Raw genomic sequence first — 451,741 nt, forward strand, 5'->3', positions numbered from 1 at the left:
GCTACTACCGCATGGCGGAGGGCAGGGCCGTCCACTCGGCGGATGCGCTCATCGCCGACGCGCAGGGCATCGCCGACTACTACGCGAGCGAGTTCGCGGTTCCGACCGAGCTCATCACCTATGGCGCCCCTATCCTCACCGATCCCGGGTCGTCGCGCCTGGCCGAGCTCGGCCTGGAGCCGGGCCGCTTCCACCTCGTGGTCGCCCGGTTCGAACCGGAGAACCACGTCGACGTGATCGTCGAAGGCTACGGCCTGAGCGACGCACGCTATCCCCTGGTCGTCGTCGGCTCCGCGCCGTACTCCGCCGAATACACAGAGTCGATCGCCTCGATGGCGGCGGCCGACCAGCGCGTCCGGATGCTCGGCGGGGTGTTCGACCAGGAGCTCCTCGACCAGCTGTACGCGAATGCGCTCACCTACCTGCACGGCCACTCGGTCGGCGGAACCAACCCGTCGCTCCTGCGCTCCATGGGGGCGGGCACCGCGGTCATCGCGTACGACGTGGTGTTCAACCACGACGTCCTCGGCGACGACGGGGTCTACTTCGACAGCGTGAACAGCGTCGGAGACCAGATCATGCGAGCCGAAGCCGGCGAGGCCCAGCAGCGCGACCGCGGCCTCCGGCTCCAGCAGCGCGCGTCCGAGCGCTACGACTGGGACGATGTGGCGGCCTTGTACGAGAACCTCGCCCGTCGTCTGGCAGACGGCGCGAGCATCCGGGGCATCGGCTCGCGCCGGCGCCGGGACAGCGAGTGGTCCGCGCGGCCGGATGCGCACGCGCAGACCGCCGAGGTCTGAAGCGGTGACGAACGGGGCAGCCGATGACTGAGGTGAGGGGGACCGAGGGTTGGAGCGCATCCGCTCTGCTCGGCCGCATCCCTGTCTCGAACGCGCCGGATGAGCGCGAGGCCCGGCAGGCGGCCCGCCGCCACCGGATGGCACCGTATCTCGTCTGGATCCTCCTGATCGCGAGCATCGTCCCGTGGCGTCGCAGCGTCTACTTCGAGGGCTCATTCGACCCGGTGGTCATCGCGAAAGCGGTCGTCGGGATCGCGGCCCTCCTCTTCGCACTCCTGGGCGCCCGGCGGTCCTCGCTGAGGAATCCGATCGGGATCACCTCGATCGCGTTCGTCGCCGCGTTCGCAGGTGTCGCACTGATCGGGGGCGACGCCTCCGGAAACTTCACCGCTGCCGGCGTCTCGACGGTGCGCATCGGGATCGTCGCCGCCGCGATCGTGTTCGTCGTGAGGTCCACGCCGCCGCTCGAGGTCATCCGATCACTCCTCACCTCGATGGCGCTCTTCGGCCTCTTCGCGGCTGCCTCAGGAGTGGCGTCCGTCGCCGGCGGCGACAGACTCGTCGCGACGCTGCCCCCGCTCAACCCCAACGACATCGCGCTCCTCTGCGCCGCCCCTGCGATCGGGCTCCTCCACGAGCTGATCATCGGCAACCGACGATGGTCGCGCGGCGTGCCGATGCTCGCCCTCCTCATCGCGATCGTGGTACTCACCCAGTCACGGACGGGCCTGCTGGCGATGCTGGCCGCCTTCGTCGTCGTCTTCCTCCACGCGCGGCGCCTGCGGCCGAACGCAGTGATCGCGCTCGTACTGCTCGTGCCGTTCACGGCGGCCGCCGTGACTCTCACGAATCTCATCACGAGCGTGGCGGAGCGCGGAGACGCCTCCGGGCAGAACATCGTGACCCTGAGCTCGCGGACGATCGCGTGGCAGGCGGTGCTCTCCACGCCGGAGACGAGCTGGGCGCACTGGATCGGCTCAGGCATGGCGGTGCGCCAGGTCCAGGTGGCCGGTCAGTATTGGGACAACCAGGTGCTCGACAGCAGCTGGTTCTCGGCGCTCGCCCAGGCGGGGGTCATCGGCGTCGTGATCATGGCCGGCTGGATCGTCGTCGTCGCCTCATGGTCGTTCCGCGCGCGCACGCTGCGGTCGATCACCACGCCGCTCATCACGTTCCTGGTGATCCGCAGCTTCCTCGAGAACGGCCTGATCGACACGAACATGATGTTCGTGCTGTTCTTCAGCGTCGCACTCATCCTGGAGAGCGACCACCTCATGCGCAGTCGGGAAGAGCGCCCGGAGTCCCCGCAGCGTGCGGGGATCCGGGCGCTTCTGTCAGTTCGCCCAGGCGCCTAGCTGCTTGCTGCCGCTCGTGACGCCGGCTTCAGCGGCCAGGTCGGCCGGGATGGCCTGCGCACGGGTCGCCGCCTGTGAGGCCAGCGTGGGGAGCAGCGCCCACTTCGAGCCGAGCACGGCACTGCCGGTCGTCTCGACTCCGGTGCTGTCCTGCCCTGCCCCGGTCTGGAACGCCGCCAGCGACGAGTACTGCGAGGCAGCCGCAGCGCCCTGCGACCAGATCACCAGTGCGGACGGCGTCTGCGCGTTGGCACGCTGGTAGACGTTGCCCTGCGCCGTGACACCCATCGCCTTGGCGCTGAACGCGGCCGAGTAGTCCTCGACGCAGAGCAGGCAGTTCGCGCCGCCCTTCGCGTCGCCGATGATGTTGTTGCGCACCTCGACCGGGCCGTTGACCCAGGTCACGGTGGGGTCGGGCAGCGGCTGGCGCGGGTCGTGTCCGGCGATCGAGGTGTTGCTCGCCCGGCGGGTGTCCTGCACGATGTTGAGGTTGCGCACGTTGCCGGTGACGGTGTTGTTCCAGATCCGCACACCGCTCGTGTCGTTGATCTTCATCCCGTTGTCCGTATTGCCGGTGACGAGGTTGTCGACGATGTCGAACTTGGCCGAGATCTCGGTGATCAGGCCGTGACCGGCGTTGTTCACGATGTCGTTGCCTGCGACCTTGCCGTTGTAGACCGACTCGTCGAACCAGAGCCCAGGGCCGAGGTTGTCGACGAAGACGCTCTTCGAGACGGTCACGTTGCGCGAACGGGAGATCTTCACGCCACCGGAGACGGGGGAGTTGTTGAAGTGCTCCGTGTTGTTGTCGAACGCGAGGACACCGGTGACGGTGAGGTTGTCGGACGTCGACATGCTCGCACCGAGCATGCCGTTGTGCGACAGCGTCACGTTGCGCACGGTCGAGCCGCTCTGCATCACGAAGAGTCCGGTCGTGGCGTTGTCGCTGATGACAAGGTTCTCGAGTGTGATGCCCGGCTTCTCGGCCGTCACCGCGCCCATGTGGGCGACCGACGGCGCGAAGCGGCGGATTCCGATGCCGCGGATCACGCTGTTGTCGCCACGGATGCTCACAGCCTTCGCGATGTCGCTCGCGCGAACCGTGTGGCCGGCCGGGTCGGTGCCGAGGTAGAGCTGCTTGCTCGCGTAGTCGACCGCGAAGGTTCCCGGCTTCACCGCGGATGCGGACGCGACCTGGGTCTGTGCGACGCCGTCGATCCAGACCTGGTCGGGGTGAGCGGCCAGCGGGTACTTCGGGTTGACGAACTGCCAGTTGGCGCTCGTGCCGTCAGGTGCGCCGAACGTGTAGGTCGGGCTCGAGTCGAACTGCGCGGTCCAGCCGCCGGACACCCATCCCGTGGAGGACTTGGCCCACGTTCCGACGACACTGCTGCCGTCGAGCCAGACCGCCTCGTGCGGATACGACTGGATCGTCAGGGTCTTGCCGGAGATCGTGATGCCTTCGTGGTACGAACCGGCCCGCACGACGATCGTCGACCCGCTCGGCGCGGCGCTGATCGCCTTGCCGACGGTCTTGAACGGCGCACTGAGCGACCCGGCTGCGCTGTCGCTGCCCGAGGTGGACACGAAGTACGCTCCCGCGGGAATCGCGTAGGCGGTCGAGCCGATCGGCGCGCTTCCGGCGGAGATGCGGGTGGCGCTCGCCGGGGCGGTCGCGCTCGAGCCCGGATCCGGTGCGGTCGGACCGGCCGGCTGCGTCGGGGTGGGCGACGGGGTCGCTGTCGGCGTCTGCGACGGGGTCGGCGTCGGGGCCGGCGTGGCCGGCTGGGACGGCGTCGTCGTCGGCGTGGAACCGTTCGGCGTCGTCGTCAGCTCGGTTGCGACGAGGTTGTCGACGGCCAGTCGGGCCGACGTCGAGGTCTTCGACTCGTACGACCAGAGGCTGATGGCGCCGGCGCCGCTGAGGCGGGCGGCCGAGCTGTCCGTGGCGGTCGTCTGCCAGCCGGGCTTGGTCATCGACGAGGTCCACACTCGGGCAGCGAGGTCGACACTGGTTGTGCCGGTGGACTGGAATTCGATGTGCGCCAGCTGGTGCGCGCCGATCGTGAAGGGAAGCGTCGACGAGGCAAGGGTGGTCTGGGCCGCTGCGTCGCCGTTGATCCGTACGATCTGGAGGGTCGCTGCGCCGCCTGCTGCGATGCGCACGTCAGCCCGGTAGTACGAGCCGCCGTTCACGCGTAGCTGGACGCCGGTCGACGTGCCGTTGCCGGACGCGGCCAGGCTGTCGAGCGCGAGAGCGTAGCCGGCGCGCACGTCGCGCACGCTCACTGTTGAGAGCGTGGCGATGCGGGAGGCCGCGGGAGTGGGAAGGGACACCGCACCGTTCGCACCGTTGATGCTGAACGACGAGGGCGACGAGATCGTGTAGGCGCCGCCGACCGGGGCAACGCCCCAGCCGGGTGAGACCGAGCGGTTCATCGTGTCGTTGACCACGATGGCACCGTCGTAATAGGCGGCCTGTGCTGACGATGTTGCGGCGTAGACGGCGGTTCCGGCGACAAGAGTGCTGGCAACGGCCGCGGCCGTAATCACGAAACGCAATCTCTTCGGGGAATTCGGGCGGGCATGACGGGGGTGGCGATGGCTCACGTAGTTTCCTCTTTGGGGGGGTAGCGTGCGGGGGCGGATGACACCCAAACGGGGGTGAAATTCTATGAGACCAACACCTGTTTACAAGGAAAAGCAACCAAAGGCAAATGCACCAGCGTGCGGATGTTACCCCAGTTCGGGCGAGAAATCGTCACCTTTTGCCGTGCGTCGTCCGATCAGCCGTGCAGGGACTCCCCCGAAGATCTCCATCGGACCCACTTCACCGCGCACCACGGCACCCGCCGCGATCACCGCCCCCGTGCCGATCCGGGCGCCCCCGAGCACCACCGCTCCCGCCCCGATCCAGACGTCGTCGCCGATGAAAGTCTCGGCCCGCACCTCGCCCTGTTCGCGGATCGGGCGGCTGTCGTCGACGTACACGTGATTCTCAGATACGACTGTGACCGACGGCCCCAGAAGGCAGTCCGAGCCGATGCGGATACCACCCTGGCCGAGAAGCACATTGAAGGCGCCGATCGACGTGCGCGGCCCGACCACGATGCCCACACCGAGGTTGCGGATGACCCCCGACCCACGCAGGATCGCACCCTGGTCCACCGTCGCGTGATCGCGGAGAACAACACCCCTCCTGGAGAGCGCGTCGATGGTCACGCCGTGCCCCAGGATCGTGTCCGATCCGAGCCGGAGCTTGCGCCGGTTGCGCAGTGTCACCGATCGGCCGAAGTAGCTCGACGGATAGCCACGAAGGCCCGCCCGCACCCGCTCGACGACACGACGCCCGACGGAGCGCGCCAGGTCTTCGGCACCGAGGTCTTCATCGAGGCCCTGGTCGAGTCCCCTCGTCCTCTTATATGCACTGTCGATGATGCGACGGAACACGGGTTCCTTTCTCCGTTCGATCTGTTCGACGATGGCGCCGCGCATCGCGCGGACCGTCGCCTTCCACGTGTAGCGCTCGACGAGGCCGGCACTCGCCGCAGCACCGGCACGACCTTCCTCGAGTGCGCGGGTGACCGCTTCGACGACGGAACCCGCGTCACGCGGGTCGAAGAAATTGCCGATCAGGCCGAATTCCTTAAAAGATGGGATGCTGCTCAGTGCGATCGGTGCCCCCACCGACGCCGCCTCGATCAGCGGCAGCCCGAAACCTTCATCCAGTGACGGGAAGACGAAGGCGGCGCAGTTCGCGTACAGCCATTTGAGTTCGCCGTCGGGAAGGTAGCCGCAGACGACCACACTGCCGGCCCGCACGGCGCGGTCGAACGCGACCGACTGCCCGGCAGCCCCATCCGCCACACCGACGACGAGCAACGGCAGCTCCGGCGAGATGATGCCCGCCCCGTCGAGCGCATCGACCAGGAATTCGAGGTTCTTGCGCACATTGAGGCGGCCGACGGCGAGAAGGTAGCGGCCGGGCGCGGGGGCGTCGGACGGTGGCGTCGCCTGGGCCGAGGCGAAACCGGTCGCGAGTCCGAGACCGACCGCTTTCGTCGCGCCGGCGAGCCCGGCATTGAAGCGCACGATCCGCTCCTTCTCCGACTCCGACGAGGTGAAGACGAGGTCGGCGCCGCGGGCGAGCGCCGGGATCGCCGCGAGGTATTGGCGCTCGGCCCGCGTGAACCACTCGGGATGCTCCTGGAACATGGCGTCGTGCACGAAGGTCGCGCGCAGGGCATCCGATCGAACAGGGGTGAAATTCTGCGCCAGCACGACGTCGTAGCCGCGTGCAGCGGCGAGTTCGACGGATGCGGCGAGCGCCTGGAGCGGCACGTGGAAGTTGCGGACGGCGACGGAATCAGGGACGAGGGGGACGGTCGAGCCGCGGTCGAGCCCGGGCGGCAGCGCGACGGTCACCTCGTCGCCCGGGAACTCCTGGACCCACGCGTCGACGAGCGAGGTCAGGACGTTGCGCCCCGATGGCGGCCCCGACTGCCACCAGTAGGCGTCGAAGAGTATCCTGAGACTGTTCTCAGCATGCATCCTTGTCCCCCGCTCAGGTGTCGATAGATCCTCAAGTTTAGTGTTATGTTCGATTGACTAATTGATCTCGAACGTAGGGGATTCGCGGTGGACTTCGTCGGCTATATGCGCGTATTTCGCGAGAGATGGCTCGCGATAGTCGCCTGCGTGGTCCTCGGGCTCCTGGCGGCCGTCGCCATCACCGTGACGACGCACCCGGTGTACCAGGCCAGCGCGACCCTGTTCCTCAAGGTCGACTCCGACTCATCCTCTCTCTATGACCGGTCGCAGTTCAGCGTGCAGCGCGTCAAGTCGTACCCCGACCTCGTCGACAGCCCGAGCGTACTCCAGCCGGTGATCGACCAGCTCGGCCTTGACACGACGCCCCAGGCCCTCGCCGCGAACGTCTCAGCATCCAACCCGATCGACACGGTGGCACTCAAAGTCACGGCGCAGGCCGACGAGGCCAAGCTCGCGGCACAGATCGCGAACTCGGTGTCGGCGGAACTCGCCAAAGAGGTCAGCACGCTCGAGACGGCCAAGCTCGCGCAGTCCGCTACGGGCAAGAACCCGATCCCGGTGTCGTCGATCGAACTGGTCCTCACCGTGCCCGCACAGACGCCCACGGCGGCTGCATCCCCCAACAAGACGGTCAACCTCGCCATCGGCCTCCTCAGCGGCCTCGCCGGCGGCCTCATCCTCGCTCTTCTCCTCTCCCTGTTCGATCGCAGGCTGCGCACGGCAGCGGGAATCCGGAAAGCGGGCGGACTCCCCCTCATCAGCCTCGTGCCGCGCGGTCACCGCGGCTGGGCCCGCCTTCTCGGCCGGAATCGCGCAGCGGCGGCAGCCATCGCCCACGGCGAGATCCTCACCAACCTGCAACTGATCGGCGACGGGCGGCTTCCCCGCGTACTGGCGCTCGCACCTGCCACCACGCCGGCCACCGTGCGCGACCTCCGGCTCCAGCTGGCGCGCGCCGCGAGCGAACTCGGGCGCTCCTCGGCGATCATCGAGACGGATGCGGCGACCGCCGGCACCCTCCCCGAGGAGGCGCGAACCGCGCAACTCGGCTTGACGAACGTGCTCGCTGACTCTGCGACGATCGACGACGCGATCATCGTCCCCGTCGACGACACGATCGCGATCCTGCCCGCCGGCCCCGCCGACGCCGCCCCGACCCGAGAGGTCGTGGCGCGGGAGATCGGCTCGGTCCTCGAAGCGATGGGCGACCTGTTCGAGTTCACCGTCGTTCAGGCGAGCCCTCATTCGCGACCGGTCGACCTCGCATCCGTCGCCGGCGAAGTGGATTCCGTCGTGATCGTCGTGCAGTTCGCGCGGACGCAGCCCGACGACCTCTCCCGTCTCGTCACCTTCCTTGAAGCAAACCGGGTGCGCCCACTCGGTGTCATCATGACCTCGGTGCCGCGGTGGCGGCGCAGCGTCGTCGTCGACACCTGGCAGCCAGGCGACATCGTCGACGCACACGGCCCTGCGCGCCTGCACACCGTCGACCGAAGTACGTCCGGCTCCGGCCCGGCAGAAGGCCCGGGTACAGGCGCCGATCGCAAGCCGCTCGCGAAGGCGCGTCCCTGAACCACCTGGAGCGGCATCGAGCTAGAGCACGGGTCGCGCCGCCCTCCCACCCTGCTCCCCCCCTGACAGCGCATCCACGACGACCACCCCACCGCTGATCACGAGCTGCCGCGGGGGAGCCTCGACGAGTGCCTCCTGCACGTTCGCCGCATCCACCAGCACCACATCCGCGGCCGCGCCGACGACCAGGTCGTGCACCTCGCGGCCCACGAACGGAGCCGCGTCGCTGCTCGCGATGCGCACCGCGGCCTCGAGGTCCTCATCCCTCCGCCATCCGGCGAGCTGGGCCATCCGCGTCGCCAGGCGCAGCATGTCGCCGTCGCCGTACGGCCCCCACAGGTCGCGGATGCCGTCCGTGCCGAGCCCGACGCTCACGCCCGCCTCACGGAGTTCGGTCAGCGGCAGCCGCGGTGCGTTGACTGGCGCGACCGTGGTGATCGTGATGCCGGCATCCGCCACCGCCTCGACCAGCGCACGCTGGCGGACGGCCTGAACGTCGCCGATCGCGAAACCGTGCGCGATGTTCACCCGGCCCGCCAGACCCAGTGCCCGCGTGCGCTCGACGATCAGCTCGTACTGGAACGCGCCGAGTTCGCCGCCGTCGTGCAGATGGATGTCGACTCCCACCCCGCGCCGGTCGGCGATTCCGAAGAGCGCGTCGAGCTGCCCGACCGGGTCACGATCGATGGAGGCCGGGTCGAGCCCGCCGATGTGGTCGGCGCCCTCCGCGGCGGCGCGGTCGAGCAGGTCGAGCACGCCGGGACGCCGGAGCACTCCGTCCTGCGGGAACGCGACGACCTCCAGCCCGACCGGCGCGCCGATCCCGGCGACCGCGTCGCGAACATGACGGATGCCGTCCAGCCCGACCCCGAGATCGACATCGACGTGCGAACGGAACGCCGTCGTTCCCAGGCTCACCATCTTCGTCAGCAGCGTCGTCGTCGTGGCGACGCTCGGGATGCCCAGCTCGTCACGGTGCGCCCGCTCGTGCCGGATACGCCCCTCCGTCGTCGCCTCACCGCCGTACGACACCCACGGGAGCCCGAGCCAGCTCTTGTCCAGGTGCGCGTGGGCGTTGACGAACCCGGGAAGGCCCAGGAGCCCGCGGCCGTCCACGAACACGGTGTCCGGAGCGCCGGTCAGCGCGCGCGGATCGTCGGCGTCGTGCGGGAACATCGACGTGATGCGTCCGCCCGCCACTCGCAGGTCGACTGCCGCGCCACCCCACGGCCGGACGTTCCTGAGTACGAGTTCGGGCATCCGCCACCTCTCCTCCGGGGAACCCCGCCCCCTCAAGGAAATGGTACGGGGAGGCCTTACTTGTCCGCGAAGCGGTCGGTCGCCTTGATCAGGGCGTGCAGGATGCCCGGCTCGTCGAATGCGTGACCCGCGTCGTCGATCATCCGCAGGTCTGCCTCCGGCCAGGCCTTGTGCAGGTCCCACGCCGTCATCGGCGGGGTGCACACGTCGTAGCGTCCCTGCACGATCACGCCGAGGATGCCCTGCAGCTTCGCGGCGTTGCGGATCAGCTGGCCGTCCTCGAACCAGCCCCCGTTCATGAAGAAGTGGTTCTCGATGCGCGCGAAGGCGACCGCGTACTTCTCCTCGGTGAACTCCTCCACCAGCTCCGGCCGCGGCCGCAGAGTGATCGTCGACGACTCCCAGCGCGACCAGGCCACCGCGGCAGGCGCGTGCACGTCGGGGTCGGGGTCGTTCAGCAGGCGACTGTATGCGCGGATGAGGTGGCCGCGGTCGACGACCGGCACCGGCTCCAGGAAGCCCTCCCACAGGTCGGGGAACAGAGCGGCGGCGCCGCCCTCGTAGAACCATTCCAGCTCGAACCGGCGCAGCGTGAAGATGCCGCGGAGGATGAGCTCGGTCACGCGCTCCGGATGCGTCTCGGCGTAGGCGAGGGCCAGCGTGCTCCCCCACGATCCGCCGAAGACCTGCCACTTCTCCACCCCGAGCATCTCGCGCAGCCGCTCCATGTCTGCGACGAGATGCCACGTCGTGTTGGCACTCAGGTCGGCCTCGGGGTCGCTCGCGTGCGGGAGGCTCTGGCCGCATCCGCGCTGGTCGAAGAGGAGGATGCGGTACTTCTCGGGGTCGAACAGCCGCCGCTGGTTCGGGTTGGTTCCGCCGCCCGGGCCGCCGTGCAGGAACACGACCGGTTTGCCGTCCGGGTTGCCGCTGGTCTCCCAGTACACCTGCTGCCCGTCACCGACGTCGAGAAGGCCGGAGTCGTAAGGCTCGATCTCGGGATAGAAGGTTCGCATGGCCAGAGCATAGAGCCAGACCTAGGCTTGTGGGATGAGCACCACGCCACTCGCCACCCCAGTCAACGTCACAGTGACGGGAGCCGGCGGCCAGATCGGCTACGCGCTGCTGTTCCGTGCGGCCTCCGGGCAACTCCTCGGGCGGGATACGCCGGTCAACCTCCGCCTGCTCGAGATCCCCCAGGGCAGGGCCGCGGCCGAAGGCACGGCCCTCGAACTCGAAGACGGGGCGTTCCCGCTCGTCCGCGACGTGACAGTGACCGAAGACGCCAGGACCGCCTTCGACGGCGTGACCATTGCCCTCCTCGTCGGGGCGCGCCCGCGCGGCCCCGGCATGGAGCGCGCCGACCTGCTCGAAGCGAACGGGCGCATCTTCGGCCCCCAGGGCGAGGCGATCAACGCGGGTGCAGCATCCGATGTCCGCGTCCTGGTCGTGGGGAACCCGGCGAACACCAATGCGCTCATCGCCAGCGCCCACGCCCCTGACATCCCGGCGTCGCGCTTCACCGCGATGACCCGTCTCGACCACAACCGCGCCGTCGCGCAGCTGGCCAGGAAGCTCCGAGTGCCGGTCGCCGCGATCGACGGAGTCATCGTGTGGGGCAACCATTCGGCCAGCCAGTACCCCGACATCAGCCACGCGACGGTGAACGGCGAGCCGGTGACCGACCTCGTGGACGAGGCGTGGCTCGCGAACGAGTTCATCCCGCGGGTCGCGAAACGGGGGGCGGAGATCATCGAGGTGCGCGGATCGTCGAGCGCGGCCTCTGCGGCGAGCGCGGCCATCGACCATGTGCACGACTGGGTCAACGGCACGGGCGCGCGGTGGACCTCCGCCGGCGTCGTCTCCGACGGCGCGTACGGGGTACCGGAAGGGCTGATCTCGTCGTACCCGGTGCGGTCGGCGGGCGGCGAGTGGCAGATCGTGCCCGACCTCGAAATCGATGCGTTCTCGCGTGCGCGCATCGACGCATCTGTCGCCGAGCTCGTCGAGGAGCGCGACGCGGTACGCGCGCTCGGCCTCATCTGACGCTGCGGTCGCCCGGCAGGCGCGCCCACGAGCTGGCGTGCACTCGTTCTGAACCCGTGCCCGCGTTGCAATCTGGGCACGCGTTCAGAACGTATGCACGCCAGCCGCGAAACGGGCTAGCGCTTCTTCGTCTTGAGTGACTTCTCTTCGACGGGAGCGTCGCCGGATGCGCGCAGGTCGGCGTAATACGCCCGCGCCTCCGCCTGGCGCTCGGCCTCCGCACCGGTCGCGATCTTCGCCCGGACGAGCTCCGGCCCGTAGCCGAACGCGTCGACCAGGTCGACGGCGTGCGGGCGGATGCGCGTGATCAGCCGGTCGATGTATGCGGTCACAGCCTGGGCCCGCTGCGGCGAGAGGCGCCCGTGGATGACATACCAGGCCAGGTGCTTCTCGATGAGCCCGAACCCGAACAGGTCGCGCAGCCAGGTCAGCACCTGGCGCGTGCCGGAGTCGGGGGCCTGCTCGAGCGCATCCGTGAACGCCTCCCACTGGAGCAGCTCGGCGTGGGCGCGGGCGGCCTCGATCAGCTCGTTCTGCTGCGAGTTGAACAGGTCGGCCGCAGCCTTCTTCGACAACTTGTCCGCCGAGCGGAGACGGCCCGCGATCTCGGAGATCATGGTCGCCACCCGGTCGGTGAGCAGCTCGCGCTGCGTGTTCGGCTCCTGCAGCCAGTTGACCGAGCGCGCCGTCGAACCGAAGTCCTTCACGGTCTGGGCCACACTGCGCAGCCCCGTGCCGTGATAGGCGCGGCCGGCCGCCTGGGTCACGACGTAGCGTGCGAGAGCTCCGGCGTCGGCCTTCGCGAACTTGCGGCTGAAGTCGGTCAGCAGCCGCTTGGCGACCAGCTGGAGGAGCACGTTGTTGTCGCCCTCGAATGTGACGTAGACGTCCAGGTCCGCACGCAGCGAGGTGAGTCGGTTCTCGACGAGGAACCCGGACCCTCCGCACGCCTCACGGCACTCCTGCAGAGTGTCGAGGGCATGCCAGGTGGAGAGCGGCTTCAGTGCAGCCGCGATGGTCTCGAGATCCTGGCGGTCCTGGTCCGTGTCGGCGCGCCCGCTGAACACGTCGTCGAACTTCTGCAGGAACACCTCGTGGGCGAAACTCGCGGCGTAGGTCGTGGCGAGCAGCGGGAAGAGACGCCGCTGGTGCCGCTGGTAGTCGAGGATGACCTCTTCGTCGGTCTCGCTGCCCGCTGTGAACTGGCGGCGCTCGCTCCCGTAGGTGATCGCGATCTTGAGGCCGATCTTCGACGCCGCGACGGCGGAGCCGTCGAGCGAGACGCGCCCCTGCACCAGGGTGCCGAGCATCGTGAAGAACCGGCGCCCCGGGCTGTCGATGGACGACGTGTACGTGCCGTCCTCGGCGACGTCGCCGTACTTGTTGAGCAGGTCGGTGCGGGGGATGCGCACCTCCGTGAAGTGCAGCCTCCCGTTGTCGATACCGTTCAGGCCGCCCTTGAGGCCGTCGTCCTCACCGCCGATGCCGGGGAGGAACTCACCGTCGGCGTCGCGGATGGGCACGTAGAACGCGTGCACACCGTGGGTGACGCCCTTGGTGATCAGCTGCGCGAACACCACGGCGGCCCTGCCGTCATTGGCAGCGTTGCCGAGATAGTCCTTCCACGCCGCGCGGAACGGCGTGTCGATGACGAACTCCTGCGTCTCCGGATCGTAGGTCGCCGTGGTGCCGACGCTGGCCACATCCGACCCGTGACCGGTCTCGGTCATGGCGAACGCACCGGGCACCTCCAGGCTCATGATGCCGGGGAGGTACTTCTTGTGGTGGTACTCGGTGCCGAGCTGCATGACCGCGGAGCCGAAGAGCCCCCACTGCACGCCCGACTTGATCTGCAGCGACGGGTCTGCTGCGACGAGCTCTTCGAAGCCGGCGATGTTGCCGCCGTTGTCCTCCTGGCCGCCGACGCTCTTCGGGAACGCCTTGTGCACCTGCCCGTTCGCGACGAGGAGCTTCAGCTGCTCGAACGTGCGCGCGCGGTGGTCTTCGAGGCTGAGCCCTTCGACCTTCTGCATCTCCGGCCGGCTCGAGAGCGCGCGAGAGGCGAGGCGCGCATCCGCCCAGGTGCCGAGCAGTTGCCGGCCGAGCTTTTCGATATCGACACGCGGGGTCGCCGATCCGATCTGTTCGGGTGTGGTGCTGGCGGCGGGTTCCATTCCGGCGTCGGGAGTGGCTTCGGTGCGCGTGATGGTGTCAACCATGAGTTCCTCTTCGGTCTCGAGCAGTCTTCCTCCACCGTAGGTCTGCGCCAGTCCAACGCGAAGTCGTCGGTGCACCGCCTACAAAAGGGGGCCGGATGCTCGCCCGCGGCCCTGTGGAATAGCCACAGTTCGCCCCCTCGATCGCCTGCTTGACGCGACAAAGGTCGGGCGCAATACTTAACCATATGGTTGAGCGTGGCGCAGAGATCGAAGCGGTGTTCCACGCGCTCTCCGACCCGACGAGGCGCGCGGTCGTGGAGCGGTTGCGGGATGCGCCGCAGAGCGTGAGCGCGCTGGCGGCCGCGCATCCGATCAGCCTCGCCGCGTTCGTCAAACACCTCGCAGTCCTCGAGGACGCGGGGCTCATCACCTCGGCGAAGACCGGGCGGACGCGCTGGTGCACGCTCGTCGGCGGCGCCCTCCGGCCCGCCACGCAATGGCTTCGCGACTACGAAGACCTCTGGAACACCAGCATCGACGCGCTCGAAGCGCACCTGGAGAAGAACCCATGACCGCACTCACCGTGACAAGGACACTGCGCGCCGGCCGGCCACGCGTCTGGCGCGCCTGGACCGACGCATCCGAGTTCGTCGCCTGGTTCTGGCCGACCCGGTTCGACACCGTCGGCGAAGTGGATGCCCGCGTCGGCGGCCGCTGGCGCCTCGCGTCGTCCGTCGCCGGCATCGGCGTCTCCGGCGAGTTCGCGGCGGTCGATCCGCACGCGCGGCTCGTCTTCACCTGGCGGTGGGATGCTGACGAGAACGAGACCCTGGTGACGGTGACGTTCGCCGACTCCGGCGACGGAGGGACCATCCTCACGATCGTCCACGAGCGATTCGACACCGAAGACGAGGCCGAGTCGCACCAGCAGGGCTGGAACGACTGCCTCGACCGGCTGGCGGCGCTGGTCTGGCGCGCTTGATGCGCCGAAAGGTGCGAGAAGTGGCTTTCCCGGCCTCCGGAGACCACTTCTCGCACCTTTCGTGGGCGCGAGGCCGCGCGGGAGCGGCGTCAGGGCGTCAGGCGGCCCGGCGGGCTCGCTGCGACTCGCCGTAGGCCGTCGCCGCACGCACCGACTTGGCGGCACGCGCCTTGGCGGCGCCCTTCAGTTCGATGACGCTACCGGGTGCGATGAGCTGGTCCCGCTCGACGCGCACACCGTTGCCGACCATCGCATCCACGCCGATCTTCGTGTTGCTACCGATGCGCACGCCGCTGCCGACGACGCATCCTTCGCCGATGTGCACGTTCGATCCCACGAACGTGCGGTCACCGACGGTGGCTCCTTTGTCGATCCAGCTGCCGGCGCCGATCCAGCTGTCGAGTCCGACGCGCGCGTGCGCCTCCACATAGGCGGTCGCGTCGACGAACGCCGTCTCGGCAACACGTGCAGACGGCGATACGAGGCCACGCCCGTTGGTGTGCCTCTTGTACTTGATGATGGCGCCGGTCTCATCCTCGAGCTCTTCGATCATTCGTGCCATGCCATCCTCCTTCGAGTTCGAGTCGATTCACTACACAAAGGTAAACACCTGTTCACCCATAAAGATTCCCTGATCCGGCTGCGGTTCGACTCCCTGTCGGCGGGGGCTGGGATACTCGGATGAAGACACAATGAGTACGCGCAGACCCGACCGGGCGCAAGGGGGCGGCATGGACGAGCGGGAGATCCTGTACGTGGACACGGCCACCGAATGGGAGGCCTGGCTCGACGCGCATCATGCCGACACGGACGGCGTGCGCCTCGCCATCCTGAAGAAGAGCGCGGGCGGAACGGCCGCCTACGGCGAGTATCTCGACGTCGCACTCTGTTACGGCTGGATCGACGGACGCCGCAACGGGCTCGACGACAGCCGTTTCCTCCAGTTGTTCACACCACGCACGAAGTCGAGCATCTGGTCGGTGCGCAACCGCGACCACATCGAGCGGCTGATCGCATCCGGTGCAATGCGTCCGGCAGGCCTGGCCGAGGTCGAGCGGGCGAAAGCGGACGGGCGCTGGGCCGCCGCGTATCCGCCCCAGTCGACGGCCGAGGTCCCGCCCGATCTGGCGGATGCCCTGGCCGGCAATGCGGAGGCGGCCGCGTTCTTCGCGGCGATCTCGGGCCAGAACCGATTCGCGATCCTCTTCCGCATCGCCAACGTCAAACGCGCCGAGACGCGTGCCCGCAAGATCGCCGAATACGTCGACATGCTCGCGCGACACGAGACCATCTACCCTCAGCCGCAGAAATAGGCGGGACGGCGAGTGCGCATCCGACGCGGGCGGGCGTGGATGCGCGACTCACCGTCCGAGGCGAGGTGCGCCGCGCTGCTAGTAGCGCAGGCCGTGACCGAAGGGGAACAGCGGGTCGGCCGTGTCGAACGGGACGTCCGGACGGCTGGCGCGCACGGCATCCATCGACGACGGCAGCTCCATCGGCAGTGAGCCCTGCGGCACCGCGTCGCCGAACAGGACGTCGAGCACCGCTGCCGAACTCGCGCCGAAGTCACCGACGATCGCCGCGACATCGTCGACGAACGGCGTCAGGATGGCGGGGCGGTCGAGGAACACGTCGACGATCGTCGGAACGGTCGCGGCAAGAGCACGCAGCTCGTCGACCTTCTCCTGCGTGAAGTCGAGCGAACCCGCGTGGAAGAAGTTCTCGAAGAACGTCGCGCGCTGCTCGAAGGGCGCCCCGATGCGCACAATGGCGACATCCGCCTCCTCGGGAGTCTCGACGACGGTCGCATAGGTGCCGGCCACCGCAGCGTCGACGCCTTCGAGATAGACCTTGACGCCGCGCGAAAGGGGCAGCACGGCGGACTCGGAGCCGGCGAGTACCCGGTTGGTGAGGAGAGTGACGGATGCGCGCTGCGCCGCGTCGCCCGCCGCGCGGAACTCCGCGTTTCCGACGATGGCCTCCGCACGTTCGACGTCGACGAACGGCTCGTCGAACAGCCCGAGCACGAACTTCTCGCGCAGCAGACGCCGGGCGGACTCGTCGATGCGCTCCTCGCTGACCTCGCCGCTGCGGACGAGCTCGACGAGGAGATCGGGGATCGCCTCGCCGCCGAACTGGTCGACACCGGCCTCGATGACTTTGAGCATCCGCTGCCGGGTGGACAGGTGCTCGACGCCCCAGGCGCGCGCCGGGAACGCCTGGCCCATGAGCTCGGCGTCGCTGAGCAGGCCCCAGTCGGTGCAGACGATTCCGTCGAAGTTGTAGCGCTCGCGCAGCAGACCGGTGATGACCGATTTGTTGAAGCCGAAGCCGACCTCTTCGTACTCGGTGCCGACCGGCATGCCGTAGTAGGGCATGATCTGACTGCCGCCGGCGGCGAAAGCGGCCTCGAACGGCCTCAGGTGGTACTCGAAGTTGTCGCCGGGGTAGACCTGCTCGCGGCCGTACTCGAAGTGCGGGTCCTCGCCGTCCTTCTGCGGTCCGCCGCCGGGGAAGTGCTTGGACATCGTGGCGACCGAGTCGGGCCCGAGTTCGGAGCCCTGGAAACCGCGGATGTAGGCGGCGCCGAGCTTCGAGGTGAGTTCAGCATCCTCACCGAAGGTCGCGACCTGGCGCGCCCAGCGCGATTCGGTGGCGAGGTCGATCTGAGGGTGCAGCGCGACCCGCAGGCCGACGGCCGTGTACTCCTGGCGGGCGATGTCGCCGAACTGCTCGACGAGCTTCTCATCGCCGATCGCGCCGAGGCCGAGCGTTTCGGGCCACTGCGAGAAGGGGCCGGCGAGCATCGCAGCGCCGGGGTTCTCGCTGAAGGAGTGGCGCGGGTCGGTGGAGAGCGTGACCGGGATGCCGAGGCGAGTGCCGGCGGCGAGTTCCTGCAGGCGGTTGTGCCATTCGGCCATCTGGGTGGCGCTCGAGGCGGCGCCGAAGACGTTGAAGTGGGTCATGTGGCGGCCCTTGACCATGTCGCTGGTCGGAGCGATCCCGAAGGTGGCGTCGCCTTCGGACAGTGAGCCGTCTTCGCCGATGGTGATCATCGTCTGGAAGAACAGGCCGGCCTTCTCTTCGAGCGCCATCTGGCCGAGGAGGTTCTCGACGCGCTGCTCGACGGGCAGCGCAGAGTCGCGGAAGGTGGGATCGACGTCTGCGTCGGCGTCTGGGGTCGTGATCGTGGGTGACGACTCTGTCATGAAGGGTTCCTTTCCCGAGGAGCCTGCTTCGGCTCGCCGGTAGCCTACGCCACAAATCAACCGAGTGGTAACATTTTGGTGGCCGATGGAGAGGAGTCACAGTGGATTCGCCGGATTCCGTCGCACCCCGTCGCTATGCGAACGGGGTCGCGACACGTGAAGCCATCCTCGACGCGGCCAACGAGCTGGCGATCGAAACCGGGTTCGCCGGGGTCTCGCTGCGCGAGCTCGCAGTGCGAACCGGGATCTCGCATCCGGGTCTCCTTCGGCACTTCGCCTCCACCGACGAGGTTCTGCTCGCGCTGCTCGACCGCCACGAACGCGCGAACGAAGCCTGGGTCGCCGAAGCGGGCATCCTCGGCGCGGGCAGCACGCTCGCACTCGTCGAGCTCGCCGAGCACAACGCGACCGTTCCCGGGTACGTCGAGCTCTTCACGACGCTGGCCGGCGAGGCGGCGAGCGCGGCACATCCGGCTCACGCCCGGTTCGCCCTGCGCTATGAATCGCTGCGCGAACTGTCTGCGAGGCAGTTCCGGCAGTCAGTGGATGAGGGACTCGTCACGGCAGCCATAGCGCCGCACGATGAGGCGGTTCGTCTCGCGGCCGCATGGGATGGGCTGCAGCTGCAATCGCTCTACGACCCGGTGGTGGATGTGCCCGAACTGCTGCGCGGACACCTCGTGTGGCTGACCGGCGGGTCTGCGACGGCACCTGCCGCCCTGGCGCGCGCGTGTGCAGTCCTGCCCGCCGGGCCGGCGGCGCTTGGCGAAGCGACGGCATCCGGCGAGATCGCGACCCGCGGCTACGCGGTCGGCAGGGCCCGGCGCGACGAGATCGTCGACGAGGCCATGAAACTGTTCGCCGCGTCCGGCTTCCGTGGAACGAGCCTGCAGGAGATCGCGCAGTCCGTCGGCATCTCGAAAGCCACCCTGCTGCATCATTTCGGTTCGAAGGACAATCTGCTCATCGCCGTTCTGCGCCGCCGGGACGAGCGCGCACCGCTCGGGGTCCCCGCCCCCACCACGGCGCCGCTGGAGCTCGTGACCGGTCTAGCCGACGGCGCTCGGCAGAATGCCGGCGAGCCCGGCCTCGTCGAGTTGTATTCGGTGCTCGCCGCCGAGTCGGCGAACCCCGAGCATCCGGGGCACGAGTTCTTCCGAGACCGATTCCAGACCGGTCGCGCCTACTTCACGGCGATGTTCGCGGCTCTCGCGGCAGATGGCCGGCTGCCCCGGGGCGCGGACCCTGCGTTCGAAGCGGCCTGGCTCCTTGCCCTCTGGGACGGCCTCCAGCTGCAGTGGCTGTACGACCCGGCCGCAGTCGACGTCGCCGAGCAACTGCGGGGTCACCTCGGGCGGCTCGTCGTGGCCTGAGTGCGCTGGGACCTACTTCGAATTGAGGTAAATCGCTGTCCCGAAGGGACCGAACACCCGTTTTGCCTCAACTCGGCGCCCGTGCCCGGCAGAGCGCTCACCGGCGCGAGACGCCGAGTCCGGCGACGACCTCGAGGAGGGCCTCGCCGTAGGCTTCGCGCTTCTTCGCGCCGATTCCGGTGATGCCGTCGAGATCGGCGAGCGTCGACGGCCGCTCGGTCGCCACCGAGCGCAGGGTGGCGTCGCCGAAGACGATGTAGGCCGGCACGGATTGCTCGCGCGCCTGTTCCGCACGCCAGGTGCGAAGTGCTTCGAACAGCTCGACGTCGTTGTCGGCGAGCTCTCCTGAGGCTGTCGCCTTGCGCACGCTGCGGGATGCACGCTCCGGCCGCTCCGGCTCGCGCCGGAGGATCACCGTGCGCTCACCGCCCAGAACCTCGGCTCCGCCCTGGGTCAGGGCCAGAGTGCCGTACTCGCCTTCGGTCTTGAGCAGCTCCTGCGCGAGGAGCTGCCGTGCGACCCCGCGCCACTGGCTTTCGCTCAGGTCGGAGCCGATGCCCCAGGTGGCCAAGGTGTCGTGGGAGAACTGCGTGACCCGGGGGGTCTGCTTGCCGCGCACGATGTCGATGAGGTGCCCGGCGCCGTACCGCTGATTGCGTTCGCGCTGGAGGCGCACGACGGTCGACAGCAGCTTCTGCGCCGGGACCGTTCCGTCCCAGCTCTCGGGCGGGGTGAGGCAGGTGTCGCAGTTGCCGCACGGCTCGGAGCGCTGGCCGAAGTAGCCGAGAAGGTTGACCCGTCGGCACTGCACGGTCTCGCAGAGGGCGAGCATCGCGTCGAGGTGCGCGGTGAGCTTGCGGCGGTGCGCGAGGTCGCCGGGCGAGTCGTCGATCATGCGGCGCTGCTGGACGACGTCGTTCAGGCCGTAGGCGAGCCAGGCGGTCGATGGCAGGCCGTCGCGGCCGGCACGACCGGTCTCCTGGTAGTAGCCTTCGACCGATTTGGGCAGATCGATGTGGGCGACGAAGCGCACGTCGGGCTTGTCGATTCCCATGCCGAAGGCGATGGTGGCGACGACGATCACACCGTCTTCACGGAGGAAGCGCGCCTGCGCCCTCGCCCGCGTGCCGGCGTCGAGTCCCGCGTGGTACGGCACTGCCTTGAGGCCGCGGGCGCTCAGGAATTCGGCCGTGCGTTCGACGGTGTTGCGCGAGAGCCCGTAGACGATGCCCGCGTCATTCGGATGCTCGGTCGTGATGAAATCGAGCAGCTGCGTGCGCACCTCGGCCTTCGGCACGATGCGGTACTGGATGTTCGGCCGGTCGAAGTCCGCGACGAACTGGGCGGCATTCTGCAGCCCCAACCTCGAGGTGATCTCGCGGTGGGTCGCCTCGGTCGCCGTCGCGGTGAGGGCGATGCGCGGCACGTCGGGCCAGCGCGCGGCGAGTTCGGAGAGCGCGAGGTAGTCGGGGCGGAAGTCGTGGCCCCACTGCGACACGCAGTGGGCTTCGTCGATGGCGAAGAGCGCGATGGTGCCACGCTCGAGGAAGCGCTTGGTCGCCTCGGACGACAGCCGCTCCGGTGCGACGTAGAGGATGTCGAGCTCGCCGGCGATGTAGGCGCGCTCCACCCGCGACCGCTCCGTCGCGTCCTGGGTCGAGTTGAGGAAGGCCGCACGCACGCCGTTGGCGATGAGCGCATCGACCTGGTCTTGCATGAGGGCGATCAGCGGGGAGACGACGACTCCCGTGCCTTCGCGCACCAGCGAGGGGATCTGGTAGCAGAGGCTCTTGCCGCCGCCCGTGGGCATCAGCACGACCGCGTCGCCTCCGCCGATCAGCTGGTCGATGATGGCAGCCTGCTGCCCGCGGAAGGTCTCATAGCCGAAGACGGTGTGGAGCGCCTCAGCGGCCGTGGCGTACTGCGGGGGCGTCGCGCGCGCCGCCGGCGGCGTGGCACGCGCAGGGCTTCCAGCGGAGCCGCCGCCGGGCCCCGACGGAGCCTCGAACGCCGGCTCGTAGCCCGGATCGAAGTCGGGCTCATACGTCGGATCGAAGGGCGGCTCGAACTCCGGCGGCGCATCCCTGTCGTCAGGTTCCCACGGCAGTTCGGCGCTCCAGCTCATTGCTCGATCGTAACCGGAGCATCCGACGCCCGGGCACCGATCCCGGCATCTGTGGATTATCACGGCTCCGCGGCCGTCGTCAGAGGCCCGCGATATGCTCGGCGCGATGCTCACCCCGGTACTCGGTCTCCTCGGTGCGCTGGTCTACGGCTCCGCCGACTTCCTCGGCGGGCTCGCGGCCCAGCGCATCAGCGCGGTCCGTGCGGCGGGCCTCTCCGCCCTCTCCGGCCTCGTCGTGCTGCTGGTGCTGCTCCCCTTCTTCGGTGCGCGCTGGAGCGAATCCGCCGTCCTGTGGGGAGCCCTCTCGGGAGTGGCCGGCGCCATAGCACTCTCGCTGCTCTACGCCTGCCTCGCGATCGGGCCCATGAGCATCCTCTCGCCGCTCACTGCGGTCGTCTCCGCGATCGTTCCGCTCACCTGGGGCCTGCTGCACGGTGAGCGGTTCGCTGCGATCGGCTGGGTGGGGCTCGGCCTCGCGCTCGTCGCTGTCGTGCTCGTGGGCTTCGTTCCGGAGCGCGGCGCCGTGCGTCCCCGGTCCCGCGGCCTCGTGATGGCGGTCGCGGCGGGCGCCTTCATCGGCGTCTTCCTCATCCTGATCGACCTGACGCCCGACGACTCGGGCCTCGCTCCGCTGGTCCTGAATCGGCTGGTGAACGCGTCGATCATGTTCGCGACCGTCGGCGTCGTCTGGCTCGCCTCGCGCCGGAGGCGACGGCCGGTGGATGGACGGATCGCGGCGAATCGCGGATGGCGCCCCGGGCTCCCTTTCGCCGTCGCCGGTGGCGCCGTCGATGCCTGCGCCAACATTCTTCTGCTGATCGGCCTTCGAATCGGCAACCTGAGCGTCATGTCCGTGCTGACCGCGCTGTATCCGGCGGGCACGATCATCCTCGCCGCGATCGTGCTGAAAGAAAGAATCGCGCCGGTGCAGTGGGCCGGGCTGGTCCTCGCTCTGGCCGCGACGGGGATGCTCGCTGCAGGGTGACGGGACCGCGCCCCGACGACCGGCGACCCGTACTCAGCTCGAGGAAAGCGCGGTCTCGCTCTCCTCTGCCATCAGGATGAGGTCGACCGCCTCCGCCCGCGCGGTCTCGATCTCCGCAGTCGTCAGCCCAACGAGCCGCAGGCACGAGGCCGCGATCGTCGCATCGTCGTCATCGGCCGACTCGCCGTCGCGGCGCAGCTGGATGACCACCTCGGCGAGCTGGATGAGCAGCATTCCGAGACGTGACTCGTCCAGGCCGGCCACCGCATCCGGATGCGCAGCGGCCGCCCCGAGGCGCCCGTACGCCGCCCGCAGCTGGGCGCGTTCCTGACGGAACGCATCGAAGCGTTCGTCCTGGACCTCGGGGTGCAGGTAGAGCACGCCGATGTTGTGGGGTGTGCGGCGCAGCGTCCGCGCATCCATGCTCGCCAGGGCGTACAACGCTCCGGCCGCTCCGACGTCGTGCGGCACCCTCGTCTCGATCGAACGGACGAACTCGTTGCTCGGTCGCACGGAGTTGCTGAGCAGCTCGACCAGAATCTCGTCCTTGCCGGCGAAGTGGTAGTAGAGCGACTGCTGCCGGATGCCGACACGGTCGGCGATGGCCCGCGTCGAGGTTCCCGAGAATCCGGACTCGACGAAGAGGGCAGCCGCCGCATCCAGGATCTGCTCGCGTCCCGACAGCGGTGACGTCGCCCCGTCGGCCGCGGCGCGCGGACGTCCCGGCCGGTTCGGACTGACGGACGGCGAGCTCATGCCATAGATTGTGGCACCAACGCCGGGGCCTCCGCCGACGCGGCGGCCAGCCAGTTGCGCCAGCCTCGGAATGGCGTGATGTCGAGGGCGTCCTCGGTGGCGACCGGCTCGCAGAGGAAGCCTGCGACGACCCGTCCGTCCGTCAGCGTCACCCGGCCGATGGTCATCGGGGCGGGCAGCGCGCCGACGAACCGGGCGAACCCGGCGGCCGGTAGCGACCAGAGTTCGCCCGCGACCGATGCGCCGCCCGACGACACCCGCAGCATCCCCGGTTTGGGCGGGGTGGTCTCGAGCGCGAACAGGCGGTAGTCGGGCGTCGTGATCACGGCGCCGGCGAAGGAGCCGCCCGCGGAGACCAGCTGCCCGTTGAGCGGCTGACCGGTCAGGTGGGCGCCGACGACGAGGACGTCGACCGCCGGGGCGAGGATCAGCTCGGCGATGCGCGCGATCGCCCGATCGTGGAACGCGTCGGCGGTGAGCATGACTCCGAACGGAAGGCCCGCCACAGTGCCGGCCGGGATGGCGAGCGAGCACAGGTCGAGGAGGTTCGCGAAATTCGTGAACCTGCCCATCCTGCTGTTCGCGCCGACCGGGTCGGACGCGAGCTCGGCCAGCGTGGGGTGCCAGGTGGTGGTCGGCGTGAGCAGCGCGTCGCATCCGTCGAGCGCCGCGCGGCCGAGCAGGGCCAGCCGGTCGACGCGCTCGATGTCGGCGAACAGTTCGGCGGCCGTTCGGGATGCACCCGCGAGGATGATCGCGGAGACCGTGGGGTCCAGGTCCGGTCCGACGAGGTCGCGGTGGGCGTCGATGTGGGCGCCGACCGCCGCATACCGTTCGGCCACGAACGCGCCGTCGTAGAGAAGCTTCGCGGCGTCGAGCAACGGCTCGATGTCCACCTCGACGACCTCCACCCCGGCTTCGACGAGCCGATCGACCGTCGCCTGGAAGGCCTCGGCCCAGCCGTCGGCCAGCCCCGCGAGATGAGGAGCGGTGGGGATGGCGACGCGGGGGGCGGCCGCCACAGCGCCGACTTCGCGGGCGGCCGTCTCCGCAGCCGAGCGCGCCAGCGGGTCGAGTCCGTCGTCGCCCGCGAGGAGCTCGGCCGCGCGTCGGGCGAGCCCGAGGTCGCGGGCGAACACCGTCACGCAGTCGAGGCTGCGGCACGCCGGGACGACCCCGGTCGCGGGCACGAGACCACGGGTGGGCTTGACTCCGACGATCCCGTTCAGGGCTGCCGGCACACGACCGGATCCTGCCGTGTCGGTGCCGAGGGCGAGGTCCACGATGCCGAGCGCCACGGCGACGGCGGAGCCGGAGCTGGAGCCTCCGGAGATGCGCTCCGGGTCCCAGGCGTTCCGGACCGCGCCGTACGGGCTGCGGGTGCCGACGAGGCCGGTCGCGAACTGGTCGAGGTTCGTCTTGCCGATCACGATCGCGCCGTTGGCGCGCAACCTCGCCACCGCTGTCGCGTCGGCATCCGGTGCGTACGCGTAGCTCGGGGAGCCTGCCGTGGTCCGAAGACCGGCCACGTCGATGTTGTCCTTGACCCCGGCCACCAGGCCCGCGAGCGGGAGCACTTCGCCCGCCGCCACCCGAGCGTCGACCGCCGCAGCCTCGTGCGCCGCCGACGCCTCGTCGCGCAGGCTGATCCAGATCTCGGGGCGATCCGCCTCCCGAATGCGGGCGTAGGCGTCTCGGACGCGGGCGAGTGAACTCATTCGTGGGCTCCGATCGAGAGAAGTACCTGACCGGGCGACACCTGATCGCCCGCCGTTGCGTAGACACCGGATACGACCCCGTCGATCGGGGCGACCACCGGGGACTCCATCTTCATGGCCTCCAGCGCCATGAGCTTGTCGCCGGCGCTCACCACGGCGCCCGGCTCGACCGAGATCTGCCAGACGGTCGACGTGAACGGCGCCGAGACCGGGATCGAGCCGTCCGGCACCACGATCTCGTCCACGACGGTCGTCACCGCGGTGTCGTGCTGCCGATCGAATTCGCCCGAGGCGCGCCAGCGGTCCTTCTCCGCCTCGAACGCGGAGGTCTGCCGCGCGCGGAACGCCGCGATCGAGTCGGCGTTCTCGTCGAGGAAGGCTTCGTGGTCGGCGATCGCGAACGTGCCGTCGATCGTCTCGAAATCGCCACGCCCCGCATCCGTCTCCGCCCGCAGCTCCAGCAGTTCGTCCGCCGAGACCGGGTACCACTCGATGCGGTCGAAGAAGCGCAGCGCCCACGGGCTCTCTGCGAAGAGGCCCCCGCGGCGGAACCGGTTCCAGACCTGCACGGTGCGGCCGACGAACTGGTAGCCGCCCGGCCCCTCCATCCCGTAGATGCAGAGGTAGGCGCCGCCGATGCCGACCGAGTTCTCGGCGGTCCAGGTGCGGGCCGGGTTGTACTTGGTGGTCACCAGGCGGTGCCGCGGGTCGAGTGGGGTCGCGACCGGCGCTCCGAGGTAGACGTCCCCGAGGCCGAGCACGAGATAGCTGGCGTCGAAGACGGTGCGGTACACGTCGTCCACCGAGTCCAGGCCGTTGACCCGGCGGATGAACTCGATGTTCGACGGTGTCCACGGAGCGTCACTGCGAACCCCGTTCATGTAGCGCTCGATCGCCAGGTGGGTCGCCGGGTCGTCCCACGACAGCGGGAGCCGCACCGTGCGCGAGGGGACGACGAGTTCGGTGGTGGGCGGGATGTCCTCCTCGATCTCCTGGAGCAGCCCCGCGAGCGCCGTCGCCTTCAGCCCCGACGCATCCGTGTGGATCTGCAGCGAGCGGATGCCGGGCGTGAGCTCGACGACCCCCTTCGGCGCGTTCTCCTGCAGCGTCGTCATGAGCGCGTGCACACGCATCCGCAGCCCGAGGTCGAGCGTCATGTCGCCGTATTCGACCAGGAGGTTGTCGTCGCCGTCGCGTCGGTAGGTGACGCTGGGCCGCTCCTCGGTGGCGTCGGCGCGTGCGATGACGCCGTCGTCTCCGTCGCCTCCGGAACCGACCAGCACCGGTGACGAACGCCGCTCGACGAGCTCCTGAGCATCCGCCTCCCGCACCGGCACGAATCGGACGGAGTCGCCGGGCCGCAGCTGCCCGAGCTTCCAGAGCTCGCCGCTCGCGACGACCGCCGGGCAGACGAAGCCGCCGAGCGACGGCCCGTCCGGTCCGAGGATGATCGGAGTGTCGCCCGTGAAGTCGATCGCGCCGACAGCGTACGGGGTGTCGTGGATGTTCGACGGATGCAGCCCCGCCTCACCGCCGTCGCTGCGCGCCCATTCCGGCTGCGGCCCGATGAGGCGCACGCCGGTGCGGGCCGAGTTGTAGTGGACCTCGTAGTCGGTCGCGTAGAACTCGTCCAGGTCGCGCCGGGTGAAGAATTCGGGTGCGCCGTGCGGACCCTCCGTCACCCCGACCTGCCAGCCGGCGGTGAGGGCCGGCCGGCGTTCGAGTGGTGTCGGTCCCCCGATCGTGCTGAGCCGGGAGCCCGCAGGGAGGGCGGGATGCGGCGCATCGGAGTCGGGCGATCCGAGCCGCAGCACATCGCCGGGTGCGAGTGCACGGCCGGCGTGGCCGCCGAAGCCGCCGAGCGTGAAGGTGGATGCGCTGCCCAGATAGAGAGGAACGTCGATACCGCCGCGCACGGCGAGGTAGGTGCGGAGGCCGGGACCCGGCATCGTCCCCAGCTCCAGCGTGGAGCCGGCCGGGATGGCGATCGGTTCCCAGAGCACGACCGGCTCGCCGTCCAGTGACGCCGGGATCGGCGCGCCGGCCAGCGCGACCAGCGTCGGTGTGCTGAAGCGGAGGCTCGGTCCCGTCGCCGTGATCTCCAGGCCCGGTGCCCCGGCTGGATTGCCCACGGCGAGGTTCGCCTCGGAGAGCGAGACAGCATCCATCGGCCCGCTCGGCGGAACGCCGATCTGCCAGTAGCCCACGCGACCCGGGAGATCCTGCACTGTCGTCATCGCACCCGCCTCGATCACCTCGATGCGCGGATCGGGATCTGCGGTGACGTCGAGCGTGGAAGTGGAGTGCGTGGCCGAGCGAAGCGCCGTGTCTTCGGTCAGGGAGCGCAGGAGCCCGAGGTTGGTGACGACGCCGTCGACCCGGCTCGCCTCCAGGCCTTCGCGCAACAGGTCGAGAGCATCCTCGCGGGTCTCGCCGGTGGCGATGACCTTGGCGAGCATCGGGTCGTAATAGGGCGATACTTCGAGCCCGGTCTCGATCCAGCCGTCGACGCGCACACCGGCGAGAGCTGGCGCTCCAGTGCCGGGGAAGACCGCCTGCGTGACGAGCCCCGAGCTCGGAAGGCCGTGGTTCGAGGGATCCTCGGCGTAGACGCGGGCCTCGAACGCCGAACCCGACGCCTCGAACGTCGTTGTGAAGAGATCGGAATCCAGTCCGTCGGTGCCGTCACGCGCGAGCCGCAGCATGAGTTCGACGAGATCGACGCCGTACGCCTCCTCCGTCACGGGATGCTCGACCTGCAGGCGCGTATTGACCTCGAGGAACGACGCCTCCTCGCGGATCGGGTCGTAGACGAACTCCACCGTGCCCGCCGAGCGGTAGTTCACGGATGCGGCGAGCGCACGCGCAGACTCGTGCAGCTGCTGACGCACGGCGTCCGGAAGTGCCGGCGCCGGCGCCTCCTCGATGACCTTCTGGTTGCGGCGCTGCAGCGAGCAGTCGCGGTCGCCGATGATGGCGACACGGCCGTCGCCCGCACCGAACAGCTGCACTTCCACGTGCCGCGCCGGGCGCACCAGACGCTCGAGGAAGACGCCGTTCGAGCCGAAGTTCTTCTCGCCGAGCCGCGCGACCCGTTCGAACGCTTCCCGCACCTCGCCCAAAGTGGCGCATGCCTGCATCCCAATGCCGCCACCCCCGCCGGTCGCCTTGAGCATGACGGGCAGGCCGATGCGGTCGGCCGCCGCGACCGCCTGCTCGGCGTCGGCGAGCAGGCCCGTACCGGCCAGCATCGGCACCCCGGCGAGCGCAGCCAGCTCCCGGGCGGTGTGCTTCTCACCGAAAGCGGCGATCTGGTCGGGGGTCGGTCCGATGAACGCGATACCCGATTCCTCGACGCGGCGCGCGAAGTCGAGGTTCTCCGAAAGGAAGCCGTAGCCGGGATGGATGGCCCCCACGTCCAGCCGCAGGCACGCGTCGAGGATCCCGTCGATGTCGAGATAGGAGTCGCGCGCCGGCGCGGGTCCGAGACGGACGGCTTCGTCTGCCTCGCGCACATGGGGCGCCGCACGGTCCGCATCCGAGAAGACGGCGACCGTCCGGAGGCCGAGATCGCGGGCGGTGCGGATGATCCTCCGGGCGATCTCGCCCCGGTTCGCGATCAGGAGGGTGTCGAAGGCGGTCACGCGGCGTCCGTTCCGGTTGTCGGGGCGGTGACGATCATCCGCAGCGGGGTGCAGTTGAAGTCGTTGCAGGGGTTGTTCAGCTGTGGGCAGTTGGAGACGATGACGAGCACATCCCGCTCGGCGCGGATCGCGACGCGCTTGCCGGGTGCGGAGAGGCCGTCGACGATGCCGAGGGCGCCATCCGCCTCCACAGGGACGTTCATGAACCAGTTGAGGTTGGAGACGAGGTCACGCGCACCCAGGCCGTAGCGGGAGGCTTCGGCCAGGAAGTTCTCGCGGCAGCCGTGCTGGTATTCGGTGTGCTGCCCGTAGCGCAGGGTGTTGGACTCCTTGGAGCAGGCGCCGCCGATGGTGTCCTGACGATCGATCTCATTCACGACCACGGTCATCAGCGGACGACCCAGGTTCGACCGAAGGACGGACCCCTCGCGGATGTAGGCGTTGCCCTGCCAGGCGAGCGTATCCGGCACCGAGTACCGCTCGTCGGCGTCTGCCGCGTCGTAGATCAGGCAGTCCGCCGACTGGTTGCCGCCGACATCGACGATCGTCAGCACCTGGCCGGTGCGCACGATTCCCGACCACGGTGCGAGCGGGGCGACCGTGTCGTCCAGGATGATCGTGCCCGCGACGGCGGGACCGGATGGATCGAGCACGGTTCCCTCTGCCAGGGCCGGGACCACAGGCACGGTCGTCTCGATGGTTCGGGCGCCTGAGCGGTCGGTGGTGGTCGTGAGTGTCATAGTCCGCGCGCCTCCGCATAGTCGATCGAGTTCAGGTAGGCACGGTGCAGCTCGGGCGACGCGCTGAACCGCGGGTCGCCTTCACCGGTGGCCGTCCCGCGCCAGGCGTGGACACGGAGCGGTCCGACCACGTAGTCGTCGGAGGGGTCGAGTGGATGCGGAACGTTCGCGATCAGGATCAGCAGCGGGAGCTCCGCCACCAGCTCCACCTGGGTTCCGGCGCCCGCCGAACCGAGGAATGCCAGCGTCCCATCCGCCTCGACGCGCACGCCCTGGAAGAACGAGACGCTCGGCGGCAGGTCGCGCGTCGTCAGGCCGTGCTTCGCTGCGGCCAGCGTGAAGAGCGACCGCCCGGAGGGCGCCGGACCCTGCGGGGCGGCGGACCCGTATTTGTGCGACGCGAACTCGTCCGTCGTGGTGCCGCAGAAGGCGTCGTGGCGGCTCGAGGTGTCAGCCGTGATCGTGGCCAGGATGCGCCCGTCACCCGAGAGCAGCGGGTGGCCGGTGGCGAGATAGGCCTGCCAGGGGATCTTGACGGTGTCGGCCACGTTCAACCGCTCCGAAGTCTCCAGAGCGTTGTAGACGATGACATGAGCGCAGGCGAGCCCGGTCGGGTCGTCGAGCCGGATCCTCGTGCCGCGGTCGAGTACTTTGTGCGTGTACCCGCCCGGGGCCACCGTTTCCGCCCAGGTGAGCGACGCAGGGTCGACGCCGGGCGGAATGTGCGGCGACGAGGATGCCGGCCGGTACGGGCGGTAGTCGGACGTCCGGGCCGACTGGGCACGGGCGTCCGCCTGCGAGGCGCGCACACTGTCCGTCTGGTGGAGTTCTGCGATCGAGGGCATGGTGCGGTTCTTTCCGTAGCGGTGCGAGAGGATCAGGATGCGGTCGCGTCGGCGACGATGGGCACCTCCGCCGTCACCGGCAGGTGACCGAGCTGGATGGCGCCGTCCCGCGCCCGGTTGCGCAGATGCACGATGACGCCGACAGCGAGCGTGGCTCCGATGAAGAGCACAGCGCTCCACTGCAGCCACCAGGTGTTGCCGGTGAGGTCGTAGATCTCGGGGCGGGGCCAGGCGAGGTTGATGATCATGCCGACCTGGTAGACCACGGCGATGACGTTGAGCGGGACTCCCCAGCGGCCGAGCGTGAACGTACGTTTCCCGGTCTCGTCGACCCCCGAGGGCATCCCGGCACCCCGCCTGCGGAGGCGGGTGACGAGCAGAGGGGCCGTCACGCCGAGGTACGCGATGTACAGCATGGCGATGCAGAGGCTGGAGAGCGCGGTGAAGATGGCGCTCTGGCCGAAATTGACGGCGAGCGCCAGCGCCGCGCCGACGCCGACCGCGATACTGGCGGCGATCGGCGTGCCTGTGCGCGGCGACACCGTGGCGAGCGTTCGCCAGAACGGAAGCGAGCGTTCGCGGGCCATCGAGTAGAGCATCCGCGAGCCCGCAGTCTGCACCGCGAGGGTGCAGGCGAACACGGCGACGACCACGGCGATGAGGATGAGGCGGCCGAAAACCGGGCCGAGCCGCTCGGTGAGCACCCACGCGATGCCGCCGGTGGCGAGTTTGCCGTCGGTGAGGCTCGGCGCGGAGACGAGCGTCGCCACGATCAGCAGAGCGCCCCCGAGGCCGGACACGACGACCGCGCGAACAATCGTCTTCGGGATGGTCTTGCGCGGGGCGTGGGTCTCCTCGGCGAGCTCCCCGGCCGAGTCGAATCCGACGAGGACATACGCGGCCATCAGCGACGAGGCCAGCCACGCCCAGATGTACGGGCTGTCGGTGGGCGCCGCGCCCTGGGTCGTGAAGACGACGGATGGGCTGCGCACGGGGAGGAGGAACAGCGTCACGACGACCACGGCGACGCCGATGATCTCGACCAGTACGCCGACGCTCGTCGTGATCGCCATGAGCCGGACACTGATGATGTTCACCAGGGTGGTGATCACCAGGAGGATGAGGCCGAGCACGACAGCGTTCTGTGCGCCCGTCGGCGAGGTCAGCGAGGGATCCGCGCCGGGGCCGCCGACCATCTGGAATCCGTCCCAGATGGACGGGAGCACCGCCTGGACGGCGATGGCCGCCACCGCGACGGTGAGGATCTGCGCGATGATCATGACCCAGCCGGTGAACCAGCCGAAGGTCGTGCCGGCCATCCGACTGGACCACTGGAAGATCGCGCCCGAGATCGGCCAGCTCGCAGCGAGCTGCGCGAAGTTCAGCGCGACGAGGAGCTGGCCGGCGAACACCAGCGGCCACGTCCAGAAGAACGCAGCGCCACCGAAGCCGAAGCCCAGGCCGAAGAGCTGGAAGACGGTGGTGAGGATCGAGACGAACGAGAAGCCGGCGGCGAACGACGCGAACGAGCCGACACCGCGGCGCAGTTCCTGGGCGTAGCCGGAGGGGGGAAGCGGTTGATCGAGAGCACTCATGGGGAAACACCTTCCGCAGGTGGAGCATCCGATACCTGTCAGGTGACAGGTGCATTGATGCAATGCTCGACGCCAGCGATTGCCCCGGGATTACCCCCGTGTTAACTTCACGTTTCGATATCGCCGGCGGCCGTCAGCGCCTGCAAGGAATATAGTTAGTTCACGTACAGCAACTAATTCGTTACGCATGTGAACTCGGAGCATTTCTTTGGCGACCCGCACCGGCATCTTCAACAAAGACCACCCGCACTACCGCTGGGTAGCCCTCAGTAACACCACCCTCGGCATGTTGATGGCGACGGTGAACGCCTCCATCGTGCTCATCTCACTTCCGGCGATCTTCAAAGGGATCGGCCTGAACCCGCTCGAGCCGGGAAACGTGAGCTACCTGCTCTGGATGCTGATGGGCTACATGCTCGTCACGGCAGTGCTCGTCGTCACCTTCGGGCGCCTCGGCGACCAGTACGGCCGCGTGCGCATCTACAACCTCGGCTTCGCGATCTTCACCGTTGCGGCCATCGCGCTCTGGCTCGTTCCCTTCACAGGTGGACCCGGCGCCATGTGGCTCATCGTCTGGCGCTTCGTTCAGGGCGTGGGCGGTGCGATGCTGTTCGCGAACTCGACGGCCATCCTGACCGATGCGTTCCCGGCCAACAAGCGCGGCTTCGCCCTCGGCCTCAACCAGGTCGCCGCCATCGCCGGAAGCTTCATCGGTCTCATCGTCGGCGGCCTCCTCGCGGCCTGGGACTGGAAGGCCGTGTTCTTCGTCAGCGTGCCCATCGGCATCGTCGGCACCATCTGGTCGTACAAGTCGCTGCACGAGGTCGGCACCCGCAACCCGGGCCGCATCGACTGGCTCGGAAACGCCACCTTCGGCATCGGCCTCGTCGCCCTGCTGACCGGCATCACCTACGGCATCCAGCCCTACGGCGACAGTTCCACCGGGTGGGGCAACCCCTGGGTGATCGGGTCGATCGCGGGCGGGATCCTCCTGCTCGTATTCTTCGTCTACCTCGAACTGCGCGTGCCGTCGCCGATGTTCAACATGCGCCTGTTCCGCATCCGCTCGTTCGCCAGCGGAATCTTCGCTGGACTCCTCGCCGCCATCGGTCGAGGCGGCCTCCAGTTCATGCTGATCATCTGGCTGCAGGGCATCTGGTTGCCCCTGCACGGCTTCTCGTACGAGGAGACACCGCTCTGGGCCGGCATCTACCTGCTGCCGGTCACCATCGGATTCCTCATCGCGGGCCCGATTTCCGGCGCACTCTCCGACCGGTTCGGCGCACGCGGGTTCGCAACAGTCGGTCTGCTGCTCGTCGCCGCGACCTTCATCATGCTGCTGCTGATCCCGGTGAACTTCGAGTACTGGGAGTTCGCCGTCATCACCGGTCTGAACGGCATCGGGTCCGGCCTGTTCAGCGCCCCCAACCGCACGTCGATCATGAACAGTGTGCCCGCCTCCGAGCGCGGGTCCGCATCCGGGATGGCCGGCGCCGCCCTGAACGCCGGAAGCTCCCTGTCGATCGGCATCTTCTTCTCGCTCATGATCGCCGGCCTCTCGGCCTCGCTTCCCACGGCGCTGACCAACGGCCTGACGGCTCACGGAGTGCCGGGGCCGGTCGCGACGGCCGTCGGGCAGACTCCGCCTGTCGGCAGCCTGTTCGCAGCCTTCCTCGGCTACAACCCGATCCAGAGCATCCTTCAGCCGACCGGAGTCCTCGACAAGCTGTCGCCGGCGAACGTGCAGGCGCTCACCGGTCACGAGTTCTTCCCTCAACTCATCTCCGGACCCTTCCATGACGGCCTCGTGGTCGTGTTCGTCGCGGCGGCGGTCATGTCCGTGATCGCGGCGATCGCGTCGTTCCTGGGCGGAGCCAAGTATGTTCATGAAGAGAAGCTCGTCGAGCAGAGAGTCGAAGAAGCGAGTGCGAGCAGGGCGTAGGGCAGGGAGGCGGACACGATGACGGACAACAGGAGCCTTCAGAGTGCTGATTCCGCGACGTCCCCGACGGGAGCGACGAGCGACACTCCGGCGTCGCTGAACGCCTTCGTGGAATTCGACCCGGTCGGCGCGACGACGGCTGCGCCGGACGAGACGGACCTCGCACAGGACACCGACGACGACCTCGCCGGACGCCTCGCGCTCGCGATCGGACGCCTCAACAGGCGCATGCGCTCCTCCACCGGCGGCCTGAGCCACGGCCAGCTCTCGGCCCTGTCGAGCATCGTGCGCAAGGGTCCTCTGCGGCCGAGCGAGCTCGCGGCCATCGAGGTCGTCGCAGCTCCCACCATCACCCGCGTCGTGGCCGACCTGGAGGCGCGCGGACTCGTGCAACGACAGCCGGACGCAGATGACCGCCGCTCAGTCTTCGTCGAGGCGACGGATGCGGGGGTCGAGCTGCTCCTGCGCGCCCGTTCGGACCGGGCGCGCACAGTCCTGACGCTGCTCGCCGAGCGCACCCCTGACGAGGTGGAGAGCATCCGTGCCGCCCTCGCCGCCCTCGAGGCTGCGGCGAACATCGACCCCACCGACCCCTGAGCGGCCTGCCGGCGCACTACTCGGCGGTCGGTGGATGCGGACATAAGTGGATGCGGGCAACCCGTTGGGCGGCGACTGGCATGTAGGCGGTCGGGGGCTCGACGACGAACCCGGACACACGAATGCCCCTCCGGTGAGGAAGGGGCATTCGCGCCGGCCACACGCACACGTGGCGTCCGGGGGATGAGGCGGCGGGCCGCCCATCCGGTCTACGGGGTGACGGGGAGCAACGGGCGGGCGCCGGGGCGCACCGCGAGCAGGTCGGGCAGGGCGGACGGGCCCATCCCCCGGTCGTGCAGCAGACAGGCCACGCTCCGGTGCGGCTCCTCCGCCTCGAACCGTGTCGGCCCGAGGATGGGCTCCACGGCACGGCAGGCGTCGAACGCGAACGGACAGCGCGGGTTGAACCGGCATCCGTGGGGCAGGTGCAGCAGGTCGGGCGGGGATCCGGGGATGCCCGCGAGTTCCCGACGCTCACCGTGGAGCGGAGGGAACGAGTGCAGCAGCCCGGCCGTGTACGGATGCCGTGGCTGGCGGTACACCTCTTCTGCGGTCGCATCCTCGACGATGTTCCCCGCGTACATGATCGCAATGCGGTCCGCCATCTCGAGCAGCAGGGACACGTCGTGGGTGATGAAGATCACCGAGAAGCCGAGCTGGTCCTTCAGGTCGATGATCTCTTCGACGATCTGACGCTGCATGACGACGTCGAGGGCGGTCGTCGGCTCGTCCATGATGACCACTTCGGGCTCCAGGGCGAGCGCCATCGCGATCATGATGCGCTGGCGCATCCCGCCCGAGAGCTGGTGCGGGAAGCTGTCCAGGCGGTCGGGCGCGATGCCGACCAGCTTGAGGAGTTCGACGGCCCGTTTGCGCATCAGGTGCGCCGGCATCTTCTCGTGGGCTGCGATGCCGTCCATCAACTGCCGGCCGATCCGGTGCACCGGGTTGAGTGAGTTCATCGACCCCTGGAACACGATCGCCGTGTCCTGCCAGCGGCGGTTGCGCAGTCCCTTCTCCGACATGCGGAGCAGGTTGTACGAGTGGCCATCGCGGGAGCTCGTGAAGACGGCCTCTCCGCCGGTGATCACCCCGGGCGGCGGCAGCAGGCGGGTCGCGGCGTAGGCGAGCGTCGACTTTCCGCATCCACTCTCTCCGGCGAGCCCCAGGATCTCTCCCGCGTTGAGTGTGAGGCTCACGTTGGAGAGGGCGTGCACCGCGTTCTCGTCGTAGCCGTAGTCGACGGACAGGTTGCTGATCTCGAGTACCGGTTTCTTCGTCGCCGGCCGGCTGGCCGGTGCGACGCGCTCTGCGATCGTCATGCGTTCACGCCTTCCTTGGTCGTGCGGCTCGCTGCCGGGATCGTGCGGCTCGCGGCCGGCTCGCCTTCGCGATACACCGGGGTGAAGCCGATCCGGGCACGGATCTTCTTCTTGCGCAGAACCCCCGCGTTGGCCGCCGTGCTGCGCAGGCGCGGGTTCACGAACTCGTCGATCCCGAAGTTGATCAGAGTGAGCGAGGTGCCGACCGCTGCGATGCAGAGTCCGGCGGGGACGAACCACCACCATGCGCCGAGGACCAGCGCCTGGCTGGACTGCGCCCAGAACAGCACGGTCCCCCAGTTCCAGGTCGAGATGCTGGTCACGCCGATGAACGCGAGGGTCACCTCGGAGAGGATGGCGAAGATCACGGTTCCGATGAACCCCGACGCGATGATGGCGGTGAGGTTGGGCATGATCTCGAAGAAGATGATGCGCCAGAGCGGCTCACCGTTCGCGCGCGCCGCCTCGACGAAGTCGCGCTTGCGCAGCGAAAGCGTCTGGGCTCTCAGGATGCGCGACCCCCACGCCCAGCCGGTGAGCGCGATCACGAGGGCGATGGTCACCCCGCCGGCCGAGGGCAGCAGCCCCGCGATGATGATGATGAGCGGCAGGGCCGGGATCACGAGGAACACGTTCGAGACGAGCGAGAGCACCTCGTCGCTCGTGCCGCCCAGGAATCCGGCGGTCACACCGACGATCACCGAGATGATCGTGGCGAGGAAGCCCGCGAGGAAGCCGACGACCATGACGCCTCTGGTCCCCACGAGCAGTTGCGAATAGATGTCCTGGCCGGTGATCGTCGTGCCGAGCCAGTGCTCCGGGCTCGGCGGCTGCAGCGAATCCGGACTGGTCGCGCTCGGATCGTACGGCGCGATGTACGGGCCGATGATCGCGATCAGCGTGAAGAATCCGAGGATGCACAGCCCGATGACCGCTTTGCGGTTGCGGAAGATGCCGAGTGTCGAACGGCGGCGGCGCGGTGCGAGCACCGGGGTCGAGTCGACGGTGATGCCTGCGACGACACCCGAATCAGCTTGTACGGACATGGGTCAGCCCTCCGCTCTGGTGCGTGGATCGAGGAACGTGTATGCGACGTCGGCGAGCATGTTGGCCACGAGCACCGAGATGGTGACGACGAGGAACACTCCCTGCATGAGCGGGTAGTCCTTCGACCCGATCGCCTGGAACAGCACGTAGCCGACACCGGGGTAGGAGAAGACCATCTCGGCGACCAGCGTGCCGCCGACGATGAAGCCGAGGGACAGCGCGAAGCCCGACACACTCGGCAGCACTGCATTGCGTGCCGCGTAGCCGAGCATGACCTTGCGCTCGGGCAGGCCCTTCGCCTGCGAGACGGTCACGTAGTCTTCGCTCGAGACGGTCACCATCATGTTGCGCATGCTGAGGATCCAGCCCGAGATGGAGCTCGCGATGATCGTGAGCGCGGGCAGGATGCCGTGGTAGATGGCGCCGCTGATGAAGTCCCACGACCATCCGGGGACCGTCGCCGGGTCGTACCCGCCGGAGGCCGGGAACCAGCCGAGGTTGACCGCGAAGATCGAGATCGCGATGAGTCCGAGCCAGAAGTAGGGGATGGACGAGAAGAAGCTCGTGACCGGGAGGATGTTGTCCGCCCAGGTCCCGCGGCGCCAGCCGAGGCCGACGCCGGCGAGGGTGCCGAGTGCGAATCCGATCACCGTCGAGATGCCGACGAGGGCGAGGGTCCACGGCAGCGACTGGAGCAGGATCTCGCTCACCGGGGTGGGGAAGTAGGTGAACGAGATCCCGAGGTCGCCTTTGAACAGGTTCTGCCAGTAGGTGACGTAGTCCTGCCACACGGTGGTGTGCTTGTTGAGGCCGAACAGAACGTAGAGGGAGGCGACGGCGTCGGTGCTCAGGCGTCCCTGGAACTTGTTGATGAGCGACTGGACCGGGTCACCGGGCAGCAGGCGCGGGATGAAGAAGTTCAGCGTGATGGCCGCCCACGCGGTGAAGAGGTAGAAGGCGACACGACGGAGGAAGAATTTCATGCGTGCACCCCGAATGCAGCTTCGCGTTCGGCGGTCGCGTCGTCGGCGTACAGCCAGCATGAGGCCTGGTGCTCGTCGGTCACCTGGAAAACGGGCGGCGCCTCGGTGCGGCAGCGCTCCATGGCGAACGGGCAGCGCGGGTTGAACCGGCAGCCCGCAGGCGGTGTGATCAGGCTCGGGGGCTCGCCCTGAGCTTTGGTCTCGGAGCGCGTCGACAGCACGTCGGGGTCGGGAGCGGATGCGATGAGCAGCTGCGTATACGGGTGCGCCGGACGCTGGGTCACCTCTTCGCTCGGTCCCCGTTCGACGACCTGGCCCGCGTACATGACCATCGTCTGGTCGGCGAAGTAGCGGGCGGATGCGATGTCGTGCGTGATGTAGAGGATCGCGAGGTTGAGGCGCTCCTTCAGGTCGCGCAGCAGGTTGAGCACCCCGATGCGGATGGACACGTCGAGCATCGAGACGGGCTCGTCGGCGAGCAGCACCTTCGGGTTCGCACCGAGTGCGCGTGCGATGGCGACGCGCTGGCGCTGGCCGCCCGACAGCTCGTGCGGGAACTTGCCGAGGTAGCGCTCCGACGGGGTCAGGTCGACCTGGCCGAGGAGCTTGCTGAGCAGCTCTTCGCGCTCCGCCTTCGAAGCACGCGGGTGATGGATGCGAACCGAGCGTGTCAGCACGTAGCGGATCTTGTGGATGGGGTTCAGCGACGCGAACGGATCCTGCAGGATCATCTGCACGTTGCGGCAGTACTGCCGGAACGCGCGTCCCGAGTGGGCGTTCACCGGCTCGCCGTTGAGGAGGATGGTGCCGCCCGTGTGGGTCAGCAGCTGGGCGATCAGTCGTGAGACCGTCGACTTGCCGCTCCCCGATTCGCCGACGAGGGCGACGACCTGGCCCCGGTACAGCTTCATGTCGACGCCTTCGACTGCATGGACGACCTTCTTACCCGGTCCGCGGACCGGAAAATGCTTGGTGAGGTTCACCGTCTCGAGAACGGGGATCTGCGTCGTCGCAGCCCTCGCATCCCGCACCTCATCGTGCGTGCTCATAGCACTCCCTGCTTGTGTGTGGACCAGAAACCGAAGGGCGGGTGGGCCCGGCGCCATGCCGGACCCACCCGCGGCTGTCCTACTTTCCGGACACCGGCTTCAGGTGCATGACAACCTGCGAGAGGCTGGGCTGCGTCGGCTGGGGCACCGCATACGGGTCCTTCGCCGTCGGGAAACCGGTCCAGTACTTCGTGCTGAACTCGGCACCGATCGGACCTGCCGCCATCGGGATGACCGGGACCTGTTCGACCATGATCTTCTCGAGGGTGTACATGTCCTGCTTGCGCTGGTCCTCATCCGTCGTCGTGGCGTAGTCGGCGAGGGCCTTCGTGGCTTCGTCGCTCTTGAAGCGGCCGAAGTTCCACGAGGCAGCCTGGCCCAGCGGCTTCAGCTGGGTGCCGTCCATGGTGTCGGAGTAGATGTCCCACGGCGTCGCGCCCGTGTTCGTCCAGTGCAGGGTGGCCTGGAAGTCACCGGAGGCGACCGCCGAGGTCCAGGCGTCGACCGTCGGGGTCTCGACCGTGGCCTTCACGCCGATCTTGGACAGGTTGTCCGCCATGATCTGCAGCGAAGCGAGGTAGTCCGACCATCCGGCGGGGTCCTGGAACGTGACCGTGACGGGCTTGCCCGACGGGTCGATCAGGTTCGAGCCCTGGTAGGTGTAGCCCGCATCCGTGAGCACCTTCTTGGCGCCGTCGATGTCGACGGTGGCCTTCTTGCCCTTGTAATCCGGAGCCGTGAACGCGTCACCTGCAGGTGACGGGAGACCCGTGACCGTGTCGACGAGGCCCTTGAAGCCGGAGTAGCCCTGGACGTGAACGGCGTTGCGGTCGATCACCATGTTGGCGGCCTGTCGCATCGCCACGTTGTCGAACGGGGCTTTGGCGGTGTTCAGGAAGAGAGCGTCGATTCCCAGACCGGTCGGCAGGTACGCGTTGTTGGTCGGGCTCTTCTTGACGTACGTGTTGTCGATGTCCGGGATGAACACGTAGCTCCACTGCGACTGTCCGCTGAGGAGCGCCGCGGTCTGCGCGTTGTTGTCGGTGTACGACGTGAACTGGATCGACGGGACCGGAGGCTTGCCACCCCAGTACGTGTTGTTGGGCGAGAAGGTGATGACTTGCTGGGTCCAGCTCTTCAGCGCGTACGGACCGGTGCCGACGGGCTTCTGGTTGGTGTCCTTCGTCGGGTCGGAGATCTTCGACCAGATGTGCTCCGGAACGATGTACTTCTGGAGGACCTTCGTCTGGTTGAGGAACTGGGAGGTCGTGAACTTGATGGTCGCCGTCTTGTCGCTCGAATCAGCCGACTCGATCGGCAGCGCGTCGGTGTTGAACGCCGGCGTGCTCTTCAGCAGGTTGAACGTGTAGGCGATGTCGGCGGCGGTGAAGTCCTTGCCATCCGACCACTTGACGCCTTCGCGCGGCGTGACCGTGAGCTCGGTGAAGTCCGAATTCCACTTCCACTCCTTGGCGAGCCACGGGGTCGGGTCCTTGGCGGGGAGAGTGGGGTTCCACTGCGCCAGGGGTTCGTAGATCAGGTAGGTGTATCCGAGGATCGCCGCGGACGACGTCGTCACGAACGGGTTCGAGTTGTTGGACTGCGGGCCGTCGGGCATGCCGATGGTCAGCGGGTGGAGGTTGCCCCCACCGCTGTTGTTGCTTCCAGCACAGCCCGTCAGTACCAGCCCGACCGCGAGCGCGGTCGCCGCCAGGCCAATCATTCTGCGTTTCACTACAGTGCCTCCTTGCATTGATGGGAAAGGGAGGGCGCGTTGGGCGCCATCCCGTGACGGGCGCCTAGGCGTCCGGTGGTGCAGCGTGACCCGTCGGCGGGGACATGTCGACGGTGACTCCGTCGGACAGGTCACGACTTGATGCGCCGGTTCGCACGGTGTACGGACCGGTGGCGAAATCCCAGGAGTGCGCCTGGACGTTCCAGATCTCGAAGGCTCGGCGCGGCACGGCGATGCGGACACCTGCGCTGTGGCCGGGCTCGAGGTCTGCGATGGTGAAGCCGGCCAGCCAGCGGACGGGCCGGTCGACCGGAGACGTGACGTCTTCGAGGTAGAGCTGTGGGATGGCGCGTCCGGGGCGCGATCCGGTGTTGGTGACAGGCACGGTCACGATGAGTTCGTCGCCGTCCCAGCCTTCGATCGTCTCGGGGCCGGACGAGAAGGTCGTATAACCGAGACCGAAACCGAAGGGCCGCGCCGGGGTCCGGTCGAGCCGATCCCAGCCGCGGTGGCCGACGTCGATGCCTTCCGTGTATTCGATGACGCCGTCGACCGGGAGGGCATGCGGCACCGGGACGTCGGCCTCGGATGCGGGGAGCGTCCAGGGCAGGCGGCCGCCGGGTTCGATCGTGCCGAGGAGCGCATCCGCCAGCCCGTTTCCGGCCTCCTGGCCGGGAAGCCACCACCAGAGCACCGCGGCGACCTCGTCGAGCCACGGCAGGATGAGCGGGCCGCCGGCGTTGACGACGACGACGGTGCGCGGGTTGGCCTCCGCCACGCGGCGCACCAGCTCGTTCTGCCGGCCGGGCAGTTGCAGGTCGGGCCGGTCCCAGCCTTCGGACTCCGTCTCCTCGTTCGTCCCGATGATCACGACGGCCACGTCGGCGAGTCGGGCGGCCTCGACGGCCTCCGCGATCTCGCCATCGACGTCGGGGTCGTTCGGCTCGTGCCGGAGCTCGAAACGGACGAACGTCCCGTAACCGGCGGCGTCGACGACCTGGACTTCGGCGTGGATTTCGACGGTGACCGGACCGCTCACCTCGTCGACGGCGAACCGGCGACTCGGGCCGTCCGGGTGGTTCGCAGAAGAATCGAGGATGACGTCGTGGCCGACGATCGTGGTGGACCGCGAGACGAGTTCTTCGCCGAACCAGACGCGGTGCGCTCCGGAGAGGCCGACCTCCAGGCGGTGGACACCCGGGGTGGAGAGGCGGACGGATGCGCGGATGCGCGCCTTGCGCGCGTCGAGAGGAACGTGGCGGTTCCAGCTCTCCCGGGCCTCGACGATTGTCGCGGCGCCCAGGGGGTCGCCGCCGGCGTCGAGCAGCGTGAGCTCGTAGCCGGCGGTGCCGTCCGGGGCGCTGACCAGTCCGCGCCCGATCGGGTGGGCGTGCCTGCGGCCGGTGCCGCCACGGTGGACTGTGACGACGGCGTTCGGAAGGGCGGCACGGATGGCGTCCTCAGCGGTCGAGAGGTACGGCGCGTCGACGAACGCGCTTCCGCCGCCCTGCACGAACGGCTCGACGGCGTTCGGACCGATGAGCGCGACGGTGGCGACAGCGCCCGGGTCGAGCGGGAGGAACGAATCCTCGTTGCGGAGGAGGACGATCGAGCGGGCGACGGCCTCGCGCAGCAGCGCACGGGTCTCGGGCGCGAACGGCAGGTCCGGGTCGACGAGGGGCGTCGGCTCGTCCCCGATCGCGCCGACACGCTCGCCCAGTCGGAGGATGCGCCGCACCTTGTCGTCGATGACGCTCTCGGGGACGTCGCCTGCGCGAACCGCCGCGGCGAGCTTCTCCTCCCACGGGCCGCCCGGGCCGGGCATCACGAGGTCGAGGCCACCGACCGCCGACTCGACTGTCGTGTTGGTGGCGAGCCAGTCGCTGACCACGACGCCGTCGAAGCCCCACTCGCCTTTGAGAACGTCGTTGAGGAGCCGGCCGTGTTCGGTGGACGGCGCCGTCTGGACTCCGTCGTCGACCTGATTGTATGCGGCCATGACCGACCACACGCCGGCGTTCCGCACGGCGTGCTCGAACGGAGCCAGGTACACCTCGCGCATGGTCCGCTCGTCGATGCGTGCGACATAGGTCGTGCGGTCGGTCTCGGATTCGTTGCCTGCGAAATGCTTGACGCTCATCCCGACACCGCGGTCCTGGGCGGCGGCGATGAAGCTCGAGCCGACTCGGCTGGTCAGGTACGGGTCTTCGGAATAGCACTCGAAGTGCCGGCCGCCGACCGGGGTGCGCTGGAGGTTCACGACCGGGGCGAGCACCACATCCGTCCCCTTGCGCTTCGCCTCGTCCGCGACGAGGGAACCGAGGCGAGCCACGAGGTCGAGGTCCCAGGAGGCGGCGACGGCGGACGGGCTGGGGAGCTGTGCGGACGGGGTCGGATCGTCGTCGACGCCGCGGACTCCGATGGGTCCGTCGGAGACGACCAGCGGGCGGAGGCCGGCTTCGGGGAAGGTGTGGAGCGTCCATGCGGTGGCGCCGGTGAGGAGCCGGACCTTGAGCTCGAGCGGGACGGTCGAAAGATCGATCGAGTCGGTGATCCACGGGGTGCCGAGACCGGTACCGGGGGACGTCTGCATGTCTATACTCCAGAGGGCGGCTCGTCGTTGATCCGCGTTCCTGCGGCTCATCGTTGATCCGCTGGAGCCACTGTAGACCAAACTTACTGACTTGTTTGTAAGTAAATTGGATTACAATTCGATAACGTCGTCGAAGACCCTGCCGGAGGAAAGAGAATGGCCCCAACGCTTCACGGATCCACGTATCCCGTGGCCGCGGCAGACAAGGTCGTCAAGCCGCAGGCGCGCACGGCTGCGAAGCGCGAGCGCATCCTCGACGCGGCCATGGCGGTCTTCGCCGCGCGCGGGTTCAACAACGGTTCGCTCATCGAGATCGCCGAACAGGCCGGGATGACGCACGCGGGCGTACTGCACCATTTCGGCTCGAAAGACCAGCTGCTCATCGCCGTGCTCGACCACCGCGACCAGGTCGACGTCGTCCACCTCGAAGGCCAGCATCCGCCGGTCGGCAAAGACCTGCTCGACCACCTCGTCCGGACCACCGAGATCAACGCGACCCGGGCCGGGATCGTGCAGACCTACGCCGTGCTCTCGGCCGAGTCCGTGACCGAAGATCACCCCGCGCAGGAGTATTTCCGCGATCGCTTCACCGGCCTCCGCGGGATGGTCGCCGAGGCGTTCCGGGAGACCGCGCCGGCCGACGTCGAGGAGGCGCGCCTCTGGCAGGCGGCCTCTGCACTCATCGGCGCGATGGACGGCCTCCAGGTGCAGTGGCTCCTCGAGCCGGGCGCGGTCGAGATGCCTGCGGCGGTCGCGGCCGTCATCGACGGCCTCATCCAGTGGCTGAACGGGCCGACCGAAGGCCGCTGACCGGCGTGCTCGCGGCGAGCTGTCGCGAGTTGGCCCACCGTGTCGTTCTGGCCCCGTGATAGCGACACACTGGGCCGGGTGAGCTCCGTCTGAGGCGGGCGGCGTGGGATGCGAAAGGCCCCCTCCCGAGGACGGGAAGGGGCCGGTCGCGCGTTGCGTTAGACGTTCGCGGCCAGGTCGGTGATCACCTGGTCGCCCGGGATGGCGTCGGCGAACTCCGCCTCGATCTCGGCGCGGCCGAGCAGCTCGTCCATGCGACGGCGACGCTGCTTCGGGATGAGCGTGACGACCGTGCCCTGCTTGCCGGCGCGGCCCGTACGGCCCGAGCGGTGCAGGTAGGTCTTGTACTCGTCGGGAGCGTCGGCCTGGATGACCAGGTCGATGTCGTCGACGTGGATGCCGCGGGCTGCCACATCCGTCGCCACCAGCACGTTGACCCGGCCGCTCGTGAGCTGTGCGAGGTTGCGCGTACGGCGGGACTGGTTGAGGTCGCCGTGGAGGCTGACCGCCGGGATGCCGGCGTCGTCGAGCTGGTCGGCGAGCTGTTCCGCGAAGGCGCGGGTGCGGGCGAAGACGAGGGTCTTGCCCTCGCGGTCGGCGAGCTGCTCGATGATCCGGCCCTTGTCACGGTGCTCGATGACGAGCACGCGGTGGTCGATCGTGGACGACGCCTGGTCTTCACCGGCGACCTCGTGCACTGACGGCTCCGGCAGGAACTCGTTGACGAGCTGGGCGACGCCCTTGTCGAGCGTGGCCGAGAAGAGCAGCTTCTGCCCGCCTTCGGACGTCTCGCGCAGGATGCGCTGCACGGGCTCGAGGAAGCCCAGGTCGCACATGTGGTCGGCCTCGTCGAGCACCGTGATGGTGACTTCACTGAGGTCGAGTCGGCCCTGTTCGATCAGGTCTTCGATGCGTCCGGGCGTGCCGATGACGATGTCGACACCGCGCTGGAGGGCGCCGACCTGACGGCCCTGGGGAACGCCGCCGTAGATCTGCGTCGTGAAGAGGCCGACACTGCGTGCGATGGGCTGCACGGTCCGGTCGATCTGCAGCGCCAGCTCACGGGTCGGAGCCAGGATGAGGGCGCGCGGCTTGCGGCCCATCTGACGCTTCTTGCCGCCGCCGTTCTCCATGAGCTTCTCGACGAGAGGAGCACCGAAAGCGATGGTCTTTCCGGAGCCGGTGCGGCCGCGGCCGAGCACGTCCTTGCCTGCGATGACATCGGGGATGGTCGCGGCCTGGATCGGGAAGGGCGATGCGGCACCGAGCTCGATGAGGGCGTTGACGATGTTGCCGCCGAGGCCCAGATCGGCGAAGGTCACGCCTTCGACGTCGACAGCCTGGATGGCATCGGCTTCGAGCCGCTCGAGCACGACGTCGTCGGCCGGGGTGAAGTGAGCCTTCTCATCACGGGTGAGGGTAGAACTTCGAGTCGCCGCCTTCGTGGCGCGGACGGTCATTGCCGAAGTCGCGGCGCGGGGCACGGTCGTTGTAGGCGGGGCGCTCACTGCGCTGCGGGCGGTCACCGTAAGCGGGACGCTCGGTGCGCTGCGGGCGGTCACCATAAGCCGGACGCTCGGCACGCGGAGCGCGGTCACCGTAAGCGGGACGCTCGGCGCGCTGCGGACGGTCACCATAAGCAGGGCGCTCACTGCGCTGCGGACGGTCACCATACGCGGAACGCTCCGTACGCTGCGGGCGGTCACCATAAGCCGGACGCTCTGTGCGCGGGGCGCGGTCGCCATACGCAGGACGCTCACTGCGCTGCGGGCGGTCACCATACGCAGGACGCTCACTGCGCTGCGGGCGGTCACCATACGCAGGACGCTCACTGCGCTGCGGGCGGTCACCATAAGTCGGACGCTCGGAACGAGCGGGGCGATCACCATAAGCAGGACGCTCACTCCGCTGCGGGCGATCGCCGTAAGCCGGACGCTCACTGCGCTGCGGGCGCTCACCATAAGCAGGACGCTCACTCCGCTGCGGACGATCGCCATAAGCGGGACGCTCGGTCCGCGCACCGCGCGGCTCCCAGCTGGAGCCCTTGGCGCGCGGCTCCCAGTTGGGGCGCTCGCTGCGACCGGCCGACGGACGGCCTTCTGCGCGAGCTGCGCGCTCGTCTGCGTTCCAGCGCTGCTTCTTGGGGGCTGCGCCCTCTTCGGCGGGACGGTAGCCACGGTGTCCGGGGCTGCGGCTGCCCGACTTGGGTCCGCCCTTGCGAGCGCTGTCGCGGGGTTCGAAAGTTTTGCCGTGCGGCTTCTTGAAGTTGGCCATAGGTATTTTCCTGGGTTGTCTTGAGTGCATGACTGAACGCACGACGATTCGTCGTGGTCATAAGAAACCCGGGCAAGTCTTTGGCCGGGACCGTTCACATACAGTGATCATTCGCCCGCCGTTTGGCGGTGAAACCGGCCCACCTGACTTACAAACCCATCCGCGTACAACACGCGGTGTCAAGAGCCGACCTTCCTACGTTACCGGATGCTGCCTGTGAAGTCACGGAGACTTCCGGGAATCCCGCCTCCACTCCAGCGCGATGACCCCGGCGACGATGACGAGAAGCGCGAGCAGCTGCCACGCCGCAGGCGCCACGAGACCCAGAAGGATGCTCGCTGCGGCGAGCGCCGCCCCCGCGTATCGCAGCGCGGCCGGACCGAGCGCGAGCTCCTGGCGGTAGCGCGCATCCCCGACCAGGTACAGCGCGACGCCCGCTCCGAGCAGGATCACTCCGGCAGCGGGTGCGACAGCGAAGACGTCGCCGATGGTGAGCTTCACCCCGGCCGCGAACAGCACGAGGCCGAAGATCATCACGTAGTGGTCGAGTGCGAAAGCGGTGAGCGCGAGGTACGCGCGCTGCTGCGTGGGAGCACCCGTCATGCTGCGGCCGGCGCGCTCGTCGTCTCCGGTGAAGTAGCACCACCAGAGCGCAGCGACGACCCCGACGCAGAGCACTGTCCCCACAAGGATGGCGAGGTCGAACGGGTGGCCGCCCGCGCCGACGCCGACCGAGACGATGGACTCGCCGAACGCGATGATCATCAACAGGCCGTGCCGCTCGACGAAATGCGATGCGCCGATGTCGAAGCCGACCGGGCCGCTGGTGAACGACGTCGAGACCAGCACCGCGATCGCGAGCGCGAAGAGGATCCAGTCGGCCGGGCCCGTGACGAAGCCCGCGACGATGAGGAGCACCGCCCCGCCGGCGTTGAACGGGATCACCCGCAGCATCGAGCGAGCGGACCCGGGAGCCCCGAACGCGGCGAAGAGACCGAAATGGATGAGGACGATCGCGAGGTACGCGAAACCGAACAGGATCCCGGTGGCGTCGAACGCATCCGGAATCGCGACCGCGAGCAGCAGGAACGCGACCATCGCACCGACCAGCCCGATGCGCAGGCCGGCACCTTCACCGGACTGGTTGGTCAGCCAGGCGAACGCGTCGTACATCCACCACACGACGGCCATCGTCAGCGCAGCCTGCGCGACGCCGGCGCCGGTCGGATGCGCGACCACGATCTCGGTGACCTGCGTGATCGTGAACACGAAGACCAGGTCGAAGAGCAGTTCCACCGACGAGACACGTTCGGTGGCGCGGGCGAGGCGTTGGGCCATGAAGCGAGCGTAGCCGCGAGCTTGTTATCGTGGTCGGGTGACTGTGACCATCGCGATCGAGCCGCCGCGCGACCCGGAGATCGAGGAGCTGCTGCGCCTCGGCGACGAATTCGCCTTCTCGCTGTATCCCGCGGAGAGCTGCTACCTGCTCGATGTGAGCGAACTCGAGCGGCCCGGCGTCACGGTCTTCGTCGGCCGCGATTCCGCCGGTCGCGCACTCGGTATGGCCGCCCTCGTCGAAAGGGCCGATGGCACCGCAGAACTGAAGCGGATGTTCGTGCACGAGGATGCGCGCGGTCAGGGTCTCGCATCCGCCCTCATGGACCGGCTCGAAGGGGCCGCCGCCGCCGCAGGCGTCCAGGCGATCCAGCTGGAGACGGGTCCGCTGCAGCACGCGGCCATCGCGCTGTACGAGAATCGCGGGTACACGCGCATCCCCAACTTCGGACCGTACGTCGGCGACGACTTCAGCGTCTGCTACGCGAAGCCGATCGTCGCGCCCTCCCCCGCCGCTTCCGTCCCCGCGCACTAGTTCCGCCCCGCCGCACTCGTACGACCGAGTGCGCTCAGACCGAACACGTGCGGCGAGCGCACGACCGAGTGCGCTCAGACCGAACACGTGCGGCGAGCGCATCGCGCACGCCCGTCCGGGATACCAGACTTAGACGGGCAGACCGCGGATGCGCCGCGACAGCTCCGCCGCAGCCTCGGTGATCTGCGCGGCCAGGCCGGCCCACTCGTCGTGCGGGATGTTCTCCCGCGGAAACGTGATCGCTATACCGGCCGCCGGCCATCCGGCATGGTCGCGCACCGAGACCGCCACCGACGCGAATCCCGGCGTCACCTCGCCATCCTCTGTGGCGTATCCATCCGCCCGGACCCGCTCGAGGATGCGTTTCAGCGCGCCGTACGTGTGGGGCTCGCCGCCGACCCGGTCGACGAATGCCGCCGCATCCGGGTACAGCGCACGCACCTGACCGGCCGGCAGGGTCGCGAGCAGCGCCCGCCCGCTCGCCGTGAGGTGACTGGGCAGCCGCACGCCGACATCCGTCACCAGCCGTGGACGCCGCGGGGCGCGCTCCTCCACGATGTAGACGACATCGCGCCCGTGGAGCACAGCGAGATGCCCGGACTCGCCGATGCGGTCGACCAGCCCGGCGAGGATCGGACGGCCGAGCCGGCTGAGCGGTTCCTGCCGTGAGAACGCCGAACTCAGCTCGTACGATCGCACGCCGAGCCCGTACCGACGCGCCTCCGGAAGGTGCAGCACGAAGCCGTGATCGACAAGCACTGCGAGCAGGTGGTACACGGTCGACCGGGGGAGATCGAGGGATGCGGCGATCGTGGCGGCCGGCACCGGCCCGCGCTGCGCTGCGAGAAAACTGAGCACCTGCAGCGTGTTCTCCGCCGCGGGGACCTTCGAGCTTGCGGCCACGCCGACCTCCTGTCTGGAATGCAAGACACCGAGCAGTGTAACCGCATTGTGAGCGCGACAGCCGTGGTGTGGGATCGGAACATGACCACCATCACGTCCGTGGACCGCGTCTTCGTCGGAGCCGGCCCCCTCACCATCGCGGATGTCGTCGCCGTCGCCCGCCACGATGCGCACGTCGAACTCGACCCCGCCGCCCTCGACGCCGTCGAGGCGTCCCGCGCCATCATCGAAGCCCTCGCCGACGACACCGAGCCCCACTACGGCATCTCCACCGGCTTCGGCGCGCTCGCCACCACGTTCATCCCCTCCGACCGCCGCGCCCAGCTGCAGGCGAGCCTTGTCCGCTCACACGCGGCAGGTTCCGGCGCCGAGGTCGAGCGCGAGGTCGTCCGCGCCCTCATGCTGCTGCGCCTCTCCACCCTCATGACCGGCCGCACCGGCGCGCGCCGCACCACGGTCGAGACGTACGCCGCACTCCTCAACGCCGACATCACACCGGTCGTGCGCGAGTACGGCTCGCTCGGCTGCTCGGGCGACCTCGCCCCGCTCGCCCATTGCGCGCTCGCTGCGATGGGCGAAGGCCAGGTGCGCGTCGCCGGGGATCTCGTCGACGCGTCCGACGCGCTCGCTGCTGCGGGCATCCGCCCGCTCCGTCTCGCCGAGAAGGAGGGCCTCGCCCTCATCAACGGCACCGACGGGATGCTGGGGATGCTCGCCCTCGCCACCCACGACCTCGCCGCCCTGCTGACCACAGCCGACATCGCAGCTGCGATGAGCGTCGAGGCGCTCATGGGTACGGATGCGGTCTTCGCCGACGACCTGCAGCGGCTCCGGCCCCAGCAGGGTCAGGCCCTTGCCGCCGCCAACCTGCGCGCCGTGCTTGCGGGCTCGCCCATCGTCGCCAGCCACAAGGGACCCGAGTGCACCCGCGTGCAGGACGCCTACTCCCTCCGCTGCTCACCGCAGGTGCACGGCGCGGCACGTGACACCCTCGGCCACGCCGAGCTGGTCGCCGGGCGTGAGCTCGCGTCCGCCGTCGACAACCCTGTACTGACACTCGACGGCCGCGTCGAGTCGAACGGCAACTTCCACGGTGCTCCGGTCGCCTACGTGCTCGACTTCCTCGCGATCGTGGCCGCCGACGTCGCCAGCATGTCCGAGCGCCGCACCGACCGCTTCCTCGACCCGGCTCGAAACCAGGGCCTGACACCGTTCCTCGCCCACGAGGTCGGCGTCGACTCCGGGCTCATGATCGCGCAGTACACCGCCGCCGGAATCGTGTCCGAGCTGAAGCGGCTCGCCGCCCCGGCCTCCGTCGACTCCATCCCGTCGTCGGCCATGCAGGAGGACCACGTCTCGATGGGATGGGCGGCCGCCCGCAAGCTGCGCCGCAGCCTCGACGGGCTCGGTCGCGTCCTCGCCATCGAGATCATGACGGCCGCCCGCGGCGCCGAGTTGCGCGCACCGCTGCTTCCCGGTCCCGCGACCGGCGCGGTGCTCGCCGCGGTCCGCGAGGTCGCCGAGGGCCCCGGCCCCGACCGCTACCTCTCGCCCGAGATCGAAGCGGTCGTGACGCTCGTGCAGGAGGGGCGCATCCTCGCCGCCGCCGAAGCCGTCACCGGACCGCTGAACTGACCCGAACCGACTGACCTGCCTGACCCCACCCACGCGCCGCACCGGCCACATCCGTTCGAAGGAGCACACCATGTCGGGACCCCGTGAGGTCCGCGCCCCGCGCGGCACCACCCTGACCGCCAAGTCGTGGCAGACGGAGGGCCCCCTCCGCATGCTGATGAACAATCTCGACCCCGAGGTCGCCGAGCGTCCCGACGACCTCGTCGTCTACGGCGGCACCGGGAAAGCGGCGCGCAACTGGGATGCGTATGACGCGATCGTCCGCACGCTCACGACGCTCGAGGCCGACGAGACACTGCTCGTGCAGTCCGGCAAGCCGGTCGGTGTGTTCCGCACGCACGAGTGGGCGCCGCGCGTGCTCATCGCCAACTCGAACCTGGTCGGCGACTGGGCGACCTGGCCCGAGTTCCGGCGCCTCGAGGCGCTCGGCCTCACGATGTACGGGCAGATGACCGCCGGTTCGTGGATCTACATCGGCACCCAGGGCATCCTGCAGGGCACGTATGAGACGTTCGCCGCGATCGCCGCCAAGCGGTTCAACGGAACCCTCGCGGGCACCCTGACCCTGACCGGCGGCGCGGGCGGGATGGGCGGGGCCCAGCCGCTCGCCGTGACCATGAACGAGGGTGTCGTCCTCATCGTCGACGTCGACGTCACACGCCTGCAACGCCGGGTCGACCACGGCTACCTGGATGAGCTCGCCGACGACCTCGACGACGCTGTCGCGCGGGTGCTCGCCGCGAAAGCCGAGCGCCGCCCGTTGTCCGTCGGTCTCGTCGGCAACGCGGCGAGTGCGTTCCCCGAGCTGCTCGCCCGCGGTGTCGCGATCGACATCGTCACCGACCAGACCAGCGCGCACGACCCGCTGAGCTACCTGCCCGAAGGAATCTCTGTCGCCGAATGGCATGACGCCGCCGCGGCCGACCCCGAGGGGTTCACGCTGCGAGCCCGCGCTTCCATGGCGAAGCAGGTCAAGGCGATGGTCGAGTTCCAGGATGCGGGCGCCGAGGTCTTCGACTACGGCAACTCGATCCGGGCCGAAGCCCAGCTGGGCGGCTATGAGCGTGCCTTCGAGTTCCCCGGGTTCGTGCCCGCGTACATCCGCCCGCTCTTCGCCGAGGGCAAGGGACCGTTCCGTTGGGCGGCGCTCTCGGGCGACCCCGCCGACATCGCCGCCACCGATCGCGCCATCCTCGAACTGTTCCCCGAAGACGAGCACCTGCGTCGCTGGATCACCCAGGCGAGCGAGAAGGTCCACTTCGAAGGCCTGCCTGCGCGCATCTGCTGGCTCGGCTACAAGGAACGGCACCTCGCCGGCCTCAAATTCAACGAGATGGTGGCGAGCGGCGAGCTGAGCGCACCCGTCGTCATCGGCCGCGACCACCTCGACTCCGGCTCGGTCGCGTCGCCCTATCGCGAGACCGAGGCGATGGCCGACGGCTCCGACGCGATCGCCGACTGGCCCCTCCTCAACGCCCTGCTCAACACGGCGTCGGGCGCGACCTGGGTTTCGATCCACCACGGCGGCGGCGTCGGCATCGGCCGGTCGATCCACGCGGGCCAGGTCGTCGTCGCCGACGGCACCGCGCTCGCGGCAGAGAAGATCGAGCGCGTGCTGACCAACGACCCGGGCACCGGCGTCATGCGCCATGTCGACGCCGGCTACGAGCGCGCCGCAGAGGTGGCGCGGGAACGCGGTCTGCGCGTTCCCATGATGGAAGACTGATCGACGTGACCCGCGAACTCCTCACCGGAATCGGCCAGCTCGTCACCAACGATCCGGCCGACCCCGGTGCGACGGGCGTCGACCGGCTCGATCTGGTGACGGATGCTGCTGTGCTGATCGAGGACGGTCGCGTCGCGTGGGTGGGTCGGGCATCCGACGCGGCATCGGGTGCTCTCGCTGCGGATGTCGTGACCGACCTCGGCGGGGCGACCGTCATCCCCGGTTTCGTGGACTCGCACAGCCACCTCGTGTTCGCCGGGGACCGGTCGGCGGAATTCGAGGCGCGGATGTCAGGCGAGCCGTACACGGCGGGGGGCATCCGCAGCACGGTCGCGGCGACACGCGCGGCGAGCGATTCGGAACTTCGCGGGCGCCTGCGAGGGTTCATCCGCGAGCTGCACCGGCAGGGCACGACGACAGTCGAGATCAAGAGCGGCTACGGGCTGAGTGTGCACGACGAGGAACGGCTGGTCGCGATCGCCGCGTCCGTGACCGATGAGGTGACCTTTCTCGGAGCGCACGTCGTGCCTGCCGACTACGCCGGCGACCCCGACGCGTACGTCGACCTCGTGACCGGCGCCATGCTCGACGCCTGCGCGCCGCACGCACGATGGATCGACGTCTTCTGCGAGACCGGCGCCTTCACCGTGGAGCAGTCGCGTCGCGTGCTCGAGGCGGGCGCCGCTCGGGGGCTCGGCGTGCGGGTACACGCGAGCCAGCTCGGCCCGGGCGAAGGAGTGCAGCTCGCCGTGTCGCTCGATGCCGCGAGCGTGGACCACTGCACCTACCTGACCGACGCCGACATTGCGGCGCTGGCCGGGTCATCCACTGTCGCCACCCTGCTGCCGGGGGTCGAATTCTCGACCCGGCAGCCGTATCCGGATGCCCGCCGCCTGATCGACGCGGGCGTCACCGTCGCGATCGCGTGCGACTGCAATCCCGGCTCATCGTTCACGTCGTCGATGCCGTTCTGCATCGCTGTCGCGGTGCGCGACATGGGGATGACGCCGGCCGAGGCCCTGTGGTCGGCCACCGCCGGCGGGGCGGCGGCGCTGCGGCGGGACGACATCGGCCGGGTGGCGGTCGGCGCGCGGGCAGACCTCGCGGTGCTGGCCGCGCCCTCGTATGTGCACCTGGCGTACCGGCCGGGCGTGCCGCTCGTCGAGGGCGTGTGGAAGGACGGCGCGCGCGTCGCCTGACGCGGCGACGGCCCCGGCCGCCGGTCCGCCGAGAGCGGCACCTCCGGCCGAGCGCGCCCGTTGTGCCGGACCGTCTCGTCCGGAACGGACGTTCTCGGGCACAAAGTGCGCGGCAGAATGGAACGCATGGGCGGCGACGACGTGCGGATCTGGGGCACCGGACGTCCGCCGACGTGATCGACCTGACCGGCGACATCGCCCTCTGGGGCGGCCCCGTCGACGACGAGCGGTACGCCCTCCTCAGCCGGGCCTGACCCCGGCGGCCGGATGCGCCGGTCCCGCCGTCTGGTCGCCGAGTATCGCCGTTGCCGCCGAGTGTCGCCGGCACACCGGATCGTCTCGGCCACAGGGGCGACTCTCGGCTCCCGGCGCAGCGACGCTGGGTGCGCCGGCGTCAGCGGGCGACGAGCCCGGCGGCGAACTCGAGGACGCAGAGCGCGGTGAGGCGCACAGTGCGGCCATCCGGCGCATCCGCTGTCGCGTCCACCTCGGCGAGGTCGAGTGACCGGACAGATGGATGCGCACCCGCTGCGCGCGCAGCCTTGCGGAGCTCGTAAGCCGAGATCCCGCCGGGCACAGATGCCGGGCATCCGGGAGCGACCGAGCGGTCGCAGACGTCGACGTCCAGGTCGACGTGGACCGGCCCGCCTGCGGCTCCAGCGATCTCGAACGCCTCCGTCATCACGTCTTCGATCGGTCGCCGGTGCAACTCGTCCCGGTGGATGATCGTGATGCCCAGGTCGCGTGCCCGCGCAGAGTATTCGGCCGAGTTCGCGAAATCGGCGATCCCCACCTGCACGATGCGGTGCCCATCCAGTCCGGCCTCCACAAGGCGCCGCACAGGCGACCCGTTGCTGACACCGTCGCGCAGGTCGTGGTGTGCGTCCAGCGTGACGAGACCTGCCGTCGCCAGGTCGACGCCCCATGCGCCGAGTGCCGCCGGGACCGTGAGGGCGTTGTCGCCGCCGAGCGCCACGACCGCTGCCGACCGGGCCACCGCATCCGCCACCGCCGAGATCGCACGCGCCTCGCCGTCGGGGCCGTCGGGCTCGTGCACGTCTCCCGCATCGACGATAGCCAGGTCGGCGAGGGCACGGGCGCTGGGTTCGGCGCCGCGATCCGGCGTGACGAACGCGCTGTAGTAGCGGAGGGCGACACGCACCGCGGCGGGCGTCTCGCCCGCGCCGGTCTGCGAGAGGGAGGTGCGCCAGGTAGGGATGCCGAGCAGCGTCAGGTCGAAACGCGCGTCGGCGGCGAAGTCGCCGGGAGCCGGCCAGTCTCCGGATCGAGGCCAGAGCGGGTCGACGGAGAGCGCACGTGGGGTCACGTTGTCGACGCTAGCAACTGCGGGGCACCGCAGGAATGGCAGCCGTTTCAGGGATGTCTGGGATGACGGACACGACGCAGGGCGATCACGGATCGTGCCGCGGCTCATGGCTGACCAGCCCGACCGTGTTCCCTTCGCTATCACGGATGAACGACATCCACTCGTCGGTCCCGGCCGGTCCCAGAGTGTCGTCCGTGTGACTGAAGATCACCTGCGGTTCGCCGGTGATCTCGACGCCCTCCGCGCGCAGCGCCTCGGTCCTGGCGCGCACGTCGCCGACCTGCAGGTAGACGAGCGCCGACGGCGCCGCCTGCTCGAGCAGCAGCCGTCCGATGCCGACGTTGAAGAACAGCAGACCGGGAGGGTCGAAGCGTGCTGCGGGCGGGCCTCCGAGGAGGCGCTCGTAGAACGCTGCGGCACGGTCGAGGTCGTCGGCGTGCTGTGCTACCTGGATGATCTCCATCGTTGGGCCACCTTCCACTGGAGGTGACCCCAGTATTCAGCGGAAAGGCCGCCCGCGCCAGAGTGGCGGGGCGGCCTTTCGACGTCAGCCGGGTTGCTGCAGAGGCAACGCGGCGGCTACGGCTGTGCGGGCGCGGGCTCAGCCACCTCGTCACCGGGAGTGCCCGGCTCGACGGCTGGGGCCGCATCCGCCCCCGACTTCGCCGCGCGACGCGCGACGCGACGCTCGCGCGCACCCTCGACCAGGTTGTACAGGGTCGGGAGCACCACCAGCGTGAGGATCGTGGACGAGACCAGACCGCCGATCACGACGATGGCGAGCGGCTGCGAGATGAACCCGCCGCCACCGGTGAGGCCGATCGCCATCGGGAGCAGAGCGAAGATCGTCGCGAGCGCCGTCATGAGGATGGGCCGCAGACGACGCGAAGCGCCGTGCATGACCGCATCCGGAACCAATCTGCCGCGACGCCGGTACTGGTTGACCAGGTCGACGAGAACGATCGCGTTCGTCACGACGATACCGATGAGCATCAGCACACCGATCAGCGAGGCGACACCGAGCGGGATGCCCGAGATGATCTGCAGGATGATCGCACCGGTCGCCGCGAACGGGATCGAGACGAGCAGCAGCAGCGGCTGGCGTAGCGAACGGAACGTCGCGACCATGACGATATAGACGATCAGGATGGCCGCGAGCAGTGCGATGCCGAGCTGCGAGAACGCGTCCCCCTGGCTTGCGGTGACGCCGCCCACCTTCGCGGTCGCGCCGGCCGGGAGGTCGGTGTCCTTGAGCGCCGTCTGCACGTCGGCGTTCGCCGTCGACAGGTTGTCGGTGGCGGGCGTCGCCGTGACCGTCGCGCTGCGCAGGCCGCGCTCGGTCGTGACCGTGGCCGGACCGTTCGTCTGCGCAACCGTGCCGAGCGTGTCGAGCGCGACCGGGCCCGCCGCGGTGGGGATCTTCAGCGCAGAGAGCGCTGCGACCGTCGTCGGCGGGTTGTCGCTCTGAATGTAAATCTTGAGCGTCGAGTTGTCGATCGCGACCGATCCGACCGTCGTGGGCTGCATCGCCTGCGAAACGACGGTGCCGACGGCGACCTCGCTGAGTCCGGCCTGCGCCGCCTTCGTGCGGTCCACCTTCACGGCGACGTACGGAAGCGACGCGCTCAGGTTGTCACTGGTCTGCGAGATAGAGTCCTGCTTCTTGAGCGAGGCGACGATCGCATCCGTCGACGTCTGCAGGTCTTCGTTCGTCGACGCGGTGATGTCGATCTCGATGTCACTGGACCCACCGAACCCACTCGACGCGGAGACGGTGATGTCGCCCTGGTCGGTGATCTTCGCCATCTCGGCCTCGACAGTGCTCTGCAGTGCATCCTGGTCGACATCAGGGTCGGTGGTCACCGAGAAGGTGATGCTTCCGCCGCCGCCGGTGAAGGCGTCGCGCAGGGAGCTGCCGCTCGAACCGATCGACAGCTGCACCGTCTTGATGCCCTTCGTGTCGAGCAGTTTCTGCTCGACGACCTTCGCCGCATCATCCTGCGCCTGAAGGCTGGTGCCCGGTGGCAGGGTCTGCGAGATGGACAGGGTGTTCTGGCCGGTCGAACCGAGGAAGTTCGTCTTCATCAGCGGCGTCAGCGCGATGGTGCCGATGAGGACGAGCAGGGCCAGTGCGATGGTCGTCTTCGAGTATTTGAGCGTCCACCGGATGATCGGCAGATACCCCTTCTGCAGACGCGACGGGTGCTCGAGCTCGTCCTCACCCGGAGCGCCGCCCTCGTCTTCCGAGAGCACGACGACCTCGTGCTTGCTGCCCTTCGGCGGACGCAGGAACCAGTACGCCAGCACGGGCACGATCGTCAGCGCGACGAGCAGAGACGACAACAAGGCGATCGTCACGGTGAGGGCGAACGGCCGGAACAGCTCGCCGGTCACATCGCCGACGAATGCGATCGGCAGGAACACTGCGACGGTCGTGATGGTGGATGCGGTGATCGCCCCGGCGACCTCCCGCACGGCGCGCACGATGGTCACCGCTCGATCCACGCCGTGAACCATCTGCCGTTTGATGTTCTCGATCACGACGATCGAGTCGTCGACCACACGTCCGATTGCGATCGTCAGCGCACCGAGCGTGATGATGTTGAGGGTGTAGCCGGACGCCTGCAGACCGATGAAGGTGATCAGCACGCTTGTGGGGATCGAGATCGCGGTGACGAGGGTCGCCCGAACGGAGAACAGGAACAGCAGGATCACGAGCACCGCGAAGACGAGGCCGAGCAGGCCTTCTTCTGTCAGCGAGGCGATCGACTGCTCGATGAAGGGCGCCTGGTCGAACACGACGGTGATCTTGGCGTTCGAGCCCAGCTTGGCCTCGAGGTCGGAGACGATCGCGTTGACGCCTTTGGACACCTCGACGGTGTTCGCCGACGGAAGCTTGGTGACCGCGATGGTCAGGGCGGGTTTGCCGTCGACGCGCGAGATGGACGTCGTCGGGTCGTCCGTGATCGCGACGGTCGAGACGTCTCCGATGGTCTTGGGGGCGGGCGGTGTCGCTGCCGCCTGAGCGGCGGCTTCCTGTGCTGCGGCGCCCGCAGCGCCAGCTGCGCCGGACTGGCTCGCAGCCCCGGCCGCGCGCGACTGGATGAGCGGGAGCGACGCGATGTCGTCGACCGAACCGAGCTGCGTGCCGGTCTGCACCGACAGGGTTTTGCCGTTCTCCGTGATGGCGCCTGCCGGGACGAGCACACCGTTCTGCTGCAGCGCGTCCTTGATCGCCTGCGACGTGAGTCCGGCTTCAGCGAGTTTCGTGCTGTTGGGGGTGATCGTGATCCGCTGTCCGACCTCACCGATCAGCTGAGCGTCGTTGACGCCCGAGACATCCTTGATGTCGGGGATCGCGAGCTTCGTGATGTTCGCGCCGAGGGTCTTCTGGTCTTCGTTGCTTGTGACGGCGAGCTGGATGACCGGGAGGTCGTCGATGCTGCCGGAGAGCACCTGGGGGTCGACGCCGTCGGGGAGCGTCGCCTTGATGCGGTTGATGGCCTGGTCGAGCTTCTGCTCAGCGGTCGCGAGGTTGGTGCCGTAGGTGAACTTAGCTGTGATCAGCGAGTTGTTGGTGCTGCTGACCGCTGAGGTGCTGTCGAGGTCTGGAACGCCCTGGATCGCTGTCTCGATCGGCGTGCTGACGTCGTTGTTCACGACCTCGGGCGACGCGCCGGGGTAGCTGGTCACGATTGCGAGCTGCGGGAACTCGATGGACGGCGCGAGCTCCTGCTTGAGGCTCGTCAGGGCGAGGCCTCCGAAGATCGCGATGACGACCGTGACGAGCGCGATGAGCGCGCGATTCTTCATACTGAGGACGGCGAGAAAATGCACAGATGTTCCCTTGGCGGAATGTGATTAAGGGGTGCCGCTTGCGCGGCCGCGGAGCAGCTGCTGTGGCGCTCGGGGGCCAGTATCTCATTGCAGCCTGTGCAAAAACATCAGACCGTGGTCTTATCCCCAAGGGACTGTTTACTCCCTCAGGAGTCCCTCGAACCGCTGTCCCTCCCCGCGCCAGCGCATCCCTCGCGCACGCACCCACGACTTGGCACTCGTTGTCGGCCCGTCCGCCATCCGACGACAACAACTGCCAAGTCGTCATGGTTGGCGCCAGCCCCGGCGCATCAAGAGGGCACGGACGACCGCGAGAAGAGCGGGCTCGTCGCGCAGATCGGCCGCGCCGACGCGAAGGACCTCCTCGCCGAACACCTGGAGGCGGGCCGTGCGCCCGAAGTCGGAGCGCCATTGCTCGCGATCGGCGCGATGCCCATCACCCTCGTATTCGACGATCAGGCGGTGGTCGGGAAAACGTAGATCGGGTCGCGCAAGGAAGGCGCCCGAGCTGTCCCTCAGATCCAGGTTCACATCGAGCCTGGGTAGGCCCGCCTCGACGAGCATCACCCTGAGAATCGATTCCGGAGGCGACTCCGCCCTCTCGCTCAGAAGACCCAATGCCGACACGAGTGTCGCAGCGCCTCGTCGACCTGACCATTGCTGGACGATCGTGCGCAATCGATCCCGCGACGTGAGCGGACGGTTTCGCGCAATGAGGAAATCACCGACCGCGACGAGTTCACGGACGGAGAGCACGACTGCCAGGTCGCACCACGTTCGCTCGGGCGACGTCACAGGAAGACCGCGGCGCCGAACGATGTGGTCACGGCCGAGATCGAGCTGGTGCCCCACGATCCCATCGACCCTCGGCGCTCGGCGCGGAGGTCTCACCGCGACGTGGATCCGCGACTCTCGCTCCAGTCGAAAAGGCAGCGGAACTCCGAGGAGTCGGGCAGCCGTGCCATGGCTGAACGCCGAATCCGTCCCCATGATTGTGGCCGCCGCAGAGCACAAGTCATGAAAGGAGGGAGACTCTGTGCAAGGGATTCGCACACCTCGATATGGCGACGCGAGATCACTACGCCGGAGCCGCTCGTGGCTGATTCCGGCGCGGTTCGCTTCGGATGTGTGAAATGGACGACCTCGAAACCGGGCATCGAGCGGAGTTGGTGAGCCCATCCATCGACCCTGCCCGATTCTTGGCCGAAGCGTTCGATTCTGTCCACAGGCTCCATCTCGCCTCCCTGGCAAATGCTGACTTGGCACTTGTTGTCGGGCACCCGCTGGCGTCACCGACAACAAGTGCCAAGTCACCGCCCTGCGTCGGCGGGGCGGGCGTGCGCGGCGCCCGTCAGACGACGTCGGCGAGGTAGCCGGTGTCGGGGACGGGATGGCGCAGGACGGTCGACCAGGCGGCGGCGAGGGCATCGAACGCCCGCGCCGTCTCGGCGGCTGAGTACGTGATGGGGATGCGGAGGAAGCGCTCGAAGGCGCCGTCGAAGCCGAATCGCGGGCCGGCCGTGATGGACAACCCGTTGTTGCGGGCGGCGAGCGCGAGCTGCGAGCTGATCGGCGCGCCGATTCCGACCCAGGCGGCCAGGCCGCCGTCGAGTGCGGGCATCGTCCAGTCGGGGAAGCGGTCCTCCACGAGCATCCGCACCTGTTCGCGCCCCGCGCGCAGCTGGCCGCGCCGCTCCTCGACGATCGACGCCATCCCGGGAAGCATGCGCGCCACGACGAGCTGCTCGAGAATGGGCGTGCCGAGATCGTTGGCCGGTTTCGCAGCGATCAGTTTGCGGATCATCGGCCGCTCGGCGCGGATCCAGCCGATCCGCAGCCCACCCCACAGGCTCTTGCTGGCCGAACCGATGTGGATGACCGGCGCGTCCCCGGCGCGCCTCTGACCGTGCGTGGCAAGGGGACCGAACGTCTCCACGCGGTCGATGTCGAGGTCGGCGGTGGTCTCGTCGGCGACCACGATCATCCCGTGCCCGGCGGCGGCGGCGAGCAGCCGCTCGCGCGTCGTCGCCGACATGGAGGCGCCGGTCGGGTTGTGGAAGTCGGGGATCACGTACGCGAGAGTCGGGTTCGACCGCGCGATGGCCTGTTCGATCGAGTCGGAGTCCCAGCCGTCGTCGCCGGAGCCGTACCGTCGCGCAGTCGCCGCCGTGGCGTGCGCAGGGGCAGCCCGCGCCGCCCCGTCCACCGGCACGACGGTCACCGGCACCAGCCGCGCACCCGCCGACCGCAGCGCCTCGTAGGCGTGCGGGTAGGTCGGCATCTCGATGAGCGCGCGGTCTCCGCGGCTGAGGAAGGTCCGCGCGATGAGCGCGATCGCCTGCTGGGCGCCGACGGTCACGAGGATCTGCTCGGGCTCGGTGGGGAGGCCGCGCATCCGGTACCGTTCCGCGATGACTTCGCGCAGGTGCGGCAGTCCGACCGGGTCGTACCCGGAGTCGGCCAGGAAGTGGGGCAGCTCTTCGGCAGCAGCCCGCGCCGCCGCGGCAAGGTTCGTCGCGGCCGGCAGCGCCGCCTTGCTGAAGTCGAGGAGTCCGTCGGCCTGCGCCGGCGCCGGAACGAGCACCGGGCCTGGCAGCCGTGTCACCGTCCCCGACCCTCGCAGACTCGCGACGAACCCGGCTTCGCGCAGCTCGCGGTAGGCGGCGGTGACGGTGGTCCGGCTTAACTCGAGGCGGGTTGCGAGGTCGCGCTCCGCGGGCAGCCGCGTGTCGATCGGGATGCGCCCATCCAGCACCAGGAGGCGGATGCGGTCGGCCAGCGCCTGGTAGTGCGCCCCGGGCCCTCGCCATTCGCCGAGCAGGGTTTCGAGTGCGCGAGCGCTGAGTTGGGCATCCGACATAAAGCCACCTTAAGCGAATTGGCTACTTGATCAAAGTCCAATTCTGAAATTGGATGGAAGAGTGAAATCCCGACTCCTTCTGACGCGACGCCTCATCCAACTGCTCGTCGGCCTCTTCCTCTACGGAATCGCCATCAGCATGATGGTGCGCGCCGGCATCGGTGTCTCCCCGTGGGACGTCCTCGCCCAGGGCCTCTCACTCAAGACGGACATCCCGTTCGGCCTCATCACGAACATCGTCGGTCTGGTCGTCCTGCTCTTCTGGATCCCGCTCAAGCAGCGGCCCGGACTCGGCACCGTGCTGAACGTGCTGCTCATCGGACCGGCGGCCCAGTTCGGCCTCTGGCTCATCCCACAGCAGACGGAGCCCTGGATCCAGGTCGCACTCTTCACCGCCGGCCTCGGGCTGCTGGCGATCGCGACCGGCCTCTACATCGGCCCGCGCATGGGCCCAGGCCCGCGCGACGGCCTGATGACCGGCCTCCACGCCCGCACGGGCTGGCCGATCTGGTCGGTACGAACCGGTATCGAGGTGACGGTGCTGGTCATCGGATGGTTCCTCGGCGGCAACGTAGGCATCGGAACCCTGGCCTTCGCCGTGCTCATCGGGCCGCTCTGCAGCCTCACTCTGCCGCTGTTCGCGATCCGGCTGCCGGAGGCGGCGAAGGCGGATGCGCAGGAGCGGGAACTCGAAGGCTCCGCGGAGCAGGCGGTCCAGTACGACGTGCGCGAGGGTCTTCTCCTCGAGTCGGATGCGGGATCCCGCGACCGCGCGATGCGACGTGCCACGAGCTCGGCGATCGGCGCACACGGGGCGGACCGCTCCCGTCAGGCGCCCCGCGCGGATGCACGCACGATCGCGGCCTATTGGCTCGACGACCGGCTGTTCGGTCGGCGGCGGCCCCGCGCAGGCCGGGTCACGCGAGTGGCCCACGCGACCCACCACTGACGGCTGACACCCGAAATGCGCTTCTCCGGCCGTCATCCCGACATTTTCGGCCCCGTGAGCGCCGACTCAGGCGAGGCCCGGGCCGGAGGGTGCACAGCCTTCCGGCCCGGCGACACCTACAGGTTGCGGTCGGCGTACGCCTTCATCGCGTCGCGCACGAACTCCGCGCCCGCCTGGCCTCCGTAGTTCGCGCCGAAACGCGGGTCGGCCACGTACATCTCACCGAGCCCGGTGAAGTACGCCCTGCTCGGGCCTTCTGCGCCGCCACCCGGCGTTCCCGGGATGTCGCGAAGCCAGTCGAAGTGACGTTGCGCGAGTGCCTGCGCCACCTCGCCGTCGGGCGTTTCGCCGGCCTGGGCGGCCGCGATCCAGTCCGCAGCGAGCTGTTTCTGCCGGTGCTGCCAGTCCGCGCGTTCGCTCGCCGACATTCCGCGCCACCACGCGTCGCTCTTCGCATAGGCGTCTTTGCCCCAGCGTTCTTCGACCTCCTCCTTGTACTGGGTGTGGTCGAATCCGTCGAGCATCTCTTCTGCCATGATCTGTTCACCTCCTTTCATCGCTTCGATGGTCGTTTCGACGGACGCGATCTGTCGCGCCAGCCGCTTCTGTTCCTCGCGCAGCCACTCGAGGTGGCCCGCGAGGGCGTGGGCTGCATCCGCCTGGTTGCCGAGAACCTCCGCGATCGCAGGGAGTCCGAGACCGAGGTCGCGGAGCAGCAGGATGCGCTGCAGCCGCACGAGCGCGTGCTGGTCGTAATACCGGTACCCGTTGGCGCCGATCCGGCTCGGTTCGAGGAGTCCGATGTCGTCGTAGTGGCGGAGCGTGCGGCTCGTCGTTCCGGCGAGGCGGGCGATGTCCTGGATGGACCGGTCCCGGGTCTCCTCGGTCACTGCCGCGTTCATCCGTTTCTCCTTTCCGCGAGCATGAGCACCGCGCAACATTCACGCTAGACGTTGACGCAACGTCAAGGTCAAGCTCGCGCTGAAATCAATCTGCAATGTTCGCCGGTCACACTGGATGCATGACTCCACAAGAGCCCCGCTCCGACGCTTCACGAGAGCCTCGCCCCATCCCCGTCACCGTCGCGATCACGCGCCGCGTGGACCCCGGTCGCATCGCCGACGTGACCCACTGGGTGCAGGAAGGTGTCAACCTCGCCAACGAATACGAGGGCTTCCTCGGCTCGGGCTGGGTGCGCGCATCCGCCGACTCCGACGAGTGGCACATGCTCTACCGTTTCGCCGACGCGCGCACGCTTGAAGCCTGGGAGGCATCCGACGACCGTGCCGACTGGCTCTTCGACGGCCGCGAACTGGTCGAGGTGGCACGCGTCGAGAAGCGGACCGGCATCGAGGGCTGGTTCGACGCACCCCAGCCCGGCATCGCCGCAGCACCCCCGCGCTGGAAGCAGGCCGTGACGATCTGGCTCGGGTTCTTTCCGCTGAACCTCGCGTTCACGTCGCTCGTGAACTGGCTGGTTCCGGGCTGGCACCAGCTCTGGCCGCTCGTGACCGTCCTGGTGACGACGCTCATCCTGACGCCGATCATGACGTATCTGCTGCTCCCGTTCGTCACGCGGATGCTGCACCCGTGGCTGCAGGGAGCCCGGCGGATGCGGCCGGCCTAGCCGCGCATCACGTCCCGCCTGGTCACGGATCCCGCCGGCCCGGCCGCGTATCCGCTGAATCCTGCGACGAGGGGTTGCAATCCTCGCCAACGCGATATATCGTGATTCTCGTCAACAACGCGATATATCGCGATTCACCGAGAATACCGCTCCACGGCGGCCCAGAAACGTAGAACAAAGGGAGCACGAACATGGCACAGGACAAGTGGCTGATCCTGCCCGGCGAGACCAAGGTCATCGACCTCGAGCTGGTACGTAGCCTCAAAGTCGGATTCGTCGGAGGACAGATCGACATCATCGGTCACGACGAGCCCGGCGCGCGCGTCGAGGTGCATTCGATCTCCGGGCGCGACCTCAAGATCACACTCGACGGCGACCGTCTCGAAATCGACCACCCGCAGCTTCGGTGGGACAACTTCATCGAGGTCTTCAAGTCGCTCCGCAGCAACGCCAAGGCTGATGTGAGCGTGCTGGTCCCCCGCGACGTCGCACTCAAGTTCGGCATCGTCTCCGCCAACGCGCTCGTCTCCGGCCTCGTGACCGACGCCCGGCTGAGCACCGTCTCCGGCGACCTCGTCGTCGACGGCCTGAGCGGCAACCTCGAACTCAACGGGGTCAGCGGCGAGCTCTCCGTGCGCAATCACACCGGCAAGATCCACGCGCACACCGTCTCGGGCGACGTCACCGCCACCGGGGCGATCCAGCGGTTCAGCTCCGACGGCGTCTCGGGCAACGTGCTCCTCGACATCACCGGAACCCCCGATGAGATCAACGCCAACACGGTCTCCGGAGACCTGACGGTCCGCATCCCCCAGGCCGTCGGCGCCCGCTACCGCATCAACACCGTCTCGGGTCGCATGCAGCTCGACAACGCCGTGCTCCACGGCCCCGCGGGCAAGGGATTCAGCGGCACCACGGGCACCCTCGACGGCACCTGGGTCGACATCACCGTGAACTCGGTCTCGGGCGACGTCTCCGTGTTCCGCAGCGAGCCGGACGCGGATGCCTCCAGCACGAGGGGAACGAGCGGAGCGACCGCATGAATCCCGTCTTCGCCCACGGCAACCTGCGCCTCTACCTGCTGAGCCTGCTGGCCGAGTCGCCGAAGCACGGCTACGAACTGATCCAGGCGCTCAGCGAGCGCTTCGGCGGCACGTACAGTCCGAGCGCCGGGACCATCTACCCGCGACTGGCGAAACTCGAAGAAGAAGGCCTGGTCACGAAGAACACCGAAGGCCGCAAGACCGTCTACTCGATCACGGAGGAGGGCCGGGCCGAACTCGAGTCGCGCGAAGGCGAGCTCGATGCGATCGAGGATGAGGTCACCGACTCGGTGCGGCGCCTCGCCGACGAGGTGCGCGCCGGAGTCAACGAGGCGATGCGGAGCCTGCGGGCGGATCTCGCCTCTGCGGCGCGCGACGCCAAGCGCAGCAAGCGTCCGGTGGACTACCAATACGACGCCCGCCAGACCGCGAACGCTGCGGCGCGCGAGGCTGAGGCCATCCTGAACGAGTTCCGGCAGCAGTTGCGGACGGATCTGCGCTCCCAGGCCGCTCGCGGAGGGCTGCCCGAGTCGGTCATCCCCCAGCTGCGCCTCGAGCTCGCCCGGGTTCGCGCATCCATTCTCGAGACGCTCAGCCGGACCTGACCCGCGCGCCGCGCCGGCCCCTCTGGGCCGCCGGTCGCGAGCACAGGAAAATTCGGCTCATGCGCAAGCCTGAGCCTGCTTTTTCCTGTGCTCGCCGAACCGAGCGGCTCGAAGCGGATGCGCGGGCGCGGGTGCGCGGGACGCACGAACTCCCGCGCGGCCGGCCTGAGACGCGGTCGGCCGTGGATGCGGGCGGTGGCCTATGCCGCCCGGCCGGTTTCGAACACTGTCGCCGAGTTCGGGCAGTGCAGGTACGAGTGCTCTCCGTCGCGCTCGACCCGGTGCTGCGCCAGCGGCTCGCCGCAGACGGGGCAACTCGTGTGTGCCTCAGGCTGCGGATCGTCCGCGCCGTAGGGGCCGAGCGGCGGTGGTCCCAGAACGGGGATCAGTTTGTCGTCCAGCCACTCCGCGGCGCGAGACGCGAACGGTGGTCTGCCGGTATGGCCGGTGTTGCTTGCCATCCTCCGAAAGTACGCGCGTGCGCTTCGAGGTCGCTGTGAGTTTTCCCAATGCGCCGGGTCGCGGCGAGCGTGCTTCAGGGGCAGTAGAGCTGCGTCTTGATGCCGGTCCGGTCGATGTCGTGGTCGGCCATGGGTTTGCCGCAGAGCGGGCACGGCGGGGGCGCGGATGGGGCGGGAGGCTCGTCGTACGGGCCGAGCGGGGGCGGGCCGAGCCAGGGGAAGAGCACGCGGTTGAGCTTGTTGAAGAAGCCTTCGTGGGGGTGTGCTTCACCGAAATCATTTCGTGTCACAATCATTAGTGTACTAACTAAATGGCTACACTGGGCACATGCCCGTCCAGACCGAACCGGTGAACCTGCTCAAGCTCGAGAACCAGGTGTGCTTCGCCCTCGCTGTCGCATCCCGCAGTGTCAACGCGGTCTACCGGCCGCTGCTCGAGCCTCTCGGGCTGACCCATCCCCAGTATCTGGTCATGCTCGCCCTCTGGGATCGCAGCCCGCGCTCGGTCAAAGACCTGGGTGAGACCCTGCAGCTCGAGCCCGCAACGCTCTCGCCCCTGCTCAAACGGCTTGAGGCGATCGGGTACGTCCGACGCAGGCGGAGCGAGGCGGATGAGCGGATGCTCGAGCTCACGCTGACGGATGCGGGAGTCGCGTTGCGGAGCCGGGCGGAGACCATTCCGCCACGGATCGTGGAGCGGCTGGGCATGCGGCTGGACGAGCTGGAACGGCTCCGCGCGTCGCTGAATCAAGTCATTGCAGCCGCGCAACAAGAGTGAGCGGCGACGCGCCGACTTGACAGTGGATTAGCAGCGAGTATTCTCGACCCTCGTGACAAATGAGGGGAGATCCCCGAAGCGGTGGTTGATCGGCGACCCGCTTCCGAGCGAAAAACTCGAAGGACAGCTACTCCCGAAGCACCTCGCCCTACCCATCTTCGCCAGCGACGCACTCTCGTCTGTGGCGTACGCTCCGCAGGAACTCCTGATGATCCTGCTGCTCGGTGGACTTGCGTTCCTGAGCTTCGCGCCGTGGGTCGCCGCAGCCGTCGTGGTGCTGCTCATCACCGTCGTCGCCTCGTACCGTCAGCTCGTCAAGGCCTACCCGTCCGGCGGCGGCGACTATGAAGTCGCACACAAGAACCTGGGCGAGAAGGCCGGCCTCGTCGTCGCATCCGCCCTCCTCGTCGACTACGTGCTCACGGTCGCCGTGTCGGTGGCCTCCGGCGTGGACAACATCATCTCCGCGCTGCCGTTCCTGAGCGAGTTCCGCGTCGAGATGGCCGTCGGCTTCGTCGTCGTCATCGCCGCGGTGAACCTGCGGGGGGTGCGCGAATCCAGCAAGGCGTTCGCCATCCCGACCTACATCTTCATCGGAAGCATCTTCCTGATGATCGTGACGGGGCTAGTCCAGACGTTCCTCGGTCATCCCCCGGTCGCGGAGTCGGCGGCCTTCGGGGTGAAGGCCGCCAGCATCACGCAGGCCGCGACCATCCTGCTGCTGCTTCGTGCGTTCTCGAGTGGATGTTCGGCCCTGACCGGTGTCGAAGCGGTCGCCAACGGCGTCCCGGCTTTCCGCACCCCCAAGATCAAGAACGCCCGCCACACCCTCGGCCTGATGGGCGGCATCGCGATCGTGCTGTTCGCAGGCCTCACCGCCGTCGCACTCATCTCCGGCGTCCACTACGCCGAGAACCCGTGCGACCTGCAGGGCTGGGCCCAGTGCGCGACGGAGCCGCAGCGCTCGCTGATCGCCCAGATCGCATCCGCCACGTTCGGCAACAACTCCCTGCTCTTCTTCGTCGTGCAGGCCGCGACCGCGGTCGTCCTGCTCCTCGCGGCGAATACGGCGTTCAACGGCTTCCCGCTGCTCGGCTCCGTGCTCGCGAAAGACTCCTACGCGCCCAAGTCGCTGAACACCCGCGGCGACCGCCTGGTCTACTCGAACGGGATGATCCTGCTGGCGCTCGCCGCTACGGTGCTGCTCATCGTGTACCAGGCGAACCTGACCCAGCTCATCCAGCTGTACATCATCGGCGTCTTCGTCTCGTTCACCCTCGGCCAGACCGGGATGGTGAAGCACTGGATCACGTTGCTGCGCGCCGGGACGACCGAACGTGGAAGCGTCATCCGGAGCCTCTCGATCAACGCCTTCGGCGCGCTGCTCACCGCGGTCGTACTGATCGTCGTGACGATCACGAAGTTCACGCACGGTGCGTACCTCGTGTTCATCTTCATGCCCATCCTCTTCACCCTGATGCTCGGCGTGAACCGCTACTACCGTGACGTCGAGAAAGAGGTCGAAGTCGACCCGGTCACGACGTTCGGAAGCAACGGCGACCACGCCATCGTGCTCATCGGAAAGATGCAGAAGCCGGGCCTCAAGGCGCTCGACTATGCGATCGCAGCGCGGCACGATTCGATCGAGGCCGTGCACGTGTCGATCGACGACGACGCGACTGCGAAACTGCAGCGGCAGTGGATCGAGCAGAACATCCATGTGCCGCTGACCATCATCGAGTCGCCGTACCGCGAGTTCGGACTGCCGCTGATCAAATACCTCAAGCACAGGCGCGAAGAGCACGGTTCCGAGGTCGTCACGGTCTACCTGCCGCAGTACATCGTCGGGCACTGGTGGGAGAACATGCTCCACAACCACCGGGCTCGGCGCATCCGCCAGCAGCTGATGCTGTGCCACGGCGTCACGGTGGCGCTCGTGCCCTGGCTGCTCGACTCGTCGTCGCTGATCTACGGTCGCCGCTCGCGCCCGCTGCCCGGCCAGGACCGCCGCGGCGAGCCGATCCGCCCGGTCGCTCGACGTCCCCTGGAGCCGGCGTCGACCAACTTGCGCGTGCGGCAGGGCATGACGTCGGCGGCTGCCGAGTCGGCTGCGGCGAAGGCGGCTGCGAACGCCGCGGCGAAGAGCACTGCCGCGGCGGCGAAGTCGAGCGCTGCCGCGGCGAAGAAGAGCGCGGCCGCGGCGAAGGCAGCGGGCGTCGCGCCGGCTCCTGCCGCGCCCGCCGCTGCAGCGTCGAAGCAGCAGAATCCGAAGCAGCCGGCGCGCGCGAAGCGCTGAGCGGGCCAGGCCCGGCGAGGCCCGCGCCTGCCGCACTAGTTTCGCGCGACCGCACGCGTAGGTACGAGTGCGGTCGGACAGTGCGCGTGCGAAAAGCCCCGGCACATCCGCGGGCACGCCAGCCGCACTAGCTTCGTCTCACCGCACGTCTCTACGTTGTGCGGCCGGGCCGGACACGTGCGGCGAGCGAAGTTCGCCGGGCAAGGACGCTCGTGCACGCGTTCTGAACCCGCGCACAGGTTGTATCGCGTGCACCGGTTCAGAACGCGTGCACATCGAACAGACTCACGCGCCGGGTGCGCCCGCCCCGAGCGGCCGGAACTCGCGCACCACGAGCCGCGGCTTCACGAGCCTGTGCCGGGGGTCGGCCACCGCATCCGACCCGCTGTGCACCCGGCCGCCGTGCGCACCCGTGAGCAGCTCGAGCACGCCGGCAGCGACCTCGTCGAGAGGCTGCTCAACGCTCGAGAAGCCGATCGACGCGGCCACGGGCGTGTTGTCGTAACCGACGACCGGGATGCGGCCGGCGGTGGCCATGAGCGCACCCAGGGCGAGCGAGTCGCTCGCGCAGGCCACAGCATCCACTCCGCCTGATGCGGCCTCGAGACGCCGCATCGCATCCGCGCCGAACGAGACGCCGTCTTCGGTCGCCACCGAGAGCGTCCGCAGCACCTCGTCGCCGAGTCCGCCGGAGGCCTGCATCGTCTCCAGCCACCCACGCCGCCGGTCGTCGCCGGTGCCGGAGGGGCTCGGCCAGCCGATGTAGCCCACGCGCCTGGCACCGGTCGACAGCAGGTGGGACGTCGCCTGTTCGAGCCCGTCCCTCCCGTCGACGTCGACCCACAGGTGTTTCGGGTCGTTCATGTCGTCGATCCCCCATGGACGCCCGAACGTCACGAACGAGTGCCCGTGTTCGATGAGCCATTCCGTGCGCTGGTCTCCGTAGAACGTCGATGTCAGCACGAACGCATCCACGTCGGCCCCGTCGCTGAGTCGCTGGAACTGCCGGATCTCCGCCTCCGGGTCGGGCGCTGTGAAGAGGGTGACGCGGAGGTTCTTCGCGTCGGCCTGCTCCGTGAGCGCGTGGAGGAAGCGGTCGAGGATGGAGCCCGAGATCCCGTCGGTGGTGATCGGATCGAGCCGGATGCCGATGGTCGAACTCTTCTGCGTTCGCAGGCGGCGGGCGGATGCGTGGGGCCGGTACCCGAGTTCGGCGATCGCGGCCTCGACCCGCTCCCGCGTCTCGGCGCGGACGATCGCGGGCGAGTTGAGCACGTTCGAGACGGTCTGCCGCGAAACACCTGCCGCGACCGCGACGTCCTCGACGGTCGGGAGTATTCCCATGTCGCCTCCTCGCCTCGATCGCGGATCTGATCGTTCAAATTCTGCAGCCGACACTACCGCCGATGCGCTTTCTGACACTTTCGTCAACGGCTTGACACCCCTCGAATGGGGTGGTTATCGTGGTGACGCCTACCATTTGATCGTTCAAATTCTAGCTCCTGGTCACAACTTTTGAACGATCAAATCCCCCGCGCGGCCACACGGCCCTCCCCGGGGCGGGCACGACCACCAAGGAGAAAACAATGCAAAGAAGCAGCAAAAGGTGGCTCGCCGCGGTCTCGCTCGCGGCGGCAACGGCCCTCACGCTCACCGCGTGCGGCTCAGGATTCAGCGGAAGCGGCAGCAGCTCGTCGAGTGGCGCGCTGACCTCGTCGAACAAGCCCCTCACCGTTCTCATCGGCTCCAGCGGCGACGCAGAGACCAAGGCCGTCACCTCAGCCGTCGCGGACTGGTCGAAGAGCTCGGGTACGAAGGCGAGCGTCATCGCAGCCACCGACCTCAACCAGCAGCTGTCCCAGGGGTTCGCCGCCAAGAAGCCGGCCGACGTGTTCTACCTCGGAACCGACTCCCTCGCCGGCTACGCCTCGAACGGCTCGCTGCTGGCCTACGGCGACATGCTCAAGAACAAGAGCGACTTCTATCCTGCGCTCGTCAACTCGTTCACTTACAACGGCAAGTTCTACTGCGCTCCGAAAGACTTCTCAACCCTTCAGCTCGTGATCAACACCGACCTGTGGAAGGCCGCCGGACTCACCGAATCCGACTACCCGACGACCTGGGACCAGCTGGAGGCCGTCGCCAAGAAGCTGACCACACCGAAGGTGGTCGGTCTGAGTTCGAACGGTGAGTATGCCCGGCTCGGCTCCTTCATGGTGCAGGCCGGCGGCAACCTCATGAATGACGACAGCACGAAAGCCACCGCGAACAGCGACGCCAACGTGACCGCGCTCACCTATGTCAAGAAGCTCCTCAACGAGGGCGTGTACAAGTACGCCAAGGAAGGCCTCGGCGAGGGTGACGGCGGCCAGGCGCTCGGCGCGGGAAAGGCCGCCATGACGATCGAAGGGAACTGGGTCGTGGGTGAGCTCTCGAACGACTTCCCGAACGTCAAGTACACGGTTGTTCCGCTGCCCGCTGGCCCGGCCGGCAAGGGAACGCTCCAGTTCTCGAACTGCTGGGGCATCGCCGCCGACAGCCCGAACCAGGCCGCAGCTCTCAAGCTGGTCGAACAGCTGACCACCAAGAGCGACCAGCTGGCATTCTCGAAAGCGTTCGGAGTGCTGCCCTCGATCAAGTCGGCCGCCGACGAGTGGAAGAAGGACAACGCCGCACTGGTGCCGTTCCTCGATGGCGCGAACTACGCCAAGGGCGTGCCGACGGCGAAGGGTTCGGCCGACGTCGTCACCGACCTCAACTCGAAGCTGACCTCACTGGCGACGAGCGATCCGAAAGCGATCCTCGACGCGACCCAGAAGAACCTCGAGGCCATCCTCAAGTAGATGCCATCCTCGAGTAGAGGGCAGATGACACCATGACCACGTCCACGAGCCGGCCTCGCCTCACCGCCAGACGTCGCTCCAGCGGCATCCGTCGCGGCGAGGCCGCCTCGGGCTGGATCTTCACCGCCCCGATGCTGATCCTTCTCGGCCTCTTCCTCGTCATCCCCGTGTTGATGGCGCTCTGGGTGAGCTTCTCCGACTGGAACGGCAACGGCAGCCCGTTTTCGTCGAACGTGAAGTTCGTGGGCACGAGCAACTACCAGGCGCTGCTGACCGGCGGCGGCCTGTCCGAGCAGGACTTCGGCACATCGCTGCGCAACAACGCCTGGTATGTCGTCCTGGTCGTCCCGCTCCAGACGGCACTGGCCCTGTTCCTCGCGGTGCTCGTCAATCGGCAGATCCTCCGTGGCCGCGGCTTCTTCCGCACCGCGTTCTACTTTCCGTCGGTGACGAGTTCGGTCGCGATCACGGTTCTGTGGCTGTTCCTCTTCAACGCGAGCGGCGCGGTCAACGCGGTCCTGGCGTGGTTCGGCGTCAACGGACCCAACTGGTTCAGTGATCCGAGCGGCATCTTCCACAACCTGCTCGCGGCTTTCGGGATCACGACCGGTCCGCCGGCGCTGACCGGCAACACCCTCCTCGGTGTCTCGTACTGGGACTGGCTGGGCGGCCCGTCCGTCGCGATGACGGCGTTCATCATCATGGCCATCTTCACCACGAGCGGCACGTTCATGCTTGTCTTCATCGCCGCCTTGCAGAACCTGAGCGTCGAAGTGTCGGAGGCAGCGATGGTGGACGGCGCGAGCGGTTGGCAGCGTTTCTGGCGCATCACCCTTCCGCAGCTTCGCCCGACCCTGTTCACCGTTCTCACGCTGGGCCTGATCGGCGGCTGGCAGATCTTCGACCAGATCTACACCGGAACCCAGGGCGGCCCAGCCAAGACGACCCTGTCTCCGGCCTACCTCTCGTACCAGGCGGCTTTCACGAACCAGCAGTGGGGGCAGGGCGCGGCCATCGCGTTCATCCTGTTCGTCATCATCATCGTCTTCACGCTGTTCCAGCGCTGGGTGCTGCGTGACCGCCCGGTGTCGAAGCGGCGGATGCGGCGCTACCAGGTCACGCAACCCACGGAGGGCAGATCATGAGCCTCGCATCGCAGAAGGCGGCGATCGCCAGCGACACCGCGAACGCTCTGGACACCTCGTCGGCGGGCGGCCGACCGCCCGGGCTGTCGGGCCGAACGTCCGGCCGGCGCATGTCGGGGGGCCGCATCGCGGCGAACTCCGTGTTCTACGCGGTGCTGGTCATCATCGCGATCGTCTACATCTTCCCGTTCCTCATCCAGATCTCCACCTCGTTCAAGACGAACGCCGAGGCGACGGCGACGCCGCTGTCGCTCATCCCGAACACCTGGACCACCGCCGCCTACCAGTCGCTGTTCCGCAACTCGGACTTCCCGACCTGGTTCAAGAACTCCGTCATCGTCACCGTGTTCGTCACGTGCGGACGGGTGTTCTTCGACTCGCTCGCCGGCTACGCCCTGTCGCGACTGCACTTCCGCGGCCGCAGCGTGATCTTCGCGGGCCTCATCGCGGTCATGGCTGTTCCGGCTGTGGTGCTGCTCATCCCGAAGTTCCTCGTCCTCAACCAGCTTTCGCTGTATGACACGTATGGCGGGATGATCCTTCCGCTCCTCGTCGATGCCGCCGGCGTGTTCATCATGAAGGGCTTCTTCGAGTCGATTCCGGTGAGCATCGAGGAACAGGCCAGGATCGACGGCGCCGGCACGTTCCGTGTGTTCTGGTCCGTCGTGCTCCCGATGGCCCGGCCTGCTCTCGTGACGATCATCATCCTGTCGTTCCAGGGTTCGTGGAACGAGCTGTCGCACTTCATCGTCTCCGCCCAGAACCCCGCCCTGACGACGCTGACCAAAGGCGTCGCCTCGCTCACGGCGGGTCAGCTCGGCCAGGGTAATCAATACCCGCTCAAGCTCGCCGCAGCCCTCATCATGACCATCCCGGTCGCCGTGATGTTCTTCGTCTTCCAGCGCCGCATCATGAACACGAGTGAAGGCGCGGTGAAGGAGTGACCGCCGCAGCGCCCACCATCGTCGCGACCTGCGGAGGCCTGAATCCCGGAAGCTGGACCGACGCGGTCTACGCAGACCGCCGATCGCATCACTGACAACACACTCGACCGCCGAGGAGGCGTGATCGCACGATGACTCAACCGTTCCAACCCCTGCTGCATGACAGCGTCGTACTGCTCGCCACGCCCAGCCAGGCGTGGTCGGGACCCGCCGGCGACATCCGTCCGCGCGGCATCGAAGGCTTCTACCATTCCGACCTCCGGGTGCTGAACCGGGTCGCCCTCACCGTCGGCGGAGTCGCCCCGGAGCACATCGCGACTTCCGCGGTCGATGCCGCGACGGCCGTCTTCACCTCCCTGGCCCGCGGGATCGACGACAACACGGCCGACCCGCGCGTCCGTATCGACCGGCGCCGCACGGTCGCCCCCGGCACCCTCAGCGAAACCCTCACGCTCACCAACGCACTCCCCTCTGAGATCCGTACGACGATCGCGGTCGACCTCCAGGCCGACTTCACGCCCATGCAGGTCGTCAAAGCGGGGATGAGCGGCAGCGACGTCGAGATCGACGCACGCGCTGAGGACGGCGAGCTGCGTTTCGGCTCCGGCGCTGTCGGAGCGCGACTCGAGGCGCCGGATGCTCGTATCGAGGTCGACTATCGCGAAAGCGGCGGGACCGCAGGCAACACCGAGGGCAGCCGGACTGCTCGCCTGGAATGGGCCGTCACTGTTCCCGCCCGGGCGTCCACCTCCGTCACCTGGCGCATCCATGCGATCGACGACTCGGCTGTCGTGGCCGGCGCCGCGCCATCCACCGAATGGGATGCCGTCCACGTCGACGCGGGCGACTCGCGCCTCTCGTCGTGGGTGCGGTCGGCGATCGGCGATCTGCAGGCGCTCCGCATGGTCACCCGCGACCGGCCGGATGACGTCTTCCTCGCCGCAGGGGCCCCGTGGTTCTTCACGTTGTTCGGTCGCGACTCCCTCTGGGCTGCACGGATGCTGCTGCCTCTCGGCACGGAGCTCGCCGCCTCCACGCTGCGGGTCCTCGCAGCCCTCCAGGGCACCCGCGAGGTCGCCGAGACGGCGGAGCAGCCGGGCAAGATCATGCACGAGTTGCGGCCCGGGGTGCTGGCGATCCCCGGCCTGAACATCTCGCTGCCGCCCCTGTACTACGGGACGGTCGACGCGACCGCGCTCTGGATCACCCTGCTGCACGACGCCTGGAAGTGGGGGATGCCCGATTCCGAGGTCGAAGCGCTCCTTCCGAACCTCGAAGCTGCGCTGGCATGGATGCGCGACTACGGCGACAGCGACGGCGACGGTTTCCTCGAATACGTCGACACCACCGGGCACGGGCTCGCGAACCAGGGCTGGAAGGACTCCGGCGACTCGATCCAGTGGCGCGACGGGTCACTGGCCGAAGGACCGATCGCCCTCTGCGAAGTACAGGCGTACGCCTATGAGGCCGCCGTCGGCGGGGCCGCACTGCTGGAGCATTTCGGGCGCTCGGGCGAGGCCTGGCGCGAGTGGGGCGCGGCGCTCAAGGCACGCTTCGCCGCGTCGTTCTGGATCCAGGACCGGGACGGCGCCTACCCGGCTGTCGCGCTGGATGCGCACAAACGAAAAGTGGACACGGTGACCAGCAACATCGGCCACTTGCTCGGCACCGGCATCCTGGACCGGGACCAGGCCGCACTGGTCGCGCGGCGCCTCGCCTCCCCCGAACTGAACTCCGGTTTCGGCCTGCGAACCATGTCGAGCGACTCGGAGGGGTTCTGGCCGCTCAGCTATCACGGCGGTTCGGTGTGGACGCACGACACGGCGATCGCGATCGCGGGTCTGGGACGCGAAGGCTTCCCCGACGAGGCCGCGTCGCTCATCGAAGGCCTGCTCCGCGCAGCCGACGGCTTCGACTACCGGATGCCCGAGCTGCACTCCGGCGACTCGATCGCCCGGACCGCGACGCCCATCCCGTACCCGGCGGCCTGTCGCCCGCAGGCCTGGTCGGCCGCGGCCGCGATCGCAGTGCTCGGCACCCTGCTGGGACTCGAAGCGGATGCGCAGGGCGGCGAGCTGCGTGTGTCGCCACTGACCGCATCCGGGACCATCGATGCCCGCGGGTTGCGCTTCGCCGGCGAGCCGTTCTCCGTGGCGGTCGACGCGGAGGGTCGGGTCAGGCGGTCCTGACCGCCTGCCGCTCCTCGACTTGAGGCAAATCGCCGCAACAGGGCACGCTGGAGCCGGGTTTGCCGCAAGTCGCGAGGTGCCTACAGCTGCGCCATGATCTGTCGTGCGATCACGCGTCCGGCACGGTTCGCACCGATGGTGCTCGCCTGCGGCCCATACCCCGCGAGGAATATACGCGGATCCTGCCACGACGCTCCGGATGCGACGGTCAGGCCGCCCTTCTTCTCGCGCAGTCTCAGGGGTGCGAGATGCCGCAGTTCCGGGCGGAACCCGGTCGCCCAGATGATCGCATCCACCTCGGTGTACGTTCCATCCGGCCAGCGCACGCCGTGCTCCTCGATCGCGCTGAACATCGGGCGCTCCACGAGCACCCCGCGCTCGATGCCTGCCGCCACGCGCCGCGTCCGCGGCACACCCGTTCCGCTCACGATGCTGGGGAGCGCCTCGCCGGCGCGAGCCGCCGCATCCTGCGCCGCGACCGCCGCGACCCCGCCTTCGATCGTCAGCTCGGACTCGTCGCGGAACTCGACCGGTCTGCGGGTCGCCCAGAACAGTTCGCTCGCCACACCTTCGAGTTCGAGGAGGAAGCCGATCGCCGATGTCCCACCGCCGACGACGACGACGCGCTTGCCGGCGAACTCGTCGGCCGCGACGTAGGAATTGGTGTGGACATGGCGCCCGCTGAACGTCGTCACGCCCGGGTAGTAGGGCACGAAGGGCGAGCCCCACGTGCCGGTGGCGTTGACGAGCATCCGCGTCGTTGTCTCGCCGTGCGAATGCTCGACGACCAGGTCGGCGCCCCGATTGAAAACGCTCGTGACCGTCACTGGACGCTGCACGTCCAGCTCGTAATGCTCCTCGTAGCGGCGGTAGTAGCCGGCCACGATGTCCTTCGCGGGAAGAGAGCGGTCAGCGGTGTCGAAACTGATCCCGAGCTCGGCCATTCCCGGGAGATCGTTCACCTTGTGGGCGCTCCCGAGCTTCAACGCATCCCACCGGAACTGCCAGGCGCCGCCCGTGCCCGGACCGCGGTCGAAGATGATGAAATCGACGCCAGGAGTAAGCTCGAAACGCCTCAGGTAATACGCGACGGCGAGCCCTGCCTGGCCCGCACCGACGATCACCACCTGGGTTTCGTTACTGCTCGTGGTCACGCCTCATCCCATCATGATTCCCTGTGCGGCACACAAGGGGTGCACGGTGCCCTGCATGCTAAACTAGCGGCTAGTTTTCACTGTTCCTGTTCGGTCGCCCGGGTGACTCATTGCCCACCCGGGCCTGGCATCGTAAGGGGGTCACGCATGGGGCGCGGCCGTCAAAAAGCAAAGCACACCAAGATCGCGCGCGAGCTGAAGTCATTCAGTCCTGAGGTGAACTACGACGCGCTCGAGCGTGAGCTTACCGGGCACTCGCATCACGACGACCAGTACGCCGCGTGGGCCGACTACGAGCCCGAGGGCTACGGCAGCACCAGCAGCGATACGTACGAAGAAGAAGACCAGCCCAAGCGGGCCTGAGCGCTGGAGCTGAAAGGATCGCATCGCGATCCCGCGACGCCAGCTCCGAGGCAGCTACGCTGACTCGGTCAAAGCCATCCCCGATCAACTGCAATCCCGGCCGCCTCTGAACGGTTGCGCGCCCCGGTCTTGCCGATCGCGCTCGACAAGTGGTTGCGGACGGTCCCCTCGGAGAGGTGAAGTTCGCGCGCGATATCGGTGATCGACCCTCCCCTGCCTGCGACGACGAGTACCTCGGTCTCACGCGGAGTCAACGGCGAGTTGCCGGAGGCCAGCGATTCGGCTGCGAGGGCCGGGTCCACCACACGCAGGCCGGCTGCCACGCGCCTGACCGCATCCGCCAGCTGCCCCGACGGGGTGTCCTTCACGACGAAACCGGATGCTCCGGCCTCCATCGCCCGCCGGAGATACCCCGGCCTCCCGAAGGTCGTCACGATCAGCGACCGGCAGGCCGGAAGCTCCCGGGCGAGCAGGGCGGCCGCGGAGATGCCGTCGATCCCGGGCATCTCGACGTCGAGCAGCGCGACGTCGGCGGAGGTGCGCCGTGCCGCGTCGACGACCTCGTCTCCCCGCCCGACCTGCGCCACCACGGTCAGATCGGGTTCGAGGTCGAGCAGCGCCGCGAGGGCTCCGCGCACCAGTGCCTGGTCGTCCGCGAGGAGCAACCTGATCGGTTCGGTCACTCGGCCGCCTTCCGTACGCTGAGCTGGAAACCGCCCTGGATGCTCGGGCCGGCCACCACGCGGGCGCCGGACGCCCTCGCGCGCGCGACCAGACCATCCAGGCCGTTGCCCCCGTGCTGTGCGATGGGGGCGGCATCCGCGCCCACCACGCCGATCATCCCGGCTCCGCGTCCGTCGTCGGAGACGACGAGCGAGTCCACGCTGAGTTCGACCCAGCAGTTGCGTGCGCCCGAATGGCGGATGACGTTGGTCACGCCTTCGCGCAGCACCCAGCCGAAGAGCTCGCGCAGCTCGGGGCGCACGATCTCGCCGTTGCGCGGCAGGTGCGCCTCGATGTCGGCGGCGGCGAGCGCCGTCTGCGCGGCGGCGAGCTCGGTCGACAGGCTCATCTCGCGGTAGCCGGCGACGGCCGCGCGCAGGTCGGTGAGTGCTGCGCGCGACAGTCGTTCGATGTCGGCGATCTCCTCTTCGGCGCGCGCAGGGTCCAGCGTGACCAGCCTGCGGGCGAGCTCCGATTTCACGGTCACCACGGTCAGCGAGTGCCCGAGCACGTCATGCATGTCGCGGGAGAACCTGGCGCGTTCCTCGACCACGGCGAGCCGTGCCACTTCGCTCTGCGCCTGTCGCAGTTCGCGCACGGTGCGCATCTGGCGGTTCAGCCCGAACATCATCGACGTGACCGAGAAGGTGATGATGCCCGACCAGGCGGCGCTGTCCGCGAACCCGGTGAGCACCCCGTAGATCAGGGGGATGATGATGAGCACCGCCGTGAAGGTCGCGACGATCGCGAACTCCTCGAAGACCGCGGCGGAGACGACGGCGACGAGCACCCACAGCCAGAAGGCTGTGCCGCCGAGCAGTGGGAAGAAGACGAACGAGAGTACCCAGTACCCGGTCACGGCGATGATCCGGTCGCGTAGCGGAGCCCACCAGACCATCGGCGCGAGGAAGACGAAGATCCCGCAATACACGATGAGCAGGACGGTCGCGGCGACCTTCGCGGGAACAGTCCCCGGCGACAGCCAGACCGCGATCACGGTCAGCGCCTGATACAGCAGGCCGAAGCACGCGCCGACGTACCAGCCCCGGGTCGCCCGGTCGGTCATGGACTCGCGTGCCCGGCCCCACCATTCGTCCCAGCTCGTGGGACGCTCCGCCGACGTGCGGGAGGCCAGGTCCATACCGATCACTGTAGACCGGGCCGACCTGGCCTCGAGCGCACGGGCGTCAGCTGCGCGCGGCATCCCGGCGATACCGCCAGATGATGAATGCGCCGAGCGCGAGCGTCCATCCGACCAGCACCAGGGCCGGCGTCAGGACATCGCCCGACTGGTGCGCCCCCATCTGCCCGATCCGGTTCAGCCAGTACGACGGCACCACCTGCGCGACGTTCGCGACCCAGGCCGGGAAGATCTGGAGCGGAACCCACAGGCCGCCGAGCACCGCCATCCCCATGAACACCGCCATGAAGAGCGGCTGCGCGTATTCGGGCTTCGCGAACTGTCCGATCAGGATGCCGAGGAGCGAGAAGGGGAGGATACCGAACCAGAGACCGAGGCCCGCGGTCATCCAGTTCATCGGCGGCAGGGTCGAGTGGTACAGCAGGACCGAGACTGTGAAGATCACGATGATCGAGACGAGGCCCATCAGCATCGCGGTGATCATCTTCGAGATGAGGTAGCCGGTACCGCTCAGCGGGGTGATGCGCAGTTGCCGGTTCCACCCGATGGACCGTTCTGTCACGATGTTGAACGCTTGCGAGAGCGCCGCCATCATCCCGCCGTAGCCGGCGACCTGGATGGTCGTCACGACGATCCAGGGAAGCTTGGTGACCGAATCCACCTGTCCTGCTCCGCCGAAGGTGCCGCCGAACGCGACAAGCATCACGAGCGGGACGGCCAGCGTGAAGATCATCGAACGGGCATTCTTGATCTGCCGGAACGACTCGAGTCCGACGTAGGCGATGCTCATGAGCGTGCCCCTTCCAGGATTGTGGCGTCTGTGGTCGCCGGCTTCTCGTCGGCGAAGTCGGAACGACCTTCGGTGAGTGCGAGGAACGCGTCGTCCATCGTGTGCGACGTGACCTCGATGTCGTGGACCTCCTGGTAGGCGCTCAGGAGGCTTCGCAGCGTTGCATCAGAATCGTCGCTGACCAGCGTGAACTGGCTGCCGCGGTGCTCGAAGCTGCGCACCCCCGGGAGGTCGGCGAACTCGCGTTCGATCTCGGCGCTCCACGCGAAGTCGGCGCTGGCGCGGATACGGCGGCCCGACACGACCGCCTTCACTTCGGTGGGGCTGCCGTCGGCGACCACGCGCCCGGCGCTCAGCATGACGATGCGGTCGGCGTAGGCGTCAGCCTCGTCGAGGTAGTGGGTGGCGAAGACGACCGTGCGGCCCTCGTCGGTGAACTCGCGCATGGACTGCCAGAATGTGCGGCGAGCTTCGACATCCATCGCGGCGGTCGGCTCGTCGAGGAACAGCAGGTCGGGGTTGGAGACGACAGCGACGGCGAACCGTGCGCGCTGCAGTTGGCCGCCGGACAGCTTGCTGACCTTCTGCTTCGCGATCTCGGTGCAGCGGGCGCGCGCGAGCGCCTCCTCCACGGGCAGCGGATGCCGGTGCACGCTGGCGACGAGGCCGACGCTCTGCGCGACGGTGAGGGTCGGCAGCAGCGCGCCGCCCTGAAGCATGGCGCCGACGCGGCCGTTCTCGATCGCGGACCGCGGGCTCGCACCGAAGAGCTCGGCAGTGCCGCTGGTGGGATGCGCGAGTCCGAGCGCCAGGTCGATGGTCGTCGACTTGCCGGCGCCGTTCGGCCCGAGCAGGGCAACGACTTCGCCGGGTTCGATGGTGAGGCTGACTCCGTTGACCGCCTGGATGTGTCCGAACGACTTCTTCAGGTCGGTGAGCTGGATGGCTGGTGTGTTCACCTTCTCAGCCTCGCCTCGCGCGGGCCCGGGTGCGCATCCCATCCGTCAGGTCTTGCCCGTGACATCCGTCACGGCTGCCGAGCACAGGAAAAGGCAGCCTCTGAGAGCGGATTGCCCTGCTTTTTCCTGTGGTCGCCGCCCTGGGGGGACGAATTAGCCCTCGGAGGAGCGGAGGCGCATCATCCCGACGACGCCGAAGGCTGCGCCGACGGTGAGGAGCAGTCCGCCGAAGAGGAGGGCCAGGTCTGCGGAGCCGGCGCCGGGGTGGGTGCCGGTCGAGGGCGCCGCGACGGAACTCGCGGACGGAACGTGCGGAACCGGCGCAAGCCCGGCCCCGGCCGCATCATGTCCGGCCGTCGGGGCGGTGACGGCGGCGACGCGTGGGAGCACGGCAGTCGCGCCCGCGACCTCGACACCGCCGGATGCGCGCTGCAGCAACACGAAGAAGCTGGCCGCCGGGGACCCGAACGGTCGGTCGAGCAGCGGAATCGCGACGGTCGCGCTGCGCTGTCCGACGGCGAAGCGGACGGTGCCGCGGGAGGACGCGTAGTCGCGCCCCGCCTGGGCGGACCCGTCGGCCGTCACATAGTCGACGTGTGCGGTCGTGTCGGATACGGTCCGCGACACGATGAAGCGCGCCGAGTGGCCGTCGGCTGACAAACCTGAGCTCGCGATGCTGATCGCGTCGGCGGGTGTCACGCTGAGCGCTACTGCGGCGGCCGACCCGAGCAGCTGGGGTGTGGCCGTCTGCGGGACGTACCGCGCCGTGATGGTGTGCGATCCCGCTTCGGGCGCGTCCAGGCTGGCACGAGCGACGCCCTGTCCGTCGACGGGAGCGACCGCGGCCACGGCGGAGTCGACGCTGAACTCGACGGAACCGGTGGTCGGTGACGCCAGGAGCATCCGCCCGACGCTCGCCGTGACGTCGAACGGATCCCCGGCCGCCGCGGTTGGGGGAGCCGACAGTGCGACGGTCGTCGCGGTCCCGCATGACGGGGTCGTCGCGTCGATGCCGATCGTCGTCGTTCCGAGCGTCCAGGTCAGGTCTCGTGGCCCTCCCGAGAACGTCGTCGCGAAGACAGCGTGGTGGACGCCGGGGTCGAAGGTGGCGGGCTGGCCACGATCGCCGCCGAGGGTGAACGTGTTCTGTGCGGACCCGGGCGCGAACGCGACGGCGGATGCCGAAGAGTTGCGGAATCCGAAGACGACGGTGAATGCATCCGGAGTCGCGCCCGGTGCTGAACTGACGCAGTCGACGAAGGGTGCGACCGTGATCGGGTCGGGGGCGGCGACAGCAGGACCCAGGGCGACGAGCGCGAAGACGGCGCCCGGAACGACCGCCGCGACTGCGCGGAAACCGCGCCCGGGCGAACGTTTCACACGCGCAATGTTATCGGGCCGGTGGGGCGACCGATTACCTGTGCGGGCGACCGTGTCGGGAACGTATGGGCGGCCGCCGGACGGTCGCCCCCACGTCGGGCTGTTCCCGCGAAATCGAGCTCAATCGCAAACGTCGTAGACGCCCGCATAGGTCGACGACTGGATGGTGACCACGGTTCGGGATCCGGTCGCGGAAGTGCCCACCTGGAAGACCAGGTAGCGTCCGCCGATCGGGCCTGCGGCATAGGTCGTGTAGCCCATGTTCTCGTCGTATCTCGAGTGCGACTTCTGAAGAGCCGGATAGGCGTTCAGCAGCGAGGACTCCGACGAGCCGAGACGGATGCCTGCCGGCGTCGACGGCGAAGCGGCGATCGGCGCGTCGGCCACGGTCTGCGTGATGAAGGAGGCGTACGTGAACGGAGGGTCGGCTTCGGCGTGGCCCCGGGCTTCGAGATCCATGAGGGCGATGGAGACGGGGTGGTCCGCGGTCGTCCCGAACACGGCGGAATACCCCGGTGGGCAGTCGACGGTGTCGGTGACGGCCGGAATGGTGGCGGCGGTGGCGAGTGCGGCAAGCGACTGCCCGACCTCCACCCCGGCCACCTGGTCGAAGTCGACGACCCAGGCTCCGGTATCAGAGAGGTCCGGGCTCGGCGTCGGGGTGGGGATCGGAGGGGTCGGGGTGGGCGTCGCGGTCGGGGCAGCACTCGCGATGGGCGCGACGGAGGACCGCGACGAATCCTCTGGTGCCGGCGATGTGCATCCAGTCAGCAGCGCCAAGGCGCACGCCATGGCGACCACGCCCGCAAACGACCGCCTCATTGCGTCCTCCCCCTCGTTCTCCGCTCTCACTGATCCGGGAGCACAACACTATCGGCGCGCCGATCACCACCGACGTATCGGACAGTAACGATCCGGGAACGGCACGAAGAGGCAGAGCCCCTCGGACGAGAGACGGCGCTCGGTTCGGGAGACTGTGCCGCTTCAGCCGGCGTACGAGCCGACGAGACGCACAGCGCCGCCGTCCACGCCCTTGGCGCCCTGCTCGAACCCGGCGAGATCGCGGGCCGAGGTGGCGATCGTGCCGACCGTCCACGAGGGGATGCCGTCAGCCGTGAGCGCGGTGGCCACGGCATCCGCCGCCTCCGGCGCGACGACCGCGAACATGCCGATGCCGAGGTTCCAGGTTCCCTCGCTGGACTCGAGCGTGGAGCCGGCGAGGTCGCTCAGCACGCGGAACACCGCGAGCGGCGACCAGGTGGAGCGGTCGACCTCGACCCAGGATCCGAGCGGGAGCACGCGGGCGAGGTTCGCGGCGATGCCGCCGCCGGTGACGTGGCTCAGCGAGTGGACGGCGCCGCCGAACGCGGGATCGCCGAGGATGCGAAGCAGAGGGCTGGTGTAGAGGCGGGTCGGCTCCAAAAGCACTTCGCCGACGACACCGCCGAAGTCGTCGGAATGATCGGTGAAGCCGATTCCCCGCTTCGACAGGATGTGGCGGACCAGAGAGAAACCGTTGGAGTGGAGTCCGGAGGACGCGAGGGCGACCACCACGTCACCGTCGCGGACACGGTCGGCGCCGAGCACCGCATCCGCTTCGACAGCGCCGACCGCCGCGCCGGCCACGTCGTAGTCGTCGGGGCCGAGGAGTCCCGGGTGCTCGGCTGTCTCGCCGCCGACAAGTGCGGTGCCGGTCTCGGCGCACGCCCGGGCGATACCGGCGACGATGTCGGCGATGCGCGACGGGACGACCTTGCCGCAGGCGATGTAATCGGTCATGAACAGGGGCTTCGCGCCGACGACGACGATGTCGTCCACGACCATTCCGACGAGGTCCTGCCCGATGGTGTCGTGCTTGTCGATGGCCTGAGCGATGGCGACTTTGGTGCCGACGCCGTCGGTCGAGGTCGCCAGGAGCGGACGGTCGAAGTCTTTGAGCGCGGACACATCGAAGAGGCCGGCGAAACCGCCGACACCGCCCAGGACCTCGGGGCCGTGTGTGCGGGAGACCGCGGACTTCATCAACTCGACAGCGAGGTCACCCGCCGCCGTGTCGACACCGGCTTCGGCGTATGAGGACGTGGCGGATGCGGGCTGTTCGGTCACGCTTCAAGAGTACCGGGCCGGGATGCGCGCGTCGGGCCGCTCCGGGCATCCTCGCTCTGCCTCGCCCAACCGCACGTGGTACATCCGAGCGCACGTCGCTGTACGCGTGCGGTGGCGCCGAACGAGTGCGCGTGGGGCGAAGTGGCAACGTGTGCTCGGGTTCAGAGCCTGTGCGGCGACGCGCTCCCGCACAGCCGCACTCGTTGAGTCCTAGCGCACTACGTAGGACTAGTGCGGCGAGACGGAACTAGTGCGGCGAGCCGGAGGAAGCGCCGCGCCTACTCCTGGCGGCCGGGGTCGCCGAACGGCAGCTGGCCGGACTGGGCCAGCGCCCGCTCGCGCAGCTCGGACGCGTCGAGGACGACCTCGAACTCCGCATCCGGCCCCGGGTCGCAGCCGCCCGCGGCGACACTCTCGGGGTCGACCGCTGTAGGCCGCTCGAGCAGGTTCTTGCCGAGGTGGTGCGCGTCGGGCAGCGGGATCGGGTATTTGCCCGTGAAGCACGCTGTGCAGAGGCGGTCGCGCGGCTGCTCGGTCGCGGCGATCATCCCGTCTTCGCTCAGGTAGCCGAGCGAGTCCGCGCCGATCGACTGGCGCACCTCGTCGACGCCGAGTCCGGTCGCGATGAGTTCGGCCCGCGACGCGAAGTCGATGCCGTAGAAGCACGGCCACGTGATGGGCGGGCTGGAGATGCGCACATGGACTTCGGCAGCCCCCGCCTCGCGCAGCATCGACACCAGTGCACGCTGCGTGTTGCCGCGCACGATCGAGTCGTCGACGACCACCAGGCGCTTGCCCTTGATCACCTCTTTGAGCGGGTTCAGCTTCAGCTTGATGCCGCGCTGGCGGATGGTCTGCGAAGGCTGGATGAACGTGCGGCCCACGTAGGAGTTCTTGACGAGGCCCTGCCCGAACGGGATGCCGCTCGCCTGCGCGTAGCCGATCGCGGCAGGCGTGCCGGATTCGGGCGTCGGGATGACCAGGTCGGCTTCGATCGGGTGCTCCTTCGCCAGGCGGCGACCCATCTCGACCCGCGCCTCGTGCACCCCGCGTCCGGCGATGGTCGTGTCGGGTCGGGCCAGGTAGACGTACTCGAAGACGCAGCCGGCGCGCTTCTCTTCGGCGAACCGAACGCTGCGCAGCCCGTTCTCGTCGATGGAGATCAGTTCGCCAGGCTCCACCTCGCGCACGAAGCTCGCTCCGACGATGTCGAGTGCGGCTGTCTCGGATGCGACGACCCAGCCGCGCTCGAGACGGCCGAGTACCAGCGGGCGGACGCCTTGCGGGTCGCGGGCCGCGTAGAGGGTGGTCTCGTCCATGAAGACGAGGCAGTATGCGCCCCGCAGCCGGGGAAGTACCTCGATCGCGGTCGCTTCGAGCGTGTGGTCGAGGTCGCCGGTCAGCAGAGCGGTGACGACGGCGGTGTCGGTCGTGTTGCCGCGCGAGAGCTCACCGTCGGTCTGCGGGTAGCGCTCGTGGACGAGCTGCAGGAGCTCGGCGGTGTTGGTCAGGTTGCCGTTGTGGCCGAGCGCGACGGTTCCTGCGGCAGTGCGGCCGAGGGTCGGCTGCGCGTTCTGCCAGCTGGACGCGCCGGTCGTGGAGTAGCGCGTGTGACCGACGGCGATGTGCCCGGTGAGCGTGTTCAGCGCGTTCTCGTTGAAGACCTGCGAGACGAGACCCATGTCTTTGTAGATGAGGATCTTCTTGCCGTCGCTGGTCGCGATGCCCGCCGACTCCTGGCCGCGGTGCTGCAGCGCATAGAGGCCGAAGTAACTGAGTTTGGCGACTTCTTCGCCTGGTGCCCAGACGCCGAATACTCCGCAGGCGTCCTGCGGGCCTTTCTCGCCTGGCATGAGATCGTGACTGAGAAGACCGTCGCCTCCGGACAAACCGGATACCCCTTAGCTCTCGATGGGATTGTGGGTGTCGTCGTTCGTTACGCGCACGTCGAGTCTATCCGCCTGAACCGTCTTCGCCCGCCTGCCGGCGACCCTGTCGAGGGCCAGCGCGACAAGGGAGCCGACCGCGACACCGAGGACGATGGCCGCGATCAGCAGGAACCCGAAGACCTGGGCCCGGCTGTACGTCGGGTTCTCAGGAAAGGCGAACGTGAGCGCGAGCGCGATCAGTGCGAACACGACCGAGCCGGCGAACATGAAACGGAAGTACCGCGGAGTGCGCTTCACGGTCACCGTGTCTTCGGTGACCGTCGCGTTCTCTTCGGGCGCTTCGCTCATGAGTCCATTGTCCCTCATGAAAGCTGGGAGCAGATCGGATGGGCGGGGCCGGCTAGGAGACGCCTGCGACCCGCAGCGGAACGAGGGCTGCGAGGTCCGCGCGCTGCCCGGAGGCGTGCACCGCTCCAGCCGCGACGGCCTCGTCCCAGGTGCTGCGTCCGGTGGCGAGCGTGAGCCAGGTGCGCGCATCCATCTCGACCACGTTCGGCGGGGTCCCGCGCGTGTGGCGCGGCCCCGGGATGCATTGGACCGCGCCGTACGGCGGCACGCGGACCTCGACCGTGTTGCCGGGCGCTCGCTCGGCGAGCAGCTGCAGCAGGTAGCGCACGGCGGTCGCGAGCGTACGGGTGTCGGATGCGTCGGCCAGCGCATCCGCCACCGCCGCCGACCCGACGTCGTCACCTATTCGCGCGCGTGCCATGACACCATCCTGCCAAACCCGTTCTCCACAGGGACCGCTCCGCATTCCTGCGGCCGCCGGACGGGACATAGTCTGGTTCCGTGAAGATTCTCGTTCTCGGATCCGGTGCTCGCGAGCACGCCATCATCACCGCACTACTCAGCGAGGACGTTGGGCACGAGATCATCGCCGCTCCCGGCAATGCCGGCATCGCGAAGGACGTCACGGTGATCGCACTCGACCAGCTCGATGCGCAGGTGGTGGCGAACTTCGCCATCGAGGAGAACATCGAACTCGTCGTGATCGGACCTGAAGCGCCGCTCGTCGCCGGCGTCGCGGACGGGCTGCGCACCCGCGGCATCCCGGTATTCGGCCCCGGCAAGGCGGCCGCGCAGCTCGAGGGCTCCAAGACGTTCGCCAAACGGATCATGGATGAGGCGGGCGTGCCGACCGGTCGCGCGGTGCGTGCTGCGACCCTTCTCGAAGTGGAGGAGGCACTCGACGCGTTCGGCGCCCCCTACGTCGTGAAGGCCGATGGCCTCGCTGCGGGCAAGGGCGTGATGGTCACCGAAGATCGCGAGGCGGCGATCGCGCACTCGACCTACTGGCTGGAGCACGGCTCGGTGCTGGTCGAGGAGTTCCTCGCCGGCCAGGAGGTCTCGCTGTTCCTGATCAGCGACGGGCACAACGTGCTCCCCCTCTCGCCCGCGCAGGACTACAAGCGACTCCGCGACGGCGACGAGGGTCCGAACACGGGAGGGATGGGCGCATACTCTCCGCTGCCATGGCTGCCCGAGACGTTCGTGGACGAGGTGATCCGCACGATCGCGCTGCCGACAGTCCGTCAGCTCGCAAAGGAGCAGACCCCGTTCATCGGGCTGCTCTACTGCGGACTCATCGTCACGGATCGCGGCATCCGGGTGATCGAATTCAACGCCCGGTTCGGCGACCCCGAGACCCAGGTCGTGCTTCCACGTCTGGTGACCCCTCTGTCCGAATTGCTCTTCGGGGCCGCGACCGGGTCACTCGCAGGGGTGGCGCATCCCGAGTTCGCCCTCGACGTCGCTGTCACAGTCGTCCTCGCCAGCGAGAACTACCCTGAGACGCCGATCACGGGCCGCGCCATTCACGGGCTGGATGCGGCGGCAGCCGTCCCCGAGGTCACGATCGCCCACGCGGCCACCGCTTTCGACCGCGAGACCGGAACGTTCATCGCGACGGGCGGCCGGGTGCTCAGCGTGGTCGCTCGCGGAACCACGTTCGGCGAGGCCAGAGCCCGAGCCTACGAAGCCCTCGACCTGATCGAGCTGGAGGGCGGCCAGTACCGCACGGACATCGCGGCACGCGTCGCGGGCTAGCTGCAGACCACGCCCGCGCGCACGCGGGCCATGCCCGCGCGCACAGGAAAAAGACGCGAAAAAAGCGCGAAAAGGCCGCCTTTTCCTGTGCTCGGCTGGCCCACGCGTCGGACTGCCCGGCGAGCACAGGGAAAGGACGCGAATACGTCGCCAATAAACCGCGTTTTCCTGTGCTCGGCGCGCCTTCAGCTCTGGAGGTAGCGGGCGACGAAGTCGTTCGTGAAGACGCCGTCGGGGTCGAAGCTGCGCGCGAGCGCACGGAAGTCGTCGAGCCTCGGGTACAGCGACGGCACGACCCCGTCGCGATCGAGGTAGAGCTTGCCCCAATGCGGTCGTGATCCGAGCGGGAGAAGTGCATCCTCGAGCGCGGGCAGTACAGCTTCCACCCCGGCCTGGTCGCGCACCCAGGTGAAATGCAGACCGACGACGTCGGTTCCGTAAGCCGAGCTCAGCCAGAGCTCGTCGGCCGCGACGGTGCGGATCTCGCTCACCAGCAGGAGGGGCGAGACCACCTTCGCGATGCGGCGCACGGCGTCGATCGCCTCGCCGATCCGCGCCCGCGGCACGAGGTACTCCGACTGGATCTCCGCGCCGTTGCTCGGCGTGAACTCGAAGCGGAAGTGCGCCAGCCGCTCGTTCCAGGGTCCGACGACCCCGAGCTGCTCGGTGGTATTGCGCACATCCATCGTCTCGATCATGTGGCGGGGTGCCATGAGCGCGGGTGCGCCGAAGAAGGCGTCCTCGATGCCGCTCGGAGCATCCGCCCGCTCCTTGACCCAGGCGAGCGCGACAGTGGGCTCGTCCCACGTCGTGAACAGACTGACCGAGTAGGCGCTCGAGGTGATCGCGTCGAACTGCGATGCGACGGCCTCCCACGGGACCCCCCCGAACAGCCGCTGGGATGCGTCGAAGCTGGGTTCGATGTCGAGCGTCACCTCGACGACGACTCCGAGCGCACCGAGCGCGACGACGGCGCCGTCGAAGCCGGGTTCCCCGCGGTGCAGCTCGACCAGTTCGCCGTCGGCCCTGAGGATCCGCACTCCCCGGACAGCGGTCGCGAGGTTGCCGTTGCGGTCGCCCGAGCCGTGGGTCGCCGTCGCGACGGCGCCCGCGATGGAGATGTGCGGGAGGGACGCGAGATTGTGGAGAGCCCAGCCTGCGTCCTGGAGCCGGCGGGCGACATCTCCGTAACGCATCCCGCCGCCGACCGTGACAGTGCGCGCGGTCTCGTCGATGCGAACGAGCGGGGGGAGACCCGCCGTGCTGACGAGCAGCTCGGACGAGTCGGCGAGCGCGTTGAAGGAGTGCCTGCTGCCGAGCGCGCGCACTTTCGATGCTCCCGAAACCGCGTCACGGAGTTCGTCGAGCGAGGTCGGCGCAGCGATCCGCGCCGCCCGGTATTCGTAGTTCCCCGCCCAATTGAGCTCGCCCATCGTGATCCTTCCGCTGCGCCGTCGTCGTGGGTCCCAGTCTGTCATCCGGCGATGGGGCCGCGCGTCGCGCACTCGTCAGGAGGCTGGCGTCGCCTCAGCGTCGGCCGGCCTCGCGTAACCGGGATGCGCATCCGGAGACAACCCGCCGCCCGCGGACAGCTTGCCCAGCAGCGCCGCGAGTTGCGCCTGCTCGTCGGGCGTGAGCGCCGAGAGCACCGCGTGCTGGTGCGCTTCGGCGATGGTGCGGAGCGGCCCGAGCAGTGCCTGTCCAGTCTCGGTGAGGGAGAGCTCGTAGTTGCGGCGATCCCGTTCGGACCGCGAACGTTCCACGAGCGCGCGCTGCTCGAGGGAGTCGAGGAGCGGCACGATCCGGCTGGGGGTGGTGCCGAGCCGGGCCGCGAGTTCGCGCTGGCTGATTCCGGGCGAGCGTCCGAGCACCCGGATGGCGCCGGCATCGCGGGGCGTGAGGCCGAGGTCGGCGACGCGCTCGGCGAAGCGGTCGGCCGCATCCGCCCCCAGCTGCGCGAGCAGGAACGCGGTACGCGCGGGTGCACCCCGGGGATGCGCGGGCGCGGCGGGTCGGTCGGTCACAGCAACAGAATACAGCCTTGCCGAAACAATTACACTATGTAATCATTACTATGTATAACTATTTCGGAGGAACAATGGACACGGCACCCACCACCCCGCGGAGACGATCAGGCTCCGGGGGCCCCAACCTCGGCGTCCTCGCCGTCGTCTCGACCGCGCTCGTCATCGCCGGCCTGATCGTCGCGTTCGCTCTCACCGGTGGCCAGGCCTTCGTCTCGCCGTTCGCCGGTGCGGACGCGGTCTCGGCCTACGCGCAGCAGAACTGGCTGAGCATCCGCATCACCTCGATGATCCAGTTCGGCTCAGCCGTCCCTCTCGGCATCTTCGCCGCCACCGCGTATGCTCGGCTCCTCCGCCTCGGCGTCCGTGTGCCGGGACCGGGGATCGGCTTCTACGGAGGCATCACCGCCTCGCTCCTGCTGATGGTCTCGGCCCTCGGCTCCTATGTCGTCAGCCGTCCCGATGTGAGCAGCGACCCGACCGTGGCGCTCACGCTCACCTACTTCACCTTCATCACCGGCGGCGTCGGGTTCGTGACCGGTATGGGCCTGCTCGTCGCCGGCATCGCAGTGCCCTCGCTCATCCTCGGCTTCGTTCCGCGCTGGCTCGCGTGGACGGGTCTCGTGATCGCGGCGCTCTCGGAGCTCTCGTTCCTCTCGATGGCGATCGAACCGCTCCAGTTCCTCCTGCCGATCGGGCGGTTCGGCGGGCTGCTCTGGCTGATCGCGGTCGGGTTCCTGCTTCCGAAGGACCGGCGCAATGTGAAGCAGAGCGGCGCTCGTGACGTGGCAGTCGCCGAGGCGGACCTCTCATGACGAAGACGGCTTTCGTTCTCGGAGCGAACGGACTGATCGGCAACGCGATCTGCTTCGCGCTCGGCGAGGCGGGCATCCGCGTGATCCCGGCGGCGCGCGACAACGTCGCGCTCGCCGACCTGCGCGAACGGATGCTCGCAGCCGGGCTCGAGTGCCCGGCGACCGAGACGGTGGATGCGACCGACGACGACGCGCTGTCCGGCGCCATCGCGCGCACAGCATCCACCCACGGGATGGACATCGCCGTCAACAACGTCGGTCGCGGCCATCGACCGGCACCGCTCACCGAGCTCGATCCGCGCGAGTTCGACGATGTCGTGGCCGTGAACTTCCGCGCGGTCGCCGTTGCGATGCGCAACGAGCTGCACGAACTGCCCGACGGGGGCGCACTCGTGAACATCGTGTCGAGCGCGGGGACCGGCGGCGCACCGGGCATGTCGGCTTACTCCGCCGCGAAGCACGCCGTCGTGGGGCTGACCCGGACGACGGCGATCGACTATGCCGCGCGCGGAATACGAGTGAACGCCGTCGCGCCGGGGCCGATCGAATCCGGGCCCGTGATGAACCAGCCGGCCGAGGTGCGCGCCGGCATCGGAAAGTACGTGCCGATGGGTCGCATGGGACGGGCCGACGAGGTCGCGGCAGCGGTCCTGTGGCTGGCGACGGACGCCTCCAGCTACACGACGGGGCTCGTGCTGCCCGTCGACGGCGGCAAGAAGGCCTGACGCCGCTCCGCGAGCGAACGCGCACGTTCGACGACGCCGGGAGCATCCTGACGATCCCCTGAAGACGCACGCGTTTCCCGGCGCACATTCGGGCGCGCCTGCGTACCGTTCGGTGTGCGTATATTCCGATGGGTCGTGGTCGCGGTCGTCGCCCTCCTCGTGGCGACCGGCGGCTACGTCTGGTACAACTACCAGCATTTCGTGTCCGGCGTCACCCACGTCGACGTGATCTCCCACTCGAACGCGCCCGCCAAAGACGTGGACGGCACCGACCAGAACATCCTGCTCGTGGGAGACGACCACCGTCCCGCCGGCGCGACAGCGCAGCAGCTGGCCGAACTCGGAACCACGGCCGACGGCGGTGGCACCAACACCGACACCATGATGGTCCTGCACGTGCCGGCCGACGGACGCAAGGCGACGCTCATCTCGTTCCCCCGCGACTCCTGGGTCGACATCCCCGGGTTCGGAATGAACAAGCTGAACGCCGCATTCGCGTTCGGCAGCGAGAACGGCGGCGGGGATGCCGGGGGCGCGCGCCTGCTGATCACGACCATCCAGAACCTCACCGGGCTCACCATCGACCACTACGTGCGAATCTCGATGCTCGGGTTCTACGACGTCGTCAAGGCACTCGGACCCGTGCAGGTGTGTCTGAACAACGCCGTCGACGACCCGTACTCGACCGTGAACCTGCCGAAAGGCGTCTCGACACTCGACGCACACCAGGCGCTCGCGTTCGTACGCCAGCGCCACGGGCTGCCCAACGGCGACCTCGACCGGATCGTCCGTCAGCAGTACTTCCTGTCGGTCGAAGCGCGCCAGGTGCTGTCGGCCGGCACCCTCCTCAACCCGCTCAAACTGCAGAACGTGCTCGATGCGGTCAGCTCGTCCATCCAGACCGATCCCGGCCTCGACCTGATCGCGCTCGCGACCCAGCTCCACGGGCTCAGCGCGAACAACCTGTCCACGGCGACCATCCCGGTCAGTGGCACCCCGACGATCACGGTCGACGGGAACGATGTGTCGATCGTCCAGGTGGACACGGCGGCGATGCCCGCGTTCATCCACTCGGTCATCGGGAATCCGAGCGCCTACGACAAAGCGACGGCGGCGGCACCGTCGTCGGTGACGGTCACGGTTCTGAACGGAAGCGCGACGGATGGCGCAGCCGCGAGCAACACCACGACGCTTGCCGCTCTCGGCTTCAAGACCGGCACAGCGGGAACGACCGGAACGACCGCGACGACGACCATCGAGTATCCGTCGGGGATGGAGTCCGCGGCGAAGGCGGTCGCCTCGCACGTTCCGGGGGCCGCGCTGACGGCGACGTCGTCGGTGAGCGGTGTCACACTCGTGCTCGGAACCGACGGTCTGCAGGCGCAGGCGGCGGCCGCATCCACAGGCACCGCATCCACTCCGTCAACGTCCGCGACCACCCCGGCCTCCCCTGCCAAGACCTACGCGCAGGGAGCCTGCATCAACTGAGCGCGGGCGGGGCGATTAGCATTGTCGCGTGAACTCGACATCCTCGGTCCTGCCCGGCTGGTCGCACGTCTACTCCGGAAAGGTGCGCGACCTGTACGTCCCGGGGCAGGCCACCGGGCTGGATGACGCCAGTGCCGTCCTCGTCGTCGCCAGCGACCGCGTCAGTGCGTTCGACCACGTGCTCGAGCCCGGCATCCCGGGCAAAGGCGAACTGCTCACCACCCTCAGCCTGTGGTGGTTCGACCAGCTCGCGGATGTGCCCAATCATCTGCTCGCCGACCACCGGTTCGACGGCGAGCGCGTCGTCGACGACATCCCGGATGCGGTCGCCGGGCGCGCCATGCTCGTCAAGCCGCTGGACATGTACCCGGTCGAATGCGTCGTGCGCGGCTACCTCACCGGCAGCGGCTGGACCGAGTATCTGAACACTCACAGCGTGTGCGGGATCCCGCTTCCGGCCGGCCTCTCCAACGGGGATCGTCTTCCGACGCCCATCTACACTCCCGCCTGGAAGGCGCCGATGGGGCAGCACGACGAGAACATCACGTTCGAGCGCACGGTCGAGCTGGTCGGTGAGGATGCGGCCACGAGGCTGCGCGACCTGTCGCTGTCGATCTACACCGAGGCGGCGGCGATCGCGGAGAAGCGCGGCGTCATCATCGCCGACACCAAGTTCGAGTTCGGCGCTGATCGCGAGACCGGCGCGATAACCCTCGCCGACGAGGTACTGACCAGCGACTCGAGCCGCTACTGGGATGCTGCAGCCTGGGCGACAGGCACGACACCCGACGAGCGGATGGCGAGCTTCGACAAGCAGATCGTACGCAACTGGCTCGCCGCGAACTGGGACAACACCGGCACTCCGCCCGAGCTGCCTGCGGACATCGTCGAACGCACCGCCGCCCGCTACCGCGAGCTTCTGGAACGCCTCACCGGCGAGTGACCGACGCGGGCCGGCCCGCACTCTGGCGCGCCCGCGAAATACACAGGTGCGGTCTGACGTTCTACAAGATGTGACCGAACTTCTCGCAGCCGACACGTCCATGGGAGCGGTGACGCTTCTCGTCGCCGACCTCGACCGCATGATCGCGTACTACCGCGATGGCGTGACGCTCAGCGTGCTCAGCCACGAGGGCGGCGTCGCTGTACTCGGCCGCCGCACAACCCCGATCGTCATCCTGCGGCACGCGCCAGAGCTGAAGCACGCGTCGCCGCACGAGGCCGGTCTGTTCCACACGGCCATCCTGTTCGACACGCAGGAGGCGCTCGCCGCCGCCGTCTACTCGGTGGCGCGCGTGGCCCCCGGGACGTTCACCGGAAGCGCCGACCACCTGGTGAGCAAGGCCTTCTACTTCAGCGACCCCGAAGGCAACGGCGTCGAACTGTACTGGGATCGCGACCGGACCCAGTGGAGCTGGGTGCACGGGCAGGTCGAGATGGCGACGCTGTACCTCGACCCGAATGCGTTCCTCGAGGAGAACCTCACCGAAGGGGCGGACATCGGGCAGGTGGGCGCCGCAACGGTCGGCCACGTGCATCTGGCGGTGGGCGACGTCGCGTCGGCCCGGGCGTTCTACGTGGACCGGCTCGGCTTCGAGGCGACGGCGAGCCTCGGCAGTCAGGCGCTGTTCGTCAGCGCGGGCGGCTACCACCACCACATGGCGATGAACACCTGGAACAGCCGTGGCGCGGGCCCCCGCACACTCGCGCTCGGGCTGGGGCAGGTCGAGATCCGCGTGCCGGGTGCCGACGACCTCGGCGAACTCACCGAGCGGATGCGCCACTACGGCGTCGAGCCCCGTGACGACGGCCGGTCGGTCTCCTTCGACGACCCCTGGTCGAACACCGTGCGCGCCGTCGCCGCCGCCTGACCCCCTCCCGCGCCCGACCCTCCCCGCCCGGCGGGTCGACGCCGCATGACCTTCCGCGCGCGCCCGGCGGTGAGTTGACACTTGTTGTCGCCGGCCGGCGAGGACGCGCGACAACTACTGCCAAGTCGCGAGCCGGCGAGGAGGACACGGGCGCGGGATGCGACGCGAACCCTGCGGGCTACATGCGGGGGGAGACGGCGACGCGCGGACCGACACCGGCGGCAGCGAGCGCGAGTGCTTCATCCACTTCGGCCAGCGGCAGCATGCTCGCGACCTGTTCGGCGAAAGGAAAACGTGACCCCGCCCCGACCAGGAACTTCACCGCATGCTCGAGGTGCCGCGGAGCGTAGTCGTGGACGCCCCGCACCGTGAGCAGCTGGCGTATCAGCTGCTCCGGATCGAGCGGCAGGTCGGCGCCCGGAGCCAGCGAACGCACCAGCACGACGACACCGCCGACATCCACGGTCGTCAGCAGCGTGCGGACGGCGTCGGGGGCTCCCGACATGTCGAGTCCCACCGTGCAGTCGACCCGTCGCCCACCGGCCTTGGCGATGGCGGCGGCCAATCCGCGCGGGGAGTTCACGCCCACGCGAGGGTCGGCGACGGCTTCAGCTCCGAACGCGAACGCGGTCTCGCGTCGCTCGTCGACAGGATCGCTGACGACGACATGCGCTCCCGCATCGGTCGCCATCGCCGTGGCTGTCAGCCCGAGCATCCCCGCGCCTGTGACGACGACAACCGCACCGTCCAGAACGGCGATCTCCGAGGCGGCCTCGATCGCCGCAGCGACGGTTGCGGTGGCACAGGATGCCGGTGCGAGCACGGTGGCTGGAACATCATCCGGGACCGCGACCATCGGGGTGCCCGCGAGGACGTGGGCGTGGGTGGCGAACCCGCCCGAAAGCTCCCAGCCCCTGCGCATCCGTTCGTGCCCATAGCGCTGCACGTCAACGCATCTCTGGCCGAGCCCGCGGCGGCAACGCACGCAGCGTCCGCACGGAACGGACACCGACCACACGATCCGCTCGCCGAGAGAGACGCGATGGCCATCCGTCGTCTTCGCACCGCCCTGGCCGAGGGCGACCACCCGGCCGACCTGTTCGTGGCCGAGGATGAGCGGCGTCGGGGCCGCGTGATGCCCGAGAACGGTGTGCACATCCGACCCGCACACTGTCGCCAGTTCGACCTCGACCAGCGCATCCCCCGGGCTCAGCCGGACCCCGGGAACGGCGACCGCCTCGTGCGCATGGCCCTCGCCCGTCCACACCATCGCTGTAGCGGACGGGAACACCCCCACCCCCTTGCCGGCGCGTGCCGGAGGTTCCAGGACGCGGGGGGTGACCGCCCTAGTCGTCAAAACCGAGCAACGCGGGGAGTTCGGCGATGCTGCCGATGACCGCATCCGCTCCCGCGTCGCTGAGCGTCGCCTCGTCCTCCGCTCCCGTCAGTACCCCGACGACGAGGCCGGCGCCGGAGGCGATTCCGGCGGCCATCCCGGATGCTGTGCTGCCGACGACCACCATGGCTTCCACACTCGTGGCTCCTGTGCGCAGCAGAGCGGTGAGCGCAAGGTCGGGGTACGGGTCGCTGCGCCCGTCGGCGGGGCCGAGCACCACGTCGGCCAGGTCTTCGCTGCCGAGCAAGCGGATGACGGCCTGGGCCGACGACGCCGGGAGTCCGGTGGTGAACGCGACCTTCACGCCCGCATCTCGCAGGAGTCCGATCACGTCCTCCGCTCCGGGTACCACGGTCACGCCGTCCGCCATCACCGTCGTGCCGACCAGATCGAACACGACGAGCTCCAGGTCCACGTCCTCATCCGCATCCTCGTCGTCCTCACGACGGACCTCGTCGATGTCGGTGACGTCGAACTCGTCATACTCGTCGAACTCGTCGTCTGCTGTCTCGGTGGCGGCGACGACGTCGTCGATCGTTCCTGCGTCGTCGAACTCCGACGTCAGGATCCCGTCCTTGGTCATTGGGGTGCCTTTCTGTGCGGTCAGCGCGCGAAGAACGGGGTGTTGCGCCCAGTCCCCTCCCGCTCGGCGCGCTGCACGGCGAGCGCTGTGCATCCGTAGAAAACGCTAAGCAGGCAGGGCGAATCCTGCGCCAACCGGTGGTTACCGGGAGGTGAACGGATGGCGGCACCTGGCCGTTCACTATTAGTAACGTTTTGCGTTAGTAACTCGAAACGTTATTATTGAAATCGTGATCCATTCGTTCGCCGACCGCCAAACCGAGTCCGTCTGGGCCAGAAGGCACGTTCGCGGATTGGGGCCGGATCTCCAGCGGATGGCGCATCGCAAACTGCTTATCCTCGACGCGGCCGAAACATTGGGCGATTGCAACGCACCACCGGGCAATCGACTTGAGAGCCTCGGCGGCGACCGCCAGGGACAGCACAGCATCCGCATCAACGACCAATACCGAATCTGCTTCGTCTGGACCCCGTCAGGGCCAAGCGACGTAGAGATCGTCGACTATCACTAGGAGGAAGAAATGACCACCGCGCACCCTCCGATCCATCCCGGAGAGATCCTGCTCGAGGAGTACCTCAAGCCGCTCGGATTGAGCCAGTACGCGCTTGCAAAGGCGATCCATGTCCCCGCGCCGCGCATTGGAAGCATTGTCCACGGCACTCGTTCGATCACGCCGGACACCGCGCTCAGGCTTGCGCGCGCGTTCGGCACGACTCCTCGTTTCTGGCTGAATCTTCAGAACCGATACGACCTCGACGTCGAGCAGGCGGCACATGCCGCCGAGCTCGCGACTATTACCCCGCTCATCGCAAGCTGAGCGACCGCGTTGCATTCTCGTGACGATCGGCGCGATAATGCAACAGGATGCTTCAGCGAGGAGGGGCGGGCGTGACCGTCGACGACAACACCAGGGAATTCGATCCGGACATCGTCACCGACTTCAGCCGGCGGATGAGCTACGGCTCCTACCTCGACCTCGATGTCCTGCTCAGCGCGCAACGGCCGGTCAGCACGCCGGAACATCACGACGAACTGCTTTTCATCATCCAGCACCAGACCACCGAACTGTGGCTGAAGCTGGTGCTGCACGAGCTCCGGTCCGCGTGCGACCTGCTGCGCGCCGACCAGCTGCAGGTCGCCCTCAAGCGGATCGCGCGCGTCAAGCACATCCAGAAGACACTTACCGAGCAGTGGTCGGTCCTCGCCACTCTCACGCCGACCGAGTACGCCGAGTTCCGCGGCTTCCTCGGCAACTCGTCAGGGTTCCAGTCCTACCAGTACCGTGCGGTCGAGTTCGTGCTCGGCAACAAGAACCGGCGGATGCTCAGCGTCTTCGAGAGCGACCCGGCCGCCCATGCGCTGCTGACCGACCTGCTCGAGCAGCCGAGTGTGTACGACGAATTCCTGCGGTACCTGCATCGCGCCGGGTTCCGCATCCCCCAGGCCATCCTCGGCCGGGATGTCACCGAAGCCCACAGGTTCAGCCCGGAACTCGTCGAGACGTTCCGCGGGATCTACGAGAACGCGACCGACCACTGGGCCGAATACGAAGCTTGCGAGGAGCTGGTCGACCTCGAGGACAATTTTCAGCTCTGGAGGTTCCGGCACCTGAAGACCGTGCAGCGCACCATCGGCATGAAAACCGGAACCGGAGGCTCGACCGGCGTCAACTTCCTGCAGAAGGCGCTCGAGCTCACGTTCTTTCCTGAACTGTTCGCCGTACGCACCGAGATCGGCGCGCCCGTCCCCTCGTTAGACTGACGTGGTCGCCGACGGGTTCACGCTCGGCGTCGAGCAGTGGTGGTCGGGCGGGTGGCGTGACCGCACCGTTTTCGTCGCGGCGGGTGGCCGGCTGCACGCCGTCGGCGATCGCCAGACGGATGCGGACCTCGAACTGCCGGGGACGCTGTTCCCGCGCCTGATCGATCACCACGTGCACCTCGGGCTCACCGACCCGTCCGCGCTGATGGCGGGCGGCATCACCGCCGTCGCGGACCTCGGCTGGGTTCCCTCCGAGGTGGCGCGCCTCCGCGATGCGAGCAGGGACCCGAAATCCGGCCTGCCCGAGGTGAGCATCGCGGGCGCGCTCATCACGTGCCCGGGCGGCTACCCGTCGCAGAGCTCGTGGGCGCCCCCGGGAGCCACGGTGGAGGTACGGGACGCGGCGGATGCGGAAGCGGCGGTGGATGCGCAGGTCGCGATCCGTGCATCCGCCATCAAGTTCACGATGAACAGCGAAGCCGGGCCTGCGCCTTCGGCCGACCTCGCGGCCGCGATCGTCGGCGCCGCCCATCGCGCAGGACTCCCCGCTGTCGTGCACGCCCAAGGTGTCGGGCAGGCACGCCGCGCGTTCGAAGCGGGCGCCGACCGCTTCGCGCACACGCCGTTCTCGGAACGTCTCGACGACGACCTCATCGACGCGATGGCCGACGGCGGCACGGAATGGGTGTCCACACTCGATATCCACGGATGGGGTACCCCGATCGGCGACTTCAAGCTCGCCCTCGACAACCTGCGCCGTTTCGCCGACGCGGGGGGCCGCATCCTGTACGGAACCGACCTCGGCAACGGCGCGCTCCCGGTGGGCGTGAACGGCCGCGAGCTGCTCGCTCTCGCGGCGGCCGGGCTCGACCGGGATCGGCTGGTCTCGGCCATCGCCGGCGACGAACTCCTCACCACGATCGGTCCGCGCTTCGCGTGGGCGCCCGGGCGACCGCCTTCGGACCCGGCCGCAGCCGCACAATGGCTCACGACATCCCGCGGCGTCACGGTCGACTCCCTCACCCGCTGACATCCGACACCGAACCCGCCGCACCGCAGAGCACCGCACCCGCACAGCACCGCACACGCACACCAGGAGGATCCGCACATGACCGAACCCACACCCGGCAGCGCTCCCAGGCCCGCATCCTCGTCGGGCGTCGACGCCCACCTCGGCTATGCGCGGCGGATGGACCGCAGCGACGGTCTCGCGCACTTCCGCCGGCAGTTCCACGGCATCCCGCAGGATTCGGATGCCGGCGACGGCGGTGCGGGCGCGGCCGACACGGGCAGCGTCGTCGCCTATTTCGACGGCAACTCGCTCGGACGGCCGACCCGCGCCAGCCTGGAGCGCATCCAGAAGTTCCTCACCGAGGCGTGGGGCGGGCGCCTCATCCGCGGCTGGGACGAAGAATGGATGGCGCTGCCGTTCACGATCGGCGACGCGATCGGGCGCGCGGCGATCGGCGCAGCGCCCGGCCAGACCTTCGTCGGCGACTCGACGACTGTCACCCTGTACAAGCTCGCCCGCGCGGCCCTCGAATCACAGCTCTCCCTCCGCGACGACGGGCCGTTCCGCACCGAGATCGTCGTCGACACCGACAACTTCCCGACCGACCGGTACGTGCTCGAAGGAATCGCGAAGGAGCGCAACCTCACCCTGCGCTGGATCGAATCGGACACGGCGGGGGGCGTCACACCGGGGCAGGTCGCGGCGGTGGTCGGGCCGCAGACCTCTCTCGTTCTCCTCAGCCACGTCGCCTACCGGTCCGGTTTCATCGCCGACGTCCCCGCCATCACGAAGATCGCGCACGACGCAGGCGCCCTGGTGCTCTGGGACCTGTGCCACTCCGCCGGTTCGGTGCCGGTCGAACTCGACGCATGGGGCGTCGACCTCGCGGCCGGATGCACGTACAAATACCTGAACGGCGGCCCCGGCTCGCCCGCGTTCGGCTATGTGAGGGCAGAGCTGCAGGATGCACTGACGCAGCCGATCCAGGGGTGGATGGGGACCCAGGAAGTCTTCACGATGGGCCCGCGCTACGAGGCGGCATACGGCATCCGTCGCTTCATCAGCGGCACGCCTGCGATCGTCGGGATGCTCGCGATGCAGGACACGATCGCGATGATCGAGCAGTGCGGCATCCAGGCCGTCCGTGACAAGTCGATCGCCCTCACCGAGTTCGCCATCGCGCTCGCCGACGACTGGCTGGCCCCGCTCGGTGTGACGGTCGCGAGCCCGCGCGACCCCGCCATGCGCGGAGGACATGTCACCCTCAGCCACCCGGCCATGCGTGAGGTGACGGCGCGACTCTGGGCGCAGGATGTCCTCCCGGACTACCGCGACCCGGGCGGCCTCCGGATCGGCCTGTCGCCGCTCAGCACCAGCTTCGAGGAGACGTATCGCGGTATGGCGGCGGTTCGGGAGACGCTGCGCGCCGAACTGCTGGAACGGTCGGGACTGGGATGACGCAGACCGCTGCGCCGGCGGGCGCCGAGCCGGCGGGCGCCGGAGCGAGCGCCGGCGCGGCAGCCGCCTCGGGGTCCGGAGCCGCCGTTCTCGACGACTTCGATTCGCGGCCGGGCGGCTCGATGTCGCTCCTGCGCACCATCGTCGGGAGCAGCCTGCGCCAGCTCGGCGGCTGGATGCCCGCATCCGGTGCCGTTTCTATGCTCGACGCCCTCGACATCCCCGCTTCGACTGCGCGGTCCACCCTCACCCGGCTGGCTGCGCGCGGCGTACTGGTCCGCGAACCGCGCGACGGCGTCGCCGGCTATGCGCTCCGGCGCGAGGCGGTCCCGATGTTGGAGCGGGGGGATGCGCGGATCTTCCAGCCCACCGCATCCGCCGACGCCGCATGGTGCCTGGTCTCGTTCTCGATCCCGGAACGGCACCGCGATCGCCGCCACCAGTTGCGGCGACGGCTCGACTGGATCGGATGCGGCACCGTCAGCGACGCGCTGTGGATCGGGCCGGAGCGGGTCGCCGACGACGTACGGGACATCCTCGCCGATCTCCGGCTCACCGGCGAAGTGACAGTGTTCACCGGCGCACGTCCGGATGCGGACCGTCCACTGGCCGAACTCGCCGGCCGGTGGTGGGATCTCGAGCGGGTGCGGATGCTCCACCAGCGATTCCTCGACCGCTACGCGCCCGCCGCGTCCGCACCCCCGGTCGGCGACCGCGAGGCCTTCGCGACGTGGGTCGGAGCGCTCGACGAGTGGCGTGTGATCCCGTATCTCGATCCGGGGCTGCCCGAGACGGCCCTCCCTGCGGGCTGGCCGGGGCGCGCGAGCCGCGAGCTGTTCGCAGACATCCGGGAGCGGTACGCGGATGCCGCCGTCGCGTTCGCCCGTCGGGTGACGGGGTGTGGACAACCGGCACGCACCCCCGCGATCCCCCGATAGAATCGACTCATCCCCACCCAGCTGCCGAGCGGAGAGTGCCCGTGCCCACCATCGTTGTAGAAGTCATGCCGAAGGCCGAGCTGCTCGACCCGCAGGGCAAGGCCGTCGCGGGCGCACTCGCGCGCATCGGCAAAGGCCAGTTCACCGCTGTCCGGCTCGGCAAGCGCTTCGAGCTCACGGTCGACGGGCCGATCGACGATGCGACCAGGGCGGCCGTCGAAGAGATCGCGAACGACATCCTCTCCAACTCGGTGATCGAAGACGTGGTCGGCATCCACTACCCGGAGGCCGGCGCCTGATGCGCATCGGCGTCGTCACCTTCCCGGGCTCGCTCGACGACCGCGATGCCCTCCGCGCCATCCGTCTCGCCGAGGCGGAGCCGGTCGCGCTCTGGCACGGCGACCACGACCTGCAGGGCGTCGACGCCCTCGTGCTGCCGGGCGGATTCAGCTACGGCGACTACCTGCGCTGCGGGGCGATCGCCAGCCTTTCGCCGATCATGACCGAGGTCATCGACGCCGCAGGCAAGGGGCTGCCGGTTCTCGGAATCTGCAACGGCTTCCAGATGCTCGCCGAGGCCCACCTCGTCTCGGGCGGGCTCATCCGCAACGACCACGGCAACTTCATCCGGCGCGACCAGCACCTGCGCGTGGAGAACACGTCGACTCCGTGGACCAGCGGATTCGAGCAGGGCCAGGAGATCGTCATCCCGCTGAAGAACGGCGAGGGCGGCTTCATCGCGCCCGCCGACGAGCTGGCGCGGCTCGAAGGCGAAGGCCTCGTCGTCTTCCGCTACCAGGGTGTCAACCCGAACGGTTCGCTCAACGACATCGCCGGCGTCCGCAACGAGCGCGGCAACGTCGTCGGCCTCATGCCTCACCCCGAGCACGCCGTCGAGCCCGGCTTCGGCCCCGACACTTCCGCTGCGATGCGGTCCGGCATCGACGGCCTCACCTTCTTCACCTCGGTCATCCGCAGCACCCTCGTCGAGGCGTAGCGGGCGCCCGCCTGCTGCCTCGGGCCGCCGCCTGCCCCCGCTGCCCCTCTCCCGCCCGCCCCCCGCCGACTTGAGGCAAACGCGCCTCTTCAGGGCTGTCGGACCTCGATTTGCTGCAAGTGGCTGCGGGTGTGGATGAATTTGCGCCGTGAATCTCACGATCGATCACGATTGAGGCATGACCCATCGCAAACCCCTGCCGGCCGCCTTAGTCGGACGAAGCTTCACGGTTGCCGACGCCAGGGCCGCCGGCGTGAGTGGCGCGCGACTGTCCGGGCCCAACCTGCATCGCCCGTTCCATGGGGTGCGCGCGCCAGTATCCGCGATCGCCTCGGTCGAGAGTCTCTGCGCCTCGTACGCTCACCTGCTGCGCCCGGGTCAGATGTTCGGACGCGAGACCGCGGCAGCACTATGGCAAGCCCCCCTTCCGTTCGAGCCAACGGCATCAGACGGAATTCATGTCTACAGCGTCGCACCGATGCGAGCGCCCGAGGGCGCAGGCGTTGTCGGTCATCAACTTGCCCGACCTCAGCCGACGACGCAGATCCTCGGACTTCCCGTGGCGGATCCGGCAACGACCTGGCTTCAGCTCGCTTCCGTCCTCAGCTTGCAAGACCTGGTTGCGATCGGCGACCATTTCATCCTGGATCCCCACGTTCTCACGCCTCACACTGGCCTTCCCCTCCGGCCTTTCTCGAGTATCGGCGAACTCCGGAGCCGAGCTGCGACGTTCCGCGGTCGCGGAGCGCGAAATGCCAGGATGGCGCTGGATCTCATTCGGCCCGGCTCCGAGTCACGACCCGAGTCGCTGCTACGCCTGCTCCTCGGCTCCGCGAAATTTCCTGAGCCCGAGCTCAATGCCGTGATCCGCGATGAGGCCGGCAGGTCGATCGGCAGATTCGACCTCGTCTACCGGGACTTCAGCATCGCGGTGGAATACGACGGTCAGCAGCATCGAACGAGCGGACGCCAGTACGACATCGACGAGCGACGGATCGAGGCGGCAATGCTTGCGGGATGGCTCGTCGTGCGCATACGGGCGCAGGGCCTCTTCGGAGGTCCGGCCTCGACGATCGAGCGCGTTGCCAGCGTGTTCCGGGCTCGCAATGCGACGTGACGGAAGCCGACTTGAGGCGAATCGCGCTCAAGCGAAGCCCAAGACAATGATTAGCCTCAAGTCGCTGCCGTCGGCGACGCCTCGTGCCCGAATGCGCGACCTCGGCACGCCGGTAGACTTGGGATGCCCGGCACCCCGCGACTTCTTGGAGACTCCCTCCCGTGACCGACCTTTCCACCGCATCCGTCGTCGACACCGTCACGAACGCCCTAGAGACCCCCGAACGCGAGCAGCCGTACGCGGCACTCGGTCTGAAAGACGACGAGTACGCGCGCATCCGGGAGATCCTCGGCCGGCGCCCGACGAGCGGTGAACTCGCGATGTACTCGGTGATGTGGAGCGAACACTGCTCCTACAAGTCGTCCAAGATCTATCTGCGCCAGTTCGGCCAGAAGGTCACGCCTGCCATGAAGAAGAACCTCATGGTCGGCATGGGTGAGAACGCAGGCGTCGTCGACGTGGGCGAAGGCTGGGCGGTCACCTTCAAGGTCGAGTCGCACAACCACCCCAGCTACATCGAGCCGTTCCAGGGCGCGGCCACCGGCGTCGGCGGCATCGTCCGCGACATCATCTCGATGGGCGCCCGCCCGGTCGCGGTCATGGATCAGCTGCGCTTCGGCGCCATCGAAGAGGCCGACACCGCCCGCGTGGTGCACGGCGTCGTCTCCGGCATCTCGTTCTACGGCAACTGTCTCGGCCTGCCCAACATCGGCGGCGAGACGTACTTCGACCCGGTGTACCAGGGCAACCCGCTCGTCAACGCGCTGTCCGTCGGCGTGCTCCGACACGAAGACCTCCACCTCGCCAACGCGTCCGGCCTCGGCAACAAGGTCGTCCTGTTCGGCGCACGCACCGGAGGCGACGGCATCGGTGGCGCGTCCATCCTCGCGTCCGACACGTTCTCTGCCGGCGGCCCGACCAAGCGGCCGGCCGTGCAGGTCGGCGACCCGTTCGCCGAGAAGGTGCTCATCGAGTGCTGCCTCGAACTGTTCCGCGACAAGCTCGTCGAAGGCATCCAGGATCTCGGCGCTGCCGGCATCTCCTGCGCCACGTCCGAACTCGCTTCCAACGGCGACGGCGGCATGTTCGTCGAACTCGACAAGGTGCTCCTGCGCGACCCGAACCTCACCGCCGAAGAGATCCTCATGTCGGAGAGCCAGGAGCGCATGATGGCGGTCGTGAAGCCCGAGCTTCTCGACGCCTTCCTCGCGGTGACGGCGAAATGGGATGTGGAGACGAGCGTCCTCGGCGAAGTCACCGACACGGGTCGTCTCGTCATCAACTGGCACGGCGAGGAGATCGTCAACGTCGAGCCGCGCACTGTCGCGGTCGACGGCCCGGTCTACGAGCGTCCGGTCGCCTACCCGACGTGGATCGACGCTCTCCAGGCCGACGGTGCCTCACGACTTCCGAGGTCGGCCGACCCGGAGGTGCTGCGCGAACAGTTCCTCGCACTCCTCGGCAGCGCCAACCTCGCCGACAAGGGGTGGATCACCGACCAGTACGACTACTTCGTCGGCGGCAACACCGCCCTCGCCTTCCCCGACGACGCCGGGATGATCCGCGTCGACGAATCGAGCGGACTCGGATTCGCCATCGCGACCGACGCGAACGGCCGCTACTGTCAGCTCGATCCGAAGCAGGGCGCCCGTCTGGCGCTGGCGGAGGCGTACCGCAACGTGTCCGCATCCGGTGCTGTCCCCTCGGCGGTGACCGACTGCCTCAACTTCGGCAGCCCCGAGAACCCCGAAGTGATGTGGCAGTTCTCCCAGACGGTCGAAGGACTGTCGGATGCGTGCCTCGAGCTCGAGATCCCGGTCACGGGCGGCAACGTGTCGTTCTACAACCAGACGGGGTCGACTCCGATCTTCCCGACGCCCGTCGTCGGGGTCCTCGGCGTCATCGACGATGTCGCCCGCCGCATTCCCAGCGGATGGCAGGACGAAGGCGACAACATCTACCTCCTCGGCGTCACGCGCGAAGAGCTCGACGGCTCCGCATGGGCCGGCACGATTCACGGGCACCTCGGCGGCCTGCCGCCCGAGGTCGACCTGTCGCGCGAACGCGAGCTGGGCGAGCTGCTGCGCGCGGGTTCCCTCGAAAGCCTCATCGCATCCGCCCACGACCTCGCCGACGGCGGCCTCGCGCAGGCCCTCGCCGAAAGCGTGCTGCGGTTCGGCGTGGGAGCCCGCGTGTGGATCACCGAGATCATGGAACGCGACGGCGTCGACGCCACCACGGCGCTCTTCAGCGAATCGACCGGGCGCGTCATCGTTTCCGTTCCCCGTGAAGACGACGTCAAGTTCCGCGGACTGTGCGAAGGTCGCGGCTACCCGGTGCTGCGCATCGGCGTCACCGATGCAGAAGTGGGCACCCAGCCAGTGCTGGAGATCCAGGACCACTTCACCGTCGGTCTCGAAGAGCTCTCGAGCACGCACAAGGCGACCCTGCCCGAATACTTCGGCCCGGTCGTCTCCGCCAAGCCCGGCGCCGGCTACCTCGCCAAGACCGACAGCTAGGCAGGCGCGGAGGCAATTACTCCGGCCGATTCACCGACCCGACCTGAGTTGTCGGTGTCGAGGAGTCGGCCGGCGTCGGCGCATCCGTTGCTTTCGTCGCCCCCGACGCCGCCGGCGCCACCGCGATCGGCGCCTCAGCCACCGCACGCCGGGTCAGCACGCGCACCCGCTGTTGCGTCAGCAGGATCCCGAGCAGAACGACAACGGCGCCCACCGGCTCGTTCCAGCTGAGCGACTCCTGAAGCACCAGGATTCCCAGCGCGACACCCACGACCGGCGTCACGTACGTCACGCCAGAGGTCGCGGTCGGGCCCCACGCCCGCAGCACATTCATGTTCCAGATGTAGACGACCCCGGTGCCCAGCGCGCCCAGCGCGAGAAGACTCAGCAGCACCGGCCAGCTGAACGTGACCGGACCCCAGGCGACGAACGGCGTCAACGCCACCATGATCACCGCTGCCACACCGATGTTCATCACCGCCACCGTCGTCGCCGGCATATCGCGGTGGCTGATGAACCGCCGGATGTACCCGAAACTGAAGCCGTAACAGGTCACCGCACCAAGACACGCGAGCTGGCCCCACAGGCTGCCGGTGAGCGCCGCGATCTGCCACGGCCCGACGACGATGACCACTCCGACGATGCCCACGGCCACGCCGAGCGCCTGGTCGCGGTTCAACCGTTCGACCCGGAACGCGAGCGTTGCGAGGATCGCTGTCGTGATCGGCGTCACCGCGTTGTAGATGCTCGCGAGGCTCGACGACACGTACTGTTCCGCCCAGGCGAAGAGCAGGTACGGCACCACGCAGTAGGTGATCGCCACCACGAGGAAATGCAGCCAGACGATCGGCTCGCGTGGGAGGCGGCTCCGCGTCGCCACGGCGATGATCCCGAGCGTGATGGCACCGAACACCAGGCGCGCCCACACCACCTGCCCGAAACTCACACCCTCGAGCCCGACTTTCATGAACAGGAAGCTGGCGCCCCAGATGACACCCATTGCGATGAACTGGACGGCGACTTTCACGCTTCGACGTTACCGGTACCCGCCGACACGCGTCCGCGGAAATCGGACACGACATGAGACGAACGAGGCTGCCGGCACACCCGGCACTCCTCGACCCACCCCTCAGTCGACGACGGTGATCCTCACCGGGACGTTCCCACGCGTCGCGTTCGAGTACGGGCACACGTGGTGCGCCTTCTCGGCCAGCTCTTCCGCCGTCGCACGCGACACGTTCGGCACGTACACGTCCAGTTCAACCGTCAGCCCGTAACCGCCGTTCCCGTTGTCGCCGATGCCGACGCTCGCCGAAACCCCCGCATCCCGGGTGTCGGCCTTCTCGCGACGCCCCACGGCATGCAGCGCGCTCAGGAAGCAGGCTGCGAACCCCGCCGCGAACAACTGCTCCGGGTTGGTGCCGAGGCCGGAGCCTCCGAGCTCGCGGGGCGGCCGGGTGTCGAAGTCGAGGAGGTCGTCCTCGCTGCGAACGTGGCCGTCGCGGCCCCCACCCGATGCGTGCGCGATTGCTGTGTAAGCGATGTCCATGCACGTCAGCCCATACCCCCATCCTGAGCGAGCGCTGGAGGCCCGCGCCGACCGAGGGTGTATAGGGCGCCAGCCCCTCTAGCTCACGTCGAAGCGCATCCCGGTGAATTCTTCGAGCCGCGACCACAGCCGCGAACCGACCTGCGGATCACGGCTCGTCGAGGTCGGGCGCTGTCGCGTCGGTACCCCGCGCGTCAGGTAGCGGGGGCCCCAGTGGTCCCCGCCCTGCGCATCCGGATCGGTGACCGCACGGACTACCGGCCACGCGCCCCGATCCTTGCCCTGCGTTCCCAGCGCCTGCAGGTTGTCGACGAACCGGGTCATCCGCGTCGGCTCGTTGACGCCCTGGATGCGCGGCGTGCGCCCGCTGATCGAATAGCCCGGATGCGCCACCAGGCTGGTGACGCCGCTGCGCGCCAGGCGCAGCCGCCGATCGAGCTCGAATCCGAACACCTGCACCGCGATCTTGGATTGGGCATAAGCGCGCCATCCGGTGTAGCCGCGGACGAGTTGCAGGTCGTCGATACGGAACGTCGAGAGGCGGCTCGCCATGCTGCCGAGCACCACCACGCGCGACCCGGCGGTCGCCGCCAGCGTCGGATAGAGGAGCGCCGTAAGTGAGAAATGCCCGAGCACATTGGTCGAGAAGACGAGTTCGTTGCCCCGCGCATCCGTCTCCCGTTTCGCCGGCGGATGCACCATTCCGGCGTTCTCGACGAGCGCATCGAGTCGTCGGCGGGCGGCGAGCACGTCGGCGGCGGCCCGGATGGACTCGGGATCTGTGACGTCCAGGTCGAGGAGTTCCACACTGGCGCCCGCGACCCTCCCACGGATGGCGGAGAGCGCCGCCCGCCCGCGTTCGCGACTGCGGCAGGCGAGCACCACGTGCGCTCCTGCCGCGGCGAGTTGTTCGCTCGTGAAATAGCCGATCCCGCTGTTGGCACCGGTGACGACGACGACTTTTCCGGTCTGGCCGGGCAACTGGTCTGGAACCTCGTCGGGCAGCGGGCCGACCGGCCGGGTCACGATGCGCGTTCGTCGGCGGCGGACCCCGCGATGCGCTCGTGGTGGTGGATGACCTCGGCGACGATGAAGTTGAGGAACTTCTCTGCGAATGCGGGGTCGAGGTGGCTTTCTTCGGCGAGCGCCCGGAGTCGCTGGATCTGTTCGCGTTCGCGCTCCGGATCGGCGGGCGGCAGTCCGTGGGCCGCCTTCAGTTTGCCGACCTGCTGGGTGAACTTGAAGCGCTCGGCGAGCATGTGCACGACGGCGGCGTCGATGTTGTCGATGCTTTGGCGGATGCTGTGCAACTGTTCGTAGACGGCAGCGTCGGCGGACGTGTCCAGCTCGGCGGCGGGGGTGTCGTTCGGGGCCATAGACAGACCCTAACGCGTAGATATCGGGGGTTGCGCATCCTTTCATCTACGCGTAGATTATCTACGCATAGAGCAAATTACGAGAACCACCGACAGAAAGGCACCGATCATGTGGACCAACGAACACACCGCCGAGACGACACTCGATCGCGAGACCGTCTGGGCGGCCCTCAGGGACCTCCACACCGGCACCCTCACCTATGAGGGCGCCGACACCTTCGAACTCCAAGGACCATTCGCCGTCGGCACCGAGCTGATCGTCACCCCCGTCGGGCAGGATCCGTTCCCGTCGACCATCGTCGACCTCGTCGAGAACGAGACCTACGCCGACCGCACCGAGTTCGGCACGCTCGTGCTCACCTTCCGGCACACCCTCGTTCCGATCGACAACGGCACCAGGGTCACGCACCGCCTCGAGATCGACGGCGAAGGAGCGGACGAGGTCGGAGCCGAACTGGGCCCGCAGATCAGCGCGGACTTCCCGGAGTCGATGGAGGCACTGTTCGACGCTGCCCGACGTCGCGCATGACCCGGTTTCCCGAGGGTCCGGCCACCAGTCCGGGCTTTCTCCTCTGGCACACCACGCTGCGCTGGCAGCGGGTGATGGCGGCGGCCCTGGCACCGCTCGACCTCACCCACGTGCAGTTCGTGATCCTCGCATCCACCTGGTGGCTGAACGGCCAGGGCGAGCATCCGAAGCAGTCGCGTCTCTCCGATTACACGGGGTCGGATGCGCGGATGACCTCCGAGGTCGTCGGCCGGCTGATCGCCAAGGGCCTTCTTGAACGCACGCGAGACCCCGAGGACGCCCGGGCGAAGGTGCTCACCGTCACCTCCGACGGCGCCGCTGTTGCGGCACGGGCGATCGACGCGGTCGAAGCCGCAGACGAGGCCTTCTTCGCCCCGGCGCTGAAACGCCCCCTCGACCTGGTCACCCTGCTCCAGACCCTCGCCGCGCGCTGACCTGCCCGATACGGTGGAGTGGTGACCGAGACCTATCTGACCCAGCCCATCGACGACGAATCGGCTCGTGCAATCGCGGATGAGGGCCTTCGACTGTCGCTCGTCGACACGTCCGACCAGGCCGCGTTCGACCAGTGGCTCTTCGCCGACTTCCGCGGATTCCTCGGCGGACGCCTCTCTGAGGATGCGCTGGCCGAGGCGCGCGAATACCTGAGCGACAACCGCACGACGGCCGTCTACGACGATGCGATCCCCTCGGCCGCAGCTCCGGTCGGCACGGTCAGCTCGTGGGTGGCGCCGCTCACCGTCCCCGGCGGAGCCGCCGTCGACAGCTGGGCGATCAGCTCGGTCACCGTCGCCCCGACGCACCGGCGACGCGGCATCGCCCGCGCCCTCCTCGGTGCGGAGCTCCGAACCGCTCATGCGCTCGGCGTACCCCTCGCCGTCCTGACGGTCTCGGAATCGGTGATCTACGGCCGCTGGGGTTTCGGGCCGGCGACGTGGGCGACCGAGTGGCGGGTCGACACGAAGCGCGTGAACTGGGTCGGCCCCGCGACGACGGGACGGCTGTCGTTCACGGAGCCGGAGGAGTACCGGGAGATCGGCCGCGCCGTGATCGACAAGGTCGTGGCGGGCCGCGCCGGCGAGGTGGCCGCGGCCGGCGTGCTCGCAGACCGCCTGATCGGGCCACTGAAGGGCAACCCGGATGCGGCCAAGTATCGCCTCGTGCGCTACGACTCCCGCGCGGGCGAGCCGGAAGGGTTCGTGAACTACGTCGTGAAGGATTCCGACGATTTCACTCGCCATATCGTCGATGTCACCTATCTGGCGGCGACGACGGATGAGGCCCTCACCGCACTCTGGCGGTTCCTGCTCGAACTCGACCTCGTCGCCGAAGTCCACATCGACACACGCGGCGTCGACGAACCGCTGCCGTTCCTGGTCTCCGACATCCGTGGCGCCCGCCTGGTCAGCCAGCAGGAGCACCTGTGGGTGCGCATCCTCGACCTCCCGGCGGCGCTCGCCGCACGCCGCTACGAGCACGACGGCGAGCTCGTGCTCGATGTCGTGGACGACCTCGGCTTCGCCGGCGGACGGTACCGGATGCGCGTCAGTGGCGGAGAAGCCAGCGTCGAGACGACCGAGGCGCCTGCGGATGTGACGCTCTCGGTCAGCTCGCTCGGTGCCCTCTACCTCGGTCACGACACGGCGCGCCATCTCGCCCTGTCGGGCAGGATCGACGGCGACGCGGTCGCGCTCGACCGACTGTTCCGCACTTCCGTGCCGCCACGACTGAGCATGTGGTTCTAGGGACGTCTCGATGCTCGACGTGATCATCGTCGGCGGCGGGCCGACGGGGATGATGCTGGCCGCCGAACTGCGGTTACACGAGGTCGACGTGCTCGTACTGGAGAAGGATGCGGAGCCGAGCCGGCTGGTCCGCTCGCTCGGCCTGCATCCGCGCAGCATCGAGATCCTGGACCAGCGCGGGCTACTCGAGCGGTTCCTCACGCACGGGAAGCAGTATCCGGGCGGCGTCGGCCGTTTCGCCGGGATAGCCGGTCCAACGCCGCCGGACCTGGACACCGCACACGCCTACATCCTCGGCATCCCGCAGCCGGTCACCGACCGCCTGCTTGCCGAGCGTGCCGTCGAGCTCGGCGCGCGGGTCCGCCGCGGCAGCGAGGCGCTGAGTGTCGAGCAGGATGAGGACGGGGTGAGCGTCGAGCTCACCGACGGAACCCGGCTGCGCTCCCGCTGGCTGGTCGGCTGCGACGGCGGCCGAAGCCTCGTGCGCAGACTGCTCGGTGTGGGGTTCCCCGGCCAGGCCGCCACGACCGAGTGGCTCCTCGGCGAAGTCGAGGTGACGGCGCCGGCGGATGAGGTGGCCGCCATCTCGGAGGAGGTGCGCAGGACGCACCAGGGGTTCGGGATCGGACCGGCGGGCGACGGCTTGTACCGGGCCGTGGTTCCTGCGGCGCGCGTGGCAGAGGACCGGTCGGTTCCGCCGACCCTGGATGAGTTCCGGACGCAGTTGCGGGCGTACGCGGGCACCGACTTCGGCGTCCACTCACCAAGCTCCCTGACCCGTTTCACCGACGCCACCCGCCTGGCCGAACGCTATCGGGTGGGCCGGATGCTGCTCGCCGGCGATGCGGCGCACGTGCACCCGCCGCTCGGAGGGCAGGGCCTGAACCTCGGCATCCAGGACGCCTTCAACCTGGGTTGGAAACTCGCCGCCGCAGTCGACGGTTGGGCACCGGATGAACTGCTCGACAGCTATTTCGCCGAGCGTCACCCGGTCGCGGAGGATGTGCTGACCATCACCCGAGCCCAGAGCGAGTTGCTCTCCCCCGAGCCCGGGCCGCAGGCCGTGCGCAGACTGCTGACCGAGCTGATGGAGTTCGCGGATGTCGGCCGCTTCCTGGCCGAGAAGGTCACTTCGACCGGAATCCGCTACGACTTCGGAGAAGGCCCCGACCTGCTCGGCAGACGCATGCGTGACATCCCCCTGTCACCTGGTCGTCTCTACGAGCTCACGCGCGAAGGTCGTGGCCTTCTGCTGGACAGGACCGGCGAACTCTCCGTGGCCGGATGGACGGATCGGGTCGACCACGTCGTGGACGCCGGCGCGGAACTGGACGCTCCCGCGATCCTGCTCCGGCCGGACGGCCACGTCGCCTGGATCGGCGACGACCAGGAGGACCTGGTCCGCCACCTGCCGACCTGGTTCGGAGTCGCCTCCCTCTGATGCGCCCCTCGGGTCGTCATCGATCCGTTCTCCACAGATCTACCACAGACCGGGACCGCAACGTCGGACTGTGGCGAACCGATGCCCGAGCGGCGGGCCGCGGAGCAGGCACGGCCGCGGAGCAGGCTGGGCCGCGGAGCAGGCTGGGCCGCGGAGCAGGCAGGGGTGCGCGTCAGTCGACGAGGTCGTGGCGCACGACGATGGCGTCACGACCGGGGCCGACGCCGATCGCCGAGATGCGAGCGCCGCTCATCGCTTCGAGGGCGAGGACGTAGTCCTGCGCATTCTTCGGCAGATCGGCGAACTCCCGGACGCCCGAAATGTCTTCGGACCAGCCCGGGAACTCCTGGTAGATCGGCACTGCGTGGTGGAAGTCGCTCTGCGAGGCCGGGACCTCGTCGTGCCGCACACCGTCGACGTCGTAGGCGACAGCGACCGGGATGCGCTCGAGCCCCGTGAGCGTGTCCAGCTTGGTCAGCACGAAGTCGGTAACCCCGTTGATGCGGGCCGAGTATCGTGCGATGGGCGCGTCGTACCATCCGGTGCGGCGCGGGCGGCCGGTGGTCGTGCCGAACTCGAAGCCCCGCTCGCGCAGCCATTCCCCGGACTCGTCGAACAGCTCGGTCGGGAAGGGACCGGCGCCGACCCGTGTCGTGTACGCCTTGACGACCGCGATCACCCGGTCGATGCGGTTCGGCCCGATGCCGGAGCCGGTGGCGGCCCCGCCGGAGGTCGAGTTCGATGAGGTGACGAACGGATACGTGCCGTGGTCGACATCGAGCATGGTCGCCTGCCCGCCTTCGAACAGCACGTATTTGCCGGCGTCGAGCGCCTGGTGCAGCAGCAGGCCGGTGTCCGCGACCATCGGGCGCAGCCGCTCGGCGTAGCTCAGCAGGTCGGTGACGACCTCGTCGACCGTGATCGCGCGCCGGTTGTAGACCTTGACCAGCATGTGGTTCTTCTGATCGAGGGCGCCCTCGACCTTCTGACGCAGGATGTTCTCGTCGAACAGGTCCTGGACGCGGATGCCGACCCGGTTGATCTTGTCGGCGTACGTCGGGCCGATACCGCGACCGGTCGTGCCGATCTGGCGCTTGCCGAGGAAGCGCTCCGTCACCTTGTCGATGGTGCGGTGGTACTGGGTGATCACGTGGGCGTTCGAGCTGACGCGCAGGCGCGAGACGTCGACGCCGCGGGCGATGAGCGCATCCAGCTCTTCGAACAGCACCTCGATGTCGACGACGACACCGTTTGCGATCACCGGCGTGACGCCCTCGGTCAGGATGCCGGAGGGCAGCAGGTGGAGCGCGTACTTCTCGTCGCCGATCACGACCGTGTGGCCGGCGTTGTTGCCACCGTTGAACTTGACCACGTAGTCGATTCGGCTGCCGAGGAGGTCGGTCGCCTTGCCTTTGCCTTCGTCGCCCCACTGGGCACCGATGATCACGATCGCGGGCACTGTTCAGTCCTCTCGATGGCGGATGGATCGCGTGGAGGACTCACGGCCAGCCGCGCGCGCAACGCTGTCGGGCCGGTTCCCGTCACACTCGATCCTATCGTGGCGCTCGACACGGGTCGCCGAGCGTGACAGTTGCGGACGACCACGGCTGGCGCGGCGGGCGGTCTCGACCGAACCTGTCGCACTCGGGCTGCGTCAGGTTATCTTGCACATCTGTGTGCAAGATAGTACGATGGGTGCAATGAGCAGCCCACAGACCCGCGCACCCCGGCGCGACGCCGCCGAGAATCGCGAGACGATCATCCTCGCCGCCGCGGCCGCCCTCAACGACGACATCGACGCATCCCTCGAGACCATCGCCGCACGAGCCGGCCTCAGCCGCCGCGCGATCTACGGCCATTTCGCCACCCGCGACGACCTGCTGGTCGAGACGTTCACCCGCGGCGCGGCCCGCATCGGGTCGTCCCTGCTCACGCTGAGCCATCCGGATGCACGCGTCGAGATCGCCCTCTACGGCGCGACCCTCTGGGCCGAGGTCGAGCACGTGCGCGTCGCCGCGCAGCTCGCCGTTCGCGGTCCGCACCGGGCGCTCGTCGCCGAAGCGCTCGAACCGGCGCGGCAGAAACTCCTCGCGACGGTGGAACGTGGAATCTCCGACGGCTCACTCCGTGGCGACATCGAAGCCGGGACGCTCGCGCGTCTCATCGAGGCCGCCGCCGTCGCGGTGCTCGACGAGGCCACGCGTACCGGGATGTCCGATGACGAAGGGCGCCGCCTGGTCATGCTGAACGGCCTGGGTGCCGCGGGCATCGGCTGGCGCGAGGCCGAAGAACTTATACGGACGACCCCCGATCTTCGCGCAGAGGACCTCGCGTGAAGATCGTGCTCGACGGCGTCGCGAAAGGCGCCAGGAACGCCGCACTGCCCACCACATCCGTCACCTTCCGCACCGGCGAAGTGACGCTCGCGCGAGCTGAGACGGAGCAGCGTCCCACGGTGCTCGGGCTGATCGCCTCAGGGCGGATGCGTCCGGATGCGGGAACCGTCACCATCGACGGCGCCACCGACTATTCGGAGATGCGCAAGCGCATCGCGCTCATCGACGCCCCGTCGGTCTGCGAACCGGCAGCCGACGTCACCGTCGCCGGCATCGTCGCAGAAGAGCTGATGTTCGCGGGCCGTCCGTCCAACCCGATCGCGGTCAACCGGACCCTCGAGGAACTCCACGCGAAGGAGTGGGCGCGGTCGGCGATCGGAAACGTGCCGCCCACCGTGCGGATCGGCCTGCTCACCGAACTCGCGATCAGGCGAGAAGGCGTGATGGGGCTCGTGATCACATCGCCCGACCGACACGGCGGCGACCCGAAGGAATGGTGGGCGCTAGCGCAGGGGCTCGCGGCGCGCGATCTGGCTGTGCTCGTGGTAGCCGGCGACGCATCCGTTGCCCTGCTTGCCGGCGGCGCCGGCGAACCCCAGGAGCAGACGCCCGACGACGACCACGCGAACGTGAAGAACGCAGAGAAGACAGAATGAAGATCCTCCCCATGATCGCGGCGGAGTTCCGTCGTCTCAACGCGAACCCGATGTCCATCGTCGCGCTCATCGCGCTGGTGGCCGTGCCGATCCTCTACGGCGGCCTCTACCTCTGGGCGAACCAGGACCCGTACGCGCGCCTGAACCAGATCCCGGCGGCGATCGTCGTCGACGACACTGGTGCCACCGTCGACGGCAAGACCGTCGAATACGGCACGGAGATCGCGGACGAACTCGTCAAAGATGGCACGTTCGACTGGCAGGTCGTGACCCCGGGATCGGCGGCCTCCGGCGTCGACAGCTCGAAGTTCGATTTCAGCGTCACGTTCCCGAGCGACTTCTCGGAGGCGCTGGCTTCAGCATCCGGAAGCACGCCGCGCCAGGCGACGGTGACGCTGACGACGAACGATACAAACAGCTACCTGGCGTCGACGATCGGCCGGCAGGCGGCGGAGAGCATCCGCGTCTCCATCGTGAAAAAGGTCAACGAGCAGGCGGCGCAGCAGTTCCTGATGGGTCTCGCGACCATTCGCTCGAACCTCGTCACGGCGGCGGATGGTGCGAGCCGGCTCGTCGACGGAACCGCGACCGCGCAGGCGGGCGCCTCGTCGCTCGCTGCCGGGACCGCGAAAGTGTCGACCGGCGCGAACCAGCTGGCGGGCGGAACCTCGCAGGTCGCCGCGGGCGCGAACCAGGTCGCGGACGGCGCGAAGAAGGTGGCGGCCGGCAACGCCGAACTCGCAGCGAAGGCGGACCAGGCGGGAGCGCTGGCCGACCAGGTGGCGGGAGCCGTCCCGCAGGCCCGCCAGGGGGTCATCGACCGGCTGACCGCGGCCGGGGCCACCCAGGCCCAGATCGACGCCGCCCTCGCGGCACTCGACCCGCTGGGCGCGAAGGTCGCGTCGGGAAACGAGCAGGTGCAGGCTCTCGTCGGGCAGGTCGACCAGCTCTCCGCCGGGGCGAACCAGGTCGCGGCCGGCAGCGCGCAGGTGGCGTCAGGGGCGCACCAGACCGCAACGGGTGCATCGCAACTGGCGTCCGGAGCGCAGCAGACCGCATCCGGTGCCTCGGCACTCAGCGACGGACTCGGCACGCTGCACGCGGGAACGGTGAAGCTCCACGACGGGCTCACCGACGGTGTGGCGCAGATTCCGGACGACTCCCCCGAGCTGCAGAAGAAGCAGGCGTCGACGATCGCCGATCCGGTTCAGCTCACGAACACGTCGATCACCTCGGCCGGCACCTACGGCGCCGGACTCGCGCCGTTCTTCATCGCTCTGGCCGCCTGGATCGGCATCTACGCGTTGTTCCTCATCGTCAAGCCGGTATCCCGTCGGGCCATCACCGCTCTGCACTCGCCGATCAAGGTGACGCTCGCGGGCTGGCTGACGCCCGGGCTGCTCGGGGCGATCGGGATGGTGGGGCTGTTCGGGGTCGTCGCGGCCGCCCTCCAGTTCCCGATCTCGAACCCGTTGGGGATGTTCGCGATGATGGCGACCGCGTCACTCACCTTCGCCGCGATCATCCTCGCGCTCAACGTCTGGCTCGGCAGCGTCGGACAGTTCCTCGGCCTCGTGCTGATGGTGCTGCAGCTCGTCACGGCAGGCGGAACGTTCCCGTGGCAGACACTGCCCGGTCCGCTCGCGGCGCTGCATCATGTGCTTCCGATGTCGTATGCGGTGGACGGAATCCGACAGCTCATGTACGGAGGCAACCCGGCGACAGCCTGGGCCGACGCCGGAGTGCTCGGGCTGTGTGCGCTGATCGCACTGATCGTCGCGGCGATCGGAGTGACGCGGATGACCCACTTCCGCACCCTGCGCGACCTGCGACCCAGCCTGATCGGGTGACGCATGGCGGCGATCGTCGGCGGCGCGACTTAGGGTGGCAAGGTGAGATCGCCGACTGAACGCACCCTGAGCATCCTCCATCTCTCCGACACGCACCTGTACGGCGACGGGCAGCTGCACTACGGCATCGTCGACACCACGGCGGCGCTCGTACGCACGCTCGACCGCGCGAGCGAGCTCGACTCTGTCGACGTGGTCGTCGTATCCGGTGACCTGTCCGACGACGGCTCGCCCGAGTCGTACCGCATCCTGGCCGGGATGATCGAACCGTGGGCCGCCGAGCGCCGAGCGGCCGTCGTCTACGCGATGGGCAACCACGACCTGCGCGAAGGCTTCGAAGAGGTGCTCGGCGAGCGGACACACGCACAGGACGTCAAAGGCTTCCGGATCGCGACCATCGACAGCACCGTGGCCGGCGCCGGCTACGGGAACCTCGACGAATCCCAGCTGGACGCGCTTCGGGTTGCGCTCGAGACGCCGTCGGAGCGGGGCGCGATCGTCGTGCTGCACCATCCGCCGGTGCGCGCGCAGACGACTCTGCTCGGCGCGCTCGAGCTGCAGAACCCGGCCGACCTCCTCGACGTGTGCGCGACAGGGGATGTGCGGCTCATCCTCGCGGGGCACTACCACCACTCGCTGGTCGGCTCGGCCGAAGGGATCCCCGTCATCGTCGCTCCGGCTGTCGCGAACACCGCCGACCCGCTGGCTGCGCCGGGCACCGAGCGCGCCTCCGTCGGCGCCGGGTTCGCGTACATCGAGCTGGTCGGCGACGCCGAGCCGCGGGTCATGTTCGTGGCCGCGACGAGCCCCGACGACGGAGCCGTCATCTACGACCTCGATGCGGCCGCCGTCGCACGCATCGCCGACGCCGCCGGTCCCCAGCGCTGACGCGCGCATCCCGCGCCCTCGCGCCCTCGCCCATCCAAACCGGCGAGCGCAGGAAAAGGCGGCTTCAGGCGGTCATTTAGGCTGCCTTTTCCTGTGCTCGCGACCACGGTCGGGGACGGCTCGGCTAGCGTTGCGGCATGGCTGGATACTCCGGAACTCCGCTGTGGAAGAAGCTGGGCGTGAAGCCCGGGATGCGGGTGCTGGTGACGCACGCGGATGCCGGATGGAGCATCCCGGATGCGCCCGACGGCGTGGAATGGATGCCCGACGACCCGACGGACGACGGGCCGCTCGACCTGGTGCTCGCCTTCTACCGCACGGCCGCCGACTATGTCGCCGAGCTCGACGACCTCGCCGAGCGCGTGTTCCCTGCCGGCTCCCTGTGGATCGCGTGGCCCCGCAAAGCCGCGGGCCATGTGAGCGACCTCGGCGACAACGTCATCCGGAACACGGCCCTCGAACGCGCCGGCCTCGTCGACGTCAAAGTGGCTGCGGTCGACGTGGACTGGTCGGGGCTGAAACTGGTGTGGCGCGTCGACTTCCGATCGCGCTGACGCGCCGACTGCGTCTCGCCTCAGCTGAAATCGACGTGTTGCGTCACCCAGCTGTGCATTGCGACCGCGGCCGCAGCCGACGCATTGATCGAGCGCGTGGAGCCGAACTGGCTGATCTCGACCACCGAATCGGATGCGGCGAGTGCAGCATCCGACAGCCCCGGGCCTTCCTGCCCGAACAGGAGCACGCACTCGCGCGGAAACGCGAACGTCTCGATGATCACCGAACCGGGAACATTGTCGATCGCGACGATCGGGAGGGCGGATGCGCGCGCCCAGGCCACGAAATCGGCCACGTCGTCGTGGTGGACGACATGCTGGTAGCGGTCGGTGACCATGGCGCCGCGCTTGTTCCAGCGGCGACGGCCGATGATGTGGACGGTGTCCGCGCCGAACGCATTCGCGCTGCGCACGATCGAGCCGATGTTCATGTCGTGCTGCCAGTTCTCGATCGCGACATGGAACGGATGCCGGTGCTCGTCGAGGTCGGCGACGATCGCCTCCATGCGCCAGTACCGGTAGCGGTCGATGACGTTGCGGGTGTCGCCGTGGGCCAGGAGATCCGGGTCGTAGAACGGCTCGTCCGGCAGGTCGCCCTGCCAGGGACCGACGCCGTGCGTGGTGAGCTCCGCGGTCGGATTGGCTGCGTACTCGGGTTCCACTCGTTCAGGTTACTGGTACCGCATTGGAACCTCCCCGAAACGAAGTGGCATCGTTGTGCACAATAGGCTTGGACCGTCGAAAGGGGTGTGCGTGTCGCGACGCAACGAGATCGAATGCTGGCTGACCGACATGGACGGCGTGCTCGTCCATGAGAACAGCGCGCTGCCCGGCGCCCAGGAACTGATCCAGCAGTGGCGGGACCAGGGCACCCCCTTCCTCGTGCTCACCAACAACTCGATCTTCACGCCGCGCGACCTCGCAGCGCGGCTCCGTGCATCCGGTCTCGACGTGCCGGAGGAGGCGATCTGGACCTCCGCGCTCGCCACGGCCGACTTCCTCAAGTCGCAGATGCCGGGCGGCAGCGCGTTCGTGATCGGCGAAGCGGGCATCACGACGGCCCTGCACGAGGCCGGCTTCATCATGACCGACGTCGACCCCGACTATGTCGTCGTCGGCGAGACCCGCAACTACTCGTTCGAAGCGATCACCAAGGCGATCCGGCTGATCGGCAGCGGTGCACGGTTCATCTCGACGAACCCGGACGCCACCGGGCCGAGTGCGGAAGGTCCGCTTCCGGCGACCGGTGCGGTCTCCGCGCTGATCTCCAAGGCGACGGGGCGCGAACCGTATGTGGTCGGCAAGCCGAACCCGATGATGTTCCGGTCGGCGATGAACCGCATCGGTGCCCACTCGGAGAACACGGCGATGGTCGGCGACAGGATGGACACCGACATCGTCGCCGGTATCGAAGCGGGGCTGCACACGATCCTGGTGCTGACCGGGATCTCCGACCAGGCCGAGGTCGACCGCTACCCGTTCCGGCCCGACGAGATCGTCTCGGGCGTCGCCGAGCTCGTCGCGCCCGCCCCCGTCGAGACCGACCTCTAGCGCGAGCGCGGGGCGCTGGACGCCGAGCACAGGGTTATTCCCGTTATGCAACGCGAATAACAGGAACAACCCTGTTCTCGACGAGTGTCAGTGCGTGGGGGCGAGCGCGAGGCGCGCGGATCAGCCCTGGGGGCCGGGGCCGGCGACCGAGCCGGTGATGGGACCGCCGCCCGAACGGCTCGCGAAGCAGTAGTACGACCGCAGGCCCTGCTGCCACTGCTGTGCGGTGACCGGGTAGGTGCCCTGGAGCTGAAGATCCGGGTACGCACTCGCGGCCTGCAGGTTGACCACGCCCGGCTTCGTGCAGAGCACGTTGATCTGGTTCGCGAGGACGGTGGCGCCCGGGTACGGGGCCGCCGGATCGGCGGAGAACAGGTTCGTGTAGACCATCTGGCCGGTGTGCGCAGTGCCGCAGTCGACGACGACGAACGTCTCCGCCCACGGCGTCGTGAACGGCTGGATGCACTCCCCGCCGCCGAGAGTCGACCACGCGTGCTCGCCGGCGGGCTGGGCTGCTGCCGGCTTCGGAATGACGGTGGGCTTCGCGCTCGGCTTCGGAGTGGCCTTCGCCGTGGTCGACGCGCTCGGCGTCGGCGACGGTGTCGTGGCCGCGAACATGCTCGGCAGTCGCGTCCCGAACACGAACAGCACGATCAGGATGAGCAGGGCCAGCAGGCCGCCGGCCACCCAGAACAGGATGCGGTTGGTGCGATGCGGAGTCCCCGGTCCAGTGCCGTCGCCGGACGCTTCGCCGCGTGAACGGCGTGACGTCGGAAGGACCTCGTCGGGACCGGCGGCTGCGGCAGCTGCCGCGGCGGATGCGGGCGCCATCGCTGCCGTCGGTTCGGATGCCTCGGCCAGGCTCTCGGCGTCGAGCGCCTGGGTAGCGGGCGACGGGACGCCACCCATGAGGATGGTGGCCTGCTCGACAGCCGGCTCCTCCTCATCGGAGAGCGCTGCCTCGAGTGCCGCAGCGTCCATGAGAACAGTGGAGGTGTCGGCCGCGGCAGCTCGCGCCTCCGCCTCGTCATACGGGGCGGCGGCGAGGTCGTCGATCCCTTCGTCGTCGTCGTCCTCACGCGAGGCGCCGGCGGCTGCAGCGGCCGCGCCGGCTGCGGCGCCAGCCGCAGCGAGCGGCGGGAGGGCGTCGGATGCGCGGGCGGGCGGGATGGCGCCCGTTGCACCGACCGGCGGGGGCGGAACCACGCCCGGGACAGTGGGGAAGCGGGGCCCCTCGACGGGCGGCGCTGCCGGGGACGCGACGGGAGGACCGACCGGAGGCACGACGGGCGGGGCAGCTGGCGCGTCCGGCTCCGAGAACACCGGCGGGACGAGCGGGGCTACCGGCGCATCCGGTTCCGAGAACGCCGGCGGGACGAGCGGCGCCGGCTCGAAGAACCCCGGGGCGACGGGTGGCTCAGCGGCGGACTCCGAAGCAGACCCGGACTCCGAGGGAGGCCCGGGCTCGGGCTCTCCCTCGTCGAACATGCCGAGGAGTGCGGCGAGACCGAGGCCGTCGTCCGTGCCCCCGTCGCCTTCGTCGGACGCGGACGCCGTCTCCTCGGCGGGAGCACCGGTCTGCGCGTCTGGCATCGGGGTGGTGCCCGCGGGCGGTTCGGGCAGGACGACCGGAGCACCGAAAGCAGGCGGCACAAGCGGTGCAGGCGACCACGGTTCCGGAGCCGCGGGCTCGGCGGCTTCTTGCGCAGGCTCGTTCGCCTCAGGCACGGCAGGCTGCACGGTGGGCGGCACGAGGGGAGCGGGCGTCCACGGAAGGGCCGTATCCGGGGCGACCGATCGCGGCACCGCGGGCTCCTCAGCGGGCGGTTGCGACGCGTCTGGTTCGGGCTCCGGTGCTGCTGCAAGCGGCACTTCGAACACGGGCGGCTGGAACGCCACGGTCGGCGGCGTCACCTCATCGGATTCAGGTTCCGCACCCGGAACGAACGGCGCAGGAGTGATCGGCGCAGGAGTGATCGGCGCTGTCGGGCCAGAAGCCTCCAGCGCATCGGACTCGGAAGATCCGGCAACGTCGTCCGCCGACCCGGCGGGCGAGGAGGGCTGCTCCGACCCGGCAGCCGACTCCACGAGCGGGTCGCCTCCGACTCCGGGCTTCAGTCCCCAGACGAACGGCGCGCCAGGCTCGAAGATCGGGCCGGTCTGCAGCTTCGGCTCGCCCGGGGCGACAGGCTCCGGAGGCTCAGCAGCGGTGACAGGGACGTCGAGGATGCTCCAGGGGCCGGTCGTCTCATCGGCGGCGGGCTCCGGGGCGGGCGGCACCAACGGGGCGGTCACGTCGGGGAACTGCGGGTCGAACGACGGAATCGCCGGCTCGACGATCGGAGGCTGCGCGATCGGAGGCACGGGTGGCGGGGATGCGGGGCCGGGAGGCACGACCGGCTCGGTCGGGCTCGCACCGGTATCGGCGGCCTCGGGTTCTCGAGCCCGGCGCCGGCCCCCGCTCAGTTGGTGGTAGAACCAATCGGAGCTCCCGAACTCGGGTTCGCCTGCTTCAGGAGCATCCGCTGCAGGCGCATCCGCTTCCGGCCCATCCGACCCAGACGCATCCGACCCGGGCGCATCCGACCCGCCATGGCCAGCGGTGCCGCCGGCGTCTGGATCGTCGGCGCCGTCCCGGTCGCGCGGGTCGACCACTATTCGAGCCCCAGGTCGGCGAGGCCGATGGCCGCGAAGTAGGGGTAGCCGGCCGACTCGATGACCTCGCGTGCGCCCGTGTTGCGGTCGACGACGACGGCCACACCGGCGATGACCGCGCCGACCTTCTCGAGCGCTTCGATCGCTTTGAGGGGCGACCCGCCGGTGGTCGACGTGTCCTCGAGGACGACCACGCGCTTGCCCGCGAGGTCGGGCCCCTCGACCTGCTTGCCGCGGCCGTGGTCCTTCGGCTCCTTGCGAACGACGAAGGCGTCATAGGCCAGTCCGCGCGCTGCTCCCTGGTGCAGGATCGCCGCGGCGACCGGGTCAGCGCCCATCGTCATCCCTCCGACGGCGGAGACATCGGGGATCTCTGCGATCAGGTCGATCATCACCTGTCCGATGAGAGGCGCCACGCGGTGGTCAAGGCTCACCTTGCGCAGGTCGACGTAATAGGTCGCCTTCTTGCCGCTGGTGAGCGTGAAGTCGCCATGGAACACGGCGTCGGCCGAGATGTAGTCGATGAGCTGCTGTCGTGGGTCGGTCACGTCCCGATTCTAGAGGTCGGGGGTAATCGATAGCATCGGGTCATGCGCGTCGCTACCTGGAATGTGAACTCGATCCGTGCACGTTTTGTGCGCACCGTTGACTGGCTGGTGCGGGAGGACATCGATGTCCTCGCCCTGCAGGAGATCAAATGCAAGCCCGAGCAGTTCCCCGTCGAGGCCTTCGAAGACGCCGGGTACGAGCTCGTGATCGAGGGCCACAACCAGTGGAACGGTGTCGCTTTCGCCAGTCGCCTGCCGATGGAAGACGTCGAGGTCGGCTTCCCCGACATGCCCGGTTTCTCCAAAGGCGAGGAGGGTCCTGACCTCCCCCGCGAAGCCCGTGCGCTCGGCGTGACCGTGGAGGGCATCCGCCTGTGGAGTCTGTACGTGCCGAACGGCCGCGCACTCGACGACCCGCACTACGAATACAAGCTGGACTGGCTCGCGACCCTTGCCGCCGACACCCAGCGCTGGCTGGCCGAGAAGCCCGACCAGCCGCTGGCGCTGATGGGCGACTGGAACATCGCTCCGTTTGATTCCGACAACGGCGACCCGAGCGTCATCCCGGGCGTCTCCACCCATGTCTCCCCACCCGAACGCAGCGCGTTCAACACGTTCGAGACGATCGGGCTGACGGATGTGGTCCGCCCCCTCGTCCCCGAGGGATTCACCTACTGGGACTACAAGCAGCTCCGCTTCCCCCGCAATGAGGGACTCCGCATCGACTTCATCATGGGCTCGAAGCCGTTCGCCGACCTCGTGAGCGGGGCGAGCATCCACCGCAACGAACGCAAGGGGCAGGCGCCGAGCGACCACGTTCCGGTCGTCGTCGACCTCGACCTCGCGCCGCAGGAAGACGACGACGACCGTCCCATGATCTTCGGCTGACATCGGATGCGCCGCTCTCGCTAGGCTCGAAGCATGCCGACACTCGAGGTCCCGGGCGCATCCCTGTACTACGAGACGGCCGGGCACATCTCGTCGCCGGCCGTGCTGCTCATCCATGCCGGTGTCGCAACCCTGCGCATGTGGGATCCGCTCGTGGATCGTCTCGCCGACGACCACTTCGTCGTGAGCTTCGACACCCGCGGGTTCGGCCGGACGACCACCGAGAACGTCGAGTTCTCGGACCGGCAGGACGCTCGTGACCTCCTCGATCACCTGGGTGTCACGCAGGCGCTCGTGATCGGATGCTCGCGCGGCGGCCGCATCGCCATCGATCTCACGCTGGAGAGCCCCGAGCGGGTGACCGGGCTGGTGACGATCGGATCGGGGCCGAGCGGATTCCCCGAGACCGAGCTCACGGACACGGAAGACGCACTCTTCGACCGGTGCGACGATGCGTACAAGGCCGGCGACTGGCATCTGCTCTCGCGGCTCAACGTCGAACTGTGGACGATCGGCCCGACCCGCAACAACGACGACCTGGACCCACGGTTCGTCGAGCTCGCCTACGAGCTGGACCTGCCGAACGTCGAACATGCGCGTGAGGCGCCGATCGCGATTCCGCTCGATCCGCCCGCATTCGACCGGGTCGTCGACATCGAGGTGCCGGCGCTGGTGACGGTCGGCGAGTTCGACCTGTCGGAGGCGCTGGCGCAGCAGGCGTACCTGCTCGACAGCATCCCCACGGCCGACGGTTACATCTTCAGCGACACAGCGCACCTGCCGAGTGTCGAGCATCCGGACGAGTTCGCCGACGTCCTCCGCGGCTGGATGGTCCGCAACGGCCTCTAGGCCGCCGGCGTTACGCGAGCACAGGAAAACGCAGCTGATCGCGACGGATTAGGGTGCCTTTTCCTGTGCTCGCGGACTCGGGAGGGGGCTCGGGGGGCTCGGGAGGGGGCTGGGGAGGGGCTCTAGCTGCGGCCGGTGAAACCGTCCATGGTGGTGTAGACGCCGAAGACCCGGTCGGCCACCGCATCCCAGGCGCGGGTCGGCAGGACGCCCTTCATCGCTTTGGCGAGCCCCACCGTCCACGGGAGCATCAGCATCGGCCGGCCCGCGAGCATCGCCCGCCAGACCCGTTCGACCACGTAGGCGGGGTCCATCACCGGGGTCATCAGCGGACCGCGCGCGCCCTCGAACATCCCGGTCGAGATGTAGCTCGGCGCGACCGTCGTCACCTTGACGTGGCCGAATCCCTGCTGCTTCAGTTCGAGCCGGAGCGAGTCGCTCCACCCGATCACCGCCCATTTCGAGGCGGCGTACACGCTCATGCGCGGGTTCGCGACGGTGCCGGCCGCCGACGCGATGTTCACGATGCGCGCCTCGCGGAGGCTCTCGATCATCCCGGGAAGGAACTCCCGCGTGATGTACATCGGAGCGAGGGCGTTCACCTGCATCGTCGGGCGGGTGTCGTCGCCGTTGTCGTGCTCCCAGAAGTATTTGCCGCGCACGATCCCTGCGTTGTTGATGAGCACGTCGATGGTGCCGACCTCTTTGCGCACGGCCTGGGCGTTCTGGGCGATCGCGCCGAGCTCGCCGACGTCGACGAGATACGGATGGACGCTCGTGACCGGCCGGCCCGCAGCGGAACTCGGCGAGCGCAGCGGCGCGCCCCACGGAGCCTCATCGCGGTCGGCGATGACGATGGCTCGCAGGTCGGTGGCGAGACGGTCGAGGGCATCGGCATCCTTGTCCCAGAGCACCACGGCGCGTGCGCCCTCGCGCACGGCCCGTTCGGCGTACAGCCGGCCCATGCCGGAGGCAGCGCCGGTGATGAGGATTCGGGCGCCCCGCACCGTTCTGGTCATCCTCCTATTGTGATGCCTCGGCGCGCATCGCCCTGAGAGTGGCCCGAGAGGCCGGCCTGCGGCGAGCGCTCCGGGGTCAGCGGGCGGCGCGGTACGCGGCCCGCTCGGCAGAGGTGAGGTGTTCGGTGGCGTAGCTGAGCATGGTGCGCGGCATGGCCGCGGCATGCTCGTCGAGGAACCCGCGGAGGATGCCGGGGGCGACGCGCTTGCCGATCTCGCGCAGCATCCAGCCGATCGCCTTCTGCATGAGGTCCTCGCGGTCGTCGAGCAGGTCCTCGGCCAGTTCGAGGGTCGTGGAGGGGTCGCCGCGCTTGATGAACGCGAACGTCGACAGCACGGCCACCCGCCGCTCCCAAAGAATCTCGCTCGCGGCGAGCTCGAAGAGCAGGTCGCGCGGATGGTCGACCAGGTACTCGCCCAGCACGAACTCGGCAGATCCGTCGACGAGGTCCCAGTTGTTGACGCGGCCGCGACGGACCGCATCCACGTAGAAGTCCACGAGTCGCACCCGCTGCTCCTCGTCGCGGGTGCGCGGGCTGCTCGCGCGCTCGAAGAGCCGGTTCAGGATGATCAGGCCGGCCAGCCGGTGTTCGTGGACTCCGCTGTCGAGCAGCACCCCGATCTCGGGGAGCGACAGGTCGGCGAAACGCTTCGCGACCGCGCGCGTCGCAGGCACCCGCACCCCGATGAACACGTCGCCTTCGCCATACTGCCCGGGTCCCGTCTTGAAGAAGCGCTGCAGGAAGACCGCGTCGTCGGCGTCGGAGACCGCGGCCAGCGCATCCATCACCTCTGCCGCTGTGGCCATGCGTCGAGCCTACCGGCGCGGCGGAAACGTGCGCGAGAGCCGTCAGTGGCGCAACTTATCGCCAAGGTGGTCAAGAAAACGCTCAACCTGCGCGGCTAGGCTCGAAACGGATGCGCACAGAAGCATCCGAAATCGCCGCGCCCGCGGCTCGACCACGCGACGGGAGGTTCGCCATGTCACAGTCCGTATCCCAGTTCGAAGCGGAAGCAATTGTCGGAGAGCCCGAGGTCGTCGAGGACGCACGTGGCGCTCGCGACGTGGCAGCGCATCCGGCATGGCTCCGCCTCAAGGCGGCCGCCGTCGCGCTGCAGCCCCTCCAGATCAAGGACGGCTCCGTGCCGGAGGAGGGCGACAAGGAGGCTGCGAAGGGCCACATCGGCGACATCGTCGACGCCATCGCCGAGCTCGCTCCGCTGTTCCCGCACGACCGCGCCTACCTCGACGCGCTCGTGATCGACTTCCGCCGTTGGTCGGAGGACGGCCTCGGCGTCCCGGATTTCCTGGACTCCCTGAACGCCTTCCAGCCCCAGCAGCACCGCACCGACGGCCTCGGGCACCTCGTGGTGTTCCCGATGTACACGCAGAACGGCAGCACGAACCGTCTGGTCGAGGCCGTGCTCGTCGAGGTCATCTGGCCGGACTTCATCGGTGAGCTGGAGGCGGGCGACTACGGCAACAAGCTGTTCGTCCCCATCCGGTTCGTCGACTTCACGCCGGGCTACGACACGAACTCCGCCGTGCTGTTCCCGGAGACCGTGGCGATGCGCGAGATCCCCACGTTCACCTGGGGTGCGATCTTCCAGGACCGCGAGGCTGCGCGCTACCGGCGCGTGGTGCGCGCGGCAGCCGAGATCACGAAGCTCGACCTGCCGGCCGATGCTGCGCGGATGCTCGACGACCAGTCGCTCACGGAGGAGACCTTCGTGATGTGGGACCTCATCCACGACCGCAGCCACATGCGCGGCGACCTGCCGTTCGATCCCTTCATGATCAAGCAGCGCATGCCGTTCTTCCTGTACTCGCTCGAAGAACTGCGGTGCGATCTGACGGCGTTCCGCGAGTCGGTGAAACTGGAGCGCGAGCTGTCGGCTCTCCCGGATGCCGGACTGACGGATGCGCAGCGCCAGATCCGCGATCACGCGCACCTGGTGCAGTACGCGATCATCTTCGACCGCATCTTCCGCTTCGCGATCACCGGCAGCCGGGTGCGCAACTACGACGGACTCGGCGGTCAGCTGCTGTTCGCGTGGATGCACCAGCACCACGTGCTGCACTGGACCGACACGCAGCTCACCATCGACTGGGAGGCCGTTCCGGAGGTCGTGGTCGCGCTCAGCGACCGCATCAATGACCTTTACTGGCGTTCGATCGACCGCCCGAAGGTGGCGCACTGGCTCGCGGCGTACGAGATGCTCACCGAGACGGTGACGCCCAACCCGGCGTCGAACTGGGCTCGCGGTCTCTCCGATGAGGTGCTCGCCGGTCCGCCGAAGGGCTACACCGATGAGGTGCTGGACGACGAGTTCCCGCTGTCGATGTTCTATGAGGCGCTCAGCAAGAAGATGCTCAGCGTGATCGAGTCGACGGCCGGGATCCGCGGCGAAGACTGACAGGAGTCCGATGGCTGACGGAGTGCGGGGACGCACCGTTCTCATCGCGGGGGCGACCAGCGCGAGCGGCGAAGCCGTCGCAGCAGCGCTGGTCGCCGCCGGCGCATCCGTGCTCGCGGTGGGGACCCGTGAGGATGCGCTGGAACGGCTCGAAAAGGCCGTTCCGGGCGTCGACACCCGGGTCTGCGATCTCGCCGACCGTTCCGCGGTGGCGGAGCTGGCGATGCGCATCCACCTGAAGTTCGGACGCATCGACGGCCTGGTGCATCTCGTCGGCGGCTGGCGCGGAGGCGGCGGGATCGCCGGGCAGACCGACGACGACTGGGAGTTCCTCGAGCGCGCGTTCACGACGCTGAGGAACACGACCAGGGTGTTCTACGACGACCTGGTGTCGTCACCGGCGGGCCGGCTGGCGATCGTGTCGGCGACAGCGGTGGAGCATCCGCTGGCCGGGGGAGCGAACTACGCGGCAGCGAAGGCTGCCGGGGACGCATGGACGCGGGCGGTCGCCCAGGGCTTCCGCAAGGAGGCTCCGCATGCGGCCGCGGCGATCTTCGTCGTCAAGGCACTCGCGGGACTCGAGGGGATGCTCGCGGAGCGCGTGGTCGAACTGTGGGATGCGGATCCCTCCACAATCAACGGAGTTCGGCAGTTGCTCACAGCTCCCGACGCCGTGACGCCGTGAGCGTCGAAGTTACGCGAGGATAGACGAGTGACTCTGCAACTCCATGACCTGAACCTGCGCGGGTTCGCATCCGACAACTACGCCGGCGTGCACCCCGAAATCCTCGACGCGATCGCTGCCGCCAACGAGGGCCACCAGATCGCCTACGGCGAAGACGTCTACACCGCTCGCCTCCACGAGGTGTTCGAGCACCACTTCGGAGAGGGCGTGCAGGTCTTCCCTGTCTTCAACGGAACGGGGGCCAACGTCGTCGGGCTCCAATCGATGATCCCGCGGTGGGGCGCCGTGCTGTGCGCGAAGACGGCCCACATCAACACCGATGAGGCGGGCGCGCCCGAGCGCGTCGCGGGCATCAAGCTGCTGCCGATCGAGACGCCGGACGGCAAGCTGACGCCCGAGCTCATCGACCGCGAGGCGTGGGGCTGGGGCGACGAGCACCGCGCACAGCCGCTCGTCGTATCGATCACTCAGACGACCGAGCTCGGCACTGCGTACAGCATCGACGAGATCAAAGCCATCGCCGACCACGTGCACGGCCTCGGCATGAAGCTCCACATGGACGGCGCCCGCATCTCGAATGCCGCTGCCACGCTGGGCGTCCCGCTGCGCGCCTTCACGCGCGACGCGGGCGTTGACGTGCTGAGCTTCGGCGGCACGAAGAACGGCATGCTCTACGGCGAGGCCGTCGTGGTGCTGAACCCTGAAGCGTCCGACGGGCTCATCTTCCTTCGCAAGCTCAACATGCAGCTCGCGTCGAAGATGCGCTTCATCTCGGCGCAGCTCATCGCCCTGCTCACCGATGAACTCTGGCTGCGCTCCGCGTCGCACGCGAATGCCATGGCGGCGCGTCTCCGCACGGCGCTCGAAGAGGGTGTCGCCGACGGCGAGATCGCCGGGGTCGGTTTCAGCCAGAAGACCCAGGCCAACGCCGTCTTCGCGACGCTCCCCGCGGGAGTCGCCGACCGGCTTCGCGGCCACTTCCGGTTCTACGACTGGGATGCGGCGCGTAACGAGGTGCGGTGGATGTGCTCGTTCGACACCACCGAGGCAGACATCGACGCGTTCGTCGCCGCCCTGAAGTTCGAGCTGCACGCCTGAGTTCTGCGAAATGTGCCCCGAACGCGGGCCAGCGTGACACTCGTAGTGGGGTACAAATCGTGTCCTCATTTTGACCCACACGGGTCCTCTATTCGGTAGAGTTCAAGAGTCGCCGCGGAACCCGAATAATCCATCGGCGATACCCCGAACGTATGACGGGATGTGCGAGTCTCCCTAGGACCCGCGCACCCCGTCATCGTTGTTTAACAGCGCGAACGTAAAAGCCCGGTCAGCGGCCAAAAAATCGCGCGGGGCAACCCCCCGAACTGGAGCGCGGATACCCCTCCCACTGGGGTACAGAATGTGTCCTCATTTTGACCCACACGATGCCTGATCTGGTTAGGCTCGCACTGCTGCAGCCGAGTTTCACTCACGTTCTACCCACGTGGACCGGGGACCCGAACCCCCGAGACTCACGTTCCAACCCGACCATTTGCAGCCCCGATGGAACAGGAACACCCGAAATGCCCAAGCTCCGTAAATCCACCACCCTCAAAGCAGCCGCCGTCGCCCTGGGCGTCGCAGGCATCGTCGGGCTCACCATCTCGAGCGCCGCAAGCCTCAACCTCGGCGGTGGCTCCGTCGGCGCAGGCACCAGCGTCGTCGCTGCGTGTCAGCCCGCGGGGACCCCGATCACCGTCGGTTTCACCACGGCGTACTCGGCGACCGCCCCGGCAGGCTACACGGTCACGGCCGTCAAGCTCGGCGCCATCGACGCCGCGTGCGCAGGAAAATCCATCAACGTGACACTGCAGGGCGCATCCAGCGCATCCCTCGTCGAGGTCACCGGAACGGCCGCGGCCGGAACCGTCACCCTCGCCGTCCCCGGCGCGACGACGGTAACCGCCACGTCCGTCGTCGGCACTGCGGTGGTCATCTACAACTAGGTGGCCGACGGCGCTGCTGAAGCGCCGTCGCCATCTGTGCCGTCATGGAACCCGAATCCACGACAGGACACACGAGGGCTTGGCGGGTAGTGCGGATAGGTCTCGGATCCGCACTGCTCGTCATCCTCGCAATACTCGTCTGGCCTACCAGCCTCGGCGGGTGCACCACCATGACCGTCGTCTCCGGCCACTCCATGGAGCCGACCTTCCACACCGGCGACCTGGTCGTCGCCCGCTGCGGCACGCCGGCCGTCGGCGACATCGTCATCTACCAGCCTCCCGGGCTCAATGAACGCGCCCTGGTCATCCACCGCATCGTCGCCGCAGGAAGCGCCGGCGGATGGGTGATGCAAGGCGACAACAACAGCTACAAGGACCCGTGGCAGCCGACCGATCGCGACATCCTCGGAATCGCGCTCATCCACATCCCCTCCGTCGGTTCCCTCCTCAGGGCACCGTTCGTGTGGTCATCGTTCCTCCTGATGGCCGCAGCGCTGCTGCTGTGGCCGGCACGCGAACTCGCACGCGGCCGGCGCTCAGCGGCGAAGGCGTCGTCGGCTGTCGCTTCCACCGACCGGGAAGCGACAGCCGTCGACGACGGCGAGAAGGCGGTCGTGTCATGAAGACCGTCCGCCTTCTCGTCCTGTCCCTCGCGCTTCTGTCGGTCGTCTGTCTGTCCATCTCCAGCGCTGCTGCCCTGAACGTGCAGGCGCGCACCCTCAAGTCGTTCACGGGGCCCGCAGCCTGCACGACCACGACACTCACCGTGTCGTCCACGAACGTGACCGCCAATCGCACCGCGACGCTGCTGATCTCGAACGTGCCCGCCGCCTGCCGCAGCCAGGCGATGCAGCTGACCGCGTACGGCACGGGCGGCGTTGTCCGCGGCACGGCCACGACCACGACGACCGGCACGGGCGCGACGACGACGGTCACCCTCAATGCGACGGTGCGTCTCAACCAGGTGACCGGGATCGCGCTGACGATCGGCGGCCGCGGGATCACGACGACCTGGGCGGGCTGACCGTCACGACGGCTCGGTGCCCGGCCCTGCGTCGGCTCGGTGCCCCGACCGCGCCGTCGGATTAGTGCCCGGCCCTGCATCGGAGCGGCGCCCCGGCCCGGCATCACTCGGCGCGGGAGACGATGTCCCTCATCGCGGCGACCTGTGAGTGGCCGGCCTCGATCAGGTTCGTCAGCGCCGGATAATCCTCCGCCTTCACCGCCACCTTCATCTCTGCGACCAGAGCCGTCAGCGCCTCATTGGCCGCCTTCCACTCCTCGGCGATGTTCGCCGGCGACTCGAGCCCCTTCAGCTGTTTGGCGTTGAGAGCGAGCCTCGCCGCGTTGGCCACGACGAGCGGGTTGTTGAACTCCGACATGGCGGCGGACATCGCAGTGAGGCTCTTCTCGACGTCGTTGAGGTGTTTGCCTGCGGCCGTCTTGAAGCGAGCGGGATTGACGGCGGGCGGTTCTGTCGGCGGTGGTGTCGGCTCAAGTGTCGGCTCCGGGGACGGTTCGGGCGTTGGCTCGAGGGTCGGTTCCGGGGTCGGCACGAGTGTCGGTTCAGACGTGGGCGCGAGGGAGGGGATCGTGGTCGGTTCGGGTGTCGGCTCCGGAGTCGGTTCTGCCGAGGGTGTTTCGGGAGCGGCAGCCGCCGGGAGCGTCGGCTCAGGCGGAGGGGGAGTCTGAGTGGTCGCGGACGACTGCGATTCGATCGTCGCGATCTCCGTCGCCGCGGTCGAAATGCCGGCGACGAGCACGATGGCGACGACGATCGCAGTGACGATGAACCAGGCCCGCTTCCAGAGCGGCTTCTTCGGCGTGGGGCCGGGACCATCGGGAGGAGTATCGGACATAGGACCCTCCGCCTCGAACGGGACGCCCCACTGTGGCACGCAGGGCGAGCATCCTGAATCACCTTGATCGGGTGATCCTGCGTCGCTCGCCGCTCGCCGGTCGCCGGTCGCTGGTCGCTGGTCGCCGCTAGTCCGAAGGCGCCGTCCAGTAGGAGTAGCCCGAGACGGTCTCGAAGCCGAGGTCGCGGTAGAGCGCGATCGCCGCGGCGTTGTCTGCGAGCACCTGGAGCCACATCCGCTTCACTCCCCGGTCGGCTGCCGCGCCGGCGAGCGCGATGATCAGCCTGCGGGCGAGCCCGCGACGCCGCGCATCCTGCCGGGTCGCGACGGCGTAGAGTCCGGCCCAGTCGTCGACGAGGGCGAGCCGCGCGGCCGCGGCGGTCCCCGATTCATCCTGGATCGAGGCGTACAGCGCAGGGACACCGGTCAGGATGCGGCGCGCGATCTCGCGTTCCCGGTCGCCTCCCCTGCCGTCGACGCTCCACCACAACGACATCCAGTCGTCGCTCGGAGCACCGGCGAGGACGACCACGCCGGACGACTCTGCCGACCCCGACGGATCGGCGGATGCGCGTCGGGCGACCCGGGAGACGTCGGCCACCTGCACGAGCGTGTGGGAGTCCTCGACGTATCCACGGGCTTCGAGCCGGCCCGCGAGAGCCGACGGACGCGACCCGGGGCTCAACTGGAACGCAGGAGGAAGGCCGCGGCCGCGGTAGGCCGCTTCGACCGTGTCGATCGCCGTGTCGAGGTCGTCGACGTCGCCCCGCGGCAGCACCGAATTGGCCCGCTTGGTGACGCCGCCGCCCCAGCGCACGACCCAGGCCCCGATCGCGTGAGTCTCCAGGGCCGGCCAGCCGCGGTGGGCGAGGTCGTCGAGCAGGGCAGCGGTGTTCGCGGAAGAAGATTCCGGCATGGAGAACATTTTATGCATCTGTATGGAATAACCCGGCGTCCGATGCGTTGTCATGTTCTGGCAAAGGCGCCTATCCCCCGCTCTGATCCACAGGAGAGACACCTTGTCCATCGCAGAACTCCCTACCCGCACGGCTGACACCAGCGCACCCCTTCTCCCCGTGCTCGCGGACCGCTGGAGCCCGCGCGCGTACGACGCGACCGCGCCCGTCGACGAAGTGAAGCTCACTGCCGCCCTCGAGGCCGCACGCTGGTCGCCGTCAGCCAACAACTCGCAGCCGTGGCGTTTCATCGTCGCCCGCCGCGGGACGGCAGCGTTCGACACCATCGCCGCCAACCTCATGGGCTTCAACCAGGCCTGGGCGGGATCGGCCGGCGTGCTCATCGTCGCCCTCGCCGAGACTGTCGACGAGAACGGCAAGGAGCGCCCCTGGGGCAAGTACGACGTCGGCCAGGCGATCGCGCACCTCTCGGTCCAGGCCCACCACGACGGTCTTCACGTACACCAGATGGGCGGGTTCATCGCTGACGGCCTGCGCGAGGCTTTCGGCATCGAGGAGCGCTTCGCGCCGATCTCGGTGACCGCGCTCGGCGTGCTCGGCTCCCCCGACGACCTCCCGGAGGCCCTGCGCGAGCGCGAGGTCGCGCCCCGCAGCCGCACCGACCTCGACGAGCTGCTCCTGGTCAACGCATAAGGCCCGCCTGACCGCTCGCTTTCCGCCCGCACGGGGAGCGAGTACCCGAAAAGTCGCCCTGTTCGTCACGAACGGGGCGACTTTTCGCATGCGCGGCCGATGCGCTCGCTCCTCGCACTAGTTTGATCCCGGCGCACTAGTTGTACTGAGTGCGCCGAGACTGAAGTAGTGCGGCTAGTGCTTCGTGCCCGTCAGGGGCGCAGGAGCACCTTGATGGCGCGGCGCTCATCCATGGCCGCGTAGGCCTCGGCCACGTCGGCGAGCGGAAGTTCCAGGTCGAAGACGCGACCGGGGTCGATCGTGCCGGCCAGCACATCCGCCAACAGTTCCTCGACGTAACCGCGCACCGGCGCGACCCCGCCGTTCACACCAACGTTCGTGTTGAACAGGCGACGCACGGGCAGCTCCGGGCCGCCGTTAGGAGCGCCGACGTAGCCGACCATCCCACCCGGTCGCACCGAGCGGATCGCCTGGTCCATCGATTCTTTCGTTCCGACGCACTCGAGCACGCAGTCGGCGCCGATGTCGTCGAGCATCGCTTTGACTCGTCCGACGCCTTCGTCGCCGCGCTCCTCGACGATGTCGGTCGCGCCGAACGCGCGAGCGAGCTCCTGCCGCGCTTCGTGCCGGGACATCGCGATGATGCGGGATGCGCCGAGCCGCCTCGACGCGAGCACCGCGCAGAGGCCGACGGCACCATCCCCGACGACCACGACCGTGCTGCCCTCCGTCACGCCCGCCGAGACGGCCGCGTGATGACCGGTGCCCATCACATCCGCGAGGGAGAGCAGGCTCGGGATGAGCTCCTCTGCCGGGTATTCGGGCGTCGCGACGAGCGAACCGTCGGCGTGCGGAACGCGGACTCGCTCCCCCTGGCCGCCGTCGGCGAAGGCGCCGAACTCGTCTTCAGTGCCCCACCATCCGCCGTGCTGGCAGGAGGTGCTCACACCGTTGCGGCAGTTGATGCACGTGTTGTCGCAATCGTAGAAGGGGGCGATCACGAAGTCGCCGACCTGCACCTTCGTGACGTTCGGGCCGACCTCCTCGACGACGCCCACGAACTCGTGGCCGATGCGGTGCGGCTCGTGCGTGGGAGTGACGCCGCGGTAGGGCCACAGGTCCGACCCGCAGACGCAGGCCGCGACGACGCGGACGATCGCGTCTCCTCCTGTGGACAGGACCGGATCGGGAACCTCTTCGTAGCGGATGTCCCGCTCGCCGTGAATGACCGTTGCATGCATGCTCCGAGCCTACGCGCGCCGCTTGGTGGGTGTCGGTGCCGAGTGTCGCGCCGAGTGGACGGGGATGCGCAACCCGGCTGAGCGGATCACCCCCGTTCGGGGACGCTGCAATGGCAGGCAGGTGAACAGACAGTGAAGCCGGTCCACCCCGAAGGGCGTCGCTCATAGCATCGCAGAGGCGGCCGGATCCACCGCCCCACAGTCCACCGCAGGGAGGTTCCGCACGATGTCGCAGCGCTCCCGGTTCTCCCTGCTCTGGGCGGCCCTGGGAGTCGTCATCGTCGTCGGTGTCGTGATCACGCTGGCGGTCCGGCCGGCTGTGGCCGCGCATCCGCCGACCTCCTTCAGCATCGCAGCCGACCCCGACCACTGCGGGGCCGGCTGGGGTGCCGGGAGCGGCACGGATGCTCCCGCCGCCACCACCGCGCCGGCACGCGTCGACGGCGGCGTGCAGACCTTCACCGTCACCAACGGCACCGTCGCCGGCATGGAGGTGTACCTCCAGTCAGTGGACTCGAAGAAGGTGTACCTGGACCTCGAGGGCATCGGCGCGGGAGCTCACGTCACGGCGCGCGTCGCGCTCGGCTCCGGCCGGTACCGCTTCGTCTGCCTGCCGGCGGATGTGGACCCCGTGACAGGCCCGCCCGTCTCGGTCGGTGCCGCGCCGCCATCCGTCGCCCTCACGCCGGGCATGGTTCCCGTCACCCGCAACGACCTCATCCCGGTCGCCAAGACGTACGGAACCTGGGTGTCGTCGCGCATCCCGGTGCTGCGCAAGCAGGTCCAGTCGCTCAGCGACGACGTTGCGGAGGGCGACTCAGCAGGTGCGAAGACCGCCTGGTTGGCCGCGCACCTCACCTATGAGACCCTCGGCGCGGCGTACGGCGCGTTCGGCGACCTCGACACCGCCATCAACGGGCCGCCCGCTCCCGGAAGCACCGCGCTGAACGACCCTGAGCTCACCGGGTTCCATCGCGTCGAAGCCCTGCTGTGGTCGGGGGCGCCGGCCACCAGCATCCAGCCTGCCGTCGCCGCCCTGGCCACGGCGGTCGCCGCGTTGGGCGCGGCGTTCTCCGACGCCGAGGTCGACCCCGGCGACATCGGGCTGCGCGCCCACGAGATCGTCGAGAACGCCATCCAGTTCGAGTTGCAGGGGACGACGGATGCGGGGTCCGGCACGAACATCGCGACGATCGGCGCAAACCTGCAGGGTGCATCCGCTGCGCTCGAACCGCTCGAGGGCATCCTCGCGACGCGCTACCCGCAGCTCGACGCGACGAAAGCCGGCATCGCTCGGAGCCAGGCGCTCGTGCAGTCGCTTCGCCGCGCGGACGGGTCCTGGCCGCGCGTCGCGAGCCTGACGCTGGCGCAGCGCGAACGGCTCGACGCCTCGCTGAGCGAGACGGCGGAGTTGCTCGCGCCGGTCGCGGCGATCTGTGACATCCGGAGGGAACCATGACAGGCGACAGGGCGGGCACGGCGAGTCATGACTCGGCAGGCACGGCGAAGCGCGACTCGGCGGATGCCGGCGACACCGGCCGCATCGCCGGCACCGGTCTCGGTCGGCGCGGATTCCTCGGCGCCGTGCTCGGCGCAGGGATCGCCGCACCCGCCACGCTTGCGGCCGCGCCGGCGCTGACAGCGAGCGCAGCATCCGCCGCCTCCCCGCGTACCGCGTACGAATTCCACGGTCGCCACCAGCAGGGGATCACGACGCCGCAACAGAAGGCCGCCGCCTACGTCGCCCTCGACGCCACAGCCGCCGGCCGCGCCGAGCTCATCGACCTGCTTCAGACCCTCACGACGACTGCCCGTTTCCTCACCGCAGGCGGCACGCCCGCCGACCCCGGCCTCACCGCACCGCCCGCCGATTCCGGCATCCTGGGACCGGTCGTCGTATCCGACGGCCTGACCGTGACGCTCTCGGTGGGCGCATCCCTCTTCGATGGCCGCTACGGCCTGGCCTCCGCGAAGCCGGCACGGCTGCGGACGATGGAGGACTTCCCCAACGACGCGCTGCGGCGCGCGGTGTGCGACGGCGACCTGCTTCTGCAGGTGTGCGCCGACGACCGCGACACCGTGACCCACGCCATCCGGGAGCTGACGCGGGCGACGCGCGGCGGGATGCAGGTGCGCTGGCGGCAGGACGGGTTCGTGTCGCCGCCCCGTCCATCCGGAACCCCGCGCAACCTCATGGGGTTCAAGGACGGAACGTCCAACCCGCTCGTCAACGATGCGACGGCGATGAACGACCTCGTCTGGACCCGGGCCGGTGCCGACGAGCCCGCCTGGGTCGCGGGCGGCACGTATCACGTAGTGCGGCTCATCCGTATGCTCGTCGAATTCTGGGACCGCGTGAACCTCCACGAACAGGAGAACATGATCGGCCGTCGGCGGGGCTCGGGCGCTCCGCTGACGGCGTCGAACGAACACGACGACCCGCACTACGAGAACGACCCGACTGGCGATGTGATCCAGATGGATGCGCACATCCGACTCGCGAACCCGCGCACCGACGCCACGGCCAAGCAACGCATGCTCCGCCGGGCATACAACTACGACGCAGGTCTCGACAGCAACGGCAACCTCGACATGGGGCTCATCTTCACTGCGTTCAACCAGGACCTCGAACGACAGTTCGTCGCTGTGCAGAGACGGCTCGTCGACGAGCCGCTCGTCGATTACATCTCGCCGTTCGGCGGCGGGTACTACTTCGCGCTCCCCGGGGTGCGCGACACCTCCGACTGGTTCGGCAGGGGCATGCTCGCCTGAATCGCGACGAGGCGATGCGCAGGCGAGCGCACGGGTTCGGCGCAGACGCGCCGGATATCACAAGAGAAGAAAAGGGTAAACGTGTTCAGACAGTTCAGTCTGCGCCGTGCCGGTCTCGCCGCGGTCGGGGTGACCGCGCTGGTCGGCGCAGGACTACTCGCAATGTCGCCTGCCATGGCGTACCCGGGAGGCCACGACCAGTCGGGCCGCACCGCTACGCCGATCAAGCATCTCGTCGTCATCTTCGACGAGAACATCTCATTCGATCACTACTTCGGCACCTACCCGACCGCGGCCAACACCGACGGGACGCACTTCACCGCTGCCAAGGGAACGCCCAAGGTCAACAACCTCGTCACGTCGGGCGCACTCACCACCAACCCCAACCTGTACCCGCCGAAACGACTCACCCCGGCACAGGCCCTCACCTGCGACCAGAACCACGGCTACTCGGCCGAGCAGCAGGCTGTCGACGCCGGCAAGATGGACCTGTTCGTGCAGAAGACCAGCACCGACACCTGTACGGGACTGTTCGGGGCACCGGGCCTCGCCATGGACTACTACGACGGCAACACCGTCACGGGCCTGTGGAACTACGCACAGAACTACGCGATGAGCGACAACGCCTGGGACACGACCTTCGGGCCCTCCACCCCTGGCGCGCTGAACCTCGTCTCGGGCCAGACCCACGGAGCGACGGCGTACGACCCCAAGACCGGCGCCGTGCTTCCGACGTCGACCGCGGTGAGCTCGCCGAACAAGGCCGGTGTCGGAACGGTGATCGGTGACCCCGACCCCGCGTACGACGACTGCTCCGACAGCGACCACACCGCGACGAGCGCCGTCGTCGGGATGGCCGGCAAGAACGTCGGCGACCTGCTCAACTCGGAGCACGTGACCTGGGGCTGGTTCCAGGGCGGCTTCACACCGAGCACGGCGTGGGACGGCAAGACCGGCGACTACGCGAAGTGCGACACGGTGACGGCGAACGTCGGCGCATCGACGCCGAAGGACTACTCGCCGCACCACTCGCCCTTCCAGTACTACAAGTCGACGTCGAACCCGCACCACCTTCCGCCGTCGTCGTCCGCAGCCATCGGGCACACCGACCAGGCGAACCACCAGTACGACCTGAGCTCGTTCGACACCGCGCTCGCCAAGAACAACCTCCCGGCGGTCTCCTTCCTGAAGGCACCGGAGGCACAGGACGGCCACGCGGCATACAGTGACCCGCTGGATGAGCAGAAGTTCCTGGTCAACGAGATCAACGCGATCCAGAAGTCGAAGTCGTGGTCCAGCACCGCGGTCGTCGTCACCTACGACGACTCCGACGGATGGTACGACCACGTCGCGCCGAAGGTCGCAAACGGTTCGGCGGATGCTGGGGCCGACTCGGCCGTCTGCACAAGCGTTTCGCACGTGGCCGGCGGGTACGCCGACCGTTGCGGCCCGAGCCAGCGACTCCCGCTCCTCGTGATCTCGCCCTACGCGGCGCAGAACCACGTGGACCACGCGCCGATCGAGCAGGCCTCCGTGCTGCGCTTCATCGAGGGCAACTGGGGAACCGGGCGGATCGGTGACGCATCGTTCGACACGCGCGCCGGATCGCTGGGCGGGTTGTTCAACTTCTCCCGGCCGCAGAACCGCGAGGTGCTGCTGTCTCCGACCACCGGAGCGGTGACGGCGGTGGTCCCCACGAAGGGCCACGGCCAGACGCCGCCGAAGCACGGCTGGCCAGCCACGCCGTAACATTCGGACGAACGGCCCCTCACCCGTGCTGGGTGGGGGGCCGGCGCAGATGCGCGGCACCGGCACCGAGAGTCGCCGTTGCGGTCGAGACAGTCCGGTAGAACGGGAACTCTCGGCCGGAACGGGCTATCTCGACGGAAACGTCACCCCTCGAGGTCGTCGCCCTCGCGGCCATCCTCGTCGGCGATGCCCGCCGGAACGGACACCGACGGCGCGACCGACAACCGGTCGCCTTCGGGCGCCAGATCCACGAGAACGGTGTCGCCGTCGTGGATCTCCCCCGCCAGCAGTTCCGTCGCCAGCCGATCGTCGATCTCCTGCTGCATCAGCCGGCGCAGCGGTCGCGCTCCATAGATCGTGTCGTAGCCGCGTCCGGCGAGCCAGCGGCGCGCATCCGGAGTCACCGCGAGCTCCAGCCTGCGATCCTGCAGGCGGCGCGTCAGGCGGTCGATGTTCAGTTCGACGATCTCGCCCAGCTCCTCCTGGGTGAGCGTCGAGAACACCACGATGTCGTCGAGCCGGTTCACGAACTCGGGTTTGAACGACTGCCGCACCATCTGCAGCACGGCCTCATGCTTCTCGGCCTCGGTGAGGGTCGGGTCGACGAGGAACTGGCTGCCCAGGTTCGACGTCAGCACCAGGATCGCGTTGCGGAAATCGACCGTGCGCCCCTGACCGTCGGTGAGCCTGCCGTCGTCGAGCACCTGCAGGAGCACGTCGAAGACCTCCGGATGCGCCTTCTCGACCTCGTCGAGGAGGATCACCGAATAAGGGCGCCGGCGCACGGCCTCCGTCAACTGACCGCCCTGCTCGTAGCCGACATAGCCGGGAGGGGCGCCGACGAGCCGGGAGACGGAGAACTTCTCCCCGTACTCGCTCATGTCGATGCGGACCATCGCCTTCTCGTCGTCGAAGAGGAAGGCGGCGAGCGCCTTCGCCAGCTCGGTCTTGCCGACGCCCGTCGGTCCGAGGAACAGGAATGAACCGGTGGGCCGGTCGGGGTCGGAGATGCCTGCGCGCGTGCGGCGGACCGCATCCGCCACCGCCTTGACCGCCGGCTTCTGCCCGATCAGGCGTTTGCCGAGTTCGGCTTCGAGACGCAGCAGCTTCTCGGTCTCACCCTGGGTCAGCCGGTCGACCGGGATGCCCGTCCAGGCCGCCACGACCGCCGCGATGTCTTCGCTCGTGACCTGCTCGTTGACCATGCGCGGGTGATCCGGATGCTGTTCGGCCTGCTCGGCGACCGCCAGTTCACGTTCGATCGACGGGATCGTCTCGTACTCGATCTTCGACGCTTCCTGGTAGCGCCCGTCGCGCAGTGCGAGGTCACGCTGGGTCTTCGCCTCCTCGAGGTGGGAGCGCAACTCGCCGACCCGGTTGAGGGATGCCTTCTCGAGCCGCCAACGCTCCTGCAGCTCCGCGAGTTCGCTCTCGCTCTCCTTCAGTCGCTCACGCAGCTTGGCCAGGCGCTCCTTGCTCGCGTCGTCCTTCTCCTTCTCGAGGGCGAACTCTTCGAGCTTCATCCGCTCGACCACCCGCTGGAGCGTGTCGATCTCGACGGGCGCCGAGTCGATCTCCATCTTGAGCCGGCTGGCCGCCTCGTCGATCAGGTCGATGGCCTTGTCAGGGAGCTGACGCGCGGTGATGTAGCGGTTGGAGAGGGATGCGGCAGCCACCAGCGCAGAGTCCTCGATCGTCACGCCGTGGTGCGCTTCGTAGCGCCCCTTCAACCCGCGCAGGATGGCGACCGTGTCCTCGACGCTCGGCTCACCGACGTAGACCTGCTGGAACCGGCGCTCGAGGGCCGCGTCCTTCTCGATGAACTCGCGGTACTCGTTCAGCGTGGTCGCGCCGATGAGGCGGAGCTCGCCGCGGGCGAGCATCGGCTTCAGCATGTTGGATGCGGCTACCGACCCTTCGCCGCCACCCGCGCCCATCAGGATGTGCAGCTCGTCGACGAACGTGATGATCTGGCCCTGGGCGTCGTTGATCTCCTTGAGCACGGCCTTGAGGCGCTCTTCGAACTGGCCACGGTACATGGCGCCGGCGACGAGGGCGGACAGGTCGAGCGTGACGAGCTGCTTGCCTTTGAGCGAGTCGGCGACGTCGCCGGCGACGATGCGCTGGGCGAGGCCTTCGACGACCGCCGTCTTGCCGACGCCCGGTTCACCGATGAGCACGGGGTTGTTCTTGGTGCGGCGGGTCAGCACCTGGCTGACGCGCCGGATCTCGGCGTCGCGCCCGATCACGGGGTCGAGCTTGCCGCTTTTGGCGATCTCGGTGAGGTTGATCCCGTACTGCTCGAGTGCGGTCTTCTGCTCGTCGGTCGAGGCAGGGGCGCCCTGCATGTTCGCCATCTGGGTCCTTTCTGCTGCTGTGCCGTGTGGCGGTCAAACTTGAGTCTGTCTGGCTCAACTTTAGCAACGGGCGGAGTATTCCGCCAGCGCCCGCTGAGTGTATCCGCCCAGACGCGCGCCCGGGGCGCCGGGCAGCGAGTCGGCGCTTGCGCAGCAAGGCGGAGCACGTTCATAAAACAGGAGATCGTGTGAGAGGAGTGGCTCCTGGGGCACGGCGGTGAGGCGACCGGGCGCATCCGACCCCATCCGTCACACGGGTTCCTGTTTTGTGAACATCACTGGACCGCGAACGGGGTCACGCCGGAGGCGAGACCCAGCGGTAGATCTGTCCGTCGCGGAGTTCGACCGCTGCGGGCGGCTCGAGCGCGCCGTCGGCCGCCATGTCGGCCAGCACCCGGGTGCGCCCGCGCACCACCGTTCCGTCTGGGCGGACCCAGTGCAGGTAGGGGACCAGCAGCAGTCGGATGCTGTCGCCACTGCCCGCGGCGAGCCCGAGACGAACACGTTCGGCGAGTTGCGCATCCGCTGGGTCCATGCGGTCAGGATGCCGCACCCACCCCGCACGCGCAACCGCCCGCAGGGCGCGCGGCGCAGGCGTACAGCACCCGGGCGCGGCATCGAGTTGACAGTTGTTGTCGGGGTGAATCGCCGTGCGGCGACAACAAGTGCCAAGTCGCGCGACCGCGACGGCCAGGACGGCGGCGCGAGCGGCGAATGCGCGATTAGTTCAGCGGTTGAACTTTCTTCTGGCAAAATAGATGCTGAGACCGAATGACGGTGGGTTTTACAGGCCACCCAATCAGAAGGAGCCCCGCATGACCCTCGCGAGCACCGGAACAGTCATCGAGGTCGAGACCCGCGCGGGACGCGTGCGCGGCGCATGGCGAGGCACGCCTGGTGAGGGCGGCGCCTCGGCGGCCTTCCTCGGCATCCCTTTCGCAGAACCCCCGGTCGGCGACCTGCGCTTCGCAGCTCCGATGCCCAAGCGCCCGTGGGAGGGCACGCTCGACGCGCTCGAGTATGCGCCGACGGCCCAGCGCGGCGACCCCGGGGTGACGCTGATCCCCGAGCCGAGCATCCCCGGCGACTCCACCCTCAACGTCAACGTCTTCACCCCGGCGCCCGGGAAGACCACGGCGCTCCCGGTGCTGGTATACATCCACGGCGGCGGCTATTTCGCCGGCTCGCCTGCGAGCCCCTGGTACGACGGCGCCGCCTTCAACCGCGACGGTGTGGTGACGGTCTCGATCTCGTATCGCCTCGGCTTCGACGGATTCGGCTGGATCGAGGATGCTCCGCTCAACCGCGGAGTGCTCGACTGGATGCTCGCACTCGAGTGGGTGCGCGACAACATCGCGGCGTTCGGCGGAGACCCGGCGCGTGTCACGATCGCGGGCCAGTCCGCCGGCGGCGGGGCGGTTCTCACCCTCCTCGGGATGCCCGCAGCGCAGCCGCTCTTCGAGGCTGTCTACTGCATTTCGGGTGCGGCCGCCGACGTCTCGGTCGACGAGGCGGAAGCGTTCGGCAGGCGACTGGCGGAGGCCGGCGGCGTGACGCCTGACCGTGCCGGGCTCTCCTCGCTCAGCGAAGAGCGCGTGCTCGAACTGCAGAAACAGCTCACGGCGCCCGCCGAAGGCGGCAACCCGCTCGACGGACTCCGTCAGTTCGTCGACGGAGGGCTCACGCTCGGTCCCGTCATCGACGGCGACCTGGTTCCGCTGAAGACGGTGGATGCGATCCGGTCCGGAATCGGGGCGGACAAGCCCCTTGTCCTCGGCGCGACCGACGACGAGTTCTCGATGATCCTCAGCGAGGCGAAGGACAAACTCCGCTGGATCCCGTCCCGCTACCTGCTCGGCAAGGTGGGGCTCACCGGCAAGGCCCGCTCGGCTTACGTCGCGGCGAACCGCACGGTCGCGAAGAAAGGGACGGCCGCGATCGTCGGCCGCTACCTCACCGACCGGATGTTCCGCACCCTCGCGCTGCGAATCATCCACGCCCGAGGCGAAGCCCCCACCTGGCTCTACCGGTTCTCCTGGACATCGCCGACGTTCGGCATGGCCGTGCACTGCATCGACGTGCCGTTCTTCTTCGACTGCCTCGCGGCCGACAAGGTCGACGCCATCGCCGGCGACCACCCGCCGCAGTCCCTCGCCGACGCCGTGCATGCGGGAGCCGTGAACTTCATCACGACCGGCGACCCGGGCTGGCCGAGGTACACGGCCGCCTCTGGCGAGACCCGCGTCTACGACGACCCGTCGACTGTGATCCGCGACGGCTATGCCGAGGTCGCCTCGCTCCTCCCGAGCTGACCCCGTCCCACCCAATCGCGCACGCGGATCCATTTGCCGAAGAACGACGTTCCGGGTCGAAGGCGACGTCGTTCTTTGGCGAACGGATGGGCGCAGCGGAGGCGGGAGCGCGCTACTTCGCGGCCGAACGGCTCGCCGACTCGATGATGCGCTCGACCCCGAAGCGGAAGATGTCCTGGTCCTGCAGGGCCTGGATCTCGCTCGCGACCGCTGCGATGTGGGGCTGCCTCGACGGGTCGACCAGGAGCGGGCCCTCGAGCCAGGGGCTCGGCTGGGAGAGCGGGTCGGCGTGGTCGCTGCGGCCGCGCGCGATCCCGGCCGCCTCCGACAGCACGTAGGAGGCGTAGAACGCGTAGTGCTGCACGAGCTCGTCCCCGGCCAGGCCGGCCTCGGAGAAGGCCGACAGGATGCACTCGATCGTGTCGGTCTCGGCCGGTCCGTTGGTCGTGAGCACCGTGGCCTCGATGGCGATCGACGGAAAGGCGACGAATTCCACGAGCGTCCCCGTCGCGAGGTCGAGGAGCCGCGTGCGCCAGTCTGCCGAGAAGTCGACCCGCGCGATGACGCGGGCCAGCACCTCGTCGAGGAGGGCCTCCATCAGCGCCTGCTTGCTCGGGAAATAGCGGTAGACGGCCGTCGGGTTGGCCCCGAGCAGCCCTCCGATGTTGCGCACGGACACGCTCGCCGTGTCGGCACGGGCGCCCAGTTCCAGGCCGGCCCGAATGACCGCGTCCCGGCTCAGCCGAGCACGCGTCGCTGCTCCCGGTACTCGCGCTTCCGTCATTGTTTCCTCGCGTTCAGCCTGATCGGCGGCCCGCTTGCCGGTCCACTCGATCCGCGACCACTCTAAGCGAGGATACGGTGTTGTCAACACTGTTGACAGCACGTACGACACGCGGATAGCATCCTCAACAATTCCGATTCGACGACGAACGAACGAGGTGCTCACGTGACAGAAGCCGACACGGTCCTGACGGGCGGTGCGATTTTCACCGGCTCCGGCCATCCACTCGACGGCTTTGCCGTCATCATCCGCGACGGCCGCATCCTGGACGTCGTGCCCGAGCAGCAGGCGCACGCGCACACCGGCGCATCCACCAGGGTCGTCGACCTGGACGGCGCGCTCGTCGCGCCCGGCTTCCAGGATGCGCACGTCCACCCGGTCGGCGCTGGCATCGAGCTCCTCCAGTGCAACCTCACCGAAGCGGAGGATGCGGACGACGCGCTCCGCAGGATCGGCGAATACGCGACGGCGAACCCCGACGGCTGGATCCTCGGCGGCGGCTGGTCGATGGACCACTTCGCGGGAGGCGCCCCGACCCGCACCGCCCTCGACGCAGTGGTCGGCGACCGCCCCGTCTTCCTGAGCAGCCGCGACCACCACAGCATCTGGGCGAGCACGAGCGCCATCCGCCTGGCCGGTGTCGACGAGACCACTCCAGACCCGGTCGACGGTCGCATCGAGCGCGAGTCCGGCGGCTTCCCCGCGGGGACCTTCCACGAAGGCGCGGCCGACCTCTTCGCTGCCGTGCGGCCCGTGAACGACGACGACCTCAGCTACGCCGGCCTCCTCAAGGCTCAGGACGAGCTCCTGAAGCTCGGCATCACCGGCTGGCAGGATGCGATGATCGGCTCTGCGGCGGGCCTCAGCGAGAACCTCGGCGCCTACCTCCGCGCGGTCGACGAGGGCACGCTCGTCGCCCATGTCGTCGGTGCCCAGTGGTGGTCGCGCTCCGAGGGCGCCGAGCAGGTCGCGACGATGATCGCGCGCCGGGACGAGGTCGCCGCTCTCCGCTCCGACCGGTTCCAGATCGGCACCGTGAAGATCATGGTCGACGGGGTCGCGGAGAACCACACGGCAGCCATGAAGGCGCCGTACCGGGATGCGCACGGTCACGACACGGACAACGCCGGCCTCTCCTTCATCGACCCCGGCCTTCTCCGCGGTTATGTGACGGCACTCGACCGCGAGGGCTTCCAGGTGCATTTCCACGCGCTCGGCGACCGCGCCGTTCAGGAGGCACTGGATGCGGTCGAAGCGGCACGCGAGGCGAACGGGCCGTCCGACGGGCGCCACCACCTCGCGCACCTGCAGGTCGTCAGCGAGGACGACGCCGCCCGCTTCGCCACCCTCGACGCGACAGCCAATCTCCAGGCGCTCTGGGCCTGCCACGAACCGCAGCTCGACACTCTGACACTGCCCTTCCTCCAGGAGGGCGCCGTGAACCGCCAGTACCCGTTCGGCGATCTCGCGCGCAACGGAGCGCGGCTCGCCGCGGGAAGCGACTGGCCGGTCTCAAGCGCCAACCCGGTCGAGGCCATCCACATCGCCGTCAACCGGGTCTCCCCCGGCAGCGGCGACGAGCCGCTCGGCGGCGCGCACCAGCGCATCAACCTCTCCACCGCGTTCGCCGCCTACACCTCGGGTTCGGCGTACGTGAACCACCGCGACCACGACACCGGCCGGATCGCAGCCGGCTACCTCGCGAATCTGGTCGTCCTCGACCCGAACCCGTTCGCGGTGCCGGCGGAGGACATCCACCGATCCGAAGTCGTCTCGACCTGGGTAGAGGGCGAACCCGTCTACACGCGCGCGGACTGAAACATCCCCCTCCCTTCCCCCACAGCAAGGAGCGCACCATGACCTCATCCCACCCGAACCGGCACCGCCGGCGCGCAGCGGCCGTCGCCGGCGCCCTCAGCGCGGGCCTCTTGCTCGCCGCCTGCTCACCGCAGACCGCGCAGCAGACCAGCTCCGAGCATCCCGCCTACAAACTGACCACGCAGACGGCCGCGCCGAAGGGCGACATCGACTCGTTCACCTGGGCCGTCTACGCCGAACCGTACTCGCTCGACTACACGCACGCGTTCGACTACCCGGACAACCAGGTGCTGGCGAACGTCTGCGAGTCGCTGCTGCGGCTGAACCCGGACTGGACCCTGTCACCCGGGCTCGCGAAGTCGTTCAGCCACCCGTCGCCGACGACCTGGGTGTACGAGCTGCGGGACGGCGTGACCTTCCACGACGGCACCCCGATGACGGCCGCGGATGCGGTCGCCTCGATGAACCGCCACCTCGACCCGGCCGTCGGCTCGTCCTGGTATTCGGTGTACCAGAACGTCTCGTCGATCAAGGAGACCGGGCCGATGGAGGTCACGGTGACCACGTCGAAGCCGGATTCGCAATTCAACCTGGCGATGGGCGGCTCCGCGGGCGTCGTCGAATCGGCGGCGACACTGAAGGCGAAGGGTGTCGACTACGGCAACTCGACCGGTGGAGTCAACTGCACCGGCCCGTTCGAGTTCACCTCGTGGAAGTCGGGAGAGTCGATCACGCTCACCCGCTACGCGAACTACTGGGACTCGAAGCTCACGGCGAAGGCGGGCAAGGTCACGTTCCTGTTCATGAACGACTCGACCGCGCGCACCAACGCCCTGAAGTCGGGCCAGGTCGACGGCAGCTGGATGATCCCGATGGATGCGGTCGACCAGCTCAAGAGCACCAGTACGGGTTCCGGCGGCCTCTACTTCGGCCTCAACACTGCCGTCAACAGTCTCATCGTCGGCAACCTCAAGGGGCCGCTCGGCGACGTCAACGTGCGCAAGGCCCTTCTGATGGCGCTCGACCGCCAGGGCATCGTGAACGCAGCGGTCAAGGGCTACGGCACCGTCACGAACGCGCTCACGACCCGCTCGGTGTGGGCGGGTGCCAGCAAGGATGCGCTCGCGAAAGCGTTCGACGGACTCCAGAAGTATCCGTACGACGTGAAGGCGGCCAAGGCACTCGTCGAGAAGGCCGGCGCGGCAGGCAAGCAGATCGTCATCAGGACGTCGCCGGTCGGCTCCGACTTCAGTGTGGTCGCCCAGGCGACTGCGGCGGCCGCTGAGTCGATCGGGCTCAAAGCAAAGATCGACACGGTGACGCCGAACGCGTACACGACCCTCTTCACCGACCCGAACGCGCGAGCCGGCGCCGACCTCTGGTACACGTCGTGGTACCTCTCGTCTCCCGACCCGCTGGAGATGTACTCCGTGCTCCGCACCGGCGACTACAGCAACTACGGCAACTGGTCCGACCCGACCTTCGACAAGACCGTGAACGAAGCGGCGGCGATCGACGACCCGGCGGCGCGTTCCGAGCAGTCTGCCGAAGCGCAGCGCATCGCCAACGACCAGCTGCCCTGGCTGCCGCTGTTCGAAGCGCCGATGTCGGTCTACCTCGGAAAGCACATCACCGGCGTCCAGCCGTCGGTCGCCTTCCTCTACTACCCGTGGGCGGCCACCATTGGCGCTCGGTGAAGCCGGCGTCGGCCGGTCGGTGCGCGATAGGGCGCGCGCCGGCCGGTCGGCGCTCCGGGGGGCGCGGCGGCGCGGCGGCGGTTCGATGACCGTCGCCCGCCGGGTGCTCGGCAAACTCGGCTCCCTGCTGCTCACCCTGTTCCTCGCATCCCTGCTGGTCTTCTTCTCGCGGTTCCTGGTGCCAGGGAATCCGATCGACTTCCTGCTCCGCGGCCGCCATCCGAACCCGCAGGCGATCGCCGACCTGACGAAGCAGTACGGACTCGATCTCCCGCCCTGGCAGCAGTACGTCACTTGGGTCACAGGGATCCTGCACGGCGACTTCGGGCGCTCCCTCCAATACCGCCAGGATGTCTCCACGGTCATCGGCGAGCGCATCCCGGTGACCTTCGGCCTGGTGATCATGGCCGGCCTCATGATCACGATCGTCGGGCTCGCCGCCGGAATCGTCGCCGCGCTCTACAAGGGGCGGATGCTCGACCGCGCCATCCTGGTCGGGCTCACCGTGCTCGCCGCGATCCCGTCGTTCGTCGGGTCGATCGTGCTCATCTCGATCTTCGCGGTCCAGCTCGGCTGGTTCCCGTCGTTCGGCTCCGGCGACGGATTCTTCGACACGATCTACCACCTGATCCTGCCGTCGATCGCGCTGGCCATCGTCTTCATCGTGCTCATCGGCAAGGTGACCAGGACCTCTATGGTCGACCAGCTCGGCCGGGAGCACGTCGAGGTCGCGACCAGCCGCGGGCTCACCCGGGCCACGGTCATCCGCCGGCACGTGCTGCGCAACGCGATCGGACCCATCCTGACGGTGAGCGGCGTGCTCGTCGCGGGCCTGCTCGTCGCCAGCACGATCGTCGAGTCGGCGTTCGGACTGGCCGGGATCGGCTCGCTGCTCGTGCAGTCCGTCGACCGGCTCGACTTTCCGGTGGTGCAGGCGATCGTCCTCCTCGTCGTCACCGCCTTCGTCGTCGTCAACGCGATCGTCGACATCCTCGAACCCGTGGTCGACCCCCGATCAGCAGCTGGAGCCGGTGCCCGATGACAACACCCACCATGGCCGTGAAGGTGCTCCGCGCATCCCGTGCCCACCGACCGGCACTCAGCTGGACCATCAGCCTCTCGATCATCGCGATCATGACCCTTGCCGCGGTATTCGCCCCGCTGATCGCACCCTACGACCCCGACCACATCGATTTCGCCGCCATCTACGCGTCGCCGAGTCCCGCTCACTGGCTCGGCGCGGATGCCCTCGGCCGCGACACCCTGAGTCGCCTGATCTTCGGCGCACGCACGGCACTTCTCGGACCGCTCATCGTCGTGATCGCCTCGACGTTCGCGGGCATCCTGCTCGGCCTGCTGGCCGCCTGGCGCGGCGGCTGGATCGACGCCGTGCTCGGAAGGGTGTTCGACGTGCTGTTCGCCTTCCCGTCGCTGCTGATCGCGATCATGGCCGTCGCCCTCTTCGGCAAAGGCCTGGTCGCGCCCGTGATCGCGATGAGCATCGCGTACGCGCCGTTCGTCGCCCGGCTCACCCGGTCGCTCGTGCTCGCCGAACGCAACCGTCCCTACGTGTCCGCCTATCGGGTGCAAGGCTTCTCGGGCGGATGGATCGCCCTCCGCCGCGTGCTGCCCAACGTCTCCCCGATCGTCGGGGCGCAGTCGACCTTGAACTTCGGCTACGTGCTTGCCGAGCTCGCGGGCCTGTCCTTCCTCGGCCTCGGCGTGCAGGCGCCGACCGCCGACTGGGGCGCCATGATCAACGAGGCGCAGGCCGGGATCGTCGGAGGACATTTCCTGCCCGCGATCGTGCCCGCCATCGCGGTCGTGATCGTCGTCGTCGCCGTCAACATCGTCGGCGAAGATCTCTCAGACCGCATCGGAGGCGGATCAGCCGCATGACGCTCCTCGACATCTCACACTTCACGCTCGGTCTCCCGACGGGGGCGCGGCTGCTGCACGACGTTTCCCTCCGGGTCGGCGACGGCGAGACCGTCGGTCTGGTCGGCGAATCCGGTTCGGGCAAGTCGCTCACGGCACGCGCGGTGCTGGGGCTCCTGCCTGACGGCGCGACGACCGAGGGGTCGGTGCGGCTCGAAGGCACCGAGGTGCTCGGTGCGTCGCGGCGTACGCTGCTGCAGCTGCGGCGGTCTCGGGCGGCGATGATCTTCCAGGATCCCCGCGCAGGCATCAACCCGATGCGCACACTCGGCGACCATCTCACGGAGGGGCTGCGTCTCGGCGAGGGGTGGTCAGCATCCGCCGCCCGTGAGCGTGCGATCGACCTGCTTCACGCGGTGCGCCTGCCGCGACCGGAAGAGCACCTGCGCCAATATCCGCACGAATTCTCGGGCGGGATGCTGCAGCGGGTGATGATCGCGGGCGCGCTGGCGGGATCGCCGCAGCTTCTCGTCTGCGATGAGCCCACGACTGCGCTGGATGTGACCACCCAGGCGGAGATCATCTCGGTTCTCACCGAACAGCGCGCGGCGCGCGGCATGGGGATGCTCTTCATCACCCACGACCTCAACCTGGCCGCGTCGATCTGCGACCGCGTCTACGTGATGAACGCGGGGCGCATCGTGGAGGACGGGGATGCGCGACAGGTGTTCCTGCATCCGCGCGCGGAATACACGCGGCGGCTGGTTGCGGCGACGCCGACGCTCGCGGGCGATGCTCCGGTGCTGGATGCGGGCGTGATGGCGGCGGATCCTGTGCAGGCGGGCACGGCGTCGGCGACCGTGGCGGATGCTCGGGCGGGCGCTGCTCCGATGCTCGACGTGCGCGCACTGTCGAAGACATACAACCCGCGCGGCAAGGAACCCGTCCACGCGGTGATCGACACGTCGATCACCGTTCCGGCAGGCGAAGCGCTCGGCGTCGTGGGCGAATCAGGGTCGGGAAAGTCGACGCTGGCCCGCATGATCGTCGGCCTCGAGCATCCCGATGCCGGTGACATCCGCGTGGACGGCGTCGAACGGACCGCCCGCCCGCACCCGCACCGAACGACTCGCGCACGCGCGCAGCGTGCAGATGGTCTTCCAGGATCCGTACCTTTCACTCGACCCGCGCATCACCGCAGGGCGTGCGATCGAGGACGCGCTGCGCCTCCATTCGACGCTCTCGTCGCGGGATGCACGCATCCGCGCCCTGACCCTGCTCGACCAGGTCGGACTCGGTGAGAAGCACGCGCAGGCGCAACCGCGCACCCTTTCCGGCGGTCAGCGCCAACGCGTCGCGATCGCCCGTGCCCTCGCGATCGAGCCGGAAGTGCTGGTCATGGACGAAGCGACCAGCGCACTCGACGTCTCGGTGCAGGCACAGGTGCTCGATGTCGTCTCCGAGATCCGGCGCGCACGGCACCTCACCGTGCTGTTCATCAGCCACGACCTCGCTGTCGTGCGACGCGTCTGCGAGAGCACCGTCGTCATGCGGCGCGGCGAGATCGTGGAACGCGGAACGACCGACGCGATCCTGCGCAACCCCCAGCATCCGTATACGCGGCTGCTGATCGACTCGGTCCCGGCCGGGGCGCAGGCGTAGCGCAGCGGCGCGGGAGACCGCGCGGCACCCGCGAAATGTTCGAAAAGTCGGATTCGCGCCGCAGAGCTAGCGGCGCACGGACTTCGTGACGGTGAACTTCGGGTTGCGGGCGACCTGGGTCGTCGGGCCGACGATCCGTTCGAGCGGGCCGCGGTAGCCGAGGTGCGAGTTCCATACCGCCCAGAGTTCGCCGCCCGGCGCGAGCACACGCGCAGCATCGCCGAACAACCTGAGGGCCGCGCCCGCATGCACAGCCGCGCCGATGTGGAACGGCGGATTCACGACGATCAGCTCCGCGCTCCCGTCAGGCTGCGACGACAGCGCGTCATCGCGCACCACTGATACGCGCGCGTCCACGCCGTTGGCGCGCATCGTCTCCCGGGCGGATGCGACGGCAGCCGACGACTGGTCGGTCGCGGTCACCCGGATGCTCGGCCGGGCACGCGCAAGCCACGCCGCGATGACGCCGGTGCCGCATCCGAGGTCGATCGCGCTCGACGCATCCGGTCGCGCCTCCTCCACTACCGTCAGCAGAAACCGCGTGCCGATGTCGACGGAGGTTCCCGCGAACGCCGCGCCGTGTGCGCACACCCACAGTGCGAGCTCTTCGTCGAACTGTCGTCGCGGCCACTCGCCGGCCGCGCCCGCCACAACACCGCCGCCGACCGTCAGCACCCGCGCCTTCTGCCGCGCGAGCCCGGCACGCACACTGACGAACGACCGCTGAAGCACCTCGTTCATGGCTGTGGTCAGGTGTTTCTGCATGCCACCGGCATAGACGGTTACATCCGGATGCGCGTTCCCGGCGATGCATTCCGCGATCTCCTCGAGCGCATCCAGGCTCCGGGGCAGGCGCAGCAGCACGGTGCGCGCATCCCGGACGAGCTCGGGAACCAGATCGAGCGAGCGATACGCATCCGTCATCCCGAACCGCTCCGCGTTCGCCGCGAGAGCGCGCTCGCCGGCCAGCCCATCCTGGTGCACCCGCATGTCCCGCACCCCGAACCGGGCCGCAGCCCCCAGGGTCAGCGCGCCGTAGTTGTCGCCGATGACGACGATCTCGCCCGGAAGCTGCGCCGACTCAGCCGCAGTGTCGAGGAGGAGCCGGTCGGCGGCGTCCGCAGCGAACAGGTTCGGTGCTTCAACATCCGGCCACCGTCGGAGCCCCTCGAACGCGAACTCTCCGGATTCGACCACGCCCTCTTTCCTACCACCTCGAACCACCCTGCTTCGTCGAGCACACGAAAAGTCCGCCTATCCCCGCGGTTCGGGATGCTTTTGCCTGTGCTCGACGAATCAGGAGATGTCGACGTCGATGCTCGACGCGAGGTCGGCGACCGAGGAGCCGACGTGCACGCGGTAGGTGCCGGGTTCCGTGCGCCAGGCGTGGTCATCCACCGACCAGTACTGCAGCGAACGCGGCTCGATGGTGGCGGATGCGGTGACCGACTCGCCGGATTCGGCACGGACGACCGCGTACCCGGCCAGCCAGAGCGCCGGGCGCTCCACCGCCGACTCCGACACGCGCGACAGGTACATCTGGACGACGTGCTTGCCGGCGCGCGAGCCGGTGTTCGTCACCGGGACGGACACGGTGAAGCCGCCGGCAGCATCCGCTGCATCGGCAACCCGGGCCTCGCCCAGTTCCCACGTCGTGTACCCGAGCCCCTGGCCGAATGCGATCGCGGGCGCAGGACCCCCGAGCGCAGCGCGCCGCGCCCACTCGCGGTAGCCGACATTCAGGCCCTCGGTGTAGAACAGCTTCCCGTCGACCGGTTCGACCTGCCACACCGGGACGTCGTCCTCGGCGGCCGCCCAGGTCGTCGGGATGCGCCCACCCGGCTCGCGAACGCCGCTCACGACGTCCGCCAGAGCGTCGCCCATCTCCTGCCCGGGGAACCAGGTCAGCAGCACGGCGGGCGCCTCGTCGATCCACGGCATGATCACGGGGCCACCCGAGTTGACCACGACGACCGTGCGCGGGTTGGCGGCGATCACGCGCCTCACCAGCTCATCCTGACCGGCAGGCAGCCGCAGGTCCGCGCGGTCGAAGCCTTCGGACTCGAGCTGCTCCGTCGTTCCGACGACGACGACCGCCACATCCGACGACGCGGCCAGCGCGACCGCGCGCTCGAGCTCGGCATCGGCCGCGGCGAACGGCTCCTCGTAGCCGAGAGTGAACATCACCGCAGGCACGCCGCCCTGGCGCATCGGCTCGTGAAGCAGCCGCAACTCGACCTGCTGACCGGCTGCCAAGCGCACCGGGAACACCTGTTTCGGCGGGTTCAGGAACGCCATGAACGGATCCGTGCCCTCGGGGAAGAACAATCCGTCGCTCTTGTTCTCGCCGTCGACGTCGAAGCGGAAGGTCCCGAGGCCGGCGAACCCGACCGAGTACTCGCCGCCCTCGGGAGCGGTGAACGTCGCCGTGACTTCGACGACGGCGGTATCCGCGAGCACAGGGTCGCCGAGCCAGGCGAGCCGGCCGCCGACACGGTGCTCGTCGAGCACGACCGAGCCGTCGTCGGCGAGGAACCGCACGTGAACGCCCGGCTCACCCGTCACGGGATCGGTGACGACGGTCGGCTCGAACGGAAGGATCGACTCGGACGCCTTCACCCCCGGCGCGAACCGCACCGAGTCCGCGCCGAACGCGGTCAGGAGACCGGCGAGCGGTGTCACGACGTGGTCGGGGAACACAGTGGCGGAACCGCCGCCCTGGCTGCGCGCGACCTTGGCGTGCTGGCCGATGACCGCGATCGTCTGGCCACCGGCAGTGTCGAGCGGGAGGATTCCGTCGTTGCGGACGAGCACCATCCCGTCGGCGGCCGCCTCACGCAGGAGGGAGGTGACCTCCTCGACAGGCCAGGGCTGTGCGACGGGTGCCGCAGCATCCACATCCCGAAGCGCGCCGAGCCGGCCGGCGAGCCGCAGGATCCGCAGCACTTTCGCATCCACCGCAGCTCCGCCGACCTGTCCGGCGCGGACCGCCTCGACCAGCGCATCCCCCCAGACGCCGTCGGGGCCGGGCATCGCGAGATCCTGAGCCGAATTGCCCGCTGCGACCGTGTCGCGAACGCCCATCCAGTCGGAGACGACGACGCCGTCGAAGCCCCACTCGTCCTTCAGCGGCGACGTGAGCAGGTCGTTCTCGGTCATCGTGACGCCGTTCACCGCGTTGTACGACGACATGACCACCCACGCTCCGCCCTCGGTGACCATCCGTTCGAACGGGGCGAGGTAGACCTCGCGCAGGGTGCGCTCGTCGACAGTCACGTCGACAGTCATCCGCTCGGTCTCGCTGTCGTTGGCGACATAGTGCTTCGGCGTCGCCGCCACGCCACCCGACTGGATGCCCTTCACGAACGCCGTGCCGACCACGCCGGAAAGCCACGGGTCCTCGCTGTACGCCTCGAAGTGACGGCCGCCACGTGGCGAGCGCTGGATGTTCACCGTCGGGCCGAGCGCGACCCCGACACCCTTGCGCCGGGCCTCGGCGGCGATGAGGCGGCCCAGCCGGTGCACGAGGTCGACATCCCAGGATGCGGCGAGCGAGGTCGGCGAGGGAAGGCTCGCCGAACTGTCGCGCTCATCCCAGGCCGCGCCGCGCACACCGGCCGGGCCATCCGACACCATGATCGTCTCGAGGCCGATCTCGGGCTCGTCGTGCAGGGTCCAGAACGTGGCGCCCGTCAGCAGCCGCACCTTCTGCTCCAGCGTGAGCCGGGCGAGGAGGGAGGCGATCGTCGCCTCGTCGCCGGGGGCGCCTGTGGTGGTCACGGGCGAACCGCCTTCGGGGGCTTCGGTGGCTTCGGGCGCTTCGGTGGCGGATGCCGTGGTGGCGGATGCTTCAGGTGTCGCGTTCATGGTTGCCTTGCGTTTAGTGCGTGGATGTGTCGGGACGGGTCAGGATGCAGTGAGCGCGTTGTGCGCTACCTGACCGACTTGATCGGGATGACGGCGAGAGCTCCCAGGATCGCGATGACGATGCCGATCGGGAACAGCGGCGCGTAGCTGTTGCCGAATGCGACCACGATCGCGCCGGCGATTCCGGGGGCGAGGGTCTGCGGCAGGGTGGCTGCGATGTTGAGCACGCCGAGGTCCTTGGCGAAGTCGTTCTTCGACGGGAGCACCTCGCTCATCAGGGCCTGGTCGACACCCTGGTACGCGCCGAAGCCGAGGCCGCTCACGAAAGAGAAGAGCAGCATGCCGGTGAGGGTCGGCATGATGATCGGGAACCCGAGCGAAATGGCGAGGATGAGGCCGGCGACGACGGCGACGATGCGGCGACGACCCAGGCGGTCGGACAGCGGGCCCGCGATCACGGTGGCGATGATGATGCCGACGAGGCTGGTGATGCCGAGGAGCGGGACGACCGTGACGGCCTTGTCGCCCAGACCGATGAAGTCCTGCAGGATGTACAGCTGGTATCCGGTGACCATGAAGTAGCCGCCGAAGAGAAGAAGTCGGCCGGTGAAGCCCCAGAAGAAGTCCGGGTGCTTGCGCGGGCTGACCCAGAACGTCTTGAGGAACGTCGTGAAGTTGAACGGCGGCTTGGGCTCGCCCTTGTTCGACTTGTCCGGGTTGAGCACGACGAAAAGCACGGTCACGACGAGCGCGAAGCCACCGAAGACGAGGTAGCCGGCGGGGATCGCCGTCGCGAACTGTGCACCGACGATCTGGCCACCGAGAGCGCCGAGCATCGAGCCGAGCCCGGCGAAGGCGGAGAAGACGCCACGGGCGGAGTTCGGGACGCGGTCCGGAAGGATCGCGCTCAGCGGACCCTGGGCGAAGTTGTAGACGACCTGCACGATGACCCACGCGATCGCGAGCTGCACCAGTGTGTTCGCTGCGCCCATTCCGATGAGTGCGAGGCCGCCGACCAGCGTGCCACCGACCATCCAGGGTGCGCGGCGGCCGAACTTGCTGCGGGTGCGGTCGGAGACGAGACCGGCGATCGGCTGCGCGAGCATGGCCGCGAAGGCGCCGACGGTAGCGATGACAGCGAGTGCGCCCGCCTTGCCGGCGTCACCGGTGATGCCCTGGACCTGCAAGGGAAGGAGGATGCCGGGCACGGCGCCCCAGATGAGGAAGATGCCGATGTTGGCGACGAGGGTCGACCACATGAGCTTGCGGAGGCCGGGGATGCGGACCTCCTTGCCGCCGACCGCCTCAGCGGGAGAGGCGGTGAAGTTCGGAGCTTCGACGGTGCCGGCGAGGGCTGTGGCGATGATCGGCTCCGCGGTCGGGCTGGATTCGCCCGACGGCGTCGTGGACTGCGTTGTCACGGTTGGGGGTCCTTTCAGCGCAGGCGACGATGCCTGCTAACTCGCGTAACCATACGCGCTGTCTCCTCCGAATACAACCCACTACTCGGTTTTTGTTTACGCGCGTTAGCAATGCAAGCTTTTTATCAATCTAGACTGTGTCCTGCCATGTTCACGCCACAGGTCGTCAAAGCACCGACGAGCAGCGACGTCGCCCTCGCCGCCGGGGTGTCGCGCGCGACCGTGTCGTTCGTGCTCAACGACAAACCCAACTCGCGGGTGTCTGATGACACCCGGCACCGCGTGCTCGAAGCCGCCCGGCTCCTCGGCTACACCCCCAACTCTGCGGCTCGCTCCCTGGCGAGCGGCGAACTCGCCTCCGGCTTCCTCATCCCCCAGCCCGCCCGCGACTACGGCGCGGCCGTCGACCGGGCATTCGAGCGGGTCCTTACCGAGACAGCGGACGACGGAACGGACGCCGTCTGGTACACCGACCGCGAGCAGACGGGTATCGAGGCAGCGCACCTGTGGGCCAAATACCGCCCGGAAGCCGTACTGGCCGAAGCGGAACGGTGCGACGAGGCGGCGACCGAAGTGCTGCGGCTCGCGGGAGTGCGGGCGCTCGTCGTGTACGGGAGCGCATCCGTCGACTACGCACCGTCCCTGGCGGTGCCGCAGGAACCGTTCGGGCGCCTCGCGGCCGAACACCTTCTCACCCTCGGGCATCGCCGGCTCGCGTTCCTGCTGCCGACCGCGGATCGTGCGCTCGCGAGCGCACGCGAACGTCTCCGCGGGGCGGCGGATGCGGCGAGCGCGGCAGGCGCGACCCTCACCGTTGCGAACGCCGCCGGCACCGCCGCGTCGTTGCGCGACTGGGCCCACGGCTGGCGTTTCGACCCGGCGGCGCCGACCGGGATCATCGCGGCGGACGACCGGCTCGCGATGGCGGCGATCCGTGCACTGACGGATGCGGGTGTGCGGGTGCCGGCCGACGCATCCGTCATCGGGGCCGACGACCACCCACCTGCCGCCGAGTTCATCCCGCGCCTGACGACGGTGTCGTTCCCGTCGGCGGTGCTCGCCGAGGCGTTGCTCGACGCGTTCGCGCGGATGCGCTCCGGGACGCGCGTCGACCGGGTGCGCCTACCCGAGTTGGCGGTCATCCCCCGCGAGTCGACCGCGCCGCCCGTCGCGCGCCCCTAGGTCGCCGCGCCCGCAGGTCGCGCGCCCGAGGTCGCGCGCACGGGTCGCCAATCCTTTGGCAACCAATCACGCCAGGGTGTCACCTTTTGGCAACCAATCGCGCGTCGCCCGCTCCACCGATACCCGCCGCAAGATTGGTCGCCAAAAGTTTGGCGACCAACCCTCGCCGGGACCCGTTTTCTGGCAACCAATCGCAGCTCCGGCGGGTGCCTCATCGATTCGATGCCACCCAATTCGGTTCGCAGAACGGCGGTGTCCGGCGAGGACGGCCGCGCCCGCACCGCAGCGACCCTATGCGGCGACCGCCGCGCGCGCCCCGACGAACGCGTCGACGCAGCGACGGACCTCGTCTTCGGTGTGCGCCGCCGACAACTGCACGCGGATGCGGGCCAGCCCGCGCGGCACCACCGGGAACGAGAACGCCGTCACATACACCCCGCGCCGCTGCATCTCGTCGGCGATGCGGGCGGTGAGTGCCGCATCCCCGAACATGACGGGGACGATCGGATGCTCGCCCGGCAGCAGGTCGAACCCGGCATCCGTCATCAAAGTCCGGAACAGTGCTGCGTTCGCCCGCAACCTGTCGCGCAGATCGCCGGACTGCTCGAGCAGGTCGAGCACGGCGAGGGTCCCGGCGACGATCGACGGCGCGAGCGTGTTCGAGAACAGGTACGGCCGTGCGCGCTGGCGCAGCAGGTCCACGATCTCCTGCCGCGACGAAACATAGCCGCCGGATGCGCCGCCCAGGGCCTTGCCGAACGTTCCGGTGTAGATGTCGACCCGGTCGGCGACCCCGCAGAACTCGGGAGTCCCGCGGCCGTGTGCGCCGACGAATCCGACCGCGTGCGAGTCGTCCACGAACACGAGTGCGCCGAACTCGTCGGCCAGGTCGCAGATCTCGGCGAGCGGTGCGATGTAGCCGTCCATCGAGAACACGCCGTCGGTCACGATGACGCGGAACCGCGCATCCGCCGCCGCCTCGAGCTGCGCACGCAGGTCGGCCATGTCACGGTTGCGGTATCGCAGCCGCTGCGCCTTGGAGAGACGGATCCCGTCGATGATCGACGCGTGGTTGAGCTCGTCGGAGATGATCGCGTCCTCAGCGGTGAACAGCGTCTCGAAGACACCGCCGTTGGCGTCGAAGCACGACGAGAACAGGATGGTCGCCTCGGTGCCGAGGAACTGCGACACCCGGCGCTCCAGCTCCAGGTGCTGCTCCTGGGTCCCGCAGATGAAACGCACACTCGCGAGACCGTAACCCCACTCGTCGAGCGCACTCTTCGCGGCATCCCGAAGCGACGGATGATCGGCGAGCCCCAGGTAATTGTTGGCGCAGAAGTTGAGCACCTCCGCGCCGTCGGCGACGATCAGCGCCTGCTGCGGCCCGTGGATGCTGCGCTCACGCTTCGTGAGCCCCGCCTCATCGATCTCGGCGAGTTGGCCTGCAACGTGTTCCCGAAACGTTCCGTACATCAGAGTTCCGTCCAATCGAGGATGACTTTGCCGCCGTGTGCCGATGCTGCTGCGGCGAACCCGTCTTCCCAGCGGCTCGCCGGGAACCGGTCGGAGACGATCGAGGCGATCGCGGTGCGCAGCGTCGCGCTGGTCTGCAGCATCGCGCCCATCGCGTTCCAGGTCTCGAACATCTCACGACCGTAGATGCCCTTGAGGGTGAGCATGTGGGTGACCACGATTCCCCAGTCGACGGCGATCTGGGTCGACGGCAGGCCGAGCATCGCGATCCGTCCGCCGTGGTTCATGTTCTCGATCATCTGCGGCAGCGCGGTCGGGGCGCCGCTCATCTCGAACCCGACGTCGAAGCCTTCGCGCATGCCGAGCGCGGTCTGCGCATCCCGGATGGTCGCGTTGCGCACATCGACGGTGAAATCGGCGCCCATCCCTTCGGCGAGCGCCAGCCGGTCGGGGCTGATGTCGGTTCCGACGATGAACCGGGCACCCACGTGACGGGCGACCGCGATCGCCATCAGGCCGATCGGTCCGCAACCGGCGACCAGCACATCCTCACCCACCACCGGGAACGCGAGAGCGGTGTGCACCGCGTTGCCGAGCGGATCGAAGAGCGCACCGACGTCGGGCTCGATCGAGGAGTGATGCACCCACGCGTTGGTCGCAGGCAGCGTGAGGTATTCGGCGAAGGCGCCGTTGCGCTGCACGCCCAGGCCCTGGGTGCGGATACACATCTGCCGGCGTCCGGCGCGGCAGTTGCGACACGTGCCGCAGACGATGTGGCCCTCGCCGGAGACCAGGTCGCCGACGGCGACGTCGTGCACCAGCGGGCCGACCTCGACGACCTCGCCGAAGAACTCGTGCCCGGGGATCAGCGGAGCTTTGACGGCCGAGGCCGCCCAGTCGTCCCAGCGGAGAATGTGCAGGTCAGTCCCGCAGATACCGGTGCGCAGCACGCGGACCTTGACATCCTCCGGCCCGGTCTCGGGCTCGGGAACGTCGATCAGTTCGAGGCCTGCTGCAGCCTCGGCTTTGTAAAGGGCCTTCATCGCCACCTTCTCGCTTCGTCGTGTGAAGTGTCGTGCATCAGGGCTCTTGTGGAGCCCGCTTCACTCTACGACGACTCACGGATGCTCGCCGCACGCATTACGCGCCCCGCCCCACCCACCCCGCCCCACCCCGCTCCGTCGAGTGGATCGGGAGGAGGAGCTCAGTCGCGGTCGAGGGGGCGCCAGACGACGATCTGGTTGCTGCGACGCATCCGCGTACCGGCGCGCAGCGAGATGACTTCGCCGGCCGAACCCGCGGCGAACACGCGGCGCCCGGGGCGGTTGAGCAGTTCATCCGACAGCGCAGCCTCGAGTTCGCGGATGCGCCCCGTGAGAGCGCCCACCTGGTCTTCGAGTTCGAGGATCCGGCGGATGCCCTCCAGGCTCACGCCTTCGGCTCCCAGCCGCGAGATCTCCTGCAGTTTCGCAACGTCGCGCATCGAGTACCGACGGGATTTGCCTGGCGTGCGCGACGGGCTCACGAGCCCGAGCCGGTCGTACTGACGAAGCGTCTGAGGGTGCATCCCGGCCAGTTCGGCCGCGACGGAGATGACGAAGACCTGAGTGTGCTCGTCGATGTTGGCCATGTCAGCCTCGCGACCTCGCGAGCAGGTCGTCGCGCGGGTTCTCGTCGGGCAGTTTCTCGACGAAGCCGCGCAGGGCCTCCTCGGCGTCGGCCGACAGGTGCGACGGCACGGCGATCTGGACGACCGCCAGCAGGTCACCGGTGCCCTTCGGAGTCTGCACTCCGCGACCCTTCACGCGCAACACGCGTCCGCTCGGGGTCCCCGGTGCCACCCGCAGCTTGACCGGCTCGCCGCCGAGCGTGGGAACCTCGATGGTCGCACCGAGCGCCGCCTCGGCGAACGTCACGGGAACGGTCACGCGGAGGTTGAGCCCTTCGCGTTCGAAGACAGGATGCTTGCGGACGGTCACGGTGAGAACGATATCGCCCGACTCGCCGCCGTCGGGACTCGGCTGCCCTTTGCCGCGCAGCTTGATCTTCTGGCCGTCTGCGACGCCGGCGGGGATCTTGACCTTGATCGGCTTGCCGTCGGCGGCCTGGAGGGTGATCGTCTCGCCGCGGGTCGCGGTGATGAAGTCGATGGTCGTCGTGGCGGTCACGTCGCGGCCTCGCGTCGGTCCGCCGTAGCCGCGGAACCCGCCGGTGGTAGAACCGAACCGGCCGTCGCCGAACATGCTGCCGAAGATGTCGTCGAACTGGCCGCCCTGCTGGGTGGTGTACCCGCGCTGGCCGCCCTGCCCGAACATCCCGCCGAAGACGTCGTCGAAGCCGCCCTGCCCGGCCGAACCGGGAGCCGTGAAGCGGGCGCCGGAACCCATGGCCCGGATCTGGTCGTACTCCTTGCGCTGCTCCTCGTCGCTCAGCACCGAATACGCTTCGCTGATCTCCTTGAACTTCGCCTCAGAGGCGGCGTCGCCCGGGTTCGAGTCCGGATGGTATTTGCGTGCGAGCTTGCGGTACGTCTTCTTGAGTTCGGCCGCGCTGACGTCCTTGGAGACGCCCAGGACCTTGTAGAAGTCCTTGTCGAACCAGTCCTGGCTTGCCATGGCGCCTCCTCTCCCTCTTATCTAACCGTGCGCAATTCGAGAAAGTCTGTTTTCTGACGCGAAAAGCGTCACGTCTGCCCCACCGCCCGGTGCTCTCCCGAATTGCGAAGGAGGAGCGGGCGGATGGGGCAGACGGATGCTGCTAGTGCTGCGGAACGGAGACGACGACCTTCGCCACCCGCACCAGGGTGGAGCCGACCAGGTAGCCGGTCTCCACGACATCGGCGACGGTGTCCGTCTCGACGTCGGGGCTCGGCTGCTGGAAGATCGCCTCGTGGATCTGCGGGTCGAACGGGTCGCCTGCCGCACCGAACGGCTTCACACCGAGGCGCTCCACCGACGTGCGCAGCTTCGCCGCGATGGTCGCGAAGGCGGTGCCCTCCTCGAGGTCGCCGTGCTTCTCGGCGCGGTCGAGGTCGTCGAGCACGGGCAGGAGACCCTTGACGGTCTCGCCGACGGCGCGCTCGCGCTCGATCTCGCGGTTGGCCTCGGTGCGCTTGCGGTAGTTCGCGTATTCGGCGGTCACCCGCTGGAGGTCGGCGAGCCGCTCGGCGGCCAGCTGGTCCGACGTCGCCTGACCGCTCAGCACATCCAGGTCGTCGTCCGAGAGGAAGACACCGAACTCGTCGCTGTCGGCCGGGCCGACGTCGACCAGCTCCTCATGGGCCAGGTCGGGGCCGGAGGCGTCAGCCTCCGACCCGCCCTCCGGGTGCCGAACCTTTCCGGTCTCGGGATCGATCCGCCGCTTGTCGCGGATGACCGGCTCCTCGTGTTCGTCGGGCTGGTCCCCCGCGGGACCTTTCGGCGTCTGGGCCATGACTACTTGGTCTCCTCGTCTTCGACCACCTCGGCGTCGACGACGTCCTCATCGGAGTTCGTCTCGGCCTCGGGCTCCTCTGCAGGAGCGGCCTCCTGGGCCTGGCTCGACGCGTAGATCGCCTCGCCCAGCTTCTGCTGGCTGGAGTTCAACTTGTCGTACGCCGTCTTCACCGCGTCTTCGTCGTCTCCGGCGAGAGCGGACTTCAGTGCGTCGACGTCGCCCTGGACCTCGTTCTTGACGTCCTCGGGCAGCTTGTCGTCGTTGTCCTTGATCAGCTTCTCGATCGAGTAGGCGAGCTGCTCGGCGGTGTTGCGGGTCTCGGCGGTCTCACGACGCTTCTTGTCCTCGGCGGCGTGCTCCTCGGCCTCGCGCACCATGCGCTCGATGTCGTCCTTCGGCAGCGACGAGCCGCCGGTGATCGTCATCGACTGCTCCTTGCCGGTGCCCTTGTCCTTGGCGGATACGTGCACGATGCCGTTGGCGTCGATGTCGAAGGTGACCTCGACCTGCGGGATGCCGCGGGGCGCCGGCGCGATGCCTGTCAGCTCGAAGGTACCCAGCGGCTTGTTGTCGCGGGTGAACTCGCGCTCGCCCTGGAAGACCTGGATGGCGACGGACGGCTGGTTGTCGTCGGCCGTGGTGAAGGTCTCGCTGCGCTTGGTCGGGATAGCCGTGTTGCGCTCGATGAGCTTGGTCATGATGCCGCCCTTGGTCTCGATTCCGAGACTCAGCGGGGTGACGTCGATGAGCAGCACGTCCTTGCGCTCACCCTTGAGGACGCCGGCCTGGAGGGCTGCGCCGACGGCGACGACCTCGTCCGGGTTGACGCCCTTGTTGGGCTCCTTGCCGCCGGTCTCCTGCTTGACCAGGTCGCTGACCGCGGGCATGCGGGTCGAACCGCCGACGAGCACGACGTGTGCGATGTCGGACACCTTGATGCCGGCTTCGCGGATGACGTCTGCGAACGGCTTCTTGGTGCGGTCGAGGAGGTCGCTGGTCATCTGCTCGAACTGGGCGCGGGTCAGCGTCTCGTCGAGGTTGGCCGGGCCGTTCTCGGTGAGCGAGAGGTAGGGCAGCTGGATGCTCGTCGACATGCTGCTCGACAGCTCCTTCTTGGCCTGCTCGGACGCCTCCTTCAGGCGCTGGAGCGCGATCTTGTCCTTGGAGACGTCCACGCCGGTGGTCTCCTTGAACTTCTTGATCAGGTGTTCGACGATGCGCTGGTCCCAGTCGTCGCCGCCGAGGCGGTTGTCACCCGCGGTCGAACGCACCTGGATGGTCGAGAAGTCGTCGTCCTTGCCCACCTCGAGGAGGGAGACGTCGAAGGTTCCACCACCGAGGTCGAAGACGAGGATGAGCTCGTCTTCCTTGCCCTTGTCGAGGCCGTAGGCGAGGGCGGCCGCGGTCGGCTCGTTGATGATGCGCAGCACGTTGAGGCCCGCGATCTCACCGGCCTCCTTGGTGGCCTGGCGCTCGGCGTCGTTGAAGTATGCCGGAACGGTGATGACCGCATCCGTCACGGTGTCGCCCAGGTACTGCTCGGCGTCGCGCTTGAGCTTGCCGAGGATGCGTGCCGAGATCTCCTGCGGCGTGTACTTCTTGCCGTCGATCTCGACCTTCCAGTCGGTGCCCATGTGGCGCTTGACGGATGCGATGGTGCGGTCGACGTTGGTGACGGCCTGGCGCTTCGCGGTCTCGCCGACGAGCACCTCGCCGTCTTTGGTGAAGGCGACCACGGATGGGGTGGTGCGGAATCCCTCTGCGTTGGCGATGACGGTGGGCTCTCCACCTTCGAGCACCGAGACCACGGAGTTCGTGGTTCCGAGGTCGATACCTACTGCACGTGACATATCTGTTTTCTCTCCTTTGTTGCCGGCTTGTCGCCTTGTGAAAGTCGTGGGCCAAGAGTTGAGTCCTGACGACTCAAGCCTGACAGCCGGTCGAAGTGATGTCAAGTCGAGCGTGCAAAACTTGAGTGTACTTGACTCAACTTCGGGAAGACTCACAGAATTCCCGGTCCGGGGCGCAAAAGGATCGGCCCGCCTGGGTGCAGGCGGGCCGATCGGATGGTGCGGTTGCGATCCGGGGGGAGATCAGCCGTCCGCACCCGCCGGGGTGGAGGTGGTGGTGAACCCTTCCAGCTTGTTCGCCGCCTGGGCGTACTTGTTGGTGAAGGTGTCGCCGAGGGTGACGCTGGACGTGTCGACGCCGATCGCCTTCTCCATGTCGAGGATCGTCTTGGGTCCGCCTGCGGGCATGATGCCGTCAGGCAGGAACTGACCCTTGTCGGTGTTCAGGCCGTCGATGTACTGCTGCTTGGTGATCGTGGCGTTCTGCACGTACTCCGGTGGGAGCTTGTTCGCGATGTCCGCCGCAGAGTGCGTGTCGATCCAGTGCATGGTGGCCACCAGAGCATCCACGACCTTCTGCACGGCATCCTCGTGGGACTTCACCCAGTCGGTCTTCGCCAGCACGCCCGCCGCCGGCCAGTCGCTGCCGAGCGCCTTGGTCGCACCCTCAGCCGTGGCGAGGTCGACCGCGGTGTAGGCGAGGTTCTTGCTGGTCAGCGCGCCGACTGTCGGCTGCGTTGTCATGACGCAGGCGGCCGACCCGCGCTGGATGGCGGCGATCGCGGTCGATCCGGCGCCCACCGCGAGGGTGTGGTAGCCGGACTTCGCGATGCCCTGCGTGTGAGCGAGGAACTGGGTCAGCGAATCCGTGCCCGAACCGAGGTCGGTGACGCCGAGGGTCTTGCCCTTGAAGTCCGCTGCCGAGTGCACGCCGCTCTTGTTGCCGCACATCTCACGCTCGCCCGGGGCGCCCGAGAGCTGGACGACGTCGATGACGTCCTTGCCCTTCGACTTGAAGTCGATCGTGTGGTTGTACCACGCGCCGGCCATGTCGACCTGACCCGAGGCCATCGCATCCTCAGCGCCGACGCCGCCGTTCTGCTCGGTCGACAGCTCCATGTTCACGCCGTACTTCTTGTAGAAGCCGAGTCTCGCCGCGAGCTCATACGGCAGGTAGATCTGCTTGTCGATGCCACCGACCATCATCTTGACGGTGGGGACGGAGGCTGCGGTGTTGCCGGCGGCTGCATTGCCGCCCGGCGTCCCGCTGCTGCAGGCCGCGAGGCTGAGCATCAGTGCTCCGGCCGCAGCGACTGCGCTGATCGTGCGCTTCTTCATGTGAATGCGTTTCCTTTCGTGTGCGCCGGGGATTCGGCGGGTTTCTGTGCTGACACAGCAGTGGTGGGGGTGGGACGGTCGGCGATCAGATCGCCTGCGCCTCGGAGCGGTTCGGCGGGCGCCACTTGAGCAGCACACGCTCCAGAAGGGTGATGAGGTACTCCGCCCCGAGCGTGACCACGGCCATGATCACCATGCAGGCGAACACCGTGTTCGGGTCGAAGCTCCCCTGGGCCTGGCTGATGATCAGGCCGATGCCCTGCTGGGCTCCGAGGACTTCAGCGACGAGCGCGCCGATGATGGCGAACCCGAACGCCGTGTGGAGGCTGGCGATGATCCAGGTCATCGCCGAGGGGATCGTCACGTGACGGGCGACCTGCAGCGGCGATGCGCCGAGGACCCGCACGTTGGCGACCAGGTTCTGGTCGACTTCGCGAACACCCTGGAACGCGTTGAAGAAGACGACGAAGAACACGAGGACGGAGGCGAGCAGCACCTTCGGGAACACCCCGAGGCCGAACGCCACGATGAAGATCGAGCCGAGGACGATACGCGGGATCGAGTTCACGACCTTGATGTAGGGGCCGAAGACCGCCGCGAGATACCGGTTGGAGCCGAGCAGGATGCCCACAACGACACCGGCTATCGTGCCGAGGATGAAGCCGAAGAAGGCTTCCTGGACCGTCACCCAGAGGTTGTCCCAGATCGACCCGAACGCCGAGCCCTGGGTGAAGAGGTGCACGAGGCTGTCCCAGATCCCCGACGGCTGGCCGTAGAAGAACTTATCCACGATGCTCGTCGCCGTGAGCGCCTGCCACCCGCCGATCACGACGACGGCGACCATGATGCGCCCGAACCAGATCCATGCCGTCCGGCGCGACCGCGACCTGCGTGCGCTGGCCCGCATCTCGATCTCCTGCGCCACGACGTAGGAGCCGTTGGTGCTCACCGGTTTGGTGTTCACTGCCGCGGTCATGCTGCTGCCCCCGCCGTCTGCTCGTATGCCCGGGTGACTTCGTCCTTGAGCGAGGCCCAGATCTGTCCCTGGATCTCCAGGAACCGCTTCTCGTGCCGGATCTCCTGCACATCGCCGCGAGGCCGCGGAAGGTCGATGTCGAAGATGTCCTTGACCGTTCCCGGGCTGCTGGTCATGATCACGACGCGGTCGGACAGCGCCACGGCTTCGTCGAGGTCGTGCGTGATGAACAGCACGGATGGACGCAATTCCTCCCACAGCTGCAGCAGTTCGGTCTGCATGATCGCCTTCGTCTGCACGTCGAGGGCGCCGAACGGCTCGTCCATCAACAGGATGCGCGGACGGTTGATCAGGGCGGCCGCCATCGCGACGCGCTTGCGCATCCCGCCGGAGAGCTGGTGCGGATACCGGTCCTCGAAGCCGGCGAGGCCGACCCGGCGGAGCCAGTCCATTGCGAGCTCGGTCGCTTCGCGCTTCGGCGTGCCGAGGAGGATGGGGCCGATCATCACGTTGTGGAGCACGGTCTTCCACGGGAAGAGCGAGTCGGCCTGGAACATGTAACTGACTCCGCGCGTGACGCCGTCGACGATGTGACCGCCGACCTGCACGGAGCCTGCGCTCGGCGGCTCGAGGCCCGAGACCTGCGCCAGTGTCGTCGATTTGCCGCAGCCGGTCGGTCCGACGATCGCGCAGAACTGGCCGGGTTCGACCGTGAGCGTCACGTCGTGGATGGCCGTGAAGGTCTCGCCTTTCGGCGTGACGAACCGTTTGGTCAGTCCGACGATGTCGATCCGCGCCGCATCTTCTGCGCCGGCGGTGGCCGCGTGTGTACGGCTGGGATTGGGATCACCCATAATGCCAAGACCTCTCTGTCTTTCGGTGTGATTACCGATAGTGAGGCAGGCGCGCATCCTGTGTCTCGCTTGTGCGCTATTGGCCTTTTGTGCGCATTCACGTGTGTTCTGCGCATTCTGCTCGCGTGCAATACGCAGCTTGCCCTGAGAGAATCCCCCCTGTGATGCGACGACGGATCCGTAAGCTCTCGACCCAGATCTTCCTGGCTCAATTGGTGATCCTCACTGCGTCCATGGCCGTCGGCTTCGCGCTGTTCGCGCAGACCGCCCGCAGCAACCTCGACTCGGATTTCCAGGCCCGCGCCGCCGGCATCGCCCAGACGTTTGCGAACATGCCCACCATCCAGGAGTGCATGGCGGTGCCGGGCATCGGATGCTCGGTGACGATCCAGGACCTCGCGTCATCCACCGCGGCCCGGACGGGCGCCGCCTACGTCGTCGTCATCGATCTCGACCGCGTGCGGCATTCGCATCCCAATCCGGCGTTGATCGGCAAGAAGGTCAGCGAACCGCTCGTCGCGGCCGACGGGAAGGTGCACCTCCGCACCGACCCCGGTTCGACCGGCGTCAACGCGAACGCGCGCGTGCCCCTCTACGGACCGACCGGCACGCTCGCCGGAGAGGTGTCCGTCGGCATCCGCGAGAGTTCCGTCTCGAGCGAACTCCTGAGCGAGCTCCCGTCGTACGCTGCGTGGTTCGTGCTGGTCCTCGCGATCGGAACCCTCGCCTCCTTCGGGCTGGCGAGCATCCTGAAACGGAGGACCTTCGGGCTGGAACTCGACGAGATCGCCCGCCTGCTGCAGGAGCGAGAGGCGACGCTGCACGGCATCCGCGAAGGCGTCATCGCCGTCGATCCCGGCGGCCGCATCAGCGTGGTCAACGATGAGGCGCAGCAACTGCTCCGGCTTTCGGTGGAGGCGTCCGGCAGGCGGCTCGAAGACGTGCTCGCGCCGGGGCCGCTACGCGACCTCCTCACCGGCACCACCGCGGTGACCGATGAGATCGTCGTCACCGACGACTACTGCCTGGTCATCAACCGGATGCCCGTGACACTCGGCGGGCGCGCCCACGGCGCCGTGGTCACCCTGCGTGACCGCACCGCCGTCGAAGGGCTGGCCAGCGAACTCGCCGGCGAGCGCAGCCTCACGGAGTCGATGCGGGCGCAGCAGCACGAGTTCACCAACCGCATCCACGCGATCGCGGGCCTGCTCGAACTCGGGCGTCCCGGCGAGGCGCTGGAGTACGTGAACGAGATCCGCGGAACGACGGCCGACCTCGACCAGACGCTGCGGACGCACATCGCCGCGCCGCAGATCGTCGGGCTGATGCTCGGCAAGGCCGCGGAGGCGAACGAGCGCGGCATCGAACTCGTGATCCTTCCCGACACCGATCTCGGCGACGCGCCCGACCGCGTGCAAGCGCTCACGACCATCCTCGGCAACCTCATCGACAACGCGTTCGATGCCCTCGCGGGCGTCCCGGGACCACGGCGGGTCGAAGTCAGTGTCGTCGAGAACCAGGAATCGCTCACCGTGCGCGTCACGGACAACGGGCCCGGCGTGGCCGCGGCCGAGATCCCCCAGATCTTCAGCAACGGCTACACGACCAAACGCGGCACGCTCGAGCGGCACAGCGGGCTCGGACTCTCGCTGGTCAACAACACGGTGACGAAGCTGGGCGGGACGGTGACCGTGTCGGATGGGCCGGGCGCGTCATTCATCGTGACGCTGCCGCGCGCATCCGCCACCGCCGCCGTCCCCGGCTCCGCCCCCGTCTCCGATGGGGTCCGATGAACGCCGAGACCCTCGGGGTGCTGGTCGTCGACGACGACTACCGCGTCGCCTCCGTGCATGTCGGCTTCGTCGAAGGAGTGCCCGGCTTCCGCGTCGTCGGACAGGCCCACACGGCTGCGGACGCGCTCGAACTCGCCCAGGCGTTGCATCCGGACCTGGTGCTCCTCGACATCTACCTGCCCGACGGCGACGGGCTCGAAGTGGTGCGCGGGATGCTCGCCACCCCGTCGCCACCGGCCGTGATGGTGATCTCGGCAGCGACCGACATGGCCACCGTTCGGCGGGCGGTGCAGCTGGGCGCCGTGCACTACATCGTGAAACCGTTCGGGTTCTCGGCCCTCGCCGAGCGGCTGACCGCGTTCCGCAACGCGCAGTCCCACATCACCGAATGGCCGGACGAGCCGACCCAGGACGACGTCAACAAGATCTTCGACCTGCTGCGGCCCGCTACGCCCGCCCAGGTCAGCGCGGAACTGCGGCACCTCGCGCCGACGCTGAAGCTCGTGTACGACGCGATCTCGGGCAGCGATGCCCCTGTGTCGGCCGCCGACATCGCGACCTCGGTCGGGATCAGCAGGGCGACCGCGCAGCGGTACCTCACCCAGCTGGAGCAGAGCAACGCGATCACGCTGGAGCTGCGGTACGGGCAGACCGGGCGGCCCGAGCACAGGTACTCGATCCGCAAGCGCTGACGCCGGATCCGCCTACCCCGACGAAAGTCGCCAAAAGTGGTGAATTCTTCGGCCGCACGACCACTTTTCGCATCCCTCGACGGGAGCGGTCACTACTCTGTGACCATGACCGACGACACCAGGCCGGGAGACAACGGAGTCCCCGCTGTGCCAGCAAGCACCGACGCGCTCGTCACGAAGGCGTCGCCCCTTTTCATCGACTCCTCGCCGGACCGCGTGATCCCCCGCGGACGCATCGTCGCGTGGGCGCTCTGGGACTGGGGCGGCGCCGCGTTCAACGCGGTCATCACCACGTTCGTGTTCACCGTGTACCTGACCGGCAGCCTGTTCGTGAGCCCGGCACTCGCCACGGCGCGGGATGCGGAGACGGATGTGCACGGCCCGGCGCACGCGGCCGTCACCGCCGCAGAGGCTCCCCTTTCGAGCGGGCTGGGATGGGGTCTCGCGATCGCGGGGATCATCGTCGCTCTGCTGGCCCCGGTCCTCGGGCAGCGCACCGACGGGTCCGGACGCCGCAAACTCTGGCTCGGCATCAACACGGGCGTCGTCGTGCTCATCACCGCGCTGATGTTCTTCGTCAAAGGCGAGCCGGGCTACTTCCTCTTCGGTGTCACCCTTCTTGCGATCGGGACGATCTTCTACGAGATCGCGACCGTCAACTACAACGCGATGCTCGTGCAGGTCTCCACACCGAAGACCGTCGGCAAGGTCAGTGGCTTCGGCTGGGGCGCCGGCTACCTCGGCGGGATCGTGCTGCTCCTCATCGTCTACTTCGGCCTCGTCGTCGAGAGTTCCTCGGCCCCTGGCACCGGCGGCCTGCTGCACGTGAGCGAGGCGGACGGGTTGAACATCCGGATCATCGCCCTGATCGCCGCCGCCTGGACCCTGATCTTCTCGCTGCCGGTGCTCTTCGCCGTGCCGGAGATCCCGGCCAACCGCCGTGCCGTGCGTGTCGGGTTCTTCCAGTCGTACGCCGTGCTCGTGCGCGATGTCGGCCGGCTGTGGAAGCAGAGCCGCAATACAGTGCTCTTCCTGATCGCGAGCGCATTCTTCCGGGACGGCCTGGTCGGTGTCTTCACGTTCGGCGGGATCCTCGCGGCCGGGACGTTCGGCTTCTCGAGCGGCCAGGTCATCATCTTCGCGATCGCCGCCAACGTCGTCGCCGGCGTCAGCACGATCATCTCCGGACGTTTCGACGACCGCTTCGGCGCCAAACCGGTGATCGTGACGTCGCTGGTCGGCCTCATCGTCGCCGGTCTCGCCGTGTTCTTCGCCCATGATCTCGGCGCGACCGCCTTCTGGATCGGCGGCCTCGTGCTCTGCCTGTTCGTCGGCCCGGCGCAGTCGTGCAGCCGCACGTTCCTCGCGCGCCTGACCCCTGCCGGTCACGAGGGCGAAGTGTTCGGGCTGTATGCGACGACCGGGCGTGCCGTCAGTTTTCTGGCGCCGCTGCTCTTCGCCACGTTCGTCGCCGTCGGAGGCGCACAGTTCTGGGGCATCCTCGGGATCGTCCTCGTACTGGCGATCGGTCTGGCGCTGCTCATCCCCGTGAAGTCGGGCCCGACGCGCCTTGCGCGGGCAGCCGAGGCGGCATAACGACCTGGCAGGGGCTCAGCGGCGCGGACGGTAGCGGACGTACACCACGCCGCTCGTGAAACGGTGCTCCTCGAGCAGCTCCAGCTCGACCAGGGCGTCGTCGGGGTAGAACCGCGTTCCACCGCCGACGATGATCGGCGCCAGGTACTGGTGGTACTCGTCGACCAGCCCTGCGCGAATGGCGGTGGCCGCGAGCCCGGCCCCTCCGACGCACAGGTCGCGGTCGGAAGCCGTCTTCATCCGGGCGATCTCGTCCACGTCGAAGGATCGCTCGAGACGGGTGCGTGACGTGGACGTCGCGTCCAGCGTCGACGAGTAGACGATCTTGTCGGAGTCGCGCCAGATTCCCGCGAAGTCGGCCATCACCTCCGGCTCGCCGGCGGTGTCGAGCGTCTCCCAGACGCGCATCACCTCGTACATACGGCGGCCGAAGAGGTAGGTGCCGACCGGGCGCACCTTGTCGTTGACGAAGGAGTGCACCTCCTCGTCGGGTGCGCTCCAGGCGAAGGAGCCGTCTGCGTCGTTGAGATACCCGTCGAGGGACGTGGTGCCGGAGTAGATCAGTTTCCCCATGCCGAGTCATGGTACTCCGGCGCCCGACACCGTTCACCGGCCACTATTCGCGCGGCCACGCTCCGACGAAACGGTTGAACAGCTGGGCGAAGGTGTGGGCTTCGTCCGGGGTGAAGCTCGCCAGAGCATCCTCGACCGCGGACCGTCGCGCGGACCGCACCTCCACGATCTGGGCCTTGCCGGCCGCCGTGAGCTCGATGATGCTGCGACGCGCATCCGCCGGGTCGGCCGTGCGTCGCACGAGGCCGGCATCGGATGCTTCCTGCACCAGCCGGCTCGCCCGCGGCTGGTCGACGCCGATCGCTTCGCCGATCATGCTGATGGTGAGGGCCCGGCCGTCGCGTTCGGCCGCCTCGAGCGCGTCGAGCATCCGGAACCGTGCGGCACGGCCGAGGGATCGGTCGTGCCGGCCGCGGTGCTCGTGGGCGGGGCCGCCCATGCCGAAGCCGGGTCCGCGTGGGCCGCCGCCGTGATGGTGCGAGACCGGCCAGGGTCCGCCGCCGGGCCAGGGACCGGACGGTGGCCACTGTCCGCCGGGCCAGGTTGTGGGCGCTCCGTCGGCGCCGTGCTCGGCCGCCCACTCGGCGCGCTTCTGCAGGTGCATGCGCGCGTGGTCACGTCGGATGGCCACCAGGGCCGCCTCGATCAACGCGACATCTTCTGCGCGAAGCTGGGAGTTTTCGTCTGACGCTTGACCACCGGATTCCATGTATGTAACTATACATTTGCTTGTAATAGTACATGCAATAGGAAAGGACTGTTCAGCCATGAACACCAACGAAACTTCACCAAGACCGCCGGGCTACTGGTTCGGCGTCATCGAATACCGGTTGCGCGAGAAGATGCGCGGCGCCTTCACGGAGCTCGACCTCTCGCGCGGCGAGTGGCGGATCCTGCACACCCTCACCGACGGACCCCAGTCGGTCGACGACGTCGAGTCGGCACTACCGCCCGGCGAGCGCCACCGCCGCATGGGCGCGCGGTTCGGCCGCACCGGCCGCGGATTCGGCCCCGGGTATGGACCCGGCTTCGGGCCGGCCTTCGGCTACGGTCCGTGGTTCGCACGCGGGTTCGGCCCCGGATTCGGTCCGTGGCGCGCGTTCGCCGAAGAGCATGCGGATGCTCACACCCGGGCCGCAGAGACCGGCGAGCATCCCGCGCAGCCGCAGGCGCAGGCGCAGGGCGAGCATCCGGAGCACGCCGGCCACGAACATCCGGCTCACCCCGGCCACGAGCACCACGACCACCCCGGTCACGGCGCTTTCCCCGGTCACGGAGACCACCACGGCCACCACGGGGATTTCGGCTACGACCACCACCGCCCCGGCTACGGTCACCGTGACCACGCCGCTGAGGGTGGGGAGAAGGGCGTCCGCGGCGAGCGCCGCCGTCCACGGAGCGTCGCCGAGGTCCTCGTGTCCTTCACCGAGCGTGGCTGGGTCGTCCTCGCCGACGGCGCCGCGACTCTCACGGATGCCGGCCGCGCCACGCACGACGAGGCCGAATCGCGCGTGAAGGAGCTGCGCGCATCCGTCTCCGACGGCATCGACGACGCGGACTACCAGACGACGATGGCCACCCTCGAGAAGATGGCGCGAAACCTCGGCTGGACCGACGACGCCGAGGCTGACACCGACGGCGACGCATCCAACACCGACGCCGGCGAAGCACCGACCGACGGCGCACCCGGACCGGACGCGACCGACCCCCAGAAGGACGCATAACTCGAACGGCACACTCGGGTCGCGAACCGAGTGCGCCGGTTCGTATCGGCGTTCCAGTTGTATCGGCCAGAATGGGCAGATGGCCGACACGATCGAAGAGGTAGTCCTGGTCGACGACGCGGGAACAGCCATCGGCGTGGCCGACAAGGCGACCGTGCACGGCACGGACACCCTTCTGCACCTCGCATTCTCATGCCATGTGTTCGACGGCGAGGGGCGCATCCTCGTCACCCGGCGCGCGCTCGCCAAACGCACCTGGCCCGGAGTATGGACGAACTCGTTCTGCGGCCACCCCGCCCCCGGCGAACCAATGGAAACGGCGATCGCACGTCGCGCCGCCGACGAGCTCGGCATCACGCTGGACAACCTGACGGTCGCACTTCCCGACTTCCGCTACCGGGCTGTGGATGCGGCCGGGGTTGTGGAGAACGAGATCTGCCCGGTGTTCACCGCGACCACGGCGGATCCTCTCGCTCCCTCCCCCGAGGAAGTCATGGAATGGCAGTGGGTGGAGGCGCGCACGCTGATTTCGGCCGTAGAAGCCACTCCGTGGGCGTTCAGCCCGTGGTTGACCCTCCAATTGCCGCAACTGTATGCGGGCGAGATCGAGTCGGATCAGCTCTGAAACGGATTCATCCACCTGTGGACAACGTCGGTGGATAAACCTGGCAGCATATTCCGTACCCCGCATATGGGGGACACGAATCCAGCTACCCGCGGACTGCGTCCATGTGCTGCTCGAGCCACCACGTAGCGCCCTCGTCGCTCGACACCCAGCCGTCCCACGCGAACGAGTCACTCGTGACCGCGCTGAAGTTCCAGCGGATCGGCCGCCCGTCCGTCTGTGTCCCGTCCTGGCGGATCCCATCGCGATGACCAGACGCCACCAGCGTGCAGAAGTCCCCTGAGGCCGTACCGAACCAGCTCACGCGCCACACCCCGAGCTGCGCGTCGTACACGCGCACCGTGGTCCCGAGGGCCGCGCGCGCATCCGGGTCGTCCGCATCCGGCCGCACCAGCACATCCTGAACCGCGCGTCCGTCGAGGACGTACGCGAACGTCCACTCGAGCGGCGTCACCGACCACGCGCCGGTCCGCTCGTCGAGTAGGCGGTTCGTCACCCGCCAGGTTCCGACGAGCTGCCCGAACAACTGCATGCGATCCGGATGCGCGGACTGGGGCCCGGACGCGACAAGGTCTCGTGCGAAAGAATCAAGCGCTTCGGTCACTCGTCTGCCCTCCCAGGCGGTGGCGGTTCAGTTGCCGGGGCGGCCCGCTTCAGTCGAGCCGACATCGGTGCGGTGGAAATTCAGGAACGACCGCGAGGCGGTCGGGCCCCGCTGACCCTGGTAGCGCGAGCTGTATTCGCTCGACCCGTACGGCTTCTCGGCCGCCGAAGACAGGCGGAAGAAGCACATCTGCCCGATCTTCATTCCCGGCCACAGCTTGATCGGAAGCGTCGCCACATTGCTCAGCTCCAGTGTGACGTGACCCGAGAAACCGGGGTCGATGAAGCCCGCCGTCGAGTGCGTGAGCAGACCGAGGCGTCCGAGCGAGCTCTTGCCTTCGAGGCGTGCCGCCACGTCATCCGGAAGCGAGACCAGCTCGAACGTCGAACCGAGCACGAACTCGCCCGGGTGCAGGATGAACGGCTGCTCCGGGTCGACCTCGACCAGGTGCGTGAGGTCAGGCTGATCCTCTGCCGGGTCGATGAACGGGTACTTGTGGTTGTCGAAGAGGCGGAAGAACCGGTCGAGCCGAACGTCGATGCTCGACGGCTGGATCATCCCCTCTTCATACGGCTCGAGAGAGATGCGCCCGGCACCGAGCTCGGCCTTGATGTCGCGATCTGAGAGAAGCACGTTCGTAGCCTACTGGGCGCAAATCCGGTCGCTGTGAGGATGCCCATGAATCGCAGAACAGGTGCCGGTCAGAGGGAGAATATGGATGAGCGACGTCGAGTTCCACCCGACGCCATGGAGTTGAGTCTCATGGTTGTGTTCTATATCGTCCTCACGATCGTCATCGTTGTGGTGATCATCCTGCTGGCCGCGTCGATCCGTGTCGTCAAGCAGTACGAGCGCGGTGTGGTGCTGCGGTTCGGCAGGCTGAGCGGAGTGCGCGAGCCCGGGCTGCGGTTCATCATCCCGTTCGTCGACGTGATGCATAGGGTGTCGCTGCGCATCGTGACGCTGCCCATCCAGTCGCAGGGCATCATCACCCGCGACAACGTGAGCGTCGGAGTGTCGGCTGTCGCCTACTACCGCGTCGTCGACCCGGTCAAGTCGGTGATCGGCGTGGAGAACGTGTTCGCCGCGATCGAGCAGATCGCGCAGACCACGCTGCGCAAAGTGGTCGGCCAGCACAGCCTCGACGAGACGCTTGCCGAGACCGATGCGCTGAACCTGAACATCCGCCGGATCCTCGACCTGCTCACGCTCGACTGGGGCGTCGAGGTGACGCTCGTCGAACTCAAGGACATCCTGCTGCCGGAATCGATGAAACGCGCGATGGCGAAGCAGGCCGAAGCCGAGCGCGAGAAGCGCGGCAAGATCATCGCCGCCGAAGGAGAGTCACTGGCTGCCGCGAAGCTCGGCGATGCGTCGGACATCATGATGGAGCATCCGCTCGCCCTGCAGTTGCGCAACCTGCAGACCCTCGTCGAGATCGGCGTCGACAAGAACACGCTCGTCGTGTTCCCCGCGCCGCTCATGTCGACGATCGGCGAGCTCGGGAACTTCCTGGCCCGAGAGAACTCGGCCAGCGAGCTGCACGGGGGTGGCGGCAAAGACGACGCCACCCCTGCTGCATCGGGGAGGCCGGAGGCGGCACCCCCGCTGACAGACGCCGCCTGAGTGGGCGGTGCCGCCGGGTCGGTGTTCGGGCACCCTGATCCGGCGGCGGTGGGGCGGGCTAACCTGGATGCCGCTCCACTTTGACCCAGACGGGCGGATGCGGGAGTCTGCGTTCACGATAGAGCCGTAAGGCGAAGGGCGCCCAGATGATGATCGCGACGCCCACCCCGACGAGCATCCCGCCGACGGTATCCGAGATCCAGTGGGCGCCGAGGTAGGTGCGGCTCAGCATCATCAGGACGGTGTAGACCGCACCCGCTATCCACACCCAGGTTCGCAGAAAGATGATTCCGAGGGTCGTGGCGATGAGCGCCGCGTTGGCACTGTGGCCGGAGGGGAAGGAGCCGAAGTCGGGTGTGACGAGGATCTCCGTCGGTCGCGGGCGCCCCACAAGATTCTTGATGATCGTGGTGATTGTCACGCTCGCGACCGCAGCGGCCGCGTAGTACAGTGCTCCCCATGGTCGCCGCCAGATCAGCAGCCCGCCGATGATCGCGAGTGGCACATAGACGATCGAGCTGATTCCGCCGCCCACCCAGTCGAATACCAGGGCCGGGATCGTCCAAACCGGGGCGCGCGCCTCGACCAGCTCCCCCATCCACTCGACCTCGAAGCCGAACGGCTTGTCGGCCTCCCGGTAGAAGATCACTGCCGCCAGCAGCACGACGAGAAGGAGGGCTCCCGCACCCGAGACGACCCACCACAATCGCGCGATCTTCACCTCACCGGGAGCCGCGCTTTCGACGACGTCCTTGATCGCCTCTTGTGGCGTGTCGCTCGCGCCCGACTGGTCCCCGCTCATCGCGACCGTCCGGCCGGCTCGACCCGCACGGTCCGCCACGTGTCAACGGCGATCGCACCGCCGATCACAATCAGCGAGAGCGACATTGAGGCGAGCGCGTCGGTCGGCCAGTGATAACCCAGATAGACCCGGCTCGCGGCCGTCGCGATCGCGAGGACGATCGCCACAATGAGCGCGACCACCGTAGACACAGGGTTACGGCGACGCGAGAAGACCAGGTACGTGGTGATCACGAGGAAGTCGGTCGCACCCATCACATGCCCCGACGGAAACGACGGGGTGTGATCCACGCCGATCAGCATCGACGTGATCGGCGGTCGCTGACGGCCGATGACCGGGGCAAGGATCTGAACTGTCACCACGCCGACGATCATGCTTGCGGCGAGGAGCAACGGTCGCCAGGCGTGTTTGGCGGCGAAGCCCCACCACACGGTGGTGATGAGGACGATGATCGGCAGGGCGATCGGTCCGAAGACCGTCGCGATGGTCGCCATTACGACCGTCAGCGTCGGCGAGCGCAGTCCCTCGAGCCACCCCTGCACCGGTCGGTCGATCGCCGAAAGGCCGTCCCCCTCGCGAATCGAATCCAGGATGACGAGGAAGGCGACCAAACCGACGACGACGAGAACGCCCGCGATGATGTAGAGGTTGCGCCGAGACGACGCCGGTACCGTTCGGACCTCGACGATGAACTTCTCGTGAAAACGACGCATCGTTCCACGCTCGTCGGTAGATGCTGAGGCCATCATTGACCCGCCTTTGAGTTTCGGTCGAGGTCGGCGGCGCGGTCGGGAACGTACTTGTACAGCTCAGGGGCGGGGCGTTCATAGTCGTCTGCTGAAGGCCGTTCAGGCAGCTTCAACTTCTTCAGCGCCACCTTCTCGTAGGGGATCTGGGTCAGCAGATGACTGATCATGTTGAGGCGGGCCGACTTCTTGTCATCGCTCTCAACCGTCCACCACGGCGCCTCAGGGATGTCCGTCACCTTGAACATGTCGTCTTTGGCCCGCGAGTATTCTTCCCACTTCGTGATCGAAAGCAGGTCCGTCTCGGAAAGTTTCCACCTGCGCATCGGGTCTTTGAGTCGAGACTTGAACCGCTTCTGTTGCTCGTCGTCGGACACCGAGAACCAATACTTGAACAGCATGACGCCGTCCTCGACCAGCATCCGCTCCAGCGAGGGAACCTGCCGCATGAAACGGTCGTACTCCTCGGGGGCGCAATAGCCCAGGACATGCTCGACGCCTGCCCGGTTGTACCAGGACCGGTCCATCAACACGATTTCGCCCGCTGCAGGGAGCCGCGCGATGTAGCGCTGAAAGTACCACTGCCCCTTCTCGCGTTCGCTCGGAACAGGGAGCGCGACGACGCGGGCGGATCGAGGATTGAGCCGCTGGATGACCCGTTTGATCGCACCGCCCTTGCCCGCGGCATCCCGTCCTTCGAAGATGACGAGGACGCGCGCACCAGTGGCTGCGACCCATCGTTGCATGGCCACCAGCTCTGTCTGGAGCTGCTCGAGTTCTGCTTTATACGCAGCCTTCGTCACGCCGCCTGTGTTCTTGGCCCGTTCGAGTACGCTCTGGTCTGCCGACATTTCTCAACCGTATGCGGGTAACGCATTCGCGCCGGAGGGGTTGACAAAGCGCCCCGTGCATGGCTGGCGCGTCCGGTCGGCACTCAGAGAGAGCCGAAGCTGTCGTCCTCGATGTTCGAGTCGGATTCCACGGTCGCGGCGTTTTCGGAGGCGCCTTCGCCTCCGACGTCGATCTGCGTCCAGACCACGGGCATCCCTGGCGAGAACAGAATGTCGACGCCCGGACCGGAACGCAACGGTGGGATGTTGACGTAATCCCCGCCGGCCTGCACGGCGGCCTTGATCTTCTCGCGCAGCTCGGTGACGGGGTCGGGGAGGAAGTAGTCCTTTCCGTCGACGGTGAGCCTGTTAACAATCACGATTCGTCCGTTCCCTCGTTCACTCGTCGTCCCGCGAAGCCGACTGTACGCTCTCCACCGGTTCGTCGACGATGCGCAGGCCCGTGACACTGTTCGCGGCCTTCAACAATGCTTCCACCCAAGACCTGTTTATCGGGCCGCGTCTGCCAGCCTGGTAGGTGAACCGCAGCGGGATGGTCGGGCTGATCCAGATGGCGTTCGATCCGCTGCCCTTCTCACGCTCCACATCCCACGAGAACACGAAGGGCTCTCCGCGCCGAAGCTTGGCGACGATCGCCAGCTGCAGGTGCGCCAGGACTCGATCGTCGAATTCATCCGTCGACGTCGACCCGCCGTAGTACAGAGTTCCCATCAGTCGGCTGCCGGTTCCGGGACGGCGCGAAGCCCACCGGTGCTGTTCGCGGAGTCCATCAGGGCTTCGCTCCACGCCCGGTTCAGTACCGGTCGTTTACTGCCCACGTATTTGAAGTGCAGAGGGATGGACGGATTGATCCACACCGCTGTGTGTCCGCTGTCATAGGGTCCCTCACTGTCCCAGGAAAGGAGGAACTGCTCGTTTCGGCGCAGTTTGGTGGTGATCACCAGCTGAAGGTGAGCCAGCAGGCGATCGTCGATCTCGAGAGTTGCGCCGGGCGAACCGTACACAAGACTGCCCATTTCATGGCTCCCTTCATTGCCGGCTCATCGTGAGGCTGAGGCGGCCTGGAGCCACCGTGGCGGATTGATCATATTCGACTGACAGACTCGCCTCCGCGTTTCCGTTCAGTCGTCGTCGCTCGCCCCCATCGTGCGGAGCGCCTCGCGAGCGGCGCTCGCCACATCGGCGGACGATGGTCGTGCTGCCGGGTCGCGGTCGGTCATCCTGCGAATCAGGCTCTGCCATTGCGTCGGCACGGTACTCGGTATGTCAGGATCCGCATCGAGTCGCTGTATCGCGGATGCGACTGCCGATCCGGGAAAAGCGCGCGCCCCGGTGAAGCATTCGAGGAGCACGAGCCCCAGCGAGTAGATGTCCGACGCCGGAGTGAGTGGTTTGTTCAGGGCCTGTTCGGGGCTGAGATAGGCGGCGGTTCCCATAGTGCGATCGACCTCTTGCGGTGTGAAGGAATCGATCGCGATGCCGAAATCGGTGAGCTGCGCTCGAGGGCGGGAGAACCGCGTGCCGTAGTCGACGAGCATGATGTTGGACGGGGTGACGTCGCGATGGATGACGCCCCGGGTGTGCACGTACTCGAGCGCTTCCGCGACCTCGAACCCGACCTCGCCGATGCGACGCGTCGACATGGTGCGGTTCTCCATGCCGGTCCGCAGAGTATCGCCGTCGACCAGCTCCATGACCAAGAACGGCCGCGGGTCGTCAGGTGTCGAGTGATCGACACCCGCGTCGAGGATCGAGACGACACCGTGATGCCGGAGACTCGCGAGGACACGCAGTTCGGCCCGGAAACGGGCCTCGTACTCGTCGCGGCCCGACGCGAACAGCTTGAGTGCGACCTCGCGGCTGAGGTTCTCATCGGTGGCCAGGAAGACCAGCGAGGACCCACCACGAGCCAGGAGCCGTTGGGGCCGGTAGCGGTCAAGCAACAAGGGTGCGTCGATCTGCTGCCGGCTCATGCCACCGCCTCTCCGAGCACAAGCAGGTCGCGGGTCGCCCTGGTGTTCTATTCTCATACACCTGTTTCGGCCCGGAGACCAGCCCATCCGTGTGGTCGCACGCAACGCATACGCTGGTGCCCGCGCCTCGCATTGTGCGGAGCCTGATTGAACCCGAATTAGCCGATGACGCGTCCTCTGGCCGCGCATGGTTGGAGAATCATGGACACGAGTGCGAACGCCGCAACGGCGGCGGCACGAGCAACAGTCAACAATCCCGGCCTGCGGTTGCTCGCACGGATCGGCTACGTGGCCTCGGGCGTTCTGCACGCTTTGATCGGGCTGCTCGCGATCGCAGTAGCGCGCGGCGCTGCCGGCACGGAGGCGGACCAATCCGGTGCGTTGGCTCAGGTGGCCCAGACCCCTGGCGGCGTCTTCGTTCTGTGGCTACTGGTGATCGGATTGGCTGCCCTGGGCCTCTGGCTGGTCGTGAGCGCCTTCTTATCCCGCATGGGTGACCCGAAGAAACGAGTGGCGCACTTCGTCAACAACTTCGTGAAGGGCATCGCCTATATTGCCCTGTCCTTGACAGCGCTGGTCTTCGCGCTCGGCGGCTCGACCAGCAGCGCGTCGAGCACCGGCGACCTCAGCGCCCGCCTGATGTCCTCCCCTGGTGGAATATTCGCTATCGCAGCAATCGGCGTCGCCATCGTCGGCGTCGGCGCCTACTTCCTCGTCAAAGGCATCGGCCGTGGGTTCAAGAAAGACATCACGGTCCCTCAGGGCAGGGCAGGCAGAGTCGTCGTCGTCCTGGGAATCTTCGGCTACGTCGCAAAGGGCATCGCTCTGGGAGTGGTTGGAATTCTCTTCGTCGTCGCAGCAGCGAGCGCGAATCCGGCCAAGGCGGACGGCCTCGATGCCGGATTGAAGACTCTCGCGGCCCTGCCATACGGCTTCGCGATTCTGATCGTGGTCGGCGTCGGCCTCATCGCCTACGGGGCGTACTGCATCGTCCGCGCCCGATTCGCGCATCTCTGAGCCCACGATAAGCAGCCTGGTCGATTGCCACGCGATTACAGATAAGAGGTAGCGTGCCCACATCCAACCCCCAGCCTCGAGCGGCCGTCGTCTACAACCCGACAAAAGTGGACGAGGCCGAGATCAGACGGGCGATCGCCGACGAGCCCGGGTCGGCGGGATGGGCGCCGACCTTGTGGATTGCGACCACCGAGGACGATCCCGGATCAGGTCAGACGAAGCGCGCGCTGGCCGAGGGTGCCTCTGTCGTGCTGGCGGCGGGCGGCGATGGCACCGTGCGCGCTGTGGTCGAAGCTCTGGCCGACACCGACGTTCCCTTGGCGATCCTGCCCGCCGGCACGGGCAACCTGCTCGCCCGGAACCTGGATCTGACCATCGACGATTTGGCCGAGTCCGTACGAATCGCCTTCACGGGCGCGGATCGGCGCATCGATGTCGTCCGTATCGATATCCGCCGAGAGGACAACGCGATCACCCACCATGCCTTCGTCGTCATGGCCGGCCTGGGACTCGACGCCAAGATGCTGGCCAAGACCGACGAGGAGTTGAAGGCGCGAGTCGGATGGCTCGCCTACGCCCAGGCGATCATCCGCGCCTTGCGCGATTCGCACCAGCTCCGGCTCCGGTACTCGCTCGACGGTGACAAGCAACAAGCCGTCCGTGCGCACACACTCATCGTCGGGAACTGCGGAACCCTGACCGGAAACATCGTCCTTCTCCCCGATGCCGAAGTCGATGACGGACTCTTCGACCTTGTGATGATGCGACCGCAGGATCTCCTCGGCTGGCTTCAGATCGTCGGCAAAGTGTTCTGGGAGAACGGGGTGCTCCGCCGCACCGAGGTCGGGCGACTTTTCACAACGAAAGACGTCCACGCTCTCCGCTACCTCAGGGGCAAGGAGTTGCGCGTGCGCTTCAGCAAGCCGGAAGAGATCGAACTCGACGGGGACGGCCTCGGGTATGCGACCGCCATCAAGACGTGGATCGCGCCGGGCGCCCTCGCCGTGCGCCTGCCGAACCAGACATCCTGAGTTCTGAACCGTTCAGTCGAGACCGGCGGCGATCACTCCGCGACGCCGACGACGGCGCCGGCTTACGGCTGGGATCGTGCTGCCTCGTGCTCCCACCCATAGACGATCGCCTGGTCGCCGCCACCCCGTTTTGCGGCGTACATCGCCTGGTCTGCCAGCCGGATGAGGTGGTCGATCGACTGACCGGCAACATCAGCGTCGGTGATTGCGATGCCAACACTCGCGGTGATGTCCATCTCCGGGGGAAGGCCTACGAAAGGTTCGGCGATCGCTGCCCGGGCGCGGTCAGCGAGTTCGATCGCATCCGCTGTCCCTACGACGTGGAGCGCCGCGATGAATTCATCGCCGCCGTACCGCGCGATCGAGTCCTCCTGACGGAAGACGGTGCGCAGCCTGTCGGCGACTTCTTTGAGCACCGCATCGCCCGTTTCGTGTCCGAGGCGGTCGTTGACGTTCTTGAACCCGTCGAGGTCGACGAAGAGCACGGCGATCTGATCCGCGGGCGTGTGTTGCGCCTGCTGGAGGTTCTCGTCGAAAAGGCGCCTGTTGGGCAGCCCGGTCACCTCGTCGAGCATCGCCGCCCGGCGCAAGCGCGCCTCCAGCCTCAGCCGCACGAGGACCTGTCCGGCGAGCTGTGCCAGCGCTTCGGCCAACGGCACGGCCTGGTCGTCGAAGGTTCGGTGCTGGTCGAAGTAGCAGACGAATGCGCCGAACGGGGTCCCGTCTTCGATGATCGGCGCACCGATGACGGAGTACACGCCGGCCCGCCTGAAGATGTCTCCCAACCCGAGGCCGGGTACGACCGCGTCGGCCTCATCGGGTGTCTCCACCGTCACCACATATCCGAGTTGCACCGTCACCCTGGCGCGCGGCGGAGCGCTGTCGGGCCAGACGTCAGCCAGCCGGTTTTCGCCGGCGACGAGCGTGTAGTTTCCCGCCTCGCCGGTGTGCACGCTGCACGCGTTGGCGTTGAAGGCGCGACGGGCGGTCTCCGAGAGAAGCTCGCCGAGCTCCTCCTCTGATCGCGTGTTCGCGAATGCGACGGATGCGGAGAGCAGCAGTTGCAAGCGCTCGCTTTCCCGTCGACCGAGCGCGCGGGTCTGGTCTCCTACCGCTGAAAGCTCGGGATCGAACGCCACGATCGTGCGCCCTTCCGAGATTCGGACGGCACGGATCACCACGGAACTCCGGGTCTCCTGGTACCCGTGGGTGGAGGAGGCGAGGCGGATGCCGCCGGGATTGCCGGTAGCGAGTGCCGCAGCAAGCTCGTCATCGTCGACGCCGAGTACGTCCGCCAATGGCATTCCAACCAGCGTTCCGGTGCGCAGGCTAGCCCAGACTTCCAGCGCAAGGTTCGCGTCTTCGATGACGCGAGAGGGGTCGATGAGGGCGCGCGGGAATGGTTGCATCCGCGCGACCTCGTCGCGCAGGGTGGGCTTCACCTCTGTGGCTTCTCGTGGTGCATGTCTTGAGCGTGACGGTTGGGCGCGAAATCGTCAAGTTTGCAAGTATTAGTGGTCCTGGTCGATTCGGCCATCAGAGACCAACATCACGTCCAGGTCGGCTTTGGTCGTCGGGCGTGACAGTAGGAATCCCTGCCCACGGTCGCAATCGAGCGCACGGACCCGCTCCAGCTGCTCGACGGTTTCAATGCCCTCCGCGACCAGGCGCATCCCCCGCGCCTTGCCGAACTCGACCGCGCGGGCCAACTCTTCGCTGTCGTCGCCCACGGGTTCCTGCACGAGAGCCTGATCGATTTTCAGCTCGGTTGCCGGCAACGCGATGACTTGCTCGCGCGAGGAGTAAGCAGCGCCGAAGTCATCAACAGAGATGTTCACTCCGAGCTCGCTCAGGTCGCGGAGGGTGTCAGCCGCCTCCGGGACGTTTGCGAGCGGTGTGGACTCTGTCACTTCCAACGTCAGCAAGCGCGGAGAGAGGGAGAGATCCTTGAGCAGTCTGGCGACCGTGTCCACGATCTTTCTGGAGCGGAGCTGGAGAATGGAGACGTTGACGGCGACCTCGATCTCGTGGCCCCGTTTCTGCCAGTCTCGGGCGGCGTCGCAGCCGATCCGCAACATCGCATCGCCGATCCGGTCGGCCAGACCCAGACGTTCCGCCATCGGGATGAACTCCGACGGCGAGATCACGCCGAAGTGAGGGTGGATCCAACGACTCAACGCTTCCGCAGCAACTATCGCACCGGTCGCCAGAGAATACTGCGGCTGGAACAACGCGACGATCTCACCTCGTCCTGCGGCCCCCGGAAGGTCACGTTCCAACTGGGCGTAGTGCTCACCAGAACGCACCATAAACCTCCCGCATCTATCCGTTTCGCCCAGTCTTGCGTAAAGTCCGGGACGGGCTGGGACCCTTGGCGAATCACGTCGGGTGGTATAAGGTGAGCGGTTTCGTGGCGTGACGAGAGCGGTGCGGATGCTCGCACAGCACCCGCACCTAATGGAATAGACGCCATTTCGGTCGATTCCTTACGCGACGGCCTTAACCTCACGGTTCGCGAGTGAGCCGAGTGCGCAGCGCGCGACCGAGGTCCGCGTCGACGCGCGTCCAATACTCGAGAGCTCGCTCCCGAATCCCCGCGCTCCTGATTCCGGCGAGCGCGACCGCGACCGTCTCGCGGAATCGTGATCTCGCGTCATCCGAGAACACGTCACGATAGAGCGTCCCCGCCTGACCGAAGTCGTCGTCTTCGGTGTGGAGGGAGGCCGCGCATTGCATCAGGGCACCGTCGGACTCCCAGCCGCCGGCGCCCGCTCGCGCCTCGTCCGCCATGGGACCAGCGAACGAGTTCGGGGCGTAGACGGGCGACGCAGCCGGCTTGTGGCTGTGCCGCGCCTGCCCGTCCTGCGTGTAGCCGTCCGCGGGCGAGAGCGGCCGGTTCACCGGCAGCTCGGCATAGTTGGTTCCGACTCTGTAGCGTTGCGCATCTGGGTACGCGAATACGCGAGCCATCAGCATCCTGTCCGGGCTGATGTCGATGCCGGGAACCAGGTTGGCCGGAGAGAAGGCCGCCTGTTCGATCTGCGTGAAGAAGTTCTCCGGGTTCTCGTTGAGGGTGTGGATGCCGACCTCGATGAGTGGGTAGTCGGCATGGGGCCAGACTTTCGTGAGGTCGAACGGATTGAATCGGTAGGTTTTCGCGTCCTCGTAGGGCATCACCTGAACGAACATCCGCCACTTCGGGAAGTCGCATCGTTCGATCGCCTCGTACAGGTCGCGCCGGTAGAAGTCCGCATCGGTACCGGCGATCGCTTCAGCGAGTCCTCCATCGAGTTCTTCGTTTCCCTGTAGCGCGTGGAAATGGTACTTGACCCAGAATCGTTGGCCCGCAGCGTTGATCCATTGATACGTGTGCGAGCCGTATCCCGGCATGTGGCGCCAGGAACGCGGCAGCCCCCGGTCACCCATGAGATAGGCGACCTGGTGGGCGGACTCGGGTGACAGCGTCCAGAAGTCCCACTGCATGTCGGCGTCGCGGAGACCCGAGCCGGGCATCCGCTTCTGAGAGTGGATGAAGTCGGGAAATTTCATTCCGTCGCGGACGAAGAACACCGGGGTGCTCTCGAAGCTTCAGATCGGCGACGAGATCTACATCCAGACGAAAGCCGGCTGGTACACGTATGTCTTCAGGAATTTCCAGTTTGTCCAGCCCAAGGCCGTCGACGTGCTGCTGCCCGTTCCCGCCCATCAGCGGACCATTGCTCGGGACAGGCTGATCACCATCACGACCTGCAATCCGCCGTTCCACGCTGCGGAGCGACTGATCGCCTACGGATCGTTCCAGTCCTGGCAGCGACCCACCGACATCCCCGCACCGATCGCCTCGATCGTGAACGCGCAGAATTGACCTGCGGAAACGGAGTCCCCATGTACGGCGCATTCTGGCGCATCCTCCCCGGGCCCGCCTGGGTCCGGGTCCTCGCGATCATCGTTGTCGTCACGATCGTTCTCTTCTCATGCGTGACCTGGGTCTTCCCCTGGATCGACAGCATGCAGAGCGCCGGAGAGGGAACGGTGGGGCAATGAAGACGACCACGCTCATCGCCGTGCTCCTGGGAACCGGTTCCCTGATCGGGCTGGCGGGGTGCGCGGCTCCCGTCCCGGAAGAGCCCATTGCCACGCCGGCCTACTCCGCGAGCCCCGCGCCTACTCCGACGAAGACTCCGCTCGGGGTCAAACACGCCCTTTTCGACGAGACCAACCTGCGCACCAGCAACACCTCCCCCACCGGGGCGGCCTTCCTGGCTGGGCTGGAGGCGGCGGGCTTCGCCGCCGACACGCTCGAAGTAACCACCGACGTGACGAGCGTCGGACTCAAGTCGCCCTCCATCCAGTTCGCAGCTCTCGTGGATTCGACCTGTCTGATCGGCCAGTACGGGCCGAACGGCACCGGCTACCGCAGCATCACGGCCGCGCCGATCTCGACCGGCCGCTGCCTCATCGGTGCGCCTGGCGGTCCATCGGCCTGAAACCGCATACAAGCTCATTGATCCGTTTCGCGTTATGAAACGCGCTTGCCAATGTCCATTCGGGTAGAACGCTGCATTCGGTGACCTCATCGGCAATCGGGCCGAGGTGTCCCCGTGCGCTCTGGCGTTCCCGACCGGAGGCAAGAAATGAACGACAGTACGAGGTCAGCCCTCGCCCATCCACGCCGGCGAACATCGCACGGGAGGCAGATGATCGGCGCTGTCACGGCGGTGGCCCTAACGCTCGCGACAGCGCTTGCCGGCGCCATCCCGGCATCTGCTGCCACGGGTTCGGTCACGACAGGGATGATCACCCTTGACGGCTCCAGCCCGATCAAGTCGATCGCAGTCAACGCTGAACTGCGGTCACAGCTCAACTCATCCGACCCGTCGCTCGGGTTCGCGTACTTCAATGGAGAACAGGGTGGGGCGTCCGGCACAGCTGTCTGGGCCGTCCTGCCCGACAACACTTTGACGGTCACCACGAATGCCGTCCAGACGTTCGGGGGGACGGGCACGCCGGCAGATCCATTCTGGATTCAGACGACGCGGACAGGGGACAGTGCCGCGGTCACCAAGCGCGATTCCTATGTCCTCGGCGATGACTTCGTGAAGACGGAACTGAGCTATGCGAACCTTTCGGCGACATCGGCGAATGTCGCCTTGAACTCGTATGCCGACTGCATGCTGAGCGGATCGGACGTGGGGGTGAGCGAAGTCGTCGAGGGGAGGGCTTCGTGCAAGGCGACGGCCACCGGTCCGTACATCTCGTTCGTGTCGGCTGAACCGGATGCGACCTTCGCGGCCGGCCAATACACCGACGTGGCCCAACGTGCGGTGGCCTACGCACCGCTTCCGAACGGTTGCGTCCCCGTCACTGCATGCACCGATCCGTTCGACAACGGCATGGCCGTATCTTTCCGCGTTTCGGCTGCGCCTGGCGAGACCGTGACGAAGACGTACTACTCCACCTACTCGGCAACCCTCGCTCTGGCGAAAATCGTGCCCGCTGTGTCAGTCTCACCATCGAATCTTTTCGTAGGCGACGACGTCGTCTTTTCGCTGAGCCTCACCAACGAGGGCCCCTCCGACGCCACCAACTCCAGGGCGATTTTCCGGCTCCCCCAGGGGTTCGCATTCACAAGGGCTTCCGGTGACGGCACGTATGACAGCGCCACCGGAACGTGGTCAGTCGGCGACCTGTCGCTCAGCGCCGGGTCGAACATCCAGATCACTGCACGCGCCACAGCCGCTGGCCAATTCTCCGCGGGAATCGCATCCGCCGGATCCGACGTGATGAATCCAGCGCCGTGCAGCACCATGGGCGGCCCCAACTGCGGCGCAGTTCAGACGCTCACGGTGAACCAGGCCCTCGATCTCTCACGGTCGACCCTCGACCTGACCCCGACAACAGCCGTCGCAGACGGCGCCTCGTTCGCGACCGCGACGGTTCGGCTCTTCGACACCGTCGGCGACCCCCTCACCGCTCCACACACGGTCACTGTCTCGTCCGGCATCGGTACCGTGGGTACCGTCAGCCGTAACGCCGATGGCTCATACAGCGCACAGGTGAGTTCGACTGCTCTCGGTCAGGGAACCGTTGCATTCACTGTCGATGGCGCGACCGGTCCGGTGACCAAGCAGATCAGCTTCGTCGCGGGTGCTGCCGACCTCGCGAAGTCGACGATGTCGGTGAGCAGCGGAACCCGCGTCGCTGACGGCGTCGAGACCCACACGATCACCGCCTTGATCAAGGATGCCTCGGGCCATCCTGTCCTCGCGCAGTCGAGTGCTCTCACGGCCGGAACGACATCATCCTTGGGTCGGGGCGCCATCACCTCGTTCAGTGAAACCACACCGGGTACCTACGTGGCGTCGATCACCTCGACGGTCTCCGGACCGAAGAACATCTCGGTCGCACTTGGCGGAGCAGACCTCAACCCGTCCGGAAACGTTACGGCGAACTTTGTCGCCGGCGAAGCCGATCTTGCCGACCCGGGCACCCGGTTCAGTGTCTCGGGGGGAGCGAAGGTCGTCGGGGCCGAGACCCACAAGGTCACTGTGACCCTGGTCGACGCGGAAGGCAATAACGTCGACGGTCAGGCCGGCGCGCTGACCGCTGCGACCACAGAGGAGCTCGGCCTCGGAGGAGTCGGATCCTTCACGGAGATCTCGCCGGGCACGTACACGGCTGACATCGCATCGACCGTGGCCGGGCCGAAGTCGATGACCGTGAAACTGGGCGACCGCGAAATCACTGGTGGCGCGAATACAGTGGCGGGGTTCATCGCGGGTGCCGTCGATCCGGCCAACAGCGACACCGGGTTCACAGTGTCTTCGGATCCGCGCATGATCCCCGATGGGACCCATGAAGTGACCGTGACCCTTGCGGACCGGTTCGGGAACCCGGTGGCCGGCGCAGCCGACCTGCTTTCGGGAACCAGCTCTGAGAGCCTCGGCACTGGTGCGATCTCGGTCTTCGAAGAAGACCCGGATGCCCTGGGCATCTACCACGCGACGGTGACGTCATCCGTCGCCGTGGTGGCTGTGATCGCGATCACGCACGACGGCACCGCTCTCGTGGCGCGGGGCAACGCTGAGGCGCGATTCGTCGCGGACATCGCATCCGTCGTGACGCCGCCTTCACCGACGCCCACCCTGACCGAAGGGCTGGCTCTGACCGGCTCAGAGGTATATCTGCCGGCCGGAATCGCTGCGTCTGCGATTCTCCTCGGCGCGCTCGGGCTCCTCTCGATGATTCGCCGACGCAGGCAGCATTCGTAGCCTGCACGCGAGCGGACAGGGCCTTCACGCATTCGCCGTGGAGGCCCTGTCTCTTCAGCCGCGCTGCTGCACGACCTCGGATGGGGATAGAGGCCCTCTACCCCGCCCGAGCACCAACGCTCGAGATTAGGTATCAGAAGGAAAGCGACGCATATGTCCACCATGGAATTTGCAGGAAAGAAGCTCGTCGTGGTCGGCGGCACAAGCGGGATGGGATACGCCACGGCCGAGCGAGTAGTAAAGGGCGGGGGTGAAGTTGTGATTATCGGACGCGCCACGCAGAAAACTGCCGCAGCCGTCGACTCGTTGAGTCAATACGGATCTGTTGAGGGGATCTCCGCCGATCTCTCTGACCCCGACGATGTCACCCACCTCCGAGAGGAACTGACAAGCAAGCACGCTGATGCAACACTTCTCGTGAACTCAGCCGGAGTCTTCGCACCCCAGAAATTCCTTGACCACACTGAGTCCGACTACGATCGCTACCTCGGACTCAACCGGGCCACCTACTTCATCACGCAGACGGTCGTCACGAATATGATCGCGGCCGGCAAGGGCGGCTCCATCGTCAACATTGGGTCCATGTGGGCACATCAGGCGGTTGCTGCCACCCCCTCTTCCGCATATTCGATGGCGAAGGCGGGCCTCCACTCGCTGACTCAGCACCTCTCGATGGAACTCGCCACCTACGGTATTCGCGTGAACGCCGTTGCCCCTGCGGTAGTGCGTACACCGATTTATGAGGGATTCATTCCCAAAGATGAGGTGGATGCAGCCATAACAGGCTTCGACTCCTTCCACCCCATCGGCAGGGTTGGAACTCCCGACGATATCGCCTCCGTCGTGGCTGTTCTCCTCTCCGATTCGGCAGGATGGGTGACCGGCGCCATCTGGAATGCGGACGGCGGCGTTATGGCTGGACGGAACTAGGGCGTGGATCACCAGATTCCTGAGCGGTCCACGCTGCAAGTTGGGTTCGCGACGTGAAACCCAGTTTGGCGAGGCTGTTCGCAACGTGTCCCTCTGCTGTTCGTCTCGATATGACCAATCGGTCGGCTATGTCCTTGTCGGTCAGTCCCTGTCCGACGAGAGAAGCGACCTGGCTCTCACGTGCGGTCAGCACCCCGGTTGCCCCTGGTCTGGACGCCGATCGAACCGGGAGGGGCGCGTCGAGCGCGTACGCGATTCCCTCGGCAAAGGTGAGCGATCTGCCCCGGGCGAAGGCGGAGTCATACGTTTGCGCGCCGAGCATTCGCCTCGCCTCGGATTCGATCTCAGCGCGAATCGAAACGCTGCCGGGGTAGGCGGAGGCGAGGGCACCGGCCGGATTCGGCACGAAGTGTGTGGTCCCAAGAAGGGTCGCCGCCCGGCGGTAGTCCTGAAGGCGTAGTGCCACACTCGCCAGCAACTCTTCGACCACCCCAACCCCGATGGGGTCATCGAGATTCTGGGTGAGACTCAACGATTGACGCATCAACATCGTTGCATTCCCAAACTCGTTCCGCCCTGCCGCGTGATTGCCGGCGCCGACCAGGAGAAACGCGGTCTCGTACGAGTCCCCGGCTTCTATCCCCCGATCCACCAGCGCTTCACGCATCCGGGCCGCGATGTCGGCGTGCCCAACGCGGTCGTGAGCGAGCGAGACCTTCTCTTCGCAGTTCGCCCGCGCGGGAATCAGGTTGGTGCCCCCTTGAACGGCGAGCGACACTTCGAAGTCGGCGAGGGCTTGTTCCGGATCCCGCGCCATCGAGGCCCGCATGTCGTAGACCCATGCAATGGAGAACCGGTCACCGAACCGTTCTGCGAGCTCAGCAGCCAGCGCCAAACGCGCAAGCCCCCGGTCTGCGTCTCCCCGGACGACGTCGAGACCACCCTGCAGCGTCATCAGTTGGCTGATCTCCGGTGTTGGCGGAACGTCGAGGTCGAGAACGCGGGCGGCCCATCGTCCGAACTCGGCGCTGCGCCCGTGCGCCTGCCAGACCACGCGCCACGCGGTCATCAGCAACGTCGCGGCCCGCGCGCCGTCCCCATCGTCGATACAGAATTCGAGGGCCGCCCGGATGTTCGGCAGGTCCCGTCGTGTCAGGGACAGCCAGTATGCCTGGTTCGGCCCATACCAGTCGGCCTCGAGTGCAGCCAGGCGGTGCAGATTCCAATCCCGGTGCAGCAACCGCGCCGCCTGGTGTTCCTCTGCCGAAGAGATCTCCAGCCCGAACATCCAAACGGTCTCGAGCATGTCGTAATAGGCGACCCCACCTGACTGTCGACGCGTGATGATCGACTTCTCGAGAAGAGATTGAGCAACATCGAGAGCCGAATCTCCGCCTGGCAAGCCTGCGGTCATCCACTCCGCCGACTCAAGGTCCCACCCTCCGGCAAAAACGGACATGCGACGCCACATCGTGCGCTCGACCTCTGTACACAACTGATAGCTCCACGCGATGGTCGCACGCAGAGTCCGTTGCCGATCCGGCGCATCCCTGTCCCCCGCAGCAAGAAGCGCGAGAGGCTCAGCGAGACGATCCAGCATCTGAACCGGCGTCAGCACTGTGACTCGCGCGGCGGCGAGCTCTATCGCCAACGGCAGTCCGTCGAGTCGCCGACAGATCTCGGCGATTGCTTTCAGATCGGCAGGCGTAGGGCGAGGCAGGACCGTCGCACAGCGATCCAGGAACAGCGCCACGGCCGGCGGCGTCACCCCCCGACCCTCTGACGACGTAACGAGAGGTTGCACGACGAAGACCGATTCGGCGCTGATCCGCAGCGCCGCGCGACTCGTCGCCAGAACGGTCATGCCGCGACAGTCGTCGAGGATGCGCCGCACGAGTCGAGCGCTTTCATCGACAAGGTGCTCGCAATTGTCCAGCACCAGAAGGCCTCGCTTGGAGGTGAAGTACCGTGAAAGCGCCTCGTACTCGTCGGGCGAGCGGCTCTGCAGCTCCAGCACCCGGCACACTTCATCTGAAACGAAGCCGGCCGCCACGTCGCTGAGATCGATGAACCACGCGCCATCCGCATAGACACGGCTCACGCTCTGCGCAAGCCGGACAGCGAACCGGGTCTTGCCGACCCCGCCCGAGCCGACAAGTGTGAGAAGCCGCGTCGAACCGAGCGCGGCGCGCGCCGCCGCCAATTCCGCTCTCCGGCCGAGGAACGAGGAATACTCCTGTGGAAATCCGCCGGCGCGGGGCACATCCTGTGTGCTCATCTTTCGAACGCCAACCCTCCCGAAACGCCTACCTTCAGTCTGATCGCCTGACCCCCATCACTCCAATAGACAGAACCGATTGCCAACGCGACAAGCTCCCAGACTCACGACACCCACCTGCCGGAAAACCCTGTCATGTACCTGTGCGGACCCATCCCATTCATGAAACACGTTCGCGAGCAGGCAATCACAGCTGGAGTCCCGGCCAAGAATGTGCACTACGAGGTATTCGGGTCCGACGAATGGGCCGCATCAACATGAAACGAGGACGTGTACGTCGACCATGACCTTCACAACCCGGTGCGTGACGACATCCGGCTGGCCGGAAGCCACCTGATAGGTGATGATGTCGCTCAACGGCAGCCTCACCCTGGGACCGCGGTGAAAGCCTGGGCGGGCGACCCATCGCAGGCGCTGACCGACAGCGGCCCGAACGAGGCGGGAGCTGTCAAGCACAACCCGTTGGATTCGTTGACGAACTGAAAGGCACCCGGCGATTCAAGCTGAGGTTCCCACCGCTGCGCGGGATTAGAAGGATCGTTGACTTGCACGATCACAGCCCCATCGGGGTCGGCCGCCACGTTGAAGTTCGAGACAGCGGTTCGGATCGCGACGAGCGTGCCCGCGAGCGGATCGAGTGTGAACAACTGAAAGTCGGTGCCCGATCCGAAGCAGACGTAGGTGCCGATCGGTGAGCCGGGAGGCGCGTTCTTTCCGGCCGACACATCGACACACGCATCCTGACCGGACGGCATGAAGCTGTACCAGGAACTACTCAAGGTCGAGAGCGGAAACATCCAGGCGCTCGTTACGTCTGAAACAGAAGTGGCCGAAGCGCTGAACGAATGCAGCACCAGGCGGGCTGCCAGCTGCGCTTGAAACGACTGGGCTCCACTGCTCGACGCCGCTGCCTGACGCGTCGCTACGGAACTTCGGACGCAGTAATTCGATTCACGCCTGAGCGCAGTCGTCGCAGTCTCCCCACTAAGGAGAATCCTCGGCTACCGGTCGAGCAAGTATGGGATGGTGGGAGCGGGTTCCCCGAACGGGATGAACCAGTCGTCGACGCTCTGTCCGGTTTCTCCAAGAACGCCTGGGGCTGGCAGGTCGTCGGCGGGTCCGTTGTAGAGGAGCTCGTGCTCGAGATCCTCGAAGAATGCCCCCTCGAGCAGCCCGCGCCAGCCTGGGGCGATATCGAGCTCGTGCAGGTCGACGATCACCTCGACCTGGTTCAGCAGCAGTCGGATCGCGAGCTCTTCCGCCACGCATACGGGTGGGATCCACCCGGCCGTGAGCCGGCCGGTGACCGCGATCGCGGCGGCCAAGAACCGGCGGGTGAACCGGACGTCGTACTGGTCGACCAACGCCGGGGGCAACTCGGGCAGTACCCACAACACGTCAGCGTCGAACTGATCGAACTGGTCGATGTCGTCGACGTCGACCGCATCCGCTCGTTCCAGAACGGCAAGGTCACTGAACACGTGATCGACCAGCACGATCGACGCCGTCCATAACGCCCCCTGCAACCGGCGCCGGGATCCTTCGGCCCGACGTTGGCCGAGCTCGTCGCCCGGCGCGGCCGTCACATACAGGGCAAGCACCGAGGCCGCACCCGGCACCCGGTCGGCATCTGTCTCGATTTCGTCCACCCGAGCATCATCCCGCACCTCCACCGTCACTGGCGGTTCCCTCGCAGGGCCTCGTTCCGTGAGAGCGCTGCCCAGCTCAAGCGCGCGGGAACGGAGCGCGCATCGAGACGAAAGGCTCCCTCTTTCAGAAGCGTCGAGTTTCGCTGATGACCGCCGTCTCAGCCGCGACCGTCTGTGGCCATTGGCGGGCAGGTGCCGCGCGCGGTGGTGAGCAACTCGAAATGCCAGATCTCGTTCGCGTAGGCCTGGCAGAGACCCCAGCGTGAGCCGAAGCGGTTGAGGAAGTCCATCGCATCTGCTGTCGCTATGTCCACGGCGTGACCGGAGACGTGAGCGGAATCGGTGCCGCGCCTCACCCATCTCTCTGCTTCCTGTTCGCTGCCGTATTTCTGAACGGCCTGGCCGAAGAGGAAGTCTTGATACTGTTTCGACCGCCACCCGTCGGTGATCGTTATCGAGATTCCGCGTTCGTCTTCTGCAGCCGTGTCCGCGGATCGGAGGGCCGACAGCAACGCCGGATCCAACCTGGTGATCGCAGGCTTATCGCTGTTCAGCGTGAGCGTGTCGCCGTTTGGTATGTAGCCGTCAGAGTCGGTGAGCCCGGCCGGGGTCGACACCGGCTGGAGGGTCTCGGCCAGTTTCGGTCCAGCGACACACGCGGCCAGTGAGACGGTGAGCGCGAGCGCGCTCACGATCACGATGGCGCGGGAGGCGCGGGAGTGTTTCATCGGAGCGGTTCCTTCGGTTCGTCGGACATACGGGGAGTGGGTGTCGCGCGTCATTTCGACAGCGCCCAGAAGTGGCCGACGGCTCCGGGATGATCGACCGTGATCGTCTCGTCGAGGTCGCGGTAGTCAGTGTCCACGTTGTGACCGACCATCTTGATCCGGATCGTGGAGCCGGCCCTCGACTTGGCCGAGACGATCTGAACGTGGTCGAGGGAGTTGTTGTCGTCCCAGTCGAACATCACGATGTCGCCTACCTTGATCCTGTCGCGATGGTCGAGCCCAAACTGTGTGATGCCGAGCTGCGTGGCGTTGGCGCGGAGATAGTCGTCCATCGCCGGGACATAGCCCCAAGCCGGACTCCACTGATCAGCAGCATTGTGGTTGAACCACTGGGAGTTCATCTTCCAGCCGCGGGCGATCAGGGTTTGGCTGACGAAGTTGGCGCAGTCGCCGCCGACCGGGTTGAGATCGCCGTACTCGGCGGTGTTGTAGTCGTTCCAATGCGCCATCGCGTAGGCGAGCTGCTTGGCGGTGTTGTCAGCAGCTGACTGCGTGGTCCCGGTCACCACCGCTTCGGTTCCGGACATTGGCGTATCTCGGTGGAACCCGGCGCCGGAGCAACCGGTCAAGAGCAGTCCGACGCCGATCGCGGTGACGGACGCCAAGCGGCGGGAAAGAAGGGGGCTCATGGAACTCCTACAGATTCAGTCGGAAGAGGGCTAGGCGAAATCGCTGCGCGGCTTGTGATCGGCGGGTGCGACCAGCAGCGCGTACATCAACACGAGGATGACGACGATGCGTCGAAGCCGGAAGAAACCCACTCAATCGAGACTGCCCGGACGGGAACCCATCGGCATCGGCCCGAGGGACACAACCACTAGTACCCGGGGAGCCCAATTTCTAGTACTTGAGGACAAGCGGAACACCACGAAAAGCGAAACCACACCGGCACCGCGAATCGTCGCGATGGGCTGGCTTCATGAGGTCGGCAGTCTCAGGACTGGTCGTCCATCCGGACTCGCCGTCGCGGTTTCAGATCAGGTCGTGCTCGTAGGCGAACACGACGATCTGCACGCGGTCACGCAAGGCGAGCTTGCGCAGTATCGATCCGACGTGCGTTTTGATGGTCGACTCGCTGGCAAACAGTGCTCGTGCGGCTTCCGCGTTGGATGCTCCGCGAGCCACGACCGCGAAGACCTCGAGCTCCTTCTCGGTGAGGGTGGCGAAGGCGGCCGGGGTGGGTGTGCGCGAGTGGAACTCTCCGTCGAGGAGGGTCGTGAGGTCCTGCGGAGCGAGGACGGCGTTGCCTGCGTGCACGGTACGGATGGCGTCGATCAGCAGTGCGGGGGTCGTGTCCTTGAGGATGAACCCGCTGGCGCCGTATCGGATCGCCATGGCGGCGCGATCGTCGAGATCGAAGGTCGTAAGTACCAGCACGCGCAGGGGATGCGTGCGAGCCTGTACTCGTTCAGGCAGAAAGATACGCCGGGTGGCCTCGACACCGTCGAGGTCGGGCATCCGGATGTCCATCAGCACGATGTCAGGTGACAGCGAATCGACAAGCGCGACGGCCTGTTCGCCGTCGCGGGCCGACCCGACGACCTCCATACCGTCCTGAGCATTGATGATCACGCGCACGCCTTCGAGGAACAGATCCTGGTCGTCGACGAGGGCGACGCGGATAGTCTCACTCATCCTGCGAGCCTAACCATGGGTGCGGTTCGCGCGCAGGGGCAGCGACGCCGCAATTGTGAAATCGGCCCCGTCGCCCAAGTCGGGCGGGACGTCGAGGACGCCGGCAACCGACTCGAGCCTCCGGCGCATCCCCTCGATGCCGCTGCCTCCTGTCGCGGTCATGAGCTGCTGATCGGCGGCGAGCTCATTGGTCACCGAGATGACGAGCCGGTCGCCCCACTCCCGAGAAACCGTGATCGGGCCGCCCCGGCGGCCGTGCTTGATCGCGTTGGTGAGCATCTCCTGGAGAACACGGAACGCCACCGCTCCCAGTTCGGGTGGCAACGGTCGCGGCGTACCAATGGTCTTCGTTTCTATGGCGTGACCGCTCGTCAGGGTGGTGGTGATGAGTGCGTCGAGATCGCTCTGGTGCGCTGCTCCTTCGAGTGAGAGCACGGCGCGCACCTCATGCAGCGACGAACGCGCGGTGGTCGCGATGTTCGCCATCGCCCGCTTGAGGGCTGCCATGTCGGCGATGTACTGGCCCGATTCTGCCTGCGCGAGTATCACGGTGAGCGAGTGGCCCACGACGTCGTGGACATCGCGGGCGAGGCGGGCTTGTTCTTCGCGCAGCACCGCGACTTCGGCCATACGGGCTCGGTCACGCTCGGCGACCCGTACCGCCGTCTCCGCCTGTTTTTGCGAACGTTGCGATATCCGGGCGGCCGACCAATACCTTGCGGCCAGCCCGACTATCCAGGGCACCGTGAGCAACCCGGCGATGAGGGGCAGCACGACGAGCTGCCAGGGAATGTTGTTGTCAGCCAGCAGAATGAGAAGGTTGCGCGCGACCCGCGTCGTCCAAAAGCCTTGGGCGAGCGCGGTGAAATAGGCGACACCCAGGACAGTTGCGAGAGGGATCGACAGTCCGCTGGCCCACAGCAATGCTCGAGAACCCCAGCGCGCGAGCCCGAAGACGACGCCCGCGATCGCAAGCTCGACCAGCATGAGGTCGGTTGTGGTGAGGCCCTGCACGATGAGCATGCCCCACAGGATCGACAGCGACCACCATCCCGCCCGTCGCACCAGCGCAACCGCGGCCGCCGTTCCGATCACCACCAGCAGCGACACCCCGTTGCCGTACCCGGAGGCGAGACTGCCGAGCGCCTCCCAGAGCCCGAGGATCAGCACGACGACCCCTGCGGTCACGTCGGGCGCCCACGAGCGAGCATCGAAAGTGCGCTTCATCCAAGCAACATTACGATCATCGCCGGCACGACGCCTCAGCCGAAAGAACCGACTCCGCTGGCCTCAGGTACAGGGTATGAGACGGGGCTCAAGGGCCGCTGGCCTGCGCCGCCGTGCCCGATCGATCGACGGGATCAGTTCGCGCGTCGCGATGAAGTTGCATTGGCTTGCGGTCGGGCGCGCCGGGGAAGAGAGCCGGTTCGAGGTGGGTCCGTTATGTGCAGGCATCCACGATGGTCTAACAGCAGAGGACCGCGGTGCGCCGCCGCTGGTCCGATCGAGTGACGAAGGGATCCCAGTGACTACAGCCAGTTCACCGAGCGAGTCGAGTGTTCCGATCGCGAGGCGGGTTTCGTCGCATTCCGAACGATTTGTCGGCACTGATGGGAAGGTGATTCTGGCTCGGTGCGACTGTGTGATCGGGCACGATCACACCTTTGCCGAGTGGGTCGACTTCACACGCAGCGAGGCCTGACGCCCACTGAGTTGCGGACGTCTGCGTCACTCAGTCACGACCCAACATGCCCTCGACCAGCTCGGAGGGCGTGACCTGGTGGTGTGCAGCCCGGCGATTCAGCTCTTTACAGGCGCGGCGGGTAAGGGCCAGTTCAACCCAGACGGGGTCCGAAAGGTCAGCCGGTTCCGGCAGCGGCAGCCTGAGCAATGGCGTAGTCATGAGCAGGTCAGCGTTGTCCGCCGGAACGATGACGATCCCGTCTTTGCTCCTTCGGGCGATAATTTCTCCGCGGAAGATGAGCTTGAGGATTTCGTGGTCCGATGCTTGCAACAGGTAGCCGGTCTGGCGAACCGAGAGCTGCTTGGGAAGCTTCGCGATGTATTCACCGATGATCACCCGCCGGAGCGAGTTCAACGCTCTATGGGCCTGCTCAGCTGACACATGTCCGATTGGTTCTGACATCTTCTCCCACCTCGCCGCTGCGATCGTCTCGTGCGGCATCGAGCTCTTCGCTTTCCGGTGCCTCACACCTTAAGGACCGGTTCCGGGGACATTTGTAACGTGCGGATACAACGGCAAATCACTGACGGAGGCACAGGATTTCGTGCTCGAGGCGGCGGCCCTTCTTCTCCGCGGGTCGCACAGGGGCGGTTTCCGCGTGACAACTCGCCGCCCCACTCGTCTATTAAGTGAGCCGTTCGCCACACTTCACCACGATCACCGTTCGGCCAGAGAGCTGCCGATGCAACCTTCCACCTTCATACTGTTCCTGACCGGTGCCGTCCTCCTCAGCGCGGGCGCGGCCGCGGCCTTTATCCACGGTTATCGGTTCAGGACGCTCCCGGATCCGCGCCTGGGTGACGATGGTGCCGAACGCGACATCACGGGTGAGCTCAACGAGCAACTATTCACACCCCCGCTCCTGACCTGCTCGTCCGCTCCGACCGGCGAACCGGCCCTCGACCTGGTTCTGCGAACAGCGGCGTCGTGCTCAACATCGAACGAGGCGTCGTCCCTCGTTCCACCCGATCTCCGTCCATTCGTGCTCGCCGAGCCGATTGGTTCGGCGACGACCCTCAAACTGCCCAGACCGGGGGAACACCAATGACAGCAACGGGCTTGCGAGGGGTACGCCGGGCAGCGGCCCAACTTCCGCGTATTTACTGGGATTGCGGGCCATGCGGGTGTAGTTCAATGGCAGAACTTCAGCTTCTGCCACCCGGGATTGCACAGGATCTTACTCGATCTCTAAACCCCAATGATCAGGGTTTTTCTACTATTGTGCTTCTAACCCAATCACGGCTGAAACTCGTTGAATCACATTCAAAGCGGTGAGTAAACGGTGAGCGACGCGAGTCCAGTACCGGTGCTTCCCCGCACGTTGAATCGTTCGAGTATCGCTGTCGAGTCGGGCACCTGCACCACCCGTGGAAGGTAGGACTGCTCCGTCGTCGCATACGTCGAGAGACCCAACTGGTGTTGCGCCCGCTCGAGGCCGGCGGCATCGCGGATCGCCGTCGCGACGGTTGACCTGAACTCTTTGGGCTAGGGGCGCCGGTCGATCAGGTGTCGGACGCCGACCTGATCGACCGGGCGGCCGGCCGTGACGTTGATGCGTTCGCGGCGCTCTATGACCGCCACGTGCGCACCGTCTACCGGTATGCCCTCAGCGTTGTGCGGCAGGTCCCGGATGCGGAGGACGTAACGCAGGAGGTGTTCATCACCGCCTGGAAACGTGTCCGCGAGATCAGGATCGTAGATGAATCCGGTCTGCCGTGGCTGCTCACCACGACCCGATACACCAGCCTTAACCGAGTGCGCGCGGCATCCCGGGAACGCGACCGTCTGGGGGACGCGGACCTGAGCATGCATCCAGATGCCCGGCCGGGTCCGGTTGAGGAGTTGGAGCGCCGCCACCTCATGGTTGCGGTCGAGGACGCGGTTGCCGCGCTGTCTGAGAACGACCAGGTGCTCTACACGCTGTGCATCGAGGAGGGCCTCAGCTACGCCGACGCTGCACGCGCAATGGGGTCCTCCCACGGTGCCGTCCGAAACCGGCTCGCGCGCCTGCGGGGCACGCTACGAACCCGTTTGACCGAAACCGCAAAGGGGAACTCATGAACACCACCCTGGGGCCGGATGACACCCAAGTCGCTCGGATGCGCGCGGTCGTTCTGACTGAAATCGCCTCCCAGAGCCGCACCAACAGGCGACGCCATTTCTTCACCGTCGGCACGATCGCGCTCGTGGCCGTGCTGGGGACAACCGCCGCAGCGATCATCGTGGCGCAAGCGTAGGTGGCACGCGTTCCACGTGGATTCAGTGTCGCGTACCCCGGTCACCTTGGCTTCTGCAATTTTCAGCGACTAGCCATGGACCTAAGCTCCGAGCTCAGATGTCCGCCGGCAGCTCGCCGACACAGCATTGGTGCCCGCGAGGTGCGGCGGCGCTGACCGGTCGCTACTGGGTCCCTTCGCGTACGAACTGCCACTGCTGGTTGGCGGCGCCCGTCGACGGGTTCTGCTGGGCCGCTGCTCCATTTGCTGTGGACGACCCTGCGATTTCGAGCACCTTCCCACTGTTCGCGTTCGTCAGAGTCCAATTGCCGCCGCTCGTCATAAGGTTCCAGTTCTGCGTGGCGCTGCCTGTCGGGCCCCACTGACCGGCCTGCACGTTGTTCCCGGTTTGCGCACCGGGTATCTCGAGCAATTTGCCGCTGTTGTCGTTGAACAGCAGTGTGCTCCCGGTCACCGGATGGAAATTCCAGATCTGGGTGGGATTCGCTGTGTCAGCCCACTGGCCGGCCGGTGCTCCGTCGGTCAGGAGCGCTGAGGAGATTTCCAAAAGCTTTCCGCTGTTCCGATTGACAATGCGGAACTGCGAGTCGAGCTGGGCGCCCGGCTGGTATACCTGCAACTGGTCAAGCTCCGCATACGACGTGCCCTTGGAAAACACGATGGTGTTTGAGCCGGCGTTGAGAGTCACCGTCTTCTGCGCCCAGCCGAAACGGCCCCAGTCGACGGTGGCGGGATAACTGATCGCCGACGCAGTACCCCCATTGACGGAGACGTTGTGCGAGCTCGTCGCGCCGGTTCCGTTGTCATAACGCACGTTGAGCGTGTATGTGCCCGTGCTTGGTACCCGCACCGTGAACGTAACGGCACTCGTGGAGAGGTTGATGTTTCCGACCTTGCTCCCGTTGGCGGCGTTCACATCCGTCACGAGCGAGGTGTCGGAGGTGCGGGCCGCCTTCTCAGCCTCGTACTGCTGCGCGTCCAGCGGGATGGAGCCGACCCGGATGTCGTTGTAGGTGGTGGTGAGGTTCTCAACATTGGTCGCCTGGTAGAGCGTGCGACCATCGACGCTGTAGTCGAAGCTTTGGGCGAATCCCGAGAAAGTCCCTCCAGCGCTGTCAGTGGAGTCATAGGTGACGGCCATTGGCAGGCGCTCCCACGGTCCGGCGCCGAGGTTGTAATTGACGTAGAAATCCTCGCCGCCGCTGATGCTGCCCGAGGCGTCGAGTCCCCACTTGGAGGCAACTACCACCATCCCTTTCGGTCCACCGGTTGGCACCCACTTGACGTAGGGCGACGATCCGATGCCGCGCCCGTTCGCCAGTGCGATCTGCGTTCCGATACTGGTCGTCGGCGACCAGTTGACCCCATCCGGCGAGGTCTTGAAATACACCGGAGCCGTGTTGTTGGTCTGGCTCGGTCGGTTGACGACCTCGAAGGTCGCGAGGTATCGGCCGTCCGGGAGCTTGGTGACGGTGATCATCCCGGGGCGATCACTCTGATTCGTCGGCGCGGAGACGTTGCCCTCTGCGCCCCAGGTCAAACCACCGTCATCGGACTCGCGATATGACACCGCCTGCAGCACACCGCTCGCCTTCTGCCGTTCATCGGAGAAGTATGCGGCGAGTTTGCCGTTGCCATCGACGATGAGTGATGGCTCCCACACTGTGGTGGTTGTGGAGGTCGGGCTCGGGTCATAGGTCGCGGGGCCGCCTGTGTCGATAGTGCTCAGGTACGACCATGTGGCTCCATGGTCGGCGCTCTTGTAGACCACGAGCCGGCTGCTCGACCGGTCCGTCGGCATGATCATGCCCGAGAGCAGGATCGTGCCGGCGGGCAGACTCGCCACCTGTTGCGGAAGTTCGTAGAGGAACGGTTGCGACGTTCTGGCGAGCGTAGGGAAGTCATTGTTCGGCACCACATCGGTTAGATGAGTCCACGATGCACCATCGTCGATGCTCCGATAGATCGGATACACCTGCTTGCCGTTAACAAGAACCAGTTGGTCGTAGGTGACGAGCTGGGTGCCGTTCGCTGAACCGCTGTTCTTCAGAACGATATTCTTGGCGTAGGTGGTTCCCGCCGGCCGGCCGCCCTCGGGGTTGAAGGACGTGCCTGCCGCCGGCGCGTACACAAGTGCACCGTTGCCGGTAGTAACCGCCCGGGCAGGCGGCGCGAACGCCACTTGGGTGAAAAGCGTCACCGCCACCGCGGTCACCGCCGCCGCAAGGATCCGGCGGCGGGTGCGCCGTGCGGCTTGCCATGTCGATCCGATCATCGTGTCTCCGATCTCGTTGTTCGCGCCGCGGGACCGCAGGCGCTGTGGCGACGCGGTCCGCGTCGTCACGCCTGAGGGGTAAGCAGAATTTCGGTCCAGGAGACTGCGGGTAGTTCGATCCGCAGGACACCACCTTCGGCGGCGATGGTGGTGTTCTCGGCAAGCCCAACGCGGTCCGGGTTCTCGAGGGTGTTCGACGCGTTGATATCGTTGTCGCTCAGCGTTCGCGCAGTGACTATGAACGCGTCGAGGTCGAGCCGGCCGGCCAGATCGATCTCGAGAGACGCGCCCTCATCCGTCGACCGGTTGACCGCGAAGAGTGCGATCTTGCCCGTGCCTTCGTCAAGGCTCGCCACGGCGTCGATGAGAGGGACGTCGCCGAACTTCTCGGTCTCGTATGTGCCGCTCACCGGGGTCACGTCGAGCGCGACGCCTCTGGCATTGTGGGCGGTCGCGGCGAATGGGTAGAACGTGGTCTGACGCCACGATGTACCGCCCGGCTCGGTCATAATCGGGGCGATCACATTCACGAGTTGCGCGAGTGACGCGCTGGTGACCCGGTCCGCGTGCTTCAGCAGCGTGATCAGCAGGCTACCGAAGACGACGGCGTCGGCTACCGAGTACTCGTCTTCCAGCAGCCGCGGGGCTATCGGCCAGTTGTCGACACCGGTGATCTTGTCCACGTTCTCGTAACGGCTGTTGTACCAGATGTTCCACTCGTCGAACGAGATATCGATCGTCTTGTCGCTTCCGCGCACGGCCCTGACATGGTCGGCGGTCGCGACGACGCTGCGGATGAAGTGTTCCATGTCGACACCCGAGGCGAGAAAGCTTCCGAGGTCACCCGTGTTCTCGTAGTACGCGTGGCACGAGATGTAGTCGACGGCGTCGTAGGCGTGGGTTAGCACTACCCTCTCCCATTCGGCGAAGGTGGGCATCGATGAGCTGGACGACCCGCAGATGACAAGTTCAAGACTCGGGTCGAACATCTTCATCGCCCTGGCGGTCTGCGCCGCCAGCTTGCCGTAGTCGTCGGCCGAGCGGTGTCCGAGCTGCCAGGGTCCGTCCATCTCGTTGCCGAGACACCAGATGCGGACGTCGAACGGCTCGGTGCGTCCGTTGGCCGAGCGGCGCCGCGCGAGCTCGGTGCCTTCCGCAAGGTTGGCGTACTCGAGCAGGTCGAGAGCTTCCGGAGTTCCGCGGGTACCGAGGTTCACTGCGAGCATCAGCTCACTGCCGACCTCTTCGAGCCAGCGCTTGAATTCGTGCAGGCCGATCTCGTTCGTCTCGGCAGAATGCCAGGCGAGGTCGAGTCGCCGCGGCCGCTGCTCGCGTGGACCGATGCTGTCTTCCCACTTGTAGCCGGAGACGAAGTTGCCGCCGGGGTAGCGGATCGCGGTGACCCCCAGCTCTTTGACGAGCTCGATCACGTCGGTGCGGAAGCCGTCGGCGTTTGCGAGAGGGTGACCCGGCTCGTATATGCCGTCGTACACGGAGCGTCCCAGGTGTTCGACGAACGAGCCGAACAGCCGAGGGTTGATGGCGCCGATCGTGGCCGCCGGGTTGATGGTGAGGTGTGCGTTATGCATGGATATGATCCGTTACGGTCGGGCGGCGAAGCGGCGGTCGGACGTGGCGTGGTGCCGATAACGGTCGGCGACCGGGTTCTTGGAGCGGACGAGAGCGGTGTCGGTTTCGATGAGGTCGTAGAGGCCCATCGTCAGGAGATGGTCACGGCGAGCGTTCTCGGTGTGGCGCCAGGTCCATTCGTACATGTCGAACAGCGGCCACCAGGTGTACCCGACGATGCGCGTCCCTTCGGAGCGCATGGTTTCAACGAGGCCGACGGACTCGTCGAGCCACGCGATGCGCTCTTCGACGGATCCGGTCACGCAGGTCTCTGTGACCATCACGGGAGCGCCGTACCGGAAGGAGTAGGTCTGGAGTGCGTCCCGTAGCCCGTCCACGCCGCGATCGACCGACGGACGCGGGTCCGCGAAGCCACCGGAGTGGTGGACACCCGCCTCAAACAATTCCGTCGAGTGCCCCGGGTAATAATTGACGCCCATCACATCCGGATGCACCGGATTTTCGCGGAACCACGCGAGGGTGTTGTCGTCCACACCGCTCCGGCGCAGGACGGCCGTGAGCGGATGCTCCTCCATGACCCGGCCGGTCACGAGGTCTTCCACCAGGTACACCTGCTCGGTGAGTCGCACAGCTTCATCCCGGTGCTCTGGCGCCTGGGTGTCTCCGACGAATTTCATCGCCGCGTCGACGTGCACGAAGGTGGCGTTCGGTACCAGCTCAGCGATCGCCTGCTGGGTTCGCACGAACCCGCGGGCCACATTCACGGCGATGGTCGCGAAGCCGCGCGCGCCTGACAGATACGGTGGCCAGTACGCGTATTCGCCGGCGAACAACGCATGGATGACGGGCTCGTTGACCGGCGTGTAGTCCGTTGCGAAGTCGCCATAGCGTTCCGCGAAACGCGTTCCGTACTCCGCCACGTGTTCGGGGTAGTCCGGATGCGCGAACTCATCCTCGAGCCAGGTGGGCGTCCCGTAGTGCATCAGGTCGACGATCGGGGTTAGTCCGGATGCACGCATGGCTTCGAGTGCACGGTCCGTCCACGACCAGTCCCAGCGTCCCCGCTCGGGTGATACCCGATACCACGGCACGCCCCAGCGGAGGAGATCGGCTCCGGTTGACGCACCGAGAGCGAAGTCGCTCGCGTACTGCGCGTAGTGATCGGTGAGTTCGTACTCGTCGATCGCGCGCTCGCCGGTTCGGGTCTGGGGAACGAAGGTGTCCTCTATTCCGAGCGCGAAGTGCAGCCGCCCATCTTCGAACCAACGAGGGGCGGGGGCTGGCGGGGTCACGGTCCTCATTTCAATCCGGTGGTGGCGACGCTCTCGATGAAGCGTCGTTGCATGATGAGGAACAGGATCGCGAGCGGGAGCACCGCGATGAGGGAGCCGGCCATCATCGTGCCGTACGGGATGATCCCGCTCGGCCCGGTCAGCAAGGTCAGTCCCGAGGTGATCGTGCCCATATCGGGACTGGTGGTGAACACCAGTGGCCACAGCAGGTCATTCCAGTTGTTCACGAAGGTGAAGATCGCCAGCGTCAGCAGTGCCGGAAGGGCGTTGGGAAGCACCACGCTCCGGAACACGCGGAATTCGCTCGCGCCGTCGATCCTCGCCGCATTGTCAAGGTCGCGTGGGAGGGCGATGAAGAACTGGCGGAGGAAGAAGATGCCGAATGCGTCGGCCGCACGCGGGATGATCAGTCCGGCAAACGTGTTGACCCAGCCGAGGTTTCCGACAAGTTGGTAGATCGGGATCAGGGTCGCCTGGAACGGGATCATCAAACTCGCGACGATCACGATCAGCAGCACGCGGTTGCCCCGGAAATCCAGCCGCGCGAGGGCATACGCCGCGAGCGAGTCGAAGACCAGGGCGAAAAGCGTGACCCCGCCGGCGAAGATGAAACTGTTCAGGAAAAGCCGGGCGAACGGCAGGTCGTTGAAGATCCGCACGAAATTGTCCATCGTCCAGCCGCTCGGGGCCAGCGTCGGTGGATACGCGTTTATCTCGGCGGCCGGTTTGAAAGCCGTGAACACAATGACAATCACCGGAAGCAGAACAATGAGGGTGAGCACCACCACGGCTGCGAAGAGAAGCCAGCGACCCGCGGTGGGCCCGGCACTCGGGCGCCTCCGTGTGGAGGTACGGGTGTGGGAAGAGGCGGCGGAGGTAGCAGTGGTCATCAGCCCAGGTCCTTCTCACGTCGGCCGAAGAATCGGAATTGGATCAGGCTGAGAATGAGCGTCGCCAGCAGCAGCACGTAGGAGAGCGCCGAGGCGAGCCCGAGATCGAGCTTCTTGAAGCCCTCCTCGTAAATCTCCATGACGACGGTCTGCGTCGACCGGTAGGGGCCGCCACCGGTCATCACATAGATCTGGTCGAATGCTTGGAGCGCGGCGATCATTGCGAAAACGACCACGAAGGCCAGGGTGTTGCTGAGTTGCGGAAGCGTCACATGCAGGAAGCGCTTCCACGCTCCGGCCCCGTCGAGTCGTGCCGCCTCGTAGAGGCTGGCGGGGATCTCCTGAAGTCCGGCAATGAAGATCACCATGTAGAAACCGAAGCTCTTCCACACGGCGACCAGGACGACGGTGGGCAACGCGAGCACCGGGTCTTGCAGAACGTTGCCGAGCTGGATGCCGAGTGATCGCAGCCAGTAATTGAGCAAGCCCACTTGCGGGTCGAGCAAATACGACCAGGCGAACGCTGCGACGGCGAGCGAGACGATGAAGGGGATGAACAGGGCCGTACGAAAAATCCCACGGGCAGTGAGCAGCGGATTGTTCAGCAGGAGCGCGAGCGCGAGCGCTCCGATCAGCGCAGTCGGGGTGAAGAGGACGGCATACAACGCCGTCGTACCGAGCGTTCCGAGGATGCTTGGGTCAGTGAAGATTTGAACATAGTTGTCGAGGCCGATCCATTGCTCGACGCCGAATCCGCTGCTGTTCGTGAACGACAGCCGTAGGGCGGAAAGCATCGGCCAGGCGACGAACGCGGTCAGGATGACCAGGGCCGGGAGCAGGAACACCAGTGCGATCCTGGCCGAGCCACGCCGCGTCCGGATCGGACCTCGGCCTCCCAAGGGTGCCGGAGGTCGATACCTCCGGTTGGGTGTTCTGACAGTCGTTGTCATGGGTTATTTCTCCAGAGCGGTGGCCGCCGGGCCTCGAAGCGCGGCGGCCACCGGATTGTTGGTGCTTGTTACTTGCTCAGCGCTAGCTGGACTTTGGCGGAGGCTGCTGTCAGCAGTGCTGAGGGGTCGCCTCCCGCCAGGGCCTTCTGTGTCGCCTCGTCGACCGCAGACAGCACGTCGACGCTGTTCGCGACGCCGGGCAGCAGCGGACGTGCCGTTCCTGAGATTGCGGTCAGGGCTGCGACGACTGGGTTCGACGAAACGTCCGAAGCGGGGATGTCGGTGCGCAGCGGCGGCCATCCGGAGCCGAGTGACCACTTGGTAGCCACCGCCTTGGTGAAGAAGTAGTCGAAGAACTTCTTGGCAGCAGCTTGCTTGGTCGGGTCGGCCTGGGCGGTAACCGCCGCGCTGATACCGATTGCCGATGCAGCCTGCTCCTGAGGGCCGGCGGGGATGCCAGCGATTCCCCAGTCGATCTTCGCGTCGGAGGCCACTCCGGCCATCCACGGGCCACCGATTTCCATCGCGGCCTTTCCGGAACTGAACAACTTGTCGGATCCAACGCCGTCGAGACCAGTCGGTGAGATGTGGTTCTTCGTCACCGCGTCCGCCCAGAACTTCAGCGTCTGGACGTTCGCGGCCGAATCGACGGCCGACTTGTTGTTCTTAACGAGGTCGCCGCCATTGCCGTAGAACAAGCTCGCCCACACACCGTTACCAACGGTGGCGTGATCGGGGAGTGCGAGACCATACTGCTCAGGCTTACCATCGCCGTTCTGGTCGACGGTCAGCTTTTTGGCATCTGCCACCCACTCGTCCCAGGTGGTCGGAAAGGTGCTGATGCCGGCTTTCGTAAACAGCCCCTTGTTGTAGATCACCGAGAGCGGAACGAAGCCGGTGGGTACGCCATAGTAGGCGCCGTTGACCTTCTCCATCTCGACCGCACGCGGGCTCAAGTTGGCGTTCCTCGTGCTGGCCTGGGCGTAGAAGTCATCCAGTTTTGCAAAGGCACCCTTCGACGCGTAAACAGGCAGGTTTTCGGCCGGAAGGGCGACGATGTCCGGACCCTTTTTCGCGGAAAGAGCAGGCAGCAGGGTGTCACCGATGACGGCCCAGGTCTTCGTCGTGGTCTTGATCGTGATCTGCTTCTGCGACTTGTTGAAGTCGTCCACGATCGTGTCCAGGACCTTACCGTCGGCCTCAGTGTAGCCGTGCCAGAACGTCAGATCGACGTGAGCGGACGAAGAGGACGTGCCTCCTGCGGAGCCTGAGCAGCCCGCGAGAGCGAGCGCGGCTCCGGCTGCGACCGCGACGGCCGCGACGAGTTTCTTCATTGAATGCCTCTCTAGGGTGACCGGCGACGGCGCCAATCTACGGGTTCTACAACGTTGTATTTCCAACGTTGTATCAGAGTATAAGAACAACGTTTGCAGATTGTCAACGGCCGTTATCAGTGCGTGACTGAAACCTTAACCAGGGTCGACTCCCGCTCCATCAACGAGAAGGGCACCTCAATCTGCCGAGGCGGCCCGACTGCTCCGTCGCGATCGCCGATCCGCTCGATCAATGCGGCAACAGCCTTCTCCGCAATGGCGGAGCGGCCCGGATCGATCGTGCTGAGGCTGGGCATCGCGAACTGGCTCTCGATCAGATTGTCGAAGCCGATGACTGCTACCTGCTCGGGGACCCGGATGTTAGCCTGATTCAGGACACGCAAGGCACCCAAAGCCAGTTCATCGTTCAGCGCGAAGACCGCGTCGAACGAACGTCCCGACTCGATGAGTTCTCGGGTTGCAGCAGCGCCATCGCTTCGGTGCCAGCCTTCCCGAAAAATAACGAGCTCATCCCCCAGGCCAAGGCCGTAGTCCTTGAGTGCGCGGCGATAGCCCTCCAAGCGGAGCGCCGCGGACCCGACCGATTCGGCCGCGTGGGCGCCCAGCACTGCGATACGCCGACGACCTGCGCGGATGAGATGCTCCGTTGCTGCGTACCCACCGTTGACATTCTGCATGAGTACATGGTCGGTTGGTCCGTTGAATATCCGCTCTCCCAAGAGAACGAGCGGATATTCAACGTTCAGATGAGCGGCGTCGTCGTCGGACATTCCAAGCGGAGAGAACAGCAGCCCGTCCAGCATCGAAAGCCTGGGACCTCGCAACAGTTCAAGTTCAGCGGCTCGGTTGCCGCCCGTCTGCTCGATCAGCGTTACGAAGCCGACTTTGCGAGCGGCCTCCAGAACCGCGTCGGCCAGCTCCGCGAAGTAGCTGAAACTGAGCGAGGGAACAGCGAGGCCGATGACCCCCGTGCGGCCCGTCCGCAGGTTCCGTGCCGCGAGATTTGGTTGGTACCCCAACTCGTCGATGGCCGCCAGAACCCTTGCTCGGGTTGACTCCTTTACGAACTCGTAGCCGTTCACCACGTTGGAGACGGTCTTCACCGAGACGCCGGCAGCACCCGCCACATCTTTCAGCGTCGCGACCATGGGCGACCCCCTCCTTGGACGTCGAGTTTCGTTTACAACGTTGCTAGTTTCGCACACGATGCGCTGCGACTGCGGTGTCGAGTACTTGCCTTGCCTACCGGGGCAGGCTAGGCAACGTCGTCGATGGCCCGGACAACGACGAGGACCCGCAGCCCCATAAGCAAACATGGGCGCGATCGCTGTACGCGGTATGCACGCCGACGACGCCGAAGTCATTCAACGTTGCCGGTGTCGGCGGGACCGTCTTCGAGCGTCGCTGTGCAGGGTACACCGGGTATGAGGGCGGCCAGTAACGCGAACACGTCGGTCATTTCCTTCTCGGTCGGGTTGGGAACTGCAACCGATGCGCCGATCAAGATCAGGTAGGGGATCATCGCAGCCGAGCGTGCCTGGGTATCGGCTCGGCTAGGACTCACCATGGACGCGGCTGGACTTTATGTCGGACTTACACGCGGTAAACAGAACAACTCCGTCATCCTCGTGGCCCCAACCGAGACGTCCGCGAAGTCCCAACTCATCGAGATGATGCAGCGGCGAACCATCGAAGAGACGCTCCACGCGTCGCGCGCGGCCGCGCGCACCGAGCTCAACCGTGCCGCCCGAGCCGGCGTCGATATGAGAGATCGCACGACCCGCGAGAGCGTTGTGCAATCCGCGTCCCTCTGACCAGGCGTCAGGTCAGTTGATCGCCGGACCGTTCGCGCGCAGACGTCGACCAAGAGCGTTGGCTCCATCCAGAGCGCCATCGTACGCACGATAACGAAGGAGTGCGACGCCGAGTGAGTCAGCACATTCCCGGGCACTCGGGCGCACACCTCCGGGCACAAAGATCAGCGGGAGTCGGCCATCGTTAGCAGCGACATTCGCGGCCCGCTCAACCGTGTCGATATCGAGGTTGGCGCGCCCGTCGTAAATCCAGGCTAGATATTGGTTGCTATAGAGATCGCAGAGGTGGCGCGCATCTTCCCGCGCGATCAGGGTTTCGACCGTGCCGAGATAGACCATCCACTCACGACATAGCTCGACCGCGGCTGCGCCTGAGACGCCATACGGCCTTGGTGGTGGTGGCTCAATCTTCACGCCTTAAGGTTGCACCCAACTACCGAAACTTGCAGAAATGGTCCCCCCGATCAGATGGATGACTCCCGCTTGACGCCATCGTCTTTCCCGACTCCGCCGATGCGTGCATGACGTCGACCATCCACAGGCATTTGGCGGGGCGCGCGACTGAATTGAGGGACGGGGCGCGGCGGCCGACTCGAACGACCGGCGCGCCCCGCGTCTGTCAGCCTTTCGTGACGGCAAACTCCTTGAAGTCCGTGGCTGCAATCATCCCGCGGATGCCCGCAGCACCGGTCGTTGGGCATCCAACGTCGGTCACGGAGACTATCGCTTGGTCCCATGAAGCCGCCGATTGCCCGGTCGCCGAGATTGTGCAGCCGGTCGCACGGAGGGTCACGTGGTACCAGGCGTTGAGCGCAACACCCCCCGGAACGGTCGTGTTCGCTAACGGCGTCCAGCTGGTTGTGTTCGCCCGGCCGAGGGACAATTGCGAGGTCGTGCCGTCCACTCCGACGAAGTATCCGTTGTAGAGGTCGGGACCGGTACCCGGCGAACTCACCCGCGCCATCACACCCCCGTTTCCGCTTGGTGCGGTGAGGCTGGTGATCTTGACGTCCGAAGACACTGTGTAATTGTCCCCTGAAACAGGCGATGTCTGCTTAGGCCCATTTGTGCCGGTACCGGTCTGGCTCTCCGTTCCGGTCGCACCGACGGTCGACCATGTGCCGCCGTATGTGGTCCAGCCTGTCGATGCCCCCGACGCCCAGCTGTCGCTGTAGGTCGAGGCGGTAGATGCCGCGGCAGGCGTTACCTGGAAGTTCCGGAACGACGCTGAGGTTAGATGGCTCCGGACCCCGACCTGCCCAGCAGCCAGACACCCGGCGTCCGTCGTCGAGGCCGTGGTCGTCGCCGTCGAGTCGTCCCGTTTCAGGACTGCCGTGATCGTGCAACCGACAATCGTCGCCTGCAGGTGGTACCAGACTCCCGTCGAGACCCCGCCCGAGACGGCGGATGACGTTAGCCCGGTCCAGCTGTAGTTCTGCCGCCCGATGAACAGGTTGCCGAGCGACTCGATGCCGACATAATAGCCGGCGTGACTGTCCGCACCGATGTCCGGGTTGGTTGTGCGAAGCAGCACACCGGCCTGCCCGGAGCTGTCTAACCGCAGGTCGGTGGTAATGGTGACATCCGTCCAGCCGGTCGACCCGACGAGGGACTTCGGGCCGGATGATGTGCCAACCTGTGAGTACACGCCGCCGCTCACCGACCACGAACCGCCATATGTCGCCCAGCCCATGTCGTTGCCGGAGTCGAACGGCGCATACAGTGGCAGCGCCCCGATGGGGCCGACGCCGAACCGCACGTCGCAGCGCGTGGTCGACCCGCTGACGTAGCGTGGCGTGACCATCATCACGGCCGTGCCCGACGCAGTGGGAACCAGGCTCGGGCTGTAGTTTGCGCACTGCTTACCCGCCCCGTTGTTGTAGTCGCCGGTCGGGTCGATGGTGACCGGAGCCGAAACGATTTGCCAGTTGCCGGCACCATTGTTCGTGTTCGTGAAGACGACCCGGCCCGTCTCCGGCTTCACGACGGTGGTCGCGCCGTCCGAGCCGGTCACGACTCGCTGGCCAGTGGCGATCAGTGTGCCGTTGGCGCCGCCTCCGGGTGTCCAGGTGAGTCCAGGAGTGTGTAGAAGCTGGCGTCCGTCGGCGGTCTGGATGAGCGTGCCTAAACTCGACGCCGTACCCCAGGATGCGCCGTCGGTCGACGTTTTGAGATACACCCGGCACGTCTGATCGGCGTTGCCGATGGCGTCATGGCACAGCTCGTACGCCATGGCGTAGGTTCCGTTGCCGAGCTTGCGAACCACCGGCATGCCAGGGCGCGAGTTGCTGTCCCCGATCGCGACGGTATCCACCTGGCTGCCCCATGTTCCGCCGCCGTCCGAGGAAGTCACCATAACCAGCTTTTGGTAGTAGCCCGAAGCGCGCAGGCGCTCATCCGAGAAATGGCACGCCAGCTTACCGTCGGCGTTGAGAATGATCTCCGGCTCCCACAGCCCCGTGGAGACCCCGCTCGGGCTGCCAGACTTCGTCGCGCAGTTGCCGCGCTGGGTCCAGGTCACTCCGTAGTCGGTACTCACGAAGGTTTGCACCTCCTGGTATCCCCAGTTGACGTTGTCCCAGGCGTTGCCGGCTGCGATGATTGTGCCGGCTGCGAGGCCACCGCTGGCTACGGGCAGCTCGTACATCGAGCCGAAATAGATTCCCCAGCCAGCCGTCGGCGAGTACAAGGTGCTTATGGCGGTCCATGTCGCGCCATTGTCGGTGCTGCGTTTGATCACCGAATGCGTTCGAACGCCGGTGTCGTTGACGCTGTACATCACGAGCAAGTCGCCGAGTCTGCTGGTATCGGCGCTCGCTGCCAACCTGATGATGCGTGGGTAGTCGTTGTTCTCTACGCCTGTTCCTGAGCTCGGCGCAGCCACAACGGTACCGGGCGATGCGGATGCAGGGGATGCGGTGAACACGACCTGCAACATGAGCAGTATCGCGATCAGCGCTGCTCCTGGGAGCAGGGTTCGACGGAGCGGATGGGTGGAAGTTCTCATTGTGTTGACTCCTTAGTTATCCGGCATTCGTCCCCCTGCAGCAAGCTCGAGTCGCTCGACATGCAGGCGGGCGTTCGACGTGCGGATGCCGACCGAACCTGCCGGATAAGGCAGGGGATCGTGCACGTCGAAGAGGCTCAGGCCGTCGAGTTCGACCGAGATGGTGCCTCCGTGTACGCGGAGGCGGACCTGATGGGATATCGATGGATCAACATCGAACGGGTGCGTCGCGAGCACCCGTTCGTCGTAGGCGTGCCGGGCGAGTACGACGTGATCCCGGTGCAACTGAACCGAGTATCCGAGTAGGAAGTTGATACCGAGCCGGGTATCGTCTCCTTCTCCTCCTTCGGAGAGCTGTGTCGCCCGCAGGAGAAGATCGGCATGCGATACGTCGCCGCCGAACGCGACCGAGACGGTCGCATCGATCGTGAGGTCGTCCCAGGTGGCGTCGCCGAGGAGGCGCTTGCCGTAACCCTCGATCTCTTCGCCTTCGACGGATGCCGAGGTGCCGTCGGGCGCGGACATCACTGTGACCAGCGCGAGGGTGGGAGTGCCCTTCATCCCACGTATGACGAGTTCCCCGTCATCGAGACGGAGGTCGACGGCCAGGTCTCCGGATTCGAAATCGCCGGCGAGATAAACGCGCTGCGGACCGTCGCTTTGAACCTGCAACTTGTAGCTGATCTCCTCACCAGGACGCAGGCGCACTTCGTCGTAGGGCTGACCAGCTGCGCGGACGAGTTCGCCGCCGGTGCCCAGGGATGCCCAGAAGCGACCGGGTGCCGGCTTGGGAGCGACACGTTCTGCGACGGCTGCGGTCGTCCGTGTCAGTGCGATGTGGCCGAGACGAACCGGCGCTGCGCCCGTGGCGATGCCGAGGCGCTTCACGCCCACGTCCCGCGCTACCGAAACGGCCCGCTCGTCGACCCAGATGCGCAACCTGTCATCCTGAATGATTTTCCAGCAATGCAGCGCCGCTTCAGCCACACCCTCGGGCAGTTGCACGAAATGATCATCGAGTACGAGCCCGTGGCCAACGCCAGTCAGGTTCAGCTCCGCCGTGAAAGTCTCGCCGAGTTCCACATTCCACTGGGCGACCGCACCTTCCCCGAGGAGCATTCCCGCGAAATCGCGGGCTTCCAGGTGCCCGTCCGAAACAACCCAGCGGTCGGCCACCGAAGCGCCCCAGTCGCACCATTCGTCGGGCATCGAAGGCACTCTGGCTGTCATCGTCGGCCCCAGCACCTGCAGGCTGGACCCGCTCCAGACCTGTCGATCGATGTCGAGATCGCGCGAGGCGTCGGGGTTCAGATTGTGGTAGGCGATGTAGGTCGAGACCAGGTCCGGTCCGGAGACGCTGCTGCTGTGACCGAGTCCCACGCGGGGCCCGCTTGTGCTGATCAGGATCGGGTTGAGCGGATCGGCCCGGTACCCTGTCAGCGGATGGTCACTCCAGGCGGCATCAATACGGTACCCGCGACTCAGGTAGTGGTTTCCGGTGAGGGTCATGGAGTACACGCCATCGCGCTTACTGACGAATGGGCCCTCCGTCCATCCGTTCATGTGAATGCCGGTGAATACAGGTTCTCCGAAATCCGTCGGCGACGCCATCTCGCATCCCCAGATGCCCTCGTCGCCGGCCCAGTAGAAGTACCAGCGACCGTCGTCGTCGATGAGCACGTTGCCATCGATCGCGTGCCCGACGTTCCCCGAGACGGGGACGAACGGACCGGTCGGCGACTCGGAACGCAGCACGAAATGGCCCTGACCCGAGGGCGACGTGTACATGAAGAAGAACCCGCCTGCGTATACGACTTCGGGGGCGAACGGCACGAGACCGGGAAAGACGTCTTCGCCGATCGTCGGCCCCTCGAGCTGCCAGGTCACAAGATCGTTCGAACTCCAGCAGCGAACGTCGGGATTCGTGCAGTACAGGTAGTACCTGCCGTCGTGGCGGAGTACGAACGGATCGGCGAAGTCGCCCGCTCGCGCGACGGGATTCTGGTAAGTCGCCACGTCAGCCCTTGATCCCACTGAAGGCGAACGAGTTGACGAAGTACTTTTGCGCGATGGTGAAGAGGATGATGACCGGCAGCACGGCGATGATCGACGCGGTCATGACCATGGGGTAGTCGGTCTGCTCCGCGTGGAACGCGCTGAACGACGCGATCACGAGCTGCACGGTCGAATTCTGCGGCGAGTTTGTGAAGATGAGCGGCCCCAGGTAGTCGTTCCAGGTGGCCATGAAGACGATGATCACGTTGGCCGCGATCGCCGGCTTACAGAGAGGGAGGAAGATGCTCCAGTAAATGCGGAAGAACCCGGCGCCTTCGAGTTTGGCCGCCTCCAGAAGCTCGGTCGACAGGCCGAGCATGTACTGCCGCAGGAAGAAGATCATCGTCACGTTGCCGAGGAGGCCGGGGACGATCAGCGGGAGCAGGGTGTCGATCCAGCCGATCTGCGCGTAGATCAAGAATTGCGGGATGATCAGCACGACGATCGGCACCATGAGGGTCGCGAGCAACACGGCGAAGATGGCACCCTTGTGCGGGAACTCGAGTTTGGCGAACGCAAACGCTGCCATCGTTGACGAGAGGGTGCCGACGACCACGACTAAGGCCGTCACGATCAGGCTGTTGAGCAGACCAGTAGCGAGCGGTACAACGTGCCAGACCTCGATGTAGTGCTCCCACTCGACCGGGTTGGGGATCCACTGGGGGGGATAGTCGAAGACCAACTTCGACTCTTTCAGCGAGGTCGACAACATCCACAGGAATGGGAGCACCATTGTGAGCGCGCCCAGGAGCATCAGGGTGAACGCGATGACGGTGCCGGTCCTCCGGACGGTGGTGTTCGTGCGAGCCACGGTCATTCTCCTTCGAAGACCCACCGGCGGGACAGCCGGAATTGGATGAGCGTCACGCCGAGGATCACGAGCGCGAAAAAGACAGCCGTGGCGGATGCGAGTCCGAGTTCGTTGGAGCCGAACGCCTTCTGCCAGATGTAGTAGGTGATGGTCGCAGCGCTGTAGTCGCGTCCGCCGTCGGCGGTGAAGAGCTGAACTTCGACAAAGGTCTGAAGCGACCCGATGACTCCGATGATCGTCAGGAAGAAGATCGCAGGCGTAAGCATTGGCAGGGTGATCTGGAAAAACTGGCGTGCGGCGGAGGCGCCGTCGATCCGGGCGGCTTCGTAGTACGTCTCGGAGATGTTATTGAGACCCGCGAGGACGTAGATCGAGGTGATTCCGATCAACTTCCAGGCGATCATCAGGACGATCGTCGTCTTGATCCAGGCCGGGTCGCCCAGCCAGTCGGGGCCCTGGATGCCTATCAGCGCGAGTCCCTGATTGACGAGTCCGTACTGGTAGTTGAAGATCCATTTCCACAACACGACCAGCGCGACTATCGATGAGATGTACGGCAGAAAGAAGAGGATTCGAAAGACGCCGCTGCCGGGCGTTCCTCGGTGGACACCGACCGCGAGCAAAATGCCGAAGAACAGATAGAAGGGGATCGGGACCAACATCACCAAGGTGTTGCCCGACGCGATCCAGAAGTACTTGTCGGTCAAGAATGTGGCGAAGTTCTCCAACCCGATGAAGTCCTGACGACCGCTGAGCCCGTTCCAGTTCGTGAATCCGGCATAGATCGCGATCCCGACAGGGACGATGCAGAACAGGATCACCTGAAGCGCGATGGGCGTGACGAAAGCGAGGCCCCACGCCGTTTCGTGCCGCCGCATCGATGGCCGCCGCCTCGATGCTGGGCGCCTTGTCGTCATGCTCATTGGCCGCAGTGCTCCATTTCAGATCGGCCGCACGGTGGGGCGCGAGACTGTTTTACCGGTCTCGCGCCCCACCATTGCGTTTGTCAGACCTTACTTGCCTTGTTGTGCGATGCCGTCGTCGAGCTGCTTCTGCATCTCGTCCTGGATGGAAGCGGTGTATTGAGCCGCAGTCTTTTCACCCTTCCAGACACTGGCCACATTGGCGTTGAACGTGCCGAACCAGTCGCTGTTGTAGGTGTAGGTCTGCGTCGCACGGCGGCCGTAGTCCTCGATGATCCGGATGAATTCCTGCTTGTTCGCCGGAGCCTTATCCGTCTTCAAGTAGTTGTTCTTCGCCATGTCGACGAGGTTCGGGATGGCCTGCCCCTTGTCGATGTTGGTCTGCTGGGCGTCCTTGTTGAAGGCTAGGAACGCGGCCAGGTTCGACGCATCGCTCTTATCCTTGCTGGTGTTCGAGACCGCGAGGCCGATGCTGCCGTACCAAATCGCTTCCTTACCCGTTGCCGGGCTGACCGGCCACGGCATGATGTCCCAGTTGAACTTGGCGTCATTCCACAGGCCGCCCTGGTTCCACGGGCCGATGCCCATCATCGCGACCTTGCCGTCGACGAAGCGCTGGTAGTCCGGAAGCGCAGACTGCTCTGCCGGGGTCGGAACGACGTGGTCCTTGAGGTTGAGATCCGCGACCCACTGCAGCGCATCCACGAATTTCGGGTCGGTGACGGTGACCTTCGTGTGGTTCGCGTTGAGCCAGTCGCCGCCGTTCGACCACACGGCGGATTCGACCGAGTACGGCGTGGAACCGTACACCTTGTCGGCACCCGTGCCGTGGGTCAGCTTCTTCGCGGCGGCCTCGAACTGGTCCCAGGTCCACGGAGCGTCGTCCGTCGGGGCGGTGATTCCTGCCGCGTCGAACAAGTCCTTGTTGTACGCGAGTGTGAACGGTCCGATGTCCTTGGGCAGTCCGTAGACGGCACCCTTGCCGGGAGACTTCCCGTCGTAACGGTACATGTCCAGCGCCTTCTTCCAGACGTTGTCGGCCTTGAACACCTCGTTGTTCTTGACGTAGGAACTGAGGTCGGCGATCAGGCCGGCGTCGGCGTACGGCATCACCTTTTCTGGCTGCAAGTAGAAGACATCGGGCGTCTTCTTGCTGGCGATCATAGTCTGGAGCTTTGTCGCGAAGTCAGTATCCGGGACCGTGATGTAGTCGACCTTCACGTGCGGGTACTTGTGCTCGTACTGCGAGATCATGGTCTTGAAAGCGGTGATCTCCTCGGGAGATCCCCAGCCCATGAACGTGATAGTTTTATCGCCCGCCGGCTGAGCGGCACTGCATCCACTCAGTGCGAGGGCGGCGGCCGTTATTAGAGCGAACGCGGCGCTGCGTTTCTTCATGTCTGTCTCCTGGTGCCGCGAGCATCCTGTGCCGGTCTCCGCTGCCAGAGGCGGCTCGGTCGTCGTCGACCGTTGGGTAGCTCGATTATTTGAGGACGCTAATCTATAGCGCTGTAAATGTCAAAGATCTCCCACGATTTGGGCTCAAGCTAATTATGCTGTCGTCATGACACTCGGAAGATCAGCAGGCGGCGTCCGCCTCCAGGACGTGGCAGATCTCGCCGGCGTCTCGATGAAGACCGTTTCGAACGTGGTGCATGACTATGAACACGTTTCCGAGGCGATGCGGGATAAGGTGCAGGCCGCGATCGACGCACTTGGCTACCGGCCAAACCTCACGGCGAGGCGCCTCGCTACGGGCAAGACCGGCATGATTGCCCTGGCCATCCCCGAGATCGATCAGTTCTACTTCGCCGAGTTGGGCCGGCATATCGGCGAAGAAGCTGCACGATACGGCTATCGAATCCTGGTCGAGCAGACGCTCAACGACGTCGAGGCCGAACGCGCCGTGATCAGGGACCGCGACGAGGGACTGGTCGACGGGGTCATATTCCAGCCAGCGCGCATCGACACTCTTGAGATCGCTCGCCTGCGTCCGGGAACGCCACTCGTGCTTCTCGGAGAGGCCGCGAGGCCAGTAAACACGGACCATGTCATGATCGACAACACTCGGGCGGCGCGGGACGGCGTCGAGATGTTGCTGGGGCGCGGCCGCCGTCGCATCGCGTTCCTGGCCACGGTCCATGGCGACATCACCGAGTCCACGCACCTCCGGCTGCTCGGCTACCAAGAGGCGCTGCTCGCGGCTGGGGTCGGGCTCGATGCCCACCTCGTGCTGCAGAGCGAGGGGTTCGGCTTCGAAGATGGCGTGCGCGCAATTTCGTCCGCGATCGCTGCGGGTGTCGAGTTCGACGCCGTGCTCTGCCGGGACGACCTGTTCGCAATGGCGGCGCTTCGCGGGCTCGAGATCGCGGGGCGCCGGGTGCCGGAGGATGTTGCTGTACTCGGCTGGGATGACACGGCGGTGGCTCGCTACAGCACTCCCGCGCTGTCTTCGGTGTCGCCCGACAAGCAGGCACTGGCTAGCGCCGCGTTCGCTCTGCTCGAGGACCGAATGCAGGGATACGACGGTAGTGGGCGCCACGAGATCGTGGCCCATTCAATCATTGAACGCGCCACAACCTGATCCCTGCTTTACAGCGCTGCAAGGAAGCCATATGGTTCTCCCATGCGTGTTGAACCATTTTTGGCGGCGAGCGAGCAAGACGGGACATACCCGCGGCCGCAGCTCGTTCGCGACCGGTGGGCTGAACTCGGAGGGGCGTGGGAGTTTGAATTCGACGACGCGGACGCGGGCCGCGAGCGCGGCTGGCATGCCGGACAATCGCTCTCGCGCAGGATCATCGTCCCCTTCCCCCCTGAGTCCGAGGCCTCGGGTATAGGGGAAACCGGGTATCACCGTGTTCTGTGGTACCGACGCACGGTCACCACGAGCGAGATCGAGGCGACCGGTCACGCTGACGGAAACACGCTGCTTCTCCATTTCGGGGCCGTCGACTACCGGGCCGACGTGTGGGTTAACGGATTACACGTTGTCCACCACGAAGGCGGGCACACCCCGTTCGCGGCGACGGTTCCGCGACCAGGGAAGGGCTTCGAGATTGTCGTTCGCGTCGAAGATGACCCGCTCGATCTCGGCCAGCCTCGCGGAAAGCAGGACTGGGCCGAGCAGCGACACGTGGTCTGGTACGACCGCACGAGCGGCATCTGGCAGCCGGTCTGGCTCGAGTCAGTTCCTGGTGTACACATCACGCACCTTGCGTGGCGACCTGACATCATCACAGCTGAGGTGCGACTGGCGATCGAACTCTCCGCCCATCCCGTCGTCGGCACCAACGCGCGTGTCACCCTGCGCCTCGGTAGCAAACTGCTGGCAGAGCAGACTCTGCTCGTGTCGGAGTCCCGCACGACCGTGGTGGTCACCGTCGACGCGTTGCGCAACGGGCAGGCGCACGAGGATGTGCTTTGGTCGCCAGAGCGGCCCACGCTCATCGATGCGACTGTTGAACTCGAAGTACCCGGGCAGGAGCGAGACACCATCGCTTCCTACTTCGGTTTCCGCCAGATCGGCGAGGGTGCGGGGCGGTTCCTGCTCAACGAGCGACCATACGACATCCGAGGCGTTCTCTCGCAAGGCTATTGGCCTCACTCACACCTCGCTGCTCCGGGTCCGGGCGCCTTGAGGGCGGAAGTCGAACTCATCCGTGAGCTCGGCTTCACCACTGTGCGCGTCCATCAGAAGATCGAGGACCCTCGGTTCCTCTACTGGACCGACCGCCTGGGCCTCTTGGTGTGGGAGGAGATGCCGAGCACGTACGAGTTCTCGGCCACCGCATCCGCTCGCCTTCTGGCGGAGTGGACTGAGGTGATCCGCCGGGATGCCTCGCATCCGAGCATCGCCGTCTGGGTGCCATTCAACGAGAGTTGGGGCGTTCATCATGTGGCGAAAGACCCCGCGCAGCAGAGCCTGGTTCGCGCGATGTACCACCTGACGAAATCACTCGATACGTCACGGCTCGTCGTCTCCAACGATGGCTGGGAACACACGTGCTCCGACCTGCTGACCATCCACGACTACGAGAACGACCCGGTCCAGCTGCTCGCCTCGTACGGCACAGGGGACGCGGTGCGTGGCTGTCTGGACGAGATCGCCCCCAATGGACGACGGATGCTGGTTGGGACCGACGAGGAACGCACGCGCACCGCGGCACGGCCCGTCGTACTCAGCGAGTTTGGCGGTGTCAGTATCGAGCCGTCAGAGGAAGGCGCGTGGGGATATCAGCTTGTCGAGTCGCACGAGCACCTCGAACAGCACCTCGTCAGCCTTTTCGCTGCGGTCCGCGGAACCGAAACCCTCGCTGGCTGGTGCTATACACAACTGACCGACACGGCGCAGGAAACCAATGGCCTCACGGACGAGCACCGCGTCCCCAAAATCCCTGTCGAACGCATCCGCGCGATCCTTCGGGGCGAGGACCATTTGCGCGTGCCTGTCGATCAGCGATAGGGTCCGGTCGAGCTGATTGGCGCACCCCTAAGGAGATTGAAAGCTCGAGTTTGGGGTTTCGGAACAGCGTATCCAACTGAGGGTCGCGCTTTGGCGATGCCGATGCGCCAGAGCTTGCGGTCGTCGGTGCGCAATCGCCCTGCCGCCGCCTCGCCGCCGGAGAGGTCACATCGTGGGTGACCCATTAGACAAGGCAATTTGCGCGACCCGGATCTGCACCCACGACAACGGATCACAGTAGGCAACGGAATCCGGGCGCGTATTGAAAGTTGGCGAACTAGCGCCGAAACTAACAATCGACCTGTCGGGACCTTCAGCCGCGCCCGCGCAGAACAATCGTGAAAAACCGTGGCCCCTCATACTTCCCGTCGCAGCTGCGGAGTCAGTATCCGTCATCCAAAAAAGCTCTCCAACCGACCGGAATCGTGCCTTAGGGTCATGCGCGAACCGCTTTGAAATCCCAAAGCGGTGAGTAGACGGCGAGTTTGGCCAAAAACCATTGACCGGGTAGTCTGGGCGACAGCCCTACTTCCCAGTGTTTTACTGGGATTCCGGGCCGCGCGAGTGTAGTTCAATGGTAGAACTTCAGCTTCCCAAGCTGATAGCGCGGGTTCGATTCCCGTCACTCGCTCCAGTTGTCACGTCTCAAGCTACTTGGGCTTTTTCTCAACCTAGTTGGGCATCTGGACGCGCCACCGCGATCATTACGCCGTGACTTCCTCGATTTCCAACGATGCGAGCAGCTTGTCGATGTGCGCTTTGATCTCGTCGCGGATGATCCGGACCTGCTCGATCGGCAAATCGGCCGGGTCGGCGAGAGCCCAGTCTTGGTAACGCTTGCCTGGGTAGACGGGGCAGGCGTCACCGCATCCCATTGTGACGACGATGTCTGCCGCTTGGACGACGTCGTCGGTCAACGGCTTGGGGAACTCCTGGCTGATGTCGAGACCGAGTTCTTCGATCGCCTGGACCACGGATGCGTTCAATTCACTGGCGGGCGCGGACCCTGCAGACCGGACGTGCACTCGCCCGCCGGCCAGATGGTTCGTGAGGACGGCGGCCATCTGCGAGCGGCCGGCGTTCTGTTCGCAGACGAACAGGATCTCCGGAAGCGGTGATTCGATCGCGCCCTTCACCTGGGCGAGCGCCGTGAGCCGGTCAGCCGCGAATCGTGCGGTCCGCGAAGCGAGGTGCGCCTTTACGGTGGCGGTACGCAGAAGGCCCGCGTACGACTCGAGCACATACCGTTCAACGGTCTCCTCGGCGAAGACTCCAGCGAAGCGTTCCGAGAGTTCGATCGAGAGTCGATGCAGCGATTGCTCTGGGAAGGCGAGCCCGGGCATTGCCCGGCGGTTGCTGAATTCGCTCATGGTGATCCGTCTCCTGCTACGCGGTGACGGGAATGATCTCGGACAGGAGAGTCTGTATGCGACCCTTGATGTCGTCGCGGACGCGGCGGACAACGGTGATGTCCTTGCCCGCGGGGTCTTCGAGTTCCCAGTCCTCGTAACGCTTGCCGGGGAAGATCGGGCAGGTGTCCCCGCATCCCATCGTGATCACGACATCCGAGTCCTGAACGGCTTCAGTCGTCAGGATCTTCGGCACATTGTTGGCGATGTCGATGCCCTCTTCGGCCATCGCCTGGATGGCCACCGGATTGATCTGGTCCTTCGGCTCCGACCCCGCCGAGAGCACCTGCACTTTCCCTTCGGAAAGCGCAGCCATGTAGCCGGCGGCCATCTGCGACCGTCCAGCGTTGTGAATACAGACGAAGAGGACGACAGGGATCTCAGACATTGCGGCGCTCTCCAAGGGCTCGGGATGGGCGGATGATTGGGATGCATTCACCGCCGTCAATGGTTCTAGTATGCGCAAACCCATAGATGTCTGTCAATGTGTATGCTGACGGAATGACGCTTGCCGAACCCGTTTCGACCGCCCGAAAACTGACCGCGGAACTCGCCGGAAGCGCCCTGCTCGCCGCACTGGTGGTGGGTTCAGGGATAGCGGCGCAACGCCTCTCGCCCGGAAACATCGGACTTCAGTTGGCCGAGAACGCCGCGGCAACCGCGGCCGGGCTCTTCGCGCTGATTCTCATCTTCGGCCCGGTGTCCGGTGCCCATTTCAACCCGGTCGTGTCGCTAGTCGACTCCGCCTTCGGACTCCGCGGCTGGCGCGAATCGGGCCTGTACATCCCGGTTCAGGTGGCGGGCTGCATCCTGGGCACCATCCTTGCGAACGTGATGTTCGCGCTGCCAGCGGTCGAGATCAGTCAGACCGCCCGGATCACGGGACCGCACTTCCTGTCCGAGGTCATCGCGACGGCAGGCCTTGTCCTCGTCATCTTCAGCCTCGCCCGGTCCGGTCGCACCAGCTGGGCGCCCGCGGCCGTCGGCACCTACATCGGCGCCGCCTACTTCTTCACCAGTTCCGCGAGCTTTGCAAATCCCGCGATAACAATCGGTCGGATGTTCACCGACACCTTCACCGGCATCGCACCAACTTCAGTCCCGGGCTACCTCACCGCCCAGCTCATTGGCGGCGCGGTCGGGTTCGTCTTCATCCGGTTCCTCTACCCGACGAAGCGCGCGGGAAGACTGGTGGCGCCGGACTTGGTAGCGACGCCGATGTCATAGCTGACGGTCGGAGGTCGCGCAGCTGTGGTTCGCCGATCAGAGCGAATCGATCAGCTCACGCACGCGCGCTTCGATGTCGTCACGAATTTCACGCACCTTCGACAACGGCTGCCCGGCCGGGTCGCCAAGCTCCCAGTCCAGGTAGCGGCGCCCCGGGTAGACGGGGCAGGCGTCGCCGCAACCCATCGTGACCACCACATCCGCAGCGCGCACAACCTCGTCGGTGAGGGGTTTCGGATACTCGCCGGCGATCGGCACCCCGATCTCATCGAGCGCCGCGACCACGGTCGGGCGAACCATATCGACCCGGTTGGAACCAGCCGTGCGCACATGGACACGGTCGCCGGCAAGGTGCTTGAGGATCGCGGCGGCCATCTGGGATCGGCCCGCGTTCTGGACGCAGACGAACAGCACCTCGGGGCGGTCGCCGACGACGTGGTCCTGGTTCGCGAGGGCGCTCAGCCGGTCAGCCGCGAACTGGGAGGTAAGCGAGGCGAGGTTTCGGGTGATGCCGGACAGCCTGACTAGCAGTTCGTGGCTCTCGTGCACGTAGCGCTCGACCGTCTCGCTGAAGCAGCCCCTCATCGAGAAGCACCTTGAGGCGATGGCTCACCGTCGGCTGGGTCAGGCCGAGGGGTTTCGGCAAGCCGCGTGACGGATGCGCTTGAGACTGCGCAGCGTCCCGGTCGCGTCAGGCACCCCACTCATAGACCGAAGCCTATGCGACGAAGCGCAACCTCGTCAGGAGCAGCAGGAGCCGGGTGCCTGATCGGTCGAGCAGACTCCGGTGGCAGGGAGCACGAGTTGCACGTTCGTGGCCGACGCGACGTCGCCGGCAAGCCACGCGGTGATCGACCGCACCTGCTCGTAGCCGGTGGCGAGCAGGAAGGTCGGTGCTCGACCGTAGGACTTCATTCCGGCCAGGAAGAAGTTCGGCTCTGGCTGCTCGAGTTCGGCGAACCCGTGTGGGGCGACGGTGCCGCAGCTGTGGATGTTCGGGTCGATGAGCGGCGCGAGTCGTTTCGGCGCTTCGACGATCTCGTCGAGCTCAAGCCGGATCTCGCGCAGCATGTCGAGGTTGGGCCGGAACCCGGTTGCGTTCACCACGATGTCGGTCTGGTGTTCGACCAGTTCGCCGTTGCGGTGCCCGATCAGGCGAACACCGGATCCGGACCGGGTCAGCCGCACGATCTCGAACCGGTCCAGCTGTTCGACAGTTCCGTCGGCGACCAACTGGTCGACTCGGGAGCCGATCGCGGCACGTGCGGCGAGCTCGTCATCTGGTGAGGACGACACGCGGACCGCACTGGCGTTACGGATCAGCCAGGTGATTCGGGTGCCGGGCTCCTCCTGCGCCAGCCTGGCGAGGTTGAGCACGGTGTTCGCAGCCGAGTGGCCAGCGCCGACGACGGTGGTGTGCCTGCCGGCGAACTGGGACCGTTCGCGGCCCAGCACATCCGGAAGGGCGTGGCTGACCCGGTCGGCTACCTCAGGTAGTCCGAGCGGTTCCAGCCCGGTCGAGGCCAGGCTGTTCGGGGTCAGGTAGGTCCCCGACGCGTCGATGACGGCGCGAGCCGACACCTCGTCGATAGCGCCGGATGCGTCTGTGATCCTCAAGAGGAACGGTGTCTGTGCGCGGTTGGCGGTCCGGGTGCGGTCCATGCCTACTCGGCTGACCGCGCTGACCGTGATACCCGAGCGAGTCCGAGAGGCGATCTCGTCGAGCTGAGCGAGCGGGCGCAGGTAACGGCTGAGGAAGTCGGCCCCGGTCGGCGCGGTCACATCACCAGGAGCACGCCATCCGTTCGCCTCGAGCAGTCGGCGGGCGGCCGGGTCGATCAAGTGCCGCCATGGCGAGAAGAACAGGATGTGACCCCACTGGTCGATGCTGCTGCCCGCACTTTCGCCCGATTCGTAGATCACGAAGTCGATGCCTCGTTCCACGAGGTTCGCAGCCGCGGCCAAGCCGATCGGGCCGGCGCCGATGATGGCGACGGGCAGGCCGTCGAGGCGGCTGCTGCGCACGGCAGGTGCGGTCAGGTCGATGAGCGTCATAGCTCCTCCGGTACATCGAAGTTTGTCGATGAAGTTACTATCATCCATTCATCGAAGAATGTCAATGAACGGGTAGAGTGTGCGTCATGACAACCGTCGAACTACTTTCGGTCACCGCCGCAGGATCGTGCTGCGCCCCGCTGACCCGCGAGACGATCTCGACCGAGGATGCCGAGTCAATGGCTGTCGCGTTCAAGGCGCTCGGCGACCCCACCCGACTGCGGCTGCTCTCCATAGTTGCCGCATCCGAAGGCGAGGAGGCGTGCGTCTGCGACCTTACCGATCCGATCGGACTGAGCCAGCCGACCGTATCCCATCACCTGAAGATCCTGATGGACGCCGGCTACCTCACCCGCTCGAAACGGGGTACCTGGGCCTACTACAAGTTGGTTCCCGGAGCGCTCGATCGGGTTTCGCAGCTGCTGAAGACGGCGTGACCACGACCGGGACTGCGACGCTCGCACCGAGCAGAACGCGTTCCGGCTGGTCACTCGCGGCGCTCTCGGTCGGCCAGATCGTCAGTTGGGGTGTCCTCTACTACGCGCCGATCGTCGCTGCACCCGCGATTGCCGCCGACACCGGCTGGACACTGACCGAAGTCACTGCGGCAATCTCAGCCGGCCTCATCGTCTCCGCCGCAGCGGGCATCGCAGTCGGTCGACTGATCGACACGTGGAGCCCCCGCGTCGTCATGTCTCTCGGCGCCATCACAGGCACTGCCGGAATGATCGCAGCGGCCCACGCATCCAGCCTTCTTTGGTTCTTCGTAGCGTGGACGGTCGTGGGTGTGGCGCAGGCCGCCGTCCTCTATCAGGCCGCGTTCGCCGTCATCACCCGCCGCTACGGGGCGCGGCGACAAGGCGCGCTCGCGGTGCTCACTCTAGCGGGCGGCTTGGCCTCGACAGTGTTCGCCCCGATCACTGCCACGCTTCTCACTGCGTGGGGGTGGCAGACCGCTCTGATCGTCCTCGCGGGCGTCCTGCTCGTCATCACGCTTCCCCTGCATTGGTTCACCGTCGAGCAAGCCTGGGCGCACCAGAGCCAGGATCACACCGCCCGTGCGCATACCGTTTCGACGGTGATTCGCACCCGTCGGTTCTGGACGCTGACGGTCGCCGTGGGGCTACTGACAGCCAGCCTCTACACCGTCACGCTGTCACTCATCCCCCTCCTCACCGAGAAGGGATTCAGCTACCGCACGGCGGCCCTCGTACTCGGACTCGTCGGCGCCGGCCAGGTTGTCGGCCGGCTGCTGTTCTTCGTCACGCCGCACGGGACACGACCATGGATGCCGCTCGCGCTCGTGTCAGCGCTATCCGTCGTCCTTCTCACCTCCCTCGCCCTCATCCCCGGACCGCTCTGGCTGCTGATCGCGACCGCCATCGCAACCGGCGCGGTACGCGGAGCACACACCCTCGTCCAGGCGTCCGCCGTCGCAGACCGGTGGGGCACCCAGAACTACGGGTCGATCAACGGTGTCTTCGCAGCTCCAATCACGATCCTGACCGCCCTCTCGCCGGCGCTCGGCCCGATCATCGCCACCGGCGTCGGCTCGTATTCAGCGATGGCCCTCGTGATGGCGGGCATTGCGCTCCTTCCTCTCGCCCTCGCACGCGCAACCTAGAACGGAGCACCATGGCGACAACGATTCGGCCCCTCGTCCCGTCGGACTGGCGGGCGGTCGAGCGGATCTATCGGGAAGGTATCGCCACCGGCGACACAACCTTCGAAGCGGAACCGCCGACCTGGGAGCAATTCGACGCCGGCAGGCTCAACGTGGCACGGCTCGTCGCCGTCGATGACGACGGGACCGTCCTCGGCTGGGCCGCGGTCTCACCCGTCTCAGGACGCGACGTCTACCACGGCGTCGTGGAGCATTCCGTATATGTCGGAAGTCAAGCGCAGGGCAGAGGGGTCGGTCGTTTGCTGCTCTCCGAACTCATTGAGGCGTGCGAGGACGCCGGCATTTGGACGATTCAGTCGAGCGTCTTCCCCGCGAACATCGCCAGCTTGGCGCTCCATGAACAGCTCGGCTTCCGCCGGGTGGGTATCCGAGAACGCATCGCCCGGATGCGCTACGGGCCACATATCGGCGAATGGCGCGACACAGTGCTGATCGAGCGACGAAGCGGACGCGTTGCTCTCTGAGTTCGACGAGCCGGCGATTCGGGCGATACGAGATTCGCGAACGAAGTCCGATTTCAGTAGCCGATCCTCCAGCGGGACGCGTCGAGGGCAGGCGTTGGGTGGGGTCGTTGTCACTTCCGCTTGAGAAGCACGTCGAGAATCTCACCAACCGCGACTTCGTCCAGCCCCTCCCGGCGGATCGGCTGGTTCGGATGCAGTTCGTAGAAGTTGCGACTGCCTACCCGACTGCGAGTCAGGTATCCGCCCTCGACCAAGTCCGCCACTATGCGGTGTGCCGCCCGTTCCTGGACGCCCACGCTTTCGGCGATCTCCCGGATCCGGATTCCGGGGTGGCGCGCGACGCAGTAGAGCGCATGTAAGTGATTGGTCAGGAAACCCCACTCAGCCATGGCAGCACGTCTCCTGTCATTTGGGACATGTTCGCTTTGCCATGTCGTCTACAACAGGATATCGTTGCCAAGACCGGTGCGGAAGTTCCCAACCGCCGGCAAACCCCGCGGCGTATTCGACCTCCTCATGGGCATGAACCGCCGGGTCTACCGGGTCAGCGCCTACTCCGCACGGATGACCGACCAATACCCATCTCTCCGCAAGGAGCACACCATGGCCGCCAACACCGACATCACCCCTCCGGTAAGAGTCCCCGTTTCGCGTGGCCGGATGCGCCCGACGAGGCGGATCTCCCTGACCGTCGGCATACTGTACGTGCTCACGTTCGTCTCCATCCCCACGCTGGCGCTGTACGCGCCCATCAAGGACAACGTCCGTACCTTCGTTCTGGGGACCGCCGGAAGCACAACGGCATTGCAGTGGGGGGTTCTGTCCGAAGTCGTCGTCGGCTTGGCCGGCATCAGCACCGCCGTAGTGCTGTACCCGCTGACCAAACGAATCAGTCAAACCGCCGCCCTGGGGTTGGTGGCCGCCCGGCTCCTGGAAACCTGCCTCATCTTCGTCAGCGTCGTCAGTCTGCTTACGATCATGACCCTGCGAAACGATGTTGCCGGCACCGCCGGCGCGAGCACAGCGGCGCTGACCACGATGGGCCACGGCCTGCTTGCGAACTACACCTGGACGTTCCTGCTCTCCCAAAGCCTGATGCCCGTCGCCTGCGACCTGCTCCTGGGCTACCTGCTGTATCGGTCCGCCATCGTTCCTCGCATCTTCCCGATCGTCGCGTTCATCGGCGCACCGCTGCTCCTCGCATCCGACATCGCGGTCTACTTTGGCGCCTACTCCCAGGTGTCCCCGATCGCCGTTTTCGCCGCACTGCCCGTCGCCTTGTTCGAACTGTCCCTGGGCATCTGGTTGATCATCAAGGGTTTCAAGCCAACGCCGCTGACCGCCGACTACGACGCAATCAGCGAGCCCACGGCAGCCTGAGCGTCGGCATCATCCCGCTCGACATGACGAAGCAGGTCACTGCGAAGAGAAGTAGGTACAGGGGTGTGAGCGGGACCGCCGGGTTGGCTTCAGCTCGCTTTCGTGCGCGACGCGAAGTCAAGGAGTCGGCGTTGTGATTCTTCGTAGGATGTCGCCGTCGCTACCTCACGCCTGTCTCGCACGGCTGCGGCGACTTCCACGGCGGCATCGATCGCGGCCCGGTATGGCAGCGACCCCGTGCTGACCCGCCGAACGCCGAGGTTCTTCAGGTCGTCCAGAGTGAGGCCCGGCACGACAAGTACATTGACGGGAAGCGCGATGCCAGTGGTCAACTGTTCCAGTGTCGCCGGGTCGGCCGCCCCGGGGATGAAGATGCCGTCAGCGCCCGCATCGGCGTAGGCCTTTGCCCGCTCAAGGACGGCAGCAACTGTGTCGTCCTCGTGGAACCAGTACGAGTCGACTCGCGCGTTGACGAATACCTCCGGTGCGGCACGCTTGATAGCAGTGATCTTCGCGGCCGGGATCGCCGGGTCTACGAGTCGCCCGTCGGCAGAGTCCTCGATGTTCACGCCGTCGACTCTGAGCTCCGCAACGAGGTCGCCCACCTCGACCGGATCATCGCTATAGCCGTCCTCGATGTCGGCGGAAACGAAAACCGGAAGCGACCTGATGTGCCCGACCAGCGCAACGGTGGCATCCCGGCTCGCTCCTGCGGCATCCGGTCGGCCGGCCGACGCATTCACCCCGAAACTGGTCGTGCCGATTGCCGGGAACCCTGCTGCGGCGAACGCGAGCGCTGAGCCGACATCCCACGCATTCGGCAGCAGCAACAACTCGTCTTCGAAGTGCAAATCGCGGAACGTCATGGTTGTCCCTCCCACCAAGGGAGGCTACCGCCGCACGCGCGGAACCTGGTACTTGAATCCGAGGTGGGTGCCGGCAAAGCCTAGACGCGAGTCTTCGTCAGTGACCTGGTCATGATTGAGTACGCTCTTGGGCTACGTGGAAGGTCACAGCCCGGTCAGCGCGTGGACATCCTCCAGGAACGCCGGCAGTTCCGTGTGTTGTGACTTCATCGCGTGCGGGCGGAACCCGAAGCGACCAAGCGGACCGGCCAGCTGACGCATCCAGTATCGGGTCGCGAACCAGAGCGGCATCCGAATGAAGATGGTCTTCAGGGAAGTCGGCGACACCTGTACTCCTCGTGCCGTCAACGCCCGCAGGCCGCGCCTCACTTCGACGACGACATCATGTACCGCGTCATAGTCGCGGGCGAGCGACGCAACGTCGCCGCCCACACGGACGATCGCCGCTTCGAAGGCCGTGATGAAAATGACGTGGGTCTGGAGCCAGGAGTCCATGTTCGGCACCGTCGCCGTTCGGAATCCCGCTTCCTCGAGAAGCCCGACCACCTCTGCGGTGGCGGGCGCATCCTCGACTGTCGTCGGCTGCTGCCGGACGTCGATGAAGTTCACCACCCCATCGTCGGAGACGGAGCCCGCGACGCCCGGGAACGCCGGTATGAAGCGCGCAGGGCCGATCAGCTTTCTGAATTCTGGAAGCCCGCGTGGAATGTCGATGAGGCTGACGACAAGCCGCGATCGGATGCGCGCGAAATCCGGCATGGCGGCGTCGAGCTGGTCACGCCGGACTGCGAGGAAGGCGATGTCGACGTCCCCCGCCTCAGACGCATCGGCCACAATCGGAACCCGGACAGTCCGCTCTCGCTCACCGATGGCGTGAATCCGGATGCCTTTCGCCTGCGTGGTCGCGGCGGATCCGCGGGCCACCAGGACGACCTGGTTGCCCGCGAGCGCGAGACGAGCCGCATAGATCCGGCCGATCACGCCCGCACCGAAGACGAGGACCCGCATCAGTGGGTTCTCTCGAGGGGAGTCTCCGAACGGGTCGAGGCTGGCTCGGGGCCGGCGGTTCCCGGCTGAACCCCCTGCTTGCTGTAGTAATCCCGCCAGATCAGGCGGTGAATCGGGATCCACTTCGGGAAGGTGCGCAACCCTGGGATGAACGGGAGCAGCGCGAGAAGCGCCGTCAGGATGCCCATGATGAGCACGATGAGCAGGTCGGCGTTGGGCGCCGACGCGAACGGTTCCACCTGGTAGAAGAAGGAGAACAGCCACAGCCACGACTGGCCGGGATAGTTGCCGGTCTCGTTCATCATCCCCCACTGGTCACCTGTCAGGTGCTGCGCGGTGGCGAGATTCTGGAAGTAGGTGCCATCTCCGAGGAAGAGGATCGCCGGGGTGAAATCGAGGTTGTAGAAGCCACCTTCACCCGCCACCGCGCCGTCGAGGGCTCCGCTCCGCGCCGACGAGGACAGCGATGCGATCATGGCCGGTACAGGACCGTAGTCGCCTCCGCTGGCCGGCGGAAGTGACGTCCCCTTGTCGGCAGCGAGCGCCTTGGCGTAATCGGTCGTCCACCGTGTCTGGTCTGCGGCGGATCCCGCCGACCACGCTGCGAGCGCATCGGGAGCTGACCGCAGCGTCTTCAGCGGCCTGACCACGAACGCGTTCGCGGTGTCGACCGGGATGCGCACCCCGGCTATGCTCTGCAGGTCGAGGGGTCCGAGAGTCTGGGTCGCATCCGGTGTCGTGTTGTACGGGGGCCCATACCCGGCGGTGTCGCTCGTTCCTCCGAGCTCGGCTGTCGCGGTCGTCGCGAAGTCGACAGGTTGGCTCGTCGCCCAGCTCTTGAGCGTGACGCTGGGTTCGTCGGGCGACCCGAGGACGGCGACGAGGCCGATCGTGATCAGCGACACGACGACGATTCCGATGGTGACTTCCTTGAAGAGGTCGTAGTCGCGGACTCGGCCGCGCCACGGTCGGCTCACCAGGTCGTTGCCCGCACGCCACGACATGCTCGGTGACGACTTCATCGCACTACCTCCGATTCGTTCCCAGCGCGCGCGACCTGGTCATCGGTCTCATCGGCGTCGATCGGTGGCACGACCCCGTGCATGCGCACAAGGAGCACGTGGAGCGCGACGACCGCGGCTACCGCGAGCGGGAGCACCGCGATGTGCCAGCCGAACATCTGCCCGACGTCGGCCACGTTGAACCAGGCACCGATGCCGGCGGCGTTCAACGCGTCCTTGCCCTCGAACGCGATCCACTGGGAGTCGAAGTTCGTCTGGAGGAGGTAGCCGGTGAAGCCGGCGACGATGGACACGGCGAACGCGATCACACCGGTGATCCAGGTGAGCACCCGTCCTCCGCGCCAGGCGGCCATCCAGTACTTGCCCCAGAGGTGCACGACCATGAACAGGAAGAAGAGCTCGACGCTCCACAAGTGCACGCCGTTCGTGAAATGCCCGAGTTGTGAGGTGTGTGACCAGGACGGCCCGTTCAAGCTCAGCACGAGGCCCGACACGATGACGACGGCGAGCGCGGCGAGGGATGCCATGCCGAAGATGTAGATCCAGGATGCGACATAGCTGGGCTGGTCCTGCGGGAGCAGCTTGTCCGGCGGGAGCTTCGTGAGGAGCCACCGGCGCGTGCGTCCCGTCCAGGTGTAGACCTCGTCCGCCGAAGTTGCGTCCTGCACCTCGGGGGTGACCTTCTCTGCAGCGCTCATTTCCGGCGCCGGGCCTTCGGGAACGGCAGCACGAGCGCGAGGACGAACAGTGCGATCATGACCGCGATGACGATCAGGTTGCCGAGCTGGACCACGAGCGGACCCCAGCCCAGATAGATTCCGGGTGACACGCTCTCGACGATCTCCACGGGAGACTCCTTTGTTCGTGGTTCCAGAGTGGATCCACGTAGGAAGCGCGAATAGGGCCGAAGGTCCTCCGTGCCGCAACCGCCTCGCGGGCTACGTCTGCGACCGCGGAGACTTCGCAGTGAACCGCGCAGCGCGCCGGCGCACACGGTGGGGGTAGCCGCGTCGGCGAACGAGCGCAACGGGCGCCTTCTGGGCTGCGCGCGAGAAGAACCACACCTTCGCCACCTCGACCAGCACCAGGTAACCGAGGATCATCCCGACCAGTGCCAGGAAGAACGGGAGCGGAAGGGGCGAGAACCCGAGCACCCCGGAGAGCGGCGAGAACGGCAGCCACGCTCCGACCGCGACGACGGCCAGCGATGCGACGGCGAGCGCGAGCGACGGACGGCTGCGGAAGAACGGTACGCGCCTGGTGCGGATGGCGAAGATGATGAGCGTCTGGGTCGCGATGGACTCGATGAACCAGCCGCTGCGGAACTCGGCGGGCGCGGCGTTGAAGACGAACAGCATCAGGGCGAAGGTCGCGAAGTCGAAGATCGAGCTGATCGGCCCGAAGGTGAGCATGAAGCGGCGGATGAATGCGATGTCCCAGTGCGACGGCGCCAGCAGCTGTTCCGGGTCGACCCGGTCGGTCGGGATGGCGAGCTGGCCGGTGTCGTAGAGCAGGTTGTTGAGCAGAATCTGTCCGGGAAGCATGGGAAGGAACGGAAGCGCGACCGACGCGACGGATGCGCTGAACATGTTGCCGAAGTTGCTCGACGTTCCCATGAGCACATATTTGATCGTGTTCGCGAAGATGCGACGACCCTCCATGACGCCGGTCGCGAGGACGCCCAGATCCTTGTCGAGCAGAAGAACGTCGGCAGCATCTTTGGCGACGTCGGCGGCCGACTCGACGGAGATTCCGATGTCGGCATGGTGGAGCGCGAGCGCGTCGTTGACGCCGTCGCCGAGGAACGCGACGGCGCGCCCGCGTTGGCGGAGCAGTTTGATGATGCGCGCCTTCTGCTCGGGCGAGACGCGGGCGAAGATCGTGGCGGTTCGGGCGGCATCACTGAGCCGTTCGTCGCCGAGGTCGTCGATCTGCTCACCGGTGAGTGTTCCGCCGGATCGCATCCCCAGTTCGGAGCAGACCTTCTCGGCGACGGTGGCGTTGTCGCCGGTGGCGATCTTGACCGTGATTCCGAGCGAAGCGAGCCGGTCGAGTGAGGCCCGGGCATCCGCCTTCGGCTTGTCGACGAACGCGAGGAGGCCGACCAGCGTGAGCTCGTTCTCGTCGTCGGGGCGGATGCGCGTGACGCCCTGAACATCGCGCACGGCCACCGCGACGACGCGCGCGCCGGCCGCGTACTGCGCATCCAGTGCGGCCATCGCGTTCGCAGGGACGTCGACACAGCGTCGCATCACGTCCTCGGGGGAGCCCTTCGTGATGAGCCGCATCGCGCCGCTCGAATCCGCGACGAGGGCGCTCGTCATCCGGCGTTCGTGATCGAACGGCAGCAGCGCGACCCGATGCTGGGCACGCGGTTCGAAGGTGGCCGCCTCCGGGCTCTGCCACAGCGCGGCATCCAGTGCGTTCAGTCCGACGATCGAGGGTGTCGGTTTCGAGTAGTCGGTCTCCGTCGCGAGGAGCCCAAGCAGGAACAGCTCGGCAGCCGGGCGCGACGTGTCCACCGGAAGTGCTTCGGTGAAACTGATGTGCCCTTCGGTGAGCGTTCCGGTCTTGTCGGTGACGAGCAGGTCGAGGTCGCCCAGGTCTTCGATGCACACCAGCCGTTTGACGAGCACCTTGCGTTTGGCGAGCGTCCGGGATCCGGCGGCGAGACTCGTGCTCACAACTGCGGGGAGCAGCTGCGGGGTGATGCCGACCGCGATGGCCAGGGAGAAGAGCAACGATTCGATAAGGGGACGGTGCAGCAGCAGGTTGGCGACGAAGATCAGCGAGGTCAGCACGACGGCCACTTCGAGCAGGAAGACGGAGAACCGGGCGAGACCGCGCTGGAAATCGGTCTGCGGCTGCTCCGTGCCGAGTCCGACAGCGATCCGTCCGAAGACGGTGTGAGGGCCGGTCGCGACGACGACGCCCGTTCCGCTTCCTGCTTGAACGACGGTTCCCATGAGTGCGCAGCTGGTCAGGTCGCCCAGGCCGGAACCCGTCGCCACGGCGGCAGTGTCCTTCGTGACGGGCATCGACTCACCTGTCACGATGCTCTCGTCGCACTGCAGGTCGTTGCAGCTGAGCAGGCGGAGATCGGCCGGAATGACGGATCCCACGCTCACGGAGACCACGTCGCCCGGCACCAGTTCGACCACGTCAACTGCCCGCAGCGATCCGTCGCGGAAGACGAAGGCTCTGTACCGGATCTGGTCGTGGAGGGCATCAGCGGCCCGCTCGGCACGGAACTCATTGACGAAGCCCAGTCCGACGCTGAGCACCAGAATCACCGTGATGATCACGGAATCCGCTGCGTCGCCCAGGAACGCGGAGACGATCGCGGTGACGAAGAGCAGGATCAGGATGGGGCTCTTCAGCTGTCGACCCAGCACGAGCCACGGTCGCGCCCGATGACCGCGAACGGCATTCGGCCCGACGACAGCGAGTCGGTGCGCAGCCTCATCAGAGGACAGGCCCTCCGCCCGCGAGTCGGCGTTGCTCAGAGCCTGGTCGACCGGCCGGCAGGCCGCCGCGCGAAGGTCTTCGGCCTGGCCCGGTTCGACGGCGCGAGTGTCTTCGGCGGTCACGTCTCAGTCTCGCACCGCGGTCAGGTCTCTTCGGTGTGAGTCTGCTGCACGTACTCCCGGCCATCGATGATCTCGGGCTTCGCGCGATTCCTCCGACCGGGGCTGATCTTGAACAGATAGAGGGCGTCGAGGATGCCGGCCGAGTTGACGACGAACAGCGTCGCGAACCACGGCTTGCTGTCATCCTTTGCTGCACGCCAGAGCGATGCGGCCTTCCAGGCGAGCGACATCGCCACCAATGCACCGAAAGCCGCTGATTTTCCGCGACTGACTTCTTTCCCGCGGCCGTGTGTGTCATGCATGAGAGGGCCCTTCCCTGTCCACTGGGTCAAGTCTGCTGCGCGTTGGGGCGCGACCCTAGGGCCGAACGTCCCGTCGTGGTGGTACCGCTGCGCGTCGCCCGCAGGCTGTTGAGAATCGACGCGAGGTCCACAGCCTCCTGGAGCAGTGCGCCGATGATCGCGGGGATCAGCCCGAACGCGGCGATCCCCATCAGAATGAGGCTGAGCGAGATACCCAGAACGATGCTCTGCGTTGCGATGCGCACGCTGCGTTTGGCCGTGGCGACCGCGTACACGACGCGATCCAGGGAATCGAGCAGGATCACCACATCCGCCGACTCTGCTGCGGCCGTGGCGCCGCGCGCCCCCATCGCCACCCCGACATCGGCAGCCGCGAGTACCGGCGCATCGTTCACGCCGTCGCCCACCATCATCACCGGCCGCGGAGACATCCGGGCCACGGCGCCGACCTTGTCGGCTGGAAGAAGCGCTGCCTGGACGTCGTCGATGCCGACCCGTGCCGCGACCTGCTCAGAGGTGGCAGCTGAGTCGCCCGACAGAATCGCGCAGTGGCGCACCCCGAGGCTGCGAAGCGCCTCGATCGTCGAGGGCGCGTCGGGCCGCACCTCGTCGCGCAGAATGATCCGGCCCGCTGGTCGACCGTCGATCGCAACCCAGACCATCATCGCGCCGGCCGCTGCCGCCACCTCGTCGAAAGCTGCCGATTCCGACGCGACGAAGGCGGCCTTGCCCACGACCACACGTCGTCCGTCGACGGTTGCGCTGAGCCCTTGCGCGATGGTCTCCTCGACGTCCGTCACCTCGTGTGATCCCGAGCCGGCAGCGGCGATCGCCTGGGCGATCGTGTGTCCCGAGTACGCCTCTGCAGCTGCGGCGGCGGAGAGGACATCGTCCGGAGAGCTATACCCGATCGGCTCCACTCGCACGACGGCGGGTGCACCGAACGTGAGCGTTCCGGTCTTGTCGAACGCGGCCGACCTGACGCGCGACAGCATCTCCAGCACGCCGCCGGATTTGACGATGACCCCGCCTTTCGCCCCCCTGCTCATCCCGGCCAGGAAGGCGACGGGCGCCGCGATCAGGAGAGGACAGGGCGTCGCGACGACGAGGACTTCGGCGAAACGTCGCGGATCGCCGCTGATCGCCCACGCGGCCCCCGCGATCACGAAGGCGATGATCGTGAACGGCACTGCGAACCGGTCGGCAAGCCGGATGAACGGGGCCTTCTGGTCCGCAGCGGCGGCGACGAGATCGACGATCGTCTGGAACTGGCTGCCCGCAGCATCCGCCACGGCGACTGCCTCGATCGCGCTGTCGCCGTTCACCGACCCGCTCAGCAGCCGGTCGCCGGTCAGATGCGAGACGATCACACTTTCGCCGGTGAGCGACGACTCGTCCAGGTCGGCTTCGTCCGACCGGAGGTCCGCATCCACCGGGACCAGCTCCCCCGGACGCACCATGATGATGTCGCCCACCTCGACTTCGGTCGCCGCCACATCACTCAGCGTTCCGTCGATCGGGTCGACGACGTGGGCGAATTGGGGAGCCCGCTCGAGGAGAGCGGTGAGCTCGCTGGTCGCGCGCGTCGAGGCGTACTTCTCCAGCGCCTGACCGCCGCTGATCATCAGCATCACAACGACGGCCGCCCACACATCGCCGACCGCGATCGTGCTGAGGATTGCCGCCACCGCCAGCACATCGAGACCCCAGCTGCCGGACCGCAGAGTGGTGAGCATGCCGGCCGACTCGATCGCGACGACGATCAGAGCGAACGCTGTGATCAGGTCGGATGCCGCGCCGGGGAGGCCCGCGACGGTCAGCAGCAGAGCGATGACCGCGCATCCGATCGTCGCGGCGACCAGCGGGTATCGGCGGACGAGCCCCGTCGCGCGGCTCACGGATGGTGCGGTCACGGAGGCTAGACGACGTGGGCGCCGGCCGCGCGTTTCTGCGCCTCGGTCACCAAGTGGAACCCCCAGAGCCCGGCGCGATCACGCTCGCCCTCGTCAAGCCGGTTGTCCTTCACCAGGAAGCTCTCCGCGTCCGTCAGCCGTTTCGAGCCCAGCCCGTGCAGCCTCCGGTCGATCTTCGTCGATGCCGCTCCGCTGAGGATACGCGCGATGTCCGCGCGGGTATCGAACGCGGCGAAGAACGCGGGGACCGGTGGCTTGCTTTCGAGCCACTCACGCACACCCGTGCCTTCCGCTTTCGGCTCCAGAGCGAGCTCATGAGCTGGATCTGCGGCTTCCTTCACGGCTTCCGCTCGTGTCGAGGGCCGGCTCAGGCTATGCGCGTGCGTCGGAGCACCGACGACGACGACATCGGCGTTCTCGAGCACGGGCGACGTGATGTCGTTGACGTTGACCACGGACACGAGCGCCGCATCCTTGGCGCCATCGGCGATCGCCTCGGCGATCTGCCGGGTGTTTCCGAACATCGATTCATACACGATCACGATCTTCATGATTTCCTCCTATTGATCACTCGTCGCGCACGGCCCGGAGGTTCCAGCGCGCGCTGTCGCGGGCGACCACCTCGAACAGGTGTGATTCTCCGGCGACCGAGGTTCCGCGAAAGCGCCACCCGGTCACCACCGCCGGCAGTGGAGCCCTGTCCTTCTTCGTCGCCACCGTGCGGCCGAGCGGTTCCGGCGCACCGTCGACGTAATAGCGAACTCCGTTCCGGGTCATGCGAACGGGAACGTCTCGCTCGAGGACGAGCGTGACGGGTTCTTTGAACTGGGTGTCAGTCATTGGTGTTCCTCCGGTGCGATGACGGCAGTGGGGCAGACGATGTCGAGGATGACGGCGTGGCTCACCGAGCCCATCCATGCCCTCGTCAGTCCGTGTCGCTGGCGCGTTCCCACGACGAGCAGCGCGGCCGATCCGGCGAGCTGGAGGAGCGCGAGGGCGGGGTCCTGCCGCAGGAGATGCGGGGTGAAATCCAACGACGGGTGCGAGGCGCGGAGGAGCGTGACCGTCTCGTCGAGCACGCTCTGATGAGCGATCTCGAGCGACTCCACGAGGTCGTCGTCGGGTACGGCGCCTTCGTGCCAGGCAAGAGGTTCGGTCCAGGCGTGCACGATGTGCAATGTCTCCCTTTGGCGCGATGCTTCCCGTGCGGCGAAGTCGAGCGCGAGGTTTCCGGTGTGCGTGCCGTCGACACCGACGAAGACACCGGACCGCTCTCGGGCGGCAGTGCCGTCAGGAACGATGACCACGGGCCCGTGTGCGCCGGCGGCCAGACGCGCCCCGAGCGACCACCCGTAGCGCAGGTGAACGCCGTGTCGTTGCGAAGTTCCCACGATCAGCAGAGTGTCGTGGCGCGTCAATTCGACCAGCTCATCATAGGGATCACCGCGGCGGATGTGCGTGTTCAGCCTCACGTTCGGCTCTTCGCGGAGAACGAGCAAGGCCTGTGTGTCGACACGATTGTGCGCCTGAGCGAGGATGGCTTCGGTCGCCAGGTAGTCCGATGACACTTTCGAATCGTCCACGATATGCACCAGGTCGACGGTGCCGTGTCGGCCCCGTTCGTGCGTGATCGCCCATTCGAGCGCTGCAGCCGACGGTTTGGAGCCGTCCCACGCAACGACGATGCGTTCATTCATGGCCGATCATCTCCTTGTCGTGGCGGCGCGCTATGGCGACGGGTGTCTCAAGGTTCAGGAGCACGTTATGCGCGACGGAACCCATGAGAGTTCGCTCGGCTGTTCCACGTGGACGACTGCCGACCACCAGGAGCCGGCTGCCACGTGCGGCTCGGATGAGCGCGGCTGCCGGCGCGGCTTCGATCTCGCGCGTGGATACCGTCGGCGCGGGTTGCATCGAGCGGACCGTGGCGTTCGCCGTTTCGAGTGCCCGCTCGCGTCGATGGTCGACGGTCCGTTCGGGGACGAGGCCGGTGAGGAGGGGGTTCGCGGTGTAGCCGCCGGCCACGAGCGTCAATGCATCGTGGTGCAGCAGTGCTTCGTGCGCGCCGAAGTCGAGGGCGATCTCCGCCGAGGGGGTTCCGTCGATTCCGACGACCACGCCGCTGCCGTTGTCCGCCCATTCGTAGGGCACTGCGACGACGGTGCTGGGTGAACTGCCGGCGATGCGCACGGCGAGGGACCCGACGAAGGTCGCCTCGATACCGTGCCGTCGCTCGATGCCGAGGACGACGATATCGCTTCGGCCGGCGGCTTCCACCACGCTGGCCGCTATCCTTCCGTAAGCCCAGCCGGCTCTGATGCGGATTCCCGGCGCCTGGCGCTGCGCGAATTCGCGGCCGGCGGTGAGGATGCGGTCTGCCGCCTCGATCAGTTTCGGCTGGGGCGCCGCCTCCGAGTCGCCCCAGGTGCGTCCGATGACGAACAGCAGTTCAACCGATGCGCCCGTTCGCGTCGCCCGATCCAGCGCCCACCGAATGGGTGCCCGATGGGAGGTGTCGCCGTCGACAGCGACGATGATGTGCTCGGTCACTTCGGCCTCCAGAAGTCGGAACGAAGGGGATGTGCTTCGCTCGCTTCCAGCGTGTCGGCCTGCTCGACCGGGCTACAGTGCCGAAAGTCCTACGGGCTCGGAGCCGCGTTCCTGTGTTCGAGGTGCAGGATCGCCGCCTGGGTTCTGTGTTCGAGCCCGAGTTTGCTGAGCAGGGACGACACGTAGTTCTTCACGGTCTTCTCCGCGAGTTTCAACCGCTCCCCGATCTGCCGGTTCGTCAGGCCGTCAGCGATCAACGCGAGTACCTGCCGTTCACGCAGGCTCAGGCCATCGAGCAACGGGTCTGTCGCAGTCGCGCCCTTCAACTGGCTGACGACGCGCCTGGCGATGGCCGGATCGATCAGATTCTTCCCGGCAGCCGCGAGCCGGACGGACTCGATGAGCCTGCCGCCCCTGATGTCTTTCAGCACGTATCCGGATGCACCCGCGATGACAGCGGCTCGCAGAGCGTCATCGTCGTCATAGGCCGTCAGGATCAAGCAGCGGACGCCCGGCATCGTGCTCCGGATCTCACGGCAGACATCGATCCCGCTGCCGTCTGGCAGACGCACATCCAGTACGGCCACATCCGGTTTCGTCGCCGCGATTCGAGCACGCGCCTGGGCGACCGTAGCTGCCTCTCCGACCACCTCGAGGTCGGCTTCTGCATCCAGCAGGTCGGCGATTCCGCGTCGGACGATCTCGTGATCGTCGACCAGGAAGACGCGGATGGATCCCGTGTTCACGGCGTTCTCGCCCACTCCGCTATCGGCACGCACCAGATCAGCCGCGTCCCCGGGTCTGCCGGCTCGACGGTCATCGTGCCGCCCCTCCGCGCGGCCCGCTCAAGCCCGTTCCTGAGGCCGCTTCGGCGCGCATTCCCGCCCATCCCGACCCCGTCATCCTCCACGGTCACGGTGACCGTCGCATCAGCGACTGTGAGCTTGATGGAGACACGGTCGGCACTCGCATGCCTGGCGGCATTGGTCAACGCTTCCCGGACGACCGCACTGACGTCGTCGGCGAGGTCCTCAGTCACCAGCAGATCCACCGGCCCGGAGAACTCCACGGTCGCGGGGCGTACAAGTGCCGGTGCGAGCTCGTCTGCTACGTCGAGGATCCGGTTCCTCACTCCGGTGCCTCCTTTGCTCTGACGCGAGAGCGCAAAGATGATGGATCGGATCTGGGCGATCGCAGCGTCGATCGAATTGACGCTGCGATCGATCCGGTCGGCGACGGCCTCCGAGGAGACGAGGGACTCGATGCTCTGAAGTTCCAGACCCGTTGCGAACAACTGCTGGATCACGTGGTCGTGAAGGTCGCGGGCTATCCGGTTGCGATCCTCCAGCAGGAGCATCCGTTGCCTGTCGGCTCGGGCGGCTGCGAGCTCCATCGCGATGCTCGCCTGACCCGCGAGATCGACGACCCGCTCGAGGTCGAACGGGGAGAATGCAGGGTCGCCCTGAGCCCGCAGGACAACGAGAAGGGATGCGGCACCCTCATCGATCGTGAACGGTGCGATGAGAGACGGTCCCCATGTCGCGCCGGGGAGCGCGAGGCTCTCATCGTCGAAGCTGTCCGTCAGCCGGGGCCCCCCGCCTTCGAACGCGACGGACAAAGTCTCGCCGGAGAGCGGCCGGACACGTCCGACGAGTTCTTCCGCGCCATCGCCATGCGCCGCGCGGACGATTGCAGCATCCGTGTGCTCGTCTTTGGTGAGCACACAGACCAGTGTCGCGCGGGACAGCCGGGCCACGCCGGCCACGAGCTCTTCGAGCGCATCGTCGGGTTCACCACCGAGGAGGGAGGAGCTGATCTCCGACCCGGCTGCGCTCCACGCGCGACGCGCCTCGGTTTCGGCGAAGAGGCGTGCGTTGTCGATCGCGAAGCCGGCCGTCGCCGCCAGCGCACCGACGAGCTGCTCGTCGTCAGAGCTGAAACCGCCTTCCGCGTGATTGGTCAGGTAGAGGTTGCCGTAGACGGAATCCCTGACGCGGATCGGTACCCCGAGGAAGCTGCCCATCGCGGGGTGGTGGGCTGGAAACCCGGCAGATCGTGCGTCGTCTGCGATTCGTTCGATCCGGATGGGATGGGGGTCGTCGATGAGCGCCCCGAGCAGTCCATGGCCTTCCGGCAGATGCCCGATCTTCTCGACCAGGTCGGGCGCCATTCCGACGTGGATGAACTGCTCCAGGCCGCCGCCCGGTGACAGGACGCCCAGCGCTCCATATTCAGCGCCGACCAGTTCGACGGCGGCTTCGATGATGCTCCGAAGCACGACCGGAAGCTCGAGATGCGAGACCACCGAACGATTTGCTCGCACCAGAGCTCGCAGCCGTCCCTGGGTCTGCATGACGTCACGGGCACGCTCCACGAGTTCTGTGAGCGCGCGATCCAGTTCTGCACGAGGAGCATCGGGGAACGTGATGGCATCGTCGTCAACCACGTCGGCTCACCTCGACCGCTCGCACATCCAGGCACGGTGCCTGAGCGTGAGTGTACTTCGCTGGCAGTCGACGGTAAAGCACCATCGAGACGGTGCGCCGGCCGGTACCGAATGGCCGACCGACCCATAGGACCTTCGGCTCTATGGCCCGGTGGAACGGGTGACCATGCTCAGGACAACGGATCTTTCGGGAGGCGAACATGAGCAACGGCACGACTCTGGTCGGGATGGACGGATCAGCGTCTTCGAAACGTGCCCTTGACTGGGCCGCCCGGCGTGTCGCCCAACGGGGCGGGCACCTTCGGCTGCTCTGCGTCGTCGACTTCGCATTCGGCACGGACGTGTACGGATCTCAATTCGATCCGCTCGAGAACGCCAGCTGGGCCCTCGACGAAGCGTCGAAGTACGTCGCTCAGAACTACCCTGCCGTTGATGTGTCGACCGACTGGGTGGACGGAAGGCCGGCCCTCGAGCTCGTGAAGGCGTCCTCCGAAGCAGAGCTCGTCGTCATCGGCACCGATAAGTCCCCCGAGATCGGCGGACCGCGGGTCGGAACGATTCCCTTGAAAGTTGCGGCACGGGCGCGTTGCCCGGTCGCCGTCATCCCCGACCTGGGAAACGCACGCCGCCGGGGCGTCACAGTCGGAGTCGACCGGTCGCCTCGATCCCACGAGGCGCTCGCGGTCGCCGTTCACGAAGCCTGCTGGCTGGGAACGACTCTTCGCGTCGTCCACGCGTGGCATGTTCCGCCGCCCTTCGCGTCCGACGTAACGCCCGATCTGCAGCCCGACCCCAGGTACCAGGACTCGCTCGAATCGGTCCTGGACGATGCGCTGGCCGAATTGAACACGCCCATTCCAGATCGCGTCACGGTCGTCACTGAACTGGCCCGGGAGAATGCTGCCCTCGCCCTTGTCGACCGCTCGCTCCGTGCAGAACTTCTGGTCGTCGGATGCCGTGGGCGTGGACGCGTCGCGTCCTACGTGCTCGGGTCGGTCAGTCACGACGTCTTACTCAACATCACCAGTCCCGTCCTGGTCGTCCCTGGCGCGAAGGCAGCCGTGACGACCTCGAAGGACTTCGAAGGGGAGGAATGGTAGCCGTGGAACGAATCATCGTCGGAATAGACGGCTCCGTACCCAGCCGAGCTGCGATCCGGTGGAGCGTCGAACGCGCACGCAAACACACCACGGGGGTGACACTCGTGCACGTCATGGACGACGAATGGGGTGCCATTGGATCGCAGCTCATCGCGGAAGCGAAGCAGGGGTCCGTCGACCGTCTGGAGTCAGCAGTGCGGTTCGCTCGTGATCTCGACCCGAAAATCGAGATCACCGCTGAATTGCTTTACGGCAGTCCGATGTGGCTGCTGGCCCAACTCTCCGACGAGACGTCACTCGTCGTGGTCGGGACGCACAAGACCGGTTTCCACTACGGCCGCGCGTTCGGCTCCCGCAGCCTTCAACTCGCATCCATGGCAAAAGGTTCCGTCGCAGTCATCCCGGAGTCAGCGGTGCGACTGCGTCGCGGCGTCGTCGTGGGCGTCGACGAAACCACGGCGGGCCGTCACGCGGTCCTGGTCGCCGCACAGGAAGCCGAGCGAAACGGATCCGAGTTGACGCTCGTGCGCGCACTCGACATCTCAGCACCGGACCATCTCGACGATGAGCACAGGCGCGAATGGCAGGAACATCACGATGCGATGGCACATCGGGCGGTGGCCGACGCCCTGAGTCGCGTTCAGGACCTTCACCCACGGCTGAGCACGCGCAGCCGGATCGTCCGTCGACCGGCGGGTATCGCACTCAACGAGATTTCGCGCGCCGCAGAGTTGCTGGTCGTCGGCAGTTCGCGTCGTTCCGGTTTTGACGAAACGAACGGACTCGGGTCGGTGGCATACGACGTGCTCTTGAACCTGGCCGCCCCGACGATGATCGTCCACACCTACGTCGGCGAATCAACACGATCCGAATCACCAGCACCACAGGAGGAACATCATGAACACGTCAGCTAGCGTCACCGAGCTTTCGGAGGATGAATGCTGGACGAAACTCTCGGGCAACTCCCTCGGGCGGCTGGCGACCAGTGTCGGCTCTGAGGTCGACATCTTTCCTGTCAACTACCTCGCCGACGGGAAGACCCTCCTGATCCGAACCGCGCCGGGAACGAAATTGCTGGAGCTGACGATCCATCACGACATCGCCTTCGAGGTCGACGGCTATACGGACACCGAAGCGTGGAGCGTGATCGTCAAAGGCGTGGCAACGGAACTGGAAAGCCAGACGGAGATCGACGAAGCCAACCGCCAGCCACTCGCCCCGTGGATCCCGACGCTCAAATACCGGTACGTCAGAATCACCCCGCTCTCCATCACAGGACGCCATTTCCGGCGCGAACCGGAACCGGAGAGGTATTGAGACGATGCCTGGGTGGGTCCGCAAAGTTCTCGCGATTCTGTCGGGAGTGATAGCGGTGACAGCAGTCGCCGGTGGCATTGCGCTCATCGTCGGGTCGATCACGCCCGGATCCTCGGGAACGATCGTTCCCGATCAAGCCTTCCTCGACACCAGCCCATTCACCTCATACACGATCCCCGGACTCGTACTTGCCGGCGTCGTCGGCGGATCGCAGGCAGTCGCCTCGATCGCGCTGCTCCGACGCAGCCGAATCGCCGGCGCCGCGACGGCAGTCGCGGCATTCGCACTGCTCGTCTGGATCTTCGTCCAGATGATGTTCATTCCGTTCAGCGTGCTTCAAGCCATCTACTTCGGTGCGGCCGCCGCAGAACTCGGATTCCTTTTGCTCGCTCTAGGGCTACTTGAACCTGAGCGCGCGGGCGTGGCGCGGAACTAGCTTCGGAGAAGGGATCGCCATGAACCACGTCGCCGATCTTCCAGAATGGTCCGCTCAGGGACCTGTGATCGAGTTGTCAGAGCAGCGATGCTGGAGCCTTATTTCCGGTGCCGGAGTCGGAAGGCTCGGGGTGAGCATCGACGAGCAGCCGGAGATCTTCCCCGTCAACTATTTCGCTGACGGTCAGACCCTCGTCTTCCGTTCCGCCGACGGAACCAAACTTCGAAGCCTGTTCTCCAATCGCCGCGTGGTCTTCGAGGTCGACTCCCTCGGCACCCTCCACAACTGGAGCGTCACCATCAAAGGCCACGCCCAGGTCAAAGAATCCACCTACGTGAACCGCGCCGCCGAAGACGCCCTGCCGCCGTGGAACCCCGTCACCGAGTTCTACTTCGTCGAGATCGTGCCGTCCTCGATCACCGGTCGTCAGTTCGAACACCATCTCGCTGCGGTCCGACGATCTGACGACGGCACCCTGACACCCGAACTCTGACATTGCCGTTGCACTTCCGGCCGGTTAGCCGTGCCTCCCACGGGGGATAGTCGCGGATGTCCACCTCGCGTACCTTCGAGCCAACAGGACTGCCAGTGAGGGGGTAGCAATGCGGGCTCGATTCATCGCTGTCGTCATCGCCGCAGCAGCCCTCACCGCTGGCGGAATCGTCGCGGGTGCCGCGTCAGCCTCACAGCCTTCGGTAGTGCCGACAGCGGTGCCACCCCAGACAACGTCAAGCCCACCTGCGAATGCAACGTGCCCGTCAGACCCGTCCATCCCGTACTACGACGACGGCTGCCTCGACTGGGACGAACTCCGCGGCGGTCCCGCTGACGATCTGCAAGAGGCGGACACTCCGTCGGCCGAGCAAGCTCAAGCAGACGATGCCGGCCAACCAGTCACCGTCACGCATGCACCGCTGCGGTACCCGGCATGCGGGCCGAAACCGACGCCTGGGATCTGCATCATCACCGATCCGGCCCGCCTCAAAGCGGACCGGCAAGGCTTCAGCGGTTGGCCATCGAACATCAATCCTGACGGCACAAGCCGTTGACGACTGAGACCGGCAGACGAGGAACAGTCTTGCAAGTGCGGCTACGGTCCGCCGGAGACTGAGCAGTCAACCATATGGTTCTGGAACTTGACGAAGATGTCGCCGTTGAACCCATGGTGCGGCGCCCAGATCTCGCCACCGAAAAGCGATGTCCCTAGGTGTCTATATCCGGGGGTGGATCTGGCCGGTTTGGTGAGCTCGCGGTGGCAGTTGTAGTCGTGGCCGTCGAATGCAGTCAGGGAGCTGACTGGGTTGGGCCACCAGTCCCACGTGCGATCGTGAACGATAAAGGAGAAGATACCGAGCCCGACAACGGTGGCGGCGATCGTCAATGTCGCGATCAGACCGGTGCGGCTCTTCCGTGTTGTGGTGGTCATGGCTCTCCTCCGGCACGACCCTATCGGGCGGGCATCGAGGAACGACCCTCAGCCGTTCCATCTGGACGCCGACGCGGCCAAGAACACCTTCTTCGGCGGTCTGGCCGCGAGCGGCTGGCACACGGCTACGATCACCATGCGTCTTCTGGTTACGAGCGGCCCCAATATCGCCGGCGGGCTGATCGGCGCCGGCGGTGAACTGGCCTGGCCAACGCCGACCAGACCGGGCGATCGGCTTCACTTGCGGGTGACCGTCGAGTCCGTCAGGGCGTCGCGATCGGATCCGAGTCGCGGCAGCGCCACCCTCAAAGTCGAGACGCTCACTCACGAAGAGGATCTTCGGCAACTCTTCACCGTGCGCACACTCCTCTTCGCACGTCCACAATCGGCCTGAGGCGTTGAACCATGTCCAAAGAATTGCGGTCCGAGCTGGCGACCGAACGCCGACACTGCTTGAGCCGTACCTGCCCGACGGGCTGCCGACATGGACATCGTCAGGATGCTGTGAGCTGCGCTGCCCGAGCGAGCACGCGTCGGCCCACCCGCGCGACGTTGTCGGCGGTCCAGGCGAGGGCTTCATCGCGTACGGTGATCTCCGCGACGGCCCGTCCGTCGCTGCCTGTCCACCAGTCGTGCACCCATCGCTCGCCGCTCGCCTCGAGGTGTTCGAGCACGGCATCGTTCAGCGCGTCCGCCGGGAGGTCGGCGTACACCCAGAACTCGCAGATGTGCGGCGGGTCCGGCGTCACGGCTAACCCGGGCAGTGCGGAGAGGCCTTGGGCGATCGCCCCGGCATGCCGTGCCCAGTCACTCATCCGCTCCAGCCTCGTGTCCAGGCCGTCGAGCGCTGCAACGACCGCGGGAAACTGGCGGAAGACGTCGCCGCCGTAGCGTGTCCGCCAGACACGTGCCTCGGCGATGACCTCAGCGTCGCCCGCCACCAAAGCACCCGACAGTCCGCCGATCCCCTTGTACATCGACACGTAGACCGATGACGCGAGCGCAGCGATCTGGGCGGCCGATCGGCCGAGCTGATGCTGTGACTCCCAGATCCTGGCCCCGTCGACGTGCAGCGGGATGCCGCGTTCGCGCGCAGTCTGAGCGAACCGGCCGTACCCTTCCCAGGTGGGCAGGACGTAGCCCAGTTCCTGCATCGGAAGCTCGACTACCGCCGCAGCGAGAGGTCCGGACAGCGCGGCGAGATCCGCGGCCGTGGGCTGGCGCGGCTCCCTCGTGAGCTGCACCGGTTCAAGACCGCTCAGAGTGGCGAAGGCGTCCTCTTCGTTTACCTGGGTGTGATGCAGCGGATGCACAGCGATCCGCGCCGTGCCAGCGCGCGATGCCCACACCCGCAGCACTGCCTGCTGCGCCATGGTGCCGGTGGGGAGCCAGAGTGCGGCGGGCTTGCCGAGCAACGCTGCTACGCGGCGCTCCAGTCGTTCGACGATGCCACCGCCGTAGGTGTCCACTGCTTCGATGGCAGCCGCGTTCGGCGAGGAGGCCAAGGCGGCCAGACGTTCGGCGTACGTGAAGGGGCGCTCGTTGGAGAGCAGCTTCGTCGCCGAGCGCGAGGCGACCCAGAGGCGTTGCCGCGGTGACTGGACGGTGGCGGGATCCCTGTCGGCGTCGGTCACAACCTTCACGATACGCCCGAAGCTCCGCCGCCCATGGCGCGGATGCACCGGCGACTCGCCTGGCGGTTCCGCGCGGGCGTTGATGAACGCGCATCCGCGAAAGTCTGGCCGAAGGAATACGGAACACCGACACCCTCCCACCGCACCCTCGACCTGTACTTCGACAGCTACGAGGATGCGGCCGCGGCCGTCGCGACCCCGGCCGGAAGCGAGTTCTTCCAGAGCCTGATCGGACCTGGCACTCCGTTCACCGGCCTGTTCTCCGACATCGAACAGGGCACCTCGACGATGATGCCGTCCCGATCGCCGAACCGGGCGATGCCCTGCGTGACGTGAAGGTACTGACCGCGGGCGTGCGAGTGCCAGGCGGTGCGCGCCCCGGGAGCGAATCGGACCAGCGCGACGGTCATCCGCTGGTCCCCCTCGTGAGGTGCGGCGATCGGGTCGACCCAGACGTCTCCGATGAACTGCTCGGGCGAGTTCTTGACGGTGGGCGCGGTCGGTTCGATGTTCATGATGCTCCTCTATTCCTGATGGGTCAGCGGCGTCGCGCAGCGGGAGTCAGCTCCGCAACGCCGTAGCTGTTGTCGTCCGGATTCACGGTGACGCCTGGTGGCACGAGCTCGTCGATCCTGTCGAGCACGTCGGCGGTCAGCGCGACCTCCGCCGCCGGGACATACGACTCCAGCTGCTCCATCGTGCGCGGGCCGACGATCGCTGCGGTTACCGCAGGGTGGTTGATGACGAAGGCGATCGCGAGCTCGATGAGGCTGATGCCGGTCTGTTCGGCGAGCAGGGCGAGCTCCTCGACGATGTCGAGTTTGCGCTGGTTGGCAGGGCTGCTCATGTCGAACCGGGCGCCTGGCCGGGCGGATGAGGTGGGCGCGGATGCAGCATCCTTGCGCCACCGGCCGGACAGCCATCCGCCACCCAACGGGCTGTATGTGAGCGAGCCCATCCCGTGCCGCTGAATCGTGGGAAGCACATCCTCCTCGATGCCGCGGGTCAGGATGGAGTACGGCGGCTGCTCGGTGACGAACCTTTCCAGGTTGCGCTCTCGAGACGCCCACTGCGCCTCGACGATCTGCGAACCCGAGTACGACGACGAGCCGAGGTAGCGCACCTTGCCCTGCCCGACGAGGTCGGTGAGAGCGCCGAGCGTCTCCTCCACATCCGCGTCGGGGCTCGGCCGGTGGACCTGGTAGAGGTCGATGTAGTCGGTCTTCAGGCGACGCAGCGAGTTCTCGACTTCACGCATGATCCAGCGACGGGAACCGCCGCGCTGGTTCGGGTCGTCGCTCATCGGCATGAAGAACTTGGTGGCCAGGATGACGTCGTCGCGACGGCCTTGCAGCGCCTCCCCCACGATCTCTTCGGAGATGCCCCCGGAGTAGACATCGGCGGTGTCGACGAAGTTGATGCCGGCGTCGAGGGCGCGGTGGATGATGCGGATGCTGTCAGTGCGGTCATCATTGCCCCACGGGCCGAACATCATCGCGCCTAGGCAGAGGGGGCTGACCTGCACGCCGGTGCGGCCGAGTGGGCGGTAGTCCATGATTCTTCTTCCTTCGGATCGGGCTTCGGGTCAGGCTTCGGGGATGACCATCGCGAACCGCTCGATCCGCGCCTCGTCCGGATCGGGTCCACTGCGTACGCCCGTGTCGAGGGCGTCGATGCGACCGAGCTCATCGGCGGTCAGCTCGAAGTCGAACACGTCGAAGTTCTCGGCGATGCGCGACGGATTGACCGACTTCGGGATGGCTGACCGGCCCTCCTGCAGGTGCCAGCGCAGCATCACCTGAGCTGGGGTCTTGCCATGGACGTCGGCGATCGAGGCGATCGTCGCATCCTGCATCACGCTCTTCCGGTTCTCGCCCCAGCCGGGGTAGAAGGTGATGCCGCCGATCGGCGACCAGGCCTGGGTGAGGATCCCGTTCGCGGCGTCGGCGGCCCGCACCTCGGGCTGGGTGAAATAGGGGTGAAGCTCGACCTGATTCACCGCGGGCACGACACCGGTCTCGGCGAGCAGCCGGTCGAGGTGATGGGGCATGAAGTTGCTGACGCCGATCGACCGGACCCGGCCATCGGCGAGGAGGGTTTCGAGCGCTGTGTAGGCGGCGATCGTCTTCTCGAACCGGTCGGGGGCCGGCTGGTGCAGGATGAGCAGGTCGAGGTGGCCGACGCCGAGCTTTCCCGTCGCCTTCTCCCAGGCGTGCAGGGTCTCGTCGTAGCCGTAGTCGGACACCCAGACCTTGGTCTCGATGAACACGTCGCCGCGGTCGAGGCCGGAGCGACGGATGCCTTCGCCGACCTCGCGTTCGTTGCCATAGGCCGCGGCGGTGTCGATGTGGCGGTAGCCGGTGTCAAGTGCCGCCTGGACAGCAGCAGTGGTTTCTTCGGGCGGCGACTGGAAGACGCCGAGCCCGAGAGCGGGCATCGTGATGCCGTTGTTGAGTGTGAGTTCCGTGACCATGCCATCCACGGTACGGGCGGAGCCGAGCAGAAGGGAGGGCACGTCAGTGCCTCCCTCGACGTCATCCCGCGGCGTAGGGTCGTCGACATGACCCACACCGATGACGTGCGGGAGTTCCTCACCTCCCGGCGCGCGAAGATCACACCCGAGCAGGCCGGGCTCCCGGCGTATGGCGGAAACCGCCGGGTGAAGGGTCTGCGCCGCGAGGAAGTCGCGATGCTCGCCGGGATGAGCGTCGACTACTACACGCGCCTCGAACGCGGAAACCTCTCGGGCGCATCCGACAGCGTTCTCGAGTCGCTCGCCCGAGCGCTCCAGCTGGACGACGCCGAGACGTCGCACCTCTACGACCTGGCGCGGGCCGCCGGGGTCGCACCGCGCATCCGGCGCAAGCGAAGCCCGGAGACCGTGCGTCCAAGCCTGCAGCGAGTGATCGACGCGATCGTCACCGCGCCGGCCTGGGTGCGCAACGACCGCGGCGACGTCCTCGCCGTCAACGAGCTGGGCCGCGCCCTCTACCTCGACCTCATGGCCGAGGCCGTTCAGCCGCCGAACAACTCACGCTTCACCTTCCTCAACCCGAAAGCCCGCGACTTCTATTCGAACTGGGAACGGGCGGCGGACGACATCGTCGCTATTCTGCGCTCAGCCGCAGGCCGGAACCCCTACGACAAGGACCTCACCGATCTCGTCGGCGAACTCAGCACCCGCAGCGAGGAGTTCCGCATCCGCTGGGCGCGCCACGACGTGCGCTACCACCGCACCGGACGCAAGCGCATCCACCACCCGATCGTGGGCGACCTCGATCTCGCCTTCGAAGCGCTCGAACTCCCCGGCGAACCGGGGCTGCGGGTGAACGTCTACACCGCCGATCCCGGAACGCCTTCTGAGGATGCCCTCAAGCTGCTGGCCAGCTGGGCGGCCACCCAGCGGCAAAGTTCGCCGAGCGCTCTGACGCAGAGCGAGCATGCCCAGCGAGACGGCGCACGATAACCACCAGCCTTGTGAGTCAGCCCGCCTGGTACGGCAGCGGTCCGCCGTCGAGGAGCCGCTGGATGCGCTTACGGATGAGGTCTGCGAGTCCTGGGCTGGTCTCGGGTTCGGGAACAGCCTCGAGGGCTGCGTGAAGCGTCTGGCACAGCAGTTCCACGATCCGTTCGGATCGCGTTGTCGGCATCCCCCAGAGCGAAGCCTCTTTCAGCACATTCGAGCGCGTGACGAAGCGAAGGTCGGCCTGGCCGTTGAGCGCATGGCCGGCAGTGGTGAGCGACGGATTCATCAGCATGGTCGGCGCGGCGTCGTACAAGGGGGCCAGAGTAAAGAAGCCGGCGCGATCGATGATCATCGAGTAGTTCTTCGAGTGGGCATCCGAGTTGCCGATCAGTGTGTTGAAGGCCACCAGGGTCAGGAGGTCGTCCTGGAATCGATCGCGATCGATTGAAGCGCTGCCGGCTTCGACGGCGATCCGCGTGAGACGCGACGGCATTCCCATGTACTCGTATTTGTCGCGAACACCGAGCCCGAGCGCCTGCGTGAAGTCTTCTTGATGAAGCCGCACACCGTGAGAACGGTCGTACCGTTCGACGACGATGGCCAGGCGGCCGCCGAAATCCTGAAGTTCAGTCGAAGCCGCCCGAATACCCGAAGCGGCTGCAAGGTTCGCCGTCCAATGCTCGGCCTCGACCAGGTGGGGGACGACCACATTCGCGATCGGCTCGGGTTTGATGATGTGTGTAGAGAGCGCACCGCCCGTGGGCCACGCCCAGCCGGCCTCGGCTTTTGTGAGCAGCACCTTCGCCTGGGTACCTCCGAGGGAGGCGCCGACCGGAAGTCCGTCCGGCGTCTTGAGCGTCGGGAGGTTGTGCACGATGTCTGTGACCTCGTCGCTGCTCAGCGCGCGAAGGGATCCTCCATCGGGTTGGTCGCCGGAGACAAGGAATTGGACTGCTCCAGCGCATTCCGCGCCGATCGCGCCCAGCAGTGCGAAGTCGTCTCCGCGCGGAACCTTGTTCTCGACTTCGATCATCTGCCGGACAGGCGGCTCAGGCAGCAGGCCGAGAACGAACGCATCCAGCGCAGGACCCTCGACGCGTCTGGCCGTCAGCGGGAGCGCGAGCGACAGTGCTCGACTGTCGACGCCGTATTTGTCGAGCCCATCCTCGTCGAAGCGAAGCCGCAGCCGGCCGTTGCGGAGCTTCGTCAGCTCAGCGAGAGGGCGTCCGTGGAGCCAGACGGCAAGGGCGTCATACGTCACTTGTCGGCCTCCTCAAGTCGGACGACCACGCCTTTCGGGATGATGACGAGCTCGTAGCCGAGCTCGTCGAGAACCCGCACGACCAAGGTGTTGGCGACGGAACCGCCCCGCTCCATACGGCTGATGGTCGCGCGGGATGAATCAACGCGCTCCGCCAGCTCTTCCTGGTTCCAGTCTCGAGCGATTCGGAGATCTTGGATCGCACGACCGATCGCAGGCGCAGACCATCCGCGGAACCATCGGAGTCTTCGCTGCATCATATTTACAGCATACGGCAGTTTCGACCCAGCTGACTCATATTTGAGTCAATCGATTCGACGCCGGTCAATGACGCATATTTGAGTCACGCCATCCCCGGCTTCAGTCAGTTACGACCCATACCCCGCCTGCCGCGACCCGCCCCGCGATCGTCGAGCGACATCACGCCGATTCCCTGCGCACCCTTCGAGAAGACCACCCACCGGCCCCCGCCGACGGCCTCCAATACCCACTGCCGGTCCGACCGCGGATCACGCGTCCAGGCGCGGGAGAGTTCGTCAGCGCCGTCGCGAGCTGCTCATGCAGGTCGGCGATCTGCTCGAGGACCTTGTCGGTGTCGCGGGCAGTGAGCAGATAGATCATGACCGCGAAGAACAGCGCCCACAGTGTTGCGATGAGGGACACGACCGTCGTCGGACTCGAATCCCCGCCCACGACCACCACGAAGAGCGTCACGACGACGCCCGCGGCGAAGGTCACAACGGTGACCCTTCCGGGGAACTTCGCGAGGTGGTCGAGGAGCCAGCGGTAGAGCCGGCGGCCTTCCGTGGCGCGCCCTTCCGTCGTGCGGCCGTCGGTGACGACGATCTCATCGTCGGAGGTGTCGCTCATGCGACGACCGTACTCGCCATCGCTACGATCCGTACATGAGGCTGAACTCCCTGCGATGGACAGTGTTGGTTGCGGCGGCCATGGCGGGTGCGGTGGCGCTCTCCGGATGCTCAGCTCCGGCGATTCCGTCGGCGGCGACGCATGCGCGGTCCGCCTCCCCGGCCCCAGAGGCTCCCATCCTGGACTTCCCAGTGGGCAGCGTCCCCGGACAAGTCGCCTACGCGAGCGTCGACAACGTGTCGTCGACACCCACGGCGGGAAGCACGGCAGGCCCGGGGCTCTTCGTCGGTGGAAAGGTGCTGGTCATCGAGGGCGACTGCGTCGGACCGAGCGGTGGCGGGTTCCGCCTGACGACAGCCGACAGCGCGGCTCGCGTCATCGCTGCAGGCACCTTTCACTGCGGTGAGCCGATGCGCGATGAATTGCGCGGAGTGAATGACTACGAAGGACCGGTGCAGCTGAGCTTCACCGAGACGGACGGCATCCAACTCGGCTGGTTGCGTGCCTCGCTGGAGCCCGCCGACTGACATTCACCGCCACCGACCCGACCGAGCCCGACAGCGCGCGTGCGAGAGCTACAGTGAATTTCATGACCAACGAAACACCCATCGCCTACACCGCGCTCGAAAAGGGAACCCCTGTGCTGGCTGCCGACGGCAGCGAGATCGGGAAGGTCGAGCACGTGCTGCAGGACAGCTCGATCGACCTGTTCGACGGGCTCGCGGTGAAGACCGCTGCCGGGCTGCGCTTTGTCAGCGCCGACGTCGTCGGGCGCATCACGACGGCCGCCGTCCAAACCACGCTGACAGATGACGACACCGCCGATCTGCCGAAGCCGCAGGGCACCGAGGTGCTCGACGCCGACCCCAGCGAGTACCAGGGCAACGGCCTCAGCGCCTGGTGGGGTCGCATGTTCATGCGCGAGCACTGGATGCGCGAAAAGGAGTAAGCGGGGTCCCCCCGAACGCACGGTTGTCTACGCTGGCGGCATGAGCGAAACGCCGACACCCACCCGCGACCGGATCCGCTGGGGATGGTTCATTGCATGCATCCTGCTGGGTCTCGCCGCCATCCTGATCGGGTGGTTGGTGGTGCCGGCCGCCGCTGCTCGGGGCTACTTCGCGGGCGTGATGGCCAATGTCGGCACAACACTGCTGCTCGTGGGCATCGTTGTGCTGCTGGAGCGGCGGATCATCGACAACGCTGCACGCTTGGTTCGCAGGGCGAACGAGCAGACGAACGAGGCGATCCAGACCCAAATGCATGACCTCGAGCGTCGGCTGGCCACCGAATGGGCGGGCGCGACAGTCGAGAATGTGGACGAGAAGAAGGCCGAGACGACGCGGCTCACCGACGAATTCCGGAAGCGGATCGTCGACGAGGCCACGTACGAGGAATGATCATGGCCCAGCCAGCATCGCTCGCACGCGCGTGGATCGGGACGGTCGTGTTCCTCTTCGTGGCGCCCGGCATCGTTGCCGGCCTCATTCCGTGGCTCATCACCGGCTGGCGGTGGCACGACTGGGGCGGCGCTACCTGGATCGTCGTGCCGATCGCCTGGATCGCGATCATTCTCGGAGTGGCTTTCCTCCTGTACGCGTTCGCACTGTTCGCCCTGCACCGCGGAACGCCCGCTCCGGTGGCTCCGACCGAGACGCTCGTGATGACGGGCGTCTACAGGTTCGTGCGTAACCCGATGTATCTGGCAGTGCTCGCGATCATCCTCGGCCAGGCGCTGCTGTTCGGCTCGTGGTGGCTCGTGCTCTACGCCGGGATCGCCCTGGTCGCGGTCGTCGCGTTCGTGAAGGGATATGAGGAGCCGACTCTCACGCGTGCGTACGGCGAGCAGTACCTCGACTACCGGCGCAACGTCCCGGGGTGGTGGCCTCGGCTCACGCCGTGGCGGGGATGACGACCCGCCGAATCGACCTTGGCGTTCTACAGTTGGCCCATGACGACGGCACGACTTTCGGCGTGGGCGGTGGCGGGCATCCCGGAGGTGACCGCCGGCGACGACCTGACCCTGCTCATCGGCGACGCACTCGCCGCATCCGCCCCCGACGACCAGCCGCAGGCAGGCGACATCGTCGTCGTGACCAGCAAGATCGTCTCGAAGGCGGAGGGCCGCTTCGTGCGGGCGGATGATCGTGAGCAGGCGATCACGGATGAGACGGTGCGCGTCGTGGCGACCCGTGTCACGGGCGACCACGTCACCCGCATCGTCGAGAACCGCCTCGGCATCGTCGGCGCCGCAGCGGGCGTGGATGCAAGCAATACCCCCGAAGGCACGGTACTGCTGCTGCCGCTCGACCCGGATGCGTCCGCACGCACGATCTGCGCGGCGCTCCGGGAGCGTTTCGGTGTCGACGTCGGCGTGATCGTGACCGACACTCTTGGTCGCGCCTGGCGACTCGGCCAGACCGACGTCGCGATCGGGGCCGCGGGTGTGCTGGTCACCGACGACCTGCGGGGGTCGGCGGATGCGCATGGCCGGCCCCTCGGGGTGACCCAGCCGGTCGTCGCGGACGAGATCGCCGCCCTGACCGACCTTGTGAAGGGCAAGGCGAACGGGCTCCCGGTCGCCGTGGTGCGCGGACTCGGCCGCTACGTCACGGGTCTCGACGCTCCGGGTGCGCGAACGCTGGTGCGTACAGGCCCCATGGACATGTTCCGTTTGGGCACCGACGAGGCGCTCGCCGAGGGTTACGCACGCGGTTTCGAGGCGGGGCGGGCATCCGAGGCTGGACGGGCATCCGAGTGAGGCGCTGGACGGTGGTCGTGCCGTTCAAAGGCGCGGCGGATGCGAAGAGCCGGCTTTCCGGATCGCTGGACGATCCTGAGCGCGCTGCGATCGCGCTCGCGTTCCTGGTCGACACCGTCAGCGCCGTGCGAAGGGTGCCCGCCGTATCGTGCGTGGTCGTGGTCTCGAACCAGCCGGGGCTCGCCGCGGATCTCGCGGTCGGTCAGGCGACTGACCGCACCGACGTGCGGACGCTGGTCGTCGCCGATCCCGGTGGAGGCATCAACGTTGCCGTCGCATCCGGTCTCGCGCACGCTCGTGAGGCGGCCCCCGAGGCGTTCACAGCAGCCATCACCGGCGACCTCGCCGCCCTCCGCCCGGCTGACCTCGCACAAGCGTTCGCGCTTGCCGAAGCGGCTGCCACGAGCACAGGTGCACAGGTTCTGAACACGCGCACAGGTTCCAACACGGGCAGGAGTTCAGAACCTGTGCACGCGCAGCTCTCGTTCGTCCCCGACCGCGAGGGCTCCGGAACCACGATGGTCGCGTTCGCGCCGGGAGCCCACGCCCCGACGCACTTCGGCATCGGGTCGGCCGCAGCGCACACGTCCGCGGGCTATCTCGCGCTGGCGGTGCCGGCCGGGTCGTCGCTGCGGCTCGACATCGACGACGCCGACGATCTCGAGCGGGCACGGCTGCTCGGTCTCGGAGACGCCACGCGCGCCGTTCTGGAGCAGCGGGTCAGGCCGCGTTCATCCGATCCCGCCACGCGACCAGCTGACGCGCCTGGCGCAGGTCGAGGTCGAGCCCGCTGATCCCCAGCGTGAAGAGGCGAGCGCCGAGCGCGTGTTGCGCTTCGATGGGCTCGAGCGCACCGAGCGTGCCGTCGTGGGTGCGCCGCACGCCTGTCGAGATCTCGATCTCGGACATGTCGCGGTCGACGCGGTGACACCACTCCTGAAGCACGCCGAGCTTGCGTTCCAGGGTCTCGACATCGCTGAAGCTGTGCCAGATGTCGGCGTGCCGGGCGACGATCCGCAGCGTCTTCTTCTCGCCTCCACCGCCGATGAGCACGGGGATCGGGCGCGTCGGCGCCGGATTCAGGGTCGCCCACCTCGACTCGATCCGTGGAAGCGCTTCGGCGAGCGCGTCGAGCCTCGTGCCGGGCGTGCCGAACGGGTAGCCGTATTCGACGTAGTCGAGTTCTTTCCAGCCGGCGCCGATTCCGAGGATGAGTCGCCCGGCGTCACCGCCGCGCGCGCTGATGTGGTCGACCGTGCGGGCCATGTCTGCGAGCAGGTCCGGGTTCCGGTACGAGTTGCAGGTGACGAGGGCACCGATCTGGATCCGGCTGGTCTGCTCGGCCCAGGCAGCCAGCATCGTCCAGCATTCGAAGTGGGCGCCGTCCGGGTCGCCCGACAGCGGATAGAAGTGGTCCCAGTTGAAGGCGATGTCGGCACCGAGGTCTTCGATGGCGGCAACGGTGTCGCGAAGCTGGGCATAGGTCGCGTGTTGCGGTGCGAGCTGCACGCCGATGCGAACGGGGCGGTCGGTCATAGTGTTCCTCCGATGTTCTGGACGGTCGGTCGGTCGAGGGCAATGGGGTGGGTGGCGCGGGCAGCGCGGAGCGCGTGGGCGGCGATGGCGGCCGTGGCGGGCACATCGTGCATCCAGAGCGGGTGAGCGGATGCGCGGATTCCGGCCGCCTCCAGGTCTGGGATCAGTCCGGCATCCGTCTCGTCGACGAGCCAGGCGTCGAGGATGCCGCCGTCGGCCCGCGAACCGTAGTAGCGGCCGACGCCGAGGGCGGTCGATTCGACCCCGACGATGTCGAGGCACCGGTCGGCCATGCCGCGCACGACGCTGCCGCCGATGATCGGCGACACCCCGACCACCCGTGCGTCGGTGTCACGCAGCGCAGCGCGCACACCGGGGACGGCGAGGATCGTTCCGACCGAGACGACCGGATTCGACGGCGGGATGATCACGACGTCGGCATCACGGATCGCCTCCAGCACGCCGGGGGCGGCCTGCGCCTGCTCCAGCCCGACCTGCACGAACTCGCTGGCTGCGGCTGCGGCGCGGTAGCGCACCCACCACTCCTCGAAGTGGATGAGGTCGCCCGCCCGATGTTCGTCGATGTCGGCTGCGAGCCGCACGTGCGTCTCGACGGGGTCGTCGCTCATCGGAAGTAACCGGGCACCCGGGCGCCACCGTTGCGCCAGGACCTCCGTGGCCTCGCTCAGCGTTCGGCCGGAGCGGAGCAGGTCGGTGCGCACGATGTGGGTGCCGAGGTCGAGGTCGCCGAGAGTGAACCAGTCCCAGCCGGCGCCGTAGGCCGCGATCTCGCCGGACGTGCGCCGCGTCTCGTCGGCGCGGCCCCATCCCTGTTCTTCGGAGATGCCGCCGCCGAGCGTGTACATGACCGTGTCGAGGTCGGGGCAGATGCGCAGGCCGGTCAGCCACATGTCGTCGCCGGTGTTGACGACCACAGTGACCGGCACCGTGGAGGCCTCGCCGCCCGCGGACGGATGCTCCGCGGCGAGGTGCGCGAGCAGTCCCCGGGTGAAGCGGGCACCACCGACCCCGCCGGCCAGCACCGTGATCCCGGTCATTGCGCGAACGCCGAGCCGTGCCGCTCGCGCAGGCGCGGCAGGATCTCCGCGCCGTACAGCTCGATGAACCGTTCCTGGTCGGGGCCCGGACCGTGGAACACGAGATGCCGGAAGCCGAGAGCGATGTACTCCTCGATGCGGTCGACGTGCTCGTCCGGGTCGGTCCCGACGATCCAGCGCGAGGCCACCCGCTCGATCGGCAGCGCGTCGGCCAGCTGCTGCATCTCGCGGGGGTCGTCGACGCTCATCTTCTCTTGGGGCGTGAGCGCGAGAGGTGCCCAGTGGCGGGTGTCCTGCAGGGCACGCTCGGGGTCGGTGTCGAAGGAGACCTTCATCTCGATGAGCGTGTCCACGTCATCCCGCGCGCGGCCGGCCTTCCCGATGCCGTCCTCGAGCGCCGGCAGGAGCGTATCCGTATAGAGGGTGCGCTCCTTGCCCGACGTGGTGATGTAGCCGGCGGCGATTCGGCCGGCGAGCCGGGTCGCGGCCGGACCGGATGCTCCGATATAGATGGGCACGGCGGCGTCCGGCTTGTCGTAGATCGTCGCGTTGGCGGTGCGGTAGAAGTCACCGGCGAACGTCACGCCGTCTTCTGTCCACAGCTTCTGGATGAGCGTCACGGCCTCTTTGAGGCGCGCGAACCGTTCCTTGACTTCGGGCCATTCGATGCCGAGCACGACCTCGTTGAGCGCCTCGCCAGTGCCGACACCGAGAACGACCCGGCCCGGAAACAGCGAGCCGAGCGTCGCGAAGGCCTGGGCGACGACGGCCGGGTGGTAGCGGAAGGACGGCGTCAGCACCGAGGTGCCGATCAGGATGCGCTCGGTGCTCGCGCCGAGCGCGCCGAGCCACGGGATCGCTGCGGGCGCGTGACCGCCCTCGTGGACGAACGGCTGGAAATGGTCGGAGACGAACACCGAGTCGAAGCCCGCCTTTTCGGCCAGCACTCCGAATCTCAGCAGGTCGCTGGGGCCGAACTGCTCAGCGGAGGCCTTGTAGCCGAGGCGCAGGGGAATGGGCACGGTCGTTCTCCTCAGTTCGTGGTCATTCGGATGGGCGGGGCCGGGATGGGCGAGGAAGGGGCCGGCGCATACGGGGCAAGCGAGAAGGGGTTCAGTGAAAACGTGCCGTTGCGTTCGCGGAAGGTGTGCGCGTAGCCGGGCCAGAGCAGGGTGAGCCTTCCGGTCCGTCCGTCGCGGTACCAGCTCTCGCAGCCACCGGTCATCCACACTGTCGAGGAGGCGAGCTCATCGATCAGCGCGGTGTACTCGTCTTCGGCCTGACGGCTCACATCGAGCACGAGGTCGGCGTCGGCCTCGAGGTGATCGAGCGCGCCGAGGACGTAGTCGAGCTGCGTCTCGATCATGTAGATCGCCGAGTTGTGGCCGAGTCCGGCGTTCGGGCCGTTGACGACGAACAGGTTCGGGAAGCCGCTGACGACCGTCGACGCGTACGCGGTCATGCCGCCGCCCCAGTGCCGGGCCAGCAGTTCGCTGTCGACGCCGCGGACGATGCGGGCATACGGCTGCTGGGCCGCGTGGAATCCGGTCGCGAAGATCACGGCATCGACGTCGTGTCGCGCACCGTTGGCGGTGATGAGGGTGTTGCCGTCGATCGCTTCGAGCGCCGACGACTCGACCGTGACCGTCGGGCGGGTCAGCGCCGGGTAGTACTCGTTCGAGATGAGCACCCGTTTGCAGCCGATCTCGTAGTGCGGGGTGAGCTTCGCGCGCAGCCCGGGGTCGGGCACCTGCGCTGCGAGGTTGCCGAGCGCACGCCGTCGAGCCGACTCGACCGCATCCGGCACCCCTGCGCGCTGGGCGTAGGCCTCTTCGGCGGTCCAGAAGAGCGTCGACCGAAGGCGCTCCAGCTCCTCGGGGTCGCGCTCGAACTGCGCCTGCTCGGCTTCGCTGTAGTGATGTTCCTCGCGCGGGATGACGTAGGGCGCGCTGCGTTGCAGGACCACCAGTTCGCTCGCGATCTCCGCGACCCGTGGCACGAGTTGGATGGCCGAGGCCCCGGACCCGATCACCGCCACGCGCTTGCCACGCAGTTCGGCGTCGTGGTCCCAGCGGGCCGAATGGAACATCGGACCCCGGAAGGTGTCGAGCCCCGGCACGTCGGGGATGCGCGGTTCGGTCAGCCTGCCGCAGGCGAGAACGAGGGCCCTGGCGGTGAACTCACCGCGGCTCGTGTGGAGCGCCCAGCGCGAACGCGACGCGTCCCAGGTCATGGCGTCGACATCCGTGCCCAGCCGCAGGTGAGCGCCGAGTCCCTCCTCATCGGCACCGGCGACGAGGTAGTCGCGGATCTCCGCGCCTTCCGAGAAGAACGACGACCACCGCGGGTTCGGCCGGAACGACCACGAGTACAGGTGCGAGGGCACGTCGCAGGCGACCCCGGGGTAGGTGTTGTCCCGCCAGGTGCCGCCGACCGCATTGGCGCGCTCGAAGATGAGGAACGAGCTCACGCCGAGACGCTTCAGGCGGATCCCGAGCCCGAGCCCCGCGAACCCCGCGCCGACGATCGCGACATCGACCTCGGTCATGCGCGGGCCACCCGCTTGCGTTCATCCGTCGGATCGCCGTAGGTCGTCGTGCGCTGGCGCACGGGCCGCGAGAGCGAGCGCGCGATCCGGTCGACGTCGGCCGGCAGAAGCTCATGCCCGTGCTCGACTCCGGCTTCGGGCAGGACGCGACCGTCGAGGAGGGTGCCGCCCAGGTCGTCGGCGCCGCTCTGGAGCATCAGCGCGGCCTCCGCGAACCCGAGACGCGTCCACGGCGCCTGGATGTGGTCGATGTGCCCATGCAGCATGAGGCGGGCGACCGCGTGAACGCGGCGGTGGCTGTCTGACTCCTGTCCGGCGGACTCCCGTCCTGCGGGACCGGCGTGGCCGATCGCGGGCATCGGCACGAACTCGGTGAAGCCGCCCGTCGAATCCTGGAGCTCGATCAGCCGGCGCAGATGCCCGACCCGGTCGGCAGCGGACTCGCCGTTGCCGTAGACCATGACCGATGTCGATCGGAATCCTGCGCGGTGCGCGGCCGTGACGATCGAGATCCAGCGGTCGACCGGGAGGTCGCCGGGCGCGACCCGGAGCCGCACCGCATCGTCGAGGATCTTGACGCCCGTGCCCGGCACGGTGTCGACGCCCGCGTCGCGCAGGGCCGCGAGGTAGTCGACGTCGTCGAGGCCGAGGCGCGCGGCGCCGTCGGCGATGTCGGCCGGCCGGAACGCGTGCAGGTGCAGCTCGGGGCGCGTGGCCTTCACGACGCGGGCCAGTCGCAGGGAGGAGTCGGCGGGCAGAGCATCCGGGATCACGCCCTGCACGCAGAGCTCGGTCGCGCCGAGCGCCCACGCGTCGTCGACTATTTCGGTCAGCGTCTCGAAGGTGAGGGCCGAGCGGTCGGGCGCGTCGCCGTGTGTGACCGGGCTCAGGTTGGTCGAGGTGACGTTGCGGTTGACGACGAAGCTGATCGCCTCGCCGACCGTGTAGCGGCGCAGGTCGTTCGCGAGCCCTGCGAGCGCGTCGAGGTCGTCGCCCTCAGCGCCCATCAACTCTGCGTAGTCGCGATCGCTGAGCGCCCCGGGAGACGACGCGGCACGCGACAGCGCCGACCTCACCGCCGACGTGTGAACCGCGACCCCCCTGTTCGCTGATCCGTTCGCCGAAGAACGACCTTCGGGTCGATCTGAAGGTCGGAGTCTGGCGAATGGATGCACAGAGCGGGAGATCAGGGATCCAGCGGGCTCGTCGGCGAGCATGGTCGACGGGTCGGCTAGGGCATCGACCCGTGGACGCACGGCTTCGTCGATCCACTGCGCGGCATCCCGGACGTACGGCGGATGCACGGTGAGCCGTTCAGTCAGCCGGAAGCCCTCGCGCCGGGTGAGCTCGGCCAGCTCCACGATCTGCGGCCACGGGCGTTCCGGGTTCACATGGTCGGCGGTCAGCGGGCTCACACCGCCCCAGTCGTCGGCCCCGGCACGCAGGAGCAGGCCGAGCTCGCTCGCATCCGACAGATTCGGCGGCACCTGGATGCGCGCATCCGCCCCCATCACCAGACGCGCGGCCGCCACGGTCGCCGCGTACTCACGGACGCCGAGGTCGTCGTCGTTCTGCATCGCCGTCGCCGGCTTGGAACGGAAGTTCTGCACGATCACCTCCTGGAGGTGACCGAAGCGGTCCTGGATGTCGCGCAGGGCCACCAGCGATTCCGCGCGTTCGCGAGCCGTCTCGCCGATTCCGACCAGGATGCCCGTGGTCAGCGGCACGCGCGCCCGCCCGGCGTCTTCGAGCACCTGCAGACGCACCGCGGGGTCCTTGTCGGGCGAGCCGAAATGCACCTCGCCCTTCTCCGCCCAGAGCCGGTACGACGTCGTCTCGAGCATCATCCCCATCGACGGGGCCACCGGGCGGAGCCAGGCCAGCTCCTCAGCGGTCATCACGCCCGGGTTCAGGTGCGGGAGCAGCCCCGTCTCGTCGAGCACGAGCTGCGCCATCTCCCGCACGTAGTGCAGCGTCGACTCGTAGCCGTGCTCATCGAGCCAGGCGCGCGCGACAGGCCACCGGTCCTCCGGACGGTCGCCGAGCGTGAACAGCGCTTCCTTGCACCCCATCGAGGCGCCGAGCCGGGCGACATCGAGGATCTGCTCGGCCGACATGTACGGCGGCTTGCCCTTGAGCGCGAGCTTGCCGGGGGTGTCGACGAAGATGCAGTAGTGGCAGCGATCGCGGCACAGGGTCGTGATCGGCAGGAACACTTTCTTCGAAAAGGTGATCACGCCGGGGCGGCCCGCACGGGCCAGCCCCTCGTCGCGCAGGCGGGCGGATGCATCGAGCAGGCGCTCGAGGTCCGCACCGGTCGCGAGCACCAGGGTCTCAGCATCATCGACCGTGAGCTGGTCGCCGCTGAGGGCGCGCTCGATCACGGTCTGGAGATCCACTGCGAGCTGCCCGCGATCCATTGCGTCAGGGTACCTCTCGAACATGTCGAATGCGTTGCTCGATTTCGCACATCCCTACCATTGCCTTCGCGAGTCCGAGGCAGTAGTCATAGAGAACATCAGCGAAGTGTTCCAACCCTCCCGGAGGCAGCACATGGCAATCGTTCGAGCAGCAATCACCCAGACGACGTGGACGGGCGACAAAGAGTCCATGCTCGCCAAGCATGAGAAGTTCGCGCGGGATGCTGCTGCGGACGGCGCGCAGGTGATCTGCTTCCAGGAACTGTTCTACGGGCCGTACTTCGGCATCACCGAGGATGCGAAGTACTACGCCTACGCGGAACCTGCCGACGGCCCGATCGTGCAGCGGTTCGCCGCGCTCGCGAAAGAGCTGCACCTCGTGATGATCCTTCCCATCTACGAAGAGGACATGCCGGGGGTTTACTACAACACCGCAGTCGTGGTCGACGCTGACGGCTCGATCCTCGGCAAGTACCGCAAACATCACCTGCCGAACCTCGACAAGTTCTGGGAGAAGTTCTACTTCCGCCCCGGCAACCTCGGCTACCCGGTATTCAAGACCGCGGTCGGCCCCATCGGCGTCTACATCTGCTACGACCGGCACTTCCCCGAAGGCTGGCGCGAGCTGGGGCTGAACGGGGCCGAGATCGTCTTCAACCCGAACGCGACGAAGCCTGGCCTGTCGAACCGCCTCTGGGAGCTCGAGCAGCCCGCGGCCGCAGCGGCCAACGGCTACTTCGTCGCCGCCCCGAACCGCGTGGGCAGAGAGGACAACGAGTACGGCGACCTCGCGGTCACGTTCTACGGCATGAGCCAGTTCGTCGACCCGCAGGGAAACGTCATCGGTGGGTACGGGAGCGGCGAGCACGAGGAGGTCGTCATCCGCGACCTCGACCTCGACCTGGTGCGCGAGGTGCGCAACGCCTGGCAGTTCTACCGCGACCGCCGCCCCGAGTCCTACACCTCGATCCCGAAACCCTGAGAACCGCGAAGGAGCGCTCCATGACCACCACACTCATCACCGGCGGCACCGTGGTCTCGGCCACGGGTCGCGGCCTCGCCGACGTTCTCATCGACGGCGAGACGATCGCCGCCGTGCTGCAGCCGGGTTCCGTGCTGCTCGGAACGGACCTGGCCGCATCCGTCGACCGCGTGATCGACGCGACCAGCCGCTATGTCATCCCCGGCGGCATCGACGCCCACACCCACTTCGAGCTGCCGTTCGGCGGCACCGAGGCGAGCGACACCTTCGAGTCCGGCACCAGGGCCGCCGCCTGGGGCGGCACCACGTCGGTCATCGACTTCGCCGTGCAGACGTACGGCACGCGCATCCAGGACGGCCTCGCCACGTGGCACGACAAGGCCACCGGCAACTGCGCGATCGACTACGGCTTCCACCAGATCGTCGGCGACGTGACCGAGGACTCGCTCGCCGCGCTCCGCTCGCTGCCCGACGAGGGCATCACCAGTTTCAAGCTGTTCATGGCCTACCCGGGCGTCTTCTACTCCGACGACGCCCAGATCCTGAAGGCGATGCAGGTCTCGCGCGACACCGGGATGCTCACCATGATGCATGCCGAGAACGGGCCGGCCATCGACGTGCTCGCCGCCCAGCTCGTCGAGCAGGGCAAGACCGACCCCTACTATCACGGCATTGCGCGGGCCTGGCAGATGGAGGAGGAGGCGACCCACCGGGCGATCATGCTCGCGAACCTCACCGGCGCCCCGCTCTACATCGTGCACGTGAGCGCGAAGCAGGCCGTCGAACAGGTCGCCTGGGCACGCGACAAGGGCCAGAACGTCTACGGCGAGACCTGCCCGCAGTACCTCTATCTGTCGCTCGAAGACCAGCTCGGTGCCTCAAGCCCGGAATGGGGCCACTTCGAGGGAGCGAAATGGGTCTGCTCGACGCCGCTGCGCTCCCGGGAAGAAGGTCACCAGGACTCGATGTGGCAGGCGCTGCGCACCAACGACCTGCAGATGGTGTCGACCGACCACTGCCCCTTCTGCATGAAGGACCAGAAGGAGCTCGGCCGCGGAGACTTCCGCAAGATCCCGAACGGCATCGGCTCGCTCGAGCACCGCATGGACCTGATGTACCAGGGCGTGGTCACCGGTGAGCTGACGCTCGAACGCTGGGTGGAGCTCACGAGCACGACCCCGGCCCGCATGTTCGGACTCTACGGTCAGAAGGGCGTCATCCAGCCCGGGGCCGACGCCGACATCGTGCTCTACGATCCCAACGGCCACACGAGCATCGGAATCGGCGACGGCAAGACGCACCACATGAACATGGACTACTCGGCATGGGAGGGCTTCGAGATCGACGGACATGTCGACACGGTGCTGAGCCGCGGAAAAGTCGTCGTCGACGACAACCAGTACCTCGGAACGAAAGGCGACGGGCGCTTCCTCAAGCGCGGCCTGTCGCAGTACCTGGTCTAGGCGCGCGCGATGGACTTCGGCGCAGTACTCCAGACCAATCCGCCCGCCTCGCGTACCATCCACCTGGCCAGACTCGCCGAACAGTACGGCTTCAGCCACGTGTGGACCTTCGACTCGCACCTGCTCTGGCAGGAACCGTATGTGATCTACAGCCAGATCCTCGCCGAGACCCGGCGCATCATGGTCGGGCCGATGGTGACCAACCCGGCGACCCGCGACTGGACCGTGACGGCATCCGTTTTCGCGACCCTCAACGAGATGTACGGCAACCGCACGATCGTCGGCATCGGGCGCGGCGATTCAGCGGTGCGCGTGATCAACGGCGCCCCGACGACGCTGGCCGAATTGCGCGAGGCGATCCACGTCATCCGCGAACTCGGCAACAGTCGGCCGGTCGACTACAAAGGGTCGACGCTGCAGTTCCCGTGGAGCAAAGGATCCGAGCTGGAGGTCTGGGTCGCGGCCTACGGACCGCTCGCCCTGAAGCTGGCCGGCGAGGTCGGCGACGGGTTCATCCTGCAGCTCGCCGACCTCCACATCGCGGAATGGATGATCGGCACCGTGCGGCAGGCGGCCGAGCGCGCGGGCCGCGACCCGCAGGCGGTGAAGTTCTGCGTGGCGGCCCCGATGTACATCGGCGACGACTGGGAGCACATGCGCGAGCAGTGCCGGTGGTTCGGCGGGATGGTCGGAAACCATGTCGCCGACATCGTCGCCAAGTACGGGACGGGCGGGGCGGTGCCGAAAGCGCTCACCGACTACATCGCCGGACGCGAAGGCTACGACTACAACGAGCACGGCCGGGCCGGCAACACCCACACCGAGTTCGTGCCCGACGAGATCGTCGACCGGTTCTGCATCCTCGGAACGGCGGACGATCACATCGCGAAGCTGAAACAGCTCGCCGAGCTCGGCGTCGACCAGTTCGCCGGCTACCTGCAGCACGACAACAAAGAGGAGACCCTTCGCGTGTACGGCGAGACGGTCATCCCGGCGCTCACCGAGCACGTGAAGGCGAAAGGCTGACCATGAACGCACCATTCGATGAAGGGTTCCCTGATCCCGCAGACGGAGACCTCGCCCAGCAGCTCGACCGCGCCCACGTCTTCCACTCCTGGTCGGCGCAGGGTCCGTTCACCGGCCTCGCGATCGCGGGCGGAAGCGGCACCACGGTCTGGGACTTCGACGGACGCCGGTACCTGGACTTCGCCAGCCAGCTCGTCAACGTGAACATCGGCCACCAGCATCCGGCCGTCGTCGCCGCGATCCGCGAGCAGGCCGAGATCCTGACCACCATCGCACCCGCCACCGTGAACCTGACCCGCGGCGAGGCGGCGAAACGCATCGTCGCGCACGCGCCCGACGGCTTCAACAAAGTGTTCTTCACCAACGGTGGGGCGGATGCGAACGAGAACGCGATCCGCATGGCCCGCCTCCACACGGGGCGCGACAAAGTGCTCTCGACGTATCGGTCGTACCACGGCAACACCGGCGCGGCCATCGTCGCGACCGGTGACTGGCGTCGCGTGCCGAACGAGTTCGCACGCGGTCACGTGCACTTCTTCGGGCCGTATCTCTACCGCAGCGAGTTCTGGGCGCAGACCCCCGAGCAGGAATCGGAGCGCGCGATGACCCACCTGCGCCGGGTGATCGAGAGCGAAGGGCCGGCGACGATCGCCGCCATCGTGCTCGAGACGATCCCAGGCACCGCGGGCATCCTGGTGCCGCCGCCCGGCTACCTCGCCGGAGTGCGTGCGCTCGCCGACCAGCACGGCATCCTCGTCATCCTCGACGAGGTCATGGCCGGTTTCGGTCGCACCGGGCGCTGGTTCGCGTTCGACGGCTACGACATCCGCCCCGACCTCATCACCTTCGCCAAGGGCGTGAACTCCGGCTACATTCCGGTCGGCGGGGTGGTGATCCCCGACGAGATCGCAAGCGACTTCGACGAGCGGGTCTTCCCGGGCGGCCTCACCTACAGCGGGCATCCTCTGGCGATGGCCTCGATCGTCGCGGCGCTTGATGCGATGGAGACCGAGGGGATCGTCACCCACGCGGCGGAGATCGGGTCGGATGTGATCGGCCCGGCCCTCGCGGAGCTGGCATCCGCGCATCCACTCGTCGGCGAGGTGCGCGGTGAAGGCGTGTTCTGGGCGATCGAGCTGGTCGCCGACCGCGGGACCCGCGAACCGGTGTCGGCTGCGACGATGGGGCGCATCAAAGCCGGGCTACTCGAACGCGGTGTCATCCCGTTCATCCAGGACAACCGCATCCACGTCGTGCCGCCGTGCGTCGTCACCGCCGACGAGGTCGCCCAGGCGATGACCGCGTACGACGAGGTACTCACATCGATCGAAAGGGTCGGGCAATGACCGACATCATCAACCACTGGATCGACGGCCGCGAGGCCGCCGGCGTCTCCACCCGCACGCAGCCCGTCTACGACCCGGCGCTCGGCACCACGACGAAGGATGTGCGGCTCGGCAACGCGGCCGACGTCGACACGGCCGTCGCGGCCGCTCTCGCCGCCTTCGCCGAGTGGGGCGGCTCATCATGGGCGAGGCGCCAGAGCGTGCTCTTCACCTTCCGCGAGCTGCTGAACGCCCGCAAGGAAGAGCTCGCACAGATCCTCACCGCCGAACACGGCAAGGTCCTGTCGGATGCGCTCGGCGAGATCGCACGCGGGCTCGAAGTCGTCGACTTCGCGACAGGCATCGCGCACCTGGCGAAAGGCGAGTACTCGGAGAACGTGTCCACCGGGGTCGACGTCTATTCGCTGCGCCAGCCGCTCGGGGTCGTGGGCATCATCAGCCCGTTCAACTTTCCGGCGATGGTGCCGATGTGGTTCTTCCCGATCGCGATCGCGGCCGGCAACACCGTCGTGCTGAAGCCGAGCGAGAAAGACCCCTCGGCGTCGGTCTGGCTGGCGAAGCTGATGCAGGAGGCGGGGCTGCCCGACGGCGTGCTCAACGTCGTGCACGGCGACAAGGAGTCCGTCGACGCGCTTCTCACCCACCCCGACGTGCAGTCGATCTCGTTCGTCGGGTCGACCCCGATCGCCCGCTATGTCTACGAGACCGCCACCGCGGCCGGCAAGAGGGTGCAGGCGCTCGGCGGGGCGAAGAACCACATGCTGGTGCTACCGGATGCGGACCTCGACCTGGTCGCGGATTCGGCCGTGAACGCCGGCTTCGGGTCCGCGGGCGAGCGGTGCATGGCGATCAGCGTCGTTCTGGCGGTTGACACGATCGCGGATGAACTGGTCTCGAAGATCACGAAGCGGATGGCCGGGCTGACCACCGGTGACGGACGCCGCTCCTGCGACATGGGACCCCTGATCACCGAGGCGCACCGCGACAAGGTCGCGGGTTACATCGACATCGCCGCCGAGGACGGGGCCACAGTCGTCGTCGACGGGCGCGATGTCGTGGCCGACGGGGCGGCCGAAGGCTTCTGGCTCGGCCCGACCCTCATCGACAACGTTTCGACCGGGTCGCGGGTCTACATCGACGAGATCTTCGGCCCGGTGCTCTCGGTCGTGCGGGTTTCGGGGTATGCCGAGGGGCTCGGCATCATCAACGCCAGCCGGTATGGCAACGGGACCGCGATCTTCACCAACGACGGCGGCGCCGCCCGCCGGTTCCAGCGCGAGGTGCAGGTCGGGATGATCGGAATCAACGTGCCCATCCCGGTGCCAGTGGCGTACCACTCGTTCGGCGGCTGGAAGGACTCGCTCTTCGGCGACGCCAAGGCGTACGGCCCGCACGGGGTCGACTTCTTCACCCGCGAGAAGGCGGTCACCTCCCGCTGGCTCGACCCCAGCCACGGCGGCATCAACCTGGGCTTCCCGCGCAACGCGTAATCCTCGGACCGGTCTCGCGTCGAGTTGAGGCAAATCCGCGTCTGCGACTCACTCGGAGCGGGATTTGCCTCATCTCGATGAGCCCGGGGCCCAAGGCCAGGGACTCAGGGGCGCAGCGGGCGGTACGTGATGTGCGTGACCAGGGATGTTGCGCGAACCGAGACGCGTTCGAGGCGCTGCGGGGGCACACCGTCGAAGACCCGCTCGCCCGCGCCGACGATGCTCGGCGTGATGTGCAGGCGAAGCTCGTCGAGGAGGCCGGCCGCCAGAAACTGGTTGACCGTCCCGGCGCCGCCGGCGACGGAGATGCCCTGCTCGCCGGCTTCGGCACGCGCCCGCTCGAGCGCGGCCTCGATCCCGTCGGTCACGAAGTGGAAGGTCGTGCCACCCTCCATCTCGATCGGGTCCTGCGGGTAATGGGTGAGCACGAAGACAGCGTTGTGGTACGGCGGATTGGGCCCCCACCAGCCGCGCCAGTCGCGATCCCACTCGCCGCGGACAGGACCGAACATGTTGCGGCCCATGATGGTCGCCCCGGATTCGACGATCGCGTCGACTTCCGCCTTGTTCTCGTCGTAGGCGTCGAACATCCAGCCGGTGAGCCAGCTCTGGTCGACGTCGCCGAACGGTTCCTCCTCCCGCTGGTTGAGGCCGGCTGCGAAGCCGTCCGCTGAGACTGCGAGGTCGCTGAAGACGATACCCATCGTGGAGTCCTAACTGGTCGTGAGGCGTGACTGATCAGCACGGTACTCCTACGCCGACGGACGATGGCCGCCAATTCGGGGAACAACCGCGCGCGACCGTTAGGCTCCCGGCATGGCGATCACGATCTCCTCCGGCCCCATCGAGGGCGCGTCGTCCGGCGGCGTCGACCGCTACCTGGGCATCCCGTACGCGGCCGCCCCCGTCGGCGCCCTGCGCTTCGCGGGCCCGATGCCGCACCCGCGGTGGACGGAGCTCCGCGACGCCACCGCATGGGGCCCGACCGCACCGCAGGCGCCGTACAGCGGCGGACTCGAGACGCTGCTGCCGAGCGTCGACATTCCGGGAGACGAGTACCTCAATCTGAACGTGTGGGCACCGGCCGGGGCGAGCGACCTGCCCGTCATGGTCTGGGTGCACGGCGGGGCACTCGTGCACGGCGCGAACGCTCTCGACATCTACGACGGCACCGCGTTCGCCCGCGACGGGGTCGTCTTCGTGGCGATCAACTACCGGCTGGGCGCTGAGGGCTTCTCGGTCATCGGGGGCGCTCCGCTCAACCTCGGGCTCCTGGATGTGGTCGCCGCCCTGCGTTGGGTGAAAGCCGAGATCAGCGCGTTCGGCGGCGACCCCTCGCGGGTGACTGTCGCCGGTGAATCGGCGGGCGCGATCCTGCTCGGCACCCTTCTGGCGAACTGCGAGGTGAACAGCGAGGTCGACGGACTGTTCGCCCGCATGATCCTGCAGAGCGGCCTGCCCACGGCCGCGCCTCGGGCCACAGCCGCGAAGATCTCCCGGCTGATGGCGAAGCGCCTGCGGATCCCGGCGTCCCGTGCCACCTTTTCCGCGGTAGACGCATCCGATCTCGTCGCCGCCCAGCGGGCAGTGACTGCCGGGTCCACTCCCATCACCGGCGGCCCATCCTTCTCGATCGCGATCGGCGACGATCTGGTGCCGGCCGACCCGGGTCGCGCTGTCATGGCGGGCGCCGGGGACAGCATCCCCCTGCTCGTCGGCTCGAACACCGAGGAGTACCGGCTGTGGTTCGTGCCGACAGGTCTCATGTCGAAAATCACCGCGACCCTGTTCGCGGCCGCGCGCGTCAGGTTCCGCATCTCCCGGCGCATCCTCGACGTGTACAAGGCCGCGCGCCCTGGCGCGTCGCGCGGCGAACTGTTCGGCGTGCTCGCGACCGACATCATCCTGCGGCTTCCGTTGAACAGAATCGCGGATGCACGACTCAGCCGGGGAGCCGAGACCTACGTCTACGAGTTCGGCTGGTCGAGCCCGGTGCAGGAGCTGGGCGCCGCTCACGCGATGGAGATCGGGTTCGTGTTCGATCGACTGGACTCCCCTGACGCCACCGCGATGGCGGGGACGGATGCGCCCCAGCAGCTCGCGGACGACATGCATTCCGCCTGGGTCCGCTTCGTGAAGACAGGCGACCCCGGATGGGAGAAATGGAGTTCCAGGCGGCCGGTGCAGACCTTCGACGCACCTGCATCCCGCCTCGCCTATGCGCCTCACGAGACTGAGCGCGCCGCCTGGAGGTGAGAGGGTGAGGCGCCGAATGACCAGGCCAGGTCAGAGACGAGCCGCGCGACGCTGGAGGTAGCGCCGCTCCGGCGAGCTGAGCGTGGCGCGCGCGGCAGCCCGGTACGCGTCGCGCGCGGCGGCGCTGTCACCGGCCAGCTCGAACAGGTGGGCCCGGACTGCAGTGAGACGGTAGTGCCCGGCGATGGCCGGGTCGGTCGCGAGCTCATCGAGCAGCCGAAGAGCGGCAGGCGCCCCTTCGACCATCCCGACCGCGATCGCCCGGTTCAGCTTCACCATCGGGTTCGAGACCATGTGGTCGAGGAGGCTGTACAGGTGCAGGATCTCCTCCCAGTCCGTGGTGTCGGTCGTGGTGGACTCGTCATGGATGGCCGCGATCGCCGCCTGGACCAGGTATGGCCCGGCGGTGGACGTCTTCAGTGCCGTCACGAGCAGTTGTGTGCCCTCGGTGATCGCGGCGCGGTTCCACAGTGAGCGATCCTGCTCGTCGAGAGGAACGAGATCCCCCGTGGGCGTCGTCCTGGCCGGTCGTCGTGCGTCGGTCAGGAGCATCAGGCAGAGGAGGCCGACCGTCTCGCCGTCGTCGGGCACGATGCGCACCAGCTGTCTCGTCAGCCGGATCGCCTCGGTCGACAGGTCCACACGGGTCAGGTCGTCTCCGGTGGTCGCCGTGTACCCCTCGTTGAACATCAGGTAGAGCACCCGTCTGACGGCGTCGAGCCGCTCGCGCCGTCGGGCCGGGGCGACCTCGCCGAACTCCGCCCCCGCTGCCGTGATCGTCTGCTTGGCCCGGCTGATGCGCTGAGCCATGGTGGCTTCCGGCACCAGGTAGGCCCTGGCCACTTCGGCGGTGGTCAGGCCTCCGAGAGCTCGGAGCGTCAGCGCGATCTGCGACGAGACCGACAGCGACTCATGACAGCACAGGAACAGGAGGTCGAGAGTGTCGTCGGCGGCGTCGTCGGCGCTCGGTTCGTCGGCCCATCCGGTCGGCTCGACGACGGCGACGGCGTAATCGCGTTCCCTGCCGCGACGCGCGGCCTCACTCCGGATGATGTCGATCAGCCGATTGGATGCCACGGTGTACAGCCACGCGGCGGGGTGGTCGGGAACCCCCTGCTCCGCCCAGAGCGTCGTGGCTTTGACCAAGGCATCCTGCACCGCGTCTTCGGCGATGTCGAACTGCCGGTAACGGTGCACGAGACGCCCGAGGGTCTGCGGCGCGAGCTCGCGCAGCAGACCCTCGATCGACGCCGAGTCGTTCAGAATTCCGCCGCCTTCTCGAACGCGACGGGGCGCACTTCGATCGCCAGGCCTTCGATCTTCGCGTCGGGGATCAGGGTCGCCAGCTCGAGCGCGCGCTCCTTCGAGTCGACGTCGACCAGGTAGAAGCCGCCGAGGAATTCCTTCGCCTCGAGGAACGGCCCGTCGTGCACCTGCGGCACGCCGCCCGTGCTGCGGACGACAGCGCTGGCAGAAGGGTCGCCGAGCGCCTGGGTCAGGATGAACTCGCCCGACGCCGTGATCGCGTCCATGAACTCGCCATGCCCGGCTCCGATCGCGTCCATCTGCTCGGCGCTGAGCGCATCCAGCACCTCGCGGTCGACCTGCATCATCAGGAGGTATTTCATGATTCTTCTCTTCTCTGTCTCGTGATCAATCGTGCCCGAGTGGCGCGATCGATGGGTAGACGTAGTCGAGCCCCGTATCTCGACATGGGGCTCGTCAGAACTTCCAGCTTGCTCAAAGACGGCTGCGTATTCTGAAAGCGGGCGATGAATGCCATGGTGGCTCGCCCGAGTCAGGAGACCGACCATGCCGTCCACCGCCACGTCCACACTGCTCTCTGCCGGACCCGTCCTCTTCGCCCCCGACGTCTCCGCCGACGGCGTCGCAGTGCTCTTCGCCGCCGATGTCGCTCGCGCAACCATCTTCGCCTTCGAGCTTCCGGCAGAAGCGCCGGCTGCCGAGGCAGCCGAGGTGCGGGTCGACCGGCTGGGAGCGAAAGTCGCCTCCCTGCTCGGAGTCGAGCGAGAGGATGCGGTCATCCGGGGCATGGCCGTGCATCCCGTCTCGCATGCGGTATACCTGTCGATCGCTCGTGGCCGCGGGCCGGAGGCGGGCCCTGTGGTCGTTCGAGCCGGCACGGATGGTCAGCTGAGCATCGTCGAACTCGACGACCTGCCGGTCACCTCCTTCGAGCTCGACGATGCCCCGGCGGCTGACGACGACCGACTGGACTACTGGCTCGACGGCAATGAGTCGACGTCGCAGCCGAGGGAGATCCACGGCGTGACGCTGAACATCGCGATGGTTCCGGTGCAGCGTTCGACGATCACCGACCTCGCGTGGGTCGACGGGACGCTGTTCGTCGCGGGCTTGAGCAATGAGGAGTTCAGCTCGCGCCTGCGCCAGGTCGCGTACCCGTTCGACGGATCGGCGACCGGGACGTCGGTCGAGATCTTCCACGTCGATCACGGCAAATACGAGACGCAGTCGCCGATTCGCGCCCTCACCTCGTTCGCTGGCGGTTCGAGCATCCTCGCCACCTACACCTGCACGCCTGTGGTGCAGTTCTCGCTCGGCGAATTGCGCGGGGAGGGCCTGGTTCGGGGCCGCACAGTCGCCGAGCTGGGACCGATGAACCAGCCGTTCAGCCTGGTCTCCTATGACCGCGACGGAGAGGAGTTCCTGCTCGTCTCCAACACGCGGCATCCGTTGCTGAAGATTCCGGCGGCCTCCGTCGCCGGCCAGGATTCGCTGGCGGTGCCCGCATCCGACCCGGATGCGTCTCACGGGGTCCCGCGCGAGAGCCTCGAACACACGGGCGTCACGTGGATGGCGAACCTCGACCGGGAAAGTGTGGTCGTCGTTCAGCACGACGGCGACGACACCCACCTCCGCACCCTTCGCTCGGCCGAGCTCTGACGCACATCCGGGCGGAATGGCGTAACGGAACCGCCTGCGTTCGCGGTCCCGGTCTTCCGGATGCGCTTGCGCTCGTTCCCGTCGGCGCGCTCGACCTCGGATCGAATCTTGTCGCGACAGCCGGAACGTGGGAGCGCTCGGGCGACACCGCCCGATTCACGCCTCGGTTCGGCGCCGTGCCCGGGACCGAGTATGCGGTCGTCGGGCGGCGGGATGAACGGGAAGCGTGGCGCGAACTGACGCGGGTGAGCGTTCCCGGCGCCGATTTCGAGCCGCGCACAGTTGTCGAAACGATCGACCCGACCGTCGCGAGTGTGCCTGCGAACCTGCTGCGTTTCTCAGTGACATTCTCGTCGGTGATGGACGAAGGATCGGCAGCGGGCCACGTTCACCTGCTCGACGAGACAGATGCAGTCATACCGGGCACCCTCTTGGAGATGCCGCCCGAGCTCTGGGATCGGGGCCGTCGGCGGCTCACCGTCCTGCTGGAACCCGGGCGCATCAAGCGCGGCCTTCAACCGCACGTGCAGGCGGGCGCGCCGCTCCGCGAGGGGAGCACGATCACCGTCGCCGTCGATGCAGGCCTCCGCGACGCCGAGGGTGCGCAGCTGCGCGTCGGCGCACGTCGCACCTATCGCGTCGGAGCGGCTGTGCGATCGCGCATCGACCCGGCCCGGTGGGACGTGCAGTGGCCGGGGGGTCGCTCGAATCGCCTGGTCGCGCGTTTCGATCGACCGCTCGATCGCGCTCTGGTTCAGCGATGTCTTCACGTGGTCGACGAGCACGGGGATCCGGTGCCCGGCCGCGCGTCGCTCGATCAGGGTGCGCTGGTGTGGGATTTCACGCCGACGTCGGGCGGCGAGGACTGGAGGCTTCGTGTCGACACGCGACTGGAGGATCTGGCGGGCAATTCGGTGCGGCGGGTGTTCGACCGCGACCTGCGGCGCACAGCTGACGACGGCATCGAAGCCCCGGAGATCTTCTTGACGCCCACCGGCGACATGGTCGCAGGTTCTGACTGACAGCCGTCCCATCGGCCGTTCGCCCGCTGTTCACCGTCCCGTTCACTGACGTACCGGCTGCGTCGCTAGTTTCCGATCTATGAGACTGCATATCCCCCGGACCGTCGCTGCCCTCGCCGCGACCGCCACGGCCGCCGCCCTCGCGGTCGTGCTGCCCACCGCCGCCTTCGCCGCGGATTCACCGAACGTCAAGATCACCGAGTGGTTGTACAGTCCGGTCAGCTCGTCGGGTGAATACATCGAGATCACGAACCTCGGCGCGGCTCCGGTCAGCCTTACCGGCTGGTCGTTCGACGACGACAGCGAGACGCCCGGGACCGTGCCGCTCGACAGCCTGGGCACCCTCGCCGTCGGCCAGTCCGCGATCATCACCGAGTCGGCGGATGCGACCTTCCGCAGCGAGTGGGGCCTCGGCGCCGATGTAAAGATCCTCGCGGGCAACACCACCAACCTCGGCCGTGCCGACGAGATCAACATCTTCGACGGACCTGACGCTGTCGCGAACCTCGTCGACCGCCTCACCTACAACGACCAGGGCACCGGCACGGTGAAGGGACCGCGCACCCAGGGTGTCGCCGGCATCCCGAAGACCGGGGCCGCACTGGGCGCCAACGACGCGTCGCAGTGGCAGCTCTCCGCGGTCGGCGATGCTGAGGCATCCTGGGCCTCGAGCACCGGAGACATCGGCTCGCCGGGCACGAGCCGTTTCGCGCTGGCCGGCCCCCCGCTCCCCGCCTGGGCGAACATCCACATCAACGAGGTCTCATCGGACAACACCAGCACGCCCGTGGGGGACGCGATCGAGCTGTACAACAGTGGCGCCGCGGACGTCAGCATCGCCGGCTGGCTGCAGATCGACAGCGGCGCTGCCTCCGCGGCGACGGCGTTCTCGGCGAAACTGCCCGACGGAACCGCGACGACGGTCGTCCCGGCGCACGGCTACGTCTACTTCGCCTCGACCAAGGGTCTGGGCAGCGGCGGCGACGGCGTGCACCTCTACCTGCCCGATGGTGCCAACGGCACCGCCGGCACGCTGGTCGACTCGGTGGCCTACACCGCAGGACAGGCTGGCACCGACGAGACCAACAACTTCGGCGCAGGCGCGTTGGCGCGCTGCCCCGACGGCACCGGTACGTTCGTCTCGGTCAAGGACAAGAGCTTCGGCGCTTCCAACGCCGACGCCTGCACGACGCAGCTGACCGACCCGACCACCGGTAACGGCGGCGGCTCGACCCTGACCTGCCAGCCCGAGGCCCCGTCCGGCACCGGCACCCTTCCCGCGACGGCGCTCACTCCGACCGCGTGGCCCGGCAGCGCATCCGTCGCCGTCTCAGACAAGCAGTGCGCGTGGATGACCACGACAGGTCCTGAGGGACGGGACGTCAGCGGCCTGGTCTTCGACCCGAGCAACGCGAACGTGCTCTACTCCGTCAAGAACAAGAGCTGGGTCTTCCGCATGGTGAAGCAGGACGGCCTCTGGGTCGCCGACACCAGCAACGGCTGGGGCGCGGGCAAGGAGATCTTCTTCCCCGGCAGCACTGACCCGGCGACGAACCAGCCCGACTCCGAGGGCATGACCGTCGGCGCGGATGGCGCGCTCTACGTCACCACCGAGCGCAACAACGCAGCCAACACCATCCCGCTCAACTCGATCCTGCGTTTCGATCCGACCCAGTCGGGCACGCAGCTCGTCGCGACCGACCAGTGGAATCTGACCGCGGAATTCCCTGAGCTGCACGCCGGCAACAAGGACCAGGCGAACCTCGGCTTCGAAGGCGTCACCTTCGTTCCGGACAGCTACCTGACCGCCAACGGGTTCGTCGACCAGTCGACCGGCACGGCGTACAAGCCGATCGACTACCCCCAGCACGGCACCGGGCTGTACTTCGCGGCACTCGAGAACGATGGCAAGCTGTACGCCTACGCGCTCAACGCCGACCACAGCTTCCACCGGGTCGCCGTGGTCGACACCGGCATGGGACACGTCATGGATGTGCAGTTCAACGCCGACACGCAGCGCATCTGGGCGCTGTGCGACAACACCTGCGGGGTCACGTCGACCGTGCTCAAGGTGGGCACGACCGGCGCAATCGTTCCGGATGTGCTCTACAGCAAGCCGGCCGGCCTGCCCGTGGACAACCTCGAGGGCTTCGCCCTGGCGCCGAACTCGACCTGCGTCGACGGGACCAAGGAGGTCGTGTGGTCGGATGACGGCGTCTACGGCGCCGGGCCTGGCAGCGCGACCGCGGGACACGCTCTCTACAGCGGGCGGATCAACTGCGACCTGGGCCTCGGTGGCCAGGGCGTGCCGAAGCCGGACGCCTGGGACAAGAAGAAGGTCTACTTCGTCAACGACAAGGTGAGCTACAACGGCAGTGTCTTCCAGGCACTCTGGTACACCTCGGGCGAGACCCCCGGCAGCAGCAAGAACGGCGCCTGGTCCGAGATCGCGACGGCTCCCGACGGCAGCACGCTCTGGACGGTGACCCGACCCTTCAACACCGGCGACGTGGTCGTCTACCAGGGGCGGACGTTCAAGGCGCTCTGGTACACCCGCGGCCAGACACCCGGCGGTGTCGGCGGCCCGTGGAGCGAGCTCGTCGCACCCACCGTGCCCGGCGGCATCCCCGCCTGGAGCTCGGCGACCGTCTACAACGGAGGCGAGAAGGTGACCTACCAGGGCCACACCTACCAGGCGCAGTGGTACACGGCCGGTAACGCACCTGACCCGACGAACAAGTACGGCGTCTGGAAGCTCCTCGGCTGACAGCGCCGGCTCCCCATCGCGGGGCAACGGAGGGGGTGGTTCGCTTGACGCGGGCCACCCTCCTTACTGTGCGGGGCGGACGGTCAGGATCTGCTCCGCGCGACCGACGGGCCCCTTCGTGTCGTGCAGAACACTGCTGGTCAGGCCGTGGCCCGCTGGGCCGAAGGTGACGGTGGTGTCGAGGCCGACCCACGAGCCTTCTGGCTGCCGGTAGAGGTGGATGGTCAGGTCCAGGTTCGGATACAGCCAGAGCGTGGGCGGCTGGCGCACCGCGATGCCGTTGGCGGTGTCGACCAGGGCGATGAAGGACGCGTGGGGGGATGCGCTCTCACCGGCCACGAGTCGGGTGTCGGTTCCGATCCATCCGGTCGCGCGGCCGGGCACCGGCGGACGGAGCGGCCTTATCTCGATCGAATCGATGTACCCTCCCGGCCAGGTGTCGTCCATCGGCCATGGGCTCAGGCCCTCCGGCCCTGGCAGGGCCTCGGGCTCTCCGCCCGCCACCGCCGTCGTGTCGACGACCTGGATGAACCACGCCCGCGCGAGGACCACGGTTCGCCCTCCGATGACGACGCTCGCCTCGACGAGCTCGATCGTGCGCCCGGACCGGATCGTCTCGACGCTGATCGTGCAGTCGTCGGCCGCGAGGAAGCCGAGGATGTCGAAGCTGATGCGGCCGAGCTGCTTACTGTCCGGTGCCAGGGTGGCCCGGTGAAGGTCGATCGCGTGCACGATGAGACCGCCCAGCGGACTGAAATGGATCTCGGCAGCGTTCCACGCGCCACCGGCGTGAACCGTGGGCCGGAATCGTTCGTCGTCCAGTCGTTCGAAGTACGCGTCCATCGGTTCCTGTCGTCTCCCGCATTCAGTTTCTACGCATCATCTCGCGAGACCTCCCGGGCTCGCAAACATCCGACCATTAGGCTGGGGAGATGGCTGTCACCGACGAGGCGATCCTCAAGATCAAAGACATGATCCTGTCCGGCGAACTCGCCCCCGGAGACCGCCTGCCGCCCGAACAGCAGCTCAGCGAACGGCTCGGGCTCTCACGCAGCTCCCTGCGCGAAGCCGTCAAGGCACTCGAAGTGATCCGCGTGCTCGACGTGCGACGCGGAGACGGAACCTACGTCACCAGCCTCGAACCGCAGCTCCTGCTCGAAGCGATGTCCTTCGTCGTCGACCTCCACGACGACTCGTCGGTCCTCGAGATCTTCGCCGTGCGGCGCATCCTCGAACCGGCCGCTGCGGCACTCGCCGCCGCCGCCATGACTGAAGAGACCGCCCAGGCGCTGCGGTCCGAAGTGAACGCGGTCGACGTCTCGACGAGCGTCGAGGGACTCGTCGAGCACGACCTGGTGTTCCACAAACTCATCAGCGAAACGACCGGAAACGGTTATCTCGCGAGCCTCATCGAGGGGCTGTCCAGCAGAACGGTGCGTGCGCGCGTGTGGCGCGGGCTCACCCAGGAGAACGCGGTCGCACGCACCCTGACCGAGCACCACGCCATCGTCGACGCCCTCGCCAACGGCGACGCCGAGCTTGCTCGAGCCTTGATGACCGTGCACATCAACGGCGTGGAGCAGTGGCTGCGCGAAGCGCTCTGAGGCACGACTCAGACGCGGCTTGCCCACGCATACTCGGCTCTCGACGACTGCCGCATCTCGGCGCCCGAGCCGGCGGCGGTCGGCGGCCAGTAGCGCCCGCCGTGCACCTCCACTGGCGTGATGAAGTGTTCGTGGAGGTGATCGACGTATTCGATCATCCGGCCTTCGGTCGTTCCCGACACCGTCAGGTAGTCGAACATCGACAGGTGCTGGACGACCTCGCAGAGTCCTACGCCTCCGGCATGCGGGCACACGCGAACACCGAACTTCGCGGCCAGCAGCAGGATCGCGATGTTCTCGTTGACCCCGGCGACACGACTCGCGTCGATCTGGAGCACGCTGAGCGCATCCGCCTGCAGGAACTGCTTGAACATCACCCGGTTCGCGCCGTGCTCGCCGGTTGCGACCGGAATCGGCGCGATACCGCGGGCGATCGCAGCGTGGGCCAGGACGTCGTCGGGATTCGTCGGCTCTTCCACCCACGCGAGATCGAACGCGGCCAGGTGGGCGATCCAGTCGATCGCGTCGGCGACATCCCACCGCTGGTTCGCGTCGACAGCGATCGCGATGTCCGGTCCGACTGCGGCGCGCGCGATGCCGAGGCGTCGGATGTCATCCGCCCGATTCGCACCGACCTTCAGTTTGACCTGTGTGAATCCCTCCGCGACCGCTTCACGGCAGAGCCGGTCGAGCTTCGCGTCGTCGTAGCCGAGCCAGCCCGGTGTCGTCGTGTACGCGGGGTAGCCCGTTGAAAGGAGATGCTGACGGCGGGCTTCTCTCCCCGGCTGCGCCGCGCGGAGGATCTCCAGCGCATCGTCGCGGGTCAGGGCATCGGTCAGGTACCGGAAGTCGACGAGGGAGACGATCTCCTCGGGCGTCATCGCGGAAAGCAGCGCCCACAGCGGCTGCCCGGCGCGCTTCGCCTTGAGGTCCCAGAGCGCGTTCACCGCGGCGCCGATGGCCATGTGCATCACGCCCTTCTCCGGGCCCAGCCAGCGCAGCTGCGAGTCGTAGACGAGCTCGCGCCAGGTCGCGCCCATGTCTGAGAGCAGCTGTTCGACGTCGCGGCCCAGCAAGTGACCTTCGAGCGCGCGGATCGCCGCGACCTCGACGTCGTTGCCGCGCCCGATCGTGAACACGAAGCCGTGGCCGTCGAGGCCGTCGTCACTGTCCGTGACGATTCGCAGGTAGGCGGCCGAGTAGTCCGGGTCCGGGTTCATCGCGTCGGACCCGTCGAGCATGGTCGAGGTCGGAAAGCGGATGTCACTCGTGTCGAGTGCGGTGATGGTGCTCACGTAGTTCCTTCGTTGGACGATTACGCTCGAGCATAGACATCGGATGTCTTGTCTGTCAATTGCGCGCAAACCGTCGGATCGGGGGCGTGAATCGGGCGGAGGTCACCGGATAGTTCAGATGTTCCGCGGGTGAGCGGCCCGTTAGCGGGCTGCTTGTCATTGGGCCCTGGCGACAAGCCACACCCTGGGCATCTTTTGATGAACGAGGACAACTGGCGAGAAAACACCCACGCGCGAGCTGAGCACAGAAAGCGATTGCTGGGTCTGGCGTTTTTGCGTAACCAGGCGGCTGGGTTTGCGTCTACGTTAGGTGAGGGCGGTTGTCCTCCGGGTCGTTGACGCGTGTCCACGCCGGTTAGCCGGGTCGAGGACACGTGGCCAAACTGACGTTCCGTATGTGCCTGGCATTCCGCCACTCGCCTATGAGGTGACTTGTTGAAATCGAATGTAGATATCGCTGTTGAAGCGCTGATGGCCGGCGCTGTGCTGTTTGCTGTGCAGCTGCTCTTTGGCACACAGCCGCCATGGCTTTATGCATGGCCGATCCTTGTGGTTGCTTTGGTCTACTTCGTCGAGGGTGCGAGAAACAGGAAGCGTAAGTCTTGATGAAGTAAGGAAAGTTTGAGCGGGGTGTGGCTCATTTGAGCTGATGTTTCCCGCCGACGAGCGACGTGCAGCACGGCGCCCCAGTGTCGGCGGAGCCTGCCGTCGTTGCGGAGTTCCAGGAGCCGCCTGACCTCGGCGTAGAGCCGTTCCCGCTTCCATGGCTCCATAGTGATGTGGTTCGAGAAAGTGCCGAGCAGGCGCAAATACTCGTCGGCCGAGTATGTGACCTCCCAGTCGAATTGAGCGATCGCGGCGACCTCGAAGAGGCCGCTGTCCTCGATCTCCGCCCGCGAATCCGGCAGCTCTCCCGGCCGCGGCCGGTCGTCCGCCTTGGCTTCGCCGATCTCTTCGTAGACCTCCTGGAGCTGCAGGAAGATCGGGTCTCCCCCGTCCGGGAACACATGACTCGCGCTCCAGAACGCGAGGTGACCCGCGACATCCAACAGCTCCCATGCCCTCCGGTAACGGATGCTGGGATCGAGCCAGTGCCAGGAGGTCGCCGCGAACACGAGATCGAACCTTTCGCCGACGGCCGGCGTCGTTTCGAATGCCCCGGTGATCACGGTCGCATTCGGGTATGCGGCAAGGTTGCGTCGCGCTGCGGCCGCGAGTTCCGCGCCGAGCTCGACACACGTCAACTGCATGCCCCGGCGGGCCAGAGGAAGCGTCGCTTTGCCTGTCGCGCACCCGATTTCGAGAATTCTGGCGCCGGACTTCAGCCCGGTGACGCGAAGAAGCGTCTCGTAGAGTTCATCCGGGTAGTCCGGCCGAGCCTGCTGGTACAGGTCGGCCGCAGAGTCGAAACTGGCTCGCAGGTCTGGGAGATCGTCGGCCATCGTCCCAGTCTCTCCGCGTCGCCGTCGGCTGTCGAGCGCAGGTCACTGCGCAGCGTCGCCGAAGAATCCGAGGAGCAGCACCGCGATCTTCTCCGGGGCGTTCAGATCGGGCGCGTTGTGATCGAGGCTGTCGACGATCTCGGCTCGCGCATTCGGCATGAGCGCCGCCAGCCGGCCCAGCACGTCGGTGAGATAGCGGGGGGACTTCGAGCCGCCGAGCAATACGGTGGGCACCTGGACCTCGGCGTACTCGGCGCCGTCGGAATCGTGAGAGACGATCTCCCGCATCTCGTTCGGGGTCGTGTGCATCAGCTGCCGCATCTCACGCCCGTCCGAACCGCTCAGCATGATCTGGGCGAACACTGTCATCAACGGCATCGGCAGACTGAACGGCAGCAGCCGCGTGCCGCGAAGGAACACGGCCATCGCCGTCGCCTGCCGGCCCCGCGCTTCCTCTTCTTCGAACCGGGGAAGCCACGACGTGTCGAGCGATCCCCCGATGGAGACTCCCGGCTCGTAGACCGCCAGCCGCTCGATTCTCGGCTCGTGACGGGCGCACTGCAGCGCGATCAGGCCGCCGTAGCTGTGGCCGAACACGCGGGATGCTCCCGTCGCGTCGAGGATGCAGCTGAGGTCCGTGGACTCCTTCTCTAGTTGATAATCCTCGCCCTGCGGCCCGCTGGCGCCGCGCCCGCGCCGTTCCATGACGTGAACGGTGAAGGCCGTGGACAACAGCTCGGCCAGCACGTCATAGTTGTGCGCCATGCGATTGTTGCCCGGCACGATCACGAGGCCTGGCCCTCGGCCCCGTGTCTGAAAGGCGATGGCCGTTCCGCCCGTCGACGTGGTGAGGTTCTCGTCCATGTCACCATCATCGACGGAGGCGCTTACAGGGTGCTTGCAGCACGCTTACAGGCGACGCCCGTCGTGCGGAGCATCCGTCGATCAGCAGGCGCAGCAGTCGACACAGGCTGCCGCGGGGGCCGGCCCGTGCATCCAGATGCGCTGCACCAGGCGCTCCCAGCCGACGGCGGCGCGCTCCCTCAGCGTCGGCCGCTCCTCCTCGAAGAACACGTCATCGACGCACCGCACCGTCGTCAGCGTCCGCACGCGAACCGCGGCGATGTCGTGGAGGTTGTTGCGCTGCGAGCCGTCCCAGTTCGCGTAGAGATAGGCGCCGCCGAGTGCCGAGATCGAGCGGACCGGCACCCGGACGAACGAGTCCGGACCCGTGACGTAGGTCGCGTCTCCCCGGGCGATCTGCGCGGACGCGGTCTGCGCATCCACGACGCCGTGTGGCGTGATCAGCGCGACGATGGCGCCGAGCTCATTGCGGGCGACGAGCTCGATCTTCAGGTCAGACATGGAATCTCATGGTTCGATGCTAAAGACATTCATTCATCGAATCCAACAGTAAAAGGTTCTCGGATTCAGCAGTGGAGCCGATGAATCCCCCTAAGCCTCAGTGTATCTTCGAGGATATGCACCGCTGAGTTCGGTGTGACGGAGGGACAGCTGATGGCTGCTGACCGTGTGGCCCTCGCTCGTGACGTGATCACGTACGGCACGACCGAGGCCGATATCGCCCTGACGTCGGGCCCGTCGTCGGGTGGCCTCCTGGCGGCTCCCTACGCGCCGACCCTCGTCACCACCCAGCACGATCTGGCGGCCCACTGGCCGCCCGGCACCGCTCCGTCCGCTCATCCGCCGACCGTGCGACCCGGCCCCGGCGACCCGCTTCCGCAGGCGGACTATGTGGTCATCACCTGGACGGTTCCCGAACAGCAGGCGCTGGTGGACGTGCTCGCACCGGGAGTGAAGCGCACCGAGTGGATCCCGTACGCCAGAAACTGGGAGACGGTGTTCAAGCCGTTCATCCGACCCGGTGCGCCTTCGCTGGCTGCCGGGCGGATGGCTTCGTACATGCCGGTCACGGTCGCCGGCAAGTCCGTACTGGTGATGAAGTCGGAGCTTCATCTCAATCAAGACGGCATGCACCTGCCCGACGGATCAGAATCCCTTCCCGTTGCGGATCTCTTCGCCCAGATCATCGACGAAGCCAAGCCGAAGCTGATCATCACCACCGGCACGGCCGGCGGCACGATGGACCAGAGCAACCTGGGCGACGTGATGGTCACCCGTGCAGCCCGGTTCCGCTGCAGGAGCGAGTTCAAGGGTGCGCCGTTCGCGGATTCGGCCTACGCGAGCGACTTCGACATCCCGACAGGGCGACTGGCCGACGCGACCACACTGATGCAGCTTCATGCCGCCCACCTCACCGAGCCCGCGATGGGCCCGGCGACCGAGCGCTACAACGACGGCACGGTCGTCCCGGGCTTCCCGAACACACCGAAGATCAGCGTGGAGGGCGTCGACTTCGCTGCCGGCCTGCCCATCCTGACGACGGACTACTTCGAATTCGGCACGTCCACCAACAAGCTGGGCGACGAAGGCTGCGGGGTCGAGATGGGCGACGCCGTGCTGGGGATGGTGTGCGCCAAGCTGGGCGCGACGGCGCCGCGCTGGCTGGTGGTGCGCAACGCATCCGACCCGCAGATCAACGGACACCTGCCGACCGACCCGGACGTGCAGGCGATGTGGGCGGTCTGGTTCTACGCCCAGTACGGCTACTGGACGTCGGTGAGCAGCGCACTCGCCTGCTGGGCGATCGTCGTCGACGACAAGGGCTGAGGACCCCGGACGAGCGACCGGCCCGTGCCGCCAGAGGCGTACGGGCCGGTCGGGTCGGGCGGATCGGGTGACTCAGCGCAGCGCGCCGAAGAAGTCCCGCAGGTCGCCGGTGAGCACATCCGGAACCTCGGCGGCCGCCCAGTGGCCGCCCTGGTCGAACTCGCTCCAGTGGACGATGTTCGAGTTGTCGCGTTCCGCCCAGGGCCGGATCGTGCGGAAGTCGTCCGCGAAGACGGCGACACCCGTCGGCGCGTGGTTCACCGCGGGGGCGGCGCCGGAGTGCGCCTCCTCGTAGTACGAACGTGCGGCGGACGCACTGGTGTTGGTGAACCAGTAGATGGAGACCGTCGTGAGGATCTGGTCCTTGGTGAGCAGGCTTCCGTCGCCGAACGCGACGAGCAGCTCGCTCCAGGCCAGCTGGGCGGCCGGCGAATCGCTCAGGCCGAACGAGAGGGACTGCGGCCGGCTCGACATCGCCGCCGAGAACCCTGCGCGCTCCTGGAACGTTTCGAGGAATGCGAGTCCCGCCTGGTCTTTCTCACTGAGGTTCTCGAACTCGGCCGGGTCGCCGGACGGGAACGAGAACAGCTGCAGCACGTGGGTGCCGACCAGACCATCCGGGTTCAGGAGCCCGAGTTCGCGCCCGATCTGAGCGCCCCCGTCTGTACCGTGAGCGCCGTAGCGGTCGTAGCCGAGTCGCTTCATCAGCGTGTCCCAGGTCTGTGCGATCCGGGCCATCGTCCATCCGCGTTCGTGGGTCTGCCCGCTGAAACCGAACCCGGGCATCGACGGGATGACGACACTGAACGCATCCTCGGCCTTGCCGCCGTAGGCGACCGGGTCGGTGAGCGGACCGATCATGTCCAGGTAGTCGGCGAACGAGCTCGGCCACCCGTGCGTAAGGATGAGCGGGAGCGCGTTCGGCTCGGGCGAGACGACGTGGATGAAGTGGATGGTCTGACCGTCGATCTCGGTCGTGAACTGCGGGAACCGGTTGATCTCGGCCTCCTGCGCGCGCCAGTCGTATTCGTTCAGCCAGTAGTCGACGAACTCCTTGACGAAGCTGACGGGAGCTCCGTAGACCCAGTCATCGCCGGGTGCTTCGAGAGGGTAGCGGGTGTGCGCGAGGCGGTACCGGAGGTCATCGAGGTCGGCCTGCGGCACGTCGATGCTGAAGGGGCGGATGGCGGTGATGGTGTCGGTGTTTGTCATAACTGCACGCTATGAGGCAATGCGGCATGGTTCGTTCCTCAATTCCGTGACATTCTGGACGGATGCTGCAGACCTCATCCCGGTTGCTCAGCCTGCTCTCGCTGCTGCAGTCGAGGCCGTCCTGGGGCGGGCCCGAGTTGAGCGAACGTCTCGGCGTCGGTCCCCGCACGGTGCGGAACGACATCGACCGGTTGCGCGACCTCGGGTATCCGATCGATGCGACGCGTGGCCCGGCGGGCGGCTATCGGCTCGGAGCCGGCGCCGACCTGCCGCCGCTCCTGTTCGATGACGACGAGGCGGTCGCCATCGCGGTCGGTCTCACGGTCACCTCCTCCGGGTCGATCGAAGGGATCGAGGAGAGTTCGCGCCGCGCCCTCACCAAGATGGAGCAGGTGCTCCCCTCGCGCCTGCGCGCGCAGGTGACGGCGTTGAGGGATGCGACCGAGACGGTCCTGCGCGACACAGCGGGTGTGGAGCCCGAGGCGCCGGTCCCGGCAACGGTGCTCGCCGCGATCGCGTCAGCCGTCAGGGATGCGCACTGGCTCCGTTTCGACTACGCGGGAGAGGCGCGACTCGTCGAGCCGTACCGGCTCGTCAACTGGAACCGTCGCTGGTACCTCGCGGCGTGGGACCTGCAGGGCGATCGGTGGTCCACCTTCCGTGTGGACAGCATCCGACCCAAGCCGCCGACGTATCGGCCGTTCACACCGCGATCCTTCCCCGAAGGCGGTCTGGTCGGGTTCGTGCAGCGGGACGTCGCCGCGGCGGGCTGGAAGGTGACCGCCCGCATCACGGTCTTCGCGCCGGCCGACGACGTCGTCGCGCGCATCAACCCGGCGGTCGGCGTCGTCGAGGTCGTCGACGAGAACACCTCGGTCCTGATCACCGGGGCCGACATGTACGAGACCATCGCCCTCTACATCGGGCTCCTGGGCCGCGATTTCCAGGTGACCGAGCCGCCCGAACTCGTCGCCCACCTGCGGGCGCTCGGCGAACGGTACGCGAGGGCGGTCTCCTAGCGCCGTACGAGTCGTCACTAACCGTCCATATTCTGCGCGATTGAGGTGAGTTGGTGACGTCTCGGCGATGGGTCACGCTCGTCAATGGGTGGCGACCGCGCTGCCGGTGAGTTCGTGGCGTGAGAACGTGTTGACGAAGCAGTAGTACGAACGCGCCCCCGAATTCCACTGCGCGGCGGTGTTCGGGTAGCGCAGATCGGTCTGGACATCTTCGTTCCAGACTGCAACCCAATCCCAGTTCAAGAGGCCCGGGGCCGAGCAGAGATCGGTGACCTGGATCTCCAGCGCTTGCGCACCGGGGAAGGGTTCACCGGCCGGCTGGGACAGAACACCGCGGGACAGCAGCTGCGCGATGTGCGGCGCAGCGCAGTCGACCACCGGATAACCGGCCGCCCACGGCGACGGATAGACCTGGAGGCAGTCGCCGGTCTTGAGTGAGTCCACCGGCTGAGCCGGAACGGTGGCGACCATTGTCGGGGTCGGCCGCGGAGGCAGACCGAGGGGGGCCGGGTCCGGGTCCGGCTCGACGATCTGGGGCGACGCCGCGTGGGGGCTCGGCGAAGAATGCCCGTGAGCGCGCCCCGCCGGAATGCCGGCAGCGAGGAGCATTGCAGCGGCCACCGAGAGCACGACGACCACAGCGCCAGTGGACCCGGCGAAGAGAATCCACCCTCGCCGCGAGAGCCCGGCAGGCGTCTCGGCGGACGTCGGCTCGGCGCGCGTTCGCGATCGGCTGTCTCTCACGCGGTCATCCTAACGTCGGGTGCGGCACGTGATTCCTAGCCCCTGGGGAGAGCAGCGCGCACGATTCCCGGCGATGAGACGATCCGACAGCTGACGCTGCCCGCAACGGCAGCGGGCCGCTCCTTCGCACGAAAGACGGCCCGCCGCCGATGACGCTCAGGCTACGTGCGGTCCGCCGTTTCGGCGTCGTCGGAGCGGACAAGATCTAGAACGTGCATTGGGCACATGCACCAAGCCGTCGCTCAGCGCACCACGTCGTAGACGAACTTGGCGACGCCGTTGGAGTAGGTCTCGTGCTCGACGACGTCGAGGTTGGTGGTGGTGTCGCCGCCCGCGAAGAGCCGTTTGCCGTCACCCAGCAGGAGCGGGAAGACGAGCAGGTGGTAGCGGTCGACGAGACCTGCGGCGGCCAGGTTCTGCGCGAGTGTGGCGCTCCCGTGGACGATGATGTTCCCGCCCTCGGTCTGCTTGAGGGCCGCCACGTCGTCGAGCGAGCGGAGAACGGACGTGTTGTTCCAGTCGGGATCGGTGAGCGTGCTCGAGACCACGTATTTGGGCATCGCGTTGTACTCGGCGAACTCGTCCATCGTCGGCCAGATCGGCGCGAACTCGTCGTAGCTGATGCGGCCCATGAGCATTGCGCTCGCCTCGACCTGCTCGCGCCCCTTGATCTCGTACGCCTCCGCGACGAACGGGACGTCCTTGAACGTCCAGCCGGCACGCGGATGCGATCCGCCGCCCGGCGAGTCGATGACTCCGTCGACGGTGATGAATTCGGTGACAATCAGGGTGCGCATTTTCGTCAGGACCTTTCCTCTTCGACGATTCTGTCTCACTAAGACGTCGAACGGGACCGGCCGATTTCGACATCCGCGCCCTTTTCGCGGTGTCGGCTGGCGGATGGAATCGCCCGGGTGTCCGGGATCGCGGGTTCAGGTCAGCGTCGGGAGGTCGTAGTCGTCGCCAGGCACCGTGGCGTCGAGCGGATACCCGACCGTGGGACCGAGGACCCGGGTGGCGCGCGTGAAACGTTCGACCAGTTCGTCGTCCACGATCTCGTCCCCATCCCCATCCGTGCTTCCGGGTTCGTGCGTGGACACCAGCTGACTGGCGGGGCCGATCAGGACCTGCGCGACGCCGAGTGCGCCATCCGCTTCACGTACCGGGATCTCGACGGTCGCCGACGTCGACTGCCGCGCGAGGGCGGCAGCGTATTCGAGCAGGGCGGATGCGATGGCATCGCCGGTCAGAACGGATCCCCCCGCGTACTGGACTCTGTGCATGCGACTCTCCCGACTATGCGTTCGTCTCCCCGACGGTAGTCCCCGGACCGTTGTGGTCAATCCCCCACCGGTGCGCGTCGGGTCCGTGCCGCGCCGCGCCTGTCGCCGACAGGCCGCCTCACCGCGCCGGACGCAGGACGATCACCGCTCCAGACGGGAGCTTGCCCTCGAGCGCCGCGGCAGCGGCATCCTCCGTCGCCCCGTGAACACGCACGACGATCGTCCCGCCGTCAGCGGTCGCGACGATCGCTTCGAATTTCGCCATGTCACCCAGAGGTACCCTCTCCGCGCCCGGGATCAAGGGGTATCTTTTCGCCGAGCACAGGGTTGTTCCCGTTTTGAGCGACTCATAACGGGAACAACCCTGTGCTCGCGCGGCGTTGGCGGGCGCGCGGGGCGCGGGGCGGGGATGCGCGACGCGGGTCAGGTGCGCGCGGATGCTGTGAGCGCGTCGATCGCGAGGTTGTGGTCGCTGAGGGAGTCGAGGCCCGAGACGGCGAGGACTCCGACCTGGGAGCCGTTCACGCGGATGGGGACCGCCCCGCCGGTCGGAGCGTATTCGGCGGAGGTGAGCCCGAAGTGCACGAGGAAGTCGGGATCGTTCTTCGCGTGCAGCTCGAAGACGGCATGCGAGGAGCGGTCGAACCGCCGGACGACCGCGATCTTGCGGGCGACCCATTCGTCGTTGTCGGCGCTGGTGCCGGGCAGGGCGGCATGGAACACGCGCTGGCTTCCGAGAACGATCGAGATCGTGACCCCGTGCCCTTCCACCAGGCATCGCTCGACGAGCTGCTGCCCCACCGCCCATGCTTCCTCGTGGGTGAATCGCGGCTGATCCGGCGCCTCAAACTCATTCATGTGCTCAGTCTCCTAGACGCAGGGTCGCGAGCACAGGAAAAGGGGGGTTATGAGCGTCTCATAACCCCCCTTTTCCTGTGCTCGGCGGCCCGGGCGCGGCTCGCGGGGGCGGGTCAGGCCTCGCGAGCGGCCGGGGAACGCTCGGAGGTGCGCACCGGGTCACGCTCGACGATGCCGCCGAGGACCTCGTCGATCCGCGACATGAGCTCGGTCGGGATGGTCACGCCGGACGCCTTCACGTTCTCGACGACCTGCTCGGGCCGCGAGGCGCCGATGATCGCCGTTGCCACGTTGTCGTTCTGCAGCACCCAGGCGATGGCGAGCTGCGCGAGGGTGAGGTCGAGCTCACGCGCGATCGGGGCGAGGTTCTGCACACGTGTGAGGACATCATCCGACAGGAACCGCTTGACCGCGCCTGCGCCGCCGCGCTCGTCGGTGGCGCGACTTCCCTCGGGGAGCGGCGCACCCGGCAGATACTTGCCGCTCAGCACACCCTGGGCGACCGGCGACCACACGATCTGGGAGATTCCGAGCTCCTGCGAGGTGGGCACGATCCGGTCTTCGATGACGCGCCACAGCGCCGAGTACTCGGGCTGGTTCGAGATGAGCTGGAAGTTGAGCTGTTTGGCGAGGGCGGCACCGGCACGGAGCTGCTCCTCGGTCCACTCGCTCACGCCGATGTAGAGAGCCTTGCCCTGACGCACGATGTCGGCGAAGGCCTGCATGGTCTCCTCGAGCGGGGTCTCGTAGTCGAACCGGTGCGCCTGGTAGAGGTCTACGTAGTCGGTCTGCAGCCGCGACAGCGAACCGTCGATCGATTCGAGGATGTGCTTGCGGGACAGTCCGACGTCGTTGTGTCCCTTGGGGCCGGTGGGGCCGAACACCTTGGTGAGGATCTCGAGCGACTCGCGCCGTTCGCCCTTGAGTGCGGCACCGAGGACGGTCTCGGCTGCGGTGTTGGCGTAGACGTCGGCCGTGTCGAACGTGGAGATGCCGACCTCGAGCGCGGCGCGAACGCACGCGGTCGCGATGTCGTTCTCGATCTGCGAGCCGTGGGTCAGCCAGTTTCCGTAGGTGATCTCCGAGATCTTGAACCCGGACCGACCCAAATACCTGAAGTGCATTTCGTTCCTCTCGAGTAATGCATGCCTGTGCCCCGGGTTCGATGCTAGGCAACTCGATTGATCGAATCCAACAGTAGATGGTTCTGGGATTCATTCGCCCATCCGATGAATCCCTCGTCGGCCCGCGCCTCCCCTGCTTGAATAGGGAGATGACCGAGGACAACTGGCCCGCATCCCCGCCGAAACTCGCGCCGGGCGACCGCGTCGCCATCCTCTCTCCGTCGTTCGCGGCACCGGGGCTCGCACCCGAAGTGCATGAGCAGGCCATGCGCCGGCTCGCCGAAGCGACCGGGCTCGTCCCCGTCGAGTACCCCACGACCCGGCGGCTCGGCGCCAGTCCGGAAGATCGGGCGGCCGACCTCAATGCGGCCTTCGGCGACCCGACCATCCGCGCCATCCTCGCGACGATCGGCGGCGACGACCAGGTCACGGTCATCCCGCACCTGGATGCCGACCTCGCCCTGGCAGACCCGAAGCCGTTCTTCGGGTACAGCGACAACACCAGCCTCCTGAACTGGCTCTGGTCGCTCGGGATCTCCGGATACTACGGCGGGTCGACGCAAGTACACCTCGGAGCCGGACCGCGCATCGACGACGTCCATCTCGCATCGCTGAAGGCTGCGCTCTTCACCGGCGGCGAAGTGGAGCTCACCGAGCCGGGCGAGTCGGAGGACTTCGGACACGACTGGCTGTCTCCGCTCGCCCTCGTGGAGTTCGGAGATCGTGAGCCCGCAGATCCGTGGGTCTGGGCCGGGCCGGAACGCGAGGTCGCGGGCCGCACCTGGGGCGGATGCCTCGAGGTCATCGACCAGTTGGCCATCGCCGGCCGGCTGCCGTCCGTCGACGCGGTGAAGGGGAGCATCCTGCTCCTCGAGACCAGCGAAGAGCTTCCCTCCGCCCCGTGGGTGAAACGGTGGGTTCGCGCCCTCGGCGAGCGTGGGATCCTGGCGGCGGTCGACGGCGTCGTCGTCGCGCGCCCTCCCGTCAGCACCTTCGGGAACGTGCCGTCTGCAGCGGAGCGGGCGCGGCTCCGCGCCGACCAACGCGATGCGATCATCGGCGAGATGGCCCGGTACAACCCGGGCGCGGTGGTCTGCGTCGGCGTCCCGTTCGGCCACACCCGCCCGCAGTGGATCGTGCCGTACGGCGGACGGGTCCGGCTCGACGGTCGCACGCGAACCGTGACAGCCGATTACAGCTGACGGCGGCGCGGCGCTGCGCCACTCATGGGGTCGCGCACGGATACGATTCGTCCAGGAAACCCGGTCGTTCTACCGGTTCCCGAAACGCAAGCCCGAAGCCGCACGCCACTCGCACTCACCGAAGAGGTAACCGTTGACCGATTTCCCGCCGACTCCGCCCGCCGACAGCACGCCGGAGCCGGCCGCCTGGCCGCCGCCCACCGGACAGGGTCTTCCGGTCTACCCGGTCGCTGCCACTCCCGCCGACGCGACAGCGGGGCTTCCGTTCAGCAAACTGGCTATCGCCGGCTTCGTCGTCTCGTGCGTGTCGATCTTCATCTTCGGGTGGCTCGGCGTCCTCGGCGCTCTGTTCTCGGCGCGCGCGATCGGGGCAGCCCGTCGTGGTCTGGTGCGCGGACGCGGCCTGGCCATCGCGGGGTTCGTGATCGGTGTCGTGGGTTTCGTCGCCTACGCGATCATCTTCCTGACGCACCAGCGCTGACGGACTCCGCGGCCTGGCGAGATTCCCGGAGCCGCGGGCGCCTCCTCGGCGTAGAGTGGCAGCATCCATTGGTTCGCCGGCACCGTCGCCGGAAAATCCGGATCAGACGGGATGCTTCCGGCGCTACCACGCCACAAGGAGGCGCTTACCCATGCTCACCGAAGCCCACGCAGTTCTGCCCGCATCCGATCTCAAACGGGCGCAGGAGTTCTACCACAATGCCCTCGACCTCGATCCGGCCGAAGTGGAGAGCGAGAACCTGCTCTACCGTCTCGACTCGGGATCGACGTTCGAGATCTACGAGACCGGCAATGCCGGAACCGCCCAGAACACCCAGATGTGCTTCCTCACCGATGGCCTCGACGGCGACATGGCGCGACTACGCGAACGCGGCGTGACGTTCGAGGACTACGACTTCCCCGGCCTCAAGACGGAGAACGGTGTGGCCGCCTTCGGCACGACGAGGACCGCCTGGTTCAGGGACACGGAAGGCAACTTCATCTGCCTCACCGAACTGGGGTAGGGCGGGTCTGCGCCGGCTGACGTCGATCGCTTCCATCGAGGCACTCCGCCACGAGTAGTGGAACGGGTGCGTCGTGGATGCGCGACGTCAGCCGTCGGTGCCAGTCGACGTCGTCCCACATCCCCCGGTATTGCGGACCGCAGAAGTTGCTGGTCGCGATCCCCATCCAGCGGCCGTGCTTGATCGCCTCGTCGACTCCGAACTCGCAGAGTTCCCTGACCCAGCCCCAGTCGAGGCCGGGGCCGTCCTTCCAGCAGACGATCGCCCACGACTCCGTCGTCACCAGCGGCAGGTTGCGCCACCGTGACCAGTCCGCCATGTCGGTGATCATGTTCGACAGCTGGATCCGCCACTCCTCCGGGCTCGACCGGTAGAGCCGCTCGGCCTGGTCGGCGAGCAGCTCGTACTGGACGGGATCGCGCCCGTCGTAGTCGAGCTCCTCGTAGAAGCGGCGGGGCCCGGCGAGCACCATCCAGACGTGCGGTTCGAGCAGGTCGTAGTGGGACACGTCCTCGGCGAGGACCGTGTCGAACTGGGCCGAAATCGAGAAGCACAACGGCAGTTCCGGATAGGCGGCACGCACGCGAGCGAGCGCCGTGTTCGTCCATTGCCGACCGTCGGGCGACGTGCGCAGGAGATCGTCTGTGCCCTCCTCGCCGCCCGGAACCGTGAAGGGCGCCCAGAACAGCTGCGGCCACTCGTTGCAGAGATCCACGTACCAGATCGTGTGCAGCAGCCCCGCGGCCCGGATGTGGTCGAGCGTCGCGATCCAGCTGTCGGCGAGATCCACCGGCCCTGTGATCGACATGCGGGTGTCGTCGAGGTCCTGACGGAACCAGGTCGAGAGGGCGACCTTCAGCCCGCGGGCGTCGGCGAGACGGATGAAGTCGACCAGCGCCGGCATCGGCGAGACCGTCACCTTGGCGGGGCTCCCCCAGTCGTGCATGGTCCAGGCGGGGATGAGTGTGAAGGCCCCGTCCGGATCGGCGGCGACCAGGTGCGGATACGCGTCGATCCGGACGGCGTCGTAGCCGCGCTCGACCAGACCGTCGAGCGCCCGCTCCCAGTCCTCGTAGCCGCCGCCCGGCCAGCGGCGCTCCAGCCAGGAGAAGTCCCACATCGCGATCGCGAGCGCCCCCGTCGCACCGGTCGAGAGCTCAGCCACGGGAATCCGGCGCTCCGGCTTCGCCCCAGACCCGCTCCCAGCCCACACCGATCCCATCGCCGGCCCGGACGTAGCCGTCCGCGTCGACGCAGGCTTCCCGTACGACCGGGTTCTGCGTCACGAGCGACTCGAAATAGGTCGTGTTCGGGATGCTCATGGCGAGCTGGATGTTGACCGGGCCGCCCGCGTGGATCTCGGCGCGCAGATTGAACGACTCCGCGAGGTGCGCGATGCGCAGTGCGCCGGTGACTCCGCCCTTCAGCGTGGCTCCCGTGCGCACGGCACCGGCGCATCCGGACATGATGAAGTCGGCGGCGTTCAGGTGGACGCCGTCGCTGGTCTCAGCGACAAGCAGCGGGATGTCCACCCGCTCGGCCAGCCGCTTGTATGACGTGATGCTGAACTCGCGCATCGGCTCCTCGTACCAGCGGTAGCCGGCCTCGGCGAGCGCTTTGCCCAGGTAGACGGAGTCGTGGAGGTCGAACCCGGCCGACCCGTCGTACATCAGGTCGACGTCTGGCCCGACGTGATCGCGCAGCGCCTGCGACAGCGCCGCGTCGCGCCTCGCATCGCCCCAGGCGTGCAGCTTGATCGCGTGGTACCCGAGCTCGAGGCACTGGTCCGACACGTCCAGGTATTCCGGGATGTCCCGGAAGGTGGTCGTCGACGCGTAGGCGGGCAGCGCATCCCGAAACGACCCGAGCAGACGGTGCAGTGGCAGCTCGGCCCGCTTCGCCGCAATGTCCCAGAGGGCGATGTCGACCAGCCCGAGAACGTAGATCGGGAACTCTTCGATGCGGTCGAGCTCCCAGACCCGATGCCACAGCCATTCGCGGGCGAGCGCGTCGGCACCGATCAGTTCGTCGCGGAGGCGGCGCTCGACCAGGTCGCGCAGGATGACACCGCGGGTGCAGTGCGCATACCCCTTCAGACCGGACTCGGTCGTGATGACGAGCCAGCCGTCGATCGTCTCACCGGGATCGGACCCGGGCAGCCCCTGCCTCCACATAAAGGGCGGGGAGGCGGGGGGCTGGGTCACGAGCACGACGTCGACGTCGACGATCGTGTCGCCCGCCGCCGAACTCACGACTGCAGCTCGAAGTACTGCTGGATGTCGGGCGAGACGGCGGGGATGCTGATGGAGCGCCCGTCAGTCCGCAGCGAGATCGTCGCGGCCTCCCCCGCAGCGACCGCATCCCGTGCTGCGACCGGCGAGGTCTCGGTGGCCCCGCCCTCGCGCACGAAACGCAGGAACTCGGCGACGAGCGCGCTGTCCGCTCCTCCGTGACCGCCCTCGGCCGGCGGGATCGGGATGATCTCGTCGGCTTCGACATAGTCGCCGCGTGTCGTCCACACCTTGACCACGCCGCCTTCGCCGTCGCCGAAGTTCTCGATGCGGCCCTCCGTACCGATGACGGTGTAGTTGCGCCAGTAGTCAGGCGTGTAGTGGCACTGCTGGTAGCTGGCGTAGACGCCGTTCTCCAGCTGCATCAGCATCATCGAGACGTCCTCGACGTCGACGACCGGGTTCAGCCCGGTCAGCGACTTCGGCGGCCAGTTCTCGTGGCTGATCCACTCGCCCATGCGCTCCTCGGAGCGGTCGCGACGGTCCGTGATGTCGCCGTAGACGGTGAGCCCGCCCATCCCGACGACCGTCTCGCTGCGCGAGTCGGCCAGCCAGTGGATCACGTCGAGATCGTGGGCGCCCTTCTGGAGCAGCAGGCCGGTCGACTTGGTGCGGTCGGCGTGCCAATCCTTGAAATAGAAGTCCCCGCCGTTGCCGACGAAGTGGCGGCACCAGATCGCCTTGACCTCGCCGATGCGGCCCGAGCGGATGATGTCGCGCATGAGACGGACCACCGGAAGGTGGCGCATGTTGTGGCCGACGTAGAGCCTGGTCCCGGTCTCGCGTGCGGTCTCGAGGACCCGGTCCGCATCCTCGGCCGTGATCGCCAGCGGCTTCTCACAGAAGACCGGCACGCCCGCGCGCAGCGCTGCGATCGCCACCTCGGCGTGCGTGAAGTCAGGGGAGAGCACCATCACGGCGTCGATCCCCGAGGCCAGCAGGTCGTCGAGCGAGGTCGCGATCGTCGCATCCGGGAGCTCCTCGGCGACGCTGCGCTGTGCGCGTTCGGCCGGATCCCAGACCGCCGCGATCACCGCGTCATTGCCCGGGTGCACGACCTCGCGCCACAGCGCAGAGCGGGCACCGAAGCCGACGATTCCGATTCGAAGTGTCACGGGGGTCCTATCCTTTCGTGCCCGTCAGCGCGATGCCCTGAATGAACTGGCGCTGCAGGATGGCGAATGTGATGAGCATCGGCAGGCAGGCCATCAGGGCCGCCGCCATCAGCACGGGGAAGTCGGTGAAGTGGAGGCCGATGAGCTGTGCCATGCCAACCGTGAGCGGCTCCTTGGACGGGTCCGACGTGACGACGAGCGGCCACAGCAGGTCGTTCCACGACCACAGCGCAGTGAAGACGGCGAGCGCGATGATGCCCGGCTTCGCGAGCGGCAGCATCACCTTGTAGAAGACCTGCCACGGGTTCGCGCCGTCGACGCGGGCCGCCTCCTCGAGTTCGTTGGGAAGCGCCATGAAGAACTGGCGCATGAGGAAGCATCCGAACGCACTGAACATGCCGGGCACGATCAGTGCAGTCAGGCTGTTCGTCCAGCCGAGGCGCAGGATGATCTCGAACTGCGGAAGCAGGAAGAGCTGCGACGGCACCATCAGCACCGACAGGAACGCGATGAAGATCACGTTGCGCCCGGGAAAGCGGAGCCGTGCGAACGCGTAGCCCGCCATAGTGCACAGAACGACCTGCCCGACGACCCGGCCGATCGTGAGCAGCACGGAGTTTGTCAGCATCGACAGGAACGGCAGGGTGGCGAGCACCTTCGCGAAGTTCCCGAAGTCCCAGGGGCTCGGGATGATCTGCGGCGGGACGGCGTGCGCCCCGTCGAAGGTCTTGAACGCGGTGAGCAGTTCCCAGACGAACGGGAAGATCATGATGACTGCGCCCGCGATGAGCAGTGTGTGGACGAGCCACGGCTGCCGGGGGCCGCGCTTGGTGCGGACGGTGACGGTGTCGCGGACGGCCGCTGCCGGCTCGTTCGCCCTGGCGGTCTCGCGGGTGAGGGTCGACTCAGTACTCATAGTGAACCCATCTGCGCTGGAGGCGGAACTGGATTGCGGTGAGGATCAGGATGATCACCATCAGCACGAGGGCGATGGCCGCGGCGAGGCCGCGCTGGTTGCGGATGAACCCGGTCTCGTAGAAGAGGGAGACGATCGTCATCGTGGCCTGCTTGGCGGGGCTCCCGGTCGGGATCATCACGTAGAGCAGATCGAAGACCTGGAGGGCTCCGATCACCGTGATGACACTGACGAAGAAGACGCTCGGGCTCAGCAGCGGCAGGGTGACGGAGAAGAACCGCCGGATCGGACCCGCTCCGTCGAGGCTTGCCGCCTCGTAGAGCGAGGTCGGGATGCCCTGCAGCCCGGCGACGAAGATCACGATGTTCGTTCCGAGGGTCGCCCAGATACCGACCACCGCGACAGCCATGAGCGCGGTCGAGGGGTTGGCGAGCCAGCTGGTCCCCTGGATGCCGACCAGGTGCAGCACCTGGTTCAGGATCCCGTAGTCACCGTTGTAGATGAACGTCCAGACCAGGGCGATCGCCGCCGGCATGGTGACGACAGGGATGAAGTACAGGATGCGGTAGAAGCTCCGGCCCTTCAGGTTCGGGGTGTTGAGCAGGCTGGCGATGACGATCGCCAGCGGGATCCCGAGCAGTGCGACACAGGTGTAGATGGCCGAGTTGCCTGCCGCATTGAGCAGGTCGGGAGTATTGAAGAGCTGCACGAAGTTCGCGAAGCCCACCCACGTCTCGCCGCCGAAGGCGCCGGTCGTGGTGAGGGACATGTACCCCGTGCGAAGGATCGGCCAGAAGTAGAACGCGATCAGCCCGAGGGCCGTCGGGCCCACGAACAGCAGCGCCCACCAGGCGGAGTCCCGCAGCGGCTTGCGACGCCGGGCCGCAGGTGCCGGGGTCGCCCCCGGCACCTGGGTCCGTGTCATCGTCGATGACTGAGACACGTCGTTATTCCTTGGCGAGGTCCGCGTTCATTTTCGCCGCGAGGTCCTTCAGACCGGTCTCGACGTCGACGGATCCGGTCCAGATCTTCGTCATCTCGGCCGTCTCATCGGTGTTCCAGGCCGCGGTGTTCTTGGACACCGGGTAGGCGACAGCCGTCTTGACCTCGTCCATGTAGGCCTGCAGGTTGAAGTTCGGCAGCGACTTGACCCACTCGTCCTGCGAGCCGTTGAAGGCCGGGATGACCGCGCCCGACTTGGCCATGACATCCGCCGCCGTCTTTCCGCTCGCGAACGCGGCGAACTTCTTCGCTGCGTCGATGTGCGCACTCTTGGCCGAGACCACGTTTCCGAGGCCGTGCATGATCGACTGGTTGCTCACCGGACCCTGCGGCAGCGGTGCGACGTCGATGTCAGCGGCGATCGACGACTTGGCGAACGCACCCGGGTTCCACGAGCCAGCCCAGTACATGGCGACCTTGCCGGAGGTGAAGAGGTCGGCCGAGTAGGTGTCGGTCATCTGCTGGAGAGTGGGGGACTCCTTGGCGTTCACCAGGTCGACCCAGAACTTGACGCCTTCGATCGTCTTGGGGTCGTCGTAGCCGGACTTCTTGCCATCCGGGCTGACGATGTAGCCGCCGGCCTGAGCGACCGTGTCGTAGAAGTTCTCCTGGCCGTACGGGGGAGCTGCGATACCGAAGGTTCCGGGCGTCTTGCCGGTCAGCGCCTTGGCGTCGGCCTTGAGGTCGTCCCAGGTCCAGCCGGCCTTGGGGTAGGCGACGCCCGCGGCGTCGAACAGCTTCTTGTTGTACCAGACGCCGACCGTGTCGAAGTCCTTCGGTGCCCCGTAGACCTTGCCCTGGTAGGAGTACAGGTCCGTCAGCGCCTTCGGGTAGTCGCTCGTCTTCACCTGGTCGTTCGGTGCCAGCTGGCCATTGGATGCGTAGAGCTGGAAGTTCGGCCCGTTCATCCAGAACACGTCGGGCGCGGTTCCCGCGGTGGCCGCGGTCTGGAGCTTCGTCCAGTAGTCGGCGTTCGGTGTCAGCTCGATGGTGACCGAGATGTTCGGGTTCTGCTTGTGGAAGTCAGAGATGATCTGCTGCATCGCCGGCTCCTGGTTCTTGTCCCAGATGCCGTAGGTGAGCGAGACTTTCTCGTTCGAACTCGGTGCGCTCGAGCAGGCCGTGAGGCCCATCAGCCCGAGGGCCGCGATGGCCACTCCCGCCCCGATGGCGCGGATGGTACGTCGCTGCATTGAATCTCCTTTGATCGTTTGCGTGTGACTGCGGAACTACTAAAACGATTAAGTAACAGCACAATGCAAGTAATGGCAAATATCGATCAGTCCAACTGAGCGAAATGATGATTCGCTGACCATTCGCCTCAGGGACGCCGCACAGACGCTCCACACCTGCCCCATAGGGGCCGTGAAGTTGCCCGGGGCCGGCGGCTTCAGGCGCGCGTCGACTCGCGCTCGATCAGCGACCAGTCGAGTTCATGGAGAGTTCCCTCGCCGACCTCGCCCGGCCCCTCCAGGGCCCGCTTGACGATGATGTCGGCGATCCGTTCGAACTGGTCGACCGGGCCGACTGTCGAGAGCGAGGGCTCGGTGAGTCCCGCATCCGGGGTGTTGCCCACACCGATGATCGCGACCTCCTCCGGAACGCGGATACCGAGCCGGTGGGCCGCGTTGATGGCGGCGATAGCCGCGAAGTCCGTCGTCGCGTAGAGGGCGGTGGGCCGCTCGGGCGACGAGAGCAGGTCGAGAGCCACGGCGTACGCTTCGGCCTGGGTCTCCTCGTAGACACCCACGCGGTCGGCGCGCACCTCCAGGCCGGCCGCAGCCATCGCATCGCGGTAGACGGTCAGGCGCGACGGCGAGTTGTTCGCGTTCACACGCGACGTCAGGCAGGCGATATCGGTGTGCCGTTCGAGCAGGTGCTCCATCGCGATGCGGCACCCCGGAAGCGACTTCGAGCGGATCACGTCGAAGCCCTTCGGATCGATCAGGTCGTCGAAGACGACGACCTTCTGGCCGCGCCCGACCATGGTGGCCAACCGCTGCTGGTCTGCCGCAAGGTCGGGACCCAGTCCGATGTAGGCGACATCGGCGCGTTGCAGTTCGAGAGCCGAGAACCAGTCGCCGTCGGCGAGGATCATCGACGTCAGCCCGGCCTCCTTCGCAGCGGTATTCGCGGCAGCGGCGAGCGCGAGAGACCAGGGGTCGCTCAACATGTTCAGCGACAACATCACGAGGCCGGTGCGGCCGGTCCTGACCGCACGGGCAGAGCTGTTGGGGTAGTAGCCGAGACGCTTCACGGCCTCATGGACGCGTTGCGCCGTGGCCTCGCTGATCCCGGCATCCCGGCCCGAGAGCACGAACGAGACAGTCGTCGTGGAGACACCCGCTTCGCGCGCGACCGTCTTCAGGGTCGGGCGCGCAGGTGCCTGCCCGTTTCCGTCTGCCATCGTTCCACCTCCGATCGGAGGCAACGCTATACCAGCGTGAAGTATTTCAGCCCGTTTCGCCCGGGGGCCGCGTTCCCCCAGACGCGCCCATCGGACGCATGCGTCATCGACTTGAGGCAAATCCTCGCCTGACTGCCGCCGAGACCGCGATTTGCCTCATGTCGTTACTCGGAACGAGGTCCTTCCGGTGCCCGAGTTTATCCAGAAGTTCGCCCGCTCCTGACGCGGCCTCGCCGCCGATCCCCGAGACTGCGGTCGTTCGTCACGTCCGCGCCCCGCTCGCCCGGGGGCAGACGTCACGTGAAGCAGCAGAAGCCGCCGCCGCGCGCCCCCGTCTCAGTCGAGGTGGAACACCTCGGGGATGGGCATCCACCGGTCGCCGTCGGCACGCTCGGGAAGCGGCCGCTGCAAGGCATCGGTCAGCGCGTGCCACCGCTTCGTCGCCGGGTCATCGTTGACGCGTGCCATGTCCGCGTCGAAATCGTCGCCCACGTACTCAAAGTACGAGAAAAGCACGTCGCCCTGGCGGAAGATCGAGTAGTTGCGCACGTTGCCCGCCGTCAGGGCCGCGAGCACCTCGGGCCACGCCTCCGCGTGCAGCCGCTCGTACTCGTCGACACTCTCGGCGGGGATCCCGATCACCGAGGCGATCCGCCTCATTTGCGCTCCCCTGCGGGCCGGACGCGCAGATGCGTCATGCCGCCGTCGACCTCGAGCGCGGTGCCGGTGACCGAGCCCGACAGCGGGCTCGCAAGGAAGGCGATCGCGTCCGCGACCTCGTTCGGCTGAACCATGCGCCCCGTCGCCTGCCGCGCATCCAGTGCCGCCCGCTCCCCCACCGGGTCCGCGAACCCTTCGAGCATCCGCTCGACGAAGGGGGTCGCGACGGTCGCCGGGCTCACGCAGTTCACACGGATGCCCTCCGCGATGTGATCGGTGGCCATCGCGTAGGTGAGTGCGAGCACGGCGCCCTTCGATGCGCCGTACAGCGCACGCTGCGGCAGCCCGTTCAGCGCAGCGACCGAGCACAGGTTCACGATCGCGGCCGACGGCGACTGCCGCAGCCACGGCAGCGCCGCAGCGGTCACGCGCGCCATCCCGGTCACGTTCACGTCGAGCACGCGCGCCCATTCGGCGTCGTCGTTCTCCTCGACCGTTCCGACCGCGCTGATGCCGGCGTTGTTGACGACCACGTCGATCCGGCCGAACGCCTTCGCGACCGACGAGATCGCGCGCTGGACGCTGGAGCTGTCGGTCACATCCGCCTCGAACGCGACGAGTGGATGCCGGACCGACTCGGTCGCCCTGTCCAGCACCGCGACCCTGGCGCCGCGGGCCGCGAGCGTCTGCGCCGTGGCGAGGCCGATGCCCGAAGCGCCGCCGGTGACCACGGCCACCAGGCCGTCGAAGTCGCTCATGCCTGCACCATCCCCTGGCGCGCGCGGCCGAGGCCGTCGATCTCGAGCTCGACGACGTCGCCGGCGCGCAGGTACGGGTTGCCGGGGATGCCGAGCGCCACACCGGCGGGCGTGCCGGTGTTGATGACGTCACCGGGGTGCAGCACCATGAACTGGCTCAGGTACCAGATGACGTGGGCGACGGAGAAGAGCATGTTCGCCGTCGTGCCGTCCTGGCGCGCCTCGCCGTTGACCCAGAGGCGCAGGCCCAGCTGCTGCGGGTCGGCGACCTGCGAGGCCGGAACCAGGTCGGGACCGAACGGGTTGAACGTCTCGCAGCTCTTGCCCTTGTCCCACTGGCCGCCGCGTTCGAGCTGGTATTCGCGCTCCGACACGTCGTTGGAGACGGCGTAGCCCGCGACGTGGGCGAGCGCTTCCTCGGGCGAGTCCAGGTAGCGCGCGGTCGACCCGATCACGACGGCGAGCTCGACCTCCCAGTCTGTTTTGACGGATCCCCGCGGAATGAGCACATCGTCGAATGGTCCGACCAGTGTCGACGGGTCCTTCATGAAGACCACGGGCTCGACGGGAGGGGTCTGACCGGTCTCCTCCGCGTGATCGCTGTAGTTGAGACCGATGCAGACGATCTTGCCCGGGCGCCCGATCGGCGCCCCGACGCGCAGGGTTCCGGCGTCGAACCCGGGGAGCGAGCCGAGCGCATCCGCCACCCGGGCGAGCCCGTTGGAGGCGAAGAAGGCCGGATCGAAATCGGATGCGATGGAGCGAGCATCGAGGGTGCGTCCGGCGTGACGCACCACGGGGATCTCCTCGCCGGGCGCGCCCAGGCGGGCGAGGGTGAACTGGTCGGTCATGCGTTGCCTTTCGTCGTGTCGAGCTGGTAGTAGGTGCGAGCGGTGCCCGCGAGGATGGCCTGCCGGTCGTCGTCGAGAAGCCCGGACAGGAGGTCTTCGATGCCGCGCCACACCCGGGTGTAGCCGCCGGCGATGAGCGAGACCGGCCAGTCGCCGCCGTACATGAGGCGCTCCGCGCCGAACACGTCCAGTGCGTGTTCGAAGACGGGCCGGATGGTGTCGACCGTCCAGTCTCCGGGCTGGCCCACAGCCGAGTACAGCCCGGAGACCTTGCCATAGACGAGCGGATTCGCCGCCACGTCGCGGATCAGCGACGCCCACGGTTCCCGGTCGGATGCTCCGATCGGCGGCTTGTTGAGGTGGTCGAGCACCATCTTCAGGCGCGGATGCCGCTCCGAGATCGTGAGGACGGCACGCAGGTGCTCGGGGAGCACGCCCACGACGTCGAACGGGATGCCCGCGTCTTCGAGGAGGCCGAGTGTGGCGTCGACTTCGCCGCGCTGCAGGTAATGAGCGTCGGCACGGTCATGGATGAGCGCGCGGATGCCGCAGAACAGGGGCTCGCGCTGCAGCTGGGCCAGCCGAACGGCCGCCCGGTCGGGCTGGTCGAGCGGAACATAGCCGACGATCCCGGCCACGATCGGGTTCTCGCGAGCGACCTCGAACATGTGGTCGGTGTCGTCGTCGTTGTCTGCGGACTGGACGAGGACGGTGCCGGTCACGCCGGCCGCCTCCAGTTCCGGCAGCACGTCCGCCATGGCGAAGTCGCGGAACAGCGGCCCCGAATCCGGTCCGAGCCAGGCGTATTCCGCCCGCCCGAGATCCCACACATGCTGGTGCGCGTCGATGATCCCGCTCATGCAGCTTTCCCCTCGCGGTCGTCGATTGGTCTGATGACTCCTAAGCTGTGCGCATGGCAACTGACGCAACGGACGGCATCCCGACCCGCTCCCGCTCGAACGTCGTGATCGACGGCATCCGCGACATGATCACCAGCGGACGCCTGGTGCCTGGCTCGAGGCTGCCGGCCGAACGCGAGCTGAGCGGTCTGCTCGGGGTGTCGCGCGGGCCGCTGCGCGAAGGGGTGCGTGCTCTCGTCATCCTGGGTGTGCTGGAGACGCGCCAGGGCGACGGAACGTACGTGACGTCCCTGGGTCCCGGGCAACTGCTCGAACCGCTCGGGATGCTCACCGAGCTGCAGAGCCCCGAGGACAGCGTGCACATGCTCGGCGTCCGGCGCGTGCTCGAGCCCGAGGCTGCCGCACACGCTGCCGTGCGGATGACCGAAGCCGACCTCGCCGAGGCGGAGCGCATCCTCGCTGTCGGCCAGACGCTCCTCGACGGCGGGACGGACGTCGATCTGGAAGCCGCGATCGATGTGGACACCGACTTCCACAGCCTGATCGCCCGCGCCAGCGGCAACCCAGCGTTCGCGGCGATCATCGAAGCGCTCGTGGGGCGCACGGCGCGCGCGCGGCTGTGGCGGGCCATCCACCAGCACGGGGCGGTGGAGACGACCCAGCAGGAGCACCGGGCGATCCTCGACGCGCTGGTCGCCCGGGATCCGGACCGGGCGCGCATCCGGATGAGTGTCCACGTACTGGGGGTCGAGGAGTTCACGGCGGCGCACCTGAGTGCGACCGCGGGGCGCGCCGTCGACGATTCGGACGCCCAGAGCTGACAGGTCAGGCACTGCGCACCAGACCGCGTTCGATGAGGGCCGTCCAGAACGCGTCGGGGATGCGTGCCCCGTAGCGTCGCGCCGTCTCTGCGGCCTGCTGCGCGGTTCGGACCCCGACGACCACGGATACGACAGCCGGGTGACGAAGCGGATAGGCGATCGCAGCCTCGGGCAGGGTGAGGCCGAACTCCTCGCAGGCATCCGCCAGGGCGTTGGCGCGGGCGATGAGCTCGGCGGGCGCCTGCTCGTAGTTGTACGACGCGTCGGCGGGCGGACGAGGCGTCGCCAGCAGGCCGGAGTTGTAGACCGCGGCTGCGACGATGCCGACGCCCCGCTGCTCGGCGAGCGGCAGCAGGTCGTCGAGCGCACCCTGCTCGAGCAGGGTGTACCGGCCGGCGAGCATGATGAGGTCGATGTCGTGGCGGCGCACGAACTCGGCCGGCATGGCCGACTGGTTCATGCCGGCGCCGACGGCACGCAGGACGCCCTCCTCGCGGAGTTCGATCATGGCGGGGATGGCCTCGGCGTGCGCCTGGTCGCCGTGCTCATCGGGGTCGTGCAGGTAGGCGATGTCGATGCGGTCGAGGCCGAGCCGTTCGAGGCTTTCGAAGAGGGAGCGGCGGATGCCGTCGCGGCTGAGGTCCCACTCGCGGCGCACGGTGGCCGGCACGGCGAAGCCTTCGGTGTCGACGGTGCCCTCGGGATAGCCGCTCGGCACGAGGAGGCGTCCGACCTTGGTGGAGAGCACGAATTCGTCGCGCGGCCGCTGTGCCAGCGCGGCGCCGAGGCGACGTTCAGAGAGCCCGAGGCCGTAGTGCGGGGCGGTGTCGAAGTAGCGGATGCCCGCATCCCATGCCGCGTCGACGGCCGCGACGGACTCCTCGTCGGTGGTCTCCCGGAAGAGGTTGCCGAGCTGGGCGGCCCCCATCCCCAGCTCGGTGACGGACACACCGGATCGAAGAGTGCGGCTCAGCATTGAGGGACCTCCCTGGGACGTGGATTTCTAAAGGTTAGACCACCGATGCCCAATTCGCGATATTCGCTGCCGTTTTCGATCCCGCGCTCACAATTGGTTCTACCAAAGCGCCAGCGGACGGCAGCCTGCCTCGCGTGGATCTGATGTCTGCGGTCATTCGTTACGTCTGCGCCCCGCTCGCCGCAGCGCAGTCGTACCGTGCGACCGCAGACACCGGGGTTGCACCGCCGGCAGCGGCCGGGCGGCTCAACGGGTCGGCCGGGAGAAGTCCCAGATGAGGACCCCGCGATCGTCGGGCAGCGCGGCGGCGGGCGCCGCCTCAGTCGAGAGGTAGGGCGCGACCTGCCGCTGCCAGCGCTCGTTGACCGGATCGGCGTCGAGGAGCGCGGTCATCCGGTCCCGGTCCTCCGCGACGACCTCGTGCGTCAGGGTCGTCCGGTTGCGGTAGATGCGCCATTCGACGACCCCGGCGGCACTCAGCGCGCCGGCGACGTCGGCGGGGATGGCGCGATGGAACTCCTCGTACGCCTGGGCCAGCCCCGGACGGAGACGGGTCGAGAACTCGAACGAGTCGTGAGGCATGGGCCCCTCCTTGACGTACTGCGGTGAACGACGGTGAATGTGGTTGGTAACGTTACCAGATCATCCAACACCTCCACTACAGTTCGCTGCCCCTACCCTGTATACTTGTCGGCAAGTACCGACGATGGAGATGCCCAGATGACGACAGCAGACTTCGCCTCATACGGCCGCAACACCGCACGCGGCCCGAAGGATCGTGTCGAGCCCGTACTGCGTCCACGGCCCAAGGTGCAGCCGCACCGCATCTCCGACTGGGTCTACGACCAGCTCTGCGACGCGATCCGCACTATGGAACTCGCACCGGGCGCCCCCCTGTCGGAGCCGAGCCTCGCGACCCACCTCAACGTGAGCCGCGCCCCGATCCGCGAAGCGCTCACGCGACTGGCCGACCAGCGCCTCATCACCGTGATCCCCCAGGTCGGAACGCGCGTCGCTCCGATCCTCATGGCCGAAGTCGAAGAGGCCTGCTTCATCCGGTCCGCGCTCGAGTGCGGCGCGTTCCAGAAGGCCATCAACACCCCCGATCTCGACACCCGCCCCCTCCGCCACGCGCTCGAGCTCAACGTCGCGGCCGCCGAAGCACACGACGCCGAAGCCTTCTTCGAGACGGACGAACAGCTCCACGAGGCCGTCTTCGCGCTGGCCGGTGTTCCTCACGTGTGGGACGTGATCCGCGGCATCAAGCTGCATCTCGACCGGCTCCGCCGCCTCCACCTCCCCGATGCGGTCGGCAATCCGGCCCTCGTCGCAGAGCACACCGCGATCGTCGAAGCGCTCGAAGCACGCGACGAGAAGGCGGGGCTCGACGTCATCCGAAAGCACGCCAACCGCATCCTCGTCGACAGCGACTCCCTCCGCACGCGTTACCCGCACTACTTCGAACAGTGATCGTCGACAGCCATCAACTCGATGCGGAGGAGCTGCCGCGCTTCCTCGACGCGCGTTCCCTCCTGCAGCCACACGAGACCGTCACGCAGATCACCCTGCTCGAAGGCGGAGTGTCCGGCACGGTCTACCGTGTCGGCACCAGCGACGGGCGCGAGTTCGTCGTCAAACGGGCGCTCGAACAGCTGAATGTCGCCGACGACTGGCACGCCGACCCGGCGCGGGCGATCCACGAAGCGCGGGCGATCCGCGTCCTGCACGCCCTCACCCCGCAGAACGTGCCCGAGCTCTTCGACGCAGACGAAGAGACCAACACGATCACCATGGAGGCGGCGCCGGCCGACTGGCTGACCTGGAAGCAGCGGATGCTCGCCCCGGCCGAGACCGCCGGATCGATCGACCACGTCGCGATCGCCCGGTCACTGGCGACCGCACTCGCATCCTGGCAGCGCACTGCGCTCCACCACCCCGCGGTCCTCGCCCGGTTCGCGGACAAGTCGCTCTTCGAGGCGCTGCGCGTCGACCCGTTCCATCGGGTCATCCGCGGCGTGCATCCGGCTCTCGCTCCGGCGATCGACGCCTGCATCGATGAGCTCGAGCAGGCGGAGCTGACGCTCGTCCACGGGGACTTCTCGCCCAAGAACGTGCTCGTGCCTCCGACGCCGGGACCGACGCCGTGGGTCATCGATTTCGAGGTCGTCCATGTCGGGCATCCCGTCTTCGATGTCGCGTTCCTCTGTTCGCACCTCATTCTCAAGTCCATCCATCTGCCGCAGCGGCGCGCGGAGGTCGACGCGGCACGGTCCGCCTTCCTGGCGGGCTTCGAGGCCGAAGTCGACGGCGTGCTGCGCAGTGCCGCGACGGCTTCGCTCGGACGCCACACCGCGTGCCTGCTGCTCGCGCGGGTCGACGGCAAGTCGCCCGCGTCGTATCTCACGGCCGCTGAGCGCGAGACAGTGCGACAGCTCGCAGTCGACGTGCTCGCGAGTGCCGACCCGGAAGCCGCCTTCGCCGAACTCACCGCCGGCGCCGAGCACTCAGCTAGCAGGGCGCACCCAGCAAGCGCCGAACTCACCGCCCGCAAGGAGCCGTCATGACTGCACGCATCGCAAGGATCACCGCGTTCGAAGCCCTGGATTCGCGCGGTCGCCCGACGGTTGCGGCCCGACTGGAGCTCACCGACGGAACCGCAGCGACCGCGCACGCGCCGTCGGGAGCGTCGGCCGGTTCGCACGAGGCGAAAGAGCTCCGGGATGGCGGCACACGCCGAGGCGGACTCGGGGTGCTGAACGCGGTCGACAACGTGGCGTCGCGTATCGCGCCGGCGCTCCAGGGCATGGTCTTCGACGATCCGAGCACCGTCGACGACGCTCTCGCGGAGCTCGACGGGACCGACGACTTCTCGAATCTCGGAGCCAACGCCACGCTGGCCGTCTCACTCGCGACCACGCTCGCGGTCGCCGCCTCCGAACGCACCTCCGTCGCACGCTGGCTGCAACCGGAGGGCGACCTGCTGCTGCCGATGCCGATGGTCAACATCGTGTCGGGCGGCGCGCACGCCGGCCGCTCGATCGACATCCAGGACGTGCTCGTCGTCCCTCATGGGGCGAAATCGTTCGCCGAAGCGATCGAATGGTGTGCGGATGTGCGCGACGCGGCGTCCGCGATGGCCGTCGACTCAGGCGTTCCGGGCGCCTCCTTGGTCGCCGATGAGGGAGGGATCGGCATCCCGTTCGCCAGCAACGCCGATGCGCTGCGGTTCGTCGTCGAAGCGATCGAGCGCAGCGGGCACCAGCCGGGCGAGGAAGTGTCGCTCGCCATCGATGTGGCCGCGACCCAGTTCTTCGCCGACGGTCACTACCGGCTCGACTCCGAGAACCGTGCGCTGAGCGCATCCGAACTCATCGACGAGCTCGCGCGGTGGATCGACGACTATCCGGTGATCTCGATCGAGGATGCCCTGGCCGAAGACGAATGGCGCGACTGGGTGACCGCGACGCGGCTGCTCGGCTCACGCATCCAGCTCATCGGCGACGACCACTTCGTCACCAACGGGGACAGGCTGGCCCGAGGTGTCGCGGAGGGTTCTGCCAACTCGATCCTGGTCAAGGTGAACCAGAACGGGCTCGTATCCCGGTCGCGTGCTGTGCTCGACACGGCCCGGGCATCCGGATACTCCACGGTCGTCTCGGCACGTTCCGGCGAGACAGAGCAGTCGTGGCTCGCGGACTTCGCGGTCGGATGGCGCGCCGGGCAGATCAAGGTCGGCTCGACGCACCGCTCGGAACGCGGCGCGAAATGGAACCGCCTCCTCGAACTCGAGGCGACAGAGTCCACGGTCTTCGCCTCCACCCAGCAGCAGCACGGCCTGCCCGTCGGGTCGCTCGCCGCCGCACCCGCGCCCACCCGCTGACGGCGCAGGCCTCGCCCGCCTCCGCTGCCTCCGCTCGACGTCTGCGGTCGCTCGTCACGTCTGCACCCCGCTCGCGCGACCGCAGTCGTGACAAACGGGCGCAGTCACCGCTGCCGTGACCCAGTCGCGCTGACGCACGGGCTTCGCTCGCCGCCGCACCCGCGCCCACCCGCTGACGGCGCAGGCCTCGCCCGCCTCCGCTGCCTCCGCTCGACGTCTGCGCCCGTTCGTCACGTCTGCACCCCGCTCGCGCGACCGCAGTCGTGACAAACGTGCGCAGTCACCGCGCGGCACGCCCGTGCGCAGTAGAGGGACGTGCCGGGCCACAGGCCGGGCACGTCCCTCCCCCCAGGATCAGGCGAGCTTCAGCTCGACAGCCGCGGAGCCGAACCGCGGCATCTGAAGCTCGACCCGACGACCGTCGACCTCGATGGGCGCACGCCGCACACCGATGACGCTCGCCCGCCAGGCCTCGGCGACGTCCGATCCCGCGATGACGCCCACGGTGACCTCCGACTCCGCGAGCGACTGCAGCCGCGCCAGCACCGTGCCGCGCGCCGTGCGCGTCACACCGATCAGGCGGATGCGCCGATCGTCGACTTCGAGCAGCGATCCCGCCTCGCTCTGCGCACCTGACGGGTCGGCCGCCACCGCGAGGAGCGGCCGCACCAGGTCCAGCGCCAGGTCGGCGCTCTCGACGCCGGCCGCCTCGGCCGAGTCCGCCGCGAACCCGCGCACCCGGTACCGGAACACCGTGTCGAACGCCTGGCCGGACGGAAAGTTCGTGTCCCAGATGTTGTTGTGGATCCACGAGAAGACCGTGCCGGCCTCCGGCGCCGCCAGCGTTCCGGGGAACGGCGCGAAGGGCAGCGCGATGTCGCCGACCTGGATGAGCGGAGCATCCTGGGTGACCAGAGTCGCCGCCCTCTCGCCCGCGTGCAGCAGCACCCAGTCCCGCACCGCGTGCATGTAGTCCGCGCCTCCCGGCACGACCGGGATGTCCGTCCCGGCGACCGACCCGGACACCTCGTAGCGCACCGTCGGCTGCTCGAGCGCGAACGGGAACGCGAAGAAGCCCGACTCCTTGTCGACCGTGTACGACTTGGCCACCCGGTTCGTGATGTCCACGAAGTCCGCCTCCGCGTCGAGCCGGAGCGTGGTCACGATCGAGTCGACCCCGACACCGAACACGCGGTAGCGGAGCCAGGAGCCGAGCGCATCCCGGCCGGCGTCCTCAAAGGCCACGTGGGTCGGGATGGCTCGATCCGCGAGCAGAACGAGGTCGGGCCCGCTGTCGGCGACGAAGCCGGAGAGGTGGTTGAACTCCCCACGCGGCGCGAATCGGTCGTGCACGTAGGCGTTGAACCCGAACGCGGAACCGTTGTTCACGAGTTCGGCGCCCGACCCGAGTTCCCGGATGGAGGCGATCGCCCCCGTGCGCGGATCGACCGTCACGCGCAGCACCCCGTTGTCGAGGTGCCACACAGGCTCGCCCTCGCTCGCGAAGGCGATCGTGCCTTCCGGTGTCGCGGCCCGGCCCCGCGCATCCGCGATCACCACATCCACTCGACGAGACCCGAAAGCCGGAACCGAGTCGACGCGGATGTCGAGGAAGCGTCCCGAGTCGCGGTGCACAGGGTTGGTCTGGTTGCGTTCGGTGAACGTCAGCTCGAGCCCCGTCTCGGAGTCGATCAGGCGAACGGATGCGGTGGAGTGCACGAGACTCTCCGGCAGGAACGCCGACACGGTTCCGCCGCGCGCCTGGCCTGCCGTGTTCACCACCCAGATGGATGCGTCCCCCGCGCCGCCCTTGCGCTCGGCATAGGCGCGCAGCACCTCCTGTGTGAGCAGCCAGGACTCCTGCTCGGCACGGATCGCCTTCTCGGCCTTCCAGTGCCACTGGTCCGTTCCCGTCGAGAAGGCGATGTCGCCGTGCGTCCACGGGTTCGCCGCGCCCCAGGTGTGCTCGTCGAACAGTTCTACGCTCTCCCACGCGGCGTCGATGCGCCCCGCGAAGCCGGGGACGCCGTCGCCGCCGAGCATGGCGTCGACCGAGCCGGCCTGCGACAGGGCCGCCTGCGCGCCGCGGTTCATCTGCAGGTGGCGCGCGGCCGAGCCGATGCCGTCGGCCCACCAGTCGTTCCAGTCGCCGGTGAACGTCTGAATCTCGTCCGCGTGCGCCACCTCGACCTGTTCGAAGAAGTCCTGCGTGCGGGTGATCTCGAGCTGCGGGTACTCCCACCGCTGATTCCACGCTTCGACGATCTCGGAGAGACGCCGGTTCGGCGGGCAGTTGTCGCCCACCCGGCCCATCACCCGGAGGTGGAGCTCGTTCCACGGGTACGGGTCGCGATCGAAGTCGCGGTCGCCGAGCGCGAACCCGAACACGTTCTCGTCATACGGGAACGGAAGGGTCTCCTCGTTCAGCAGGTACAGCGGCAGCAGGTCCTCCACGTGGTCGACGGAATCCGCGAAGCCGAGGTTGGCCGCCTCCTGGTACGCCATCCCTTCAGCCGTCGTCGTCATCCAGACGAGCACGCTGTTACCTGCGGGCGACGCCCAGCGGAACAGCCGGGGCAGCTTCTCGCCCGCGGGGTCGAGATACGGCACAGAGCGGCCCGCCCAGTTGTGGGCGACCGCCAGGTATTTGACGCCCGCGTCGGCCAGCGCATCCACGGTTCCGGCGACGCAGCCCGGCACATCCGTCTGGTACGCGACCGGCAGCTTCAGCCCGTACCGCGTCGAGATCTCGCACGCATAGCGCAGCAGGCCGAAGAGTTCTTCAGTCGAGCAGGTCTCGGTGTGCAGGTTGAACGGGAGCGCGGCTATCTCGATCGTGCCGGCCCGCACCTGGGCCATGAACCGTTCGACCGTCTCGGGGCGTCGCCGGGCGATCCACTCGCGGAGCACCCAGATCGACTCGACGCTCCACCGGAACGCGGCCGCCCCCTCGCCGCCGTCCGCCTCGGCGAGCCGCAGCGCGTCGTCGAGGTAGGCGAGCTGCTCGGTGATGACCCGGCCCTGCAGGTCGGTGTAGCCGATGTCGAAATGGGAATGGTGCACCAGCGAGATGTTCCAGGGGCGCACCGGGCGCACCTCGAAGTCCACCGCATCCTCACCGAGCTCGGGGAACGCGACCCGGATGACGGCCGCCTGGTCGAAGGCGGGCAGGAAGAAGCGCTGATCGTCAGCCGCATCCGCCGCGGCGAGTTCGCGCGTGGTTCCGTCGGGGAGTTTGACCACGGCGCGCGAGAGACGCATGGCCGAACGCACGCGGATCGGCTGCTCGGAGCCGGCGTCGCCGCGACGGAGCAGCGGCTCGGCGGCCAGCTCGACGCGGACACCGCCGACTTCGAACGACTGGAACGCCCGGTTGCGCAGGCCCCCGATCGCACGGTCGTGGTCGAACGGGTAGGTACGCCGAAGGGACGGCTGGTCCACCATCTGGAACTCTCCTTGGTTGTTGTGCTGGTCGGATGCGCTGGATGCGTCGGTCGGATGCGCTGAGTGCGCTGGGTCGCGCGGGTCCGCGCTGGATGCGCCGGTCGCGCCGGTCGCGCCCGTTCAGAGGTTGCTGGTGAGCCCGGTGACGAAGAACCGCTGGAACACCAGGAAGACGATGATCGCCGGGGCCGACACGACGACCGCAGTGGCAAGGATCGCCGGCTGGGACAGTGCACTCGTCTGCGTCTGCAGAGAGGCGAGGGCAGCCATCACGGGCTGGTTCTCGGGGCTGATCGTCAGCGAGATGCCGAAGAACAGCTCGTTCCAGATGTAGATGAACTGGAACACGAAAGCCGCCACGAGCGCGGGCCGCAGCAGCGGAAGGAAGACGCTGACGAACATCCGCCACCACCCCGCCCCGTCGAGCTTCGCCGCCTGCCCGATCTCCGACGGGATCGTGATCAGGAAGTTGCGCGTCACGAAGAAGGCGAACGGGATGCACAGGGCGATGTAGATGATGATCAGGATCGTCCTCGTGTCATAGATTCCGAGCTGCACACTCGCCTGGTACAGCGGCAGTGCGAAGACCTGCAGGGGCAGCAGGGTGCCCGCGTAGATCAGCCAGAACCAGAGCTTCGTGCGCCGCACCGGCATGATGACGAGGCCGAAGGCGGCCATCGAGGCGAGGAGGACTGCGACCCCCGCACCCACGAGCGCGTACAGGAGGCTGTTCAGGAACGGCCACCCGAACTGCCCGGCGACCCAGCCCTGCACCACATTGTCGAAGAAGGCGAAGCCGGCCGGCCACCACACGGGACTGCCGGTGTAGGAGTGCACGGGCGTCATCGCGTTGACGACGACGAGGTAGGTCGGGATGACCCAGATGAGCGTGAGCACGATGACGGTCGCGTTCCTCAGCAGAACGCCCGGTCGGAGCGACGTCTTCATAGTTCATGTCCAATCTGGCGGCGGAGGTAGATCCACGAGCAGGCGACGACGATGATCGTGAGGATCACGGCGATCGCGCTTCCGACCGCCGGGTCGAGCAGCAGGAACGACTGCCGGTACATGGAGAGAGCGAGCGTCTCGGACGAGCGGTTCGGGCCGCCCTGCGTGAGCACCCAGATCACGTCGAACGCCCGGAGCGCATTCGTGATGGTCAGGCCGATGACGACGATGGTGGTCGGCCGGAGCTGGGGGAAGATCACGTCCTTGAAGCGGATCCAGCCGTCTGCGCCGTCGATGGCCGCGGCCTCCGTCGTCTCGCGCGGGATGGTCTGGAGGCCGACCATGAAGAGCACGACATTGACACCGGTCGACTGCCACGACGCGATCAGGATGGCGGCGATCACGTTCAGCGGCCAGTGCAGCAGCCATTGGATGGGCGAGTCGGCCGACATCAGGCCGAACGCGCTGAGCGCCTGGTTGAGCGAGCCCTGGCTGGTGAAGATGATGTTGCCGATGATCGCGACGATCGTTCCGGCGAGCGCGTACGGGAGGATGACGACCGCCCGCGCCATAGCACCGAGCTTCATCGCGCTCGTCATGATGGCGATGCCGAGCCCGAACAGGACGGGCAGGATGAGGGCGCCGATCGCCCAGATGAACGTGTTGAGGAGGGACAGCTGGATGTTCGGGTCCTGGAACATCGTGACGTAGTTGTCGAACCAGACGAAGCCTCCGCCGCCGTCGGCGAAGAACGACCGGACGATCGTGTACACGAACGGGACCAGGAGGACGATGCCCACGAACAGGGCGGCGGCCCCGAAGAACGGCGCGGACGAGAGGCGGTCGCGCACCTCGTAGTGCGGCTTGCCCGTGCGGCGGCGCTGAGCGCGAGTCGTGCTCGGGGGCTCGATCACGGTACGGGGCGGGTCTTTGAGTGTCGTCATGCGATCGCTCCTGTCGCGTCGGTGAAGAAGGTGAAGCGTTGGGGGGTGGGCCGGCTCAGCCTGCCGGCCCACCCCCACGCGATCAGCCGATGCTGGGATTCTTGTCCCAGCTGGCCCATTCGGTCTTGGCCTGGTTCTTGAGGTCCGACATCGTCTTATCGGGGTTGCTCGGGTCGACCATGAAGCCCCCGAGGGTGCTGATGGTGGACTGCACGAGCTTCGGAGGAAGCGACTCGTAGTAGCGGTTCAGCACTACGGGCTTCTGGGAGGCCACATCCGCGGCGACACTCTTGATCACGGGGTCGGTGGCGATGACTTTCGGGTTCGGCGAGGAGTCACCGATGAAGCCACTCCAGACCGACTGCACGGGGGCGGTCAGCCAGGCGGCGATCGCCTTGAGCGCGCCGGCCTTGTGCGGTGCGTTCTTCGGAACCGCGATCGCGCCACCCTCGAGGAACACGCCAGGTGCCTGGCCGTCGGTCATCGACGGGGTGAGGAACGCGCCGTACTCGGAGTCCGTGAGGCCGGCGGTCTTGAAGAGGCCGTTGGCCCAGGTTCCCATCGGGACCATGGCCACCTTGCCGGCCTTCATCGCTGCCGGGCAGTCGAAGGTCTTCGTGTCGGCGGACGTCGTCCAGCCGTTCTTGATCCACTTCTGCCAGGTCGTCAGCGCCTGCTTGACTCCGGGGTCGTCGAACTTCGCCTTGTTCTCGGTGAGCTTCGTGTAGAGATCGGGAGAGACGGCACCGACGAAGGTCTGGAACGGAACGAACGACGGCCAGCCCTCGCTCTGCCCGGTGCAGTACTGCTCTCCGATGCCCTTGAGCTTTCCGAGGTCGGACTCGAGGTCGGACCAGGTCGTCGGGGGAGCGTCGATGCCCGCCTTCGTGAACGCGGTCTTGCTGTAGAAGGTCACCCAGTACGACTGGACGAACGGAACCGCGAAGACCTTGCCGTTGTAGGAGTAGTACGGGCGCAGATCGTTGCTGATCTCACCCTTTGCGACCGCGTCGTCCCACTGCTTCGTGAGGTCCTGCAGCTGACCGGTGGCGGCGAGGCCCTGCAGCATCTTGCCGCTCCACCATTTGATGATGTCGCCGGACTTGCTGGTCGGCAGCGATGCCAGGACGGTCTGCGTGTAGTTGGCCGTCGACGGTAGCGCGATCGGGTTCAGCGAGTAGCCGGTGGTCTTGGCGATCTCGTCGCCGGCTTTGACGAAGCCGTCTTTCCACTGCGGGTTGTCGTTGTACATCGTCAGCGGCTGGATGCCGCCTTTCGCCGTGGAGTTGTCGCCGGCAGCGCTGCACCCCGTGAACGCGGTGCCGATCAGTGCGGCCGCCGTGATGGCCAGAAGCGCTTTGGTCGCTCGCCTCGGCCTGAGGACTTTCCGTTCCATATACTTCACCTCTCTGTGAGTTATGCAGGTGCGGAGCTCGGAGGCTCTACATCGCTTTTATCCTTGCATACAAGTATCCAAGGATCCAGACGAAAGTTCTCCGGCTGGATCCCGTCTCGACGGAGTCGTTTTGGTATCGTTACCAAACCACATCAGAGGGGTAGTACGTCAAGACCTCGCACATCTCGATCTGGTAACGATACCAGCGAGCGGGCTCAGCGACTGCTCCCGTTTGTTACAAGTGCACCCCGGTCGCGCAGCCGCAGACGTTCCGAGACGCGGCAGAAGCCGCGAGGACGCGGTCGGCTCAGCGCGGCACGACGGCGGGCGGCGCGGCGTGACGGCAGGCATACGCTGCAGGATCATCGGCCAGACGCAGCGGAAGCCGCGGTCCCGGTGAAGGGGCCGCGGCTTCCGTGGTCAGGACGGGGTCAGCCGCCGAAGGTGACGGGCGCGATGGGCGCGACAGGAGCGACGGGAGAGACGGCCGGGGTCGGCGTCGGGAGCTGCACCACAGGGGCGACCGAAGGCGCTGCGGATACGGGTGCTGGGGCGGATGCGGGCGCGGAGTCGAGCCAGGTGCAGCACGGCGACCGGTGACAGGCGCAGTCTCGTCGGGCGAGTGCAGGCCGATCTCACGCAGGCGGTCGTCGGACCATCCGGCCTGCTTCGCAGCCTGCCACGCGACCTCGTATTCGAGGATCGCAGCATCCAGAGCGTTCATACGCTGGGCGAGTTCGCGGACCGCGCCGATGCGGGCCTTGATCTCCGATTCGAGAAGCGCATTTGCTCGCTGAGCAGCCATGTCGGGGTCCACTGAGATTCCGTAGGGGGTGTTCACGATACGTCCTTCCGTTCAAAATGCGGCGCCCCAGGAACGCGGGCGATGTGTGTCGTCAGGGTTCTTTCGGAGCAAAGGCTGTAACTCGGGTGTGTGCAGACTGAGCCTAGCCAGAAAGAACGTTCTGTGGGTTGTTTGGGGGACATTCGTTCGTCCCCCAAATCGGGCGTCACGCTGCCCATTCTGGCAGACCGGTCGCGACCACCCGGACGTCGGAGGCTGATGCCAGACTGTTCCCGTGCTCCTCGACGCGCTCGTGACCACCTCCGATGCCGTCGCCTCCACTCGGTCGCGGCTGGCGAAAGTCGATGCGCTCGCCGACCTGCTGTCGCGACTGGAGCCGGAGGAGATCGCTCCCGCCGTCGGTTTCCTCGTCGGCAAGCCGCGGCAGGGTCGTGTCGGTGTCGGCTGGCGCGGCGTTTCCGCCGCGATGGGAGAACCAGCGGAGATGGCAAGCCTCACCATCGCCGACGTCGACGTTCTTCTCGATCGGCTGGCTGCCGCATCCGGAGCGGGTTCTGCGGGCGACCGCAGCCGGGAGCTCCGCGACCTCACGGCACGCGCCACCGCACGCGAACAGGACTTCATCGCGCGAGTGCTCCTCGGCGACATGCGCACGGGAGCGCTCGAGGGCGTGCTGACCGACGCCGTCGCACGCGCATCCGATCGCTCCGGCGAAGTCGTCCGTCGCGCCGCGATGCTGTCCGGTGACCTCGGGGAGACAGCCAGGCTCGCGCTCACCGGCAGCGCCGACGAACTCGATGCCGTCGGACTGGTCGTCGGCCGCGCAGTGCTTCCGATGCTCGCCGCCTCCGCCGGGAGCGCATCCGCCGCACTCGAGACCACCGGCGAGGCGTCCGTCGAATACAAGCTCGACGGCGCGCGCATCCAGGTCCACCGCGCGGGCGACAGCATCCGCGTGTTCACCCGCAACCTCGCCGACATCACCCACCGCGTGCCCGAAGTCGTCGAGGTGGTCCGGCGCCTCCCGGTGCGTGATGTGATCCTCGACGGTGAGACCCTCTCCCTCGACGAGGACGGCGCCCCGCGGCCGTTCCAGGAGACGATGTCGCGCTTCGGTGCGGATGCGGCCCGCGAGACGCTCCTGCATCCGTGGTTCTTCGATGTGCTGCACGTCGACGGGCGCGACCTGCTCGACGAGCCCCTCGCCGTCCGGTTGGCCGAGCTCGAGCGCATCGCGGGTGAGCATCGCATCCCGGGAGAGGTCACCGCCGACCCCGAGGTCGCCGAGCGCGTATCCCGTGAGGCTCTCGCGGCCGGCCAGGAGGGCGTCGTCGTGAAGGCGATCGGGTCGCCGTACGCCGCGGGCCGACGGGGCTCGAGCTGGATCAAGGTCAAGCCGGTGCACACCTACGACCTCGTGGTGCTCGCCTGCGAGTGGGGTTCCGGCCGACGCCAGGGCTGGCTGTCCAACCTTCATCTCGGCGCGCTGGATCCGACCGGCGAGTTCGGCGAGCCGGGCGGCTTCGTCATGGTGGGCAAGACGTTCAAAGGGCTCACGGATGCGGTGCTGCGCTGGCAGACCGAGTACTTTCCCACGATCGAGACCCGGCGCACGGCCGGCACGGTCTGGCTCGAACCATCGACGGTGGTCGAGATCGCGATCGACGGCGTGCAACGTTCGAGCCGCTACCCCGGTGGAATCGCCCTCCGGTTCGCGCGAGTCAAGCAGTACCGCGACGACAAGCCGGCGGCCGACGCCGACACCATCCAGACGCTTCGCGCACTGCTGAAGGAGTAGCCGCGGCTCCGGTCCGCGGCGTGGATTCCCCCCAATCGGGTGCAATTCGGGCGCGACCGGCGTAACTTAGCGATATATCGCGTTGTGACTCGATTCGTCACGACAAGAAACCCTCGGTGAGGCGGACCAATGGACCGTAATTCTGTGCAAATGCCAACCGACAGCGGATGCCGCAGGTGGCAGCAATGATGGCGCTGGCCTGGATCATGGGCGCGTTCGCTCTCATCGTCCTCGCATCCATCGTCACCACCGTGCTCATTGTTCGCGCACTCTACAAACGCATCCGACGCAGCCGCACGCTCAACAGTGCCGTGCTCCACACCCGCGCGAGCCTGAGCTGGGGCGCGCAGCACGACGTGCTCCAGTTGCGCATCCGGCTGAACGACACGCTCGACAGCGGGCAGGCTGCCATCGACCTCGCGTCACGAAGCGAGGGCCCGCGCGGCGAACTGCCACGGCTGTTCCGGCGCATCCAGTCCGAAGCCTCGACCCTCGACGCCGAACTGCGCTTCCTCGAAAGCGAAGACGACCCGGCCGCGCTGGCGGAATGGCTGCCCGTGCTTCGGAGCCGCGTCGACCAGGTCGTCGGGATCGTCCGCCGCCTGCGCTCGGCCGTCGCATCCGGTCTCAGCGGCCTCAGCGACGAAAGCCTCGCCGTCCTGCGCGCGGATGTCGACCGGGAGGTCGCCGCCCTGCACGCCGGAATGCAGGAACTCCACACACTCAGTTCGGACGACCTGATGTTCGAACCCAACCGGCAGCCGGCCCCGGCTCGCCTCGACACGAGGAACAGATCATGAGCGACAACACCGCACGGATGCGCACCATCTTCCGCACCAAGACCTCACGCGCGCTCGACCGCATGGAGGACCCGCGCGAAATGCTCGACGACAGTTACGACCAGCAGGTCCGGATGCTGCAGCAGCTGCGGCAGGGCCTCGCCGAGGTCGCGACGGCCAAGAAACGCATCGAACTGCAGGGGCAGGAGATGGGAGCCCGCTACCAGCGGCTCGCCGACCAGGCCCAGCAGGCGCTCGACCAGGGGCAGGAGGACCTGGCCCGGTCCGCCCTGCAGCGTCGCTCCGTGCTCGAGAAGCAGGTCGCAGCACTACGCGACCAGTACGCCTCATTGCAGAAACAGCAGGCCCAGTTGCAGGAGAACGAGCGACGCCTCACCGAACGGATCGCCGCCTTCCGCATCGAGAAGGAGACGATCAAGGCCACTTACACCGCGTCGCAGGCGCAGGTGCGGGTCAACGAGGCCGTCGCCGGACTCGGCACCCAGCTGAACAGTGCCGGTGCCAGCCTCGACCGCGCCAGGGACAAGGTCTCACAGATGCAGGCCCGCGCCGCCGCCACCGATGAACTCCTCAGCAGCGGTGCGCTTCGGGATCTCACGGCACCTGCCGACGAGGACCTCGAGTGGCAGCTCTCGGCGGGTGCGTCCCGGGCCGACATCGAGCGCCAGCTGAAGGCGATGAAGGATGCCGCCGCCGCATCGGCCAGCGACGCCGACGGCCCCAAGGGTCCCGACGGTTGGCTCAGCATCGGCCGCTGATCCGCGCATCCCACGCGCTCGCCCATTCGCCTCGCGCGCACTCGCCCCACGCGCGCATCCGCCCCACGCGCGCATCCGCCCCACGCGCGCATCCGCCCTCCGAGCGCGCCACCTTCGACGAGCACAGGGATTGTCTCGTTATGAGCGCCGTATAGCGTGAATAATCCTGTGCTCGACGGGAGTGTGCGGGAGCAGGCGGGAGCAGGGCGGGAGCGGGGCGGGAGCGGGGCGGGAGCGGGGCGCGGTCAGGTGCGCGGGGCGGCGACATCCGCGCGGTAGGACGCGAAGAAGGTCGCTCCGTAGAGGGCCGCGGCGACGAGGAAGCCGACAGCCATCACGTAGGACGCCCAGTCGTTGCCGGTGATCATCGTGCCGACACCGGCGAGGAACGTGACGATGATGACGATGAGACCCCAGAGCGCGAGCCGCTCTCCGAGCGCGGCCTTGCGGGCGGCGAGCAGCAGCCGGATGGCGATCACGACGAGGCCGATCGCGACCAGAATGTGCAGGATCACGATGATCGTGTCGACGACGGTGGCGAAGGTGCCCTCGGGCTCGCCGATGAGGTTGGCGGCCATCCCGAGCAGGAACTGCACCGCCAGCGCCGACAGCGCTTCGCGGGAACGACGTCTCAGACTCTCGGCGGGACTCACTGCGGCTGCGGCGGTAGACATCCGGACTCCTCTTCTCGACGGATTACTGCGCTGTCGCCCATTGTGCTCCCCCCGCCACTGCCGGGAAAGCATCGAATCGCCAGAGATCGACTTGCGCGGGTCGCAGGGTGGTCGATCTGTGGCGAATGGATGCGCGGAGCGGCGCGCAGGGGCGGAGGGGGCAGCGCGGAGCGGGCAGCGCGGCTACGCGATACCGCCGCCGTCGACGACAAGAGCCGAGCCGGTCACGTACGACGACTCGTCGCTGGCGAGCCACACGACCGCGGCCGCGATCTCGGACGGCTCGCCCATCCGCTGCAGTGGACGGTCCGCAGCCTCGGCGAGGAACGATCCCGTCTCCTGCCCGAGCTGGCGCGCTTCGTCGCGGAGCATCCCGGTGTTCACGTCGCCCGGGTTGACCGAGTTGACCCGGATGCCCTGTGGCCCGTGGTCGATTGCGAGAGCACGCGTCATGTTCACGACCGCACCCTTCGACGCGCAGTACGAGATCGCCTGCCCGCCTCCCTTGAGACCCCAGCCCGACCCGGTGTTGATGATCGAGCCGCCGCCGTTCGCGGCCATCACGGGCACCGCGTGCTTGCACATGAGGAAGATGCCTTTGACGTTGACGCCGAAGACGCGGTCCCATTCTTCGACAGTCGTCTCGACGGCCGTGGTCCGGCGGATGATGCCGGCGTTGTTGAAGACGACGTCGAGGCTTCCGAACTCCGCGACCGTGTCGGCGACGACACGCTCGATGTCGGCCTCATTCGACACATCCGCTGTGAGCGCGATCGCGGTCCCGCCTGCAGCGCGGATCTCCTCGGCGACCTTCTCGGCCGCGCCGGGTGCCACATCGACGACGGCCACACGGGCGCCCTCGGCGGCGAAGGCGAGCGAGGTCGCGCGGCCGATGCCGCCCGCTCCTCCGGTGACGATGGCGGACTTGTCGGCTAGACGCATGATGGTGCTCCTTCGGTGGTGGCCGCACTGGCGGCACTGACAGGGTAGATGCTCGACGACGCGGGGCCGGTGGTCACACGGACGTGACCGGCCAGCTGCGCGTCGAGACGGGGGTCGCCGGTGTCGACCAGCAGTGGCCGCCCGGAGAGGTCGATGAGTTTCTGCTCGGTGGCGACGACGAGCAGCGGGTCAGGACCGAGGGATGCGACCACGGCTGCCGAGAGCTGCTGGTTTCCGCGCCCGAGCAGGAAGCCCTGGCCGCCGATCACGGTGACGACAGCTTTGGCCGGGCGCCCTGCGATCGCATCGAGCGCCCCGGCCTCGGATACGTCCCGGGCGACGAGCTGTCCGTCCTGCACGATGTCGACACCGAGCGGCGTGCCCGGGATGCCGAGCTCACGCGATACCGCTGCGACCGTTCCGCCCGGGCCGAGCAGGTAGCGCACACCGGGTTCGAACTGTGCGATCAACCCGGCGGCAGCGCGGCGCACGGCGTCGGCCTCGCTGGTCGGGGTCGCCGCCTTGCGGGCCTGGGTCCGTCCGGCTGCGACGGGCACGTCCACGAGCGCGAACAGTCGTGGATCGGGGCGGCCGGCACGCAGGTCCTCCTCGTCGAGGTCGAGAACCTCGGCCTCGCGCGTCTGGTGCTCCCCGGCGTTGACCCATTCCGCGGCGATCGAGCCGGCAGCCGCGGGCGCGACAGCGAAGCAGCCCGAGTACATCTTCACTCCGGCCGGGATGCCGAGAAGTGCGACCCGGGCATCCGTGCCTAGCCCAGCATCCCGCGCCGTGCCGCCCGCACCGAGCGCAGCATCCCGCGCCGTGCCGTCACCGCCGGTGAACAGCACCAGCCCCGCACCTGCGGCGACGAACGCCGCGACGGCGCGCGCCGTGTCATCCGCCGTCGTGGCGCCGGGCACCACCGGTTCGTAGACGACGCGAGGCCGAAGTCCGGATGCACGCACTACGTCTTCGCCGAGGGCGCCGCCACCGGTCAGCACGTCGAGTCCGGGATGCGCTCCCGCCAGCACGGCGAGCGCCGCCGCAGCCCGCGCTGCGGCCAGGGGTCGCGCCCCGCGCTCGTACGCCTCACGCTGCACGGCCGCACCGTCGCTGCCGACGAGGCCCGCAGGCCCGCCGACACCGGCGACGGGGTTCACGACCACCCCGATCGTCGGGCGGTGCGGGCGGACGGTCGCCATCTAGGCCGCGGCCTCCTCGGTTGCGGAGGTGGCTGCGGACGCGGATCCGGATGCTGCCCCGGCGCCCGACGCGCCCGACTCGGCAGACGCGGCAGCCGCGCCCGCAGCATCCGCACCGAAGTACTTGCGCTGGTACGCGCGCCACGTCACCGCCCAGCGCTCCGGGTCGTCCAGGTCGTCGTGGTGGGTGTGGTGCACGGTCTGGTTGTGCGGTGCTGTACGAACGATCTCGGGGGTCTCCCGGGCTTCGCGGGCGATCTCGGCGAGCACATCCGCGTATTCGTCCAGCTCGGCCATCGAATACGACTCGGTCGGTTCGAGTGTGAACGGCTGCGGAACGATGTACGGGTGGTGGCTGGTCCAGTAGTGCATCCCGAAGTCGGCGGCGCGTACGCCGATCTCTTCTGAGCTGATGCCGGTGTCCTCGTACAGGTCCTGCCACGAGTAGCGCACCTGCTCGATGCGGCGGCGGCCCGTTGCGTACGGTGCGCTGGTGCCCGGGATCTCGAGGATGCGCTTCATCAGGTAGTTGTTGTTGAGCACGGCGGTCTCGGCGACGGCGCGCAGGCCTTCGGCGCCGAGTGCGCTGATCCACGCGTAGGTGCGCACGATGTTCGGGATGACCCCGTAGAACGGCGCGACCGAGCCGATGGACTCCGGGCGGTCCGCATCCAGGTAGTACCGGTCCCCGTCGCGTTCGACGACGGGGCCGGGCAGGAACTGGGCGAGCTCTTCCGAGACCGCGTTCGCGCCGGAGCCGGGGCCACCGCAGCCGTGCGGGGTGCCGAACGTCTTGTGCAGGTTGAAGTGGCAGACGTCGAACCCGGCGTCGCGGGCACGGGTGATCCCGAGGATGCCGTTCGCGTTCGCCTGGTCGTAGGACGCGAGAGCGCCGACCTCGTGCGCCAGCCGGACCCATTCGCCGATGCGCGGGTTGTAGATGCCGGTGTCCTCGGGGTTGGTGACCATGATCGCGGCCGTGCGCGGCGAGAGGGCTGCGCGCAGGGCGTCGAGGTCGGGGTAGCCGTCGGCGTCGGGGTGGATCGTGATGACCGTGTACCCGGCCGCCTTGGCCGCCGCCGCGTTCGACGGGTGCGAGAAGATCGTCGTGATGACCTCGGTGCGCTGATCGCCTTCGCCACGCGACTCGTGGTACGCGCGGATCATCGAGATGTTCGCCCAGATCGCCTCGGACCCACCGCTCGTCTGCAGCGAGACGCGGCTCATGCCGGAGATCTCGGCGAGCATCCGCTCGGTCTTCCAGATGATCTCGAGCACGCCCTGGACGCTCGCCTGCTCCTGCAGCGGGTGCAGCTCGGTGAGGTCGGGGGTGCGGATGATCGCCTCGTTCACCTTCGGCGCGTATTTCATCGTGCAGGTCCCCTGGCCCACGTCGACGTTGAGGTCGGCGCCGAGGTTCTCCTGACTGAGGCGCAGGTAGTGCTTGAGCACGCGCATCTGGCCGATCTCGGGAAGCGCGGGCGGCGCGCTGCGGCGGAGGGATGCGGGGAGCGCGGCGACGACATCGCCGACGGCTTCGCGGACTCCGGCTTCGGGGCGGCTGACGAGCACGCCCCGCTCGCCGGGCGCGTGGAGCTCGAACACGATCGGCTCGTCCCAGCGCGCCTGGTGGAACCTCCTGAGTGCAGGCTTGGGTGCGATGGGGAGGCTCATGCGTTCTGTTCCTTCTTCTGTGCGAGCGCGGCGCCGAGCACTGCGGCGAGGTCGTCGATGTCGGTCTGGGTGTTCTGCTCGGTGACGCAGACGAGCAGGTGGCCGTCGTCCACGGCGTGGCCGGGTTCGAAACCGGATGCGCGGCCTGCGGCGACGAGTTCGGGCGCCGTGAGAGCCGCATCCGTCACGTCGAGCACGAACTCGCGGAAGTGCACAGCGCCGTCGGCGAGACGGACGCCCGCGAGCGCGGTGAGCGAGCGGGCTGCGTACGTGGTGCGGGCGAGGACGGTCTCGCCGACCTCGGCCATGCCCTGCGGCCCCATCAGCGCCAGGTAGACGCCCGCGGCGATGCCCCACAGGGCTGCGGCGGTGCCGACCCATTCCTTTCCTTCTTCGCGCACGGCGAAGGAGGTGCGGTCGTAGGCGACGTCGCCGAACCCGTATTCGCCGGGGACGTCGGTGGAGGCCAGGCCGAAGAGACGCGAGGGGAGTTCCATCACGAACCGGGTGTCGTCGTGCACGGCGATGAACCCGCCGTGCGCTCCGCCGAACCAGGGGTGCAGGCCGAGCGACTGGATGTCGCCGTGCACGATGTCGGCGCCCAGGTCGGCGGGCGGCGTGAGGATGCCGAGGCTGATCGGGTCCGTGCCGACGATCACGACGGCGCCGACAGCGTGGGCAGCGTCTGCGAGTTCGGCGAGGGCGGTCTCGAGTGCGCCGGTGTAGCTGGGCGTCTCGACCCAGATCGCGGCGACGGTGTCGTCGAGCAGCCCTGTCACGGTCTGCAGGTCGGCGACGGCGCCGACGGTCGGGACGAGCACGAGGTCGATGGTGGGCGCGATGTAGTCGCGGACTTTGGACAGCTTGTCGGGATGCGCGTCACTGACGAGCAGCACTGTGCGGCGGCCGGTGATGCGGCCCGCCATCGCGAGCGAGGTCGCCGCGGCCTGGTAACCGTCATAGGTGGGTACGTTGACGACGTCCTGGTTGAGCAGCTCGCCCATGAGCGACTGGTACTGGAACAGCGCCTGGAATCGCCCATGGTCCTCGTACGGTTCGCCGGCGTACGCCGTCAGGAACTCGCTCCGGTTGATGACCTCGTCGACCACCGCGGGCACCGCGTGCTGGTAGGTGCCGGCGCCGAGGAAGAGGCGTCCGGGCTCGACCGCGCGGTTGCGGCGCAGCAGACCGCCCACGTGACGCACCAGGTCCTGTTCGGCGACCAGCGGTTCGGGCAGGTCGAGGGCACGGCCCAGACGCAGCTCGGCGGGAACGTCGGCGTAGAAATCCTCGACGCTGGCGGCTCCCACGGCGTCGAGCATCGCCTGCCGTGACTCGGGCGCCGTGTTCGGCACATAGGGGTGGACGAAGGGATGGGACATGGTGGCCTCGCGGTCGTTGACGGGGGTTGGTCGGATGGTCGGGGCGAGCTCAGTCGCCGGACGGGTGGGAGGGATCGGATGGGCGTGACGGATGCGCGACCACGGCCACCCCGAAGGCATCGAGAGTGAGCCCAGCGGTCGCGTCGGACCCAGTGAGCAGGTCACGGCCGCCGGGAATGCCCGGAGCGCTCACCTGTTCCCGGCCGTGGTTGAGCACGAAGGTGTAGTCGGTGGTCCCGTCGGTTCGGCTGACGACCTCGACGGCGGGGTCCGTGATGGTGGCGGGCACCCCGGCCGCAGCGAAGACCTGCGCGAGGAGGGCGCGCATCCCTTCGGCGTCGAGGCCGGCGCTCAGGTACCAGGCAGCGCCCGCTCCGTGGGTGCGGCGGGTGACGGCCGGACGCCCGGCGAGGTCGCCGTCGGCGTAGGTGGCGAGCACCTCGGTGCCGGGCGCGGTCTCGAGCCATTCGCTCCAGATGCGGACAGCGTAAGCGGCTGAGCCTGCGCTGAGGTCGCCCGCGCTGAGGTCGCCTGCGAAGGCGACCGTGCGGCTCTCGCCGTCGGCGAGCGGCCACCATTCGTCGACCTCGACGCCGAGCAGGTCGCGCAGCGGGCCGGGTGCCCCTCCCTCATGGATCTGCTCGCGGTGGTCGACGACGCCGGAGAACGGACCGACGACAAGCTGGCCGCCGGCGGCGACGAAGCCGGCCAGCGCATCCGCCTGCTCTGCAGTGGTCGCATACAGGTTCGGCACCAGCAGTACGCGGTGCTCGCCGTAGGGGCCGGCGGCGCGCGCGACATCCACGGCCTGCCCGAGCCCGTAGGCGGCGGCGTGCCAGGCGCGCGCCTCCCGCAGCCAGTCGAGCCGCACCGACGGCAGTGAGTCGGGTTCGGTGACGCCCCACCAGGAGTCCCAGTCGGCGACGAGAGCGACGGATGCGCGCACCCGGGTGTCCTTGATCGGCGCGAGCGACTTCAGTTCGGCGCCGAGCGCCTTCGCTTCCTGGAAGGTACGGCTGCGTTCGCCCCGGTGGCCGAGCATGGCCGAGTGGAACTTCTCGGGCCCGAATTTCGCCTGCCGCCACTGGAAGAACATGACGCCGTCCGAACCGTGGGCGATGGCCTGCATGCTGCCGAGGCGCATCCGGCCGGGCGCCTTCGGAACGTTGACGTCGCGCCAGCTCACAGCGCTCGGTGCCTGCTCCAGCAACAGCCAGGGGCGGCCGTCTTTGAGCGAGCGCATCAGGCCGTAGTTGAGGGCGGCGCCGATATGCGCATCCGGATCGGCCGGGTCGGGGTAGGCGTCGTCGGTGACGAGGTCCTCGGCGTCGGCGAAGTCCCAGTAGTCGAGTTCGCGGAACAGGCTCATGAAGTTCGTCGTGACCGCGATCTCCGGAGTGACCTCGCGCAGCACGTCGATCTCCGACTGGAAAAGCTCGAGCAGCGCATCCGACGAGAACCGCTCGAAGTCGACGAGCTCAGCCGGGTTGATCGGGCCGGTCGCAGTGCGCGGGGGTTCGATCTGGTCGAAGTCGAGGTAGTTCTGGCCCCAGCAACTCGTACCCCAGGCCTCGTTGAGGCCGTCGATCGTCTCGTAGCGGTGGCGGAGCCAGCGGCGGAAGTGTGGCGCCGACTCCGGGCACCAGCACCGCGACACGTGGTCGCCGTACTCGTTCGAGACGTGCCAGAGGGCAAGCGCCGGATGCTCGCCGTAACGCTCGGCGAGGGCGCGCGTCAGCCGCAGCGCCGCCTCGCGGAAGATCGGCGAGCTCGGGCAGTACGCCTGCCGCGAGCCGAACTCGAGGCGGACGCCGTCGGCGTTCCAGGGCAGTAGGTCGGGATGCTCGCGCACCAGCCAGGCCGGCGGGGTCGCGGTCGCGGTGGCCAGGTCGATGCGGATGCCGTTCTCCCAGAGCAGGTCGATGACACGGTCGAGTCCGGCGAAGTCGTATTCGCCCGGGCGCGGCTCGAGCAGCGGCCAGGAGAAGACCGGCAGCGTGACCAGGTTGACGCCCGCCTCGACCATGAGGCGCGCATCCTCGGCCCAGACGCTCTCCGACCACTGGTCGGGGTTGTAGTCGCCACCGTAGGCGAGGGCGTCGAGGCGGATGCTCCGCGGCGATGTGGCCGTCACTGGTCTCCTTCGGTCTGCGGGTCGATGCCGGGCTTACTGATGTACAGATACGGATGTTCTCGGCGGATGCTTTACATCGGGCAACCGTCGACTGTATTCTGTATACAGTAACGGTAAAGCGAATCCGGCGAAGGGTCAACCCCTAAGCTGGCGTCGCCAGCGATCCGCAGGGTCGCCGCCCCAGGCCCAGGAGGTCCCATTGATCGAGCGCAAGAACCTGCGATCCCAGGTGCGAGAAGAACTCATCGCCCGGATGAGGTCCGGCGACGTGCGCCCCGGCGAGAGCATCAACGAGGTGCAACTGGCCGCTGAACTCGGCGTGAGCCGCACTCCCCTGCGCGAAGCCCTCATCGCCCTCGAGAGCGAAGGCCAGATCGAGAGCGAGAACGGCAAAGGCTTCCGCTTCGTGCCGCTCAGTGCGCGCGAGTTCGAAGAACTGTGCCCGATCATCGTCACCCTGGAGAGCCTCGCGCTCGACCTCAGCCCGCGCGACGACCTCGCCCGTCTCGGCGAAGAGCTCGCGACACTCGCTGCCGAATTCAACGACGACGTCGCCCAGCACGCGCTCGTGAACCGCCGCGACGATGAATGGCACAACCTCATGCTGAGCTCGTGCCCCAACAGCCGCCTTCTCGTCGAGATCGCCGGCGTGCGTCGCGCCATCCACCGCTACGAGTCGCTTCTCGTGTCCGATGATGTCATGGTCGAGCGCAGTGCGATCGAGCACGCGGACATCGCGCGACACCTCATCGACGGCGACCTGGCCGCAGCGAAGGCTGCGCTCGCCGCCAACTGGACAAACGGGATGCGCCGCCTCCTCGCCGACGCCGGCATCTCCTGGGAGCGCCTCGCCTGACTCGCGCGCGCGCCCGCGCGGCATTTCCTCCGAGTGTCGCCGCTGTAGCCGAGTGTCGCCGTTCCACCGGGCGATCTCGACCGTAACGGCGACTCTCGACCCAGCGGCAGTGAGCGAATCGAATGCAAGCATTCCGTTCGGGATGGGGCGGCCAGTAGGTTGGGGCCATGAAGACCAGGCTCGCTCGACCCGCCCTCGTGGTCGCCGCCATCATGGTGGTAGCCGCACTCGCCGGATGCTCGTCGTCCGGATCGTCCTTCACCGGCACCTGGGGCGAGAACGCCACCGGCCAGCCGAACCTCACCATCAAGGACGACGGCCACTGGTCGGGCACCGACGGCTGTAACGCCATGAGCGGCAAAGGCACCGTCTCCCGGGACACGTTCACGTTCGGCCCGTTCGCCTCGACACTCAAGGCCTGCGAAGGCGTGACGCCGTGGCTCAACCTCGCCAACACGGCCAAGGTCGACGGCAGCAACCTGGTCGTCTACAACACCGGCGGCGCCAAGATCGGAACGTTGGCCAAGCAGTAGCCGGCCCCCGGCAACCGGCCGCCCGGCAACCACCCTGCCGAGAGCGCCCGTTCCGGACGAGCGCGCCCGGCACGCGGGACACTCTCGACCGCATGTGACGCACTCGGCGCACGGTCAGCGCGACGCGCGCACCGCGAGGTCCACGTAGAGCGCGGCTGACCATCCGAACGACGTCGTCGCGGTCGCGGCCTTCTCGCCCGTGAACGGGTTGAAGTACTCGTGCGGGCCACCCGCATGCGCGACGAGCTGTAGCGTCTTCTCGAGCAACTCGCACGAACGCTCCGGGTGACCCGAGACCGCGAGACCCTCGACCAGCAGCGTGTTGATGTTGACCCACACCGGCCCGCGCCACATCCGTTCGGCCGAGAAGTCCGCATCCCGAACCGCGACCGTCGGCACGGTCCAGGGCGTCGCGAACCGGTCGGGGTCGTCGAGCGCTTCGAGCATCCGCGACACGATGCGACCCGGCAGCCGCCCGGTCAGCAGCGGCAGCAGGCTGACCGCGGCCTCGGCAGGCAGCGGATGCCCGGCCCCGCGCGAGCGGAAGAAGCCGGCCGCGTCGTCCCACATCTCTTCCAGCAGCGCGAGCGTGCGTTCTGCGCGGCGACTGTACCGCTCGGCGGCGTCCAGGTCGCCGACGGAGCGAGCGCGGGATGCGAGCAGGTCGTCCTGAACGATCAGGTACGCTGCGAGGTCCGGCGAGGCCACGGGCAGTTCGCCGTCGAAGACGGGACTGTCGTCGAGGCCCGACGAGTAGGGATGCCCGTACTCGGGCATTCCATCGCCGTCGAGGTCGGAGTGCGCGAACCACCACTCCTGGCTGCGCGCGACCGTCGCCCATGCGTCGTCGAACCAGCCCGGATCGTCGACCAGCGCCTCGAGCGAGCGGAGCGCCCAGGCGGCGAGCGGCGGTTTCGTGAGGGGGATGGGAGCGGTCGGGTCGGCGATGGCCGAACCGGCACGGCGCAGGTTGTCACGGTCTCCCGGCGGGAGGTCGTCGCTCGAGGCGAGCACACCCTCGTCGTGCACGACGTCGGGCAGCTGGCCGTCAGCCGTCGGAAAGCCGAACGCGAGAGCGAGCTGCTCTCGTGCGAGTTCGGGGTCGCCGTGCCGCAGACCGGCCGCGATGAAGTAGGCATCCCACTGCCAGAGCCCGACGTAGCCGATCTTCGAGGGAACGACGGCTCTCGCGTCACCGCGACCCGGCAGGGTGACGATGTTGGCGCCGAGCACCCACCAGCAGAAAGCGGTGAGGTCGGCGAGATCCGGGCGGACCGCGGGACAGCGTGCGAACCAGTCGTCCCACGTCTGCGTGGTCGCGGCGAGGGCCTCGGCGTGGGTGCACGAGTCGCCATCCGGTGACTCGGAGATGCGGGGAGCGACTGACGACGCCGCTGTGCGCGACCCAGCGCCCGCGGCCTCGCCGAGCGCCAACCGCACGCGGCCGCCGTCGCCGGCGAACGCCAGTCGCACGAGGGTGCCCCGATCGCTGTGCCGAACATCCACGCCTTCCGCCCCATCGGCGAACCACCGGGCCGCAGGGGCCGACGGAAGCCCCGGAGCCCACTCCCCGGACGCGGCATCGGTTCCGTTCCCGACCGCGCCGGGCACTGTGAGTTCGACCGTCCAGCGCCCTTCGCAGCCGAGGCTGAGCGCATCCGGACCGTCGAAGGTGAGCGTGGCGCCGCCGTCGAATTCGATGCGCTCGGGGCGCACATCCTTCACCGGGGCGAGCCGGCCATCCGCACCGAACACCTTCACGGTGCGCACGACGATGCAGTCGTCGAGGCGGCGCTCGTACTCGGCCAGGCGCACGGTGATCCCGCCATCGGCGCGCTGCACGAGGATGCGCGAGCCGGGGAACGTGAACGGCGCGTTCTCGAGGTCGAGGAATCGCGCCGCCCGGTCGCCGGCCGTGAGCTCTGCGCTCACCGGCCGCCGAGCCCCGAAGCCGCCATGCTGTTGAGGATGCGGCGCTGGCCGATCACGAACGCGATCAGCATCGGGATGGTCGCCACGGCCGAGGCCGCCATGACCAGACCGTAATTGATCGAGCCGAACTGCCCGCGGAAACTCTGCAGCAGCAACGGAACCGTGAAGTTCTCCTGGCTGTTCATCAACACGAGGGGCAGGAGGAAGTTGTTCCACGTTCCCAGTGCGACGATGATCGCCAGCGCGCCGAGGCCCGGGCGGAGGTTGGGGAGGATGATGCTCCAGAAGATCCGCCAGCGACCCGCGCCGTCGACGAGCGCCGCCTCTTCGAGTTCGATCGGCAGCGACAGCACGAACTGCCGCATCAGGAAGACGGCGAACGGGTTCGCGAGCGCCGCGGGGATGATGAGCGACAGGTGCGAATCCACCCACCCCAGCTTCGCCATCAGGAAATAGAACGGGATGAGCGTGACCTGCATCGGGATCATCTGCGTCGCCAGGAACAGCACGAACAGCAGGCGGCTTCCGCGGAACTTGATGCGGGCGAACCCGTAGCCGGCCATGGCTGCCGTCACCAGCGTGCCGATGACGACGAGGACCGCGATGTAGATGCTGTTCCAGTACGCCTGCGCGAACGGCGCATCGTTCCACGCGTCGATGTAGTTCTGGAACGTGAACGGCTTCGGCAGGAAGCTGAGCGGGTCGTTGAGCAGCTGTGGGAGCGTCTTGAACGACGTGATGAGCATCCACACGAACGGGAAGACCATCGCGACGCCTGCGACTGCGAGGACGATGTGCAGGACGGTCTTGCGGGCGCGGCTCGCGCCTGTGCCCTGGCGGCCGGCTGCCGCACCCTGGCGCCCGCTGTCGGGGACGGTTCTGACGGCGGTGGTCATGCTGCACCATCCTCGTAGTGGACGAACTTCTTCTGGGCCGTGAACTGGATGCCCGTGACGATCAGGGTGATGATCAGCAGGATCACGGATGCCGCGCTTGCCGGCCCGAACTGGAACTTGCCGAAGCCGAGATCGAAGATGTGGTACACGATCGTGCGGGTGGCGTTGTCCGGACCCGCGTTGGCCGTGAGGATGAACACGGTGTCGAACGTCTGCAGCGAACTGATGAAGGCGATCACGGTCGAGAAGAACATGATCGGCGACAGCAGCGGCAGGCGGATGCGGAAGAACATCGTGAGGGAACCTGCGCCATCGATGCGCGCGGCCTCCACGACCGACGGCGAGATGTTCTGCAGCCCGGCCAGGAAGATGATGATGTTGAGGCCGAGCGACGACCAGATCGACACGATGCACACGGCGATGAGGGCCAGGTGCGGGTCGCCGAGCCAGTCGGGCGGCGGCACGTGGAAGGTGTTCGCGATGAAGCCGCTGATGACGCCGTCTTTGCGGAACAGCTGCTGCCAGATCATCGCGACGGCGACCGACGAGGTCACGACCGGAGCGAAGAACAGGATGAGGTAGAGCGTCTTGGTCTTCAGCTTTTCCAATGCCACGGCGATGATGACAGCGAGGCCGAGTCCGACCGGAACAGTGATGATCGCTATGAGCAGCGTGTTGAGGACCGATCGCCCGAAGAGTGGATCGGTGAGTTCGGTGGCGAAGTTCTCGAAACCGACCCAGCTGAGGGCGTTGAGGCCATCCCATTGTGCGAATGCGAGCACGACGCTCGCGGCGAACGGCACGAGCACGAACAGCGCCATGCCGATCAGCTGCGGGCCGACGAAGATGTAGCCCCAGCGCCTGTCGCGCCGCCGCCAGGCGGGCTCCCCTCGGAGCCCGCCCGGCCGGGTGCGTTCGGGCGCTGTCGACGCCTCGCTTTCGACGAGGGCTTCGGACAGCGGTCCCTGGATTACACTCACGTGTCTATCCCTACTTGCCCGTCTTGTCGGAGATCATCTTGGCGACCTCGTCGAGCGTGGCCTGCGTGGATGACTTGCCCTGGTAGAGGGCGAGCATCTTGTCGCTGATGTCGCTCGAGAGACCCGGGACGGCCGCTTCGGTCGCGGGGTCCTCGAAGCCGATGTCGCGCATGTCGAGCAGCGTCTGCGCGTGGTCGGGGTAGCCGTCGAGGACGACCTTGTCCGCACCCTTGATCGACGGAACGGCGTTGCCGCCACCCTGGAGCCTGGCCGTCTGGCCCTCAGCGGAGAGGAAGTTGGTCCAGAATTCGAACGCCGCGTCCTTGTTCTTGGTCTTGGCGTTGATGGCCAGGTAGCTCACCGCTGTGCCGGTCGGCGCTGCCTTGCCGTCGGGGGTCGGCCACGGAGCCACGTCGTAGTTCTGCGGGTCGCCCGCGGACTTGACGGTGCCGATCGTGTAGCGGCCCTGAACGAAGAAGCCGGCCTTGTGGCTGACGAACACGCTGTCGGCGCCTGCGCCCGCCGGGAGGGTGTCGGCCACAACGAAGGTGTGGTTCTGGAAGTTCTTCGCCAGAACGTCCATCGCGTCGACGCTGGTCTGGTCGGTGTTCGCGACGAACTTGCCGGACTCGTCGAACGCCTGGCCGCCCTGCGAGGAGATCCAGCCGTAGTGGGTGGACCAGTAGTTCCAGAACATCGAGCCGGTGAGGCCCGCCTTCTTGAGCTTCTTGTTCATGTCGAGGTACGCGTCGGTGGTCCACTTGCCTTCTGCGGCGAGGGCGGCCGGGTCATCGGTGATGCCCGCCTTCTTGAGTGCGACCTTGTCGTACCACATGGCGTCGGGGTTGGAGTCGTTCGGAGCGGCGTAGATCTCGTCGCCCTTCTTGGTGACGCCGAACAGGCCCTGCGCGAAGTCTTCGGGCTTCGTCTTGCTGGCGCTCGAGCTCATGAGCGAGGTGAGGGGAAGCAGCGCGTTCGAGCTGACGAACTGGCCGATCTTGTCATCGCCGATGTAGAACACGTCGGGCGCGGTGCCCGAGGCGAGCTGCGCGAGGAGCTTCGTGTGGTAGTCGCCGTAGTCGGCGACGGGCTGAAGGACGACCTTGACGTCCGGGTGCTGCTTCATGAACTCGGTGTCGAAGTCCTTGTAGCGGGCGATCTCTTCGGGGGTGCCCCAGGTGGACCAGACGACCGTCTTGGTCCCGCTCCCGCCCGATGCTCCATTTCCCGAACATGCGGCCATACTGAGCGCTACCGCGACAGCCGCTCCCACGGCCACCAGTCTTCTCACCTTCGAGTCGACGCGAGACATGCCTACCTCATTCCTTGAAGAGTCTCTCTGCAAACGGAGGCCCCCGGGTTGAAGGTCACTCCTTGGTCTGTATTCTGTATACAGTAGGCAGCGTGACAACGCAAGGGGGCTTATGCGCACAACGCATCACGCCTCGGCGGTGTAAATGCATGCATTCGGGCGCGGTCACCAGACAACACCACCGAACTGACCGAACCCTGCCGCGGACCTGACCGAAGACTGGGCAGGCGCTGGCAGAACGCCCGCGGCGACGCCCCTCAGGCCCGGGCCCGGCGCGCTCGGGCAGCGAAGGCGTCGAGGGCGTCGAGGACCTCTGACGCCTGCCATAACCGGTTGCGATCGCCACCGGAGGCCCGGGTCAGGACTCCGAACTCCTCGAGTCTCGTGATCGAGGCAGCCGCGGCGATTTCGCTCACGGCCAGCGCAGCGGCCACAGTCTTCACGTTCACCACCGGCTGGCTGAGAAGAAACTCCTTCAGGCGGTGCACCGACGAGTCGGACCGAACTGCGATGACGGAGTCCCAGCGGTCGGAGGCCGCGCGAATGTCGCCCGCGAGCCTGCGTCCATTGTTGATCGCGGCGAAGGCCGCCTCGGCCACTGCCGCGACAATCGCCTCCGGCACGCCCGCACGGTAAGCGTCAAGGGCGCCGAAGTACGCATCCAAGTCGTGCAGCAGGCCGGCGGAGACAGGAACCGTCGCGTTCCTCGTAACACCGCTGCCGCGAAGCATGGCCTGGATGATCGCCCGCCCCGTTCGCCCGTTGCCGTCGGGGAATGGGTGGATCGTCTCGAATTGTGCGTGCGCGATCGCCGCCTGCGCGAGTGCGGGCACATCTGTTCGCTCAGTGAAGGAGATGAGGTCGGTCATCAGCCTCTGGACCCGATCATGGTGTGGCGGCACGAAGGAGGCCGAGTGCGGCGAGATGGATCCTCCACCGATCCACACCTGTTCGTCACGCCAGCGCCCGACCACCGCCGGTTTCGAATCGGACAGGAGCGCCTCGTGCGTTTCGATGATCGCCGACTCGTCAAGGCGATCAGACAGGACGATAGCGGCTTGCATGGCCCTGACGTTGGCAACGACCAGCTGCGCGTTGCCCGATGCGGATGCACCGATTTCGGCGAGCGCGACCTGCTTCGCGCTGGACGTGAGGTTTTCAACCTCGGAACTGGAGGCGCTTTCGGTTCGGAGGAGGATCGAAGCGAACGGCACGGCGACGAGCCCAGCCTCACTGTCGAAGCGGGTGAGCTCACGACTCGCGTCGTCGGCAAGCGTCAGTACGTCGGGAGAGAGGATCACGGGTCGGTCGGCGATCAGCGGAGGCACCGCGGCCTGGTAGTCGCCTCGAGCGGCGCGGAGAGCCCGCCGGGATGCCACCTCATCGCCGCGGGTGCTCCAGGGAAGAGTTTCGAAGCCGACCTTCGGCCACACGCGCGCTGCCTTCGCATCCTTAACCATGCTCAGATGGTACCAAAGGCTACGCCCTTATCCTTTGGTAAGGCCGATTCTTACCAAAGGCTATGCGGGTAACCTTTGGTAAGGGTTCACAGTGACAGGGCTATGCCGCGCCTGCGACGTTCCGCAGCCACACGAACTGGCCCGGCGCGAGGTCGATGCCGGCGCTCAGGTCGAACTGCGCCCCGGTCACGAGGTCGAAGGATCCCGGGGTGATCCCGGACAGCGTGAGTGCGTCGACCTTCTCACGCGCATCCCCGAAGTTCGCCAACACCACGATCGTGGAGCCTTCGCCCGGTCGCTGGTACCCGAGGACGCGATCGTTGTGCGTGGCGAAGCCGATCAGCCGGTTGCCGGCGAACTCCGGCGTGTTCGAGCGGATCTCGATCAGGCGCCGCAGGCTCAGGTAGAGCGCTCCGGCGTGCGTCGCGTAGAACCGCCGCTGTTCGTAGAGGTCGGCCGGATACCAGGGCCTCCCCACCCAGCGGCTGTCGCCGCGATGGGCCGGGTCGTCGACGTACGAGTAGTCGTTGAGCTGGCCGACCTCGTCGCCGAGATACAGTTGCGGCAGTCCGCCGGTGCTCAGGATGATCGAATGCGCCAACAGGATGCGCCGCACGGCGAGCGGGTCGCCCGCTTCCAGCCCCGCCAGCGACGCCGTCGATCCGGAGACCCGCGCATCCCCCGTCTTCGGGTTCTCCTGGAATGGCACGCCGCGGGCGAAGCTTCCGGGGAACCGGCCGACGAAGAACTGGTTCAGAAAGCGACGGTGATCGAACCCGTCGACGCCGAACTCGGCCGCATCCTCGTCGGCGAACGTCCAGCCGATGTCGTCGTGGCTTCGCACATAGTTCACCCACGCCGTCCCGGGCGGTGTGGTGTGGCGGCGTTCGAGCGCCTGGGAGAGCATCCTCGCATCGCGCGTCGCGAGCGTGTTCCAGATCAGGGCCATCTGAAGCGGGTTGTAGCTCAGCTGGCATTCGCCGGGGCTCATGTATTCGATGACCTGGCCGGGGTGCACGATCGCCTCCGACAGGAACAGCACAGAGGGGGCCGCGATACGGCACACCGCGTTGAACGCCTGCAGCAGCAGGTGCGCCTGTGGCAGGTTCTCGCACGAGGTGCCCAGCTGCTTCCAGATGAAAGCGACAGCATCCATACGCAGGACGCTCACCCCCTGGTTGGCGAGGAACAGCAGCTCATTCGCCATCGCCCGGAACACGGCAGGGTTCGAGTAGTCGAGGTCCCACTGGAACGTGTGGAACGTCGTCCATACCCAGCGGCCGTCGTCGAGCTGCACGAACGATCCGGGATGGTCGTCGGGAAAGATCTCCCGCGTCGTCTCCTCGAAGGCGTCCGGCATCGTGCGGTCGGGGTAGATCCAGTAGTAGTCCACGAACTCGGGAACCCCGGCGCGCGCCTTACGTGCCCACTCGTGTTCGTCGGAGGTGTGGTTGAACACGAAGTCGACGGCGAGCGCGATGCCGTTCGACCTGAGGTCGTCGGCGACCTGACGCAGGTCGTCCATCGTCCCGAGCTCAGGGGAGACCTGCCGGTAGCTGGACACCGCGTAGCCGCCGTCGGAGTTCTCCGCCGGCGCGAGGAAGAGCGGCATCAGGTGCAGGTAGGTCAGCCCGAGTTCACGGAAGTAGGGGATGCGGTCGCGCAGGCCCTGCAGCGTCCCGCCGTACCGGTCGACGTAGCAGACGCCTCCGAGCATCCGGTTCGACTCGAACCAGGCCGGATCGGTGAGACGCTGCCGGTCGAGCTCCTTCAGGTCGGGCGAGCGTGCCTCCCACGACGCTGCGAGGTCGGCGAGAAGGCCGCGGAACTGGGTGTCCAAGCGGTCGTCTTCGCCGTAGATCGCACGCAGGAGCCGCTCGAGCCGCGTGGTCTCGCGTGCCCGACGCTCAGCGAACGTCTGCCGTGCCGCATCCTCGACTCCAGGGCCCGTCGCTGAGCTCATGTCCACGCTCCCGGCACGAGCCTACGCTCACCGCCGACAGCGCCCCAGGCGCACGTCAGCCTCGCGTGCTGAACACCTCGGCGCGTGCCGCCACGAAAGAATGGGTGCTCTGCTCGATGTGGTACTGGGTGTGGACCCGCTTCACCGGGTGCGCCCGCACGAGCTTCTGGGCGGCCTCACGGCGTGAGTGGATGCGCAGCAGCGACACCAGCGCGCCGATCAGGATTCCGACCGTGAGTGTGAGGCCGAGCCACAGGAGGTCGTCCTTCCAGTAGCCGGCGATCGGCGCATCCTCGACGAGCCACAGGCCTGCGGCGACCAGGGCCAGAAGAAGCACCGCGACGAGCACGGTCTTCTGCGCGAGCACGAGTGGCTTCGTTGCGAGCAGGCGGCGGGCGCGGGCCAGGTCACGGTCGTGCTGCCGACGGCGCTCTTTCGCCCACTGCAGGTCGAGTGCGTGCCGTCTGGCCTGTCTCTGGGCGTCATCGTGCGCCCTGTTGTACGAGTAGTTCACCGTGTCCTCCGGGTATGGCTCTGGTCAACTCGTTTCGAATTATGGAGGAGTTTTCCCCGATCAGCGCGACATACCGACCGTGTCCCCCGCGAATTGGGGGACTAGCTGGCCCGCGCGTGTTCAACGAAGCCTGCACCCTTGTGCGTGCCGCCTTCCAGCTGATGGATGCGCTGGGCGGAAAGGCCAAGGATACGGCCGACCTCCTTCTGAGTGAGTCCGTCTGATCGCAACGCCCGGTGTCCACATCAACGATCACAAACTCGGGACGAGTGTCGAGAACGAGACCGTTCTCAATCAATCCCACCTAGAGAGGTCAACCCAAACCGCACCCGGGGCGTGGCGAGAGGTGCGAGAAGTGGCTCTCGGATGCGCGTTACACCACTTCTCGCACCTGTGGAGCTCAGCGGTCGAGCGGCTTGACGCCGACATAGAGGATGCACGGGGCCGGCAGGAACGGAACGCCGGTGTCGAGCTCGAAGCGATCGAGCCGCTGTTCTCGGAAGCCGGCGGCGTGCGCCGCGCTCACCGGGTCCCGGTTCCAATGGCAGTTGCCGTCCCAGCGGACCGAGAGAGGAGTCGCCATGCTCTGGATGAGCCGGCGCACCGATCCCTTCTCCGCGTGCACGTGCTCGACGCACGCCACTGTCCCGCCCGGCTTGAGCACGCGCATCACTTCCTCGAAGGAGCGGGCCAGTTCGGTGACCGAGCAGAACACGAGGGTCGCTACGACGGCATCGAACGTCTTGTCGGAAAACGGAAGCTCTTCGCACCGCGCATCGATGACCTCCTCGACGAATCCGTAACGGCGCGCTTCCCGCTCGAGCTCGCGGCGTGCCCCGGCGTCCGGCTCGATCGCGGTCCACGACACGTCGTCGCCGAACGCAGGCAGGTTCTCCCCTTCGCCCGCACCGATCTCGAGCACCCGGCCACGAAGATCAGCGAACACGTCGCGCGCCCTGCGTCGTAGTTCTTCGCGTGACTCAGGCCGCGCCCTTCCACCGCTCGTCGGCATCCAGGCCTCCCCTCATCCCGCTCACTCCGATTGTTCACCCATCGACCCTGTCTTTTGCCGGTGGGTGGTGCTTGCATCGAGAACATGGCAGCAACGAAACGGGTGATCGTCTTCATCCAGGAGAACAAGACGACGGACTTCTACTTTCCGACGATGGCCGCCTGGGGCGCGGCCGTCGCGAACAACGGAAAACTCCTGACGGCGGCCCCCAACTTCGACCAGCCGCACGACCGGAACGCGTGGGTGCACTACTCGATGGGCGATTACCCCGCAGAGGTCGCCCAGCTCGACAACGACCTTCTCATCCCGTTCTACAGCTGGCTGGCCAAGCAGTTCGTGTTCGCGGACCACCAGTTCGGGCCCGGATCGAACTCGACCCCCGGTCACATGCTCGCCATCGGCGGCCAGATGCCGACGCTCAAGAACCCGCCATTCGTCGGCGCGCACCCGGTCTGGAACCTGCCGTCGATCTTCTCCGTCGCCGAGGCCGCCGGAGTCTCGTGGGGTGCGTTCCCCGACCAGAGCGGGTATCCGGTCAAGTTCTACACGACGCTGACGCAGGCGCCGGGCAACGGCAATGTGCACCCGCCCACCCAGTTCATCCCGATGGCCAAGGGCGGCACGCTGCCACAGGTGTGCTACGTGTGGTCGCCCTTGGGCTATGACGAGCATCCGCCTGCCGTCAGCGCACCCGACTACATCACGAAGGGACACGATCTGGTGTGGCAGCGCGTGCAAGCGGTGATCGACGGTGGCGGTTGGGACGAGACGACGTTCATCCTGACCTGGGACGACTGGGGTGGCTACGCGGATTCCGTGCCGACGCCGTCCATCGAGACGGCTCCGGATGCGCTCCACCCCGACGGATTCCAGGTCATCGGCGGCTCGCGCATCCCGCTGATCATGTTCGGCGGGGCCGTCGAGCAGGCGATCGACCCGGAGTGGCATTCGCACGCGTCCATCCCGAAGACGATCATCGAACTGCTCGGGCTCGGGCCGATGGGCGTCGAGCGGGTCGACAGCGCGCCATCCCTCGCGCACCACGTGGATGCGTCGCTCAGCCGACCCGTTCCGCCGGCGCCGGGCACCGCCATCGTTCAACCGACCGCACCTTCGCCCACGCCGAAGCCGGTGGCACCGCAGCCCTGGCCGGGGTCGCTCAACACCCCGCTGCCGCCACTGGTCACGCTCGACGGGAGTTCGCTGCCCGCGCCGACCGACGGCAAGGTCAACAAGAACCCGCCGAAGCCGCCGCCCACGCCGTGAGGCTGCGACCGGACGAGGCTCGACGAGCTGCCCTGTGGGGACCGTCGAACCGGGTCAGTCCTTGAGCGTCGTGCCCTGCGCGTTGCCGAAGTCGATGTGCAGGTGATTGCAGGTGTCGTCGAACGCCACGAAGTTCGCGAGGCTCAATGAGGAGCGGCACTCGGACTGGCCGACATTCGTCTGCGATGGCACGATCGGGTCGAGCGCCTGGATCAGCTTCACCGATTGTGCGTCTCCCCCGGAGAGCGACTGACCGTCGAGCAGGAAGAAGTCGACCGCGTGGCCGCCACCATTGGCGTAGTGCGAGGATGCGCTGCCCGCGCCCTCGATCTGCCCGGTGCAGCGCCGGTTGATGTCGCTGACGCCGACGGTCGTGAAGGTCTTGAGCGCCACGTCGATCGTCTGCAGCACGCGATAGTCGATGCCGCAGTTGGGAACGACCCGGCCTTCGGCGAGGTACTGGATCTCGGGGATGTGGTTGGGAACCGAACCGGTCAGCCTGCCCTGCGCCACCGCGGTCATCAGCTTCTGGGCGAGCGCCTGCACGGTCGGTGAGACGGTCACACCGGTCGTCGAGTCGAGCAGCAGCGGATTCTCCATCACGGTGTAGCCGTCACGCGTGGCGGTGGGACCTGCTGCGCCACCGCCGGCGAGAGTCTGGACGGCGACGTTCGCCGAGCTCTGCAGCGATGCATCCGAAGGCGCGGCATAGGCGGGTAGGGCGGCCGTTCCCATCAGCCCGCTCGCCGCCAGCACGACACCGATCTTCGCCCAGGTGCGCCGAACACGAGCGCGCGCGGACAGTTCGGCCCCACGGGCGCGATGAGCGTGGAGGTTCTTCGTCGGGGCAAGCGGCGGTCGTCTCACCGGGCGGGTGCGACGTGCGACGGCCTCGGCTGCGTCAGCGCTCACGGTCGGGGCGGCGGGATGCTCGACAGGTACGACGGTCGCGATCGGGTCAGCGGATTCGAGCGGCTCAGCGGGCGCGAGCGGCGCTACGGGCGCGATCAGCGCCGCGGGGGCAGCGGGCGCGAGCGGTGCCGCGGGGGCAGCGGGCGCGAGCGGTGCCGCGGGGGCAGCGGGCGCGACCGGAGCAGCGACTTCGATCGGGGCAGCCCAGTCGATCGGCGAGGCGGGGACGATCGCATCGACGGCGCCGGTGGCGGCCCGTTCGAATTCGCGACGGGCGCGACGCGACGTGAAGATCTGGTCTGTGGGAGGGTTCGACTCGACAGGCGCGAGGGGTGCCGACTGCTGCGGGTCCCCCCCGAACGTGATCGAGCGCGTCACACAGTACCTTTCGCAATGACGCGAACAGTCGGATCACGTCGATTCTCAGGCCCGACGAAAACCAACCAACCGTCGGGACACCCATCCGATGTTATGCGTTCGTTACCGGTATGTCACATCGAAATGCCCATACGAACGCATATCTCTGGAAACTCGCAGGAGCATTGCAGCCGCCTGTGTGTTTTCAGAGAAACACCCCCCGACCGATGAACCCCGCGTGAACGTTCGTCGAGCACTTCGTTGCGGCCGCCTCAGCGGGCCTCGCTCTCGCAACAATGTGAGCGGACGATTCCGCCCCCAGCCGGGGGGCATCGCGGAAAGGAAAATGACGGTGAAGACCAGACGCATAGCGGGCACGGCCACAGCGGCCGCGCTCGGCGCAGTACTACTGGCAGGGGCGGGTGTCGCGCCGGCGATGGCCGACGGATTCAAGAACCACGGCAGCCCTTCGAAGCACGTCCTCCTGATCTCCGTCGACGGACTTCACCAGAAGGACCTCGACTGGTATGTCTCGACGCATCCGGGCTCGGCACTCGCCTCGCTCGTCGACCACGGCACCAGCTACACGCGGGCGCAGACCCCGGTGCCGTCCGACTCGTTCCCGGGCCTTGTCGCGCAGGTGACCGGCGGCAACCCCGGAACGACGGGCGTGTACTACGACGACACGTTCAACCGGGCACTGCTCCCCGCCGGCACGACCGACTGCTCGACCGCGAAACCGGGCGCCGAAGTCGCCTACACGGAGGCCGCCGACATCGACACCAACGCGCTCGACGCCGGCCAGGGTCTCGCGGGCCTCCCGGGCAGCATCCTCTCGATGACCGGCAAGCCGGTCAGCCTGCTCAACCCCGCCGCCCTTCCGGTGGACCCGAAGACCTGCAAACCGGTGTATCCGCACCAGTACATCAAGGTGAACACCGTGTTCGAGGTCGCGAAGAGCGCCGGCCTGACGACCGCATGGTCCGACAAGCACCCCGCGTACGAGATCCTCAACGGCCCGTCGGGCAAGGGCGTCGACGACCTCTTCACCCCGGAGATCAACAGCCAGTCGTTCGCACCGTTCACCGGTGACTGGACGACGGACAACGCTGCGACCATCCAGTACGACGGCTACAAGGTGCAGGCTGTCGTCAACGAGATCAACGGCAAGGACCACTCGGGCACGAAGGCAGCCAGAGTCCCCGCGATCTTCGGCCTGAACTTCCAGTCCGTGTCGACCGCCGAGAAGCTGCCGACCTCCGACGGCCTCACCGGCGGCTACCTCGCGGGCGGCACCGTTCCCGGACCGCTGCTGGCCAAGGCGCTCGGCTTCATCGACGCGTCGGTCGGCTCGTTCGAGTCGGCGCTGAAAACCACGGGCAACGCGGACGACACGACCATCATCCTGTCCGCGAAGCACGGCCAGTCCCCGACCGACGCTTCGGCCCTGCGGCGCGTGCCGGACGGCGCGATCATCTCCGGGCTCAATGCGGCCTGGGCGGCGACGCACCCGGGAGCGGCCGACCTCGTCGCCTTCTCGACGGACGACGACGTGATGCAGCTCTGGCTCTCCGACCACACGCAGGCGGCCGCCCAGTTCGCGAAGAGCTACCTACTGGCTCACTCCGCGGGCGCCAACACCGTGAGCGGCACGGCCACGACCGTCTCGTCCTCCGGGCTCGCCACGGTCTACGCCGGCAGCGAGGTGGCGCACTACTTCGGAACCTCGAAGGCCGATTCGCGCATCCCGGACATCTTCGGACTCGTGCAGACCGGTGTCGTGTACACCGGGGGCACCTCGAAGATCGCTGAGCACGGCGGCGCAGCGGCGGACGACCGCTCGGTGCCGATCGTCGTCTCCGAGCCCGGCGACCGCGAGCACCGCACGGTGACGAAGCAGGTCGAGACGACCCAGATCGCCCCGACCATCCTCGAGGAGCTCGGGCTCAACCCCCGCGCCCTCCAGGCGGTGCGCATCGAAGGCACGAAAGAACTGCCCGCGCACTGAGCCGAACAGCTGTGTCGCCGCATCCTCGGGGGAGGTGCGGCGCCACACTCGTCGGCGCCGGCTGCGAGTCGGCAGTAACCCACCTACCCCGTCGCCGAAACAGGTCAGTTCGTGACGACTCGACGAAACCGGGGCGGTACTGTGATCGCATAGAGACGGTTCTGCTCGCGATTTCGCTGTTCTTCGTCGGCTTGCTGGCCGGCGAAGAGTTCGTCGTGCGCTACGGCCTGCGCGGTGCGCTGTCCGCGCTCGACGACCCATCGCACATCCGGATGCGGCAGGGGCTGATCCTCCGCCTCCGCGTTCTCGTACCGTCGCTGTTCATCCCGTCGCTGATCCTGTGCATACTTGTCGCCGTCTTCGCGGGCGGAGGCGGCCGCGTCTGGCTCGCCTGGACGGCGGTCGCCGCACTTCTGGTGTGGGCGTGCGTGACGTTCGGCGGAACCGTGCCGATCAACAGCGCCGCCATCGAGTGGGACCCGGATGCGCCCCCGGCCGACTGGACCTCCCGCGTGCGACTGTGGGAACGCCTCGACACCATCCGCTGCTGGGCGTCCGTGATCGCGTTCGCCCTCCTGATCCTGTTCGCGGCGACGCGGCTGTAGCCGGCCGAATCCGGACGTCACGGCGACGACTCGGCGAACGAGGTCAGTCGCGACGCGGGCGGGCGAAGGGGAGCGTGCCGGCTGCGAGCGGCGCGCCGGCGTCGGTGAGAGCCAGCACTCCCGTGGCGCCCTGAGCCATCGCCCAGCCGACGCCGTCGGGGCCGAGCGCGAAGACAGAGGTGGCGAGCACATCCGCGGTCGTCAGGTCGTCCGCGACGACGGTTGCGCTCGTGAGGCCGGTCGCGGGCAGTCCCGTGCGACCATCCACGATGTGCCGGCCGCGCTCGTATGCGCCTGAGGTGGCGACCGCACAGTCCGTCACGGACAGCACCGCCAACATCCGGGCGGGATCCGACGGCGACCGGATGCCGACGTTCCACGCGGCCCCATCACCCGGCGACCCGCCGACCACGACATCGCCTCCCGCGTTCAGACAGAAGTCGCTCACGCCGCAGGATAGGAGAACGCCCGCGGCCCGAGACGCCGCCCACCCTTTCACGACCCCGTCGGTGTCGAGGCGGCCATCGGATGCGCGCACCCTGAACGCACCACCTGACGCCACACGAAAGGCCTCACCGATCTCGAGCACCTCGCGCAGCTCGTCGCTGAACGCGCTCTCGCCGATGAGCCCCCGGTTGACCAGCGAGACTTCGCTGTCGTCGCGGTACACGCTGAAGCGCCGGTCCGCGTCGGCCATCATTGCGAACGCGGCGGCCGCAGCATCCGCCGATGCGCCCGCATCCGCATCCGCTGCCCTGATGTCGATGGACATCGGGATGCCCATCACGGTCTCGACGAACCTCACGACTTGTCGATGGCCGACTGGACCGACTGGGCGTAGCCGTCCGACGTGTACGTCGCGCCGGAGACGGTGTCGATCTTCGCCGACTGCGACGAGAGCACCTCCTGTTCCAGGATCGGCCCGGCCTGCTGGTTGATCTCGACGCTGCGTCCCCGGTCGTTCGGCGACTGCAGTTCGGTGACCGCCGTGATGTGCGTTCCGGTGTAGGTCAGCTGCACCTGGATCGGACCGAACGGCGTCTGCTCGACGTCCCCATTCACGGTCCTCGGCGCCGCCGCGGCAGCCGGAGCCGACGCGGTCGGCGATGCGGATGGCGCAACGGTCGACGTCGAGCTCGCGGAGGGCGTCGGCGTCGCGCTCGGGCTCGTACTCGGCGTCAGGGCAACCACGTGCGACGACGCGGTCGTCGCCTCGCCTGACCCGTAGAGGCGGAGCCCGACCGTCACCCCCATCACCGTCAGGATGACCACGAAGAGGATCGTGCCCCTCCACTTGTTGCGTCTCATGACATGCTCAGTTCTTCTCGGTGGATGAAGCGCTTGGGCACCTGCAGGGCGCGCAGCGACGCCTCGACGGTCAGCATCATCCCCTCGGGTCCGCAGAGGAAGGCCTCCCAGTTGTGGAGGTCGCGGATCATCGAAGCGAGGCCTTCGGGCGACAGGGGGTCCCAGCCCAGTTCGCTGCGCCGCCCCACCACGGGGAGCACCGTGAGGCCCGGCATCGACTGCAGCTCGCCGAGGAGCGCAAGGTCCGCGGCCGAATGCGCCCGGTAGATCAGCACGGGCATCATTCCTCGCGCCGTCAGCTCTTCGGCGAGCGCCCGGATCGGACCGATCCCCGCACCCCCGGCGACGAGCAGGATGCGGTCCCGGCTCGCCCGGTCTGCCGTGAAGTGGCCGAACGGCCCTTCGACGAAGACGAGCGTGCCCGGTGCGAGTTCGCGCAGCAACGCCGAATGGTTGCCGAGAGCGCCGACGGTGATGCGCAGACGCCCCTCGGAGGGCACACGCGACACCGAATACGGATGTGCGGTGAGCAGATGACCCCAGGAGAGGAAACGGAAGAGCAGGAAGTTCCCTGCGCGCACCCCGAGCTCGTCGAGGTGCGGGCCCCTGAACCACACGCTCGTGGTGCCCGCGTTCTCGCGGACGATCGATTCCACGCGCATCCGGTGACGCCACGCATCCAGGGTCGGCAGGATGAAACGCCAGGTGAGCACTGCAGATGCCGTCCCCAGATAGAGGAGGAGCCAGACCGCCCGGTTGGCCGGGCTCGCGATGAAGTGGCTTCCGGCGCTGAGCTGGTGCAGGAAGGTGAGGAAGATCGCGACGTAGGTGGTGAGGTGCAGCCAGTACCAGACTTCGTAGGAGAGCCGGGCGCGCAGCAGCCGCGCGCTGCTGAGCCCGACCGCGATGAACGCGGCGGCGCCGACGATCGCCGCGAGCATGTCCGGGTAGTTCTGCAGGAACGAGATGAGCTCCGACCAGGGCATCGACCGGTCGACGACCTCGCTTCCCAGCAGCATCAGGCCGATGTGGGTGACGACCAGCAGCACGACAGTCGTGCCGAGCGTGCGGTGCCAGAGGACCAGCTTGTCGAGCCCGACCGCGCGTTCGAACCAGGGGATGCGCGCGATGAGCAGCACCTGTGCGCACACCAGGTAGGCGGCGACCATGCCGACCAGTTCACCGAACGAGGTGATCAGCACGGATGGGGTCGCCGCGGCCGTCGACGGGATGCCCGCCCACCACATCCAGAGCACGACGATTCCGCCGGCCACCAGGACGATCCGGACGAACGCCGAATGGCGACGCTGCGCGCGAGCGCTCGGCTGGCGGACGCTCACGCGGCGCGGACTCGCAATCACGCTCACTCTCGCAGCTCCCATCCGCCGCCTCTTCCGAGGTCCCGTGGCTGATCATCCCAGCCGCTACCTAGCAGGATTCTGTGTCGAACCGGACGTGGGCTGCAGGTTTCCTTAGGAATTCTTAAGGATCCGTCAAGCCGACGAGTTGCGCGTTGGCCGCCCAGAGTCGCGTGGCCGCCGAGGTGTCGTTGGCGATCGGGTTCACGGTGGCCGGTTTGCGGCCCGAGAAGTAGACGCCGGAGACACCATCGACCTCGGGCGAGGAGGCGAGGTAGATCGACGTCTCAGCGCCACGCGCCGGAGACTTCATGAACGGCTTCAGCAGCGGGATCATGACCTTCCAGGCGGTGGACGAATCCTCGGCGGCGAACGACGTGCGGACCAGACCCGGATGCAGGGTGTTCGCGGTCACGCCGGTTCCTTTCAGCCGCCTGGCGAGCTCGAAGGTGAACAGGATGTCCGCCAGCTTCGACTGGTTGTACGCCGTCTGCCCGGAATAGTCGCGCTGGCCCTGCAGGTCGTCGAAGGCGATCCGTCCCATCCTCTGCGCACCCGACGACACGGTCACGATGCGGGCGGGAGCGCTCGCCTTCAAGCGATCGAGCAGCAACTCGGTGAGGAGGAAGGGAGCGAGCACATTGACCGCATATGTGTGCTCGAGCCCGTCGGCGGTGGCGTGACGGGTGGCCCAGAAGCCGCCCACGTTGTTGACCAGGACATCCAGTCGGGGGTACGCCTCCAGCACTGCGGTCGCGAGCCTGCGTACTTCGGCCTGCGACGACATGTCGGCCGGGAAGGCGTCGACGGATGCGGTGCCCACGGTCCCGGCGGATGCGGTGCCCTCGGTCGCGGCGGATGCGGTGCGTCCAGCAGCGCCGGCGGATGCGGCCGCCGCCTCGCTCGCGATCGCTGCGGCCGCCGAAGCGGTGCGTCGCGCATCCCGCCCAGTGATCCCGACGCGAGCGCCGAGCGCCGCAAGTCCGAGGGCCGTCGCGCGGCCGATGCCGCCCGTGCCGCCTGTGACCAGGACTGTCTTGCCGGCCATCGGGCCGGGAGTGTTCTCTGCCATCGCGATCTCCCCATCGGAACGTGCGGGGCGCGCTGCTCACGAGGGGCGGCCGTCTCTGTTGTGACTTCCTGCGTTCAGGGTACGCCTGCGCAGGCCTGCCGGTGCCCGAGAATGGATGCGTGATGACCGACGCGGCACGTGTGCGACAGCTCCGCGCGGCCGGCATCGGCCTGGAGGCGATCACGCTCGCGTGGAACGTCGTCGGCGTGGTGGTGCTGCTCGTACTCGTGCTGCAGAGCACCTCTGTCGCACTGGCCGGCTTCGGACTCGACAGCCTGATCGAGATCGGCGCCAGCACCGTCGTCATCTGGGAGCTCACCGGCACCGACGCTGCCCGTCAGCGAGTCGCTCTGCGGCTCATCGGCTGGGCGTTCCTCGCCCTCGCGGCCTACCTGCTCGTGCAGTCGGCCGTCGCGCTGGTCACGGCCCACCGGCCGGTGCCGGGACCGGGCGGGATCTGGTGGACCGGCGCGACAGCTGTCGTGATGTTCTCGCTCGCGGCCGGCAAATGGCGCGTCGGGCGGGCGCTGCACAATCCGGTGCTGCTCACCGAAGGTCGAGTGACGTTGATCGACGGCATCCTCGCCACCGCCGTGCTCGCGGGCCTCGAGCTGGACTACGCATTCGGATGGTGGTGGGCCGACCCGCTCGCCGGTCTCGTCATCGTCTACTACGCCATCCGCGAGGCCGTGCACATCTTCCGCGACTGAACCGCGCGCGCTTCGCCCGCGACCCAGGTGCCGCGACTACTCCTCGTGCTTGAGGGCTATCCCGATCGCGAAGAACGTGGGAGCCCAGTGCCCGATGAAGATGCCCCACCGATCGGCCTGAGCGCGCTCATCCCGCTTGCCGCGCGAGACCAGCCACGCGAGTATCGAGAGGATGATCGACGCGAACCCGGCCGCATACGCCTGCTCGCTTCGGAATCCCATGTCATGAAGGGTCGCGATCGGGTTGAACCCGGCCGCCTTCTCAATCGTTGTCTTCGCCATGACTTCACTGTCCCACCGACTACACCGGAAGAAAAGTGAATTCGGCGTGCTGTTGACGGCTACGCCGGATCGCGGTTGCCGTCGAGTTCGTTGCCGTTCTCCTTCAGGCGCTCCTGCTGACGGTAGAACTCGATCTCGCGATCCAGTTCGGCGAGCTGCTCCTCGGTCGACTTCGGACGCTCGAACCCGGTCGGGTGCGCCTGGCCGTGATGGCGTCCACCGCCCGTGTGCGTGCGCGGGGCCGGTGCCGGATATTCGCGCCCGAGTGTGAACCATAGGACGCTCCCGATGAGGGGCAGGAAGATCACCAGCAGGATCCACCCGAACTTGTGGATGTGTTTCACCTGCCATTCCGACCGCAGGATGATGTCGATCAGGGCACCGATCATGATGAGCAGAACGAGGATGGGAAGCACAGCCATGCCGCACAGCCTATTGATCGGCGGCGCATAGCAGAAGCATGAACATGCTGCCTGGCGCATGCGTCCCACGAAGTGGGGACGGCGGATGCGATGGGGAGCGCCCTAGGGTCATCGTAGACACTCACCAACGGCCGACGTGGGGAAGAATGACGGACGCAGCGGACCACGACGTCGCCTCGCGCAGCCCCGTCGCAGGTTCCCGGCCGTGGCTCCATGCCCTCGCCGTCTACGCGATCCTGGCCCTCGAAGGCTGGGTCACTGTTGTCGTGCTCTACGCGGTGCCGATCATGGACCTTGCCTGGAGCCCGTTCTTCCAGCTCGGCCAGACGGTCCTCATGGCCGGAACGCTCGGCCTGCTCGGCTGGGCGTTCAACCGCACCGGGTACCGGTGGGTGTGGTCGGGCGCCATCGGGCTCGTCATCGGTCTCATCGGGCCGAAGCTCGTCCTGATCGCGGGCCTCAGCGCCCCCTGGCTGGTGGGCCTCGCGCCTGCGCTCGCCACGCTCATCCTCTATCGCGGACGTGCCCGCGTCACCGGCATTGTGACACTGAGCATCGTGGTCACCGGCTACGTGGCCTTCGTCGTGCTCATCCTCATCGCGCTCGCCAACTGGCATTTCGTCTTCTGAGATGGCAGACGAGACGAAGTCGCTGATCGTGCCGGGCTGGTACGCGGACCCCCTTCGGGCCGACGGTCTGCGCTGGTGGAACGGCGACGCGTGGACCGAGCACGTTCGGGATGCGGCCCCGCCTCCTCCGGTCGTCCAGCCGACCTACCTGCTCCCTCCCGCTCAATCCGCGCAGCCTGCCGCGCCCGTTCAGCCCGCCTACCCCGGCGAGGTCGCCTACCCCGGCCAGCCCGGTTACCAGCCCCAGCAGTTCGTGCACCGGCCGACGAACAACTCACTCGCCTGGTGGTCCTTCGGCCTGGGCGCGCTGTCGCTCTTCCTGACGGTCAGCGTGCTCATCCACAACTCGGCCACGTTCATCGTCTCGACCTCCGGCATTCTGGCCATCATCAATGGGGTGCGGGCGATCAACCATCGGCGCCAGGGCCGTGCCACTGCGCGCGTGCTGCCGGTCCTCGGCATCGTCTTCGGCTCGATCGGCACCATCGTCATGGTGCTGAGCTTCGCCGCGGCGTTCCTTCCCCACGCGACCACCGACCCGACGATCGGGGCACAGCCGCAGCCGGGAACGCTCAATCCGCTCGGCCGCCAGCCGAAGACGCCGTTGCCCGACACCGTGCTCAATTCCTACAACGGCGTCGCGGTGACGACCGCCTCAGCCCAGGCGGTCGGCTGCCGACTGACAGACCTCCCGCTTCCGTTTCCGTCCAGCACTCTCGCGAAGACCGCGGACCGCCAGGAACAGGACCTGATGAGCTGGGACATCCAGCCGGTGTCGCAGGGGCTCGTCGCAGCGAAGAGGGCGGCAGGGACCTGGCCGTCGCTACAGGTCGACCCTGCCGACGGGCGCGTCTTCACCGCTGACTGCCGGCCCATCGGATTCATCCCCGTCGGCACGACGCTCGAATACGCGATCTCGCCGGACAGGGCCAACGCCGCCCTGCTCATCGGGGATGCGACGAACAGGCTCGCAGTCCTCTGGCGAAGCACCGACAACACGATCTACCTGGAGTGACCGGGGCCCGGGCGATCCGATAGCGCTACTTCCCGGCGACGGTCGGGATGCTCCGGTCGAGCACTGTGAGAACGAGCACCGCGACTCCGAGCCCACCGAGCACCCACGCGAGAGCGTGCAGTCCACTGTCGGTCGCGGCCTGGCCGAACGTGATCCCGATGAGGCTCGACGAGAAGATCGCACCGATGTACCCGAAGGTCCGGTAGAGCCCGGAGGCGACCGCGATCTCGTCGGCGGGGGTCTGGACGTACAGGGTCGCCTGGTTCGCGAATCCACTGAACCCGTTGGTGAAGCCGAGCAGCAGTGACATGCCGATGAGCACATACACGCTCGAGTCGCTCGTGATCAGCAGCATCACGGCCGAACTCAGCACCATCGCGACGGAGGCGAGGATCAGCGGCCAGCGCACCCAGCCGCGCGCAGACACCACCCTCGCGATCACGATGCTGAGGCCGAAGAGCGGAAGCAGGATGAGGCCGACCGCCGACGCGCTCAGGTGCGCGCTCTGCTCCATCCACTGGCTCGTCCCGTACAGGGTCGCGTAGATCCCCAGGGCGACGAGGGTCTGGCGCAGGTAGGTGCGTTGCAGCGGACGGTTGCGGGCGAGCATCCGCACGTCGATGAGCGGGCGCGACGCGCGGCGCTCCCAGAGGAACAGCGCCGCGGCGAGCACGACGATCGCGCCGAGCAGCCACCAGTTCGGGGCGGAGAGACCCGAGAGGAAGAGGAGCAGGGAGACGATCGTGCCGGCGAACAGCAGGATGCCGGGGAGGTCGAGCGAGGTCAGCAGGCCGCCGCGGTCACGGCGGGGGAGCGGGGTGTCCCGCGCGACGCCGAGCAGCGTGGCGACGAAGGTGATGAGGGCGAGCGGGATGTTGACCGCGAACAGGGCGCGCCATCCGAAGGCGCCCGCGAGGATGCCACCGAGCGGCAGCCCGAAGACGGCGGTGACCTGCGCTGCGATCGAGAAGTTGCCGAGCACGCGGCTCGGCACGCCCATCCCGACACTGTCGGCCCGCCGGCGGACCATCGCCATCGCCGTCGGGTAGGCGGCCGATGTTCCGACTCCGATGAGAGCGCGGGACAGCAGCAGGAACCCGAACGCGGGTGCCAGGGTGCCGATCACGCCGCCGGCGAACAGGATCAGGATGCCCGCCAGGAACACCCGGCGCGGCCCGAACAGGGTGGACAGCTTGCCCATCGTCGGCTGCATCACGGCGCTGCAGAGATAGAGCACGGAGATGAGGGATGCGGTCGTGCCCGGCCCCGAGTGGAAGTCGACGCCGATGCCCACGAGCCCCGTCGCGATCATCGAGCTGTTGATCGGATTCAGCGTCGAGCCGAGCAGCAGCGGCGCGGTGAACGTCCACGGGAACGGTTTGCGCCCGGCCGCGTCCCCGACCGGTTCAGTGGCGGCCTCCGTGGTCTTGCCCACGGTCATGGCGTCTCCGCGAGCCGCCGGATCAGCTCGACGCTCGAGGCGAGAGCGGCCTGTTCGTCGTCGGTGAGCCGGGTGCGGATGGCGCGGAACAGCCAGTCCTCGCGGGCGAGACGACCCGTTGCGAACAGTTCTCGTGCTTCGTCGGTGAGGTGCAGGACGGATTTGCGTCCGTCGCGCTCGTCGGGGGTGCGCGAGACCAGGCCGGCCTCCTCGAGCACCGCCACGGTCGCCGCCATCGACTGAGGCCGCACACCTTCGGCGCGGGCCAGGTCGCTGAGGGTCGCAGGTCCCCCGCGTTCCAGGCGGCCGAGCGCCGAGAGCTGCGACCGGGTGAAGTCGCCGATGGTGGCCTCCTGGCGGAGACGGCGCATCAGGCCGCCGAGCGCGACCCGGAGATCGCCGGCGAGCTCGTGCGTCGCGAGGAGGCTCACGCCGTCGGTTGCGAGCTGCGTGCGTGGGGTCATGGCTGAAACTCTACCAAACTATTCAGGCAACTGAACAGTTGGCTGAACATCCGATGGTTTGCGCCGCCCGCGTGCCATGATCGGAGATGTGACCGGGCGACTGATGCTCCTCGATACTGCGGCCCTCTACTTTCGCGGGTTCTACGGCGTGCCCGACACCGTTCGCGCACCCGACGGCAGTCCCGTCAACGCCGTGCGCGGGCTGCTCGACATCATCGCGAGACTCGTCACCGACTACGTACCGGCCCAGCTCGTCGCCTGCTGGGATGACAACTGGCGCCCGGGCTGGCGCGTCGACCTCCTCCCGAGCTACAAGGCGCATCGCGTCGCACAGGCCGTGCCCGGCGGCGTGGATGTTGAAGAAGTGCCCGAGCTGCTGGTCGCCCAGGTGCCGCTCATCCGCGAACTCCTCGGCACACTCGGTATCGCGATCGTCGGCGCCCCGGGCTACGAGGCGGACGATGTGATCGGAAGTCTCGCGACCCAGGCGACCGTCCCCGTAGACATCGTCACCAGCGACCGCGACCTTCTGCAGCTCGTCGATGACGCCAGCGACGTGCGGCTCATCTCGACGGCGAAAGGGATGAGCAACCTCGAAGTCGTGACCGACGCCGTCGTCGAAAAGAAGTACGGGATCACTTCGCGGCAGTACGCGGACTTCGCCGTGATGCGCGGCGACCCGTCCGACGGGCTCCCCGGCGTAGCGGGGGTCGGCGAGAAGACCGCCGCCGGGCTGCTCCGCGAATTCGGCGATCTCGAGGGGATCATCGAGGCCGCGGACGATGACGACGTCCCGCTGTCGCCGGCTGTGCGCGGGCGGTTGCGCGGGGCATCCGATTACCTCGCGGTCGCGCCGCGCGTCGTGGAGGTCGCCCGGGACATCACGTTCGATGAGTTCGACGCGAGCATCCGCCCCCTCGACGCGGCCGCCCTTGCTGCCGCCCACGCTCTCGGCGAGCGCTACGGGCTCGGCGGTTCTCTCGAGCGAGCCCTCCGCGCCCTCGGAAACTGACGCCGAGCACAGGAAAAGTCCCGCTTTGAGCGCCGCATAGTCCGCGTTTTCCTGTGCTCGGCAGTTGCTGCGCCCGGCCCAGCTCACACGACGAAGGGAATGAGGGCCTTTCGGTCGGGCGGGTAGTCGTCGAACGTGTCCCGGTACCAGCGATGGTTGGCCATCGCGCGGGGCGCCAGGTTGGCGAACGTGTAGAGCGCGAACGAGAAGCCGGCCAGCGACCAGGTCGCGATCGCCCATCCGGTCCATTCGACGATCTCGCCGAGGTAGTTCGGGCTGGACACGAACCGGTAGCCGCCGCCGAAAGGGATGCGGTACCCGGTCGCACCCGACCGGCGTAGACGACGGAGGATGCGGTCCGAACCGAGGTTGAGCGAGAAGCCGCCAATGAAGACGACGAGCCCGACAATGAAGCGCGGGTCGGCGAGCCACGAAGTCGGATAGGTGCCGTATTCGGAGATCCAGCGCGCGTTGACCCAGGTGTTGAGCACGTTGAAGACGATGGCCATCCCCATGACCGACACGGGCATCCTGCCGCCGCCGCGCATCAGCAACGGGTAGACGAACGCCCGCTGCACGTAGTGCACCTGCCAGAGCAGAAGGAACACGAGCGGGACCAGCTCCGCCCGGTGCGCGCCGAACAGGTAGAAGAGGAGGAACAGGAGGGATGCGGGGCTCTCCATGATCAGCCAGCCGACGCGCGCCGGCACGGTCGGCCCCCACCCGCCGCGGCCGTGCCGTCCGTAAGGGGCGACGATGAAACAGAGGCCGATGAAGGTGACCACGGCGAGCGCGATCTCGAGGTACACGAACCAGCGGTACGGGCTCTCGGCGGGCATGCCCGCAGTCTAATGAGCGGGCTCCCCGGCCCGGGAGCGACCGACGGTCGTAGGGTGGATGCGCATCCGAGGAAAGGGGCTGCACCGTGACCGAAGTTCAGGTGATCGCCCGGTACACCGTCAAGCCGGGCAACGAGGAACAGGTGCACACACTGTTGCGCGAACTCGCAGCGGCTGCGCGCACCGAACCGGGGAACCTCGCGTTCGATGTCTGCGCGCTCGTCGCCGACCCGCGCCAGGTGGTGCTGCTCGAACGCTACGTCTCCCGTGCGGCGTTCGAGGACCACCGCACTACACCGCATTTCAAGCGGCTGGTGCTCGACAGTATCGTGCCGCTGCTCGAGTCGCGCGTCGTCGAGCTCTTCGACGCCGCCGAGTAGACGACCGACCGGCGACCGGACGACCGGCGCGACCTCACATCGTGTCGAGGATTCCTGTCAGCTGGTCGAATGTCGTCATCGGGTTGACGATCGCGAACCGGGTGTTAGGGCGCCCCTGGTGCGAGCTCGGCGTGACGAAGGCCCGCTGCTCGTCGAGCAGCCGTGCCGACCAGGCAGCATAGTCCGCCCGGGTCCAGCCATCGCGTTCGAAGACGACGACGGACAGCTGCGGCTGACGCACCAGGCTCAGCCCGTCGCGCCGGTCGATCTCATCGGCGATATCGCGCGCAAGCTGAATGGATGCGCTGATCGCGTCGCGATACGCCTTCTCTCCGTAGGTCGCGAGCGAGAACCACAGCGGGAGGCCACGAGCGCGGCGGGTGAGGTGAGCCGCGTAGTCCGACGGGCTCCACTCGGTCGTCTCGGTCAGGGTGTCGAGGTACTCGGCGTGCTGCGTGTGGGCGCGCCGGCCCGTTTCGGGGTCGGCGTAGATGAGGGCGCAGGCGTCGAACGGGGCGAACAACCACTTGTGCGGGTCGACGATGACCGAGTCGGCCCGTTCGACTCCCGCGAAATGGTGGCGCGCCAGCGGGGAGAGCATGCCGGCAAGCCCGTAGGCGCCGTCGACGTGCAGCCAGAAGTCGAACTCGTCCTTGAGGGCGGCGATGGATGCGAGGTCGTCGACGATGCCGAAGTTCGTCGAGCCCGCCGTCGCGACGACGGCGAAGACTGAGGCGCCGTGCTCGGCGAGCGCCTCACGGACAGCGCCTCCCGCAAGAGCGCCGCCGTCACCCGGCGCGACCGGGACGACCTCGATGTCCATGACCCGCGCGGCCGATGCGATCGACGAGTGCGCCTCGGCGCTGCAGACCACCTTCCACCGATCCGGTCGCCCGAGACCGTCCGTTTCTGCTCGGGCGCGGGCGTGCTCGCGGGCGGCGACCAGTGCCGACAGGTTGCCGAGCGTGCCTCCCTGCACGAACACTCCGCCGGCTCCGGCCGGCAGCCCGAACTCGCCGGCCAGCCAGGCGAGCACCTCGTTCTCTGCGAAGACGGCACCCGACCCTTCGAGCCAGGAGCCGCCGTAGACAGCGCTGGCCGAGACGACGAGGTCGAAGGCGGTCGCGGCCTTCGTGGGCGCCGTCGGGATGAAGGACAGGTACTGCGGATGGTCGGTCGTGATGCAGGCGGGAGCCAGCACGTTCTCGAAGAGCTCGAGAGCCCGGGTCGCCCCGATGCCCTCTTCTACGATCGTGTTGCCTGCGAGCCGCCGGAGTTCGTATTCGGCCTGGGGCCGGTCGAGCGGGGTGTCGCTGCTCAGGATGCGCCGGCGGGAGTAGTCGAGTACCAGGTCGACGAGGCTCTCCGTCTCGGTCGAGACCGCGTGCATCCGTCTCGGTCCCGGGGCCGCGGCCTCGGACCCGTCACCGGTGTCGTCATGTCGTCCCATGAGCATCCTTTCGCCTGTGCACCGCAGCGGCGGCTACGACAGGCTCCCATATCGGAGGCCGCTACGCATAATTCGGTCTCGAAACCTGCTTGCGACGCACCATAGTTGCGCCACAAGCAGGGTCAACGCAATAAACCTATGGAAGGATGTGACCCGCCGCAGTGAAGAGCCGGTACCATTCCTGACGCGTGAGCGGGAGCTGCGACCCGTCGACCGAGTCGAGCAGGTGTGCGACCTTCGTCGTCCCCAGCACGACCTGCATGTTCGCAGGGTGCCGCGTGATCCAGGCCACAGCGATCGCCGCCGGCGCGACGTCGTAGGCAGCGGCGAGCTCGTCGATCACCAGGTTGAGCTCGGGATAGGCCTCGCGGTCGCCCAGGAACACGCCATCGAAGAACGCCTTCTGGAACGGCGACCAGGCCTGCAGGGTGATGTCGTTGAGCCGGCTGTAGTCGAGGATGCCGTTGTCGCGGTCGATCGACTGGTCGAGGCCGATCATGTTGCCTGCGATCCCCTGGGCGATGATCGGTGAGTGCGTGATGCTCAGCTGAACCTGGTTGATCGCGAGCGGCTGGCGAACCCACCGCTTCAGGAGTTCGACCTGGCCGGGTGTCTGGTTCGAGACGCCGAAGTTGCGCACCTTGCCCGCGGCGTGGAGCGCATCGAACGCCTCTGCGACCTCAGCGGGCTCGACCAGCGTGTCGGGACGGTGCAGCAGCAGCACGTCGAGATAGTCGGTGTTCAGCGCCGCGAGCGACTCGTCGACGCTGCTGAGGATGTGCTCCTTCGAGAAGTCGAAGTACCCGTCGCGGATGCCCACCTTCGACTGGATGATGACGGCCTCACGTTCTGCCGGGCTGAAGGTCACCGATTCGCCGAACCTGCGTTCGCACTGGTGGCGCTCCGTGCCGTAGATGTCGGCATGGTCGAAATAGTTGATGCCGGCGTCGCGCGCGGCGCCGACGAGAGTGCGGATCTCCTCGTCGCCGAGCTCCGAGATCCTCATCAACCCGAGGATGATGTTCGAAGCATTCAGGTCAGTCTGGGGAAGCGTCGTGGTCTTCATCCATCAATCATCCCGGATTTCTCCGCGCTTGACCTTTCCCCTGTGGACAAGGTTTATCGTCGAAGAAGGAGGTGATCCCGGTGAGGATCGGTGAGGTCGCACGCGGCGCTGGAGTGTCGACGAAGACGGTGCGCTACTACGAGTCGCTCGGGCTGTTCGAGGTCGGCAGGCTCTCGAACGGCTACCGCGACTACGATCAATGGCACGTCGAACTGGTGCGTGAGATCCAGTCGCTCCGAACACTCGGGATCGGCGCAGAGCAGACCCGGCCGTTCCTCGACTGCCTCGTCGCCGGCAACGAACGCGCCGACGACTGCGCCGAATCTGTCGCGGCCTACCGCGCGACGATCGCCGCCCTCGACACCCGCATCGCAGAGCTGCAGTCGCGGCGTCGCGCGCTCGCCGAGCTCATCGTCGACGCGTCGAGCCGCGCACGGCCGCTCTGCGAGTTCACCGCCGCCGCGACGCCGGCCGCCCCCACCGGCTTTCACTCCGACAGGAAAGAGGAACTCTGATGTCCACCATTCCCTCCGTCTCGACCGAGACCTTCGATGCAGAAGTGCTCGCCTCCGACGACACGACGCTCGTGGAGTTCTGGGCGGAATGGTGCGGGCCGTGCCGCGCCGTGACGCCGGTCCTCGAACAGCTCGCCCAGGAGCAGCATCCCGGGTTCCGTATCGTGAAGATCAACTCCGACGACAACCCGGAAGTCGCCGAGCGCTACCGCGTCCTGTCCATCCCGACGATGAAGGTGTTCAAGGGCGGCGAGGTCGTGAAGACCCTCGTCGGCGCGAAACCGTCGGCGGCGATCAAGGCAGAACTCGCTCCTTACCTCGGGTAGAGCATCCAGTCAAGGGGGGTCCGCGCCGGTCACTTCGGAGCGTACGGTCGGTGGGTCGGTTGCGGCCGAACCGGCGCGACCCTGCGCCGGCGACTGGAAGGAGGCTCGTCATGAGCCTGGGAACCGGAATTGTGCTCTTCGTGATCGGAGCGATCCTCGCGTTCGCGGTGAATGTGCAGGTCAGCTGGATCAACCTCGACCTTGTCGGCTACATCCTGATGGCAGCCGGCATCATCATGGTCATTCTCGGAATCGTTCTGATTTCACGTCGTCGCAGCTCTGTCGTCTCCTCCCGCTCCGGCGTGGACCCGGTCACCGGCGAGCGCGTCGAGCGTCAGGTGAGCAGTTCGGACGACCCGGTCGTCTGACGCACCGCCTGGCACACTCGACGGGTCTGTCGGGTCAGATCCGTTCGAGTAGCAGGTCGAGCGGCCTCGGCACCTTCTGGAGGTCGAGGCCCTCGACGAGCGCGCGTGAGTAGTGGGCCTTCCGCCCGCTGCGCACGCCCATGAACCGCCGGAACTGCTGCTGCGGCGTGCGGTCGCGCTGGAACGGCTGCTGCTGGAATGTCCGCAGCGCGCCGAGATCGCCCTGTTCGACGATGATCGCTTCGACGCGGTCGGTGCCGAGGGAGCGGATGAGTTCGTCCTCGAGGTCGGCGACGCACACGTAGAAGCCGAGGGACTCCATCCGCTGGCGATCGACCGCGTCGCCGGCGCGGTCCGTGCTGGCGCGCTCGTGGCCGGCGCGGTCCGTGCTGGCGCGCTCGTGGCCTGCGCGCTCTGGCCCCTCGCCAACGAGGCCTGCGTTCTCGAGCGCGTGCTCGAAGAAGCGCGCCTCACCCGCGTCGCAGAGGCCGGCGAGGCGCAGGTCGAGTCCCTGCGGGCCGAACTCCCGGAGGAAGCGCGCGATGCTCATCGCCCCGCCCATCGGCACGATCGCCGCGCCTTCGCGCCCGAGATCGCGACCGCGCCGGCCTGCGAGCGTCTCGATCGCGACCTGGTCGCTGACCCCCTCGACCAGGACGACCGTGCGGATGTCCCTGGTTGCGGCGACGGCGCGTGCCAGCTGGACCGCATCCGTCATGTCCTCAGCGTACTCCGGCGCGATCATCGTAATGTCTAGTTTTCTTGACATGATGTCAAAACAGGCTTACTCTCTGAATGTCAACATACTTTTACATGGAGCGAGGCTCAGCGATGTCATCCGAAGAGAGAAGCGCGTGGGTGATGGTGGTGGTCGCCACTGCCGTCTACGCGATCTACGTCGCAGTGGTGCTCAGTCAGGCATCCGGCGCACCGCTGACCACGGTCGACTACGTGCCCACGATGCTGTGGGCGATCGGGGGCTCCATCCTCGCGTCCATCGTGCTCACCATCCTGTGGTCGTTCTTCACACCGCGCGACACCGGCAAGAAGGACACCCGCGATCGCGAGATCGGCCGGTACGGCGAATACACCGGTCGCTGGGTCCTGATCGCCGGGGCCGCCGGCGCGCTCATCCTCGCTATGATCCGAGCCGACTACTTCTGGATCGCGAACATCCTCTACCTGGGCTTCGTGCTCTCCGCGATCCTGGGATCGATCGTCAAGATCGTCGCGTACCGCCGGGGGATGCCGACATGGTGAAACCGACGAGGGTCACCAACACGATCCGCGCCCTCCGCTTCCGTCACGGTGAGATGACCCAGGCGGAGCTCGCGCACCGCATCGGAGTGACCAGGCAGACCGTGATCGCCATCGAACAGGGCCGCTATTCGCCGTCGCTCGAACTGGCCTTCCAGATCGCCCTGACCTTCGGTGTGCCGCTCGACGAGGCGTTCCAATACCCGACAGAAAGAGCCTGATCATGAAGGCGATAGTCCAGCACCGCTACGGATCGGCCGACGAGCTCGCACTCGCCGACATCGACCGGCCGGCGATCGGAGACGATGAGGTGCTCATCGGCGGGCGGGCCGCCGGCGTCGACCCGAGCGTGTGGCACATCATGGAAGGCAAGCCCTACCTCATCCGAGCGGCAGGCTTCGGGATGCGCGCGCCGAAAACGGAGGTCCGTGGTTCGGATGTGGCGGGCGTCGTCGAGGCGGTCGGAGCCGCTGTTACCCGCTTCACGCCCGGCGACGAGATCTTCGGCATGTCCGCCGGGTCGTTCGCAGAATTCGCCGTCGCACGACCGGACCGGCTCGCGCTGAAACCCGCGCGGCTCACCTTCGTCGAGGCGGCCGCCATGCCGACCTCGGGCGTGACGGCGCTGCAGGCGCTCCGCGACCGAGGGTCCGTGAAGGCCGGGCAGAGGGTGCTCGTCATCGGGGCCGGAGGAGGTGTCGGATCGTTCGCCGTGCAGCTCGCCGTCGACTTCGGCGCGCACGTGACCGGAGTGTGCGGCCCGGCCAAGACCGCACTCGTCGCTTCACTCGGCGCCGAGGAGGTCATCGACTACACACGGGATGAGGTCGACAGCAAGGGCGCGCGCTTCGACCTCATCGTCGACACGGCCGGCAACCGTCCGCTGAGCATCCTGCGCCGTGCTCTCGCTCCGGGCGGCACCCTGGTCCTCGTCGGAGGTGAGGGCGGCGGCGCGCTGCTCGGTGGAATCTCCCGCAACCTGAAGGCCGGGGTCGTCGCGCCGTTCGTCGGGCAGACCCTTCGAGGGATGCTCGCGCGGGGCGACTCCGCCGATCTCGAATACCTGGCGGAACGCGCCCAGGCGGGCGCCATCACGCCGCAGGTCGAGCAGACGTTCCCGCTCGCCCACGCGGCCGACGCCGTACGCCGTCTGGCCGATGGTCACGTTGCCGGCAAACTCGTCGTCACGGTCCCGTGAGCCGGAGCAGCTAGCCGTGAGCCGGACGAGCTACAGCTAGCCGTCCAATCCCATCCGGATGCGCTTGGGCAGTGCCGAGACGATGATCGCGTGAGACTCCGCGACCAGCTCGCACACATGATCGAACTCCACGGACCCGTCGAGTCGCACGGTCACCCAATGCTTCTTGTTCATGTGGTAGCCGGGGCCGATCCCTTCCACGCTCTGGATCAGGCGGGGAACGTTCTCGGGCAGGGCCTTCACGGTGATCGACTCTCCGCCGACGGGTGTGCTGTCGATAGCGAACACCTTGCCCGCGACCTTGAAGACGCGGGCCTCCGGACCGAAAGGGTAGGTCTCCTCGGCACCGTTGAGGTCACGGATGAATGCCGTCAGATCGTCGAGCCTCACCCCTCACCCTTCGGGCGCCAGATGCCGAAGCGGTTGCCTTGCGGGTCGATCAGATGGGCGAATTCGATCTGGCCGTTGTCGACGAACGGCACGGCCACCTCGGCGCCGAGGTCGACAGCCCTGGCAAGTGCTTCGTTCACGTCGTCGACGTGAACGTAGAAGATCGCCCAGTTGCCCGCACCCATCGCGCTGGTGTCCCACAGGCCGCCCGCTTCGCCCTCGACCATGCTGTAAGCGGCAGGTGACGGCGGCCCGATCTCCCAGTCGAATAGGCCGGCGTAGAACGCCTTCGAGGCCTCTGGGTCGGGTGAACCAATTTCGAAATAGTCGACACGATTCATGCTGGAACTGTACGGCCAGCCACCGACGCTGCATAGGGCCGGGGCGGAATCGGGGGCGTGACTCGGTCGGCGGCCGCGAGTACCCTCGTCACCATGTGCAGGAACATTCACACCCTCTACAACTTCGAGCCCGCGGCCACCGCCGACGAGGTGCACGCCGCAGCGCTGCAGTTCGTACGCAAGATCAGTGGCTCGACGAAGCCGTCCAAGGCCAATGCCGAGGCGTTCGAGCGCGCCGTCGAAGAGATCGCCCACATTTCGCGCCACCTGCTCGCAGACCTAGTGACGACCGCGCCACCGAAGAACCGCGAAGAAGAGGCCCAGAAGGCGCGCGAGCGCTCCCAGCGCCGCTTCGCCGCCGCGTAGCGCGCCGCGCTCCGCGCCGCGCGCCACGCGCACGCCGCCCTCCCGCGAGCACAGGAAAGAGCTCGCCAAATCCGGTCCTAGGGGCGCTTTTTCCTGTGCTCGTCGGGCCTGTGGAGAGAAAACGAGGCGCGGCTGACGATTCGAGAAGGATGGGGGGATGCGCGCGCCCAGATCCCTCCCCGAAGAGATCGCGCGCGGTCCTTTCCGCGTCCGAGATGCCCGCGCGGCCGGGGTCTCGCGCGCACGTCTGTCGTCGCACGATCTGCAGAGGCCGTTTCACGGTGTGCGCTCCAGCGGTCTGGATCTCTCGAACCACGTGGATCGATGCCGGGCACTCCTTCCGCGACTTGAGCCAGGTCTTCATTTCAGTCACCACTCCGCAGCGTCCATCCTCGCTGTCCCGCTGCCCTATAGGTTCGCCGACGAGCCCGTTCACATCACCGTGTTCGCACCGCGGCGCGCGCCGAAGCTGCGCGGTGTCATCTCCCACGAACTGGAGCCGCGCGGCGAACGGCTCACCACGGTCGGCCAGCTGCCGGTCGTCGGCCCGGCGGACACCTGGGTGCGTCTCGCGGCCACACTCCACGAGCCCGAACTGGTCGCCGCAGGCGACTTCCTCATCACTGGAGACGAGCCGTACACAGGCGATGCGCCGCTGTGCTCGCTGGATGAACTGAGGGCGGCCGTCCGTCGGCACGTCGGGGTCCGCGGGTCGGCACGAGCGCGACATGCCCTCGAACTCATCCGCTATGGGCCGCTGTCACCCAGGGAGACGCGAGTGCGGCTCCTTCTCCAGGCTGCGGGCATGCCAGAGCCCGAGCTCAACTTCCGCGTACGTCGCGACTCTGGCGCGCTGGTGGCGATGGTCGATCTGGCCTTCGCCTTCGAACGGATCGCGGTGGAGTATCAGGGACGCCATCATCGCACGGACACGGACACGTATGAAGACGACATCCTTCGCCGGGAACGTCTCGAAGCCGAGGGGTGGGTCGTCGTCTACGTCACCGCGCGTGAACTCGATCGTCATCCCGAGCGGCTGATCCGCCGCATCCGCTCGCAGTTCGCGACCTCCGCCGATCGAGCACAGGAAAAGTCTCGCTAAATGGCGACTATGAGCGGACTATTCCTGTGCTCGCGGCCTGTGAATCGGGGTTGCGAGATAGTTTAGTAAGTGCTTTACTAAAGGATATGCTTAAGCAATCGGCGGCGGGGCTCGACCTGATGTTTCAGGCGCTTGCGGATCCGACACGGCGGGCGCTCGTCGACCGCATGACGCAAGGGCCGGCATCCGTCTCGGATCTCGCCCGGCCGTTCGCGATGACGCTCGCCGCCATCCTCCAGCACCTCCGGGTGCTCGAAGAGAGCGGACTCATCCACACCGAGAAGGAGGGCCGAGTGCGCATCTGCAGAATCGAGCCCGAAGCACTTCGCACCGTCGAGGACTGGATCACCGAACGTCGCACCACCTGGGAACGTCGACTCGACCGCCTCGGCACGCTCCTCGAAGAAGACGACTGACGGCAAACCCGGCAGCAATCCCATCGCCCAGTACCCACGACCGGAAGGACCAACCTATGACCGAACGCAAACTCACCCACAGCACGTTCACCCTCGAACGCGAATACAAGGCGTCTCCTGAGAAGGTCTTCGCCGCCTTCGCCGACCCTGCCATTAAAGCCAAGTGGTTCGAAGCGCCCAGCGAGCAGTGGCGGCACATCGGCTCGTCGCTCGACTTCCGCGAGGGCGGCCGGGAACACAGCGAGGGCCAGTTCGGCGAAGGCGGCCCGATCTCGCGTTTCGACGCCTACTACCACGAGGTCGTCGACGACCTGCGCCTCGTCTACGACTACGAGATGCGCGTCAACGGGCAGCGCCTCTCCGTCTCACTCGCCTCGATCGAACTCACCCCGACCGCCGCGGGAACCCGTCTCACGCTGACTGAGCAGGGCGTCTACTTCGACGACCTCGACAACACCGAGCAGCGCAAAGAGGGCACCATCGAACTCCTCGAGTCCCTGGCCACAGCGGTCGAGGACTGAACTGCGAAAGGCAGAAACAATGTCCACAATGATGTTCGTCAACCTCCCCGTCGAAGACCTCGCCGCGTCGCGAGCCTTCTACGCGGCCCTCGGCTACACGTTCGACGAGAACTTCTCCGGCGAGCAGAACACGACTGTCCGCATCAGCGACACCCTTTTCGTGGTGCTGCTGACCCGTCCGTACTTCGCCACTTACATCACGACCGAGGTGGCGGATGCGCATACAGCGACCGAGACCATGCTCGGCCTCACCGCTCAGACCCGCGAAGGCGTGGATGAGCTGGTCGACCGTGCCCTCGCAGCCGGAGGACGTGTCGCTCGAGAGACCCACGACTACGGGTTCATGTACACGAGGAGTTTCCTCGACCCCGACGGCCACTTCTGGGAGGTCTTCTGGATGGACCCCGCCGCCGCCCAGGACGGCCCGCCCGAACGCTTCACTGCCGCGGGCGAGCGCATCGACGCCTGAGTGCCTCTCCAGCCCATCCGCCGCGCGTTCTTCGCGAACACATAGGAAAAGCACAGCGGGCGTTGCGCGGGGTCGCGATACTTGAGGCGTGACCTCCCGGAATGAGCGCGGCCCCGCGCGCGTGACGTCGACCGCGAACCTGCGGCGCGTCGACGGCTCGCCGTTACGCGTGCTCGTCGTCGACGACGAAGAGCTCCTCGCCGAAGCCGTGAGTCTCGCCTTCGAAGCGGACGGGTGGGATGTGCGCACCCTGAACCGGGGCCGGGAAGTCCTGTTCGCCGCGCGCGACTTCGCCCCCGACGTCATCATTCTCGACATCATGATGCCCGACCTCGACGGCTACGAAGTGCTCGCCAGGGTGCGCAACGACCGGGAGGAGACGCGGGTGCTCTTCCTCACCGCGAAGGACTCGCAGGAGGACCGCCTGGTCGGCCTGCGAGCCGGCGGCGACGACTACGTCACGAAACCGTTCAGTATCGCCGAACTCATCGCGCGCGGCAGAAGCCTCGCCCGCAGCTCCACCGGCGTGACCATGGACCCGGGCGAGGCACGGCTGACCGTCGGAGACCTGCAACTCGACGAGGAGACCCGCGAGACCTTCCGCGCCGGCGAGTCCATCGACCTGACCGCGACCGAGTTCGACCTCCTGCGGTATTTCGCCCGCAACCCGCGCCGCGTCCTGAGTAAGGAGCAGATCCTCGCCGACGTGTGGGGGTACGATTTCGGCGCGACCTCCAACGTGGTCGAAATGTACGTCTCGTATCTGCGTCGCAAGATCGACGCGGGGCGCGACCCGATGATCCACACCGTGCGCGGCGCCGGTTACATCCTGAAACCGGCGACGTGAAACGCCCCCGCACCCTGCGCTGGCGGCTGGTGGCCATCCTCGCCGGCCTCCTCGCCGCGACCAGTCTGGTCATCGGAATCGTCACGGTCCTGTCACTCCAGAGCTACCTGCTCGGCCAGGTCGACCAGAACCTCACCCAGGCGTCGCAGCGCGCCGTCGATGCGAAGAACGATCTTCCGCCGCACGGTCAGGGGCCGGGCGGTGGCAACGGCACCGGCAACACGGACACCGACGGCGACCATCCTTTCGTCGGCGCTCCCGGGCAGTCGCCGAACACCGTCGTCGCCGTACTTGTCGACGGCACCGTCGTCGTGCAGGGCTTCACCGACAGCCAGGGCCACCAGCACCAGCTGTCGACGGCCGTGAAGACCCAGTTGCGCGCGGTTCCCCGCGACGGCGACCCGCACACGGTCACGCTCGCCGGTCTCGGCTCGTACCGCGTGGAGAGCACGGCCACTGCTGACGGAACGGTCTTCATCACCGGGCTTCCGCTCGCCAGCGTGCAGGACACGATCGACCAGCTCGCCCTGGTGATCGGGATCGTCGCCCTCGTCGGGCTGCTCCTGGCAGGCGCCGCCGCCGCAGTGAGCGTGAGGCGCGCGCTCCGTCCGTTGCAGCATGTCGCGGCGACCGCATCCGCTGTCACCGAGCTCACGCTCGACCGCGGCGAGGTCCCGGAGACGATGCGGGTGAGCGAGAAGGACATCGAGGCCGGCAGCGAGGTCGGCCAGGTCGGCACTGCGCTCAACCGCCTGCTCGGCCACGTCTCGAATGCGCTGGTCGTGCGCGAGGCCGCCGAGACGAAGGTGCGGACGTTCGTGGCGGATGCGAGCCACGAGCTCCGGACGCCACTTGCGACGATCCGCGCGTATGCCGAACTGTCGCAGCGGACCTACGACGACGCATCCCCTGGCCTCCGGCGCAACGTCGACCGCATCGAGTCAGAGGCGGTGCGGATGACGTCGCTCGTCGAGGACCTCCTGCTGCTTGCGCGGCTCGATTCCGACCCCGAATCGGACGTGCGCGACGTCGACCTCTCGGCGATGGTCACCGAGGCGGTGATGGATGCGCACCTCGCCGGTCCGGACCACACCTGGCGGATGGAGATGAGCGAGGACCCTGTGGTCGTGAAGGCGGATGCTCGACAGCTCCGGCAGGTCGTCGTCAACCTGCTGGCCAACGCGCGCGTCCACACCCCGCCCGGGACGAACGTCGTGACGAGTCTGCGACGCGTCGCCGGCGATCAGATCGAACTGGTCGTGATGGATGACGGACCCGGCATTCCTGCGGACCTCCAGCCGGCCCTGTTCGAACGATTCGTGCGCGGCGATGTGTCGCGGTCGCGCACCGCAGGCAGCACAGGCCTCGGGCTTGCGATCGTGCACGCCGTCGCCGAGGCCCACGGCGGCAGCGTCTCCGTCGAGAGCGCCCCCGGCCGCACCGCCTTCCGCGTCACGCTTCCCGCCTGACCCTGGCGTCCATCCCGCGCATCCGCCCCGCCTTCCCACCCGCCCGCGCCCCCTTCCCACCTGAGCGCCTGCTCACTGGTCCCGAAGTGTCGGTCCGGCTGCCGTTTTGGGCCCAGTGAGTGCCCAATAAGTCGACCAGCGCTCTTTTGGGCGAGGTGACCTCGCCGTAGACTCCGACCAGTTCCACGCGAGGAGCAGTGGGGAGGGGCAATGGCGCGCCAGGCGAAGAGGGATGTCCGCGCAGTCGTCGTGTGGGCGATCGCGCTCCTGGCCGTCACCGCTCTCTGCGCCCTCTGGCTGAACTCGTCCGGAGGCAGCTACCGTGATGTCTCGCCGCCCATTCTGGTCATCGCGTACTCCCCCGCACTCGTCGCGCTCGCGGTCGCCGGCTTCCTTCCGGGCGCGGGAGGTTTCCGTTCGATCCTCGGCCAGTTCCTCCACTGGCGCGCCGGGGTCCGGTGGTACGCGCTCGCCCTCCTCGGGCCGTTCGTGCTCGTGCTGCTGGCGACCGCGATCTTCGTCGGCGTGGGCGGGCATCCGCCGCAGCAGTGGTTCGTCGTCCCTTCAGCGGCCGGCTTCGGCGTGCTGCTTGGTCCGCTCATCGCGGGTTCGATCGGCGAGGAGCCCGGTTGGCGCGGCTTCGGACAGCAACACCTTCAAAGACGGTTACGGATGCTCGGTGCCGCGGTCATCGTCGGCCTCCTCTGGAGCGTCTGGCATCTCTGGCCACTGCTCACCCCCGTCGGACGGGCTGACATCACCGGCGCGGACGTCGCGCAGACCTTCGTGCGGCTGATCTCGACGGCCGTGGTCTACGCCTGGCTCTACAACCGCTCCGGGGCCGGTCTCGCGGTCGTGATGGTCGCCCACGCCGGTCACAACCTGGCGATCGACTTCGCTGCCCCCGAAGTCGCCGGGTCGGAGCTGGGCGGCTGGATCATCGCCGCGCTCTACCTGGTCGCGGCGCTCGTCGTCGTCATCGTCGACCCACGGTTTCGCAGAAAGTGACTGTCCGTCTCAGCGCAGCGGCACCCGCACATCCACCCCGCCCTCCACGGTGAGCCGCGTGCGCATCGACGCCAGGATCGGCGCCGGCACGAACCCGCCCGCGAAGAGAACCTCCCCCTGCCGGAACCGTGGCGCCCGCGCGATGAGGGCGGGAGGCGCGAACCCGAAGATCGTGCCCAGTTCGTCGAGGTCGAGCGGCGAGCTCATCTTCATCAGGGCCAGGTTGTCGCACTGCGAGATGATGCTCGGGTGGATCTTCGACGGCCGCTGCGTGGACAGCAGCAGCCAGAGCCCGAACTTGCGGCCCTCCGCGGCGATCTGGATGATCCGTTCGCGGACCGCCCGGTGCAACGGACCGTCGTTGTCGGGTGAGCACAGGTTGTGCGCCTCGTCGATGACGATCAGGATGGGCCGGCGCGTCTCCCGCTTCGCCCACAGGTCGTCGAGCACGGCCATCGCCACCACGAGCTGCTCGTCGGCGTAGGAGAATCCGCCGAGGTCGACCACGGTCGCGTCGGGGCGCTCGTCGAGGATCTCGGTCACCGCACGATGCTCCTGCGCCCACACCTCCCAGTCGACGAGGCGCAGATTCTCGACCCGGAGCGCGAGCAGGTGCGCCGCCTCGTCGCCGCTGGCACGCAGTCGCGGGATGATCGCATCCGAGTCACCGCTGCCGACCGTCTCCTCGAGGCGCAGCAGCGCGTTGTACTCGGCCCGGTCGACGACGGGGTCGAGCCGGAGCAGCGCCGCCTTCGCCCGCAGGGAGAGCGAGGTGAAGCGCGCGTAGAGCGAGTCGGGTCCGCGGCCGGGACGCAGGATGCGGATGTCGCGCTCCTCGAGTGCGCGCTGCTCGTCGGGGGTTCCCGCGTCCGTCAGCTCGCGCAACCGCACGAAGTCCGCGTTGGGGTCGAAGATCACCATCGGCAGCGCCGCGTGCACGAGCAACTGCTCGAGGACCACCCCGAGGGCGTAGGTCTTGCCCGAACCGCTCTGGCCGCACCAGAACGTGTGCCGGTTGAAGCGGTGGGGCACCAGCCGCGCGGGGATGCCGTCCGCTGACAGCAGGGACCCCACGGACAGGGCGGCGCCGGCTTCCGAGTGCACCAGTCCGATCGTGTCCGCATCGGCGGGTGCGACGACGGCGCTCGTGAACGGCGCCGTCGCCCGGCGGTCGAATCCGTGCTCGCCGATCGCGGCCAGGAGCGTCCCGGCGCCCGCGAGTTCCCCGGTCGGTGTGAATTCGAGCGCGTCGACCTGCCCGATCTGCACCCGGCCGTGCGGCTCTGTGAGGGTGACGAAACCGCCGGGCACGAACGGCGAATCGCTGCTGCCTTCGAATCGGAAGAGGCGGCCGTCGAGAGAGACGGCGGTGGTCGCGGATGTTGTTGTCACCTTGCCGAGGCTATTGCGCGGCCGGGGGCTGCGACAAGCATTCCGCCGGATGCCCGAGTGCGGCAGTTGCGGTCGAGCGTGGCAGTTGTGCCTGACGCTCTCGACCGGAACGGGCGCTCTCGGCGGCGGGGCAGCGCCTAGAGCTGCTCCTTCGTCGGCATCACGACTTCGGTGACGATGAGGATGATTCCCGCGGAGATGGGGATCGCGACGAGCGCGCCGGGCAGCCCGAAGAGCGTGCCGCCCGCCAGCGCCGAGATGAGCACGACCGATCCGGGGATCTTCACCGCCTTGCTCATGACCTTCGGCGTCAGGATGTATGCCTCGACCTGCATGTAGATCAGCATGAAGATCAGGACGACCAGTCCCGAGGTCGGCGAGTGGATGAACGCGAGCACTGTCATCACGGCCGTCGTGAGGATAGTGCCGATCAGCGGGATGAGCGTGATGAAGAACGCGAGGATGCCGATGAGGAACGCGCCCGGCACCTGGGCGATCAGCAGGAGGATCACGCTGTAGACCGCGTTGAAGAACGCGAGGATGACCATCCCGCTCAGATATTTGCCGACATTCTGCAGGATGCGCTCGGTGTACCCCTTGAACCTCTCCCGCCGTGATGCGGCGACCAGGCGGTAGCCGGCCTGCTTGGTCGCGTCGTAGGTGCCGACGAAGTAGATCGTCAGCACCGCGATGAAGAACCCGGTCGTGACACCGTTGATGACACTGAGGCCGAATCCGACCAGGCCGGAGCCGACGGAGGCGATGAACTTCGGGTCGCTGACCTCTTTCGCGACCCAGTTCACGACCTGGCCGAGCACGCCGTTGGAGGCCGCGTTCGACGGATCGAACCACCCCTGTTCCCTCAGGTTCGCGACCTCCTGCGGTATGACCTGGATGAGCGTCTGGATCTGGTTCACGATCAGCGGCACGACCACCCAGATGATGCCGACGAGGACCGCGACGATGAGGAGGATCACTGTAACGATCGCCCACGTGCGGGTCATCCCGTGGCGCTGGAAGAACCGCACCAGCGGGTCGAGGCCGACCGTGATGAACATCGCGAGAAAGATCGAGAACACGATCGTGCGCAGGTTGTAGACCGCGAGGCCGGTGGCGAGGGCGCCGAGGGCGCCGAGCGTCACGATGAAGCCCCACCGCAGCGGGCGTCGCGTGCTCACAGCACCCGTGAAAGGCTGGGACTCCAGTTGCGACTCCGGATGGACCGCAGACTGCGACGCGACCGAAGCCGGCTCACCCGCCGCCGGTGCGACCTCTACGCTGGTCGCTGGCTGGGACACGTTCTCGTCTGTCATGGCGCCCTTCCTTCTCGGCCGAGAGTATTGCGCTTCTGGCTGCTCGACAATACCGCGCGCGTCGCACCCGGCGGACGACTACCATTGGTGAGTCCAGCAACCTCCTCGAGGAGTCGCGGCCATCTCTTCCCTTTCCGAGTCATCGATCGTCGCCCGGTTGCGCGCGGCAGGCTGCGTCTTCGCCGAGGACGAGGCGCGGATGCTGCTGGATGCGGCCTCATCGCCGGAGGACCTCGAGGTGATGGTCCAGCGCCGAGTGGCAGGTGAGCCCCTCGAGGTGATCGTCGGCTGGGCCTCGTTCTGCGGGCTGCGTATGGTCGTCGGGGCCGGGGTGTTCGTGCCGCGCAGGCGCACGGAACTGCTCGTCGAGGAGGCCGGCGCCCTCGCCGCTCCGGGCATGGTCGTCGTCGACATGTGCTGCGGTTCGGGCGCGGTCGCGACGGCCCTGGTCGCACGCCAGCCCGGGCTCGAGATCTACGCTGCCGACATCGAACCGGCCGCGGTGCGTTGCGCCCGCGCAAACCTCGGGACGCGCGGCCAGGTCTTCGAGGGCGACCTGTTCGATCCCCTGCCGGTCTTCATCGTCGGCCGGGTCGACATCATCGTCGCGAATGCGCCGTACGTGCCGACCGACGCGATCGCCCTCATGCCGCACGAGGCGCGCATCCACGAGCCGCAGGTCGCCCTCGACGGCGGTGCCGACGGGCTCGACCTCCAGCGGAGGATCGCTCTCGCCGCGCCCGAGTGGCTGCGACCGCATGGCAGGCTGCTCATCGAGACGAGTGAACGCCAGGCGCCGGAGACGGTACGGGCCTTCGAAGCGGCAGGGTTCGCAGCGAGCATCCTGCGCTCGGAAGAGCTCGACGGAACCGTCGTCATCGGCACCCTGCTCGACTGACGACTAGAGCGGAGCAGCGCGCGGCGCCAGTGCCCGCGCTCGGGCGTCGCACCATATGTAGAAACCGGCATATGCCACGAGCGAGAAGATCATCCCACCCACGAACAGCGCAGCGGACGGGCGTTCCCAGAGCAGGTCGTCGCGGCGGAGGCCGAGAGCCGCCACGATGAAGACGAGGCTGGCGAGCTGAGCCTGAAAAACCCAGCGGAACGCGCTCCAGCGCGCATCCCACAGCATCCACACGTTGACCACGCCGGGCAGCGTCAGCACGGCTCCGGCGACCCGCGCCGTCAGCGGGGTCAACAGCCACGCCCAGACGGCTATGGTCTGCTGCGGCGAGAAGAAGAGGAACAGCCCGGCGACGAGTGCGCACAGGCCGATGACGGCGAGCACCACGCGAACGACCAGGGGCAACGCGTAGTCCCGCTCGTCGGGCACCCCGGGATCCTGACCGCGATTGAGGATGAGCACCGCGAGCACGAGGAACGGCGTGACGACGTAGAGGGTCACCCACACGATGAACGAGATATGCCCGGGATGGAACCTGTCCCAGTGCAGGAAGGTCGCAATCGACAACAGGGTCGCGAAGACGAGCACGGCCGGGAAGCCGTGGCGGACTCGGTGCCACGTGTTCGGCCTCAGCACGTTGATAAAGAAGACGATCCCGCCGAGGTAGGCGGAGGCCAGGAACATCGCGGTCAGCGGCGGCATGATCGTCCAGGCGAAGAGCTGCTCCGTGTCGCCGGGCAGAAGGTAGAGCAGCACCCACGCGACCACGAGGAACGGGATGATGATCAGCGCCACCCACTTCGTATACCGCAGGATGCGGTCCGTCGCGCCCGCGCGACCGCCGGTTTCCGGGTCAGCCGCCATCGCCGGCCTCCACCGGTTGGAGTGCGTACTCGACCGCCTCGTCCAGGGAGAGGCCCCGGCCGGCCGACCGCGCGGCCTCGAACACGGCGGCGAGCTCACCCGCCACAATCGTGTCGACGAACGGGCGGTACAGCGCCTGCGCGGCCGAGTTCAGGAGGCCGCTCTGCGTCCGGATCGTCTGGCACGCCCCCAGCATCCGACCGGCGCGTTCGGCCTCACCGCGCATCGCCGCGATCGCGACCATCCCCTCCAGCCCGTAGGCGACACCTTCGACGTGGCCGAGCTCGACCGACTCCTCGAAGCCGGCGCGGAACTCCTCGGCCGCGAGATCGCTCGCACCGAGCGCCAGGTGCGCCCAGGCCACGTGGTGGATCGCGATGGTCTCGCCGAGCTCGTCATGACGGTCGCGGGTCAGAGTCAGGCTCGCCTCGAAACGGTCAAGCGCATCCTGCGCGCGGCCCTGCGCGAGCGCGAAACGACCCAGCGTGATGAGCGCGAGCGACTCACCCCAGGCATCCCCGCTCTCCCGGAACAAGCGCAGTCCCGTCTCGAAAGCTTCCGCGGCCTGCTCGGGCTCCGGCTTCAGGCGGGCGAGCAGAGCGATGCCGAGCGAGATCACGGCGAGTCCCTCTCCTCCCGGATTGTCGGTGCGGTGGAACAGCTCTGCGCTCTCGGTCAGCCTCTGGGCGACCATGCCGTCCGGGTCCTGCCAGAAACCGATCGACGTCGTGAAGTACAGCGCGATCGCGTGGGTCGCGTCGTCGAGCTCCGTCCCGGAATCCAGGATCTCGTCCATCCACTTCCGGACCTCGCCGAGGTGGCCTCCGACCCACCAGTAGACGTAGAGGGCCCAGGCCAGGTGTGCCGCCCGGTCGTAGCGCTTGGTGTCGAGCAGGTAGCGCTGTACGGACCGCAGGTTGTCGCGTTCGTCGGTGAGACGCTGCACCAGTTCGCGCTGCCGCGGCCCCTCCAGCTCGAATTCGACCCGGTCGCCCTGCTCGAGGTAGTACTCCGCGAGACGTTTCTGCAGCTCCGCCCGCTCGTCGTCGCCCAACTGCTCGAGCGCGTATTCGCGCACGGTCTGCAGCATGACGAACCGAGTCCAGGTGCGACGGTCCTGCTGACTGACCAGGCTGTTGTCGACCAGTTCGCTGAGCACGGTGAGCGCGTCGACGTCGGGTGAGTCGACCGCGACGGCCTCGGCCGCCTCCAGCGAGAAGCCGCCGCGGAAGACTCCGAGCCTGGCGAGCATCCGCCGCTGTTCCTCGTCGAGGAGTCCGGCGCTCCACTCGATCGTGTTGCGCAGGGTCTGCTGCCGCTCGGGCAGGTCGCGGGCGCCGCCGACGAGCACGGCGAGCCTGCGGTCGAGCCGCTCCAGAAGCGAGGCGGGTGAGAGGACGCGGATGCGCGCCGCCGCGAGCTCGAGGGCGAGCGGCACCCCGTCGAGCGCGTCGCAGATCCGCGCGACCGCCTCCTGGTTGTCGGGCCCGACCTCGAAGTCGGGCTTCACCGCACGCGCCCGCTCGGTGAAGAGCGCGACCGCCGGGCTCGCCACGACCTCGTCGAGCGCGGGGCGCCGCGACCAGTCCGGGAGGCCGAGCGGCCCCACTTCATAGCTGCGTTCCCCGCTGATCCGCAGCAGCGCCCGGCTCGTCACGAGCAGCGTGAGCCCGGGCGCCTCGGACAGCAGCCGGGACATCGTCGGTGCAGCGCCGACGACCTGCTCGAAGTTGTCGAGGATGAGCAGTATGCGCCGCTCACGGACGGCTGCGACCAGCTTGTCGAGGATGGGCGCGTCACCCGTGTCGCGCACGCCGAGGGCGAGAGCGATCGCGTTCGGGACGAGCTCCGGGTCGCGTACCGGGGACAGGCCGACGAAGGTGGCACCTCCCGGGTAGCGGCCGGCGATCGCGGAGGCGACCGCGATCGCGAGCCTGCTCTTGCCGATGCCGCCGGGTCCGGTCAGGGTCACCAGGCGCGCGGCGTGATCCGCGAGCATCCGTTCGAGTTCCGCGACATCGTCGTCGCGGCCGATCAGCTGCGTGAGCTGCAGGGGCAGGTAGCCGCGGTCGTTTGCGGGGGCGGGTGCTGCGACCGCGCCGATATTCGCCGCCTCCGCGCCCTCGGAGCTCGCCAGGGCCGCCTCCAGCACGGCGCGGCTCTCGTCGAACCGCTCTGCGAGCAGGGTGGCGAGATCCGCTTCGACCAGCCGACCCAGTTCGGTCGGTGTCGAGAAGTATTTGAACGAGGCCATGTCGTCGTTGCGGATGCGCCCCAGCAACTCGTCCAGGCGCGGCTCGCGCGCATCCGCCGGCTCCTTGATGTACATCAGACGCGGGAGCGTCGACGGTGCGAGGTTGTACTCGTCCTCGAGGCCCGAGACCTCCTCTTCGGGCGCGACCCAGCCGTAACGCTCCCAGTACAGGCCGACGAACACGTCGCTCTGCTCCAGGTAGGCGCGGTACAGCTCGCGTGGCGGGTGCGGCCGGGCGCCCAGCTCGAACATAACCGGAGCGAGGTGGAGGCGCTCGATGGCAGACCGGACCGCCCGGCGCTCAGCAGCGAGTTCCTTGAGTGTCGAGCTGACGAAGACCCGTAATCGCTGATCAGGCGTTCGGATCGTACGAGCGGTAACGCTCATGTCCGAAAGTCTGTTGCCCCGGGGCCGTTCTGTCCAGCCCCGGCCCCGGCCGGTCATCGGAGGGCGCGCGCCAGAGCCACGGCCTCATGCCGGTGGGCGATGGTCTCGAAGCCCACGATGACGACCGCCGGCGAGAGGGTGACGAGGATCAGGCAGGTTCCGATGCTGCCGTCGAGATACGTATAAAGGAGGGCCTGTTCGGTCACGATCGGCCCTCCTCCGCGCGACGTGGCTTTCGCGTCATTCCCGCCGAGACCTAGCGGGCCGTCCAGCCTCCGTCGATCGCGAGGGTCTGGCCGGTGACGAGGGATGCTGCGGGAGAAGCGAGGAACACGACGGCACCGGAGACCTCACGCGGCACGCCGATGCGATGGAGCGCCGCGATGCGCTCGACCGTGTCGGCGCGGAACGCGGGATCGGAGAGGGCGGCGCTCGTGCCGTCGGTCTCGATGAAGGTCGGTGCGACCCCGTTCACCCGGATGCCGTGCTCGCCCCACTCGACCGCGAGGCAGCGGGTCAGGTGCACGACGGCGGCCTTCGCCGTGCAGTACGACGCCTCACCCGGGAGCGCGACGAGACCCGCCTGCGATGCGATGTTCACGATGGACCCGCCGCCCGAGGCGATCATGTGCCGCGCTGCGTGCTGCGAGAGGAAGAAGGTCGACCGCGTGTTGAGCGCCCAGACCGTGTCGAAGTCGGCCTCCGTCACGTCCAGCGCTGCCGCGTTGATGCCGCCGCCCGCGTTGTTGACGAGGATGTCGAGCGAGCCGAACTCGGCGGCGGCGCGGTCGATCGCGTCGCGGCTCTGGTCGAGGTCGGTGACGTCCATGGCGACCGGCAGTGCTCGGCGGCCGAGGGCGGTGATCTCGGCGACCAGGCCATGGTCGGTGAGCGGGTCGCGCATTCCGAGGGCCACATCCGCACCCGCCCGAGCCAGGTCGAGGGCGATCGCGCGGCCGAGGCCGCGTGCCGCACCGGTCACGAGTGCGGTCGAGCCGGTCAGGTCGAACGGGCTCGCGAGCGTGGTCGGTTCCGGTGCCGTCATGGGTGTTCTCCTCGCCGCGGCCGGGGCGACCGCACCACGAGCGTAGCCGCGGTGCGGTGTGCGGAGTATCGTGCGGGTCAGGCGCGCGCCGCAGGGGTGGGGTCGGCGCCCGGGAGCTCCGAAGCGAGAGGCGGTCCGGGAATGGTGCAGACGTGGCGCACCGAAGTGGAACGGCCATGGGTGGGGATGACCGACGAAGAGATGACGGACGTCGAGAGAGCGCGTGCCGACCTGGCGATCGCGGTCGAGGACATCCGGGAGCGCCTGAGCCTGCGCGCGCAGGTGGCCGCTCTGCGGCGTCACCTCGTCGGGGCCTCCCTCTCGCTCGCGGGAGTCTTCGCGCTGGCCGCGCTCATCGTCCTCGTCGGGCGCGCGATCGCCCACCACCGCTCGTAGCCCCCGGCTGGCCCTTTCGGCCTCCAGTTGTTTGATTGCTCGCCAAACTATTGGCAACCAATCGCGCTGGTTCTCGATCTTTTGGCAACCAATCGGCGTCGTCACGCGTGGGACGGCCGCATCGGCTCGCGCGCGAGCCAACCACTGGTCGCCTGGCAAGTCAAGGGGTCGAACCTGTCCCCTGAACGGGGCTAGCGTCTGATCTGGGCTTGATCGCCCTCAAACGAAAGCAGGTCCGAAAAATGAACATTCTGCTCCTCATCGTCGCAATCATTGCGATCGTGCTCCTCTTCACCGGCGGATTCGTGTCAGCCCTGAACTGGCTGCTGTGGGTGGGCATCATCCTCCTTGTTTTGGCGATCATCGTGTGGCTCGTCCGCCTGATCAGCGGTCGTCGCTCGGTATAGCGCCCAGCACCAGTACCACCTGGCCCCCGGAACGTCAGCACCCTGACGGGCCGGGGGTCCGGTCTATCTCCCGAGAGCGAAGGAGGCCGTCATGGCGCCAGGACGCCAGCCGGAACTGAAAGACCAGAAGCTGTACGAGGAGTTGCGCAAAGAGGGCAACTCCAAGGAGAAGTCGGCGCGCATCTCCAACGCCGCCGCCCAGCGAGGGCGCTCGAGCGTCGGCCGAAAAGGCGGCGAATCGGGCTCATACGATGACTCGACCGTAGCCGACCTGCGCAAGCGCGCCAAGGAACTCGGCCTCACCGGGTATTCGTCGAAGAAGAAGTCCGAACTCATCAGCGAGTTGCGAAACCACTGACGCGTCCGCACCGCCGTCGCAGGTCCTTGCGGATGCCGGCCCCAGCGGGAGTAGCGTGGCGTCGTGGTCCGACTCGATGAGGTAGCGCGAACCCTGTACGCGCTGCCTCCCGCCGAATTCGTCCCTGGGCGGAACGCCGCCGCGAAGGACGAGCCCGACCCCGAGGCCGCTCGAACGATCCGCGCCTTCCGCAAGCCATCGGCCGCTGCGGGCGCCGTCAACGCTTTCGTGCGCGCCGAACCGGATGCGGTCGACGAACTGCTCGCGGTCGGGGCCGGCCTGCGCGCAGCCCAGGAGGGCCTCGATCGCGACGCAGTCAGGGATTTCTCACGGCGACGCCAGCAGGTGCTCGCCTCCGCGGAGAAGAAGCTCGCCACGGTCGTCGAAGGTCTCAGCCCGAGCACGCTGCGCGAGGTCGAGGAGACCTTGCAGGCAGCGATGATCGACCGGGCGGCCGCAGCCGCACTGCAGAGCGGATTCCTGGTGCGCGGCCTCGAGTCGAGCGGTCTCGAACCGGTCGACCTGGCGGCGGCCGTCGCGCTCCCAATCGACGTCGAACAGTTCGAGGCGCGGATGCAGGCGCCCGCATCCGGGCCCCCCGCGAAGCGGGCGAAAGCCGGCGAGCCCGCATCCGCATCCGCATCCGACACGGAACCACGCGAATCCGCCGCAGAACGCAAGGCGCGGGAACGCCGCCACACGGCCGCCGTCCAGCGTGCCGAGCGAACCCTCGCCGAACTCACCGAGGTGACGGAGTCGATGTCAGAGGTGGGCGAAAACCTGGCCGCCCTCGAAGCCGAACGCGATCGTCTCTCGCGTGAGCTCGCATCCGCCGAATCGGCTCTCGCCGCCGCGCGCGAGGCCGAACGCGAGCTCCGCCGGCGCCGCAAGTCGCTCGAACGCGAGGCCCGCGACGCCCGCCGGGCCCTCGAATCCGAATCCTGACCCGCCCAGCACAGGAAAAGGCCGGCTGTCACCGAACGTTGAGACCCCGTTTCCTGTGCTCGTCGACCAGGACGCCTGGGGGTTCACATTCGCGGGAGGCGCGCGTAGTGTCGCACACGTTACCCCAGACCCCGGTGACGTCCGGCAGAACAGCCGTCATGAGCAACACCGTAGAAGGGGCGTCAAAGCGATGAAGAAGATCTCGAATGCTGCCGGCAGCTACCTGACCGGCACGGCCATCGCCGACGCGATCATGGAGTACGCGACCGCCTTGTGGAACCAGCGCCGGGTCGCGTTCGTGGACATCCCGTTCGTCAACGGCCAGGGAGTGATCGAGCGCGCGCAGTTCCTGATCGGGTGGGCGAACCAGATCGCCACAGTGAGCGCACGTGCGATCGGCTCCGAACTGCGTGAACCCGAGACCGAACGGCACCTGCGCACAGAGGCGAAGCTGACCGCCGGCGTGATCATCGCGCGTCCCGTGGAGACACCCGACTACACGACGTTCGACGCGTACGAACTCTGACAACCGGTCAGAGCGAAAGCTGTCGCTGGACGATGTCACTCGACACGTCCACGATCCCGCGCTGGTGGTCCCGGGCATACGCGCGGATCATACGGAACGCCTCGTCGACCGGAACCTGGCTGACATAGGCCACGACGCCTTTCGCCTGCTCGATGATCACCCGGCTGTCGAGCGCCCGCTCGAGCTGCTCCGCGATGAGGTCGCTTTCGCGCACGGCGCGCTCCTGCAGGATGCTGATGGTCGCCACGTCGGCGAGCGCCTGAGCCGCCACCAAATCGAACTCGCCGAGCTCGCCAGGCTGGTCGCCGAACAGGTTGAGCGAGCCGATCGTCTTCTCGCGAAGCCTGAGCGGTACGGCATGCAGGGCGTGGAAGCCCTGTGCGACGGCCGCATTCCGGAAGAGCGGCCAGCGATCGTGCAGGGCACTGATGTCGGGGATGCTGATCGGTACGCCGCTCGTGAAGCATTCGACGCACGGTCCGCCGTCGTGCCCCAGCTGCATCAGCTCGACGAGCTGGCTGCGCTCGTCCGTCGCGGCGACCACTTCGAGTCGGCCCGTTCCGTCGGCGAGCAGGATGCCCGCATCCGTCGCATCGAGAAGCGCGGCAGACCGCTCCACCAGGAGCTGGAGCAGATCGACCGCATCGAATCCGGCGACCAGGCTGTCGGCGAGCGTGGCGAAGGTGCGGATGATCTCGGCCTCGCGTTCGTTGACCGTCATCGTCCCTCACCGCCTTCGCCGAGTCCGGTGGCGAAGTCGAGTCGCCGCGCGAGCACGTCGTCTGCGACGTCGCGGAGCGAGCGACCGGATGAGTAGGCGTGCGCCTGAAGGATCAGAACGGCATCGTCTGGGCTGACGTTGAGTTGCGCGAGCACCATTCCGGTCGCCTGGTGGATTGTGCGGCGCGAGAATTCGCTACCGGGGTCGTCCTCCCCCTCGTCACCCGAGCGCATGACCAGTTCGCGGAGGATCTGCCGCGCGGCGATGCTCGCCAGCGCCTCTGCGTCGCGCTGGTGGCCGTCCTGCAGCTCTGCCGGCCGGGAGCTGTAGAGGTCGATGACACCGACATTCATGCGGCCGATCGTGAGCGGGAAAGCGTAGACCCCACGCACGGGCAGGTCGCGCACAGCCTCGACGAACGCCGGCCACGCGCCCCGGGCGCCGTCACGGATATCGCGCTCGAGCACGGGACGTCCCGTCGCGAGCGCCTCCCAGCACGGGCCTTCTCCGAGGTCGAACTGCACCTCGTCGAGTCGGGCGGCCGCGGCATCCGAAGCGCACACCGTCTCCGGCGCCACCAGCGTGCCGATCGTCGAGATCGCCGCCCCCGTCACAGGGATCAGCGAGAGGAAGGGCGCGCAGTAGCTCCGGCGCGCGATGAACGCGTTGGACAGGTCATGCGCCGCTGCATCGAAATCGACTGTCATCACTCACCCCGTCCCCATCAAAACTAGCCCCTCGAGCAGGGAATGAACCGCAAAGATGTTGACAAGCGCCGTGGTGCGAGTACCGTTCCGGGCACCGGCGGAAGAAGGACCATGACCGATACGACACTCCAGCGCCTCGGTCTCACGTCGTGAGTCCGGCCGACCGCGCGAAGACCCAGGACGACTCGGGCGGGCCTGACGCCCGGGCCCGTGACGTTGCGCCTGAGCACCGCTGGCCGCCCGTGGTCGCAACACTCATCGCGCTCGCCCTGTACGCCCTGCTCCCGAGCACGGTCACCGTCGGCATCCGGTACGCGGTCGTGGGCGTGTGCCTCGCACTCCTCATCCCGCTCATCATCTTCAACCCGCACCATTTCACCCGCGAGACGAAGTGGTCGCGCCGGCTGGAGATCGGGCTGGCGACCCTCCTGCTCGTGGCCAACCTGGTCGCGTTCGCCGAAGTGATCGTCCTGCTGCTTCACAAGTCGCAGAACGGCAACACTCTGCTTCTCGCCTCGCTGCAGGTCTGGATCACCAACGTGATCGTCTTCGCCCTCATCTACTGGGGGATGGACCGGGGCGGCCCGGTCTCGCGCGTGACTGTCGCACGCAAGAAGCTTCCCGCTGCGGATTTCCGCTTCCCGCAGGATGAGGACCACGATGCGATCGACGAGGTCGCGGCCGGTTCGTCGGCGAAGATCGATTGGGTGCCGGTCTTCCTCGACTACCTCTACTTCTCGCTGTCGAATTCGATGGCGTTCAGCGCGACAGACGCGATGCCACTCTCGCACCGCGCGAAAATGCTGATGGCGCTCGAATCGTTCGCGGGCTTCGTGTTGCTCGCACTGGTGATCGCCCGAGCCGTCTCGCTGATCGGGTGACGCGGTTCCGCGCACATTACACGCGAACGCACGGCCTTTCTACCCCCTTGTCCGCGCATCCGTTCGGGCGTTGGCTCGAAGGGACGGAAGGAGCTCAGATGAGCGCGTCGGACAAGATGAAGAACGAAGCACAGGACCTCAAAGGCAAGGCCGAAGAGGCAGTGGGGCACATGACGAACGACCAGGGGAAGGTCGTCGAGGGCAAGGCCGACCAGGCGTCCGCTGATGCCAAGAAGGCAGGCGAGAACGTCAAGGACGCCGGCGAGAACGTGAAGGACGCTTTCAAGCGCTAGCCTCCACCGAGCCCGCGTGGCGGACCCCTTCGGATTCCCGGAGGGGTCCGTTCGCGTCTGCGGCCCCCCGGCTGCCGGCCCCGTCGCTCACGAGCGCTGCGATCCGGGCGGCATCCCGGCCGACCCCGTGCACCATCGCCGACGACATCGCCGTGAGGAAATGCAGTCCGACGAAATACAGGTCGGGCACTTCCGCGGCCACGCCCCGCTCGTGCCGCGGCTCGCCGTGCTCGTCGAGGATGGGCATCCGGATCCAGCTGAAGCCGGGCGTGAAACCGGCGCACCACACGACGTTCTCGACGTCGATGACGGTCGCGCCATCGAGCACGGGCGCGCCACCCTCGACGCCGGTCACGCGGCCGGCCCTCTCGACGCCCAGGCGCGCCAGATCCTTCGACTTGACCCTGATCAGCGGCACCCCTTTGCTCATGATCTTCGGCCGGGCCTTCCGTCCCATCGGGGTGTTCACCGACATCACGCGCGGAAACACGAAGCCGTTGAGGATGTGGACGACCACATGCCTGCTGATCGGACTCGTGAACGAACCGGGGACCTCACCGGTGCTCGGCCCCGCCACAGTGACCGGATGCGTGGCTGCGAGTTCCTTCGCGATCTCGGCCGCAGAGTTGCCGGCGCCGACGAGGAGTACGCGCCCGGGCAGCAGCTGATCGGGACTCCGGTACTCCCCGGCGTTCAGCTGGCGGATGTCCGGGCTGAGCTCCGACGCGAAGGCCGGGACGCGCGGAACCTGGTAGTTCGACATCGCCACGACCACGCTGCGTGCAGTGAAGATCTCGTCGCCGCAACGAGCGACGAAGACGCCGTCCGCCCTCCGCGTGAGCTCGTCCACCCGCATCCCGCTCCGCACCGGGAGTCCGAACTTGCGGGCGTAGAGCTCGAGGTAGTCGGCCATGGCGTCCTTCGACGGCCAGTCGGCGGGGTCGCCCGGGAAGCGCATCCCGTCGAGGCCGTCGTAGCGGGCGGGCGTGAACAGGTGCAGGCTGTCCCAGCGGTTGCGCCACGCGTCTCCGATGCGCGCTGAGGCGTCGAGAACGAGGTGCTCCACACCGCGTTCGCGCAAGTGGTACGACACCGAGAGGCCGGCCTGGCCGCCCCCGATGACGATAGTGTCGACGTGCGTTTCCGTGTTCATACCCGCACGCTACGGGCCATGGACGGGTGGCGGCTTCGGCAGTGTGCGCCAGATTCGCGCCGGGCAGTGGGTCGTTCTACCCAGTCGCGCTCTCGTGCCGGATGAGGCCGTGCTCGTAGGCGTAGGACGTAGCGGCCGCCCGCGACGGGACGCCGAGCTTCGTCAGGATGTTGCTCACATGGCGGTCGACCGTGCGCGAACTCAGGTTGAGCGCCGCTCCGATCTCCTTGTTCGTGCGGCCGGTCGCCGCTGCACGGAGCACCTCGAGCTCGCGCGGGCTGAGGATGCTGTCAGCGGGATGCACGAGGGCCGAGCGCGCGTGCGCTGAGGCCGCGTCGAGGGCGGCCAGGTCGGGCGTGGCTTCGAGGTCCGCGAACACCCGGCGGGCGGCATCGCTCTGCAGGCGCGCGCCCTCCGGGTCTCCGAGCACCTCGCACGCGTCGGCGAGCGCGACGCGGATGCGCGCGGCCGGGTACGGTGCGCCGAGCGCATGCCAGGCGTCCAGCGCCTCGGTCAGCATCGGGACGGCGGTCGCGGCGTCGCCGGCGTGCAGCGCGAGGCGGGCGGATGCGTCGAGCGCGAGGGCGCGCAGCAGCGGGGTCCCGAAGGCGGTCGCGATCCCCGCGAGCTCGGCCGCAGCGGCGTCGATTTCGCCGAGAGCGTCCGTTCCGGACGAGTGCGCCACGTATGCCTGACCGTCTCGACCGGACGTGTCGCTCTCGGCAGCCAGCAGGATCTCGACGAGCGCGGGCAGGTACTGCGCCCGCCCCAGCGGACTGACCGTGGTCGCGACGACCCGCCGGATGCCCCCGACCGCCGCCCCGACGTCGCCCTGGGCGAGCCGCAGCAGGGACAACCCCGGCTGCGGATCAAGCCCGCGCCCGCTGGCCGCCTCGTACAGCCTGCCTGCTTCGTCGAACTCGCCGCGCAGCCTGCGGAGCTCCGCCTCCTCGTAGTCGGCGAGCGCCAGCTCGCGCTGATCCGCCTTGCCGTCGCTGACGCGCCGCGTCTCATCGAGAGCCGCAGACCAGGATCCGCCGAGCTGGAGGATCTCGGCGCGGTGCACGCGGCACGTGCCGTTGAAGAGGCCGAGCTGGGTCTGGGTCGAGCACCACGCGTCCAGCACGGTCGACCATTCCCGGGCCCGGTCGAGCGCGAACACCCGCTGACAGCATCCGACGACCGCGCAATAGACGAGGCCGCGCCCGAGATCGGTCAGCCCGTCGGCCGTGGCGATGAGCATGGCCTCGTCGAGCAGGTTCATCCCCTCGGCGACGTCACCCCGCTCGATCAGCGCCCGGCCGGCCAGCTGCCTGCCGAGCGCGGACAGGTCGGGCTCCCCGAAGCGGTCACCGACGGCCGCGGCCTCCATCGCATCCCTGCGGGCCGCCTCGTTGTCGCGGGCGAGAAGCAGACGGTGGATGCGCGGCACGAGCAGGTAGCCGCGCACGAGACAGTCCCCGTGGCGGTCTGCGATCGCCGAGGCGCGTGCGAGCCAGCCCTGGGCGCGGCCGTATTCGCCCAGCGACGAGAGCCGGAACCCGAGCCAGAACGCCGCGCTGGCCGCCCGCAGCTCGTCACCCTCTTCGAGACACGCCGTGTAGCCGCGTTCGAGGATCGCGAAGCCCGCCTCCTCGTGCGCGGTGAGTGCGGCGGATTTGCCGAACCGCTCCAGGTCGTCGAGGCCGAGGGGGCGCTGCCGATCCTCTTCCGAGTAGAGGGCGAACGCGTCCTCCCATCGTTTCTCTTCGAATGCGATCCGGGCGGACGCTGACATAGCTGCGATTATCCGCCTCGCGCGGTGTGCCCGCCAGAGCGGGCCCTCGCGTCAGAAGGTCTCCTGCAGCTCCCGCGGCACGGTGATGGCGTCGACCAGTGCGCCGTTGCGCCAGACCGTGATCTCGATGGGCTTGTCGATCGCGTCCTCGACCATCCGCTTCTGCACGGCCGTCGTCGTCACGACGAGCTCTCCGCCGAGCTCGACCACGATGTCACCGCGGCGAAGCCCGGCCTGCTCCGCGGGGCTGCCCGGGGAGACTCCGGCGACCTGGAGGCCGGTCGGCGATCCGATGCGCTTCGCCAGCTCCGGCGAGAGCGGAACCTGCGCGCCGGCGATGCCGAGCCAGGCCCGGCGTACGCGTCCCGTGGTCATCAGCGACGTGATGATCGACCGCGTGGTGTCGTTGATCGGCACGGCCAGCCCCACGCCGATGCCGGCGACCGCGGTGTTGACGCCGACCATCCGGCCGGAACTGTCCGAGAGCACCCCGCCACTGTTGCCCGGGTTGAGGGCCGCATCCGTCTGGATCACCTCGTCGACGACGCGACCCGACTGCGTCGGCAGCGAGCGCCCGAGCGCGGACACGATGCCCGCGGTGACGCTTCCGGCGAGCCCAAGCGGGTTGCCGAGCGCGACCACGACCTGGCCGACCCTGAGGCGTGCCGCATCCCCGAGTTCGACCGGGACCGGCACGTCGCCGCGCGCGTGCAGGACCGCCAGGTCGGAGAGAGTGTCGCGTCCGACGACGTCGACGCCGATCGTCGTGCCGTCTGAGAATGCCGCCTCGGCCGACCTCGCACCGGCGACGACGTGGGCGCTCGTCAGCAGGAAGCCGTCCACCGTGATCACACTCGCGCTGCCGGCTCCGGCCCCGCGCGATGTTCGGACGGACACGCTCGCGACGGAGGGCAGCACCCGCTCGGCGACGGCCATGATCGTCCGCGAATACGCGTCGAGGATCGCGTCGTCGTCGCCCAGTGCGTCATCGTTCATGACAACAGCATCGTCGCGCCTGCTCCCGCTAAGCCCCGCGTTCGCTGCGGGCGGAGAGGCGGCGGGCGAGCATCCGGTAACCGAACCCCACGATCAGGACCAGTATCCCGACCATGATCCCCAGCGGCGGCAGCGTCACGACGAGCACCGCGCAGGCGAACGCACCGAACACCTGCAGGATGCGCGGATAGCGGCGGCGTTCACGCGCCTGCGAGAAAGCGGCCAGGTTCGCCACGAAGTAGTAGAGCAGCACGCCGAACGAGGAGAAGGCGATCGCCCCACGCAGGTCGACCGTCAGCACCAGGATGCAGACCACGACGGCGATCGCGATCTCGGCGTGGTGCGGAACGCGGAACGTCGGATGCACTACCGCCAGCCACCGGGGAAGGTCGCCTTCGCGCGCCATCGCGAGCGAGGTGCGCCCGACGCCGGCGATGAGCGAAAGCAGGGCGCCGAGCGATGCGGCGGCCGCCCCGAAACCGACGATCGGGACAGCCCACGACCATCCACTCACCGCGACCGCGTCAGCGACGGGTGCGCTCGAGGCGGCGACCCCGGATGCGCCGAGGCTCCCGAGCACCACGACCGCGACCACCGCGTAGAGCACGACGACGATCGCGAGGGCGATGGTGATCGCACGGGGGATGGTGCGCTCGGGCGACCGGACCTCCTCGCCCATGGTCGCGATGCGCGCGTATCCTGCGAACGCGAAGAACAGCAGGCCCGCGGACTGGAGGATGCCGTACCAGCTGCCAGCCGGATCCGCAGGCTGGAGTGCGCCCGGCTTCAGCCCCGCGCTCGTGCACGCGATGACGGCGAGCGCGAGCACCAGCAGCACGACGACGACGATCACCTTCGCGAGGGTGGCCGTGCGCGTCACACCGCGATAATTCGCGGCGGCGAGTGCCACGACCGCAACGACGGCGACAGGCTTCTCCCAGCCCGCCGGCGCCGCGTAGGCCGCAAAGGTCAGGGCCATTGCAGCGCAACTGGCGGTCTTGCCGATGACGAAGCTCCAGCCCGCGGCGAACCCCCACCATCCGCCGAGTTGTTCGCGCCCGTACACGTAGGTTCCGCCGGAGGTCGGGTATTGCGCGGCGAGCTGGGCCGAAGCAGTGGCGTTGCAGAAGGCGACGATCGCGGCGACGACGAGGCCGATCAGCAGGCCGGCCCCGGCCGCCTGCGCTGCGGGCGCGAAGGCGGAGAAGATCCCGGCGCCGATCATGGAGCCGAGGCCGATGAAGACCGCGTCGACGGTGCCGAGGCGACGGGCCAGCGGGGCATGCGAAGTCACAGCGGCACCCTACGGCACGCGGGTGTCGGGGAGTGGGCGGATCCGCAGCCCGCTCAAGACGCCTTGAGGTACGCCGCCAGGGCTTCTCGCATCACCTCGGAGGGCTTCCTGTGCTCGATCGCCGCACGGCGCTGCAATGCGTCGTCCATCTCCTGGGACAGGCGCACACGGCGAACCGGCGAGGCGCCCGCCGGTCGATCGTGCCCCACCGACGGTCGGCCCCGTACCGCGCGCTCGACCGCTTCCGGACCGCCGAGCGCCGCCTCCAACAGGTGCCGAGCCTCCTCATGCGATGCTTCGCTGCCACGGGTCACAACCGTGTCAGGACCGAACGAGTCGAGTCGTTCAGCCCACTCGGCGGCCGCGCCCCAATCCGTCTCAGCCATTGTCTGCCTCCCGCGCCATCCTGATCATCTTCGCCCGAGCCTCCATCACATGGAAGACCACAACATCAGCCGGCGGAATCGATTCAACGATGACCTCGATCAGCATTGAACGGTCTCTCGACGGCCCGATGAACAAATCGGGCCTTCCGTGCCCTGCGAGCCGGGGCTCATCGAAGGGCCGAATCCAGTAGAGGTGATTCAACATCGCGTGAATGGCGTCTTCACGCGGGACCGCAGGTTTGTCCGCGCTCCCGCGCCACCTCACCGCCACGTGAATATCGTGCCACGAAAATTATTAAACGGCCACACAATCATCAGTGGCAGCCCCTCAGTCGAGCTCGCGCAGCGGCGACGTGCGCTCGCCCGGCGCATCCCCAGTGTTGACCGTGCCCTTCGGCTCGATCAGGACGATCCGGGTTTCGACGGTCGCGCGAGGGCAGTGCTCGACTCCGCGCGGCACGACGAAGACGTCGTTCGGCCCCAGCACGACGTCGCGGTCGCGCAGCCGGACGGTCAGCTCGCCCGAAACGACGAGGAACAGCTCGTCGGTGTCCGGATGCGTGTGCCAGATGAACTCGCCCTCGATGCGGGCCACCTTCACGTCGTAGTCGTTCACGCTCGCCAGGCGATGCGGCTGCCAGAGCTCGCCGATGCTGTCGAGCGCGGTCAGGATGTTGCGCACGTCCGATGTCATGACCCCACCGTACGTGGGAGGCTCCGGATACGCTCGCAGAATGACGACGGGGAAACCGGATGCCGAGCTCGCCGCGTGGGCGATCGGGGCCCTCGGCCCGGGCGGCGAGCTCGTGGATACTCGAGGACTCCGCGACGGGGGCTCGCCCTGGCTGCTGCGCGTCCGCTCGGGTGACGTCGAGCGCACCGGTGTGCTGCGGCTCGGTGCGACGGACGACGACGGGACGCGCACAGAAGCCACGGCACTCAAGGCGGCGTTCCAGGGCGGCCTCGCCGTTCCGCGGGTCCTCGCCGTCCGGCTCCAACCCGATCCGCCACTGCTGCTGATCGAGGCAGTCGACGGGGCCAGCGCCATCCCGTCCGAACGGTCGACCCCACGGCTTCGTGCCCTGGGAGCGGCAGCAGCGCGCATCCATCGCACCACGCCCCTGCTCGGGCTGCCGCGCCGCACTCGCTCGATCGCCGGAGTGGACTTCGACGCGCTGCGCCGCGCATCCCCGCCGCAGCCCCTGCTCCAGCAAGGAGAGGCGATTGCCGCCCGCGGCCCCGCCACGGGCGCGGCAGACGGTTTCGTCCACGGCGACCTGTGGCAGGGCAACACGCTCTGGCAGGGAGATGACCTTCTCGCCATCATCGACTGGGACTGCGCGGGCGTGGGTCCCGCAGGCGTCGACCTCGGCTCGCTGCGCTGCGACGCCGCCCTGACCTTCGGCATCGAGGCCACCGACGATGTGCTCGACGGCTGGCAGGAGGAGGCGGGCCATCCGGCCGCCGACGTGGACTACTGGGATGTTGTCGCAGCCCTGGCGACACCGCCCGACCTCGGCTGGTTCGTGGACACCATCCGCTCACAAGGGCGTCCCGACCTGACCCGGGATCTGCTCCTGGAACGCCGCGACGGGTTCCTCCGCCGGGCTCTCGAACGACTCGCCTGAGCGGTGGCCCTTGCGCCCACAGCCCGCAAGGGACTTGGATGCTGGCTAGGCACCGAAAATGGGAAGGGGTTTGCGATGTCAGCGAGCGAGCTCGAACAGTCCAGCGTCAGATACAACTACCGGGAGCGCGTCTTCCACCTGGACAAGGTGTCGTCAGGGCTCTGGACGGTCTACGACGAAGGCCGTGCCGACCTCGGAAAGCTGATCCGCGTCGCGCCCGAAGGCGAAGAACACGAACCGGTGTTCGGAATCATCTTTCCCGACCAGACCGAGACCGCGCTCGAAGGCTCCGACTGGCGCGGACTCGTCGCCGCGCTGATCAACACATCCATCGACCCGTCCCCGTCGTGGGGCGGCGGTCAGGGCGCGGCCTGAGAACCTGCGCTCCCACTCGGGCGGCGGGCCGGGAAGACCGGTTCCGGTTCGCGCGAACGCGGCTACCATCGGGGGGATGATGCCGAAGACGACGACGTCGGTGCTCGGATGGGTTGCGGCCGTCCTGCTCAACGTCGGCGCGCTGCTGTTCATCGTCGGCCTCCTCATCCCCCACGGCGACGGGCCGAGCGGTGTGCTCGTGACCGGGATCGCCCTGGTCGTCGTCGGGCTGGCCGCCGGCGCCGCCTGGCTGCTCGCGTCGCGCCGAGAGTGACCCTTCCGGACGAGAGGGTCACGCACATCTGTTGCTCTCGACCGGAACTGTCACAGTCGGCACGTCAACCCCCTTGCGCAGGCGGTCTGAGCGTCGTTCGATGCTCCCGAACGCATCCGCGACCAGTGGATGCACGAAGGGAGAACCATCGTGACCGTGAAACTGCATCGCACCGCGTACTCGCACGCCCGCAGGCTGGTCGAGCAAGGCAAGGTGGTCCGCGACGAACGGGACGACTGGAGCGAGCATGCTCCGAGCGCCGAGGAGCAGAACCGCTATGTCGAGAAGCACGGCTTCCACGACTACGGAGAATGGTTCCTCGGAGTCGACGACGAGAAGAGCGACGAGACGAAAGGCCAGTTCAGCTTCCCCTTCGGCGATTTCTCGAAGGTGCACCGCTGCGCGGTGATCTCCCTGGAGAGCCGGGCGGCCCAGAACGACCACGACGACATCGCCAAGGCGGCCAAGTCGCTGCTCGAACTCATCGACAAGCAGTAGCCTCAGCACTCCGCCGAGCGTGACACTTCCGGACGAGTCGGTCACGCACGCCGGTCACGCTCGACCGGAACGGTCAGTCTCGGCCGCGATCGACCCTCACGTCGTCGACGAGGTCGGGGTTCGAGGGGTTGTCCGCCGGATCGAAATCGGCAGGCGGAGCCTCGGCCCCGTCTCTGTCACCTCCGGCGGCATCGCCCTTCGCAGGCTCGGCGGGACCGGCGGCGGGCTCGGCGGGATGCTCGTCCGCGTTGCGCGGGTCCGGCATCACGGCTTGCCCTCCTCGCTGTACGAGTTGTAGCTCGAGTCGTCGTCGTCTGTCGTGTCGTCGTCCACGCCGCGCAGGATGTCGCCCATCAGGCTGCGGTCGTCGGCGGGCTGAAGCTCGCCGCCATCGTTCCCGTCGAGGCCTTCGGCCTGCCCGTTGGTCTGGTCGAACTCTGTGACGACCTCGTCGTTCGATCCAGCATCCGCTCCGACTCTCTCATCGCTCATGATGTGCTCCTCCTGTTCGCGTCCGCGGCCCGTTTCGGCGCCGTCGATCGCAACCCAACGCCTGGTGATCCGCACCCGCAAGGGGTTGAATCGGCAACCCCTTCGTGCCCGACGCCGAGCGCACTCGATCGACCGACAGCGCCCGCTCCGACGGTCTCGGCGCCATTACGGGGCGGCAGGACTAAACTGTGCGGTGGTAGCGCCGGGAAGTCTGGTCGGCGGGCGGTCGGATTCGATCGCTCTGGTCGATCGATTGCGAGCCTGCCATGTTCGAGCCCACCTCCGAGGGAATGCTCTTCGACGCAGTGAGCCGGTCGTACCGCGGCGGCATCGGCGTGAACGACCTCGAGCTGCAGATCAGGCCCGGCGAGGTTCACGCGCTGGTCGGGATGAACGGCGCGGGCAAGTCCACCCTGATGAAGGTACTGCTCGGGATGCTGCGGCCTGATGCGGGAACCGTGCGTATCGGCGGCCAGGACATCCGTCACGCCGGGCCCGACCTCTGGTCACGGGTCGGGGCGCTCGTCGAGACTCCGCTCGTCTATCCGGAATTCACTGTGACGGCATCCCTGCTGCTGAGCGCGACACTGCGTCGGGTCGCATCCGAGCGGCGGATGCGTATGGTCGCGGATGCGATCGTCGAGTTCCGTCTCGACGAGTTCTCGGCGAATCGCGCGCGGACACTCTCGACCGGAAACCGCCAGCGCCTGGGTCTGGCCTCCGCCCTCCAGCACCAGCCGGATTTCGTCGTGCTCGACGAGCCGACGAGCGCCCTGGACCCGGCCGGGACCCTTCTCCTGCGCGACGTCCTGCGCCGACGCGCGGCAGCTGGAGCCGCGATCCTGGTTTCCAGCCACCATCTCGACGAGGTCGCGAGGGTCGCAGACAGGATCACCGTGATGAACGCGGGGCGGCTGATCGGCGGCCTCGACCCCGGCGGCGTCGAGCTGGAGCGGGCGTTCTTCGCTCTCGTGCTCGACGACGACGAACACCACCACCCGACGGGAGCGTTGCGATGAGCGCCGGAGGACTGGGGGCTGCCGTCTCTGTCGAGGGACGCAAGCTGTTCGCCGCGCGCGTTCCGCTTGCGACCGCGATCCTGCTGGTCGTCGGCGTCACGGCGATCGGTCTGTCGACCACTGTGGCGGCCGAGACCGGTTCGCCGGGCGTGGTTGCGAAGCTCGGTCCGCTCGTGGCCGCAGGCGGGTGGCCCGGCTACGTGAACGCGGCGCTCCAGGTCACTGCGGCCGGAAGCGCGGGAGCCTGCGGGATCCTGCTGAGCTGGACGTTCGGCCGCGAGTTCAGCGAAGGCACCGTCACCGGGCTCTTCGCACTCCCGGTCTCGCGGGGCGCCATCGCAGCCTCGAAGCTGATCGTCTACCTCGCCTGGTCGGTCGTGGCCGCCGTCGCTGTGACGATCGCACTGTTCACGGTCGGCCTGCTCGCCGGCTTCGGCGTCCCTGAGCCGGCAGACCTGGGCGCTGCCGCGCGCCTTCCGGTTCTGGTGGTGCTGACATCGTCGGTCGTGGTCCCGGTGGCCTGGGTCGCCACCCTCAGCCGTGGCCTCCTCGGTGGGATCGCCGCGACGATCGCACTCGTCGTCAGCGCCCAGGTCCTCGTGTTCTCGGGTGCCGGGTCGTGGTATCCGCCGGCCGCCCCCGCGCTGTGGGCGCTGGACCCGACGGGCGCGAATACCGTCGCCGTCGCAGTGGCGTTCGCCGTACCGGTCGTGTTCACCGGCCTGACCCTCTTCGCCTGGCGACGCCTGCAGCTCGACCGGTAGCGCGCGGCCCAGCGGAAAGGCCCCGCCGAGCGTGACGCTTCCGGTCGAGAACGTCAGGCGTGCGGGGCACGCTCGACCGGAACGGTCACGCTGGCAGGGCCTCGCGCCGAAAACTCAGGATGCGGCGTGCACCTGCGCGTTCACGGCACCGACCAGCTGGTCGAGCATCTCCGAGGTGATCGGGCTGCCCGGGAAGGCCGCGACGCGGTTGAGCGGCATCGACTCGGCCATCCGCAGCATCGCGGGGTCGGCGAGCATGGCGCCCATCTCGCTGCCCGCGGACTGCGCGAATGCCGCGCCGAGGAACTGGCCGCCGATCGGGTGCTTCAGCCATTCGCCGAGCGTGGAGTCGAGCTTGAGCTCGGCGAGGCCGGCGTCACCGGTGACCGCGACGACGACCTCGGCGCGGAGGTCCCGCGACGACGCCCCGACCGACACGACGTAGTCGCCGCTCTCGACGATCCAGGAGCCGGATTCGATGTCGAAGTACGCGAGGTCCTCCGACGGGATCACGATCGTCACCTCACGGCTCGCCCCCGCGGCGACCTCGACGCTCGCGAAGCCCTTGAGCTCGCGAACCGGGCGGACGGCATCCGATCCGGGAACCCCGACATAGACCTGCGCAACCTCGCGACCGTCGCGCGCGCCCGTGTTGGCGATCGTCAGGGTCACCTCGAGCCCGACCTCGCTCTGCACCGCGGACACACCCGAGTACTCGAACGTCGTGTACGAGAGGCCGTGACCGAACGCGAAGTCGACGGCGGCATCGCGGCTGTCGTAGTAGCGGTAGCCCACGAACAGGCCCTCGCCGTAGCGGACGTGGCCGGCCTCACCCGGGAAGTCGAGGTACGCGGGGGTGTCTTCGAGGCGCACCGGGATGGTCTCCGCCAGTCGACCGGACGGGTTCACCGCACCGACGAGTACGTCGGCGATCGCGCCGCCGCCGGCCTGGCCGAGAAGCCAGCCCTCGACGATCGCCGATGCGCGCCCCGCCCAGCCGGAGAGCCGCACGACTCCACCGTTGGACAGGACCACTGCGACCCGTGCGTTCGCGGCGAGCACCGCTTCGAGCAGCGCGGTCTGCGCCGCGGGGATCTCGAGGTGGTCGCGGTCGAAGCCTTCCGACTCGTCCTCGCCCGGCAGGCCGACGAACACGACGGCGACATCGGCGGCGGCTGCGACAGCCACCGCTTCGTCGAGGAGGCCCGCGTCGTCCGCGCCGCCGAGCGCGTACCCCGGGGCGAACGTGACGTCGGTCGATCCGGCGAGCGCACGGAACTCATCCAGTGCGTTGTCCAGCCGGGTCGGCACGATCTGCGAGCTGCCGGCGCCCTGGTACCGCGGCGTGCGCGCGAATTCGCCGATCACGGCCACCTTCGCACCCGACGTCGGGTCGATCGGGAGGATGCCGTCGTTCGTGAGCAGCACGATGCTGCGGCCGGCGGCCTCGCGAGCGAGCGCGTGGTGCACGTCGCGGTCGTAGTCGGCAGACGCATCCGCCCCGTTCACCGCTTTCTCGATCAGGTCGATGACGCGGTTCGCGCCCGTGTCGAGCACTGACTCGTCGAGCTCGCCCGAGGCGACCGCTGCGACGAGCAGCGCATCCGTGACGCCGTTGCTCGACGGCATCTCGAGGTCGAGACCCGCGACCAGCGCATCCACCCGGTTGTTCACAGCGCCCCAGTCCGAGACGACGAGACCGTCGAAACCCCACTCGTCGCGCAGGACGCTGGTCAGCAGCCACGGGTTCTCGCTCGCGTACACGCCGTTGATGCGGTTGTACGAGCACATGACCGTCCACGGCTGGGCGTGCTCGACGACGTGCTGGAAGCCGCGCAGGTAGATCTCGCGCAGGGGGCGCTCGTCGATGTCGGCGCTCACGCGCATCCGGTCGGTCTCCTGGTTGTTGGCGGCGAAGTGCTTCAGCGAGGCACCGACGCCGCGCGCCTGGAGGCCGTCGACGAGGGCTGCGCCGAGGCGGCCGCTGAGGATGGGGTCCTCCGACAGGTACTCGAAGTTGCGACCGCAGAGAGGGGAGCGCTTGATGTTGATGCCGGGGCCGAGCAGCACACCGACGCCTTCGGCTTTCGCCTCGTCGCCTAGGGCGTTGCCCACGCGCTCGAGCAGCTGCGGGTCCCAGGTGGATCCGAGAGCGACCGCGGGCGGGAAGCAGGTCGCGGGCACGCTGTCGCCGATGCCGAGGTGGTCGCCTCCCTCGCGCTGCTTGCGAACGCCGTGGGGTCCGTCGGTGAGGTAGATCGCGGGGATGCCGACACGATCGACCCCCTTCGACTCCCAGAAACTCGCGCCGCTGGTGAGCGACGCCTTCTCTTCTGTGGTCAGCGCGTCTGCGCGAGGAAGCGTGGTGGCCATGATTCTCCTTCGATACGGTCGCGAATACCTTACATCACTCGGTTTTTGTGTGGCTGGGTGCTTGCTCATAAAACAGGAGATCGTGTGACAGGAGTGACGGATGCGGTCCAAACGGCCCGGATCCGGCCACTTTCGCCCCATCCGTCACACGATCTCCTGTTTTATGAACGCCCCCGCAGCAGCGAAACGCGGAACTCGCGCAGCTCCCCGCGGGCGAACCCTTCTGCCACGACCGGATCCTCGGCCATGATCCGCTCGGCCGCGGCCCTGTCGGGCGCCTCGAAGATCGTGATCCCCGTGTTGACGGACCCGAGCGTCGGGCCGGCCAGCACCAGGTCGCCGTCGGCGAGCATCCGCTTGAGCCGTGCGAAGTGGCGCTCCCACGCCTCGTCTTCGGCCTCCGTCATCGTCTCTGCGAAGTCCTCGCGCGGCGGATGGATGAAGTACACCCAATCACTCACGGCGTCGCCCCGGACGTGCCGCCGTCGCCATCGGTGTCGGGCTCGACCGCCGGCGTCGGCCTGGTCGGCGTCCCCGCCAGCGGCCGGTCATGGCTGGGCGCTGCGGCCTCCGGCGTGACCGGCGTGACCACGTGCTGGTTGCGGATGCCCGCGAAGGAGACGATTCCGCCGGCGATGAACAGCAGGGAGACCACGAACACCACGCGATGGAACGCGTCGACGTCGAGCACCGCCCCGACGATCGCCCCGGCACACGCCACCGCGATGAGGCCGGCGACGCGGGACACGGCGTTGTTGATCGCCGAGCCGATCCCGCTCTGCGCCGGACTGATCGAGCCGAGGATCGCTGCGGTCAGCGGCGCGACGGTCACCGACAGTCCGAGCCCGAAGAGCAGGATGCCCGGCAGCAGTTGCGTCCAGAAGTTGACGGGATCGGTCGTCGTCAGCATCAGCAGGAAGCCCGCTCCGATGATGAGGGGACCTGCGGTCATGAAGAGTCGCGGCCCGTGTTTGCCGGCGAGCGAACCGAACAGGGTCGAGAGCGAGATCGACAGGATGGCGAGCGGGATGGTCGCGAGTCCGGCCGCGAACGCCGTGAACCCGGCGACCTCCTGCAGGAAGATCGTGATGATGAACTGGCCGAGCGCGAGGCCGGCGTAGATCGCGGCGGTTGCGATGTTGCCGAAGCCGAAGTTGCGAACGCGGAACAGCCCGAGCGGCATCATCGGATGCTGCACGCGCGTCTCCCACCAGAGGAACGCCCCGAAGCAGGCCAGGCCGAGGATCAGCGGAAGGTAGACGACCGGGCTGCTCCAGCCGAGCCTGCCCTGCTCGATGAGCGCGAAGACCGGGCCGGCCAGACCGAGCGAGGCGAGGACGGCGCCGATCACGTCGATCCGCGTGCCGCTTCCGCCGTGGCCGGACGACGGGATGCGCGCGAGCAGCACCAGCGTGACGGCGATCGGCAGCACGTTCACCGCGAACACCCAGCGCCAGCTGAGCGTGTCCACGAAGAAGCCGCCGAGCAGCGGGCCGAGCACGAACGCGAGTCCGGTCCAGGCGGTCCAGGCTCCGATCGCTTTCGCGCGCGCAGCACCGGCGAAGGTCGCCGTGATCATCGCGAGCGAGCTCGGCACGAGCAGCGCGGCACCGGCCCCTTGCACGGCGCGCGCGATGATCAGCACAAGCGAGCTGGGTGCGATGGCGCAGGCGACGGATGCAAGGCCGAAGATGACGAGACCGGCCCGCAGCACGCCGACGCGGCCGAAGGTGTCGGAGATCGATCCGGCGACGAGGATGAGCGACCCGAGTGTCAGGAGGTAGGCGTCGACGACCCATTGCTGGGTCTCGATGCCTCCCCCGAGTTCGCGGGTGATGGCGGGCAGTGCCACGTTGACGATCGACCCGTCGAGGAAGGCGACGAAGGAGGCGAGGATCGCGACGATGAGGACGGTGCGGGGGTTCCCCTTCATCATCCCGGAGGCCGGTTCGGCGGATGAGGTCACATCGCCAACCTAGCGAGAGCCGCGGGCCGCGTCGAGGGTGCGCATCCGATCCGCTCCCACCGACGAACAGAATAGTCTTGACAAACGAATTTGTCGGTGAGAAGGTGGAGACACCAAACAGAAGGAGTGATCGAAATGACACGGATCATGCTCGGAATGAGCGTCTCGCTCGACGGCTACGTCGCGACCACCGATGGGCGCGTCGACTGGGTCTTCCCCAACTTCGACGACGAGTTCACCGCCGACACGATGGAACTGCTCACCGGCCTCGACACCATGCTGCTCGGCCGCGGCAACTACGTGGAACAGTCCGGCGCCTGGGCGCACGCGACCGGCCCACTCGCCGACATCATGAACAACGCACAGAAGATCGTGTTCTCGAACACGCTCGAGACCGCCGACTGGGTCAACTCGCGGCTCGCGACCGCAACCCCCGAAGAAGAGATCGCCCGCCTGCGCGAGCAGGGCGTCGAGAACGTCGGCGTCGCCGGCGGCGCACGCTTCGCCCAGTACCTGTCGAGCCGTGGACTCATCGACGAATACCGGCTGAGCGTGCATCCGATCGCTCTCGGCGCCGGTCTTCCGCTCTTCACGACGACCGTCCCGCTGCGCCTCATCGGGTCCCGCACCTACGCGACCGGCCTGACCACCAACCGCTACGTTCCCGCATCCGCCCCCGACCTGGAGACCGTGGGAGCCGCCCGCGACCGCGTCCACGGGGCGGCCTGATCCCGTCGGCTAGCCTGAACGCGTACGCGGCCCACAACCACTCGAGGTTCCCATGCTGGATGTAGCAGTCATCGAAGACACGGCCGCGGCCGAAGCCTCGCTCAACCCGATGCGCGCGCGGATGCTCGCCGAACTCGTCGACCCCCAGTCGGCGACGACGCTGGCGGGCAAGCTGCAGCTCCCCCGCCAGAAGGTCAACTACCACCTGCGCGAACTCGAACGGTTCGGGCTCGTGGAACTGGCCGAGGAGCGCCGCAAAGGCAACATGACCGAACGCGTGATGAGGGCCACCGCGGCGTCGTACGTCATCTCCCCGACGGCCCTCGCCGCAGTGCAACCCGACCCGGCCCGCTCGCCCGACCGCCTGTCGGCACGCTGGCTGCTCGCGCTCGCGGCGCGGCTGGTGAGGGATGTGGGCGAACTGATCACCGGCGCGACCCGCGCCAACAAGGCCCTGGCGACATTCGCGCTCGACGGCGAGATCCGGTTCGCGACTGCGGCCGACCGTGCAGCATTCGCGGAAGAACTCACCACCAGTGTCGCGGGGCTGGTCTCGAAATACCATTCGGAGGCCGCACCCGGCGGTCGCGACTTCCGCTTCGTCGTGGCCGTGCATCCGAGCACGAAGGCCGCGCATCCGACAGCCACACCGACATCCGCGCCAGCCGAGGCGCCGCACCCCGAGGAGAACTGATGGGACACCCCTGGAAGAGCGACGACGAATTCGAGCTCGACGCAACACCCGAAGAGGTCTGGGAGGCCATCGCGTCCGGCCCCGGCATCGATTCCTGGTTCATGGGAGTCAGCTCGGTCGAGCCGGGCGTCGGCGGAGCGGTCAACACCGACTTCGGCGGGTTCGTGCAGCGGTCGGAGATCACCGCGTGGGAGCCGAACCGGCACCTCGCATACTCCAGCGAGGTCGGCCCCGACGGCCGGTTCATCGCGTTCGAATACCTCCTCGAAGCGCACGAAGGCGGCACGACCGTCATGCGCCAGGTCGCAACCGGGTTCCTTCCCGGAGACGACTGGGAAGCCGAGTTCGAGGCGATGCTCACCGGCGGCATGATGTACCAGCGCACCCTGCGGTCGTATGTCGACCACTTCACCGGGCGCTTCGGCGTGCCCGTGTCGGCGATGGTGCAGCACCCGGATTTCGCGCGCGCCTGGGCAGGGATGCTCGATGACCTCGGACTCCCGGCGGATGCTGCCGAAGGAGACCGGGTCACACTCACTCCGTCAGGGTTCGCACCTATCACCGGAGTGATCGACTACCTCGCCGACGGCTACTTCGGGGTGCGCGCGGACGACGCGCTCTACCGCTTCTACCGCGGGTTCTACGGGCCGGGACTCGGGCACCACGTCTTCGCGGAGGGCGCGGACCGCTCGGAGCTCGACGCGGTATGGCTCGCGTGGCTGGAACGCGCGGTAGCCTGACGAGCCGAGGCGTCGGCCACGTGAATCGGGCCGGCGCCTGCGCTCGCCCGCTATTCGTCCCGTTCGGTGTAGTCGCCCTGCTCGGCTGACGCGTCGACGACCTCCTCGTTCCGCTCGGTCTCGGTGTACTCGCCCTCGATCAGCGGGTCGGGCGCACCCTTCTCGGTCTCGGTGTACTGCCCGTGGACCGTGCGCTCCTCGGGTCCCTCGGGCTCGGGGTCCGCTTCGGTGTAAAAACCTTCTTCGTGCTCGCGGTCGCGGTCGCCACCGTCAGCGGGTCCTTCGAACGTGCCCATGACTGCTCCTTTCGCCGGTGACATCCGCGTCGGGCGTTGGGGGGTGCGCTCGATCGCGGGCATCCGTGGTGCGACTCTACGCCCGCCGCTGCGCGCTCACTAGGGCTGCCCGCCTTCCGCCGGGAATCGGGCGCCGAGAATCGCTCGGGACGCCGAGAGTCGCCGCGGTGCGGGCGATGCTCGGCCGCAGGGGCGATTCTCGATCGGGCGACAGGCGGCGCTAGCCGCGCTTCGTATATGCGGCCTTGCGGGACTTGGCGGCGTTGCGCTTCGCCTCATCCATTGCCCGCTGCATACTCGGGTCGTTCCAGAACGAGGTGACGGCGTTCTTCATCTGCTCGTAGCGCTCGCGTCCCGCGCGGGTGCCCAGAACGTAGGCGATGAGGGCGATCACGAGGATCGCCAGGAAACGTGGACGCATGGGCCCCTCCTGACTGTCTGCCTGACGATAGTCCCGTCGCCCCGGGATGGGAAGGGGGTCGCGGAGGGAAGCGCTAGGTCGTCGGAGCGGACCGGTCGCGGTGCGTCCACCGGTCGTACAGCGCTTCGATCGGCCGGCTGAGCAGAAGCAGCAGCAGCCACAGCATCCCGACTTTGGGGACGAGCACCGCGAGGACGAGAGCGACGACGAAAAGCGCGGTCGCGACAGCGGACGACGTGAGGCGGAGGCCGCCGTCGACCCCCTCGCGCAGGAGACCCGGGTTGCGCGTGAGCACGAACTCGATGAGCAGCATGGATGCGCTGGTCACGATCAGCGTGCCGATGTACAGCGCATTCACGCCGGGGTTGGTGCCGCTCGCCAGCGCCAGGACGTTCGTCGCGAACGGCAGGAACACGATGCTCGCGAGCCACAGGAAGTTCAGCCTGACCAGGGTCGGGTTGTAGTCGCGGACGAACTCGAAGACGCGGTGGTGCACGACCCAGAAGCGGGCGATCACGACGAAGGAGACCGCGAACGCGAGGAAGGTCGGCCAGTGGGCGAGGAAAAGCCCCCAGACCGTCGGGTGCGTCTTCGAGATCTGGGCGGCGATGTCGACGAGGGGCAGCACCAGGAGGGTGATCGCGATGGCGACCGCCGCATCCGAGAAGTTGACGAGCCGGTCGAGCCCGCGATCGGTCCGGAACGATGCCATGCGCTCATTCTGCCCGAACCGGTGCCCGGAGGAGCGGTGCGGATCGCTTAGAGCGCGGCGACGAAGTCGTCGATCGAGACGACCTCGGCCTGCCGCGGGAAGATCTTCTCGGTGAGAACGCGATGCACCTCGGGGTCGCGGTCGAAGCATCCGTCTTCGAGCACGACGATCCGGAAGTCGTGGTCGGCCCCGTCGCGAACGGTCGACAGCACGACGCCGCTGGTCGAGATCCCGCACAGCACCAGCGTGTCGACGCCGCGCGCCAGGAGCTGCTCGCGCAGATCCGTCGTACTGAACGCGCCGACGCGGGACTTGCGCACGACGATCTCGTCGTCGGCGGGGGCGATGCGCGCGTCGACCTGGGTGTCGGGTCCGTCGAGCATCCGCCCGGTCGCTGCCGCCGCGTGGAAGGTGACGTTACTCGCGGGAACTGCGGCGATGTCATCCTCGGTGAGCGCCACGCGCACGTAGCCGACCGTGAGGTCGGCGGCACGAGCCGCTTCCCGGGCGCGCAGGAGCCCGTCGACGAACGCGTCGGCGTCCGGGACCTGGGCGACGATGGACGGCTGCACATCCATGATGAGCAGCGCAGTGGAGACGGTGTCGAGAGAATTCACGCCCACACCCTAGCCCGTCTCCCTCTGCGGCGAGCACAGGAAAAGTCAGGCTTTGCGGTCGCCGAAGGCCGCCTTTTCCTGTGCTCGCGAAGTGTGGGCGGGCTAGAGCCCGAGGGACTTCTTGATGAGGTCCTCGGCGTCGTCGGTGTGGGCGGCAGCCTCGGCCTCCTGGTTGGCCTCGGCCACGGCCCGGACGACCTCGTCGCGCTGGATGCGCAACCCGCGGGGCGCGTCGATCCCGATGCGGATGCCGTCGCCTCGCGACTCGAGCACCGTGATGACGATGTCGTCACCGATGAGCACCCGCTCCCCCGGTTTGCGCGTCAGTACCAGCATTGGCTCAGCCTATCCCGACGACATGACTGCAGCTGCTGTCCGTACCGCCGCTCATCGCCGTCCGGCGAGCGAACGCTCGAGCCGGCGTGCCCGCACGCGGTCCAGTTCTACCGGGCGCGCAGCCTCGGCGATCTCGGATGCGGGCCGGATGGGGATGCGCGCCGCCCGCTCCGGAACACGCTCGGTGACACGCTCCGGGATCCCGTGGGCGATCGCGATGACACGGGCACGGTATGCGGCGATCCGCTCGATCACTTCCGCCATCGTCTCGGTCACCGTGAAGATCGAGCCGTCGACCAGCACCAGCGTGGTGTCCGGGTTGGCGTGGATGCGCTCGATGAGATCGGGGTTGACCGCGAACTGGCTGTGGTTGGGCCGCGTGGCGACAATCATGGGCGTGTTCCTGGTCCCGGCCCTGGATGAGCCGACACCGTCCACTATCGACGGGATGGCCGCGCGCGTAAGTCGTACGTACTGCAGAGCACCGCGCCGAGTCGGCGCACAAACTTTTCCGCGAAACGGCTAACCGCTGGCGAACGGCCGCCGATAGCTCATGGTGTACGACGCCGGACCACGGACGGGCCGGTGGACAAACCCACTCAAGGAAGAAGCCATCATGGGAATGACGATTGCGACCAACAACGCGGCTCTGAACGCGTACCGCAACCTCAACAACACGCAGAACAAGCTCAACTCGTCGCTGCAGAAGCTGTCCAGCGGCTTCCGCATCAACAACGCAGCCGACGACGCGGCCGGCCTGTCGATCTCCGAGGGCCTGCAGTCGCAGATCTCCGGCATCGCCCAGGCGGGGCGCAACGCACAGGACGGCATCTCGGTCATCCAGACCGCTGACGGCGCACTGAGCGAGGTCACCTCGATCCTGCACCGCATGCGCGACCTGGCCGTCCAGGGTGCCAACGACTCGAACAGCACCAGCTCCCGCGCCGCGATCAAGACCGAAGCCGACGACCTCGGCAAGGAGCTCGACCGCATCGCCACCAACACGAACTTCAACGGCATCAACCTGCTCCAGGGCGGTTCGCTGAACTTCCAGGTGGGCGCCGGATCGACCGCGGACAACACCATCGCGGTGAACCTCACGGACCTGAGCACGGCTGCAGGCACGCTGAGCGGCGCCGCCGGTGCAACCGGGTTCGACGTCACCACGAACGCGACCGCCAACACGACGATCGCCGCCATCGACACCGCCATCGACGCTGTCTCCACCTCACGTGCAGACCTCGGCGCCTCGATCAACCGTTTCCAGTCGGCAGCGAACAGCCTCAGCATCGCGGGCCAGAACCTGACCGCTGCGAACTCGCAGATCAAGGACACCGACATGGCGGCCGAGATGGTCAACTACACCCAGTCCAGCATCCTCGCCCAGGCCGGTACCGCCATGCTCGCGCAGGCGAACCAGTCGGGCCAGGGCATCCTCAAGCTGCTCCAGTAGTCGGAGCAAACGCTGAGCGCCTGGCGGTGACCGGGAGACGAACTGGACCTCGTCTCCCGCAATCCGCCGGGCGCTTTCGCGTCTCACCCCGCAGCCAACGCCGACGCCGACACCCACGCACCACCAGCACGAAAGCGGTCAGACAGTGACAGGAATCCAGCTCCCGGGCCTCGCCACCGGGCTCGACAGCGCCAGTCTCATCGCGTCGCTCATGCAGTTGTACGCGGCGCCCGAGAACGTGATCAAGGCGAAGATCACCACCGACAACTCGAAGATCAGCGACCTGCAATACCTCAACACCCAACTCGCCGCGCTGAAGACGGCAGCGGACACCAATGCCAAGCCTGCGGCTCTCGCGGCTTTCACCACGTCCGCGTCGAGCACCGCGATCACCGCCAAGGCGGGTTCGGGTGCCGCCGCCGGCAGCATCGACATCAGCATCGGGCAGCTCGCGCAGGCGCAGACCTCGGTGACTGGCACGTTCAGCACCTGGCCGGACAACCCGCCCACGATCACCGTCGTGAACTCGAGCGGTGTGCAGACCCAGGTGACCGCGGTCACGAACAGCCTCGACGATGTCGTCGAAGCGATCAACAACTCGACTGCCGGTGTCACGGCGCAGAAAGTCGCGACCGGCACGGACGGCTCCGGCAACCCGGTCTTCCGCCTGCAGCTCACCTCGAAGTCGAGCGGGGCCGCCGGCGCGTTCCAGATCTACCGCGGCACTGCCGCCGACGTGACCGCGGGCACCGCGACCGACCTCATGTCCGACCCGGGGGCGGCGACCATCAGGGTCGCACAGGATGCCTCGGCCACGCTCTGGGCAGGCACTGCGGCACAGCAGACCATCACGTCAGCGTCCAATACGTTCACGAACCTGCTGCCCGGCGTCGATGTCACCGCCACCGCCGTCACCTCGGCGCCCGCCACCCTCACCGTCACGCCCGATGTCGCCACCTCGTCGCAGACCGCCGACACCTTCGTGACCTCGATCGGCACGATCCTGGCGAACATCCTCAACGGGCAGAAGACCGCCTCCAGCACGGATGCGAGTGGCGCGGTCACGACGAAGCTCGGCACCCTCACGGGCGACTCGAACATCCGCTCCATCAACGACAGCCTGATCGGCGCCGCGACTGACCCCGTCAACGGCGTCTCGCCGTCATCGATCGGCATCAACATCTCGGTCGACGGCAGCTACAACGCGACGGTCACGTTCGATCCGGATGCGTTCGCCTCCGCGATGGCATCGGACCCGGCGGGCACGCAGGCCATGTTCAACGCGATCTCCGCGCGGGTCTCGGGTGCGGCGAACGCGGCCTCCGACCCCTACCAGGGCACCCTCTCGTCGGAGATCAAGAATGCGCAGTCCGAGGTCTCCGACCTGAACGACCAGGTCGCGAGCTGGGACGCCCGCCTCGCGGCCCGCCAGGCGGCCCTCCAGCAGACGTACGCCGCGCTCGAGGTGGCCGTGAACAAACTCAACGCCCAGGGGTCGTATCTGACCCAGCAGCTGGCCGGCCTGACCAACTCGTCCTCATCCTCATCCTCGTCGAAGTAGCCACGTAGCCAAGTAGCCAGGAGCACGCATGACCACCCAGACCGCGCAGCTCGCGCAGTACAACCGGAACGCGATCCTCTCAGCGACCCCGACACAGCTGGTCACGATGCTCTACGACCGGCTCGTCCTCGACCTCAAGCGCGCCGAGGCGGCCCAGGACGAGGAACGCTGGGCGGATGCGCACGAGCAGCTCCTGCACGCGCAGGACATCGTCGCCGAGCTGTCGTCGAGCCTCAAGATCGAGGTCTGGGACGGCGCGAGCGGTCTCTTCGCCATCTACGTGTACGTTCACCAGGCGCTGGTCGACGCGAACATCCACCGCAACATCGCCCGCACCCGCGAGGCGATCGGGCTGATCGAGCCGTTGTGCGCGTCGTGGCACCAGGCCGCGCAGCTCATCCCCGCCCACGGTGCGGTCGCTGCCGGGGGCTCGCTCGGTGTCGCCTGAGCCTGTCGGGTCGCCCGAGCCGCCCGAGTCGAGCAGGTCGACCGAGCCGAACGCGTCGTCCGAGCCCATCGGGGCCTGGACCGTCCTCCTCGACCGGTTCGAGGACGAGATCCGTCGCGTCAACCGCGGAGACACCTCCGACCTGCCCGACTGGGCCGAACCCGACGGCTTCCCGCCCCTGCCGGCCGAACTCGCCGGGCGAGCCCGCAGCATCCTCGAACGCCAGCGCAGCACGGCCGACCGCGCTGCCGCCGCGCGACGCGAAATCGGTCGCGAACTGGCCGCTGTGCGGGCCATTCCCGCGCAGGCGGCCACCCAGCTCCCGCGGTATCTCGACCGTCTCGCGTGATCGCCCGGTGAAATCCGGTGGATGCTGCGCGAATCGCTAACGGATTCCCGCAAGCGGTCGATAGCTGAGGTTGAGCACGGACTGCTCCCTCACGAGGCCACGGATCGGCCGACCCCACACATGACGACACCGTGAAGTGAGTCAGCATGATCGAATCCGTGACCCAGGCCGCCCTCTCGAGCGCCCTGGCCGGCCTCTCCGCCCGGCAGACGGCCATCGCGAACAACATCGCGAACGTGAACACGCCGAACTACCAGGCCCAGCGGGTGTCCTTCGAGGATGCGCTGGCCGCGTCGGTCGCGAACCATGACGGACACGTCGACCCGGTCACGCAGCTGTCGCTGGAGCCGACGCAGCTGAACGGCAACAACGTCAACCTCGACACCGAGACCACCTCGGACATCGAGACCGGGCTGCGGTACCGGTTCGCCACCCAGGCGATGACCCAGCAGTTCGCCGGCATCCAGGCCGCGATGAGGACCAGCTGATGGCCGACGCGATCGGAATCGCCGCGACCGGGCTCGGACTGCATCGCCACTGGCTGGATGCGATCTCCGACAACATCGCGAACGTCAACACGGCCGAGCCGACCAGCGGGGCGGCCTTCCAGGCCCGTTACGTGGTCGCGCAGGCCGGCGAAGGCACCAGCGGCGTCTACGTCGCGGGGGCCGCCTACGGGAGCGCCGCCGGCCGCGTCGTCCACGATCCCGAGAACCCCCTGGCGGATAAGGACGGCAACGTGCGCATGCCCGACATCGACCTCGGTTCGCAGATGGGCGCACTCATCATGGCGCAGCGTGGCTACCAGGCGAACGCCGCGGTGATCGACCGCGCCCAGACCACCTACGAAGCCGCACTGCAGATCGGACACGGTTCATGAGCATCCTCCCGATCTCGGCCCTCTCCGGCGTCACCGGAGCCGGTTCGATCACGCAGGCGGGGACCGCGGCTGCGTCCGCCACCGACGGCTCCGGCTTCGCAGCCAGCCTGGCCGGCGCGATCGACAACGTGCAGCAGCTGCAGTCGAACGCGAACGATCTCGCCGTCAAAGCGGTCACCGGCAACCTCGACGACATCGCCACCGCGACCGTCGCGGCCACCCGGGCGCAGGTCACCACGGAACTCGTCGCCGCCGTCCGCAATGACGGCGTCAACGCCTTCAACAAGATCATGGAGATGCCGGCCTGATGCCGAAACAATTGGCCGCGTTCTTCCAGCGGCTCAGCGGGAGTGTGCGCGCCTTCTCGGCCGCGCAGAAGACGATCGCCATCCTGGCCATCGCCGTTCTCGCGCTGGGGGCGGTGTTCCTCGGAACCTGGCTCTCCACCCCGCAGTACACGCCGCTGTTCACCGGACTCGCCGCCGCGGACGCGTCAGCCGTCGTCGACCAGCTGAACTCCGACGGCGTGAAGTACCAGCTCACCGACGGCGGAGCCACGGTGCTCGTGCCCCAGGACAAGGTGTACGACGAGCGCCTGAAGGCTGCCTCTGCCGGCCTCCCGTCGTCGAGCACGAACGGCTACGCGCTCCTCGACAAGATGGGCGTCACGAGCAGCGAGTTCCAGCAGGACGTCATGTACAAGCAGGCCATGGAGGAGGAGCTGGCGAAGACCATCCAGGCCATGAACGGCGTGCAGACCGCATCCGTCAAGCTTGCGATCCCGAAGGAGACGGTCTTCACCTCCCAGGCGGCTGATCCGACCGCTTCCGTCTTCATCAAGACCGACGCAGGCGCGACGCTCAGCTCCGACCAGGTGGATGCGATCGTGCACCTGACCAGCGCATCCATCGAGAACATGAAACCCGTCGACGTCACCGTCGTCGACTCGAGCGGCCAGACACTGTCTGCCCAGGGCGCAGCGGCAGCAGGCTCGTCCGACAAGCTCACCTCGGCCTACGAGGCGAAGACCACGGCGGCCATCCAGGCGATGCTCGACCGCATCGTCGGGCCGGGGAATTCCACGGTCGCCGTCTCCGCGAACCTCAGCGATGCGACCTCGCAGCGGGTGTCCGAGACGTTCCAGACGCCGAAGGACAGCCCCGTACTCAGCGAGACCAGCCAGACCGAGACCTACACGGGAACTGGGAGCGCCGCGGCGGGAGTCCTCGGACCCGACAACATCGCCGTGCCCAACGGCACCAGCGGCAACGGCGCGTACAACGCGGCGAACGGCACCAAGAACAACGCCATCGACAAGGTGACGCAGACCGACAACATCCCCGCCGGCACCGTGCAGCGGCAGACCGTGTCCGTCGCGATCAGCAACAAGGCGCTCGGCAACGCGAGCCCCTCCAGCATCCAGTCGCTCGTCGAGGCGGCGGCAGGATTCGACAAGACGCGCGGCGATGTCGTGACGGTGGCTGCGGTCGGCTTCAACACCGACCAGGCGAAAGCGGCCAAAGCGGCCCTGGATGCCAGCACGCAGGCGCAGAAGAACGCACAGACGAGCAACCTCCTGCGCGATGCGATCATCGCGGGCGTCGTCGTCATCGTCGCGACGCTCGCCCTCATCTTCTTCCTGCGCCGCGGCCGCCAGCGGCGCGAACCGGTCGACCTCGAGATCCTCGGCCCGGACGACGACGAGCTCGATGCGATCCTCGCCGGCCACAAGCTCGCCATCGAGCAGCCCGTGCCCATGCCGGTTCTCGAACCGACCAGCACCGAGGTGAAGCGGGCCGAGATCGCCACCCTCGCCGGGCGCGACCCCGAAAAGGCCGCCGAGCTGCTGCGCGGACTGATGGATGAGAGGACCAGCTGATGCCCGAACAGGTCAAAGAGCTGACCGGCACCCAGAAGGTCGCCATCGTCCTCATGAACCTCGACCCCGTGCGGGCGTCGACGGTGATGAAGCAGTTCTCCGACGCCGAGGCCGAGGAGATCACCAGCGAGATCATCCGCCTGCGCCGTGTCGACCCCGACATCGCCGACCAGGCCCTCAGCGAGTTCCACGAGCTGGCGACGTCCGGCCGGGTCAGCGCACGCGGTGGCCGCGACTTCGCCCAGGGACTCCTCGAGGCGTCGTTCGGGTCGGAGCGGGCGGCCGGCGTACTCAACCGCGTCGCGAGCTCCATGGCAGGCAAGGCGTTCGAGTTCCTCGACGATGCGGAGCCGTCGCAGATCGTCACCCTCCTCGACGGGGAGATGCCGCAGACCTGCGCCCTGGTGCTGGCCCACCTGCGGCCCGCGCATGCCTCCAAAGTCATGGCCGGCTTCCCCGACGAGCTCCGCACCGAGGTCGCTCGGCGCATCGCAACGATGACGAGCGCCACCCCGGAGTCGATCGCCCTCGTCGCGCAGTCGCTCAAAGAGCGCTCTGCGGCGGTGGTGGCTCCCAGCGCCGCGGCCGAGGTCGTCGGCGGAGTCCAGCCGCTCGTCGACATCATCAACCGTTCCGACATCAACACCGAGCGCGCCGTGCTCGCCGGGCTCGACGAGGTCGACCCGCAGCTCGCCGACGAGGTTCGCTCGCGCATGCTCACGTTCGGCGACATCGTGAAGCTCGAGAAGAAGGACGTGCAGCAGGTGCTGCGCGGAATCGACAACCTGGTGCTCGCCGTTGCGATGAAGGGCGCCTCGGAGGCCGTGGTCGCGACGATCCGCGAGAACCTCTCCGAACGCAACCGCGAACTCCTCGACGACGAGATCCGCACGATGGGCCCGACCCGCAAGTCGCAGGTCGAGGAGGCGCGTGCCGATGTGGTCCGCGCGATCCGCGAGCTGGAAGCATCCGGCGGCATCGTGATCCACCGCGGCGACGAGGACGGTTTCGTTGACTAGTCCAGCCTTCACCGCGGTCGCCTTCCCCGCCGTCCGCAGCCGCTCGCAGTCCGAGGCGGAGGAGCAGGCGCGCGCTCGCGGCTACGCGGCCGGCTACGCCCAGGGCGCCCGCGAGGCCGAACGCGAACTGGCCGAACGCCGCAAGCAGCTCGACGCCGAGTTCGCCGTGGCGGCCGAGCAGGCCGAAGCGCTCCTTCAGCGCCGGCTGGGCGCCGTCGAGCTCATGCTGCACACATTGGATGCGCGGCTCGAGCCGGTCGTCGAGAGCGCCCAGCAGTCGCTCGCGGTAGCAGCCCTCGACCTGGCCGAGGCCGTCGTCGGCGTCGAACTCGGCGACGCGGAGAGTTCCGCGAAAGCCGTCGTTACCCGGGTGCTGTCGAGCGTGGATGCGAACGAGACGACGGTCGTGCGGGTCAATCCGGGCGAGCTCCCGCTCCTCGCCGCGCTGTTCGGCGGGACTGAGGCGATCAGCCTGGTCGCCGACGCGTCCCTCGACCGCGGCGACGCGATCGCGGAGTTGCCGAGCGGATTCGTGGATGCGCGCATCCGGTCCTCCCTCGATCGCGCACGCTCCGCACTCCTCGGGGAGCGCTCATGACCCCGACCCTGGTGCGCCCGCACGCCGACGACTTCGCCCTCGCCCTCGATGCCGCGCGGCCCGAACGGGTCGGCCGGGTCACCCGCGTCGTCGGCCTCACCATCGAGATCGCCGGACTCGACTGCGTCTCAGGCGATCTGGTCACGATCGGGGACGCGAACCCGATCGACGCCGAGGTCGTCGCCACCTCGACCACCGGCGTCCACGTGATGCCGCTCGCCCGCACCGACGGCATCGGCACCGGCACGCCCGCGCGGTCCAAGGGCACCCGGGCACTCGTCCCCACCGGCGTCGGCCTCCTCGGGCGCGTCGTGGACGGGCTCGGCCGCCCCATCGACGGCAAGGGGCCCCTTGCCTCCGACGGCGGGGTTCCGCTCGCGAACGAGAGCCCGTCGGCGATGCAGCGTGCCCGGATCACGGATGCGCTCCAGACCGGCGTGCGCGTCCTGGACACCCTGACCACCGTCGGGCGGGGCCAGCGCCTCGGCCTGTTCGCCGGCTCCGGGGTCGGGAAGTCCTCCCTGCTCTCGATGATCGCCCGCGGCACGGACGCCGAGGTGTCGGTCATCGCACTCGTCGGCGAGCGCGGACGCGAGGTGCGCGAATTCCTCGAAGACGACCTCGGCCCCGCGGGCCTCGCACGATCGATCGTCGTCGTCTCGACCTCGGACGAACCGGCACTGATGCGCCTCCGCGCCGCCTTCCTCGCGACCCGGATCGCGGAGTCCTTCCGCGACGAGGGCAAAGATGTCGTGCTCATGATGGACTCGCTCACCCGCGTCGCGATGGCGCAGCGTGAGATCGGGCTGTCGGTCGGCGAGCCGCCTGCGACCCGCGGGTACCCGCCGTCGACGTTCTCGATCCTCGCCCAGCTCCTGGAGCGGGCCGGCACGGCGGACCGCGGTTCCGTCACCGGCCTCTACACCGTGCTCGTCGACGGGGACGACCACAACGAGCCCATCGCCGACGCCGCCCGCTCCATCCTCGACGGGCACGTCGTGCTCGACCGGAAACTTGCGATCGTCGGCCATTTTCCTTCGGTCGATGCCCTCGCATCCGTCTCCCGCGTCGCCTCCAAAGTGAACTCGGCCGAGCACGAAGGGCTCGCGATGCAGCTGAGGACGGTCATGGCCGCCCGGGCCCGGGCGCAGGACCTCATCGACGTCGGCGCCTACCAGTCCGGCACGAACCCGCTCGTGGATGCGGCCGTGACGTACGAGGACGAGATCAACGCGTTCCTGCGGCAGCGGATGGACGACCACACCGAATCAGAGCACGCGTGGTCCCAGCTCGCCCGGCTCGACCGACTCCTCGGAGGTGCATGATGCCGAAACCGTTCTCACTCGCGGGTCTCCTGAGGCTCCGCCGGACCGAACAGGACATCGCCGGGGCGGAGCTCGCCCGCGCGAACGCCCGCATCCGCGACAACGCGACGACGGAACGGCGTGCGCGCCGGGCGCTGGCCGAATACGGGGACACCGCCACCAGCACCGAGACCCTCCGCGCCATCGCCGCCGCCCGCCAGGCCTCTGCGACCATGCTCGCAGAGCTCCAGATCGTGCTCGACGACGACCTCTCCGCCCACGAGCGCGCCAGGGCCGACTACCTCACGGCACGGATGCGCTTCACGGGTCTCGAGAAGACCGAACGCCGACACCGCGAGGCCGCGATCGCCGAAGACCTGAAGCACGAGCAGCAGGCGCTGGACGAGCTCACGGGCTCGCGGGCGGCACGCGAGAAGGGCGACGAATGAGCGCCATCGACGCCGTCAACCGCATCCAGGAGATCCAGCAGACCTTCGTCGCCCTGCAGACCGGCACCGTCGGATCTGCCTCGGCCACCGCATCCGAATCGTTCACCGGCGCACTCGCCGGCGCGCTCGCGAACACGCAGACGGGCACCGCGGGTACGGCCGGATCGGCCGGATCGGCCGGATCGGTCACCGGCCAGGACATCGTCGCCGATGCGCGCAAGTACCTCGGCGTCCCGTACGTCTTCGGCGGCACCACCTCGTCGGGCATGGACTGCTCGGGCCTCGTCCAGACCGTGCTGAAAGACGTCGGCATCTCCTCACCCCGCCTCGTCTCGGGCGAGTCGACCCTCGGCACGGCGGTGCCGTCACTGGCCGATGCGCAGCCGGGCGACCTCATCGTGCTGAAGAACAACGAACACATCGTGATCTACGCCGGCGACGACAAAGTCATCCACGCACCGGACGTCGGTCGCAACGTCTCCGAAGTGCCGAACTGGCTGACGGATGCGGACATCGAGACCATCCGTCGCGTTGCGCCCTCGACCTCCGCCGCTGCGTCGCCGGCGTCGTCCGCATCCGCGCTCTCCAGCTCGCAGATGACGCAACTGCTCTCTGCGATCCAGGGGTCGCTCGGTGGCGCGTCGAGCACGACGTCCGGTTCCGGATCGCTCTCGTCGCTGCTGTCGCTCCTGCAGGGAGGCGCCCTGTGAGCGGCACGACGAGCGTGATGCCCGCGCAGTCCCGGGTTCACCGGGCGGAGGCCGCCCAGGTGCCCGAAGCGTCGGGCGGGTCCGGGTTCGCGGATGTGCTCGCCGGGCTCACCGCCGACCGTCGCGACGAGTCGGCCGCGGGTTCGCCGACGCACTCGGTCAAGCGCGCTCGGCCTGGCGGTGGCGCGGCCGACTCGGAGGCGACGGCGTCGGCGGATGCGGGTCAGAACTCAGCTGGGTCGCCCGCGGCTGACCCTGGCGCGGGCTCCTCGGCAATGCCGGTCGTGCCGTCGGGTGCCGCCGGTTCGGGAGGGGATGCGTCCGGGTCGCCGGTCGCCGCCGGCCTCGCGCAGGCGAGCGGACTCACGGGTGGGCAGCCTGTGTCGACGGGGGCCCTGACGGTTGCCGCGGGTACGCAGGCTCCGTCGGTGACGCAGTCCTCACCTGTGACCGGGACGACGGGCGCGCAGGACTTGGGCGCAACCTCGACCTCGGCCGCGACTCTCCTTGCGGCCGCTCCGGGGTCATCCGCAGTGGTCGCCCCGTCGGCGAAGCCCACGGGCTCGTCGCCGGCCGGAGTCGGTGCGCAGGCGGGGACCGTCTCGCTGCCTGCGGATGCGCAGGTCGCGACGGGTCAGACCGTCGCTTTCACCGCATCCGGCGCAGCCGCATTCGCGGCAACCGCATCCGCCGCAGCCGCATCCGCATCCAGCGCGGCCGCATCCACCACATCCGCGGCAACCACATCCACCGTATCCGTCCCCGCATCCAGCGCATCCGCCACCACCGACGGCGCATTCCCTCCGCCAGCATCCACGGGTTCCGCCGCCGCCACCGGCCCGGCGTCGCTCGCAGCGTCCGCGCTGTTGTCCGCAGCGCCGCCGGCGACCCAGCAGGCGGAGTCCGCGCAGCCGACGACCACGCCAGGGGGAACCGACGCCGCAGTGACCGGCTTCACGACACCCCTCGGAACATCCGTCAGCACGGGGGCACCGGCGGCGAGCGCCGCCACGAAGGCAGCACCCGCGCAGCCGGACGCATCAGCGACCGCTCTTGCGCAGGTCGCGCCGTCCGCGATCCCCACGACCCCCGCATCCGTCGCGCCCGCAGCATCCACCGCATCGGCCTCGCCGACCGCGCCGGCGTTCCAGGCGTTCGCCGACCAGGTCGCGAAGCCGGTCTTCGCACTCGCTGCGGCCGGGGACGGCAACCACACCATGACCATCAGCGTCACACCCGAGAACCTCGGGCCGGTCACAGTGCGGGCGCACATCTCGGGTGACGCCGTGCGGATCGAGCTGTTCTCGCCGTCGGACACCGGGCGCGACGCGCTCCGTCAGCTGCTGCCCGACCTGCGTCGCGACCTGTCCGCGACCGGAGCGAACACCAATCTGGACCTCTCATCGCAGGGCCAGCCCGACGCGCAGCAGAATGCCGGGACCCTCCGACAGGATCCGCGACCGCTTGAGCGCACCCCCCGACAGGATCACGCCGTCGACGCGCCCGCAGCATCCGTCCACCAGCCCCGCGCCGTGTCATCGACCGGCCTCGATGTGATGGCCTGACCGCCCAAGGAGAACAGAAGATGACCGCAGTCGACCCCATTTCCGCCTCGTCAGGAGGCTCCAGCATCTATGCGACCGACAACACGCTCGGCACGCCCAAGCAGACCATGGATGCCGACCTCTTCATGAAACTGCTCGTCACGCAGCTGCAGAACCAGGATCCGTCGTCGCCGATGGACACCAACCAGATGATCAGCCAGACCACGCAGCTCTCGATGATGCAGTCGCTGGCCACCCTGAACTCGACCAACACCGAGAGCTTCGCGCTCGCGATGCGCACGAACGCCGCCGCCCTGATCGGCCAGCAGGTCAGCTACCTGGACAAGAACGGCGACACCCAGACCGGCAAGGCGACCTCGGTCAGCTTCTCCGGGAGTGTCCCGACCGTCACCGTCGGGGGCATCGATGTCTCCCTCGACTCCATCTCCGCACTCACCCTCGCCAACTGAAAGGCAGATCATGCTCCGCTCTCTCTACTCCGGCATCTCCGGACTCCAGGCCCACCAGCAGATGCTCGACGTCACCGGCAACAACATCGCCAACGTCAACACCGCGGGATTCAAGTCGTCCTCTGTCGAATTCGAGGACACCCTGTCGCAGCTGATCTCGGGTGCGACCGCCGCGGGTGCTGCCAATGGCGGCTCCAACCCGGCCCAGATCGGTCTCGGCGTCAAGGTCGCCGGCATTGCGACCAACTTCGCCCAGGGCTCTTCGCAGGCGACCGGCAAGCCGACCGACCTCATGATCAGCGGCGACGGATTCTTCAACGTGAAGGTCGGCGGCCAGAGCCTGTACACCCGGGCCGGGAACTTCGACTTCGACTCCACCGGCACCCTCGTCTCGGCCGAGGGCGGCTTCGTCCAGGGCTGGACGGCCGACGCCACCGGCAACCTCAACACCAACCAGGCGCTCGGCAACATCAAGCTCCCGGTCGACTCGGTGGTGCCCGCCGCCGCGACCACCACGGCCAGCTTCGCCGGCAACCTCCCGTCGGATGCTGCGGCAGCGACCGTTCTCACCCGCGACATTCCGGTCTACGACAACCAGGGCAACAAGTCGACCGTCTCACTCACCTTCACCTCGGACGGCGCCGGCAACTGGACGGTCAACGACGGCACCGGCAACATCGGCACCCTCTCGTTCACCGCCGGTGCCCTGACCACCACCCCGCCCACCCTCACCACAGCGGGCGCACTCCCGATCGACTTCTCGAAGGTCAGCGGGTTCGCCGGCCTGTCGACGATCGCGGTCGAAGGCCAGAACGGCCACAGCGCAGGAACGCTCGAGTCGTACACGATCGGCAAAGACGGCACCATCTCCGGTTCGTACAGCAACGGCGTCATCCAGGCGATCGCCCGCATCGCGGTCTCCACGTTCGTGAACCCGGGCGGCCTCGAGAAGCAGGGCGGATCGATGTACGGGGCGACCCCGAACTCGGGCGCACAGACCACCGGAACCGCGGGCACCCCCGGGCTCGGCTCCATCACCACCGGGTACCTGGAGATGTCGAACGTCGACCTGTCGCAGGAGTTCACCAACCTCATCGTCGCTCAGCGCGGCTTCCAGGCGAACGCCCGCATCATCACCACGAGCGACTCGGTGCTCGATGAACTGGTCAACTTGAAGCGCTCGTAGCGGGTCGCCGCACACGAACCCCTGTTCCACGAGACGCGAACACAAACGCAAAAACACTGTCGGCCGCCTAACCGGAGTCACCCGGGCGGCCGACAGTGTCGTTTAGAACCACCCCTCGTACCCGGAACAAGGCGAAAGCAGACCCATGATCGTTGCCACCCGACTCAGCGGCAGCCCGTTCGCGATCAATCCTGACCTCATCGAACGCATCGTGGAGAACCCGGACACGACGATCTTCCTCGTCGACGGTTCCAGTCACATCGTCACCGAACCGCTCACCCGCATCCTGGAACTCATTGCGGATGCGCGCGCCGACGTCATCGCACGCGCATCCCTGCGACGCATCGAACTCAGCCCCGGCCAGCGTCACCTCGAAGCGCTGCGCCCCGCGGCAGAAGTGCACGACAGCCCCTTCGCCCCGCGACAGACGGAGACGTAATGGACCTCGCAACCATCATCGGGCTGCTCGTCGCCTTCGGCTCCCTGTTCGGGATGCTCACCCTCGAAGGCTCGAGCGTCACGTCCATCCTGCTTCCGGCTCCCATGCTGATCGTCTTCGGCGCCACTATCGCCGTCGGCTTCGCCTCCGGGACCGTACGGGATGCTGCGCGCGCCCTCAAAGCGATCCCCAAGGCGTTCCGCGGCAAGATCGCCAAGCCGGGCGCTGTCATCGAGCAGCTCGTCGAGATCGCCGAGAAGGCGCGCCGCGACGGGCTCCTCTCGCTCGAGCAGAACGCGCACGAGACCAAGGACCCGTTCCTCAGGGACGCGCTGCAGAACATCGCCGACGGCACCGACGGTGAGGAGTTGCGCATCCTGCTCGAAGACCAGATGGCGACACGGCAGCGGGTCGACCGCGGCGCGGCCAAGTGGTTCAAGATCCTCGGTGGGTACGCCCCCACGATCGGCATCATCGGAACGGTCGTCTCGCTCACCCACGTGCTCGAGAACCTGTCGTCGCCGGCGAAGCTCGGCCCGATGATCGCGGCCGCGTTCGTCGCGACCCTGTGGGGTCTGCTCTCCGCGAACTTCATCTGGCTTCCCCTCGGTGACCGACTGAACCGTCTGTGCGATCTGGAGTCCGAGCGGATGTCGCTGATCCTGGAAGGGATGCTCGCCATCCAGTCCGGTGCGCAGCCGCGCCTGCTCGACGAGCGCCTGCGCGCCATGGTGCCGGCGAGTTCTCTACCAAAAGCAGCATGAGCGCGCGCCGGAGGCCCCGGGGTGCCGGCGAGAGCGGCGAGCACCATCAGGATGAACGATGGATGGCCTCCTACATGGACATGGTCACCGTGCTCATGTGCATGTTCATCGTGCTCTATGCGATGTCGAGCACCGATGCCAACAAGTTCGCGGCTCTCAAGGATTCGCTCGCGACCGGCTTCGGCGTCGTCAAGTCGCAGAAGATCGACACGGCGACCGGCATCATCGTGCCGGCCAAGGACGTCGGCAAAGACGGTGAACTGACGAACCTGCACGCGGCGACGCTCGAGTACGACAAGCTCAAAGCTCTGCGCGACCGGATCAACGCCAATCTCGCGGCGGTGGGGCTGCAGACCAAGGTCGACACCACCATCGACTCGCGCGGGCTTACGGTAGGCCTCGTCGGAGCCGACACGTTCTTCGCGTCCAACAGCACCGAGCTGACGCCGATCGCGAGCCGGGTGCTGGATCGCATCGCCGGGCCTCTGAATACCGTGACCTACCAGGTCAGTGTCGAAGGACATGCCGACCCGCGTCCGCCCGGACAGCCGTTCCCGACCAACTGGGAGCTGTCGAGCGGGCGCGCCACGGCCGTGCTCCGCGACCTGGTCGAACGGGGCGGGATCAAGGACACCAGGGTCGGCGCCGTCGGCTACGGGTCGGCGCGCCCCATCGTGCCCGGCTCGTCGGATGCGGACTTCGCCAAGGACCGCCGCGTCGACATCGTGGTGCTGTCCGACCGGTCCGACGCCATCCGGGCGCTGATTCCGCAGCTGGTCGCAGCCGGAAAGTAGCCGCCTCAGGAGTCGAGGGCGCGCACGGCCGCTGCCACCGCATCCGGAGCCTCCCAGGCGGTGAAGTGGCCGCCGCGTTCCAGGCGCTCGAACGTGCGGATGTCGGTGTAGCTCTTGTCGGCGAGTGATCGCGGGTAGCCGGCCTCGTGGCGCTGGATCAGGATGCTCGCCGGCACCTCCACGATCGGATGGAGTTCGTCGTCGCCGCCAGGCTCGCAGTATGCGCGGAAACTCGTCCCGATCGAGCGGGTCACCCAGTAGATCATGACGTTGGTGAGCACGTCGTCCGGGTCGAAATCGTTCAGGCCGTCGCCGTCGCTCCACGCTGCGACCTTCTCGGCGATCCACGCGAGCAGGCCGCTCGGGGAATCGAGAAGCGCCGCCGCTAATGTGTCGGGTCTCGTGCCCTGCTCGTGGGCGTAACCCGATTCCGCCGGGTCGTTGACCGACGCCAGGAACGCAGCCTCCTCCTCCGTCAGCTCCACCCCCGGGCGCGACCGGCCGGAGAACGAGGCGTGCGGAGCCACGATTCCGGCGACGGCGTCGGGGAACGACCCGGCCAGCCAGTCGCTGACGCCTGCGCCGACGTCCTCCCCATAGGTCAGGTATCGGTCGTGGCCGAGCACTTCCGTCATCAGGTGGTTCCATCGTCGGGCGACGCCGAGCGAGGAGAACGGCTCGGGGAGCACACCCGAGAACCCGTAGCCGGGAAGCGACGGGACCACGACATCCCTCTCCGCGCTCAGGATGTCCGCGAGAGCGAGCATGGACGCGAACGAATAGGGCCAGCCATGGGTCAGCACGATCGGCAGGCCGGCCGGTCGACGTGCCGGTGCGCGAATAACGTGCACCGCGCATCCGTCGAGGTCGACGATGCTCTGCTCATACGCGTTGAAGCGCCGCTCGACCGCCCTCCAGTCGTAGGTGGTGCGCCAGCGATCGACCAGTGAGGCGAGCACGCGCGGTGGGATGCCGCGCGACCATTCGGGCCCGGGTGTCGGCTCGGGAATGGTCGCCGCCTCGAGCCGGCGCTGCAGGACGTCGAGCACGCTCTGAGGGATGTCGATGCTGAACTCCATAGTCAGACGCTAGCCGCACGCGCGATCCAGCCGATAGCGGCGCGAGCGGAAAGACGGCTGACCGGGCGTTTCGTCGACTCCTCCACAGGTGGCCGTCGCGTGGAGTTCTCCACAGGTAAAGACCTGATCACGGGTACTTTATCGGTGGCTGCTGATTAGGTAGAGCCATGACCTTCCCACCGGCTCGCGACCTCGATGCGGTCGCTACTGCGCTCGCGACGTTGCGAGCGCTGGAAGCGGAGGAGGGTGCGGCGCTGTCCGAGGCGCAGCTGCTCGTGCGGTCGCTGGCCGCACTCGGCTCAGTGCGGGCCGCGGTGGAGGCGGTTGCGCTGCGGCGCATCGCCTCGCTGGATCGTGCCTGCGAACTCGACCCGGAGACCAGCCCGATCCGGTCATCCGGGTACCGCGACCTGGAGTCGCTGCTGGCCGAGCTGTGGAGGACGTCATTGCCGGCCGCGCGGCAGTTGTGCGGCGTCGCCCGTGCTGTCGCACCGCGGCACAGCCTGCACGGCGACGAGCTGCCGGCGGAGTTCCCGGAACTCGCCGCCGCGCTTCTCGGCACAGACAGTGACGACGCCGGTTCACGCGACGACGACCGCACGGTCGACGAGGCCGGCGGCGAGGATGCAGCGCTGCCGACACGGGTGTCGGTGGAGCAGGCGGCGGTGATCATTCGCGAACTGGGCAAGACCGGTCCCGGCTGCAGTCTGGAGCAGCGCACCTACGGGGAACGGGTGCTGGTCGACCACGCACCCGGGCTGACCGTGGAGGAGACCCGCCGGCTCGCCATCCAGGTCCGCGACCGTTTGGACAGGACGGCATCGAACCCCGCGAAGAGGTCCAGCGACGGCGCCGGTCGTTGACGATCACCACCACCCGTGACGGGATGACCCACATCAACTGGTACCTCGACGCTGTCTCCGCCGGACATGTGCTACCCCAGATCCGCGCCTACGTCAGCCACGACACCCGAGACCAGCGACCGTCGTCGACCGGTGCTTCCAGCAGGGTCAGGTTCGAGGCGCGCTCAGGCGGCCCGGACACCCCGAGCGACGGCGATCCGGAGCGGCCTGAGAGACCTGAGATGCCGGAGACCCGCGGCATCACGCAACTCAACTCGGATGGGGCGGTCGAGGTGTTCCGGCACCGGGCCGGCTGCACCCACGGTGCGTCCAGCCCACCGGTCACCATGATCATCCGGATGACCCTGGCCGACCTGCGGGCCGGCGAAGGCACCGCGGAAATCGACGGCATCCCCAGCCCGATCTCCACTGGCACGGCACGCCGCCTCGCCGCCGACGCACATCTCATCCCACACGTCCTCGGCGGCCACTCCGAAACCCTGGACCTCGGCCGGAAACAACGGCTGTTCAGTCCCGCTCAGAAACATGCTCTCGCCGAACGGGACGGCGGCTGCGCCTGGACCGGCTGCGCGCACCCTCCCTCCTATACCCAGGCGCACCACATCCGCTGGTGGGATCGCGACGCCGGCCCGACAGATCTCAGGAATGGCATCCTGCTGTGCTCCCACCATCATCACCGGGTGCACGACGACGGCTGGGATATTCACGTTCGCGACAACACCCCGTGGTTCACGCCGCCCGCACACTACGACCCAACCCGCACACCCCGACCCGGCGGACGCATCCGCCTTCCCGAAAGGGCGCCACCGTGACCTCGCGTCGGAACCATCATCCCGAGTCGAAACCATGCATCGTCCCCCAAGCAAGCCGGAGTTGTCGTCACCCATGCGCCCTAACCGCTACAGGAACCGAGCCGATAGTGCTCAGTGTGACGGTCCAGAAAATGCACGATGATTCCCCCCTGCCCGAACGGCAGCGCGGCGTCGAGGTCTACGACTTCCGCCGCCCGACGACGCTCGCCCGCGAACACTCCCGCACCCTCGAGCTGGCTTTCGAGACCTTCTCGCGCCAGTGGGGCACCCAGCTGACCGCCAAGGTCCGGGTCCGCTCGCAGGTCACGTTCGAGGGCCTGTCCATCCGCACCTACGACGAGTACGCATCCGGACTCCCCCCGCAGACAGCGCTCGTCCTCCTCACCATCGGCGACGACCCGTCGAAAGCAGTCATCCAGTTCCCGGCCACCGCCGCCCTCGGCTGGCTGACCCGGATGCTCGGAGGAGCCCCCGACCCCGACACGGAGGAACGCAAGTTCACCCTGGTCGAGCTCACCATGCTCCGCAGGCTCATCGACGACACGATCGACGACCTCCGCTACTCGTTCGGCCGTCTCCTCACGGCTCCGGTCGTCATGGACACCGTGCACCACAACTCGCAGTTCGCCCAGGCCGCCGCCACGGCCGAGCTGATGATGGTGGCGAACTTCTCGGTGAGTGTCGGAGACACGACCAGTGCCGCGACCATTGCCGTCCCCGCCGACATCCTCGTGCGGCAGCTCGGCGACGCCAACCCGGTGACACGTGTCGCCGACGCCCGCGGACTCGTCGAAGCCCAGCTCGCCTCCGTGCCGGTCGGGGTGTCGCTTCAGCTGAATCCGCTCACGGTGACACCGGCACAGATCATCCGGCTGGCGGTCGGCGACCTCGTCGGCCTGCCGCACGACAAGACCAAACCTTTGAACGTCGCAGTGGAGGGCCGGCCGCTGGCTCGCGCATCCATCGGAACCACCGGTTCCCGGATCGCCTGCGTCGTCGTCGAGACACAGGAGAACGCACGATGAGCATGAGCACCACGACCGTTTCGAACTCGGGCCTTTCGACCGCAGGCCTCGCCCTCCGCGCAGCCGAAGCACTCGCCGAGAACCTTCCGACCGTGAAGGCTCTGACCCCGGTCTCCCGCGAGTGGTCCGGGCCGGCCGGCATCGACGTGAGCGCCGCGATCGTCGCCACGTTCGTCGGCGCCTCGTCCTACGACGTTGCGATGGCGATCGTCGATGGAAGTATGCTCGCCCCGACCGGCGGCGAAGCGACCGTCTCGCTCACCGACCTCGTGCACGGCGCGCTCGTCGGCGCGTCGAGCGTCCTCGGCGACGGCGTGCTCGGCGACCAGCGCGTCGACGATGCTGCGAGCCTCTTCGCGGACCCCGACACCACGGTCGTCGAACTGCTCGACGGAACCGAACTCGCCGGGCTGTTCGGCCTCCGTGCCCGCCGCGGCACGACACCGGCGGGGGCCGGCACCGACGACGTCTCGGGTCGCCTCGGTCGCATCCACAACGTCGAGATGGCGCTGACCGTGGAGATCGGCCGCACGCGCATGTCGGTCCGCGACGTGCTGAACCTCGAGCCGGGCGCCGTCGTCGAGCTCGACCGTTCGGCGGGAGCGCCGGCCGACATCCTCCTCAACGGACGCCTCATCGCGTACGGCGAGGTGGTCGTCGTCGACCAGGACTACGCCGTCAGGGTCACCCAGATCCTGGACACACCCGACCTCCTCGCCTGACATGGATGCTGTTCTCACCATGCTGCGCGTGGTGGTGTCCCTCGCCGCCGTGCTCGGGGTGATCTGGTACCTGCACCGACGGGTCAGCAAACGCCAGCTGGGCACGAAGAAGAAGCAGAACCCGGTCGTCGTCGTCGGCAAGCAGGGGATCGCCGGCAAGGCGTCCGTCGTCGTGGTCGACGTGGACGGGCGCCGCCTCGTTCTCGGCGTCACCGAGCATTCCGTGAACGTGCTGCACTCTGCAGAGCAGGTCCCCGTCGCGGCGGTCGCCTTCGAGGCGGCCATGGCCGAAGCGGATGCGGTGCGCCCGGATGCGGTGCGCCCGAATGCGGTGGGCGCGGATGCTCTGGACGAGGATGCGAAGGAAGGATCGCGGATGCCCGCCCCGGCCACCGCATCCGCCCTCGCGACTTCCGGCGCCTCCGCGGCCCCCGCCCCCGCAAGCGCGGTCGCAGGCTCGATCCTCGCCGCATCCACCTGGAAGCTCGCGCTGTCGAGCGTTCGGAACGGCCTGAAGTGAACCCGATCGTCGCCGAGAGAAGGCTCCGCCGTCGGCGACTGGCGATCCTCATCGCACTGGCGCTCATCATCGTCTTCGGCATCGTGCTGGTGCAGGCGGCCGGGGCCCACGCCGACCCGCTCGCTCCGACACCGCCTGCGACCCCGGCGCCCGCCTCGACGGGCGGCACGAGCATCACGATCAACGGTGTCGACGGCTCACCGTCGCAGACCGTCCTCACCCTCATCGGGATCACGCTGCTCTCGGTGGCTCCCGCACTGCTCATGATGACGACGTCGTTCACGAAGGTGTTCGTCGTACTCTCCATGACGCGGAACGCGCTCGGACTCACCGCCGTCCCCCCGAACCAGGTCATCGCCGGTCTCGCCCTGTTCCTCTCGCTGTTCATCATGTGGCCGGTGCTCACCGACATCAACACGCACGCGGTGCAGCCCTACCTGCACGGCTCCATCGACTTCACCCAGGCGATCGATCTCGCATCCAAACCGCTCAAAGCGTGGATGCTCAAATTCACCCGGCAGGAGGACCTCGCGCTCATGACCCGGCTGGGCGGCCGCGCGAACCCGGCGACCCCGTCCGCCGTCGACCTGGCCACCCTCATCCCCGCGTTCATGATCTCCGAGCTCCGCAGCGCGTTCATCATCGGGTTCGTGGTCTTCGTGCCGTTCCTCGTGATCGACCTCGTCGTCTCGGCGGCGCTGATGTCGATGGGAATGATGATGCTTCCGCCGGTGATGATCTCGCTGCCGTTCAAGATCCTCCTCTTCGTCCTCGTCGACGGATGGGGACTCGTGATCACCGCACTCGTCAAGAGCTACGTGGGGGGCTGACCGTGAACAGCAGTGCGATTCTGGACATCGGCGCCCAGGCGCTCATCATGTCCGCCAAGCTCGCCGCCCCCGTGCTCATCACGTCGCTCGTGATCGGGTTCGCCATCTCCCTCTTCCAGTCGATCACGCAGATCCAGGAGGTCACGCTCTCGTTCGTCCCGAAGGCCGTGGGCGTCTCGATCGCACTTCTCGTCTGCGGAAACTGGATGATCGCCGAAATGGTGTCGTTCACCCATGACCTGTTCACCAAGATCCCGATGCTGCTGGGGGGCTAGGTGAACATCCCGATCGATGCGAGCTGGATCGAAGCCGTGATGCTGGCGAGCGTGCGCCTCGCCGCGTTCATCCTGGTCGCTCCGCCTTTCTCCTACCGGGCCATCCCGGGCACGGTGAAGGCGCTCCTCGCGGTCGGTCTCGGTCTGGCCGTCTCGCCGGTCGTCACCCAGGGCTACACCCAGCTCGACTTCGCACCCTTCCTGCTCGCCATCGTCATGCAGCTGCTCATCGGGTTCGCCCTCGGTTTCCTGGTGATGATCGTGTTCGCGGCAGTGCAGTCCGCGGGCAGCCTGCTCGACCTGTTCGGCGGTTTCCAGCTCGCGCAGGGCTACGATCCGCAGCTCAGCATCAGCGGCGCGCAGCTGACCCGGCTCTTCCAGATGTCAGCGCTCGCACTCATGTTCTCGTCGGGCGCGTACCAGCTGCTGCTCGGCGGCCTGGCCCGGAGTTTCACCGCGATCCCTCTCGGCTCCGGACTCAATGTGAGCGCGACGGTCCACGCGATGATCACCGCCACCACCAACATGTTCGTCTCGTCCCTGCAGATCGCGGGGCCGCTCATCGTGGTTCTGTTTCTCGCCGACTTGGGGCTCGGCCTGCTGACCCGCATCGCCCCGGCGCTGAACGCCTTCTCGATGGGGTATCCGGTGAAGATCCTGATCACCCTCACGCTGGGCGGCATCCTGTTCGTCGCGCTGCCCGGGATCGTGACCGCGCTGACCGGCGACGCCGTCGACGCGCTCGTGGCCGGGAGGGGGTGAGGGATGTCCGACTCGCAGGAGAGGACCGAGGCCGCAACAGACAAGCGGATGAAGGAGGTCCGCAGCAAGGGCAAGTTGTCGAAGTCGCAGGATCTCACGACGTGGCTGGGCCTCGGGGCGGCGGCCCTGCTGCTGCCGGCGACGATCACCCAGGCCACCAACGCTGGCGTCAGCCAGATCTTCGCTGTGGGAAAGGCGGCCGGCGAACCGTCGGATGCGGTCGCGCTCGGGGCACTCGGGGCCGGTATGTCATCCATTCTTCCGACCATCGCGCTGCTCCTGGTCGCCGTCGCCGTCGCCGTGTTCGCCGGGTCCGCGCTGCAGGGGGGCATCCACCTGCGCAAGCTCGAGGGCAAGTTCGAGCAGTTCAACGTTGTCAACGGCTTCAAGCACACCTTCGGCGGCCAGGCGCTCTGGAATGGGGCGAAGGCCCTGCTCAAGACCGGGGTGGTCGGCCTCGCGCTCTACCTGGTCATCCAGAGCCTCCTGCCCGTACTCATGGTGCCCGGGTCCAGCACACTCAGCGAGCTGGTCGACCGCACCGTCGGGGGCATCACCGCCCTCCTGCAGACCGCGATCATCTTCGGGCTACTGCTCGCCGCCGTCGACGTCTTCGTCGTCATGCGCCGCAACCGCAAGCAGACCCGGATGACCAAACGCGAGGTCCGCGACGAGAACAAGACGACGGACGGGGACCCTCTCATCAAGTCCCAGCGCCGCAGCAGGCAGCTGGCGATGAGTCGCAACCGGATGATGGCCGCGATCGCAGACGCGGACGTCGTGCTGATCAACCCGACGCATTTCGCGGTCGCGCTGCGCTACGAACCCGGCAAGTCCGCTCCCCGTGTGGTCGCGAAGGGCGCGGGCGTCATCGCGGCGAGGATCCGCGAAGAGGCGGAGGCGAAGAAGGTGCCGATGGTCAAGGACATCCCCCTCACCCGCACGCTGCACGCGGCCTGCGACATCGGCCACGAGATCCCGGTCGAGTTCTACAACGCGATCGCCCATGTCCTCACGTTCGTGATGGCGCTGAAGCGCCGTGGTTCCGCATCCGGAGTCCACACCCTGCCGTACACGAGTCCCCGCCCGGAAGGCGCAACGAGATGAAGAATCGCAATCTGTCGAAGGTCGCCGTCCCGGTCGGTGTGGTCGGCATCCTTCTGCTCCTGATCGTCCCTGTGCCCGCGTTCCTGCTGGACGTTCTGATCATCGTGAACATCCTGCTGGCGTTGGTGATCCTGCTGACCACGATGTTCGTGCGGAAGCCGCTCGACTTCTCGGTGTTCCCGTCGTTGCTGCTCGTGGCGACCCTCTTCCGCCTCGGCCTCAACGTCGCATCCACGCGCCTCGTACTCGGGCAGGGCTACGCCGGCCAGGTCATCCAGTCGTTCGGCCATGTCGCGGTCGGCGGGTCGATCATCATCGGCGCCGTGATCTTCCTGATCCTCGTCGTGATCCAGTTCGTGGTCGTGACCAAGGGTGCTGAACGTGTCGCCGAGGTCGGCGCCCGGTTCACCCTCGACGCGATGCCCGGCAAGCAGATGGCGATCGACGCCGACCTGAACGCCGGCCTCATCACCGACGCGCAGGCCCGCCAGCGACGTGCCGAGGTGTCTGCCGAGGCGGACTTCTATGGCGCGATGGACGGCGCCTCCAAGTTCGTGAAGGGCGACGCGATCGCCGGGATCATCATCATCCTGATCAACATCATCGGCGGAATCGCGATCGGGATGATCCAGAACGGTCTCGACATCGGGTCGGCGGTCAGCAAGTACACGCTTCTGACGATCGGCGACGGGCTCGTCTCGCAGATCCCGGCGCTTCTGATGGCCGTCTCGACCGGCATGATCGTCACCCGGTCGAACGCCGAAGAGGACATGGGCTCGACCGCATCGCGGCAGCTCAGCCAGTCGCGGGTCGCCCTGACGATCGCCGGATGCGCGGCCCTGGTCATGGCGCTCATCCCCGGCATGCCCATCGTCGCCTTCCTCGTCGTCGGCGTCGGCCTGATCGTGGTGTCGCGCCGCATCAAAGCGACGGAGGCGCGAACTGCGAAGGATGCGAAGGCTACCGCGGATGCTGCAGCGACACCGTCGCCGGAGACCACCGAGGCGATCATCGAGCAGATGCGCGTCCACGCGCTCGAGATCCTGCTCGCGCCCGACCTCGTCGACATCGTCTCGGGCGCATCCGACGACCTGCTGGCGCGCGTGAAGGCGCTCAGGCGCAAGATCGCCATGGAGCTCGGTTTCGTGGTCCCGCCCGTGCGCACCCGAGACAGCATCGAGCTGCCGTCGGCGACGTATTCGATTCGCATCGCCGGCGTCGAGTCGGGTCGCGGTATCGCGCCCGCCGGAAAACTCCTGGCTCTCGGAGGGAACTTGAGTTCGCTCCCCGGCGAGGCGACGGTCGAGCCGGTGTTCGGGCTGACTGGCAAGTGGGTGCCCGCGGAGCTCCGGCATTCGGCCGAGCTCACCGGCGCGACGGTCATCGACCGCGTCGCCGTCGTCGTCACGCACCTCTCGTCGATCATCACCGACAACGCGGCACGGCTGCTGACGCGTGAGGATGTGCGGGTCCTGACCGAGGGCGTCCGCGAGCTGAATCCGGCGGCCGTCGACGAGCTGACGCCGAACCCGCTCAGCCTGGCAGAGGTCCAGCGTGTGCTGCAGGGTCTTCTCGCCGAACAGGTGCCGATCAACGACCTGGCCCGCATCTATGAGGCGCTCTCGCTGCAGGCGAAGGTGTCGACGGATCCCGAGGGTCTCATCGAGGCGGCGCGGCACTCGCTCGGCGCGGCCGTCGCCGCCCGCTACCTCGAGGACGGCACCCTGCGCGTGATCACGATCGACCCCACGCTCGAACAGGCCATGCTCGAGGCTGCGCGTCCGACCCCGCAAGGCACCCAGATCCTCCTCGACCCCGCCACCAACGACCGCGTCGTCAGATCGCTGTCGAACGCTGTGAAGGCGGCCGCCGACGAAGGCTACTCGCCGGCCGTGGTGTGCGCTCCGGCGCTTCGGCCAGCTGTGCGCCGGCTCGTGTCGGCGCCGACGGGAGGGATCCCCGTCCTCTCCTACCAGGAGGCGACCGCAGCGGATGTCCGCATCGACACGGTGGGAGTGATTCGCCTTGCCGAACCTGTTGCAGCTTAGTGCGCCCACGATCGACGACCTTCGGCAGAAGGTCCGTGACGAACACGGCCCACTGGCGCGGATCGTCTCGGCCGAGAAGGTCATCCCGCGCGGCATCGGACGTATCAGGAAGCCGGCCTACTTCGAGGCGATGGTCGAGCTTCCGGATGAGCCGGTGTCACCGCCAGAGGTGCGGGTGAACCCGGCCGCACGAAGTGGGATCGCTGCGCTGCTCTCCGACGCGGAGGATGCGGAGGCGGCGCTGGAGCTGCACGAGGTGCGCGCAGTGCGCACGACTGTCGCGGAGAGTGCTGTCGGTAGTAGCGCGGGCAGTGCGGCCGGCGGTCATGCCGGAAATGCGGCCGGCGGTGCGGTCGGTAGTGGCGCGGGCAATGCGGCAGGCGGTCATGCCGGAAATGCGGCCGGCGGTCTCGCGGGCGTAGGCGCAGGCGGGGCAACCGACGCCGCATACCTGAACGCATCCCGATCCTCCGCAGGGTTCGACGAGCTGATGGCGAGCCTCGGCGGTTTCGCGGCACCTGCCGCACCGCCGGCGGATCCGGTTCCCCTCTTCGCCGCCCCGCTCGCGTTGGAGGCCGGGCATCCGCCCCTCCTGGTTCCGGTACCGCCCCGCGTTCCCGGCGACCTCGTCGTCGTCGTGAGCCTCGGACAGGATGCGGTGCCAGTCGCGCAGGCGATGGCCAAGGTCTTCGCCCCCGGCGACCTCCGCACCGGCGGCACGATCAAGCCCCGAGGCCGTACCGCCTCCGCTCTCACCGACAGGCGTGCCGCACTGCTCGCCCGCGCCGAGGGCGTCGAGCGCGGCTCGGTCGTGTTCTGCGCTTTCGGCGTGGAGGCAGGCGACGACCCGCTGCACACGCTCGCCGCGATCGACCCCGACCAGGTGTGGATCGTCGTGGATGCCGGACGCAAGCCCGAGGACACCCGGCGCTGGGTCGACCGCATCGCCCGCACCGTCGACATCGCGGCCGTCGCCGTCGTCGGCGCCGCCTCGACCGCGACCCCGCACACGGTCAACGCCCTCGGCCTTCCGATCGGCTGGGTCGACGGCGCCCCGGCCCCCGCCGCGCGTCTCTGACGCGCACCTAACCTGCCCCACCCTGCCGTGCCCCGCCCTGCCCTGCCCTACCGCGCCCTGCTCGCCCCCGCCCATCCGAGTGACTGCGGCAGTTCGTCACGTCTGCCCCCACGGCGCGCAGCAGCACGTGCGACAAGCCACCGCAGTCACGCCACCGACGGCAGGCGCGCCGGCAGCTCAGGCGACGTCGGCCAGCGGAACGCTGATTCCCCACCGCGCGTCGTCGAGGATGAACTGCGCCGCCTTGCTCGTCTTCACGTTGACGACGATCGGCGCCAGCAGATTCACCGTCATCGCGGCCGGCGCCGGGTTGATCACGACGTAGACGGCCGCATCCGACGGCGACGTCAACTCAAGGCGCGCGACCTGGTCGTCGCTGAGTTCGGGCGCGTAGTCGGGCAGTGTCGCCCCGTCGAGCACGTACAGCCGGAGCCCCGGAGACTCGGATGAGCGCAGCGAATACAGCCGCTCGGCGCCCTCGACCTCGGTGAGGCCGAAATCGACCAGGTCGGTCATGCCCAGGATGGGGTCCACGAATTCGAGCTGCGCGCTCATCGGAGGAAGTCCATCAGGCTCGTCTGCAGCGACTTCGAGGTCACGAGCAGGGATGCGGTGTACACGTTGTTCATCATCGTGAGATTCAGGATAGATTGCCCGGTGTCCACATTCTCGAGGTCGCTCTTCTTGCCTTGGAGCAGCGCCTGCCGGTCGGCGTTCGCGGTCTGCGCGTTCTGCACAGCCGAGAGCTGCGATCCGACCTGCGACTGAGCGGTCGAGACCGCCTGCATCCGCGCATCCACCAGGTTGATGTCCGCTGTGATGTTCCCGCCCGTCCTCAGATCGTTGATGATCGTGTCGAGGTCGCTGAACATCGACGACGACCCGTTGCCGTACACCGCCGAACCGTCGACATCGACGCGCACCGTCTGCCCGTCGCCGACCCGACGGTTGACGCTGCTTCCCGCCGCGCCGTTGAAGGCGTACCCCGTGCTGCTGAACGCCTGGGGCGCATCCGAACTGCCCGCGAAGATCGAACGGCCGAGGTAGCTCGTGTTCGCCTGGCCGAGGAGCGCATCGCGCGTGGATTCGAGCTGTGTCGCGATGTCGTTCCGGGCGGACTGTGACATGGAGCCGTTCGCGCCCTGGATCACGCTGTCCCGCGCGCTCTTCAGCAGGCTGTAGGTCTGCGAGAGCGCGTTGTCCGCGCTCGTCAGCCACCCGTTGGCGTCGCTGATGTTGCGCCCGTACTGGTCGACCGACTTCAGCGCCCCGCGCACCTGCAGCGCGCTGGCGACGGCCGACGGGTCGTCCGACGGAAGGTTCAGTTTCGACTGGGTGGTCGCCGTGTTCTGCGCCGTCGCCAGGTTCGCGATGGCGGTCTGCAGGTTGCGGGCGTTGTCGCTGTAGATCGTCTGACTGGTGACTCTGCCGATCATCATGCCCTCCCGACGAGGCCGGTCTTGTTGATGAGAGTGTCGAGCATGTCGTCGACCGCCGTCATCACGCGCGCCGCCGCCTGGTACGACTTCTGCTGCGTGAGCATGTTCATGTTCTCCTCGTCGAGGTCGACGGATTCGACCGAGGCCTGGTTGCTGGTCGCCGTCTTGAGCGCACCGTCCGCGAGCGTCGACTGCTGGATCGCCGTCTTCGCCTGGGCACCGACCGAGCTCACCACGTTGAGCCAGATGCTGTCGGGCGAGCCGGCCGCGACGCCGAGCTGTGAGAGCGCATCCGCCGCGGAGCCGTCGAGTGCGCCTGCACCGGGCGTCCCCACGGCGATGTCCGCGGCAGTTGTCGCTACGACGCTGAGTCCGAGTGCCGCCGGCCCGGCCGCCGCGACCGAGAAGAAGTCGAGTCCGGTCCGCCCATCCGTCGTCGCTGCAGCGTTGTGGATGCTGTTCACCTGGGTCGCGAGCGCCGTCGCCAGCTGGTTGTAGCTGGCTGCGGTCTGTGCAAGCGGCCCGCCGGTGCCGCTGCCGTTCGCCGGGGCCACCAGTGCCAGTGCCCCCGCAAGCTCGCCGCTGTCGAGGCCGACGCTCTGCCCGGGCCGCTGCGTCCACTCGAGCAGGACCGGGGATCCGGCCGCCCCGACGAGGTTCGTCGCACCGGCGACCTGCACATGGTTGGCGTCGGTTCCCGTGACGAGGAGATTGCCGCCGACGGTGACGTCGACCGTGCCGTCAGTCCGTTCGACGACTTTCCCCCCTGCGATCTGAGCGATCGTCGCGGTCAGTTGCGCGCGCTGATCGATCAGGTCGTTGGCCGTTCCGCCTGCCGCGAGCGTCTGCCGGATCGTCCGGTTCAGCGTCGCGACCTGGTCGGCGGTCGAGTTCAGTTCTGTTGCGAGTCCGTTGATCTGGGAGCGGGCGTCGGTCCAGGCCGCATCCGCTGCCTTGTAACCGGTCGCGATGGTCGTCGCGACCACTGCGGCATTCTGGATGACGACCGAGCCCGTCGCCGGGTCCCCCGGCCGGTTCGCGAGATCTTGCCAGGACGCCCAGAACGTCTGGAGCTGAGATGAGATGCCGTTGTCGCCCGGTTCGTTGAAGGACTGCTCGAGCGAGGTGAGCGCGCTGCTCTGCACGCCGGCATACCCGGACTGCGCGGCGGCGCTGCGCACGGCCCCGTCGAGGAAGAGGTCGCCGATGCGCGAGACGCCCGTGATGGTGACGCCCTGTCCGGCCGACGTGCCGGGTGTGCTGAAGAGGGTGGCCGACGCGGGCGCGGAGGCCGCGATCGCCGTCAGGCTCTGACGGGTGTATCCGGCCGTGCCTGCGTTCGTGATGTTCTGGCCGGTGACGTCGAGCGCCGCCCGTGCCGCCTGAAGTCCCGAGTATGCGACGCTCAGTCCGCCGAAGGTGCTCATCTCAGATGTCCTTGTCGAGAAGCTGCGCGCCCGCGGGCTGGAACCCGCTGTGGCCGCGCGAATCGTATGTGCTGAGGGTCGCATCCAGTGACGAGATCGTCTCCTGCGTCGACCGGATGGCGGAGCGCAGCAGGTGCGAGTTCGTGTCCCGCAGGGTTCGGATGCGCTCCGCGAGTTCCAGGAGCGCGCCCAGGTGGGCCGCGAAGATGTCGGCCCAGACCGCATCCGGTGCAGCTTCGACGATCTCGCGGAGTGACGCGCGCCCGTCGATCTCCCACTCTTCTCCGAGGCGTTCGATCTCGAGGTCGCGAATGAGATTCAGTTTGCGGAGGGCGCCGACGACGTCATCGATCTCGTCGGTGACGCGTCCGATCCATTTCGAGTTCCCCGCCGTGAGCAGCAGGTGCTCGACTTCGAGTTTGTACTCGAGGATCTCGAAGAGGTTCCGTTCTCTCCACAACGACGCTGAAAGTTCATTCGCGCCCATGCACCGGCCTCCCAAGCTGTTCGAGATCGACTCTCGGCAGGCGCGGCGAAAATGTTAGATTCCGGGCCCGAGAAGGTCGAAATACACCGGGTGCGGCGCCGATTCGACGTGGACAGAGTCGATGGCCGCGGCGTGCCGCGCATGCGTCTGGCGCACGTCTTCGAGGTAACGGATGGCGTGCAGCTGGGCCTCGAGGATGCGCGCTGCGCGTTCGACGAGTTCCGGCGGGATGGGGCCGAGCGCAATGGGGGGCCTCCACGGCACGGGGTGCGTCGCGCGCTCGACGGCGACCTGGAGTTCGACTTCGAATCGGGCGAGGGCGTCTTCCCAGCTGCGGACGGGAACGAACGGGTCGAGCAGGTCGGCGTCGTCGGCATCGATGGCGGGGACGTTGGTCGCCTCTGCGGGTTCCTGCATGATCTTGCTCCTTGCTGTGAGTAAGAGGATGGTGCTCAGGATGCGGTGCGTGCGTGAGCGTGTTCGAGACCGAGCCGCGCGACACCGGCGACTGCCGCGTGCTGCGCGAGGCGGGCCAGGTAGGCGCTGCGCCGGGCCTGCGTCGTCTTGGCTTCGATGACCGCGGCTTCGCCTTCGTTCGCGTAGTGGGTGGACATTCCCTCCCGGATCAGCCGGATCGCCTCTGAGCGCTGCTGCGAGACGGCGGAGTGCGTGATTCCGAGTTCTTCTGCGACCTCCTTGACCGAGCGGTCCTCGAAGTAGATCGCCTGGACCACGAAGCGCATCTTGTCGGGAAGCGCCGCGACGGCGGCCCGGAGGTAGGCGGTCTGTTCGCGTTCGACGGCTGTCTCCTCCGGGGAGGCGAGCGGCGAGACCAGGAGGTCCGCCGTACTGTCGTCGATGGTGGTGACCGTGCGCGAGGCGTCGGACAGCGCGGCCGCCGCGGCCTCCCGGTCGACGCCGAGCGCGTTCGCGATCTCAGTGACATCCGGAGTGCGTCCGAGGGCGGCGGTCAGGCTCTCCTGGACGGACAGCGTCTCCTTGATGCGCTTGCGTGCCGAACGGGTCGCCCAGTCGCTGGAGCGCATCTCGTCGGCGAATGCCCCGACGATGCGGTTGCGGGCGTAGGCGCCGAACGGGATGCCCAGTGTCGGGTCGAAGGCATCGGCCGCGGTGACGAGCGCGAGTGCTCCGGCTGACGCCAGGTCATCACGTGACAGGTGCGATGCGCGAGCGCACAGGTCGGAGACCAGGTACCCGACGAGCGGCAGATTCTCGGTGACAAGCTTGTTGCGGTCGGTTCGGTTCACGCGGGGGACCCCTTGAGCGTCTGTTTCTTCGAGCCACGGGAAGGCTCGAACGGTGATCGGACGGTGGATGCTCGGTCAGGGTCGGGTACCGAACATGAGCGCAGGGTATTCGCTCGTTGCTCACGCTAACAACGGTCCGGTCGATTCCGGGGGGTGTCTTCTCCCCCACTACGGGGCGCAATGTACCCCCAGATCGGGCGATACCGAATCGGGGGGTTGCGCCGGCCGTCCACCCTCTTCTCGGCATGTTGTTGCGCGATTTCTCGCGCCGGTACGGGCTGAGATCGTAGAGTCTGAAATACCGCGGCCGAGCGTGAGCCTGGCGGAGTTCCACCCGAGAGGAAGCCACGTGGGGGCAACCGAACTGTCGGCACAGCTCTGGAAGGAGCGTGCCCTCATCGAGCTGCTGCTGTTCAAGCTCGACGAATTGGAGCTCATCGTCGCCGACAACCGGTCGCGCTGGGTCCCGCGGGCCACCAAGGAGATCGAGCAGGTGCTCGATCGGATGAGCACCGCCGGACTCGCGCGCGCCATCGACGTCTCCGGTGTCGCCGAGGAGTGGGGATGCTCGCCCGAAGCCGGCCTGCGCGAACTGGTGGCCGCGGCGCCGGCGGGCGTCTGGGGGGACCTTCTCGACTCGCACCTGCAGGCGCTTCTCGACCTCGCCGGCGAGGTCCGCGAGGCGACGCAGACGTGCCAGCGTCTGTTGCGCTCCGCGATGGAGTGGGTGCCCGACTCTGGGCTGACAGCCGCCATCCCGCCCGACGCCGAGCAGTCGCTCGAGACCGCAACGCACGACGCCAACTACCGCCTGGCGCTGGCCGTCACCGCACGCGTCCTCCGACCCGCGCTGGAGGATTTCCTCCGCTAGCGTTCTACGCGATCCCGCCGGTGACGGTCCACGCCGCCCCGGCTGCCCCGTCTCATCGTGGGCGACCGCGACGACGAGACTTCCGTACGGCTCCCGCCATTCGCTGTGGACGGCCTCGTGCTCTGCGGCCGCAACCCGGGCGGATGCACGGAACCTGTCGCCGTCGCGGCTCACGTCGACAGCGCTCCCGTTCACGAACACGGCGATGTCCTCCACAGCCGCTGTCGAGACGACGGATCCTACGATCACGATCGCCACCATCCCCTCTGCGTCCGCCTCCCCCAGGGACGCCTCGACCCGCACCTCCGGGCCGCTCACCGCATCCCCACCCGCACGGGACGCGCCTGCCACGTCGAGAGGGACGGCGTGCCCCGAGCGGGCGGGCACATCCGCCCCGTTGTACAACGCAGGCGTGCGTGGCGGCGCAGCGCGGCGAGCGCCGGTGCTCTCGAACGCCGAGGCGTACCGCAGCAGCTCCGAGTCGCTGTAGGCCTTGCCGGCGAACGTGAGCCCCACGGGCATCCCGATGTCGCTCATCACGCCCATCGGCACCGTGACCGTCGGGATTCCGAGGTGCCGCGGCACCAGGTTGCCGTTCGCCACCCAGGTCCCATTGCGCCAGCCGAGGTCGGCAGAAGCGGGGTTCACGTCCATGTCCGCAGGTCCCACGTCGGCGACGGCGGGGAAGACCACGACATCGAGTCCGCCCGCGTCCATCCACTCTTCGAGGTCGACCCGGCGCGTCTCCTCGAGGCCGCGGATCCCTTCCTCGATCAGCGGGATGCGCTCCAGCGGTGTGATCCCCGCGGCCCGCGCCCGCGCGACGTAGTCGGCGATGTCGAAGTCGAAGTCCCCGTAGCGATCAGGGATCGCACCCGTCGGCTGCGGGAAGATCTTCGGGCCGTCGACGTCGGCCAGCGCATGCAGTGCCGGGTCGCCGTTCGCCTCGAGGAAGTCATGCCACGCCAGCATCGACAGCTCCCAGATCTCCTGGTCGGCAAAGCCTTCCGGCACGATGCCGCGGTCGACCATGTTCTGCGCGCCGTCGCGATCCTTCTCGTAGTTCGAGACCACGGGGAAGTCGACCTCGACGACCTCCGCGCCCGCCGCCTCCAGGTCGCGGCGTGCCCGCTCCCACAGTGCGATGACGGATGCCCGGGTCGCGATCGGCTCGCGCGCACCGCTGTCCGCGTTGACGTACATGCGCGGGATGCCGACCCGGCGCCCCCGCAGAGCGTCACGATCGCGCAGCGCCGCATACGATTCCGGCCGCACCTCCGATGCCGCAGGAAGCCGCACCCACGGCTGCGTGCGCCAGAAGTCGCCGCGCGTGTCGGCGTCGTCGGCCACGATCACGTCGAGCACGGCCAGGAGGTCGTCGACCGTGCGTGTGTGCGGGACCACCACATCCATCGTCGGCACCAGCGGCCAGTTGCCACGCACCGAGATCACGCCGCGCGACGGTGTGTAGGCGACGAGACCGTTGTTCGAGGCGGGCGCGCGGCCGGACGACCAGGTCTCCTCCCCCAGGCCGAAGGCGGCGAAGCTCGCGGCCGTCGCCGTGCCAGACCCGTTGGACGACCCCGACCCGAATGCCGCGGTCAGGTAGTCGCCGTTGTACGGGCTCTCCGCGCGCCCGTAGACGCCGCGCTGCATCCCGCCGTTGGCCATCGGCGGCATGTTCGTGAGGCCGATGAGCACGGCGCCCGCATCGCGGAGGCGCGCGATGGTGAACGCGTCATCGGATGCGACGAGGTCGCGGAATGCGGGCGAACCGGCGGCGACCGTGAGCCCCCGAACCTTGTAACTGTCTTTGGCGGTGTACGGGATGCCGTCGAGCGGGCCGAGCGTCTCGCCGCGCGCCCGACGCGCATCCGAGGCCCGCGCATCCGCGAACATGTCCGGGTTCAGCACCGGCACGGCGTTCAGCCGGATGCCGTGCCGGTCGTACGCCGCGATGCGGTTCAGGTAGCGGGCGACCAGGTCGACGCTCGTCGCCCAGCCGGCCTCGAGCGCGTCACGCAGCTCGGCGATCGTCGCCTCGACCACCGTGAACGCCGGCGTTCCCGGGGGCACCTCGGTCATGCTCCCGCTCCCTGCCACACGGGCTGCTGCTGGGTGATGCAGTGGATGCCGCCCGCGCGCCAGGATCTCGCGCGCATCCACCGTGACCACGGTGCGTCCCGGATAGACCTCTGCCAGCAGGTCGCGCGCCCGGGCATCCGCCCTCTCCTCGCCATAGCCGCAGGCGATGACGCCGTCGTTGACGACCAGGTGGTTGACGTAGTTCCAGTCGACGAACCCCTCGTCGTCGGTGAGCGTCTCGGGCGCGGGAAGGTCGACGATGTTCCACTCGCGGCCGGCGGCATCCCGTGTTCCCTCCAGGAATGCGCGCAGGTCACGGCACACCTCGAAGTCGGGATGCGCCGGGTTCTGCTGCTGGTGCAGCACCAGCGTCCCCGGAGACGGGATGGCCGCGATCATGTCCACATGGCCTCGCGTGCCGAACTCCTCGTAGTCGCGGGTGAGGCCGCGCGGAAGCCAGATGACGTGGCTGGCGCCGATCGTGCGCTCCAGTTCGAGTTCGACCCGCAGCTTGTCCGCATACGGGTTGCGCCCGGGGTCGACCTGCACCGTCTCGGTCACGATGACCGTGCCCTCGCCGTCGACATGGATGGCGCCGCCCTCGTTCACGAGCGTCGACGAGACGAGTCGCGCATCCGTGAGCCCCGCGATGAATCGCGCGATCTCGCGGTCGTTGCCCCAGTTCGCCCACTCCTGGGCGCCCCAGCCGTTGAAGATCCAGTCGACGGCGCCGAGCGTGCCCGACTCGTCGAAGACGAACGTCGGACCGAAGTCGCGCATCCAGAAGTCGTCGAGCGGCGCCTCGACCAGCTCGATCTGCGACGAGAGCATCCGGCGCGCACGGTCGCGTTCGACCGGGTCGACCACCATGGTCACCGGCTCGAACTCCATGATCGCGTGGGCGACGGAGGTCCAGGCCTCGTAGCCGGCTTCGGCTTCGGCACCCGGCTCGCCGAGGGTCACCCCGGGCCGCGGGAAGGCCATCCAGATCCGTTCGTGCGGTGCCGTCTCGGCGGGCATCTTCCAGGTCATGCGGTTACCTCCTCGAGCAGTGCCTCCGCCTCGACGGCGACCGGAGCGGCGAGCGCGGCGACGTCGGCGTCGGTCTGGGCGTCCGTTCCGACATGGATGTCCGTGTCGACGTCCGTGTCGACGTCCGTGTCGACGGGGCGGTTGGCAGGTGTGCGGTATGGCTCAGTCGTGTACCAGAGCAGAGCGTACAGGGAGCCGGCGAGCAGCGGGGCGACGATCGGCGAAATGTCCGCGCCCCCCAGCGCGACGGCGATCGGACCTTCGTACAGTGTCGTGTTGACCATGAGCATCGCAACGGCGACAGAGACGGACATGGCGATCACACCGGGCCAGTACCATCCTCCGCTGTGCCAGAACGGGCTGTTCCTGGTCTCGTCGTTGAGGGCGATGCCGTCGTAACGGTTGCGGCGCACGAAGACGTCCACGGCGTAGATCGCGATCTGCGGGGCGAGCACCGCGACGCTCAGCTCGATGGCGGCGTTGAGGGTGTCGAGGAAGCTCGGTGTCGCGAACAGCAGGTAGGCGGATGCTGCAGCCACCACGACACCGCAGATCACGACGGTCCAGGCCCGGTGGATGCGCAACCCGAGCGCCTGCACGTACAGACCAGTTGAGTAGGCGCAGAGCACGTTGTTCGTGATGCTGCCGAGAACGATCATCGCGAGGAACACCGGGTAGAACCAGCCGGGCACGATCTTCGCGATCGCGACCTGCGGATCGGTCATGTCGATGGCGGTGCCGGCGATGACGCCGAGGGCCGAGATCAGGACGGCGGGGATCAGGCCGCCGAGCGCAGTCCACAACACGACCGCGCGCCGGGAGACGTTCTTCGGCAGGTAGCGGGCGTAGTCGGCGCTCGTCCCCCACGAGAGCGGGCCCGAAGCCATGATCGCGAAGCCGAGCAGCAGGAGTGCCCAGTTCTCACCGGACGACATCGCCGGCGGCGTGTAGGAGAAGTCGGCCGCTCCGAACACGAAGACCGCGAGCAGGATGAAGCAGACGACGAGCGCTGCCGTGAAGATCGGGCTGAGCTTCAGGATCGTGCCGTGTCCGTAGACGCTGATGCCGAAGCTGAGCACGGTGACGACGGCGAGCACTCCCCATTCGACGCCCGGCGACACGTCGATGCCGATGTGCTGGAGCAGCGCCACCGACGCGAGTGTCGCGAACGTGACGTTGAGGATCTCGTAGAAGATGCCGATCAGCACGCCGAGTGCCTCGCCGAACAGCTTGTTGCCGCGGGCGCCGAACATCGTGCGCATGATGACGACACTCGGAGTGCCCGACCCCGGACCGCTGATGGCGAGCCATCCGACCGCGATCCACCAGAGGTTGCCGAGGACCGTGAGCATGAGGGCCTGCCACACGGGAAGGCCGAGCAGGATGAGGACTCCCCCGAGAACGAAATACAGGTAGATCACGTTCGCCGACATCCACACCCAGAACAGCGAGCTGGACTTGCCGTGGCGTTCGGCGGGCGGGATGTAGTCGATCCCGCGACTCTCGATGTGGCCGACAGCGTCGATTCCGTGCGTCACCGGCATATCTGCCGTTGCGACTGTGTCTGGAGCAGCGTTGCTCATCGTGTCGCCTCTCGTTTCGTCATCGAACCTTTTCTATTGATCGTTTGATCAATAAGATTGAGGCGACGCTATATACAATGAGGGACCATGTCAAGTGCAGACCGGAGAAGAGCCGAGCGGAAGACGCCGTCCGAGCGCGCCGCTGAGATCGAGGATGCGGCGCGCGCCATCGCCCTCTCCGGCGGTCTGACCACGGTCACACTGCGCGGCGTCGCGGCACAGGTGGGCGTCACGCCCGCCCTGGTCGCGCACTATCAGCCGAGCATGGAATCGCTGGTCGCGAGCACATTCACTGCAGTCGTCGACGCGGAGCTCGTCGAGATCGCGGAGTTGATCGCCGCCTCTCCGACGGCGACCGAACGCCTTTCACGACTCATCGACACACTGCAGGACGGCTCCCGCGACGATCTCACTCAGATCTGGGTGGACGCGTGGAGTCTCGGCCGGCGAAGCGAAGTGCTCGCGGCGGCCGTCCGCGTCCAGATGGACGCCTGGGAGTCGTTCATCACGGACGTGCTCGAAGGCGGCTGCGACTCCGGCGAGTTCACGACTGACGAACCGGCCACGGTCGCATGGCAGCTCCTCGGCATGATCGACGGCCTCAACGCCCAGTCACTCGTCCACTACCGGGACGCGCCGTCGCGCGGCCGCCTGATCGCCCACGCGATCGAGCACGAGCTCGGCCTCGCCCGCGGCGCGCTCACCGCGCCCGCGCCCGCCGCGCCCGCGCGCACCCCCGCTTAGCCCATCCCATCCAAATGCGGCGAGCACAGGAAAAAGCAGCGAATTCCGCGGTCTGAAGCAGCTTTTTCCTGTGCTCGCCGGCTCGGAGCGGGGGGTCAGATCAGGGCGAATGCGAGGATCGCCGCGACGACGCAGAGGACCGCGACGACGATCTGCATGACGGGCGACTCCTTGCGGCGCGCGTGCACGACCGCGGCGCCGACCATGACGATCGCGAGACCGATCGCCGCGATCGGGGTCAGCACCGGCGCGATGCCCGTGAGCATCGGCAGCACCAGGCCGAAGGCTCCGACCACCTCGATCGCGGCGATGAGTTTCACGATGGGTGCCGAGTAGTCGTCGGTCCACGCCATCCCGCTCGCCGCAAGCGCTGAGCGGCTCCGCACCAGCTTGGTCGCACCCGCCGCGACGAAGAAGAGGGCGAGCAGGGCGAGGAGGATCCAGAGGACGATGAGCATGAGGTGCCTTTGCAGATTGGTCGGTTACTCTTTGTAAGTAACACCATGATGAGTTATCGGACTACCCGTTGCAAAAGGCACACGGATGTTCGTGAAGCACACGGAGGTAACCATGGCGACGACCACCCAGGAGACGCTGAGCGCGAAAACCGGGCGCAGCGACTACGAGTCCGCCTGCGGTGGCGCGGAGGCCGGCGGAATCATCCGCGACGTGCTCAACCGCATCGGGGACAAATGGTCCCTGCTCGTCATCGGGACCCTCGACCAGGGCCGCATGAGGTTCAGCGAACTGCAGCGGCACATCCCAGGGATCTCGCAGCGCATGCTGACCCTCACCCTGCGCCAGCTCGAACGCGACGGACTGGTCACCCGCACCGTGCACGCGGAGGTGCCGCCCCGCGTCGAATACGAACTCACTCTCATGGGCGCCACCCTCATCGCCCCGTCACTCGCCTTGGCGACCTGGGCGATCGACAACTATCCGTCCATCCAGTCGGCCCGGACCACCTTCGACCGTTCCTGACGCGCGACCACCGCGAGCACAGGAAAAGGACGGTCTTCGGGCGGTCTCAGGACGCTTTTTCCTGTGCTCGCCGGCAGATCGGATGCGCGGGGCACTACTTCTTGGGTGCAGCCGGCTGGCAGACGGCCGCGGCCTTCATCGCCGCCACGGCCTGCGCTTCCGACCAGGGCAGCGCCACGATCGCCTTCTCGCCCGCCTTGGCCGGCGCTTTCGAAGCGATCGACGCCAACTGCTGGGCGAGTTCCCGTGCGAAGCCCGCTCCCGCCGACGAGTTGTTGAGCGCCACGACGACCGTCAGCCCGCTGACCGGGTCCGTGAACATGGCCGAGATGAAGCCGGGGATCTCACCGACGTTCCCCAGCAGCGGCCCGAGTTTCAGCATCCCGAGGCCGTAGGTCTGCCACGATGGTGCACCATTGCCGATCGGGACGACCCGCGCCTGCGCCCGGGCCGATTCCGCCGAGACGAGTGAGCCTGTGGCGAACGCCTGGACGAACGTCTTGAGGTCCGTGATCGTCGACACGACTCCCCCGGCCGTCCAGCCCATCGACGGGGACAGAGCCGTCTCATCGATGGTCGTGCCGCACTGGAGCGCACCCGCGTCGGTCAGCGACGTCGCGTAGCCGAGTGGATGCGGCGCAGGGATCGACACCTGACCCGAGTCGGGAAAGCTCGACTGGGTCATCCCGAGCCGGTCGAAGACGTAGTGCCGGTACAGGTCGCCCCAACTCATGCCGGTCGCGGCCTGCAGCGCCATGCCGAGCAGGACCATCCCCGCCTGGGACGCGTAGTAGACCTGCCCGGGCGAACCGGCGGGTTTGGTCGCGAGGCCGTCGCTCAGAAGCTCCATCGTCGGCCATTGGCGCGCCGGATTGGTGACGAACTCCGGTTTCAGCTGAGGCGTGTAGTCCCCGATGCCCGACGTGTTCTGGCACAGCTCGCGCAACGTGATGCCGCTCACTCCGATCATGCGCGGAAGGTACAGCGAGACCGGGTCATCGAGCTTCACCTTGCCTTCGTCGACCAGTGACAGCAGCACCGAGCACGTCATCGAGGTCGTGTTCGTCGCGATCCTGAAATGCATATCGGCGGTGACGGGGGCCGACCCTTTGATGGCCGTCGTGCCCAGGCCGTCCGTGTAGCTGCCCGACCAGGGCGCCCACACGCCGACCAGTGCTCCGGATGCGCCTGCCAGCTTCATCGCATCCGTCACCGCGGTCTCGAGCCGGCCTTCGATCGCGCTGGGGAAGGCGCCCTGCGCCTGCTGAGGCAGGCGCGCGGTCGCGTCGGCGTTGGGGGTGCAGGCGCCGAGTACGAGTGCGACAAGGCTCGCCAGTGCGACAGCGGTCGCCCGCTTTGCCCCGCGAAAGCCTCGAACCATGCCCATCCCCCGATGGTTGTTGCACTAACTAGCCAGAATTCTAAACCGAGATGGCCAGTATGCGATCACGGGCTCGACATGCCGGTAACGTTTCGGCTCCAATCCGATCGCGTCCGCCCTCCGAATAGCTCATGTACGGCCGAAGCCGTGCTCACACTAGGAGGAAACGAGAAATGCGCACATCACCAAATCGCCTGATCGCGACCATATTCGGAGCGGTCTATCTACTCGTTGGGGCGCTCGGCTTCGCCTACACGGGCGGCGTCGGGTTCGTCGCGACCCAGGGCGGACTCATCCTCGGGATCTTCGAGGTCAATCCGCTGCACAACATCGCACACCTGCTCATCGGCGCCGCACTCCTCATCGCCGGTCTGGTCAGCGTCGTCGCCGCGAAGACCGTCAACATCGTCGTCGGCGCCGCCTACCTGCTGCTCGGAATCGTCGGATTCTTCCTGGCGGGGACCGGCGCGAACATCCTCGCCCTGAACACGCCGGACCACTTCCTCCACCTCGCCTCGGCGATCGTGCTGCTGGGAGTCGGTCTCGGGGCGGAGCGTGCGACCCGCAGTTCGGCCGCGGTCGCATGACAACCGCCACGGCGGGCCGAGGGGGTGATCCTGTGTCGCAGACACCCGAGCTCGCTACGCGGAGCGGTGCGTCGACGGCCCCGGTGACACGGGCCTGGCTCGCCGTGGCTTCACTCGGAGCGGGGCTGCTCCATCTCGCGACGGGGGCGGGCGCGGCGTTGCCGGCCCTCGTCGCGCTGGTGATCTTCGGCGCTGCCGAAGTGTCGTGGGCAGTCGTGTGCCTCGCCCGGGACCGCCCACCCGTCGCGTCGTTCGCCGTCTACGCGGCTCTGCTCCCGGTCGGATGCTGGGCAGCGGTCGCCACCGCCGGCGCCACCTTCGGGGTCTCCCCGGCTTTCGCCGCCCTCCCGGCCTTCCCACTGTTCGTCGCGAGCGCCCTCGATGTCGCGATCGCACTGACCCTTGTCGTGAGCATCCGCCGCGCCACGCTGACGAGCCGAGTCGTGCGGGCATCCACCGGACGCTTCGTCGCCGGGTTGCTGCTGAGCGCCGTGGC

At 67.6% G+C, this 451,741-nt stretch carries 447 protein-coding genes, 1 tRNA gene and 7 pseudogenes (2 of these 455 cut by a window edge); 211 read left to right on the forward strand and 244 right to left on the reverse strand.

What is annotated here, in order from left to right:
* Positions 1-800: the 3' portion of a DUF1972 domain-containing protein gene (locus AAYO93_RS16215; RefSeq protein ID WP_434056649.1), read on the forward strand. The gene continues 421 nt to the left of window position 1, outside the view; the window shows 800 of its 1,221 coding nt (coding positions 422-1,221); the start codon falls outside the window, past its left edge; its stop codon occupies positions 798-800.
* 23 nt (positions 801-823) lie between these two features.
* Positions 824-2,155, forward strand: coding sequence for an O-antigen ligase family protein (locus tag AAYO93_RS16220; RefSeq protein ID WP_345762200.1), 1,332 nt, complete (start codon positions 824-826; stop codon positions 2,153-2,155).
* On the opposite strand, the gene AAYO93_RS16225 is transcribed toward AAYO93_RS16220, so the two are convergent.
* Entirely contained in the window at positions 2,135-4,708 is a 2,574-nt protein-coding gene (locus tag AAYO93_RS16225) for a right-handed parallel beta-helix repeat-containing protein (RefSeq protein WP_345762201.1), read from the reverse strand. The two genes, AAYO93_RS16220 and AAYO93_RS16225, sit on opposite strands and share 21 nt — an antisense overlap.
* A 183-nt stretch (positions 4,709-4,891) precedes the next feature.
* Positions 4,892-6,706, reverse strand: coding sequence for a glycosyltransferase (locus AAYO93_RS16230; protein WP_345762202.1), 1,815 nt, complete (start codon positions 6,704-6,706; stop codon positions 4,892-4,894).
* A gap of 147 nt (positions 6,707-6,853) precedes the next feature.
* Here AAYO93_RS16230 and AAYO93_RS16235 point away from each other — a divergent pair, with 147 nt between their 5' ends.
* Entirely contained in the window at positions 6,854-8,278 is a 1,425-nt protein-coding gene (locus tag AAYO93_RS16235; RefSeq protein ID WP_345762203.1) for a hypothetical protein, read from the forward strand.
* A gap of 21 nt (positions 8,279-8,299) precedes the next feature.
* On the opposite strand, the gene AAYO93_RS16240 is transcribed toward AAYO93_RS16235, so the two are convergent.
* Together AAYO93_RS16240 and pip are read right to left on the reverse strand one after the other, a co-directional pair.
* A complete protein-coding gene (locus AAYO93_RS16240) occupies positions 8,300-9,538 on the reverse strand; it encodes an amidohydrolase (RefSeq protein WP_345762205.1) in 1,239 nt (412 codons plus the stop codon).
* Between the two features lie 56 nt (positions 9,539-9,594).
* Positions 9,595-10,554 (reverse strand): prolyl aminopeptidase, encoded by a 960-nt coding sequence (gene pip / locus AAYO93_RS16245; protein ID WP_345762206.1) that lies wholly within the window; start codon positions 10,552-10,554, stop codon positions 9,595-9,597.
* Positions 10,555-10,588: 34 nt separating this feature from the next.
* Between pip and AAYO93_RS16250 the strand changes: the two genes are divergently transcribed.
* Entirely contained in the window at positions 10,589-11,584 is a 996-nt protein-coding gene (locus AAYO93_RS16250) for a malate dehydrogenase (RefSeq protein WP_345762207.1), read from the forward strand.
* Between the two features lie 116 nt (positions 11,585-11,700).
* Here the strand turns inward: AAYO93_RS16250 and AAYO93_RS16255 are convergent, their stop codons facing one another.
* The gene (locus tag AAYO93_RS16255; protein ID WP_345762208.1) at positions 11,701-13,803 is read right to left on the reverse strand and encodes an acyl-CoA dehydrogenase family protein; all 2,103 of its coding nucleotides are present in this window, start codon (positions 13,801-13,803) and stop codon (positions 11,701-11,703) included.
* Positions 13,804-13,988: 185 nt separating this feature from the next.
* Here AAYO93_RS16255 and AAYO93_RS16260 point away from each other — a divergent pair, with 185 nt between their 5' ends.
* Together AAYO93_RS16260 and AAYO93_RS16265 are read left to right on the forward strand one after the other, a co-directional pair.
* On the forward strand, positions 13,989-14,315 hold the full coding sequence (locus tag AAYO93_RS16260) for an ArsR/SmtB family transcription factor (protein WP_345762209.1): 327 nt from the start codon (positions 13,989-13,991) through the stop codon (positions 14,313-14,315).
* Complete coding sequence (locus AAYO93_RS16265) at positions 14,312-14,725, forward strand: SRPBCC family protein (protein ID WP_345762210.1); 414 nt, start codon at positions 14,312-14,314, stop codon at positions 14,723-14,725. The genes AAYO93_RS16260 and AAYO93_RS16265 overlap by 4 nt, the downstream gene beginning before the upstream one ends.
* Before the next feature lie 97 nt (positions 14,726-14,822).
* On the opposite strand, the gene AAYO93_RS16270 is transcribed toward AAYO93_RS16265, so the two are convergent.
* The gene (locus AAYO93_RS16270; RefSeq protein ID WP_345762211.1) at positions 14,823-15,287 is read right to left on the reverse strand and encodes a DapH/DapD/GlmU-related protein; all 465 of its coding nucleotides are present in this window, start codon (positions 15,285-15,287) and stop codon (positions 14,823-14,825) included.
* Between the two features lie 130 nt (positions 15,288-15,417).
* On the opposite strand from AAYO93_RS16270, the gene AAYO93_RS16275 reads away from it, so the two are divergent.
* Positions 15,418-16,038, forward strand: coding sequence for a YdeI/OmpD-associated family protein (locus AAYO93_RS16275; protein ID WP_345762212.1), 621 nt, complete (start codon positions 15,418-15,420; stop codon positions 16,036-16,038).
* A 78-nt stretch (positions 16,039-16,116) separates the two neighbouring features.
* Here the strand turns inward: AAYO93_RS16275 and AAYO93_RS16280 are convergent, their stop codons facing one another.
* Positions 16,117-17,934: a glycoside hydrolase family 3 protein gene (locus tag AAYO93_RS16280; RefSeq protein ID WP_345762213.1), complete on the reverse strand. Its 1,818-nt coding sequence runs from the start codon at positions 17,932-17,934 to the stop codon at positions 16,117-16,119.
* A 101-nt stretch (positions 17,935-18,035) separates the two neighbouring features.
* Between AAYO93_RS16280 and AAYO93_RS16285 the strand changes: the two genes are divergently transcribed.
* A complete protein-coding gene (locus AAYO93_RS16285) occupies positions 18,036-19,307 on the forward strand; it encodes a TetR/AcrR family transcriptional regulator (RefSeq protein WP_345762214.1) in 1,272 nt (423 codons plus the stop codon).
* 97 nt (positions 19,308-19,404) lie between these two features.
* Here the strand turns inward: AAYO93_RS16285 and recQ are convergent, their stop codons facing one another.
* Positions 19,405-21,432, reverse strand: a complete 2,028-nt coding sequence (recQ, locus tag AAYO93_RS16290) for a DNA helicase RecQ (RefSeq protein ID WP_345762215.1) — start codon at positions 21,430-21,432, stop codon at positions 19,405-19,407.
* 106 nt (positions 21,433-21,538) lie between these two features.
* Between recQ and AAYO93_RS16295 the strand changes: the two genes are divergently transcribed.
* On the forward strand, positions 21,539-22,417 hold the full coding sequence (locus AAYO93_RS16295) for a DMT family transporter (protein WP_345762216.1): 879 nt from the start codon (positions 21,539-21,541) through the stop codon (positions 22,415-22,417).
* Positions 22,418-22,450: 33 nt separating this feature from the next.
* On the opposite strand, the gene AAYO93_RS16300 is transcribed toward AAYO93_RS16295, so the two are convergent.
* The 6 genes from AAYO93_RS16300 to AAYO93_RS16325 are packed head-to-tail and all read right to left on the reverse strand — an operon-like array spanning position 22,451 to position 31,715.
* Complete coding sequence (locus tag AAYO93_RS16300) at positions 22,451-23,173, reverse strand: TetR/AcrR family transcriptional regulator (RefSeq protein ID WP_345762217.1); 723 nt, start codon at positions 23,171-23,173, stop codon at positions 22,451-22,453.
* On the reverse strand, positions 23,170-24,891 hold the full coding sequence (gene atzF / locus AAYO93_RS16305) for an allophanate hydrolase (protein ID WP_345762218.1): 1,722 nt from the start codon (positions 24,889-24,891) through the stop codon (positions 23,170-23,172). The genes AAYO93_RS16300 and atzF overlap by 4 nt, the downstream gene beginning before the upstream one ends.
* Positions 24,888-28,535, reverse strand: a complete 3,648-nt coding sequence (gene uca, locus AAYO93_RS16310; protein WP_345762219.1) for an urea carboxylase — start codon at positions 28,533-28,535, stop codon at positions 24,888-24,890. The genes atzF and uca overlap by 4 nt, the downstream gene beginning before the upstream one ends.
* The gene (locus AAYO93_RS16315) at positions 28,532-29,275 is read right to left on the reverse strand and encodes an urea amidolyase associated protein UAAP2 (protein WP_345762220.1); all 744 of its coding nucleotides are present in this window, start codon (positions 29,273-29,275) and stop codon (positions 28,532-28,534) included. The genes uca and AAYO93_RS16315 overlap by 4 nt, the downstream gene beginning before the upstream one ends.
* Positions 29,272-30,120 carry an urea amidolyase associated protein UAAP1 gene (locus tag AAYO93_RS16320; protein ID WP_345762221.1) on the reverse strand — a complete coding sequence of 283 codons (849 nt, stop codon included), beginning with the start codon at positions 30,118-30,120 and terminating at the stop codon, positions 29,272-29,274. The genes AAYO93_RS16315 and AAYO93_RS16320 overlap by 4 nt, the downstream gene beginning before the upstream one ends.
* 32 nt (positions 30,121-30,152) lie before the next feature.
* The gene (locus tag AAYO93_RS16325; protein ID WP_345762222.1) at positions 30,153-31,715 is read right to left on the reverse strand and encodes an APC family permease; all 1,563 of its coding nucleotides are present in this window, start codon (positions 31,713-31,715) and stop codon (positions 30,153-30,155) included.
* A gap of 208 nt (positions 31,716-31,923) precedes the next feature.
* Between AAYO93_RS16325 and AAYO93_RS16330 the strand changes: the two genes are divergently transcribed.
* Positions 31,924-33,657, forward strand: coding sequence for an MFS transporter (locus tag AAYO93_RS16330; RefSeq protein WP_345762223.1), 1,734 nt, complete (start codon positions 31,924-31,926; stop codon positions 33,655-33,657).
* Positions 33,658-33,675: 18 nt separating this feature from the next.
* Complete coding sequence (locus tag AAYO93_RS16335; RefSeq protein WP_345762224.1) at positions 33,676-34,254, forward strand: MarR family winged helix-turn-helix transcriptional regulator; 579 nt, start codon at positions 33,676-33,678, stop codon at positions 34,252-34,254.
* Between the two features lie 209 nt (positions 34,255-34,463).
* Here the strand turns inward: AAYO93_RS16335 and AAYO93_RS16340 are convergent, their stop codons facing one another.
* The 6 genes from AAYO93_RS16340 to AAYO93_RS16365 form a co-directional block, all read right to left on the reverse strand.
* A complete protein-coding gene (locus AAYO93_RS16340; RefSeq protein ID WP_345762225.1) occupies positions 34,464-35,576 on the reverse strand; it encodes an ABC transporter ATP-binding protein in 1,113 nt (370 codons plus the stop codon).
* Positions 35,573-36,622 (reverse strand): ABC transporter permease, encoded by a 1,050-nt coding sequence (locus AAYO93_RS16345; protein ID WP_345762226.1) that lies wholly within the window; start codon positions 36,620-36,622, stop codon positions 35,573-35,575. Before AAYO93_RS16345 ends, AAYO93_RS16340 begins: the two co-directional genes overlap by 4 nt.
* Positions 36,623-36,625: 3 nt before the next feature.
* A complete protein-coding gene (locus AAYO93_RS16350) occupies positions 36,626-37,606 on the reverse strand; it encodes an ABC transporter permease (RefSeq protein WP_345762227.1) in 981 nt (326 codons plus the stop codon).
* Positions 37,603-38,655 carry an ABC transporter ATP-binding protein gene (locus tag AAYO93_RS16355; RefSeq protein ID WP_345762228.1) on the reverse strand — a complete coding sequence of 351 codons (1,053 nt, stop codon included), beginning with the start codon at positions 38,653-38,655 and terminating at the stop codon, positions 37,603-37,605. The genes AAYO93_RS16350 and AAYO93_RS16355 overlap by 4 nt, the downstream gene beginning before the upstream one ends.
* A 79-nt stretch (positions 38,656-38,734) precedes the next feature.
* Positions 38,735-40,390 carry an ABC transporter substrate-binding protein gene (locus AAYO93_RS16360; protein WP_345762229.1) on the reverse strand — a complete coding sequence of 552 codons (1,656 nt, stop codon included), beginning with the start codon at positions 40,388-40,390 and terminating at the stop codon, positions 38,735-38,737.
* A gap of 64 nt (positions 40,391-40,454) precedes the next feature.
* Positions 40,455-42,983, reverse strand: coding sequence for a beta-glucosidase family protein (locus tag AAYO93_RS16365; RefSeq protein WP_345762230.1), 2,529 nt, complete (start codon positions 42,981-42,983; stop codon positions 40,455-40,457).
* Between the two features lie 156 nt (positions 42,984-43,139).
* On the opposite strand from AAYO93_RS16365, the gene AAYO93_RS16370 reads away from it, so the two are divergent.
* Entirely contained in the window at positions 43,140-43,793 is a 654-nt protein-coding gene (locus AAYO93_RS16370) for a TetR/AcrR family transcriptional regulator (RefSeq protein WP_345762231.1), read from the forward strand.
* Between the two features lie 158 nt (positions 43,794-43,951).
* On the opposite strand, the gene AAYO93_RS16375 is transcribed toward AAYO93_RS16370, so the two are convergent.
* Positions 43,952-45,253, reverse strand: a complete 1,302-nt coding sequence (locus AAYO93_RS16375; RefSeq protein ID WP_345762232.1) for a DEAD/DEAH box helicase — start codon at positions 45,251-45,253, stop codon at positions 43,952-43,954.
* Between AAYO93_RS16375 and AAYO93_RS16380 the strand changes: the two genes are divergently transcribed.
* Positions 45,237-46,091 carry a hypothetical protein gene (locus AAYO93_RS16380; RefSeq protein ID WP_345762233.1) on the forward strand — a complete coding sequence of 285 codons (855 nt, stop codon included), beginning with the start codon at positions 45,237-45,239 and terminating at the stop codon, positions 46,089-46,091. The genes AAYO93_RS16375 and AAYO93_RS16380 overlap by 17 nt on opposite strands.
* Positions 46,092-46,289: 198 nt before the next feature.
* Here the strand turns inward: AAYO93_RS16380 and AAYO93_RS16385 are convergent, their stop codons facing one another.
* A complete protein-coding gene (locus AAYO93_RS16385; RefSeq protein WP_345762234.1) occupies positions 46,290-47,405 on the reverse strand; it encodes a low temperature requirement protein A in 1,116 nt (371 codons plus the stop codon).
* A 37-nt stretch (positions 47,406-47,442) separates the two neighbouring features.
* Here AAYO93_RS16385 and AAYO93_RS16390 point away from each other — a divergent pair, with 37 nt between their 5' ends.
* Positions 47,443-47,937 (forward strand): GNAT family N-acetyltransferase, encoded by a 495-nt coding sequence (locus tag AAYO93_RS16390; protein WP_345762235.1) that lies wholly within the window; start codon positions 47,443-47,445, stop codon positions 47,935-47,937.
* 129 nt (positions 47,938-48,066) lie between these two features.
* Here AAYO93_RS16390 and AAYO93_RS16395 read toward each other — a convergent pair whose 3' ends face one another.
* Positions 48,067-48,840 carry an IclR family transcriptional regulator gene (locus tag AAYO93_RS16395; protein WP_345762236.1) on the reverse strand — a complete coding sequence of 258 codons (774 nt, stop codon included), beginning with the start codon at positions 48,838-48,840 and terminating at the stop codon, positions 48,067-48,069.
* 81 nt (positions 48,841-48,921) lie between these two features.
* Between AAYO93_RS16395 and hutH the strand changes: the two genes are divergently transcribed.
* The 3 genes from hutH (at position 48,922) to hutI (ending at position 53,400) form a co-directional block, all read left to right on the forward strand.
* On the forward strand, positions 48,922-50,475 hold the full coding sequence (hutH, locus tag AAYO93_RS16400; protein ID WP_345762237.1) for a histidine ammonia-lyase: 1,554 nt from the start codon (positions 48,922-48,924) through the stop codon (positions 50,473-50,475).
* A 70-nt stretch (positions 50,476-50,545) separates the two neighbouring features.
* Entirely contained in the window at positions 50,546-52,201 is a 1,656-nt protein-coding gene (hutU, locus tag AAYO93_RS16405) for a urocanate hydratase (RefSeq protein ID WP_345762238.1), read from the forward strand.
* A 5-nt stretch (positions 52,202-52,206) separates the two neighbouring features.
* Positions 52,207-53,400, forward strand: a complete 1,194-nt coding sequence (gene hutI, locus AAYO93_RS16410; RefSeq protein ID WP_345762239.1) for an imidazolonepropionase — start codon at positions 52,207-52,209, stop codon at positions 53,398-53,400.
* Positions 53,401-53,794: 394 nt separating this feature from the next.
* Here hutI and AAYO93_RS16415 read toward each other — a convergent pair whose 3' ends face one another.
* From AAYO93_RS16415 to AAYO93_RS16435, 5 genes are all read right to left on the reverse strand, one after another.
* Entirely contained in the window at positions 53,795-54,727 is a 933-nt protein-coding gene (locus AAYO93_RS16415) for an arginase family protein (protein WP_345762241.1), read from the reverse strand.
* Positions 54,728-54,812: 85 nt separating this feature from the next.
* Positions 54,813-55,190: a VOC family protein gene (locus AAYO93_RS16420; RefSeq protein WP_345762242.1), complete on the reverse strand. Its 378-nt coding sequence runs from the start codon at positions 55,188-55,190 to the stop codon at positions 54,813-54,815.
* 116 nt (positions 55,191-55,306) lie between these two features.
* A complete protein-coding gene (locus AAYO93_RS16425; RefSeq protein WP_345762243.1) occupies positions 55,307-58,564 on the reverse strand; it encodes an efflux RND transporter permease subunit in 3,258 nt (1,085 codons plus the stop codon).
* Between the two features lie 264 nt (positions 58,565-58,828).
* Positions 58,829-59,131 carry a hypothetical protein gene (locus AAYO93_RS16430; RefSeq protein WP_345762244.1) on the reverse strand — a complete coding sequence of 101 codons (303 nt, stop codon included), beginning with the start codon at positions 59,129-59,131 and terminating at the stop codon, positions 58,829-58,831.
* A gap of 784 nt (positions 59,132-59,915) precedes the next feature.
* Positions 59,916-61,424, reverse strand: coding sequence for a PLP-dependent aminotransferase family protein (locus AAYO93_RS16435; RefSeq protein ID WP_345762245.1), 1,509 nt, complete (start codon positions 61,422-61,424; stop codon positions 59,916-59,918).
* Between the two features lie 61 nt (positions 61,425-61,485).
* Here AAYO93_RS16435 and AAYO93_RS16440 point away from each other — a divergent pair, with 61 nt between their 5' ends.
* A complete protein-coding gene (locus AAYO93_RS16440; protein WP_345762246.1) occupies positions 61,486-62,373 on the forward strand; it encodes a YczE/YyaS/YitT family protein in 888 nt (295 codons plus the stop codon).
* Positions 62,374-62,489: 116 nt separating this feature from the next.
* Here the strand turns inward: AAYO93_RS16440 and AAYO93_RS16445 are convergent, their stop codons facing one another.
* The gene (locus AAYO93_RS16445) at positions 62,490-63,275 is read right to left on the reverse strand and encodes a MerR family transcriptional regulator (protein WP_345762247.1); all 786 of its coding nucleotides are present in this window, start codon (positions 63,273-63,275) and stop codon (positions 62,490-62,492) included.
* A gap of 119 nt (positions 63,276-63,394) precedes the next feature.
* Here AAYO93_RS16445 and AAYO93_RS16450 point away from each other — a divergent pair, with 119 nt between their 5' ends.
* The 3 genes from AAYO93_RS16450 (at position 63,395) to AAYO93_RS16460 (ending at position 65,648) form a co-directional block, all read left to right on the forward strand.
* Positions 63,395-64,000 carry an antibiotic biosynthesis monooxygenase gene (locus AAYO93_RS16450; protein WP_345762248.1) on the forward strand — a complete coding sequence of 202 codons (606 nt, stop codon included), beginning with the start codon at positions 63,395-63,397 and terminating at the stop codon, positions 63,998-64,000.
* Between the two features lie 191 nt (positions 64,001-64,191).
* Entirely contained in the window at positions 64,192-65,043 is an 852-nt protein-coding gene (locus AAYO93_RS16455) for a DUF4097 family beta strand repeat-containing protein (RefSeq protein WP_345762249.1), read from the forward strand.
* A complete protein-coding gene (locus tag AAYO93_RS16460; RefSeq protein ID WP_345762250.1) occupies positions 65,040-65,648 on the forward strand; it encodes a PadR family transcriptional regulator in 609 nt (202 codons plus the stop codon). Before AAYO93_RS16455 ends, AAYO93_RS16460 begins: the two co-directional genes overlap by 4 nt.
* Positions 65,649-65,848: 200 nt before the next feature.
* On the opposite strand, the gene AAYO93_RS16465 is transcribed toward AAYO93_RS16460, so the two are convergent.
* Positions 65,849-66,109, reverse strand: coding sequence for a hypothetical protein (locus AAYO93_RS16465; RefSeq protein WP_345762251.1), 261 nt, complete (start codon positions 66,107-66,109; stop codon positions 65,849-65,851).
* A 74-nt stretch (positions 66,110-66,183) separates the two neighbouring features.
* A complete protein-coding gene (locus tag AAYO93_RS16470) occupies positions 66,184-66,405 on the reverse strand; it encodes a hypothetical protein (RefSeq protein WP_434056650.1) in 222 nt (73 codons plus the stop codon).
* Between the two features lie 32 nt (positions 66,406-66,437).
* Between AAYO93_RS16470 and AAYO93_RS16475 the strand changes: the two genes are divergently transcribed.
* Both AAYO93_RS16475 and AAYO93_RS16480 read left to right on the forward strand, forming a co-directional pair.
* The gene (locus AAYO93_RS16475) at positions 66,438-66,887 is read left to right on the forward strand and encodes a MarR family winged helix-turn-helix transcriptional regulator (protein WP_345762253.1); all 450 of its coding nucleotides are present in this window, start codon (positions 66,438-66,440) and stop codon (positions 66,885-66,887) included.
* An 85-nt stretch (positions 66,888-66,972) separates the two neighbouring features.
* Positions 66,973-69,183 (forward strand): APC family permease, encoded by a 2,211-nt coding sequence (locus AAYO93_RS16480; protein ID WP_345764906.1) that lies wholly within the window; start codon positions 66,973-66,975, stop codon positions 69,181-69,183.
* 285 nt (positions 69,184-69,468) lie between these two features.
* On the opposite strand, the gene AAYO93_RS16485 is transcribed toward AAYO93_RS16480, so the two are convergent.
* Complete coding sequence (locus AAYO93_RS16485) at positions 69,469-70,527, reverse strand: LacI family DNA-binding transcriptional regulator (RefSeq protein ID WP_345762254.1); 1,059 nt, start codon at positions 70,525-70,527, stop codon at positions 69,469-69,471.
* Between the two features lie 242 nt (positions 70,528-70,769).
* On the opposite strand from AAYO93_RS16485, the gene AAYO93_RS16490 reads away from it, so the two are divergent.
* The 4 genes from AAYO93_RS16490 (at position 70,770) to AAYO93_RS16505 (ending at position 76,304) form a co-directional block, all read left to right on the forward strand.
* Complete coding sequence (locus tag AAYO93_RS16490; protein ID WP_345762255.1) at positions 70,770-72,026, forward strand: sugar ABC transporter substrate-binding protein; 1,257 nt, start codon at positions 70,770-70,772, stop codon at positions 72,024-72,026.
* Positions 72,027-72,058: 32 nt separating this feature from the next.
* A complete protein-coding gene (locus tag AAYO93_RS16495) occupies positions 72,059-73,171 on the forward strand; it encodes a carbohydrate ABC transporter permease (RefSeq protein ID WP_345762256.1) in 1,113 nt (370 codons plus the stop codon).
* A 110-nt stretch (positions 73,172-73,281) separates the two neighbouring features.
* On the forward strand, positions 73,282-74,115 hold the full coding sequence (locus AAYO93_RS16500) for a carbohydrate ABC transporter permease (RefSeq protein ID WP_345764907.1): 834 nt from the start codon (positions 73,282-73,284) through the stop codon (positions 74,113-74,115).
* Between the two features lie 131 nt (positions 74,116-74,246).
* Positions 74,247-76,304: an amylo-alpha-1,6-glucosidase gene (locus tag AAYO93_RS16505; RefSeq protein ID WP_345762257.1), complete on the forward strand. Its 2,058-nt coding sequence runs from the start codon at positions 74,247-74,249 to the stop codon at positions 76,302-76,304.
* A gap of 80 nt (positions 76,305-76,384) precedes the next feature.
* On the opposite strand, the gene AAYO93_RS16510 is transcribed toward AAYO93_RS16505, so the two are convergent.
* The gene (locus AAYO93_RS16510) at positions 76,385-77,458 is read right to left on the reverse strand and encodes an NAD(P)-binding domain-containing protein (protein ID WP_345762258.1); all 1,074 of its coding nucleotides are present in this window, start codon (positions 77,456-77,458) and stop codon (positions 76,385-76,387) included.
* A 147-nt stretch (positions 77,459-77,605) separates the two neighbouring features.
* Here AAYO93_RS16510 and AAYO93_RS16515 point away from each other — a divergent pair, with 147 nt between their 5' ends.
* Positions 77,606-77,821, forward strand: coding sequence for a DUF3073 domain-containing protein (locus AAYO93_RS16515; protein WP_345762259.1), 216 nt, complete (start codon positions 77,606-77,608; stop codon positions 77,819-77,821).
* 68 nt (positions 77,822-77,889) lie between these two features.
* On the opposite strand, the gene AAYO93_RS16520 is transcribed toward AAYO93_RS16515, so the two are convergent.
* The 10 genes from AAYO93_RS16520 to AAYO93_RS16565 all read right to left on the reverse strand — a co-directional run bounded on the left by AAYO93_RS16520 (position 77,890) and on the right by AAYO93_RS16565 (position 87,578).
* Positions 77,890-78,504: a response regulator transcription factor gene (locus tag AAYO93_RS16520; protein WP_345762260.1), complete on the reverse strand. Its 615-nt coding sequence runs from the start codon at positions 78,502-78,504 to the stop codon at positions 77,890-77,892.
* Positions 78,501-79,685 carry a sensor histidine kinase gene (locus AAYO93_RS16525; RefSeq protein WP_345762261.1) on the reverse strand — a complete coding sequence of 395 codons (1,185 nt, stop codon included), beginning with the start codon at positions 79,683-79,685 and terminating at the stop codon, positions 78,501-78,503. Before AAYO93_RS16525 ends, AAYO93_RS16520 begins: the two co-directional genes overlap by 4 nt.
* 46 nt (positions 79,686-79,731) lie before the next feature.
* The gene (locus AAYO93_RS16530) at positions 79,732-80,475 is read right to left on the reverse strand and encodes an ABC transporter permease (RefSeq protein ID WP_345762262.1); all 744 of its coding nucleotides are present in this window, start codon (positions 80,473-80,475) and stop codon (positions 79,732-79,734) included.
* Positions 80,472-81,434 (reverse strand): ABC transporter ATP-binding protein, encoded by a 963-nt coding sequence (locus AAYO93_RS16535; RefSeq protein ID WP_345762263.1) that lies wholly within the window; start codon positions 81,432-81,434, stop codon positions 80,472-80,474. Before AAYO93_RS16535 ends, AAYO93_RS16530 begins: the two co-directional genes overlap by 4 nt.
* A gap of 153 nt (positions 81,435-81,587) precedes the next feature.
* Positions 81,588-82,814 (reverse strand): Calx-beta domain-containing protein, encoded by a 1,227-nt coding sequence (locus tag AAYO93_RS16540; RefSeq protein WP_345762264.1) that lies wholly within the window; start codon positions 82,812-82,814, stop codon positions 81,588-81,590.
* A 120-nt stretch (positions 82,815-82,934) separates the two neighbouring features.
* Positions 82,935-83,636, reverse strand: a complete 702-nt coding sequence (locus tag AAYO93_RS16545; protein ID WP_345762265.1) for a hypothetical protein — start codon at positions 83,634-83,636, stop codon at positions 82,935-82,937.
* Between the two features lie 162 nt (positions 83,637-83,798).
* Positions 83,799-84,920, reverse strand: a complete 1,122-nt coding sequence (gene purM, locus AAYO93_RS16550) for a phosphoribosylformylglycinamidine cyclo-ligase (protein WP_345762266.1) — start codon at positions 84,918-84,920, stop codon at positions 83,799-83,801.
* A gap of 278 nt (positions 84,921-85,198) precedes the next feature.
* Positions 85,199-86,809 (reverse strand): amidophosphoribosyltransferase, encoded by a 1,611-nt coding sequence (gene purF, locus AAYO93_RS16555; RefSeq protein WP_345762267.1) that lies wholly within the window; start codon positions 86,807-86,809, stop codon positions 85,199-85,201.
* Positions 86,810-86,821: 12 nt separating this feature from the next.
* Positions 86,822-87,157: a hypothetical protein gene (locus AAYO93_RS16560; RefSeq protein WP_345762268.1), complete on the reverse strand. Its 336-nt coding sequence runs from the start codon at positions 87,155-87,157 to the stop codon at positions 86,822-86,824.
* Positions 87,158-87,209: 52 nt separating this feature from the next.
* Positions 87,210-87,578 (reverse strand): sterol carrier family protein, encoded by a 369-nt coding sequence (locus tag AAYO93_RS16565; RefSeq protein WP_345762269.1) that lies wholly within the window; start codon positions 87,576-87,578, stop codon positions 87,210-87,212.
* An 80-nt stretch (positions 87,579-87,658) separates the two neighbouring features.
* Between AAYO93_RS16565 and purD the strand changes: the two genes are divergently transcribed.
* Positions 87,659-88,915 carry a phosphoribosylamine--glycine ligase gene (gene purD / locus AAYO93_RS16570; protein WP_345762270.1) on the forward strand — a complete coding sequence of 419 codons (1,257 nt, stop codon included), beginning with the start codon at positions 87,659-87,661 and terminating at the stop codon, positions 88,913-88,915.
* 185 nt (positions 88,916-89,100) lie between these two features.
* Here the strand turns inward: purD and AAYO93_RS16575 are convergent, their stop codons facing one another.
* Both AAYO93_RS16575 and AAYO93_RS16580 read right to left on the reverse strand, forming a co-directional pair.
* Positions 89,101-90,348, reverse strand: coding sequence for an FAD-binding protein (locus AAYO93_RS16575; protein WP_345762272.1), 1,248 nt, complete (start codon positions 90,346-90,348; stop codon positions 89,101-89,103).
* Positions 90,349-90,423: 75 nt separating this feature from the next.
* On the reverse strand, positions 90,424-90,939 hold the full coding sequence (locus tag AAYO93_RS16580; protein ID WP_345762273.1) for a MarR family winged helix-turn-helix transcriptional regulator: 516 nt from the start codon (positions 90,937-90,939) through the stop codon (positions 90,424-90,426).
* Positions 90,940-91,013: 74 nt separating this feature from the next.
* On the opposite strand from AAYO93_RS16580, the gene AAYO93_RS16585 reads away from it, so the two are divergent.
* The 5 genes from AAYO93_RS16585 to AAYO93_RS16605 all read left to right on the forward strand — a co-directional run bounded on the left by AAYO93_RS16585 (position 91,014) and on the right by AAYO93_RS16605 (position 95,838).
* Positions 91,014-91,754 (forward strand): hypothetical protein, encoded by a 741-nt coding sequence (locus AAYO93_RS16585; protein ID WP_345762274.1) that lies wholly within the window; start codon positions 91,014-91,016, stop codon positions 91,752-91,754.
* A complete protein-coding gene (locus AAYO93_RS16590) occupies positions 91,751-92,479 on the forward strand; it encodes an SDR family NAD(P)-dependent oxidoreductase (protein WP_345762275.1) in 729 nt (242 codons plus the stop codon). Before AAYO93_RS16585 ends, AAYO93_RS16590 begins: the two co-directional genes overlap by 4 nt.
* A 114-nt stretch (positions 92,480-92,593) precedes the next feature.
* Positions 92,594-93,967 carry an LCP family protein gene (locus AAYO93_RS16595; RefSeq protein WP_345762276.1) on the forward strand — a complete coding sequence of 458 codons (1,374 nt, stop codon included), beginning with the start codon at positions 92,594-92,596 and terminating at the stop codon, positions 93,965-93,967.
* Between the two features lie 28 nt (positions 93,968-93,995).
* Entirely contained in the window at positions 93,996-94,910 is a 915-nt protein-coding gene (locus AAYO93_RS16600; protein WP_345762277.1) for a phosphoribosylaminoimidazolesuccinocarboxamide synthase, read from the forward strand.
* A 100-nt stretch (positions 94,911-95,010) separates the two neighbouring features.
* Complete coding sequence (locus AAYO93_RS16605) at positions 95,011-95,838, forward strand: VOC family protein (protein WP_345764908.1); 828 nt, start codon at positions 95,011-95,013, stop codon at positions 95,836-95,838.
* A 178-nt stretch (positions 95,839-96,016) separates the two neighbouring features.
* Here AAYO93_RS16605 and AAYO93_RS16610 read toward each other — a convergent pair whose 3' ends face one another.
* Complete coding sequence (locus AAYO93_RS16610) at positions 96,017-97,129, reverse strand: alcohol dehydrogenase catalytic domain-containing protein (RefSeq protein ID WP_345762278.1); 1,113 nt, start codon at positions 97,127-97,129, stop codon at positions 96,017-96,019.
* Positions 97,130-97,184: 55 nt separating this feature from the next.
* On the reverse strand, positions 97,185-97,910 hold the full coding sequence (locus tag AAYO93_RS16615) for an HAD family hydrolase (protein ID WP_345762279.1): 726 nt from the start codon (positions 97,908-97,910) through the stop codon (positions 97,185-97,187).
* Between the two features lie 136 nt (positions 97,911-98,046).
* On the opposite strand from AAYO93_RS16615, the gene AAYO93_RS16620 reads away from it, so the two are divergent.
* The 10 genes from AAYO93_RS16620 (at position 98,047) to purL (ending at position 107,619) form a co-directional block, all read left to right on the forward strand.
* Positions 98,047-98,328 (forward strand): type II toxin-antitoxin system RelE/ParE family toxin, encoded by a 282-nt coding sequence (locus AAYO93_RS16620; protein WP_345762281.1) that lies wholly within the window; start codon positions 98,047-98,049, stop codon positions 98,326-98,328.
* Positions 98,329-98,337: 9 nt separating this feature from the next.
* Positions 98,338-98,634: a HigA family addiction module antitoxin gene (locus tag AAYO93_RS16625; protein WP_345762282.1), complete on the forward strand. Its 297-nt coding sequence runs from the start codon at positions 98,338-98,340 to the stop codon at positions 98,632-98,634.
* Positions 98,635-98,705: 71 nt separating this feature from the next.
* A complete protein-coding gene (kynA, locus tag AAYO93_RS16630; protein WP_345762283.1) occupies positions 98,706-99,578 on the forward strand; it encodes a tryptophan 2,3-dioxygenase in 873 nt (290 codons plus the stop codon).
* Between the two features lies 1 nt (position 99,579).
* Positions 99,580-100,608, forward strand: a complete 1,029-nt coding sequence (locus AAYO93_RS16635) for an amidohydrolase family protein (RefSeq protein WP_345762284.1) — start codon at positions 99,580-99,582, stop codon at positions 100,606-100,608.
* A 78-nt stretch (positions 100,609-100,686) separates the two neighbouring features.
* Positions 100,687-102,048 (forward strand): kynureninase, encoded by a 1,362-nt coding sequence (locus tag AAYO93_RS16640; protein ID WP_345762285.1) that lies wholly within the window; start codon positions 100,687-100,689, stop codon positions 102,046-102,048.
* Positions 102,045-102,986, forward strand: a complete 942-nt coding sequence (locus AAYO93_RS16645) for a PaaX family transcriptional regulator (RefSeq protein ID WP_345762286.1) — start codon at positions 102,045-102,047, stop codon at positions 102,984-102,986. The genes AAYO93_RS16640 and AAYO93_RS16645 overlap by 4 nt, the downstream gene beginning before the upstream one ends.
* Before the next feature lie 41 nt (positions 102,987-103,027).
* Positions 103,028-103,285, forward strand: coding sequence for a phosphoribosylformylglycinamidine synthase subunit PurS (purS, locus tag AAYO93_RS16650; RefSeq protein ID WP_345762287.1), 258 nt, complete (start codon positions 103,028-103,030; stop codon positions 103,283-103,285).
* On the forward strand, positions 103,285-103,983 hold the full coding sequence (purQ, locus tag AAYO93_RS16655) for a phosphoribosylformylglycinamidine synthase subunit PurQ (protein ID WP_345762288.1): 699 nt from the start codon (positions 103,285-103,287) through the stop codon (positions 103,981-103,983). The genes purS and purQ overlap by 1 nt, the downstream gene beginning before the upstream one ends.
* A 760-nt stretch (positions 103,984-104,743) precedes the next feature.
* Positions 104,744-105,100, forward strand: coding sequence for a hypothetical protein (locus AAYO93_RS16660; RefSeq protein WP_345762289.1), 357 nt, complete (start codon positions 104,744-104,746; stop codon positions 105,098-105,100).
* Between the two features lie 161 nt (positions 105,101-105,261).
* On the forward strand, positions 105,262-107,619 hold the full coding sequence (gene purL, locus AAYO93_RS16665) for a phosphoribosylformylglycinamidine synthase subunit PurL (protein ID WP_345762290.1): 2,358 nt from the start codon (positions 105,262-105,264) through the stop codon (positions 107,617-107,619).
* Positions 107,620-107,635: 16 nt separating this feature from the next.
* Here the strand turns inward: purL and AAYO93_RS16670 are convergent, their stop codons facing one another.
* The 4 genes from AAYO93_RS16670 to AAYO93_RS16685 all read right to left on the reverse strand — a co-directional run bounded on the left by AAYO93_RS16670 (position 107,636) and on the right by AAYO93_RS16685 (position 110,544).
* Positions 107,636-108,646, reverse strand: a complete 1,011-nt coding sequence (locus AAYO93_RS16670; RefSeq protein WP_345762291.1) for a DMT family transporter — start codon at positions 108,644-108,646, stop codon at positions 107,636-107,638.
* Positions 108,647-108,748: 102 nt separating this feature from the next.
* Positions 108,749-109,168 (reverse strand): organic hydroperoxide resistance protein, encoded by a 420-nt coding sequence (locus AAYO93_RS16675; protein ID WP_345762292.1) that lies wholly within the window; start codon positions 109,166-109,168, stop codon positions 108,749-108,751.
* 78 nt (positions 109,169-109,246) lie between these two features.
* Positions 109,247-110,194 carry an SDR family NAD(P)-dependent oxidoreductase gene (locus AAYO93_RS16680; RefSeq protein ID WP_345762293.1) on the reverse strand — a complete coding sequence of 316 codons (948 nt, stop codon included), beginning with the start codon at positions 110,192-110,194 and terminating at the stop codon, positions 109,247-109,249.
* Positions 110,191-110,544, reverse strand: coding sequence for a chorismate mutase (locus tag AAYO93_RS16685; protein ID WP_345762294.1), 354 nt, complete (start codon positions 110,542-110,544; stop codon positions 110,191-110,193). The genes AAYO93_RS16680 and AAYO93_RS16685 overlap by 4 nt, the downstream gene beginning before the upstream one ends.
* Before the next feature lie 109 nt (positions 110,545-110,653).
* Here AAYO93_RS16685 and AAYO93_RS16690 point away from each other — a divergent pair, with 109 nt between their 5' ends.
* The 4 genes from AAYO93_RS16690 to rox are packed head-to-tail and all read left to right on the forward strand — an operon-like array spanning position 110,654 to position 114,259.
* Entirely contained in the window at positions 110,654-111,073 is a 420-nt protein-coding gene (locus tag AAYO93_RS16690) for a polyketide cyclase (RefSeq protein ID WP_345762296.1), read from the forward strand.
* Positions 111,070-111,507, forward strand: coding sequence for a MarR family winged helix-turn-helix transcriptional regulator (locus AAYO93_RS16695; protein WP_345762297.1), 438 nt, complete (start codon positions 111,070-111,072; stop codon positions 111,505-111,507). Before AAYO93_RS16690 ends, AAYO93_RS16695 begins: the two co-directional genes overlap by 4 nt.
* Positions 111,508-111,528: 21 nt before the next feature.
* Positions 111,529-112,818, forward strand: coding sequence for a GNAT family N-acetyltransferase (locus AAYO93_RS16700; RefSeq protein ID WP_345762298.1), 1,290 nt, complete (start codon positions 111,529-111,531; stop codon positions 112,816-112,818).
* A 10-nt stretch (positions 112,819-112,828) separates the two neighbouring features.
* Positions 112,829-114,259, forward strand: a complete 1,431-nt coding sequence (rox, locus tag AAYO93_RS16705; RefSeq protein ID WP_345762299.1) for a rifampin monooxygenase — start codon at positions 112,829-112,831, stop codon at positions 114,257-114,259.
* A 172-nt stretch (positions 114,260-114,431) separates the two neighbouring features.
* Here the strand turns inward: rox and AAYO93_RS16710 are convergent, their stop codons facing one another.
* Positions 114,432-115,718 (reverse strand): adenylosuccinate synthase, encoded by a 1,287-nt coding sequence (locus AAYO93_RS16710; protein WP_345762300.1) that lies wholly within the window; start codon positions 115,716-115,718, stop codon positions 114,432-114,434.
* A gap of 241 nt (positions 115,719-115,959) precedes the next feature.
* Here AAYO93_RS16710 and AAYO93_RS16715 point away from each other — a divergent pair, with 241 nt between their 5' ends.
* The 5 genes from AAYO93_RS16715 to AAYO93_RS16735 all read left to right on the forward strand — a co-directional run bounded on the left by AAYO93_RS16715 (position 115,960) and on the right by AAYO93_RS16735 (position 120,543).
* Positions 115,960-116,595 carry a TetR/AcrR family transcriptional regulator gene (locus AAYO93_RS16715; protein WP_345762301.1) on the forward strand — a complete coding sequence of 212 codons (636 nt, stop codon included), beginning with the start codon at positions 115,960-115,962 and terminating at the stop codon, positions 116,593-116,595.
* Positions 116,592-117,251, forward strand: coding sequence for a hypothetical protein (locus tag AAYO93_RS16720; RefSeq protein ID WP_345762302.1), 660 nt, complete (start codon positions 116,592-116,594; stop codon positions 117,249-117,251). The genes AAYO93_RS16715 and AAYO93_RS16720 overlap by 4 nt, the downstream gene beginning before the upstream one ends.
* Positions 117,248-119,101: a YhgE/Pip domain-containing protein gene (locus AAYO93_RS16725; RefSeq protein WP_345762303.1), complete on the forward strand. Its 1,854-nt coding sequence runs from the start codon at positions 117,248-117,250 to the stop codon at positions 119,099-119,101. Before AAYO93_RS16720 ends, AAYO93_RS16725 begins: the two co-directional genes overlap by 4 nt.
* Before the next feature lie 42 nt (positions 119,102-119,143).
* The gene (locus AAYO93_RS16730) at positions 119,144-119,989 is read left to right on the forward strand and encodes a metallophosphoesterase (RefSeq protein WP_345762304.1); all 846 of its coding nucleotides are present in this window, start codon (positions 119,144-119,146) and stop codon (positions 119,987-119,989) included.
* A 137-nt stretch (positions 119,990-120,126) separates the two neighbouring features.
* Entirely contained in the window at positions 120,127-120,543 is a 417-nt protein-coding gene (locus tag AAYO93_RS16735; protein WP_345762305.1) for a DUF3052 domain-containing protein, read from the forward strand.
* A gap of 20 nt (positions 120,544-120,563) precedes the next feature.
* Here the strand turns inward: AAYO93_RS16735 and AAYO93_RS16740 are convergent, their stop codons facing one another.
* The gene (locus AAYO93_RS16740; RefSeq protein WP_345762306.1) at positions 120,564-121,205 is read right to left on the reverse strand and encodes a TrmH family RNA methyltransferase; all 642 of its coding nucleotides are present in this window, start codon (positions 121,203-121,205) and stop codon (positions 120,564-120,566) included.
* A gap of 130 nt (positions 121,206-121,335) precedes the next feature.
* Between AAYO93_RS16740 and AAYO93_RS16745 the strand changes: the two genes are divergently transcribed.
* Positions 121,336-122,094 carry an HAD-IIA family hydrolase gene (locus AAYO93_RS16745; RefSeq protein ID WP_434056691.1) on the forward strand — a complete coding sequence of 253 codons (759 nt, stop codon included), beginning with the start codon at positions 121,336-121,338 and terminating at the stop codon, positions 122,092-122,094.
* Between the two features lie 120 nt (positions 122,095-122,214).
* On the opposite strand, the gene AAYO93_RS16750 is transcribed toward AAYO93_RS16745, so the two are convergent.
* The gene (locus tag AAYO93_RS16750; RefSeq protein ID WP_345762308.1) at positions 122,215-124,749 is read right to left on the reverse strand and encodes a hypothetical protein; all 2,535 of its coding nucleotides are present in this window, start codon (positions 124,747-124,749) and stop codon (positions 122,215-122,217) included.
* Positions 124,749-125,297 (reverse strand): orotate phosphoribosyltransferase, encoded by a 549-nt coding sequence (gene pyrE, locus AAYO93_RS16755; RefSeq protein WP_345762309.1) that lies wholly within the window; start codon positions 125,295-125,297, stop codon positions 124,749-124,751. Before pyrE ends, AAYO93_RS16750 begins: the two co-directional genes overlap by 1 nt.
* Positions 125,298-125,339: 42 nt before the next feature.
* Here pyrE and AAYO93_RS16760 point away from each other — a divergent pair, with 42 nt between their 5' ends.
* Complete coding sequence (locus AAYO93_RS16760; RefSeq protein ID WP_345762310.1) at positions 125,340-126,185, forward strand: exodeoxyribonuclease III; 846 nt, start codon at positions 125,340-125,342, stop codon at positions 126,183-126,185.
* Positions 126,186-126,218: 33 nt separating this feature from the next.
* A complete protein-coding gene (locus AAYO93_RS16765; protein ID WP_345762311.1) occupies positions 126,219-127,034 on the forward strand; it encodes an alpha/beta fold hydrolase in 816 nt (271 codons plus the stop codon).
* A 122-nt stretch (positions 127,035-127,156) separates the two neighbouring features.
* On the opposite strand, the gene AAYO93_RS16770 is transcribed toward AAYO93_RS16765, so the two are convergent.
* A complete protein-coding gene (locus AAYO93_RS16770) occupies positions 127,157-128,053 on the reverse strand; it encodes an SDR family NAD(P)-dependent oxidoreductase (RefSeq protein ID WP_345762313.1) in 897 nt (298 codons plus the stop codon).
* A 76-nt stretch (positions 128,054-128,129) separates the two neighbouring features.
* Positions 128,130-128,861, reverse strand: coding sequence for a DNA alkylation repair protein (locus AAYO93_RS16775; protein ID WP_345762314.1), 732 nt, complete (start codon positions 128,859-128,861; stop codon positions 128,130-128,132).
* A gap of 173 nt (positions 128,862-129,034) precedes the next feature.
* Here AAYO93_RS16775 and AAYO93_RS16780 point away from each other — a divergent pair, with 173 nt between their 5' ends.
* The 6 genes from AAYO93_RS16780 to AAYO93_RS16805 all read left to right on the forward strand — a co-directional run bounded on the left by AAYO93_RS16780 (position 129,035) and on the right by AAYO93_RS16805 (position 134,165).
* Complete coding sequence (locus AAYO93_RS16780) at positions 129,035-130,471, forward strand: DUF6421 family protein (protein ID WP_345762315.1); 1,437 nt, start codon at positions 129,035-129,037, stop codon at positions 130,469-130,471.
* Positions 130,472-130,481: 10 nt separating this feature from the next.
* Positions 130,482-131,156, forward strand: a complete 675-nt coding sequence (locus AAYO93_RS16785) for an SDR family NAD(P)-dependent oxidoreductase (RefSeq protein ID WP_345762316.1) — start codon at positions 130,482-130,484, stop codon at positions 131,154-131,156.
* Positions 131,157-131,183: 27 nt separating this feature from the next.
* Positions 131,184-132,254, forward strand: a complete 1,071-nt coding sequence (locus AAYO93_RS16790) for a threonine aldolase family protein (RefSeq protein ID WP_345762317.1) — start codon at positions 131,184-131,186, stop codon at positions 132,252-132,254.
* A gap of 464 nt (positions 132,255-132,718) precedes the next feature.
* Positions 132,719-133,141: a hypothetical protein gene (locus AAYO93_RS16795; RefSeq protein WP_345762318.1), complete on the forward strand. Its 423-nt coding sequence runs from the start codon at positions 132,719-132,721 to the stop codon at positions 133,139-133,141.
* A 170-nt stretch (positions 133,142-133,311) separates the two neighbouring features.
* The gene (locus AAYO93_RS16800; RefSeq protein WP_345762319.1) at positions 133,312-133,764 is read left to right on the forward strand and encodes a signal peptidase I; all 453 of its coding nucleotides are present in this window, start codon (positions 133,312-133,314) and stop codon (positions 133,762-133,764) included.
* Complete coding sequence (locus tag AAYO93_RS16805) at positions 133,761-134,165, forward strand: hypothetical protein (protein ID WP_345762320.1); 405 nt, start codon at positions 133,761-133,763, stop codon at positions 134,163-134,165. The genes AAYO93_RS16800 and AAYO93_RS16805 overlap by 4 nt, the downstream gene beginning before the upstream one ends.
* A gap of 103 nt (positions 134,166-134,268) precedes the next feature.
* Here AAYO93_RS16805 and AAYO93_RS16810 read toward each other — a convergent pair whose 3' ends face one another.
* Entirely contained in the window at positions 134,269-135,000 is a 732-nt protein-coding gene (locus AAYO93_RS16810; RefSeq protein ID WP_345762321.1) for a hypothetical protein, read from the reverse strand.
* A 127-nt stretch (positions 135,001-135,127) separates the two neighbouring features.
* Positions 135,128-135,916, reverse strand: a complete 789-nt coding sequence (locus AAYO93_RS16815) for a GNAT family N-acetyltransferase (RefSeq protein ID WP_345762323.1) — start codon at positions 135,914-135,916, stop codon at positions 135,128-135,130.
* A 103-nt stretch (positions 135,917-136,019) separates the two neighbouring features.
* On the opposite strand from AAYO93_RS16815, the gene AAYO93_RS16820 reads away from it, so the two are divergent.
* A complete protein-coding gene (locus tag AAYO93_RS16820) occupies positions 136,020-136,610 on the forward strand; it encodes a nitroreductase family protein (protein ID WP_345762324.1) in 591 nt (196 codons plus the stop codon).
* Positions 136,611-136,801: 191 nt separating this feature from the next.
* Here the strand turns inward: AAYO93_RS16820 and AAYO93_RS16825 are convergent, their stop codons facing one another.
* Positions 136,802-137,851: a zinc-dependent alcohol dehydrogenase family protein gene (locus AAYO93_RS16825; protein ID WP_345762325.1), complete on the reverse strand. Its 1,050-nt coding sequence runs from the start codon at positions 137,849-137,851 to the stop codon at positions 136,802-136,804.
* A 226-nt stretch (positions 137,852-138,077) separates the two neighbouring features.
* Between AAYO93_RS16825 and AAYO93_RS16830 the strand changes: the two genes are divergently transcribed.
* The 3 genes from AAYO93_RS16830 (at position 138,078) to AAYO93_RS16840 (ending at position 142,372) form a co-directional block, all read left to right on the forward strand.
* The gene (locus tag AAYO93_RS16830; protein ID WP_345762326.1) at positions 138,078-139,310 is read left to right on the forward strand and encodes an EfeM/EfeO family lipoprotein; all 1,233 of its coding nucleotides are present in this window, start codon (positions 138,078-138,080) and stop codon (positions 139,308-139,310) included.
* Positions 139,307-140,623, forward strand: a complete 1,317-nt coding sequence (gene efeB / locus AAYO93_RS16835) for an iron uptake transporter deferrochelatase/peroxidase subunit (protein ID WP_345762327.1) — start codon at positions 139,307-139,309, stop codon at positions 140,621-140,623. The genes AAYO93_RS16830 and efeB overlap by 4 nt, the downstream gene beginning before the upstream one ends.
* A gap of 81 nt (positions 140,624-140,704) precedes the next feature.
* Positions 140,705-142,372, forward strand: a complete 1,668-nt coding sequence (locus tag AAYO93_RS16840; RefSeq protein WP_434056651.1) for a phospholipase C — start codon at positions 140,705-140,707, stop codon at positions 142,370-142,372.
* A 143-nt stretch (positions 142,373-142,515) separates the two neighbouring features.
* On the opposite strand, the gene AAYO93_RS16845 is transcribed toward AAYO93_RS16840, so the two are convergent.
* Together AAYO93_RS16845 and AAYO93_RS16850 are read right to left on the reverse strand one after the other, a co-directional pair.
* Positions 142,516-144,729: an ATP-dependent Clp protease ATP-binding subunit gene (locus AAYO93_RS16845; protein WP_345762328.1), complete on the reverse strand. Its 2,214-nt coding sequence runs from the start codon at positions 144,727-144,729 to the stop codon at positions 142,516-142,518.
* Positions 144,730-145,024: 295 nt separating this feature from the next.
* A complete protein-coding gene (locus tag AAYO93_RS16850) occupies positions 145,025-145,264 on the reverse strand; it encodes a hypothetical protein (RefSeq protein WP_345762329.1) in 240 nt (79 codons plus the stop codon).
* Between the two features lie 280 nt (positions 145,265-145,544).
* Between AAYO93_RS16850 and AAYO93_RS16855 the strand changes: the two genes are divergently transcribed.
* Positions 145,545-147,041, forward strand: coding sequence for a carboxylesterase/lipase family protein (locus AAYO93_RS16855; protein WP_345762330.1), 1,497 nt, complete (start codon positions 145,545-145,547; stop codon positions 147,039-147,041).
* 112 nt (positions 147,042-147,153) lie between these two features.
* Here AAYO93_RS16855 and AAYO93_RS16860 read toward each other — a convergent pair whose 3' ends face one another.
* The gene (locus AAYO93_RS16860) at positions 147,154-147,825 is read right to left on the reverse strand and encodes a TetR/AcrR family transcriptional regulator (RefSeq protein ID WP_345762331.1); all 672 of its coding nucleotides are present in this window, start codon (positions 147,823-147,825) and stop codon (positions 147,154-147,156) included.
* Positions 147,826-147,990: 165 nt separating this feature from the next.
* Here AAYO93_RS16860 and AAYO93_RS16865 point away from each other — a divergent pair, with 165 nt between their 5' ends.
* The 7 genes and pseudogenes from AAYO93_RS16865 to AAYO93_RS16895 all read left to right on the forward strand — a co-directional run bounded on the left by AAYO93_RS16865 (position 147,991) and on the right by AAYO93_RS16895 (position 154,880).
* Complete coding sequence (locus AAYO93_RS16865; protein ID WP_345762332.1) at positions 147,991-149,643, forward strand: amidohydrolase; 1,653 nt, start codon at positions 147,991-147,993, stop codon at positions 149,641-149,643.
* 38 nt (positions 149,644-149,681) lie between these two features.
* Entirely contained in the window at positions 149,682-151,340 is a 1,659-nt protein-coding gene (locus AAYO93_RS16870) for an ABC transporter substrate-binding protein (protein ID WP_345762333.1), read from the forward strand.
* 85 nt (positions 151,341-151,425) lie between these two features.
* Positions 151,426-152,382, forward strand: coding sequence for an ABC transporter permease (locus tag AAYO93_RS16875; RefSeq protein WP_345762334.1), 957 nt, complete (start codon positions 151,426-151,428; stop codon positions 152,380-152,382).
* Positions 152,379-153,239, forward strand: a complete 861-nt coding sequence (locus tag AAYO93_RS16880) for an ABC transporter permease (protein ID WP_345762335.1) — start codon at positions 152,379-152,381, stop codon at positions 153,237-153,239. Before AAYO93_RS16875 ends, AAYO93_RS16880 begins: the two co-directional genes overlap by 4 nt.
* Positions 153,236-154,264, forward strand: a pseudogene (locus AAYO93_RS16885) (ATP-binding cassette domain-containing protein); the annotation flags it as partial. The gene AAYO93_RS16880 and the pseudogene AAYO93_RS16885, both read left to right, overlap by 4 nt.
* Positions 154,265-154,370: 106 nt before the next feature.
* A pseudogene (locus tag AAYO93_RS16890) lies at positions 154,371-154,574 on the forward strand (ABC transporter ATP-binding protein); the annotation flags it as partial.
* A 42-nt stretch (positions 154,575-154,616) separates the two neighbouring features.
* A complete protein-coding gene (locus AAYO93_RS16895; RefSeq protein WP_345764910.1) occupies positions 154,617-154,880 on the forward strand; it encodes an ABC transporter ATP-binding protein in 264 nt (87 codons plus the stop codon).
* A 66-nt stretch (positions 154,881-154,946) separates the two neighbouring features.
* Here the strand turns inward: AAYO93_RS16895 and AAYO93_RS16900 are convergent, their stop codons facing one another.
* The 3 genes from AAYO93_RS16900 to AAYO93_RS16910 form a co-directional block, all read right to left on the reverse strand.
* Positions 154,947-156,077 (reverse strand): class I SAM-dependent methyltransferase, encoded by a 1,131-nt coding sequence (locus AAYO93_RS16900; RefSeq protein ID WP_345762336.1) that lies wholly within the window; start codon positions 156,075-156,077, stop codon positions 154,947-154,949.
* Between the two features lie 99 nt (positions 156,078-156,176).
* Positions 156,177-158,747 (reverse strand): beta-glucosidase family protein, encoded by a 2,571-nt coding sequence (locus AAYO93_RS16905; protein ID WP_345762337.1) that lies wholly within the window; start codon positions 158,745-158,747, stop codon positions 156,177-156,179.
* 65 nt (positions 158,748-158,812) lie between these two features.
* A complete protein-coding gene (locus AAYO93_RS16910) occupies positions 158,813-160,168 on the reverse strand; it encodes an MFS transporter (RefSeq protein ID WP_345762338.1) in 1,356 nt (451 codons plus the stop codon).
* A 147-nt stretch (positions 160,169-160,315) separates the two neighbouring features.
* On the opposite strand from AAYO93_RS16910, the gene AAYO93_RS16915 reads away from it, so the two are divergent.
* The gene (locus AAYO93_RS16915) at positions 160,316-161,350 is read left to right on the forward strand and encodes a LacI family DNA-binding transcriptional regulator (protein WP_345762339.1); all 1,035 of its coding nucleotides are present in this window, start codon (positions 160,316-160,318) and stop codon (positions 161,348-161,350) included.
* Positions 161,351-161,641: 291 nt separating this feature from the next.
* Here the strand turns inward: AAYO93_RS16915 and AAYO93_RS16920 are convergent, their stop codons facing one another.
* The 9 genes from AAYO93_RS16920 to AAYO93_RS16960 form a co-directional block, all read right to left on the reverse strand.
* Positions 161,642-162,823 carry a glycine C-acetyltransferase gene (locus AAYO93_RS16920; protein WP_345762340.1) on the reverse strand — a complete coding sequence of 394 codons (1,182 nt, stop codon included), beginning with the start codon at positions 162,821-162,823 and terminating at the stop codon, positions 161,642-161,644.
* Positions 162,823-163,866: an L-threonine 3-dehydrogenase gene (gene tdh, locus AAYO93_RS16925; protein WP_345762085.1), complete on the reverse strand. Its 1,044-nt coding sequence runs from the start codon at positions 163,864-163,866 to the stop codon at positions 162,823-162,825. Before tdh ends, AAYO93_RS16920 begins: the two co-directional genes overlap by 1 nt.
* Before the next feature lie 161 nt (positions 163,867-164,027).
* Entirely contained in the window at positions 164,028-164,444 is a 417-nt protein-coding gene (locus AAYO93_RS16930; protein WP_434056692.1) for a heat shock protein transcriptional repressor HspR, read from the reverse strand.
* A 10-nt stretch (positions 164,445-164,454) separates the two neighbouring features.
* A complete protein-coding gene (locus tag AAYO93_RS16935) occupies positions 164,455-165,438 on the reverse strand; it encodes a DnaJ C-terminal domain-containing protein (protein WP_345762342.1) in 984 nt (327 codons plus the stop codon).
* Positions 165,439-165,580: 142 nt separating this feature from the next.
* Positions 165,581-166,255, reverse strand: a complete 675-nt coding sequence (locus AAYO93_RS16940) for a nucleotide exchange factor GrpE (protein ID WP_345762343.1) — start codon at positions 166,253-166,255, stop codon at positions 165,581-165,583.
* 2 nt (positions 166,256-166,257) lie between these two features.
* On the reverse strand, positions 166,258-168,108 hold the full coding sequence (dnaK, locus tag AAYO93_RS16945; RefSeq protein WP_345762344.1) for a molecular chaperone DnaK: 1,851 nt from the start codon (positions 168,106-168,108) through the stop codon (positions 166,258-166,260).
* A 243-nt stretch (positions 168,109-168,351) separates the two neighbouring features.
* Positions 168,352-169,446, reverse strand: coding sequence for an ABC transporter substrate-binding protein (locus AAYO93_RS16950; protein WP_345762345.1), 1,095 nt, complete (start codon positions 169,444-169,446; stop codon positions 168,352-168,354).
* A gap of 85 nt (positions 169,447-169,531) precedes the next feature.
* On the reverse strand, positions 169,532-170,422 hold the full coding sequence (locus tag AAYO93_RS16955; protein WP_345762346.1) for an ABC transporter permease: 891 nt from the start codon (positions 170,420-170,422) through the stop codon (positions 169,532-169,534).
* Positions 170,419-171,276, reverse strand: a complete 858-nt coding sequence (locus tag AAYO93_RS16960) for an ABC transporter ATP-binding protein (RefSeq protein WP_345762347.1) — start codon at positions 171,274-171,276, stop codon at positions 170,419-170,421. Before AAYO93_RS16960 ends, AAYO93_RS16955 begins: the two co-directional genes overlap by 4 nt.
* A gap of 164 nt (positions 171,277-171,440) precedes the next feature.
* Between AAYO93_RS16960 and AAYO93_RS16965 the strand changes: the two genes are divergently transcribed.
* The 3 genes from AAYO93_RS16965 to AAYO93_RS16975 all read left to right on the forward strand — a co-directional run bounded on the left by AAYO93_RS16965 (position 171,441) and on the right by AAYO93_RS16975 (position 175,357).
* The gene (locus AAYO93_RS16965) at positions 171,441-173,069 is read left to right on the forward strand and encodes a sensor histidine kinase (RefSeq protein ID WP_345764911.1); all 1,629 of its coding nucleotides are present in this window, start codon (positions 171,441-171,443) and stop codon (positions 173,067-173,069) included.
* The gene (locus AAYO93_RS16970; protein WP_345762348.1) at positions 173,066-173,761 is read left to right on the forward strand and encodes a response regulator; all 696 of its coding nucleotides are present in this window, start codon (positions 173,066-173,068) and stop codon (positions 173,759-173,761) included. Before AAYO93_RS16965 ends, AAYO93_RS16970 begins: the two co-directional genes overlap by 4 nt.
* A 105-nt stretch (positions 173,762-173,866) precedes the next feature.
* Positions 173,867-175,357, forward strand: coding sequence for an MFS transporter (locus AAYO93_RS16975; RefSeq protein ID WP_345762349.1), 1,491 nt, complete (start codon positions 173,867-173,869; stop codon positions 175,355-175,357).
* Positions 175,358-175,372: 15 nt separating this feature from the next.
* On the opposite strand, the gene AAYO93_RS16980 is transcribed toward AAYO93_RS16975, so the two are convergent.
* Both AAYO93_RS16980 and AAYO93_RS16985 read right to left on the reverse strand, forming a co-directional pair.
* A complete protein-coding gene (locus tag AAYO93_RS16980; protein ID WP_345762350.1) occupies positions 175,373-175,930 on the reverse strand; it encodes a dihydrofolate reductase family protein in 558 nt (185 codons plus the stop codon).
* 43 nt (positions 175,931-175,973) lie between these two features.
* Entirely contained in the window at positions 175,974-176,561 is a 588-nt protein-coding gene (locus AAYO93_RS16985) for a MarR family winged helix-turn-helix transcriptional regulator (RefSeq protein WP_345762351.1), read from the reverse strand.
* Between the two features lie 136 nt (positions 176,562-176,697).
* Between AAYO93_RS16985 and AAYO93_RS16990 the strand changes: the two genes are divergently transcribed.
* Together AAYO93_RS16990 and idi are read left to right on the forward strand one after the other, a co-directional pair.
* A complete protein-coding gene (locus AAYO93_RS16990) occupies positions 176,698-177,654 on the forward strand; it encodes a hypothetical protein (protein ID WP_345762352.1) in 957 nt (318 codons plus the stop codon).
* Positions 177,655-177,733: 79 nt separating this feature from the next.
* Positions 177,734-178,279, forward strand: a complete 546-nt coding sequence (idi, locus tag AAYO93_RS16995; RefSeq protein ID WP_345762353.1) for an isopentenyl-diphosphate Delta-isomerase — start codon at positions 177,734-177,736, stop codon at positions 178,277-178,279.
* An 85-nt stretch (positions 178,280-178,364) separates the two neighbouring features.
* Here idi and AAYO93_RS17000 read toward each other — a convergent pair whose 3' ends face one another.
* Positions 178,365-178,883, reverse strand: coding sequence for a hypothetical protein (locus AAYO93_RS17000; RefSeq protein ID WP_345762354.1), 519 nt, complete (start codon positions 178,881-178,883; stop codon positions 178,365-178,367).
* Positions 178,884-178,910: 27 nt separating this feature from the next.
* Positions 178,911-179,516, reverse strand: a complete 606-nt coding sequence (gene dcd / locus AAYO93_RS17005) for a dCTP deaminase (protein ID WP_345762355.1) — start codon at positions 179,514-179,516, stop codon at positions 178,911-178,913.
* 129 nt (positions 179,517-179,645) lie between these two features.
* Between dcd and AAYO93_RS17010 the strand changes: the two genes are divergently transcribed.
* Positions 179,646-180,509 (forward strand): slipin family protein, encoded by an 864-nt coding sequence (locus AAYO93_RS17010; RefSeq protein ID WP_345762356.1) that lies wholly within the window; start codon positions 179,646-179,648, stop codon positions 180,507-180,509.
* Positions 180,510-180,567: 58 nt separating this feature from the next.
* Here the strand turns inward: AAYO93_RS17010 and AAYO93_RS17015 are convergent, their stop codons facing one another.
* From AAYO93_RS17015 to AAYO93_RS17045, 7 genes are all read right to left on the reverse strand, one after another.
* A complete protein-coding gene (locus tag AAYO93_RS17015; RefSeq protein WP_345762357.1) occupies positions 180,568-181,311 on the reverse strand; it encodes a phosphatase PAP2 family protein in 744 nt (247 codons plus the stop codon).
* Positions 181,308-182,057 carry a phosphatase PAP2 family protein gene (locus AAYO93_RS17020; protein WP_345762358.1) on the reverse strand — a complete coding sequence of 250 codons (750 nt, stop codon included), beginning with the start codon at positions 182,055-182,057 and terminating at the stop codon, positions 181,308-181,310. The genes AAYO93_RS17015 and AAYO93_RS17020 overlap by 4 nt, the downstream gene beginning before the upstream one ends.
* Complete coding sequence (gene ppk2, locus AAYO93_RS17025) at positions 182,057-182,908, reverse strand: polyphosphate kinase 2 (protein WP_345762359.1); 852 nt, start codon at positions 182,906-182,908, stop codon at positions 182,057-182,059. Before ppk2 ends, AAYO93_RS17020 begins: the two co-directional genes overlap by 1 nt.
* 83 nt (positions 182,909-182,991) lie before the next feature.
* Positions 182,992-183,267, reverse strand: a complete 276-nt coding sequence (locus AAYO93_RS17030; protein ID WP_345762360.1) for a hypothetical protein — start codon at positions 183,265-183,267, stop codon at positions 182,992-182,994.
* Positions 183,268-183,286: 19 nt separating this feature from the next.
* Entirely contained in the window at positions 183,287-183,619 is a 333-nt protein-coding gene (locus AAYO93_RS17035) for an ATP-dependent DNA ligase (RefSeq protein ID WP_345762361.1), read from the reverse strand.
* On the reverse strand, positions 183,619-183,924 hold the full coding sequence (locus tag AAYO93_RS17040) for a hypothetical protein (RefSeq protein ID WP_345762362.1): 306 nt from the start codon (positions 183,922-183,924) through the stop codon (positions 183,619-183,621). The genes AAYO93_RS17035 and AAYO93_RS17040 overlap by 1 nt, the downstream gene beginning before the upstream one ends.
* A 105-nt stretch (positions 183,925-184,029) precedes the next feature.
* On the reverse strand, positions 184,030-184,881 hold the full coding sequence (locus AAYO93_RS17045; RefSeq protein WP_345762363.1) for a serine/threonine-protein kinase: 852 nt from the start codon (positions 184,879-184,881) through the stop codon (positions 184,030-184,032).
* Between the two features lie 201 nt (positions 184,882-185,082).
* Between AAYO93_RS17045 and AAYO93_RS17050 the strand changes: the two genes are divergently transcribed.
* A complete protein-coding gene (locus AAYO93_RS17050) occupies positions 185,083-185,898 on the forward strand; it encodes a DUF1206 domain-containing protein (protein ID WP_345762364.1) in 816 nt (271 codons plus the stop codon).
* Between the two features lie 53 nt (positions 185,899-185,951).
* Positions 185,952-186,929, forward strand: a complete 978-nt coding sequence (locus AAYO93_RS17055; protein WP_345762365.1) for a diacylglycerol/lipid kinase family protein — start codon at positions 185,952-185,954, stop codon at positions 186,927-186,929.
* A gap of 62 nt (positions 186,930-186,991) precedes the next feature.
* On the opposite strand, the gene AAYO93_RS17060 is transcribed toward AAYO93_RS17055, so the two are convergent.
* The 3 genes and pseudogenes from AAYO93_RS17060 to AAYO93_RS17070 form a co-directional block, all read right to left on the reverse strand.
* Positions 186,992-188,371 carry a GGDEF domain-containing protein gene (locus AAYO93_RS17060; protein WP_345762366.1) on the reverse strand — a complete coding sequence of 460 codons (1,380 nt, stop codon included), beginning with the start codon at positions 188,369-188,371 and terminating at the stop codon, positions 186,992-186,994.
* A gap of 69 nt (positions 188,372-188,440) precedes the next feature.
* Complete coding sequence (locus tag AAYO93_RS17065) at positions 188,441-189,238, reverse strand: EAL domain-containing protein (RefSeq protein ID WP_345762367.1); 798 nt, start codon at positions 189,236-189,238, stop codon at positions 188,441-188,443.
* Between the two features lie 196 nt (positions 189,239-189,434).
* A pseudogene (locus AAYO93_RS17070) lies at positions 189,435-190,508 on the reverse strand (catalase); the annotation flags it as partial.
* Between AAYO93_RS17070 and AAYO93_RS17075 the strand changes: the two are divergent.
* The 5 genes from AAYO93_RS17075 (at position 190,459) to AAYO93_RS17095 (ending at position 195,130) form a co-directional block, all read left to right on the forward strand.
* Positions 190,459-190,794 carry a sortase domain-containing protein gene (locus AAYO93_RS17075; RefSeq protein WP_345762368.1) on the forward strand — a complete coding sequence of 112 codons (336 nt, stop codon included), beginning with the start codon at positions 190,459-190,461 and terminating at the stop codon, positions 190,792-190,794. The pseudogene AAYO93_RS17070 and the gene AAYO93_RS17075 overlap by 50 nt on opposite strands.
* Before the next feature lie 20 nt (positions 190,795-190,814).
* Positions 190,815-190,973, forward strand: coding sequence for a hypothetical protein (locus tag AAYO93_RS17080; RefSeq protein WP_345762369.1), 159 nt, complete (start codon positions 190,815-190,817; stop codon positions 190,971-190,973).
* Positions 190,970-191,416 (forward strand): DUF6993 domain-containing protein, encoded by a 447-nt coding sequence (locus AAYO93_RS17085; protein WP_345762370.1) that lies wholly within the window; start codon positions 190,970-190,972, stop codon positions 191,414-191,416. Before AAYO93_RS17080 ends, AAYO93_RS17085 begins: the two co-directional genes overlap by 4 nt.
* A 210-nt stretch (positions 191,417-191,626) precedes the next feature.
* Entirely contained in the window at positions 191,627-194,200 is a 2,574-nt protein-coding gene (locus AAYO93_RS17090) for an invasin domain 3-containing protein (RefSeq protein ID WP_345762371.1), read from the forward strand.
* Between the two features lie 153 nt (positions 194,201-194,353).
* On the forward strand, positions 194,354-195,130 hold the full coding sequence (locus AAYO93_RS17095) for an SDR family NAD(P)-dependent oxidoreductase (RefSeq protein ID WP_345762372.1): 777 nt from the start codon (positions 194,354-194,356) through the stop codon (positions 195,128-195,130).
* Here the strand turns inward: AAYO93_RS17095 and AAYO93_RS17100 are convergent.
* Positions 195,111-197,393, reverse strand: coding sequence for an ATP-binding protein (locus AAYO93_RS17100; protein WP_345762373.1), 2,283 nt, complete (start codon positions 197,391-197,393; stop codon positions 195,111-195,113). The genes AAYO93_RS17095 and AAYO93_RS17100 overlap by 20 nt on opposite strands.
* 150 nt (positions 197,394-197,543) lie before the next feature.
* Between AAYO93_RS17100 and AAYO93_RS20235 the strand changes: the two are divergent.
* Positions 197,544-197,669, forward strand: a pseudogene (locus AAYO93_RS20235) (hemin transporter); the annotation flags it as partial.
* A 104-nt stretch (positions 197,670-197,773) separates the two neighbouring features.
* Here the strand turns inward: AAYO93_RS20235 and AAYO93_RS17105 are convergent.
* The 7 genes from AAYO93_RS17105 to AAYO93_RS17135 all read right to left on the reverse strand — a co-directional run bounded on the left by AAYO93_RS17105 (position 197,774) and on the right by AAYO93_RS17135 (position 203,626).
* Positions 197,774-198,205, reverse strand: a complete 432-nt coding sequence (locus AAYO93_RS17105; protein ID WP_345762374.1) for an RICIN domain-containing protein — start codon at positions 198,203-198,205, stop codon at positions 197,774-197,776.
* 204 nt (positions 198,206-198,409) lie between these two features.
* Positions 198,410-199,057 (reverse strand): hypothetical protein, encoded by a 648-nt coding sequence (locus AAYO93_RS17110; protein ID WP_345762375.1) that lies wholly within the window; start codon positions 199,055-199,057, stop codon positions 198,410-198,412.
* Between the two features lie 158 nt (positions 199,058-199,215).
* Positions 199,216-199,785 (reverse strand): M15 family metallopeptidase, encoded by a 570-nt coding sequence (locus AAYO93_RS17115; RefSeq protein ID WP_345762376.1) that lies wholly within the window; start codon positions 199,783-199,785, stop codon positions 199,216-199,218.
* A gap of 50 nt (positions 199,786-199,835) precedes the next feature.
* Entirely contained in the window at positions 199,836-200,474 is a 639-nt protein-coding gene (locus AAYO93_RS17120; protein ID WP_345762377.1) for an amidase domain-containing protein, read from the reverse strand.
* Between the two features lie 343 nt (positions 200,475-200,817).
* Entirely contained in the window at positions 200,818-201,480 is a 663-nt protein-coding gene (locus AAYO93_RS17125) for a response regulator transcription factor (protein ID WP_345762379.1), read from the reverse strand.
* 9 nt (positions 201,481-201,489) lie between these two features.
* On the reverse strand, positions 201,490-202,707 hold the full coding sequence (locus tag AAYO93_RS17130) for a sensor histidine kinase (protein WP_345762380.1): 1,218 nt from the start codon (positions 202,705-202,707) through the stop codon (positions 201,490-201,492).
* A gap of 505 nt (positions 202,708-203,212) precedes the next feature.
* Positions 203,213-203,626, reverse strand: a complete 414-nt coding sequence (locus tag AAYO93_RS17135; protein ID WP_345762381.1) for a hypothetical protein — start codon at positions 203,624-203,626, stop codon at positions 203,213-203,215.
* A gap of 280 nt (positions 203,627-203,906) precedes the next feature.
* On the opposite strand from AAYO93_RS17135, the gene AAYO93_RS17140 reads away from it, so the two are divergent.
* From AAYO93_RS17140 to AAYO93_RS17150, 3 genes are all read left to right on the forward strand, one after another.
* Positions 203,907-204,272, forward strand: coding sequence for a hypothetical protein (locus AAYO93_RS17140; RefSeq protein ID WP_345762383.1), 366 nt, complete (start codon positions 203,907-203,909; stop codon positions 204,270-204,272).
* Positions 204,273-204,730: 458 nt separating this feature from the next.
* Positions 204,731-205,285: an RNA polymerase sigma factor gene (locus AAYO93_RS17145; protein WP_345762384.1), complete on the forward strand. Its 555-nt coding sequence runs from the start codon at positions 204,731-204,733 to the stop codon at positions 205,283-205,285.
* Positions 205,282-205,461: a hypothetical protein gene (locus AAYO93_RS17150; protein WP_345762385.1), complete on the forward strand. Its 180-nt coding sequence runs from the start codon at positions 205,282-205,284 to the stop codon at positions 205,459-205,461. Before AAYO93_RS17145 ends, AAYO93_RS17150 begins: the two co-directional genes overlap by 4 nt.
* Positions 205,462-205,624: 163 nt before the next feature.
* Here AAYO93_RS17150 and AAYO93_RS17155 read toward each other — a convergent pair whose 3' ends face one another.
* The 14 genes from AAYO93_RS17155 to AAYO93_RS17220 form a co-directional block, all read right to left on the reverse strand.
* Entirely contained in the window at positions 205,625-207,805 is a 2,181-nt protein-coding gene (locus AAYO93_RS17155) for an RICIN domain-containing protein (protein WP_345762386.1), read from the reverse strand.
* Positions 207,802-209,325 carry an alpha-N-arabinofuranosidase gene (locus tag AAYO93_RS17160; RefSeq protein WP_345762387.1) on the reverse strand — a complete coding sequence of 508 codons (1,524 nt, stop codon included), beginning with the start codon at positions 209,323-209,325 and terminating at the stop codon, positions 207,802-207,804. The genes AAYO93_RS17155 and AAYO93_RS17160 overlap by 4 nt, the downstream gene beginning before the upstream one ends.
* A 12-nt stretch (positions 209,326-209,337) precedes the next feature.
* Positions 209,338-210,627, reverse strand: a complete 1,290-nt coding sequence (locus AAYO93_RS17165) for a family 1 glycosylhydrolase (protein ID WP_434056652.1) — start codon at positions 210,625-210,627, stop codon at positions 209,338-209,340.
* Positions 210,624-211,508: a carbohydrate ABC transporter permease gene (locus tag AAYO93_RS17170; RefSeq protein WP_345762389.1), complete on the reverse strand. Its 885-nt coding sequence runs from the start codon at positions 211,506-211,508 to the stop codon at positions 210,624-210,626. Before AAYO93_RS17170 ends, AAYO93_RS17165 begins: the two co-directional genes overlap by 4 nt.
* Positions 211,508-212,353 (reverse strand): carbohydrate ABC transporter permease, encoded by an 846-nt coding sequence (locus AAYO93_RS17175; protein WP_345762390.1) that lies wholly within the window; start codon positions 212,351-212,353, stop codon positions 211,508-211,510. The genes AAYO93_RS17170 and AAYO93_RS17175 overlap by 1 nt, the downstream gene beginning before the upstream one ends.
* A 173-nt stretch (positions 212,354-212,526) precedes the next feature.
* A complete protein-coding gene (locus tag AAYO93_RS17180; RefSeq protein WP_345762391.1) occupies positions 212,527-213,630 on the reverse strand; it encodes an extracellular solute-binding protein in 1,104 nt (367 codons plus the stop codon).
* A 278-nt stretch (positions 213,631-213,908) separates the two neighbouring features.
* On the reverse strand, positions 213,909-214,940 hold the full coding sequence (locus AAYO93_RS17185) for a LacI family DNA-binding transcriptional regulator (RefSeq protein ID WP_345762392.1): 1,032 nt from the start codon (positions 214,938-214,940) through the stop codon (positions 213,909-213,911).
* 212 nt (positions 214,941-215,152) lie between these two features.
* On the reverse strand, positions 215,153-215,314 hold the full coding sequence (locus tag AAYO93_RS17190) for a hypothetical protein (RefSeq protein WP_345762393.1): 162 nt from the start codon (positions 215,312-215,314) through the stop codon (positions 215,153-215,155).
* Between the two features lie 304 nt (positions 215,315-215,618).
* A complete protein-coding gene (locus AAYO93_RS17195) occupies positions 215,619-216,020 on the reverse strand; it encodes a hypothetical protein (RefSeq protein WP_345762394.1) in 402 nt (133 codons plus the stop codon).
* Between the two features lie 205 nt (positions 216,021-216,225).
* Positions 216,226-218,613 (reverse strand): family 16 glycoside hydrolase, encoded by a 2,388-nt coding sequence (locus AAYO93_RS17200; RefSeq protein ID WP_345762395.1) that lies wholly within the window; start codon positions 218,611-218,613, stop codon positions 216,226-216,228.
* A gap of 12 nt (positions 218,614-218,625) precedes the next feature.
* Entirely contained in the window at positions 218,626-220,629 is a 2,004-nt protein-coding gene (locus tag AAYO93_RS17205; RefSeq protein ID WP_345762396.1) for a glycoside hydrolase family 43 protein, read from the reverse strand.
* 1 nt (position 220,630) lies between these two features.
* Positions 220,631-221,479, reverse strand: a complete 849-nt coding sequence (locus AAYO93_RS17210; RefSeq protein WP_345762397.1) for a carbohydrate ABC transporter permease — start codon at positions 221,477-221,479, stop codon at positions 220,631-220,633.
* A gap of 2 nt (positions 221,480-221,481) precedes the next feature.
* The gene (locus AAYO93_RS17215) at positions 221,482-222,357 is read right to left on the reverse strand and encodes a carbohydrate ABC transporter permease (RefSeq protein ID WP_345762398.1); all 876 of its coding nucleotides are present in this window, start codon (positions 222,355-222,357) and stop codon (positions 221,482-221,484) included.
* A 135-nt stretch (positions 222,358-222,492) separates the two neighbouring features.
* Complete coding sequence (locus tag AAYO93_RS17220; RefSeq protein WP_345762399.1) at positions 222,493-223,800, reverse strand: ABC transporter substrate-binding protein; 1,308 nt, start codon at positions 223,798-223,800, stop codon at positions 222,493-222,495.
* Between the two features lie 166 nt (positions 223,801-223,966).
* Here AAYO93_RS17220 and AAYO93_RS17225 point away from each other — a divergent pair, with 166 nt between their 5' ends.
* The 3 genes from AAYO93_RS17225 to AAYO93_RS17235 all read left to right on the forward strand — a co-directional run bounded on the left by AAYO93_RS17225 (position 223,967) and on the right by AAYO93_RS17235 (position 227,501).
* Positions 223,967-224,986 carry a LacI family DNA-binding transcriptional regulator gene (locus AAYO93_RS17225; protein WP_345762400.1) on the forward strand — a complete coding sequence of 340 codons (1,020 nt, stop codon included), beginning with the start codon at positions 223,967-223,969 and terminating at the stop codon, positions 224,984-224,986.
* Positions 224,987-225,028: 42 nt separating this feature from the next.
* A complete protein-coding gene (locus AAYO93_RS17230; protein ID WP_345762401.1) occupies positions 225,029-226,867 on the forward strand; it encodes a glycoside hydrolase family 2 TIM barrel-domain containing protein in 1,839 nt (612 codons plus the stop codon).
* A 560-nt stretch (positions 226,868-227,427) separates the two neighbouring features.
* Positions 227,428-227,501: transfer RNA gene (locus AAYO93_RS17235), tRNA-Gly, on the forward strand.
* 70 nt (positions 227,502-227,571) lie between these two features.
* On the opposite strand, the gene AAYO93_RS17240 is transcribed toward AAYO93_RS17235, so the two are convergent.
* Both AAYO93_RS17240 and AAYO93_RS17245 read right to left on the reverse strand, forming a co-directional pair.
* The gene (locus AAYO93_RS17240; protein WP_345762402.1) at positions 227,572-228,237 is read right to left on the reverse strand and encodes an arsenate reductase ArsC; all 666 of its coding nucleotides are present in this window, start codon (positions 228,235-228,237) and stop codon (positions 227,572-227,574) included.
* A gap of 16 nt (positions 228,238-228,253) precedes the next feature.
* Positions 228,254-228,664, reverse strand: a complete 411-nt coding sequence (locus AAYO93_RS17245) for an arsenate reductase ArsC (protein ID WP_345762403.1) — start codon at positions 228,662-228,664, stop codon at positions 228,254-228,256.
* Positions 228,665-228,777: 113 nt separating this feature from the next.
* On the opposite strand from AAYO93_RS17245, the gene AAYO93_RS17250 reads away from it, so the two are divergent.
* Positions 228,778-229,503: an aquaporin gene (locus AAYO93_RS17250; protein ID WP_345762404.1), complete on the forward strand. Its 726-nt coding sequence runs from the start codon at positions 228,778-228,780 to the stop codon at positions 229,501-229,503.
* Between the two features lie 36 nt (positions 229,504-229,539).
* On the opposite strand, the gene AAYO93_RS17255 is transcribed toward AAYO93_RS17250, so the two are convergent.
* The 3 genes from AAYO93_RS17255 to AAYO93_RS17265 all read right to left on the reverse strand — a co-directional run bounded on the left by AAYO93_RS17255 (position 229,540) and on the right by AAYO93_RS17265 (position 231,558).
* Positions 229,540-230,034, reverse strand: a complete 495-nt coding sequence (locus AAYO93_RS17255) for an arsenate reductase ArsC (protein WP_345764912.1) — start codon at positions 230,032-230,034, stop codon at positions 229,540-229,542.
* Positions 229,970-230,116 carry a hypothetical protein gene (locus AAYO93_RS17260; protein WP_345764913.1) on the reverse strand — a complete coding sequence of 49 codons (147 nt, stop codon included), beginning with the start codon at positions 230,114-230,116 and terminating at the stop codon, positions 229,970-229,972. The genes AAYO93_RS17255 and AAYO93_RS17260 overlap by 65 nt, the downstream gene beginning before the upstream one ends.
* A gap of 128 nt (positions 230,117-230,244) precedes the next feature.
* Positions 230,245-231,558 (reverse strand): NAD(P)-binding domain-containing protein, encoded by a 1,314-nt coding sequence (locus AAYO93_RS17265; protein ID WP_345762405.1) that lies wholly within the window; start codon positions 231,556-231,558, stop codon positions 230,245-230,247.
* A gap of 86 nt (positions 231,559-231,644) precedes the next feature.
* Between AAYO93_RS17265 and AAYO93_RS17270 the strand changes: the two genes are divergently transcribed.
* From AAYO93_RS17270 to AAYO93_RS17280, 3 genes are read left to right on the forward strand one after another with little or no spacing between them, the layout of a single operon-like run.
* Positions 231,645-231,995, forward strand: a complete 351-nt coding sequence (locus AAYO93_RS17270; RefSeq protein ID WP_345762406.1) for an ArsR/SmtB family transcription factor — start codon at positions 231,645-231,647, stop codon at positions 231,993-231,995.
* The gene (locus tag AAYO93_RS17275; protein ID WP_345762407.1) at positions 231,992-233,182 is read left to right on the forward strand and encodes an MFS transporter; all 1,191 of its coding nucleotides are present in this window, start codon (positions 231,992-231,994) and stop codon (positions 233,180-233,182) included. Before AAYO93_RS17270 ends, AAYO93_RS17275 begins: the two co-directional genes overlap by 4 nt.
* An 11-nt stretch (positions 233,183-233,193) precedes the next feature.
* Positions 233,194-233,706, forward strand: coding sequence for a GNAT family N-acetyltransferase (locus tag AAYO93_RS17280; RefSeq protein WP_345762408.1), 513 nt, complete (start codon positions 233,194-233,196; stop codon positions 233,704-233,706).
* A 110-nt stretch (positions 233,707-233,816) separates the two neighbouring features.
* On the opposite strand, the gene AAYO93_RS17285 is transcribed toward AAYO93_RS17280, so the two are convergent.
* A complete protein-coding gene (locus AAYO93_RS17285; RefSeq protein ID WP_345762409.1) occupies positions 233,817-234,095 on the reverse strand; it encodes a helix-turn-helix transcriptional regulator in 279 nt (92 codons plus the stop codon).
* A gap of 214 nt (positions 234,096-234,309) precedes the next feature.
* Between AAYO93_RS17285 and AAYO93_RS17290 the strand changes: the two genes are divergently transcribed.
* On the forward strand, positions 234,310-235,086 hold the full coding sequence (locus AAYO93_RS17290) for a DUF4386 domain-containing protein (protein WP_345762410.1): 777 nt from the start codon (positions 234,310-234,312) through the stop codon (positions 235,084-235,086).
* 89 nt (positions 235,087-235,175) lie between these two features.
* Here AAYO93_RS17290 and AAYO93_RS17295 read toward each other — a convergent pair whose 3' ends face one another.
* The 14 genes from AAYO93_RS17295 to AAYO93_RS17360 all read right to left on the reverse strand — a co-directional run bounded on the left by AAYO93_RS17295 (position 235,176) and on the right by AAYO93_RS17360 (position 248,783).
* Positions 235,176-235,967, reverse strand: a complete 792-nt coding sequence (locus tag AAYO93_RS17295; RefSeq protein WP_345762411.1) for an isocitrate lyase/PEP mutase family protein — start codon at positions 235,965-235,967, stop codon at positions 235,176-235,178.
* A 129-nt stretch (positions 235,968-236,096) separates the two neighbouring features.
* Positions 236,097-236,960 carry a ketopantoate reductase family protein gene (locus AAYO93_RS17300; RefSeq protein ID WP_345762413.1) on the reverse strand — a complete coding sequence of 288 codons (864 nt, stop codon included), beginning with the start codon at positions 236,958-236,960 and terminating at the stop codon, positions 236,097-236,099.
* Positions 236,960-237,982, reverse strand: coding sequence for a hypothetical protein (locus AAYO93_RS17305; protein ID WP_345762414.1), 1,023 nt, complete (start codon positions 237,980-237,982; stop codon positions 236,960-236,962). Before AAYO93_RS17305 ends, AAYO93_RS17300 begins: the two co-directional genes overlap by 1 nt.
* Complete coding sequence (locus tag AAYO93_RS17310) at positions 237,979-238,680, reverse strand: cytochrome b N-terminal domain-containing protein (protein ID WP_345762415.1); 702 nt, start codon at positions 238,678-238,680, stop codon at positions 237,979-237,981. The genes AAYO93_RS17305 and AAYO93_RS17310 overlap by 4 nt, the downstream gene beginning before the upstream one ends.
* Positions 238,677-238,829, reverse strand: a complete 153-nt coding sequence (locus tag AAYO93_RS17315; protein WP_345762416.1) for a hypothetical protein — start codon at positions 238,827-238,829, stop codon at positions 238,677-238,679. Before AAYO93_RS17315 ends, AAYO93_RS17310 begins: the two co-directional genes overlap by 4 nt.
* A gap of 91 nt (positions 238,830-238,920) precedes the next feature.
* Complete coding sequence (gene mgtA, locus AAYO93_RS17320; protein ID WP_345762417.1) at positions 238,921-241,572, reverse strand: magnesium-translocating P-type ATPase; 2,652 nt, start codon at positions 241,570-241,572, stop codon at positions 238,921-238,923.
* 20 nt (positions 241,573-241,592) lie between these two features.
* On the reverse strand, positions 241,593-241,874 hold the full coding sequence (locus AAYO93_RS17325) for a DUF5652 family protein (RefSeq protein WP_345762418.1): 282 nt from the start codon (positions 241,872-241,874) through the stop codon (positions 241,593-241,595).
* Positions 241,875-241,900: 26 nt separating this feature from the next.
* Complete coding sequence (locus AAYO93_RS17330; RefSeq protein ID WP_345762419.1) at positions 241,901-243,787, reverse strand: heavy metal translocating P-type ATPase; 1,887 nt, start codon at positions 243,785-243,787, stop codon at positions 241,901-241,903.
* Positions 243,788-243,792: 5 nt separating this feature from the next.
* Positions 243,793-244,338, reverse strand: coding sequence for a flavodoxin family protein (locus AAYO93_RS17335; RefSeq protein WP_345762420.1), 546 nt, complete (start codon positions 244,336-244,338; stop codon positions 243,793-243,795).
* A gap of 16 nt (positions 244,339-244,354) precedes the next feature.
* On the reverse strand, positions 244,355-244,627 hold the full coding sequence (locus AAYO93_RS17340; protein WP_345762421.1) for a hypothetical protein: 273 nt from the start codon (positions 244,625-244,627) through the stop codon (positions 244,355-244,357).
* On the reverse strand, positions 244,624-245,484 hold the full coding sequence (locus AAYO93_RS17345) for a universal stress protein (protein ID WP_345762422.1): 861 nt from the start codon (positions 245,482-245,484) through the stop codon (positions 244,624-244,626). Before AAYO93_RS17345 ends, AAYO93_RS17340 begins: the two co-directional genes overlap by 4 nt.
* On the reverse strand, positions 245,477-246,337 hold the full coding sequence (locus AAYO93_RS17350) for a universal stress protein (RefSeq protein ID WP_345762423.1): 861 nt from the start codon (positions 246,335-246,337) through the stop codon (positions 245,477-245,479). Before AAYO93_RS17350 ends, AAYO93_RS17345 begins: the two co-directional genes overlap by 8 nt.
* 89 nt (positions 246,338-246,426) lie before the next feature.
* A complete protein-coding gene (locus AAYO93_RS17355) occupies positions 246,427-247,098 on the reverse strand; it encodes a response regulator transcription factor (RefSeq protein ID WP_345762424.1) in 672 nt (223 codons plus the stop codon).
* Positions 247,080-248,783 (reverse strand): sensor histidine kinase, encoded by a 1,704-nt coding sequence (locus AAYO93_RS17360; protein WP_345762425.1) that lies wholly within the window; start codon positions 248,781-248,783, stop codon positions 247,080-247,082. The genes AAYO93_RS17355 and AAYO93_RS17360 overlap by 19 nt, the downstream gene beginning before the upstream one ends.
* 200 nt (positions 248,784-248,983) lie before the next feature.
* Here AAYO93_RS17360 and AAYO93_RS17365 point away from each other — a divergent pair, with 200 nt between their 5' ends.
* The 5 genes from AAYO93_RS17365 to AAYO93_RS17385 all read left to right on the forward strand — a co-directional run bounded on the left by AAYO93_RS17365 (position 248,984) and on the right by AAYO93_RS17385 (position 252,129).
* The gene (locus tag AAYO93_RS17365) at positions 248,984-249,883 is read left to right on the forward strand and encodes a universal stress protein (RefSeq protein WP_345762426.1); all 900 of its coding nucleotides are present in this window, start codon (positions 248,984-248,986) and stop codon (positions 249,881-249,883) included.
* A gap of 2 nt (positions 249,884-249,885) precedes the next feature.
* Complete coding sequence (locus AAYO93_RS17370; protein ID WP_434056653.1) at positions 249,886-250,797, forward strand: universal stress protein; 912 nt, start codon at positions 249,886-249,888, stop codon at positions 250,795-250,797.
* Entirely contained in the window at positions 250,781-251,200 is a 420-nt protein-coding gene (locus tag AAYO93_RS17375; RefSeq protein WP_345762428.1) for a pyridoxamine 5'-phosphate oxidase family protein, read from the forward strand. The genes AAYO93_RS17370 and AAYO93_RS17375 overlap by 17 nt, the downstream gene beginning before the upstream one ends.
* 4 nt (positions 251,201-251,204) lie before the next feature.
* The gene (locus AAYO93_RS17380; RefSeq protein ID WP_345762429.1) at positions 251,205-251,636 is read left to right on the forward strand and encodes a hypothetical protein; all 432 of its coding nucleotides are present in this window, start codon (positions 251,205-251,207) and stop codon (positions 251,634-251,636) included.
* A 130-nt stretch (positions 251,637-251,766) separates the two neighbouring features.
* Complete coding sequence (locus AAYO93_RS17385; RefSeq protein ID WP_345762430.1) at positions 251,767-252,129, forward strand: pyridoxamine 5'-phosphate oxidase family protein; 363 nt, start codon at positions 251,767-251,769, stop codon at positions 252,127-252,129.
* Between the two features lie 597 nt (positions 252,130-252,726).
* On the opposite strand, the gene AAYO93_RS17390 is transcribed toward AAYO93_RS17385, so the two are convergent.
* Positions 252,727-253,062 (reverse strand): hypothetical protein, encoded by a 336-nt coding sequence (locus AAYO93_RS17390; protein ID WP_345762431.1) that lies wholly within the window; start codon positions 253,060-253,062, stop codon positions 252,727-252,729.
* Between AAYO93_RS17390 and AAYO93_RS17395 the strand changes: the two genes are divergently transcribed.
* Complete coding sequence (locus tag AAYO93_RS17395) at positions 253,061-253,456, forward strand: MaoC/PaaZ C-terminal domain-containing protein (RefSeq protein ID WP_345762432.1); 396 nt, start codon at positions 253,061-253,063, stop codon at positions 253,454-253,456. The two genes, AAYO93_RS17390 and AAYO93_RS17395, sit on opposite strands and share 2 nt — an antisense overlap.
* 100 nt (positions 253,457-253,556) lie before the next feature.
* Here the strand turns inward: AAYO93_RS17395 and AAYO93_RS17400 are convergent, their stop codons facing one another.
* The 4 genes from AAYO93_RS17400 to AAYO93_RS17415 form a co-directional block, all read right to left on the reverse strand.
* Positions 253,557-254,696, reverse strand: a complete 1,140-nt coding sequence (locus tag AAYO93_RS17400; RefSeq protein WP_345762433.1) for a threonine aldolase family protein — start codon at positions 254,694-254,696, stop codon at positions 253,557-253,559.
* Between the two features lie 167 nt (positions 254,697-254,863).
* Positions 254,864-255,211: a hypothetical protein gene (locus AAYO93_RS17405; protein WP_345762434.1), complete on the reverse strand. Its 348-nt coding sequence runs from the start codon at positions 255,209-255,211 to the stop codon at positions 254,864-254,866.
* A gap of 23 nt (positions 255,212-255,234) precedes the next feature.
* Positions 255,235-256,251 carry an aldo/keto reductase gene (locus tag AAYO93_RS17410; RefSeq protein WP_345762435.1) on the reverse strand — a complete coding sequence of 339 codons (1,017 nt, stop codon included), beginning with the start codon at positions 256,249-256,251 and terminating at the stop codon, positions 255,235-255,237.
* 30 nt (positions 256,252-256,281) lie between these two features.
* On the reverse strand, positions 256,282-257,169 hold the full coding sequence (locus AAYO93_RS17415; RefSeq protein ID WP_345764914.1) for an aldo/keto reductase: 888 nt from the start codon (positions 257,167-257,169) through the stop codon (positions 256,282-256,284).
* Between the two features lie 87 nt (positions 257,170-257,256).
* On the opposite strand from AAYO93_RS17415, the gene AAYO93_RS17420 reads away from it, so the two are divergent.
* Entirely contained in the window at positions 257,257-258,162 is a 906-nt protein-coding gene (locus AAYO93_RS17420) for a helix-turn-helix transcriptional regulator (protein ID WP_345762436.1), read from the forward strand.
* A 16-nt stretch (positions 258,163-258,178) separates the two neighbouring features.
* Here the strand turns inward: AAYO93_RS17420 and AAYO93_RS17425 are convergent, their stop codons facing one another.
* From AAYO93_RS17425 to AAYO93_RS17435, 3 genes are all read right to left on the reverse strand, one after another.
* A complete protein-coding gene (locus AAYO93_RS17425; protein WP_345762437.1) occupies positions 258,179-259,423 on the reverse strand; it encodes a HipA domain-containing protein in 1,245 nt (414 codons plus the stop codon).
* Complete coding sequence (locus tag AAYO93_RS17430) at positions 259,420-259,683, reverse strand: helix-turn-helix domain-containing protein (RefSeq protein WP_345762438.1); 264 nt, start codon at positions 259,681-259,683, stop codon at positions 259,420-259,422. Before AAYO93_RS17430 ends, AAYO93_RS17425 begins: the two co-directional genes overlap by 4 nt.
* Positions 259,684-259,843: 160 nt before the next feature.
* The gene (locus tag AAYO93_RS17435; RefSeq protein ID WP_345762439.1) at positions 259,844-260,293 is read right to left on the reverse strand and encodes a hypothetical protein; all 450 of its coding nucleotides are present in this window, start codon (positions 260,291-260,293) and stop codon (positions 259,844-259,846) included.
* Positions 260,294-260,328: 35 nt separating this feature from the next.
* On the opposite strand from AAYO93_RS17435, the gene AAYO93_RS17440 reads away from it, so the two are divergent.
* From AAYO93_RS17440 to AAYO93_RS17465, 6 genes are all read left to right on the forward strand, one after another.
* The gene (locus AAYO93_RS17440) at positions 260,329-260,820 is read left to right on the forward strand and encodes a hypothetical protein (RefSeq protein ID WP_345762440.1); all 492 of its coding nucleotides are present in this window, start codon (positions 260,329-260,331) and stop codon (positions 260,818-260,820) included.
* Positions 260,821-260,882: 62 nt separating this feature from the next.
* Positions 260,883-261,242 carry a hypothetical protein gene (locus AAYO93_RS17445; protein ID WP_345762441.1) on the forward strand — a complete coding sequence of 120 codons (360 nt, stop codon included), beginning with the start codon at positions 260,883-260,885 and terminating at the stop codon, positions 261,240-261,242.
* Between the two features lie 40 nt (positions 261,243-261,282).
* On the forward strand, positions 261,283-261,693 hold the full coding sequence (locus AAYO93_RS17450; RefSeq protein ID WP_345762442.1) for a hypothetical protein: 411 nt from the start codon (positions 261,283-261,285) through the stop codon (positions 261,691-261,693).
* A gap of 2 nt (positions 261,694-261,695) precedes the next feature.
* Positions 261,696-262,205 carry a methyltransferase family protein gene (locus tag AAYO93_RS17455; RefSeq protein ID WP_345762443.1) on the forward strand — a complete coding sequence of 170 codons (510 nt, stop codon included), beginning with the start codon at positions 261,696-261,698 and terminating at the stop codon, positions 262,203-262,205.
* Between the two features lie 39 nt (positions 262,206-262,244).
* Positions 262,245-263,054: a coenzyme F420-0:L-glutamate ligase gene (gene cofE / locus AAYO93_RS17460; RefSeq protein ID WP_345762444.1), complete on the forward strand. Its 810-nt coding sequence runs from the start codon at positions 262,245-262,247 to the stop codon at positions 263,052-263,054.
* Positions 263,051-263,848: a hypothetical protein gene (locus AAYO93_RS17465; RefSeq protein ID WP_345762445.1), complete on the forward strand. Its 798-nt coding sequence runs from the start codon at positions 263,051-263,053 to the stop codon at positions 263,846-263,848. Before cofE ends, AAYO93_RS17465 begins: the two co-directional genes overlap by 4 nt.
* Here AAYO93_RS17465 and AAYO93_RS17470 read toward each other — a convergent pair.
* From AAYO93_RS17470 to cofG, 5 genes are read right to left on the reverse strand one after another with little or no spacing between them, the layout of a single operon-like run.
* On the reverse strand, positions 263,775-264,590 hold the full coding sequence (locus AAYO93_RS17470; RefSeq protein ID WP_345762446.1) for an LLM class F420-dependent oxidoreductase: 816 nt from the start codon (positions 264,588-264,590) through the stop codon (positions 263,775-263,777). The two genes, AAYO93_RS17465 and AAYO93_RS17470, sit on opposite strands and share 74 nt — an antisense overlap.
* Entirely contained in the window at positions 264,587-265,648 is a 1,062-nt protein-coding gene (cofD, locus tag AAYO93_RS17475; RefSeq protein WP_345762447.1) for a 2-phospho-L-lactate transferase, read from the reverse strand. The genes AAYO93_RS17470 and cofD overlap by 4 nt, the downstream gene beginning before the upstream one ends.
* On the reverse strand, positions 265,645-266,670 hold the full coding sequence (gene fgd, locus AAYO93_RS17480) for a glucose-6-phosphate dehydrogenase (coenzyme-F420) (RefSeq protein ID WP_345762448.1): 1,026 nt from the start codon (positions 266,668-266,670) through the stop codon (positions 265,645-265,647). Before fgd ends, cofD begins: the two co-directional genes overlap by 4 nt.
* A gap of 11 nt (positions 266,671-266,681) precedes the next feature.
* A complete protein-coding gene (locus AAYO93_RS17485; RefSeq protein WP_345762449.1) occupies positions 266,682-268,196 on the reverse strand; it encodes a flavin-containing monooxygenase in 1,515 nt (504 codons plus the stop codon).
* Positions 268,193-270,616, reverse strand: coding sequence for a 7,8-didemethyl-8-hydroxy-5-deazariboflavin synthase CofG (gene cofG / locus AAYO93_RS17490; protein ID WP_345762450.1), 2,424 nt, complete (start codon positions 270,614-270,616; stop codon positions 268,193-268,195). The genes AAYO93_RS17485 and cofG overlap by 4 nt, the downstream gene beginning before the upstream one ends.
* Before the next feature lie 133 nt (positions 270,617-270,749).
* Here cofG and AAYO93_RS17495 point away from each other — a divergent pair, with 133 nt between their 5' ends.
* The 5 genes from AAYO93_RS17495 to AAYO93_RS17515 are packed head-to-tail and all read left to right on the forward strand — an operon-like array spanning position 270,750 to position 276,923.
* Complete coding sequence (locus AAYO93_RS17495; protein ID WP_345762451.1) at positions 270,750-271,598, forward strand: nitrilase-related carbon-nitrogen hydrolase; 849 nt, start codon at positions 270,750-270,752, stop codon at positions 271,596-271,598.
* Between the two features lie 20 nt (positions 271,599-271,618).
* Positions 271,619-273,061 (forward strand): dihydropyrimidinase, encoded by a 1,443-nt coding sequence (hydA, locus tag AAYO93_RS17500; RefSeq protein WP_345762453.1) that lies wholly within the window; start codon positions 271,619-271,621, stop codon positions 273,059-273,061.
* Between the two features lie 9 nt (positions 273,062-273,070).
* Positions 273,071-274,087, forward strand: coding sequence for a TIGR03842 family LLM class F420-dependent oxidoreductase (locus AAYO93_RS17505; protein WP_345762454.1), 1,017 nt, complete (start codon positions 273,071-273,073; stop codon positions 274,085-274,087).
* A gap of 2 nt (positions 274,088-274,089) precedes the next feature.
* Positions 274,090-275,433, forward strand: a complete 1,344-nt coding sequence (locus AAYO93_RS17510; RefSeq protein WP_345762455.1) for an aspartate aminotransferase family protein — start codon at positions 274,090-274,092, stop codon at positions 275,431-275,433.
* On the forward strand, positions 275,430-276,923 hold the full coding sequence (locus AAYO93_RS17515) for a CoA-acylating methylmalonate-semialdehyde dehydrogenase (RefSeq protein WP_345762456.1): 1,494 nt from the start codon (positions 275,430-275,432) through the stop codon (positions 276,921-276,923). Before AAYO93_RS17510 ends, AAYO93_RS17515 begins: the two co-directional genes overlap by 4 nt.
* A gap of 104 nt (positions 276,924-277,027) precedes the next feature.
* Here the strand turns inward: AAYO93_RS17515 and AAYO93_RS17520 are convergent, their stop codons facing one another.
* Entirely contained in the window at positions 277,028-277,627 is a 600-nt protein-coding gene (locus tag AAYO93_RS17520; protein ID WP_345762457.1) for a dihydrofolate reductase family protein, read from the reverse strand.
* 112 nt (positions 277,628-277,739) lie between these two features.
* Between AAYO93_RS17520 and AAYO93_RS17525 the strand changes: the two genes are divergently transcribed.
* Positions 277,740-279,179 carry a carboxylesterase/lipase family protein gene (locus AAYO93_RS17525; protein ID WP_345762458.1) on the forward strand — a complete coding sequence of 480 codons (1,440 nt, stop codon included), beginning with the start codon at positions 277,740-277,742 and terminating at the stop codon, positions 279,177-279,179.
* Between the two features lie 30 nt (positions 279,180-279,209).
* Here AAYO93_RS17525 and AAYO93_RS17530 read toward each other — a convergent pair whose 3' ends face one another.
* Complete coding sequence (locus AAYO93_RS17530) at positions 279,210-280,445, reverse strand: RNA polymerase sigma factor (RefSeq protein WP_345764915.1); 1,236 nt, start codon at positions 280,443-280,445, stop codon at positions 279,210-279,212.
* Positions 280,439-280,807 carry a YciI family protein gene (locus AAYO93_RS17535; RefSeq protein ID WP_345762460.1) on the reverse strand — a complete coding sequence of 123 codons (369 nt, stop codon included), beginning with the start codon at positions 280,805-280,807 and terminating at the stop codon, positions 280,439-280,441. Before AAYO93_RS17535 ends, AAYO93_RS17530 begins: the two co-directional genes overlap by 7 nt.
* Before the next feature lie 184 nt (positions 280,808-280,991).
* Between AAYO93_RS17535 and AAYO93_RS17540 the strand changes: the two genes are divergently transcribed.
* The 3 genes from AAYO93_RS17540 to AAYO93_RS17550 all read left to right on the forward strand — a co-directional run bounded on the left by AAYO93_RS17540 (position 280,992) and on the right by AAYO93_RS17550 (position 285,893).
* Positions 280,992-282,104, forward strand: a complete 1,113-nt coding sequence (locus tag AAYO93_RS17540; protein ID WP_345762461.1) for a hypothetical protein — start codon at positions 280,992-280,994, stop codon at positions 282,102-282,104.
* Between the two features lie 176 nt (positions 282,105-282,280).
* Positions 282,281-283,126, forward strand: coding sequence for a hypothetical protein (locus AAYO93_RS17545; RefSeq protein ID WP_345762462.1), 846 nt, complete (start codon positions 282,281-282,283; stop codon positions 283,124-283,126).
* A 79-nt stretch (positions 283,127-283,205) separates the two neighbouring features.
* Positions 283,206-285,893, forward strand: a complete 2,688-nt coding sequence (locus AAYO93_RS17550; protein ID WP_345762463.1) for a lamin tail domain-containing protein — start codon at positions 283,206-283,208, stop codon at positions 285,891-285,893.
* 63 nt (positions 285,894-285,956) lie between these two features.
* Here the strand turns inward: AAYO93_RS17550 and AAYO93_RS17555 are convergent, their stop codons facing one another.
* Positions 285,957-286,736: a thioesterase family protein gene (locus AAYO93_RS17555; protein WP_345762464.1), complete on the reverse strand. Its 780-nt coding sequence runs from the start codon at positions 286,734-286,736 to the stop codon at positions 285,957-285,959.
* 89 nt (positions 286,737-286,825) lie between these two features.
* Between AAYO93_RS17555 and AAYO93_RS17560 the strand changes: the two genes are divergently transcribed.
* Positions 286,826-287,497: a FadR/GntR family transcriptional regulator gene (locus tag AAYO93_RS17560; protein ID WP_345762465.1), complete on the forward strand. Its 672-nt coding sequence runs from the start codon at positions 286,826-286,828 to the stop codon at positions 287,495-287,497.
* 8 nt (positions 287,498-287,505) lie between these two features.
* On the opposite strand, the gene AAYO93_RS17565 is transcribed toward AAYO93_RS17560, so the two are convergent.
* From AAYO93_RS17565 to AAYO93_RS17580, 4 genes are all read right to left on the reverse strand, one after another.
* Positions 287,506-288,792, reverse strand: a complete 1,287-nt coding sequence (locus AAYO93_RS17565) for an enolase C-terminal domain-like protein (protein ID WP_345762466.1) — start codon at positions 288,790-288,792, stop codon at positions 287,506-287,508.
* 563 nt (positions 288,793-289,355) lie between these two features.
* Positions 289,356-290,234 (reverse strand): class I SAM-dependent methyltransferase, encoded by an 879-nt coding sequence (locus AAYO93_RS17570; RefSeq protein ID WP_345762468.1) that lies wholly within the window; start codon positions 290,232-290,234, stop codon positions 289,356-289,358.
* 42 nt (positions 290,235-290,276) lie between these two features.
* On the reverse strand, positions 290,277-291,098 hold the full coding sequence (locus tag AAYO93_RS17575; RefSeq protein ID WP_345762469.1) for an alpha/beta fold hydrolase: 822 nt from the start codon (positions 291,096-291,098) through the stop codon (positions 290,277-290,279).
* Between the two features lie 81 nt (positions 291,099-291,179).
* On the reverse strand, positions 291,180-291,599 hold the full coding sequence (locus tag AAYO93_RS17580; RefSeq protein ID WP_345762470.1) for a hypothetical protein: 420 nt from the start codon (positions 291,597-291,599) through the stop codon (positions 291,180-291,182).
* A 153-nt stretch (positions 291,600-291,752) separates the two neighbouring features.
* On the opposite strand from AAYO93_RS17580, the gene AAYO93_RS17585 reads away from it, so the two are divergent.
* Complete coding sequence (locus tag AAYO93_RS17585) at positions 291,753-292,925, forward strand: hypothetical protein (RefSeq protein ID WP_345762471.1); 1,173 nt, start codon at positions 291,753-291,755, stop codon at positions 292,923-292,925.
* 72 nt (positions 292,926-292,997) lie between these two features.
* On the opposite strand, the gene AAYO93_RS17590 is transcribed toward AAYO93_RS17585, so the two are convergent.
* Entirely contained in the window at positions 292,998-294,137 is a 1,140-nt protein-coding gene (locus AAYO93_RS17590) for an epoxide hydrolase family protein (protein ID WP_345762472.1), read from the reverse strand.
* Between the two features lie 62 nt (positions 294,138-294,199).
* Here AAYO93_RS17590 and AAYO93_RS17595 point away from each other — a divergent pair, with 62 nt between their 5' ends.
* Positions 294,200-295,156, forward strand: coding sequence for a helix-turn-helix transcriptional regulator (locus AAYO93_RS17595; RefSeq protein ID WP_345762473.1), 957 nt, complete (start codon positions 294,200-294,202; stop codon positions 295,154-295,156).
* A gap of 81 nt (positions 295,157-295,237) precedes the next feature.
* On the opposite strand, the gene AAYO93_RS17600 is transcribed toward AAYO93_RS17595, so the two are convergent.
* The 6 genes from AAYO93_RS17600 to AAYO93_RS17625 form a co-directional block, all read right to left on the reverse strand.
* Complete coding sequence (locus tag AAYO93_RS17600; protein ID WP_345762474.1) at positions 295,238-295,900, reverse strand: hypothetical protein; 663 nt, start codon at positions 295,898-295,900, stop codon at positions 295,238-295,240.
* A 242-nt stretch (positions 295,901-296,142) separates the two neighbouring features.
* Entirely contained in the window at positions 296,143-296,697 is a 555-nt protein-coding gene (locus tag AAYO93_RS17605; RefSeq protein ID WP_345762475.1) for a dihydrofolate reductase family protein, read from the reverse strand.
* Positions 296,698-296,832: 135 nt separating this feature from the next.
* On the reverse strand, positions 296,833-297,183 hold the full coding sequence (locus AAYO93_RS17610; RefSeq protein WP_345762476.1) for a hypothetical protein: 351 nt from the start codon (positions 297,181-297,183) through the stop codon (positions 296,833-296,835).
* Between the two features lie 118 nt (positions 297,184-297,301).
* The gene (locus AAYO93_RS17615) at positions 297,302-297,448 is read right to left on the reverse strand and encodes a hypothetical protein (RefSeq protein WP_345762477.1); all 147 of its coding nucleotides are present in this window, start codon (positions 297,446-297,448) and stop codon (positions 297,302-297,304) included.
* A gap of 158 nt (positions 297,449-297,606) precedes the next feature.
* Positions 297,607-298,041: a heme-degrading domain-containing protein gene (locus AAYO93_RS17620; RefSeq protein WP_345762478.1), complete on the reverse strand. Its 435-nt coding sequence runs from the start codon at positions 298,039-298,041 to the stop codon at positions 297,607-297,609.
* A 113-nt stretch (positions 298,042-298,154) separates the two neighbouring features.
* A complete protein-coding gene (locus AAYO93_RS17625; RefSeq protein ID WP_345762479.1) occupies positions 298,155-299,165 on the reverse strand; it encodes an aldo/keto reductase family protein in 1,011 nt (336 codons plus the stop codon).
* Between the two features lie 149 nt (positions 299,166-299,314).
* Between AAYO93_RS17625 and AAYO93_RS17630 the strand changes: the two genes are divergently transcribed.
* From AAYO93_RS17630 to AAYO93_RS17640, 3 genes are all read left to right on the forward strand, one after another.
* Entirely contained in the window at positions 299,315-300,367 is a 1,053-nt protein-coding gene (locus AAYO93_RS17630) for a S66 family peptidase (RefSeq protein WP_345762480.1), read from the forward strand.
* Between the two features lie 133 nt (positions 300,368-300,500).
* Positions 300,501-300,848 carry a DUF4190 domain-containing protein gene (locus AAYO93_RS17635; RefSeq protein ID WP_345762481.1) on the forward strand — a complete coding sequence of 116 codons (348 nt, stop codon included), beginning with the start codon at positions 300,501-300,503 and terminating at the stop codon, positions 300,846-300,848.
* 151 nt (positions 300,849-300,999) lie between these two features.
* Entirely contained in the window at positions 301,000-301,371 is a 372-nt protein-coding gene (locus tag AAYO93_RS17640) for a VOC family protein (protein WP_345762482.1), read from the forward strand.
* Here AAYO93_RS17640 and AAYO93_RS17645 read toward each other — a convergent pair.
* From AAYO93_RS17645 to AAYO93_RS17695, 11 genes are all read right to left on the reverse strand, one after another.
* Entirely contained in the window at positions 301,355-302,536 is a 1,182-nt protein-coding gene (locus AAYO93_RS17645; RefSeq protein ID WP_345762483.1) for a cellulase-like family protein, read from the reverse strand. The two genes, AAYO93_RS17640 and AAYO93_RS17645, sit on opposite strands and share 17 nt — an antisense overlap.
* Positions 302,529-303,623 carry an enolase C-terminal domain-like protein gene (locus tag AAYO93_RS17650; protein ID WP_345762484.1) on the reverse strand — a complete coding sequence of 365 codons (1,095 nt, stop codon included), beginning with the start codon at positions 303,621-303,623 and terminating at the stop codon, positions 302,529-302,531. The genes AAYO93_RS17645 and AAYO93_RS17650 overlap by 8 nt, the downstream gene beginning before the upstream one ends.
* On the reverse strand, positions 303,620-304,777 hold the full coding sequence (locus tag AAYO93_RS17655; protein ID WP_345762485.1) for a Gfo/Idh/MocA family protein: 1,158 nt from the start codon (positions 304,775-304,777) through the stop codon (positions 303,620-303,622). Before AAYO93_RS17655 ends, AAYO93_RS17650 begins: the two co-directional genes overlap by 4 nt.
* Positions 304,778-304,784: 7 nt before the next feature.
* Positions 304,785-305,693, reverse strand: a complete 909-nt coding sequence (locus tag AAYO93_RS17660; protein WP_345762486.1) for a carbohydrate ABC transporter permease — start codon at positions 305,691-305,693, stop codon at positions 304,785-304,787.
* On the reverse strand, positions 305,683-306,636 hold the full coding sequence (locus tag AAYO93_RS17665) for a carbohydrate ABC transporter permease (protein WP_345762487.1): 954 nt from the start codon (positions 306,634-306,636) through the stop codon (positions 305,683-305,685). Before AAYO93_RS17665 ends, AAYO93_RS17660 begins: the two co-directional genes overlap by 11 nt.
* A 4-nt stretch (positions 306,637-306,640) precedes the next feature.
* Positions 306,641-307,888: an ABC transporter substrate-binding protein gene (locus AAYO93_RS17670; RefSeq protein ID WP_345762488.1), complete on the reverse strand. Its 1,248-nt coding sequence runs from the start codon at positions 307,886-307,888 to the stop codon at positions 306,641-306,643.
* A 197-nt stretch (positions 307,889-308,085) separates the two neighbouring features.
* Positions 308,086-309,102, reverse strand: coding sequence for a LacI family DNA-binding transcriptional regulator (locus tag AAYO93_RS17675; protein ID WP_345762489.1), 1,017 nt, complete (start codon positions 309,100-309,102; stop codon positions 308,086-308,088).
* Positions 309,103-309,438: 336 nt separating this feature from the next.
* Positions 309,439-309,762, reverse strand: a complete 324-nt coding sequence (locus AAYO93_RS17680; RefSeq protein ID WP_345762490.1) for an L-rhamnose mutarotase — start codon at positions 309,760-309,762, stop codon at positions 309,439-309,441.
* Entirely contained in the window at positions 309,759-310,520 is a 762-nt protein-coding gene (locus AAYO93_RS17685) for an SDR family NAD(P)-dependent oxidoreductase (RefSeq protein ID WP_345762491.1), read from the reverse strand. Before AAYO93_RS17685 ends, AAYO93_RS17680 begins: the two co-directional genes overlap by 4 nt.
* The gene (locus AAYO93_RS17690) at positions 310,517-311,371 is read right to left on the reverse strand and encodes a fumarylacetoacetate hydrolase family protein (protein WP_345762492.1); all 855 of its coding nucleotides are present in this window, start codon (positions 311,369-311,371) and stop codon (positions 310,517-310,519) included. The genes AAYO93_RS17685 and AAYO93_RS17690 overlap by 4 nt, the downstream gene beginning before the upstream one ends.
* Complete coding sequence (locus AAYO93_RS17695; protein ID WP_345762493.1) at positions 311,368-312,231, reverse strand: amidohydrolase family protein; 864 nt, start codon at positions 312,229-312,231, stop codon at positions 311,368-311,370. The genes AAYO93_RS17690 and AAYO93_RS17695 overlap by 4 nt, the downstream gene beginning before the upstream one ends.
* A gap of 53 nt (positions 312,232-312,284) precedes the next feature.
* Between AAYO93_RS17695 and AAYO93_RS17700 the strand changes: the two genes are divergently transcribed.
* A complete protein-coding gene (locus AAYO93_RS17700; RefSeq protein WP_345762494.1) occupies positions 312,285-313,052 on the forward strand; it encodes a FadR/GntR family transcriptional regulator in 768 nt (255 codons plus the stop codon).
* A gap of 4 nt (positions 313,053-313,056) precedes the next feature.
* On the opposite strand, the gene AAYO93_RS17705 is transcribed toward AAYO93_RS17700, so the two are convergent.
* Together AAYO93_RS17705 and AAYO93_RS17710 are read right to left on the reverse strand one after the other, a co-directional pair.
* Positions 313,057-314,028 (reverse strand): aldo/keto reductase, encoded by a 972-nt coding sequence (locus AAYO93_RS17705; protein ID WP_345762495.1) that lies wholly within the window; start codon positions 314,026-314,028, stop codon positions 313,057-313,059.
* Between the two features lie 246 nt (positions 314,029-314,274).
* Positions 314,275-314,610 (reverse strand): L-rhamnose mutarotase, encoded by a 336-nt coding sequence (locus AAYO93_RS17710; RefSeq protein WP_345762496.1) that lies wholly within the window; start codon positions 314,608-314,610, stop codon positions 314,275-314,277.
* A 138-nt stretch (positions 314,611-314,748) separates the two neighbouring features.
* Between AAYO93_RS17710 and AAYO93_RS17715 the strand changes: the two genes are divergently transcribed.
* Genes AAYO93_RS17715 through eno form a run of 3 tightly spaced genes read left to right on the forward strand, consistent with a single transcriptional unit; the run spans position 314,749 to position 317,908 of the window.
* Complete coding sequence (locus AAYO93_RS17715) at positions 314,749-315,498, forward strand: GntR family transcriptional regulator (RefSeq protein WP_345762497.1); 750 nt, start codon at positions 314,749-314,751, stop codon at positions 315,496-315,498.
* Positions 315,495-316,592 (forward strand): phosphotransferase family protein, encoded by a 1,098-nt coding sequence (locus AAYO93_RS17720; protein WP_345762498.1) that lies wholly within the window; start codon positions 315,495-315,497, stop codon positions 316,590-316,592. Before AAYO93_RS17715 ends, AAYO93_RS17720 begins: the two co-directional genes overlap by 4 nt.
* Positions 316,589-317,908 carry a phosphopyruvate hydratase gene (eno, locus tag AAYO93_RS17725; protein ID WP_345762499.1) on the forward strand — a complete coding sequence of 440 codons (1,320 nt, stop codon included), beginning with the start codon at positions 316,589-316,591 and terminating at the stop codon, positions 317,906-317,908. The genes AAYO93_RS17720 and eno overlap by 4 nt, the downstream gene beginning before the upstream one ends.
* A gap of 354 nt (positions 317,909-318,262) precedes the next feature.
* Here the strand turns inward: eno and AAYO93_RS17730 are convergent, their stop codons facing one another.
* From AAYO93_RS17730 to AAYO93_RS17750, 5 genes are all read right to left on the reverse strand, one after another.
* Complete coding sequence (locus AAYO93_RS17730; RefSeq protein WP_345762500.1) at positions 318,263-321,352, reverse strand: hypothetical protein; 3,090 nt, start codon at positions 321,350-321,352, stop codon at positions 318,263-318,265.
* 120 nt (positions 321,353-321,472) lie between these two features.
* A complete protein-coding gene (locus AAYO93_RS17735; RefSeq protein ID WP_345762501.1) occupies positions 321,473-322,300 on the reverse strand; it encodes a carbohydrate ABC transporter permease in 828 nt (275 codons plus the stop codon).
* On the reverse strand, positions 322,297-323,244 hold the full coding sequence (locus AAYO93_RS17740) for a carbohydrate ABC transporter permease (protein WP_345762502.1): 948 nt from the start codon (positions 323,242-323,244) through the stop codon (positions 322,297-322,299). The genes AAYO93_RS17735 and AAYO93_RS17740 overlap by 4 nt, the downstream gene beginning before the upstream one ends.
* Positions 323,245-323,326: 82 nt before the next feature.
* Positions 323,327-324,640, reverse strand: coding sequence for an ABC transporter substrate-binding protein (locus AAYO93_RS17745; protein ID WP_345762503.1), 1,314 nt, complete (start codon positions 324,638-324,640; stop codon positions 323,327-323,329).
* 307 nt (positions 324,641-324,947) lie between these two features.
* Positions 324,948-325,481, reverse strand: coding sequence for a hypothetical protein (locus tag AAYO93_RS17750; protein WP_345762504.1), 534 nt, complete (start codon positions 325,479-325,481; stop codon positions 324,948-324,950).
* 238 nt (positions 325,482-325,719) lie between these two features.
* Between AAYO93_RS17750 and AAYO93_RS17755 the strand changes: the two genes are divergently transcribed.
* The 3 genes from AAYO93_RS17755 (at position 325,720) to AAYO93_RS17765 (ending at position 328,801) form a co-directional block, all read left to right on the forward strand.
* Complete coding sequence (locus AAYO93_RS17755; protein ID WP_345762505.1) at positions 325,720-327,243, forward strand: ATP-dependent DNA ligase; 1,524 nt, start codon at positions 325,720-325,722, stop codon at positions 327,241-327,243.
* 176 nt (positions 327,244-327,419) lie between these two features.
* Positions 327,420-328,043 carry a hypothetical protein gene (locus tag AAYO93_RS17760; RefSeq protein ID WP_345762506.1) on the forward strand — a complete coding sequence of 208 codons (624 nt, stop codon included), beginning with the start codon at positions 327,420-327,422 and terminating at the stop codon, positions 328,041-328,043.
* Complete coding sequence (locus AAYO93_RS17765) at positions 328,040-328,801, forward strand: PspA/IM30 family protein (RefSeq protein WP_345762507.1); 762 nt, start codon at positions 328,040-328,042, stop codon at positions 328,799-328,801. Before AAYO93_RS17760 ends, AAYO93_RS17765 begins: the two co-directional genes overlap by 4 nt.
* A 245-nt stretch (positions 328,802-329,046) precedes the next feature.
* Here the strand turns inward: AAYO93_RS17765 and AAYO93_RS17770 are convergent, their stop codons facing one another.
* From AAYO93_RS17770 to AAYO93_RS17795, 6 genes are all read right to left on the reverse strand, one after another.
* Positions 329,047-329,475: a hypothetical protein gene (locus tag AAYO93_RS17770; protein WP_345762508.1), complete on the reverse strand. Its 429-nt coding sequence runs from the start codon at positions 329,473-329,475 to the stop codon at positions 329,047-329,049.
* 183 nt (positions 329,476-329,658) lie between these two features.
* Positions 329,659-330,417 carry an SDR family NAD(P)-dependent oxidoreductase gene (locus AAYO93_RS17775; RefSeq protein ID WP_345762509.1) on the reverse strand — a complete coding sequence of 253 codons (759 nt, stop codon included), beginning with the start codon at positions 330,415-330,417 and terminating at the stop codon, positions 329,659-329,661.
* On the reverse strand, positions 330,408-331,619 hold the full coding sequence (locus AAYO93_RS17780) for an ATP-NAD kinase family protein (protein WP_345762510.1): 1,212 nt from the start codon (positions 331,617-331,619) through the stop codon (positions 330,408-330,410). The genes AAYO93_RS17775 and AAYO93_RS17780 overlap by 10 nt, the downstream gene beginning before the upstream one ends.
* Positions 331,620-333,293: an aminomethyl-transferring glycine dehydrogenase subunit GcvPB gene (gene gcvPB, locus AAYO93_RS17785; RefSeq protein WP_345762511.1), complete on the reverse strand. Its 1,674-nt coding sequence runs from the start codon at positions 333,291-333,293 to the stop codon at positions 331,620-331,622. It lies immediately after the preceding gene.
* Entirely contained in the window at positions 333,290-334,675 is a 1,386-nt protein-coding gene (gcvPA, locus tag AAYO93_RS17790; RefSeq protein ID WP_345762512.1) for an aminomethyl-transferring glycine dehydrogenase subunit GcvPA, read from the reverse strand. The genes gcvPB and gcvPA overlap by 4 nt, the downstream gene beginning before the upstream one ends.
* Before the next feature lie 49 nt (positions 334,676-334,724).
* Positions 334,725-336,809, reverse strand: a complete 2,085-nt coding sequence (locus tag AAYO93_RS17795; protein ID WP_345762513.1) for a beta-galactosidase — start codon at positions 336,807-336,809, stop codon at positions 334,725-334,727.
* Positions 336,810-337,008: 199 nt separating this feature from the next.
* Here AAYO93_RS17795 and AAYO93_RS17800 point away from each other — a divergent pair, with 199 nt between their 5' ends.
* Together AAYO93_RS17800 and AAYO93_RS17805 are read left to right on the forward strand one after the other, a co-directional pair.
* Positions 337,009-337,665 (forward strand): GntR family transcriptional regulator, encoded by a 657-nt coding sequence (locus AAYO93_RS17800; protein WP_345762514.1) that lies wholly within the window; start codon positions 337,009-337,011, stop codon positions 337,663-337,665.
* Between the two features lie 167 nt (positions 337,666-337,832).
* Complete coding sequence (locus tag AAYO93_RS17805) at positions 337,833-338,198, forward strand: META domain-containing protein (protein ID WP_345762515.1); 366 nt, start codon at positions 337,833-337,835, stop codon at positions 338,196-338,198.
* A gap of 114 nt (positions 338,199-338,312) precedes the next feature.
* Here AAYO93_RS17805 and AAYO93_RS17810 read toward each other — a convergent pair whose 3' ends face one another.
* The 9 genes from AAYO93_RS17810 to AAYO93_RS17845 form a co-directional block, all read right to left on the reverse strand.
* Complete coding sequence (locus AAYO93_RS17810) at positions 338,313-340,130, reverse strand: amylo-alpha-1,6-glucosidase (protein ID WP_345762516.1); 1,818 nt, start codon at positions 340,128-340,130, stop codon at positions 338,313-338,315.
* Positions 340,127-341,026, reverse strand: coding sequence for a carbohydrate ABC transporter permease (locus AAYO93_RS17815; protein ID WP_345762517.1), 900 nt, complete (start codon positions 341,024-341,026; stop codon positions 340,127-340,129). Before AAYO93_RS17815 ends, AAYO93_RS17810 begins: the two co-directional genes overlap by 4 nt.
* The gene (locus AAYO93_RS17820; protein ID WP_345762518.1) at positions 341,023-342,006 is read right to left on the reverse strand and encodes a carbohydrate ABC transporter permease; all 984 of its coding nucleotides are present in this window, start codon (positions 342,004-342,006) and stop codon (positions 341,023-341,025) included. The genes AAYO93_RS17815 and AAYO93_RS17820 overlap by 4 nt, the downstream gene beginning before the upstream one ends.
* Positions 342,007-342,016: 10 nt before the next feature.
* Positions 342,017-343,318 (reverse strand): ABC transporter substrate-binding protein, encoded by a 1,302-nt coding sequence (locus AAYO93_RS17825; protein WP_345762519.1) that lies wholly within the window; start codon positions 343,316-343,318, stop codon positions 342,017-342,019.
* Positions 343,319-343,575: 257 nt separating this feature from the next.
* Positions 343,576-344,778, reverse strand: a complete 1,203-nt coding sequence (locus AAYO93_RS17830) for a Fic family protein (protein WP_345762521.1) — start codon at positions 344,776-344,778, stop codon at positions 343,576-343,578.
* A 100-nt stretch (positions 344,779-344,878) separates the two neighbouring features.
* A complete protein-coding gene (locus AAYO93_RS17835) occupies positions 344,879-346,741 on the reverse strand; it encodes an alpha-amylase family protein (protein WP_345762522.1) in 1,863 nt (620 codons plus the stop codon).
* 55 nt (positions 346,742-346,796) lie between these two features.
* Positions 346,797-347,255: a hypothetical protein gene (locus tag AAYO93_RS17840; RefSeq protein WP_345762523.1), complete on the reverse strand. Its 459-nt coding sequence runs from the start codon at positions 347,253-347,255 to the stop codon at positions 346,797-346,799.
* Positions 347,256-347,356: 101 nt separating this feature from the next.
* The gene (locus AAYO93_RS20240) at positions 347,357-347,485 is read right to left on the reverse strand and encodes a helix-turn-helix domain-containing protein (RefSeq protein ID WP_434056654.1); all 129 of its coding nucleotides are present in this window, start codon (positions 347,483-347,485) and stop codon (positions 347,357-347,359) included.
* Between the two features lie 170 nt (positions 347,486-347,655).
* The gene (locus AAYO93_RS17845; protein ID WP_345762524.1) at positions 347,656-348,201 is read right to left on the reverse strand and encodes a class I SAM-dependent methyltransferase; all 546 of its coding nucleotides are present in this window, start codon (positions 348,199-348,201) and stop codon (positions 347,656-347,658) included.
* A 150-nt stretch (positions 348,202-348,351) separates the two neighbouring features.
* Here AAYO93_RS17845 and AAYO93_RS17850 point away from each other — a divergent pair, with 150 nt between their 5' ends.
* A complete protein-coding gene (locus tag AAYO93_RS17850) occupies positions 348,352-349,533 on the forward strand; it encodes an alkaline phosphatase family protein (RefSeq protein WP_345762525.1) in 1,182 nt (393 codons plus the stop codon).
* 54 nt (positions 349,534-349,587) lie between these two features.
* Here the strand turns inward: AAYO93_RS17850 and AAYO93_RS17855 are convergent, their stop codons facing one another.
* A complete protein-coding gene (locus AAYO93_RS17855) occupies positions 349,588-350,823 on the reverse strand; it encodes a hypothetical protein (RefSeq protein ID WP_345762526.1) in 1,236 nt (411 codons plus the stop codon).
* A gap of 331 nt (positions 350,824-351,154) precedes the next feature.
* Here AAYO93_RS17855 and AAYO93_RS17860 point away from each other — a divergent pair, with 331 nt between their 5' ends.
* Complete coding sequence (locus tag AAYO93_RS17860) at positions 351,155-352,810, forward strand: alkaline phosphatase family protein (RefSeq protein WP_345762527.1); 1,656 nt, start codon at positions 351,155-351,157, stop codon at positions 352,808-352,810.
* Positions 352,811-353,001: 191 nt separating this feature from the next.
* A complete protein-coding gene (locus AAYO93_RS17865) occupies positions 353,002-353,415 on the forward strand; it encodes a DUF1772 domain-containing protein (RefSeq protein WP_345762528.1) in 414 nt (137 codons plus the stop codon).
* Between the two features lie 43 nt (positions 353,416-353,458).
* Here AAYO93_RS17865 and AAYO93_RS17870 read toward each other — a convergent pair whose 3' ends face one another.
* From AAYO93_RS17870 to AAYO93_RS17885, 4 genes are all read right to left on the reverse strand, one after another.
* The gene (locus AAYO93_RS17870) at positions 353,459-354,220 is read right to left on the reverse strand and encodes an FAD:protein FMN transferase (RefSeq protein WP_345762529.1); all 762 of its coding nucleotides are present in this window, start codon (positions 354,218-354,220) and stop codon (positions 353,459-353,461) included.
* On the reverse strand, positions 354,217-354,723 hold the full coding sequence (locus AAYO93_RS17875; RefSeq protein WP_345762530.1) for an FMN-binding protein: 507 nt from the start codon (positions 354,721-354,723) through the stop codon (positions 354,217-354,219). Before AAYO93_RS17875 ends, AAYO93_RS17870 begins: the two co-directional genes overlap by 4 nt.
* Positions 354,720-356,105 carry a ferredoxin reductase family protein gene (locus tag AAYO93_RS17880; RefSeq protein WP_345762531.1) on the reverse strand — a complete coding sequence of 462 codons (1,386 nt, stop codon included), beginning with the start codon at positions 356,103-356,105 and terminating at the stop codon, positions 354,720-354,722. The genes AAYO93_RS17875 and AAYO93_RS17880 overlap by 4 nt, the downstream gene beginning before the upstream one ends.
* 100 nt (positions 356,106-356,205) lie before the next feature.
* Positions 356,206-357,153, reverse strand: a complete 948-nt coding sequence (locus tag AAYO93_RS17885) for an SDR family oxidoreductase (RefSeq protein ID WP_345762532.1) — start codon at positions 357,151-357,153, stop codon at positions 356,206-356,208.
* 122 nt (positions 357,154-357,275) lie between these two features.
* On the opposite strand from AAYO93_RS17885, the gene AAYO93_RS17890 reads away from it, so the two are divergent.
* On the forward strand, positions 357,276-357,863 hold the full coding sequence (locus tag AAYO93_RS17890; RefSeq protein ID WP_345762533.1) for a cation transporter: 588 nt from the start codon (positions 357,276-357,278) through the stop codon (positions 357,861-357,863).
* Positions 357,864-357,899: 36 nt separating this feature from the next.
* Here AAYO93_RS17890 and AAYO93_RS17895 read toward each other — a convergent pair whose 3' ends face one another.
* Both AAYO93_RS17895 and AAYO93_RS17900 read right to left on the reverse strand, forming a co-directional pair.
* A complete protein-coding gene (locus AAYO93_RS17895; protein ID WP_345762534.1) occupies positions 357,900-358,145 on the reverse strand; it encodes a hypothetical protein in 246 nt (81 codons plus the stop codon).
* A gap of 59 nt (positions 358,146-358,204) precedes the next feature.
* Positions 358,205-358,567 carry a PLD nuclease N-terminal domain-containing protein gene (locus AAYO93_RS17900; RefSeq protein WP_345762535.1) on the reverse strand — a complete coding sequence of 121 codons (363 nt, stop codon included), beginning with the start codon at positions 358,565-358,567 and terminating at the stop codon, positions 358,205-358,207.
* Between the two features lie 146 nt (positions 358,568-358,713).
* On the opposite strand from AAYO93_RS17900, the gene AAYO93_RS17905 reads away from it, so the two are divergent.
* Both AAYO93_RS17905 and AAYO93_RS17910 read left to right on the forward strand, forming a co-directional pair.
* Entirely contained in the window at positions 358,714-359,196 is a 483-nt protein-coding gene (locus AAYO93_RS17905) for a hypothetical protein (protein ID WP_345762536.1), read from the forward strand.
* Position 359,197: 1 nt separating this feature from the next.
* A complete protein-coding gene (locus AAYO93_RS17910) occupies positions 359,198-360,211 on the forward strand; it encodes a DUF2510 domain-containing protein (RefSeq protein WP_345762537.1) in 1,014 nt (337 codons plus the stop codon).
* Between the two features lie 25 nt (positions 360,212-360,236).
* Here the strand turns inward: AAYO93_RS17910 and AAYO93_RS17915 are convergent, their stop codons facing one another.
* Together AAYO93_RS17915 and AAYO93_RS17920 are read right to left on the reverse strand one after the other, a co-directional pair.
* Positions 360,237-361,652 carry an MFS transporter gene (locus AAYO93_RS17915; RefSeq protein WP_345762538.1) on the reverse strand — a complete coding sequence of 472 codons (1,416 nt, stop codon included), beginning with the start codon at positions 361,650-361,652 and terminating at the stop codon, positions 360,237-360,239.
* On the reverse strand, positions 361,649-362,116 hold the full coding sequence (locus AAYO93_RS17920) for a MarR family winged helix-turn-helix transcriptional regulator (protein WP_345762539.1): 468 nt from the start codon (positions 362,114-362,116) through the stop codon (positions 361,649-361,651). Before AAYO93_RS17920 ends, AAYO93_RS17915 begins: the two co-directional genes overlap by 4 nt.
* A gap of 103 nt (positions 362,117-362,219) precedes the next feature.
* On the opposite strand from AAYO93_RS17920, the gene AAYO93_RS17925 reads away from it, so the two are divergent.
* A complete protein-coding gene (locus tag AAYO93_RS17925) occupies positions 362,220-363,128 on the forward strand; it encodes a 5'-3' exonuclease (protein ID WP_345764916.1) in 909 nt (302 codons plus the stop codon).
* A gap of 83 nt (positions 363,129-363,211) precedes the next feature.
* On the opposite strand, the gene AAYO93_RS17930 is transcribed toward AAYO93_RS17925, so the two are convergent.
* Entirely contained in the window at positions 363,212-363,967 is a 756-nt protein-coding gene (locus AAYO93_RS17930) for a 3-oxo-5-alpha-steroid 4-dehydrogenase (RefSeq protein WP_345762540.1), read from the reverse strand.
* An 86-nt stretch (positions 363,968-364,053) separates the two neighbouring features.
* Between AAYO93_RS17930 and AAYO93_RS17935 the strand changes: the two genes are divergently transcribed.
* Positions 364,054-364,347, forward strand: a complete 294-nt coding sequence (locus tag AAYO93_RS17935; RefSeq protein WP_345762541.1) for a putative quinol monooxygenase — start codon at positions 364,054-364,056, stop codon at positions 364,345-364,347.
* A gap of 34 nt (positions 364,348-364,381) precedes the next feature.
* Here AAYO93_RS17935 and AAYO93_RS17940 read toward each other — a convergent pair whose 3' ends face one another.
* On the reverse strand, positions 364,382-365,797 hold the full coding sequence (locus AAYO93_RS17940) for a pyridoxal phosphate-dependent decarboxylase family protein (protein WP_345762542.1): 1,416 nt from the start codon (positions 365,795-365,797) through the stop codon (positions 364,382-364,384).
* A 136-nt stretch (positions 365,798-365,933) separates the two neighbouring features.
* Positions 365,934-366,863, reverse strand: coding sequence for an aldo/keto reductase (locus AAYO93_RS17945; protein WP_345762543.1), 930 nt, complete (start codon positions 366,861-366,863; stop codon positions 365,934-365,936).
* Positions 366,864-366,943: 80 nt separating this feature from the next.
* Between AAYO93_RS17945 and AAYO93_RS17950 the strand changes: the two genes are divergently transcribed.
* The 3 genes from AAYO93_RS17950 to AAYO93_RS17960 all read left to right on the forward strand — a co-directional run bounded on the left by AAYO93_RS17950 (position 366,944) and on the right by AAYO93_RS17960 (position 368,072).
* Positions 366,944-367,378 carry a MerR family transcriptional regulator gene (locus tag AAYO93_RS17950; protein WP_345762544.1) on the forward strand — a complete coding sequence of 145 codons (435 nt, stop codon included), beginning with the start codon at positions 366,944-366,946 and terminating at the stop codon, positions 367,376-367,378.
* Positions 367,378-367,704 (forward strand): thioredoxin, encoded by a 327-nt coding sequence (trxA, locus tag AAYO93_RS17955; RefSeq protein WP_345762545.1) that lies wholly within the window; start codon positions 367,378-367,380, stop codon positions 367,702-367,704. Before AAYO93_RS17950 ends, trxA begins: the two co-directional genes overlap by 1 nt.
* Before the next feature lie 110 nt (positions 367,705-367,814).
* Positions 367,815-368,072: a DUF6458 family protein gene (locus AAYO93_RS17960; RefSeq protein ID WP_345762546.1), complete on the forward strand. Its 258-nt coding sequence runs from the start codon at positions 367,815-367,817 to the stop codon at positions 368,070-368,072.
* A gap of 34 nt (positions 368,073-368,106) precedes the next feature.
* Here the strand turns inward: AAYO93_RS17960 and AAYO93_RS17965 are convergent, their stop codons facing one another.
* Complete coding sequence (locus tag AAYO93_RS17965) at positions 368,107-368,790, reverse strand: TOPRIM nucleotidyl transferase/hydrolase domain-containing protein (RefSeq protein WP_345762547.1); 684 nt, start codon at positions 368,788-368,790, stop codon at positions 368,107-368,109.
* Between the two features lie 113 nt (positions 368,791-368,903).
* Here AAYO93_RS17965 and AAYO93_RS17970 point away from each other — a divergent pair, with 113 nt between their 5' ends.
* From AAYO93_RS17970 to AAYO93_RS17980, 3 genes are read left to right on the forward strand one after another with little or no spacing between them, the layout of a single operon-like run.
* Positions 368,904-369,332: a hypothetical protein gene (locus AAYO93_RS17970; protein WP_345762548.1), complete on the forward strand. Its 429-nt coding sequence runs from the start codon at positions 368,904-368,906 to the stop codon at positions 369,330-369,332.
* Complete coding sequence (locus AAYO93_RS17975; RefSeq protein WP_345762549.1) at positions 369,326-369,550, forward strand: helix-turn-helix transcriptional regulator; 225 nt, start codon at positions 369,326-369,328, stop codon at positions 369,548-369,550. Before AAYO93_RS17970 ends, AAYO93_RS17975 begins: the two co-directional genes overlap by 7 nt.
* A 2-nt stretch (positions 369,551-369,552) precedes the next feature.
* Positions 369,553-370,527 (forward strand): NAD(P)-dependent alcohol dehydrogenase, encoded by a 975-nt coding sequence (locus tag AAYO93_RS17980; RefSeq protein ID WP_345762550.1) that lies wholly within the window; start codon positions 369,553-369,555, stop codon positions 370,525-370,527.
* Between the two features lie 36 nt (positions 370,528-370,563).
* Here the strand turns inward: AAYO93_RS17980 and AAYO93_RS17985 are convergent, their stop codons facing one another.
* Together AAYO93_RS17985 and AAYO93_RS17990 are read right to left on the reverse strand one after the other, a co-directional pair.
* A complete protein-coding gene (locus AAYO93_RS17985) occupies positions 370,564-370,917 on the reverse strand; it encodes an MmcQ/YjbR family DNA-binding protein (RefSeq protein ID WP_345762552.1) in 354 nt (117 codons plus the stop codon).
* On the reverse strand, positions 370,914-371,258 hold the full coding sequence (locus tag AAYO93_RS17990; protein WP_345762553.1) for a VOC family protein: 345 nt from the start codon (positions 371,256-371,258) through the stop codon (positions 370,914-370,916). The genes AAYO93_RS17985 and AAYO93_RS17990 overlap by 4 nt, the downstream gene beginning before the upstream one ends.
* 93 nt (positions 371,259-371,351) lie before the next feature.
* Here AAYO93_RS17990 and AAYO93_RS17995 point away from each other — a divergent pair, with 93 nt between their 5' ends.
* From AAYO93_RS17995 to AAYO93_RS18030, 8 genes are all read left to right on the forward strand, one after another.
* Positions 371,352-371,624: a DUF2277 domain-containing protein gene (locus AAYO93_RS17995; RefSeq protein ID WP_345762554.1), complete on the forward strand. Its 273-nt coding sequence runs from the start codon at positions 371,352-371,354 to the stop codon at positions 371,622-371,624.
* Between the two features lie 157 nt (positions 371,625-371,781).
* Positions 371,782-372,726, forward strand: coding sequence for a DUF559 domain-containing protein (locus AAYO93_RS18000; RefSeq protein WP_345762555.1), 945 nt, complete (start codon positions 371,782-371,784; stop codon positions 372,724-372,726).
* Positions 372,727-372,812: 86 nt separating this feature from the next.
* Positions 372,813-373,142 carry an ArsR/SmtB family transcription factor gene (locus tag AAYO93_RS18005; RefSeq protein WP_345762556.1) on the forward strand — a complete coding sequence of 110 codons (330 nt, stop codon included), beginning with the start codon at positions 372,813-372,815 and terminating at the stop codon, positions 373,140-373,142.
* A 56-nt stretch (positions 373,143-373,198) separates the two neighbouring features.
* On the forward strand, positions 373,199-373,663 hold the full coding sequence (locus tag AAYO93_RS18010) for an SRPBCC family protein (protein WP_345762557.1): 465 nt from the start codon (positions 373,199-373,201) through the stop codon (positions 373,661-373,663).
* 19 nt (positions 373,664-373,682) lie between these two features.
* On the forward strand, positions 373,683-374,132 hold the full coding sequence (locus tag AAYO93_RS18015; protein WP_345762558.1) for a VOC family protein: 450 nt from the start codon (positions 373,683-373,685) through the stop codon (positions 374,130-374,132).
* Positions 374,133-374,220: 88 nt separating this feature from the next.
* The gene (locus tag AAYO93_RS18020; protein ID WP_345762559.1) at positions 374,221-374,979 is read left to right on the forward strand and encodes a response regulator transcription factor; all 759 of its coding nucleotides are present in this window, start codon (positions 374,221-374,223) and stop codon (positions 374,977-374,979) included.
* Positions 374,976-376,448 (forward strand): sensor histidine kinase, encoded by a 1,473-nt coding sequence (locus AAYO93_RS18025; protein ID WP_345762560.1) that lies wholly within the window; start codon positions 374,976-374,978, stop codon positions 376,446-376,448. The genes AAYO93_RS18020 and AAYO93_RS18025 overlap by 4 nt, the downstream gene beginning before the upstream one ends.
* A gap of 210 nt (positions 376,449-376,658) precedes the next feature.
* The gene (locus tag AAYO93_RS18030) at positions 376,659-377,456 is read left to right on the forward strand and encodes a CPBP family intramembrane glutamic endopeptidase (RefSeq protein ID WP_345762561.1); all 798 of its coding nucleotides are present in this window, start codon (positions 376,659-376,661) and stop codon (positions 377,454-377,456) included.
* 9 nt (positions 377,457-377,465) lie between these two features.
* On the opposite strand, the gene AAYO93_RS18035 is transcribed toward AAYO93_RS18030, so the two are convergent.
* Entirely contained in the window at positions 377,466-378,848 is a 1,383-nt protein-coding gene (locus tag AAYO93_RS18035) for an ATP-binding protein (RefSeq protein ID WP_345762562.1), read from the reverse strand.
* Between the two features lie 137 nt (positions 378,849-378,985).
* Complete coding sequence (locus AAYO93_RS18040) at positions 378,986-380,161, reverse strand: AI-2E family transporter (protein ID WP_345762563.1); 1,176 nt, start codon at positions 380,159-380,161, stop codon at positions 378,986-378,988.
* Positions 380,162-380,318: 157 nt separating this feature from the next.
* On the opposite strand from AAYO93_RS18040, the gene AAYO93_RS18045 reads away from it, so the two are divergent.
* Positions 380,319-381,059, forward strand: coding sequence for a putative protein N(5)-glutamine methyltransferase (locus tag AAYO93_RS18045; protein WP_345762565.1), 741 nt, complete (start codon positions 380,319-380,321; stop codon positions 381,057-381,059).
* Between the two features lie 3 nt (positions 381,060-381,062).
* Here the strand turns inward: AAYO93_RS18045 and AAYO93_RS18050 are convergent, their stop codons facing one another.
* From AAYO93_RS18050 to AAYO93_RS18065, 4 genes are read right to left on the reverse strand one after another with little or no spacing between them, the layout of a single operon-like run.
* Positions 381,063-381,932 carry a hypothetical protein gene (locus tag AAYO93_RS18050; protein ID WP_345762566.1) on the reverse strand — a complete coding sequence of 290 codons (870 nt, stop codon included), beginning with the start codon at positions 381,930-381,932 and terminating at the stop codon, positions 381,063-381,065.
* The gene (locus tag AAYO93_RS18055; RefSeq protein WP_345762567.1) at positions 381,922-384,573 is read right to left on the reverse strand and encodes a DUF4062 domain-containing protein; all 2,652 of its coding nucleotides are present in this window, start codon (positions 384,571-384,573) and stop codon (positions 381,922-381,924) included. The genes AAYO93_RS18050 and AAYO93_RS18055 overlap by 11 nt, the downstream gene beginning before the upstream one ends.
* Before the next feature lie 53 nt (positions 384,574-384,626).
* Positions 384,627-384,779 (reverse strand): hypothetical protein, encoded by a 153-nt coding sequence (locus AAYO93_RS18060; protein ID WP_345762568.1) that lies wholly within the window; start codon positions 384,777-384,779, stop codon positions 384,627-384,629.
* 50 nt (positions 384,780-384,829) lie between these two features.
* Positions 384,830-385,618, reverse strand: coding sequence for an SDR family NAD(P)-dependent oxidoreductase (locus AAYO93_RS18065; protein WP_345762569.1), 789 nt, complete (start codon positions 385,616-385,618; stop codon positions 384,830-384,832).
* A 141-nt stretch (positions 385,619-385,759) separates the two neighbouring features.
* On the opposite strand from AAYO93_RS18065, the gene AAYO93_RS18070 reads away from it, so the two are divergent.
* The 5 genes from AAYO93_RS18070 to AAYO93_RS18090 all read left to right on the forward strand — a co-directional run bounded on the left by AAYO93_RS18070 (position 385,760) and on the right by AAYO93_RS18090 (position 388,250).
* Positions 385,760-386,014, forward strand: a complete 255-nt coding sequence (locus tag AAYO93_RS18070) for a hypothetical protein (RefSeq protein ID WP_345762571.1) — start codon at positions 385,760-385,762, stop codon at positions 386,012-386,014.
* Positions 386,015-386,256: 242 nt separating this feature from the next.
* Positions 386,257-386,421 (forward strand): hypothetical protein, encoded by a 165-nt coding sequence (locus AAYO93_RS18075; RefSeq protein WP_345762572.1) that lies wholly within the window; start codon positions 386,257-386,259, stop codon positions 386,419-386,421.
* Between the two features lie 91 nt (positions 386,422-386,512).
* Complete coding sequence (locus AAYO93_RS18080; RefSeq protein WP_345762573.1) at positions 386,513-386,779, forward strand: DUF7218 family protein; 267 nt, start codon at positions 386,513-386,515, stop codon at positions 386,777-386,779.
* 63 nt (positions 386,780-386,842) lie between these two features.
* Positions 386,843-387,724, forward strand: a complete 882-nt coding sequence (locus tag AAYO93_RS18085) for a hypothetical protein (protein WP_345762574.1) — start codon at positions 386,843-386,845, stop codon at positions 387,722-387,724.
* Positions 387,725-387,914: 190 nt separating this feature from the next.
* Positions 387,915-388,250: a hypothetical protein gene (locus AAYO93_RS18090; protein WP_345762575.1), complete on the forward strand. Its 336-nt coding sequence runs from the start codon at positions 387,915-387,917 to the stop codon at positions 388,248-388,250.
* Between the two features lie 7 nt (positions 388,251-388,257).
* Here AAYO93_RS18090 and AAYO93_RS18095 read toward each other — a convergent pair whose 3' ends face one another.
* Positions 388,258-388,971, reverse strand: coding sequence for a GAF and ANTAR domain-containing protein (locus AAYO93_RS18095; protein ID WP_345762576.1), 714 nt, complete (start codon positions 388,969-388,971; stop codon positions 388,258-388,260).
* Positions 388,968-389,678: a GAF and ANTAR domain-containing protein gene (locus AAYO93_RS18100; RefSeq protein ID WP_345762577.1), complete on the reverse strand. Its 711-nt coding sequence runs from the start codon at positions 389,676-389,678 to the stop codon at positions 388,968-388,970. Before AAYO93_RS18100 ends, AAYO93_RS18095 begins: the two co-directional genes overlap by 4 nt.
* A gap of 149 nt (positions 389,679-389,827) precedes the next feature.
* On the opposite strand from AAYO93_RS18100, the gene AAYO93_RS18105 reads away from it, so the two are divergent.
* Together AAYO93_RS18105 and AAYO93_RS18110 are read left to right on the forward strand one after the other, a co-directional pair.
* Positions 389,828-390,559 carry a hypothetical protein gene (locus AAYO93_RS18105; protein ID WP_345762578.1) on the forward strand — a complete coding sequence of 244 codons (732 nt, stop codon included), beginning with the start codon at positions 389,828-389,830 and terminating at the stop codon, positions 390,557-390,559.
* Positions 390,560-390,657: 98 nt separating this feature from the next.
* Positions 390,658-390,852: a CsbD family protein gene (locus tag AAYO93_RS18110; RefSeq protein WP_345762579.1), complete on the forward strand. Its 195-nt coding sequence runs from the start codon at positions 390,658-390,660 to the stop codon at positions 390,850-390,852.
* Here AAYO93_RS18110 and AAYO93_RS18115 read toward each other — a convergent pair.
* The 6 genes from AAYO93_RS18115 to AAYO93_RS18140 all read right to left on the reverse strand — a co-directional run bounded on the left by AAYO93_RS18115 (position 390,842) and on the right by AAYO93_RS18140 (position 397,152).
* Positions 390,842-392,005: a flavin-containing monooxygenase gene (locus AAYO93_RS18115; RefSeq protein ID WP_345762580.1), complete on the reverse strand. Its 1,164-nt coding sequence runs from the start codon at positions 392,003-392,005 to the stop codon at positions 390,842-390,844. The two genes, AAYO93_RS18110 and AAYO93_RS18115, sit on opposite strands and share 11 nt — an antisense overlap.
* 76 nt (positions 392,006-392,081) lie before the next feature.
* Positions 392,082-393,782: a response regulator transcription factor gene (locus AAYO93_RS18120; protein WP_345762581.1), complete on the reverse strand. Its 1,701-nt coding sequence runs from the start codon at positions 393,780-393,782 to the stop codon at positions 392,082-392,084.
* Between the two features lie 51 nt (positions 393,783-393,833).
* Positions 393,834-394,778: a S1C family serine protease gene (locus AAYO93_RS18125; RefSeq protein ID WP_345762582.1), complete on the reverse strand. Its 945-nt coding sequence runs from the start codon at positions 394,776-394,778 to the stop codon at positions 393,834-393,836.
* A 28-nt stretch (positions 394,779-394,806) separates the two neighbouring features.
* Positions 394,807-396,072, reverse strand: coding sequence for an APC family permease (locus tag AAYO93_RS18130; protein ID WP_345762584.1), 1,266 nt, complete (start codon positions 396,070-396,072; stop codon positions 394,807-394,809).
* A gap of 53 nt (positions 396,073-396,125) precedes the next feature.
* A complete protein-coding gene (locus AAYO93_RS18135; protein WP_345762585.1) occupies positions 396,126-396,458 on the reverse strand; it encodes a ribbon-helix-helix protein, CopG family in 333 nt (110 codons plus the stop codon).
* 328 nt (positions 396,459-396,786) lie between these two features.
* A complete protein-coding gene (locus tag AAYO93_RS18140; RefSeq protein WP_345762586.1) occupies positions 396,787-397,152 on the reverse strand; it encodes a cupin domain-containing protein in 366 nt (121 codons plus the stop codon).
* Positions 397,153-397,192: 40 nt separating this feature from the next.
* Here AAYO93_RS18140 and AAYO93_RS18145 point away from each other — a divergent pair, with 40 nt between their 5' ends.
* The 4 genes from AAYO93_RS18145 to AAYO93_RS18160 all read left to right on the forward strand — a co-directional run bounded on the left by AAYO93_RS18145 (position 397,193) and on the right by AAYO93_RS18160 (position 399,233).
* Entirely contained in the window at positions 397,193-398,086 is an 894-nt protein-coding gene (locus tag AAYO93_RS18145) for a phosphotransferase family protein (RefSeq protein ID WP_345762587.1), read from the forward strand.
* A 75-nt stretch (positions 398,087-398,161) separates the two neighbouring features.
* Positions 398,162-398,461: a hypothetical protein gene (locus AAYO93_RS18150; RefSeq protein WP_345762589.1), complete on the forward strand. Its 300-nt coding sequence runs from the start codon at positions 398,162-398,164 to the stop codon at positions 398,459-398,461.
* Positions 398,462-398,537: 76 nt separating this feature from the next.
* Positions 398,538-398,735, forward strand: coding sequence for a hypothetical protein (locus AAYO93_RS18155; RefSeq protein WP_345762590.1), 198 nt, complete (start codon positions 398,538-398,540; stop codon positions 398,733-398,735).
* A gap of 150 nt (positions 398,736-398,885) precedes the next feature.
* Positions 398,886-399,233: a hypothetical protein gene (locus tag AAYO93_RS18160; RefSeq protein ID WP_345762591.1), complete on the forward strand. Its 348-nt coding sequence runs from the start codon at positions 398,886-398,888 to the stop codon at positions 399,231-399,233.
* Positions 399,234-399,306: 73 nt separating this feature from the next.
* Here the strand turns inward: AAYO93_RS18160 and AAYO93_RS18165 are convergent, their stop codons facing one another.
* Positions 399,307-399,501 carry a hypothetical protein gene (locus AAYO93_RS18165; RefSeq protein WP_345762592.1) on the reverse strand — a complete coding sequence of 65 codons (195 nt, stop codon included), beginning with the start codon at positions 399,499-399,501 and terminating at the stop codon, positions 399,307-399,309.
* On the reverse strand, positions 399,498-399,725 hold the full coding sequence (locus AAYO93_RS18170) for a hypothetical protein (RefSeq protein WP_345762593.1): 228 nt from the start codon (positions 399,723-399,725) through the stop codon (positions 399,498-399,500). Before AAYO93_RS18170 ends, AAYO93_RS18165 begins: the two co-directional genes overlap by 4 nt.
* 350 nt (positions 399,726-400,075) lie before the next feature.
* On the opposite strand from AAYO93_RS18170, the pseudogene AAYO93_RS18175 reads away from it, so the two are divergent.
* A pseudogene (locus AAYO93_RS18175) lies at positions 400,076-400,744 on the forward strand (ABC transporter ATP-binding protein); the annotation flags it as partial.
* Positions 400,741-401,508 (forward strand): ABC transporter permease, encoded by a 768-nt coding sequence (locus tag AAYO93_RS18180; protein ID WP_345762595.1) that lies wholly within the window; start codon positions 400,741-400,743, stop codon positions 401,506-401,508. The pseudogene AAYO93_RS18175 and the gene AAYO93_RS18180, both read left to right, overlap by 4 nt.
* Before the next feature lie 114 nt (positions 401,509-401,622).
* Here AAYO93_RS18180 and AAYO93_RS18185 read toward each other — a convergent pair whose 3' ends face one another.
* The 3 genes from AAYO93_RS18185 to AAYO93_RS18195 all read right to left on the reverse strand — a co-directional run bounded on the left by AAYO93_RS18185 (position 401,623) and on the right by AAYO93_RS18195 (position 405,814).
* The gene (locus AAYO93_RS18185) at positions 401,623-403,881 is read right to left on the reverse strand and encodes a glycoside hydrolase family 3 C-terminal domain-containing protein (RefSeq protein ID WP_345762596.1); all 2,259 of its coding nucleotides are present in this window, start codon (positions 403,879-403,881) and stop codon (positions 401,623-401,625) included.
* Between the two features lie 161 nt (positions 403,882-404,042).
* Entirely contained in the window at positions 404,043-404,342 is a 300-nt protein-coding gene (locus AAYO93_RS18190) for a YciI family protein (RefSeq protein ID WP_345762597.1), read from the reverse strand.
* Positions 404,339-405,814 (reverse strand): DHA2 family efflux MFS transporter permease subunit, encoded by a 1,476-nt coding sequence (locus tag AAYO93_RS18195; RefSeq protein WP_434056693.1) that lies wholly within the window; start codon positions 405,812-405,814, stop codon positions 404,339-404,341. Before AAYO93_RS18195 ends, AAYO93_RS18190 begins: the two co-directional genes overlap by 4 nt.
* Before the next feature lie 168 nt (positions 405,815-405,982).
* Between AAYO93_RS18195 and AAYO93_RS18200 the strand changes: the two genes are divergently transcribed.
* The 3 genes from AAYO93_RS18200 to AAYO93_RS18210 are packed head-to-tail and all read left to right on the forward strand — an operon-like array spanning position 405,983 to position 408,010.
* Complete coding sequence (locus AAYO93_RS18200; RefSeq protein WP_345762599.1) at positions 405,983-406,576, forward strand: dihydrofolate reductase family protein; 594 nt, start codon at positions 405,983-405,985, stop codon at positions 406,574-406,576.
* Positions 406,577-406,628: 52 nt separating this feature from the next.
* Entirely contained in the window at positions 406,629-407,270 is a 642-nt protein-coding gene (locus tag AAYO93_RS18205) for an ArsR/SmtB family transcription factor (RefSeq protein ID WP_345762600.1), read from the forward strand.
* Positions 407,270-408,010 carry an SRPBCC family protein gene (locus AAYO93_RS18210; RefSeq protein ID WP_345762601.1) on the forward strand — a complete coding sequence of 247 codons (741 nt, stop codon included), beginning with the start codon at positions 407,270-407,272 and terminating at the stop codon, positions 408,008-408,010. Before AAYO93_RS18205 ends, AAYO93_RS18210 begins: the two co-directional genes overlap by 1 nt.
* 50 nt (positions 408,011-408,060) lie before the next feature.
* Here the strand turns inward: AAYO93_RS18210 and AAYO93_RS18215 are convergent, their stop codons facing one another.
* The 6 genes from AAYO93_RS18215 to AAYO93_RS18240 all read right to left on the reverse strand — a co-directional run bounded on the left by AAYO93_RS18215 (position 408,061) and on the right by AAYO93_RS18240 (position 410,785).
* Complete coding sequence (locus tag AAYO93_RS18215) at positions 408,061-408,306, reverse strand: hypothetical protein (protein WP_345762602.1); 246 nt, start codon at positions 408,304-408,306, stop codon at positions 408,061-408,063.
* Between the two features lie 220 nt (positions 408,307-408,526).
* Positions 408,527-408,727 (reverse strand): hypothetical protein, encoded by a 201-nt coding sequence (locus AAYO93_RS18220; RefSeq protein WP_345762603.1) that lies wholly within the window; start codon positions 408,725-408,727, stop codon positions 408,527-408,529.
* 73 nt (positions 408,728-408,800) lie between these two features.
* Positions 408,801-409,439, reverse strand: a complete 639-nt coding sequence (locus AAYO93_RS18225) for a TMEM175 family protein (RefSeq protein WP_345762604.1) — start codon at positions 409,437-409,439, stop codon at positions 408,801-408,803.
* 47 nt (positions 409,440-409,486) lie between these two features.
* Positions 409,487-410,056 carry a cysteine hydrolase family protein gene (locus AAYO93_RS18230; RefSeq protein ID WP_345762605.1) on the reverse strand — a complete coding sequence of 190 codons (570 nt, stop codon included), beginning with the start codon at positions 410,054-410,056 and terminating at the stop codon, positions 409,487-409,489.
* 102 nt (positions 410,057-410,158) lie between these two features.
* Positions 410,159-410,392, reverse strand: coding sequence for a carbon storage regulator (locus AAYO93_RS18235; protein ID WP_345762606.1), 234 nt, complete (start codon positions 410,390-410,392; stop codon positions 410,159-410,161).
* Between the two features lie 51 nt (positions 410,393-410,443).
* A complete protein-coding gene (locus AAYO93_RS18240) occupies positions 410,444-410,785 on the reverse strand; it encodes a flagellar FlbD family protein (protein ID WP_345762607.1) in 342 nt (113 codons plus the stop codon).
* 223 nt (positions 410,786-411,008) lie between these two features.
* Between AAYO93_RS18240 and AAYO93_RS18245 the strand changes: the two genes are divergently transcribed.
* The 19 genes from AAYO93_RS18245 (at position 411,009) to AAYO93_RS18335 (ending at position 426,239) form a co-directional block, all read left to right on the forward strand.
* On the forward strand, positions 411,009-411,845 hold the full coding sequence (locus AAYO93_RS18245; RefSeq protein ID WP_345762608.1) for a flagellin: 837 nt from the start codon (positions 411,009-411,011) through the stop codon (positions 411,843-411,845).
* A gap of 145 nt (positions 411,846-411,990) precedes the next feature.
* A complete protein-coding gene (fliD, locus tag AAYO93_RS18250; protein WP_345762609.1) occupies positions 411,991-413,406 on the forward strand; it encodes a flagellar filament capping protein FliD in 1,416 nt (471 codons plus the stop codon).
* A gap of 28 nt (positions 413,407-413,434) precedes the next feature.
* Positions 413,435-413,854, forward strand: coding sequence for a flagellar export chaperone FliS (fliS, locus tag AAYO93_RS18255; RefSeq protein ID WP_345762610.1), 420 nt, complete (start codon positions 413,435-413,437; stop codon positions 413,852-413,854).
* Entirely contained in the window at positions 413,844-414,203 is a 360-nt protein-coding gene (locus AAYO93_RS18260; RefSeq protein WP_345762611.1) for a hypothetical protein, read from the forward strand. Before fliS ends, AAYO93_RS18260 begins: the two co-directional genes overlap by 11 nt.
* Positions 414,204-414,349: 146 nt before the next feature.
* The gene (locus AAYO93_RS18265; protein ID WP_345762612.1) at positions 414,350-414,691 is read left to right on the forward strand and encodes a flagellar basal body rod protein FlgB; all 342 of its coding nucleotides are present in this window, start codon (positions 414,350-414,352) and stop codon (positions 414,689-414,691) included.
* Positions 414,688-415,083, forward strand: a complete 396-nt coding sequence (locus AAYO93_RS18270; RefSeq protein WP_345764917.1) for a flagellar basal body rod protein FlgC — start codon at positions 414,688-414,690, stop codon at positions 415,081-415,083. Before AAYO93_RS18265 ends, AAYO93_RS18270 begins: the two co-directional genes overlap by 4 nt.
* The gene (locus tag AAYO93_RS18275) at positions 415,080-415,391 is read left to right on the forward strand and encodes a flagellar hook-basal body complex protein FliE (protein WP_345762613.1); all 312 of its coding nucleotides are present in this window, start codon (positions 415,080-415,082) and stop codon (positions 415,389-415,391) included. The genes AAYO93_RS18270 and AAYO93_RS18275 overlap by 4 nt, the downstream gene beginning before the upstream one ends.
* The gene (gene fliF / locus AAYO93_RS18280; RefSeq protein ID WP_345762614.1) at positions 415,391-416,962 is read left to right on the forward strand and encodes a flagellar basal-body MS-ring/collar protein FliF; all 1,572 of its coding nucleotides are present in this window, start codon (positions 415,391-415,393) and stop codon (positions 416,960-416,962) included. The genes AAYO93_RS18275 and fliF overlap by 1 nt, the downstream gene beginning before the upstream one ends.
* On the forward strand, positions 416,962-417,981 hold the full coding sequence (gene fliG / locus AAYO93_RS18285; protein WP_345762615.1) for a flagellar motor switch protein FliG: 1,020 nt from the start codon (positions 416,962-416,964) through the stop codon (positions 417,979-417,981). The genes fliF and fliG overlap by 1 nt, the downstream gene beginning before the upstream one ends.
* Entirely contained in the window at positions 417,974-418,579 is a 606-nt protein-coding gene (locus AAYO93_RS18290) for a FliH/SctL family protein (RefSeq protein ID WP_345762616.1), read from the forward strand. Before fliG ends, AAYO93_RS18290 begins: the two co-directional genes overlap by 8 nt.
* Positions 418,576-419,904 carry a FliI/YscN family ATPase gene (locus tag AAYO93_RS18295; RefSeq protein WP_345762617.1) on the forward strand — a complete coding sequence of 443 codons (1,329 nt, stop codon included), beginning with the start codon at positions 418,576-418,578 and terminating at the stop codon, positions 419,902-419,904. Before AAYO93_RS18290 ends, AAYO93_RS18295 begins: the two co-directional genes overlap by 4 nt.
* Entirely contained in the window at positions 419,901-420,332 is a 432-nt protein-coding gene (locus tag AAYO93_RS18300; RefSeq protein WP_345762618.1) for a flagellar export protein FliJ, read from the forward strand. The genes AAYO93_RS18295 and AAYO93_RS18300 overlap by 4 nt, the downstream gene beginning before the upstream one ends.
* A complete protein-coding gene (locus tag AAYO93_RS18305) occupies positions 420,329-421,042 on the forward strand; it encodes a C40 family peptidase (protein ID WP_345762619.1) in 714 nt (237 codons plus the stop codon). The genes AAYO93_RS18300 and AAYO93_RS18305 overlap by 4 nt, the downstream gene beginning before the upstream one ends.
* Positions 421,039-422,607, forward strand: coding sequence for a flagellar hook-length control protein FliK (locus AAYO93_RS18310; protein ID WP_345762620.1), 1,569 nt, complete (start codon positions 421,039-421,041; stop codon positions 422,605-422,607). The genes AAYO93_RS18305 and AAYO93_RS18310 overlap by 4 nt, the downstream gene beginning before the upstream one ends.
* 20 nt (positions 422,608-422,627) lie before the next feature.
* Positions 422,628-423,056 (forward strand): flagellar hook assembly protein FlgD, encoded by a 429-nt coding sequence (locus AAYO93_RS18315; protein WP_345762621.1) that lies wholly within the window; start codon positions 422,628-422,630, stop codon positions 423,054-423,056.
* 10 nt (positions 423,057-423,066) lie between these two features.
* On the forward strand, positions 423,067-424,242 hold the full coding sequence (locus tag AAYO93_RS18320) for a flagellar hook protein FlgE (RefSeq protein WP_345762622.1): 1,176 nt from the start codon (positions 423,067-423,069) through the stop codon (positions 424,240-424,242).
* Between the two features lie 145 nt (positions 424,243-424,387).
* The gene (locus AAYO93_RS18325; RefSeq protein WP_345762623.1) at positions 424,388-424,681 is read left to right on the forward strand and encodes a flagellar FlbD family protein; all 294 of its coding nucleotides are present in this window, start codon (positions 424,388-424,390) and stop codon (positions 424,679-424,681) included.
* The gene (locus AAYO93_RS18330; RefSeq protein WP_345762624.1) at positions 424,681-425,445 is read left to right on the forward strand and encodes a motility protein A; all 765 of its coding nucleotides are present in this window, start codon (positions 424,681-424,683) and stop codon (positions 425,443-425,445) included. The genes AAYO93_RS18325 and AAYO93_RS18330 overlap by 1 nt, the downstream gene beginning before the upstream one ends.
* Positions 425,446-425,507: 62 nt before the next feature.
* Complete coding sequence (locus AAYO93_RS18335) at positions 425,508-426,239, forward strand: OmpA/MotB family protein (RefSeq protein ID WP_345762625.1); 732 nt, start codon at positions 425,508-425,510, stop codon at positions 426,237-426,239.
* Positions 426,240-426,244: 5 nt separating this feature from the next.
* Here AAYO93_RS18335 and AAYO93_RS18340 read toward each other — a convergent pair whose 3' ends face one another.
* Positions 426,245-427,318 (reverse strand): epoxide hydrolase family protein, encoded by a 1,074-nt coding sequence (locus AAYO93_RS18340; RefSeq protein WP_345762626.1) that lies wholly within the window; start codon positions 427,316-427,318, stop codon positions 426,245-426,247.
* 167 nt (positions 427,319-427,485) lie between these two features.
* On the opposite strand from AAYO93_RS18340, the gene AAYO93_RS18345 reads away from it, so the two are divergent.
* The 11 genes from AAYO93_RS18345 (at position 427,486) to AAYO93_RS18395 (ending at position 437,360) form a co-directional block, all read left to right on the forward strand.
* Entirely contained in the window at positions 427,486-428,181 is a 696-nt protein-coding gene (locus AAYO93_RS18345) for a hypothetical protein (RefSeq protein WP_345762627.1), read from the forward strand.
* On the forward strand, positions 428,178-428,993 hold the full coding sequence (locus AAYO93_RS18350; protein WP_345762628.1) for a DUF222 domain-containing protein: 816 nt from the start codon (positions 428,178-428,180) through the stop codon (positions 428,991-428,993). Before AAYO93_RS18345 ends, AAYO93_RS18350 begins: the two co-directional genes overlap by 4 nt.
* Before the next feature lie 131 nt (positions 428,994-429,124).
* Positions 429,125-430,018, forward strand: coding sequence for a flagellar motor switch protein FliM (locus tag AAYO93_RS18355; RefSeq protein ID WP_345762629.1), 894 nt, complete (start codon positions 429,125-429,127; stop codon positions 430,016-430,018).
* The gene (gene fliN / locus AAYO93_RS18360) at positions 430,015-430,740 is read left to right on the forward strand and encodes a flagellar motor switch protein FliN (RefSeq protein WP_345762630.1); all 726 of its coding nucleotides are present in this window, start codon (positions 430,015-430,017) and stop codon (positions 430,738-430,740) included. The genes AAYO93_RS18355 and fliN overlap by 4 nt, the downstream gene beginning before the upstream one ends.
* 1 nt (position 430,741) lies before the next feature.
* Positions 430,742-431,260, forward strand: a complete 519-nt coding sequence (locus AAYO93_RS18365) for a flagellar biosynthetic protein FliO (RefSeq protein WP_345762631.1) — start codon at positions 430,742-430,744, stop codon at positions 431,258-431,260.
* A complete protein-coding gene (gene fliP, locus AAYO93_RS18370) occupies positions 431,257-432,090 on the forward strand; it encodes a flagellar type III secretion system pore protein FliP (protein WP_345762632.1) in 834 nt (277 codons plus the stop codon). The genes AAYO93_RS18365 and fliP overlap by 4 nt, the downstream gene beginning before the upstream one ends.
* A 2-nt stretch (positions 432,091-432,092) precedes the next feature.
* Positions 432,093-432,365 carry a flagellar biosynthesis protein FliQ gene (fliQ, locus tag AAYO93_RS18375; protein ID WP_345762633.1) on the forward strand — a complete coding sequence of 91 codons (273 nt, stop codon included), beginning with the start codon at positions 432,093-432,095 and terminating at the stop codon, positions 432,363-432,365.
* Positions 432,366-433,127 carry a flagellar biosynthetic protein FliR gene (locus AAYO93_RS18380; RefSeq protein WP_345762634.1) on the forward strand — a complete coding sequence of 254 codons (762 nt, stop codon included), beginning with the start codon at positions 432,366-432,368 and terminating at the stop codon, positions 433,125-433,127.
* Positions 433,128-433,130: 3 nt separating this feature from the next.
* A complete protein-coding gene (locus AAYO93_RS18385; RefSeq protein ID WP_345762635.1) occupies positions 433,131-434,234 on the forward strand; it encodes an EscU/YscU/HrcU family type III secretion system export apparatus switch protein in 1,104 nt (367 codons plus the stop codon).
* Complete coding sequence (locus AAYO93_RS18390; RefSeq protein WP_345762636.1) at positions 434,231-436,282, forward strand: flagellar biosynthesis protein FlhA; 2,052 nt, start codon at positions 434,231-434,233, stop codon at positions 436,280-436,282. Before AAYO93_RS18385 ends, AAYO93_RS18390 begins: the two co-directional genes overlap by 4 nt.
* Positions 436,260-437,360: a hypothetical protein gene (locus AAYO93_RS18395; RefSeq protein WP_345762637.1), complete on the forward strand. Its 1,101-nt coding sequence runs from the start codon at positions 436,260-436,262 to the stop codon at positions 437,358-437,360. Before AAYO93_RS18390 ends, AAYO93_RS18395 begins: the two co-directional genes overlap by 23 nt.
* 177 nt (positions 437,361-437,537) lie before the next feature.
* Here the strand turns inward: AAYO93_RS18395 and fliW are convergent, their stop codons facing one another.
* The 6 genes from fliW to AAYO93_RS18425 are packed head-to-tail and all read right to left on the reverse strand — an operon-like array spanning position 437,538 to position 441,981.
* Positions 437,538-437,915 carry a flagellar assembly protein FliW gene (gene fliW / locus AAYO93_RS18400; RefSeq protein ID WP_345762638.1) on the reverse strand — a complete coding sequence of 126 codons (378 nt, stop codon included), beginning with the start codon at positions 437,913-437,915 and terminating at the stop codon, positions 437,538-437,540.
* Positions 437,912-438,799, reverse strand: coding sequence for a flagellar hook-associated protein FlgL (flgL, locus tag AAYO93_RS18405; RefSeq protein ID WP_345762639.1), 888 nt, complete (start codon positions 438,797-438,799; stop codon positions 437,912-437,914). The genes fliW and flgL overlap by 4 nt, the downstream gene beginning before the upstream one ends.
* Positions 438,796-440,226, reverse strand: coding sequence for a flagellar hook-associated protein FlgK (flgK, locus tag AAYO93_RS18410; RefSeq protein WP_345762640.1), 1,431 nt, complete (start codon positions 440,224-440,226; stop codon positions 438,796-438,798). The genes flgL and flgK overlap by 4 nt, the downstream gene beginning before the upstream one ends.
* A 1-nt stretch (position 440,227) precedes the next feature.
* A complete protein-coding gene (locus AAYO93_RS18415) occupies positions 440,228-440,713 on the reverse strand; it encodes a flagellar protein FlgN (RefSeq protein ID WP_345762641.1) in 486 nt (161 codons plus the stop codon).
* Between the two features lie 54 nt (positions 440,714-440,767).
* The gene (locus AAYO93_RS18420) at positions 440,768-441,130 is read right to left on the reverse strand and encodes a hypothetical protein (RefSeq protein ID WP_345762642.1); all 363 of its coding nucleotides are present in this window, start codon (positions 441,128-441,130) and stop codon (positions 440,768-440,770) included.
* Positions 441,131-441,165: 35 nt separating this feature from the next.
* Positions 441,166-441,981 carry a sigma-70 family RNA polymerase sigma factor gene (locus AAYO93_RS18425; protein WP_345762643.1) on the reverse strand — a complete coding sequence of 272 codons (816 nt, stop codon included), beginning with the start codon at positions 441,979-441,981 and terminating at the stop codon, positions 441,166-441,168.
* A 94-nt stretch (positions 441,982-442,075) separates the two neighbouring features.
* On the opposite strand from AAYO93_RS18425, the gene flgN reads away from it, so the two are divergent.
* On the forward strand, positions 442,076-442,852 hold the full coding sequence (gene flgN / locus AAYO93_RS20245) for a flagellar export chaperone FlgN (protein WP_434056694.1): 777 nt from the start codon (positions 442,076-442,078) through the stop codon (positions 442,850-442,852).
* A 402-nt stretch (positions 442,853-443,254) separates the two neighbouring features.
* On the opposite strand, the pseudogene AAYO93_RS18430 reads toward flgN, so the two are convergent.
* The 3 genes and pseudogenes from AAYO93_RS18430 to AAYO93_RS18440 all read right to left on the reverse strand — a co-directional run.
* Positions 443,255-444,937 (reverse strand): annotated as a pseudogene (locus AAYO93_RS18430) (amidase); the annotation flags it as partial.
* Positions 444,934-445,969: pseudogene (locus AAYO93_RS18435) on the reverse strand (agmatine deiminase family protein). The pseudogenes AAYO93_RS18430 and AAYO93_RS18435, both read right to left, overlap by 4 nt.
* Entirely contained in the window at positions 445,966-447,552 is a 1,587-nt protein-coding gene (locus tag AAYO93_RS18440; RefSeq protein ID WP_345762644.1) for a purine-cytosine permease family protein, read from the reverse strand. The pseudogene AAYO93_RS18435 and the gene AAYO93_RS18440 overlap by 4 nt, the downstream one beginning before the upstream one ends.
* 87 nt (positions 447,553-447,639) lie before the next feature.
* On the opposite strand from AAYO93_RS18440, the gene AAYO93_RS18445 reads away from it, so the two are divergent.
* The gene (locus AAYO93_RS18445) at positions 447,640-448,296 is read left to right on the forward strand and encodes a TetR/AcrR family transcriptional regulator (protein WP_345762646.1); all 657 of its coding nucleotides are present in this window, start codon (positions 447,640-447,642) and stop codon (positions 448,294-448,296) included.
* Positions 448,297-448,391: 95 nt separating this feature from the next.
* Here AAYO93_RS18445 and AAYO93_RS18450 read toward each other — a convergent pair whose 3' ends face one another.
* Positions 448,392-448,754 carry a DoxX family protein gene (locus AAYO93_RS18450; protein ID WP_345762647.1) on the reverse strand — a complete coding sequence of 121 codons (363 nt, stop codon included), beginning with the start codon at positions 448,752-448,754 and terminating at the stop codon, positions 448,392-448,394.
* Between the two features lie 112 nt (positions 448,755-448,866).
* Between AAYO93_RS18450 and AAYO93_RS18455 the strand changes: the two genes are divergently transcribed.
* The gene (locus AAYO93_RS18455) at positions 448,867-449,277 is read left to right on the forward strand and encodes a winged helix-turn-helix transcriptional regulator (protein WP_345762648.1); all 411 of its coding nucleotides are present in this window, start codon (positions 448,867-448,869) and stop codon (positions 449,275-449,277) included.
* Between the two features lie 94 nt (positions 449,278-449,371).
* Here AAYO93_RS18455 and AAYO93_RS18460 read toward each other — a convergent pair whose 3' ends face one another.
* Positions 449,372-450,664 (reverse strand): serine hydrolase domain-containing protein, encoded by a 1,293-nt coding sequence (locus AAYO93_RS18460; RefSeq protein ID WP_345762649.1) that lies wholly within the window; start codon positions 450,662-450,664, stop codon positions 449,372-449,374.
* Between the two features lie 167 nt (positions 450,665-450,831).
* On the opposite strand from AAYO93_RS18460, the gene AAYO93_RS18465 reads away from it, so the two are divergent.
* Positions 450,832-451,245: a DUF4383 domain-containing protein gene (locus AAYO93_RS18465; RefSeq protein ID WP_345762650.1), complete on the forward strand. Its 414-nt coding sequence runs from the start codon at positions 450,832-450,834 to the stop codon at positions 451,243-451,245.
* Between the two features lie 32 nt (positions 451,246-451,277).
* Positions 451,278-451,741, forward strand: the 5' portion of a protein-coding gene (locus AAYO93_RS18470) for a hypothetical protein (protein ID WP_345762651.1). 97 nt of this gene lie beyond the right edge of the window; only the first 464 of its 561 coding nucleotides appear in the window; it begins with the start codon at positions 451,278-451,280; the stop codon falls past the right edge of the window.

Origin of the sequence: Diaminobutyricibacter sp. McL0608, assembly GCF_039613825.1 — a bacterium.
In the GTDB taxonomy this organism is placed as follows: Bacteria; Actinomycetota; Actinomycetes; order Actinomycetales; family Microbacteriaceae; genus Diaminobutyricibacter.

Excerpts from the sequence above, each read along its gene's own strand:
- AAYO93_RS16220 (WP_345762200.1), top strand. The coding sequence starts at position 824 with ATGACTGAGGTGAGGGGGACCGAGGGTTGGAGCGCATCCGCTCTGCTC.
- AAYO93_RS16230 (WP_345762202.1), bottom strand. The coding sequence starts at position 6,706 with ATGCATGCTGAGAACAGTCTCAGGATACTCTTCGACGCCTACTGGTGG.
- AAYO93_RS16240 (WP_345762205.1), bottom strand. The coding sequence starts at position 9,538 with ATGCCCGAACTCGTACTCAGGAACGTCCGGCCGTGGGGTGGCGCGGCA.
- pip (WP_345762206.1), bottom strand. The coding sequence starts at position 10,554 with ATGCGAACCTTCTATCCCGAGATCGAGCCTTACGACTCCGGCCTTCTC.
- AAYO93_RS16250 (WP_345762207.1), top strand. The coding sequence starts at position 10,589 with ATGAGCACCACGCCACTCGCCACCCCAGTCAACGTCACAGTGACGGGA.
- AAYO93_RS16255 (WP_345762208.1), bottom strand. The coding sequence starts at position 13,803 with ATGGTTGACACCATCACGCGCACCGAAGCCACTCCCGACGCCGGAATG.
- AAYO93_RS16260 (WP_345762209.1), top strand. The coding sequence starts at position 13,989 with ATGGTTGAGCGTGGCGCAGAGATCGAAGCGGTGTTCCACGCGCTCTCC.
- AAYO93_RS16265 (WP_345762210.1), top strand. The coding sequence starts at position 14,312 with ATGACCGCACTCACCGTGACAAGGACACTGCGCGCCGGCCGGCCACGC.
- AAYO93_RS16270 (WP_345762211.1), bottom strand. The coding sequence starts at position 15,287 with ATGGCACGAATGATCGAAGAGCTCGAGGATGAGACCGGCGCCATCATC.
- AAYO93_RS16275 (WP_345762212.1), top strand. The coding sequence starts at position 15,418 with ATGAGTACGCGCAGACCCGACCGGGCGCAAGGGGGCGGCATGGACGAG.
- AAYO93_RS16280 (WP_345762213.1), bottom strand. The coding sequence starts at position 17,934 with ATGACAGAGTCGTCACCCACGATCACGACCCCAGACGCCGACGCAGAC.
- recQ (WP_345762215.1), bottom strand. The coding sequence starts at position 21,432 with ATGAGCTGGAGCGCCGAACTGCCGTGGGAACCTGACGACAGGGATGCG.
- AAYO93_RS16295 (WP_345762216.1), top strand. The coding sequence starts at position 21,539 with ATGCTCACCCCGGTACTCGGTCTCCTCGGTGCGCTGGTCTACGGCTCC.
- AAYO93_RS16300 (WP_345762217.1), bottom strand. The coding sequence starts at position 23,173 with ATGAGCTCGCCGTCCGTCAGTCCGAACCGGCCGGGACGTCCGCGCGCC.
- atzF (WP_345762218.1), bottom strand. The coding sequence starts at position 24,891 with ATGAGTTCACTCGCCCGCGTCCGAGACGCCTACGCCCGCATTCGGGAG.
- AAYO93_RS16315 (WP_345762220.1), bottom strand. The coding sequence starts at position 29,275 with ATGACACTCACGACCACCACCGACCGCTCAGGCGCCCGAACCATCGAG.
- AAYO93_RS16320 (WP_345762221.1), bottom strand. The coding sequence starts at position 30,120 with ATGCCCTCGATCGCAGAACTCCACCAGACGGACAGTGTGCGCGCCTCG.
- AAYO93_RS16325 (WP_345762222.1), bottom strand. The coding sequence starts at position 31,715 with ATGAGTGCTCTCGATCAACCGCTTCCCCCCTCCGGCTACGCCCAGGAA.
- AAYO93_RS16335 (WP_345762224.1), top strand. The coding sequence starts at position 33,676 with ATGACGGACAACAGGAGCCTTCAGAGTGCTGATTCCGCGACGTCCCCG.
- AAYO93_RS16340 (WP_345762225.1), bottom strand. The coding sequence starts at position 35,576 with ATGACGATCGCAGAGCGCGTCGCACCGGCCAGCCGGCCGGCGACGAAG.
- AAYO93_RS16345 (WP_345762226.1), bottom strand. The coding sequence starts at position 36,622 with ATGTCCGTACAAGCTGATTCGGGTGTCGTCGCAGGCATCACCGTCGAC.
- AAYO93_RS16350 (WP_345762227.1), bottom strand. The coding sequence starts at position 37,606 with ATGAAATTCTTCCTCCGTCGTGTCGCCTTCTACCTCTTCACCGCGTGG.
- AAYO93_RS16355 (WP_345762228.1), bottom strand. The coding sequence starts at position 38,655 with ATGAGCACGCACGATGAGGTGCGGGATGCGAGGGCTGCGACGACGCAG.
- AAYO93_RS16365 (WP_345762230.1), bottom strand. The coding sequence starts at position 42,983 with ATGCAGACGTCCCCCGGTACCGGTCTCGGCACCCCGTGGATCACCGAC.
- AAYO93_RS16370 (WP_345762231.1), top strand. The coding sequence starts at position 43,140 with ATGGCCCCAACGCTTCACGGATCCACGTATCCCGTGGCCGCGGCAGAC.
- AAYO93_RS16375 (WP_345762232.1), bottom strand. The coding sequence starts at position 45,253 with ATGACCGTCCGCGCCACGAAGGCGGCGACTCGAAGTTCTACCCTCACC.
- AAYO93_RS16385 (WP_345762234.1), bottom strand. The coding sequence starts at position 47,405 with ATGGCCCAACGCCTCGCCCGCGCCACCGAACGTGTCTCGTCGGTGGAA.
- hutH (WP_345762237.1), top strand. The coding sequence starts at position 48,922 with ATGACCACCATCACGTCCGTGGACCGCGTCTTCGTCGGAGCCGGCCCC.
- hutU (WP_345762238.1), top strand. The coding sequence starts at position 50,546 with ATGTCGGGACCCCGTGAGGTCCGCGCCCCGCGCGGCACCACCCTGACC.
- AAYO93_RS16420 (WP_345762242.1), bottom strand. The coding sequence starts at position 55,190 with ATGGAGATCATCCAGGTAGCACAGCACGCCGACGACCTCGACCGTGCC.
- AAYO93_RS16435 (WP_345762245.1), bottom strand. The coding sequence starts at position 61,424 with ATGTCGGATGCCCAACTCAGCGCTCGCGCACTCGAAACCCTGCTCGGC.
- AAYO93_RS16445 (WP_345762247.1), bottom strand. The coding sequence starts at position 63,275 with ATGAACGCGGCAGTGACCGAGGAGACCCGGGACCGGTCCATCCAGGAC.
- AAYO93_RS16450 (WP_345762248.1), top strand. The coding sequence starts at position 63,395 with ATGACTCCACAAGAGCCCCGCTCCGACGCTTCACGAGAGCCTCGCCCC.
- AAYO93_RS16455 (WP_345762249.1), top strand. The coding sequence starts at position 64,192 with ATGGCACAGGACAAGTGGCTGATCCTGCCCGGCGAGACCAAGGTCATC.
- AAYO93_RS16460 (WP_345762250.1), top strand. The coding sequence starts at position 65,040 with ATGAATCCCGTCTTCGCCCACGGCAACCTGCGCCTCTACCTGCTGAGC.
- AAYO93_RS16465 (WP_345762251.1), bottom strand. The coding sequence starts at position 66,109 with ATGGCAAGCAACACCGGCCATACCGGCAGACCACCGTTCGCGTCTCGC.
- AAYO93_RS16470 (WP_434056650.1), bottom strand. The coding sequence starts at position 66,405 with ATGATTGTGACACGAAATGATTTCGGTGAAGCACACCCCCACGAAGGC.
- AAYO93_RS16475 (WP_345762253.1), top strand. The coding sequence starts at position 66,438 with ATGCCCGTCCAGACCGAACCGGTGAACCTGCTCAAGCTCGAGAACCAG.
- AAYO93_RS16485 (WP_345762254.1), bottom strand. The coding sequence starts at position 70,527 with ATGGGAATACTCCCGACCGTCGAGGACGTCGCGGTCGCGGCAGGTGTT.
- AAYO93_RS16490 (WP_345762255.1), top strand. The coding sequence starts at position 70,770 with ATGCAAAGAAGCAGCAAAAGGTGGCTCGCCGCGGTCTCGCTCGCGGCG.
- AAYO93_RS16495 (WP_345762256.1), top strand. The coding sequence starts at position 72,059 with ATGACCACGTCCACGAGCCGGCCTCGCCTCACCGCCAGACGTCGCTCC.
- AAYO93_RS16500 (WP_345764907.1), top strand. The coding sequence starts at position 73,282 with ATGTCGGGGGGCCGCATCGCGGCGAACTCCGTGTTCTACGCGGTGCTG.
- AAYO93_RS16505 (WP_345762257.1), top strand. The coding sequence starts at position 74,247 with ATGACTCAACCGTTCCAACCCCTGCTGCATGACAGCGTCGTACTGCTC.
- AAYO93_RS16515 (WP_345762259.1), top strand. The coding sequence starts at position 77,606 with ATGGGGCGCGGCCGTCAAAAAGCAAAGCACACCAAGATCGCGCGCGAG.
- AAYO93_RS16525 (WP_345762261.1), bottom strand. The coding sequence starts at position 79,685 with ATGGACCTGGCCTCCCGCACGTCGGCGGAGCGTCCCACGAGCTGGGAC.
- AAYO93_RS16530 (WP_345762262.1), bottom strand. The coding sequence starts at position 80,475 with ATGAGCATCGCCTACGTCGGACTCGAGTCGTTCCGGCAGATCAAGAAT.
- AAYO93_RS16545 (WP_345762265.1), bottom strand. The coding sequence starts at position 83,636 with ATGAGGCGGTCGTTTGCGGGCGTGGTCGCCATGGCGTGCGCCTTGGCG.
- AAYO93_RS16560 (WP_345762268.1), bottom strand. The coding sequence starts at position 87,157 with ATGAGCGAAGCGCCCGAAGAGAACGCGACGGTCACCGAAGACACGGTG.
- AAYO93_RS16565 (WP_345762269.1), bottom strand. The coding sequence starts at position 87,578 with ATGGCACGCGCGCGAATAGGTGACGACGTCGGGTCGGCGGCGGTGGCG.
- AAYO93_RS16575 (WP_345762272.1), bottom strand. The coding sequence starts at position 90,348 with ATGGGCGAGCTCAATTGGGCGGGGAACTACGAATACCGGGCGGCGCGG.
- AAYO93_RS16585 (WP_345762274.1), top strand. The coding sequence starts at position 91,014 with ATGGACACGGCACCCACCACCCCGCGGAGACGATCAGGCTCCGGGGGC.
- AAYO93_RS16590 (WP_345762275.1), top strand. The coding sequence starts at position 91,751 with ATGACGAAGACGGCTTTCGTTCTCGGAGCGAACGGACTGATCGGCAAC.
- AAYO93_RS16605 (WP_345764908.1), top strand. The coding sequence starts at position 95,011 with ATGGGAGCGGTGACGCTTCTCGTCGCCGACCTCGACCGCATGATCGCG.
- AAYO93_RS16615 (WP_345762279.1), bottom strand. The coding sequence starts at position 97,910 with ATGCACAGCGCTCGCCGTGCAGCGCGCCGAGCGGGAGGGGACTGGGCG.
- AAYO93_RS16625 (WP_345762282.1), top strand. The coding sequence starts at position 98,338 with ATGACCACCGCGCACCCTCCGATCCATCCCGGAGAGATCCTGCTCGAG.
- AAYO93_RS16640 (WP_345762285.1), top strand. The coding sequence starts at position 100,687 with ATGACCGAACCCACACCCGGCAGCGCTCCCAGGCCCGCATCCTCGTCG.
- AAYO93_RS16645 (WP_345762286.1), top strand. The coding sequence starts at position 102,045 with ATGACGCAGACCGCTGCGCCGGCGGGCGCCGAGCCGGCGGGCGCCGGA.
- purQ (WP_345762288.1), top strand. The coding sequence starts at position 103,285 with ATGCGCATCGGCGTCGTCACCTTCCCGGGCTCGCTCGACGACCGCGAT.
- AAYO93_RS16660 (WP_345762289.1), top strand. The coding sequence starts at position 104,744 with ATGGCGCTGGATCTCATTCGGCCCGGCTCCGAGTCACGACCCGAGTCG.
- AAYO93_RS16675 (WP_345762292.1), bottom strand. The coding sequence starts at position 109,168 with ATGGACATCGCTTACACAGCAATCGCGCACGCATCGGGTGGGGGCCGC.
- AAYO93_RS16685 (WP_345762294.1), bottom strand. The coding sequence starts at position 110,544 with ATGGCCCCGAACGACACCCCCGCCGCCGAGCTGGACACGTCCGCCGAC.
- AAYO93_RS16690 (WP_345762296.1), top strand. The coding sequence starts at position 110,654 with ATGTGGACCAACGAACACACCGCCGAGACGACACTCGATCGCGAGACC.
- AAYO93_RS16695 (WP_345762297.1), top strand. The coding sequence starts at position 111,070 with ATGACCCGGTTTCCCGAGGGTCCGGCCACCAGTCCGGGCTTTCTCCTC.
- rox (WP_345762299.1), top strand. The coding sequence starts at position 112,829 with ATGCTCGACGTGATCATCGTCGGCGGCGGGCCGACGGGGATGATGCTG.
- AAYO93_RS16715 (WP_345762301.1), top strand. The coding sequence starts at position 115,960 with ATGAGCAGCCCACAGACCCGCGCACCCCGGCGCGACGCCGCCGAGAAT.
- AAYO93_RS16725 (WP_345762303.1), top strand. The coding sequence starts at position 117,248 with ATGAAGATCCTCCCCATGATCGCGGCGGAGTTCCGTCGTCTCAACGCG.
- AAYO93_RS16735 (WP_345762305.1), top strand. The coding sequence starts at position 120,127 with ATGGCTGGATACTCCGGAACTCCGCTGTGGAAGAAGCTGGGCGTGAAG.
- AAYO93_RS16745 (WP_434056691.1), top strand. The coding sequence starts at position 121,336 with ATGGACGGCGTGCTCGTCCATGAGAACAGCGCGCTGCCCGGCGCCCAG.
- AAYO93_RS16760 (WP_345762310.1), top strand. The coding sequence starts at position 125,340 with ATGCGCGTCGCTACCTGGAATGTGAACTCGATCCGTGCACGTTTTGTG.
- AAYO93_RS16765 (WP_345762311.1), top strand. The coding sequence starts at position 126,219 with ATGCCGACACTCGAGGTCCCGGGCGCATCCCTGTACTACGAGACGGCC.
- AAYO93_RS16770 (WP_345762313.1), bottom strand. The coding sequence starts at position 128,053 with ATGACCAGAACGGTGCGGGGCGCCCGAATCCTCATCACCGGCGCTGCC.
- AAYO93_RS16775 (WP_345762314.1), bottom strand. The coding sequence starts at position 128,861 with ATGGCCACAGCGGCAGAGGTGATGGATGCGCTGGCCGCGGTCTCCGAC.
- AAYO93_RS16780 (WP_345762315.1), top strand. The coding sequence starts at position 129,035 with ATGTCACAGTCCGTATCCCAGTTCGAAGCGGAAGCAATTGTCGGAGAG.
- AAYO93_RS16785 (WP_345762316.1), top strand. The coding sequence starts at position 130,482 with ATGGCTGACGGAGTGCGGGGACGCACCGTTCTCATCGCGGGGGCGACC.
- AAYO93_RS16795 (WP_345762318.1), top strand. The coding sequence starts at position 132,719 with ATGCCCAAGCTCCGTAAATCCACCACCCTCAAAGCAGCCGCCGTCGCC.
- AAYO93_RS16800 (WP_345762319.1), top strand. The coding sequence starts at position 133,312 with ATGACCGTCGTCTCCGGCCACTCCATGGAGCCGACCTTCCACACCGGC.
- AAYO93_RS16805 (WP_345762320.1), top strand. The coding sequence starts at position 133,761 with ATGAAGACCGTCCGCCTTCTCGTCCTGTCCCTCGCGCTTCTGTCGGTC.
- AAYO93_RS16810 (WP_345762321.1), bottom strand. The coding sequence starts at position 135,000 with ATGTCCGATACTCCTCCCGATGGTCCCGGCCCCACGCCGAAGAAGCCG.
- AAYO93_RS16815 (WP_345762323.1), bottom strand. The coding sequence starts at position 135,916 with ATGCCGGAATCTTCTTCCGCGAACACCGCTGCCCTGCTCGACGACCTC.
- AAYO93_RS16825 (WP_345762325.1), bottom strand. The coding sequence starts at position 137,851 with ATGCATGCAACGGTCATTCACGGCGAGCGGGACATCCGCTACGAAGAG.
- AAYO93_RS16830 (WP_345762326.1), top strand. The coding sequence starts at position 138,078 with ATGTCGCAGCGCTCCCGGTTCTCCCTGCTCTGGGCGGCCCTGGGAGTC.
- efeB (WP_345762327.1), top strand. The coding sequence starts at position 139,307 with ATGACAGGCGACAGGGCGGGCACGGCGAGTCATGACTCGGCAGGCACG.
- AAYO93_RS16845 (WP_345762328.1), bottom strand. The coding sequence starts at position 144,729 with ATGGCGAACATGCAGGGCGCCCCTGCCTCGACCGACGAGCAGAAGACC.
- AAYO93_RS16850 (WP_345762329.1), bottom strand. The coding sequence starts at position 145,264 with ATGGACCCAGCGGATGCGCAACTCGCCGAACGTGTTCGTCTCGGGCTC.
- AAYO93_RS16855 (WP_345762330.1), top strand. The coding sequence starts at position 145,545 with ATGACCCTCGCGAGCACCGGAACAGTCATCGAGGTCGAGACCCGCGCG.
- AAYO93_RS16860 (WP_345762331.1), bottom strand. The coding sequence starts at position 147,825 with ATGACGGAAGCGCGAGTACCGGGAGCAGCGACGCGTGCTCGGCTGAGC.
- AAYO93_RS16870 (WP_345762333.1), top strand. The coding sequence starts at position 149,682 with ATGACCTCATCCCACCCGAACCGGCACCGCCGGCGCGCAGCGGCCGTC.
- AAYO93_RS16875 (WP_345762334.1), top strand. The coding sequence starts at position 151,426 with ATGACCGTCGCCCGCCGGGTGCTCGGCAAACTCGGCTCCCTGCTGCTC.
- AAYO93_RS16880 (WP_345762335.1), top strand. The coding sequence starts at position 152,379 with ATGACAACACCCACCATGGCCGTGAAGGTGCTCCGCGCATCCCGTGCC.
- AAYO93_RS16895 (WP_345764910.1), top strand. The coding sequence starts at position 154,617 with ATGGACGAAGCGACCAGCGCACTCGACGTCTCGGTGCAGGCACAGGTG.
- AAYO93_RS16905 (WP_345762337.1), bottom strand. The coding sequence starts at position 158,747 with ATGAACGCGACACCTGAAGCATCCGCCACCACGGCATCCGCCACCGAA.
- AAYO93_RS16915 (WP_345762339.1), top strand. The coding sequence starts at position 160,316 with ATGTTCACGCCACAGGTCGTCAAAGCACCGACGAGCAGCGACGTCGCC.
- AAYO93_RS16920 (WP_345762340.1), bottom strand. The coding sequence starts at position 162,823 with ATGTACGGAACGTTTCGGGAACACGTTGCAGGCCAACTCGCCGAGATC.
- tdh (WP_345762085.1), bottom strand. The coding sequence starts at position 163,866 with ATGAAGGCCCTTTACAAAGCCGAGGCTGCAGCAGGCCTCGAACTGATC.
- AAYO93_RS16935 (WP_345762342.1), bottom strand. The coding sequence starts at position 165,438 with ATGGCAAGCCAGGACTGGTTCGACAAGGACTTCTACAAGGTCCTGGGC.
- AAYO93_RS16940 (WP_345762343.1), bottom strand. The coding sequence starts at position 166,255 with ATGGCCCAGACGCCGAAAGGTCCCGCGGGGGACCAGCCCGACGAACAC.
- dnaK (WP_345762344.1), bottom strand. The coding sequence starts at position 168,108 with ATGTCACGTGCAGTAGGTATCGACCTCGGAACCACGAACTCCGTGGTC.
- AAYO93_RS16950 (WP_345762345.1), bottom strand. The coding sequence starts at position 169,446 with ATGAAGAAGCGCACGATCAGCGCAGTCGCTGCGGCCGGAGCACTGATG.
- AAYO93_RS16955 (WP_345762346.1), bottom strand. The coding sequence starts at position 170,422 with ATGACCGCGGCAGTGAACACCAAACCGGTGAGCACCAACGGCTCCTAC.
- AAYO93_RS16960 (WP_345762347.1), bottom strand. The coding sequence starts at position 171,276 with ATGGGTGATCCCAATCCCAGCCGTACACACGCGGCCACCGCCGGCGCA.
- AAYO93_RS16965 (WP_345764911.1), top strand. The coding sequence starts at position 171,441 with ATGCGACGACGGATCCGTAAGCTCTCGACCCAGATCTTCCTGGCTCAA.
- AAYO93_RS16970 (WP_345762348.1), top strand. The coding sequence starts at position 173,066 with ATGAACGCCGAGACCCTCGGGGTGCTGGTCGTCGACGACGACTACCGC.
- AAYO93_RS16975 (WP_345762349.1), top strand. The coding sequence starts at position 173,867 with ATGACCGACGACACCAGGCCGGGAGACAACGGAGTCCCCGCTGTGCCA.
- AAYO93_RS16980 (WP_345762350.1), bottom strand. The coding sequence starts at position 175,930 with ATGGGGAAACTGATCTACTCCGGCACCACGTCCCTCGACGGGTATCTC.
- AAYO93_RS16990 (WP_345762352.1), top strand. The coding sequence starts at position 176,698 with ATGAACACCAACGAAACTTCACCAAGACCGCCGGGCTACTGGTTCGGC.
- idi (WP_345762353.1), top strand. The coding sequence starts at position 177,734 with ATGGCCGACACGATCGAAGAGGTAGTCCTGGTCGACGACGCGGGAACA.
- AAYO93_RS17010 (WP_345762356.1), top strand. The coding sequence starts at position 179,646 with ATGGTTGTGTTCTATATCGTCCTCACGATCGTCATCGTTGTGGTGATC.
- AAYO93_RS17015 (WP_345762357.1), bottom strand. The coding sequence starts at position 181,311 with ATGAGCGGGGACCAGTCGGGCGCGAGCGACACGCCACAAGAGGCGATC.
- AAYO93_RS17020 (WP_345762358.1), bottom strand. The coding sequence starts at position 182,057 with ATGGCCTCAGCATCTACCGACGAGCGTGGAACGATGCGTCGTTTTCAC.
- ppk2 (WP_345762359.1), bottom strand. The coding sequence starts at position 182,908 with ATGTCGGCAGACCAGAGCGTACTCGAACGGGCCAAGAACACAGGCGGC.
- AAYO93_RS17035 (WP_345762361.1), bottom strand. The coding sequence starts at position 183,619 with ATGGGAACTCTGTACTACGGCGGGTCGACGTCGACGGATGAATTCGAC.
- AAYO93_RS17040 (WP_345762362.1), bottom strand. The coding sequence starts at position 183,924 with ATGGGCAGTCTTGTGTACGGTTCGCCCGGCGCAACTCTCGAGATCGAC.
- AAYO93_RS17045 (WP_345762363.1), bottom strand. The coding sequence starts at position 184,881 with ATGAGCCGGCAGCAGATCGACGCACCCTTGTTGCTTGACCGCTACCGG.
- AAYO93_RS17050 (WP_345762364.1), top strand. The coding sequence starts at position 185,083 with ATGGACACGAGTGCGAACGCCGCAACGGCGGCGGCACGAGCAACAGTC.
- AAYO93_RS17065 (WP_345762367.1), bottom strand. The coding sequence starts at position 189,238 with ATGGTGCGTTCTGGTGAGCACTACGCCCAGTTGGAACGTGACCTTCCG.
- AAYO93_RS17075 (WP_345762368.1), top strand. The coding sequence starts at position 190,459 with ATGAAGTCGGGAAATTTCATTCCGTCGCGGACGAAGAACACCGGGGTG.
- AAYO93_RS17080 (WP_345762369.1), top strand. The coding sequence starts at position 190,815 with ATGTACGGCGCATTCTGGCGCATCCTCCCCGGGCCCGCCTGGGTCCGG.
- AAYO93_RS17085 (WP_345762370.1), top strand. The coding sequence starts at position 190,970 with ATGAAGACGACCACGCTCATCGCCGTGCTCCTGGGAACCGGTTCCCTG.
- AAYO93_RS17090 (WP_345762371.1), top strand. The coding sequence starts at position 191,627 with ATGATCGGCGCTGTCACGGCGGTGGCCCTAACGCTCGCGACAGCGCTT.
- AAYO93_RS17095 (WP_345762372.1), top strand. The coding sequence starts at position 194,354 with ATGTCCACCATGGAATTTGCAGGAAAGAAGCTCGTCGTGGTCGGCGGC.
- AAYO93_RS17105 (WP_345762374.1), bottom strand. The coding sequence starts at position 198,205 with ATGTTTCCGCTCTCGACCTTGAGTAGTTCCTGGTACAGCTTCATGCCG.
- AAYO93_RS17115 (WP_345762376.1), bottom strand. The coding sequence starts at position 199,785 with ATGAAACACTCCCGCGCCTCCCGCGCCATCGTGATCGTGAGCGCGCTC.
- AAYO93_RS17120 (WP_345762377.1), bottom strand. The coding sequence starts at position 200,474 with ATGAGCCCCCTTCTTTCCCGCCGCTTGGCGTCCGTCACCGCGATCGGC.
- AAYO93_RS17125 (WP_345762379.1), bottom strand. The coding sequence starts at position 201,480 with ATGAGTGAGACTATCCGCGTCGCCCTCGTCGACGACCAGGATCTGTTC.
- AAYO93_RS17130 (WP_345762380.1), bottom strand. The coding sequence starts at position 202,707 with ATGAAGCGCACTTTCGATGCTCGCTCGTGGGCGCCCGACGTGACCGCA.
- AAYO93_RS17135 (WP_345762381.1), bottom strand. The coding sequence starts at position 203,626 with ATGTCAGAACCAATCGGACATGTGTCAGCTGAGCAGGCCCATAGAGCG.
- AAYO93_RS17140 (WP_345762383.1), top strand. The coding sequence starts at position 203,907 with ATGCAACCTTCCACCTTCATACTGTTCCTGACCGGTGCCGTCCTCCTC.
- AAYO93_RS17150 (WP_345762385.1), top strand. The coding sequence starts at position 205,282 with ATGAACACCACCCTGGGGCCGGATGACACCCAAGTCGCTCGGATGCGC.
- AAYO93_RS17160 (WP_345762387.1), bottom strand. The coding sequence starts at position 209,325 with ATGCATAACGCACACCTCACCATCAACCCGGCGGCCACGATCGGCGCC.
- AAYO93_RS17165 (WP_434056652.1), bottom strand. The coding sequence starts at position 210,627 with ATGAGGACCGTGACCCCGCCAGCCCCCGCCCCTCGTTGGTTCGAAGAT.
- AAYO93_RS17170 (WP_345762389.1), bottom strand. The coding sequence starts at position 211,508 with ATGACCACTGCTACCTCCGCCGCCTCTTCCCACACCCGTACCTCCACA.
- AAYO93_RS17185 (WP_345762392.1), bottom strand. The coding sequence starts at position 214,940 with ATGGTCGCGACGCTGAAAGATGTGGCGGGTGCTGCCGGCGTCTCGGTG.
- AAYO93_RS17190 (WP_345762393.1), bottom strand. The coding sequence starts at position 215,314 with ATGATCCCCTACCTGATCTTGATCGGCGCATCGGTTGCAGTTCCCAAC.
- AAYO93_RS17200 (WP_345762395.1), bottom strand. The coding sequence starts at position 218,613 with ATGAGAACTTCCACCCATCCGCTCCGTCGAACCCTGCTCCCAGGAGCA.
- AAYO93_RS17215 (WP_345762398.1), bottom strand. The coding sequence starts at position 222,357 with ATGCGGCGGCACGAAACGGCGTGGGGCCTCGCTTTCGTCACGCCCATC.
- AAYO93_RS17220 (WP_345762399.1), bottom strand. The coding sequence starts at position 223,800 with ATGAAGAAACGCAGCGCCGCGTTCGCTCTAATAACGGCCGCCGCCCTC.
- AAYO93_RS17225 (WP_345762400.1), top strand. The coding sequence starts at position 223,967 with ATGACACTCGGAAGATCAGCAGGCGGCGTCCGCCTCCAGGACGTGGCA.
- AAYO93_RS17230 (WP_345762401.1), top strand. The coding sequence starts at position 225,029 with ATGCGTGTTGAACCATTTTTGGCGGCGAGCGAGCAAGACGGGACATAC.
- AAYO93_RS17240 (WP_345762402.1), bottom strand. The coding sequence starts at position 228,237 with ATGAGCGAATTCAGCAACCGCCGGGCAATGCCCGGGCTCGCCTTCCCA.
- AAYO93_RS17245 (WP_345762403.1), bottom strand. The coding sequence starts at position 228,664 with ATGTCTGAGATCCCTGTCGTCCTCTTCGTCTGTATTCACAACGCTGGA.
- AAYO93_RS17250 (WP_345762404.1), top strand. The coding sequence starts at position 228,778 with ATGACGCTTGCCGAACCCGTTTCGACCGCCCGAAAACTGACCGCGGAA.
- AAYO93_RS17265 (WP_345762405.1), bottom strand. The coding sequence starts at position 231,558 with ATGACGCTCATCGACCTGACCGCACCTGCCGTGCGCAGCAGCCGCCTC.
- AAYO93_RS17270 (WP_345762406.1), top strand. The coding sequence starts at position 231,645 with ATGACAACCGTCGAACTACTTTCGGTCACCGCCGCAGGATCGTGCTGC.
- AAYO93_RS17280 (WP_345762408.1), top strand. The coding sequence starts at position 233,194 with ATGGCGACAACGATTCGGCCCCTCGTCCCGTCGGACTGGCGGGCGGTC.
- AAYO93_RS17285 (WP_345762409.1), bottom strand. The coding sequence starts at position 234,095 with ATGGCTGAGTGGGGTTTCCTGACCAATCACTTACATGCGCTCTACTGC.
- AAYO93_RS17290 (WP_345762410.1), top strand. The coding sequence starts at position 234,310 with ATGGCCGCCAACACCGACATCACCCCTCCGGTAAGAGTCCCCGTTTCG.
- AAYO93_RS17300 (WP_345762413.1), bottom strand. The coding sequence starts at position 236,960 with ATGCGGGTCCTCGTCTTCGGTGCGGGCGTGATCGGCCGGATCTATGCG.
- AAYO93_RS17305 (WP_345762414.1), bottom strand. The coding sequence starts at position 237,982 with ATGAAGTCGTCACCGAGCATGTCGTGGCGTGCGGGCAACGACCTGGTG.
- AAYO93_RS17310 (WP_345762415.1), bottom strand. The coding sequence starts at position 238,680 with ATGAGCGCTGCAGAGAAGGTCACCCCCGAGGTGCAGGACGCAACTTCG.
- AAYO93_RS17325 (WP_345762418.1), bottom strand. The coding sequence starts at position 241,874 with ATGCATGACACACACGGCCGCGGGAAAGAAGTCAGTCGCGGAAAATCA.
- AAYO93_RS17335 (WP_345762420.1), bottom strand. The coding sequence starts at position 244,338 with ATGAAGATCGTGATCGTGTATGAATCGATGTTCGGAAACACCCGGCAG.
- AAYO93_RS17340 (WP_345762421.1), bottom strand. The coding sequence starts at position 244,627 with ATGACTGACACCCAGTTCAAAGAACCCGTCACGCTCGTCCTCGAGCGA.
- AAYO93_RS17345 (WP_345762422.1), bottom strand. The coding sequence starts at position 245,484 with ATGAATGAACGCATCGTCGTTGCGTGGGACGGCTCCAAACCGTCGGCT.
- AAYO93_RS17365 (WP_345762426.1), top strand. The coding sequence starts at position 248,984 with ATGAGCAACGGCACGACTCTGGTCGGGATGGACGGATCAGCGTCTTCG.
- AAYO93_RS17375 (WP_345762428.1), top strand. The coding sequence starts at position 250,781 with ATGAACACGTCAGCTAGCGTCACCGAGCTTTCGGAGGATGAATGCTGG.
- AAYO93_RS17380 (WP_345762429.1), top strand. The coding sequence starts at position 251,205 with ATGCCTGGGTGGGTCCGCAAAGTTCTCGCGATTCTGTCGGGAGTGATA.
- AAYO93_RS17395 (WP_345762432.1), top strand. The coding sequence starts at position 253,061 with ATGGCTCTCCTCCGGCACGACCCTATCGGGCGGGCATCGAGGAACGAC.
- AAYO93_RS17390 (WP_345762431.1), bottom strand. The coding sequence starts at position 253,062 with ATGACCACCACAACACGGAAGAGCCGCACCGGTCTGATCGCGACATTG.
- AAYO93_RS17405 (WP_345762434.1), bottom strand. The coding sequence starts at position 255,211 with ATGAACATCGAACCGACCGCGCCCACCGTCAAGAACTCGCCCGAGCAG.
- AAYO93_RS17410 (WP_345762435.1), bottom strand. The coding sequence starts at position 256,251 with ATGGACTACCGCCCACTCGGCCGCACCGGCGTGCAGGTCAGCCCCCTC.
- AAYO93_RS17415 (WP_345764914.1), bottom strand. The coding sequence starts at position 257,169 with ATGGTCACGGAACTCACACTCAACAACGGCATCACGATGCCCGCTCTC.
- AAYO93_RS17420 (WP_345762436.1), top strand. The coding sequence starts at position 257,257 with ATGACCCACACCGATGACGTGCGGGAGTTCCTCACCTCCCGGCGCGCG.
- AAYO93_RS17430 (WP_345762438.1), bottom strand. The coding sequence starts at position 259,683 with ATGATGCAGCGAAGACTCCGATGGTTCCGCGGATGGTCTGCGCCTGCG.
- AAYO93_RS17435 (WP_345762439.1), bottom strand. The coding sequence starts at position 260,293 with ATGAGCGACACCTCCGACGATGAGATCGTCGTCACCGACGGCCGCACG.
- AAYO93_RS17440 (WP_345762440.1), top strand. The coding sequence starts at position 260,329 with ATGAGGCTGAACTCCCTGCGATGGACAGTGTTGGTTGCGGCGGCCATG.
- AAYO93_RS17445 (WP_345762441.1), top strand. The coding sequence starts at position 260,883 with ATGACCAACGAAACACCCATCGCCTACACCGCGCTCGAAAAGGGAACC.
- AAYO93_RS17450 (WP_345762442.1), top strand. The coding sequence starts at position 261,283 with ATGAGCGAAACGCCGACACCCACCCGCGACCGGATCCGCTGGGGATGG.
- AAYO93_RS17455 (WP_345762443.1), top strand. The coding sequence starts at position 261,696 with ATGGCCCAGCCAGCATCGCTCGCACGCGCGTGGATCGGGACGGTCGTG.
- cofE (WP_345762444.1), top strand. The coding sequence starts at position 262,245 with ATGACGACGGCACGACTTTCGGCGTGGGCGGTGGCGGGCATCCCGGAG.
- AAYO93_RS17470 (WP_345762446.1), bottom strand. The coding sequence starts at position 264,590 with ATGACCGACCGCCCCGTTCGCATCGGCGTGCAGCTCGCACCGCAACAC.
- cofD (WP_345762447.1), bottom strand. The coding sequence starts at position 265,648 with ATGACCGGGATCACGGTGCTGGCCGGCGGGGTCGGTGGTGCCCGCTTC.
- AAYO93_RS17485 (WP_345762449.1), bottom strand. The coding sequence starts at position 268,196 with ATGACCGAGGTCGATGTCGCGATCGTCGGCGCGGGGTTCGCGGGGCTC.
- cofG (WP_345762450.1), bottom strand. The coding sequence starts at position 270,616 with ATGGATCGCGGGCAGCTCGCAGTGGATCTCCAGACCGTGATCGAGCGC.
- AAYO93_RS17495 (WP_345762451.1), top strand. The coding sequence starts at position 270,750 with ATGGCAATCGTTCGAGCAGCAATCACCCAGACGACGTGGACGGGCGAC.
- hydA (WP_345762453.1), top strand. The coding sequence starts at position 271,619 with ATGACCACCACACTCATCACCGGCGGCACCGTGGTCTCGGCCACGGGT.
- AAYO93_RS17505 (WP_345762454.1), top strand. The coding sequence starts at position 273,071 with ATGGACTTCGGCGCAGTACTCCAGACCAATCCGCCCGCCTCGCGTACC.
- AAYO93_RS17510 (WP_345762455.1), top strand. The coding sequence starts at position 274,090 with ATGAACGCACCATTCGATGAAGGGTTCCCTGATCCCGCAGACGGAGAC.
- AAYO93_RS17515 (WP_345762456.1), top strand. The coding sequence starts at position 275,430 with ATGACCGACATCATCAACCACTGGATCGACGGCCGCGAGGCCGCCGGC.
- AAYO93_RS17520 (WP_345762457.1), bottom strand. The coding sequence starts at position 277,627 with ATGGGTATCGTCTTCAGCGACCTCGCAGTCTCAGCGGACGGCTTCGCA.
- AAYO93_RS17525 (WP_345762458.1), top strand. The coding sequence starts at position 277,740 with ATGGCGATCACGATCTCCTCCGGCCCCATCGAGGGCGCGTCGTCCGGC.
- AAYO93_RS17535 (WP_345762460.1), bottom strand. The coding sequence starts at position 280,807 with ATGAAATACCTCCTGATGATGCAGGTCGACCGCGAGGTGCTGGATGCG.
- AAYO93_RS17540 (WP_345762461.1), top strand. The coding sequence starts at position 280,992 with ATGCCGTCCACCGCCACGTCCACACTGCTCTCTGCCGGACCCGTCCTC.
- AAYO93_RS17550 (WP_345762463.1), top strand. The coding sequence starts at position 283,206 with ATGAGACTGCATATCCCCCGGACCGTCGCTGCCCTCGCCGCGACCGCC.
- AAYO93_RS17555 (WP_345762464.1), bottom strand. The coding sequence starts at position 286,736 with ATGGACGCGTACTTCGAACGACTGGACGACGAACGATTCCGGCCCACG.
- AAYO93_RS17560 (WP_345762465.1), top strand. The coding sequence starts at position 286,826 with ATGGCTGTCACCGACGAGGCGATCCTCAAGATCAAAGACATGATCCTG.
- AAYO93_RS17570 (WP_345762468.1), bottom strand. The coding sequence starts at position 290,234 with ATGGCCGACGATCTCCCAGACCTGCGAGCCAGTTTCGACTCTGCGGCC.
- AAYO93_RS17575 (WP_345762469.1), bottom strand. The coding sequence starts at position 291,098 with ATGGACGAGAACCTCACCACGTCGACGGGCGGAACGGCCATCGCCTTT.
- AAYO93_RS17580 (WP_345762470.1), bottom strand. The coding sequence starts at position 291,599 with ATGTCTGACCTGAAGATCGAGCTCGTCGCCCGCAATGAGCTCGGCGCC.
- AAYO93_RS17585 (WP_345762471.1), top strand. The coding sequence starts at position 291,753 with ATGGCTGCTGACCGTGTGGCCCTCGCTCGTGACGTGATCACGTACGGC.
- AAYO93_RS17590 (WP_345762472.1), bottom strand. The coding sequence starts at position 294,137 with ATGACAAACACCGACACCATCACCGCCATCCGCCCCTTCAGCATCGAC.
- AAYO93_RS17595 (WP_345762473.1), top strand. The coding sequence starts at position 294,200 with ATGCTGCAGACCTCATCCCGGTTGCTCAGCCTGCTCTCGCTGCTGCAG.
- AAYO93_RS17605 (WP_345762475.1), bottom strand. The coding sequence starts at position 296,697 with ATGCGCACCCTGATTGTCACCGAATTCATCACCGTCGACGGAGTCATC.
- AAYO93_RS17610 (WP_345762476.1), bottom strand. The coding sequence starts at position 297,183 with ATGCACAGAGTCCAGTACGCGGGGGGATCCGTTCTGACCGGCGATGCC.
- AAYO93_RS17615 (WP_345762477.1), bottom strand. The coding sequence starts at position 297,448 with ATGGCGAAATTCGAAGCGATCGTCGCGACCGCTGACGGCGGGACGATC.
- AAYO93_RS17620 (WP_345762478.1), bottom strand. The coding sequence starts at position 298,041 with ATGAATGAGTTTGAGGCGCCGGATCAGCCGCGATTCACCCACGAGGAA.
- AAYO93_RS17625 (WP_345762479.1), bottom strand. The coding sequence starts at position 299,165 with ATGCACTTCAGGTATTTGGGTCGGTCCGGGTTCAAGATCTCGGAGATC.
- AAYO93_RS17630 (WP_345762480.1), top strand. The coding sequence starts at position 299,315 with ATGACCGAGGACAACTGGCCCGCATCCCCGCCGAAACTCGCGCCGGGC.
- AAYO93_RS17640 (WP_345762482.1), top strand. The coding sequence starts at position 301,000 with ATGCTCACCGAAGCCCACGCAGTTCTGCCCGCATCCGATCTCAAACGG.
- AAYO93_RS17660 (WP_345762486.1), bottom strand. The coding sequence starts at position 305,693 with ATGAGTACTGAGTCGACCCTCACCCGCGAGACCGCCAGGGCGAACGAG.
- AAYO93_RS17670 (WP_345762488.1), bottom strand. The coding sequence starts at position 307,888 with ATGCAGCGACGTACCATCCGCGCCATCGGGGCGGGAGTGGCCATCGCG.
- AAYO93_RS17675 (WP_345762489.1), bottom strand. The coding sequence starts at position 309,102 with ATGGCAGACGGAAACGGGCAGGCACCTGCGCGCCCGACCCTGAAGACG.
- AAYO93_RS17680 (WP_345762490.1), bottom strand. The coding sequence starts at position 309,762 with ATGAGGCGGATCGCCTCGGTGATCGGGATCCCCGCCGAGAGTGTCGAC.
- AAYO93_RS17685 (WP_345762491.1), bottom strand. The coding sequence starts at position 310,520 with ATGAGCGACTTCGACGGCCTGGTGGCCGTGGTCACCGGCGGCGCTTCG.
- AAYO93_RS17690 (WP_345762492.1), bottom strand. The coding sequence starts at position 311,371 with ATGACCGACCAGTTCACCCTCGCCCGCCTGGGCGCGCCCGGCGAGGAG.
- AAYO93_RS17695 (WP_345762493.1), bottom strand. The coding sequence starts at position 312,231 with ATGAGCGGGATCATCGACGCGCACCAGCATGTGTGGGATCTCGGGCGG.
- AAYO93_RS17700 (WP_345762494.1), top strand. The coding sequence starts at position 312,285 with ATGGCAACTGACGCAACGGACGGCATCCCGACCCGCTCCCGCTCGAAC.
- AAYO93_RS17705 (WP_345762495.1), bottom strand. The coding sequence starts at position 314,028 with ATGCTGAGCCGCACTCTTCGATCCGGTGTGTCCGTCACCGAGCTGGGG.
- AAYO93_RS17710 (WP_345762496.1), bottom strand. The coding sequence starts at position 314,610 with ATGCCTCACGACTCGTTCGAGTTCTCGACCCGTCTCCGTCCGGGGCTG.
- AAYO93_RS17715 (WP_345762497.1), top strand. The coding sequence starts at position 314,749 with ATGACGACAGCAGACTTCGCCTCATACGGCCGCAACACCGCACGCGGC.
- eno (WP_345762499.1), top strand. The coding sequence starts at position 316,589 with ATGACTGCACGCATCGCAAGGATCACCGCGTTCGAAGCCCTGGATTCG.
- AAYO93_RS17730 (WP_345762500.1), bottom strand. The coding sequence starts at position 321,352 with ATGGTGGACCAGCCGTCCCTTCGGCGTACCTACCCGTTCGACCACGAC.
- AAYO93_RS17735 (WP_345762501.1), bottom strand. The coding sequence starts at position 322,300 with ATGAAGACGTCGCTCCGACCGGGCGTTCTGCTGAGGAACGCGACCGTC.
- AAYO93_RS17740 (WP_345762502.1), bottom strand. The coding sequence starts at position 323,244 with ATGACGACACTCAAAGACCCGCCCCGTACCGTGATCGAGCCCCCGAGC.
- AAYO93_RS17745 (WP_345762503.1), bottom strand. The coding sequence starts at position 324,640 with ATGGAACGGAAAGTCCTCAGGCCGAGGCGAGCGACCAAAGCGCTTCTG.
- AAYO93_RS17765 (WP_345762507.1), top strand. The coding sequence starts at position 328,040 with ATGAGCGACAACACCGCACGGATGCGCACCATCTTCCGCACCAAGACC.
- AAYO93_RS17770 (WP_345762508.1), bottom strand. The coding sequence starts at position 329,475 with ATGTCTACCGCCGCAGCCGCAGTGAGTCCCGCCGAGAGTCTGAGACGT.
- AAYO93_RS17775 (WP_345762509.1), bottom strand. The coding sequence starts at position 330,417 with ATGCGTCTAGCCGACAAGTCCGCCATCGTCACCGGAGGAGCGGGCGGC.
- AAYO93_RS17780 (WP_345762510.1), bottom strand. The coding sequence starts at position 331,619 with ATGGCGACCGTCCGCCCGCACCGCCCGACGATCGGGGTGGTCGTGAAC.
- gcvPB (WP_345762511.1), bottom strand. The coding sequence starts at position 333,293 with ATGAGCCTCCCCATCGCACCCAAGCCTGCACTCAGGAGGTTCCACCAG.
- gcvPA (WP_345762512.1), bottom strand. The coding sequence starts at position 334,675 with ATGTCCCATCCCTTCGTCCACCCCTATGTGCCGAACACGGCGCCCGAG.
- AAYO93_RS17805 (WP_345762515.1), top strand. The coding sequence starts at position 337,833 with ATGAAGACCAGGCTCGCTCGACCCGCCCTCGTGGTCGCCGCCATCATG.
- AAYO93_RS17815 (WP_345762517.1), bottom strand. The coding sequence starts at position 341,026 with ATGACCACCGCCGTCAGAACCGTCCCCGACAGCGGGCGCCAGGGTGCG.
- AAYO93_RS17825 (WP_345762519.1), bottom strand. The coding sequence starts at position 343,318 with ATGTCTCGCGTCGACTCGAAGGTGAGAAGACTGGTGGCCGTGGGAGCG.
- AAYO93_RS17830 (WP_345762521.1), bottom strand. The coding sequence starts at position 344,778 with ATGGTTAAGGATGCGAAGGCAGCGCGCGTGTGGCCGAAGGTCGGCTTC.
- AAYO93_RS17835 (WP_345762522.1), bottom strand. The coding sequence starts at position 346,741 with ATGAGCTCAGCGACGGGCCCTGGAGTCGAGGATGCGGCACGGCAGACG.
- AAYO93_RS17850 (WP_345762525.1), top strand. The coding sequence starts at position 348,352 with ATGGCAGCAACGAAACGGGTGATCGTCTTCATCCAGGAGAACAAGACG.
- AAYO93_RS17875 (WP_345762530.1), bottom strand. The coding sequence starts at position 354,723 with ATGAGACGCAACAAGTGGAGGGGCACGATCCTCTTCGTGGTCATCCTG.
- AAYO93_RS17880 (WP_345762531.1), bottom strand. The coding sequence starts at position 356,105 with ATGGGAGCTGCGAGAGTGAGCGTGATTGCGAGTCCGCGCCGCGTGAGC.
- AAYO93_RS17885 (WP_345762532.1), bottom strand. The coding sequence starts at position 357,153 with ATGGCAGAGAACACTCCCGGCCCGATGGCCGGCAAGACAGTCCTGGTC.
- AAYO93_RS17890 (WP_345762533.1), top strand. The coding sequence starts at position 357,276 with ATGACCGACGCGGCACGTGTGCGACAGCTCCGCGCGGCCGGCATCGGC.
- AAYO93_RS17895 (WP_345762534.1), bottom strand. The coding sequence starts at position 358,145 with ATGGCGAAGACAACGATTGAGAAGGCGGCCGGGTTCAACCCGATCGCG.
- AAYO93_RS17900 (WP_345762535.1), bottom strand. The coding sequence starts at position 358,567 with ATGGCTGTGCTTCCCATCCTCGTTCTGCTCATCATGATCGGTGCCCTG.
- AAYO93_RS17905 (WP_345762536.1), top strand. The coding sequence starts at position 358,714 with ATGACGGACGCAGCGGACCACGACGTCGCCTCGCGCAGCCCCGTCGCA.
- AAYO93_RS17910 (WP_345762537.1), top strand. The coding sequence starts at position 359,198 with ATGGCAGACGAGACGAAGTCGCTGATCGTGCCGGGCTGGTACGCGGAC.
- AAYO93_RS17915 (WP_345762538.1), bottom strand. The coding sequence starts at position 361,652 with ATGACCGTGGGCAAGACCACGGAGGCCGCCACTGAACCGGTCGGGGAC.
- AAYO93_RS17920 (WP_345762539.1), bottom strand. The coding sequence starts at position 362,116 with ATGACCCCACGCACGCAGCTCGCAACCGACGGCGTGAGCCTCCTCGCG.
- AAYO93_RS17925 (WP_345764916.1), top strand. The coding sequence starts at position 362,220 with ATGCTCCTCGATACTGCGGCCCTCTACTTTCGCGGGTTCTACGGCGTG.
- AAYO93_RS17930 (WP_345762540.1), bottom strand. The coding sequence starts at position 363,967 with ATGCCCGCCGAGAGCCCGTACCGCTGGTTCGTGTACCTCGAGATCGCG.
- AAYO93_RS17940 (WP_345762542.1), bottom strand. The coding sequence starts at position 365,797 with ATGGGACGACATGACGACACCGGTGACGGGTCCGAGGCCGCGGCCCCG.
- AAYO93_RS17945 (WP_345762543.1), bottom strand. The coding sequence starts at position 366,863 with ATGAAGACCACGACGCTTCCCCAGACTGACCTGAATGCTTCGAACATC.
- trxA (WP_345762545.1), top strand. The coding sequence starts at position 367,378 with ATGTCCACCATTCCCTCCGTCTCGACCGAGACCTTCGATGCAGAAGTG.
- AAYO93_RS17960 (WP_345762546.1), top strand. The coding sequence starts at position 367,815 with ATGAGCCTGGGAACCGGAATTGTGCTCTTCGTGATCGGAGCGATCCTC.
- AAYO93_RS17965 (WP_345762547.1), bottom strand. The coding sequence starts at position 368,790 with ATGACGGATGCGGTCCAGCTGGCACGCGCCGTCGCCGCAACCAGGGAC.
- AAYO93_RS17970 (WP_345762548.1), top strand. The coding sequence starts at position 368,904 with ATGTCATCCGAAGAGAGAAGCGCGTGGGTGATGGTGGTGGTCGCCACT.
- AAYO93_RS17975 (WP_345762549.1), top strand. The coding sequence starts at position 369,326 with ATGGTGAAACCGACGAGGGTCACCAACACGATCCGCGCCCTCCGCTTC.
- AAYO93_RS17980 (WP_345762550.1), top strand. The coding sequence starts at position 369,553 with ATGAAGGCGATAGTCCAGCACCGCTACGGATCGGCCGACGAGCTCGCA.
- AAYO93_RS17990 (WP_345762553.1), bottom strand. The coding sequence starts at position 371,258 with ATGAATCGTGTCGACTATTTCGAAATTGGTTCACCCGACCCAGAGGCC.
- AAYO93_RS17995 (WP_345762554.1), top strand. The coding sequence starts at position 371,352 with ATGTGCAGGAACATTCACACCCTCTACAACTTCGAGCCCGCGGCCACC.
- AAYO93_RS18000 (WP_345762555.1), top strand. The coding sequence starts at position 371,782 with ATGCGCGCGCCCAGATCCCTCCCCGAAGAGATCGCGCGCGGTCCTTTC.
- AAYO93_RS18005 (WP_345762556.1), top strand. The coding sequence starts at position 372,813 with ATGCTTAAGCAATCGGCGGCGGGGCTCGACCTGATGTTTCAGGCGCTT.
- AAYO93_RS18010 (WP_345762557.1), top strand. The coding sequence starts at position 373,199 with ATGACCGAACGCAAACTCACCCACAGCACGTTCACCCTCGAACGCGAA.
- AAYO93_RS18015 (WP_345762558.1), top strand. The coding sequence starts at position 373,683 with ATGTCCACAATGATGTTCGTCAACCTCCCCGTCGAAGACCTCGCCGCG.
- AAYO93_RS18030 (WP_345762561.1), top strand. The coding sequence starts at position 376,659 with ATGGCGCGCCAGGCGAAGAGGGATGTCCGCGCAGTCGTCGTGTGGGCG.
- AAYO93_RS18040 (WP_345762563.1), bottom strand. The coding sequence starts at position 380,161 with ATGACAGACGAGAACGTGTCCCAGCCAGCGACCAGCGTAGAGGTCGCA.
- AAYO93_RS18050 (WP_345762566.1), bottom strand. The coding sequence starts at position 381,932 with ATGGCGGCTGACCCGGAAACCGGCGGTCGCGCGGGCGCGACGGACCGC.
- AAYO93_RS18055 (WP_345762567.1), bottom strand. The coding sequence starts at position 384,573 with ATGAGCGTTACCGCTCGTACGATCCGAACGCCTGATCAGCGATTACGG.
- AAYO93_RS18065 (WP_345762569.1), bottom strand. The coding sequence starts at position 385,618 with ATGACGGCACCGGAACCGACCACGCTCGCGAGCCCGTTCGACCTGACC.
- AAYO93_RS18070 (WP_345762571.1), top strand. The coding sequence starts at position 385,760 with ATGGTGCAGACGTGGCGCACCGAAGTGGAACGGCCATGGGTGGGGATG.
- AAYO93_RS18075 (WP_345762572.1), top strand. The coding sequence starts at position 386,257 with ATGAACATTCTGCTCCTCATCGTCGCAATCATTGCGATCGTGCTCCTC.
- AAYO93_RS18080 (WP_345762573.1), top strand. The coding sequence starts at position 386,513 with ATGGCGCCAGGACGCCAGCCGGAACTGAAAGACCAGAAGCTGTACGAG.
- AAYO93_RS18090 (WP_345762575.1), top strand. The coding sequence starts at position 387,915 with ATGAAGAAGATCTCGAATGCTGCCGGCAGCTACCTGACCGGCACGGCC.
- AAYO93_RS18095 (WP_345762576.1), bottom strand. The coding sequence starts at position 388,971 with ATGACGGTCAACGAACGCGAGGCCGAGATCATCCGCACCTTCGCCACG.
- AAYO93_RS18100 (WP_345762577.1), bottom strand. The coding sequence starts at position 389,678 with ATGACAGTCGATTTCGATGCAGCGGCGCATGACCTGTCCAACGCGTTC.
- AAYO93_RS18110 (WP_345762579.1), top strand. The coding sequence starts at position 390,658 with ATGAGCGCGTCGGACAAGATGAAGAACGAAGCACAGGACCTCAAAGGC.
- AAYO93_RS18115 (WP_345762580.1), bottom strand. The coding sequence starts at position 392,005 with ATGAACACGGAAACGCACGTCGACACTATCGTCATCGGGGGCGGCCAG.
- AAYO93_RS18120 (WP_345762581.1), bottom strand. The coding sequence starts at position 393,782 with ATGTCAGCGTCCGCCCGGATCGCATTCGAAGAGAAACGATGGGAGGAC.
- AAYO93_RS18125 (WP_345762582.1), bottom strand. The coding sequence starts at position 394,778 with ATGAACGATGACGCACTGGGCGACGACGACGCGATCCTCGACGCGTAT.
- AAYO93_RS18135 (WP_345762585.1), bottom strand. The coding sequence starts at position 396,458 with ATGGCTGAGACGGATTGGGGCGCGGCCGCCGAGTGGGCTGAACGACTC.
- AAYO93_RS18140 (WP_345762586.1), bottom strand. The coding sequence starts at position 397,152 with ATGACATCGGACGTGCGCAACATCCTGACCGCGCTCGACAGCATCGGC.
- AAYO93_RS18145 (WP_345762587.1), top strand. The coding sequence starts at position 397,193 with ATGACGACGGGGAAACCGGATGCCGAGCTCGCCGCGTGGGCGATCGGG.
- AAYO93_RS18150 (WP_345762589.1), top strand. The coding sequence starts at position 398,162 with ATGTCAGCGAGCGAGCTCGAACAGTCCAGCGTCAGATACAACTACCGG.
- AAYO93_RS18155 (WP_345762590.1), top strand. The coding sequence starts at position 398,538 with ATGATGCCGAAGACGACGACGTCGGTGCTCGGATGGGTTGCGGCCGTC.
- AAYO93_RS18170 (WP_345762593.1), bottom strand. The coding sequence starts at position 399,725 with ATGAGCGATGAGAGAGTCGGAGCGGATGCTGGATCGAACGACGAGGTC.
- AAYO93_RS18180 (WP_345762595.1), top strand. The coding sequence starts at position 400,741 with ATGAGCGCCGGAGGACTGGGGGCTGCCGTCTCTGTCGAGGGACGCAAG.
- AAYO93_RS18185 (WP_345762596.1), bottom strand. The coding sequence starts at position 403,881 with ATGGCCACCACGCTTCCTCGCGCAGACGCGCTGACCACAGAAGAGAAG.
- AAYO93_RS18195 (WP_434056693.1), bottom strand. The coding sequence starts at position 405,814 with ATGAAGGGGAACCCCCGCACCGTCCTCATCGTCGCGATCCTCGCCTCC.
- AAYO93_RS18200 (WP_345762599.1), top strand. The coding sequence starts at position 405,983 with ATGACACGGATCATGCTCGGAATGAGCGTCTCGCTCGACGGCTACGTC.
- AAYO93_RS18205 (WP_345762600.1), top strand. The coding sequence starts at position 406,629 with ATGCTGGATGTAGCAGTCATCGAAGACACGGCCGCGGCCGAAGCCTCG.
- AAYO93_RS18210 (WP_345762601.1), top strand. The coding sequence starts at position 407,270 with ATGGGACACCCCTGGAAGAGCGACGACGAATTCGAGCTCGACGCAACA.
- AAYO93_RS18215 (WP_345762602.1), bottom strand. The coding sequence starts at position 408,306 with ATGGGCACGTTCGAAGGACCCGCTGACGGTGGCGACCGCGACCGCGAG.
- AAYO93_RS18220 (WP_345762603.1), bottom strand. The coding sequence starts at position 408,727 with ATGCGTCCACGTTTCCTGGCGATCCTCGTGATCGCCCTCATCGCCTAC.
- AAYO93_RS18225 (WP_345762604.1), bottom strand. The coding sequence starts at position 409,439 with ATGGCATCGTTCCGGACCGATCGCGGGCTCGACCGGCTCGTCAACTTC.
- AAYO93_RS18235 (WP_345762606.1), bottom strand. The coding sequence starts at position 410,392 with ATGCTGGTACTGACGCGCAAACCGGGGGAGCGGGTGCTCATCGGTGAC.
- AAYO93_RS18240 (WP_345762607.1), bottom strand. The coding sequence starts at position 410,785 with ATGATTGTCGCCACGCGGCCCAACCACAGCCAGTTCGCGGTCAACCCC.
- AAYO93_RS18245 (WP_345762608.1), top strand. The coding sequence starts at position 411,009 with ATGGGAATGACGATTGCGACCAACAACGCGGCTCTGAACGCGTACCGC.
- fliS (WP_345762610.1), top strand. The coding sequence starts at position 413,435 with ATGACCACCCAGACCGCGCAGCTCGCGCAGTACAACCGGAACGCGATC.
- AAYO93_RS18265 (WP_345762612.1), top strand. The coding sequence starts at position 414,350 with ATGATCGAATCCGTGACCCAGGCCGCCCTCTCGAGCGCCCTGGCCGGC.
- AAYO93_RS18275 (WP_345762613.1), top strand. The coding sequence starts at position 415,080 with ATGAGCATCCTCCCGATCTCGGCCCTCTCCGGCGTCACCGGAGCCGGT.
- fliF (WP_345762614.1), top strand. The coding sequence starts at position 415,391 with ATGCCGAAACAATTGGCCGCGTTCTTCCAGCGGCTCAGCGGGAGTGTG.
- fliG (WP_345762615.1), top strand. The coding sequence starts at position 416,962 with ATGCCCGAACAGGTCAAAGAGCTGACCGGCACCCAGAAGGTCGCCATC.
- AAYO93_RS18295 (WP_345762617.1), top strand. The coding sequence starts at position 418,576 with ATGACCCCGACCCTGGTGCGCCCGCACGCCGACGACTTCGCCCTCGCC.
- AAYO93_RS18300 (WP_345762618.1), top strand. The coding sequence starts at position 419,901 with ATGATGCCGAAACCGTTCTCACTCGCGGGTCTCCTGAGGCTCCGCCGG.
- AAYO93_RS18305 (WP_345762619.1), top strand. The coding sequence starts at position 420,329 with ATGAGCGCCATCGACGCCGTCAACCGCATCCAGGAGATCCAGCAGACC.
- AAYO93_RS18315 (WP_345762621.1), top strand. The coding sequence starts at position 422,628 with ATGACCGCAGTCGACCCCATTTCCGCCTCGTCAGGAGGCTCCAGCATC.
- AAYO93_RS18320 (WP_345762622.1), top strand. The coding sequence starts at position 423,067 with ATGCTCCGCTCTCTCTACTCCGGCATCTCCGGACTCCAGGCCCACCAG.
- AAYO93_RS18325 (WP_345762623.1), top strand. The coding sequence starts at position 424,388 with ATGATCGTTGCCACCCGACTCAGCGGCAGCCCGTTCGCGATCAATCCT.
- AAYO93_RS18330 (WP_345762624.1), top strand. The coding sequence starts at position 424,681 with ATGGACCTCGCAACCATCATCGGGCTGCTCGTCGCCTTCGGCTCCCTG.
- AAYO93_RS18335 (WP_345762625.1), top strand. The coding sequence starts at position 425,508 with ATGGCCTCCTACATGGACATGGTCACCGTGCTCATGTGCATGTTCATC.
- AAYO93_RS18340 (WP_345762626.1), bottom strand. The coding sequence starts at position 427,318 with ATGGAGTTCAGCATCGACATCCCTCAGAGCGTGCTCGACGTCCTGCAG.
- AAYO93_RS18345 (WP_345762627.1), top strand. The coding sequence starts at position 427,486 with ATGACCTTCCCACCGGCTCGCGACCTCGATGCGGTCGCTACTGCGCTC.
- AAYO93_RS18355 (WP_345762629.1), top strand. The coding sequence starts at position 429,125 with ATGCACGATGATTCCCCCCTGCCCGAACGGCAGCGCGGCGTCGAGGTC.
- fliN (WP_345762630.1), top strand. The coding sequence starts at position 430,015 with ATGAGCATGAGCACCACGACCGTTTCGAACTCGGGCCTTTCGACCGCA.
- AAYO93_RS18365 (WP_345762631.1), top strand. The coding sequence starts at position 430,742 with ATGGATGCTGTTCTCACCATGCTGCGCGTGGTGGTGTCCCTCGCCGCC.
- AAYO93_RS18385 (WP_345762635.1), top strand. The coding sequence starts at position 433,131 with ATGTCCGACTCGCAGGAGAGGACCGAGGCCGCAACAGACAAGCGGATG.
- AAYO93_RS18390 (WP_345762636.1), top strand. The coding sequence starts at position 434,231 with ATGAAGAATCGCAATCTGTCGAAGGTCGCCGTCCCGGTCGGTGTGGTC.
- fliW (WP_345762638.1), bottom strand. The coding sequence starts at position 437,915 with ATGAGCGCGCAGCTCGAATTCGTGGACCCCATCCTGGGCATGACCGAC.
- flgL (WP_345762639.1), bottom strand. The coding sequence starts at position 438,799 with ATGATGATCGGCAGAGTCACCAGTCAGACGATCTACAGCGACAACGCC.
- flgK (WP_345762640.1), bottom strand. The coding sequence starts at position 440,226 with ATGAGCACCTTCGGCGGACTGAGCGTCGCATACTCGGGACTTCAGGCG.
- AAYO93_RS18415 (WP_345762641.1), bottom strand. The coding sequence starts at position 440,713 with ATGGGCGCGAATGAACTTTCAGCGTCGTTGTGGAGAGAACGGAACCTC.
- AAYO93_RS18420 (WP_345762642.1), bottom strand. The coding sequence starts at position 441,130 with ATGCAGGAACCCGCAGAGGCGACCAACGTCCCCGCCATCGATGCCGAC.
- flgN (WP_434056694.1), top strand. The coding sequence starts at position 442,076 with ATGAGCGCAGGGTATTCGCTCGTTGCTCACGCTAACAACGGTCCGGTC.
- AAYO93_RS18440 (WP_345762644.1), bottom strand. The coding sequence starts at position 447,552 with ATGAGCAACGCTGCTCCAGACACAGTCGCAACGGCAGATATGCCGGTG.
- AAYO93_RS18445 (WP_345762646.1), top strand. The coding sequence starts at position 447,640 with ATGTCAAGTGCAGACCGGAGAAGAGCCGAGCGGAAGACGCCGTCCGAG.
- AAYO93_RS18450 (WP_345762647.1), bottom strand. The coding sequence starts at position 448,754 with ATGCTCATCGTCCTCTGGATCCTCCTCGCCCTGCTCGCCCTCTTCTTC.
- AAYO93_RS18455 (WP_345762648.1), top strand. The coding sequence starts at position 448,867 with ATGGCGACGACCACCCAGGAGACGCTGAGCGCGAAAACCGGGCGCAGC.
- AAYO93_RS18460 (WP_345762649.1), bottom strand. The coding sequence starts at position 450,664 with ATGGGCATGGTTCGAGGCTTTCGCGGGGCAAAGCGGGCGACCGCTGTC.
- AAYO93_RS18465 (WP_345762650.1), top strand. The coding sequence starts at position 450,832 with ATGCGCACATCACCAAATCGCCTGATCGCGACCATATTCGGAGCGGTC.